Here is a 461,373-nt window from a genome sequence, read left to right on the forward strand (position 1 = left end):
GAGCACCTCCTGGCCCGCGCGCTCGCGGCCGGCGTGGACGTGCGCTGGGAGGTCCGCGATCCGTCAATCACGCTCCGAGGCAAGCGCCCGGTGGAGCTCTCCGCGCGCCAAGGCGACCGCCGACTCGTGCTCGAAGCGGCACTGTTCGTGGACGCGGCCGGGCTCCGAGGCGTGCTGCGCTCGCAGGTCCCGGAGCTGTCTCGCGCCTGCCCTCCCTGCGCGCCTGCGGACCTGTGCGCGGCGCAGCAGCTCATGCTGCGCATCGACGACGCCGACGGGGCCCGCGCGTTCCTGCGCGAACACGCCGCAGCCCCGGGGGACGTGGTCTCCTGGCTCGCGACCGCGGGCGGCTACTCCACGGTGAACGTCGGCGTGGACCCCTCGTTCGAGCACGTCTCGGTGCTCGCAGGCTCCATCCCGGCCGGGGGCGCTCCGAGCGCCGCGGCGCTCGTGCGGCGCGTGCGGGCAGCGCACCCGTGGATGGGAGAGCCGCTGTTCGGGGGAGGCGGCGCCATCCCGCTCCGGCGTGTCTACGACCGCTTCACCGCCCCCGGCGTCGCGCTCGTGGGCGACGCGGCGGGCCAGGTCATGACGGGCCACGGCAGCGGTATCGGGTTTGGACTGATCGCGGGCAAGATGCTGGCGGAGGCCGTGGGCGGCGCGTCGGACCCGGGAGCGCCAGACGCCCTGTGGCGCTATCAGGCCCACTTCCTGCGCGCGTTCGGCGGCACCCTCGCGGCCTACGATGCGGTCCGCAGGATGAGCTGCGCGCTGGGGTCGGAGGGGATCGAGGCGTTGTTCGCGCTGGGGATCTTCTCGCCGTCGCTCGTGCGCCCGGGGCTCGATCAACGCCGAGGCGCGCTCGCTCCGCGGGAGGCGCTCCGCGCCGGAAGGCAGCTCGTGCAGCGACCAGCGCTGGCGCGGGTCGTCGTCCCGACGCTGGCGACGTTGGGCGCGGCGGACGCGCTGTATCGTGCATACCCACGACGCAAGAGCGGGCGTGCATTCGCGGCGTGGGAGGCCACAGCGCGGCGCCTGCTCCCGCGCCAGGGGCCCGGCGTGGCTTGATCATGCCGCGAGCGGGGTTTCGCGACGCGGCCACGCTCAGGCATACTACGAGCCCATGACGACGGAGACGCAGCCCCCCGAGCAGACCCTCTTCAGCGGCCACCCGGCGCTGCTGCCCAGCGCGCTCGCAGCGCTCGTCGCTATCCTGACGCTGGGTCTGGCGCTGCCGTTCCTGTGGTATCGCTCGCGGCAGGTGCACTACCGCATCACCACCCAGCGCATCATCCTGGAGCACGGCATCCTGTCCAAGCGCATGGACCAGGTGGACACCTACCGCATCAACGACTTCGTCGTGGAGCGCCCGTTCGGGCAGCGGCTGATGGGCACCGGCAACATCGCGCTCACCTCCATCGACCGCACCAACCCGGAAATGCGCATCGAGGGCATCAAGACCGACGTGCTGGCGCTGTACGAGAAGCTGCGCGAGGCCGCCCAGGACCAAAAGATGCGGCGGGGCGTGCGCACGCTGGACAACTCCGAGCACGCAGTCTGATGCGACCCCTGGTGTGTGCAGCCTGTGGCGCCGAGCTGGCGCTGGCCACGGAGCCAGAGCCCGGCCGATTGGTGTGCGCGGAGTGTCAGCACGAGCACCGCGCCTCGACCGCACCTCCCCCGCCGGAGAATCCCACCGCCGAGTTCCGCGAGCAGGACGAGGTGCTGGTGCTGTGGGGCGAGCGCTGGTGGCCCGCTCGTGTCCAGCGCGTGGTCGCCGAGGACATCTGGCAAGTGCGCTACGACGGGTGGCCAGCAGAGCTGGACGAGATCGTCAACGTCGCCCGAGTGCGCGCGCGACGGGCGACGAACAAGGCGCTGTCGCCCAAGCTGTTCGCGGGGCTCGTGATGGCCGCGAGCGCCGTCGGGGTGGGCATGGGTGCGTGGGGCTTGGGTGTGCCGGAGGTCGTCCCGGCCGGCGAGAGCAGCCCGCTCTCCGAGCGCGGTCCCATCACACCGACGGGGCTCTCGGTCCCGACGGGGCTCCGTATCCCCCCCGGCACCGAGCTGGAGGTGCAGTGGAACGAGAGCTTCTACCGGGCTGTGTGCAAGACGCACTACGGCGACGGGAGCCTGGCCGTCCACTACGTCGGCTGGAGCGAAGCCTTCGACAGTGAGGTCGACGAGGCCGACGTGCGCATCTCGGAAGCCGCCATCCGCGCCTCTCGAGGCCCTGTGGACGCCCATGGTGCCCCCGTGACAGAGGCCTCGCCCGTGTATCCAGGGGACGTACTCGACGTCCTGTGGCGCGACGCGTACCACCGCGCGGTGGTGCTCGAGGTGCATCCCGACGGGCAGCTGCGGGTGCACTACGCGGGCTGGGAGGACGAGCTCGACGAAGACATCCCGCGCGAGCGGGCGCGCCGGGTGTTGGCGGCGGACGACGCGCTCCCCCCGTGACGCGCGCGAGGATGCGGCGCAACCGCTTTGTGGTAGGAGTCCGGCATGCGTCTGTCCTCGCTGCTGGGCCCGGACCTCCGGGCCGTCCTCGAGAGTGACCCCGAGTCGCTGCGGGACGCATTGGGGGAGTTCCACGCCGAGGACATCGCGGAGATCCTGGACGACCTGGAGCCCACCGACCGCGTGGCGCTCATGCAGGTGCTGACGCCGGAGTTGGCCGCCAGCGTGATGGAGCGCATCAGCCCGGAGCACCAGGTCTCGTTCCTGCGCGCCATCTCGCCCACGGACGGCGCGCAGGTGCTCAGCGAGATGGACCCGGACGACCTCGTCGACGTCCTCCAGGAGCTCGAAGACAAGGAGCGCGCGCCGCTGCTGGACGAGCTCGAGCGCTTCGACGTGGAGGCCGCGGACGAGGCGCGCGAGCTGGTGCTCTACGGGCCCGAGACGGCCGGCGGTCTGATGACCACGGAGTACGTCGCGCTACCACCGCAGACGAAGGTGTGGGAGGCCATCGAGGCCGTACGGCGCGCGGCCGCCGAGGGCGAGGTCGAGTCCATCTATTACGTCTACGTCTGCGGCTACGGCGAGAAGCTGCTGGGCGTGGTGTCGCTGCGCGACCTGATCCTGGGCGACCCCGGCCACGAGCTGGAGCACGTGATGACCGAGAAGGTCGTGCACGTGGGGCCGCTGGACGACCAGGAGAAGGTCGCCGACATCATCGCCCGCTACGACCTCAGCGCGGTCCCGGTGGTGGACTCCGACTTCGCGCTGCTCGGCATGGTCACGGTCGACGACGTGGTGGACGTCGTGATCGAGGAGGCCACGGAGGACGCGCAGATGATGGCCGGCGTGATGCCGCTCGAGGACTCGTACTTCGCGACGGGCCTGCTCGAGTTCGTCTGGAAGCGCGGTGTCTGGCTGGTGCTGCTCTTCCTGGGGCAGCTGCTGACCGCCACGGTGATGGAGGTCAACCAGCTGACCCTGCAGCGCACCATGGAGCTCGCCCTGTTCATCCCGCTCATCATCTCGTCGGGGGGCAACGTGGGCTCGCAGTCGTCGACGCTGATCATCCGCGCGCTGGCGGTGAGCGAGGTCGAGGCCACCGACTGGCTGCGCGTCGTCGCGCGCGAGCTGAGCGTTGGCTCTCTGCTGGGGCTGGTGCTCGGCGCCATGGGGCTGCTGCGTGGCTACGTCGCTGGCGAAACCGTGGCGCCATGGGCGCTCGCCACCGTGGTGTCGGGCAGCATCCTCGTCATCGTCTTGATGAGCGCCGTGGTGGGCGCCGTCCTCCCGCTGATCATCAAGCGCCTGGGGTTCGACCCCGCCGTGTCGTCCACGCCCTTCATCGCCTCGGTGGTGGACGTGCTGGGCCTGATGGTCTACTTCGGCATCGCCCAATACGTGTTCTCCATGGCAGGCTGAGCCCCCTCGATGACCCCTCCCTACGCAGCGCGCGTTGCGCTCCGCGGCTGCAGCACGCAGCCCACACCGCTCACCCTCGGCACCTGGGGGGTCATGACCGACGCCTACCAGGACGTGCTCGGCGACGACGCGTTCCAGGGCCTCGTACAGGAAGCCTTTCGACTCGGGCTGCGCAGCTTCGACCTTGCGCTCCTGTGGGACGGCGAGCGCGCCATGCGGCTCATCGCCGAAGCCCTCGGGCCCGACATCGCGTCGTGCTTCTTCTTCCTGCGCGCGGGCCGCGAGCCAAGCCGGAACCTCAACAAGCCCATGGACGTGGACTTCGGACTGAAGGCGTTGCGGCGAAGCGTCGAGCGCGCGTTGACGCAGCTGGGGGTCGCCCGGGTGGACATGCTGCTGCTTCACGCGCCCCCGCGAGCGCTGGTGGAGCGCGGTGAGACCATGCAGGACCTCGACGCGCTGCGCAGCGAGGGGTTGGTGAACGCCATCGGCCTCAGCACGACGAGCGGCGCCATCGCGCTGACCGCGCTCGAGCAGGGCTTCGCCTGCGCGGCGATGCCCTACAACGCGGTACAGACACACGCGGTGCGCGAGCTGGACGAGGCCTTCCCCGAGGTGGAGGGTGAGAGCCCACGCTGCGTGCTCGCCCACTCCGCGCTGCTGCACGGGGTGCTCGCGGCGCGTGTGCCCGCGGGGCACGTCTACCCGCCCGGAGACCACCGACGCGACCGTTGGAGCGAAGAGGCGCTGCGCTCGCGCCTCTACCACGCCCGCGCGCTCGGTGACCTCGTCAATCGACACACGGACGACTACCGCAAGCAGGCCACCCACATCCCAAACTTGGCGGCGCTCGCGCTGCGCTTCGCCCTCTCGCACCCGCGCGTGGCCAGCGTGTGCATCGGGCCACGTGACGTGAAACACCTCTCCCTGCTCGTGGACGGGATCGCCAAGGCAGAGCCGCTCACGCTGGACCCCAAAACCTTGGCCGAGGTCGAGACGCGGCTTGCCGCTGCTGGCGCCTGACACGACCTGTGCAGCGCGGTCAGGGCTGGTAGTCTCTCGGGGTCATGTCGAATTGCACCTCTTGCGGCGCGGGGTTGGACTCCTCTGCGCGACAGTGCCTCTACTGTGGAACGGTCACCGCCTACGGGCTGGAGATGCAGCGCCGCGACGCAGAGCACGCGCGACAGCGAGAGCTCCAGCAGCACGCCTTCGACCTGCACAAAGCGGCCGGCCAGAAGAACCAGGCATCGACCGTGCTGGACCAGAACGCCACCTACGCGCTGGTGACGAGCCTGATGGGCAGCCTGTGCTGCTGCTTCCCGGCCTCGATCGCCTCCATCGTGTTGTTCTTCCGGGTGCGCTCCATCGCGCGCGAGCACGGGCTCGTGCTACCCACGCGGGCCATGGTGGCGCTGGTCATCTCCGTGCTCGGGCTGCTCGCGTCGGTGGGTGCCTACACGACATTCGTGCTCGAGCAGCGGGCGCACGAAGAACGGGTGGAGCGGCTGCGCGCTCAGCTCGCGGGGCCACGGGCGCAGCCCACCCTGGACCGCGTGACCGCCTGCGGCCTGGCGGAGCTGCACGTCCTCGAGAACGGGTTCGGAGGCACGGCGGGCATGTCCGTCAAGGACATCCTGTGCCCTGGGCACGTGACGCAGTCCGGCGAGACCGCCACGCTGGACGCGTTCCAGTTCCGGGCGGGCAGCACGACCGAGGCGCTGCGGGTGTGCCTCGCCCAGGCGCCGACGTGGAGCGTGCTGGGCTTCCGGCGCGCAGTGGCCTGCGACCAGCCGAGCGACCTCGAGCCGACGGCGACACCCGACGCCGGCCCCCCGGGCAGCGCCACTCCGCCCACCTCTGGCGACGACGTCCCCAGCCCCGAGGGTGCCGGCAGGACGTCCGCCCTCGGGGCGCCGTCGGCCCCGGGCGAGGTCGACGAGGCCGCCGCCGTGAAGTGATGCGGCGAGCGCGGGGGTCGCGCCGCGGGACGGTGGTGGGGGTGGCGATGCGGCTGGAGAGTCCGGCCGTCAATCATGCGCGAGCCGACACGCGAGCCCGTCCCCGAGCTCGCAGCCACGCTGGAAGTCTGCGCGAGAAGCCGCGTGATCGCCGAGGTGGTGGCGCGTCCCACCACGCTCACGATACGCGCGGCCGTCCGCGGGATGGCGGGCGATGTACGCGTCCCACAGCGCCACGATCTCCGGCAGACGGCGCAGCCCGATCAGCGCCGTGTCGTAGTCGCGCGCGGCCTCGTAGCTGTCGGGCTCCGCCTCGACCCGCGCCGCGAGATGCTCGAGCGTCGGTCGCTCGGGGTCGTCTGGGCTGATGAGCTGATAGACCCACCAAGTGTGCAGCCGCTCCGCTGCCCGGTTGTTCGGTTCGAACATCAGCGCTGCGTCCAGGAGACGAAGCGCGCGAGCGCGTTGGTCGCGGGGCAACCCGTGCGCCCATGCAGCGAGGCACTGTGCCGCGTGAGAGGCCACGTCGTGGGCTCGTGCGCTAGCAGGGTCGAGGTAAAGGAAGGTGGTGGCCGCCTCCACCGCGCGCTCGGGGTCGTCGAGCGCTGCCAGCGCCATGTAGCGTGCGTGAAGGCCCAGATCACTCTGCGGCTTCAACCGCAACGTCGCGTCCGCATCCGCGAGCGCTTCGGAGTAGCGTCCCATGCCCAGATACAGATCCGCGCGGGTGTTGAAGAAGTACGCATGCTCACCCACGGCGAGGGCTTCGTTGCACGCCGAAAGCGCGCGCTCGTGCTCCTGGGCACGTGTTGCCACCGCGCAACGGTCCGCGTCCGCGAAGCCGGCCAGGAGCGCCAACGCCGGGTTGTCGGCCAGGTGCTCGCGCGCAGTCCGCACGAGCGCATCCATCGCCGCGTACGAGCCCCCCCAGCGGGGCGCGAGGAAGCGCATCTCGGTCTCGTAGGGAGTCAAGCAGTGCGGGCACTCCAGCTTGGCACGAGCGAGTGCAGAGGCCGCGGCCGCCACGTCTCCCTGCTCACGCGCCACGGAGTACAGCCCGAGCCAGGCTTGCACGTTGAACGCGTCGCGAGCGGCCCCAGCCTCGTAGTCGGCGCGGGCTCCCTGGAGAATGCGCTGGAAGCTCGCCCGCTGTTCGTCCGACACCGTGTTCTCGAACCCCGCGCCCCGGTGACGCCACGCGAGCGCCTGACGATGCGCCGCGCGCGCGAGGAGCGCGCCAGCGAAGTCTGGACGTGCCTGCACCCAGGCATCCAGCGGTTCGGTCAGGCGGGGGTCCGAGCTCCTGAAGGCGTCCTTCGCATCGGCCAGCCAGCGCTCCTTGCGCGCGTCCTCACGATATGCTGCGTCGATGGCCGCCAGATGGCGCTCGAGTTCATCGAAGCGACGCAGCCGCAACAGCGCTTGGAGGCCGATGGAGTCCACCCGCTGCAGCGGGTAGCCAAACGCATCCGTGCCCTCGCCTCCGACCAGCGGCAGGGACTCGGGCGCAGGCCATGGAGGCAGCACGACGTAGGCTCCCGGGGGCGGGGCTTGAAGCCAACCCGGTGCGTCCGGGTTCTGCCCCGCGGGTGCCGCCGTCGGCACGAGTGACATCCCAGCATCCCGTAGCTGCCACCAGACCGCGCCCACGACGCCAACGCAGACCGTGGAGGTGAAGACCACGGCGATGACGACCTGCTTTGCTCCCCAACCGCTCATGGCCGGACTGTAGCCGAGGTTGGGTGCGTTCGGATCGACGAACGGTCGGCGCCGCTCGCGAGGTCCTCGACCGCGAACCGGGATGGGGTTCTTCGTGCCCAAGCGCTCGTCTCATGGTGTGCGTGGGCGCATCGTGGCGACGGCGAACACCCCCGAAGCCACGCGCGAGTAGAAGCGCTGGCGCGGCGGCGCACAGGAAGAGTAGCATCGCGGGCCGTGCGCCCGCGGGCGCGGCCCCCACCATCCCAGCGAGAGAGACCAACGTGGCCAGTGTGACCTTCAAGTTCAAGCAAGACGTCGAGACCGTGTACGCCTTCGTCAGCGACCCTGACGCCGTGCGCAAGCGCTCCGAGGCGTTCGGCGACCGCGACATCCGCATCGACGTCAACGAGGCAGGTGGGACCAAGACCGTCAGCAACACGCGCCTCGTCACCGCCGACGTGCCGGCGTTCATGAAGAAGCTCTTCAACCCGACCAACACGGTCGTGGACAAGAAGGCCTGGCGCAGCGAGGGCGACAAGCGGGTCGGCAAGCTGGACGTGGACGTGCAGGGCACACCCACCGAGCTCCACGGCACCATCACCATCGCGCCGGCGGCCAGCGGCTGCACCTACACCGTGGACTTCAAGGGCACGGCCAAGGTGCCCCTCATCGGCAAGAAGATCGAGGCGTACGTCGAGGAGCAGTCCGAGAAGGGCATGCGCGAAGAGTTCGAGTACAACCAGAAGCAGCTCGACGCAGCGGGCTGAGGCGAGGCGCCCGTGAGCACCGAACACGAGCAGGACGAGGACACGTCGCCCCCCGCCACGGCGGAAGGGGCCGGTCACGCGGGCTCGGGCGGAAGCGCAGCTGGCGAGCGCCCCACGGACGGTGCGGCCTCGAGCGTCAGCGACGGCGGGCTCACGGGCATCTCGAGCCTCGCGTCGGCCCACGGCGCGCTCCAGACCGGGCGTGGCCTGGTGTCGGGCGTCATCGCGTTTTCGCTCGCGGTGCTCAGCCTGCTCGGGGTCATCGGCTTCCGCTTCCCGGCCTATCTGTCCACACCCGAGTTCCGCGCGGTCTACGACGTGACCACGCTGCGCTACCTCATGGCGGGGGGCATGGTGCTCGCGGGCAGCATCTCCATCGTGAACGGCGTGCTCGGCCGCACGCGCTGGCTCGCCGCGTGGACCTTCGGCATCCTGGTGGTGGCCCAGCTGCTCGGCGGCCCCACCACGCCCATCCCGGACTTCCCGGACAACACGCCGTACCTGGGGCTCGACTTCCTCATCCTCGACCTGCTGGGCTCGACCATCGTGTTCGTGCTGATCGAGAAGGTCCGCCCGCTGCGCCGTGACCAGCCGGTGTTCCGCGCCGAGTGGCAGAACGACCTGACCCACTTCTTCTTCAACCACCTGGTGGTCGGCTTCGTGCTGCTGGTGACCAACCGCGTCGTGCACGGCGGGCTGGGCTGGGCGGCCAACGACGGCGTGCAGGCGTTCATCAACGGCCTGCCGTTCGTGCTGCAGCTGTTCCTGGTGGTGCTGGTGGCGGACCTCATGCAGTACGGCGCGCACCGCGCCTACCACGAGGTGGGCTTCCTCTGGCGCTTCCACGCCGTGCATCACAGCGCCAAGGACATGGACTGGCTGGCCGGCTCGCGGCAGCACATCCTCGAGCTGATCGCCACGCGCATCCTGGTGCTGTCGCCCATCTTCCTGCTGGGCTTCTCGCAGCGCGTGATCGACGCCTACGTCATCATCGTGGGCTTCCAGGCAGTGTTCAACCACTGCAACGTCAACGTCCGGCTCGGGCCACTGCGCTACATCCTGGTGACCCCGAACTTCCACCACTGGCACCACTCGCGCGACACCGAGGCCGTGGACAAGAACTACGCCGCGCACTTCGCGTTCTTGGACTACCTGTTCGGCACGGCGGTCACGGCGGACCGCGTGTGGCCCGACCGCTACGGCGTGATCGGCGACTACATCCCGGTGGGGTTCCTCAAGCAGCAGGCGTTCCCGTTCATCGGCAGCACCGAGAGCCGCGAGCGCCCCACGCTGCCCCCCGAGTCGCACACCTGGGCGCCGCCTCCGCCCGGTGAGTGAACGAGCCAGTTCCGACTACTTCTGCGTGGTGAGCCCCAGTGAGCTGGCGAGGCTGCCCGCACTGGTCAGGGGCAGGTTGGGCATCGGGATGCGCTCGCCACCGGCCGTGCGGGGATAGGCCCACAGCACCTGGCCCCAGGCGACGCTGCCGCGCCGGATCACCACGTGCTGCCCCGCGTCCATGGCCTCGGCCGGGTTCATGAGGTCGTGGTCCAGCGCGAAGCCCGCGTGGACGTAGTCGCTCAGCTCGCCCGCGAAGAGGACTCCGTCCGAGGGGCGCGCGTCCGCTTCGCCCAGGACCCCGCGGCGCAGGTACCAGGACAGGTAGCCTCCGGCGAGGCGCGGCTGGGCCACGTCGCTCAGCGCGTCCTCCTCGGACGAGAACATCCCGATGCGGCCCGGACGGTCGATCAGGTCGTCCGCGAAGCCGCCGCTGTTGCAGGCGTCGAGGGCCACCAGCAGCGTCCCCGCGCGCAGGTCGTTCAGCGCCGCGGCCAGCTCGTCGTCGCGCAACTCACCGTCGCTGAGGATGAGGGTCTCGTCGAACGCGTCCAGCTCGTGCTTCGAGTCGGGGAGACGCGCGGTCTGGCCGCCGTGCCCGGAGTAGAAGATGACCACCACGTCCTCGGGGCGGGCCCGCTGCACCAGCGCGCGTGCGCCATTCAGGAACGCGTCACGGGTGACCTGCCCGTCGGTGAGCAGCACGTAGTCCGAGGGGCCCTGCAGGTGGCTGGCGGTGAAGGCCTGCGCGAGGAAGCGCGCGTCGTCGGCGCAGCCGTACAGGTCGCCGCGCGCGCCGTACTGGGTGATGCCCGCGTAGAGGCCCAGCACGCGGCCACCGCCCTCGGGTCCGGCCACCCCATCGGGGCGTCCACCGTCGGCCAGCAGGCGCGGCGGTGGGCGCACGCTGCTGCGCACACGGAAGGGTCCGGCGCCCTGGTTGCCGTAGCTGGTGACCACCAGCTGGTAGGCGCCCGTCTGCGGCGCGACCAGCGTGATGGTGCTGTCGAGCGCGCGCTCGGTGCCGTCGGGCCCGGCGTCCTGCGCGTCGTCGTTGACCCAGCGCTGCCCGTTCGGGGCGATGACCGTCGCCACCGTGTCGAACGCGGTCGACGTCACGCGCACGCGCAGCACCGCGCCGGCCTCGGCACGGAAGTGGAGCGCGCGCCCGGGCAGCCCTGCGACGTTCGGGTTGCCCAGCAGCGACGGCGCGTCGGTGCCGAGCACGTAGGCGTCCCCCTGCCCGCCTGGTGGGCCCTCGCGCAGCTCGAGCTCGTAAGCGCCCAGCTCGCCTGCGGACACCGTGGTGGCGCGCAGCAGGTACTCACCCTCCACCTCGGCCACCACGTCGAGCGCGGCCTCGAGGTTCCCAGGGAAGGCGTCGTCGTTCACCACGCGCACGCCGTCGGGACCCACCAGCTCGAGCACGGAGTCCACCTGCGAGGAGCGCATGCGGATGTGCACGGCGCGCGTCGGGCTCAGCGTCAGGCGGTAGAGGTCGAAGCGCTGCCCGCCATCCTGCGCGGAGCTGCTGCTGGTGAGCTGCCCACGGTGCGTGCCCACGGCGAGAGGCATGGCGCGCGCCAGCTCCTGCTCGCGCGAGTCGGTCGTGGACGCGTCGATGGTGGCCCGTGGTGTCTCGCTCGGGACGGGCGTGGTGTGCGTCACGACCGGCGCGCACGACACGGAGAGCAAGGCGGTCAGGGCGAGACCCGCGGTGCGCGGGGACGAGGCGAGGAGGCGGGGTAGAGGCACGCCACACGCTACCGCACAACGGGGGTCGAGAGGTGTTCGGCCAGCGCGTCGAACACCACGCGGATGCGGCGGCTGGTGTGCAGCTCGCGGTGACACACCAGCCACATGGGCACGGGGATGGAAGGCAGGTCGGGGAACAAGCGGCGCACCCCGGGCTCGGCCATGCCCACGTCGTCCATCATTACGCACACGCCGAGGCCCCGCTTGCACAGCTCCCACTGCACGAAGTGGCTCGGCGTGGTGAGGATGAACTGCGCCGCGTCGACCGCGATGCCCAGCGCTTTGAACCCCTCGACCATGGTCGTAGACCGGTCGAAGGCGAAGAGGCCCGCGCGCGCCAGATCGGCGCTGCGCTCGAAGGGCCCCGCGCGCTCGATGTACGTGGGCGCCGCGTAGAAGTGCGCGGTGGTGTCGCGCAGCTTGCGCGCGAAGAGGTCCGGCTGGGTGGGCTGCACGTTGCGCACGGCGATGTCCGCCTCGCGCCGCTGGAGGTCGCGCACCTCGTTGGCCGCCACCAGCTCGAGCGTGATGCCTGGATGGGTCTCGCGCAGCTGGGCCACGACGGCCGGCAACAGGAACGCCGTGATGACCTCGCTGGCCGTGACGGTGACCGTGCCCTCGACGGACTCGGACTGCCCCGCAGCGCTCAGCGACACGCGCATGGCCGCAGCCCCCATGGCCCGGACGTGCTCCACCAGCTCCACCCCCGTGACGGTGAGCTCGAGACGTTGCCCCACCCGCTCGAAGAGCGTCACGCCCAGCGTCTCCTCGAGGGCCGCCACCTGCCGACCGAGCGTGGGCTGCGTCAGCCCGAGCGCCCGCGCCGCGGCCGAGAACGAGCCCTCCTCGGCCGTGACGAGGAAGGCGCGCGCCTGGTTCCAGTCGAAGGTCACCGCATGCCAGTCCATGCATTTTCGTATAGCACGACTGCCAATTTCGGCACTTAATCGCGCACGGTCGCATAGCTACAACCTACGGGTACCCACCACTTGCCAAAGGAACCCACCATGCGCGCCGCCATCACCCCCAAGTACGGACCTCCCTCCATCCTCGAGCTGCGGGACCTCCCCGCCCCCGCGCTGGGGGCGAACGACGTGCTCGTCGAGGTGCGCGCCAGCATCGTCAGCGAGGGCGACCGACGCATCCGCTCGGCCGACTTCCCGGGCATGACCGCCGTGCCCGGCCGCCTCATGATGGGCGTCTTCGGGCCGCGCGCGCAGGTCGGAGGCACCATGTTCGCCGGGCGTGTCGTGGCCGCGGGCCGCGACGTCACCCGCTACGCCGTGGGCGACGACGTGTTCGGCAGCGCCCCGCACGGCGCCTACGCCGAGCTGCTGTGCGTCCCGGAGGACGGCGCGATGGCGCGCATGCCCGCCGGTCTGACTCACGACGAGGCCGCAGCCATCCCCTATGGCGCCGGCACCGCGCACCACTTCCTGGTGGAGCTGGCGCGCCTGCAGCCCGGCGAGCGCGTGCTCGTCAACGGCGCGACGGGCGGCGTGGGCCGCTTCGCCGTGCAGCTGGCGAAGCACTTGGGCGCCGAGGTCACCGCCGTGTGCAGCCGCGCGCACCACGAGCTGGCGCGCGAGCTGGGCGCCGACCACGTGATCGACTACAAAACGACTGACTTCACGACCCACGGCGAGCGCTACGACATCATCTTCGACATCGCGGACTCCACCACCTTCGGCGCGTGCCGTGCCTCGCTCACGCCGCGCGGGCGCTACCTGACGCTCTCGGTCAGCCTGCGCGTGTTGCTGCAGATGGCGTGGACGCGCGTCACCGGCGGACAGCGCGCGCTCGTGAGCGTGGCCCTCGGAGACCGTGAGCACATCGAGCAGCTGGCCGCGCTGGTGACCGAGGGGGCGTTCCGGCCGGTCATCGCCGCGCGCTTCCCGCTCGAGGAAATCGTGGCTGCGCATCAGGCGGCGGAGTCCGGGTCGCGCGCGGGGGCGGTGCTCGTGTCGATGATGGCGACCGCAGCTTAGAGCAGCATCCAGGATCGCCGTCAGCGAGGCGCGTCGGCGCTCGGTCGCGGCCGGCTCAGGCGCACGGCCAGCGCGCCCGTGCCGAGCGCGAGCAGCGCCGCGCCGATGAGCACCCACATGCCCATGCCCGTGGAGTCCAGGAAGACCGTGATGAGCGTGTAGAGCCCTACGAGCAGGATGAGGATACCCGTGGCCAGGCCCGCCCAGGCGAGCACGCGGAAGCCCTTGATGGCGGTCGACAGCAGCGCCAGCCCGAGCAGCGGGATGCTGAAGATGACGCCGCGGCTGGGCCCGGAGAGCTGCTCGACGACGTCGCCGCCGGTGAGCACGAGGCTGAAGCCACTGACCGAGACCATGTCGCCGAGGGTCACCCACGGCATGAAGAAGCCCGTCATGAGCCCCACGCCCGCGATGGCCTGCAGGATGCGCAGCCACGCGGGCGCCATGACCGGCTTGGACGGCGTGGCGGACGCCTGCTCGTTGCCAGCGGGGGTGACGGCGCCTCCCGAGCTGCTGCTCGCGGGCGCGGTCGCGGACGTGGTCTGCGTGTCGGTCACGGCGCAGACGATAGCATCCCCCCGCCGCGCGCGGAGGGGTACGGTGAGGCGGTCCGTGCACACCGCATCACACACGGCTCGCCGCTCACCGTCGCGACCTGTCTGGCTGCGGCCGTTCGCGTCGCTGGGCGTCGGCGCGCTGCTGTGGCTGTGCGGCTGTGACGCTCCGGCGCCCGCGGCCACCCCTGCGGAGACCGCGGCGGCGCCGCCCCGAGAGCACTTCACGCTGCCTGCGCTGCGACGGGCGCGCCGCACACATCACCGTCACCGCGGCGACCCCACACCGCCGCCCGCGCCACCATCGGACGTGTTCGAGCTGGTGCGCTACGCAGCGCCGCTCGGTGACAACGTCGCCTACGTCACGCCCGTGCGCCCGTCGCCCGATGGCGCGCGTCGTCCCGGGCTGATCTGGTTGTCGGGCGGCTTCCGGTGGTCACTCGGCGCGCACATGTGGACGCCAGGCCCGCCCGAGAACGACCAGAGCGCGACGGCGTTCCTCATGCCCGACCTCGTGCTGATGCGCCCGGCCCTGCGCGGCGTGAACGGCAACCCTGGTGACGTCGAGTGTTTCGTCGGCGAGGTGGACGACGTGCTGGCCGCGGCCGACTACCTCGCCACGCGGCCCGACGTCGACCCGGCGCGCATCTACCTGGGCGGACACAGCACGGGCGGGACGCTCGCGCTGCTGGCTGCGGAGAGCAGCGCACGCTTTCGCGCCGTGGTGGCTCTCGGCGCTGCGCCCGACGCGCGAGGTTACGGCGAAACGCGCTGCATCCCCAGCGACGCGACCACCGCGGAAGCCGAGCTGCGCGCACCGGCGCTGTACCTGCACGAGATCCGCACGCCCAGCGTCGTGGCCGAGGGAGCGCTGGGCAGCTGGTCACGGACCTACCCCGCCCTCGAAGCGCAGCGCGGCACAGCCCCCGTCACGATCTTGTCGGTCCCGGGGCTGGACCACCTCACGCTCGTGCGGCCGGCGTGCCTCGCGCTGCTGGAAGCGATCCGCGCGGACACCGCCAGCGACACGACGTTCTCGCTGCGCAGCGAAGCCATTCTCGGGCACGCCGCCCCGCCACCAGCGCCGTGATCCGGCGCGTCATGGCGACGTATCCAACACCGGACGTTCTCGGTAGTGTCCGACCATGATCCCCCCTGACCCCGCCGCGTCCGGCAAGGACGTGCGGTTCGACCCGCCCGCGTGGGCTCTGAGCGAGTGCACCCTGCCGATCACGACACCCATGCGGGTGCGCAAGGCGGGCACCTTCGATGAGGTGTGGACGCGCGGACTCGTGGCCATCGAGGACCGCCTTCGACAAGGAATGTGGCGCTGGCCCGAGAAGCCGACGGAGACCGAGGCACCGCTCCAAGCGAAGCTGCGCGAGCGGTTGGCCACCAGGGCGGAGGGCACCGACTTCGACATGGAGCTGGAGGCCTACACGTTGTCGGTGGTTCGCCACACCGACCTCTCCCTGCTCGACCTGAGCGCCCTCAGGCCGCGGGCCCTCGCCTACTGGACCACGCGGTCCGACCCGGCGACCGCCCTCGAGACCCTGGTGCGCGGGATGTGCACGTCGTGCTTTGCGCGCGACGCCTACTCGACGCTACGCGCCCTTCACGGCGAGCCCACGCTCAACATCTACTTGCTCCCCGAGGTCGTCCGCGACCACGTCCGCCAGCACGGTGTCGCGACGCTCGAGCCCGTCGTGCGACGCCTGTGCGACGACCCGGTCCTGCTCGCGTGGATCCTGGACGACGAGGCGGCCGCGCTCACAGAGGTGCGCCGGCACGACCATCCCAAGCGTCGTCTCGAGCGCCTCGTCGGCTTGCTCCCGACCGCCGAGGACGCCGCGCCCTTGCTGGAGGCAGCTCCGCTCGGAGACGGGATGCGCGCCATCGCACGCCACGGCGCGGCGCTGGCGGGCGCAGCGCTGGCGTCGACGCCTGCGTCCAGGGCTCACATCACGTTTTGGGCGTGCTACCCGTCGGCTACCGCGGCGCACAAGCTGGTGGCGGCGCTGGGCCCGAAGCAGACGCGCAGCTTGGTGGCGCAGGCGCTCGCGAACATGCCGGAGCACGCGCGCGGGGCGCTGCTGGAGGCGAGGGCGAGCCGGACGACGCACCGCGACGTGATCGACGCACTGCTGTCCACGTTCGAGGCGCAGGTGGCTCCGGAGGCGTGTGTGGACACGGGTGAAGGCGACGCGCCCGAGCGCGACCTGCCCCGGGTGCTGGTGAGCCCCCCTTGGAGGACGAAGCGACGCGCTGCCCTGCCCACGTTCGCTGGTCTGCTCGCCCAGTCCGTCGAGTACGCGGTGGACCTCGGCACGCTCGACCCACGCGTACTGGAGCGTGAGCTGACGACTCTGACGTCGCTCCAACGTGAGCGACCCCACGACGACGGGCGGGTCATCGGCGCCTACATGGTGTGGGGCGCGACGTTCGAGCAGCTCGAAGCGCTGCGCGCGACTGGCGCACTCGCGCGCGTCGACGCGCACTACTGGACGCACACCACCTACATGACGGGCCTGACGGTGCTGCTCCACCGCGATGGCGCGAAGGTGGTTCCCGCGCTGCTCCAGCTCGCGCCCGCGCTGCGCCCCGAGCTCGCGTGCGAGCTGAGCTACGTAGGCGCGGTCGAGGTGGCGCCCATGGCGGTGCAGTGGCTGCGCTACAAGGGCGCCCGTCGAGCCGCGAGCGAGTGGGTGTGTCGGTTCCCGCGTCACGCCGCCGCGGGGCTCCTCCCGATCGTCTTCGGCGCGGACACACCGCCGCTGGAACGCGAGCGCGCGCTGACGCTGTTCGCATTGCTGGCGGTGGAGCGTGGGGTGGTCTTGGAAGAGGCGGCGCGGCACGGACCCGACGTGCTCGCAGCAGCGACCACGCTCATCGACCGAGATCCGTTGGAGAGCGCCCCGACGAAGGCACCGAAGCTGCTCGAGGGCGTCGAGGCGCTCCCACGCGTGCGTCTGCGCGATGGACGCACGCTCCCGAGACGTGCGCAGCTCCACCTCACGGAGATGCTCGCCTTCTCCTCCATGGAGGCCCCGTACGCTGGCGTCGCGCACGCGCGAGGCGCGTGCGACCAAGCCTCCCTCGACACGTTCTTGGACGCGCTCGTGGACCTCTGGGTGGCAGCCGGAATGCGCAGCGCGCACGCCTGGACCGCGCGCGCGGTCGCGCTCGTGGGGAGCGACCGCGCAGCGCGAGCGCTCTTCGATCGCGGCCGCGCGTGGGCTCGGGACGGGCAGAAGCAGAACGCCTTGCTGCTGCTGGACGTCCTTGCGGTGATGGGGTCGGACCTCGCGCTGTCGCTGATCGGTCGAATGTCGCGCGGCGGGCAGCGGCAGTACCTCAAGGACCGGGCCGCGGGCCTCCTGACGGAGATCGCGATCGCGCGAGGTCTGAGCGCGGATGAGCTGGAGGATCGGACGGCCCCCGACCTCGGCCTGGACGAACATGGCCGGTACGCGCTGGACTTTGGTCCGCGGCGCTTCCACGTGGGCTTCGACGAGCACCTGCTGCCGTTCGTCCGCGACGAAAACGGCGAGCGGCTCGTGCAGCTCCCGCGGCCGCGCAAGACCGATGATCCCGCGATGGCCAAGGCGGCCTGGGAGGCATGGAAGACCCTCCGCAGCGAAGCCGATGCCGCCGCGAAGGACCAGCTGGCCCGGCTGGCGCGCATGATGGCAGACGAGCGGCGCGTCGACGCAGAGGTCTTTCTGCAATGCTTCGCGAAGCACCCGCTCGTCGGGCACCTCGCCGCGCGACTGGTGTGGGGGACGTTCGACGCAGAGGGAGGGGTGTGCGGCACCTTTCGCGTCACGGAGGAGCGAACCCTAGCGAGCCTCGACGACACCCCGTTCGAGCTGCCTCGAGACGCCGCAGTCGGCTTGGTGCATCCACTGCACCTGAGCGAGTCCGAGGTCGGCCGTTGGCAGAGCCTGCTCCTCGACTACGACCTCGTGCAGCCGTTCGGGCAACTGACGCGCCCGCGCGACGACCTCTCGTGCGAGCAGCTGATGGCACGCTACGAGGGTGCACAGGCTCCGGGCGGGGTGCTCTACTCGTTGCGCACGTCGGGGTGGCGAGCGCTCCTCGCAGAGGACGCTGCCATCGTCGGCTTTTGGCGGGGCTACGCGGGCATCGAGTTCCAGCTCCACGTGTCGCCGCGCCTGATGCAGGGAAAGGCGAGCGGTCTGCATGCGTTGCGCCTCGTGTCGCGTGGCGACACGGACAGCCTCACGGCGGTCCAGCGCGCGGAGCTGCTCTTTCAGCTGGATGGCGTCTTGGCTCGCTGAGGCGCGCGCGGTGCCCACACGGACACGTGGCGCAGCAGACGGGCGGTGGTCGGTGACCGCCCACGTGCGCACAGGTACGCACGCGGACGCGCGGTGATATGCTGCTCCCCATGGATGCCGGCGTACCCCACAGGATCGAGTGCGAGCAGTGCGGCGCCCCGCCCGTGGCGGGGCTGGTCGCCTGCCCCTATTGCGAGGCCAGCTACCCCGGCGCACCCGGGCAGCACGTGGACTGCCCCGGCTGTGGCGCCGACAACCACCCCACGTCGCTGCGCTGCGCGCGCTGCAGCGCGAGCCTGATGCAGACCTGCGTGTTCTGTGCGCGTCCGTCCGCGCTGGCGCTGGTCGCGTGTGGCCACTGCGGGGAGACCTTCGCGGGGGCCGCCGCGCGCAAGGCCGAGCGCGAGGCGCAGCAACGCCGGCAGCAGGCCATGAACGTGGCGGCGACGGGGCTCACGGCGCTCGGCGCCGTGGCCACCAGCAGCACGGGGCAGCGCATCCTCGGGCAGCTGTTCGACTCGGTGAAGGACGAGCTGCTCAAAGACTGAGACGCCGCGTGAGGGACACCTCAGCGCCCGCTTCCGTACTCTCGGGAGACATCATGAACGACTCGCGAATCCTCGTCCTCTCCGGCTTCCTGGCGTTGCTCGCTGCGGGGTGTGCCAAGCCCCCGACCTACACGGAGTTCGACGCGCGCGAGTGGAACGCCGAGTGTCGCGAAGCATCCGACTGCACCTTGGTGCGCGTCCCGTGCGGGCACTGCGGCCAGACGGCCAGCATCGCGGCCAGCGACGCTGCGGCCTACACGACCCAGTCGCGCGAGGTGGACTGCGCGGACTACCCGCACGGGGACGTCGTCTGCGGCAGCGCGCTACCTCAGGTCCCCGCGTGCGTGGAGGGGCGCTGCAGCTCGGTCGTGGCGCCCGAGTAGCGCCAGCATCGCCCCGCGGGCTGCGCCGCGCGCATCCGGCGCTACAGTCTCCCCATGTCCGCCGAGACCCCCAAGCAGCAGGCCATCGCAGCCCGCGAAGCCGGTCGCATCCTCTCCAGCCTCAGCAGCGACGCGCGCGCCGCCGTGCTCGTGCGCGTGGCCGGCGCGTTGACCGAGAACGCCGCCGAGATCCTGCGCGAGAACGCCCTGGACGTGGCCGACGCCGCCGAGGCCGTCGCCAAGGGCAGCATGACGCCCGCGCTGGCGGCCCGTCTGAAGCTCGACGAGCGCAAGCTCGCCAAGCTGGCGGACGGCATCCGGGACATCGCCGAGCAGGACGAGCCGCTGGGCAAGGTGCTGTCGCGCACGGAGCTGGCCGACGGCCTGCTGCTCCAGCTCGAGACGGCGCCCATGGGTGTGGTGATGGTCATCTTCGAGAGCCGCCCCGACGCGCTGCCGCAGGTCGCGGCGCTCGCGCTGCGCTCGGGCAACGGGCTGGTGCTGAAGGGGGGCAAGGAGGCGGCGCGCTCCAACCGCGTGCTGCACCGCGTGATCACCCAGGCGCTCGAGCCCGACGTGCCGTCCGCGTGCATCGCGCTCGTAGAGAGCCGTGACGAGGTGGCCAGCCTGCTCGAGCTCGACGACGTGATCGACCTGGTGATCCCCCGCGGCGGCAACGCGCTGGTGAGCTACATACAGCGCAACACGCGCATCCCCGTGCTGGGGCACGCCGACGGCATCTGCCACGTGTACGTGGACGCCGCCGCGGACATGGAGAAGGCCACGCGCATCGTGCTCGACTCCAAGACGGACTACCCCGCGGCGTGCAACGCCATGGAGACGCTGCTGCTCGACGAGGCGCTCGTCGCGGACGGGCGCGCTCAGACGCTGCTCGATGCGCTGCGAGGCGCGGGCGTGCGGCTCGAAGGCGGACCACGCGCCGCGCGCGAGCTGGACCTGCCGCTGACGGAAGACCTGCACAAGGAGTGGGGCGACCTCGAGGCCACGGTCGAGATCGTGAGCGACCTCGACGCCGCCATCGACCACATCCACCGCTACGGCAGCGCGCACACCGACTGCGTGGTGACCGAGGACCCGGCGGTCGCCGAGCGCTTTCTCGCCACCGTGGACAGCGCCTGCGTGTTCCACAACGCCAGCACCCGCTTCGCGGACGGCTACCGCTTCGGGCTGGGCGCCGAGGTGGGCATCAGCACGTCGCGCATCCACGCTCGGGGCCCGGTGGGGGTCGAGGGACTGCTGACCACGCGCTTCAAGCTGCGTGGTCACGGTGACACCGTGGGGCCGTTCAGCGCGGGTGAGCGCGAGTTCACCCACAAGCGTCTCCCAACGCACGGCGCCGAGTAGCCATGTGGTGCCGAACTCGGCTCGCTCCATGACGCGAACGTCGTGGGTGCGTGCGACCAGCGCTCAAGACGCGAACGTCATGCCCGGGAAGTTGCTCGCGACGCAGCTGGGACAGATGCCGTGCGACAGGCGCAGCTTGGGATAGTGGGCGACGACCGGATCCATGGGGTGCCAACCCCCGCGCACGTCGCGCAGGCACTGGCACCACGCGCACATCGTCATGCACAGCGGGGGACGCGCCTCGCTCTTGACGTGATTGTGCAGTCCCGTTGAAAGCAGCTCGTCGCGCTCACCCGAGCGCAGCGCATCCTCCGTGATGTCACACCCGACCGGCAGCAAGCTGATGACCTCACCGTGGTGGTCGACGATGGGGGTCAGAGCGAAGTCGATGATGCGGAGCTCTCCCGATGGCGTCGGGTGGGTTGCCTGAAAGTGCACGTACGACCCGCTCGCCGCGCGTTGCACCGACGCATACAGGAGCTCCTGCATCGTCCGGGAGTGGCTCCACCACGGTGTGTCCCAGAACGGCCGCTCCATGACGTGGGACTTCGACACGCCGACCAGCGACAACGAGAACTCGTTGGCCTCCAATAGCATGCCGTCTCGACCCAGGAGGCCGACGAGCTTCAGAGGGCGCTGCACCGAGCCAGGCATCGCGAACCGACATGCTATCACCAAACGGGGAATCGTCACACCCTAGGGGTGATTCTTGCTTCGAGACAAAGTTCGGGCACCCAAGAGGGAGGCGGCTATGCTGTTCCCATGACCCACTTCGCTCGCAAGTTGGAGGTCTTGGGGATCGCGCTGGGCGTCTGGACGCTCGCGGCCCCCACCACTTCGCTCGCTCAGACCGCGTTCCCCATCGTCGTGATGGACGTCAGGGCCGAGACCCCTCCTGACGGTGAGCGCGCGCCGTTGCTGCCCGTGGACCCGACCGCGGTGCGTGTCGAGCTGGCACGCGAGCTGCGCGCGTTCGTGGTCGCGCCCGAGGCCGTCGAGGCCGACGAGGTCGCGCCTGTGGCGACCGTGGATGTGCTCGTCTCCTCCGACAACGCCAGAGTGATCGTGCATCGCGCGTCACCGCCGAACGCAGCCGAGGAGACGCAGGAGCTGGCCTTCCAGGGACGCCTGACGCACGCGCGCTTGGTGGGGCTGGTGGTCGCCCTGATCGGCCCCTCCCTCGATCCCACACCGCACACGGGGATGGACGTGAGCGTCAACCCGTACCACGATCCGAGCGCTGGCGTGGCTCGGCTCGAGCCCATCCCAGCACGCTCGGCGTACGCATTCTATACGCCCAACCCGTACCGCGTTGCAGGCACGGTCCGCGCCCAGCGCGCGACGCCGATGCCCCTTGGGCAGAACCCCTACCGCTGACCTCGGCGACCCGCGGCTAGGACGTGGGCGTCCGTCGGTCGCTCGGGCTGCCCAAGTGCGAGCGCCGCGAGTCGTGCCATCCAGCCACGCACGTCAGAGCCACTTCTGCCAGCGGAAGAGCGCGAGCAGCGTTGCGGCTAGCGTGCCCATGAAGGCGAGCAGCACGAAGTAGCCGTTGTGGACTCTCAGCTCCGGGATGTTCTCGAAGTTCATCCCGTACAGACCCGCGAGGAAGCTGAGCGGCACGAAGATGGCGGTGATGACCGTCAGGATGCGCATCGTGTTGTTCAGCCGGTGCGATGCCGTCGAGATGTAGCCGTCGATGAGGTCCCCTGCGGTCTCGTAGAGCATCGTGGAGAGGCTGTGCAAGCGCTCGTAGTTCTCGAAGACGTCGTTGAGGTCGTGGCGCAGCTCCTCACCGAAGAGCGCCGAGCGTGACTGCCGGAACTCGCCGAACATCTTCTCGTGGTACATGAACACGCGCCGTAGCCGTCGCAGATCCGTCTTGTACGACGTGAGCTCCGCCATGACGGCGTCGGAGGGGCGCTCGAACATCTCCTCCTCGAGGACCTCCAAGCGCGGCTCGAGGTTGAGCAGCACGGGCAGATACCGGTTCGCCATGCGCACGGCGATCTGGGTGGCGATGTAGGCGCTGCCCCACGTGAGCCACTCGGTCGTCCCCGCGCCCAGGTCCCAGTAGTGATCGAGGCTGCTGGAGCGGCGCGCGTGACGTGTGACCAGGAAGTCCTCCCCCACGAACATCGTCAGCTGCAGCGTCTTGAAGTCGAGTCCGTCGGCCTCACCGTCCACGCCGCGCAGGATGATCACGATGTAGCGCTCGAAGTCCTCGACCTTGGGCGGGTGACGCTCGCGCTGCGCGTCCTGGATGGAGAGCTCGTCGAACTCGAAGCGCGAAAGCAGCCGCTCCTCCACCTCGGGCTCCTCCCCGCCGAGGTCGAGCCACAGCGTGCCACGCCGGTCCTGCAGCCAGCGCTCGAGCAGCGCGGTGTCGCCCACCTGCACCTCGGTGGCCTGGGGTTCGAGCAGCAGTGTGCGGATGGTCATGCGTGACGCTCCCTTGGGTTGCTGTCGGTGTGCCCTGTATGAACACATCCGTCCACTTCCATGGCCCTTGCGCGCTCGTGTGGCAGGCTGAGGAGGTGCTGCTGATTCGACGTCCCTTCCCGCTGCGCGCATCCCTGACGGGTCTCGGCGTGCTGCTGTTCGCCTCGGCCCTGTGGCTGCCGCGCGCCGCTGGCCGCGCGCGCCCTCCCGAGCCCGCAGACACGGCCCCCCCGGCGATGCCCGACGGCCCGACGGATCTGCGCAGCGGCACGTGCAACCCAGGCCCCGGCTACACGGACCGGGGCGACGACTTCGTCGAGCGGCTGCTGCGCTCCGAGCCTCAGCGCTTCCAGGAGATCCTCGACAACGCCGAGTCGCTGCGCGCGCAGATCCTCGTCAGCGAGGTGGTGCGCGACGCCGATGGGCGCCCCTGCATCCGCAGCTACGGCTACCGGCTGAACACGGAGTACTTCTACCCGGCCAGCGCCATCAAGACGGTCGCTGCGGTGGCGTCGCTGCTGACGTTCCAGGAGCATGCACAGGCGGCTGACGCGGTCACACGCGCGCTCTTCGTGCGCCCTCGGACGGCGCGCATGATCAATGGCGAGGAGGCGCAGACCAACCGCGGCCGCTCGAACTCCACGCTGGCCGCAGAGCTGGAGCGCACGCTCATCGTGTCCAGCAATCGAGGCTTCAACGTGCTGTTCGACATCGCGGGCATGGAGGCCCAGAACCAGCTCATGTGGCGCGCCGGGCTGCGCAGCGTGCGCATGCAGCACCGCCTCGAGGTGGGGGACCTGCACATGGACTCGCACCGCTTCGCGCCCACCGTGCGGCTGGGTCGCGGGCGCAGCGCCGAGACGGTGGTCCCCGAGCGCACGGCCTCGGTGCGCTTCCGCAACGCGCTCATGCTGGACATGCCGCGCACGGGCGTAGGCGAAGCGCACATCAACACGGACAACGGGCAGCGCATCGAGCACCCGCTCGACTTCCGGCGTAAGAACTACATCTCGCTGCGCGACCTGCAGCGCATCGTGCTGGAGGTGGTGGACCCCAGCCTGGACGGAGCGGACGTGGACCTGCCCCTGACCGACGCCAACCGCGCGCTCCTGCGCGACATCATGAGCCGGCGCCCACCCGCCGCGCGGCGAGGCACGGTGGACGACGCCGAGGCCCGCTTCGAGCCGCTCATCCCGGGCATCAACCGCGTGCTCCCGCGGGACGCGTACGAGTACGTGAACAAGGCCGGGCGCGCGTGGGGCTTCCACCTGGAGAGCGCCTACGTGCATCGACTCGACAGCGACCGCGCGTTCTTCGTGGCCGCCACGCTCTACGTGGACCGCGACGGGCTCATGAACGACAACCGCGCGGACTACGACCGCATCTCGTTCCCGTTCTGGGTGAACCTGGGCGAGGTGCTGGCGCGCGAGCTGCTGTGACGGCCGGCCCGGAGCGCGACGCCTGATGCACCCCGGACCGCCGTCACGTCGTTCCGGGGCGCTCGAGCAACGCCAGGCCGCACGCGCGCGTCAGGCTGCCGTCCAACCACCGTCCACGTGCACGATGCTGCCCGTCACGTAGCTGCTGGCGTCGCTGCTGAGATAGAGCACCGCCGAGACCACCTCCTCGGACGTGCCGAGGCGGCGCATGGGCGCCCGGCGCTCCACGTACGCGCGCAGCGAGGCGGACTCCTCGCCGACCATGTCGGTGTCGATGAAGCCCGGCGCGAGGGCGTTCACGCGCACGCGCCGGCGCGCCCACTCCACGCCCAGCGCGCGGGTGAGCTGCTCGATGGCACCCTTGCTGGCGATGTACGGTGAGGCACCCGGGATGGCGGTGCGCCCGAGCACGCTGCCCACCATGACCACGTTGCCCTGCCCGCGCGCGAGCATCGCCGCGCCCAGCCCTCGCGTGAGGCGCACCACGCCCATCACGTTGATGGCCATCACGCGCTCCCAGGTCTCGTCGCTCGCCTCGAGGAACGGGAGCGGCTCGCTGTAGCCGGCGTTGTTGACCAGCACGTCCACCGGCCCCGCCGCGAGCGTCGCCTCGATCAACGCGTCGGCGCCCTCCTTGGTGGCGAGGTCGGCCGGCACCACCAGCGCCTGCCGGCCCAGCTCGCGCACCTCGCTGGCCACCTCGTCCAGCAGCTTCTGCTGCCGCGCGGTGAGCACCAGGTCGGCGCCCGCGCGCGCGAAGCCCAACGCGAGCTCACGACCCAGCCCTCGGCTGGCCCCGGTCACCACCACGCGCTTGCCTGAAAAGTCGAACATGCTCATGCCTGATATCGCTCCCGTAGCCAGGGCAGAAGGTGCGCGTTGCAGAGCCGCGCGCGACCTTCGCCCAGCGCGTCGCCCTCGGGGCCGACGCTGTGAAAGTAGTGGTCCACGTAGTCGACCTGCGTGAACGTCTTGTCTCGGCTCGCCGCCCAGGCCAGCTGGGCGCGGCACTCGTGCTCGTAGATCTCGGTGTCCGCGTCGGCATACACCACGAGCAGGGGGACGTGCACGTCGGGCAGGGTCTTCTCGAGCGCCGCCTGACTGCGCAGGCCCGACCAGGTGGAGAGCCAACCACGGGCGCTCATCACACGCCCCAGCCCCTCGCCGTAGTTGCCGGTGATGGGGTCGCGCCCCCCGATGGCGAACAGCGAGCCGATGGGACGGCGGTTCGGATCGAGCGTGGGGTCCAGGTAGCGTGGGTCGGCCAGCGTCCGGTAGATGAGCATGTAGCGGCGCGTGATGCCGCGACGGGCGGCGTCGCGTCGGATGTCTGGTGGGAGCCCCTCCGCCTTGGCTCGCAACCGCGCAAGCCGTGCTTCTTCGCACCAGGCCAGGCAGCGGGCGTCCAGCCGCTCACAGCGCTCGTGTTGGGCCCGCCGGAACTCGGCCAGGAACTCCGCCGAGTAGCGCGAAGGCCCCTCGCGCATGGGGCGGTAGCCGTTGCGCGGGTCGTACATGTCGAGCCGTGGGTTCACCAGCACCGGGTCGTGCTCGTCGACCACACTCGGGTCCAGCCGCTCCAGCATGAAGCGCCCCTCGCCCTGGTGCGCCGCGATCAGCACGAGCCCGTCGGCCGGTGGCAGCTCGAAGTCGGCGAGGGGCACGCGGTCGCCAGAGGGCGCGTGGGTGAGCCGCTCCGCCGGGGCCTTGCCCTGCTGCTGCAGATAGAAGGCGAAGAGCGAGCCCCCGCCCGAGTTGCCGAGCAGCACCACGCGCGCGAAGCGCTCGCGCAGCGCCTGGATGACCCCACCCACGTCGAGCAGCAACCGCTCGTGCAGCGCGTCGGCGTCGTTGTGCAGGTTGCGTGTGGTCGCGCCGCACACGGCGTACCCACCCAGCGCCAGGTGGGGCGCGGCGTAGTGCCGCTGGAAGTCCCCGCGCGGGTGCATCAGCAGCAGCACCGTGTCCGGGTCGCGTGGCGCGGCGCTTCCCTCCACCTGGCCCGCGGGCAGCGGCGGCAGGTACAGCTGCGCCGACAGCGGGTGTCCGTCGAGAGCATGCGGGGCGAGCAGCTCGCGGCGGATGCGCGGATCGATGCTGCGGTAGTGTGGTGGATAGAAGTAGGGCGTCGCGGCGGTCACCCGGCGGAGCATATCGCCCGGCCCGCGTCGCAGTCATCCGTGGGGACGGTCAGCGCTCGGCCGTGTGCCGACGCTGCAGCTGCACGGCGATCCAACCCACCACGAAGCCGCCCACGTGGGCCCACCAGGCCACCCCGCCGTGCGCGATGTCGGCGCTGCTGAGCAGGCCGTAGACCAGCTGCAGGCCGAACCAGACAAAGATGAAGATGAAGGCCGGGACCTCGACGAAGAGCGCGAGCGGGATGGGCACGAGCGTGAGCACGGGCGCGCGTGGATGCAGCACCACGTAGGCCGCGAGCACGCCGCTGATGGCGCCCGAGGCGCCCACCATGGGCACCAGGCTGTGCGGGTCGACCGCCACCTGGAACAGGGCCGCGCCCAGCCCGGCGCCCAGGTAGAACAGGAGGAACTGCGGGCGCCCGAGCTCGTCCTCCACGTTGTCGCCGAACACGTGCAGGAACCACATGTTGCCCAGCAGGTGCAGCCCACCGCCGTGCAGGAACATGCTCGTCAGCGGCGTGACGAGCGCTCCCAGCGCCCCCCCGTCCGAGCGCAGCGTGCCGAGGGCGCCGCCCGTCAGCACGCCGGGGACCACGCCGTAGCGGGCTAGCAACACGGTGGCGGCCTCCGACGACAGGCTCAGCTCGTAGACGAACACAGCCGCGCTGATGGCGATCAAGGCCCACGTCACCACGGGCTTGCGCCGGGTCGGGTTCATGTCGCGCAGCGGGAGCACGCCCCGATGTGAAGCCGTTCGGGGCGGGGACGCAAGCCGGCGCAGACACACCAGCGCCGATTGTCCCCTTGCAGGGACAGTAGCGGGCCCGCATCCTCGCTCTGTCACGAGCCGGAGAAGCGCATGCGTTGGGAACGACGAGGGACGAGCCAGAACATCGAGGATCGTCGCGGAGCAGGCGGCGGAGGCCGCCGAGGCGGGTCTGGCACCAAGCTGGGGCTCGGCGCCACCATCCTGATCCTGCTGGTGGCCTACGTCCTGAAGGTGGACCCGCAGACGCTCTTCGGCGCTGCCGAGGCGGTCTCCGGGACAACCGGCGGGGGCGCGAGCACGGCTCAGAGCAGTGGCCCAACGGCCGCCCCCAGCCCCGAAGAAGACGAGCAGGTGCAGTTCGTGAGCTTCGTGTTGGATGACGCGCAGGCCACCTGGCAGCGTCTGTTCCAGGCGCGCGGGCAGACCTACCGGGACGCGCGCCTGGTGCTCTTCACGGACGCTGTGGACTCGGCCTGCGGTGCGGCGGACGCTGGCACCGGACCCTTCTACTGTCCCGGCGACCAGAAGGTGTACATCGACCTGTCGTTCTTCCGCGAGCTACGCACCCGCTTCCGTGCGCCCGGCGACTTCGCGCAGGCCTACGTGCTGGCGCACGAGATCGGGCACCACGTGCAGACCCTGCTCGGGACCAGCGCGCAGATCCGCACGGCACAGCGCGCGGACCCCAGCCGCCGCAACGACCTGCAGGTGCGCATGGAGCTGCAAGCCGACTGCTACGCGGGCGTGTGGGCCAACGGCACGGCGCGACGCAACCTGCTCGAGATGGGCGACCTCGAAGAAGGCCTCGCGGCGGCCGCAGCGGTGGGAGACGACCGCCTACAACGCGAGGCTACGGGCCGCGTGGAGCCCGAGCGCTGGACCCACGGCAGCTCCGAGATGCGGCAGCGTTGGTTCACGCGCGGTTATCAGACGGGTGACATGAGCCAGTGCGACACGCTGCAGGCCACGTCCCTCTGACGACGTGCGACGATTTGCCGCATGCCGCGGACATGCCAGAGGGGCTAGGTTGTGGGCATGACTTCTCGCGCCACCCGCCTCCTCGGTCTCTCCCTCCTGGCCCCCCTCGCCTTCGTGAGCGCCTGCGACGACGCCCCTGCGCGCGAGCCCATCTCGCTGGCGTTCGCGGCGACCGTGGGTGACGAGCCCTTCGTGTGCGGCCAGACGTTCACTGGCCTCGGCGCGAGCGCGGACCAGAGTCTGACCATCCGCGACGCCCGCATGTACGTGCACAACGTGCGGCTGGTGACGCGTGAGGGCGACGAGGTGGCGCTGCGGCTCGACGAGGACGCGTTCCAGCACGACGGCCTGGCGTACATCGACTTCGCGGACAGCGGCATCGCGGGCTGCGAGGGCAACCCCGAGACACGCCTCGTCATCAACGGCACCGCACCGGCGGGTGACTACGTGGGCGTGCGCTTCACCATGGGCGTGCCCTTCGAGACCAACCACGACGACGCCTCGATCGCCGCGTCGCCCTTGAACATCACGGACATGTTCTGGGCCTGGCAGAGCGGCTACAAGTTCCTGCGCGTGGACGGCGCCTCGGTCGGGCTGCCCGCCTGGCGCTTCCACCTGGGCAGCACGGGCTGCGAGGGCGCGGACCCCGCCGCCGGCATGGTGACGAGCTGCGCCGCGCCCAATCGCGTCGAGGTGTCGCTGATGGACATGGACCCGGCCACGGACACCATCCTGCTGGACCTGGGCGCGCTGGTGGACTCCGTCGACCTCGACACCCAGACCGTGGACACCCCCCCGGGCTGCATGTCGGGCGCGACCGATCCGGACTGCCTGGGCTACTTCGAGGCGCTGGGGCTCCCGCACGGCGCGATGGCGGCTGGCACGCAGCGCGTCTTCCGCGTGGACTGAGCGCGTGCATCGTCTCTCGCGCTCACGAACTCCCCAGAGGCCTCTGCTGACGCTCGCGCTCGGTGCAGGGCTCGTCGCGACGATGCTCGGCTGCGGTTCCGAGCACGGCTACACCCTCGACCTGCCCCGAGGCTTCCCCGAGCCGCGCATCCCCGAGGACAACCCGCTCACCGAAGCGAAGGTCGAGCTGGGGCGCTTCTTGTTCTACGACGTGCGACTGAGCGAGAACCAGACGCAGTCGTGCGGGAGCTGCCACGCGCAGTCACGCGCGTTCACGGACGGTCGCGCGACGGCGCTCGGTTCCACCGGCGACCACACGGCCCGGGGCGCGATGGCGCTGGCCAACACGGGCTACGCGGCGACGCTCAACTGGGCCAACTCGGCGGTGGTGACCCTCGAGCAACAGGCGCGCATCCCGCTGTTCGGCGAGGACCCCGTGGAGCTGGGGCTCTCGGGTCAAGAAGCGCTCTTGTTGTCCCGCCTCGCCGCCGACGCCGACTATCCCTCGATGTTCGCGGACGCCTTCCCGGCAGACGCCGACCCCATCAGCGTCCAGAACGTGCTGCGAGCCATCGCCTCGTTCGAGCGCACCCTCATCTCGGGCGAGTCGCCGTACGACCGCTTCGTGGCGGGTGACGAGGGCGCGCTTTCGGACTCGGAGCGCCGGGGGATGGAGCTGTTCTTCAGCGAGCAGGTGGAGTGCTTCCACTGCCACGGAGGCTTCAACCTGTCGGGGTCGGTGGACCACGCCGGCAACTTCTTCGACCAGTCGCTGTTCGCGAACAACGGGCTGTACAACGTGGACGGCATCGGCGGCTATCCGGCCACGAACACGGGGCTGTTCGAGCTCACCGGAGATCGCCTGGACATGGGGCGCTTCAAGCCGCCGACGCTGCGCAACATCGCGTTGACGGCGCCGTACATGCACGACGGGTCGCTCGCGACGTTGGAAGACGTGATCGACCACTACGCGCGCGGTGGCACCCTGACGCCCGACGGACCCAACGCGGGCGACGGGCGGCTGAGCCCGCTCAAGAGCGGGTTCATCGCAGGCTTCGTCCTGACCGAGCAGGAGCGCGCAGACCTGCTGGCGTTCCTGAACGCGCTGACCGACGAGGCGTTCGTGACGGACCCCCGCTTCAGCAACCCCTTCCTCAGCGCGCCTTGAGCCCACGCCGCGCCGCCGCCGCACGGGGCAGGCGCACGGCCGGCTTGGTGACGGGCGCGAGCGCCGCGTGCATGCGCGCCGCCTGCGCGTGCGTGAGCGCGATGGCGAGCGCGTCGGTGGCGTCGATGCCCGGAAGCTCGGTGAGCCCCAGCATGACCCCCACGATGCGAGCCACCTGCTGCTTGTCGGCCGCGCCCTTGCCGACGATGGAGCGCTTCACGACCGCGGGCGGGTACGGGTGCACGGACAACCCCGCCTGTGCGATGGCGAGCAGGGCGACCCCGCGCGCGTGCCCGAGCTTGAGCGCCGCGTTGGGGAACTTGGCCATGAAGATGTCCTCCACCGCCGCCGCACCGGGCGCGTACTCGTCGATGAGCGCGCGGAGGCCGGTGTGGATGGTCAGCAGGCGCTCTTCGAGGGGCGCCTTCTCACCCGCCGTGAGCGTGCCGGCCGTGATCAGACGCAGGCGCGTTCCGTCGCGCTCGATGACGCCATAGCCCGTGCGAACGGAGCCCGGGTCCACGCCGAGGACGCGCAAGACGGCCATGTCAGGCCCACCGTGGTGTGTGCAGCATCACTGGGTCCACATAGCGCATGCAGCGCGCGGTGCGTCAAGTGCGTGGCCCGCGTCGGCGCCACCAGCGACACGAGACACGCCACCGAAAGCTCTGGGAACCACGGGCGATGGCTGTGCTAGCCTGCGCCCGTGCCCTCGCTGGACGCTGGACGCTCGCTTCTGCCCACACCGTCATCGCTGGCGCGCGCCGTGGGGCTGGCTGCGCTGCTCTCGGGCTGCGGCGGCGCTTCGGCCGGGACACCCCCGCGCGACACCGCGCGCGCGTACGCCGAGGCGGTGCGCCGTGGAGACGCCGAGTCGGTCTACGCGCTCCTCGACGCCGAGACCCGTGCCGGGCTGACGCTGGAGCAGCTGCGCGCTCAGCTGGCCGAGAGCCCGGAAGAGCTGCGCGAGCAGGCCGCCGCAGTGGACGCCGCGCTGGCCGACCCGCAGCTGGTGCAGACGCGCGCGCGCGTACCGCTGCGCTCGGGGCAGCACGCGGTGCTGGTGATCGAGAGCGACCGCTGGCGCCTCGTGGGCACGCTGCTGGACTCGGTCTCGCTCGCCACGCCCGAAGACGCGGTCATGGCGTTCCGGAGCGCGCTGGCTCGTCGCAGCCTGCCCAGCATCACGCGCATCCTCGCGCGTGCCCCGCGCGCCGAGATCGACGCGCAGATCGAGCGCTTCCTGGAGGACACCGAGGACGAGCCCGCGCTCGACGTGGACATCCAGGACAACGAGGCCACGGTGCGCACCCCCAGCGGTCGCGTCATCCGCATGGTGCGCGAGGCCGGCGAGTGGCACGTGGTCAGCGTGGAGTAGGCGCTCGGCCTCAGCGCACGCGGTCGCTGTAGCGCACGCGGTTGGCCCCCTCGATGGCGCCAGCGAACGCGCGGTCGAGCTCGGTCTGGCGGCGCTGCCGGTCGTTGCTGCGGCTGGGCGGCTCGCGCATGGACGTGACCAGCGCGTTGGACGCGCGCACCAGGGTCTCGAGCCCGCGCAGGAACGCCAGGTACTGCCCCTGGTAGAGGTCGGAGTGGATCTCCTGGGGTGCGGACTCGGCGCGCGGCTTGATCTCGGCGACGCCCGCGGCGATGGTCTGCGTCACACGCGACAGCGCGTCGAGGTCGAGGGTCGGCGCGTTCAGGATGTCGCGCATGGCCTCCACCTCGTTCATCAGGCTCAGGTGGAAGTAGCGGAAGTTGCGCCCATAGCGACGCTCCGTGTCCTGCAGCACGGTCGCCCGTCGCGCGCGACTCTCGGAGTCGATGAACGTCAGCAGCTCCGTGTCCGCCGCGAAGTACGCCTGGTAGGCCCCCATGAGCTGCCGGTGGTACGTGTTGCCCTGCGCGCACGCGTCCGTCGTGTAGCCGCGGTCACGGTGGTAGTACGCGTAGGCCCCATTCCATGCCGGGAGCTCGGCCGCCGCCGCGTCGAGCATGGCGGTCGCGAGGGCGTCCTGCGGGAGGCGCGGCGCGCGACGGAGACGCCGACGGAAGGCCGGGATGGTCCCGGTCGCGTCCCCAGCGTGGTACATGCCGCGCCCTGGCTGCCGCTCGGCGGTGCAGGGGTTGTCCGCGGGGAGCCCCTCCAACGTGGGCACATAATTGTCGTGACGCGCGCGCATGGCCCGCGTGAACGTGTTGTGGATCTCGATGTAGAGCTCGAGCTTGTCACTCCGCGCGTCGGCGCGCGCGTGGGCCTCGAGGACGCTGCTCTGCCCCAAGGTGGCGAGCGACGGCAGCAGCACGGACGAAGCGGCCCAAGCCGCGAGCACCAGACAGAACGTTCTGATCACATTCACCTCCTAGAACCCCGAGCCCCTCTCCTGGCGCGCAAGGTAGGCGACGTGCGCGTCTCCAGCCAGCCGCACGCGTCCATTTTGGGTTCTGACCGGGTCTCGCGGTTGTCATTCGTGACCGAGGGGATACTCTTTTCGTGCGCCCGACTACGGGCGGTGGGCAGGAGTGTGATGGTGGTGTGCACGCAGGGGCGTTCGAGGTTTGCGCGGGCTTGGGCCCTGATCGGGGTCGTTGGACTGGGACTCGCGGTAGCGGGATGTGGTGGCGACCTGACGCCCCCTGGCGACGCTGGCGGCACGTGCGCGAGCCCGAGCGACTGCGACGATGGCCTGTTCTGCAATGGCGCCGAGCAGTGTGCGCCTGGTGACCCGAACGCAGGCGCCGACGGGTGTGTGGCGGGCACGCCCCCGTGCGCTGTGGCCTCGTGCGACGAGACCGGCGGGCGCTGCGACACCACCGACTGCACCACACCCGACGTCGACGGTGACGGCTACGACTCGGTGGCGTGCGGTGGGTCCGACTGCGACGACGACGACGCCGACCGGAACCCGGGGGCGCCCGAGCGCTGCGAGGGCATGCTCGGAAACGGACAGCCCGCGGCCGACCACGACGAGGACTGCAACCCGTGCACCGTCCGCTCCACCGCGAACGGCAGCGTGGACGGCGACATGGACATCGACGGATACCCCGCCGACACCTGCAGCAACCCGTGGGACGGGCCCAGCGCGCCTTCGGGCTGCGACCCGATGCTGACGCGCCGCGACGACGACGCGATGACCGTGCACGGCTCCGACTGCGACGACGACGCGAGCGGCGTCCACCCGAACCTGCTCGAGACCTGCGACGAAGTCGACAACGACTGCGACGGGACCGTCGACAACGGCAGCTTCTTCTTCGACGCAGATGGCGACGGGTACGGGGACGCCGCCATGCCCGGGACCGTCTGCGGCCCGCGCTGGGTCTCGAACGACGACGACTGCGACGACACGCATCAGTTCACGTACCCGGGGGCCACCGAGCGCTGCGACGGGAAGGACAACGACTGCTCTCTGCCAGGCGCTCAGCGCGGCGGGCCCGACACCTCCGAGGACGCCGACGGCGACCAGCACACGTCACCGCTGGCCACGTGTCTCGGCCGCGGCGAGGTGGGGGCGCTCGGGTGGGAGTACGTGCGGGACGACTGCAACGACGGCGAGGCCACCATCTACGCCGGGGCCCCCGAGATCTGCGGCAACAACGTGGACGAGAACTGCAACCTGGTGGCCGACGACCCCATGCGGACGGTCTACGCCGATACGGACGGCGACGGCCACGGGAACCCGAGCGCGTCGATGCAGGTGTTCAGCTGCGGGGCCGTCGTGGGCTACGCCGACGTGGGCGACGACTGCGACGACACGCGCGGCAACCGCTTCCCCGGCAACACGGAGGTGTGCGACCGCATCGACAACGACTGCAGCGCGGGCTCCCCTGTGGCGACCGAGGAGGACAGCGACAACGACGGGCACGCAGCGATCGGCGCGCCTTGCGCAGCCATGGGCGAGCTGGGGGCCACGCCCGGCGCGTTCCCCCGCGACGACTGCAACGACGCGCAGGTGAGCTGGCACCCGGGCGCGACCGAGTCGTGCAACATGGGCGAGGATCGCAACTGCAACGGGCAGACGGGTCAGGCCGACGCGGCGTGCGCTTGCACCAACGGCATGATGCGGTCGTGTGGCACGGATCGCGGTGAGTGCACCCTCGGCAACCAGGTGTGCGGCGTGGGCACGTCGGGTCAGTGGGGGACGTGCAGCACCACCCTGCCCGGCACCAACCCGGACACGGCCTGCGACGGGGACGACGACGACTGCGACGGCCGCGTGGACGAGGCGCCGGTGTGCACCACCCTCTGGGACGCCGGGGACTTCAACACCACCCGCCTCAACTGCGCGGGCAGCAATTGCTTCACGAGCGCGACCGACCAGTACGGTCTGCTGGCCAACGAAGACGTCACGCGGCGAGGCGTGTACACGCGCTACGCCTCCCAGACGACACAGCTGTGGCGCATGGACGCCGACGTGTACATCAACCCGGGCTACACGGCCCCCGCGCCCGCCACGGCCCCGGTCGCAGCCACCCTGAGCATCGGAGCCTTCGCGACGGGTACGGTCCCGAGCGGGGCGAACGAGCCGACCTCGGACGGTCTCTACGCCCGCTGGGACACGCTCTCGAATACCCTGTTCTTGCAATTCCGAAGCGGGGGCACGGCGACCACCCTGGACACGGACGGGCTGTCGGCGAGCTGTAGGCTCTATGGCAACACCGCCACCGCGACCCACAGGATGACGCTCGAGTACACGACCCTGTTCGGGGCCGCTACCAGCGTCGTCGCAGAGGTGTACCGGGGCAACACGCTGTGCGGGCGAGCGTCGGCCGAGATTGGCCTCGACTCGCCCGAGAACGGCCCGCTCCTGGCGTTGCTACAGACGTGGAGGGCCAAGTTCTTCTATGGTGTGTGGAGCACGTCCTCTCCCGAAGGTGCGCTCGGCTACTTCGACACGGCGCGCGTGGACCAGCTCGAGATCCGCCGACAGTCCGGGCTCACGGGCTCCGGCCCATGCGACTTCTGTCCGCTCTGACCGGTGCGACAGGCCCGACGTCGACGGCCGCGGCTGGCGCACACCGGCGCACATCATCCGCTGCGCCGGTTCGTGTCGTGTTGGAAATCACGTTCCCGGCGGCGCGTGTCGTGCGATAACGTGCCGATGCGGTCGCGGAATCTCTCCTGGGTAGCCTCAACATGTTCGACGCCAGCCCGTCTGCGCACGTCGTGCTTCGCGCGACGCGGACGGGTCGCGCTGATGCTCGCGGCCGGCGTCGTGGGCTCGGTCGCGGGGTGCGGGGACGGTGACGCACCGCCCATCGACGACGGGACGCTCCGTCCACTGGTCGAGCTCGGACGGCACCGCGTGGAGGTGGCGGAGTCGCGCCAGGTGGTGCCGAGCGCGGGGCTCCCCGACGAGGTCACGCCGCAGCAGTCGAACAACAACGTGGACGTGATCCGTCACGAAGGGCGCGTGTACATGGCGTGGCGCACCGCGCCAGACCACTTCGCCGGACCGAACACGGTCATGTACGTGGTGAGCAGCGCCGACGAGGTGACCTGGCGCTACGAGGCCGAGTTCGCGCTGGGCACGGACGTGCGCGAGCCGCGCTTCCTCGCGGTGGATGGCACGCTGTTCCTGTACATGAGCGTGCTGGGCGTGAGCGAGCTGGAGTTCATGCCCATGGGCGTGCGCTACGCGACGCTGCCTCCGGGCGGCAGCTGGAGCGCGCTGAGCGAGCTCTACGGCGACGACACCCTGGTGTGGCGCCCGGCCACCATGCGCGACGGGCGCCACTTCATGACGGCCTACAACGGCGGCGTGCACATCTACACGTTCGACGGCGAGCCGCTGCAGATCCACTTCCGCACCAGCACCGACGGCATCCACTGGACGCCCGTCGGAACGGACTCCGTCGTGTACGAAGGGGGCGGGAGCGAGACGGCCTACACGCTGGCCGACAACGGCGACCTGTTCGCCGTCATCCGCGTCGAAGCGGCCGACGCGTTGGGTCTCGGCAGCCGCGTGTGCCACGCCCCCAGCGACGACCTCGGCAACTGGACGTGCGAGACGGACTTCAAGAAGTACGACTCGCCCCACATGTTCGCCTACGACGGCGAGATCTACCTCGTGGGTCGACGCAACGTCACCGAGACGGGCTACTTCGGCGGCGAGGGACTGAGCAACGCGACGATCGCGAACCTACGCTACGTGGCCGCGCCCAAGCGCTGCAGCCTGTGGCGCATCGTGCAGGACGAGCTGCGCGTGGCGTACATCACCGACCTCCCCAGCAACGGCGACACGTGCTTTCCGAGCGTGATCGAAGGCGACGAGCCCGGCGAGTTCATCGTCTACGACTACAGCTCCGACCCGGACGGCCCCGAGCTCAGCTGGCGCCCCGGGCAGCTGGGCCCGACGCAGCTCTACCGCCACGTGCTGCGCTTCCGCCGCCGGTAGACGTTCCGCGACCGACGCGGGCGGCAAGTAGCCCTCCGGCTGCCAGCGAGAGGAGGGGAGGGAAGACGGGCTGCTCGCGTCCTGGTCGTGCTTCGGCTTGCATGTACGTACATCGTACGTACCATGAAGCGATGCCCAACCTCCGGTTCGAGTGGGACGAGCGGAAGAACAGCGCGAATCGACGCAAACACCAGGTTGGTTTCGAGGAAGCACAGACAGCCTTCGCCGATGACCTCGGCCTGGTGATCGACGACCCAGACCACTCACACGACGAGGAGCGCTTCGTCCTCCTCGGGATGAGCTCCGCGCCGAGGCTGCTGGTGGTCTGTCACTGCGTGCGCGAGGCCGGGGACGTCATCCGCATCATCTCGGCACGCAAGGCGAACACCGCGGAGAGGCGCGCATACCACGAGAGGTGAGCACCATGAAGAAGCAGTACGACTTCACCAACGCACGACCCAACCCATACGCCAAGCGACTGAAGAAGTCGGTCACGATCCGTCTCGACCAAGACGCGCTCGCGTATTTCCAGTCCCTCTCGGAGGAGTCTGGAATCCCCTATCAGACGTTGATCAACCTGTACCTCCGAGACTGCGCAGCGACACGCAAGAAGCTGCACCTCAACTGGAAGGCCAGCTCCGAGAAGGGTGCTGCCTGACGACACCGTGCGGGCGGCCTGGTCGCGCTCGGCGGTGCGCGAAGCAGGACGGCGGTCAGTCGCGCACGGCGACGTCGTTCGAGCGCACGGAGACTTGCCCATCCTGGCCCACGCAGGCCAGACGCACACGGCTCCCCGTGCCGGGTGGGTTCACGTCCGAGAGCTCCGCCTGGCAGCGCCCCGGCGAGTGATACAGCCCCTGCATACGGTCGCCCGAGCGCTCCGCGAACAGCCCGTAGCGCGACCCGGACGCGGCGGGGGCCACGACCACCCCCACGACGCTTCCGGGGAGGGGGTCGCGCAGGGTGGCGCGCAGCCCCCAGGTGGGCGGTGAGTACGGCTCCTGGGAGCCTTCGTTGCGGTACATCTCGACGCTCCGCACGAAGCACGGCGCGGGCGCGGCCTCCTGCGCGTCCACCCACGTGACGCGCAGCTCACCGGCCGGGCCCGTGACCACTCCCGCCCCCGCCACGAAGCGGTTGGGGATGAGGCGCACCAGCCCGGGCGCCAGCGGGCTCGCGTGGACACGCACGGGGGCGTCGTCGACGGTCATGCTGTAGCGTCCTGCGAACGGCTCGCGGGTCCCGCCTCCGAAGCTCATGTCGACACCCAACAAGACCGCGCCGGTGCGCCCCAGGCGCGCTCCCGCGGCGGTGCGGTACACCGGCATGAAGCCGGGCTCCGCGCAGGCGCCCGCGCGGGCCGTGCGCGGGGAGAGGGACGAGAGCGCAGCGGCGCCGAGCGCGCCCGCGGACCAAGCGAGGATGTCACGTCTGAGCATGGCGTACCTTTCTACCACCGCTGCGACCCCTCTGGGTGGCCCGAGCTTGGGCGTCGCGCGCGCGGCAGGACCCTTTCGCGCAAGGCGTGGTCACTCCCCTCTGCTTCGTGTTATGCGAGACCCCATGACGCCACAGACGCAGAGGACGCAGCTCGGGACCGAGCTCGGCACGCAGCCCGGCACGCACTCCAGAGCGGAGCGCGAAACACAGCCCACGACGAAGCCGAAGACACAGCGCACCAGCCGCGTGCGGCTGGCCCTCGGCGCCCTGCTCGTGCTCACGCTCGCGAGCCTCGGCAGCTACGACGCCCTCGCGCAGCGTGCGCGCCGGCCGAGCGGCGGAAGCAGCTCCCTGTCGCAGCTGCCCGTGGTGCGCGAGCGCCTGGACAACGGCCTGCGCGTGGTGATGAGCCCCGACCGCAGCATCCCCACCGTGGCCGTCGCCATCTACTACGACGTCGGGTCGCGCAACGAGGTGCGCGGGCGCTCGGGCTTCGCCCACCTGTTCGAGCACATGATGTTCCAGGGCTCGGCCAACGTGCGCAAGGGCGAGCACTTCACGTTCATCGACAGCCGCGGCGGCGACATGAACGGCACCACCAGCTCGGACCGCACGAACTACTACGAGACCCTGCCCAGCAACGACCTGGCGCTCGGCCTGTGGCTCGAGGCGGACCGCATGCGCTCGCTGGCCATCACGGAGGAGAACTTCGAGAACCAGCGCCAGACGGTCAAGGAGGAGCGCCGCCAGAGCTACGACAACCGGCCGTACATGAACAGCATCCTGCGCATCAACGAGCTGGCCTACGGCAGCTACTGGCCGTACGCGCACTCCACCATCGGCGACATGGCGGACCTGGACGCGGCCACCCTGCCGGATGTGCAGGCCTTCTTCGACGCCTACTACCCGCCCAACAACGCGGTGCTCAGCATCTCGGGGGACTTCGACCCGGCCGAGGCCATGGTGCTGGTGCGCCAGTACTTCGGGGACATCCCGTCGCGCCCCGTGCCCGCCTACGAGCCCGGGCCCATCGCGCCGCAGACGGGCGAGATCGTCGAGAGCATGACGGACCCGCTGGCCCCGTTCCCCGCGTTCCACGTGGACTACCGCATCCCCCCCAGCCGCGAGGCAGACCACTACGCGCTCGAGATGCTGGGTCTCATCCTGGGCGATGGCGAGTCCTCGCGCCTGTACCGCATCCTCGTGAAGGAGCGCGAGATCTGCCAGCAGCTGCACGTCGGCACGGACGACCAGCGGGGCCCGGACCTGTTCTCGGTGTTCGGCATCATGGCCGGCACGCACCAGCCGGCCGAAGCGCGCCAGGTGGTGTACGAGCAGCTCGAGAGCATCGCGCAGACCGGCGTCACCAACCGTGAGCTGCAGAAGGCGCGCAACCGCGTGGCCTCGTACTTCGTGTTCGGGATCCAGTCCAGCCTGGACCGCGCCCAGCGCCTGGCGGAGTTCGAGATGTACTACGGCAACGCCGAGCTGCTGCGCACCGAGATCGACCACTACAACGCCGTGACGCTGGCCGACATCCAGCGCGTGGCCCAGCAGTACTTCGGCCCCACCCAGCGCACCGTGCTGGACGTGCTGCCGCCCGCCGCAGCCGCCGGCGCCGCCCAGAACGGAGCGAACCCGTGAGCCTCATGACCTGCACCCCCACCGCGCGCGGCCGTTCGCTCCGCGTGCTGCTCTGCCTCACCGTGCTCCTGTCGCTCGCCTTCGGCGCGTGCAGCCGCGAGCAGGCGCCCCCGCCCGAGTACCCGCCGCTCGACAGCGTCGAGGGCGAGGAGACCCCGCTGGCCGAGACCGAGCCGGAACCCGAGCCGGAGCCCGAGACCCCACGCGAGCCGCCGCCCGAGAGCGGCACACCGCGTGACATCGCGTTCCCCGCCATCACGCGCTCGACGCTCACCAACGGCCTCGAGCTCAACACCGTCACCAACACGCAGCTGCCGGTGGTGTACCTGCAGCTCGTGGTGCGCAGCGGTCGCGAGACCGACCCGGCCAGCCTCCCGGGGCTGTCGTCCATCGTGGCCGACATGCTCAAGGAGGGCACCACGCGCCACACCAGCGCCGAGCTGGCCGAGGAGATCGAGTTCCTCGGCGCGGACATGGAGGTGGCCGCCACGTCCGAGAACCTGGTGCTGACCTTCCGCGCGCTGAAAGAGCAGCTGCCGCAGGTGCTCGCGCTGATGGCGGAGATGACGCTGTCACCCGCGTTCGACGCGGAGGAGCTGGAGAAGCTGCGTCGGCGTGAGCTGGACCGCCTCGAGCTGAGCGAGCAGGACCCGCGCTACCTGGGCCGGCGCGCGTACTACCAGGCGCTCTACGGGGCGCACCCCTACGCGCGCGTGGACACCACCGCCGACGCGGTGCGAGCGATCACCCAAGAGAACCTGATCGCATGGCACCGCACGCACGTCGTCCCCAACAACGCGTACCTGGTGGTGGTGGGTGACGTCACCGCCAGCGACGTGCGCCGGCGCGCCACGACCGCGTTCCGCACTTGGCGGCGCGGCACCGTGCCCGAGGTGAGCTACCCCGAGGCGCCCACGCGTACCGCGCGCGAGGTCATCATCGTCGACCGCCCGGGCTCACCGCAGACGCAGATCCGCGTCGGCAACCTGGCCATCACGCGCGCCGACGAGGACTGGATCCCTCTCCAGGTCGCGAACCAAGTGTTGGGCGGCGGCGCATCGTCGCGCCTGTTCATGGACCTGCGTGAGCGCCGCAGCCTGACCTACGGCGCGTACTCCTCAGTCGAGGAGCGCGAGCAGGTGGGACCGTTCACGGCGGTGGCCGCCGTGCGCACCGAGGTCACGGCCGAGGCCATGGCGGCGTTCTTCGAGCACCTGGTGGCCATCTCGAGCGTGGCCGCCGACGCCGACGAGACGCAGCTGGCGCGGCAGTTCCTCAGCAACTCCTTCCCGCTGACGATCGACACGTCGGGCAAGATCGCGAGCATGGTCGCGAGCCTGCGGAGCTTCGGGTTGCCCGACGACTACTGGGAGAGCTTCCGTACGCGCATCGGCACGGTCACCCCGGAGCAGGCCCTCGAGGCCGCGCGCGAGCATGTGCGCCCGGAGCAGATGGTGGTGGTGCTGGTCGGCGAAGCGGCGCAGATCGCCGAGCCCATGCGCGCCTACGGCCCGGTCACCGTCACCAACACGCGCGGCGAGGTGCTGCGCCGCTTGCCCGCCCGCGCACGGCGGTGACCCGCACGTAGTCCACGATGGACCTGGACGAGACACGCACCCTGCTGGCGCTCGCGGAGGAGGGTAGTGTCTCACGCGCCGCGGAGCGCATGGGTGTGTCGCGCGCCACGGTGCGGCGTCGCCTCGCCGCGCTCGAGGAGCGGGTGGGTGTGTCCCTCGCGCGCAGTACCGACGCGGGCGTCGAGCTGACGGCGGCGGGTGCGCTGTACGTGCGCCACGCCGCGGGGCCCGTGCGCGAGCTGGACGCCATCCAGCGCTTGGCCGAGGGCGCGGGGCAGGAGCCCACGGGGTGCCTCGACGTCGCCATGCCCGTGGGGGCGTCGCGGCGGCTCGGGTCCATGTTCGTGCGCCGCCTGCTGGACGTGTGGCCCGAGCTACGCGTGCGCCTGCGCGCCACCACGGACCCCGTGAGCCATCTGCATCATGGGGCGGACGCGGCGCTGACGCTGACGCTCCCCGCGGCGGGCGAGCTGGTGGTGCAGAGCATCGGCCGCAGCGCCACCCAGCTGTACGCCAGCGCGGACTACGTGGCGCGCGCGGGGAAGCCGCGCAGCCTGGCCGAGCTCGCGCAGCACACGCTGCTGCACACCATCCTCGACGGACACGACCCGCGGGCGGTGGGTGAGCACGACGAGGTGTCGTGGCCGCTGCGCGAAGGGGGCGACGTGCGCGTGACCCCACGCGTCCTGTCGACCGACAACGAGTTCATCCACAGCTGCGTCGCGGACGGCATGGGCATCGCCATCTTGCCCACGTTCGCCTCCGAGGGCCTGGTCCCGGTGCTGCCTCGCCTCGTGGGCAGCTCCTCCACGGTGTGGGCGGTGACCACCCGCGCAGGGACGCACCTGCCCCGCGTGCGCGCCGGGCTCGAGGTGGCGGCGCAGCTCTTCAGCGACGAGATGCGCTGACGCGCGCCCATCTCCCCGGGCGCTACTCGGGCGCGGGGGACAGAAAGGTCAGTGTGAGCCGCATGGCTGTCGCGTGCTCTGGAGGAGCCCCGACGAACGGCGTAGCGCGCAGCGCGTCGGCCGCGCAGGACGCCACGGGGCCCATCCCTGGGGCGGCGGTCTCGTCGGGGCGCGCAAAGACGATGGCCGCGCGGCCGTCTGCGCCAAGCACCAAGCGCACGTTGACGTTGCCCGCAGCGTCCGGCGCCAAGACGCGACCGGCTCGGGTGCACGCCACGAGAGCATCGTGCAGATCGCCGCGCAGCCAGCGGTTGACGTCCCGCTCTTCGACGCCCGGCGCGTACCGCACGAGCGCGTGGACGCGCGGTGCGTCCACCGCCGGGTCCGCGGGCGTTGGCACCGGGGGCAGCGGAGAGCGCATGGGGATTGCAGGCAACTGGTCGGGCGCTGGGACGAGTCGGAGCGCGAGCGGCGTGAGCTGGGTCTCGACGGCGCTCAGCGCTTGCATGAGCGAGAGCGGCGTGGCGTCGGCCCCGAGGGCGAGCACCACCGTGGGCACGGGGCGCTCGAGCGCCCGATAGGCGGCGACCGTGGCTTCGTCGCTCAGCGAAAGCGTGAAGCCTTCGGCGTGCTCGAGCGCCTCCAGCGCAACGCCGACGGTTCCGCGGAGGAAGGACATGCCCGCGGCCTCGCAGCGCGTCACCCCGGCGATGCGCGCCGCGTAGGCCGGCGCAGACACGAGCGCCCGCACGACCGCATCGTCACGAAGCTGCGCGAGCGCACTGGGCGAGACGACCGGCCCGACCAGCTCGATGGTGGCGAAGCCTGCGTCGACGGCGGCCCGGAGGAGCTCGCGCAGCGCCTGCGACGAGACCCTTCGATCGACGGCGACGCTCAGAGGGTCCGGTGCATCGGCTGGCTCGCAGCCCGGCCATGGCTCGGGCGCGTACAGCACACCCCTGATGCCCATCGCGGAGGGGGACTCCTCCCGCGCCGCGTCATCCGCCGCCTGCTCTGGCGGCGACTCGCCGAAGAGGGCGAGCTCGGCTTCGTACGCGGCCGTCCGCAGCGCGCGCTCCTCGGCCAACCGCGCCCGCACGAGCCCGAGAGCCTCCACGAGAGCCCCGTGCTCCATCGGCAGCGCGTTGCCGCCGGGGAAGGTGCGCGCGCCGTCGACACCGAGGACGACGGTCACCGCGCCGTCTGGGTAGGAGGTGTTCCGGTCCTCGCCCAGCTCGGTCTCCACGATGGGCTGAAACTCGGCGTCGCGAGACCACGGCTGTGCGAGCACATCCACGACACGCGCCCGCGCCCACGCGATCAGCGCGAGGTCCCCGTGCAGCGCCACCCCCAGCAGCGCGAGGACAGCCGCCGCCTCTCGGGCGCGCACCGCGCTGTTCGGGCGAAATCGTAGGTGCACTACAGCGGCCACGAGCGCCAGCGCCATGGCCGTGACACGGATGTTGGTGGCGGTCTGCCACGTGTCCGCAGCCGCCGTGAGGAGCGTGACGTAGTCCTCGCGAGCGTGCTGCGGCAGCTCGTAGAACGTCACGGCGTGCACGTAGTCGTGGAACGACGCGGCGAGCGCTGCGCCCGCGAGGGTCACGGTCACCCATGGCGACGTTCCACCGTGGGCGCTGGCCTCGCGGGCCTCATGGGTGGCCCGGGACCTCAGCGCGACCAGGAGCAGCGCCAACACCGTCCACAGCGCGCCGCTCAGCCCCAGCCCGAGCCAGCAGCGCGCATGCACCAGCGAGAGGAGACGGGCGCCGATCGGCGCCAACGACGAGACGTCGACGTCGAAGAGGAAGCCCCCCTGGTCCCGGTGGATGGCGCGGGTGTCCCGCCAGGCCAGGCCCAGCGCCACGAGCAACGGCAGCGCGGCGACCACGAGCCAGAGCGGCGCGAGCCCCGCACGGCCACGCCAGCCACGCACGCCCCCGACGGCGAGAGTCCCCAGCGCAACCATCGCAGCGCCGAGGACGTAGCGCGTTCCGTCGTCCGGGAGATCGAGGAGGTCCCACATGGAGGGAAGCACACGGGAAAGCGCGGCATACGTCAACCGACCCGCGCGTGCGTCGGCGCCGCCGGCGATTCACCCGGCGACGTGAGACCCACAGTAGAGCGCACCCGAGGCACCCCCGAGCACGAGCCCCGACGGCTCCAGGAACACCGCGCAGCGCGGGTCGGGCACGACGGCCTCGAGGACGTCCTGCCGCTGGCCATCCTCGACGAGGGCCACGCTGCCCCAGAGCAGGAAGAGCGCGCGCCGGCCGTCGGCGGAGAACGCGAACATGTCCGCGGCTTCGTAGCGATCCCGGAGTGGCTCTCCCGTGCGGGCGTCGAAAGCCTGACTCCAGCGAAAGGGCGGCGACGGAGAGTTCGACACCTCCGCGTACGACACCACGACCTGGCTCGAACACACACCGAACGCCATCAGGTCGTCCCGGTCTTGCGAGGCGAAGACGCGACGCGCCTGCGTCTCGAGGTCGAGGGCGACGAGGTCTGGGCCTTCGGCGAAGTAGAGGACCCCTCGCGCCGCAGCGAGCACGGCAGTGCGGCCGGAGAAGCCGCGGATGGATTCGAGGCACACGCCCGTGTCGACGTCCCAGCGGCGTATGGTGCCGTCGCGGCTGGCCGAGAGGAGCGCATCGCCCCACCACGACACGAACGTCACCGGCGCGCTGTGTCCCTCGAGGCGACGGATGTGCTCCCCGCCCTCGACCCCCCACACGGACACGCTGCCGGCCCCGTGTGCCGTCGCGATGTGGGTGGCGCTGAGGGCGCCCGTGTCGACGGGTTCGTCGTGCGCAAGCTGGACCCGGGGCGCGAGCGACGCGTCACGACCCGCGACATCGTAGACGCACGCCGTACCGTCCATGCTCGTGGACAGCAGGCGCGCGCCGTGAACGTGCAGTGAGGTGACCGGCCGCGTGTGAGCGTGCAGCGTGCGGAAGGTGTAGCGAGACATGGGCGCCAGGTGCCTCAGCCTGCCACAAGATGCGCGCCGGACGGCGATCGCAGCGCCACGCTCGTTCGCGCTCGCGAACGGCTAGGGCGAGACGCGCGTCTCGATGCCGAAGCCCAGCATGAGCCGGTTGTTCGCGACCCCTTGCATGGGTCCGTCGAACACATGCTCGAGCTCGGTGTCGATACGCACGTTGATGTTGGTCGACACGGGCAACAGCAAGCGTAGGGACGCGAAGCCACCGGTGTAGCGGTCGTCCTCGCCGCTCTCGCGTCGATCGTCGTGGTAGCGCACGCCAGCGCCGAGCTGGAGCGCAGCGTTCTGGGCCTGGAACAGGTGAACGCGCACGGCGCCGCCCACGTGGGGGCCTGTCGCGTTGATGTGGTCGCCGTTGATGGTGGTGGTCCCGCCGAGGATCTCGACCGCCAGCATGCGGTAGAAGAAGCCTACGGACGCCTCGAGCTGATAGCCGAACGAGCCACCGCCCAGGTTGAGGTTGGAGCCGAGCCCGACGCCGACGTACAGGCCGATGTCGGGGGTGCGCGCAGGAGCCGGGGCGTCCGTCGTGACGAGCTCCGGGGCAGGGGTGGAAGGGGCGCCCACGTCCTGCGCCGCGACGTCGAGGGGCATCAGCGCGAGCATGAGGACGGGGGCGGAGAGGATCGGGGTGAAGGTTCGCATGCCCGGACAGTGGGTCTGCCCCTCCCGGCGCGAAACGAACCGAGACATGCCAGCACGTGGAACGTTTTCGGCCACTACCGGTCTGCGAGAGCGCGCCCGCGATGAACGCATTATCGAGCCCGGGCCGCGCAGGCCCGTAGAATCATGGGGCGCGGGCCGCTCGGCCGGCGGAGCGCGTTCGCCGCTGCGCCTATCATAAGCGGGGCGAATGACCCCATGCCGAGTTTCCATTTCGTAGCGCGGGAGGGCCTCTGTACACCGGGAGGGACCGGACGACGCGCTCGTTCGGCAGAAGGACGCGCCCATGACGACCCCTTTCGACTACGGCTTCTTCTCGGCCGACTCCCACGTGACCGAGCCCCCCGACTGCTACGCGCGCTACATCGAGCCGGCCTACCGGGAACGCGCGCCGCACATCGTGCGGGACGCCAAGCGCGGCGACCTGTACGTGATCCCGGGGCTGGACAAGATGTCGGTCCCGATGGGCCTCGTGGCCGCCGCCGGCGAGGAGTCCGGCAAGATGAGCTTCAGCGGGCGCAACTTCGAAGACTGGCACCGCTCTGGCTGGGACCCAGCGCACCGACAGAAGGATCAGGCGCGCGATGGGATCGCGGGAGAGCTGCTGTTCGCCTCGGTGGGCATGCCCCTCGCCGGGCACCCCGACCTCGACTACCGGCGCGCGTGCATGACGGCCTACAACCGCTGGCTGCAGGAGTACTGCGCCCATGACCCGGCCCGGCTGTTCGGCGCGGCGCAGGCCGCCATCAAGAACGCGTGCGAAGGGGTCGCCGAGCTCGAGCTCATCAAGGAGCAGGGCTTCCCTGCGGTGATGATGTCGGGCATGCCCGGCGAGGCGGACTACGACGACCCGCAGTACGACCGCCTGTGGGCCGCGGCCGTGGAGCTGGGCTTGCCGCTGTGCTTCCACATCCTCACCAACCAGAGCTACGGCGGGCACCGTGGGCCCAAGATCAACGCGCTGCTGAACGTCATCCGCAGCGTGCAAGACATCGTGGGGATGCTGATCTACTCGGGGGTGTTCGACCGCTTCCCCGGGCTCCGGGTCGTGTGCGTGGAGGCCGACGCGGGCTGGGTGCCGCACTACACGTACCGCATGGACCACATCTACAACCGGCACCGCTTCTGGAACAAGGCGCCCGCGCTCGAGCGCCTGCCGTCCGAGTACTTCTTCGAGAACGTCTTCCTCACGTTCCAAGACGACTGGACCGCGCTCAAGATGCTGGACCAGCTGAACCCGCAGCGGCTCCTGTGGGCCAACGACTTCCCGCACTCGGACTCCACCTGGCCTCTCTCGGAGGCGCTGGTGGCCGAGCACTTCGCCGCCGTGGACCCCGCGCTGGCCCGCCGCATCCTGCGCGACAACGCGACCGAGCTGTTCGGCATCACCGCACCCGAGCAAGCGCCCACGGTGAACTGAACGCGACGCGGCCGTGATGACGACGACGCACGACGGAGAACGCATGGACTACGACCTGAAGCTCGTGGGCGGGACGATCATCGACGGGAGCGGCGCGCCGGGCCGGCGCGGCGACGTCGGCATCAAGGACGGCGTCGTGGTGGCGCTGGGGAGCGCGCCGGGGAAGGCCACCGAGACGCTCCACGTCACCGGTCGCGTGGTGTGCCCGGGCTTCGTGGACATCCACACGCACTACGACGCGCAGGTGCTGTGGGACAACCGCCTGACCTGCTCTCCGTGGCACGGCGTCACCACCGCCGTGGTGGGCAACTGCGGGTTCGGCGTGGCGCCCATGCGGCCCGAGCACCGCGACACCATCATGCGCACGCTCGAGAAGGTCGAGGGCATGTCGTACGACGCGCTCTCGGCGGGGCTCGGCGAGGACTGGCCGTTCATCACGTATCCCGAGTACCTCGACGCTCTCGAGGCGCGTGGCTGCGCGATCAACCTCGCCTCGGTCATCGGGCACTCGCCGTTGCGCCTCTACGTCATGGGCGCGGACGCGACCGAGCGCGAAGCGACGGAGGCCGAGCTGGCGGAGATGCAAGCGCTGGTGCGCGAGGCCATGGACGCCGGGGCTATCGGCTTCTCCACCTCGATGGCGCCGACGCACCACGGCGCGGGGGGCAAGCCCGTGCCGAGCCGCCTCGCCGCGTTCGACGAGGTGGACGGGCTGGTGGCGGCCATGCGCGAGAGCGGGCGCGGCGTGCTGCAGGCGGCGCAGGGCAAGCAGCTCTTCAACCGCGAGTTCGTGGACCTGGCGGAGCGCCACGGTGTGCCCATCACCTGGACGGCGCTGCTGGCGGGCATGGCGGGCCCGGGCTCGCACCGGCGCTTCCTCGACGCGGCAGCCCAGCAGGCCGAGGCGGGGCTCACCATCGTGCCGCAGGTGGCGTGCCGCCCGATCATGTTCGACTTCCATCTGGCCGAGCCCTACCCCTTCGAGATCCTGCCGTCGTTCCACGACGCCATGCGCGCAGACCGTGAAGGCAAGCTCGCCATCTACGCGGACGCCGCGTTCCGCGCGCAGTTCAAGCGCGAGTCGGCGCCCGACGCGAAGAACGTGGACGCGGGCTGGCCTGCGCGGGCGGTCATCGCGCGCTACGACGCGGACCCCTCGCTGGAGGAGCGCCCCGTTCTCGAAGTCGCGCGTGAGCGGGGCGTGGACCCGGTGGACCTGGTGCTGGACCTGTCCATCGCGAGCGGGCTCACGGCGCGCTTCCGCTTCGCGTTCCTGAACCACGACCAGCACGAGGTGCGCGAGCTCATCACGGATCCCCACACGGTGATCACGCTGTCGGACGCGGGCGCCCACGCCGACCAGCTCTGCGACGCGTGCTACGCGACGCACCTGCTGGGGCACTGGGTGCGCGAGCAGGGGGCGCTGACGCTGGAGCAAGCCGTGCACGCGCTCACGGCGAGGCCCGCGCAGCTGATGGGTCTGCGCGACCGCGGGCTGCTGGCCATCGGCCGCCCGGCAGACGTGGTGGTGTTCGACCCGGTCTCCGTGGCACCCGCCCCGCTGCGCCGCGTGCGCGACCTGCCGGGAGGCGCCGAGCGCTTGGTGGCAGACGCCATCGGGGTGGACGCGGTGATCGTCAACGGGCGCGTGCTGCGTCGGCACAACATCGATCAGGTGGGTGCTGCCGAGGCGCTGCCTGGGGTGCTGCTGCGCGGCGGCTGCGGGCCCGTGCGCGCGCAAGAGCCCGTCTCGTCACGCGGACGACGCCCGGACGACTCGCCGCGGCCGGAGCTACCGCCCCGATGAGCGCGCCTCTCCCGGTCGAGACGGGCCAGACGGCCGAGAACCAGAACACGTCGTCGCCCCCGTCGCGTGTGGCCGAGACGGTTGGGACGGCATCGGAGGCGCGGGGGCCGACGGCGACCGAGCGCGAGCGAGCCGCGAGCACGGGGATGTGGCTGGCCATGTGGGCCGCACACCAGGGGGGCGCGCAGGCGGTGCTCTCCCCGTCCGGAGACCGCACGTTCGCGGAGCTGAACGCCAACGTGAACCGCTTGGCGCGGGCGCTGCGCGCGGCGGGGCTCGTACCGGGTGACGCCGTGGCGCTCGTCTGCGGGAACCGACCCGCCTTCGTCGAGAGCGTGCACGCCTGCTTGCGCGCGGGGCTGCGCTACACGCCGGTCAACTGGCACCTGACGGTGCACGAGATCGTGCACATCGTGGACGACTGCGAGGCCAAGGCGGTCATCGCGGACGCGCGCCACGCGGAGACCTTGGGGGAGGTCCGCGGCCGCTGCCCAGGGGTCCGTGTGTGGTTGGCCGTCGGCGGGCCCATGGAGGGCTACGCCGACTACGAGGCCACCCTTGCGGCCCACGCGCCCGACGACCTGGCGGACCCCGTGCTGGGCTCCCGCATGCTCTACACCTCGGGCACCACGGGGCACCCCAAGGGCGTGGTGCGGCCGCCCAACTACTCCACGGGGCTCGAGGCGCACACGACCGCGCCGAAGTACCGCGCCGGGACCGGGAAGCTCAACCTGTGCACGGGCCCCTACTACCACGGCGGGCCGCTGAGCTTCTCGCTGCTGGCGCCGCTGGCGGCCGGGGTGGGCGTGGTGGTCATGGAGCGCTTCGACGCGGAGGACGCGCTCCGGCTCATCGCGGAGCACCGCATCACGCACACGCACATGGTGCCCATCATGTTCCACCGCCTGCTGCGCCTCCCAGCCGAGGTGCGCGCGCGCCACGACGTGAGCTCCATGCAGTACCTGCTGCACGGCGCCGCCGCGTGCCCCGTCGAGACCAAGCGGGCCATGATCGACTGGTTCGGGCCTGTGCTGTGGGAGTACTTCGCGGCCACCGAGGGCTCGGGCGCCTCCGTGGGGTCCGAAGCCTGGCTGCAGCGGCCGGGCACGGTCGGGCTCCCGCCCACGCCGGACCACCTCCGCATCCTGGACGCGGCTGGCGAGCCGTGCGCGGCGCGCGAGCCCGGGGTGATCCACATGAAGCGCAGCGACACGGACTTCGCCTACTGGAAGGACCCGGAGAAGACGGAGCGCGCACGTCGCGGCGGCTACTTCACGGTGGGCGACATCGGCTTCCTGGACGAAGACGGGTTCCTGTTCGTCACGGACCGCGACGCGAACGTGATCGTGAGCGGCGGCGTGAACATCTACCCGGCCGAGGTGGAGGCCGTGCTGCTCACACACCCGCGCGTGCGCGACGTGGCCGTCATCGGCGTGCCCAACGTGGAGTGGGGCGAGGAGGTCAAGGCGGTCGTGGAGTGTGCCGCGCCACAGCCGGACGAGGCCGCGCTGGCGGACGAGCTGATCGCCTACTGCCGCGCCCGCGTGGCGCGCTTCAAGTGCCCGAAGACCATCGACCTCGTGGCGCACCTCCCACGGCTGGACAACGGTAAGCTCTACCGCCACCAGCTGCGCGCAGCGTACCGAGGAGTTGCTCCATGAGGCCTTTGGACTTGGGTTCGTTCTACATCGACGGGGCGTGGGTGCCGGCCGGCGACGTGCCGACGCACGCCGTGGTGAACCCGGCCACGGAGGCGGTCGTCGGCCGCGTCAGCCTGGGCACCGCCGCGCACGTGGAGCAGGCCGTGGCCGCCGCGCGCCGCGCGTTCGCGAGCTACGCGCAGACGTCGCGCGACGAGCGGCTGGCGCTGCTGGGGCGCGTCACCGAGTGCTACGCCGCGCGCGTCGCGGACCTGGCCGCCGCCATCAGCGCCGAGATGGGAGCTCCCATGGCGCTGGCGAACGCCGCGCAGGCTCCGTCCGGGCTGGGTCACCTCATGCACGCGGCCGAGGTGCTGAAGACGCTGCCGCTCGAAGAAGTGCGCGGCCGCAACCTGATCGTGCGCGAGCCCATTGGCGTGTGCGGCTTCATCACGCCCTGGAACTGGCCCGCGAACCAGATCATGTGCAAGGTCGCGCCGGCCCTCGCGGCGGGCTGCACCATGGTGCTCAAGCCGAGCGAGATGACGCCGAGCAACGCGGTCATCATCGCCGAGATCCTACACGAGGCCGGCGTGCCCAAGGGCGTGTTCAACCTGGTGCACGGCGACGGCCCGGGGGTTGGCGCCGCGCTGGCGGCGCACCCGGACGTCGACCTGGTGTCGTTCACGGGCTCGACGCGCGCGGGCGTACTGGTGGCGAAGGCCGCGGCCGACTCGGTCAAGCGGGTGACCCAGGAGCTGGGCGGCAAGTCGCCCAACATCGTGCTGGCGGACGCCGACCTGGAGCAGTCCGTGCGGCACGGCGTGGCCACGGTGTTCCGCAACAGCGGGCAGTCGTGCAACGCCCCCACGCGCATGCTGGTGCCCCGAACACGCCACGCGGAAGCGCTGCGCATCGCCGCCGCGGCGGCCGCGGAGGTGCGCGTGGACGACCCGAGCGAAGGTGGGGACGTGATGGGGCCCGTGGCCAACGGCGCCCAGTTCCAGAAGATCCAGGCGCTCATTCAGCGGGGCCTCGACGAGGGCGCCACGCTGGTGGCGGGCGGCGTGGGCCGGCCCGCGGGGCGCGAGGCGGGGTTCTACGTGCGTCCTACCGTCTTCGGCGACGTGCGCAACGACATGACCATCGCGCGCGAGGAGATCTTCGGGCCCGTGCTGTGCATCCTGCCGTACGACGACGAAGCGGAGGCCGTGGCCATCGCGAACGACACGGAGTACGGCCTGTCCGCCTACGTCCAGGGCAGCCCCGAGAGCGCCATGCGCGTGGCCCGCCAGCTGCGTGCGGGGCAGGTACACCTCAACCAGGCGGGAGCGGACTTCAGCGCACCCTTCGGTGGGTACAAGAAGTCGGGCAACGGCCGCGAGTGGGGCGCCGAAGGCGTGCTCGAGTTCTTCGAGACCAAGGCGCTGCTGCAGCCCGAGTGAGGCGGGCAGAACGCGTGGAGACGGCCATCCCGAGCGGCCCCGGCCGCGTTGCGGCGTGGGACCTGTAGGGCAGGCGGACACGCGCTGAGCGGCGGCCTGGCGCTCCTCAGCCGCGGAGCCACTGCCAGAGCTGGCCGAGTCCCTCGTAGAAGGCGCGCTCACTTTTGACCTCGGCCATACCCTCCACGCCCCAAGTGGAGTCGTCGCGGCTCATGCGCACGGCCGGGGCTGCGATGGGGTGCAGGCCGTGCCCCTCGAAGAAGCGCATGGCGCGCGGCAGGTGCGAGGCCTCGCTCACCAACGCGAACGGGCGGTCACCCACCACGGGCGCGATGGCCGCGGCCTCCTCGGCGGTGTCGCGCGGCTCGGGGAAGGCGCGGATGTGCTCGGCCGGGACGCCCATGCCCAGCGCCACCTCGCGCAGCACGACGGCGTGGGAGCGCTCGTCGGGCCCGCTGTAGCCCGAGACGATCAGCTGTGCGCCGGGGTTCGCGGCGATGATGCGCAGCCCTTCGGTGAGCCGGTAGAGCGACGACGAGCACAGCTGCGACGCGGGCGGCATGTCCGGGTCGGTCACGTGGCAGCCCCCGAGCACCACCACCGCGCCGACCGGCTGCGCCACGTCGAACATGGGGTAGTCGTCCTCGAAGGGCGCGAGCAAGGTGTCGGCGACCGGCTGCCAGCTGAGCAGGGCGAGCCACACGGTCGCGCCCCCCACCAGCCCACGCGCCACGCGCGGACGCTTGCGCCAGAGCAGCAGCGCAGCGCACAGCGCGAGGAGCGCGAGCGGGATCGGCATCAGGAGCGCGCCGATGAGCTTCTTCAGAGTGAACCCGATCATCGTGGATGCGGCGTCATAGCAGGCTCCTTTCGACGTAGACCCACTGATCTGCGGATGCTATGCATCTGTTCAGGTATGAGTGACGGTAGCGCTATCGAGTGGACCGATGCGACATGGAACCCCGTGCGTGGCTGCACCAAGGTGTCTCCAGGCTGCAAGCACTGCTACGCGGAGACTTTCGCTGAACGGTGGCGCGGCATTCCGAACCATCCGTACGGACAAGGTTTCGACCTACGCTTGGTCCCCGAGAAGCTGACGGAACCGCTGCGTTGGAAGCGACCGCGGCGCATTTTCGTGAACTCCATGAGCGACCTGTTCCAGGTCGGGGTCGACGACGACTTCATCCGCGCTGTGTTCGAGACAATGAACGCCGCGTCCTGGCACACCTACCAGGTGCTGACCAAGCGGGCTGAGCGCCTGCACGACGTCACGGCACGGCTCCCGATGTCCTTGGTGCACCAGAACCACATCTGGCTCGGAGTGAGCGTGGAGGACCGGCGCTACGGTGTACCAAGGATCGACGTGCTCAGAGCAGTCCCCGCTGCCGTGCGGTTCCTCTCGGTGGAGCCGCTGCTCGAGGATCTCGGTCGGCTCGACCTCACAGGCATCCATTGGGTCATTGTCGGCGGCGAGAGCGGTCCGGGGGCGCGACCGATGAGCCCAGAGTGGGTCGAGTCAATTCAGCGACAGTGCCAGGCGCAGCGCGTCCCGTTCTTCTTCAAGCAGTGGGGCGGCGTACAGAAGAGCAAGGCGGGCCGACAGCTCGGTGGTCGAACGTGGGACGAGTTTCCACGTTTTGAGCGACCCGCTGCGCGACGCGACCGTCAGGCTGCACGCGAGCTACGCGTACTCGAGTAGGAGCAGGATATCCGCCAAGAGGAGGGGGGATGGACGAACCATACAAGGACCGCGAGCAAAGCGCGGCAAAGCATCAGATCCTGAGGACATACCTTCAGCGGCTCGCCTACAAGGTCGCGCAAGCGCCGCGTCGGGCCATGACGATCAACTACGTGGACGCGTTCGCGGGACCGTGGGAGTCACAGCTGGAATCGCTGGACGACACGTCCCCGGCCATCGCTCTCCGTACCTTGCTTGACGTCCGAGCGTCACTCTTGCGCACGGGCGTCCGCATCGAAGTGCGCGCGTTCTTCGTCTCGAAGACGCAGGAAGGGGTCGACCAGCTGCAAAGGCTCGCGCAGCGGTTCCCAACTGCTATGGTCGAGATTGCGAAGGGGACGTTCGAGGAAGCGCTGCCTGCCGCGGTGAGATTCGCGCAGGGAGGAGTTGAACCTTTCACGTTCATCTTCATCGACCCAACGGGATGGACGGGCTTCTCGATGCGCAAGATCGTTCCCCTACTCCAAGTACGTCCAGGGGAAGTCCTGATCAACTTCATGCTGGAGTTCATTCGACGTTTCGCACACATCGAGGACGCTTCCTCGTCGGCGTCGATCGCTGATCTCTTCGGCGACCTCGACTGCCGCGAGGAATGGAGAGACGCTGCCGGAGAGGAGCGCGACGACCAGCTTGTCGCTGCGTACTGTCGCCGAGTAGCGTCCGCTGGAGCGTACGAACACTGCGTGAGCACACCCATATTCAAGCGAGACGAAGACCGAGAGCATTTTCGGCTCGTCTACGCGACGCGAAGCCACATGGGTCTTCTAACATTCCGCGAGGTGGAGGCACGCGGGCTCCTAAAGCAGAAGGAGGTCCGCACTGTCCTCAAGCAGGAGAAGCGGCAGCATCGGAGCGGACAGGGCGAGATGTTCTCCGCGGATGTCATGAGCCCGAAGGTGACCCACGAGGACCGTACGCGGAGGCGGCATCTGGAACGTGCATTGGCCGCTCTCGAGTCGTTGTTGTCGGAGCGTGGAGACGTGTCGTGGGACACTCTCCTGCTGACCGCGCTTCAGTTTCCGCTCGTCAACGAGGCCGACGCCAAGGCCTGGCTGGAGGGGCAACGACGAGACGGGTTCGTTGAAGTCCTGGGCTTGGAAGGCCGAGAGACGAAGCCGAAGCTTGGAAAGGGTCACCGCGTGCGTCGTCGCCACGTCCGGTAGCGCCACCATGAACAGCTCTGCGCTTCAACGCACGGGTGCTTCGCAGACCAGGCCAACTCCACCCACGGTCGGGATCACACCTGCAGAAACAGCCCGTTCGCCTCGGCGTGTTGCGTCGACTCACCGGCGCCATCGTTGCCGGGTGTGGTCACTCTGCACGTCACCCACACCTTGCGGCCCTGCACGTCGGTCACGCGGCCCTCGACCAGCAGCCAGGCGCCGGTGGGCACGAACGCGCGGTAGTCGATGTTCAGGTTGAGCGACACCACGGGCTTCCCGCTGAGCCAGCCCGTGGTGCCGGAGACGTCGTCGAGGACGGTGGCGATGGCTCCGCCGTGAGCCACGCCCGGACGGCCCTCGGCCTCGCGGCCGAAGTGGGTGACGGCGCGCAGGGCGAGCGTGGGCCTGTGCACGTAGTAGTTCGTGTGGATGCGCTCGCCGGTGGGGTTTGCGTGCATCCAGTTCTGCGCTTGGTTGGATGGCTTCCCCAGCAGTTCGTAGCCCGGGTCGTCCATGAGCGCGCGTGCCCACGGGGGGAGCGGCGGGAGCGAGGGGAGCAGCGGGTGAGTCGGCGTCGGGCGCATGTCGCTCATGAGCCCCCTCGTAGCATGCGCGACAGCGGGAGGTCGGTGGGCGAGAGAAGCCCTGGCTTGGCGCGGCACACGAAGGGCACCGCGTTGATGGCCTTCGTGCCGGTGGCCCACGTCCCGAGCAGGTCGCTCGCCCCGTGGACCTCGTGCGTGAGCCGGCTGCCCGGGGTGCCGCGCACGTCGACCTCGATCCACCCCTGGCTGGGTCCACCCGCGAGCCACTCGGGGCGCACGTACTCCTTGCCCAACAGGAAGCGCAGCTCGATGGTGGCCACGGGCGCACCCTGGCGCGTAGTGGACGCCTTCACCAGGAGCCCCGCCATGGTGCCCTTGGCGACGCGCAGCTTCTCGCTGTAGTCGCGCAGCGCCGGCTCGAACTCGTAGGTGAAGCCCACCCCGTCGTGCGGCAGGCCGAGCTCTTCGCACAGCAGCGTGGTGACCTCCTGCAGGCTGCGCGCGAAGATGCGGTAGGCCCCCTCGCTGCCGGCCAGCTCGGCCTCGGTCTTGCCGAAGCCGAACATCTCGAGGAACACCGGGCTCAGCGTGTCCTGCGGCTCGCACGTCTTGATGTAAATGGAGTCCACCTGCGTGCAGATGGACGAGCCCAGCAGCGCCAGCTCGTAGCTGAGCCCGGGGTTGAGGCCCGTGCCGTAGAGCGAGCTCTGCCCCTGCTCACAGGCGGCGACGATGGCGGGGTACACCGAGCGCCCCTTGGGGTTCCAGCCCGCGATGATGCTGACAACGTTCTTGCCGCTGGCCAAGATGGGGACGATCTCGCCGTAGCGCTCGGTGGGCGGGTTGTAGAGCACGCAGTCCGCGTCGAGCGCCAGCAGGGCGTCCATGTCGTTGGTGCAGCGCACGCCGAGCGGCGCGATGCCCGCGACCTCCCCCGCGTCGAGGCCCACCTTCGCCTCGTGGTGCACGAACGCGCCCACCAGCTCCATGTGCGGCGACGCTGCCACGGTGCGGATCTGATGGCGGGCGATCTCGCCCGTGTACCACTGGATGATGCGGAGCTTCTTGTCGCTCATGTCAGCGTCGCGCTCCGCTCACAGGCTCGTCATCTTCTTCAGCTGCTTCTCGGCGCGCTCGCCGAAGGGCGGCAGCATGCCCCCCAGGCGCTGCAGCGGCAGCTTGGTCTGGCGGTACACGGGGCGCGCGTGACTGAACGCCTTGAAGCCGTCCTGCCCATGGTAGTGCCCCATGCCCGAGGGTCCCGTGCCACCGAAGGGCAGGTCCTCGGCGCTGGCGTGCACCATCACGTCGTTGACCACCACGCCGCCCGAGATGGTGTGCGCGAGCACGTCCTGCACCACGCGCTCGTCGTGCGTGAACACGTAGAGCCCGAGCGGCCGCGGGTGTGTCGCGACGTAACGCGTGCAGTCGCGCAGCGCGTCGTACGGCTTGAGGATGAGGATGGGCCCGAACAGCTCTTCGCGCATGAGCGCGAGCTCCTCGGGTGGGTCCACCACCAGCGTGAAGGGGAGCTTGTGCGTGCCCTTCTGCGTGCTCAGGTCCTCGCCCGCGGGGTTGATGGCACGCACGTCGACGCCAGCTGTGCGCGCTTCGTCCAGGTAGCGCTGCAGGCGCGCGAGGTGCCGCGCATCGACGATGCTGGTGAAGTCGCGGTTGGCGAGGATGGTGGGGTACATCCCCGCCGTGAACTCCGCCGCGTGCTGCGCGAAGGCCTCGAGCTGAGCCGCGGGCACGAAGACGTAGTCCGGCGCGAGGCAGGCCTGGCCCACGTTGAGCGACTTGCCCGTCATGATCCGCGCCGCGGCCTCGGCCAGGTCGTAGTCGGGCGCGACGACGGCGGGGGACTTGCCGCCCAGCTCGAGTGTCACGGGCGTGAGATGCTCGGCCGCGGCCCGCATGACCTGCTTGCCGATGGCGGCCGAGCCCGTGAACACCAGGTGGTCGAGCGGCAGCGCCGAGAAGGCCGCGCCCACCTCCGGCCCACCGGTGACGCAGCCGACCTCGCTAGGGTCGAAGGTGCTCGCCACGAGGCTCTCCATCAGGGCTGCCGTGGCGGGGGCTACCTCGGAGAACTTGAGCATCGCGCGGTTGCCCGCCGCGAGTACGCCCGCGAGCGGCCCGAACACGGTGTTCACGGCGAAGTTCCAGGTGCCGAGGATGCCCACCACGCCCTTGGGCTGGTAGTGCACGTGCCCGCGCGCGCCGAAGAGGTTCAGGGGGAACGCGATCTTGCGCTTCTCGGGGGCCATCCAGCGGCCCACGTGCTTCTTGGCGTGCTTGAGCGCCTCCATGGTCGCGTAGATGTCCGACATCTGCGACTGGTGCGGCGAGCGACAGCCGAAGTCGTCGTTCAGCGCGGCGATGATGCGGTCCTGGTGGCCGTGCACGAGGCGCAGCGCGCGGTCGAGGCGGTCCACGCGCGTCTCGAGGGAGACGGCCCCCTGCGTCAGATATGCCTCGCGCTGGAGCGCGAGCAGGTCGTGCATGTCGTCGAGGCCGTACGCCGCCCGTCCGTCTCGTGTGCTCTGGCGTGCACCAGCCGGAGCGCTGGCTGCGTCACCCGTGTGCGCTACGGACGCCCCGCTCACAACACCGCTCCGTGCTCGGCGGACGCCACGCGGGCCGTCACAGGCGCCACATCCGCAGCAGCCAGCAGCGGCTTGCCCAGGATGAGGTCGCAGGCGCGCTCCGCCATCGCCACGGTGGGCGCGTGCGTGTTGCCGGAGGGCACGAGCGGGAAGATCGACGCGTCCACCACGCGCAGCCCCGTGAGCCCGTGCACGCGCAGCTGCTCGTCCACCACGGCCAGCTCGTCGCTCGCGGCGCCCATCTTCGCGCTGCCCACGGGGTGGTACACGCTCATACCCTCCTGCTTCCAGTACGCGAGGATCTCCTCGTCGGTCTGCACGTGCGCGCCGGGGAGGATCTCGCTCGTGGCGTGCGGCTGGAACACGGGCGCCGCGTAGATGCCGCGCAGCAGCTTGAACGCCTCGAGCGCCAGCGCGCGGTCGTGCGCCGTGCCCAGGTAGTTGTGCTGGATGATGGGAAACGCCTTCGGGTCCAGACCGCTCGCATGGACGCTGCCGCGCGCCGTCGGCCGCAGATACGTGATGGTGGCGTTGACCCCGGGCACGGGCGCCGCCACCATGTTGCCGTCCTCGTCTTGGCTGCCGGCGCCGGGCGAGAAGTGGATCTGGAACATCGGCCGGCCACCATTCAGGTGCGCGTCCTGGTTGGGGATGAACGCGCCCACGTTGCAGGCCGGAAACGTCAGCGGCCCGGTCTTGGTGAAGAGGTAGCGCAGCACCGTCCACAAGAGCCGCGGCATCTTGCCGTCGTCCGAGAGCGTGTGCGCGTTGCGCACGCCCATCTGCATCCAAGCCTGGTAGTGGTCCTGCAGGTTCGCGCCCACACCGGGCAGCGCGTGCTGCACGGGCACGCCCAGCGCGCGCAGCACGTCGGGGTCACCCACGCCCGAGAGCTCCAGCAGCGGCGGTGTGTTGTAGGCCCCGGCCGCCAGGATGACCTCGCGTTTGGCTTTGACCACCTGCGCACGGCCCTGCTTGTCGAGGTACTCCACCCCCACCGCCCGCTTGCCCTCCAGCAACACCCGCTTGGTGGTGGCGTGCAGCGTGATGCGCAGGTTCGGGCGCGCCTTCACGGCCTTGCTCAAGAACGCGTCGGCCGAGCTCCAGCGCTGCCGGTGCTTCTGGTTGAGCTGCATCAGCCCGATGCCCTCTTGGACCGCCCCGTTCAGGTCGTCGTTGCGCGGGATACCCGTGCTCACGGCCGCCTCGATGAACGCGTCCGTGATGGCGTACTCCCACGAGGGGTACGTGACGTTCAGCTCTCCCCCGTGCGCGTGGAAGTCCCCCGCCGGCCCGGGCTCGAAGTGCTCGGAGCGCTTGAAGTACGGCAGCAGCTCGGCGTAGCTCCAGCCAGCGCAGCCCGGCAGCCCGGCCCAGTCGTCGTAGTCCTCGCGCTGCCCGCGCATGTAGACCATGCCGTTGATGGAGCTGCAGCCCCCCAGCACGCGCCCCCGCACGATGTGCACGCGCCGGCCGTCGAGGTGCGGCTCGGGCGCCGTCTCGTACACGTTGCTGACGCGCTTGTCGTACATCAGCCGGCTGAAGCCGAGGCCCATCTTGATGAGCGGGTTGTTGTCCTTGCCGCCCGCCTCCAGCAGCAGCACGCGCGCGCTCGGGTCCGCAGACAGACGGTTGGCCACGCAGCAGCCCGCCGAGCCGGCCCCCACCACGATGTAGTCGTACTCGCTCGCGCTCATCTCAGCCTGCCTTCATGGGTCTCGCCTCAGCCGAGCGGTGGGTTCTCGCGCGCGAGGATGTTCTCGGTGCGGGCGCGCAGCTTGTCGTCGCTGCTGCCCAGCTTGGACAGGATCCAGAACTGCCCCTTGCGCACCCCCTCGAGCGCCATCTCGGCCACCTCCTCGGGCTCGGTCAGCTTGAAGTCCAGCCCGGCGCTCTTGGCCAGCGCGGCCATGTCCACGTAGGCCGCGGGGGCCTGCCCGGCCACGCGGTACTCGTCCGTGCGCGCGCGGTCCGAGTTGAGGATGTTGGTGTTCACGAGGAAGGGCCCGGGGAACAGCACGTGCGCCTGCAGCTGGGCCTCGGCCTTCAGGAACTGCGCGTGCAGCACCTCGGTCAGGCTGGTGAGGGCCGCCTTGGACGACGCGTAGACCGGCGTGGTGGGCAGCGAGGTGATGCCCCCGTTGCCCGACGACGTGTTGATGACGTGCCCCGGCTCGCCGCGCTCCAGCATGGTGGGCACGAACGCGCGGATGCCGTTCACCACGCCCATCACGTTCACCGCGTAGGCCCACTGCCAGTCCTGCTCGGCGATGGTCCAGAGAGGCTTCGCGGCCTCCTTCACGCCCACCCCTGCGTTGTTGAACAGCAGGTGCACGTTGCCGTACTTGGCGAACACCGCCGCTGCCAGCGCCTCCATGGACTCGGCCTTGATGACGTTGGCCTGCATGCCGTCCACGTCGAGGCCCTGCGCGCGCAGCTCGGCGCACACCTTCGCGATGTTCTCGGCGTCGATGTCGGCCAGCACCACCTTGGCGCCGTGCTGGGCCAGCTGCGTGACGATGCAGCGGCCCACGCCGCTCGCGCCGCCGGTCACCACGGCGACCTTGCCCTGGAAGTAGTCGTCCTGCGCGCTGGCCTCAGACATGGGCGCTCGCTCCTTCCGCGCCGCGGGACTCGCTCGCGAGCGGGATCTCGACGCCCGCCTGGGGCACGTCGTAACGCTGCGCGATGAACGGCGCGAGCCACTCGCCGGGCACCGTGCGCAGCACCTCGCCGCCCGTCTTGGTGGCCCCCTCGGCGAACTCCATGCGAACCAGGCGCTTGACCGGCACGTCCACCAGCGGGTCGTGCGCGGACTCGCGCAGGATGACCTCGCCGTCCTCCACGTGGCGCACCGACGTGTAGTTGCGCTCCCAGTTCAGGCGCGTGAGCAGCACCTCTCCGTCGAACCCGCCGTTGGGGTTCTGCTCGGGCATGCAGGTGGGCAGCGCCTTGAAGCAGAAGAAGTGCTCGGTGAACTGCTTGGGCGTGTCCGAGGGCGCGCCCAGCCGGCCGCGCAGCTCGAGGAAAGACACGCCGTGCCGCGTGACGCTGCCCATCACCCGCTCGTCGCTCAGCTCGAACGCCGTGCTGGCGATCTTCTTCGGCTCGCCGAACTTCTCGCGCCCACCGATGACCACGAACTCGCCCTCCATGGGCATGGCCAGCACGTAGAAGCCCGGCGCGCCCTCGTGCGTGCAGGCGACGCCGACCGTGGCCGCCCCCAGCCGCACCGTGCGCTCCGGCGAGAGGTGCATCGCGATGTTGGCGAACTGCACGAAGATCTCGGGGCGCGCGGCGGCCACCAGCGGCTTGGGCAGCAACGCCGCGGCGATCTCGGGCTCGGTCTCGTACAGCGCACGGATGGACTGCACGGTGTGCATGGTCTGCGTGGCGGCCGGCTTGGCCGCGCCGGGCGCCGGGGAGAGGTCTTGGACGTAGCGTAGACGGGCCATGCGTTGCTCCTACTGCGGGTCGCCCACGAAGAGCGCCTTCTCGGGTCCGATGCGCGCGGCAAGCGTGTACAGCGGCGCGGGGTCGAGGCCGTAGCAGGCGAGCGCGTTGGTGCCGAGCATCTGCGTGAGCTCGGCCTCCGGGATGCCCGTCATGTACTGCTTCATCTTCTCTTTGGTGTGCGGCCAGCTGCCCTCGGGGTGCGGGAAGTCCGTGCCCCACATGACGCTCTCCATGCCGATCTGGTGCCGCACCGCCGTGCTGCCCTCGTCGAACAGCGCCGACGCGCTGAGCCAGCAGTTGCGCCGCCAGTACTCGCTGGGTTTGAGCGTGAGGTTGGAGCGGAAGTCGCCGAGCTTGCCGCTCGTGTGCTTCACCGACGCACGCACGTCCATCATCTCCAGCATGGACGGCACCCAGAACTCGCTCACCTCCGTGAGGCAGAACTTGAGGTCTGGGAACAGCTCGAAGGCCCCGCCGAAGATCAGGTGCCAAAGTGGGCGCGCGGCCCACCACGCGAACTCGCACAGGAACACGCCCATGGCGCCGGGCAGCGAGAAGTCGTAGTCCGGCGCGGGGCCCGAGTGCGTGTGCACCACCATCCCGCGCTCGGCACACGTGCGCCACAGCGGGTGGTAGCGCGGGTGGTTGTAGGCCGGGTAGTCGCCCATCAGCGCCGGGATCAGGATGCCGCGCAGGCCGCGCTCGTGCGCCCAGACCACCTCGCGCACGGCCGCGTCCACATCGTACAGCGCGGGCACGATGGCGAGGCCGATGCGCCGCGTGGGCGCCGCCTGGCAGAACTCCACCATCCAGCGGTTGTGCGCGCGCGCACCCGCCCACTGCAGCTCGGGCGAGACCCCCCAGGGCTTGAGGCCCAGGCCCGCCCCGAACGGCGGCGCGTTGCGCTCGGTGATGCCATCCGGGAAGAGCACCTCGGCCGCCACGCCGTCGTCGTCGATGACCTGGTTGCGCAGGTCCGAGTCCCACGCGGCGGCCAAGAGCCCCACGTTCCCCTCGCGCCACTTCTCGTTGTAGTCCTTGATCAGGAAGTCCTTCTCGCGCGCCGCGCGCTCCGCGATCTCCGCCTCGATCTGCGCGTCGAAGGTCTCACGGTGCTGGGGGTCCAGATAGTCGCGGTACTTCTCGGGCAAGAGGCCGGCGTGACCGTCCGTAGAGACGATCAGGTAGCGGTCAGCGGTGGAGGGCGTTTCGGTCATGGCGGTGGTGCGGGCGCGACTAGGCGCGCGTGAAGGTGAGGTCCAGGTGGGCGAGCCCACGGATGAACGAGGAGCTCAGGCGCTCCCGCCGCCCTTCCGGCGCGAGGGACAGCGTCTCCATCTTACGCAGAAGCGCGACCAGGGTGGTGCTCAGCTCGAGGCGCGCGAGGTTGGCGCCCAAGCAGAAGTGCGTGCCGAAGCCGAACGCGAGGTGCTTCTCCACGCGCGGGTCGCGCCGCACGTCGAAGCGGTGCGGGTCCTTGAACACGCTCGGGTCGCGGTTGGCGGCGGGGTACATGAGCCCCACCATCTGGCCTTCGCGGATGGTCTTGCCGTGCAGCGTCACGTCGCACGTGGCGGTGCGGAACATGTTGGTGAAGGGCGTGACCCAGCGCGTCATCTCCTCGATGGCGGCCTGGATGACGCGCTCGTCGTCCACGTGCGCGCGCAGGTAGGCCCAGGCTTCCGGATCTTGGGCCAGCATCTCGAGCCCGCCCGCGATGGCGTTGCGCGTGGTCTCGATGCCCCCCGCCAGGATCAGCGCGTGCTCGAACAACAGCTGGTCTTCCTCGAGCTTCTGTCCGTCCAGCTCGGCGTGCATCCAGCGCAGCAACAGGTCGCTGTCGTCGTCGCTGCCCTCGCGCTCCGCCACCATCACCTCGTGGTGCTCACAGAACTCGCCGAAGGCTTCGTTCACCGCGTCGTCCACGTACTGCGGCCCCTGCCCACCGCTCACCATCACCTCGATCCAGCGGCGCAGCGTGGGGGTCATCTCTTGCGGCGCGCCGAGCATGGTGGCTACCAGCTGCGCCGGGAGCTGCGCGGCGAGGTCCTCGACGGCATCGAACGCACCGCGCTCGAGGAACGCGTCGATCAGCGTGTCCACGATCTCGGCACAGCTGGCCTCGATCTCTTTCATGGCCCGGGGCGTGAAGCCCTTGGCTACCAGTCCGCGCTGCTTGGCGTGGGCGGTCCCGTCCTGGTGGATCATGGAGGGGTCCGCCGGCAGGTTCGGGCGGTTGCCCTCCGTGGAGCAGAACGTCACCGGGTCGCGCGAGACGGCGAGCACGTCGTCGTAGCGGAACACGTACCAGAGCTCGTTGTGCTCGTCCCAGTAGAGGGGGTCGTGCTCGCGCAGGTAGTCGTAGAGCTCCCACGGGTCGTCGTGGGACTCCGGCGCGCACAGGTCCACCCCCCGAAAGCGCAGCGCGTCCATGCGTGGGTCACTCACGCGCCGGCTCCCGCGAAGAAGCCCCGATACCACTCGCGCACGCGGCCGATGGGTCCGTCACCGTCGGCCAGCACCGGCGCGTCGCGCCACTTCTTGTTCTCCCAGATGGCGACGTCCTGGAAGTACCCGTCGCGGGCCGCGGCCACCACGGCGCTCATGATCTCTTCGGGCAGCACCACGCCCACCCCGGTCTTCACGGCCACCCCGAAGCGCAGCAACAAGCGCCTCTCGTCGATGGGGATGTGCGCGTTGATGAGGACCATGGGGTAGGCCCAGGCCAGGTCTGTGAACTGGATGGCCGGGCCGTGATACGTGGCGACGGACGTCACGTCGATCTTCTCGCCGCGCAGGTTGCGCCCCTTGCCGAGCGTGCGCTGCGTGGCGCGCGGCCCGTCGATGATGACCTCGAACTCGTCGACGCGGGTGTTGTGTACGGGCAGGAAGTGCGCGCGGTCGGCGATGTTCTCGATCACCTCGCGCGGCTCGGTCTTGATCTCGGCCTGGTCCGTGCGGAGCTCGCTCCAGGCGGGGTCGTCCAGCTGCGGCAGCACGGGGATGTCGTAGTCGGGGACCGCTCCCTCCGGACCGAAGAAACCGAGGATCATGCCGTTCTGCTCGCGCAGCAGGCGCCCCTTCACCCCCGCGCGAGGCGGGATGCGCTTGGCATAGGGCACCTCCGTGCACACGCCCGACTTGCCGAACTTCCACGCGTGGAAGGGGCAGCGGATGCTGTCACCCTCCACCTTGCCACCGTGGCCCAGGTGGGCACCCAGGTGCGGACAGAAGGCCTCGAGCAGGACGGGCTCGCCCCCCTCGGTGCGGTACAGCACGAACTCCTGCCCGAAGTAGCGCACGGGCTTCACTTCGGTCGGGCCCAGCTCCTTGCTGAAGGCCACCAGGTACCAACCCTGGGCATAGGACGCGTCGGTCATGACGTCACCGTAGTGGGCGGCGCGGCCAGCAGGAAATCCGCATTCGTCACGCACTCATGCGCTGTGCTTATACTTCGCGGCATGAGCCGCAGCGCCCTCTCCGCACTGAACCTCAACTCGCTGGTGGCGCTCGACGCGCTGCTGAGCGAGTGCAACGTGACGCGCGCGGCCCGGCGGGTGGGCATCACGCAGCCCGCCATGAGCCAGACGCTGGCGCGGCTGCGCGAGCTGTTCGACGACCCGATCCTGGTGCGCAGCGGGCGGGGCATGAAGCGCTCGCCGCGCGCGGACGCGATGCTGGCGCCGCTGTCGGAGGCCCTCCAGGCCGTGGAGCACGCCGTGCAGCTGGGCATGCGCTTCGACCCCAAGACCTCGACTCGCGTGTTCCGCATGGCCATGACCGACCTGCACCTGGCCGTCACCCTGCCCGAGGTGCTGCGGGTGATCGCCAAGGTCGCGCCGGGGGTGCGCATCGAGGCGCAGGCCATCACCATGCGCGGGCTGTCCGAGCGCATCGCGGCGGGCGTGGTGGACCTGGCGCTGGGGTTCCTGCTGAGCGTGGGCGAGAAGCTGCGGAGCGAGCAGCTGGTGGCGGAGCGCTACGTGTGCCTGGTGCGCGCGGGGCACCCGCTGGTGAAGCGCAAGCGCGTGTCGCTCGCCGACTACGGCCGCCACCAGCACCTGGCCAACACCCCGCTCGAGTTCGTCCCCGCGGGTATGTCCGGGCTGTCCTATGGCTCCGGCGCGCGCAGCGGCATCCGCGCCGCCCTGCCCTCGCTGCTGGCCCTGCCCGCCATCGTGCGCGCCACGGACCTGGTCGCGACGGTGCCGCGCACCACGCTGGCCGCGCCGATCGACTTCACGGACGTGGTCACCCTCGACGCCCCCAAGGAGCTGCCCGACGCGGTGCACTCCATCTGGTGGCACGACCGCTTCGACCGCGACCCGGCACACGAGTGGCTGCGCGACGTGGTGCGCACAGCGGCGCTGGCGACGATCGAGCGCTCGTGACGCAACGCGGAATGTTCTGGGCGCACTCCGCGGTTCGAGGCAGGAGATGCACACCCCAACGCCTGCGGCAGCGCCCGAGCGCGCGCGTGGCGCCCTGATCGGCGCGCTCGTGGGCGACGCGTGGGGCCGGCCCTACGAGGGGACGGCGGTGTCGGACGCCGCCCGGATCCTCGCGGAGTTCGCGCGACGGCGAGACGCGCCCGGGACGCTGGGCCACAGCGACGACGGCGAGATGACCCTGGCGCTGCTCGAGTCGCTGCAGTTCGACGGAGCGCTGGACCAAGAACACTTCGTGCGGCTGATGAGCTTCACCCACGAGCCGGCGCGAGGCTACGGCAAGGGCGTTCGGAGCGTGTTTCGCGCCGTGCGAGGCCGCGTCCCGTGGCAAGAGGCCACGACGAGCTTCTGGGTGGACGGCTCACGCGGGAACGGCGCGGCAGCGCGGGTCGCGTCTGTTGCGGCCCTCCACGCAGGCGCAAGCGAGGCACACGTCGTGGAGCTGGCGCGCCGGAGCGCCGTAGTGACCCACGCGCACCCGGAGGCGGTGGACGGTGCGGTGGTCATCGCGGTGGCCACGCACGCGGCCGTACGCACGGCAGAGCGCGCCGCTGTCACGGATGCCGCGACGCGACATGCTGGGTCGCTCGTGAGCGTGGTCGCGCAAGTGGGTGCGTTGCGCGACAGCACGCCCGCAGAGGTCGCCAGACAGATCGGGAACGATGTCCTCGCCTCGCGCTCGGTGGGGTCTGCCCTCTGGGCGCTTCACACGAGCGCGTCCTTCGAGGGCGCCATCATCAACGCGCTCTCTCTTGGCGGCGATACGGACACGATTGCCTGCATGACTGGCGCCATCGCCGGCGGGTTCTACGGAGCCGACGCGATCCCGACCTCGTGGCAGCTGGCGCTCGAACCAGAAGCGCGGCGGACGCTCGCACGCGTCCCGTGAACGATACGTTCTTCGCCTCACCACGAGATGGTCGTGGCACCCCACCCAAAACGCGCGCTACGATTCGGTCATGTCAGCGATTCGCGCACGCGTCGAGAACGGGCGGCTGCTGGTAGACCAACCGACGAGTCTGCCGGAGGGGACGGTCCTCGACCTCGTCGTCGACGATGAAGGCGACGCCCTCGACGCGAGCGAGCGTGAGATGCTCGACGCCGCTATCTCGGCCGCGTGGCAGTCTGTCCGCGAGGGTCGCGGACGCGCCGCGGCCGACGTCCTCGCCGATCTGCGTCGGCGTTGATGCGCGGCGTCGTCGTCGCCCCCTACTACATCGCGACCGAGGAGGCAGTGGTCGTCCTCGCCGTGTGGGGCGCGATCAAGGGCGCGGGACCACGGTTGCGCCGCCCCAGCTGAGGTACCCTGCGCGCCATGACCATCCCCAACGCGACCAGCCACTCCCTCCGTCTGCTGGTCTGCCTGCACTGTGGCGCGCCGTTCGAGTCGGCGCCCGAAGGGGGCCACTACACCTGCACCTACTGCCGCGCCACGCACGACGTGAAGCCGCGCGACGAGCGGCCGGAGACCTTCGCGGGCAGCGGCGTGTTGCCCGCCAAGCCACAGGCGACCGAGGCCGAACGCTTCGCCGCGCTGCGCGAGCAGATGGTCAGCACCCACGTCTACAACTTCCCCCCCGCGTCGCTGCGTGACCTGGCGCGGCACAGCACGGACGTCTCGCGACTGGCCGAGGCCGAGGGCCTGTACCGCACCGCCGAGAAGCGCGTCATCGACGGTGGGGGCTTCGAGGCCGAGGCCGAGCTCTTCTGGATCGCGGGCATTCTGCGCACCATGTACCTGCGCCAGAAGGAAGCGCGGCGCGCACGCGCCGTGGACGAGATGACGCTCGAGACGCTGCGCGACCCCGTGCTGCGCACCGTGCAGCGCGCCTCGCTGGCCAACCGCGCGTGCGAGGCCGGCGACCTCGAGAGCGCGGACGCTTGGCTAGCCCCCTGCCCGCGCGACTCCGACGTGCTGGCCGTGCACACCAGCGTGCGCGTCACCGAAGCGCGCATCGCGTTCAGGCGCGGCGACTACGCGCGCACCCTCGCGTGTCTGGGCGCCGAGGCCGACGCGGTGCCGCTGCGCATCGACCGCGACGCGATGGCGTGCCTCTACCGTGCCGCCGCCTACGAGCGCCTCGGCAAGCTCGACGAAGCCGCGCGCGCGCTGTCCGCCTCGCGACGCACCCTGGGTGGAAAGCTGTTCGCGGTGCGCAAGATGACCGACTGGCGCGAGACCTTCCCCGACGAAGGCCTGTGCGACCAGACGTTCCCCGCGTTCAAGCGCAACGCCGTGCTCGCGCGCGTGGGCTGCATCGGCATCGTGCTCCTGTCGCTCGGGGCCGCCGTCGTGGGCGTGGCCACGTCGCTCTTGGGCTGACGCCACGCACGAACCTCCGGGGCACCGCGCCTGGGCTACACTGCCGCATGGCCCGCACCTACACGCCCGACCCCGACACCATCACCCTGCACGCCAACGGCATCGACTTCGCCTGCCTGAGCTGGGGCGAGGGACCGCTGGTGGTGCTGGTGCACGGCTTCCCCGACACCGCGCGCACCTGGGACCTGGTGGGCCCGCGCATCGCAGCGCTCGGCTTCCGCGTGCTGGCGCCCTACACCCGCGGCATCGCACCCAGCTCCGCGCCCGCCGACGGCGACTACGCCAGCGACACGCTGGGCCGCGACATCCTCGCGCTCATCGAAGCCGCAGGCGAGCAGCAGGCCATCGTCGTGGGCCACGACTTCGGGGCCAGCGCGGCCTACTCGGCAGCGGGCCTCGGCTCCGACAAGGTGCGCAAGCTGGTCACCGTGGCCATCCCGCACCCCGCCTCCATCAAGCCGTCACTGGGCAAGGTCTGGAAGGTGCGCCACTTCATGACCCACCGGCTCCCCGGCGCGGCCAAGCGCTTCGCGGCCAACGACTTCGCCGAGCTGCGCGTGCTCTACGAGCGCTGGTCCCCCGGCTTCGCCTGGCCCGACGCCGAGTTCGAGGCCGCCAAGAACAGCTACTCCGCCCCTGGCGGCACGCAGCGCGCCCTCGACTACTACAAGTTCATCACGCCCAAGCCGCCCGCCGGGCACCTCGTGCGCCTGCCCATGCCCTCGCTCGTCATCGGGGGCCACACCGACGGCGCGATGAAGGCGGAGGACTTCGAGGGCTGCAAGGGGCGCTTCACCGGTCCCATCGAGGTCGCCATGGTCCCGGGCGGACACTTCCTGCACCGCGAGCACCCCGAGGAGTTCCTCGCCGTGCTGCTGCCGTTCCTGAAGGAAGGCGCGTAGGGAGTCCGTCATGGACGTCGACATCGCCGTGAACGGCCCCGTGGAGGACGCCGAGGTCATCGCCCTCTACCGCCGCGCCTCCAGGTCGCAATGTCGACGCGCGGTAGCTCCGACGTCCGCTCGAACCTGGCGTGATGACCGGGTGGGTCAGCCGTCGCCCAGGACCTCCTCGGCGCTTGCGGCGGTCAGCACGCGAACGAGCATCTGCTCCAGCTCGGGCCCGGCCGCGGCGTCGACACGCGCATCGAGCGCAGCGTCGAGCGAACCGAACCGCACGCTCAGCAGGTTGCGCAACGTGGCCCGCAGGGCAGCCAGAGAGCCCTCCTGCCTGCCTTGCTGGATGCCCTGCTCGCGACCACGCTGGATGCCTTGCTGCAGGCCTTGCTGCAGGCCCTGCTGTAGGCCCTGCTCGCGGCCTTGCTGAATGAGTTGTTCACCGGCTGATGCCAAGGGACCCTCCGCGGTGGGGACGTGTATCAGGATGGCGCGGCGGACATCTTCGACAGACTGCTCGCCCGCCGCCAAGAGAATGTAGCGCAGCAGCGCTTCGAGTTCATCTGGGTGCCGTTCCGCCACGAGGGTGAGCAGCGCGGCCCAGAACTCCAAGTGGGCGAGGATGGCATGAACATCGCGGCCATCGCGCAGCAGCCAGGAGGCCACCCGGGCGACGGGTGCGAGCGGGCGGCCCATCAGCTCCGCGTTGCTGGCCACGGCGAGGTCGTCGATCAGCAGGTCGAGGTTGGGCACGAAGCGCCGCAGCTCAGGGTGCTCGGCCAGGCCCTCCACCATGGCGTGCACGGACCTGGGCGCGCTCCACGCGCGGGCGCCGTGGTGGACCACTAGCGGGACCACTAGCGGCAGCGTCCCCCGCTGCGGCTCGTCGGCGCGGAGCTTGGCCCAGATGCGCACCACGTACTCGAGGATGCGGAACGGCATGTCCGGATCGGCCCGGCTCTGGTGCTCCAGCAGGACGTAGACGTACGCGTACCGCTGCCCATGGCGTGGATTGCGGAAGGGCACCCGGAAGAGCAGGTCGGTGTGCCGCAGGCGCAGCTCCTTGGACACGAAGCTGCCCTCCACCACCTCCAGCTTGTCGAGGTCCAGCTGGGTCACGAGCGAGCCCGGGAGTATGGTGCGCAGCTCGCCGGCCGCGTGCTCGGGGGTCGAGAAGATCCTCTTGAACAGCGCGTCGTGCTTCGCCATGCCCGGCCGTCTTCGGCCGAACTGTGCGCGAGTTGCGTGTTTGCGCGCTCGCGCGTGACCGTAGGCTCATGCTTGCAGCAGGACGGAGCCAGTCTCACGCGACGCGCGGCGCCGACCGGCTCAGGAGCGTTCTCCGGGACGTCAGCCCATAGATGGGATGAAGCGCCGCCGTCCCTCTCCGGCGGCATACTGAAGGCTGCGACGCGGAGCCGCGAAAGGAGACGCTACGATGGACCACATAGGCATCGACGTTCACAAGGCTAGCACTCAGGTCTGCATCCAGGGAGCGGACGGTGAGCTGCAGGAGTTTCGGATCCCGACGACTCGTGACCGGCTCATCGAGACGTTCGGCGCGATGGCGCCCGGCAAGGTGCTGTTGGAGGCCTCGACGGAGAGCGAGTGGGTCGCGCGATGTCTCGAGCGGGTGGGCCACGAGGTGGTAGTCGCCGACCCGGGATTCGCGCCGATGTACGCCACACGGAGCCGGAAGGTGAAGACCGACCGACGCGACGCACGGTGCCTCGCGGAGGCATGCCAGCTGGGCGCGTACCGGGCGGCCCATCGGACGTCTGACGCGAGCCGTCACCTGCGCGACTTGGTGCTAGCGCGCAAGCTGCAAGTTCGCATGCGTAGCCAGACGATTGTCACGTTGCGGTCCATTCTGCGGCGAGAAGGGTTTCGGCTTCGGAGCGGTGGTGTCGCATCCTTTCGGACGCGGCTGGAGGAACTCGAATTACCCGCGGAGACCGCGGAGGTCATGGCGCCGCTGCTGGACCTCATCGACACGCTCACCGCTTCCATCAAGCAATCGGAACGCGGTGTCGCGGACCAGCTCGCGCTGCACCCCCGGGCAGCCCGACTCACGACCGTGCCGGGCATCGGGCCGGTCACGGCCATCACCTTCCACGCCACGATGGACGACAGCAGCCGCTTTGCGTCTGCCCGTGCCGTCCGCGCGTACCTCGGCCTTGTCCCCTCCGAGCGCAGCAGCGGCGAGAAGCGGCAGCTTGGCCACATCACCAAACGCGGTCAGACCGAGCTCCGGAGCCTGCTCGTCGAGGCCGCCTGGCGCATCGTGCGCAGCACCAGTGACGACACACTCGCGATGCGCAACTGGGCGGCCGGCATCACCGCACGCAGAGGCCGCGCCATCGCGGTCGTGGCGCTCGCCCGCAAACTCGCGGGCGTCCTCTTCGTGATGTGGCGTGACGAGCACGACTTCGCGCCTCGGCGCACGAACACGCAGCCCCCAAGACCTTTGGCCGCTTCGGCGGCCTGACTCCGCTTGCATTCCAACGACAGAACCCGAGTGAAATCACGGATGGCAGAGCACGGCATGTCTGCTGGCCCATTGCGAGCGCCGACTCATAGATAGTGCCCGCCACCCTTTTCGAATCCCACGGTGCGCCGCCGCTTCGAGCGGCAACTCAGAGCGCGGACAGAAGGCTGAAAGAACTCGTTTTCACGTCGGTTGGTCACGACTCAAACAGCAAATATCGACACACACAACGTGCGGTCACTTGACTTCATGTGGCACTTCACAGAAGCCGACATGAACGTGCCTTCGCAAGTGTCCGAGATGTTTGCATAAGTAATAGCGATTCGGTGAAGCGCGCCCCGCGCAAGCTGCAGGACGGCCAGCGCGGGTGAGGCGCGGTTCGCCGAGGCGCCGTTGAACGGAGCCGCGGAGCATCACCCAGGCGCGAGCGGTCGGCTATGGGCCAATCGCGGCGGGCACCTCGAGGCGACGAGGCTTCGGCGGGGGCTTGGGACGAGACGCTTCCGGGTGCGGGGAGGCAGCCAGGTGAGATCCACCGGGTCGCCGCCGCCCGTCGCACGTGCGCGGCACGGCGCCATCGCCGGACGGACGAGCGCCACCACCGCAGCAGACGGACTGTCGCTGCGTGAGGCACGCACGTGCACGTCGCGAGCGAGGGTCATGACGAGTCGATCCCTTCAACGCGCGTCGGCATCGACGTCGACAACGGGAGCACGAGCAGCTGCGTGTCGCAGTGGGGGCAGCGCAATGGGTCACGGCCGTGGAGGGCCAGCATGAGTTCGACCCAAGTGCGCGGGCTCTGGCGCGCGTCGAGCTCCACCCCACGTGCAGACGTCGAGGCGCCAGCGAGAGCGGCCTGTGCGCGCGCGAGGGAGAGGGCGCGGACGTGATTGGTGGAGACGAGGCCAGCATGACGGATCTTGTGGAAGCCCCTGGGCAAGGTGTGGCGCAGGAGGCGAGCGAGGAAGTCCACCGCGTTCTGCGTGCAGGTCTTCCCGTCCTTGGTGGCGAAGGTCACCGCCTCGCCGTCGTAGCGGATGAGGCGGGCGTTCGAGACGCCGACGCGATGCGTGTAGCGCCCGAGGTAACCGAAGACCTGCTGCGCCCCCGCGAACGGCGCCTTCGCGTAGACGTGCCACCTCGTCTCGAAGAGCGCGCGCCGCACGGGCTCCACCTCGTCGGGCGGCAACACCAGCGTGCCCGCGTCGAACGCCGGCAGGATGGCCTCACGCACGAAGCCTCGGACGAGCTTGGCGAGAGCCCTCACGGGGAAGAGGTACCGGCCGTTGCGGCGTGCCGCTTTGCACCCCCAAGGGACCACCTGATTCTCAACCACATGGGACCGGGGGTCGGTCCGATGACGTTGAGCGGATAATGCCGACCGGGAGGTCGCTTGTCACGCCGGAGGGGCCCGTGGCCCCGACGAACCGCGGCTACCGCTTGCGGCGACGGATCGGTAGGTCTGGCTTGGTGACGGGCGTTCCTGGTAGCGGCTCGGCGGCATCGATCGTTGGCTTGAGGCGAGCCCGGTAGGACTCACCTTCGACGACGAGGTCGTAGGCGCTGTTGATGAATCGGTCGACGGCGCTCTGGGCGAGCAGGACGTCGTCGAACGCCGCGATCCACTCGCTCGTGTCGCGGTTGCTGGTGATGATCGTGGCGACTCGACCGTTGCGCTCGACGAAGAGCTGATAGACGTCGCGGCTCTCGTCGCGTGTCATGGGCTCGAGCGCGAAGTCGTCGATGATGAGCAGGTCGACGGTCGTGAGCTCGATCATCAGCGCGTCCCGTGAGTTGTCCATGCGGCTCTGCTTGAGTCGTCGCAGCAGGTCGTCCGCGCGGGTCATCGCGACCTGGAACCGATGTCGACACGCGGCGTGTCCGATGGCGGTGGCGAGGAACGTCTTGCCGACGCCGACGGGGCCGAGGATGACGGCGTTGCGTCCTTCGGGGATGAAGCGCAGGCAGAGCAGCTCGCGCAAGACGCGCTGGTCGAACGAGACCTTCGCGGACTCGTCCCAGCGTTCGATTCTCATGTCCGGGTTCAGCCCCGCGTCCTTCGCGCGCCGCGCCGTGGCGGTGCTGTCGCGTCGATCGATCTCGTCGCGAAGCAGGAGGAGCAGCAGCTCCTCGAACGCCATCTTGCTCTTCTCGGCGAGCATGATTCGCTCGAGCAACGTGGGGATCATCTGGCCGAGGCGGAGCTTCTTGAGCGCGGCCTCGAGGTCCATGTCGAGTCGTCGTGGTGTCGCCATCACTCGTCTCCCTTCGGCTTGCTCGCGCCGTCGCGACGAGTCTGGAAGGCATCACGTTCTCGGCCGAACCGCGGGTGTTGATCGAGACGCGCGAGAGCACCGCGGTCCTCGGCGCTCGCCTCCATCTCGAACGCCCGCTGAAGCAGCTTCGCCACCCGTGGCACGTCGAGGACGTCGAACGAGAGTGCGTGCGCGCACGCGGCGTCGACGCGCTCACGGCCATAGCGGTCGCAGAGACGGAGGAGCTGGTAGCCCTGTCGCATGCGGGTCCACGGGAGCGGACCATCGATCAGCCGCGACATGTACTCGCCGACGTGCTCGCCCTTGACGCGACTCTGTTCGAGGAGGTTGTCGAGGCTGCGCGTGGCGTATCCATCCTTGCCGATTGGGTAGTCGTTGGGGTCCGTCGAACGATGACCAGGGCGTTGCCGCGCGTGCGTCTTGATCAGCTCGCCACCGAGGTAGAGCCGCACCAACTGACGGTCCTCCCGCACACGCAAGGTCCGGCCGATGTACTTGCTCGGCACTGAGTACAGCGCCTTCGAGATCTGCACGTGATGGTCCGGATGCACCTTCGCTTCGGTCCAGCGAGGAACGTCGAAGGTCGTCGTCGGCGCCGGCTTCAGCTTGGGCTTCTCCTCCTGCTCGAAGTGCTCTCTCACGATCCGCCTCGTCGTCCCGTGCTCACGCTCGGCGACGTCGCGACACCACTGCAGCGCGCTGCGACGCGTGTCCTCGAGGCCCTTGAACTGCTCCCCGTCGAACCAGCTCTCTCGGACGAACGGGACCTGATTCTCGACGCGCGGCTTGTCCTTCGGGTGCCGCACGCGCGCGGGGTCCGCGAAGAACCCGCGGGCCTGCGCATACTCCAAGAACGTGTCGTTGAATCTCGGAGCAGTGGCGTGCGGCTCGATCACCATCGTCTTCGGGTTGTCGATGACCACGCGCGCGACGACGCCACCGAAGAACTTCCACGCCTCGTCGAGACCCTCGCAGATCGCGGCTGTCGTCTGCTCGAACGTCGGCCAGACGAACTGCATCCGGCTGCACGTCAACGTCACCACCAGGCACCAGAGCGCGCGCGGCTTCCCGGTGTCGTGGTCGAAGATCGTCCCCATCTTGCCGAAGTCCACCTGCGCCTCTTCGCCTGGCGGTGGGTCGTCGACGCGGACGGTCGGCTTCCGCTCCCGCCAGCCGAGCTCGTCGTGGGCCCAACGGCACAGCGTCGCATAGGTCACGTCGACCCCGTGACGCGCGAGCAGCGTGTGCACCTTCGTCAGTCTCAGCGCGCGCTGCCCCGGCTTCTCCGGGAACAGCCACCCATGGATGCGCTCTCGGTGGGCATCGAGCACGCGACGTGGCTCGCTCGGCGCTGGTGCTGGTCGACCCTGCACCTCCTGCACCATCTGCTGCACCCGCGCATCGTCGGTCCCCTCCGCGCGCGTCGATGCGTCCACGTACCGTCGCACCGTCTTGCGGTCCAGCCCCGTCTCGCGGGCGATCTGCCGCAGCCCATGCCCCGCTTCGAAACGGCGCAGCACCTCTTTCACTTCGATCATCTTCAGCTCCCGATAGGCCATCTGGAGTCGTCGCACGCCCGCTCGCGCGCGACCCAGGGGCCGGGCTCGGTCACCGAACCGAAGGAGCCCTCAGGTGGTCCCTTCAGGCTGCAAATCGGGTGGTCCCATGCTCCTGCAAAACACAGGCGCATCCCCCTCGGGTGGTCCCATGAGGCTGCAAATCAGGTGGTCCCATGGGGCTGCAAATCCAGCCCCGGGGGTGGTCCCATGAGGGTGCAAACCGGCAAACCGCGCGACCTGCTCGGGTGGCACCAGCTCGCGGTACGAGCCCTTGTGTCCCTTCTGGCCGCCGCGCTTCTTGCCCTTCGCGTTCTTGCGCAGCTTGCCCCCGCCCGGCGTATCCCCCGACGGCGGCTTGTTCGAGTTCTTCGAGTTCCGGCTCAGCTCCTCCGTCAAGCGGAGGACCAGCCCCTCGAGAGTCTCGACCTTCGTGACGAGCGCCGCGTTGAGCTTCGCGAGCTCCTTGTTCGACGCCTCGAAGAGCGCTAGCCGCGCGTGGAGGTCATCGATCTCGGAGGGCCCTGACACGCACAACGTAGATCACGATCCCGATCCGCTGTCGATCGCGAATTCAGAACGCCCCAGAATGATCGAGCTTTCAGGGGGCGTGAACGGTTACATGATCGGCGGGTACCACGGATCCGAACTGAATCGGTTCCTTTCTGCGGCGACCACGTCGTCCCTGAAGGCTTTGGGGGTCAGTCCCCACGCAGCGTTGGACTGTCCGCGGAAGCGGAACCGCGATGGGTGGTCGATAGCGGCCTGGCCGCTCCATCCCTTCCATGGGAGCAGCGCGTCCAGAAACTCTTCGGCGGTCGGGCAGTCGATCCGTTCGATCGTGGGGTTGTGCACGCCCTACGACAGCACGCTCCCAAGCGCTTGCGCAACCTTGCGGTGCTGGGTTGCACGAGTTCGTGACGGGGCCAAGTGGTCACAACCACACGCTAAGCGCACGACTGGCCCTCTGCGTCAGCTGCGCCACGCGCCGTCGTTTGGTGCACGACAATTTCGGTTGGTACACGAGCGCTGCTTAGGCTCTCGAACTGGGGCACCAAATCGCTGCTGCCTCGTCTCCCAGCGGCCGCGCACCACCCTCCATGTACCGAACCCCGACCCAGGCACAAACGAGCGCATCGAGAACATCCTCGTATCGTTTGAGCGAGTTGAGCGAGGGGACGTCATCCGCTGCCGGCAGGGGCACACCGATTGGCCCTAGGGCTTGGTGAAGCGCCTCGTGGATTCGGGCGAACTCGTGGAGGAGGTACGCGATTCGCTGCCGCAGCGGTTCACGAGGCCAGTAGCGGGTCGACTTCGACACCTTGTACTGCACCCGGTAGCTGCACTCCAGCAGCGCCAACAGAGCTGGATGGGGATAGACCTCAAGCAAACGCCGAGGGGTCGAGACCTGGGTGTCTGCACCTGCGACGCGATAGCCAGCGTTGCGGAACGCGGCCGAGAGCGACTCACCCAGTTTGCCGGGCCTCGCAACGCTCGGTGAATGAGCCGCACACCCTCGGCTCCCAAACTCCCGAGAGATCGCATTGTCCGCTTCACGCCGACCCGTGAACGCGTTGAGCGACACCGGCATGTCGATCGTGACGAGGTCCACTTCGACACCTGCGAGCTTGGCAGAAGCTGCCAACAGTTTCGGAACGTTGGCGTCGCATCCAGTGAACCTTTCGGCAGCCCACTGAATCGGAGTCCCCTCCGCGAGTCCCAAGAAAGAGTTGTAGCTGGGAGCAGCGGCGACGACTCGCCAGCGCGCCGCGTCGCGGGTCACCAGCGCAACGCCACTCGGTTCCGTAGCGGTCCATGCAGCATCGAGCGCAAGGATGGTGGTCACGGACGCACCCGCAACCGCAACACGCTCGGGGGTGTCCCTACTCCCGCTGCGTGCGTTGCACCGAACTCTACTTGTGGCGACGCTCGCACTCGGAGGTGCACCAGTACGCGAAGGTTTGCACCGTGCCCCCGGTCATGTACCAGGGCGCGACAGGTCCTGAGACCCTGCTGCCGTCGACCTTCCCTGCTTGGTAGTAAGCCTTCCCACAACCCTCGCAGACAATAGGGCGGCTCTTTTGGTCATAGAGCATGTGCGAACTCTACATGCGGCCGCGGTGTGTGTCAAACGAGTTGTCGCCTGAATCTTCAAGCGGCGTTGCCCACCGTGGGTGAGACGGTGATCGCGGGCCGGTCGGGGTTGAGGTGGACGACTTCGGGCCGGTCCCACGGCCGGATGTTGCGGGTCCAGCGCTCTGGGTGCTTGGCGTGGGCCTGCTCGTAGACGAGGCGGCGGTGAGCGAGGATGGGGAGGTCGGCGCCCACGTGACGGGCCTGCGGGGTGACGAAGCCGATGGCGGAGTGCAGGTGCTCGTGGTTGTACCAGCGCACGAAGGCTTCGATGGCGGCGACGGCTTCCTCCAAGGACTGGAAGCGGCTGGTGGGGTGGTCTGGTCGGTACTTCAGAGTGCGGAAGAGCGCCTCGATGAAGGGGTTGTCATCGCTCACCCGGGGCCGGCTGAAGGACGACACGATGCCGAGGGAGGTCATCATCGCGAGCATGGTCGCGCCCTTCATGGGCGAGCCGTTGTCCGAGTGCAGGACGATGCCCTTGCTCCTCACGCCGAGCTGGTCGCAGGTGGCGTGCAGGAGCTGTGCAGCGAAGCTGTCCGACTCCTCGTCGTTGACGCCCCAGCCCACGATCTTCCGGCTCCACACGTCGAGGAAGACGTAGAGGTAGAAGAAGGTGCCGCGGACCGCAGCGGGCAGGTAGGTGATGTCCCAGCAGAGCAACTGGTTCGGGCCGGTGGCAGCGCGTGCCTTCGGGCGCGTGTTCGTGCGTGCCTTCACGGGGCCGCGGTGGGTCATCAGCCCCAGCTGTTTGAGCACCCGGTAGAAGGTGGACTCCGAGCCCACGTAGTCGCCCTGGTCGGCCAGGCGCGGCACGATCTGTCGCGGCGAGAGGTCGCGCATGGCTTCGCTGGTCGCGACCTCCACGACCTTCGCGCGCTCCGCCTCGCTCAGCTTGTTCGCGGGCGGCGTGTGCGACCCCTTTCGGCGGTCGTCGCCACCATCAGGGCCTTGCTTACGCCAGCGCTGGAGCGTCCGCGCGGGCAGCTCGATGACCTCGCAGGCCTTGTGGTGACGCGCTCCGGAGCGGACGGCTTCGTCGACGAGGGAGAGGATCACTTGCCGCTCCTCCCCGGCGTGTCGTCGTCCTCGTCCCCCCAGAGCGCGTGGACTTTTTTTGCGAGCACCAGCAGCGCCGCCGTCTCCGCCAGCGCCTTCTCCTTGCGGTTGAGTTCGCGCTCGAGCTCGCGGATGCGCTTCTGCTCCTTCGTGCGTGCACGGCTGCCCCCGAGGGCAGCCAGCGCCTGCTCCCGCCACTCGGTCACGGTGGCTTCGTGCAGACCCTCCCGGCGCAGATACACGCCGAGCTCCGAGCCCGTCAGCCCCGCAGTCTCTCGCACCACCCGGAGCCGTTCGTCCGGAGCCCAGTCTTCTGGGCGGCGGCCCTCCCGAGGGGGCGGCTTCTTGTCTGTGTCGTTTGCCACGAGTGCCACGCTAGCCGCTTCTCGCAACCACCGCGAGAGGGTCGCCTGCGACACCCCACTGGTCTCTGCCAGCGCCGTCGCGGACGGCCCGCCTGGAAGCATCAGCTTCCGGATCATGCTCTGTTTGAACTCGCTCGAATATCGACCCATCGGGTCCTTGCCTGCCTCGCCCCCGAGGTGGTGTGGTGGGGTTCTGGAACCGGGCTATGCGCCCGGTGGAGGCGACAACTCACGCTGACACAGGGGGTTTGTCCTACGTGCGTTCGAAAGCTGTATCCCGACCGCGCCGACGAGATCTTTCGGGGTCTCGAAGAGAAGACGCGCTCCGGAGACAGCGCGAAGTCCTAAGTGGTCGCATCCACGACGTTGCAAGACCATCGATCCCTTCCGGCAGGCCCATAGATGGGATGAAGCGCCGCCGTCCCTCTCCGGCGGCATACTGAAGGCTGCGACGCGGAGCCGCGAAAGGAGACGCTACGATGGACCACATAGGCATCGACGTTCACAAGGCTCTGAAGTCTTGACACCCCCCGGTTGACCGGCTGATTCGTCGAGGAAACGCGGCGTCAAAATTCGACACCATCGTGGCATTAATTCCGCTGCGGTACGTTGGTAGGGGATGCCGACGTCATCGAGCCAGACCGCTTTATTCGAGAGAGTGGATCCGACCACGGTGACGAGCCTGTTCAGCGGGGGTCAGGTGCGGATCCTGGTGCACGGCCACGTGGTCTACGAATACCAGGAGGACGACCTGACCCACCGAGATCTGGCCGTCATAGGGCTCCGGAGGATCGGCCTTCGAGGCAAGCGCATTGCGATGGTGTGCCGCGTGAGCGAGTCGGAGGTCACGCGAGTGCGTCGACGCTACGAGAAGGGCGGCACGGCCGGTCTGGTGCGCGCGCCAACGCGCGAAGGGCTTTCACCGCTGAGCGCGGAGGAGCGCTCGCGCGCCATCGCGATGCGAAGCGCCGGGGCATCACTGGACACCGTGGCGCGGACGATGCGGCTGTCCCTGCCGCGCGTCATCGCGACGCTCGACGCGGAGGGATTGGGGTCCGTGGGGCGCGGTCATCGCTTGCGCACCCACCTCCCGGCGCAGCTTCCTCTGACGTCGGTGGAGCCTGAGCCGAGCCCCGCGGACGAGCCTGCCGCCGAGCCCGAGACGCGTCCTGCGCGCGATGCGGAGGACGACGAAGAGCTGCGCCCCGGCATGCCGCTCGCGGCGGGGACCGAGCACCGCTCGCAGTACGCAGGCCTGGTGCTGCTGACGAGCACGCTGTGCGACTTGGGCATCGTCCCGGCGCTGAAAGTGGCCTCGGCCAAGCGCTCGGACAAGGCGGTGTACTCGGCGCCGACCATCGCGATGACCCTCTGCGCGGGCATCGCGGCGGGGTACCACTCGCTCGAGTCTCTGCACGAGCGCGATGCGTACGGGCTCGGGGTGGTGCTCGGCACCGAGCGATGCCCGAGCGTGCGGACGATGCATCGCGCGCTCACCCAGATGACGGCCACTTATGATCGCGTCGCGCTGCACGGCGAGCTCGCGCGCCACCTTGCCCGCCGCGCTCCGATGGACGTCCGCGTCTTCGGTGTCGACATCCACTTCAAGACGTACACAGGCAAGGAGCGCATCGACAAGGGCTGGAACAGCAAGCGCCGCCTCGCCGAGAAGGGCCTCGCCGACGTGGTGGTCACCGACGCGATGGGTCGTGCCTGGTTCCGCGAGCCGGTCCCCGCGGGCAGCCACCTCTCGGCCTGTCTCGGCCCGATGGCCGAGCAGCTGCGCGTGGCGCTTCCGGAGACGACCGTCGTACTCGTGTCCGACCGAGGTGGCTTCGACTTCGATGTGCTCGAGAAGCTGAACGCGACCGGCGTGAAGTACATCGCCTGGGTGCCGGCCTCCGTGAATCTCCCCGACCTCGCGACCATCGCGCCAGCGCAGGATGGCATCGGCGGTGCGGTCTTCGAGCACCCGCGCATGACGCACGCGAGCCGGCTCATCGTGCAGCGCGACGGCGACAAGCTGCTTCCGCTCTGCACGAACGTCGACACGAGCATGGATGTCGTGGAGGTCGTCGAGACGCTCCGCGCGCTGCGCGGCATGCAGGAGAACTCCTTCAAGTCGGGACGGCAGCGTGCCGGCATCGACCAACTCTCCGACCGTGGCAAAGCAACGCGTGCCCCCGACGACCGCATCATCGACAACCCGGAGTACGTGCGCTTGAAGGAAGAGCTCGAGCAGCTCAACGAGACGGTCTCGGAGATCGAGTCATGCCCAGAGCGCTGCACCCAACGCGGCAAGTGGACGAGCGAGTACGTCGTCGCGCACCTTCGACAACAGACCACACAGAAGCAGATCCGTGACGTCCCCGCTCGCGTCGAGCGATGCGCCGTCGAGCCCGACGCCCAGCGTGCTTGGCTCTGCACCACCAAGCGCGACCTCGTGGTGCCCATGCGCTACCTCGTCGACAACGCCGTGCGCGACCTCGTCGACCGCCTCGGGGACGCGCTCTCCTCGACCGACCGTGAGCACGATGCCTCGACGCGCGCGCGAACCCTGATGGCCCTCCTGCAGGCCCCCGGGACGCTCCGCTTCGAGAAGCGCCACGTCGTCGTCACCATCGAGCTGCCGCTCCCGCCCGCGCCGCACGCGCGGATCGCACAGGCCCTCGAGGCCATGGATGAACTGCAACCGCGCTTCACGGATGGCGTGCGCACCGTCCGCTTCCGCCTCGCGCCCAGGGTCACGTGTGGCTCGATCCCCCTCGCCCCGAGCCCGTCGTGAAAATGCCATTCGGGCGGTCGACGAAGCCGGGGGGTGTCAAGACCTCAGAGGCTAGCACTCAGGTCTGCATCCAGGGAGCGGACGGTGAGCTGCAGGAGTTTCGGATCCCGACGACTCGTGACCGGCTCATCGAGACGTTCGGCGCGATGGCGCCCGGCAAGGTGCTGTTGGAGGCCTCGACGGAGAGCGAGTGGGTCGCGCGATGTCTCGAGCGGGTGGGCCACGAGGTGGTAGTCGCCGACCCGGGATTCGCGCCGATGTACGCCACACGGAGCCGGAAGGTGAAGACCGACCGACGCGACGCACGGTGCCTCGCGGAGGCATGCCAGCTGGGCGCGTACCGGGCGGCCCATCGGACGTCTGACGCGAGCCGTCACCTGCGCGACTTGGTGCTAGCGCGCAAGCTGCAAGTTCGCATGCGTAGCCAGACGATTGTCACGTTGCGGTCCATTCTGCGGCGAGAAGGGTTTCGGCTTCGGAGCGGTGGTGTCGCATCCTTTCGGACGCGGCTGGAGGAACTCGAATTACCCGCGGAGACCGCGGAGGTCATGGCGCCGCTGCTGGACCTCATCGACACGCTCACCGCTTCCATCAAGCAATCGGAACGCGGTGTCGCGGACCAGCTCGCGCTGCACCCCCGGGCAGCCCGACTCACGACCGTGCCGGGCATCGGGCCGGTCACGGCCATCACCTTCCACGCCACGATGGACGACAGCAGCCGCTTTGCGTCTGCCCGTGCCGTCCGCGCGTACCTCGGCCTTGTCCCCTCCGAGCGCAGCAGCGGCGAGAAGCGGCAGCTTGGCCACATCACCAAACGCGGTCAGACCGAGCTCCGGAGCCTGCTCGTCGAGGCCGCCTGGCGCATCGTGCGCAGCACCAGTGACGACACACTCGCGATGCGCAACTGGGCGGCCGGCATCACCGCACGCAGAGGCCGCGCCATCGCGGTCGTGGCGGACGCCCGCAAACTCGCGGGCGTCCTCTTCGTGATGTGGCGTGACGAGCACGACTTCGCGCCTCGGCGCACGAACACGCAGCCCCCAAGACCTTTGGCCGCTTCGGCGGCCTGACTCCGCTTGCATTCCAACGACAGAACCCGAGTGAAATCACGGATGGCAGAGCACGGCATGTCTGCTGGCCCATTGCGAGCGCCGACCCATAGATTGTGCCCGCCACCCTTTTCGAATCCCACGGTGCGCCGCCGCTTCGAGCGGCAACTCAGAGCGCGGACAGAAGGCTGAAAGAACTCGTTTTCACGTCGGTTGGTCACGACTCAAACAGCAAATATCGACACACACAACGTGCGGTCACTTGACTTCATGTGGCACTTCACAGAAGCCGACATGAACGTGCCTTCGCAAGTGTCCGAGATGTTTACATAATGTATATTCTGCGCAGCACGCTGTGGCTCAGTACTCGGTGAGCGCTCCGCGTTCGCATCCGGACCGCGCATGTGGCGTTTCGCGAACTCGACCGCTCGGCACGCCAGGTCGCCCAGCGCCGCCTTCGCTACGGCGCGAGCAGGTTCGCGACGAGCGCGCCGCTCGACGCAGGGGCTCCCGGGATCATCCCCCCGGTAGATCCGACGACGATGGCGGTGTCGCCGATCCCCGCGGCGGCGTCGTAAACCAACTCCGTCATGTCGGAACCGATCATCCGGTTCCACGTAACGCTGCCATTCACGCTCGACAGGCGGAGCGCCAACGCGTCCCAGCCGCCCTGGTGGGTCTCGCCGGGCCAGACGTCCTGCGTGTACACGCCCAGCACCAGCCCGCCCGTGGGCGCAACGTCCAGGTAGCCGCCGCGGTCGGCGGCGGTGGTCCCGTACTGCCGAATCCACGTGAGGCCGCCATCCGGGTCGAGCTGCATCGCGAACACGTCCCAGCTCCCGAAGTCCGTCTGGGTGTCGAGCGCGCCGGAGCACTCTCCGCCGACATAGATGTTGCCCATCCCGTCGAGCGCGATCGAGAGACCGCGAGCCCAGGCGGTCGAACCTCCAAATTGCTCGGTCCAGAGGAGCGCGCCGCTCGAGTCGTACTTCATCACGAAGGCGTCCTGGCCGCCCACCGCGGTGGCCCCTGGGAGCTCGCCATCGGTGAAGCCAGTCACCACGAGGTTGCCCACCGCGTCGGTCGCGAGCGCCATCGCCTGGTCGCCCGCGGTGGTGCCGACCTGGTCGGTCCAGAGCAGCCCTCCGTCGGTGTCGTATGCGCGAACGAAGAGGTCGTCCCCGCCCTGGTTGGTCTCGCTCGGAAACGCGCCACCGGTCCGGCCCCCGACGAAGACGTTCCCATTCGCGTCGGCCGTGATCCCGAACGGCCACTCCGTTCCGGCCGTGCCGAACTGTCGATTCCACACGAGGGCGCCGGCGCGGGTGTACTTGAGTACGACGCCGTCGCGCCCCCCCGCGCTCGTCTCCCCGGGGATGGTTCCGGACGTGTACCCACTGACGACGATGTCCCCCGACCCGTCGAACGCGACCCCAGTGGGGCGAACGCCAGTGAATGTGGCGCTCGTCCAGCGCTCCACGCCGTCCGCCGCGTAGAGGCGGACGCGAGTGGAAGACCCGACCTCCACCGCCACCACGACATCTCCGTTTGCCGCCACGTCCACACCGACCGCGGTCGTATCGAAGACGTCGAGCCAGTCGCCCACGCAGAGACTGTCGGCCGTCGCGGTGCCGGCCAAGGCTTCGATTTCGTCCACACCGCAGACCGTCCAAGTCGCACATGAAGCCTGATCCGACGTATCCGTGAAGGTGCCGGAGGCGCAGGGGGAGCATGTCCGATCCCCATCGGCCGAGCCCTCGACTTCGATGTACTCCCCGGGGACGCACGTCGTCCACGCGCTGCAACTGAGCTCGTTGGTCGCCTCGGTAAAGGATCCGGCCGCGCACAGCGCGCACGTTCGATCGGTCGTCGCGTCACCCTCTGCGAGCACGTACTCACCCGCAGCGCAGTCCGTGCGGCCGACGCACGCCGTCGCCGGATCCGCGTCATCGTCCCATGTGGTGCTCGAGCACGCGACCGGCGCCGCCGTGTCTCCCGCGCAATACTCCCCCGCCGCGCAATCCGCGCACGTCACATCGGTCGTCGCGGTCCCCGCCGCCGTCTGCGTCGTCCCCGCCGGGCACGTCCCGTGGTCGCTGCAGCTCCCCGCGTTCGTCGCGTCGCTGAAGGCCCCCCCCGCGCACGCCGCGCATGCCCGATCCACGCTCGCCGACGGCGTGTTGCTCACGTACTCACCCGGATCGCAGTCCTGCCACGTCGCGCACGTCGTCGCGTTCGTCGCGTCGTTGTACGTCCCCCCCGCGCACCCCGCGCACGTCCGATCCTCCGTGACCGACCCGTCGTAGCTCACGTACTCCCCGGCCCCGCAGTCCGTCCGGTCGACGCACGCCGTCGCCGGGGCGGCGTCGTCGTCCCACGTCGCGCTCGAGCACGCCACCGGCGCCGTGGTCCCACCGGCGCAGTACTCTCCCGCGGCGCAGTCCGCGCACTCCGGCGCCATCGTCGCGGTCCCCGCCGCCGTCTGTGTCGTCCCCGCGGGGCACGCCCCGTGGTCCGTGCAGCTCCCCGCGTTCGTCGCGTCGCTGTAGGTCCCGACCGCGCACATCGCGCACGCGCGATCCACGCTCGCCGACGGCGTGTTGCTCACGTACTCGCCCGGATCGCAGTCCTGCCACGTCGCGCAGATCGTCGCGTTCGTCGTCGTGCTGAAGCTCCCCGAGGCGCACCCCGTGCAGGTCCGGTCCGCCGCCGCGCTCCCCGCGGTCTCTTCGTATTCGCCCGGCACGCAGTCGGTCCAGTCCGCGCACGTCGCTTCGTTGGCGGTCGCCGTGAACGCGCCGTCCGCGCACGCGTCGCACTCCCGATCCGCGGTGGTGCTCCCCGCCACGCTCACGTAGCTGCCCGCCGCGCAGACCGTCCAGGCCGAGCAGCTCGTCGCGTTGGTCGCGTCGCTGTACGTCCCGATGGCGCACGCCGCGCAGGTCCGGTCGTTCGTCGCGTCCCCCTCGGCCGTCACCCGCTGCCCCGCCGCGCACACCGTCCGCGCGACGCACGCCGTCGTCGGGTCCGCGTCGTCATCCCAGGTGCCGTCGCCGTCGTCACACGCGACGCGCGCGGCCTCACCACCGGCGCAGTACTCGCCCGCGCTGCACGCTTCGCAGGTCGGCGGCGTCGTCGCGTCGCCCGCCGCCGTCTGCACCGTCCCCGCCGCGCACGCGTCCGCGTCGAGGCACAAGGACTGGTTCGGCCCCGACGTGTACGTCCCGTCCGCGCACGCCATGCAGGCGCGGTCGTTCGTCGGGCTGCCCGCCGTCGACACATACGTCCCCGCCGTGCACACGGTCCATGCCTCGCATTGTGTCGCGTTGGGCCCGTCGCTGTAGGTCGAGCTCGCGCAACTCCCGCAGGTCCGGTCCGTCGTCGCGCTGCCGCTCGCGTCGACATACGTCCCGGCCGCGCAGTCGGACCACGCCACGCATTGCGCCACGTTCGCGCTCGCCGTGTACGTCCCGTCCGCGCACGCCGTGCACTCCCGATCCCTCGTCGCCGTCCCCGCGGTCGAGACATACGTCCCCGCCGCACACACCGTCCAGTCCGCACACGCCGGCGCGTTCGTCTCCGTGCTGTACCGCCCGCTCGCGCACGCCGTGCACGCCCGGTCCGTCGTCGCATCGCCCACGCCGCTCACGTACGTCCCCGCCAGACAATCCGTCTGTGTCACGCACGCCGTCGAAGGGTCCCCGTCGTGGTCCCAGGTCCCCGACGCGCACGCCTCCGCCGCGGACTCCCCGCCCGCGCAGTACGTCCCCGCGACGCACGCCTCGCACACCGGCGGTGTCGTCGACGTCGCGGCCGCCGTCTGCAGCGTGCCCGGCGCGCACCCCGTCACCGCCACGCAGACCGACTGGTTCGGCCCCGTCGTGTATGTCCCGCTCGCGCACGAGGCGCACTCCTGGTCCGCCGTCATGCTCCCCGCGACGCTCACGTACTCGCCAGCCGGGCACACCGTCCACGCCGAGCACGAGCTCGCCCCCGCCGCGTCGCTGTACGTCCCCGACGCGCACGCCGTGCACACCGCGTCGCTCGTCGCCGTGCCCGCCGCCGTCTCGTACTGCCCCGCGAGGCAGCCGGTGAACGGCTCACATTGGCTCGCGTTCGCGCCGCGGCTGTACGTCCCCGCCGCGCACGCCGCGCACGCCCGGTCGCTCTCCGCCGTCCCCGCCTCGCTTACGTACTCGCCCGCCGCGCACGTTGTCCACGCCACGCACGCCGTCGAGGCGTCCCCGTCGTCATCCCACGTCCCCGACGCACACGGATCCGCCGGCGCTCCCCCGTCGCAGCCCATCACCATTGCCAGCGACGTCGCCGCCACAAACCAGACCGAATTCCGCCTCATTCTCCGATGCTTGTACACCAGCACGGTGGAAAATTCCACGCGAATCACTAGGGAGTGTCTTCAAAATTCGGACCGAGTCTGGCGAAGCGCCGCGCCGACGGATGCGACGTCGACGAGCTGAGGAGATACAGAGCATCTTCGAGCGGGAGTCGATGGCGCAGGCGGTGGGCGCGCCGCCGACGCCCGACGAGCTCACCCAGGTCGCCCAGGAAATCCAAGGCGACATCGTCCTCTGCTTCGACGACCCGCCGGGCGAGGTGATCGTGCAGACGACGATCCGCGGCGACACCGGCGCGTTCTTCGGCCTTCAGCTCGCGGGTCCGGACGCGGAGCGCGCCGACATCGAGTGCATCTACGAGGTGCTCCACGAGGCGCCGCGCTTTCGTCGCTTCGAGGGTGAGCTCGAGGTGCAGTGGCGCGTCGGCGACGTGGCCTCCGAGCCCTGACGAGTCGGCGCCACGTCCGAACTCTGCGCTCGAGTCCGGGGCGCCCGGCTACAGCGCCGCCCGAACCGTGCCCATAGATGGGATGAAGCGCCGCCGTCCCTCTCCGGCGGCATACTGAAGGCTGCGACGCGGAGCCGCGAAAGGAGACGCTACGATGGACCACATAGGCATCGACGTTCACAAGGCTAGCACTCAGGTCTGCATCCAGGGAGCGGACGGTGAGCTGCAGGAGTTTCGGATCCCGACGACTCGTGACCGGCTCATCGAGACGTTCGGCGCGATGGCGCCCGGCAAGGTGCTGTTGGAGGCCTCGACGGAGAGCGAGTGGGTCGCGCGATGTCTCGAGCGGGTGGGCCACGAGGTGGTAGTCGCCGACCCGGGATTCGCGCCGATGTACGCCACACGGAGCCGGAAGGTGAAGACCGACCGACGCGACGCACGGTGCCTCGCGGAGGCATGCCAGCTGGGCGCGTACCGGGCGGCCCATCGGACGTCTGACGCGAGCCGTCACCTGCGCGACTTGGTGCTAGCGCGCAAGCTGCAAGTTCGCATGCGTAGCCAGACGATTGTCACGTTGCGGTCCATTCTGCGGCGAGAAGGGTTTCGGCTTCGGAGCGGTGGTGTCGCATCCTTTCGGACGCGGCTGGAGGAACTCGAATTACCCGCGGAGACCGCGGAGGTCATGGCGCCGCTGCTGGACCTCATCGACACGCTCACCGCTTCCATCAAGCAATCGGAACGCGGTGTCGCGGACCAGCTCGCGCTGCACCCCCGGGCAGCCCGACTCACGACCGTGCCGGGCATCGGGCCGGTCACGGCCATCACCTTCCACGCCACGATGGACGACAGCAGCCGCTTTGCGTCTGCCCGTGCCGTCCGCGCGTACCTCGGCCTTGTCCCCTCCGAGCGCAGCAGCGGCGAGAAGCGGCAGCTTGGCCACATCACCAAACGCGGTCAGACCGAGCTCCGGAGCCTGCTCGTCGAGGCCGCCTGGCGCATCGTGCGCAGCACCAGTGACGACACACTCGCGATGCGCAACTGGGCGGCCGGCATCACCGCACGCAGAGGCCGCGCCATCGCGGTCGTGGCGGACGCCCGCAAACTCGCGGGCGTCCTCTTCGTGATGTGGCGTGACGAGCACGACTTCGCGCCTCGGCGCACGAACACGCAGCCCCCAAGACCTTTGGCCGCTTCGGCGGCCTGACTCCGCTTGCATTCCAACGACAGAACCCGAGTGAAATCACGGATGGCAGAGCACGGCATGTCTGCTGGCCCATTGCGAGCGCCGACCCATAGATTGTGCCCGCCACCCTTTTCGAATCCCACGGTGCGCCGCCGCTTCGAGCGGCAACTCAGAGCGCGGACAGAAGGCTGAAAGAACTCGCTTTCACGTCGTTTGGCGAAATCTCAAACAGCAAACATCAACACAAGCAACGCACGGTCACTTGACTTCATGTGGCGCTTCACAGAAGCCGACATGAACACGCCTTCGCCAGCACTTAATACGTGGACATGACGTGTATTCTGCGCAGTGGGCTGTGTCTCAACGCGCATGAACCTCTTCGGCACGTCTGCAGGGTGCCATGCGAGGGGCTCCAAGGGGTAGCCCGGGCCTGAACTTGGCGCTTCGGACGGAGAGATGCCTCGAGAGGGCCGCCGTGGGCGCTCACCAGGAGTGTTCGGATGTGTCCTGGGTGTTGCGCAGGCGCACAACGGCAGCGGTCTTGGCGCGCGCTTACGGTGACGCCAGGGCGCTGCTAGCCGACAGCCAGGGTGCAGGCGCGCGTTGGCGGCGAAGCTGCATCAGCTTCGAGCGCGTCGAGAACACCGTGCCCGTGTGGGTGTAAGCCAGTAGCGAACACTGCCGCCGCCAGCACACCCCTTGACGCCCGCACACCCGCGCCCGAGGGAGGAGCGCATGTCCACCCGAACACGAACATCCGCAGGCGCGCGCGCTGTGGGCCCTCGCGGCGCTACAGCGTCTGCGCGCGTGTTCGTGACGGTGGTCACGCGTCTGCGCACGTCTGCTGGTCCCGCTTCCTAGCGAACGGACCGCCTCGCGCCCTCGCACACCCCTGTCGCGGCAGGGCGTGGTGCGCGTGGTGCGCCCTGGGCCCTCCCGCACTTCTGGAGAGACCCATGAACGAGAAGCAGCAGCAACCCAAGACCCACGTCAACGTCGGCACCATCGGGCACGTCGACCACGGCAAGACCACGCTCACCGCCGCGCTCAGCGCGGTGGCCACGCACCGCCACGGCGGCGTGCGCAAGGGCTTCGCCGAGATCGACAGCGCGCCCGAGGAGCGTCGACGGGGCATCACCATCACCGCCGCGCACGTGGCCTACGAGACCGCGGCGCGCGGCTACGCGCACATCGACTGCCCGGGACACGCGGACTTCGTCAAGAACATGATCACGGGCGCCTCCCAGATGGACGGCGCGATCCTGCTCGTGGACGGGTCGGCCGGCCCCGAGGCGCAGACGCGCGAGCACGTGCTCTTGGCGCGTCAGGTCGGCGTGGCGCACGTGGTCGTGTTCATCAACAAGATGGACGTGGCCGACGCGGAGCTGGCGGAGCTGGTGGAGCTCGAGACGCAGGAGCTGCTGCAGGCGCAGGGCTACGACCCCGTGTTCGTGCGGGGCTCGGCGCTCGCTGCGCTGACGGCCGCCTCGGAGGGCCGCTTCGACGGCCCCGAGGTGCAGTGCATCGACGCGCTGCTGGCCGCGCTCGACGAGCACATCCCCGCTCCCGAGCGCGACCTGGCGAGCCCCTTCATGATGCCCATCGAGGGCGCCTGCACCATCTCGGGGCGGGGCACGGTCGTGACGGGGCGCGTGGAGCGCGGCGTGCTCGTCGCGGGGCAGAAGGTGCACGTCATCGGCGGCGAGGCGCTGATCGAGGCCGTCGTGATCGGGACCCAAGAGTTCCACCAGGACGTCCCCGAGGCGCGCGCCGGACACAACGTGGGCCTCTTGCTCCGCGGGGTCGCCCGCGGTGAGGTACGTCGCGGCATGCTCGTCGTGGCGCCCCACACCATCCGCGCCCGCACGGTCGGCAAGGCCGAGATCTTCGTCCTCACCGCCAGTGAGGGCGGGCGCAAGCGCGGCTTCGGCAGCGGCTACACCCCCCAGCTCTACTTCGGCGCCACCGACGTCCCCGCGCGCCTGCTCGTGGACGACGGCCAGGTGAGCCCGGGCGACCACACCACGGTCGGCTTCGAGCTCGCGCGCCCCATCGCCATCGAGGTGGGCATGCGCTTCGCCATGCGCGAGGGCGGCCGCACCATCGGCGCGGGCGTCGTGACCGAGGCGAGCTGAACACACGCTGAGCGCGGCGGCCCGGCCGGGTCCCTCCACGGGGCACCGCCGGGTCGCCGCGCCCGCGCCTAGCCTCGGCGCGCTACAACCAGCCCGAGCCCGGCCGCTCACCACGCTCGTACACCACGTGCGCGCGCCCCACGATGAGCGGGTCCAGCGTGCCGATGTGCTCGAGGTCCTTGTTCTTGTACGGCAGCTTGTGCAGCACGTAGCGCATCGCGTTGAGGCGCGCGCGCTTCTTGCAGTCGGACTTGATGACGGTCCAGGGCGCGTCGGCCGTGTCGGTCTCGAAGAACATCGCCTCCTTGGCCTTGGTGTAGTCGTCCCACTTGTCGAGGGACGCGAGGTCGATGGGGCTCAGCTTCCACTGCTTGAGCGGGTGGATCTTGCGCTCCTTGAAGCGGCGACGCTGCTCCTTGCGGCTGACCGAGAACCAGAACTTGATGAGGTGGATGCCGCTGCGCACGAGGTGGCGCTCGAACTCCGGCGCCTGCCGCATGAAGCGCTCGTAGTCCTCGTCGCTGCAGAAGCCCATCACCCGCTCGACACCCGCGCGGTTGTACCAAGAGCGGTCGAACAGCACGATCTCGCCCGCCGTCGGCAGGTGTTGGATGTAGCGCTGGAAGTACCACTGACCGCGCTCCGCGTCCGTGGGCTTCTCGAGCGCCACCACGCGCGCACCGCGCGGGTTCAGGTGCTCCATGAAGCGCTTGATGGTCCCGCCCTTGCCCGCCGCGTCACGCCCCTCGAAGAGCACCACGACGCGCTCTCCCGTCTCCTTCGCCCAGAGCTGGAGCTTGAGCAGCTCCACCTGCAGCTTGTACTTCTCGGCTTCGTAGGTCTTGCGCGAGAGCAGGTTCTTGTAGGGGTAGGCGCCGCTCCGCCAGTCGCGCGCCAGCTCGTAGTCGGGGCTGCCGTCGGTCGGGGTGTACGGCGGCGAGAGGAGCATGTCGCGGATGTCCGCGATGTCGTCGGGGGAGCTCCCGTCGAGGAGCGCCTGGAGCGCCGCTGCCTTGTCGTCGGTGTGGGCGAGCACGTCTTCGACGGCGACCTCGCGCATGCCCTGGGCGCCCTCCACGCGCTGCTGGCTCACACGCTTGGCCACGCCGGCCGAAGTCCGTGCGCCGGTCACGTCCCCCTGCGACGCCTTCCGCGGGCCCGCGGCGGACTTCGCCGCTGTGGACTTCCCGCGACCCTTGGTGCTCGGCCGTCGCGCCTTCCCAGCTGCGCGCTTCGCGCTGGTCTCGCGTGGGCCTTCTTCCTTCGCAGCGGACTCGGCCGCGCGTGCCGCACGACGAGGGCGGCGCGGTTCCGTCTTGGGGGGGGTGGGGGGCATCCGGCTTCTCCTGCGCCACGGCGTGGGTGTAGTCGCGGCGCCATGCGGCGCGCCACAGCGCTCGAACCGAAGAAATGCATGAAACTCGAACACCTGACAACGCCATTCGGCCACTCACGGCGCTCCCTCGTGAGCGCGCGATCGCGGCGCGCCGTGGCCCGCCGCCACGCGATTTCGAGCCACCACCAACCCGCGAGCGCATACGCTACGCACCTCATGTGGAAGATGAGCGCGCACCCCACCACGAGCGCTGACTGTCCAGGTCGCTGGGCAGAGGAAGCCGTGAGCCCATCGACTCGTGGCGAAGACTGCGGACACGGCCGCTCTGCTCCGCGGGGCAGCACGTGGTGAGCTGGCGCGAACGCCTCCCGCGACCCCTCCGCCCGCACGCGGTGGCAGCGCCGGGCCCAGGGGCGCTGCGCGCCCTCGGCGCCACCGAGGACATGTACTTCCGCTTCGACTCGGTGAACCCCCTCTACTTCGGGGTCGTCGCGCGCTTCGCGGGCACCTACGACGACGCCGCCATGGGCAAAGCCTTCGCCGCGCTGCAGCGACGTCACCCGCTGCTGCGCGCCAAGATCGCGATGGTCGGTGACACCCCATGGTTCGTGGAGACCGACCGGCCCATCCCCCTCGAGCGCATGGACATCGCCCCAGGAGACGAGTGGCGCGTGCTCGAGCGGTCCCTGGTGAGTGCGTTCGACACCGGCACGGGACCGCTCCTGCGCTGCGTCCTCTACGAGCGCGGCGCGGACGACTTCGGGATCCTCTTCACCTACCACCACGCCATCGCGGACGGACGCTCCGCCACGTTCGTCATCCGCGACCTGCTGCAGTCGCTAGCCCAGCAAGAGCGCGGCGAGAGCCCCGAGCTCCCTGCGCTGCCGCTGATGGACTACTACGGGGACCGCATCCACACGCTCTGGACCTACAGCAGCCTCGGCCACTTCACGGACACGGTGTCGCAGACCTGGAACGCCGCCGTGCGCTTCATGCGACGCGCCGGCATCCCGCGCGGCGTCCCCGCCGACCCTTCCATCCCGCTCTCGAAGCAGTCGCTGCTCATCGAGCCGCGCTTCGTCGCGCCGGCCACCATGCGCGAGGTCGCCAGCCGAGCGAAGGCCGAGTCCGCCACCATCCAGTGTGTGCTCAACGCGGCCCTCACCATGGCCGTCGCGGAGGTGAGCCCGACGCGTGGGCTCGAGGCCACCACGTGCAGCCAGGTGATCGACCTGCGCGAGCGCCTGGTCCCGCCCGTGGGCGAGGACTGCGGGCTGTTCGCGTCGGGCAACACCAGCATGCACCGCCTCGGGCCCAACACCCGCTTCTGGGACCTGGCGCGCGACATCCGGGTCGGGCTGCAGGCGTCCATCGACACGCCCCTGCCGTTCTTCCACGCCGCCACGCACGAGAGCTACGCCAGCATCGCGCGCGCACTGGGCCAGGACCGTCAGAAGGCCTTCAGCCTCATCCTCGGCAGCCTCCACCCCGAGGGGCTCGCCGTGTCCAACCTGGGGCGCGTCGCCGTCGACGTGCCAGGCTCCCCACTGCGACTGACCGAGTTCGCCTTCGCGACCAACACCAACGTGCTGAACTCGTTCAACACGTCGGCGGTCACCTACGACGGGCGCATGACGTGGAGCTTCAGCGCCAGCTCGGCGGTGGGCCGTGAGACGCTCGCGAACATCGCGGACCGCTCCATCGCGCTCATGCAGGAGGCCCTGCGCACGTAGAGCACGGTCCGGGATCGCCGGAACCCGGACGAGCGCCACCCAGCGCGGCGGCGCCCGTCCGTCGGCGGAAAGGCGCTACGGGCCGACGGCCCACCACAGGTTCGAGGCGTCGTCGTTCTGGAACGACACCGCCAGCGTTCCGTCGGGCATGAAGGCCGCGCCGAAGCTCTCCGTGCCCCAGACCGCAACGGTGCCCGGGAAGGCCGGGTTCGTGGGCTCGAGAAGCTTCGCCGCCACGTCCCGCACGCTCCAGCTCCCGCTCGGGTCGCGCACGGAGATCGCCATCGTTCCGGAGTAGTTGCAGTCCGTCCACACCAGGTGCAGGCGGTCCGTGCCGTCGATGAGCAGCCGCGGCGCAGAGCACTCGAAGTCCAGCTCGGCGATGTGGCGGTCGGCAAGGTCCCACTCGATGTCCCAGGTCGTGCCGTTCCACCAGCCCACGACGTGGTTGCCCTGACCCGTGTCGGTCGCGGCGACCACCGGGTTCCCGTCGCCGTCCAGCACGACGCCCGCAGCCGCGATCGTGCTGGGGTCGAGCGCGTCCCGGTACACGAGCTCGTCCGTCCACGCGCCGTTGCTGAAGCGCGCGAAGCGCAGCTCCGAGTTCGTGTCGTCGGAGTACGAGACGCCGATCCCGTTCGCCAGCTCGACGATGCCGGGGTACTCCCCGACCGCCGTGGACGTTCCGTCGCCGTCCGCGTCGATCAGCATGTCCGACCACGTACCGCTGACCCGCTGCGCAAAGCGCAGCTCGGTGTTCGTCGCGTCGTAGTACGCCACCGCCGGGTTGCCGTTGGCGAGCACGATCAGGTCCGAATAGGATCCCACGTTCGTCGACGTCCCATCGCCATCTGCGTCGATCAGCACGTCGGACCAGACCCCTGCGGCGCTCCGCTCGGCGAAGCGCAGCTCGGCGTTCGTCGCGTCATAGTACGTGACCACGGGCTGGCCGTTCGCGAGCACCGCCAGCGACGGACGCTGGCCGACATCGGTCGACGTCCCGTCTCCGTCCGCGTCGATCAAGACATCCGAGAACGCGTTCCCGCTGCGGACGGCAAAGCGCAGCTCACCGTTGGTGGCGTCGTAGTAGGCGATGGCGGGCTGGCCGCCAACGATGGCCAGGTCCGACTGGCTCCCGACGTCCGTGGAGCTCCCGTCACCGTCGCCGTCGACCAGCGCGGCCACCAGTGGCGCCGGCGTCCGCTCCGCGCGGACCACGATCGCCTCGCCCGACATGGGCGCGTCCGTGCCGATGCGAATGCGGTACGTGGTGCCCGCGGTGAGCTCGACGAGCACGGCGATGCGGTCGTCGGTGGCGCAGTTCAGCAACGTCAGCGACCCCAGCACGCTCCCGGAGTAGACCGCGATGTCCGTGGTGTCGTCGGACTTGGACTCCAGCATCCACGTGCCGGAGTGCGGCGCCGTGAAGTCGACCCAGGCCGAAGCGCCGAGCAGGGTCGTCGAGCCACACATGCTGGGCTCCCCGGCCTGCGTGGCCTCGGTGCCGGCGAACGCGATGCCGGTGACCGCGGTCAGCGCGCCCGTTCGCTGCGTCAACGCCACGGCGTTGGCGAAGTCGTCCGCCGCCGCCACCACCCGTGTGACGCCCACGCCGCCGGTGCCGACGTTGTTCACCCCGTTCAGTCCAACCTGGACGAAGCGCATGTCGTTGGCCGCGAGCGTGAGCACGTCGTCGACGGCGTCGTAGGAGTCGTCGGCGTCGTCGTTGCAGCCGTAGGTGGGCCCCATCAGACCGTCGCTCCAGGTCAGCTCCGTGTCGTGGTCCGAGCCGGTCGCATAGGCCACGTAGTCCCCAGCGCTAGGCGCGACGAAGCGGTACCACACCGTGCCCTGGTCATCGCAGTAGACCTCGCCAGTCTCCTCGGTCGCGTCGACCGTGCTGAACCGCAGCTCGACTCCCTCGCGGAGGTCGATCGCGTCGGCGATGTCGTCCGGCGTTGTGACGCACGAGACGCCTACGTCCTCCACGTCAGCCGAGATCACGCCGCTGCCTTGGCTGACGACGCACACCTGCTCGGGCGTGCCCGCGCCAGTCCTCACCGTCACGTTGTAGGCTGCCCCGAGCACCACCGCGGTGCTGAAGGTGAACGAGCCGTCCGCCGCGACCGAGAGGTCATCTCCGCCGTTGTTCTGCAGGACCAGCCCGGGCCCAGTGGCCCCGACCACGTTGCCGCTGACTGTGAACACCGGCGCACACACGCCGTTCGCCCCGCAGCCACCCGACACGCAGTCGGTGGGCGCGGAGCACATGCCGCCGTTCTGACATCCACCGCACGTGGCACCGCCACAGTCGATGTCGGTCTCATCCTGGTTGACGACTCCGTCGGAACAACTGCCTCCCCCCGGGCCGCCTCCCCCGCACCCCGCGAACACCCCGTTCACCAACACACACACCGTCCACACGATCCATCTGTTCATGACTCCATGCTCCTAGTGACAAGGACACCGAGACCCCCGGTTGGTCAGACACGCTCGCGCGCGAGAGACCCCTGAGATGTACAGCCAGTGGCAAAAACTTCAACCTGGCATTAGGTGCCTCACAGACAACATGCCGGGCGCTCTCCTCCGAGTTGCCGGGAAGCGGGCGTCACACGTGGCCCCGGTGTCCACCATTGACTTTCGTTCAATAGCAACCTACGTTTTATTGACCGAGCTTCAATAACTATCGGCGGCGATGCCCGCCATGAGCTGGAGCACCACCATGACAGCAGCCACCACGATCACCTCGACACCCCAGGCTCGCGACCGCGCGCCCATCCCCAAGCGCAAGATGGACTTCGACTTCGACTCGGTCCGGACGCCGTTCTGGTTCGATGGCAACGGTCTCATGACGGCCATCCTGTCTGCGCTCTCCGCCACGTTCCCGCCGGGCGAGAAAGAGTTCGTGCAGAGCGTGATGCACTATCGCGACCGCATCACGGACCCCGTCCTGCGCGACCAGATGCGCGGCTTCGCGGCGCAGGAAGGCCAGCACTCCCACCAGCACCGGCTGGCCAACGTCTGGCTGGACTCGATGGGCTTCGCCGCGACGGCCATCGAAAAGGACGTCGAGGACAGCATCGAGGCCATCGCCGCGGACAGGACGCCAGCGGTGCGGCTGGCAAGCACCGTCGTGCTGGAGCACATCACCGCCATCCTCGCCGAGTACATGCTCACCCACGAAGAGATGATGGAGGCCATGCCGGAGCCCGCGCGCGAGCTGCTCATGTGGCACGCGATCGAAGAGATCGAGCACAAGGCGGTCGCGTTCGACGTGTTCGAGGCGGTCAGCGGTGATCGCGACCTGCTCCGCCGCGTGGGGCTCCTGACCACCGTCTTCTTCCTGGCGCAGCAGGTCCGCCGCAGCGCGATGACGCTGAAGGCGCTGGGCCACGTCCCGAGCGCCGGCGAGGTAGTGAAGACGGCGAAGCTGCTGTTCGGGAGGAACGGCATCGTGACCTCGGTCGCCAAGCCCTACCGGCAGTTCTACCGCGGGGACTTTCATCCCTGGAACCACGACAACCGCGCGCTGGTCGAAGCGTGGAAGGCCACGCACGAGCCGCCCGTTCAGGCGTAGCGGTCGTGCCCCGCGCGGGGTGGGGCGCTACGTTGCACCCGCATGACCCTCTGGACGCGCATCCGGCGCTGGTTGGCGCCGCCCCCGTACGTCCCGAGGTACCCAGACCCGAGCGAAGTCGACGCACGCGCGCAGGTGAGCCCGTCCGCGATCCCCCTCGACGGCGTGCTGGACCTTCATCACTTCCGGCCAGCGGAGGTGGGTGACGTGGTGGACGCCTACATCGCGGCCTGTCGGGACGCCGGCGTGTTGGCCCTGCGCGTGGTGCACGGCAAGGGAAAGGGCGTGCTCCGCCGCACCGTCCACGCGCGCCTGGCGCGCTCTCCCGCGGTGAAGGCCTACCGGCTGGCGCCCCCGGAACGGGGGGGCTGGGGGGCGACCCTGGTGGATCTGCACCCGCCGCGCGAGCCATCCTGACCGACCCACCGCGAGAGGGCGATGCGTCAGTAGATGGCTGTCGCCTCCAGTTCGCCCCACTGCGCGCGGAGCTCGGTACCAGGGACGAGACCTGTGCCGAACGTCCCATCCCAGCCGCTCGACCTCTCCAGGGTCTCGCCGCCGACGTCGAGCACCAGCCTAGGACCAAGCACCGGACATCCGTCTACGGTACGCAGGACGGAGACGAGCGTGCCTGCGACCAGTCCATCCTCGCTGGGCGTCTGGAGCTCGAGGGAGACCAACTCGTCCTCGCGCACGACACGTAGCTCGACGATCCAGGTACGGTCGTCGTCGCCCGAAGCGAGCTCCACCTCGTGCGTGCCCGCGTCGGGCGCATGGAACGAGACGAAGTGGGCCCCTGCGCCGAACGCCACGGGTTCCACGTCGAACGTGAAGTCGCTGGCGCGGACGTTCGTTCCCACCGGGAGCGCTGCGTCGAGCAGGCGACCATCCGCTGCTCGTCGGACCGCGAGCGCATGGATCACGTGTCTCTCGACGACACACACCGCGCCGAGCGGGTCGAAGGAGGGCGTCTGCTCGGCGAGCGCTGGCAGGCCCATGAGCCCAGCCACACCCTCGGGGGCGTACTCGACCTCGACGCTGTCGACCGGCACGTCGCGATAACGTAGCTCGAGCGTGGCGCGCCGGCCCGCCGAGGCTGCATCGACGTGCACCACGGTGGCGGCCGCCGAGCCGAAGGGGTTGAACAACGCATCGAAACCCAGGAGCGCCTCGACCTCCCCCGCCAGCACGGTGACGGAGAGGTCGCGCGGGTCGTCCGGGTATTCGCGGGCGTACAGCACGCTGCCTGGCTCGTCGGCCGCTAGCAGCACCGAGCTGCCCACGAAGTGCGAGCGAGACGGGGCGGGCGCGTCGTCGCAGCCGGACTGGGCAAGCATGAGGACCGCGAGCCCGAGGGCGCCAGACCACGAGCGTTCGTCGGACGCGTACGGCAGCGCGTTGGGACCCCTGTTCTTACGTCGGTGTGGCACGGCTCCCCCTTCGGTGTGTTCCAAGACAGTATCACGCATCTGCCCCCCCAGACGACCGGGGCCCATCGCCGCGGTCGGATCGTCCAACGACCAGGGGTGTTCAAGGCAGCGGTCCATGTGACGACACACCGCCACCAACCTCGACAGCAGCGTGACGCTTCGGCACCATCGGCGACGACGCAATGACGAACAGCGTACTGGCTGGCGCCCTCCCAAGCGCCACCTTCGAAGCGATGCTCCTGGAGCTGCTCCCGCTCGAGGCGGATGGACGCACCTTCGTACAGGTCCAGCCAATCCTCGCGAGCCTCGACGACGTGGAGCTCAACGACACGTGCTCTGCGCGGTCGGTGGGCCTTGCCCGGGCCGTCACTCCGGTGGCGCCTCGCTGAAGGTCATTCGTGCCGACTGTTCGACGCAACCCGCCGCCCTTCGTTTCCGGTGACTTTCCAACGCCCGCCGTGTACCGACGCGGCGGGAGACGCGTGCTCTGGGATGAGTGCCGTCAGTTGTTGGTGCCCTCGACACCCGAGGAAGTCATCCGACAGAAGTTTGTCATGCACCTGAAGAGGGACCTGGGCGTGCCTGATTGGGCCGTGACGCTCGAGCACTGCATGACACACTTCAAGCGTGACGCGCGCGGACGCGCCGACATCGTGGTCTGGAGCCCAGAGGACGAGCCCCTGTTCGTGGTCGAGTGCAAGGCGCCAGGCGTCGCTCTGACTGATGACGTCCTCGATCAAGCGCTGCGCTACCACGACCTCGTCGAGCCCGAGGCCGGCGTCATCGGTCTCACCAATGGCGACACGACGGCTTGGTACGCTGTGGAGGCGTCTGGTGGTCGGTTGGCGCGGCTCGAACACGCCCCGCGCTACGCAGACCTCGTGGCGGGTCGTCTGCCACCGGAGGTGGAACAGGAGCCCGCCGCACCGCGTCCACATCATCTCGCTCCGACCTCCAAGGACTATGCGATCCTCGAGGAGCTCGGCGTGCTTGGCGAGGGGTCACCACGAGAACACCATGGCTACCTGAGCAACCTGGCTGGGTTGCTGTACTTCGAGGACGATCCCGACTACAGCGGCCGCAGCGGGCGCTTTTCCGTAGAGTCCACGGGGCTGAACCACCCGAAGTTCGGGAACACGTCGGGAACTACGATGCTCATCGTCGCCGTGGACGACTTCGACCAGCGCCACAATTCGCTCCAGCTCGACTTGGACAAGTTCGTGACGACGTCGGGGGAAGCCATGACGCTATGGCACGATGGGACGCTCACGAGAGGCAAGCGTGGTCGCATGAAGAACGCCGTCGTCATGAGTTGGCTACGTTCTCGAGCGCCGCACCTCGTGTCGGGGAGCAGCGTCATGTTGGGGAGTCTGCCGGTGTCGCGTCCGACGACCTGGGCGGACGCGGAGACGTTCATCTACAACTGCATCGACTACGCGCTCGTGCGCGACGCCCTGCGGCGCGAGCCCTAGGACCACGCATGCGCGCATCCCATGCGCTGCATAGCGCCGAACCATGACCAAGCCCGAGATCTACATCAGCACCGACGTCGAAGCCGACGGGCCCATCCCCGGGCCGCACTCCATGCTCAGCTTCGGGTCGGCCGCCTACCTGGCCGACAAGACCCTGGTCAGCACCTTCAGCGCCAACCTCGAGACCCTCGAGGGGGCCACGGGCGCTCCGGACACGATGGCGTTCTGGGCCAAGAACCCCGAGGCGTGGGAGGCGTGCCGGCGTGACACCGAGGGCCCGGCGACCGTCATGCCGCGCTACGTGGCCTGGCTCGAGGCGCTGCCCGGGCGCCCCGTGTTCGTGGGCTACCCGGCCGCGTACGACTTCATGTTCGTGTACTGGTACCTGATTCGCTTCGCGGGGCGCTGCCCGTTCTCGCACTCGGCGTTGGACGTGAAGACCCTGGCCATGGCGCTCCTGGGCGGGGGCTACCGCGACGCCACCAAGCGCCACATGCCCAAGCGCTGGTTCGACCCGCTGCCCCACACGCACGTCGCGCTCGACGACGCCATCGAACAGGGCGCGCTGTTCTGCAACATGCTGGCCGAGCTGCGGGCAGAGACGCCGCGCACGTGACCCGAGCCGCGCTCGGCCCCGCTGGACGGGTCGGAGGGACGTGCCCTTGGGCGTGTGCGTGACCATGGGCTGGAGTGCGCCCGTGCTCGGAGAGTTCGAAGCGCGCTACGCTCACGCGATGGACGTCGGATTCTTGGTGCTGGGGCTGGTCACGCTGGCGGCCTACCTCGTGCTTCCCTGGTGGGCGCTGCGGCATGCCGTCGCGGTGCATCGGGCGTCCCCCACGAGCCGGGCCCGCGCCGCGCTGAAGGTCGGCTTGGTGGGCGCCATGGTGGCCATCGCGGCGCCGCTCGTCGGGGTGGGGATCGTGATTCGTACGTTCGAGGACATCGCAGGTGCGGACAGCGCGTCCAGGGCTACGGCGCTCGCGCGGGGTCTCTCGGAGGCCATGAACTGCGGCGCTCTGCTGGCCTTGGTGGCCGTCGGCACGAGCGGGCTCACGGCGGCGCTGGCGTGGACCGTCACGCGGAACCGGACGCGCGGAGGTGACCCCGACGCCCCCACTTCGGAAGCAGGAAGCTCATGAAGCATGTCACCAGCTGTCACTGCGGCGCCGTGCGCGCCGAGGTGGAGCTTCCCGACGAGGTCGTCGTGCAGCGCTGCAACTGCTCCATGTGCGAGCGCGTGGGCTTCCTCCACGTGATCGTGCCGAAGAGCCGCTTTCGCCTGCTGACCGACCCGACGGACATCACCACCTACACGTTCAACACGGGCGTGGCGCAGCACACGTTCTGCAAGCACTGCGGGGTGAAGCCCTTCTACACGCCGCGCTCCAACCCCGACGGCGTCAGCGTGAACCTGCGCTGCCTCGAGACGCGCCCACCGCGCGTGACCATCGAGGACTTCGACGGGCAACACTGGGAGCAGCACGCCGACGCGCTGCGCGACCTGAGCCGCGCATAGCGCTTCCCTGCGCGCAGTCCTGCCACGAGCGACGGGACACCGACGCGAACGAGGTGTTCCGACGACTTGCCTGTGGTCTCTGCCGGTCGACCGCAGCGAGCCGGACGTCAGGAGCGCGCCGTCCGAGCCTGGTAGGCGCGCGTCGTCTCGTTCTTGGCCGTGATGCGCTTCTGCGCCCCCACGGCGCGCTTCAGCCTCTCGGCCCAGCGCTCTGGCACACCGCTCTCGACGACGCCGACGGGAGCCAGCCAGCGTGGCACCGTGACCTCGGGCCGACCGTGTTCGCACGACGCCACGATCTCCCGCGCGATGTCGGAGGGCCTCGACGTCGGGACACCGCGGATGTCGAGACCCGCCGTGAGGTCCGTCTGGACAGCCGAGGGCAGCACGGTCGTGATGGTGACGTTGGACTCGGCGATCTCCGATCGGATGGCGCGTGACAAGCTCGCCACACCGAACTTGCTGGCCGAGTACACCGCGGCGCCGGGCACGGTCATCTTCGCGGCCATCGAGGCCACGTTCACGATGTGGCCCCTGGTTCCTCACCGACGAGCATGCTGGCCAGGCAGCACCAAGCGCGTTCCGACGCGACGACACCGCCGAGGGTTGATCGCGATCTCGCGCAGCTGCAGCTCGAGCATCCTGCGTGCGTGTCGACGAACGCCCCGTGTGCGCTGGATCCCCGCGTTGTTCACCAGCACGTCGATGGGCCCGTGGCTGCAACGCAGCGTCCACAAGGCGCGAGCGAGACGCAAGCGGGGTCCGCGACGACACACGCGGACCGCGGTGGCTGTCGTCCCGATCGCGTCTGCCACAGCCTGGGCGGGCCGAGGATCGGCGTCGCCGATCACCACTCCAGGCGCCGGCGCGTGCCAGCGCCTCGGCCGTCGCCTTGCCGATGCCACGGCCCCCCGCCCGTGACGCAGGCGACCGCTCGCTTCCAGCGAAACGCTCACGTCGCAGCCCCCGTCGCGCGGGGAGCCCGGAGGCCGAAGTAGCCGACCACGTCCCAGCCGTGCCGGCCGCGGAGGAGTGCGCGGCCCAGGTACACCCCCGGCACGATCTCGACGAGCTCGTCGCGCGTCCGCGGGAGCACCAGCGGGTTGCCGTGCTCGGGCGCGTCGTACGTGATCGACCGCACCATGCCGTGCGGCGCCACCGGCGAGCTCTCGAGCGCGTGGTAGAAGGGGAAGCCGATCAGCTCGTCGCCCTGCGTCCGAAACGCGTAGCGAGGCAAGGCGATGGTAGCGGCGATGCGCGAGCTCTTGGTGAGGCGGTTGTAGCCCGTGCCCGCCGTGGCGGAGAAGCTCTTCCCGGTCCATCCGATGCCGCCGAGCCATTGCCCGAGCCGGACCAAACGGTCGAGCCCCACCAGCCAGGGTGAGCCGTGGAGGTTCATCACGATGCCTTCGCAGTCACCGTCGGGGGACTCGGGCGCCGTGCCCTGCGCGAAGAGCCAGGGCAGGCGATAGTGCGCCGCTGGCGCGCACAGCTCCTGCAACCATGCCCAGCCCTCGCGCTCACTCCGCTCAGGGCTGGTTTCGGCGAGACGCCGCAGGCGGGTCAGGCGTTCCTCGTCGCTCTCGCGGCGCTGGGGTGTTGCTCGTGAGGCGGCGAATGGCGTGGTGGCGTGGGTGCTGGGCATGGCTCTCGTGTGGGCGGTGAGTCGCTCGGAGCGTGGCTCCTCGAGCGGGACTCGTTCATTTTTGGTACCGATACGTACCAAAAATGAACGAGTCCTTCTGGCGTTGTCAAGCCGTGCCCGTCAGAGTCAGTCGCGTCGCAGCGTCGTCCCCAACCCATGCCCCCACCCATCCACCGCCCCTATCTCGGTGAGTCCGCCGAGCAGCGCGTCGAGACGCGACGCAAGACGCTGATCGACACGGCGTTCGCGCAGCTGTCCGACGACGGCGGTTGGAGGGGTCTCTCCATTGCGCAGCTGTGCCGGGATGCGCAGCTCAACAAGCGCTACTTCTACGAGAGCTTCTCCGATCTGGAGTCGCTGGCGGGGGCGGTCGTGGACGACCTGGCCGTCCAGTTGCTCGGCATTGGCAGTGAGGCCGCGATCGAGGCCATGAGCGCGGGCATGGACACCGCGACGCTCGCACGTCAGGTGCTCGGTCGCGTCATCGGCTGGTTGGTGGAGGACCCTCGTCGACCGAAGGTGCTGTTCACGACGATGAGCGACCACCCTCACACGCAGGCTCACCGGCAGGAGACCATCAACACGCTCGCCCAGGGCCTCTCCGCGTTCAGCCTCGACTACCACCACGCGCCTGGGCCCCTCCCCATCGCGCAGATCGGCTCCGCGATGCTGATCGGCGGGAGCGCGGAGATCATCCTCGGCTGGCTCTCTGGGCAGTTCGACATGACCTTCGACGAGCTGCTCGATGACGTCGCGGCCCTCTGGGTCGCCGTGGGCGACGGCGCCATCGCGGCCACCAAGAGGCGCCGCGACGGCGAGGGGTCGAAGGTCGAGCGGGGATCGAAGCCGCGTAGGTAGGACGCCCGGTCCGGAGCGTCGCCCGCGGACGTCACTCTGCCGCGCGCGCTGCGCCGAGCATCTGCTGCGCGCGCTCGTAGGCAACGAGGACAGCTGCCAACGACGCACGCAGGGTGTTCGTGTCGGTTCCAACGCCATGAACGACCCGCCCATCCTCGCCGCGAAGGCCGACGTACGCCGCCGCCTCCGCTTCCGCCCCGACAGCCAACGCATGCTGGCTGAAGTGGACGACGCGCAGCGCGCCTCCATCGGCGTCGACGAGCGCGTTGACGAGCGCCTCCACGGGCCCGCTGCCGACGCCGCGCAGCGCGCGGGTCTGCCACACCAACGACAGCTCCACCGCGCGGTCCTGGTCGACGGGACGAACCGCGACCTCGCCCAGCCCGAGCTGGCTCGGGGTACGCACGAAGTGGGTTTGGAACATCTGGTGCAGCGTCGCGCTGTCGACCTCGGCCTCCGCGCGTTCGCTGTGTTCCTGCACGACGCCGCTGACCTCGATGGCCACACCCCGAGGCAACACGAAGCCATGGTCCGTCTCGAGCAGGTACGCCACCCCGCCCTTCCCGGACTGGCTGTTGACGCGGATGACGGCCTCGTAGCTGCGGCCGACGTCGTGTGGGTCGATGGGCAAGTAGGGGACCTCCCACACGCCGTCCGTCCGCTCGCGTTGCGCGGCCAGGCCCTTCTTGATGGCGTCCTGATGGGACCCGGAGAACGCCGTGTACACGAGCTCGCCCGCATACGGGTGTCGGGGGTGCACCGGGAGCCTGTTGCAGTGCTCGGCCGTGCGCACCAACGCGTCGATGTCGCTCAGGTCGAGACCCGGGTCGACGCCCTGCGTGTGCAGGTTGAGCGCCAGCGTGACGATGTCCACGTTCCCCGTGCGCTCACCGTTGCCGAACAGCGTCCCCTCGATGCGGTCGGCGCCCGCCAACAGGGCGAGCTCGGCTGCGGCGACCGCCGTCCCCCGGTCGTTGTGCGGGTGCACGCTGAGCACCACGTGCTTACGGTCGGGCAAGCGCTGCGAGAACCACTCGATGCGATCCGCGTAGACGTTCGGCGTCGTCATCTCCACGGTGGCGGGCAGGTTGATCACGATCGGCCGGTTGGGCCCGGGCTGCCACACGTCCATGACCGCGGTGCAGACCTCGAGCGCATAGTCCAGCTCGGTCCCGGTGAAGCTCTCCGGAGAGTACTCGAGTACGATCTCGGTCCCCGTCATCGCCTCTGCGCGCGCTCGCACGCGCTCGGTGCCGCGCACCGCAATGTCGCGAATGCCCGCACAGTCCAGGCCGAAGACGACGCGGCGCTGGAGGGTCGACGTGGAATTGTAGAGGTGCACGATGGCGCGCCGTGCACCGACGAGCGCTTCGAACGTGCGGTCGATGAGCTCCGGGCGCGCCTGCGTCAGCACCTGGATGGTCACGTCCGCCGGGATGGCGTCTTCCTCGATCAGCGCGCGGACGAAGTCGAAGTCCGGCTGGGACGCGGCGGGGAAGCCGACCTCGATCTCTTTGAAGCCCATCGCGACGAGCGCCTGGAACATGCGCTGCTTGCGGGCGATGCCCATGGGCTCCACCAGCGCCTGGTTTCCGTCGCGGAGGTCGACGCTGCACCACGTGGGCGCGGTCGTCGTGCGCCGGGACGGCCAGGTGCGCTGCGGAAAGTCGGGCGTGGGATCGGGCTGGTACTTGTGGGATGGCATCGATGGCATGGAGCTGTCCTTGGCCGGCTCGAAGCCGAGGGGAACCGCGCCATCGCGCAAACACCCCGCGGCGGAGGGCCGGCGGGGTGGTGGAACGTTGGAGACGAAGACAACGTGAACGCGTGCGCGCTAGGCACCCCTGCCGACCGGGCATAGACCCGATAGGAGGAGGCTGTTCAGCGCGCGACGAGCGAACATGGGAGACAGCCTAGTGCGCGCCTCCGTGGATGTCCAGCGCGAGCGCGTGCGGCGCCGCGTGGCCGGGGCCCCGTGGGACGTCGACGACCGCGAGCAGCCGTCAACGCTCGGCAGCCACCCGCGCCAGCTGCATGAAGGCATCCAGCACCGGGTTGTGCGCGTCGGTGTGGGTGGCCAGCACCAGCGGCAAGGTGGCACCCGAGGTGACGCGCACGTAGCGCACGCCATCGCTGCGCATGGACTGGAGCGAAGCCGGCACCAGCGCCACGCCCAGACCCGCGGCCGCCAGGTGCACGAGCGACGCGGCGTGGCCTGCGTGCGCGGCCACGCGCAGGGGCCGCCCCTCGGCGGCAGCGAGGCGGTCCACCAGCGCGCTCAGGCTGGACCCGAGCCCCGGCGAAGGCAGCAGCAGAGGCTGGTCGAGCAGGGTCGCGAACGCGACGCGCTTGCGGCCGGCGAGCGGGTGGTCGGGGGAGAGCGCGGCGAACAGCGGCTCCCGCACGAGCACGAGGCTCGAGAGCGCGTCGGGCAACGCACCGCTGGGGCGCACGAACGCGGCGTCCACCTCGCGCTGGTGCACTGCCTCGAGCAGCGCCGCGGTGGACCGTTCGACGAGCTCGATGTGCACCTTGGGCCGCTCCTGACCCAACGTGCGGATGAGCCCGGGCACCAACGGATGGAACGTGGCCGAAGGCGAGGTGCCGAGGCGCAGGCGCCCCTCCACGCCCCCCGCCAAGCCGCGTGCGCGGGCGACCAAGTCGTCGAGCTCCACCAGCAGACGACGCGCGTCCTGCGCCACGAGGCGGGCCGCGTCGGTGGCGACCATGCTGCGCCCTCGCCGCACGAAGAGCTGGACGCGCAGGTCGTCCTCCAGCTCGGCCATGGTGCGGCTGAGCGCCGGCTGGGCGATGTGGATGCGCCGCGACGCTTCACGCACTCCCCCGGCGTCCAGCACGGCGAGGAATTGGCGAAGCCGGCGGGTGTCGACATTCGATATCTCCACAGTATCGATCGCAATCTAGCTGATATTGGTGTGCGTTCAATAGGGACCCCACACTGAAACCCATGACACACGCCACCCTCGACGCCGGCCGCACCTTCGACGCGGCCCAGTACCAACGGAACGCCGCCTTCGTGCCTCAGCTGGGCCACGTGATCCTGGACTGGCTCGACCCACGACCGGGCGAGGTCGTCCTCGACCTGGGCGCGGGCGACGGGGTGCTCACCGAAGAGCTGGTGAAGCGGGGCGCGCGTGTGGTGGCTGGCGACGCGTCTCCGTCCATGGTGGAGGCCGCGCGCGCCCTCGGGCTGGACGCTCGCTTGGTCGACGGAGAAGCGCTCACGTTCGATGGTGAGTTCGACGCCGTGTTCTCGAGCGCTGCGCTGCACTGGATGCCCGACGCGGATGGCGTCTCGGCGGGTGTGTTCCGGGCGCTGCGCCCCGGCGGTCGCTTCGTGGCCGAGCAGGGCGGCTTCGGCTGCGTCGCGGCCGTGCGCGTGGCGTTGGGCTCGGCGATGGAGCGGGCCGGTGTGGATGCGTCGGGTGCCGACCCCTGGTACTTCCCCACCCCAGAGCATCACCGCGCCGTGCTGGAGCGCGCCGGCTTCGTCGTGGACGAGATCGTGCTCGTCGCGCGGCCGACCGTGCTGAACGCGGGCTTCGCGGGTTGGCTCGAGACGTTTGGCCGCGCCCAGCTCGCGCGCGTCCCCGAGGCACGGCGCGCCGAGGTGCTCGCCCACGCCGTCGCGCGCCTCGAGGCCACGCTGCGGGACGAGCAGGGCCGCGACGTGGCGGACTACACGCGCCTGCGCTTCCGGGCGCACAAGCCCCGCTGAGCGCGGCCTTTCGGTAGCCCGCACTCGGCGGTATGGCGTGTCACGACGCCCACGCGAGTGCGGCTCTTGGTGCGCCACGGGCCGGCGGGAACGCGCGCGTCGTGAAAGGAAACTCAATGATTTCGAGATGGCACGGGTCCTGCGTTGTCGTTTGGACATGACCACACGACATCACTCCACTCTCGCGCTCTTGCTCCTCCTGGCCCTCGGCGCGCCCCAGCTGGCCGCGTGTGAGAGCAACGCCGCCGCCGCCGCTCCCGCGGCCCCGACCGAGGAGCCGTCGGGCGCGGTCGCCGTGCAGGCCCCCAGCGCGCCGCGCACCGCCCCGGCGGACGACTCGACGGAGGCCCCGTCCCCGACCGCGCCTGCCGCACTCCCCGAAGGGGTCGCGCCCCCGCGTGCCGCGCGCTTCGGTGCCAGGGGGACCACCTCCACCAGCGACACCGTGACGGTGCGCCGGCTGGTCGTCGCGCACGACGTCGTCGACCGCGAGCCCATCGTGCGCGAGGGTGCCTTCACGGCTGGCGAGGACCGCGTCTTCGCGTTCGTCGAGGCGCGCAACCCGGACGTCGCCGACGCGTCCATCCGCATCTACTTCGACGGGCCGAACGGCCAGCGTGTGGGCGACATCGGGCTCGCCGTGCCCGGCGCGCAGCGCCGCTGGCGCACCTGGGGCTTCAGCCGCTACGTGACCGCGCCAGGCACGTGGGAGGCCGTGGTGGTCGACGACGCGGGGACCGTCCTCGCGCGTGAGGCCTTCGAGGTGCGCTGAGCACGCCGCGCGTGGCTACCGGGCCTGGCTACTCGGATGGGCCGCGGTCCGGGACGTCGCCGAGCAGACGCTGGACGAACGCGTCGTCGGCGGCGTCGTCCCCCTGCCCTCCCACCAGCGTGGAGAGGAGCGCGCCGAGCATGCGGTCGAGGGTGGTGCCATCCCCGTCCGCCCCACCGGCCCGGGTCCGCGTGAGCGCGTCCGACGTGCTCGCAGCCCCCGAGTCGACCGTGGCGCCCGACGCGGGGGGCATGGCGCTGAGGGGTGCGCCCGATTCCGACCCACCGAACACCTGGGCCACGCGTGCGCGGAGCCGCGCGAACGCACCCTCGGCGCGATCGCGGCCCTGCGCACCACCACGCGCCCCCGCAGGCGCCGGCGGCCCCGGTGCCATCGCCGCGGGAGGCGGCGCGGCTCCCGCCGGAGGGCCGGCGTACGCGGGAGGCGGCGCAGACGGGGGCGGCGGACCCGCAGGGACGGCGGCCGGCGGCGGGGTCGGCATGGTGGGGACGCCCGCTGTGGGGATCGGCGTGGCGGACAGGACCGAGTTGGCCCGGTTCGACGCTGCGGGAGCCGCGGGTGCGCCCGTGCGGCGCGGGACCGGAGCCGCACCGACGACGATCGAACCGCGCAGGTCCAACGGGAGCTCCGGCGACGTGGCCCCCTCGATGGCGTCGCGCATCTTGCTCAGCGCGCGCCCCACACGCATGCGCACCGCGCCGGACTTGACCCCGAAGCTGGTCGCGATCTCTTCGAACGACAGCCCGTGCACGAAGCGCAGCAGCACCATGGCGCGGTCCCCCTCGTCGAGGGCATCGAGTCCCACACGCAGGTCCGCGTGGCGCGCCAGCAGGTCGCTCACCAACGCCACGTCGTCACTGGCATGCGCGGGCTCGCGGAGGTCCTCCTCGCGGCCCAGCGACCATGGCTGACGCGCGCTCCTCCGCAGGTGGTCCAAGCACCGATGGCGCGCGATGGTCATCAGCCAGGTGCGCGCCGAGGCCTCGCCGCGAAAGTCGGGCAAGGCCGTGAAGGCCTTGCTGAACGCGTCCTGCGCCAGGTCTTCGGCCGTGCCGCGGTCCCGCACGATGGCCGTGCACAGGTGCAGCACGTCGCGCCCGTGGGTGCGCACCAACCACTCCGCCGCGGCGTTCAGGTCGCCGCGCTCGAGGTGCGTCTCGAAGCTGTGCACAGGCGTGTTCATGGGCGCGAGGAGAGTAGACGAACCAGCCGAACGGTTTGTCACAGACTTTTTTTCTCGCGCCCCGAACCGCTCGTGACTCCGCGTACTTACGATTTTTCTGCGGGCGTGGCGTGACACTCCCCGCGGCGGCTCGTCGAGCTTGGGGAAAGGACACCCACGCTCATGACTCACCCTGCCCACAGCCCCTACCGCACCCCCGTCACCGTTCAGGCGCCCGAGCCCATGGAGGTGGCCATCGTCGGCAGCTCCCTGCAGCTGGGCGCGCTGCGCGTCACGTTCCACCGCACGCTGCGCATCCCGGACAACGGCCGGCAGTATCCGCTCCCGCCGTCGCTCGGCGCGTTCCCGCTGCTGCACGTGGACGACTACGCCGACCGCGTGCCGGAGAGCTGGCGCGAGAAGGGCGGCGTGTTCCTGCCCATGTACCAGCGCGAGGCCATGTGGATCTCGTTCAGCGGGCCCACGCACGCGCCGCGGGCCGTGCAGGTGGGCATCGGGAAGGTCTGCGCGATCACGGGCGAGCCCTTCCGCGACGCGCTGGGCGACCCCGACAAGCCCGGCCGCAAGGGCAGCCAGAACTACCTCGTGACGCCGCCGCAGCCGTGGCTCGACGGCATCTGCGCGGGGCACGGCACCATCAAGCAGTTCGTGGCCATGCCCCTCGGCTCCGGCACGACCGTGGAGGGACAGGTCACCGGTGAGGAGACGGTCGGCGGTCTGCAGCTGCGGGTCGTCGAGGCGAAGCCGGGGCGCTTCCCCGATCGGCCGCGCATGACGCACACGGGAGGTTTCCCGATGGTGCCGATGCCGTGCTCGGCCGCGGGTGGCTCCCCGATGGCGCCGATGGCGTCCTTGGGCGCAGGTGGCTTCTTCGACGCGATGCTGACTCCCTCGTGCGCGCCGATGGGGCCCGCCCCCAGCCGCAACCGCGCTGCGAGCATGGGCCTCGCGGCGGGCGGAAAGATGAAGCAGAAGGTCTACCCGGACCCGCACGGGCTCGACACCTGGGACCTCTCGCGCAGCACGCGCTGCTTCGTGCACCTGTGCAACAGCGAGCTGTACGCCGAGATCACCGGTCAGCCCGCGCCCCCCTCGCCCATCAGCGCCAGCAGCTACAAGGCGCACGGCCTGCCGTGGTTCGACCTCTACGACGAGGGCGCGTCCGCGCTGGACACCACGAGCAAGCTGGCGGGCGTGAAGAGCCTGGGGGAGCTCGACGCCGAGCAGGGGTTGCCCACGGACCCCGCGCACGAGGGTCTCTTCACGAAGGTGAAGCGCCTGGTGCGCGACGGCGTGTGGTGAGCGCCACGACGAGCAGCCACGCGAGGTCGAGCCCGGTCACCAGCTTCTGCTCGGCGGCGATGCCCGCGCCCCAGGCGGGCCCACCGAACAGCTCGGCCAGGTAGTGTCCGAAGTGGAGCAGCGAGGCCCCGTAGGCGACGGCGGTGAGCAGCCGCAGGGTCCTCTCCGCACGCGCGAGCGCTGCGGCGGCCAGCGTGAACGCCACGAGCGCAGGCCCCGCGGCGAGCCCCACGACCAGGAAGTGCAGCCGCCCATAGCGGTCCGCTGGCGTGAGGGGGATCGCGATCAGGGCCAAGCAGGCCACCGCGGCGAGCGCGCGCGTGGCGCGTCGTGCGCGAGGCAGGTCACGCTCCCCGAAGGCCCCACCCGCGCACCAGAAGCCGCAGAAGATGGCCAGCACCGCGCCCAGCGCACCGACCTGCGCCAGCAGCGCCCCCGTACGGTGGTCCGCGCCGTCGAGCGCTCGATCGCGGTAGAGGTCGCACCAGTAGTTGTGCACCCACGAGTAGCCGGGCGCGTTGGGGTCCGCTCCGCTCCCGCCCGAATAGCTCGCGGCGGACGCACCGGTGAGAGCCACGAAGGCCGTCACACCGAGCACCACCAGCACCGCGGGTAGACGCCTCACGCCAGATGCAGCGCTCATGAGCGGCACGTCACGGCACGAAGCGCGCGTCGCGCAGGGCGGCGAGCCATGACGCGGCCGAGGCCCCCGCAGGGACCGTCAGCTGCACGTGCGCGTAGTAGCCGTGCCCGACGTCCTCCATGAGATCCAGCCGTGTCGCGCCGTCTTCGAGCGCGATGGCGTAGAAGCGGGCCGGCGCACCGAACACGTCTTGCTCGATGATGTCCGTGGAGGTGCGGATGTTCATGGGGTGGCCCCCGAAGTAGACGAAGCCGGTCACGCGCGGCGCGCCGAAGGGCAGCAGGTCGAACAGCCGATACACGACGAAGTCGGGCCCGGGCTGGGTCAGCAGCGTGCCCTGCGGAGGGAGCGTGACCTGCAGGTGGCGCGTACCCGCCTCGAGCGTCTCGGTGGCACCCGTAGCGAGCGAGCGCCCCCCTGCCCGCAGGGTGCGCGCGGAGCGCAGCGCCAGCTCGACACACGCGTCGTGGTCGCGTCGCGCATCCCCGCTGGTCTGCGCCGCGGCCGGGTTCACGTAGAACGAGAGCACCTGCAGGCTGCGGTCGCGCCCGATCACGAACAGGGTCAGCACGCGCACCGCTTCGCTCGACGTGTCCAACACGCGCGGCACGAGGCGCAGCGCCTCCACGCCGTCACCGAGGACGTCCATGCGCTCGAGGTCGTCCCCGGGGAAGGCCCGCGCCGCCTCTTCCTGCACCCGCGTGACGACGTCGGGGCCAGCGGTGGCGAACAGCTCGTAGCTCATCACCACCAGCTTGTCCTCGCCCTCCTCGAAGTAGAGCCGCGTCTCGCTGCGCTCTGGCTCCGGGGCGCCCATGATGTTCCACGCACGTGGCTGCGCGTAGGCTCCTTCGAGCGGGCGGATGTACAGACGGTCGCCCAAGAGCGGCAGCTCCGCGCCGAGTGGACGTCGGCCCATGGCGCCGCACGCGGGCTGCGCATCAGCCACAGGGCTCGGGAGGCGAGGCGCAGGGATGTCCGTGGCGCGCGCGAAGACCCCGTTCGGGGCAAGCTCCGAGGGCGTCGCCGTGTCGGCCGCCACGGCGCTCACCACAGCGGCTGGCTCCGGTCCGGCAGGCTGGGACCCTGAGCGCGCGCCACCGCAGCCAGACGCCGCGGATGTTGCGCCGAGTGCAAGAACGAGAGCGAGGCGCGCGCGCGAGCGCGGCGCAGAGGTGCGCGAAACGGACGTCACTCGGCAGCCTCGAGGACGGCCGCGATAAAGTGCACGAGCGCCAGCTGCTCGCGCAGGCTCGTCTCTGCCGTCTCGGCGTGGCGCAGCGCCGCGCTCACCAGCAGCCGCGTACCTGCAGGCAGCTCGGCGGCGAGGTGCAGGCTCTCCGTCGGCGGGACGATGGGATCCTCCGCGCCGTGCAGCACCATCACGGGCACACGCAGCCCGCGCAGGCGCCCCGCTGGGGAAGCCGCGTCGAAGGTGGCGCGGCGATCCGACAAGAGCGAGAGCAAGCCGGGCGCGAGCGACGTGGGTCGCGATGGCGCGCGCGCCTCCTGCAATACGGCGCGAGCGTCCGGGGACAACGCTGCGGCGCGCTCGTTGGCTTCCCGCCAGTGGTCATGGAGCGCGAGGTCGAGCGCTTCTCCCGCGACGTCCGCCTCGGCCGCCGGGAAGAAGCGTGCAGGATCGGCGTGCACCAACAGGCCCACGCCGTACGGGTGGGGCTCGTGCGTGACCGTCTGCCCGTCGGGCCCCTGAGCGGGCTCACCTGCGAACCAGCGCACAACGCGCGCGAGGTCGTGATGCGCGCCCACGGGCACCACGAACGCAAACGCGCCTTGGTCGGCGCTCGCAGCGCGCAGCGCCAGACCGCCGGCAAAGGAGATCGCCATCACGCCCAGCGCGCCGGTGCGCTCGCGCGCCATGAGCGCACGCATCGTCTCGCTCAGCTCGCTGGCCGTGCGGGGGTCGAGTGAGAGGGCCTTGAGGCGCGGCTGATCGGGCGTGTGGACCACCAGCCCGGCCGCGGAGAGAGCGCGGGCGAGCGCGACCAAGCGTGGCTCGTCGTAGCCCAGAGGGTGCATGCCGTGCGCGAGCACCAGCTGTCCGCTGGGTTTGCGCGTCGGCCGATAGCTGCGCAGGGGGCGCCCCGCCACGACGGACTCCTCCACCTGGACCTGGTCCGCACGATACGACGCCAGCCACCCGCGCTCTTCGGCCGCCGCGTCGCCCTCACCAAAGCGCAGCAAGGCGCCTGCCGCCCGCAGGTGGCGGTCTACGGACAGGCCCGCCACGAGGCCCAGACCGAGGACGATCAGGAGCCCCGCCCAGCGCATGCGGCTCCGCGCCGTGACACGCGCCGCGTCATCGGGTCCGACCGAGGGGGAAGCGTCCCTGCGCAGCATGACCAGCAGCATAGACGCCCCAGCGTGAGCCGACCAACTGGCGCTATGCTGCGCCCATGGTCGTCAGCGTCCGCAGCCCGAGCCCCGCATCGCTCACCGTCCTCCACCAGGACGCCACCCTCTCTGTCGGAGCCTACGCGAACGTGCACCTGTGCGTGTACCGTGGCGAGCTCACCCTTTCGGGTCTCGAGACCGCCAACGACCATCATCGGGCGCTCATGGCGCGTCATCCCCGCACGCTGGTCCTGGGCCTCGCGCAGCACAACCTACCGCTTCCGAGCGCGGAGGTGCGCCAACGGGGTGCGCACCTGATCGACGAGAACGGCTCCCACGTGCTGGCGGCCGCCATGGTGCTGGCTGGCACGGGCTTCTGGGCGAGCGCCGTGCGCAGCGTGATGACGGCCTCCTTCGCCCTGGCGCGCCAGCCGTACCCGTCGAAGGCGTTCGCGACCGGCGTCGAAGCCGGCGAGTGGTTGTCGCGCTTCGACGCTGGGACCGTGTTCGGTCCCGAGGCCCTCGCGCAAGCGCTGGAGCGCCTCGAGCGAGCCTGAGAGTCGCGCTCGCCACGCCGCAAGCGTCACCAAACGGCGCTCGTTCGTACACCAGAAAACTGAAAAGATCGGCCATACGACCGACCTGGACACGAGGTTTCTGTATTTTGTTGCACATACGGCCGATGCGTTGTTATCGTACGAAATGTGCACACAAGACTTGGGTCGTTGTGTGCCGCACGCTGCCCCCGGCCACGTGAACGTCAGTAACCGCGACCAAGTGGTGCGTATATCGTCGTTTGTGTCACTGAGGGTCTAACCGGTCGAAAGCCACCTTGGTGCTCTGAGAGAGGGATATCTCATGGGATCTTCAAGCGCATTGACTCCCCGTGCGGGGACGCCGTTCGCCTATGGCGTGGACTACTTGGAGCAGATGGTCGAACAGGAGGTGCGATCTTGGTATCGCACATTCTACTACTGGTCACGCGGTCTCTGTCCACGAGAAGAGAGCGGCGCGAGGCCCATCTTCAACGCACTTGCGGACGACTTTCGTGTGCTTCTCACAAGCGGCAACATGATGAGCAAGTCCGAATACTGGGAGCGACTTCTCTCACTCCATGGAGTACGTCGAGGTGACCCTCCATCGCAAATCGTAAACCTCGAGATGGCGCGCATCGAGACCGATCACGTGCTTGTCACGTTCGATCTGTACAAGCGCGGTGTAACCAAGAAAAAGTTCGATAGCGCTCTACTCAGACGCGACATCTCGATGCCTGGTGGGGTAGCCTGGGTCTATGTCCACGAGAGCGCGCACGAGATGGGCGTGGAGCCCGTCCTCGAACCCGACCACCGCGGCGGGCTGGTGACGCGACGCGCGACGGGTGGCTCGGCGTCCTGAGCCTCCACGAACCCGCCATGAGACGGCGACACAGAGAGAAGGGATGAACCGCGTATGGTGACTGTAGAGAACCGAGAGGGCCGTTTGATCGAGGTACGTCAGACCGGCCGCGTGACGGTCGAGGAGCTGCAAGCCAGCTTCCCTGTCTTTCAGCGCATCCTCTCGTCCAAGCGCGAGCGCTTCGTCATGGCCACGGATTGGCGGGGGATGCGCGTGCTGGACTCGAAGACCTCGGAGTTCCTGCTGGGCATCATGCGGGACAAGAACGACCGCATCGAGCGGCAGGTGCTGGTGATGGACCCGTCGGCCGTGATGGGCCTGCAGGTCCACCGGCTGTTCAAGGACGCGGGGGGCGAGTCCCGCGCCGTTTTCGAGTCCCCCGATCAGGCACGCGCCTGGCTCGACGGAGTGCTCACGCCGCTCGAGATGGGCTCGCTGCGACGCTTTCTCACCGCTGGCATGGCGGCCTGAGGTCACGGTGAGCGACAGCTACCTGCTCGATGTGGGGGAGGACGCTGCGGACCGGCTCACGCTGGTGCAGGCGATCTACGGGCAGACCAGCCAGCGGGGCCTCTCCGCGGGCGCACCGCTCGCCGGGCTGCGCGTACTGGAGCTGGCCTGTGGCACCGGCAGCATGACGCGCTGGCTAGCCGAGCAGGTGGGACCCAGCGGCAGCGTCACCGGCATCGACGCGAGCGACGCCCAGCTGAGCGTGGCCGCGGAGCGCTGCCGCGACCTGCCGAACGTGCGCTTCCTGCGGATGGACGCTGCGGACACCGACCTGCCACCGAGTAGCTTCGACCTGGTGTACGCACGCCTGCTGCTCATGCACGTCCCGGAGCCGCTGCGGGTGCTGCTCCACGCGCACGAGCTGCTGGCGCCTGGCGGCGTCCTGGTGTCGGAGGAGGCGGCCGTGGACAGCACCTTCACCGACCCCCCCGTCCCCGAGCAAGGCGAGCTGCACGCGCTCGCCAACCAGATGGCCCGCGAGCGCGGCTGTGACTACAACGTCGCGCGACGCCTCGGCTCGCTGGTGCGCGCGGCGGGCTTCACGGTGCACGGCGTGAGCGCCCACCAGCCCGTCGCGGTGCGCGGGGCGGCGAAGCGCCTCGAGGTGGCGAGCTTCGGCGAGGCACTCCAGCGCTGGCGTACCGCCTCGGACGAGACACGCGCGGCGGGCGAGCGCGTGCTCGCGGCGCTGCAGCGTGCGGTCGACGACGAAGAGACCACGTACGGGCTGAGCATGATGATGCAGGTGCGCGGCGAAAAAGCGCGGGCGTGACGTGATGAGCGCGTTCGGGTTCGTCCGCCTGGTGCACGTGATCGTGATGGCCGCCTGGATGGGCTCGGCCCTGCTGGCCCCGGCGGACGTGCGCGACAGCCTCGCGCGTGGGCCCGACGCCATCGGCCCCCTCATGCTGCGGCTGCGGCGCACGGCGCGTCTGATGAACGCCGCCGCGTACGCTACCGTGCTGACGGGGCTCGCGCTCGTGGCGCTCGGGCGGGGCTGGGCCACGCCGCCGCGCATCTGGGTGGGCCTCGGACTGACGCTCGTTTCCATCGCCATCGGCCGCGTGCTCATCCGCCCCGCGGTGGGCGCGCTCGTCGCGGCTCACGGACGCGCCGAGCCCCTCGGCACGGAGGAGCAGGCCCAGCTGAGCCGACGATTCGCCCAGGGTGTACGCGCGGAGGACCTCACGCGCCTCGGCGCGCTGGCTACGATGCTGCTCTGACCCGGCGTGTGCAGGAACGGTGCGCATGGACCATGGGCCTGCTAGCTTCGGCCCATGTGCGGCATTGTCGGATACATCGGTAGCGAACCCTCGGCCCCCATCCTGCTCGACGGTCTCCGGCGCCTCGAGTACCGCGGCTACGACTCGGCCGGCCTCGCCATCCACAGCACGAACGGCGTGCAGGTGGTGCGGGCCGTGGGGAAGCTGCGCAACCTCGAGAAGGCCCTCGACGAGCGGCCGCTGCAGGGCACGGTGGGCATCGGCCACACGCGCTGGGCCACGCACGGGCGGCCGAGCGAGGTCAACGCGCACCCTCACGTCGCGGGCCCCGTGGCCGTCGTGCACAACGGCATCATCGAGAACCACGTCGCGCTTCGCAACGAGCTGCGCGCGGCGGGGTGCGAGATCCTGTCCGACACCGACACCGAGCTGGTCGCGCACCTGGTGCGCCGCGAAGTGGATGGCGGCACGGACCTCGAGACGGCCGTGCGACAGACGCTCGGGCGCCTGCACGGCGCCTACGCCATCGCGGTGCTGAGCACGCTCGAGCCCGGACGCATCGTGGTGGCCAAGAACTCGTCGCCGCTGGTGCTCGGCATCGGCGAGGGCGCGACGTACTGCGCGAGCGACGTGCCGGCGCTGCTGCCCTACACGCGCAACATGCTGTTCCTGGAGGACGGCGAGATGGCGTCGCTCGGCGCCGATGGCGTCGTCGTCACCACCGTCGAAGGGGCGCCCGTGCAGCGCGCCGTGCAGCGCATCGACTGGTCCCCGGCCATGGCCGAGAAGGCTGGCTACAAGCACTTCATGCTGAAAGAGATCTTCGAGCAGCCGCGGGCGCTCGAGGACACCTTCCGCGGCCGCCTCGACCGTCAGGCGGGGGACATCCACAGCGCCGAGATCGGCCTCACCGACGCCGACGCGCGCGCCATCAAGCGCGTCGTGCTGCTGGCCTGCGGCACCAGCCACCACGCGGCGATGGCAGGGCGCTACTGGCTCGAGTCGCTCGCGCGCGTCCCCACGGTGGTCGAGCTGGCCAGCGAGTTCCGCGGGCGCGACGCCGTGGTGAGCGAGGGCGACCTGATCATCGCCGTCAGCCAGTCGGGCGAGACCCTGGACACGTTGGTGGCCGCCAAGGAGGCCAAGCAGAAGGGGGCCAAGGTGCTGGCCATCGCGAACGTCATCGGCAGCGCCATCCCGCGCATGGCGGACGCGACCTTCTACACGCACGCGGGCCCCGAGATCGGCGTCGCGTCCACCAAGTGCTTCAGCGCCCAGCTGGCGAACCTGGTGATGTTCGCCGTGTGGCTGGGCCGCCGCCGCGACGCGCTCACCCCGGAGCGCACGCGCGAACTGGTGGAGGCGCTGGCGCGCATCCCGCAGCACATGGCCGACACGCTCAATGGCACGCGCCAGCTGGTGGCCAACCTGGCGCGCCGCTACGTCGACGCGCGTGACGTGCTCTTCCTCGGGCGCGGGCTGAGCTTCCCCATCGCCCTCGAGGGCGCGCTCAAGCTGAAGGAGATCAGCTACGTCCACGCCGAGGGCTACGCCGCCGGCGAGATGAAGCACGGCCCCATCGCGCTGATCGACGCGCGCCTGCCGGTGCTGGTGCTCGTCCCGCGCGACGACAACTACGAGCGCTCGCTCAGCAACCTGCAGGAGGCCAAGGCGCGTGAGGCCATGGTCATCGCCATCGCCAACGAGGGCGACGTGGACGCGCGCGACGCCAGCGACGACCTGGTCGAGGTGGCCGCGGTGGATCCCGTGCTGACGCCCTTCCTCACGGTGCTCCCGCTGCAGCTCTACTCGTACTACGTGGCCGACTTCAAGGGCACGGACGTGGACCAGCCACGCAACCTGGCCAAGACCGTCACGGTCGAGTGAGGCGCGCGCGGACTGGCTCGTGAGCGGGCCGGTCGACTTGCGCGCCCGTGGTTCAGCGGTGGCTCACGAGCTCGTCGAAGCAGAGCCCTCCGCGGACACCACGGCTCCTTCGATGAGCACCTCGAGCCCACGCTCGGCGCCCTCGGGCCGCTGGAGTCGCAGCAAGAACCCATGCTGCACGAGCACGTCCGCCGTGATGTGCAGGCCGAGCCCCATGCCGTGTGGGTGGCGCGTGCGCGCGGCGTTGCCGCGATAGCCCCGCTCGGTCAGCCGCGGCAGGTCCTCCGGGTCGAGTCCCGGGCCGTCGTCCACCACGCGCAGCGTGAAGCGCCCCGCGCGCGTGGAGAGCACGACGGCCACGTGTCCGTCGGCCTCGTTGTAGCGCACGGCGTTGTGCACCACGTTGCTGAGCGCGCGCTCCAGCAAGGTGACGTCCCCGACGGCGTGCGTCGGCTGCTCTGGCACGGCGTACTCGAGGGCCACGCGGCGGTCGCGAGCGATCATGCGGTGGCGCGCGACCACGCGCTCCACGAGCGCGCCGAGGTCCACGGGCTCACGCACCCGTGGCTCGGAGGCGGCGTCCATCTTGGCGCGTGCGTTGAGGTTGCGCAGCAGCGAGCCCAGGTAGTCGGACTCCTCGACGGCGGCGCGCAGCGTGGTGTCGACGGCAGCGTTGGGTGAACCCGCCGGCCCGCTGGCCTCCGCGAGCTGCTCACGGGCAGCCACCAGGTGCCCCTGCAGCACCGTGAGGGGCAGCATGACGTCGTGTGTCGTGTTCGCAATGTAGGCGACCAACGCCGCGTCCCGCTGCTCCAGCTCGCGCACCTGGGCGGCGATGCGCGCGCGGTCCGCGTCCAGGGCCCGCGCCACGGCGCTGACCTCGTCGCTCCCGCCCACGATGGCGACGGCCGAGGTGCCCGGACCGCCCGCGGCCGCGTCCTCCAAGCGGCGCAGCCGACGCACGAGGGGTGCCGACGCGAGCCAGGCCACGAACACCGCCGCGAGCCCCACACCCACACCAGTGAGCGCGCTGGCCATGAGCTCCCCGCGGCGCACGGGCGCGTGCGCCAGGATCAGCGCGCAGGGGCCATCGGTCCACGGCATGGCCACGAGCACCTGGTACTCGTCGAGACCATCGCGCCGCTGCACGACCCGGCTGGCCAGCTCGGCGCCCCCCTCGATTTCCGCCAACAACTCCGCCGGTACGTCGCGCTCGATGCCGGCGCCGTCCGCCGCGAACGGGATGAGCGGACCGAGGGCCCGCGCCGCGACCCGCTCGGCCTGCGCTTCGCGACGCAGGCGCGCTCGTTCGCCGGGAGTGCGAGGCCCTTCACCATCACCGCGCGCGAGCCCACGACCCTGGCGGCGGCCTCCGAGCCCCGGACCCCCGCGTCGGAAGCGCTCGGGCGACTCCTCGCACTGCTCCCGGCCCCCCGCCTCCATGCGCGTCAGCACCCCCTCGCGCACCAGCTCGAGCTCCACCTGGTGCCGACGCCACTGCAGAAAGCCCGCGAGCGCCACGGCGAGCGGGATGACGGCCAGCGCCAGCGTCAGGGCCAGGCGCGCGCGCAGCTTCACGTCGCGTCCCCGTCGCTCGGTAGGTCGGCCAGCCGGTAGCCCACGCCCCACACCGTGGCCACCTGCGCGCCCGCGCGGCCGAGCTTCTTGCGCAGCCGCGAGATGTGCACGTCCAGGCTGCGCAGCGCCCCGTCGCGCTCCGAGTCCAGCGCCTGCTCCACCAAGGCCTCGCGCGACACCGCGGTCCCCGGTCGCTTCGCGAGCGCCGCGAGCACGGTCCACTCGGCCGGCGTGAGCTCCACCAGCGCGCCGTCCACCTCGACGCGCCGCGCCGCCACATCCAGCGCCAGCGCCCCGAGGCGCAGCACATCGCTGCGCTCCATCGTCGGGCGTCGCAGCCGCGCCGTCACCCGCGCCAGCAGTTCCTCGGGCCAGAACGGCTTGGTCACGTAGTCGTCCGCGCCCAGCTTCAGCGCGCGCACCTTGTCGGACGAGTCGTCGCGTGCGCTCAAGATCATGACCGGCACCTCGGAGCGCTGCCGATACAGCTTGAGCAGGTCCATGCCGTAGGTGCCCGGCAGCATCAGGTCGAGCACCACCAGGTCCACCTCGCCCACGGGCGCACGTCGCGCCTCGTCACCATCCTGCGCCCACACGCAGTCGAACCCGGCGCGCTGAAAGTGGGACACGATCTGAGCGCCCAGCTGGGCGTCGTCTTCGACGAGGAGGATGCGAGGTGTGCTCATGCCTGGCGAGCACCTTAGCAGCCCAAGTTCACGGGCTCGGGTCGAAGCGTAGCGGCACAGGAGAGGCGACCCACACACAACTCTTGCGTACCCGTGGACATTGGACTAATGGTTAGTCCAATATGTCCGCAGCGATGGGAACGCAGTTCGAGAAGCTCGAGCGCCAAACCGCCGTCACACGCGCGGGTCGTGTCCTCCGTGACGCCATCTTGCGCGGTGACTACGCCCCCGGGGACAAGCTCCCTCCCGAGCGCGACTTGGCGGCGACCCTCGGCATCACCCGCGTCACGCTGCGTTCAGCGCTCGCCCGGCTCGCGGCATCCGGCCTGGTGGCGACGGTCCAGGGCGATGGGCATCGCGTCCTCGACGTGCGTGTGTCCGGTGGTCTCGACCGCCTCCCGGAGATGGCCCTGGCGTTCGAAGGGGACCCCGAACGCGTCGTGCGCTTGGCGCGAGACCTCCTCGCGCTGCGACGCCTGGTCATGGCGGAGGCTGCCGCCACCTGCGCCTCGCTGGGCTCGGACGCGCTCGAGCCACTGCGTACCCACGTGCGGGCGATGGAGAGCGCCGAGGACGAAGCGCGCTTCTCGGCGCTCGACCTGGAGTTCGGGAGCATCTTGCTGCAGCTCGCAGGCAACATCGCGTTCCAGCTCACGTACAACACCATGCTGGCGTTCGCCGCCGACCACCCCGCGCTCATGCGTGTGCTCTCGACGGATCGCGAGACGCTCCTCGAAGGCGTCCGATCGCTCGTCTCCCTGTTGACCCTCGGCGACCCCACTCTCGCGCGCACAGCCGTCCTGACCGCCCTCGAGACGCTCGATGCGCAGGGTCTCGCGCGGGTGACAGCCCAATCTCGAGACTCGAAAGTTGGTGACACGTGATGACCACGCTGAATGACCTCCTCGCCCGCTCGGGCGTCTCCCTCACAGACGTCGAGCGCCACCTCGACGCGCTCCCGCCTCACGCCCGCGTGCTGGAGTCCACCAACCTCGACCGCGCTCGCCAAGCCGTGCTCTGGGACCTGGCGCGCGTGAACGCGCCGGTGACGATGGCCGACCTCGTGCCCGACTCGGTTCCCGATCTGACACCGGTCCCCTTCGAGGGCCAGAACGCTCAGCCGCTGTTTCGAACGTTCCGCAAGGTCTTCTATCGCCTCCCAGGCGGCCGCATCGCTGGTCGCAACGAGTCCAGCATCTCGTCCGTGGTCGGGCACGGCTACTACTCGGTCCTCCCCGGCGGACCCGACGGTGTCTACATCGACTACACCCAGTTGCCGAACGAGGCGCCGAGGAGCTGGCCCGGCATTCGCCGCAACGATCGCGGCCTGTCCCTCCCCGTGTACGGCTTCATGAAGGACCACCTCCGACGCGTGTACGGGCGGATTTTCATCGGGCACGCCACCAAGCCCATCGTCGGGTCGCAAGGGCACTTCCTGCTGGCACGCGGCGACTGAGTCCACCCGGTAGCATCCCGCGTCCACCAAGGAGCCTCCCATGCGCGCTCGCCATGCTCTGACCCTCACCCTGCTCGCGTCGGTCCTGATCGGGTGCGCCGACGAGCCGCCGGCCTACCTCCCAGAGCTCGACTCGCTGCACGCGCACCCGCTCCCCACGTGGTTCGACGACGCCAAGCTCGGCATCATCATCCACTGGGGCCCCTACTCGGTGCCCGGTTGGGCGTCGCACGAGTTCAGCCCCAACGAGAACTTGAGCGAGGGCTACTGGGCCGCGAACCCCTATGCCGAGTGGTACCAGAACACCCTGCGCATCGGCGGCAGCGCGACGGCCGTCTACCACGACGCGACGTGGGGCGCGGACGTCGCGTACGAAGACTTCGGCCCCATGTTCGAAGAGCAGTCGGCGGGCTGGGACGCGTCAGACTGGGCCCGTACGTTCGCCGCCGCCGGAGCGCGCTACGCCGTCCTCACCACCAAGCACCACGATGGCTACCTGCTGTGGCCGAGCCGTGTACGCGGAGCACCCCGCGCTGCGTGGTTCTCGGAACGAGACCTGGTGGGCGAGTTCGTGAACGCATCGCGCGCCGAGGGCCTGCGCGTGGGGCTCTATTACTCCGGCGGCCTCGACTGGACGTTCACGACGGAGCCGATCGAGAGCTACAGCGGGTTCTTCGACACCCCGCTCGGGCCGGCCTATGCGGACTACGTCGACGGACATCTGCGCGAGTTGGTCAGACGCTACCGCCCCGACCTGATCTGGAACGACGTGGGATCCCCGGCGGAGTTCGATCGTCTGGCGTTCTTCGCCCACTACTACAACCAGGTTCCAGACGGGGTGCTGAACAACCGCTGGGCCCAAGGCGGTCTGGAGGTCGCGCTGAGCGTGGCCGCGACGGAACAGCTGGCGCGCTCGCAGCTGCGTCAGACGCAGTTCGACTTCTACGGAGCGGAATACCAGCAGGTCGCGCTCTCGGGCCTCAAGTTCGAGCTGGTCCGCGCGATCGGTGACTCCTTCGGCTACAACCGCGCCGACGCCGAGAGTGACGCGCCCGTGCTCACGCCGCTCGAGGCCATCGCGCTGCTCGTGGAGGTGGCCAGCAAGAACGGCAACCTGAGTCTGGGAGTCGGCCCCCGTGCGGACGGGAGCATCCCCGAGGAGCAGCTCGCCGTCCTCACAGGCCTCGGGGAGTGGATGGCGGTGAACGGCGTCGCGATCCACGGCACGCGTCCGTGGATACAAGACGCGGGCGCTGCCACCGCTGCCGGCAGCGCGGCGCCCACCGCACGTTTCACGACACGACGCACGGCCGACGGCGATCTCGAAGAACTCTACGTCTTCGTCTACGACCTCGACGTGTCCGAACCGAGCGTTCGTGTGGCGGGCATTCCCGCCGGCTTCGTGGACGTGCGCCGACTCGACGGTGAGGTGGTCACCGCGTCGCCCGACGCGAGCGATGTCGCGTTCGAGAGCCCTGGCGGATTTCCGCCGGGCGCGGTGACGACCATCGCTTTGCGCTACCGATAGTCACGCGCCCTGCCCATCGGCCTACTCGGCTGCAATCACGTGGCCGCTGTGGTCGAGCTCGTAGAGCATCTGGTCGCCGTCGATCTCGTCCGCGCTCTTGCCGTTGAAGTACTTGTTCAGCCCCACCTGCTCGTAGTGCGGCTTGATGCGGTCGCTGAGCAGACCGATCTCGCGCAGGTTCGGCACCATGCGGCTGAACATCACGTGGCGGAACTCCTCGAGCCCGGGCGAGGTGCTGACGACGTCGCGCCACTGCGCGCGCGTGAGCCGACCCTCGAACCACTCCTCGTACACCTCCCAGGCCAGGAAGCGGTTGCGCATGAGCAGCGCCACCTCGAACGACCAGTCCTCGCGCTCGTTGCGCTCGCGCGGCGTGAGCTGCGTGTTGAAGTGCTCGCGCAGGGCCACCACGCCGTAGTGCACGTGCCGCGCCTCGTCCTGGATGACCATCTTGAGCAGCTCCTTAAGCAGCGGCTCGCGGGTCAGACTGTAGAGCGTGCCGAACGCACCAAGGGCCAGACCCTCCACCATGATCTGCATGCCCAGGAACTTCATGTCCCAGCGCGAGTCGCCCATGAGCGCGTCGATGATGACGAAGAGGTTGTCGTTGATCTGGTAGAGCTTGTTCAGCTTGGTGTCGAGGTAGCGGTGGAACACCTCCACGTGGCGCGCCTCGTCCATGACCTGCGTCGCGCCGTAGAGCTTGCCGTCGAAGAACTGAACGGCCTCGGTCACCTGTGCGGCGGCCAACAGCGCGCCCTGCTCACCGTGCAGGAACTGGCTCAGCATCCACGCGACCATGTCGGACGTGAGGCGGTCCTCCTCGCGCGCCGTGAGCTTGATCCCGTAGTCGCGGAGCTTGTCGAGGTTGAGGAAGCGCTTGGGCACCATGGGCACCTCGGGGTTCTCGGGGTCCACGTCGGTGTGCCACGGCAGGTAGGTGTCCCCGTTCCACTGGCCCAGCTTCGCGCGCCGGTAGAGGTCCTGCATCTCGGGCTGGTCGCTCGGGTAGGTCCAGTCGAAGAACGCGCTGTGGTGCGCCTGAATCAGGGTGGGAACCCCCTGCTTGCCGCGCTGCAGCAGCAAGCCGCGCACACCGGCGGGCCCGAGCGACGCCATGACGCGTGGGTCCTTCACGGCGGTCAGCACCTCGGCGGCGTCGAAGTAGGGCTCGACGCGGTGGCGCACGGTGTTCGGGAGGATGGTGAGGAGCTTGGTCATGTCCATGATGGGCCTCGGGGTGCGGGGAGCAGGGGTCAGGAGCCTCAGAAGCTGTCGCCGAAGAACTCGCGCACCAGCTGCGTGTGAAGACGGGAGAGGGTTTGGTTCACGATCGGGATGGCGCGCTCGATCATGCGGGCGGCCTGGTCGGGCGGGAGGTGCGAGAGGCGCGACGAGAGCAGACCCACCTCGCGCCGGAAGAGGCCGCTCATGGCCTCGTGGTAGAAGGCCACGTCGGCCACGGTGAAGCCGCGCTCCTTGGTAAAGCCCAGCTGCCGCAGCTCGCCGAGCGCCTCGAAGATCCACGCTTCGTCCACGCTCATGCTGTCCTCGCCCTCGCCGCGCACGATGGTGGCGAGGCCCAGCTGCTCGGCCTGCAGGACGTCGTCGAGGTCCACGCCGAGGCGGGCAACGAGCTCGCGCACGGCCACGCGCTGGGCGGGCCCGCGGCTGGAGAACGACGCGTCGATCTTGTCGCGTACGCGGTGCAGGAACTGCTGCTGCTCGGGCGCGAAGACCTCCTCGCGGCCGTCGAGCAGCGCCTTGATGGCCTTGAGCGGCAGGAAGCGCTCGTGCTGCAGCTTCTTGATCAGCCGCAGGCGCTCGAGGTGTTGCTCGCTGTACCAGGCCATGTTGCGCCCGGTCTTGTGCCCCGGCGGCAAGAGCCCCTGCTGGATGTAGAAGCGGATGGCCTGGCGGTCGAGCCCGGTGGCCTCGCTCAGGTCCTTCATCTTGTAGCGAAAGCGCTCGCGATCGATGGGCAGGACCTTGGCAGAGGTGCTCATGATGGCCTCCCGCTCGTGAGCGTGACCGGACCACACGGCCGGCCGACGCAGGTGAGCACGTAGCCCTGCGCGCGCTCGTCGTCGCTCAGGCAGTTGGGCTCCTCCATGACCACCTCGCCGTCGAGGCACACCATCTTGCACGCGCCGCAGCCACCCATGGCGCAGCTGAAGGGCATGGGCTCGCCCGCTGCGACGGCCGCGTCCAGCAGCGTCTGGCCGGGCTGCACCACCAGCGTGCGCGAGCCGTGCTTGCGCGAGAGGGTGAGCGACTGCGGGGTCTGCGCGCCGCGCGCCTCGGTGCGCGCCTCGGGAGAGCCGAAGCGCTCTTCGTGCAGCCGGCCCTTCGCTACACCACGCTCGAGCAAGAGCGCGCGCGCCGCGTCCATCATGGGCGTGGGACCGCACACGTAGCAGGCGTCCGCCTGCGCCGCGTCGAGGCCCAGAGCGTCGAGGCGTGCGCCCAGTGTGGCGCCATCCAACAGACCGCGGGCACCCTGCCAGGCGGGGCTCGGGTCGGCCAGCACGTGGTCCACCACCAGGCGCCCGGCGCTCGCCGCAGCGAGCTCGGTCAGGCGCGCCATGAAGATGACGTCCTGCTCGGCGCGGTTGCCATAGACCAGCGTCACGCGCGTCTCGGGCTCGGCGTGCAGCGCCGTGGCGGCGACGCTCATGATGGGGGTGATGCCGCTGCCGCCCGCGACGAGCAGCAGGTGCCGTGGCGCGGCGCTGGGTGCGGGCTCCAATACGAAGCTGCCCGAGGGCCCCAGCACGTCCAGCAGCATGCCCTCGTGCGCGGTGTCGTTGAGGTGGTTGCTGACCCGCCCGTCCGCGATGCGCTTGATGGTGATGTGCGGCGCGTCGCTGCCGGGGCCTGCCGCGGGGGCCGCGAGCGAGTAGGCGCGGCGCAGGCGCACCCCGTCCACCACCACGTCCACGCTCATGAACTGTCCGGCCTGAAAGCGCAGGGGATGGCCGTCCAGCTCGCTCAGGTAGAGGGACACGGCGTCGGCCGTCTCGCGCACCACGCGCTCGACCTTCACGCGCCGGCTGACGCTGCGCGAGGCTGCACCGGCGAGCGCCACCACTTGGCCACCCGCGTTCTCACGGTGACGAGGCCCACGGGCCACCAGGGGCGAAGGACGACGGCCGTAGAGCAGCGCGTCGGCCAGCACGCGCGCGTCACGCCGGGCCGCCTTGGCGGGCTCGCCCAGGAAGCTGGGCAGGACGTCGAGCGTGTCCAGCTGCTCGAGCGGAGGGGCGCAGCGGACCGCCTCGGTGAGCGTCGCGACCGGCGCGGGTCGCTGGCCGCGAACGGCATCGGCGAGGACGCTGAGATCGCGGCGGGCTTGATCGACGCGCTGGGCGGCGCGCGCAGGGAGCGGGAGGCTGACCAGACGGGCGACGTAGTCGAGGGGGCGGGCGGGGCGAGGTTCGGGGGAGCGAACGAGCATGCAGACTATGTAGCGGCCACCTGAGCAAAGTGTCAAGAGACACCAAACACTTTTCACAAACACGCAGCGATGAACCAGCGCGGTCAGCACGCCGCCGGGCCCGGCACATGCCGTGAACCAGCGCGCCGACGCGGGACGAGCGCAGCCTCGACTGAAGGTTGCCCTACGCTTCCGTGGAATCGGTGGGCGAGCCGGACGCTCGCCGCTTGCGAGAGCGCGCGCGCCGCACGAGGAGCCCCACGGCGAAGACAACGACGAGACCCGCGACCACCCCGAGCGCGACATGCCCGTCGTTCGAAGGCGGGGCGCCAGTCGTCACCTCGTCCCAGAAGTCGCCGTCGTCATTGCTGCGGATCCGCTCGGCCAGGGCCTCCGCCGTCCCCCTCGCCACGCCCTCGAGCGACACGGCAGACACCACCCGGAAGCTCGGGGTCTCTGCGACCTGCGTGCCTTCGCCCAGCGGCTCGTCGCTCGCCGCGAGCCTCAGCACCAGAGGCGACTCGTCGGCGCCGACCAGCGTGACGACCACGTCCGTCGCTCGGATGGACACGTCCATCAGGCGGTACCCAGGGACCACCTCGTCGCCGAGCCCCGCGGGGGCGAAGAGGGCCAGCACCTGCCCTTCGTGGTTGGCCGCGATGACCCGCTGGGCGGCGGCGAAAGAGGCCTGGGTGGTGACCGCGAGGGAGCCGACCATGGAGACGATGGAGATGAGGAGCGCTGTCCGCGCACGCGTGGTCATGAGAGTCGACCAAGAGAGGAGGGGACGCGCGCACACGTCCGGTTGAGGGAGGGGAGTCGCAGTTTGCGGACTGTCGCGCATGGAAGGCAAGCGCTAGCCACGCCTCGGGCCTCTCGTCGTCTGAGCTCGCGCCGGTTGCGCGACGGGCTTCGGGCTAGCAGAGTCGCGCCGAGGAGTTTGCATGCGCGTCATCGTCACAGGGGGAGCAGGTTTCATCGGCAGCCACGTCGCGGACGCGTTGCTCGCGCGTGGACACGAGGTGTGCGTCGTCGACGACCTCAGCTCGGGGCGGCGCGAGAACGTGCCACAGGCAGCCCGCTTCGACGAGCTGGACATCCGCGACACGGACGGAGTGCAGCGCTGCGTGGCCGCGTTTCGACCCGACGTGATCTGCCACCAGGCCGCGCAGACCAGTGTGAGCGTCAGCACGCGCGAGCCGCTGCGCGATGCGGCCATCAACATCCTGGGCAGCCTCAACGTGCTCGGCGCCGCCCGGCAGCACGACGTCGGGCGGCTGGTGTTCGCCAGCACGGGCGGGGCGATCTACGGCGAGGTGGAGGCGCCCACCCTCGCCGAGACCAGCTGGGGACCCAAGCCCGTGAGCCCCTACGCGTGCTCCAAGTTCGCGTTCGAGAACTATCTGCATGGGGCGCGCGTGGAGTACGGCTTCGAGTCCACCATCCTGCGTTACGCCAACGTGTACGGACCGCGTCAGGACCCCCATGGGGAGGCGGGTGTGGTGGCCATCTTCTGCGAACGCCTGAGCACGGGGCAGCCGCTGCGCGTCAACGCGAAGCTCGAGACGGGCGACCGCGGCTGCGTGCGCGACTACGTCTACGTCTCGAACGTCGTCGAGGCCAACGTGCGCGCCGTGGAGGGACGGCTGAAGGCTCCCGTGCACAACGTGGGGACCGGCGCCGAGTGCGACACGCAGACGCTGGCGGAGGTGCTCTCGGAGGCCTTCGGCGTGTCACCGCAGCTGACGTTCGGTGCCCGCCGCGAGGGCGACCTGCTGCGCTCGGTGCTCGCGCCGAGCCCGGAGCTCGCGGACATCGCGTTGGTGGGGCTGCGAGAAGGTCTCCATGCGACCGCCGCGTGGTACCGCGCGGCCACGCGCTGAGACCGCCGCACGAGCATCCTCATCTCCGAAGCAGCACCGCACGCGACACGACCGCGGGCCTCGTGCCCCGCTGCGCCCCACGGACGCTTCAAGGGGTGAGCTCGAGCTCCACGCGGCGCGCTTGGCCTGGCGCGATGGTGACGCTGCGACGGGTGCTGGGACGATCCGCACCGACCGCGACGACGTGGCGCCCTGGCCGCAGCGTGACCTCGGTCGGCGCGCGCCCCATGTAGCGGCCATCCACCCATACGTCTCCCCAGGGGATGACGGTCACACGCAGCGTACCTGGGCGATCGTCCTGCGGGTTGGGACTGTCCTCTGGGCCATCCGCGCGCTGCGTCTGCCCCGTGTCTGGATGGCTGGAGGGGACCTCCGTGCGCGGCGCAGCGGCAGTGTCGGACGGTCGCTCAGGAGCGCCCGCGGCCGCGTGCGTCGACGCTGCAGCCGCCACCTGTGCGAGCGCAGGGTGCGCACCTTCCGATGAATCCGCGGGCTCGACGGCTCGCATCGAGGACGCCTGCTGCCGCGGCGGACCTGGGTGGCTGGGGGTGCTCGCCGGACGTGCCGCGACCCCACCTTCCAGCGCAGCCGTGACCCTCGCGCCTCCGAGGGCCGAGGACGCTTCGCCGGCGGCCACGCTGGTAGCGGACCGCGTTGCGTCCGACGCGCCGAGCGACACGGGGGCGCGTCGTCGCTCGGCGGCGGGGGCCTGCCCTCCTGCGACGCGAGGCGGCGCGGCCGCACGCTCCGAGGGGGCCGTGGGGCGCACGCCGGAGAGCGCCCCCGGCAGTCCGACGTACGTTGCGACCGCTCCAACGAGCAGCACACCCGCGAGCAAGAGCAAGACCGCCCGCTGCGCGCGAGCGCGGGGCGCGGGGCGCGGGGCTACCGCCCGACGGGGCGCTGGGGTTGGCGCCGCCACCACCGTGGTCCACGTGGTGTCCCCGTCACGCGAAGGCTCCGAGTTCTCGGACACGCCCCGCACGCCGGCGACGCTGGGCGTGTTCAGCAGCCTGCTGAGTTCCCGCAGGGCGTCGGCTGGCACCGGAGAGAGGCTGGTGTCGCTGGCCTCCTCGCGCTCGTCGCTGACGTGCTCGCGGGTGTTCGCGCCACCACGCAGGGCATCGACCTGTGCGCCGAGGCGCCGCCGCGCCTGATGGAGCCCTGGCAAGGGAGAGAGCTGCTCGATGAGCGCCGTGGCGCTTGGCGTGCGCGCCTCGCGGTCGGTGGTGAGCAGGCCCTCGATGGCACGCAACAGCAGCGGCGGCGTGTCGACCGGCGCGCGCTCCACCACGGGAGCGCGCTCCCCGGCCGCGATGCGGCGCATGATGGCAACGTCGTGCGCGCCCTGGAACGGGCGCCGGCCGCACAGGCACTCGTACAGCAGCACGCCGAGCGCGAACAGGTCCGCGCGACCGTCGAGCTCTTCCCCGCGCAGGTGCTCGGGGCTCATGTACGCGACCTTGCCGCGCACCCCCGTGCTGGTGGTGGGCGCGGCACTGCTCATGACCCGCGCGACGCCAAAGTCCGTCAGCTTCACCTCCCCCGTTCGGCTCAGCATGACGTTCGCGGGCGACAGATCACGGTGGACCACCCCGCGCGCGGGGTCGTGCGCGTAGCGCAGGGCATAGGCCAGATCCAAGGCGACCCTCCCCACGGTCGTCGGGTCCAGGACGTGCCCGGGGCGCGACAGCAGGAAGTCGCGCAGATCCACGCCGTCCACCAGCTCCAGCGCGAGGTACTTGGCGCCGTCCACGTCGCCGAACTCGACCACCGCGACGATCCCGGTGTAGCGCAGCGTGGACGCGATCTTCGCCTCGCGCTCGAACTGGCGCAGGAAGCTCGGGTCGCTGGCGAAGGCCGGCAGCACGCGCTTCAGGCACACCCGCTGCTCGACGCCGTGCGCACCGCGACGGAGCGCCAGAAACGTCTCTGCCATGCCCCCCACACCCAACCTGCGCACAATCTCGTAGGGCCCGAACGTGCGCGTGTCCGTCACGGTCACGGCGGGCTCCTAGCAGAGGGGGGCGACGTAGGCCAACCGAGCACATCCTGCGTGATTTACCGACATGCTCCCTCTCGGGCGACGAGGATGCGGCGCGCGGCCAGGTGCCACTTCGTTCGCCAGGACCGGCGACCATGGGTGCGAACGCCGCCGCGTCGACCCATTCCGGCGAGGGCGAGGCGTGAGTGCTGGTAGGCTCCCCCGGTGAACCTCGCCGCGGACCTCGAACACGAAGCCATCCGCCTGTACGCACGCTACGAGGTCGAGATCGTGGAGGCCTTCACGCTGTGCCCGTGGGCAGAACGCGCGCGGCGTGAGGGGCACACGCGGCAGCTGGTGCTCGCGGGCCCACCCGAACCCGAGGCGGCGCTCGCCGCCATCGACGTCCTGGCTGCAGACACGGCCGTGGAAGTGGGCTTCCTGGTCTACCCCACGTGCACGCTCCCACGCGTCGCGTTCGAGCGCTTCGTCTCCGGCCTGCGCAGCAGCGACCAACAGCGCGGCGCCACGTTCGCGGCGGCGGCCTTCCATCCGGACGCGCACGCCGACCTGGCCGACCCCTACCGCCTGGTGCCGTTCATCCGGCGTACGCCAGACCCCACGGTGCAGCTCATCCGCCGAAGCGCGCTGGAGGCGGTGCGGAGGCCTGGGGACGGAGGTACCGGGTACGTGGACCCAGCGTCCATCACCGACCTGGTGGCCTTCTTCCAGAACCCACCGAAACGCCCGCTGCACGAGCGCGTGGCCCAGGCCAACCTGGAGCAGGTGGAGCGCGTGGGCGTACCCTCGCTCGAAGCCGTTCTCGCCGACATCGCACAAGACAGAGAGCGAGCCTACGCAGCGCTGCTGGGCGCCGCTCACCCCGCCGTGCGCCCTCCGTGGCGGTAGCGTCAGAAGAGCGGCAGCTGCGTGCCTGCGATGCTCGCGAAGTCGGTGCCCACGAACGGTAGGATCGCGTCCGCCGCGGGGGCCAGCTGCCGCGTGAGGTAGTGGTCGTAGTCGAGCGCGGCGTGGGGCAGCTCCACGGGCTCGGGTCCGCGCACGGTCATCACATAGCGCACCTCGCGCACGGGGCGCCCCAGCTTCTTGGCGGCCTGCACGTGCGGCGGCACGTTCCGTTCGTACGAGTCGACGCTACGACGGAGGCGCTTGCGATACACCAGCTCCGCGTCGAGGTCGCCGTGGCGCAGGGACTCCGCGAGAGCGCGCATCCAGTCCTCGTACGGCTCGCCCGCGAACACGCGCCAGAACAGCTCGCGCTGGAAGCGACGAGCAAGCGGCGTCCAGTCGGTGCGCACGGCCTCGAGCCCCTTCACCACGACCAAGAGCTCACCGTCTCGGCGCCGCGACAGCCCCGCGTAGCGCTTCTTGGTGCCCTTGTCCGATCCACGCATGGTGGGCATCAGGAAGCGCAGGTAGTGCGTCTCGAACTCCACCTCGAGGTGGGACGTGAGCCTCAGTTCGGTCTGCAGGCGCGCGCGCCAGAACGCGTTCAGCGCGTCCGCGAGCTCGGCGCCGATGCGCCCACAACTGGGCTCGTCGTGACCCGGCCCGAGCAGCACGAAGAGCGAGTCCGTGTCGCCGTAGATCACCTGGAGCCCACGCGCCTCGAGGAAGCGCCTGCTCTCCGTGATGATCTCGTGACCGCGACACGTGATGGAGCTCGCCAGCTTGGAGCTGAAGAAGCGGCAGCCGGGCGTCCCCAGCACGCCATAGAACGAGTTCATCAAGATCTTGATCGCCCGGGAGCGCGCCGTGTCGCCGCGCAGCTTGGCCTCGTCTCGCGCGGCCCAGAGGGTCTCGATCAGGCCCGGCAGGATGTGCTGCGCGCGCGAGAACGAGCCGCCCTCGAAGCCCGGGATGGGATCGTCGCCAGGGAACGCGAGCCCCATCGGGTCGATGGCGAACGTGCGGATGATGCTCGGGTAGAGGCTCTTGAAGTCGAGCACCAGCACGTTGTCGAACAGCCCCGGCTGCGAGTCCATCACGTACCCACCCGGGCTGCTGACGACCTCGCTCGAGCCCCCCACGTCCGGCGCGACGAAGCCATGGCGGTGCAGGCGCGGCAGGTAGAGGTGGTCGAAGGCCGCTACCGCGCCCCCCTGCCTGCTGAGGGGGAGCCCGGTCAACGCCTGCCGTTGCACGGCGAAGCCCAGCAGGTCGGCCTTGTCGAAGATGTCGAGCACCAGGCGGCAGTCTTCGAGGTTGTAGGCGGCGAGCGCGGCCTGGTCGTGCCGGAACATGCGGCGGATCTCGGCCAGCGCGTCGCCGTCGTGCGCGATGCGTTTGCCGCGCCCCAAGAGCTCCTGGGCCACGTCTTCCAAGCGGAAGCTCTCGAACGAGAACGTCGCCGCGCGCAAGGTCGCGATGCCGTCGAGCACCACGCGCCCCTCCACCCGCGCGATGGGGGGTTGCTGCTCGTTGCGCGCGGGCAGCACCTTGGCGCGCTGACCGTCGCGGCCCAGCGTGAGCGGCACCCCCAGCTGCGCACAGCGCCGCTCGAGGTAGCTCAGGTCGAACTCGACGACGTTCCAACCGCTGAGCACGTCCGGATCTGCCGTGGTCACGTGCGCGACGAAGGCACGCAGGAGCGTGGCCTCGTCGGGGAAGGTCGCGACGCCCGCGGCCGCGGGCGCGGAGGTGCCGTCTGGACTCGCGCACATGAACACCCGCTCGCCACCCACGCCAGCCACGGCGATCGACAGGAGGGGCCCGTCGAAGCCGTCCGTCTCGAGGTCGAAGGCGAGCATGGACAGGTGCGGCGTGAACTCGCAAGCCTCGACCTTCGGGTCGACGAGCTCGAGGAACCCTGGCCGCTGGCGTGGCTCCCCGCGCACGCGCAGAGCACCCGTCACGAAGCGCTCCATCAGGAAGCGTTCGTCGGGCTTGAGGTCGGCCTCGAGCGTCAGCCCCAGCGCGTCGCGTACGCGCGCCCGCTCGGCCGTCAGCTCGCGCTGCGTGTCGAAGTAGAGCGCGTCCACGGGCCGCCCGTAGAAGCTGCGCAGCTCGAGGGGCTTGCGCCGCCCCGACGCGCTCGGCAGGTGGCGCTCGACGAACATCACCGGCTGCTGCCCCGTGAACACCAGGCGCAGCGGCCCACGCGCAGACGCGCCCCAGAACACGAGGCGCACGCCGTCGCGCTGGTCGAACCAGCTGCGCGTCAGCAGGCACGCCTCGAAGGTCTCCACCGGCAGCCTCGAGGATGCGCGCTAGGCGGCGCGGTGCCGCGCGAGGCCCGCGCTGACCGCGCCCCAGAGCATGCCCAGCACCAGGCCCCCGGCGTGCGCCCAGTTGGCCATGGGAAACACGTCCATGAAGCCGAGCAGCATCCACACCAACATGATGATGACCGTGCTCTGCGCGAGGCCGATGGGGCTGCGCGGGTCGAGGCGGCTGCGCACCCACAAGAAGCCGAGCAGGCCGTAGACCACACCGCTCAGCCCCATGGCGCTGCCACGCGCGATGAAGCCCTCCGCCAGCACGCCTCCCACGCCGAAGACCAGGACCTGCGCCAGCAGATAGCGCGAGCGGAAGTGGTACTCGATGGCGGTGCCCAGCTGCTGCACCCAGAGGGCGTTGAACACCAGATGCATTCCCCCCATGTGGAAGAACACAGGCAGCACCAACCGCCACCACTCGCCGCGCAGCACGGCCGCCCACTGAAAACTGAACAGGTCGCCGTGTACCTCGCCGAGGTCGGTGAAGTACGCCACGATGCCGCTCAGCACGATCATCCCGAGCGAGACGGTGCCGATGAACGGGGCCGTGCGTAGGCGCTGCTGCTCGTGCTGGGCGCGCTCGACGCGACGCTGGGCTTCGCGCTCCTGGGCGGTGCGCGCGCGGCGCGTGACGCTGGCCCGCGCAGCCAGCTCGGCGATGCGTGGATCTCGCGGGTCGGCCGTGAACGCGCCCAGCAGCTCCTCGGCCAGCTCCAGGTGACTGTCGTCGTGTACCCAAACGCCATAGGCGCCGTCGCCCTCGACCTTGAGCGTGGCCGGGACCTGTCCCCCCACGAGCGCGTCCCTCAGGTACTGGGCTTCGCGGTGATCGTCGCGGGTGGTCAGCTTACGCATGGGGCTTTCAGTCTAGGCGCAATCCGTGGCCAATGCCACGGGCGCGGGCCTCAGCCGCAGCAGCGTGCCCATCACCGCGAAATAGAGCTCGTCCGCTTCGCGCGCGAGGCGCTGGTGTGCGCGACCCGCCACGTCTCGGAAGCGCCGCGCGAGCGCGTGCTCCGGCACGATGCCCATGCCCACCTCGTTCGTGACCAGCAGCACCTCCCCGGGCACGCGCGCCAGCGCCGCGACCAGCAGCTCGACCCGTGCGGCGATCGCCTCGTCGGACAGATCGGCGAGGAGCAAGTTGGTGAGCCACAGCGTGAGGCAATCGATCACCACGACGGACGCATGGTGCGACGCGTCGAGCGCCGCCTCGAGCGCGTCGGGCACCTCGACGGTGACGAAGGCGTCACCCCTGTCGCGCTGGTGCGCCGCGACCCGCGCCCGCATCTCGTCGTCGAACGCGATGCACGTCGCGAGGAAGCGACGTTCGCCTGTGTGGGCGGCCGCACGTCGCTCCGCGAAGGCGCTCTTCCCCGAGCGCGCCCCGCCCCCGATGACCACGAGGTGCGCCATGTCCCTCAGTCGATCATGTCGAGCGCTGCGTTTTCGAACTCGACCCGGTTGGGCGCCGCCTTCCAGCGCAAGAAGATGTGCCCGATGCAGCTGGTGGGATCGACGGGCCCGAAGGTGCGGCTGTCGAACTCGTGTGGGAGGCGGTTGTCCCCCAGAAGGAAGATCCCCTCGCGAACGCGGATGTCCCGCGAGCGGTAGCCAAAGCGCGCGTCCTGCATGAAGGCGTGGTCGTCGCCGCCGATGAACTCCACGCCGAGGATGACGTTCACCGGCCGCTCCGCGCCATGGGGTGTGAAGGCGAGCGTGCGACCCTGGTTGCGGTCCGGCGTCTGTCCGTCGATCTGCATGTTGCCGCGCTCGGCGCCGATGGTCATCCCGGGCCTGGCGATGAAGCGGCCCACGACGTAGTTGTTGGCGCTCGGGTGACGGCACACGAGCAGGTCGCCGAACTCGGGCGTGGCCGTGCTGCGCCACATGAGCACCGTCTCACCCGCGAGCAGCGTGGGCGCCATTCCGTCGTCGGTGATGGTGACGGGCAACACGAAGAACGCGCGCAGGACGCCAGCGATGATGCCAACCACCACCGCGACCGACACCAGGAACTTGAGGGCTGCTTTGGACACGTCGGTGAGAGGATGAAGGGTTTTCGAGGTTCGGCCAACTTCACGCTCACTCGAGCGCGATGCGGAGGCCCCCGGTGACGGTGAAGCGCCCCACCGCGTCCTGGAAGTCGTCGGTGAGGCCGTAGCGCACGCCGAAGGTGAGCGTGGCGGGGCCGAGCAGCGCGCTCAGCCCGAGCCCGAGTCCGAGCCCGGTGAAGAGGGTGTCATTGGCGCGCCCAATGCTGCTGTCGAGCTCGAGCCCGAGGTAGAGCTCGTCGATCAGCTGGACGTCCGCGCCGTAGGCGGAAGCCCACAGATACGGGCCGTCGCCCGAAGCCGCCAACAGGGCACCCTGACGCGAACGCAGCAGCCACCGGTCACCGATGCGCGCGCTGATCGACAGCGACGGTGCCAAGCGAACCACGGCGATGCCTTCGCGCGCCCCGCCGGTCGGGAACCACGCGGCCAGCTCTGCGTAGAGCGACAGCTCCTGCCGAGCGAGCAGCCGATAGCCCGTCCACGCGAGCAGGTCGCGATCCCCCCGCTCGGCAGGCGCTGGGCCTCGCTCCGCGACGTCGATGGCGTGGGCGAGGCCGACGCGGAGGTTCGCCGTCGGCGACGCCTCGACGCCCATGCTCGCGCGCCAGTAGCCCTGGTCCTCCGCGAGGCGACCCTGGTGACTGACCATGAGGAAGCCGCCGCTCCCCACGCGTCGGTCGTTCGTCAGCCCCATCACGCTCGGGTGCGCGGACAGCCCGAAGGCCTCCTGGGGACGGGCCGCGGCCACGTGCTCCACGGGGACGACGGGTGGCGGCGGGCGCGGCGCGACCGGGGGCGGCGGGTCCTCCACCTGGACGCTGAGCTCGGCGAGCGGCTGCGGGCTGGCCTCACCCGCATCGTCGGAGGAGGGGCTCACCAGCTCGAGCTCGAACGACGATGGGGCGCTCTCCTCGGCCAGCACCGTCACGACGAGGCGACCCTCCTCGCGGCGCGTCTCACGCACGCTCACGCCGTCGGGCACGCGCACCTGGATGGTCTCCGGCACGGGCTGGTCCGCCGCGAGCGTGAACACCAACTCGCGCTCGGTGCCACGCACGAGCGTCGGAGCCGCGCCCTCTGGGACACCCTCCACCGACACGGCGAGCTGTTCGACTGCGACTCCCAGCGCTGGCTGGGTCGCGCCCTGCTCGTCGGTACACGTGAGCTCCGCTCGCCCTGCGCGAAGGAAGACGCCCTCCGCCGCAGGCGCGTCGTCCGCCACGCTGCAGCGGAACCCAGCCGGGCTGATGAAGCGCGTACCGCGCAGCACCGCCGGGGCCGGCGCGGCGCGGCCCCAGTCCCCCGCGCTGACGGTGGTGAGGTCTGGTTCGGCGGCGCCCGGAGCCTGCAACCCCACCAGCGACACCGCGAGCGGAACGCGCTCGCTGGGCCGACTCTCGAGGCGACTCCCGTCGATCGTCGCGAGTGCGAGGTAGTACGTCCCTGCGGGCAGCCGGTGCACCTCGAAGCGCGTCACCGTCGAGGGCGCTTGGACCGCCGCAATGAGCCCGCTTCCATCGGGCTCGCTGGACAGCTCCACGCGATAGTAGGCCGCACCGTCGACGGCCCCCCACTCGCCCACGAGGGTGCCCCCCGCGCCGACGACTCCCACGACATGGCGACGCGTGTCGCCCGTCAGGGCCGGCGCCGCGGGCAGGGGCCGAGGCCGCGCCGGCCGCTCCCCACGCACCACCGTGGAGCCATAGCCCGGGCGCACGGACACGGGCGCGCCCGTGGTGCCTCGCACGCGCGCCGAGCCACCGCTGTGGTTCGACACGACGCTGCCTTCGCCGTCGACGCTCACGACCGACGAGCCGCCGTTCAGCTCGGTCTGTCCGTTGGGCGTGTCCACCTGCAGGCGCAGGGAGCCCAAGCGGCTGCGCAGCGTACCCTGCTCCAGCGTGGCCTGGCTGGTGCGACGGCGCGCGGCGTCCTGGGAGCTTCCGCCGTAGATGATGACGAGGGTGTTCTCGCGCATCTGGATCTGAGACTCGTCGCGGAAGGTCACCTCGGCGCTCGCTGCTTCCTGCGTGTTCACGTGCCAGCCTCGATAGAGGCCCAGCCCACGCCGCGCGGCGCGCCAGTCCGCGCCGCTCGACGAGCGCGCCTGCACCTCACGCGACGTCCGCGTGACGCGGGCGTCCGGGGAGTTCTGCGTCCGCACCGGGATGGTGATGACGACGCCTGGGCGGATGTTGCTGGCGTCCGAGCCCATCTGGGGGTTGTAGCGGTAGATGACCTCGTGACACTGACGCGGGTTGCCGAAGAAGCGCTGCGCGATGCCGTAGCAGGTGTCACCCGGCTGGATGGTGTAGCGGATGGTCTCTTCGGTCTCGCCGTCGCCCTGGGCCACGACGGACGAGGGTCGCAACGCCAGGGTGGTGACGGCGAGGACCAGCGCGCGCGCGACTGTGATCGAGGAGGTACGTCGGGTCATTTCTTTCGCTCACTCTTGCGGATCGCCCGTGCCAGCTTGCGCGCGACCTCTTCCGGGTCGGACGGCGTGACGACCACGTCCGCCGCGCCCGAGCGGAGCAGCGCCGAGAGCCGAGCGAGGTCGCCCTTCGGGGCGTCGGTGATGATGGGCACGCCGGCGCGGCACAGCACGGCCAGCTCGTCGGGGGAGAGCCCGGGCGCGAACACGGCGCGGGCGGGGGTCTGATCGAAGGGGCGCAGCGCGAGCCCATTCGCGGCGAGGCCGAGGGTCAGCGCCTCGTCCGCGGGGGGGCCGAGGTAGGCCACATCCAAGAGGCCCGTGGCGCCCGGACCGGGGACCACGACGTGGTCCGTCACCGTCGGGCCGTGCGACGAGACGGGGGCCTTGGACACCATCCGCGCCGCCCGCCCGAGGAGCCGACCACCCTGTGACGAGCCGTGACGCTCGGGGGCGCCTGGGTCCACGGCGAGCAACGCATCCCGCACCGACAGCGCGGTCGGGCGAGCCTCGGGCGCCTTCTCGAGCATCTGCTGGATCAGGTCGTCGAGCGCGCCGGGGATGGTCACCTCCGGGAAGGCCTCGCGGATGGGCGTGGGCGCCACGAACAGGTGCCGCGAGATGAGGATGGCGGTGTCCCCCGAGAACGGCGGGTTGGCGGTGAGCATCTCGTAGAGCACGCAGCCGAGCGAGTACACGTCGGTGGCGGGTGTGACCTCGATGCCGCGCGCCTGCTCGGGGGACATGTAGTCGGGCGTGCCCGTGACGACCCCCTCGCGGGTCAGGCGCCCCATGTCGCCCTGATCGGCCATGAAGGCGAGGCCGAAGTCCACGACCACGACGCGCTCGCCGCCGTCGGCGGCCTGCTCGATCATGATGTTCTCCGGCTTCAGGTCACGGTGTACCAAGTTGATGCGCGCGGCCGCAGCGAGCACGTCGGCCACCTGTCGCGCGTAGCGCAGCGCACGCGGCAGCGGCAGCGGCGGCAGGTCGAGGTCCACCGAGCGTCTCAGCGTCTCACCCTCGAGCAGCTCCATGGCCATGTAGAGCGAGCCCTCGTGCTCACCGAAGTCGTAGACCTCGACCGCGTTGGGGTGGCGCAGCGCGGACGCCACGCGCGCCTCGCGCTCGAACCGGGTGCGCGCCCCGTGCCGCGCGGCGTGCTGCGGCAAGATGACCTTGAGCGCCACATCCCGCCGCAGCTGGGTCTGCGTGGCGAGGTACACGGTGCCCATGCCTCCCTCGCCGAGCTTGCGCTTCACCTCGAAGCGCCCCGCGACCACGTAGCCCGCTGGCAGATCGGACGGGTCGGTCACAGGCGCACCTCGAACACGTGGACGGGCTCGGCGCGCCCCGTCATCTCGCGCTCGCCCAGGTCGACGAAGTCGTAGCCCCCGTCAGACAGGTTCTTGGTGGCCAAGGTGGCGAGGATCTGTGAGGGCCGGGCGATGGCCTCGAGCCGCGCCGCGACGTTCACGGTGTCGCCGATGGCCGTGTACTCCATGCGGCTCTCGGACCCGATGTTGCCCACGATGGCGGGTCCGGAGTTGACGCCGATGGCGAGCTCGATGCGCACGCCGTACTTCGCGAACCAGCCCTCATTGCCGACCTCGACGAAGCGCAACATGTCCTCGGCCGCAGCGAGGGCGCGGTCGGCGTGGTCGTCCGCAGGCGTCGCGGCCCCCCACACCGCCATCACACAGTCTCCGATGAACTTGTCGATGGTGCCACCGTGCCGGAAGACCACCTCCGTGAGCACGGTGAACAGCTCGTTGAGCAAGCCGACGATCTGCTCCGCGCCCAGCTGATCCGTCAGCGGGGTGAAGGCCACCACGTCGGCGAACAAGACGGAGACCTCGCGCCTCGAACCGCCGAGCTGCATGTCTTGCTCGCGCTTGACCACCTTGTCGACGATCTCGGCGGGCAGGTAGCGCCCGAGGTCGCCGCGGATGGCCTCCTCACGCCGGATGCGCCGCTCGCTGGCCTGCAGATCGGCGGCCGCGTTGCTCATGACGTCGCCCAGCACGCCGAACTCGTCCAGCGTGCGGAGGGTCACGCGTTTGTCCCAGCGGCGGGCGGCCAGGTCTTTGGCGAAGCGCGAGAGCTGCCGGATGGGCTGCGTCACCTGCCGCGCCACCACGAACGCCGCGATGAGCGCCAGGGCGATGGCCGCGCCGACCACGACGAGGATCACGGCGCGCATCTCGCGCGGCGCGCGATAGGCCTTCTCCTCGGGCACCTGCACGACGATGGTGAAGCGTCGCCGGTGCGACCAGAAGGCCGTGCTGATAGTGGGCTCCCCCGCGGCGTTCACGTTCGGCCCAACGCCCACGTAGTCGCGCATCTCGCTGCGCGCGTCGGGGCCCACCAGCTGGTCGAGCTCTGGCGCTGCGTCACGGACGCTGGCGCGCGCGCGCTCGAGGTGCACCACCAACCGCCCCTCGCCATCCGCCACGAACACGTCGTCGCCCTCGAAGTCGGAGCTGGCCAGCTCCTCGACACGCCGCTGGACCGGCTCGAGGGAGACGTAGCTGGCAGCATAGCCCGACAGCTGTGGGGCGCTCGTGCCCGGCCGCAGCGCACGCAGCGGCACCGCCAACAGAACGCGGGGCGCGTGCCCCGGATCGTCCACGGTGTGACCCGTGCCCACGCCCTGGCCCTCCGCCTCGGCCATCACCTCCGCGGGCAGATCCGCCGGGGGCTCGAGCGCCGTCCCGGGTTCCTGGATGAGCGCCACGCGACCGCCACGCACGTCGTACACGCCCACGTGGTCGAGCGACTCCCAGGCCGCCACCATGTCGGCCGCGAGCGGCTCGACCAACGCCTCGTCGATGGCGGGGTCCGTGATGGTGCGCCCCACCAGGTCGAGCCCGTCCTGCGCTCCCTGGAGCTCGGCCTCGAGCATGGCTTCGATGTTGCCCACCACTTGCGCGCGATACTCACGGTTGAGCCGCTCGACCGTGCGCGTCGCGTCGCGGATCACCAGCAGGCCCACCACGGACAGCGGGACGATGGTGAGCAGGGCCGCAAAGAAGGTGAGCTTGGTGCGGAACGGGACCTTCGCGCGCTCCACCTGGCGCGGCCCGCGTGGCGAGGACGCAAAAGGGTCTTGTCCAGGCTGGGAGGAGAGCGCCCCGCTGGGCACGTCGCTGTCGAGCGCGGCCTTCATGGCAGCTGCGAGCTCGCCCATCCGAGCGCCAATGAAGCCCGCACCCGGGGCGCGCCCACGCCGTCGGCCAGGCCCACCCCCGCGGCCGCCAACACGTAGAGCCCGTAGTCCAGCGTGACCCGCCCGCTGAGGCTGGCTTCGAGGGGAGTGCGCGTGGCGTCGAAGAAGTGGTGGTCGGTGAGGCCGGTGGCAGCGCCGAGCTCGAGCCCCAAGCGCAAGCCCTCCAGCGGGTGGACGAAGGCGCCCAACACGAGCGTGAGGTCCGCGCCCGTCTGGTGGGTGAGCCACTCACGATCCGGCCGCAGCGTGACCCCCGCCGTGGCTCCGACCGACCAACGGTTCGCGCCATACGCGAAGCGCAGCTGGGCCACCGCCCCGATGCGGTCGTCGCTCGCGAACGCGGCGACCTTGCCGGTTGGCTCGATCAGCGCGAGCCCAACCCCGAGCTGGGCGCCGTCCGTGCCTCCGAAGACATGCGCGTTGACGCCGACCACCAAGTCGGACAGGCCGCGTTGCGCGGGGGGCGGGAGCCCCAGGACTCCCTCGCCAACTTGGTGGACGACGAAGGGCAGGGTGACGAACACGGACAGCCGCTCCGCCACGCCGTACGAGAGGGAGAGAGCACCCGTCAGCCGATGGTCGACCACCGCCACGTCCTCGCGCGTGGCCCCTCGCAGCCGGACCACCAGGGGCCGGTAGCTGTAGTCGCTGCGCAGCTGCACCTGGACCGAACGAGCGGCGATGACACGCGGCCGCTGGAGCTGGACGCCATCGTCCGGGCCTACGGGGACCGTCCCCGCGTCGAGCTGAAAGGGCTGCGCATCCTGGGCGCGAGCGAGCGAGCCGACACCCCCGACGAGGAGCACCGCGCAGACACTGAACACCCGTGCCGTGGCACGACGGGTTGGGACGCGAGGTTGTGGGATCAGGCGCATGCGACGCACGAGGATACCTCATTTGGGGACATGTGCGAGGCGAACCACCCTCCCCCGCGCGCGGGGTGCCACCTGCAAGTGTTGGAAATCGGGCCGTATCCCCGCCGACTGGATCGCACCCGTTCGTGATAGCGTGCCGAACCGTGACAGAAAAGAGAACAGTCAAGTTCGACGACGACGCCCGGTCGAAGGTGACCGTCCAGACCATCGAGGTCAGCGTCACCGACGGTCCGGACGAGGGCGTCTCCCTGGTGACCGACACCGAGGTGCTTACGGTCGGTTCGGCCAAGGGCAACGACCTGGTGCTCAGTGATCCGACCGTCTCGCGCTACCACGTCGAGCTCCAGCTCAGCGACGACGGCATCGTGGTACGGGACAACTCGTCGACCAACGGCACGTTCATCGGGGCGCTGCGAGTGCATGACGCGGTGTTCCCGCCAGGCACGGCGCTGCGCATCGGCCGCACCACCCTGCGGGTCGGCGCCGGCAAGAGCGTGGACATCGAGCTGCTCCCCGAAGAGCGCCTGGGTCACCTGCTGGGTCGGAGCGAGAGCATGCGCCGGCTGATGATGCAGGTGCGCAAGGTGGCCCGCACCGAGGCCCCCACGCTGATCGTCGGCGAGAGCGGGACGGGCAAGGAGCTCATCGCCAGCGCCATCCACGATCTGGGGCCGCGCACGAAGGGGCCGTTCGTGACCGTGGACTGTGGCGCCATGTCGCCCAACCTCGTGGCGAGCGAGCTGTTCGGGCACGAGCGCGGGGCCTTCACGGGGGCTGACCGGCAGCACATCGGCGCGTTCGAGCGAGCCCACGGCGGCACCATCTTCCTGGACGAGATCGGGGAGCTCCCAGCCGAGCTCCAGCCCAACCTGCTGGGCGCGCTGGAGCGCAAGCGCTTCCGCCGCGTCGGCGGGCGCACCGACATCGACGTGGACGTGCGGATCGTCGCAGCCACCAACCGCGACCTACGGGCCGAGGTCAACGCCGGGCGCTTCCGGCTCGACCTCTACTACCGCCTGGCCATCGTCACGTTGCGCGTGGCGCCGCTGCGGGAGCGCTACGACGACCTCCCGCTGCTGGTCGAGCACTTCCTGCGGGAGTGCGGCCACGAGGGAGCGGTGGAGGAGGTGTTCGACGAGGCGCTGATGGCGACGCTCGGCGCCTACCGTTGGCCCGGTAACGTGCGCGAGCTCCGCAACCTCGTGGAGGCCACGCTGGCCATGGGCGAAGCCTACCTGCCCGAGAGCCTGGAGCCGCTGGGGAGTGACGAGGAGGTCAGCGCAACGCGCCCGACGTTCATGGGGGACGGGCTGCACCTCGACCTGCGGCCGTCGTTGGACCTCGCCTACAAGGACGCGCGCGCGATGGTCCTCGACCAGTTCGAGAAGCACTACCTCGCGCACTGGCTCGAGAAGTCCGAGGGGAACGTCGCGAAGGCTGCCCGCGAGGCCAAGATGGACCGCTCGCACCTGTTCCACTTGCTGCGGCGCCATGACCTCCGGTAGCCGCCGGCTGCCTCGGCCCGGCGAGGTGCTCGCGGGCCGCTACCGCATCGACAGCGCGATGGCGCGCGGCGGCATGGGCGTGGTGTACGACGGTCGCGACCTGGAGCTGGGCCGCCCCGTGGCCATCAAGGTGCTGCCCCCCTTCGTGCGCGCCGACAACGCTCGGCAGCGCTTCCTGCGCGAGTGTCAGCTGACGGCCAGCATCGACCACCCCAACGTGATCCGCATCTACGACGCAGGGTTCGACAGCGGGCTCGCCCCCTACTTCGTCATGGAGCGGCTGGAGGGAACGACCCTCGGGCGCTGGGTGAAGGGCCATGGCGCGCTCGCCCTGCGCCCCGCGCTGCAGGTCACGCTGGGGGTGTGCGCGGCGCTCGAGGCGGCCCACGCCCGCGACGTCCTGCACCGCGACGTGAAGCCTGCCAACGTGTTCCTGACCGCACCGCCTCGGGAGCGCGTCGTGCTCTTCGACTTCGGGCTCAGCCTCGAGGCATCGCGCCGCACGCGCATCACCGACCACGGCGTGCTGGTGGGTACGCCCGCTTACATGGCCCCGGAGCAGGTGCTCGGGAAGACGGTCGATGCCCGGACCGACGTGTATGGCGCAGGCACGGTCGCATACCGGGTCCTCACGGGGCACAGGCACATCCCCAAGGACAGCACCGAGGTGGGCCAGGTGTTCGACGCGGTGGTGCACGGCCAACCCAAGCCCATCCGCGAGCACGTGCCGGAGGTGCCCGCGGAGGTCGAGGCGCTTGTGATGCGCGCGCTCGAGAAGTCCCCCGACGAGCGCTTCCAGTCTGCGGCGGAGATGAGGGACGCCATCCGAGAGGTGCTCGACAGGCTCGCGGCGTGAGACCGCAGCGTGGGGCCGTCACGGCCGCCACACGAGCGCGACGACGCAGGCGCTCGCGGGCGACCACGGGTGCCGCTCAGGGCCCCGTCGGTGGCGCGTCGAACACCGCCCCCGCGTCGATCCAGGCGCGGATGGCGTCGACGCTGGCCTCGGACACACGCGAGCCTCCCTCCGGCATCGGGTCGCCGCACACCGCGGCGCCGTCTGCATCGCGGCCCAGCAGCTTCCACACGAGCAGCGAGTCGTCCGCGGCGCCGGGCGCGACCAGCATGAGGCCCTCGGACGCACAGGCTTCGTCGACCGAGGCCACCCCGACGAGCGCGTCGTACGCGTCGCGCGGCCCGCGCAGGTCGAGGTCGCCAGCGACCGCGACACCGTGACAAGGCGCGGAGGCACACCTGCGACGCAGCAGGCCGTCGTAGATGCTCGACCAGCGTGGCTCCACGGGGGCGATCTCGATCGGGTCGACGATGTGCCCGAAGGCCTCGGGGTGCGCCGCGTGCGCGTCGGTGCTCTGGACCACCGGCAGCCCACATGCGAGCCAGTTGCGCAGCGCCGAGCGGCCCGAGGACGTGTCGAGACCCGCAATGGGCTCGAGGCGGGTGGCGCTCACCCGCCCAGAGTACACGGGGGCCGCGCTCTGCACGTCGGCTCCAGCACCTCCGCCCACGGGCATGCGCCCCCGGTCGACCGCGGTCCAGATGGCGTGACGGTGTCGAAAGGCGCGGTTCCACATGGTCACCAGGCGCGCGAAGCCGGCAGCCACGTGCGCATCGTCGTCATCGACGTTCACGATGCGCAGATCGTAGTCGAGTCCATGGGGCGCTCCGAGGCGGCGCGCGGGTTCGACCTCGCCCGCGTGGCAGAACGCGCCGAACCCGCACGACTGGACCATCAGCGCCTGCCCCTCGAAGGCTGGCGTCCCCTCTTCATCGTAGACCACCCGCAGCGCCGCGAGCTCGTCGCACGGACCCAGCGGCTCGGTGCAGGCGCCCAGACAGAGCAGCGCCCACGCCGCGCTCGCCGCCCCGGGCGTCAGACGCATCGGACCAACGGAACGGGGTCGCGCGCGGCCGAGCACGCGGGAGGAACGCGAGCGAAGCGGAGGGAGCCCTCGTCCGGGTCGCTGGTGCCGTGAGGGAGACGTCATAGCGCACTCGGGAGCGCCACCACGGTGGCGAGGGAGACGTTCAGGAAGGTGTCGACGCTGCCCCCGGCCACGCGCGGATCGCCGGGCTGCGGACGCAGGTCCGCCACGTAGCGGCGATGCTCCACGAGGACGCGCAGCTCGACGATGGGATGCACGCGGTATCCGACGAGGCCCCCAACCTCGAGCCCGTTGCCGCGCGCCCGAGGGAACCAGTCGTCGTCGCCGAGCGCACCGAGGTCGATGGCCGGTCGCCACGCCGCGTGGGCCCCCACCGACAGCCCGCCGACGACGCGCACGCGCAGCCCTGCGGACAGACGTAGGAAGGTGTAGCGGACGGAGGGAACGCCCGACTCGACCGGGCCGTTCGGGCGGGTGGGCCCGGCAGGCTCGATCCGGAAGCGCTCGCGCCCGACGCCAACGCCCCCAAACGCGAGGACGCGTGCGCCGACCGGAGCCTCGTAGCGCAGCCCGGCGTGCCAGGACCACGCGCTGGTGGCGAAGTGGGTGTCGGCTTGGTTGCGCGTGTCGTCGACCAACGCGCGCGAGAGCGTCCACTCGACGCCGAGGTGTGCGAGGCGCGAAGCCACGAGGCCACGCAACGGGTAGTACGTGCCTCCTGCGCCAACCGCCGCAGCGACGCCGAGATCGTAGGCGCCGAGCGCGTCGAAGAGGTCGTCCGTGAAGCGCAAGCGCCGCATCGCGAGACCCACGCTCACGTAGTAGTCGGCCGCGTCCACACGTGGGTCGCCGTGCCGCGTGCGTCGCGACGACGGACGCAGGGTGATGTGACTGGCGGGGTCGTCCGAGTGCGGATGCGCGGCGCTGGGTGCGTGCGACACCGACCCGTCGGCCTGGCGCTCGTCTCCCGTGGGTCGCCCTGCGGCGCCGTGCAGCTGCGCGATGGCCGCGCCCAGCTGAGCCCACGCGCTGTTGCGCACGACGCGTCGCAGGTCGGACGGACGACGCGCAGCGAACGCGGCGCTCGCCACGCGCGCACCAGCTGCCCCGAGCAGCTGCACTTCCAGCGTGGCTTGACCACCCTCCAGGCGCGCAGCGCCCGTGATGAATCCGTCGAGCTGCAGCGCAGCGGCCACGCACGCCAGCGTGCGCGCCCCCGCTGTCGTCCCCGCCCCCGAGCACGAGGCGTGCGCGTCAGCCTGCGGCACGACGTCCACGTCATGGTCACCCAACACACGCAAGAGCGCGGCGCGGGCGCGCACGGCGCCTGGCCCGTCCATGTCGAACACGACCACCCGCTGCGCCGAGGCCCTCGCGGGGACGGACGCCGACGGCCCCAGCGCGCCCAACACCCACGCGACCGCGAGCATGCGGGGCGGGGCCCAAGGGGGTCGCCGCCGCATCATGGGGCCTCCCCACGCAGGCGTTGGGTGTCTCGCGCTGGCGAGGCCGCGGCGCGATGCTCGGCGGCGAGGCGCTCCACCCAGGCCGTCACGCACGCCAGCTCGTCCGCTTCGAGCACGGGGCCCGTGAGGGGCATGCGGTCGATCGGCTCGCCATCGCACTGTGGATCCGGGGAAAGGCGCTCCAAGAGGAAGCTCTCTTCGGGGGCGTCGGGGTCGATCAGGAGGCGCCCGAGGCAGGTGGTGGCGGGCACGCCCACCAGCCGGAGGTGCACGTCCGCCGTCAGGAACTCGAGACCCCCCGTGGATTCGTCCGTGCCGTGACAGCCGTCGAGGGCGCAGCGCTGCCAAAGCACGTCGCGCTGGATGTCGGGGCAGCTCGGCCCTTGGTCCTGCTCGAAGCGCTCGGGGTGCGAGAGCTCGGGCGCGCAACCCGGTAGCGCGAGCCCCAGGAGCCACACCAACACCGTTCGTGACGACCTCGGACTCACGCGTTCAGCAGCAACGGCAGGGGGACGTCGCAGTAGTTCAAGATGGCGTCCTGGTACGGGTGTGCGACCTCGAGCCAGGTCGCCACGGGACCCGAGGGCGAGAAGGGCTGAGTTCCCTCCTGCCACTCCGCGCGGGGGATGCCGAACGCGTCGAGCACCGTGGTGAACCACTGGTAGTAGTGCAAGCCCGGTCGCCGCCCGGTGCCGCCACCCTCGCGCACCGTACGAGGGAACGCGCGGTCCGTGCGGTAGTCGACGTACATGCCGGTGTTGAACGCGCCGCCCGCGCTGCCCGCCATGATGACCGGCTGGGAGTCGTTGAGGTGCGTCTGCGGTCCCGACTCGTGCGTCCACCACACGAGCGCGTTGTCGAGCAGCGTGGTGCCCTCCTCGTCGGGCGCCGCGTCCATCTTGGCGATGAGGTCCAGGTAGACCATCTGGAAGAAGGTGCGGTTGGTCCCCACGAGCAGGCCCGCCGCCTCGGTGTTGCCGTTGCCGGCCTCGTGCGCGACGCCGTTGTGGTAGCCGCCGACCCACGAGTCGTAGCTGCCATCCCAGTCGTCCGGGCTGCCGATGGTGGCCACGCGCGAGCCGTCGCACATGAACGCCGCGATCAGCACGTCGTTGTAGAGCTGATAGTAGTTCGGTCCGTACCAAGCGGGCTCGTTGCGGCGGTCGGTCCACACAGGCCACGGGTCGCGCGCGTCGGCCAAAGGCACGGTGACGTCGGCGCAGCTGGCGGCGACCCCCGCGCCCAGCGAGGCCTCGAGGGACGTGATGTGGTCCATGTACGCCTCGAGACGCTCGCGGTCGGCGCGCCCCAGCCGGCTGCCGGGCCCGTGCGCGCCGGACGTCAGGCGGCGGTAGCTCTCCATCACGCGGTTGGTGACGCGCGGCCGCGGCGGGGGGCCCATGGGGTCGGGCGGCGCCACGTACACCTCGTTGAACAGGCCGAGGCTGCTCTGCGAGGACGCGACGGGCTGGAACCCACCGCTGCGGGTCGACGGGTTCACCCACACCGTGCTGACGTTGTAGCCGATGTGCATCGAGCGGCGCCGCGGCGTGGTGGGATAGGTGCAGGGTGACCACGCGAGCACTTGGTCGAGCGTGGCCTGGTCGGGGACGCTGGGCGCGGACTCGGCCAACATCATCGGGCCGTAGTTGCCGAGCGAGTGGGCGCCGTGCGCGCAGTACCAAGGGATGTCGAGGCCACGCAGCAAGTTCATCTTGGCGATGAGCCCCGCGCTGAGCCGGCTGGCGGGCCCGCGGATGACGTCGGAGAGCACGTGCTCGCTCCCCTCGACGCGCGGCGTGAGCGTGCCGTGGCGGAAGTTGTGTGCGTTGGCCCCCAGCACGCTCATGCCCTGGTCGGCCATGCTGTCGGCGGGCCACATGAACTCGCCCCACACGCCGCCGTGCCCAGTGGTCATCGCCACGAAGCGCTTGGGGCGCTCCGAGGGCGCGGCGCGCGCGGCCCGTGGCTCGAGCAGCGAGGGCAGGAACGGCATGGCGAGGGCCGCGCCACCTGCGCCCAGCAAGAACATCCTTCGACCCATTCGTCGCACGGTCATGGCGTCTCCTCAGTCCACGTCCCGGACGCGGTAGGTGGGATCCAAGAGGGGCATGGAGATGACGTCGCGCAGGGGGGCGCCAGCGTCGATGAGCTCGTCCACGGCGCGCAGGAAGCAGCCGTCTTCGCGCACGTCCTCCTCGCGACCGAGCGTGTAGCGCGCGTAGTGCCGCGCGAAGCACGCGCCCGCCGTCTCGCTCTCGAAGATGACCTGCGTGAGCTCTTGGGGCCCCGTCACGAACTCGCCCAGCTGCGAGATCATTACGGCGCTGTCCACGGGCACCTGCGTGGTGTCGTTGCCGTCGCGATCGAAGAGGCGCTCGGCGCTGCGGTGCTGGCCGATGGCGTCGAACACCTCGAACACGAAGCCGGGCGGGTTGAGCACCTGGTGGCAGCCGCGGCAGGTCCCGCCCGACGTGAGGATCTCGGCCTCTTGCCGGCTCGACGTGGTGGCGCTGTCGACGTCGGGGAGGTTGTTCATGGCGTTCGCGGGCGGTGGGTCGATGCGCGAGCACATGATCTGCCGCTGGATGAACACGCCGCGCAGGATGGGGTGCGTGCGCGGCCCGGCCCCGGGCGGCGTGATGTCCGAGCGCGGTAGCAGCATCGCTGCGCGCGAGAGGATCCCGACGCGCTCCGGCGGGACGGCCACGGGGGTGACCCCATCGCTCGGGGCGTCGAGTCCGTAGAGCGCGGCGAGCTCGTCGCTGTCCGTCAGCGTCACGTCCGACAAGAAGAAGTCCTCGAAGCTGCCCCCGCTGGCCAGCACGTACTGGAAGAGCTCTCGGATCTCGGCTTGCGAGGCGCGGTCGAGCGCGGCGTTCAGCGCGAGGTCACCGCGCAGCGCGTCGAGCGCGTTCCCCGTGCCGAAGCTGACGGGCACGGTGCGGTCCACGCGCAACCACTCGCTCAAGAACTCGGTCACCCAGTCCGCGGCGCGCGGGTCGTCCAGCACGCGCTGCACCTGCGCGTCCCAGCCCTCGCTGGTCATCAGCGAGCCGTCCTCCGCGGCCGCGAGCAGGGCGTCGTCCGGCATGGTGTTCCAGAAGTGGAAGGCCAGCCGCGAGGCGGCCTCGTGGGGCGTGAGCTCGCCGTCGCCGCCCTCCACGTGGAACACGAAGCTGGGCTGGCGCAGCATCACCTGCACCAGGTCGGCCACGCCCTCGGGCACCACGACGTCGCCATCCAGGTAGACCTCGTCGCGGTAGAAGGCGCGCTCGGCTTCGTCCAGCGGCCGTCGGTGCGTGAGCTGCCCCAGGCGCTCCACCAGCGCGTCCAGGCAGGCGGGGTCGTTGCCCGTGTCGGCGTCGGTCGCGCAGGCCCCAGCGAACGGGCCGAGCCACGCGGGCGTCGTGACGGCTTCCGCGATGGCCGTGGCGATCAGCATGTCGCTCCGCACGAGCGCCTCGGACAGCGCTTGGTCCGAGCGCGCGAAGAGGCGCTGGCCCGACTCCGAGTGCCCGAACAGCACATCGTTGGGACGCTCCTGAAAGAGCGTCTCGAGGCTGCCGAGCAGCGTGGCCGCCTGGTCGCTGGGCAGCGTGCGCCGGACGACGTCCGCCACCACGTTGCGGTACTGGCGGTGGGAGAGCCGGCGCAGCGGGCGCGCGTCGGCGGGCGGTCGACCGGAGCAGCGGAAGTCGGTGACGGCGTTGGACACCGACGGCGTGGCGTTCGGCGAGTCCACGCTGCCCGTGCACGCCCCGAGTGCGACGACGGACAAGCACGCCGCCCCGAGGGTGCAACGTACCGAGCGCGTTCCGATGTCAGGGGGCCCCACGGCCCATCGCTCCCACATGCGTTGTCCTCCGACGGCGGGCGACCACCAGCGCCCGCTCTCATGAAGAGACCGAGGCTATCAAACGCCGAAACGGCGTGCACGCCGTCCGTTATGAGGACAAATATCCAGGACACAGATGTTACGCTGACAGCTTGTCCGTAGTACCCACGGAGGGTCTCGGACACGCGCACGACGCCGCCGGACGAGCGCGAAACATCGTTTGATGCACTGCGGAGCTACGGCGCGGGGCGGCTCGTCTGCTCGCGCGTGCGGATGGCCAGGTCCTCCGCCAGACGCTGCGCCTGCGAGGTCAGCGCGAGGTCACGCCCACACACGCGGGCGAGCACGCGCCGCGCGGGCCCCATGCGCGTCAGCACGTCGAGCTCGGTCAGCGCAGAATACAGCGCACCGCCCGTGACGGACTCGACGAGCGCCTCGTTTTCCGGCACCGGGACGCCGTCGATCAGCAGGTCGCCGGTGCACGCCTCGTTCGCTTCCCCACCTGCCCCGAGCGCGAACACGCGCACCACCGCGCGCTCCGGGAAGCGCTGGGGCAGCGTGACGAAGGTGACCTGTCCTCCCCGCAGCGCCGTGGTAGCGCTCAACCGCAGCGACCCATCCTCGTCGCGCTCGGAGACCACCGTGGCGGGCGGTGGTGGCTGGTTGCCCTGCGCGCGGACGCTCGTCTCCACGCAGCTCAGCCCGCGACCGGGAAACAACGGAAAGGGGTCGTACTCGGTGCACGCGTACTCGACGACGAGCCCACACCCCGTGACGACGTAGCCCGAGCCGCCCGAACGCACGGACTCCGCCTCGCAGGCGTGCAGCCCCCGAAAGCGGGCCGCGACCGTGCGGCGCTGCTGTCTTGGCGCGCACCCTCCGAGCGCGGCCACGACCGCGATGGCGAACACCACGGCTCCAGGCACCTTCACGGCCAGACGCCGCGCGCTTCCTCCTCGACCTCGTGAGAACATCCCGAACGCTAGCCATACGAGCAGTGCCCGTGCAAGCCGCGCTCAGCTCGTCATCGACGCGCGGCCCCCACGCGCGTACACGCGATGTACCCTCCCCCGATGACCACACGCTCACTCTCGTGCTCGGCGCTTCTGCTCACGTTGCTCACGACGCTCGGCGGATGCGGCAGGACCACCGACACTACGAGCGAGCGCCCAGCCAACGGCGCGACCGCCTCGAGTGAGGACCCGTGTCCCGTGCTCACCGCGGCTGCTGGCTCGAGTCGTGGCGGGGGGGTCGCGCCGAGCCTCGCGGGCGAGGACGTGAGCTCCGACCTGGACGGGATGGTGGCGAGCATGCCCGCCGGGAGCGCGCAGCCGCCCAGCGCCATGCGGCGCGGTCAGGCGGGGCACTGGTCACCCGTGGCGATCGCGACCTACGCGAACGACGGGGGGGAGTGGCTGATCACGGTGGACGACCTGGTCCATGTGTGCACCTGCCGCGAGGGCATGGGCGAGCAGCTGCGGCAGCGCGCGCAAGACCAGCGCGCGGGTGAGGCGCGGACGCTGGGCGGCGCTCCGGCCCTGGTGCGTGCGGAGCCGACCGAGGTGCTGGCCTGGGTGGGCGACCGCTGCGCGCTGCGTGTGGCCGGCGACGGAACGCCCGAGGCCGCGTGGGCCCTGGCCGAGTCGGTGGATCTCCCCCGCCTCACAGCCGCCTGCGCGCGCCCCTGACGCGCGCCCACCGCCAGCCAGCACGCGCGAGCGCCACGGCCGTGCCCGTCTTCGTGTGCGCGACTGGTGGTGCGTCTCGGGTGGCCGCGCGAGCGCCGCTCCCCGCTACGCCACGAGACCTCGATCGCGAGCCCGTCGGCCCCCTCGTGCACCCGCACGCCGCTGGGCGGACGGGTCGGCGACTCCGTGTTGGCGTCCATCCGTGGGTCCGCGTCAGTCCAGCCGGCGGAACTCGATGCGCCGGTTGCGGGCACGCCCCTCGGGCGTGTCGTTCGGAGCGATCGGCTCACGCGGGCCGTAGCCACGCACGGTCAGGCGCGCCGCGTCGACGCCGTGCTCCACCAGCCAGTCGCGCACAGCCTCGGCGCGCTGCTGCGAGAGGCGTGTGTTGGTGGACTCGCGGCCGCGGTCGTCGGTGTGGCCGCTGACCTCGACGCGCACAGTGGGGTTGGCCTGCAGCACCGCGAGCGCCTGCTGCAGCGTGGGCTCGGAGTCGGCCAGGATGCGGGCGCTGCCGCTCGCGAAGCGGATGCCTTCGAACTCCATCACGCGGGCGATCTCACCCGGTCCCTCGGGGGCAGGCGTCACGGGCGTGGGCACCGGCGTGGTGCGCGCGCGCCCGGTGGGACAGCCAGCCGTGTCCACCTCGCGCCCCGTCGGGGTGTCGGGGCAGCGGTCGTAGGGGTTGGCCACGCCGTCCTGATCGTTGTCGTCGTCGCGCGGATCCTGCGAGTTCATGCCCGCGGTCATGGCCTCGTCCAGGTCGTTCACGCCGCCGCCGTCGGTGTCGACGAGCAGCGGGTCGCTCTCGCCCGGGTCGAGCACGCCGTTGTGATTGGCGTCTTCCACACCATCGTTCAGTCCGTCGTGGTCCGTGTCGGCCTGGAGCGGGTCGTAGCCCGCTGCGATCTCCGTGCCGTCGAGGATGCCGTCGCCGTCGGAGTCTGCGCGGTGCGGATCCGTGCCACGGCGCGCCTCCTCCGCGTCGCTCAGGCCGTCATCGTCCGAGTCGGTGGGGCCCCCATAGACCTTGATGGCCAGCGAGGCGCTGATGCCCACCACGAAGAGCGCGTCCGCGCCCGAGGTGTCGCCCGCGAACAGCGTCGTGAAGCGCGCGAAGACCCCGAGCGAGACGGGGCGCCCGATGGAGAAGTCGTAGCCCACGCCGAGGTCGAAGCCGAACTGCGGGCCATCGTAGTGGTACCAGCCGGCGTGACCCGAGACCCACATGCCGCCGGCGATGCTGCCGCCCTCCGTCAGGTAGCCTGTCTCGTCTTCGAACAGCCGGAGGCGGACGCCGGCGGCCACGGTGCGTAGCCGGGTGGACCCATCGAACGTCCGCGGGAACGGCTTCGCGAACCCCCCGAGCCCCATGATCACCTCGATGGCCACGGGCTGGGCCAGCACCAGGTCCGCCCCGAAATAGCCGATCGCGCCGCCCGAGCGCCCCGACCCAGCGCCCGGACGGGTCTGACCCGCGTACGGGATACCCGCGCCCAGGTCCAGATGGAGGTTGAAGCGGCCGTGATCGGCGCGCGCCGTCGCGGGGAGGGCCGAGATGGCCAGCAGCCCCCCGAGCAGCACGGTGTACGCGCGGAGTGAGGTGAGCCGCGCGGGAGCGGACACGGTCGAGGAGGGGGTGAGCCGTCGCATCGCGCGATCAGTACCACGAGGCGCGCGCACGGGACCACATCTGGACACGTCTGGCCACACATGGCGGCGCGCCCGGAGTCCGCACGACGGGTCGCGCACCCCTGCACCCCGTGGACACGAGCTGGGGGTGACCCACCCTTCGGTGGGGCGCGCCGCGCGGAGGCGGGCGCTAGAGCGCATGCGCTCTAGCGTTTGACGAGAGGCCGGTGGGAGACGACCATCCGCGCCGTGAGCGAACCCACCGACGCGGACCCGACCCGAGAGCCCTTCGAGCGCGGCGAGCCCGAGTCTCCCGATGCGGCGGATCCGCACGACGACGGACACCCCGCGAGCCCGGCCGAAGGCTCCGATGCCGGACGTGGGCGGGTGCGCGCCTTCATCGTCGCGCTGGTGGCGCTGCAGCTGCTCGTGCCCCTCACCTACTACCTGCGCGACGACCCCTACGACGAGCGCTTCGCCTGGCGCATGTTCTCCGGGGTGCGCCTCCAGCAGTGCCGGACGAGCGCGTTCGAGACGGGCGCGAACGGGGTCGAGCAGCAAGTGGACCCGTTCCGCTTGGTCACGCCGGGCTGGGTCGCGAACCTCTCACGCAACCGCCGGCCGGTCATCGAGAGCTACCTGGAGCACCGCTGCGACGTGGGCGAGCTACGCGCCGTGCGCGTGTTGAACGTGTGCCAAGGGGTCGACGGGGAGGCGGTGCCGCCGCGAGAGTACGCGCGCGACTGCGCGACCGGGGGCACGCCATGACGCGCGCCCCTTCCGAGTCCCTCTTCGACCGCTACTTCTTCGGGCCGGTCGACCTCCTGCGGCCGTACTTGCTGGCGCGTGTGCTGCTGGCCCTGCTCGCGTTCGACTGCTGGCTGGAGCTCGCGCCCTACGGCTACCGCTACGGGCTCGGGGAGTTCAACGTGGCCCACTTCGCGCTGCTGGACGCGCTGCTGCCCATGCCCAGCCCCGAAGCCTACGTCGCGCTGATGCTGGGTTGCGGCTGGCTCGCCCTCGCAATGGCGCTCACGGGCCCGACGCGCGTGGGCCTCGCGCTGCTCACGCTGGGCTACACCCTCGGCTGGTCGTGGAGCCTGCTGGACGCCTACCAGCACCACTACCTGTTGTCGCTCCTGCTGCTCGCGATGACATGCTTCCCCGAGACACGCTGGGAGGACGCGCTCGCCGCCGACCTGCATGCTCAGCCAGAGGACCGCGACGCCAACACCGACACCGACGCGCCGCGCGCGTGGGGCTACGTGCTGTTCTGCGTCAGCTGCAGCATCGTCTACTTCTACACGGCCATCACGAAGATGAACGCGGACTGGCGTGACGGGCACGCCCTCGAGCGCCTCGCAGGGCGCAGCGCGGGCGCCCGGACCATGGTCGCGTTCGCAGACGCGCACGGGGTCGGCGCCGAAGCGTTCTGGAGCGCGTTCGCCAAGAGCGCCATCCTGATCCAGCTGGTCATCGCCGCCGGCTTCTTGCTGGCCCCCGTGATCGACCGCCTGCCGCGTCTGCGCACCCGGCGGCTGCTGGCGTTCTGGGTCCTGGCGCCGCTGTCGTTCCACGCAGGCGCCGCGCACATGGACCTGAAGATCGGGTGGTTCAGCGAGTACATGCTCCTGGTCGCGGTGGTGGTGTTCTTGCCGCGCGAGATCTTGGCGGGTGTCGCCTTCGTGCTGGGCACACCCCAGCGCGCGGTCGGCCGCTTCCTGAACGCCGAGGAGCCCGCCGACGCGACGGCCATCGGCGCGCTGCTGCTCGCAGGCGTCGCCTCGCTCGGCCTGTTCCGCCTCGTGGATCTCCCTGGAGACCAGGCCGCGGGGCTCATCGTGGCCGTGCTGGGCGGGGTGCTCGTGCTCCGGGGCACGTCTCGCGGCGACACGTCTCGCGTCGACACATCGCGCGCGCTACCCGTGGCGCTCGCGTCGCTGGTAGGAGGCGCGGCGCTGGTGAGCGCGTTGGTCGCGAGCCCTGCACGCTTCGACTACTACCGGAAGGCCGGAGGCGACGCGCTGCGCCTCGCGTCCCCCGAGCAGCCCCAGTACTACCTGGAGGCGCTCGAGCACTATCGGCGCGCGCAGCGCTACTACCCGGACGACTACCGCGCCTTCTGGGAAGCGTGGGACCGCGACGCCGCGGCCCGCGTGGCGCGGGGCGAGCCGGCCCCGGACGAGCGGCGCGCCGTGGCCGAGGGCGCACCCCCACGCGACCGTGCGCAGCGCTTGGAGGAAGCCGAGGCACAGGTCGCGAACCTACGCGCGCAGGGTGTCCTCCCGCCGGAATAGCGGTCACACATGATGACGCTGGTGCACCTGGTGGTGCGGCGCTACCGCAACGCCTTCGACGCCAAGCGCGAGCCTCGCCCCATCGCGCCGCCCGCTCCCCCCGCGGCATCCGGTCCGGGCCCCTCGGCCCCACCCGCGACCGCTGCGCCGTTCGGGGAAGCTCCCGCAGCCCCCACGAGCGCGTTCGGCGCTCCGCCGGGGAGCCCCGTGACGCGTACACCCTGGACGGAACCGCGCGGCTGATGTAGCCAGTTGGTCATGGTTTACGGAACGCGTGGGGTTGTGGTCGGGTTGCTGCTGACGCTCGCGGCGGGATCTGGCTGCGGTGGTGGCAGCGGCAACAACGGCGGACGCGACGGCGGAAGCTCCACGAGCGATCTCGGCCGTCGAGACGGGGGCGGCGTGTGTCAGCCGACTCCGGTCACCACGGCGGCCGTGAACGCTTCACCCCCAGGGCCCAGCACCAGCCCGGGCGAGCTCTTCGACGGGCGCTGTGGGGCCGCCGTGGGACAGCTGTTCCCGCCGTCCGCGCCGTGGAACCAGTCGGTGCGCGACACGTGCGTGGACCCCGGCTCCGACGCGATCATCCGCTACCTGGACGCAGTGGTGGACGGTGGCCAGACCTTCCGCATCGACCTCGGGAACAGCGACGACAACTACGGGTTCAACCCGCTCGCCGCGAACGCCAGCACCGACACGTACAGCTTCACGCCGACGGACGACTTCTACGACACGCACTGCGACCCCGTGCCCATCCCCGTGCCCAGCACCGGCCGGCTGGAGGGAGAGCCCGACTACGTCTGCAACGACGACGGGGACTGCCATCTGACCGTGCTGCAGACCGCCAGCTGTCAGCTGTACGAGATGTGGCGCGCCAACGACGTGCTCGGGACGTTCGAGGGCGGCTGCCTGGCCGTGTGGGACGCGTCCACCGTCGCGAGCGACCTGCGCGGCCTCAGCTGCACCAGCGCGGACGCCGCCGGGCTGCCCATCACCCCGCTGCTCGTGACCCCACTGCAGGTGCGCGCAGGCGCCATCCGCCACGCGCTGCGCTTCATCCTCCCGAACGAGGCGGTGCAGCGCCACGTGTACGTGCGCCCCGCGACGCACAACCCGCTGACCGTCGCGCGCCACGGGCAGCCCACCTCCGGCCCGAACGGGACCACACCACCCCCCTACGGCGTCCGTCTGCGCCTGCGACCCGACTTCGACACCAGCGGGCTCTCCCCCGGCGCCCGCGCCATGGCCGAGGCGCTCATGGAGTACGGCATGATCCACGCGGACGGCGGCAACGTGACCTTCATCGCCAGCAACGACACGTTCAGCGGCGCCTCGTGGGAGGACGCCGACATCGCCCTCGGCCCCGACGACCTGCGCGATGCCGGCCTCGCCTGGACCGACTTCGAGGTCGTCAGCGACCTCTCCGACACCGTCTCCATGCAAGACGTCGAGTGCGCCCGCACCCCCCTGGACTGAGCCCAGCCGAGCTCAGAGACGTCACCGAGGGAGAGGGGAGCCCCGAGCCGAGTGGCGGCGACGCACCCCACGCCACCCATGGGGGCGCGCCGCGTCGTTCCGGGACGGCCTGCATCCATCGGCGTGGAGCCGCGTCCACGAGGACACCAGGCTCGGGGCTCCCCTCTCCCGCACGCGATCACGTCTCCCCAGCCCGCCACCGCCACGACCAACCGGACACGTTGAGGCGTGCTTCGCGCCCCAACGTGTGATAGCTCTCGCCGCATGGAGCCGACGAAGCACTCTGACAACACCGCCATGGGCTACTTCCTGATGATCCCCGTCGTGCACGTGATCATCTGGGGGCTCACCGTCTACTTCGGCAACCAGGTCTGGTGAACCGCAGGCTGGTCGTGCTCGTTGGGTGGCTGTGCGCGGCCACCACCGGCGCGACCAGCAGCGTGAGCGCCCAGTCGGCCCCGGCCTCGCCCAGCAGCGACGCCGCCGAAGAAGACGGCGCCACGCAATCCACCCCAGCCCCGACAGAGCCCGCCGAGGAAGACACGGACCCGCTGAGCGCCGCGGCCCGCGCGCAGTCCGTCAGCCCCACCGCCGAGGGCATCTCGTGGGAGGTGCCCATCTCGTTCGCCCAGGCGTTCAACCTGCGCGGCTTCCGGCGCAGCTCGCAGCTCACCTACGACCCCACCTACACGTGGTCGCTCAGCGTGAGCCCACGCTGGAACGCCACCGAGCGCTTGACCGTGGGCGCGCGGCAAGACGTCTCACTGGAGATGACGCAGTCGGACGTCACCTCCAAGACGCGCCAGGTGTGGCTCGAGGACACGCGCCTCGACGCGCGCTACACGATGCGTGCGCGCCCAGGCGGGGTGTCGCTCACGTGGCTCGCGCTGCTGCGCCTGCCCACCTCGCTGGTGTCTCAGGGCGCGCGCCGCTCGCTGAACCTGGGCGGCGGGCTGCTGGCCATCCGCTCGTTCGACGTGCTCTCCGGCTTCGTGCTGTATGGCTGGGCCAGCTACCGCGCGTGGCTCTCCAGCAGCGACGTCATCCGCACCCGCCGTCGCGACGACTTCGCGTGTGAGCAGAGCGGCTTCGGGCGCAGCACGGCGTGCGAGCAGGCCGGTGGCTTCACCACCACCATCGGCACGTTCACGCTCATCGGGCAGGCGCTGCTCATCCCCCGCCCGCGCTGGACGCTGTCCATGGCGTTGGTGCTGGACGTCAACCACGCGCACCGCCTCGCGAACGCGTGCGTGCAGGTGGACACCAGCCCAACCCCCGTGTGTCTCGACGATGGCGGTGACCACGTGCGCACGCTGACCGAGCTCAGCGTGAGCGTGGGCTACGACTTCCGCGACTACCTCACGCTCACGCTGGCCTACGCCACGCTGGCCAACCACCCCGACCCCGACGGGGAGCGCGACAGCGTGGTCTGGAACGAGCAGTCGTCGCTCAGCCTCACGCTGTCGTTCCGTCTGGGTGGCTACGTCGCGGCGCGGCGCGCAGCACGAGCCGAGCAGGCTCAGTGATGGTGATGGTGGCCGTCGCGCCCGTGCGCGTGGCCGTGCTTCAGCTCGTCAGGCGTCGCCGCCCGCGTCCCGTCCACCTTGACGCTGAAGTGCAGCGTGACGCCCGCGAGCGGGTGGTTGGCGTCCAGCACCACCGTGCTGCCCTGCAGCTTGGCGATCCACATGGGGAACGCCCGGCCCTGCTCGTCGCGGCTCATGACCTGCATGCCGACGCGTAGCTCGGCGCCATCCGAGAACGCCGAACGGGGCACCTTCTGCAGCTTGCCGTTGCGCAGGCCATAGCCCTTCTCGGGCGGTACCACCACGTCGAGCGCGTCGCCCACGGCCTTTCCGGTGAGCGCCTCCTCGAGCCCCGGCACGATGTTGCCGTGGCCGTGGAGGTAGGTGAGCGGCTCGTCGTCGTGCGATCGGTCGAGCTCCGCGCCCGAGTCGTCCTTGAGCACGTAGTGGAGGTGCACGACCGTGTCGTTCTGGATGGTGTCGCTCATGGCCGCTACCGTGACGCGGAAGGGGCGTCGTGTCCATGCGCTGCAGGCGCCCTGGCCGTGAGGTCCACCCGCACGGCGAAGACGCGCCGCACCTCGCGCGGGGTGGGCTCGATGGTCAGCGGCAACGCAGCGTCGATCTCGGCCCGCGGCCAGAAGTACAGCAGCGCGTCGGCGACGGGCGCGAGGGGGTGCGCGTCCGGCCCCGCGTTGGGGCTCGCCGGCGGGTCGCCCGGACCCGCGCCGAACAGGGCCGTCCGCCACGCGCGCAGAAACGCGTCGCGCTCGAGAGGGGTCAGCCCCGCTTCGTCGAGGGCCGCCGACAACAGCGCCACCCCTTGCTGGGCAGGGAGCCGGCCCGACGCGCCCACCGCCGGCACCTGCGCGCGCCCGTCTGCATCCAGCTGCACCACGCGCACGGTCGTGTTGGCAGCGAGCGGATCGCGGTGGATGCGCAGCACGAGGCCCGTGGGCGGGGCGCCCACCGACCGTAGCTGGACGCTCCCGTCTTGGTTCGCGCGCACGTCGAGCGGCAGAGTGTCCCGGGCCCCCACCATCCGATAGAAGAGCAACCCGGCCTGCACGCCGCCCACCTCCAGACACGCGGCCTCGGTGGTCTCGTACGCGCTCAGCTCGGCCAGCTCGCACACCCCGTCGTGGGTCTGGCAGGCCTCGTCGGTCAGGGTCGGATACACGCCTCGGCAGGCGCCACGGCGCGCCAGCACCTCGTCCCAGGAGAGCCCCGTGTTGCGTTCTTGGCGCACGGCGGGGGGGAAGTGCTCGACCACGCGTCCACGCGAGGCGGAGCGCACGGCGACGCGAATGCGCGCTGCGTCGAGCCCGTCGTCGAGGTGCACGTAGAACACGGGCTTCCCAGGCGCCAGATTGCGCCCATCGAAGCTCGGGGGGCGGGGCTCGCGCGGCTGGCCGCCGGCCGTGGGGGAGGTGGCCATGGTGAGCCCGCCCTGCGCGCCGGCCACCACCAGCCCCCACTCGTGCACGGCGAAGCGCCCCTCAGCGTCCTCCGGCGCCGGCTCTTCAGCCTGCTCGAGGGAGGCGCTGCGCGCTTGCACCGGCTCGGTCGCGGTCGTCTCGCCCATGGGCAGCGCGGGGCACGCGCTCATGCCGAGGGCGCCGAGCGCGAGCCCCCCTCGGAGAGCAAGGGTGAGACCGTGCGCGAGCAAGCGCAGCGCGTGACGAGGCTCATCAGCGTCCATGACCTCGAAGCCTACCACCTACCGGACGTCGGGTTGGAGGCTGCGCGGCAACGCGGCGCTTCAGCTGCGCGCGGGACACCCACCCGAGAGCCGGGGGACGAGCCGCTCAGTGCGACTGGATGAGCACCTCGCGGCGCCCCCCAGCCTTGCCGTTGGGTGGCCCCACGACGCCGTTCTGCTCCATGACCTCCACCAGCGTGGCGGCCTTGTTGTAGCCCACCTTGAGCTTGCGCTGCAGGCGGCTGATGGAGCACGAGCCCTCCTCGGCCACCACCGCGACGGCCTTGTCGTAGAGGGGGTCGTCGCTCTCCGAGGCGGGCAGGCCCTCCTCTTCGTCGCGGGGCTTGAGGATGTTCTCGTCGTACGTGGGCTTGCCCTGCGCGCGCAGGTGGTCGCACACCTTCTCCACCTCGTGCTCGTCGATGAACGCCGAGTGCACACGCTGCAGGTCACTCGACCCCGGCGGGATCATCAGCATGTCGCCGCGCCCCAGCAGGTGCTCCGCGCCCTGCCGGTTGAGGATGGTCTTGCTGTCTGGCTGGCTCGAGACCTTGAACGCGATGCGGCACGGGAAGTTGGCCTTGATCATGCCCGTGATGACGTCGACGCTGGGGCGCTGCGTCGCGAGGATCACGTGGATGCCGGCCGCGCGCGCCTTCTGCGCCAGTCGCGCGATGCAGGTCTCGACGTCCTTCGCAGCGACCATCATCAGGTCGGCGAACTCGTCGACGACCACCACGATGTACGGGAGCTTCTCCGGAAGGTTGTCGCACGCGTCCGGCGCTTCGTCGTCGGGGTCGAGCAGCACTTCTTCGCCATCGATGCCCTGCGCCGTGACCTTCCCGGCCCGGCGCGGCATGAACTTCTCCACCTCGAGCTCGCCCGCGTGAACGCGCTCCACCTTGCGGTTGAAGGTGATGATGTTCTTCGAGCCCGCGTCCGCGAAGAGCTGGTAGCGGCGCTCCATCTCGTCCACGGCCCACTTCAGCGCGAGCGCGGCCTTGCTCATGTCGGTCACCACCGGCAGCAGCATGTGCGGGATGCCGTCGAAGACCGCCAGCTCGACGACCTTCGGGTCGATCATGAGCATGCGCACCTCTTCGGGCGTCTTCTTCGCAAGCAGCGAGACGAGCATGACGTTCAGCCCGACGCTCTTGCCCGCGCCCGTGGCACCCGCGACCAGCAGGTGGGGCATCTTGCTGAGGTCGCCATACACGGGCTTGCCCGCAATGTCCTTGCCGAACGCGACGGGCAGGTGGCCGCGGTGGTCCTGCCACTCGCGCAGCTCGAGGATCTCGCGCAGCGAGACCGTCTGGCGCACCGTGTTGGGCAGCTCGAAGCCCACGCGCGCCTTGCCCGGGATGGGCGCCACGATGCGCACCTTCTCGACCGCGAGGGCCATGGCCAGGTCGTCCGCGAGGCCGCGGATCTTGCTGACCTTGGTGCCGCTCTCGGGCTCGAACTCGTACATGGTCACGACGGGGCCGGGGTGGATCTCGTCCACGCGCCCCTTGATCTTGTAGGCGTCGAGCGTGCGCACCAGCAGCTCGGCCAGGCGCTTGAGATCCGCCGGATCCTGCTGCACCTCTTCACTGGAGGGCTCGTCCAGCAGGTCGGTGCCGGGCAGCTCGAACGCGCCGCGCGCCTCGCGCACCACCTGCACGCGCTCGCGCTCGATGGTCTCCCGGCGCATGTGCTCGGGCACCACGATCTTGGGGTGTGCCGGGGCCTGCTTGACGGCGCGCGTCGGTCGCACCGCGACCACGGACACCTCGTTGTCGTCCACGCTCAGTGCGTCGTCCTCGTCGTCCCCATCGTCATCCTCGCCCGCGTCGTCCAGGTTGGCGTCGTCGTCCGCGACGGGCGGGGAACTGGGGACCGCGCGTGCCGTCGCGACACGCGCCGAAGCGGAGACGCCCGCAGCGGTCGCCACGGCCCGCAGCGCCGAGCGATCCTGCTCGTCTTCGGCGTCGGCGCCGTCCAGACGTTCGTCGGTGTCGCCCTCCTCGTCGTCGAGGTCCTCGTCGGCATCCAGCTCGTCGTCGTCCTGATCGTCCAGGTCGTCGTGCAGCGCACGGCTCCCGCCGTCCGCGCTGGGCGCGTCGCCCTCGTCGTCCCACGTGACCAGGCCGGTATCGAGCGTGCTCGACGCGCCCTTGGTCGACCCCCCCGTGATGACCTTGGGCTCCAGCAGCGCGCGCTGCTGCGCACGCTCCGCCGCCTCGAGGGCCTTGGCCTCGCGCCAAGCCTCCGCCACCGCCGTGAGGCCGTCACGCACGCGGACGAACGCGCGCGTGGACGCCCCGGCGGCGATGCGCGCGGCGTCGACCACGGACACGGGGGTCCGCAGGACCAGCGTGATGAGCAGGATGGCGAACCCGAGCACGACGGCGCCGGCGAGGCCGAACAGCGACCGCAGGACTTCGCCGAGGACTTCGCCGATGCGCCCGCCAGGCAGGTGCCCGCCGAAGACCTGCTCGTCTGGCATGGCCAGGTGCAGCAGCGCGCACCCAATGAACACGATGACCAACGTGGACGCGATGGTGGCGGCCCCGAGCAACCCGCGCCGCCCGCTGAACAGGCGCCGCGCCGCCAGCCCGAGCTCGATGGGCAGCAAGCACGCGGCGACCCCGAACGCCGTCGCGAGGGCGCTGGCGATCCCGGTGCCCACAGGCCCCACCAAGTTGTCACCCCCTGCGGCGTCATAGGACCACAGCGAGAGGCCCATCAGCAGCGCCCACGTCGCGGCGAAGATGCCCAGCACCTCGTGGCGACGGCCGAGACCGGGATCCACGGCGGGGCTCGCCTTTTCGGCGCGCGACCGGGGCTTCATGTGAGTGGATGTATGCGTTTGTGTGGGCAAGTGCGTTCCTTCGCACACCCAGCCTACCGGTTCGAGTTCCCGCAGGTCAAGAAATCGGAGCGGCACGAGACTCTTGATCGTACGGGTGAATCCTCTACTATCACGTCGGGTTCTGCGCTCTGTGCAGCCCGTTCGTTGTCGTCACCCGATTCCGTTCTCCGTTCTGTCCATCGTCTCTGTCCATCGTCTTTGGGGGGACGCCTGTCCTAGACGACTCGCGCCGCCCGCCGGAATACGTCCGGCTCTCGGGCCCTGGCCCGACCCCGCCCATCTGTTGGCTCTTCCCCATGGCTCGGCCTCTACGGTCGAGATCCGACTGGGTACTTCATGACCCGAAGCAGCACACTCCTCGCCTCCCCACGTCCCGCTGGTCCTCTCACCGACCACTCCTCCGGCCGCCGTGGTCGAGGCCCTCTGGGGCTCCTCGCGCGGTCACTGCTGACGGTCCTGGCGCTGAGCGCGCTGCTGGGCTGCAAGGTCAACTCGGACGACATCGACTACTGGCGACGCACGGTGAAGGGCCCGCGCAAGATCGTGGCGGTCCTGCTCAGCGAGCACTACTCACTCGAGCTGCGGACCCACGCGGCGACAGCGCTGGTGGAGATGGAGCGGAACGACGTCGAGGGGCTCGCGTTGCTGCAGCGCGCGCTCGAAGAGCTCCAGCGTCAGGACCCGGAGCTGCCCCCGCAGATCGTGACGGGCATGACGCCGCGCCTGCTGGAGCTGATGAACGAGACCCCCGCCGGACACAACGAGCAGCAGGGCCCGCCGCCCATGCAGGTGCGGGCGAAGGACGCGGCGTACTTGCTGCTCTCGCACGCGCAGGGCGAGACGCACACCACGCTCGTGAACGGAGTGGTCGACTGGTACGTGCACGACTTCGTCGGGCGCAGCCTCGCGGGCAACTACAGCGTCGAGCAGATCGTGCGCTCGGTCGGAGCCCCTGCCGCCAGTCGTCTCGTCGCCGCCCTCAGCCCGCGCATGCCGCAGCAGGCGATGGTCAAGATCGCCGAGCTGGTGTCGCAGCTGGGCGACGACGCCACCAAGGCGCGCGCCGCAGAGCGGCTCGTGGCCATCGAACGCGAGATCGAAGGCGAGCCGTTCTTCAACTGGCTCAAGGGTGAGCTGCGCACGCAGATGACCGCGGACGGCTCCACGCTGGACCCGGCGCGGCTCGAAGCAGCCGTGCACATCAACCGCGAGAACTGGATCACCGATGGTGTGCTGACCGCGATGAAGCACCTCGGCAGCCAGCCGGCCATCCAAGCGCGTCTCATGGAGATCGCGGTGGCGGTGCCCTCGGCCGAGACCCCGGCGCCGTTCGTGGAGTCCCTGAACAACCGGCGTCGCAAGGCGCTGCAGGCCCTCGAGGGCAACGTGGGGGAAGCGCAGCTGACGGCCCTCCTCAACATCGCGCTGGACGTCAGCCCCACCAACGGCATCGGCGTGCGTGATGATGCGTTCGACCGTGTAGGCGACATCCGCAGCATGGCTGCCATCCCGCGCCTCTGGCCGCTCATGGCCACGACGGACAACGAAGACACCGCCAAGCGCCTGCGCTGGCGCGCTGGCGAGCTCATCCTCTCCATCGGCGGCGCGAGCGTCGTGCCCGAGTTCCTGACGCGGCTTCCGAGCACGCCGGCCGACATCGAGTACGAGCCCGAGGAGCTGGAGGGCTACGCCCAGCGCATGAGCCAGATGGCCGACCCGCCCACGGACGTGCTGACCCGCCAGCTCGCCACGGGCCCATGGTGGAACCGCGTCATCGCGCTGCGCTTCATCGAGCGGCGCGGAGGCGAGAGCGACGTCCGCGTGCTCGAGGGGCGCGTGAGCGACCGCACGCCGACGGCGGGCGATCACTGGGCCGATGGCACCCCGCCGGCGGACACCGTGGGCAAGGTCGCCGAGGCCGCGCTCCGTGGTCTGCGTGCACGTCTGGCCGAGCCCGCTGAAGCAGCCGCTGCGCCTGCTGGTGCTGCGGCGCCCGCCGAGGGGGCGGCCCCTGCTGCCCCCTCCGCTCCGGCCACCCCCTGAGCCGCGGGCCCTGTAGCCCGCCCCGTCACGCCCCTACCCGCTCCGCGCTCTCTCTTCCCGACAGGCAATCCGAATGGCCACCGACCAGAACAAGAAGACCCTCCGCAGCTTTCAGTGCCGCGACTACCTGTACGAGATCTTCGAGCAGATGAGCGGCGAGCTGGAGTGCTCGGTGGACTATCTGATCAACGAGTCGATGCGCCAGTACGCCCGCTCGCGGAACTACGGCGTGCGGGGGCCCTCCGCCTCGGTGCAGCGTCCCAGCATCCCGTCCATGGGTGCCGTGGCGCCCGCGCCCGCAGCCGCTCCCCCGCTGCCCCCCATGCTCCCCACGCAGCCGACCATGCCGGGGCCCAGCGCGCCCGTGGTACCCGCGCTACCCCAGCAGCCCGTCGCGGCGCCGGTCGCGGCCGCGCCCGCCGCCTCGTTCGTACCGCCCCTCCCGGCGGCTCCCGTCGCTGCGCGCCCGTCCGTGCCGCCGCTGCCCGCCGTGCAGCCGCGCCTCCCGAGCGTGCCCCCGCCCGCTCCCGCCAAGCCGGCGCTGTTCATCATCTTCAACGGCCAGAAGTACCCGGTGAACAAGGACGAGTTCGTGCTCGGCCGCAGCAGCAAGTCGGCCGACCTGGCCATCAAGGACGGCAACATCTCGCGCCGCCACGCCGCGGTCGTCTACCACGGCGGCGTCTACTACATGAAGGACCTGGGCAGCACGAACGGCATCGACTTCCAGGGAGGCAAGATCGACAGCCGCGCCATCCAAGAGGGCGACGTCTACCAGATCTGCGACTACGACCTGCGCTTCACATACCAATGAGCTGTGTCCTGGCCGCGTGGCTCGAGACCACTGTCTCACCCGTGCTAGGCGTGTCGAATTTGGGCGGACTGAAGCTAGCTGTCCCTGATTGAGGGCAAGCCGGACTGAAGTGACTGTCTCAGAATTATCCGCGAATAGGGGCACCCCGGACTAAAGTCCGGGGCAGCGACCTCAGGTGATCGCGCGCTCGAAGTCCGCCCCCTGCGGAGGCGGACTGCGCCTCGTGGACTGCTGTCGGGTGTTCGGCGGGGCGGGAACGTTCTTGGATTTGCGGTGGCGTCGAGCAGGACAGTCCTCCCCCTTGTGGGGAGGACTTTTCCGAGTGCCCGGCGGTAGCCGGGCGCTCGGAAGGATGCTGCCCCGGACTTTAGTCCGGGGTGCCCCTAAATGTGGACTAATGGTGCTTCTGAGGCACCCTCTTCAGTCCGGGATGCACCTAATCCAGCATGGTTTGCCGTTCTGAGGCGACAGCCCGCGTCAGTGCATGAACTCGGTGCGCTTGCGCAACAGCCGCACCGAGCCGTGCGTCGGAGCGAGCACACCCTCCACATCCGGCGTGATCTCGGCGGCGTTGGCCTCGTCCGTGTCGAGGTGCATCTCGAGCGCGTACTTGGGGCTGACGCGCACCAGCACGTCCCCGAAGATGAGGTCGCGGCCCTCGGTGTCCACTGCGACCTCGACGACGTCTTTGTCGGCCACGCCGAAGCGCGTCGCGTCGTCGGGGTGCATGTGGATGTGGCGGCGCGCGCAGATGAGGCCCTCGCTGAGCTGCACGCTGCCGTTGGGCCCCTCCAGCGTGATCGGCGCGCTCTGGGCGGTGTCGCCGCTGTCACGCACAGGAGCGTCCACGCCGAGCCGGAACTCGTCCGTGCGGGCGATCTCCACCTGGTTCTGGCTGCGCACGGGGCCCAGCACGCGCACACCGTCGATGCGGCCGCCGGGGCCGATGATGTTCACCTTCTCCTTGCAGGCGTACTGCCCGGGCTGGCTGAGCGGCTTGTGCTCCGTGAGCGTGGCCCCCTCCCCGAAGAGCAGCGCCAGCGTCTGGCGGTTGAGGTGCACGTGCCGCGCGCTGATCGCGATGGGGATCCGCGCCCCACCCTCCACCTTGTCGGCCGCCGCCGCCAGCTTGGCGCTCTCGGCCGCGATGGCCTGGGCCTCGTCGGTGGCCACCACGAGGATGCGGGTGCGCGAGTGGTCCTCGGAGATGACGGCGGTGGGCGAGGCCTGCGACACGCGCGCGCTGCGGTTCTTGTCGTCGTCGACGCGCGCGCCGAGGAAGTCGAGGCGCTGCAGCACGCGTTGACGAATGGTGGCGCTGTTCTCGCCGATGCCCGCCGTGAACACGATCACGTCGACCCCGCCCAGCACGGCCGCGTACGCGCCGATGTACTTGCGCAGGCGGTGGCAGAAGACCTGGATGGCGAGGCGGCAGCGCTCGTCGCCCTCGGCCGCGCGGGCCTCGATGTCCCGCAGGTCGTTGCCCACGCCGCTGAGGCCGGCGAGCCCGGACTCCTTGTTGAGCAGCTTGTCGAGCGCGTCGGCGTCCAGGCCCTCGGCGCGCATCAGCGTGAGCAGCGCGCCAGCGTCCACGTCGCCCGCGCGCGTGCCCATCACCAAGCCCTCGAGCGGCGTGAGGCCCATGCTGGTCTCGACCGAGCGCCCGTACTCCACGGCGGCGACGCTGGCGCCGTTGCCCAGGTGGCAGGTGATGATGCGCAGGTCGCGGATGTCCTCGCCGAGCGCCTCGGCGGCGCGGTTGGCCACGTACTGGTGACTCGGACCGTGGAAGCCGTAGCGGCGGATGCCGTGCTTCGCGGCGAGCTCCGTGGGCAGCGCGTAGCTCTTGGCGCGCGTAGGCAGGGTGGCGTGGAAGGCCGTGTCGAAGACCGCCACGTGGGGCACGTCCGGCAGCACGGCGCGCGCCGCGCGGATGCCCGCGAGGTTGCCCGGGTTGTGGAGCGGCGCCAGCGGCACCAGCGCCTCGATGGCGGCCTCGACCTCGTCGTCGATGCGCACCGGCGCGTTGAAGCGCTCGCCTCCGTGCACCACGCGGTGGCCCACCGCGTCGACAGGTAGCTCACCCGTGAGCTGCGGCAGCACGGCCTGTAGCGCCGCGAGGTGGTCCGCCCCGGGCAGCGGCTGCTGCGCACCCCCGTCGAGCGCGAACGCGCAGCCATCGCTGCCCACGCGCTCCACGCTGGCCTTCTTGACGCGCGTCCCGGTGGCCGGGTCGAGCAGGTCGAGTTTGATGCTGGAGCTACCGCAATTGACGACGAGTACGTGCATGGCGGCCGCAGGGTCCAACGGAAGCGCCCGTGAATGCAAGGGCGGGGCGCGCTAGCCGGGCGGCACGCGTGAGACGCGCCCTGCACGCACCAGGCGCACGCCGCGGGACGCTCGCCACGTGCCGTGGGCCAGTCGACCTCAGCTCAGCCCGCCGCTCTCGAGCAGCGCGGTGACCTCGTCCGCTCCGCCCACCAGCGTGCCCTTGTGGAACACCATCGGGAAGGTCGGCCAGCCGCTCCACATCTTCAGCGCCGTGCGTCGCCGCCACTGGCTGGTGTAGCTCCCGTACTCCAGATATTCGAACGCCACCCCCTTGGCGTTCAGGACCTTGCGCGCCCGCTTGCAGTGCGGGTTCTGGGCCATGCCCACCACCACCACGTCGTGCTTGGCGACGGCCGCCTGCACCTCTGCGACGATGTCCGCGTGGTTGTTGGTGACCTTGGCGCGCGCGTTGGGGTGGATCTGGTCTTCGGACAGGACTGAGCGAGACATGGGTTACTCCGTGGGTGAGGGCGCGGCGTCCGCGCGGTGGAACCAGGGGATGAGCATCGACGTGCTGGCGATGACCCCTGCGAAGTGCGGCTTCTTCTCGAGCTGACGCTTCTCCATCATCGGGACGCTGATGAAGAAGAACATGAAGGTGATGGCGGCCGTGCCGAGGATGGTCCAGGTCCAGTCGGCCGGCGACGCGGCGTAGCCGAACAGGAAGATGCCCCACCAGAAGCTCAGCTCGCCGAAGTAGTTGGGGTGCCGCGAGTAGCGCCACAGCCCCGTCTGGATGAGCTCGCCGGGCTTCTTGGTCTTGGCGAAGGCGCGCAGCTGCTCGTCCGCCACGGCCTCGATCACGATGGCCCCGAGGGTCACCACCGTGGCGACACCGTCGATCCACGAGAGGGGCGCGTCGGAGGTCATGGCCGGCCACATGGGCAGGCACGCCAGGAACACCTCGACCGTCGGGAACATGTGGATGCCGGCGAAGCTGGCGGGCCAGTAGAGCGCGCCGGTCTTGGCCTTGATGTCGACGTAGCGCCAGTCCTCGTGGTGCAGGCCCGTCCAGCCCACGGCCCAGTTGTAGGTCAGGCGGACGCCCCAGAGCGTGCACAGACCGAGGCACAGCGCCTGGCGGCTGAGCGTGGCGTCCGTCGCGTGGGTCAGGAAGAACGCCCCGATGAGGGGGGGGATGACGCTCCAGTAGGCGTCGTAGAAGCTCGAGTTGCTGAAGGCGACGCTGAACGCGAAGACCGCGCAGGTCGCGACGAAGTCCGCGAGGAACGCCGTGTAGAGCGGGTTCTCGAGGGGGAAGTAGGCCACGGTGAGCCACGCCGCCGCGATGGCCACGACATAGGCCAGCGTGATGTACGCGAAGGACGCGGAGCGGGAGTGCTTGGGAGGGGGATGGGCGCTCATGAGGGGCCAGAGTCTACCGTGTAGACCTCGGACGCGCCCCCTGCCGAGGCGTTACCTCGAAACGCCCTAGGTCCGAGACGGTGGGCTTCGCGTGGTAGGCCGCGCGCTCGACCGCGAGGGTGTCGCTACCAGGGGAGCAGATCGGCGCGCACGCCGGCGGTGTGGAGGTTCTCGATCACCTGCCGGGCGTGCGCCGCGTCCAGCGTGTCGATGCGCAGGTCGAGCACGGTGCTGCGCGCCCCCTTGGAGCCAAGGCCATCGTGGTCGACCTGGACCACGTTGGCGCCCGCGGTGGCGATGATGGAGGACACCAGCGCGAGCCCCCCGGGGATGTCCTCCAGCTCGACACGCACCCGGTTGAGCCGCCCCTGGTTGGCGAGCCCGCGCAACGTCACGACCGCCAGGGTGCGCGGGTCGATGTTGCCGCCGGACAGCACGAGCGCCACCTCGTGTCCGGCGAAGACCTCGGGGTGCTCGAGACAGGCGGCGAGGGGTGCAGCCCCCGCGCCTTCCACGACGGTCTTCTCGATCTCGAGCAGCATGGCGATGGCGCGCTCGATGGTGGCCTCTTTCACGACCAACACGTCGACGCCGTGCGACCCGAGCACGCTCCGCGCGATGCTACCGGGCTGCGACACGGCGATGCCGTCCGCGACCGTGGACCCCGGCGCCGGGCTGGCGGCGCGGTGGTGCAGGTGGTCGGCCATGAAGGGGTAGCGCTCGCTCTGCACGCCAATGACGCGCACCGGGCTCTCGTGCCCACTGGCGGCCAGCGTGATGCCCGCGAGCAGGCCACCACCCCCAACGGGCGCCACCACGGTATGGAGAGACGGGCGCTGCTCGAGCATCTCGAGGCCGAGCGTCCCCTGCCCTGCCACCACGGCTGGGTCGTCGAACGGGTGGATGAACTCGAGCCCCCGCTCCGCAGCGAGCTCGCGTGCGCGCACGGCCGACTCCATCACGTCGCGGCCTGCGAGCTCCACGGTGGCGCCCAGCGCACGGGTGCGGGCCACCTTCGTAAAAGGCGTGTTGGCGGGCATCACGATGGTGGCGGGCAGCCCGAGCAGCGACGCGTGGTGCGCCACCCCCTGCGCGTGGTTGCCGGCCGACATCGCGATCACGCCACGCCCCGTGGGCACCTCCAGCAGTCGGTTGCGGGCGCCGCGTCCCTTGAACGAGCCCGTGAACTGCAGGTTCTCGAACTTGAGGAAGATGCGCGCGCCGGTCAGCTCGGAGAGCGTGTGCGAATAGGTCAGCGGCGTGGTCGTGAGCGCGTCGCCGATGCGTTCGCGCGCCCGCTGGACGTCGAGCAGCGTCGGGAGAGTGGGGGTCGCGGACGTCATCGGGGGGATCGTACGCGACGCGTGAGACCACTGGCCACATCCGCGAAAGGCGATACCCTCGGTGCCATGGTGTGGTCGTCGGTCAGTTGGGTTTGCGCCCCCTTGCGTGAGCCCTGCGTGGTTGTGTTGCTGGGTGTGCTGATCGCCTCCTTGGCCGCGGGCTGTGGTGACGGTGAGGCGCAGTCCGCAGACCAAGGCCACGAGAGCGCCTCGGTGTGTGGGCAACACGCGGACTGCGACGACGGTCAGTTCTGCAATGGGCCCGAGCGTTGCCTGCCCGCCAGCGCGGACGCCGACCCGCGTGGCTGCGTCTTGGGCACCCCACCCTGCTTGGCCGGGCAGACCTGCGACGAGACGGACCACTGCATCACCAACTGCAGCCTCGACAGCGACGCCGACCGAGACGGTCATGCGGCGATCGGCTGCGGCGGCGACGACTGCGACGACGCGGACGCCAACCGCTTCCCGAGCAACCTCGAGACGTGCGACGACGGACACGACGAGGACTGCGACTTCGCGACGGTTGGAACCCTCGACGCGGACGCCGACGGCCAGGTGTCGGCGACGTGCTGCAACGACCGTGGCACGAACGCCGAACCCGTGTGCGGGCCAGACTGTGACGACGGTCGCGCGCAGACGGGCGTTGGCGCCACCGAGACGTGCAACCTGGTGGACGACGACTGCGACGGCACGGTGGACGAGGACTCCCTGCTGCCGCAGTACGAAGACCTCGATCGCGACGGCGTGGGCAACAGCGCGCGCCCGGTCATGGCGTGCGCGGGTGCGGCGGGCGTCTCGTCCATCGGGGGCGACTGCGACGACCTGCTCGCCCTGCGCAGCCCACGTCAAGCGGAGGTGTGCGACGTGGCCGACAACGACTGCGACGAGAGCGTGGACGAAGACACCGTGGCCATCGCCTGGTACCGCGACGGAGACCGCGACGGGTTCGGAGACGTGAACGCGCCCGCGCCCGCGCTCTCGTGCTCGCCGCCGATGGGCTACGTGCTGCTGCCGCTCGACTGCGACGACAAGGACCCCTCACAGGCACCGGGCGCTCCCGAGCGCTGCAACGCCGCTGACGACGACTGTGACGGCGTCGTCGACGAGGGTGCCTGCACGCTGCCCGACGGAGGCGTCTTGGATGCTGGCGTAGACGCGGGCTACGACGCTGGCTTCACCGATCCGTGCGAAGGCTGCACCTGGCGCTACGCGTGCGTCAGTGACTGCGACGACCCCCGCCGGCTGGGCGTAGGGGTCAACCACGTGTGCGCCGTCTCGGAGCACGGCAACGTGTATTGCTGGGGAAGCAACTACGCTGGCCAAGTCGGAGACGACCAATACACGGTCTACGACCGCCCGGTACGCGTGAACCTGCCGGCGCGCGCAGAGCAAGTGGAAGGCGGCGCGAACTTCACGTGCGCGCGACTGGTGGACGGAAGCGCCTACTGCTGGGGCGCAGGCGGACACGGTCAGCTCGGGGATGGGCCCGCGCCGCACGCCGACTGCGACGGGAACGGCCTCGACTGCTCGCCCACGCCAGTCCGCGTGGACCTCCCCGCCGGGACGAGCGCGATCGAGCTGGGCCTCGGGCGACGCTTCGCATGCGCGCGCCTCGACGACGGAACAGTGGCCTGCTGGGGGGCGAACGGGAACGGCGAGGTGGGCAACGGGGGCTCGGGAGCCGATGTGCCGACGCCCACGCGCGTCGTGGCACCCACGACGGAGACGGGCGTCCTGACGGGCGCCATCGCCCTCGCGGTCAACTACGAGAACGCCTGCGTGCTGCGCGCATTCGGGCAGGGCTGGTGCTGGGGTCAGAACTACCGCGCGCAGCTGGGCGACGGCCCCAGCATCTCACCCGCCCCCGTGCGCTGGCGCTCGAACGTGGCGCTGCGCAGCATCTCCGTCGGCTGGCAGAACGTGTGTGGCGTCACCTATGGCAACGCGCTCGTGTGCATGGGCGACAACAGCGGCGGACAGCTGGGGCTGGGCGCGACCACGCCCGTGATCAGCGACGTCCCCGTCACGCCCGCGTGGGGAGCGTCGACCAACTACACGGTCGGAGGCGCGTTCCATCGCTGCGTGGTCGGCCACGACAACCAGGTGCGCTGCGTCGGCGCCGACGAGAACGGGCAGCTGGGCGACGGCGACCCGCCGCCGAGCGCCACGTGCAGCTATGGTGGCTCGTGCGCGACCTCCCCCGTGCCCGTGATGCTCGGTCCCGTCAGCGACCTCGACGTGTCGGACGAGGTCACATGCGCCATCGCGACGGGCGGCGTGTACTGCTGGGGCCCCAACGGCGGCGGCATGCCGAACGTGATGACGCCCGCGACCGCGCCCGTGTTGGTCGAGGGTCCCTGACCCCCGTCACGACCTGCATGGCGGCTCAGCTGTGGAGCGCGGTCACGAGCGCCGCCTCGCACTCGCCGGACAGCGCAATCGGGGTCGCGAGGGCGACACGCTGGACCACCCCCTCGTAGCGCGCGCATAGCTGGGCGGCGGCCTCGTCCGGGGTGCCGACGCACGCGATGCGTCCGAGCAGGCCGTCGTCGACGCGGGCGGCCATCTCCATCCACTTACCCTGCTTGGAGAGCGCGTGCAGCTCGGGGTGCAGCTCGCCGTATCCCTCCGCCTCGAGCACGTGGCGGTACGCGGGGGTGGAGCCGTAGAAGGCGATCTGGGCGCGCACGGCCTCGCGCACCATCTTCTGCTCGCGCTCGTCGCGGCCACTCACCACCAGCACTTGCGCGGACAGCTCGAGCTGGTCGCGCGTGCGGCCCGTGCGCGCCAGCCCGCGCTCGAGGGCCGGCAGCGTGGTCTCTTGCAGCGTCTTCTGGCTGTGCAGCGGGTGCACCAGGTGTCCGTCGGCCACCTCGCCAGCGCACTCGACCATGTTGTTGCCCACGCCGCCGAGTGTGACCTTGGGGCGCGGTCCGGCGAGCTTGCCCGGCTTGAACATGGGCGGCATGAGGGTGTGCTTGTAGAACTCGCCGCGGAAGTCGAGCTTGGCCCCCGTCATCCAGCAGTCGAAGATGGCGTGGTAGGCCTGCACGAACTCGCGCATGCGTGAGACGGGCTTGCCCCAGGGCATGCTGTAGCGGGACTCGACGTGCGGGCGGATCTGCGAGCCCAGCCCGAGCGTGAAGCGCCCCTTGCTGAAGTGCTGGAGGTCCCAGGCTAGGTTGGCAGCGGTCATCGGGGTGCGCGCGAAGGCGATGGCCACGCCCGTCGCGATCTCGAGCGACGTGTGCTCGGCCGCGAGCAAGAGCGGCATGAACGGCTCGTGCGGCCCCTCGAACGTGAACGTTCCGTCGAAGCCGCGCTCCGCGATGTCACGCGCGCGCTGGGGCACGGCGGCGAGGTCCGAGGCGAGCAGAGGGGCGTCGAGGCGGAAGGTGATCATGCGAGGCGGGCTCCACGAGGGACGGGGACGGGGCCGGGGGAGAGGCGAGCGACACGCTGCGACGCGACGCGGCGGCCGGCAGCATACGCGATGTCGTGCTCACGGGCGGAACCGCTGAGCGACCGCTGCTGCCCCCGGACTTCACACGCCGAAGAGCACAGCGCGGCTGGGCTGGCCCGTGGCGCGCGTGATGGCGTCCGCGTAGAGCCGCACCTGCACGAGGTAGTGCGGCGCGGCGGTGTCGCCGAGGTCCGTCTTGAAGTCCACCACGGTCCAGGTGTCGCCCTCGCGGAAGGCGAGGTCCACGATGCCCTCCACCAGCGTGTCGTCCGGCGCGCGCAGCAGGATGGGGGTCTCGCGCCGCAGCGCGTCGGCGGCCACCGCCCGCTGCATCAGGGGGTGCGCGAAGGCGGCGGTCACGGCCGCGACGGCGGCGCGCTGCTCGTCTGGTGTTGCACCCAGCACCCGCGCGTGGGCGTGAGCCAGGTCGTCGGTAGCGCGCGCGTCCGCGTCGAACGGCAGCTCGGCCAGCAGCGCGTGGACCAGCGTGCCGAAGCGTGGGCCGCGCGGGCGCTCGGCGCGTGAGGCGGTGGTGTGGGCGAGCTCCACGTGCTGCCCCCCACGCACCCAGCGCGCGGTCTCTGGGTCCTTGGAGGTGAACGTGACCGGTTGAGCGCGGTGCGCCCGCGTGCTGGCGCGTTCGCGCAGCTCCTCGTGCTCCGCGCGGAAGGCACGGTACTCCGCCTCGCCCTCCGCGGCCTGACCGCGCTCGTCCTGCACCAAGAGTGACGCGTGGCGGCTGCCGCCGGGGTCGTCTACGCGGGGCAGCAGCGCGGGGTCCCACCAGACCACGCTCACCCCGCCACGCAGCCCCTCGTGCAAGCCTGGGCGCACCGTCTCCTCGGGCTGCTCGGCATCCAGCACGCTGCTCTCACCAAAGTCGGGGCAGCCCGGCGCGGGGCCGCTCGAGCGCTTGGCGGCTGGCTCTGGATGCAGGGCGTTGGCGAGCGGCGTGAGCCACCACTGCGGGTGCTCGCCCAGCCCGGTGGTGGGCACCACGAGCAGATCCTGCGCGCGCGTGCTGGCCACGTAGAGCAAGCGCAGGGCCTCGGCGCGGTCGGCCTCGAGCACCTCCTCCGCGTGCTCGCGCAGCGTGATCGGTAGGCAGCCGGCCAGCGAGCGCACGGCCAGCCCCTGCTCGGGGTCCACGTAGCGCGAGGGGCGCGACCAGGCGGCGTTCTCGGTGGGCGAGCACAGGATCACGACGGGGAACTCGAGGCCCTTGGCCTTGTGCACGGTCATCACGCGCACGCCCTCGGCGCCCTCCTCCACGATGGACGCGTTGCCCCCGCCGCGCTCGGTGTCGGCCGCCGACTCGAGCCACGTGACGAAGGCGCGGAACGACGTGGTGCCACGCACGTCGAAGCGCCGCCCGTGATCGACGACCCGCAGCACGTTGGCCAGCGCCTGTTCGCCCGACGGCCAGAACGCCAGCGAGGCGTGCGCGCGGGTCTCGGCCAGCAGCTGCGTGACCGTCTCGGCGATGGGCAGGCGGTTGCGCCGCAGGCTCAGGCGACGCAGCACGTCCATGGCGGCGTGCACTGCCTCGAGGGCGTCGTCCCCCAGCAGCGCCTCGGGCGCCACGGGGCGCGTGGGGCTCAGGTGCCCGAGGGTGTCCTTGAACGCGAGGAGCGCGTCGTCGGCCAACGCGAAGAAGGGCCCGTGCAGCGCGGCGTAGACCGACAGCTCGTCGTCGGGCCACTCGATGGCGGAGAGCACCTGACGCAGCGCGACCACCTCCTCGCGATCGTGGAACGTGCGCCCACCCATCAGCACGTGGGGCACCTGGCGCCGTTCGAGCGCGTCCACATAGGCGCGCACCGGGTCTTCCTTGTAGGTGGAGTGCAAGCTCTTGAAGAGCAGGCACACGTGGCGCGGCGCGACCGGCACCTCGGCGCCGCCCTCCGTCACCGTGAAGCCCGAGCGCTGCACCAGCCACGACACGAACGCGCCCACGGCGTCCGGCAGCGACTCCTCCACCGAGCCCTTGACCGGCCCCTCGCGCCAGAGGCGCACGCGCGGGGCGGGCAGCGCGATCACCGCGGGCTGTGAGGGGCGGGCTGTGCGGTGGGGCGCTAGCGGGACGTACTGCGCCTGCGAGCCGTCGTCCATCGGGACCATGGCCGCCTCGAACGCGGCGTTGACCACGGCCTGGATGCCGGGCAGCGAGCGGAAGCTAGTCTGCAGGTAGAGCACCTCGGCCCCATCCCGCGAAAGGTGGCGCTTCACGCCCTCGTAGATCCGCACGTCCGCGCGGCGAAAGCGGTAGATGCTCTGCTTGGGGTCGCCCACGACGAAGAGCTTGCCGGGCACCACACGCGCGAGCCGCCACGCCTCGCGCGCCTCGCGCACATCGACGAGGGGCGCGTCCGGGTCGCTCGCGAGCAGCAGCAGGATGTCGGCCTGCAGCGGGTCGGTGTCTTGGAACTCGTCCACGAACAGGTGCGTGAAGCTGCGCTGCCACGCGGTGCGCACCTGGGCGTCACGCACCAACAGCTCGCGCGTGCGCAGCATCAGGTCCGTGAAGTCCAGCCAGCCCGCGCGCTGCTTGAGGGCCTCGTAGTCGCGCACCACCTCGCGCAGCAGCTCGCGCAGCGAGGACGCCAGCTCGGCCTCCACCTGCGCGGCGAACGCACCGAGCTCCTCGCGCAGCTCGTCGCGCCGCTGCAGCAGCGCGTCACGTTCGCCCGCCGCGAAGTCGCGCGGATAGCCCTGGTGGTTCCACGCGCGCCACTCGGTCAGCAGGCCGCACAGCTGCGCCTCGAGACCGTCGTAGTCGCGACCCAGGCCCACGCGCTCCTCGCGCGCCACGGCGTCCACGGCGGGCGCAGCCAGGGCGTGCAGCGCGGCCACCAGCTTGCTCTTGGGGTTGCCCGCGTTCGCGCGCTCGTCCACGTCCACCAACGCGTCCACCAGCGCGTCGATCGCGTCCTCGCGCGAGAACGCGGGCGGTGGGGGCCACGGGGCGTCGAAGTCGCGGTCGTCCACCAGCGACATGGCGGCCGCGCGCAGCAGCCCGCTGGCCCCCTGGTCGGCGTCGAAGCCCCCGCGGCGCAGCAGGCGCGTCAGGGCGGCGGGGGGCGCCACCAGCGTGCGGGCGAGCCAGTCGTCGAAGGCGCGCTCGAGGAGCGCCGCCACCTGGTCCTCGCTCGCCATCTCGAAGGCCGGATCCACGTTGGCCTCGATCGGGCGCTCGCGCAGGAGGTCCGCGCAGAACGAGTGGATGGTCCCGATGCGCGCCACCTCCAGCTCGGCCAGCGCCTGCTCCAGGTGCGGCACCTGCGCCGCTGTGCGCGCATCGCCCGCCACGCGCGCCTCGAGCGCAGCCTGCCGCGCCTCTTCCAGCGCCCGACGCAGGCGCAGCTTCATCTCGCCCGCGGCCTTGTCGGTGAACGTCACCGCGGCCATGCGCGACAAGCGCTCGCCGCGCGCCACCAGCGCCACGATGCGCCGCACCAGCTCGGTGGTCTTGCCCGTGCCGGCCGCAGCCTCCACCACGAAGGTGGTGTCGAGCCGCGTGCGGATGGCCTCGCGCGCCTGGGCGTCCGTCGGCGTCGTGGATGTCGCGCTCACTCGCGCCCCCTCAGCACGCGCAGCTGGATCAGGCGCTGCCCGTGCACGGCTTCGTCCCCCGAGCCGCGCGCCTTCGACTCGGCGCGGCTCACCTTCGCGGCCACTCGCCGGCCCTCGCCGTGGCCACACACGCTCAGGTAGTCGCAGCGGTCGCAGGCGCTGTGCCCGCCGGTCTCGTCGGGGACGGGCGGGAGAAAGCCATCGGCGAGCGCGCCATCCACCGCGTCCAGCACCGCCCGCACCGCGGCGCGGGTGGTGTCGTCGAGGGGCACCTCGTTGGCGGTGAAGTCGCCGCGCGTCGTGCAGAAGTAGAGCCTCCCGCCGCTCACCTCGTCCTCCGGGAACAGCGCCTCGAGCGCCATGGCGTAGAGCGCGGGCTGCAGGGTCTGGCCGCCGCCGATGCGCAGCCGCGGCGCGCTCGTGTTGCGCCCGGTCTTGTAGTCGGTCGCGCGCAGCGTGCGCCCGCGGCGCTCCACCAGGTCGATCGACCCGCGCAGCAGCAGCCCCGCGGAGAGGGCGAGGGGCTCCGTGCGCGACGCCGTGTCGAGATCACCGCTGCGGGGCAGACCAAAGGCCAGCTCGAAGTGCGTCTGCACGAAGGCCCCACCTGCCTCGGGCTCGGCCAGACGCGCCACCCACTCGAGCAGGTCCAGGTGGATGACCTCGACATGCGCGCGGAACACGTCCTCGATGGCCGGTGCTAGGCGCTCGCGGTACTCGCGCTCCACCTCGGCGAAGCAGCGCTCCACCTCGGCGCGCGCCTGCGGCAGGCTCGCTCGCGTGATGGGCAGGAGCTCGCGGTCGCGCAGCGCCCGCAGGACACGGAACTGCACCTCGTGGATGAAGCTGCCGCGCGTCAGCGGGTCGAGCCCCTCCACGCGCTCCGGCACCTCGCGCGGCGAGAGGCGCGCGATGGAGTGCAGGTAGAACTGGTAGGGGCAGCGGGCATAGCGCTCGAGCGCCGTGGCGCTGTAGGCCCGCGCGGCGAGGCGGTGCTTGGCCAGCGCTGCGGCGGCGCGCTCACTGGGCTGCACGAGCCCGTCCTCCGAGACGAAGCGCCGCACCCCGTGACGGCGCGCCCGCGCCCGCAGCGCGCGCCCGAGGTGCGGGTTGGCGTCCAGCAGGTAGCGCGCCGCTCCCTGGGCGTCGGCAGGCTGCGTCAGCGCGCGCGCCAACGTGGCCAGGTCGTACTCGGCGTCGTCGATGGCGTCGCTGGGCTGCTCCGGGGCCGGCCACCCCAGGCGGCTGGCCGCGCCGTGCGAAGCCCGCGCCTCCAGCGCGTGGAAGTCGGGCAGCGAACCCTCGGCCGCGCGCACCACCTCCAGCCCGTAGAACGACGGCACGCGCGGGCGCCCGCGCTCGGTGTCGACGCGCGGCCAGCTGAGCACCACGGCACGCTCCGCCGCGCCCACCGCCAGGTGCAACGCGAGGCGTTCGTCGGCCACCCGGTCCGTCAGCGTGGGCAGCGCCGAGGAGAGCTCGGTCCGCACGGCGTCCAGCAGGATCGGGTCCTCCAGCACCTTCTTGGGGAAGAGCTTCTCGGCCAGCCCGGGCACGAAGACCACGTCGAACGCCATGCCGCGAGCTTCGTCGGGCGTCCCCACGAAGAGCTTGCCAGCCAGCTGCGTGCTCGGCGGGTCGCGCAGCTCGCCCAGTCGCTCGCCGAGCACCAGGCGCACCTCGGTGAGCGACACCGGGCCTACGTCGCCCATGGGCTCCAGCTCCGCCAGCGCGCGTAGCACGGGTAACGGCTCGCGCAGGGCGCGCGTCGCGAGGCGCGTCAGGGCCGTGACCCACGTGCCCCAGCTGGCGCTACTCGGGAGCGCGTCCAGCTCGTCCAGCAGCGGCAGCACGAAGGCGCACAGCGCGTCCAGGCTGGCCAGCTTGTGCGAGAGCCCACGGGCCCGTGGTGCGTCCGGGGACTCGGACAGCACCTCGGCCAGGCGCAGCTCGAGCTCGGCGCGCAGGCCCGTCAGGCGTGTGGTCCAGCGCTCGCGGCCGCTCACCGCACGACACTCGATCAGGAGCGCCTCCCAGGTGCGCGGCGCGCGCAGTCGCCGTCCGCCCGACGACTCGCCAGCGATGCTCCCGTCCCCGCTCCACATGACGCCCGCCCCCGCCTCGCCGCTCGACTCGGCATCCGGCCTCAGGTCGCCGTTCGACGCGCGCGTCGCGCCCCCTTCCCCGCTCGGGACCGGTGCACCGCTCGCGCGTACCTCGGGCCAGTGCGGCTCATCGTCCGCGCCCTCGTCAAAGTCGTCGTCCCCATCCTCCGGCCCCGATTCCCCACGCTCGTCGCCACGCAAGCGCACCAGGGCGCTCGGGAGGAAGGCCTCATCGGGAGGCACGAAGGCCGCGCTGGGCGAGGCGGCCGCTGGAGGCGCACCGTCCTCGCTGCGGGGCAGCACTCCCAGGGACAGGTACTCGCCCAACGCGCGCGCCGACAGCCCCTCGGCGACGCAGTCCAACAGCGCCAGCAGCGCGCGCCCGCCGGGCTCGGGGCGCCGTGCGCCGTGCGTCACGTGGAGCGGAATGCCCGCCCGCCGCAGCGCCTCGCGCAGGTGCGCCTGGTAGGCCTCGGGGCTGCGCAGGAGCACCGCCATGCGCTCGAAGGGCACGCCCTCGCGCGCGTACTCGAGGGCCAGGCGCGCCAGCTCGATGCACTCGCGGCTCTCGCCGGGGGCGCTCAGCAGCCGCACGCTGCGGTCCTCGGCGGGAGGGTCTGGCCGCTGCGCCGCGGAGGTGGCGACGGGCGCGGACTCCGGACCAGCCGGAGACGAACTCGTGCGCTCGGCGTTGTCCGCTGGCGTCGAGGCAGCCTGGGATGCAGCCGTCGGCTCGGTGTCGCGCGCCGGCGCACGTTCCCGGTCCTCGGGGGCGAACAGGTCGTGCACCAAGCGCGTAAGGGCGATGGGCGGCCCTTGCGACTCGAGCGCGTCGGCCTCGGGCAGCCCCGCCCGCACACACGCCGCGCGGGTGGCGACGTCGCCCGTGGGCACGAGCGCACACGAGTCGACGTGTGCGCCCAGCAGCGTCGCGAGCAGGCGCGCCTCGAGCGGGGAGCGCACGGGCAGATCCAGCGCGAGCACCGGGAGACCCAGCAACGGATGCGCCCGCTCGGCAGCACGCGCGCACGCGGCGCTCAGCAGCTCGGCGCGCGTGGACACTCCGTACGATGCGCACGCGGCACGCAGGGCGTGACCCACCACGCGCAGGTCGGCGGCCTGGTCCGGGAGGGTGTCGAGCGAGACCTCCGCCAGCTCGAGGTCGCGCAGGGTGCGCACCAGCGCCCGGGGCAGGCCGGGACGGTGCGCCACCGGCGTGAAGCGCCCCAGCCGTCCGGCCTGCGCCAGCTCGAACACGACGCGCGCGGCCAGCGCCTCCATGGCGAGGGGCGAGGCCGGCGTGCGCCCCTGCGCGGCCAGCTGCGGCAGGCCCAGCTGCGCGGCCAGCTGTCCCAGCGTGAGACGATGCCACCCGAAGGCGGCCTCGCGCCCCCGCATGGCGTCACGCAGCAGGGCGTTGGCGGCGCTCAGCGTGGGCGCGAGCACGATGCCCTCGGCCCCCTGCGGGAGCTGCTGCACCCAGCGCACCGCCTCCTGGCGACGCACCGAGGCGGACGGGTGGTGCCTCAGCATGCGCGCGGACTATCGCACGGTTCGCGTGCTACCTTCACCCACCATGTCGTCTGCTGCGCGCCCCTATGACATCGTCGTGTTCGGAGCCACGGGCTTCACTGGTCAGCTGGTGGTGCGCCACCTTGCGCAGGCGGCCCCCGAGGGCGTGCGCTGGGCCGTCGCGGGCCGCAACCCGCAGAAGCTCGCGAGCGTGCTGCGCGACGCCGGCGTGGAGGTGCCCGTGCTGCACGCCGACGTCAGCGACCCGGCCTCGCTGCGCGGCCTCGCCGAGTCCACGCGCGTGGTGCTCACCACCGTCGGGCCCTACGTCGAGCACGGCCCGCCCCTGGTCGCGGCCTGCGTCGCGGCCGGCGCGGACTACGTCGACATCACGGGCGAGCCCGAGTTCGTGGAGCAGATGATCGACCAGCATCACGCCGAGGCGGCCGAGAAGGGGCTGCGCATCGTGTCGTGCTGCGGGTTCGACAGCATCCCGCACGACCTCGGCGCCTACTTCACCGTGCAGCGCTTCCAGACCCCGGTGCCCATCGTGTGCCGCGGCTTCGTACGCGCCGCCGGTCAAGCGTCGGGCGGCACTTGGCACAGCGCCATCGGCGCCTTCGCCAACGCCCGCAAGGACGCGGCCCGTCGCAAGCAGCGCGCCCGGCCGTCCCGACCCACGGGGCGCCGTGTGCGCGCCGACCCGATGCGCGTCTTCCACGAGGCGTCCATCGGCGCCTGGGCCGTGCCGCTGCCCACCATCGACCCGGTCATCGTGCGCCGCAGCGCCGCCGCCATGCCCGCCTTCGGGCCGGACTTCACCTACGGCCACTACGTGCGCGTGAACGAGCTGCCCGTGGCGCTGGCGGGCATCGCCGGGGTGGGCGCGCTGGCCGTGCTGGCCCAGGTCCCGCCGGCCAAGGCGCTGCTGCTCAAGGCGCGCGCGCGGGGCGAAGGGCCCAGCGAGAGCGAGCGCGCCCAGAGCTGGTTCAACGTGCGCTTCATCGCCGAGGGTGGCGGGCAGCGCGTGGTCACCGAGGTGGCCGGCGGCGACCCGGGCTACGACGAGACCAGCAAGATGATCGCCGAGTCCGCCCTGTGTCTGGTGCTGGACCGCGACCGCCTGCCGCCGCACACGGGCGTCATCACGCCGGCCATGGCCATGGGCAACGCGCTCATCGAGCGGCTGCGCGCGCAGGGGCTCACGTTCGACGTGATCGAGGATTCGCACCCCTAGGCGGCGCGTCCGCACGGCTGGGCGCACCCTTGCTGGGCGCGCCTTTGCTCGCGGCGCCCTTGTCCTGGTCCGCGGCCAGCTGGCTGAGCCGCCCGCCGACGGCGTAGAGCACCTGGGCCGCCCGGTTCGAGTCCACCTCGACACGGATGCGTTCGTTCCCGCCCTCGTCGATGACGATGCTGACCTTGCCGGGCAGCTCCTTCTCGGCGAGGGCCGTCTCCGAGCGCACGAACACGGCGACCGTCTCCTCCGACAGCTGGCGCAGCTGGTCCTCGCGCAGGCCCAGCTGGACTGCCCCGTGCCGGGCCAGCTCGCGGGCGCGCGCAGGGGCCAAGCCGAGCGCGACGTCCACGAAGGCATCGAAGCTGACGAACGAGCGGCCACGGTGCTGCCCCGTGAGGATGGCCTCCGCCAGCAGGCGCGCGAGGTGGTCGCGGTCTTCGCCGGCCGAGGCGCTCTCGTCGCTCAGTGAGGGGAGCAGCGCCTCCATCGTCTCGCAGCGGCGGTCGTGGAAGTCCCGCGCGTCCAGGTTGCGCACGCCGGGGATGGTGGCGCTGGGTCTCGGATCCTGGAGCCGCGGGCGGTCTGGGCGCGCCGGCCGGTAGCGGCCTTCGTCGCCCCGCGCGAACGCCTCGAGGTCGGCGGGCAGTCGCTTGCGGTCTTCTTTTCCGCGCCGGACGACGGGGGCGGCCTTGGGGGGGGCCTTTCGGGTAGCCATGGCCGCGTTATGGCGCGCCCGGGCGGTGCGGGCCAGCACTCGATCGCCCACGCGGGACCCGCTCACGAGGGGCCGGTCGCCCACGCGGGGCCAGCTCACGAGGGGCCGGTCGCCCACGCGGGGCCAGCTCACGAGGGGCCGGTCGCGCAGGCGCTCCCTGCGGGGCCCCCGGAGAAAGCTGCACTTCGTTTGCTTTCTCGGTCCCCCCAACCCTCGCCCACGCGGGGCCAGCTCACGAGGGGCCGGTCGCGCAGGCGCTCCCTGCGGGGCCCCCGGAGAAAGCTGCACTTCGTTTGCTTTCTCGGTCCCCCCAACCCCCTCGTGAGCGGGCCCCACGTGGGCTACTAGGCTCGACTGGTGTCCGTTGAGCGGGTGGGGATCGAGCGGGGCGTGACGTGCCCAGTGGGGAGCGCACGGCCGTGCTCGGGGCCTTGCTTTCGCAGCGGTTGACTCCTACCCCTGGGTGCTTGCTTCACGCGAGTGAAACCCGGAACGCACTTCCGATCGGCGGCACTAGAGCGCAGATCAGGATCGCCGCAAGATGCTGGCGCCGGACGAAGGTTCGCAGGCAAGGCGCGACGACGAGTCGATGCGTGCATCGGCGAGGAGGGGACCCGCCTGCGGGCCTTCGGACAAGCCAGGGCTTGCGCCGAACCTGCATCGCGCTCTAGGCTCGACTGATTCCGGGGTGCGGTTCGGCGGGGGCGCGACGGGACCCGTGGAGAGTGTGAGGGTTTGCTCGGGGTCACTGGGCGCGGCGGATCAGCCCGACGGATTGAGGGGTGGGCGCCGCTTTGCGGGCGGGGGCGGGTGTGCCGGAAAGATCCCCCATGACCGGACTCCTGCTAATGTGTCGCGATGACGCGCGCCCGCCTTGGGTTGGTCTTGCTGCTCTTCATCACAGGCTGCGGAGGCTCTAGCGGCGTCGCCGACGCTGGCGGTGACGCCGGTGCCCGGCCGGATGGCGCGACTGGCGCGATGTGCGGCGATGGCATGGTGGACCCTGGCGAGACCTGCGACTTCGGCGCGGGGAACTCGGACAGCATCCCCAACCGCTGCCGGCTCGACTGCACGGATGCGCGCTGCGGCGACGGTGTCGTCGACGTAGACGAGACGTGCGACGACGGCCCAGCCAACTCGGACTCCGTGCCCGACGCGTGCCGCACGAACTGTGCGCTGGCGTCCTGCGGGGACGGTGTCATGGACCCCGGCGAGGCCTGCGACGAGGGCGCCGACAACGGCGACGCGCCGGACGGCTGCCGGGCAACGTGCGTGCTGCCCCACTGCGGAGACGGCGTGGTGGACAGTGGCGAGGCGTGCGACGCCGGCGCCGACAACTCGGACACGGCGCCCGACGCGTGTCGGACGAGCTGCGCGCTCGCGGGCTGCGGGGACGGCGTGGTGGACGTGGGCGACGCGTGTGACGACGGGAACGACGCCTACGGTGACGGCTGCGCGGCGTGTGCGGTCGAGCAGACGTGCGCGCTCGCCCTGGAGCTCCGAGTAGAAGGTCAGATGCAGACGTGGACGGTCGCGACGCGGGTCTTCGACGCCGAGGCGGGCACGCTGGCGGACGTCGATCCGGCCGCCGCGGCGCCGGGCACAGTCGACATCACGCAGGCGTTCGCGTCGCCCACGCTGATCGCGATCTGCGAGAACGACGCGTACGTCCTCGTGCAGGCGTCGACCTCCTCGGGGTCGATCCTGCACGTGCGCCTCGCCCCCGACGGCACGGTCGCGTCGACGTCGGCCCCGATGCCGTTCGACGCTGGCTACGGGGTGGCGTGCGCGCCGGGCACGCGGGTCTTGCACGCCATCTCCCTCGCTGGGACGTATGTCCATCACGCGTTCCCGATCGCCGAGGACGGGACGCTCGGAGACGACGCCACGCTGACCACGTCCGTCCCGCCGGCGCAGACGTCCACGCAGGTCGTGTTCGCGGTGGACGGGTCCGGGGATGTGTGGGTGGGTGCTGGTTCCATCCAGACGACGCTCCCCCAGTCCCGACTCGCGGTCTTGCGCGACACGGGCACGGGATACGAGGAGGTGGCCGCGTCGAACATGCCGACAGTCCTCCTGCTCGGCGGCGCCGCACGGCCAAGCGGCGGACTCCTGGCCGGCTACTCGACGTTCCCCAGCGACAGCTGCATCGGGACGTTCGTCACCAATGGTCACAGCATCGGGCAGGCGGGCGCCCCCTCGTGCTCGCCGACCATCTCCGGGCTCGGCCGGCTGCGGGTCTCGCGCTCCGGAGACGCGGTCTTCGCCGCAAGCCCCATGAGCACGTCGCTGTGGGCCGAGATTGACGAGTTCGGGACGATCGGCACACTGGCGACCAACGGCCCGAGCGCCATCGCGATGGCCCCCACGCTCGACGGAGACCACTTCGTGGTCGGGGGCATCGGGACCTACGCCGTGCTCCGCACCGGGGACCGCTCGTTCACCAGCGTCGCCACGGCCGACCCAGTCGGAGCCCCGATGGCCGTCGAGGCCTTCGGCTGCTCGCGCTGAACCACTGGGACCCGTCTTGTGGGAATCTCCGGGCTGTGGACGGGCCTGTCCGTACGGCGCACGTCGTGATTCCCTAGCAGCCACGATGGATGTCGAAGGGGAGCGCGCGGGCTTCGGCCCGTCCCGCTGGCTTCCGTGTCCGTTGGATGGGGATTCCGCGTGCGCTGAGTTCAGTCGCCGCACAGATGGCCCCCGCCGCGGTGCTTAGTGCAGCGCAGTGCGATCCTCCCGCCCGCATGACGGCCGAGTCCGCAGAAGGCGCGTCGCACCACGCCAATGTTGAGTGTGACCCCGCGAACCGCAGGCGGAACTCTCGGGACCCCACCCGTCCCACGGACACCAGTCGAGCCTAGTAGCCCGGGCGGTACCCGCCCGCGAGGGGGTTGGGGGGACCGAGAAAGCAAACGAAGTGCAGCTTTCTCCGGGGGCCCCGCAGGGAGCGCCTGCGCGACCGGCCCCTCGCGGGCGGGTGCCGTCCGGGCGAGGGTTGGGGGGACCGAGAAAGCAAACGAAGTGCAGCTTTCTCCGGGGGCCCCGCAGGGAGCGCCTGCGCGACCGGCCCCTCGCGGGCTGGCCCCACGTGGGCGATCGGCCCCTCGCGGGCTGGCCCCGCGTGGGCGCCAGTCAGGTCATGCTCAGGACGGCCTGGAGCAGCGGCCCGAAGCGCTCGAGCAGCTCGCGCACCTGCGCATCGTCGAGATGGAACTCCACCAGCAGGTCGGTGCCGCGCTCCTCGATCTGGATCTGCTGCAGCAGCACGCTCAGGCCGAGCATGGCGAGCGTCATGTCCTGCTGGGCCTCGGTGATGACCTCGCGCAGCTGGCGCGCGAGGAGCTGCACGGCGCCCTCGCTGCTGGCCGTGAAGAACGCGCTCAGGCGGATGCCGTTGCGCGCGTCCAGCGAGCCACCGAAGCTGAGCCCGGCCTCGCGCAGCGCGTCCTCGACATCGCCACGCCCCATGCGCTCGCGCATCTCTGCGGTCAGCAGCACCACGGCGCTGGCGTCACGCTCGCCCAGGTGGGCACGCCCGGCGGCCTCTGCGAAGCCTCCCAGTGTGGGGCCGGTGGCTGGCGTCAGGCCATCGAGGCGGTCCAGCACACGGTGGACCACCTCGGTGGACCCCACCACGAAGGTGTCCGCCGTGACGATGCCCTGCGCCCGCTCGTCCCCACGCAGCGTGTGCGTGCGGTACGTGAAGGTCGCCTCGGGCGGGTTGAGCAGCTCGATGTGCTGTGGCTCGAACGCCCCACGGAACAGGACGGCGCCCGAGTCGTGCACGGGGTCCATGCCGAAGACGATGCTGTCCGTGCGGTCCAGCAGCTGCACCACGCGCCGGAACTCACCCTGCTCACGCTCGCTGAGGGTGTTGAGCAGCGCGTCGTGCACCAGGCTGTAGTAGGGGGACTGACGCACGCTCGCGGTGTCGACGTGCACCACCACGGGCGTGTCGGCGTCCAGCAGGCGAACGAGCGGCGGGGGCCCCGCCGTGACGGGCGTGGTGCTTCCGCCTCCGCCGCCGCCGCAGGACGCGATGGAGGCGCACAGGGCCGTGAGGGAGAGCAACGCGAGGGTACGAAGACGACGTGACATGGCGGGGAAGATACCAGTCCCCGTCGGGTGTCGCATCGGGGAGTGCGGGAAGCTGGCCAACCGCCCAGAATGTCGACATGCTGTGGGCATGGTGATGAAGCCCGGCGGCGCACGGCGTGCGTCCCTCCTCCTGCTACCGCTGTTGCTGGCGGCGGTCGTGGGGAGCGCGCTCGGCAGCAGCCAGCCCGTGAGCGCCGAGGTGCCCGAGAGCCCGGACTGCCTCACGGTCCGTGGCGAGGCGCGCATGCAGGCGTACGGCTACGCGCACGTGGTCGTGGTGCAGAACGCCTGCCGCCGCGTGGCGCACTGCGAGGTCTGGACCAGCGCCGACCCCACGCCCCGCCACCGCCTCGTGGTGCGCGCGGGTGAGACGGGCAGCGTGACCACACGCATCGGCTCCCCCGCGCGCGAGGTCGTCCCCGGACATCAATGCGAGCTGCGCTGACCCTGCTCCTCGGGCTGGTGGGCGTCGCCTCCTGCGCTTCGCTGGCGCGCGCCCAGCTGGTGGACGAGGGCTACTCGCTCGACTTGGTGGAGATCCCGGTGCTCGGCTCCGGGCGCGTGGTGAGCATGGGCGGCGCGTTCGTGGCGCTGGCGGAGGGCATCGACGGCGTGCCGCTGAACCCGGCCGCGTACGCTGTCCGCAACGCGCGCGAACACAGCTTCTTCGAGTGGGAGCTGTCGCCCAGCTTCTCGTACGGCACGAGCGACAACGACGTGTTCAACAGCGGAAGTGGTGGGCTGAGCGTCGACGAACAGTTCTCCATCGAGCTTGGCCTGCGCTTCCAGTTCGGGCCTGTGGGCGTCGGCGGCTACATGCACTTGGAGTTCTATGAAGCGGTCATGGATGGCCGGGTAGTGTCGGTCACCGCCACGCGCTCGCACGTGGGTGGCGGCGTCGCGTTGTTCGGCGGGCAGCTGGTGGTGGGGGCGGGGCTGCGCACGCTGCAAGCGACCTTGTCGGCGAGCACCGAGGCGGGCGAAACATACGAGCTGGACCTCTTCTCGTTCGTGGGCTTCGGCGTCGAGGCGGGCGCCCTGTACATGCCGGCCGACCGGCAGTACCGCCTGGGCGTCGCCGTGGCGGGGCCGGTGCACTCGCAGGTCGATCTGGTGACGTCGTCCATGGCCGGCACGCAGCCGCAGGTGCCGCGTCCGAGCGGCTTCCGGAGCCCGCTCGAGCTGCGCCTGGGCGGGGCCTACCAGTTCGGGCGGCGGCGCCTGAACACGCGCCCCTTCGAGAAGAAAGACCCCGAGGGACCCATCATGCGCGAGCTGCATCAGCTGTGGTGCGAGCGCGAACTGGAGCAGGTGCGGCGTGAGCTGGCCTCGTCGGGCACAGCCGAGCCCGAGCGAGGGCTGCAGTGTCCGCGGCTGCGCATTCGGGCGCGTGACCCCGCGTTCCGCGCGGCCGAGCGTGAGCGGCGCGAGCACGAGCTCGACGAAGCCGAGGAGCGCATCGACCGACTGGAAGACGAGTTCGATGCACACCTGAGGGCCCTGGCGGACCAGGCCCCGCGCGAGTTCTACCTGCTGTCGGCCAGCGTCATCTTCTACGGTCGCGCGGAGCCCGACTCCATCGGCATCGATGCGTTCTTCGACCAGGAGCACCGCACGCGTCGACAGACCGCGTCCTTCGCGTTCCGACTGGGCGCCGAGGCCGAGCCGTGGCCCAACCGGCTGAAGACGCGCGTGGGCATGTACCTGGAGCCTGCGCGCAGCGAGGAGCTCCCGCCGCGCCTGCACGGGACGTTCGGCATCGATCTGCGGCTGTTTCGCTGGGACCTGTTCGGGCTGATGGACCCGTTCGACTTCCGCGTGTCGTTCACGTTCGACGGCGCGCGGGACTACGTCATGTACAGCGTGGGCGCGGGCATGTGGTACTAACGCGCCGTGAGGCGCGGTTCTCGCGGGTCCAGGGACCAACTGGGCGCTGCGGAGGGCGAGGGGTCGCGACGGTGGCGGGTGGGGAGGGACAGGCTCGTGGGGCGGGATGGTTGTGGCTCGCCTTTTCGCGCGGGGTTCCTGGTATCGTTCGGGGGAACGCTATGTCCTTGGAAACGGATCGGTCGGAGTGGCCTCTCTTGGTGGTGCGGTGGCCCGAGGGGGTCGTGACGGATGAGAGTCTCGACCGCTATCTGGCGGAGTCCGTGCAGGACTTGTCGCGGCGGACGGTGCACTGCGTGATGCACGACTCGCGCACGGCGATGGGGCTGAGCGCAGCGCAGCGGCGGCGCATGGCGGCGCACTTGGCGCAGCACGAGCACGCCATCCGTCAGTGGACGTCGGGGGTGGCCATTGTCAGCCCCAGCGCGGTCATCCGGGGGATGATCACGGCGGTGAACTGGATCACCGGCACGCCGTGTCCGCAGCGGACGTTCGCGACCGAGCCCGAGGCCCGGGCTTGGCTGCGGGACGTGCATCGGCAGAAGACACACACGGAGGCGCCGTTCGCGCCGTGATGGTCGGGCGCGCTGGCGCGCGTAACGAACACGGTACTGGCGCGACAGGCACCACACCCCAGCCAGGAGGACGCCATGACCTTGAAGCTCTACGCCCACCCCTTCTCCAACAACGCCATGCGCGCCCAGCTGTATCTGGACGAGAAGGGGCTTCCGTACGAGTACGTCACCGTCGACCTCTTCAAGGGCGAGCACAAGCAGCCGGCGTACCTGGCCATCAACCCGCGCGGGCAGGTGCCCTGCATCGTCGACGGGGACATCACGGTCTACGAGAGCGTCGCCATCATCCAGTACCTCGAGCACCGCTACCCGGAGCCGGCGCTCATCCCCAGCGACCCGACCGACATGGCGACGTGCATGCGGCTGATCGGCGAGTTCCACCAGAAGCTGGACCCCACCAACATCTTCGGCTCCGTGAAGTTCCGCGGCATGCGGCGCGCCGAGCTGGGTGAGCGCCTCGAGAAGCTGCTCAACGAGTGCCGCACGTGGGAGGGCTACCTGGGCGACGCACCGTACTTCGCCGGGCAGGCGTACTCCATCGCCGACATCGTGGTGCTGCCCTTCTTCGGCATGGTCATCGACGGCCTGGGCCTGCCGCAGCGGGACTTCCCGCGCCTACACGCGTGGTACGAGCGCTGCAAGGAGCGTCCGTCCGTGGCCAAGCAGCCGTGGTTCTCGGCCTTCGCGTCCGAGAAGGCCAACGCCGACCAACACGTGCTCGCCGAGTGATAGGCTGCGCGGATGCCCATCGCGAAGAGCAACGGAATCGAGATCGACTACGAGGTCGAAGGCGAGGGTGAGCCCCTGGTGCTCATCATGGGCTTCGGTGCCCAGCGCATCGTCTGGCCGCGTGAGCTGATTGACCAGCTGGTGCACGCGGGCTTCCGGGTCATCACCTTCGACAACCGCGACGTGGGCGGCTCCACCAAGCTGAACCACCTGGGCATCCCCGACGTGCGCAAGACGCTGGTGCGGTCGCTGCTGGGGCTGCCCGTGAGCGGCCCCTACCGCATCGCGGACATGGCGCGCGACGTCGTCGGTTTGCTGGACGCGCTCGGCATCGAGCGGGCCCACGTGGCAGGCGCGTCCATGGGCGGGATGATCGCGCAGGAGCTCGCCATCGGGCACGGCGAGCGGCTGCTCACCATGACGTCGATCATGTCCTCGCCGGGAGGGCGCCGCTACAGCCTGGGGCGTCCCGAGGCCATCAAGAAGCTGATCGACAAGCCCGCCAAGAGCCGCGACGAGCACGCACAGAAGCTGGTGGCGACCTTCCGCGTGTTGTCGGGTCCTGGCTTCCCGTTCGATGAGGCGCGCACGCACGCCATCGGCCTAGAGGCCTGGGACCGAGGCGTGTTCCCGGCCGGCGCGGCGCGGCAGTTCGGCGCCATCCTGGACTCGAGCACCGACAGGCGGGCGCGGCTCGCGCAGGTGCGCGTCCCCAGCCTGGTACTGCACGGCACGCACGACCCGCTCATCCCGGAGCGCGCGGGCAAGGCCACGGCGCGGTTCATCCCGAAGGCGCGCTACGTGCCCATTCCGGGCATGGGGCACAGCTTCCCGGCCGCAGCCATGCCGCACCTCGCGGGCGCCATCCACTCGCACGTGCTCGCCCACGCGGGCTGAGCGCGCGCAGCGGGAGACCTTGGGTCAGTCCCAGTCGTCGGCTCGTGACGGAGCGTCGTCTCCGTATCCTTCTTCCTCGTCCAGGTAGCCGTCGTCGTCCTCTTCGTACACGCCCGCGGCGGCTTCGGCCTCGGCGGCTTCCCGCTGTTCTTCCATGGCGCGGAGCGCGCTCCGCACGGAGATGCTCAGCACGGTCACGCCGAACACCACCATCCCCACGATGGTCAGCACCAGGATGCTGATGCGGGCCGGCGCGGACATGCGGTCGACTGACGCCGCCACCCGCAGCTCGAGGGTCTGCACGATGGGCGGCGCTGGAGTCGTGGTGGGCGGGGCGGGCTGGGGCAGCGTCGGGGCTTGCGGCCGGTTGACCTGGAGCGAGTGGGGCGTGGCCGCGGGCGCTGGGCGGGCGATGTCTTCCAGCTCGAGCGAGAAGGGCTCGGGTTCGGGTGGCTGCGACGCGGACGACCCGTGCGCAAGGGAGGCCTCGCGCGCGGAGGGAGGCGCGTGGAGCTCGCCCAGCTCGAGCTCGTCGTCCAACGCGGGGAGCGGCCGCGCAGGGGGCGCGGCACCAGGACGCGCTGCGCCCCGCAGCGGAGGCTGCGCAGGAACGTCCAGCTCGAGCTCGAACTCGAAGCGGTCCTCGGGTGGCGGGTCGTCGGGCCCGCTCACAGCCCCAGCTCCTCGCTGTAGTGGTGCGTCAGTAACCCGAGGATGCGCGCGGACACCATCATGGACCCGACGTCCACGACCAGCCCGATGGCGGACATCAGCAGCGCCCCGCCGAGCGCCCCGACGAGGCCCGCGTCGGGGTCCACCAGGCCGAACACGGTGAGCATCCCGCCGCTGGCGGCGAGGGCGACGCTGACGAACCAGAAGGCGCTGAGGTACGCGAGGGTCACGAAGTAGGGCACGGGGATGCGGCGCGCCACGATCAGCCCGATGAATGGGTTCACGCCGCTGCAGCCTTTGCCGAGCGCGGCGGCCGCGAAGGCGCCGGGGAGGGCCACGAGTGGGAGCAGCACGGCCAACACGAACAGCGCCACGACCCCAGCGTCGGCACCGTGGGTGGGCGCTGGCCCGAAGGACCACAGCACCACCAGCGCCGGGACCAACGCGAGGAACGACACGATCAGGAAGCGGAAGCCCGCGAACCAGAGCTCGCCGAGATCCTCGCTGCCCAGCCGCAGGTCGGCCTGGCCCACGTGGCTGCGGCGCACCACCAGCGCGAACGCTGCGAAGCGCAAGAGGTAGACCGCCATCGGGGCGCCGAAGGCGATGGTGATGGAGCCCGTGACGGCGCCGAACATGGACATGAACGAGAGCACGCTGAGCCCGAGCACCGTCGACACCACCGCGGGCTGCAGCAGGAACGCGGGCGCGGCGACCAGGGCGGCGTAGTACGACACCTTGGCGACTCCCATGTCGTTCGCGGTGGTGGCATGGGCGGGGCGCGGGACGCGTGGGGTTGCGGCCGGTCCGTCTGACGCGGGTGCAGCAGCGGACCGTGGAGCGGTACCGTGCGTCGCGGAGCCAGACGGCGACCCAGGCACGCCTTCGCCAGCCGCCGCTGCACGGGGGACCGCGACCACGCCGCGTGTTGGCGAGTGCGCGGATGACGCGGCGTCAGGCGCGGTCGCTGCGTCCGTCAGGCTCGCCGCAGGGGGCGTCGTCGCAGCGCGTCGCGAAGGCCGAGCCTCGAGCGTGAGGCCCGCGGAAGACAAGCGCGTGGAGAGGGCCTGCATCTCCTCGGGGGCCGCGCCGTGCAGCAGCATGGCCGGCGTCGAGAGCACCGCCTCGCGCGCGCGCGCGCGATCGCCGAGGGCCTCGGTCAGCGCCTCCATCGCCAGCCGCGGGTCCGTGACCTCCGTCAGCCAGAGGTCATAGCGTGTGGGTTCGCTCATGCGTCAGAAGAAGGTGTTGCTGATGCCGTAGCGGCCCTGGAGATCGATCAGGTACTCGAGGAAGCTCTCCTCTGCCTCGAGCGCCTGACGCGCCTCCGTGAGTTCGGCGCTGGGGCCCATGAGCTCCAACGCTACCACACGCTCCTGCGCTTCGATCGCGCGGCGCAGCAGCTGGAAGCCCAGCTGCTCTTCTTCCAGATTGTAGGCCGTGCGCGGGCGGATCTTCACGGCCACGTAGCGCACGCGCAGGCGGCGCGAGTCGAAGATGACGTAGTCCGCGTCGTCGGGGGTGTCGCAGCCGTCCGGCACGCCCGCGTCCACCACCAGGTGCGCCGAGCCGGGCACCGCGGCGCCCAGCGCGCAGGTGGTGCTGTCGTCCTGCTGCACGTCCGGGATGGTGAAGCCGGCGCCGCTGCCCACGCGGAAGATCTGCAGGCGCTGCTCGAAGGTGGTGTCGAAGAACACGGGGAACTGCGCCAGCGCCAAGATGGTGGCCCAGCTGCGCAGGAGCGGGTTGCTGGTGCCCTCGAGCGGCGGCGTGGGGTACGTCAGCTCCTGGCTGGCGCGGCAGGGCAAGGCGTCACCGCCCGGGGGGCTGCAGTCGCCGAGCACGGTGCCGCGGTACCAGCTCATGTTCTCCACCACGGGCTCGCCCCCACTGAAGCTCACTCGCGGCGCGAACCAGCGCGGGTCGTCGATCACCAAGCCGCCGAAGAGTTCGGTCATCTCCACCGGGAAGAGGTCGAAGAAGTTGATGAAGTAGCGCTCGTCCGGGTCGAAGCTGAGCCCCCAGTCGCGCAGCGCCAGCGCCTGCAGCGCGACGAACTTGTCCACCAGCACGCCCGCGCGCTCCACGCGGAAGAAGCCGAAGTAGCCGTCCTGGTACTGCGAGTACACGCCGAAGCCCTGGCCCGGCAGCAGGCTGAAGTCGGCCCCGGGCGCGTCGGGCTCGGCGCTGATGCGCGCGTAGGTCTGCGTGTCCGTGTCGAGCGCGTAGCTGCCCACGTCGGGCAGGTTCACCAGCTCCGTGAACCAGTTCATGGCGTCCACCGAGGCGTAGAACTGGTCCTGCAGCCCGAGCGGTCCGCGGTTGCTCGAGAAGCCCGGCTCGAAGTTCAGGCGGAAGAACAGGTGCTGGTAGATCTTGGCCGCGTCGATGATGGCGCCCGTGGCCCCGCCCGCGCGCGCGCCGCCCGTGCGGAAGCGGCGGTAGTAGGTGGGGCCGTAGCTCTCGAGCCAGCTGCGCCGGGAGTGGTCGATGGCCTCCTGGAAGGACTCACCGGCGTCGAAGCGCGTGCACCAGCTGATGTCGTTGGTGCGCTCGTCCGGGCAGAAGAGGTATGTCACGGGCGTGAAGTCGATCTCGCCGTCGCTGTCGAGGTCGGACTCGTAGGCGGCGCCGTCCACGTAGTCCTGGAAGTCCGCGTCGAAGCTGGAGCACACGCAGGCCGTCGCGCCCCCACACGGGAGCTGCAGCGGGACCTCGCGCGTGTTGCGCACGCAGCGCTGCGTGATGGGCTGGTCCCCGAGCGCGCCACCCTCGGCGGAGGCGGGGCAGTCGCGGTCCACGCGGCACGTGTCGCCGCCCGCGTAGCTCTGGAACCACGTGCGCGGCGTGATGTCGCTGCGGCGCAGGCCGTTGGCCGAGTCGCTGGACGTGACGGCCGCGTCCCCGACGAAGCCCTCCACCATGTCGAAGTAGTTCCACACGGCGGCGGCCACGTCGTAGCGGCCGAGCCCCTGCGCGTCGCCGGTGTCGCCGTTGTAGTCCATGGTGGAGCTGGTGCTGTGGTTGTGCGCGCCGCGGGCCGCGCGCTCGTTCCGCACCCGGCGCAGCTCGGCCAGGTAGGCCTCCACCTCGCCCGGACCCACGAAGCCGTCGCCGTCGCCGCCGTTGCTGGGCGCGTCGAAGTCCTCGTAGCGCGGCAGCAGCAGCTCGTCGCCGCTGGTCGTGTCGTCGCCGAAGGCCACGCGGAACCAGCCGTCGCCGTAGTGGTCGCGGTCGAAGCTGGCGCCGAAGTTGTGGCGCAGGCCGAGGCTATGCCCCAGCTCGTGGTGCTGCACCATGCGCGTGTACAGCTGCTGCATGCGGATGGACGCCTCGGCGATGGGGCGCCCGCGGAAGGCCTCGGCCCAGTACTCCCAGTAGCGCGAGCGCAGCAGCGCCGCGTTCACCGGGCACAGGTGGTGCCGCTCGAGCTCGCGCTGACGGGCTTCATCCGGCGCGAACACGTCCGGGCGGTTGCCGCGGAAGGGGCTGATGGCGTCCAGCACGTCTGGGTCCAGCGCGTCGAGCTGGTCTGCGTCCGTCGGACCCGTGGTGCCCGTGGCCGAGAGCGTGCCCAGGTCGAAGGCGCGCTGCAGCGCGTCCACACCGCCGCTCCCGAGGGCGCCCATCACGCCGTTCTCGAAGCGCGTGCCCGCCAGCGAGCGCAGCCGGTCGCTGCGCACCTGGGTGCGACCGTCCACGCCACGCAGGCGCTCGGCCCGCTGCGCTACGTCCGCCATCGCCCCCTGCACCGCGCCCAGCGCGTCCACCGGCAGGCCCGGCCACGAGAGCGCGGGTCGAGACGGGTCGTCCACCGAGAACCCATCGCCGGCCGAGCTGGCCACGCTCACGGGGTGCATGATGCGGCCCAGGCGCGCGAAGTAGCCGCGCAGGTTCTCGCCCGTCAGGTAGCGCTCCTCGGCCCCCTCCTCGCCGGGCTCGCAGCCTTGCGTGCCCGCGCAGCGCAGCGCCGGGAACAGCTCGATGGCGCTGGTCGCCGCGGACTCCACGCCCGCCGCCGAGAAGCTCGCGTTGGCGGCGATGAGCTCGCCGCTGGTGGGGTCGGCCAGGGGCGCGGCCACGCCGCCGAAGGGCGTGTTCACCTGGTTCACGTAGTTGAAGAACTGGTAACGCAGGTCGCCCAGCATCTGCCAGGCCACGGGCTCGCCGTCCGCGTCGGTCACGTCCTCGCAGGCCACGGTGGTGTCGCGGCGCTCCCAGTCGCAGCCGTTGGTCTCGAGCACCAGCAGGCACTCGTCGCCCACGAAGCGGTAGCGGTAGGCCTCGGGCAGCGGGTACTCGTCGTAACTGGTGGGCGACGCGGGCTCGGTCCACTCGGGGTTCTCGACGTGGCAGCGGTAGGGGTTCTGCACGCCGCGCGCCGTGTACGCGTCGGGCGTGACGCGCGGGTCGTAGCGGCCAGGGCAGGTCCCGTCGCGCTCCTCGGCCGAGCCGCAGAAGCAGTAGCGCGTGGGGTCCGTGGTCTGACACGTCTCGGTCGCCGCCGCGTAGTCGGGCAGCTCCGCGCCGATGGACGCGCGCCGCCCGCGCATCATGGCCTCGTTCCAGTTGCCCACCACGTCGAAGGCGGCGCCCACCAGGTGCTTCGGGAAGCCCGCGTTCAGGTGGTAGGTCACGCGCCGCGTCTCGCGCTCGAAGTCGGGGCGCGAGCAGCGCTGGGCCGCGCGGTCGCACACGCTGCCGGGCACGCCGGGGGCGCTCGGGTAGCGTCCGTCGCACTGCCAGTCGGACACGCACGCTTGGTCGGTCAGCGGGTCGCGGAACAGGTTGTGCCGCGGCCGGTAGAACGTGAGGAAGTCGGTCTCGCCGTAGGCCGGGGTGAGGCCACCCGCGCACACCTGCTGCTCGAGGTCGCAGAAGCCCCCCGCGCCGCAGTCCGCGTCGGCCGCGCAGAAGTCGCCCAGGGTCTCGCGCGGGAGCCCGCCGCGCGCGTAGGTGCGCTGCATCAGCCGGAACGTACCGAAGCGGTCGAACTCCGGGTGCGCCTGGGCCGCGCTCGCGTACTCGTGCTCGGGGGGCACGCGCAGGAACGCGGTACGGTACGGCACGCGCAGCACGCCACACGCGGTCCCCGTGCTGTTCAGGCAGGCCGCGCCGGGGGTCAGGTTCATCAGCGTGACGAAGCTGAAGTAGTGGACCGTGTCTTCGTTGCCCTCGGGCCACTCGTCCGCGAAGCGGTAGCCCGCGTCCTCGCCCACCGTCACGAACTGCGCCGCGTAGCTGCGCGGCAGCCCGGCCGTGCCGTCCTGCACGTCGATGCCCGAGTCCTCCGGCGTGTACGCGCCGAAGATGGCCTGCTCGCTCGCGAAGTAGAAGGAGCGCACCAGGTTGCGCGACCAGTCCACGCGCATGTACGGCTGGTCGTACCAGCGCTGGTCGTCACTGTTCTCCACCAACACGTTGAGCGTCTCGCCCGTGACTGGGTTGTACTCGCGGCGGATGTCGAAGTGCGACTCGATGCGGTAGGCCGCGATGGGCTGCCCGCGGTAGTCCGGGTCGCTGCCGCCCGTGTTGCTGCCGTCCACCAGCTCGTAGGCGCGGAACGCGAACAGCGTGTCCTCGTCGATCACCCAGCGGATGCGCGCGAGCGAGATGGACTGCCCGCCGTCCACGCCGAGGTCCGCGAAGCCCATGTCCCCCGACCACGTCACACCGCGCACGTCGGCGCCCACGTCGATGGCGGTCTGGGTCATCCACCACTCGCCCTCGAACAGCCCCTTGTCCACGAAGTTGGGCTGCACGCGGTTGATCGTGCCTGGACGCCCGCACGCCGGCACCAGCAGCGCGACCAACGTCACGAGCCACGCGAGCGCAAGCGAGGGGCGCGACCCGCGACCCGTGAACCGCGAACCGGGCCCCGTGACGCGCGACTCGTGAAGCGTGCTGGGTGGACGGTGCATCGTGCGCTGGGCTCTGTGCTGGGCGGTGGTCTTCGTCACGGCTCAGAACCCCAGGTAGCTGCCGATGCCCAGCTCGCGCTCGAGCTGGATCAGCTGGAAGAAGAAAGACTCGAGGTCCGACAAGCGCCCCTCGAAGCGGTCGATCTCGTCGGCCACGCCCGCCACCGTCATGGGCGGCGTGTACTCGAGGTCCATGAGGAGCTGCTGCTCGGCGATGGTGAGCGTCACGCCGTCTCGGATGTGCTCGAGGATGCTCAGCAGGATGGCCGCGTCGCGCGCCTCGGCCACCATGGCGAACGCGATGCTGGTCTGGTTGATGACCAGCGTGCTGGGCGACACCTGGAACGCCAGGAACGACTTGTTCAGCCGCTCGCTGGTGTAGCGCACGTAGTCCGTGCCCTCGATGGCCGTGGGGCTCGGCGTGGTGCAGTCGCCCTGCCCTTCCACGCACAGGAACATCTGGCTCTGGAAGCTGGTGTCGAAGAACACGGGCAGGTCGGTCAGCGCGAACACCGCCGCCAGGAACTGCAGCGTCACGGAGCTGCCGCCGTCCACGTAGGCGAGGCCCGCGTAGGTCTCGCTCACCGGATCCGGCCGGCAGGTGGACGCGTCCGCGCAGTCGCCGCGGTAGAGGTCCATGTAGAGCAGTCGCGGGCCCGTGCACTGCGTCCCGTTGATGCTGGCGCACGCCAGGCGCGGCGCCAGGGCCTCGGGCTGGTCCTGGATGAGCGCCTGCAGGATCTGCTGCATCTCCAGCGGGAAGAGGTCGTGCCAGTTGGTCCAGAAGGGCACGTCACGCGCGTAGCTCTGCGTCCAGCCGCGCTGCGTGAGCATCTGCATCGTGAACCACTTGTCGTAGAAGCTGCCGATGCGCTCGAGGCGCGAGATGCCGGTCAGGCCGCGCTGGTAGCTGGAGCTCAGGAAGCGCCCGAGGCCCAGCTCCACGCGCAGGTCGGCGCCCACCGCGTTGGGGTTGGCGCTGAAGCGCTCGTAGGCCGTGGTGGCCTCCTGGAAGCGGTACGACCCGATGTCGGGCTGCGCCAGCACGCGCGCGTAGAAGTTGAGCGCGTCGGCCGAGGCCATGAACTGGTCGTAGAAGCCGAACGCGCCCTCTTCGTTGCGGAACTCGGGGTCGCTGGCGTAGCGGTACAGCAGGTTCTGGAAGAGGTCCTGCGTGATGGTGAAGTGCCGCCCGATCAGCCGGTCGAAGAGGTAGCCCCCCACGCTGAAGTTCGCGCGGTAGCGCCGAAAGTTCGTGAAGATGTACTCGCGCTCGTACTGCTCGGCCACGTTGCGCACCACGGCGCGGTAGCTGTCGCCCTCGTCGAAGCGGTGGCACCAGCCCAGCGTGCCCACGCGCTCGTCGGAGCAGAAGCGGTAGTCCACCGGCGCGAACGCGGCGTTGGGCCCGGCGGCCTCGGTGGCGGCGCGCAGGTCGTCGTCGAAGTTGCTGCAGATGCGGCCGAAGGCGGTCTCGCCGTTCGGGTGCGCGACGCAGCGCTGGGTGGCCCCCGTGTTGCGGTTGGCCTCGCGCAAGAGCGCCGAAGACTCCCCGTTCAGCGCGTAGGGGCAGTCCGCGTCGGTCTCGCAGGGCTCGCCCCCCTCGTACCACTGCGCCCACGCACGCGGCGTGTTCACCGGGTTCAGCTGCGTCAGCGCGCGGCCGGCGCGGTTGTCCTGCACCTCCACCAGGTCGCCGTAGCCCAGCGCCAGCGCGGCGTGGTCGTAGCGGCCGATGGTGGTGTCCGTGCGCTCGTACCACTGCGCCGTGTACTCCATCACGGACGAGTCCATGAAGCGGTCGATGCCCGCCAGCTCGCGCCGCGCCTGCACCAGGTCGAGCGCGTTCTCGAACGCCAGCTGCTCGTTCGGGCTGAGCCCCAGCGTGCCGTCCAGGTCGAAGTCCTCGGGCGTGGGCAGCGGGGCGCGGTCGGCGATGTGGTAGTAGGCGTCGTCGTAGTTGTGCGTGTCCGCGCTGGCACCAAAGTCGTGCCGCAGCCCCAGGCAGTGCCCCAGCTCGTGCAGCATGGTCTGGTAGTAGAGCAGCCGGTTGACCGCGATCTCGAGCCGCGCCCGGGGCCAGTCCACGTGGCGCAGCGCGAACTCGGTCACGGACGTGTCCACGTAGCTGTTGGGCAGCAGCACGTTGTTGCCGGAGGCGCGGTTCTCGGACGCCATGAAGTTGCGCAGCTGCTCGTGCGCCGAGGTGCGCAGGGGCGAGACCTGGTCCAGCTGCTCCTCGCTCAGGTTCTCGGGCGTGACGCCGTCGGGCAGCACGTCCACGCCGCTCATCATGAGCACTTCCATGTTGCGCGTGAGCCGCGCCTCCACCTCGCCGCCCACCAGGCTGGCCCGGCGGTCCACGAAGGTGTTGCTGCGCCCGCCGGGCCCGCTCAGCCGCTGCGCGCGGTCCATGAAGCGCGCCATCACCTGGTCCACGGCGGCCAGGTCCGAGGGCTGCGCCTGCCCCGCCGCGGCCGCCACGTTGAAGTCCACGCGCGGGCGCGCCGGCAGCTCCACGTTGCCGAGGTTCTCGAGGTGCTGGCGCACGTCCTCGCCGAAGCTGAAGCGCGGGTCCGTGATGTTGCCCGTCACGAGGTCCACCGTCTGCAGCGCCGTCGTGCGGTAGGCGTCGAGCGCCGGGCCGCCCACGTTGGCGTCACCCACCAGCAGCTCGCCCGTGACCGGGTCCCCGCGCAGCGTGGCGATGCCCAGGAACGGCGTGCCGGGCTGGTCCACGTAGCTCAGGAACTTGTAGCGCATGTCGCCGCGCTCTTGGCAGCGCAGCCCGTCCGTGGTGCCCCCGTTCTCGGCGATGCTGCGCTCGTTGCAGGTGTTCACCACCAGGTCCAGCACGCACTCGCTGCCCACCTGCCGCGCGCCGAACCAGCCGAAGAAGTCCGCGTTGCTCAGCGCGGGGTCGTTCAGGTTGGGGCGCGCCCGCGGCGGGACCTCCACGTGGCAGTCGTAGGGGTTCATCACGCCACGCGCGCTCGCCTCGGCCGGCGTCTCGAAGGGGTCGTAGCGCCCCGGGCAGGTGGGGTTCAGCACGCCGTTGTCGGCCGGGTCCAAGATGCAGAAGCAGTACGTGTCCGGGTCCAGCGCCTGACACGGCACGTCCGGGTAGTTCGCGGCCGGCTCCCCGCGCAGCTCGCGCACCAGCCCCATGAACGACTCGTTCCAGCGGCCCGTCAGCTCGAAGCTGGGCTCCACCAGGTGCGCCGGGAGCTCCGGGGTGGTGTGGTAGACCACGCGCCGCACCTCGCGCTGCGCGTAGGGCAGGAGCGCGCCGCTCTCGTCCCGCGTGCGCCGCCACAGGTTCAGGCGGTTCACATTGTAGTTGCGGAAGTCCGTGCCGAAGTGCGCCGGGTCGTCGGGCGCGGTGCTGCGGTCCAGCGTGGGGCGCTCCAGCCGGAAGTAGCCGGCCCGCTCGAAGCGCGCGTCGGACCACTGCTGCGGCTCGTACTCGCGCGTGTCGCTCACGCGCAGGAACGCGTTGCGCACGTACACCGCAGTGGTGGTGCAGGTGGGCGCGTCCGTGAAGGGCGAGGCGCACCAGTTCACGGGCTGCCCGGTGAAGGGGTCCGCGACCGTGCCCGGGGCCAGGAGGTCCTGCGTCACGAACGAGAAGTGGTAGAGCTGCCCCTCTGCGTAGTCGTCCGCGTGCGGGCGGTGCTCGTCGGTGCAGTCGTCATCCTCGTCCGCGCTGCCGTCGCAGGGCATCACGGCGTACTGCGGCAGGAACGCGTCGGGGAAGCGGCTACCGGCCTGCACGAACAGGTCCGCGGGCTGCCGTTCGAACAGCCCCAGCAGCTCGTACAGGCTGGCGCTCTGCCCGTAGTAGCCGCTGAGCAGGTTCTTGGACCAGTCCACGCGCATGTACTGGCGCTCGTTCCAGGGGCGGTCCGTGTCGTTCTCTTCGATGACGTTCAGCTGCTCGCCCGTGTTGGGGTTGTAGGCGCGCCGGATGTCGAAGTGCTTCTCGATGGCGTAGGCCGCCACGGGCTGCCCGAAGTCCACCTCGGCGTCCGGGCCCGTGCTGGGGTTGCCCCCCTCCAGCAGCTCGTAGTCGCGGTAGGCCACCAGCAGGTCTTCGTCGATGACCCAGCGGATGCGTGGCAGCGCGGCCAGGTCGCTGCCCACGTAGTCGATGGCCGCGTCGCCCGGGAAGGTGCCGAGGCCCCCGCCCTCGTAGTCCACGCCCACCACCGTGCGCGAGAAGTACCAGCTGCCCTCGAACGCGCTCTTGTCCGTGACGTTGGTGCCCACGCGGTTGATGGGGCGGGTGTCGCCGCAGCCCAGCAGGGCGAGCGCACTCGCAGACAGCGTGATCAGGACCGCCAGCAGCCGGGGCAGCGCGCGTCGCCCCCCCATGCTCAGCCCAGGACCCCGCGCGGGTCGAGCCGCGCCGCCAGCTCCGCCACCACCGCCGACGCGGGCGCCCCCTGCGGCGCGCGCGCCTTGGGCAGCTCCAGCTTGGCGTCGATCAGCACACCGCCCAGCCCGGTGGCCGTCTGGCGCGCCACCTCGCGGAAGGCCTCGGCCACGCCGTCGCCGGTGGCCAGCTTCAAGCGCAGGGCCGAGCCCTCGGGCGCGTCCTCCACATAGGCGCGGATGGGGCGCACGCCCTTGCCGCGGATCCAGGCCAGCGCCTGCTCGGCCCCTTCGCGCGTGGGGAAGAGGTAGCCCACCGGCGTGCTCTCCACCCGCAGGCGCGCCACCACGTGCGCGCCCACGATGACCCCCAGCCGGCCGCGCGCGCCGATCAGCGCGCTGACCAGGTCGGGCCCCACCGCGCGCCGCGGCGCCGGGCGGATGTTCACGGGGCGACCGTCGGGCAGCACCAGCTCGAGGCCGGCCACCACCTGCTCCACCGGGTCGTCCGCGTTGTCGCGCGCGCCCGGGGCGCCCAGGGCCAGCCACTCGCCCACGCCGTAGTCGCGCGCCGAGGAGTGCGCCCCCAGCGACAGCCCGCGTCGGCGCAGCTCGTCCTCGAGCGCGTGCACGCGCATGCCGGCCTGCACGTGGGCAATCCGGCTGGGCTCGTCGAACTTGATCACGTCGGCCATGCGGCTCAGGTCGAGCGGGATGGCCCCCTCGCGCGCGGCTCCTGGGGCCTGCCCGGGCACGGACAGCGCCTGGCGGTTCTGGTAGGCCAGCGCCATGGCCAGAGCCACCTGGTCGCGGTTGGCGGGCAGGATCACGGCCCGGCCGTCGGCCTCTTGGAGCGCGCCGGGCAGGTCGCGCCGCACGGCCTTGAGGAAGTCGCTGCGCAGGGTCTCGCTGCTCATCACTCGGCCTCCGCGACAGGGGCCATCGGGGTGTGCTCGTCCAGGTCGGGGATGAGCGCGCCGCGGTTGAAGATGCCGCGCGGGTCCAGCTGCCGCTTGAGCTCGCGCACCACGTCAATGGCGTTGCCCTGCTCGCTGCGCATGGCCGGGGCCTTGCTGCGCCCCACGCCGTGATGGTGGCTGAGCGTGCCGCCCGCGCCCACCACGGCCTTGAGCGCCGCCTTCCAGGCGCGGTCGTAGGCCACCTCGCAGGCCTGGTCGTCGCGCGCCGAGCCCGCGAAGGTGAAGTAGATGGACGCGCCGTCCGGGTAGGCGTGGCTGAAGTGCGCCATGACGAAGACGTGGGGCGAGAGGGCCTCGCGCACCGCGTGGTACATGGGTAGCAAGCGCGACCAGGTGGCGGCCACCTCCATGGTGTCCAAGAACGCGCCCGCCGTGAACATGGGCGACTGCCGGTAGCTGACGCTGTGTCGGTGGGACAGCCAGTGCTTGGCCGGGCCCTCGCCCGTGTCCTGCGCGTCGTAGCGGGCGCAGATGGCCTTGGCCGCGCGCAGCTCCGCGTCTGCGATGATGGGGTCGCACTCCCACACGAGCACCAGCTTGGCGCCGCCCATGGCCTTGTCGGGCACGCGCTCGATCAGCTCGTTCAGCACGCCGGGGGCGCGCAGGGCCTGCACCAGGGCGCGCAGCCCCAGGCCCGGCTTGGCCTCCGTGCGCTTGGGCTTGGGCGCGGCCTTGTGCTCGGTGCGCAGGCCGCCGCGGCGGGCGATCATGGAGTCGAACGGGTCGTACAGGCGCGCCACGGCCGGGCGCAGGCCCGCCTGGTAGATGCGCCGGATGGCGTCCAGGCCCATCTCGGTGTTGGGCATGAGGTAGCTCGCGAAGCGCCGGCTGCTGGCCGTGGGCGCGGGGGCGATGCGCAGGCGCGCGTCGGTGACCACGCCCAGGATGCCCTCGCTGCCGATGAACAGCGGCAGGAGCGCGTGGTTCTCGCCGCCCCGCTCGGCCCGCAGCACCCGGCCCGTGCCGTCCACCACGGTCATGCCCAGCACCATGTCCTCGATCTTGCCGTAGCGCCCCGAGCACTGCCCGGCCGAGCGCCCCGCGATCCACCCGCCCAGCGTGCTGCAGTAGATGCTGCTGGGGAAGTGCCCCAGCGTGAACCCCGCCGCGTTCAGGTCGTCCTCGAGGTGCTGCCCGATCATCCCCGCCTGCGCATCACACATGAGCCGCTCGCGGTCCACGTGCTGCAGCGCGCGCATCTGCTTCATGTCGATGAGCACCGTGTCCGTGGTGGGCAGCACGCCCCCGCACACGCCGCTGCCTGCGCCATAGGGCACCACCGGGATCTGCCGCGCCGCCGCGTACTGGATGACCGCGGCCAGCTCCTCCGTGGTGCTGGGCCACACCACGACGGCGGGCGGGGCCACCGCGGCGACGCCCGCGCGGGTCGCTATCTGGTGCCGCGGCCAGAGGTCGCGGGCGTAGGCCACACGGTCAGGGTCGGAAGAGGAGGCCCGCCCGTCGCGCACGAGCTTGGCAAGGTCACTCCGAACAGCGTCGGTACCGGCAGGGGCTGGGATCACCCACGCTGCTTACCACACGCGGGCGGGGGGCGTCTTGCTCGTCGCACCGAAGCATCTGCGTGCGTCCGGAGCGAACGGTTCAAGGTGGCTACGGGAACCCATCGCGCGTGCTGACGAAGTCCCAAACAACGTCGGGAAGTGCGGCCAGCACCCGTTCGAACGCGCCCAACAAAGTGGTGCCGGTCGAAAAGCGACCAAAGCTTTCGTGCAGCAAGAACACTCCGCGCCCGACCCAGAGCGTACCCGGCTCGCCGACGACAACTTTCACGATTCCAAGGTCGTCGCAACTTGCAACGACTTTCGCGACTTCATGTTCCGCCCATTCTCGGCCAACACCGTCGATGACCGTCGCGGAGAACGGCATCGCTCCTTCGCACGCTTGCCATACGCATGCAAACAACAGGAACTCTCCGACACTCGAGAACTCGATCTCGTACCCTGCTCCATCGATGCGACAGTACACGGGACAGGGCCGGGCATCATCCGCTACGCTCACCGCCCATGAAGCACCGCTCGCAGGGTCGTCGTAGAAGACTGCGAACGCGCCGTCCAATTCGATCTTTGATGGATGTCTAATCTTCAGATGCGCTCGGTGAACATCGCAGCGCCCTTGATGCGCATAGAGTTGCCTCAGCTCCAAGGGAAGCGATACCCCGAGAGCATCACTGGCTTGTTTGATCTCTGCGTCGGTGTATCCGGCCCACTCAACGGTCTGAGCAAACAGCCTGTCGGTCAGATCCAGTGCTTGATCTATGGTCATCAAGGACATACCAGACTCTCCCACGGAACCCGTTGACCACCGCGACTCGCCCAGCGCTGCAAGTTGCCGTTGTCATCGTACCACGTGTATACTGACTGTAACTCCAGGCGTCGTCCGTGTGATTCGATGCATGGCCCCACGACAGTTGTTGCACGGGTTTCGAAATCCATCAATGACAATAGTCTCACCGGGGCGCAGTTCGACAGTACGCATTACGCGATTTTCCGTATGCACCAGCTGCCTTGCACGCCCGGTGCCTTGCACGATCTCTTCTTGCGCCATCGGAAAACTTAGTGCGTTTCCAACGACGCGCGTCGTTCCATCAGCCGCGATCACACGGAAGCTCACTTCATGTTGATTGTGAACAAGAACTGACGCTCCGGCGGAGGACACATAGAACGTGTGGGTCTGGATCGCACTCGGAGCGCGTGAGGGTGGCGTGGCGAGCGCCTGAGCGAAGGGGTTGAGCATGGGAGCCCCCGATCGGATGCTGGCGTTACCACACAACCCCATCCAACCGAGGACCCCATGCCCAAGATCGTGCCTGACGCAGACGCCGCCGCCAACTCCCATGTGCCCCGCCGCTTGGCGGACGCGTTTCGCGCCGAGGTCGACAAGCGAGTCGAGGACGGTGACTTCGCGAGACGAGAGGAGGTCGCGCTCACGTTGGCGAACGAAGTCGTGCGCGGTGATTTGACCGCCGCGCTGATGTCCATCGTGGCGTCGCACGGGACGGAAGACGTGCTCGTCGGCGATGAGCGCTATCGCTTCCACGAGACGGGCTCGCAGAGCTACGCGAGCTTCGTGGGTGCGCTCGAGGTGGAGCGCCCGACGTTCCGGAAGGTCGGCGTTCGGAACGGCCCGACGGTCGTGCCCCTCGACCTCGCGGCGGGGCTGGTGCACGGGGCGACGCCAGCATTCGCGGAGCGGATTGCGCGGGGCAAAGGCAAGGGCACGTCGCGAGACCTCTTCGACGAGGGCCATTCGCTCGCGATGCGCGCGTCCGTGACTTCGATCAGGTTGCTGACCGCGTCCCACGTGTAGCGGAAGTCGTGCACCGTGGTCACGGCGTTGAGCGGGCGCTCGCCCGGGGCGTTCGGGTCCGCGCGGCGCATCGTGCGCGAACGCACCGGGCGCAGGCGCTCGTCGTAGCTCATTTCGGTGTGCAGGGGCCCAATCACGGCGTCGTCCCCATAGTCTATCCGACGCGGCAGGCGGTTGGCGTCGTAGGTGATGCTGCGGACGATGGGCACCTGGTAGAGCGGCGTGAGCGAGCCTGGCTCGCTCACGGACAGGTGCACGCCCGCGGGCAAACCCAGGCGGTTGTAGCCCAGCGTACCGGACACCTGCGGGGTGCCACCGGTGCCACCCATCGCCTCCCAGTCGGGGTCATCCGGGTAGTCCATGGCCACGGGGCGGCCGAGGTAGTCGTACTGAGTACGTGCGATGTAGGTGTGCTCCTCGTCGAAGCGCTGAGGCGGCGGCGTGCGTGGACCGAGGAGGCCCGCGTTGTCGAGGTCGGGTGGGAGAGACGCGCGCAAGCGGCGTGCGAGGGGCAGCACGGCCATTTGCCGGCCGGAGGCTTCCGGCTGCCCGCGCTCGTCGTACACCACCACGCTGCGCTGGGCGCGGTCAGTCGAGCCGGTCATGAGGCGGTGGTCGTAGGCCTGACGAGTGGCGGACGTCTTCCGGCGCCCCGGGGTGCATCCAGAGCGGCGTGGTGCGGGTTCCGAGGGCGCACGGCAGGGCGCACACAACTTGACAATGATGTCAAGCCGAGGCAGTCCATCGCACATGATGACCGCCCACGGTCTCGCCCCGCTCCCATGACCGATTCTCTCGTGTCCCCCTCCGTAGCTCTCGTCGAGGAGCTCCGTTCCCTCATCGAGGGCGCACGTGGGCGTGTGGCCATCACGGTGAACAGCGAGCTGGTGATGCTCTACTGGGAGGTGGGCGCTCGGCTCCGCGCGGAGGTGTACGGAGACGGCTCCGCCACGTATGGCGACGAGGTCGTGGCTCAGGTGGCGCGGGCCCTCACGGCTGACTTCGGGCGGGGCTTCGGGCCGCGGAGCCTCTACCGGATGATGCGATTCGCCGAGGTCTATCCGGATCTGGAGATTGTGACCGCACTGCGGTCACAATTGAGCTGGACTCACTTCCGCGAGCTCATCGCGATCGACGATCCCGCGAAGCGGCAGTTCTATGCAGAGCTCTGCCGGGTGGAGCGCTGGAGCACCCGAACGCTGAAGAACAAGGTGGATGGGATGCTCTTCGAGCGGACCGCGATCGCGAAGCGCCCGGCTGCGGTCGTGGCGGAGACCCTCGACGCCCTCCGCGACGAGGACCGGATGACTCCCGACCTGGTCTTTCGGGACCCCTATGTCCTCGACTTCCTCGGACTGCCCACCGACTTCAGCGAGGCCGAGCTGGAGCAGGCCATCCTCCGCGAGCTTGAAGCGTTCTTGCTCGAGCTCGGCCAGGGCTTCAGCTTCATCGCGCGGCAGAAGCGGATGGCGATCGGCGCGGACGACTTCTACCTCGACCTCCTCTTCTTCCACCGCCCCCTACGGGCGCTGGTCGCAATCGAGCTCAAGCTCGGCCGTTTCGACGCACGCGACAAGGGACAGATGGAGCTCTACCTGCGGTGGCTCGACAAACATGAGCGCCAGCCGGGGGAGAATTCCCCGTTGGGCCTGATCCTCTGCGCCGACAAGAACGAGGAACAGATCGAGCTCCTCGAGCTCACGGACGGCTCGGTGCGCGTCGCATCCTATCTGACCGAGCTGCCCCCTCGTAAACTGCTCGAACGCAAGCTCCTCGAGAGCATCGAGCACGCCCGAACCCGGGCCTTCGCTGGAGCCGGCGCTCAGGGTGGGACAGCGACGGCTCTGGAGGGCGGCAATGATTCGTAGCGACTCCGAATACCGCGCAGCGGTCGCGCGCCTCGAGGAAGCGCGGATGCGACTCGCAGAGAATCGCGCCAATCTCATCGAGACCGGCCTCGGAGCCGCACACCTCGAGCGTGCACTCGATCCGCTCCGGTCGTTTCAACTCCAACTCGAGGAAGAGATCGAGAGCTACGGGCGCTTGCAGCGCGGGGACGTCGGCGAGCTGCTCAATCTCCACGGGCTCGGGCACATGCTCGTCGCGCTGCGCGTCGCGCGCGGGCTGACCCAACGGGAGCTCGCGTCGCGGCTCGGTGTGCATGAGTCGCAGGTCTCACGGGATGAGCGCAACCAGTACCACGGCGTCACGGTCGAGCGCGCAAGCCGCGTCCTGGACGCGATGGGGGTCCAGTTGTTGAGCTCGTTCGAGCAACCGATCCTGCCCGGCAGAACTCCCGAGACAGAGGGGGTCCAGGCCACGGAGTAGCGACGGGCTGGCCCGATTCGGCGAGGCTGACCTACGGCGTATTGCGCGGACAATCAAAGGAACGTGCAACCCTTGGCGACGTCGCGGGAGCACGGTCGCGTACGGCGAAGCGCCTCTGGACGTTTTCGCCGTCCGCCAGTCCGGGCTACGATGGCGCGATGAGTCCGCGTGCGTTCCCGTATCGATTCGAAGAGTCGGCCGACCTCGACGAAGCGCGACGTCGTGCGGAGCGGCTGACTCTGAACGAGCGTTGCGACGAGGCCGCGTCGATGTTCATCCTGGCGCTCGTCGACATCGCGCGTCGCTCTGCCGACGCCGACGAGTACCTGGCAGCGCTCGAGCGAGACCCACCCGGCTGTCCAAGCGACCGCTGGCGCGAGCTACAAGCCCGTCGCGCGGCGCGAGTGCCGGTGTGAAGCTCTCCGCCGCGGAGTTGGAGTCTGCGTTCAGCGGACTGCCGCGAACGCTGGGTGACGGGTTCGATGCCGCCGCCGAACATGGCCGACGCGATGAAGACCTCCGTCTTCGGGGACGGCAGTCAGCGGACGCGCTTCCCTTCGCTGGAGAGCGTCTCACTCGTCACAATCGGCACCAGCGCGCCCCAAGGGACTCCTGCCCGGGTACCAGCACTCTGCGGGATACCGCAGCAAGTCGTGGGTCGATCGAGATCCCGCTCTCGCCCGCCGCGAATGCACGTATGAAGCGAGGGGCGCACGCCACGCCCGTCGGGAACAGCAGCACGTCGTGACTTGCGAACTGAAGCAGTACGAATGGCATGTCCCCGTAGCCGGGCCAGGTGCCACACCGCACGAAACGAACGTCGCTCTGACAAGCGCGCCCCACGACGTCCACAATCGCACACAGCTCATATGCCCACACCACGCGCAGACCGTCGGGGACGAGGCCCGTCACACAGTGATCGCCTAGGGGTGAGCTGTCGTTCTCGAGCGACAGCGTGTCGCCACAGTGCACACAACGTTCGGGGCTCATGTTGCCCAACGGTAGTGCAGCCGTGCCATCCCGGGCCCGAGCGACTTGGCGGAGAGCAGCGTGGGCGTCGCACGGAACCCCGTGGGCGGGAACAACGGGTACCCACCCCCGAGCATGGCCGACGCGATGAACACCTCCAGCTCGTCCACGGCGCCGCGCTCGAGGAACGCCATCTGCAGCTGGCCGCCGCCGAGCATCCACACGTCGCCGTCGCCCAGCGCGCGCAGCTCGGTCACGAGGGCGTCCACGTCGGTGCGGGTCTGGATGTCCGCGGGCGCGTCCGTGATCGGGCGCGACGTGACGACGATGCTGCGCTGCGCCGCGTAGGGCCACGGCATGCCGGACTTGACCATCCAGTCGTACGTGGTGCGGCCCATGACCACCGTGCGAATGCGCTGAATGAAGAGGTCGTAGTGGTGCTCGCCGAGGTCCGCCTCGGCGGAGGTGAGCCAGTCCAGCGACTCCTGGGGGTCCGCGATGAAGCCGTCCAGGCTCGCTGCGATGTATCCGACGATCCGTGCCATGCCGTCCTCCGTTCGCGTCGATGGTAGAAGACCTGACCGTGTCGCAAACATCCAGCGCTAGAAATCCAGCCGCGCACTCAGATCCAAGCCACGCGTAATTTTCGACTGTGGGGTCATTTTCCTCGAAGGCTCCGTACCCTATGCTGGAGGCTCGTTCGTGGGGTGATTCATGGAGTCGTTGGTTCTTCGATGCTGGTTCGGAGCGTCTGCACGCGCCTCGCGGTACCTCTGGGTAGGCGTGTGCGCGGCGTGGTTCGTGTCGCTGCGGGCGCCGAGCGAGGCGCAGGCTCAGTCCAACGTCCACGCGCTCTTCGACGTTGGATATCGCTACCCCTTCGTGGGGCAGGTGTACGTCCCCGGGCACGACGCGTTCCCGCTCACGTGGCACGTGGCGACGTCCGTGTTCGTGGGGGAGCGCACGGGCTTCTACACGGGCGCGCGCTTCGACGGCCTGGGGCCCAGGGGCAGGCACTTCCCCTTCGCGGCCACGGCCCGACTGGGCTACTTCTTCGATGTGCACGAGTACGTGCCGGCGCGCGCCCACTACAGCTCCAGCTCCAGCACGGACTGCCAAGTGGACGGCATGTGGGAGCGCTGCACGACCACGACCACCACGCGCCAGTGGCAGACCCCGGCGCACTTCGTGAACGGCGTGCGCTACGTGTACGCCGGGTATCGTCACTTGGGCTTCGTGGAAGGCGCCCCGACGGGAGCCAGCGGCGAGCGAGACACCACGCAAGCGGGCGCGGTGGCCCTCGGCATCGGGTTCTACGGGACCAAGAACACGCTCGGCGGCATCCCCTACATGACGTTCCTGACCGAGTTCGAGGGCTGGTACCACGTGTGGGGCATCGACGAGCCGAGCTCGGACCGCGTGCGCTACGGCGGGTCCGTGCGGGCCGCGATGATCCTAGGCCCCGTGTTCTTGGACGTGACCGCCGCCCTGGACGCGGGCTTCGGGGCCGAGATCAGTCTTGGAGCCGGGGTGTTGCTGGGCTCTTGAGGGTCGTCCGCGACGACATCGTCCATGGGCCCAAAGCCGGAGAGGTCGCCGTGTTCGAAGTCGGGTGGAAGCGATGCGCAGCCGGATTCCTTGAACAGCGGATCCGGTGACGCTAGGGTTCGCGTCGGAGAGCCAACATGACCGAGGCGAAGACAGGGAAGCCCGCCACCGAGCTTGCGAAGCTCGCATCGGATCAATTCACCGGATCGATCGATCCTGCTGCGGTGGCACGCGCCCTTCAGCGCGCGGAGGCTGCGGGACAAGAAGCTCAGGACTACATGCTGAGCCGCGTGAAGCCCGAGTCGAAGATTCGGTACCGGTAGCAACGCGACCGTGGCGCCTTCGGTCATCATCGAGCGTTTTTCGACGGGGTACATTGTCGACGAGTTCGGATCGTCAACGAGTGCCCGGTACCTTGCGGACTATCTCGACCACCTCGGAGCGTCCCATGTCGTGGTGGAGACCAAGTACGTCGACCGGCACTTCCTAGACGACTTCGTCGAGTTCTACTCGCGGGCGTTCGAACCGCCGCCTCCCCACTGTAGCCGCTTCCACTTCTTCGCCGAGCCCCAGCGACCCCGAGGGCTTCGAGCGCCTCTTGGACCGCGCGCCGAGCAGCGAGGCCGACCGAGTGCACGTCCAACGCGAACTGCAGTCGAGATACCTTGGTTTCGTCGTTCGCCGACCGCTACCCAAGCGGCCGATGGGCCGAACCGTGCTCCGGACCTATTCTGGCGACCCGGACCGGCTCTACACCGTCGTCCGAGCGTATCGAGCCCATCTGCTTGGGATGGAGCTGCGCGTCGACGGGCTCGCCTACCAGCAACAGGACGGCGGAGCGGCGGTTTGTGCCAGTACGGCGCTGTGGTCGGCGTTCCAGCGCGTTGCACACATGTCCGGTGAACGGACGCCCACGCCTGCCGCCGTCACGCGCGCCGCACGCAGTCCGTTCCCCGCGTCTCACGGTCTGGCGGACGGGGACATGGCACGCGCCATCGACGCACTCGGCTACACGGCGGAGCGACTCAAGCCCGGGGACAACTCCCCGCTGTTTCGGGCTCAGGTTGCGTCGTTTCTTCGCTCGGGCCACCCGGTCGTGTTGTTACTCGGCGCGCCCGCCTCCTCGGGTTCTGGAGTCGGGCACGCCGTCACGTTGACTGGGTATCGAGAGTCCGTCCCCGCGCGGGTGGACGTGGGCGCCTCACAACTCTGGGTGCGAGGTGCTGCAGCGGAGGTCGTCTACGTCCATGACGACAACCTCGGCTCGCACGCTCACTTCGAGTTTCAAGCGGACCCGTCAACGTCAGGCCTGAACCTGCTTCGAGGCCGATCGACTGGCCCACAGACCAACTGGTGGACGCCCGACGTCTGGCGCGTCGACGGCGCGCTGGTGCCAAAGCCGAACAAGGTACGCATGCCCATCGAGCAGCTCTATGCGCTGATGGCGATGCTGAGCAGGTGGGTCCAAGAGACGCTCGAACTCGCAGGAGAGGAAGCCCCACCGCCCATCGTGATGGACGGCTACTTCGCCTCCGGGATCGACGTCCAGAGAAGCGTGGTCGGGAACCCATACCGACCAGACGACGCGCGGCATTGGCAGCGACATCACACATTGCCCCGTCATGTCGCAGTCATCGAGGTCTCTGACATGCAGGGTCTGTCGCTGGCGGCGTTCGTCTTCGACGCAACGACCCTCGCGCACCATCAGCGCGGCGCGCTCGCGCTGCTATGTCCGGCGATCGACCCAGGAAGCACCCTGGGAGCCACGATGAGGATGCTCGGACAGCACTTCGAGATCACGCCTGCGTTTTGCGCGGCGGCCGCACCGTAGAGACGGCGTCGGCCGGGTGAGGGCGTCGATGGCATCCCACCGGGCATGCCGGCGAGTGCTTCGCTCACCGAACGGGTGCGAGCATTCTTGTCTACAAGCAAAAATGCTCGCGAGTATTTTTGCCTCTGGGCAAATCGGATGGCACGCTCCGTGACGTGCACGACCGTTACCTCACGCCCACCGTCGTCGAGGACCTCGAGCGCAAGATGGTCTTCCTCGGTGGCGCGCGGCAGGTGGGCAAGACCACCCTCGCCAAGTCGCTCCTCGGTGGGAGCCCGGGCTATCGGACGTGGGACGCCAGCGACGACCGGCTGCGCATCATGCGCGGCGAGCTTCCCGTGTCGGAGCTGTGGGTCCTCGACGAGCTGCACAAGTACCGGCAGTGGCGAGGGTACCTGAAGGGGCTCTACGACAAGCGGGAGCCGACGCAGCGCATCCTGGTCACGGGCAGCGCCCGCCTCGACCTGTACCGTCATGGGGGCGACTCGCTCCAGGGGCGCTACCACTACCTGCGCTTGCATCCGCTCTCGGTGGCCGAGCTGGGCGTCGCGAGCGCGGAGTCGGTCGAGCAGCTGTTCCGCCTGGGGCCGTTCCCAGAGCCGTTCTTCTCCGGCTCGGAGCGCCACGCGCGGCGTTGGTCGCGCGAGTACCGCACGCGCCTGGTGCGCGAGGACGTGCGTGACCTGGAGCGCGTGGTGGAGCTCGACAAGCTGGAGCTGCTCGCGCTGCGGCTGCCCGAGCTGGTCGGCTCGCCGCTCTCCGTCAACGCGCTGCGGGAGGACTTGCAGGTCGCGTTCAAGACCGCCGAGCGCTGGGTCTCCATCTTGGAGCGCCTCTACGCGGTGTTCCGTGTGCCGCCCTTCGGCGCGCCCAAGCTGCGCGCGGTGAAGAAGGCGCAGAAGCACTATCACCTGGATTGGTCGTCGGTGCCGGACGAGGCCGCGCGCTTCGAGAACCTGGTGGGCGCGCACCTACTCAAGTGGGTGCACCGCGAGCAAGACGTGGAGGGCCGCGAGCTGACGCTGCGCTACTTCCGCGACGTGGACGGGCGCGAGGTGGACTTCGTCGTCATGGAGCGCCGCAAGCCCATCCTGTTCGTCGAGTGCAAGCTGACGAGCGCGCCGCTCGATGGAGGCCTGCGCTACCTCGTCGAGCGCTTCCCCGGCGTTCCCGCCTGGCAGGTGGCGCTCCGAGGGGACCGTGACGCGAAGACCCCGGAGGGCATCCGGCTGGCGCCTGCGCACGTGTTCCTGTCCACGCTGGTGTAGGGAGTAGATGCGTGCCTTCGCGGAGGGCTGGCCCAATGCGATAGGTCGCCAACAGCCTGTTGGCGCAGTCGGACGGCGGTCGCACTGCGCGGTCTTGAGCAACGGTTCCAACATCAAGGATGCCCAGTGCCGCGCACGCCGCGGCGGCCCCCTGGGCCACATCCGCAGAATCGGATAGCTTCGTCCCTGATGGTCGCGAGCTCCGTACTCTTGGTGATCCCCGACGACGTCGTCCGGCGCCGCCTGGTGTCGGCCGTGGAGCGGGCCGGCTATGAGTGCCTGGGCGTGCCGACGGGTGAGGCCGCCATCGACGCGTTCGTGGAGCAACCCATGGACATCGTGTGCGTGGCACTGCGCCTCCCGGGCCGGGACGGCTCCGCCACGGTGGAGTCGCTGCGCTGGGCGCCGTCGGGGGAGCGCACGCACATGGTGCTGCTGGGTGACCCGGAGGACGCGCTGGTGTTGCAGCGGGAGACCGCGCGGCTCGGCGCCGTGACGTGCCTCGTGGGGGACGTGTCGGACGCGGGTGTGCTGCGCGTCGTCGAGAACGTGGTGCGCCAGGAGCTGCGGCCGGACTCGCTCCCGCCCCCGTCACCGGAGGTGGGTGAGCAAGAGGTGACGCGGCGCTACACGCTGTGGGACAGCACCGAGGGAGACTTCGTCGAGCGCTACCTGGGCAACCTGCCGAGCCATCCCGGCGCGCTGCACGGGGACCTCGCGAACGTTCCCTTCGTGGCCGTCCTCGCGAAGCTGTTCGAGGCGCGGGCCACGGGCGCGCTCGCGCTGCACGCCACGAAGGACAAGCGCAGCACCACGGCGGGCGACTCGCCGAAGAAGGTGGTGTTCTTCCAGCGCGGGGTGCCGCTGTCGGTGCGCTCGAACCTGGTGGACGAGTGCCTGGGGCAGCTGCTCTATCGCCGTGGCGTCATCGACGCGAACGTCCTCGAGGAGTCGCTGCGACGTGTGCGCGCGGGCGACGGCCAGCAGGGCGCGGTGCTGCTCTCCATGGACGCCCTGACACCGCACGAGCTGCGCGCAGCGCTCGGCGAGCAGATCGACACGAAGCTGCTGGACATCTTCGGGTGGACCGCAGGGACCTTCGAGTTCACGGAGATGCGCCCGCCGCAGGAGACCGTCACGCTGGACACGCCGCTCCTCGAGCTGGTCATGCGTGGGGTGCGCGAGCGCATCCCGCCGGCGGTCGTGTCCGAGGTGATCACGCGCACGCTCGACCACTACGCCGAGCCCGTGGCCTACCGCGTCGCGCCGTTCCGACGGCTGCCGCTGCCTCCCGAGTGCCAGGCGTTGCTGGAGCGGCTGGACGGGCAGTGCACCGTCCGCGCGCTGCTGCACGGCTCCGCGATCGCCGGCTCGACGCTGACCGCGTTCGTGTACGTGCTGCTGTGCGGGGGCGCCATCAAGCTCGCAGACGCGCCCATGCCGCAGGTGGACACCGGCGCGCTCCTGCCGAAGGACCGGCCCACCATGCCCCCGCCCGCGCTCGCCGGGTCCACCGACGGCGCGGGTCCAGAGGCGCTGCAGGCATTCCGTGAGGGGGAGGCTGCGCTCGCAAGCGGCGACTTCGAGGCCGCGTTCAGCGCTTTTGCGCGCGCCAGGACCCTGGCTGCCGACGAGGGCATCTACTGGGTGTACCTGGGCTACTGCCGCTACGCGGTGCATCGCGAGGACCCCCTCGAGGCCGACCGCGCCCTGGCGGAGACGATCGTCGGCTGTCGCCTCGCGCCGAGCGCCCCCGACGCGCACCTGCTCCGCGCACGCCTGCTCCGCTCGCGCTCGCAGTGGACGGCCGCGCGCAACGCGTACGAGCGCGTGCTGCACCTCGACCCAGATCACCGCGAGGCCCTGGCCGGGCTGCAGGCGATCTCCTCCGTGTGCGATGCCTAGCACCATGCCCTCACCAGCGCGTCCGGCGCACCTCTTCGCGTCGCGGCGTCAGGTCGTGCTCGCTTGGCTCTCGTGGGTGCTGCTGGTGGCACCCGGCTGCGCCTCGGGGACGCACGAAGGAGAGGCCACTACCGCCACGCGCACCACCGACCCGTCAGGCGCAGACGAGACGGCGAGTGACCGGGACCCGAGCCGAGACGTGTCCGTCGCGCTGGGGGTGCAGCTGCCGCCCGGGACCCAGCAGGCGCATGAACAAGCAGGCGCCGGCCCCGAGGGGGCGTCCGTGAGCCTGGTGGTGCTGGCCACGCGCGAGAGCGAGCAGGACACGCTGGCCTTCCTGCGCCACCTCCCGGGCGCGCGCGACACCCGGCCCGGGTGCGTCGACGTGTCCGGCGCGACCGTGTGCGTGACGCCCCCCGAGCGCGTCCCCCGCACGCTGTTCGCGCCGGTGCGCCCCGTGGCCGACGCCGCCCCCGCCTGGGCTCGCGCGTGGATCGCCGTCGAGCGCAGCGAAGGCCCGCCGCCCTGCCCGCCGTGCGAAGACGGCGCGCCGGTCATGCCCGGCTGCAGCTGCTGAGCGTGTCGCGAGCGCGTCACGCGAAAAGGTCCCAGCGGTCACGCCGGGGCCTCCTCGGTCAGGGGTCGCGTTCGACGCGCCGTCGTTCACTTGCCGCGCGAGTGCGTGCGGCCACGGTGGGGGTGAGCGTCCGTGCCACGCGCCGCGCGGTTGACCTCCAGCTGGTGACGCTGGGCCGGGGTGAGCACCGCCAGGAACTGCGCGCGGGACTGAGCGTTCAAGGCCTCGAGGCGGGCGTCACGGACAGCGCCGGTGCTGGTGGCGCGGATGTGCGCGGCGCGGGCCTGCCGCTGCTGCCGGAGCGCGTCGAGCCGGGCGCGCTGGGCGACGCTCAGGTTCAGGCCGGCGTTCACCCGCATGGGCTGGGTGGGGCGCTGGGCGACGGGCACGACGCGCGGCGCGCTGGTGTGGACCACGCGCACGGGCGTCGCGGGCGCGGGGCGCGCGTGCACAACGGGCGCGGGGGTCGCGCGGGGCGGGGCCACATGAGGAGGTGCCACGCGGCCACGCGCGTTCATGGGGGTGGTCGCCACGCGGGCGTGCACGACGGCGGGCCGGGTCGGGCTCGGCGCAGCCTCGGTGCGCGTCACACGGGTGGTCGTCACGCGGGTGGTCGTCGCGCGCGGTGCCGCATCGCGGGCGGAGGCGCTGCGCCCGGAAGCGCTGGGCTGCGCGAGCGCCAGGGAGGGGGCCGCGAGCGCGAGCATCAGGGCGGCACCGGAGAGCTTGGTGAAGAGGCGAGAGGTGGTCATGGTCGGTCCTGTCTTTCGGGGTTGGGTTCCGCAGCGCCGTGCTGCTGAAGACCAAGACCGAACAAAGCTTGCGGCCACCTTGCGCCTCACGAGCGGACGCGAAATTCAGCGCAGCCCGGCGGGGTCCTCCGAGCGGCGCATGTTGGCCTCTTCGAACGTGCGGGTCTCCGCCGACACGCGCGCTGCGCTGCGCAGCAGGTGGATGGCCAGCACGGCGCCCGACCCCTCGCCCAAGCACATGTCGAGGCTGAGCAGCGGCGCGAGGCCGAGCGCGCCAAGCACCAGCACGTGCGCCCGCTCGGCGCTGACGTGCCCGGCGATGAGCGCGTCGGCCACGGCGGGCGTACGAGCCACGGCGGCCAACGCGGCGGCGCCCGTGATGAAGCCGTCCAGCACGACGGCGATGCCGCGCGCGCGCGCCTCTTCCATGGCGCCCACGAGGGCCGCGATCTCGTAGCCGCCCAGCGTGCGCAGCGCCGCGTCTGCGTCCGTGGGTTGGTGCAGCGCGAGGCCCGCCGCCACGGCGTCCCGCTTGCGCCCCAACGTGACCTCGCCCACCCCGGTGCCGCGCCCCACCACTTCGTCGGCGCGCAGACGCAGCAGCGCCGCCACCACGGCCGAGGCGCTGGTGGTGTTCGCGATGCCCATCTCACCCAGCGCCAGCGCGTCCAGCGGGCCCAGCGCACGCACGGCATCGCGCCCCGCCCTGAGCGCCGCGTCCAGCTCCGCCGCGGTCATGGCCGCCGTCTTCGTGAAGTCGCGCGTCCCGCGCCGCACCTTGGCATGGGTGAGCCCCGGCGCCCCCTCGAAGTCGTGGTCCACGCCCACGTCCACCACGGTGAACGGCAGCTGCTGCTCGCGACAGAGCGCGTTCACCACCGCGCCCCCGGCGAGGTACTGGTAGACCATCTTGGCCGTCACGTCGGGCCGGTAGGCGCTCACCTTCTGCGCGCTCACGCCGTGGTCCCCCGCGAACAGCAGGAGCGCGGCGCGGTCACAGCGCGGCTGCGGGCGCTCCTGCAGACGCGCCAGGCTCACGATGAGGTCCTCGAGGCGACCGAGCGACCCGGGCGGCTTGGTCAGCTCGTCCAGGCGGGTGCGCGCGTGCTCGGCCTGGCGCGCACCCGCGACGCCGTCGTCCACCTGCGCGCTCGGCGTCGGCTGCGGTCCGTCGGTCGCCGTGCCCGACCCGTCGGCGAACGGCAACGCGTGGTGCGGCCGTCCCCACGTGTCCTCGTGCACCAGCGGCTGCAGCGCCTCGCGCGCACGCCAGCCCACGTTCTCGAGCATGGGGCGCGGCGGGAACGCGACGGGGTAGCCCATGGTCAGGTAGGCCACCGGCACCACGTGCTCGGGTACGCCCAGGATCGTGCGCAGCGCCTCCGGCTCGGCCAGGCTCATCCAGCCCACGCCGACGCCCTCCGCGCGCGCTGCCAGCCACAGGTTCTGGACCGCCAGGCAGGTGGAGTACTCCGCGGTCTCGGGCATGGTGAAGCGCCCCAGCACGTGCTCCCCAGCGCGCCGCGGGTCGCAGGTGACCAGCACGTTCAGGGGCGCGTCCAAGATGCCCTGCAGCTTGAGCGCGCTGTAGGTGTCCCGACGGTCGCCTTCCCAGACCTCCGCGGCGCGCGCGTTCACGTCGGCGAAGTGTGCATGCACACGGGCGCGCACCGCGCGGTCGCGCAAGATGAGGAAGCTCCACGGCTGCATGAGCCCCACCGAGGGCGCGTGGTGCGCCGCCTCGAGGATGCGCGAAAGGACGTCGTCGGGCACGGGCTCGGGGCGGTAGTTGCGGATGTCACGGCGCTCGTAGATGGCGCGGTAGAGCCCGCGGGTGTCGGCTTCGGAGAACGGGGCAGCGGCCTGCATCGAGAACGCATGCGCCGTGATCCCGGGCTCGGCAAGGTCCGGCGCGGCCCACGGAGCGCGGGAGCCTGCCGCTGCACGGCGCGCTTTTTCATCCCGCGACGGCACAGCCCTACCCGAACAGCCGGCGAGTGCGCCACCATGGGGAGACGATGACGACGTCGCCCGCGCCCTGGGTCCAGCTCGCGCACGCCGCGCTGCTCGGCGTCGCGCTGCTGGTGAGCGCGCTCTTGCTGGACGGGCCGCTCACCATCCAGGCGGACGTGGTCCGGCCGCACGACGTGCAGCGCCGCGCGGGGCCGGTGGGCTGCGCCAGCAACGTGGTGGTGGTGGGGCTGCACCCGTGGAGCAGCAGCGCCGCGGCCTACATGCGCTCCGTGCGCTACGCGGTGGGTCCTGCGTGTGCGCAGGTGGTCACGCTGGACGGCCCGCTGCCCGAGGGAAGCGGGCGCGCGTGGCTGCGCACCATGGCGCGCTCCCCGCAGCAAGCGCTGCTGGCGCGCGAGGCCGAGCACAGCGCGGACGAGCTCGCGGCGCGCCTGCAGCGGTGGGGCAGGCTGGGTGCGCGCCTGGTCGTCACGGGGCACTCGCAGGGGGCCATCGTCGGGTGGACCCTGGCCGCGCGCCATCTCGAGCTGCGCGCGCGCTACGTGCTCTCGGCGGGCATGCTGCCCGGCGTGACCATCCGGCCGGGAGACGGCGAGGTGCACGCGGTGCATGGCCGCGCCGACACGCACGTCCCCGTCGCGCGGGCGCGGGAGGGCGCGGCGCGGCTCTCACGCGCGGGTCGGCGGGTGGTGTACCGGGAGCTCGAGACGGGGCACAACCTGCGCGACGGGCTGTACCGGACGTGGACGGACCAGCTGCGCGCGGCGGTGGCGGCGGCCGCGGCCGGGCCGCAGTAGGGCGCGCCCGCGAGGTACGTCCACCCCTCCCACGGGGCGAGGCGCCGGTGTACGCTGACGCTCGATGAGCACTCCCCTCCTCTGCGCCAAGTGCGGCGCGCCCCTCGCCGCTCACGCCGCGAACAGCGTGGTCACTTGCGCCTTCTGTGGCACCACGTCCGCGCCCGCGCCGCGTGTCGTCGAGCGCGTGGTGGACCGGGTGGTGGTGGTCGCCGCCGAGGGGGCAGAGAGCACCGACGGTGTCCCCTGCCCACGCTGCGCGAAGATCTTCTCGCGCGTGAGCGGCGGGGGCGACGAGGCCCTGGCGTGCGCCAAGTGCGGCGGCGCGTTCCTGACCCCGGCCCAGGTCACGGCGATGCAGCAGACGCGCAACGAGGGACTCGCTCGCGCCGTGCGACGCGTGTCCGCCGTGTTCATGGCGCTCGAGCCGCGTCAGGCGGTGCTGTCGTGCCCCACCTGCCAGGGTGCGCTGCGCATGGAGGAGATCGAGGGCAGCGTGCACCTGATGCACGTGTGCAAGGAGCACGGGACGTTCTTCGAGATGGACGCGCTCGACACCTACATGGAGCTGTGGACCGAGAAGCGCGCGGGCGAGGTCACCGACGAGGACCTGGAGTCGCTAGGCGTGAGCCGCAAGGGCTTCTTCTCGTTCCTGAAGCGCTGAGTCTCGAGACTGGTGGGCCCGTCCGGCGTTTCTGCGCGCCGTCAGCCTGGCGAGTGGTCCACAGGCGGCTTTGCATCTGGCACGCCGTGAGGATGCCCATCGGGGGCCCGCGCACCTTCAGGACGAAGCGAACACGTCGGCGAGCGAGGGCGCCCCGAGCACCCGCCCGGTCAGGCGCTTCAGCTCGGCGAGGTCCGCGTCGTGGAGACGCGCCTCGCTCACGGGGTCGACCGTGCCGAAGCGCTGCACGAGCAAGGTATGGAGAGCGTCATGCAACGCCGCGCGACCCTCGACCAGGCCCTGCGCCACGCCTTGTCGCAAACCTCGTTGGAGACCTTCCTCGATGAGTTGTTCTGCTGCGGATGCCATGGGTTCCTCGGCGTTGGGGACGTGTTGGAGCACGATGCGGCGAACTTCGTGGGCGGAGCGCTCGCCGGCTACTCGTAGAATGTAGCTCATGAAGAGCATCGCTTCATCGGGGTGCAGCGTCACCACGCGGGCGAGCGCGGCCGCGAAGCCCTGCAGACCACCCAAGAGCGCTTCGATGTCGCGGCCGTCACGGAGCAACCACAGCGCGACCCGCGTCACCGGCGAGCTGGTCCACCCCGTCAGGTCCTCGTCGGTCGCGAATGCCAGGTCCAAGAGAGCGATGCGCAGCTCGGGCACATAGCGTGCCGCCCCGGGCAACGCGACCAGGTCGGTCACCATCTCGTGCAGCGAGCGAGGCGCCGTCCACCCGAGCGTCCCGTGATGAACCACGATCGAGATGACCGGCGGAAGCTGCACCTCGTCCGGATGCTCGAGCAAGTGGTTCACCCACACGCGGTGCGTGTAGTCCATGAACCGCAGCGGCATGCGCGCGTCGGGGGAGCTGCGGTGCTCCGTGACGAAGTAGACGAACCCGCGCCCGTCACGGCGTCGCGCGCGCAGCAGCAGGTCGACGTGCCGGTGGACGAGCGCGGCGTTGACGGTCCCGAAGGGCACCAATTCGAGGCTCGTCAGGTCGATGGCCGCCACGAGCTCGGGGGAAAGCACGACGCGCAGCAGTTCGGCCGCATACGCCGGCACCGAGAAGATCCGCTTGAACAGCGCGTCGTGGTCGCCCATGCGCCGGGGTATCGGCACGGCGCGCGACGGGTTGCGCGCGCGCCTCAGTTCGGGGCGAGCACGTGGATGAGCCGGCCCGCGACGCCCGCCGGGGCGCGACGCTCGCGCAGCACGCTCGTGGCGCAGGCGTGGATGGCGGCGTCCTCGCGGCCGTTGACGTGCACGGTGATGACGCCCGGCGCGTCCCACGTCGCCGTGAGCGGGAGCACCCCGTCCGGCCCGACACCCGCGCAACCGCGTAGCAACGCGGCCCGTTCGTCGAGGTGGATGCGCACCGCACGCGCTGCGGGGTCATCGGCGGCCGACACGTCGTCTGCGGTGTCCACGGAGGCAGCGGTGGGCGAAGCACCCGTCGAGGTCTGGCTGGCGACTCCGTCGCCCGTGGCGCGCTCTGCGTGCGCGAGCAGCGCTTCTTCCATGTAGCCGCCCAGCCGCTCGAAGCCGTAGGCGTCCGCGCGCCGCAGCGCCCACTCGCGGTCGCAGTAGCGCACCACGGGGGCGGGCTCGGCCTGTGTGTGCCGAAGAAGCGGTGCACGCGGCAGCTGCGCGCGCAGGTTCTGGAGAGGCGCCGTCGTCAGCGTCGCCCCGTCGGCATCGACCAGCATGACGTGTGTGCATCCGCCCAGCGTCACGCCCGGGTTGGGCACGATGCTCACCATCACCGCGTCGCGCGCCTGCGCGGGCGAGTACGTGAAGGCGAGGGTCGCGTGCTCGGTGCTGAAGGTGGCGCGCACCCCGCGCAGCGTCTCGCCATCACGCGAGAACTCGAAGCGCGGCCCCTGGCGCCGCAACAGTGCCTCCTGGCGTTCGTCGTCGCCCTCGCGGACGCCCGATGAACCACCGCGCACCGGAGCGCAGCTCGTGCACCCATCCCCCACCCGGCTGCACTGGAACGACGCCCCTTCGCACTGCGCGACCCACGACCGCGAGCCCACGCCGCTGCGCACCTGACTGACCTCCACGTCGACCGGCGCGCAGCCGATGCTACCCGCAGATGCCACCTGCAGCTGACGCGTGTTGGCACACGCCGGGAGCATCAGCGCGAGCAGAACGGCACCCGCGGTGCGCAGGGTTGTCGCGGCGGCTCGGCGAAGGTCGTGCATGCCGCTAGCTAACACACGCGCACCGCGTCGGCCGCCCGCACGGTCTTCACAGCGTGATCAGGCGACCGCGCCCTTCTCTGGGATGTAGCTCATCGCCCGCTCGGCCATGGCCGTGATGGTCAGCGAAGGGTTCACGCCCGGGTTGGCGGACACGGCCGCGCCGTCGATGACGTAGAGCCCGGGGTAGTTGAACACCCGGTGCTGCACGTCGATGACGCCCGTGTCGGCGGACTCGCCCATGCACGCGCCGCCCAGGATGTGCGCCGTGCTGGGCGTGCCGAGCAGCGTCTCGGTGGCGAGGCTGGTGGGGATGCCGCGCACCTTGTCGGCGAAGCGCCAGGCGATGTCCGTAGCCTCGTCCATGAACGCCTCGGGCCCCTTCTCCCCTGGGTCCAGCTTGGTCACCAGCCCCTTGGCGAAGCCGGTCATGGCGCTGCGGCCGAGGCGCAGCTTCAGCGACCCCTCGAGCGTGCGCATGTACAGCATGATGGTGCTCTGCGACGACATGTCCTTGGCGCGCTTCATGGCGCGGAAGCGCGAGCCGTGCTTGCGCAGGATGCGGAAGGTCTCGCCCACGCGCGCGAAGAGCGACTTGCCCGGCGCGTGCGGCAGGAAGTACGGCTGGAAGAAGTTGGAGCCCTTGCCGTAGCGCACGATCTCGAAGTGGCTGTGGTCGTCCGTGTGCACGATGGACGAGATGGCGATGCCCTTCGAGTAGTCCACCGCGTCGTCCTCGGCGCACACCCCAATGATGGACTCGCTGTTGGTGCGCACGAAGTCACCCAGGCGCGGCGACAGGCGCGGCAGCCCCTGCGGGTCTTCCTGCATGGCGAGCAGCAGCGGGATGGTGCCGAGCACGCCGCCCGCGAACACCACGTTGTCCGCCTCGAAGCGCAAGTAGTCGCGGTCCTCGGTGGAGCACTTGGTCTCCACCACGTAGCCGCCGCGCTCACCCTCGCGCACGGCCAGCACCTCCGTCTCGGGGCGCACCACGCAGCCCAGCCCCTCGGCCAGGTAGAGGTAGTTCATGTCGAGCGTGTTCTTCGCGCCCACGCGGCAACCGGTCATGCACGCGCCGCACTGGGTGCAGCCCACGCGCGAAGGCCCCTTGCCGCCGAAGTAGGGGTCCGGCACCTCCTTGCCTGGCTCGCCGAAGTAGATAGCCACGCGCGTCTTCTCGTAGTGGTCCTCACGCCCCAGGTCCGCCGCAATCTCGCGCACGATGCGGTCGCCCACCTCGTCGCACGGGTTGGGCTCCGCGCCCAGCATGCGCGTGGCCGTCTCGTAGTGCGGGTCCAGCTCCTGCTTCCAGTCGGCCAGGTGCTTCCACGAGGGCGCGTCGAAGAAGTCGTCCTTGGGCTTGGGGTGCGTGCACGCGTAGACCAACGAACCGCCGCCGACGCCGACGCCGTGCACCACCGTCACGTGGTCGAAGAAGCTCATCTGGAAGATGCCCTTCGCGCCCATCTGCGGCCGCCAGTACCAGCGCTTGAAGTCCGTGTTGTTGGCGGGGAAGTCCCTGCGGCCGAAGCGCAGCCCCTTCTCCAGCACCAGCACGCGGTAGCCCTTCTCGCTCAGGCGCAGCGCGCTCACGCTCCCGCCGAAGCCCGAGCCGACGATGATGTAGTCGTAGTGGTCGCCACTCTGCATCGCGCGATGGTAGCAGCGCGCGCTACGCAGGGGTCAGACCGAAGAGCAGCTGCAGAAAGTTCTCGGCCTCGGCGCGATCATGGGCAGGCGTCGGTGCAGGGAAGGAGGCCTCCTGTGGTTCGCCGTCCGGGGACTACACGCGCGGCTGGGTCCGCGCTGCGGCCCTCTCGAACGGCACCGTGCGGTAGTCCGCAAGGTGCAGCGTGCGCAGCTCGTTGGCGTACTGCGTCGCGAAGCCCGGGTACATCGTGGCGTTGAAGCCGTCCTCGGTCAGGTACCAGCTCTTGCAGCCCGAGTTCCAGTTGGTCTTGGCCAAGCGCTCCTGCAGGTGCTCGTTGTAGCGCCGCTGCACCTCGGGGCGCACGTCGAGCCAGCGCAGGCCCCCGTCGCGCAGCGCGCGCACGCCCTGCACGGCGTACGCGATCTGCGACTCCATGTAGACCAGCGCGGAGTTGTGCCCGGGCCCCGAGTTGGGGCCCAGGATGAAGTGCAGGTTGGGGTAGCCCGACACGTTCATGCTCTTGTAGGCCTGCGCGCCCGCGCGCCACTCGTCGCCCAGCACGCGCCCGTCGAGCCCCATCACCGGGAACGCCGTGCTGGTGTGGCGCACCTCGAAGCCCGTCGCGAACACCACGCAGTCCACCTGGTGCTCGATGCCCTCCGCCGTGCGCACGCCGCGCTCGCTCAGGCTGACGATGGGCCATGTGACGAGCTTGCAGTTGGGGCGCTGCAGCGCGGGGTAGTAGTCGTTGGACAGCAGCACCCGCTTGCAGCCGATGCGGTAGTTGGGCGTGAGCTGACGGCGCAGCCACGGGTCCTTCACCTGCCGCTGCAGGTGCTGCCGCGCCACGCGCTCGGTGACGTGCGTCAGCGGCGAGGTCCAGATGATGGACAGGGCCATGCTCTCGTGCCCCCAGAAGAGCGCGTCGCGCACCGCCTGCTGGGCCGAGGGCCTGCGCCGGAAGAGCGCCTTCACGCGCTCGGGCACGCGGTAGTTGGCGCGCGGCAGCACCCAACCCGGCGTGCGCTGGAACACCTTCACGTGCTCGGCCCGCTTCACCAGCTCGGGGATGATCTGCACCGCGCTCGCGCCCGTTCCAATGACCGCCACGCGCTTGCCCGCGAAGTCGTAGCCGTGGTCCCAGCGCGCGCTGTGGATGCGATGCCCCGCGAAGCGCTCGAGGCCTTCGATGGCGGGGTAGCCCGGGTCCACCAGCGCCCCTGCGGCCGCGACCACGCTGCGCGCGAAGAACGTGTCGCCCGCGTCGGTGCGCACCTCCCACTCACCCTCGCTCTCGCGGAAGCGCATGCTGGTCACGCGCTGCTTCAAGCGCACCTTGGGCATGAGCCCGTGGTCGGCCACCAGGCGCTTCACGTACGCCAGGATCTCCGCGCTGCCCGAGTACGTGCGGGACCAGTCCGGGTTGGGCGCGAACGAGAACGAGTAGAGGTTGGACGGCACGTCGCACGCCGCACCCGGGTACTGGTTGTCGCGCCACGTCCCGCCCACGTCGTCCGCGCGCTCGAGGATCACGAAGTCGTCCAGCCCCGCGCGCTTCAGCTGGATGGCCGTGCCCAGGCCACCGAAGCCCGCGCCAATGATGAGCGTCTCCGTGCGCGTGGTAGCGCCGCGCGTCGGGGAGCCGTGTGTGCTCTCGCCCTTCACGCGGCCGGCCTCCAGGTGAGCTCGTGCACCCACGTGGGCACGGGCGGCAGCGCCTCCTTCGGGATCTGCGCCGTGACCCGCACCGCCGCGTCCACCGGCACGTGGTAGAGCTTGTTGCGGCGGTCGGTCACCCAGCGCGCGTGCTGCTTGATGGCCTGAAACCACGGGTTGCGGCGCCCCTCGGCGGTGCGCCCACCAATGCGCCCGAACTTCTCCATCACGTCGTAGAGGCGCTTCTCGGGCAGCCCCAGCGCGACAATGTTGTCGCGCATCTTGTTCAGCAGCGGCACGTAGACGGCCACACCGAGCATGAGCCTCGGGTCCACCATGGGCGCGCACATCTTCATCAGCCCGAGCGTGGTCTTGCCCACGCCCTGCTGCTCCATGACCGTGAAGCCCACCGCCAGGTGGCGCGCCTCGTCGCCGTTGATGCGCTCGAACGCCGCGTGACAGACCGGGTCGTCCACGGTGTCCAGCAAGAAGCGGCACAGCGCCCCGTCCAGCGCGATCTCCAGCATGGGGATGACGGCCCCCAGCACGTAGAACGGCATCTCGTCCGCGTACTTGTCCAGCCACTCGATCACCAGCCGCAGGTTGATGTTGGGCTCGGGCAGCGCGTCCCCGTCCAGCATGCCCCAGCGCTTCATGAGCGCCATCTCCGCGTTGGCGTGGCGCTGCTCTTCCGCGTGGAAGTAGGTGTAGATCTCGCGCAACGTCGGGGTGGGCGCCGTCTTCGCCATGGCCGCGAAGCCGCGCGCGCCGACGTGTTCGATCCACATCAGGTCGGCCATGAACTCCTTCAGCTTGGGCCACTGCTCGGGCGTGATGCGCTCGGCGCCGGGCGCGCCCCAGTCCACGTCCAGCAGGCCCCACTGGGTGGCCTTGATCTTGGTGAGCATCTTGTCGAGATCAACCTGCGCCATGGGCACCTCCGTTCGCGTGGGTGGGGGAAGGACGCGGCCCGAAGGCCCGCCCGAGCACGCCCGACCCGCGGTTGTAGGCACGCGGGGCGAGGCGCTTCATGCGCCAGATGAGCCGCGCCTCGAGCTGCGGCAGCACGTACAGGCGGTCACCGTCCAGCGCGTCGAGCGTCTTCTTGACCACGCCCTCGGGCGACACGCCGGTCCACGCCATCAGCTGACTGCCCAGCTTCGAGGTGTTCTCCGGGATGCGTCCGTCGCGCACGATGTTGGTCTTCACGAACGTCGGACACAACGCGGTGACGTGCACGTCGGTGCCCACCAGCTCGGCGCGCAGCGTCTCGGACAGCGCGAGGACGGCCGCCTTGGTGACGTTGTAGGGGCCCATCATGGGCGCCGCCGCGAAGCTGGCCGCAGAGCAGACGTTGATGATGCCGCCGCGGCCGAGGGCGCGCAGGCGCGGCGCGAAGACGTGGCAGCCGTGCACCACGCCCCACAGGTTGACGCCCACCGTCCAGTGCCAGTCCTCGATGGGGATCTCCCCGATGGGGCGCCCGCCGATGCCCACGCCGGCGTTGTTGACCACGAGGTCCACCGGGTTTCCGAGCCATCGTTCGGATTTTTCGGCGAGGGCCTCCACCTGCTCCAGCTGGGACACGTCGCAGGCCAGGGCGAGCGCGTGGCCGCCCTTCTTCTGGATCATGGCGACGGTCTCCTCCGCGCTGGCGAGGTTCAGGTCGGAGCACACGACGCGCCCCCCACGCTGAGCGAGCTGGAGCGCGAAGGCGCGGCCGATGCCGCTTCCGGCGCCCGTGACGACCGCCGAGGAGTTCTTGGTGAGCTTGGTTCGGGACATGCTGTTGACCATCTGGTGAGTGACTGTCAGCGTATCCCGACGAATTGTTCGGATTCAACTCGGGTCCCCCCACGCGCCATGCCCCGCAAGCCCAAACAAGAACGGTCCAAGGCCACCTACGACGCCATCGTCGAGGCCGGCTTCATCTGCGTCGCCGAGCGCGGCATGGCGGGCACCACCACCCGACACATCGCCGACACGGCGGGCATCGGGGTGGGCTCGCTCTACGAGTACTTCGCCAACAAGGAGGAGGTCTTCGACCAGATGACCAAGCAGTTCGTGGTGGAGGTGGTGGCCATGCTGCAGCCGCTGGTGCCGGAGCTGGCGCGCATGTCCATCGGCGAGGCCATCAAGGTCATGCTCCAGCACTTCGAGGTGTTCCTGAACCGCAACGACCAGCGCTACCTGCGCTGCGCGCGCGAGGCCATGCGGGTGGACATCAAGGACTACATGCAGCCCGTCACCACGGTGCTGACCGAGATCGTCATGCAGCACGTGCTGCACCACCCCGAGCAGATGCGCATCCGCAGCATCCCGGCCATGAGCTACATCTTCATCAACGGCGGGATCTTCGCCGTGGTGCAGCACCTCTCGAACCCGAACCCGCCCATCACGTACGAGGAGCTCACCCAGGGCCTGGCCGACATGGTGGACCACTACGTCGTGAGGGAGATGCAGCTGACGGCGCCGCGGTGAGCGCGGGTCTGGGTGCGTCTCACGCCAGGGTGCCGCCGTGAGGCCCAACGCGAACAGGTGCCCGCGCTGCGCGGCAAGCGAGAATCGTTGACACTGGCGCATGGAGACATGGAAACATGTCGAATGGGACCACCAATCACCCAACCCGAACGAACGTTTACAGCGGATGGAGCGCATATTCATGAGCATACTCGGAGGCGTATGCATCGACACATCCAAGCTACCTGGATTCGATACACAATGGACAGGATGGATCGAGCGATTCGGGCGACTTAACTTATTTGTTGGACCCAACAACAGTGGAAAAAGCCGTCTTCTAAGATCGCTATACGGCACGGTAAAGAGCGGGCTATTGACGGGAAATCACTATCCAGCATACTTCGCGCATGAACAACACACCGCATGCGAGTCACTAAAAAATGTGATTGAGGAAGGTGAACTATCTGGCGCAAACATGGCCAAGGTCGTGAGTCTCTGAAGTCTTGACACCCCCCGGTTGACCGGCTGATTCGTCGAGGAAACGCGGCGTCAAAATTCGACACCATCGTGGCATTAATTCCGCTGCGGTACGTTGGTAGGGGATGCCGACGTCATCGAGCCAGACCGCTTTATTCGAGAGAGTGGATCCGACCACGGTGACGAGCCTGTTCAGCGGGGGTCAGGTGCGGATCCTGGTGCACGGCCACGTGGTCTACGAATACCAGGAGGACGACCTGACCCACCGAGATCTGGCCGTCATAGGGCTCCGGAGGATCGGCCTTCGAGGCAAGCGCATTGCGATGGTGTGCCGCGTGAGCGAGTCGGAGGTCACGCGAGTGCGTCGACGCTACGAGAAGGGCGGCACGGCCGGTCTGGTGCGCGCGCCAACGCGCGAAGGGCTTTCACCGCTGAGCGCGGAGGAGCGCTCGCGCGCCATCGCGATGCGAAGCGCCGGGGCATCACTGGACACCGTGGCGCGGACGATGCGGCTGTCCCTGCCGCGCGTCATCGCGACGCTCGACGCGGAGGGATTGGGGTCCGTGGGGCGCGGTCATCGCTTGCGCACCCACCTCCCGGCGCAGCTTCCTCTGACGTCGGTGGAGCCTGAGCCGAGCCCCGCGGACGAGCCTGCCGCCGAGCCCGAGACGCGTCCTGCGCGCGATGCGGAGGACGACGAAGAGCTGCGCCCCGGCATGCCGCTCGCGGCGGGGACCGAGCACCGCTCGCAGTACGCAGGCCTGGTGCTGCTGACGAGCACGCTGTGCGACTTGGGCATCGTCCCGGCGCTGAAAGTGGCCTCGGCCAAGCGCTCGGACAAGGCGGTGTACTCGGCGCCGACCATCGCGATGACCCTCTGCGCGGGCATCGCGGCGGGGTACCACTCGCTCGAGTCTCTGCACGAGCGCGATGCGTACGGGCTCGGGGTGGTGCTCGGCACCGAGCGATGCCCGAGCGTGCGGACGATGCATCGCGCGCTCACCCAGATGACGGCCACTTATGATCGCGTCGCGCTGCACGGCGAGCTCGCGCGCCACCTTGCCCGCCGCGCTCCGATGGACGTCCGCGTCTTCGGTGTCGACATCCACTTCAAGACGTACACAGGCAAGGAGCGCATCGACAAGGGCTGGAACAGCAAGCGCCGCCTCGCCGAGAAGGGCCTCGCCGACGTGGTGGTCACCGACGCGATGGGTCGTGCCTGGTTCCGCGAGCCGGTCCCCGCGGGCAGCCACCTCTCGGCCTGTCTCGGCCCGATGGCCGAGCAGCTGCGCGTGGCGCTTCCGGAGACGACCGTCGTACTCGTGTCCGACCGAGGTGGCTTCGACTTCGATGTGCTCGAGAAGCTGAACGCGACCGGCGTGAAGTACATCGCCTGGGTGCCGGCCTCCGTGAATCTCCCCGACCTCGCGACCATCGCGCCAGCGCAGGATGGCATCGGCGGTGCGGTCTTCGAGCACCCGCGCATGACGCACGCGAGCCGGCTCATCGTGCAGCGCGACGGCGACAAGCTGCTTCCGCTCTGCACGAACGTCGACACGAGCATGGATGTCGTGGAGGTCGTCGAGACGCTCCGCGCGCTGCGCGGCATGCAGGAGAACTCCTTCAAGTCGGGACGGCAGCGTGCCGGCATCGACCAACTCTCCGACCGTGGCAAAGCAACGCGTGCCCCCGACGACCGCATCATCGACAACCCGGAGTACGTGCGCTTGAAGGAAGAGCTCGAGCAGCTCAACGAGACGGTCTCGGAGATCGAGTCATGCCCAGAGCGCTGCACCCAACGCGGCAAGTGGACGAGCGAGTACGTCGTCGCGCACCTTCGACAACAGACCACACAGAAGCAGATCCGTGACGTCCCCGCTCGCGTCGAGCGATGCGCCGTCGAGCCCGACGCCCAGCGTGCTTGGCTCTGCACCACCAAGCGCGACCTCGTGGTGCCCATGCGCTACCTCGTCGACAACGCCGTGCGCGACCTCGTCGACCGCCTCGGGGACGCGCTCTCCTCGACCGACCGTGAGCACGATGCCTCGACGCGCGCGCGAACCCTGATGGCCCTCCTGCAGGCCCCCGGGACGCTCCGCTTCGAGAAGCGCCACGTCGTCGTCACCATCGAGCTGCCGCTCCCGCCCGCGCCGCACGCGCGGATCGCACAGGCCCTCGAGGCCATGGATGAACTGCAACCGCGCTTCACGGATGGCGTGCGCACCGTCCGCTTCCGCCTCGCGCCCAGGGTCACGTGTGGCTCGATCCCCCTCGCCCCGAGCCCGTCGTGAAAATGCCATTCGGGCGGTCGACGAAGCCGGGGGGTGTCAAGACCTCAGAGTCTGCAGCGAGCCGCGACTGCGCTGGCCGGGTTCTCGTTCACTTCGCCACCACAGCAGGAGGCGCGACGAACGGCATTCATGGCCGCCGTCGACAAGAACGAGCGAATAGCTGACACCGGGGAGCCACGTGCGACACGCGCTCATGCTGCCGTCAACTCCTTGAACCAACGCCTGCATGCGCTACGCGCTACGGGGACGTCCACGAAGCCAAAGTGCATGTTTATTCCGCAGCTACGTGGTCTCCGTCCACTGGGGAATCCAGACCAGTCGTTGATGAGTGCGAGAACACGAAAGGACTATGGAATTGAAGATGGTTTCACGGGAGAGTCACTATACGACTCGCTCCGCAGACATCTTCTCGGAACACACGCTCAACGACTCCGTGTAGCAGCGTTCGAACAATTCTTGGGTAGGACGTTCTTTTCGGGGTCGGATATTACCATTATTCCGCGACATGATGCGGATGTCGTAAATGTCAGGATTGGTAGCGATCCAGAGTGCAACATCTATGATCTTGGAGATGGAGTCCAACACTGCATCGTACTTTTCGCGCCGCTCTACTTTGGCGACTTTGACAAGACCGGCCTGGCGTTGTTCGTAGAGGAGCCTGACCTTTTCCTACACCCGGGGTATCAGCGCCTGTGGGTCCGAGCGATTCTCGAATGGAACGACTACCCTCTCCAAGTTTTCGCAACAACTCATTCGAACCACTTGCTGGAACGAGCATCTGAAGGGTCGGATCTGAGCGTATTTCGGGTAGGCAAGGGGGCACGTGAGGCTGTCGAGTGCCGTCAAGTCAGCGGCCGCGACAGGGCGCTTCTCGACTACGTTGGCGCGAGGAACACGTCCGTATTTCTCAGCAACTGTACGATATGGGTAGAGGGACCGACCGACCGCGCGTACTTCAGGGCTTATCTGTCTCGCGTGATGACACTGTCGGAAACGGACACATGGCGTGAAGACCTTCACTACAGCTTCGTCGAGTACGGCGGCGCGAACATCGCTCACATGTTCAAGTCGCTAGACGATGGAGGCTACGATCCTGAGTCCTTCGCAGGCCGATGCATGGTGATTGTAGACAAAGACGACGAGAACTCTAAAACGGACAGAAAGCAGTTCTTGCGCGATCGACTGGAAGATAGATTTGTGATTCTTCCCACGAGAGAAGTTGAGAATCTACTGACACCCCATGTGGTAGAAGGTGTCGCGCGCGCCTATGAACGCAATGACGACGTAAGAATCAGTACCGTCTCCACGCGGAAATGGAGAATGACTCCAATGGGATCTCTGATCAATACGCATCTGGAGGGACGCAAACGGAAGACCTATGCGACAAGCTCGGGGACGCTCACGGACAAAATGAAGTTCTGCGAACGTGCGGTGGAGGTCATCCGTTCCGGGGAATTTGAACTGGTAGTATCAAAAGATGCCGACGCGGTAGCGCGCCAGATCTTGGGGTTCATTCGCGATACCAATGGCGCACCCTAAGACTCCCATGATCTCGCAGCCGCTTGTCGCCGGGATCGAAGTCGCCGGGCACAGCGTCGGCCTGATGTCATGCGTGTTTGTTCGACTCTCGTGCAGTCGTCTGCGGTCGTCGGGCAAGATGCCCGCTTTTCAGGGCTCAGAACGAAGCATATCGCGATACCTCAGAGCGTCAGTCGCCGCCCGGCGGGGCGAGCAGCCCGAGGGCCAGCGGGAGCGCGTCGCCGGGCTCGGCCCAGACCAGCTTGCGGAGGCGCTCGAGGCCCGGGGGGGTGCGCGCGCTGGGTACGGCGAAGAGCACCAGCAGGGACGCCATCAGCAACCGGGGGCGCGCCTGGGCGGCGCTCAGGTGCGGCAGCTCGGCCGTGACGACGGGCGTCAGCAGCGCGAAGAGGGGCTCGACGGCGTCGGCGATGGTGTCGGCGCCGCGTCCCCCGTGGACCACCTCGGTGACCACGGTCACCAGCAGGTCGCGGTCGGGCTCGGGCAGGTCGCGGAGCACGGTGAAGAGCGCCGTGACCGCGCTGCCGTGCTCGGCGGTGGCCTGTAGCAGGGGCGCGCCCAGCGTGCGGGTGAGGTCGGCGTAGAACGCGCGCAGCACCGCGTCGTACAGCTGCTCCTTGCTGCCGTAGTGGTGCAGCACCGTGGGGGCGCGCACACCGGCTGCGCGCGCGATGTCCGCGAGGGAGGCCTCCTCGAAGCCCTTGGCCGCGAAGGCCGCGCGCGCGTGGCGCAGGATGCGCGCCGCCGTGGGCTCTCGGGCGGGGTCTTTGCGGGGACGGGCCACGCGTGCCGTGTACCACGCGTGGCGGTCGGTGGCGCCGTGACGAGGAGCTTCTGAGAACGCGCGGGCAGGGGCTTGACCACAAAATCTAACGACGTTAGGTTTTTGACCATGAACGCTGAGCCTCGTGTGCAAGACCCGCCTGCGATGTCCCCGCCTCCCTCCCCGCGAGCCCCTCTCGTCGCACGCGGCCTGCCCCTGCTGGGGAGCGCACTCCCGATGTTGAAGGACCCGCTCGCGTTCCTGCGAGCCGAGCACGCGCGGCTGGGGCCGGTCTTCCGGGTGCGTGCGCCGGGGCGCAGCTTCACGGTGATGGCCGGGCGGGAGGCCAACGACTACCTCTCGCGCGAGGGGCGGGACGTGTTGGTGGCCGCGCCCTTCTGGCACCGGCTGACCGTGCCCGAGTACGGCTCGCGGCAGGCCATCGTGGCTCAGGATGGCGAACCGCACGCGCGCACACGACACACGCTGCGCAGCGGGCTCTCGAAGGCGCTGCTGGAGGACCACCTGACGGGTGCGCACGCGGTGATGGCGCACACGTGCGCGGCGGGTGACCGCGCGGACGACGGCGCGCGCGACGTGAGCGTCAGCGAGCTCACGCGGCTGCTAGTGAGCCGGGTGGTGCACCACACGGTCACCGCCGGCAGCGAGGAGCCGGTGCCGGACGCCCTGGCCACGGCCATGACCGAGCGCTTCCGCTGGGAGGCCAACGCGCGCCTGCTGGGCAAGTGGCCGGCCCTCGCGCTGCGCCTCCCCGCGCACCGGCGGCGCGTGCGCGACGTGGACGCCTTCGCCGACCGCCTGGTGCGGCGCGCTCGGGCGGGGGTGACCTCGCCGTGGGGCCTGCTGGGGCTCACGCTGGCCGACGCCCCCGAGGCCCCGTACAGCGTGGGGGACCTGCGGCTCCACTTCTTGTTCCCGTTCGTGGGGGGTGTGGACACGGTCGCGGCCACCCTCGGCTTCTGGCTGTACGAGGTGCTGCGCGATGAAGCGCTCACGGCCACGCTGCGCGCCGAGGTGGACGCGCTCTACGACGGGTGCGCCGAGGGAGAGCACCCGAGCACCGCCACCCTGCGTGGCTGCGCGCCGCTGCTGGGCTCCATGATGGAGGCGCTGCGCCTCTGCCCGGCAGCGTTCGGCGTGTACCGCGAGGCAGCCCGCGACTTCACGTTCGCGGGCCACACGGTGCGGCGCGGCGAAGACGTGATGGTGTTCACGACGGCCAGCCACTTCGACCCGGCCTGCTTCCCCGAGCCCGAGCGCTTCGACGTGACGCGTGTGTCGCAGCAGCCGAACCCGTACCGGCAGAAGCAGGTGTTCATGCCCTACGGCGTGGGCGCGCACATCTGCTTGGGCGCGGCGCTGGGCGAGGCGGTGCTGCTGCAGATCATGGCGCACCTGCTGCGGCACCACGCGCTCCAGCTCACACGCGTGCCCGCGACGGTGCACACCTTCGACCCCTCGCTCGCGCCGAGCAGCAAGCTACGCATGCGCCTCGTCGCGCGCGAGGGTGCTGCGGGCTAGACGGGGAAGAGCGCATCCACGCGGGCGTAGAGCTCGCTGTTCTCGGCCTGAATGCGCGCGCCCAGCGCGTTCACCACGCCGCGCGCCTGCAGCCGAAAGCCCTCGGGATCGGTGGCGATGGCGTCGCGCGTCCAGCGCTCGCGGAAGCTCAGGAACGCGTCGTAGATGCCGCCGAACTCGCGCTGGAAGCGCTCGCCCAGGGCGCGCACCTCCGCGTCGTCGTGCTCGAGAAGGCGCGGGTAGAGCGCGTCGTCCTCCATGGCGGCGTGGACCCGGATGCGCCCCGCGAGCTTGCTGAGCACCGAGCTGACCTCCCCCGCGCGCTCCTCGAGGGCAGGTTCGCTGGCCTGCGCGAGCAGCTCGCTCGCGAGCTGACCCAGCTCGTGGTGTTGGCGGCGAAAGTTCCCGGTGGCGGTGGTCATGCGGGCCTCGTGGTCAGGGTGGTGCGACGAGTACGCCCGGCGCGCCGGAGCGTTACGAACGTCGTTGGTGTGTGCGCGCTTCCATGAGCACTCCTCGGCGGCGCCACGAAATCGCCACGTCGGGAAGGGAGACAGGCGGCATGACGTTGAGGAACATGACCGCGCGCACCCCCACCCAGGACCGTTGCCCGTTCCTGCGCCCGCCCGAGCCCGCGCGCATCGAGCGCCTGGGCTGGCTGCTGGCCCCGGGGCACTTCGCCCTGGGGCTGTTGCTGCTCAAGCCGTACTTCGCGCCCGAGTCCGCCGTGGAGCGCGGCACGTTTGGCGCCGCGGAGCACGCCTGGCCGGTGGGGTGGGTGCTCGCGGCCGCGCTCACTGCGCTGGTGGCAGTGCGGCCGTTCGCGGTGTGCACGCGGCTGACGAAGCGCCGCTCCATCGGCTGGTTGGCGTTCAGCATGACGGGCTGGGGCTACCTGAATCTGCTGGCGTGCGCCGCGCTGCGGACGGTGGGGGACGGCGACGGCGGAACGGAGGTGCTCGGCACGGTGCTGTGCGCGGCGGTCTTCGGGCTCTTCCCCGCCCTCGCATGCACGGCAGCGTTCATCCTGCTGGGCATGCCGACGTTGTGGGGCGTGTCGAACCTCGACGCCGCACCGACCTTCGACGCGCGCGACGAGTTCCTGCAGCTGGTGAGCCTGCACGCCGTGGGGGTCCTCGCGCTCGTGGCGCTGGGCCACCTGGGCTTCGGTCACACCTTGCTCGCCAGCTGGATCGGGAAGCTCAGCGTCGGGGTCGTCGCGCTCGGTGCGCTCTCGACGCTCGCTCGAGCGACCTATCGCATCGCGCGGCGTCACGCGTTCGTGCGGCGCGTCCAGCGGCGCGAGGTCGCGGGCTACCACGTGGGGCGCTTGGAGGTCGACGGGGACACGCCTTTTCTCTCGCGCCACGCGGCGGAGCAAGCCCTCTACGACGCACCCGAGGCTCTGTGGCACGAGAAGCCCGTGCCCGGGGACGGAGCCTACCGCACGGGGACGCTCAGCCTGCCGCTGGTGCGGATGCGTTGAACGCAGCGCGCGCGCTGCTTCCACGACCACTCCTCGGACTCGCCTCGAAACGGCCACATTGCTCGAGCAGCCTGCTGGGATGTCCACCACCCTCATCATGCCGCGCCCCGTGCCTGCTCCGTTTCCGCTGGCCGGGACCCTACCTGCGCCCGCGCCGCTGCACCTGCTCGGCTGGATGACCTTCCCCGCGCACTTCGTGCTGGGCCTGATGCTGCTGCAGCCGTTTTTCATGCCGGACCACGGGTTGCGCTGGGTGCTGGGGGCGCTCGTCACCGCGCTCTTGGCGGTTCGTCCTGTGCACGTGGGCGTCGCGCGCCTCTCGCGCTTGCGCATGCTCGGGAGCACGCTGGGTATGGCGTACCTCAACACGTTGTTCTGCGCGGCGCTCTCGCACCCCGAGCCTGGGGTGGTCGGAGCGGCGGCGGTGCTCGGTATCTTCTTCGCGGCCGCGTACTGCACCCCATTCTGTCTGCTGAGCTTCCCCCTACTAAGCGCTGCCCTTCAGCTAGACGGCCCCCCTTCGTTCGACGACGTCGACGAGTTGCTGCTGCTGGCGGGCCTACACGGGCTGTGCGCCGTGGTCATGGTGCTGCTCGCGCAGGGCCTGTTCGACTGGGACTTCCTGCGAATCGCATTCGGCCAAGTGGCCACGGCGTTGCTCGCGCTCGGCGCTATCGGACTGGTCGCCGTGTCGGCCAGCCGGATGAGCTCACGCCAGCGCTTCGTGCGACGCGTCCTCCGAGGCGAGGTGGCCGGCTACGACGTGGTGCGCCTCGGCGACGCCTCCGCACCGCCCGCCCTCTCGCGTAGCGTCCGCAACCGCCACGCCTGCAGGGAGAGCCAGGTGCTCGTCCAGGTGGTCACCGCCGGCGCCGACGGCGCGTACCGCACCGGCCGGCAGCACATCCCCCTGGCGCGCGTGTAGTCCACGGGACCGAGCCCGCGTCATACGCTGCGCTCGGCCTGCGCCTCCTCCACCAAGTCCTCGTCGACCTCGCCTTCCAGCGCCGCCTCGAGCGCCACGCGCACCTTCGGGTAAGCCGAGCTGTCCGCCGCGACCCGCACGCGCAGGCGCTCGTCGTCGGTCGCTTCGTTCATGAGCGCCAGCGCGGCGCCCACCCGTGCATCCGCCGGCGCGGTGGGGTCTTCCACCACACGCAACGCGTCCTCCCGGCGCATGGCGGCCGAGCGGAACGTGACCTCTTTCGGCAGCAGCGCGGTGATGGCCTGCTTCCACTCGTCGAAGCTGCGCACCCCGCGCACGAACGGCTCGGCGCGGCTGCCCGCCAGCTCGGCGAAGCGCGCGAGGGCCTGCTGCGCGCGTCCGAGGAGCAGCGCCTGACGGGCCGGGTCCAGATCCGCGAGGGACACGCGCACAGGCTCGCCGGAGACGCGCTCGAAGACGAGGTGGGTCCCGTCCGACGACACCGAGCGCACCTCGCCCATGTGCAGCTGCACGGCCTTCCCGAACCCGTGCTTCGCCCACACGCCGTCGCTGCCGATGGACACGCGGTGCCCCACGCGGCGGCCGAAGTAGCCGGCTGCCAGAAAGGGCGCGACGATGAACAAGAAGGCCACAGGCACCACCAGGCGCGTCCCATCGACCGCGATGATCGCTCCGCTCAGGGAGCACGCCGCGGTGAGAAAGCCCGTCAGGGCCCCGCCGATGCGGGAAGCCCAAGGGTTCCACTCGAGGTCTACGCGATGCCGATGGGGGTCGAGGGCGAGCGCCGCCAACAGCGCGTCCGCCGCGGCCACAGAGTCGGTAGTCACCACGTATTCGTCTCCGGACGAGAGCGTGACCCGCAGCTCCGCTCCCTTGCGTCCCGGAACGACCACGGCGAGCACGATGTCCTCTGCGGTCACGGTGCGCTCGCGCTTCCCGATGGCCATGACCAGCCCCGAGTTCGAAGCGTCCACGTGCGCCTTGCGGCCCGGGAGGAGCAGCATGATCTGGCTGAGCACGAAGGGCAGCGGGGCCGCCACGATCCCGAGCATGGCCAGCGCCAAGACGAGGTCGAGCACGAAGGGGACCGTGGACGCCGCCGGGTAGATGCCCGACAGGATCGCGAGGACCGCCACGGAGCCGGTAGCCGTCCAGCGCGCAGCCTTCCGCAGACGCCCGGACCAACGTAGGAAGCGCCGCTTCACGCGGGCCGCGAGGCGCTGCACGGGGCCGGGGGTGGGCACTTCCTGGGCGGGCGGGTCGGACGGTTCGTCCTGCACGGAGCGAGCGTACACGAGCGGAGAGGCCGGGGGTCGAGTGGCGCGAGACGGATCTGCGAGATTCGGCCGAGCGCGACACGGACCTCCACGCATCTGCCAGGTCCGGCTGAGCGCCAAATGGACTTCTGGGGAGCATCCGACGGGCCGTGTGTCGCGTACTCTCGGGGGATGTGTCGAACATTCATCGGTGGGGTCCGTGTGTACGCGGGGCTCGTGCTCACTCTCTCGCTCGCGCTGCCGGGGGGCGCTTGGGCGCAGCGCCGACCCATGCCCACGCCGACACCGACACCTACGGCCACGGCCATCCCGGGGCGCATCGCAGGTGGGGGCACGCTGGAGAGTGACGGGCTCCTGGGAGCTCACCTGCGTGGCGCGCGGGTGACCCAGGCCGGGCGTGTGGCCCAGCTGGCGGGACGTCAGATCGAGGTGTCCCCGGGGCAGCGCGCACCCCTCTCGGCCATCACGCCCGTGCTCTTCGCGGAGCAGGACGCCCTGCGCTCCCAGCTGACCGCCGCGCGGGGCGCCACCCTGGGAGCGGTCGAGACGCACGACGAGGTGTACGACCTGGGCGACCGCGTGGCCGTCGTGCGCACCACGCGTTTCGTGGTGGCCGACGTGGCCGTGGCCCAGCGCGGCTCCCCCGTGCTGCGCACCTACTTCCAGGCGCGCGGGGCACAGCCAGCCACCATCACCCCCGAGGTGCGCGCGGGCCTGGCCGAGATGCGCGCCGAGCTGCAGCGGGTACCAGCCGGTCACCCGCTGCGCGCCGCCGCGGACCAGGGGGACGACGCGCTGCTCGCGGCCATCGCCCGCGGCGAGGGCGAGCTCGAGGTGGTGGACACCTTCGTGCTGCCGAGCGCGGCGCTGCCCACCCGCAACGGGGCGGTGCTGCTGCCCGCCAACTCGGGCAGCCGCTACGAGTACGCGAACATGCGCGAGGTCATGCGCATCCCGCCCGTGCGGGACTTCACCCAGCCGTCCGTGGTGGCCTCCCAGATGCCCGATACGGTCTCCGTGGAGGTCAACGCGCCGCGCGAGCGCAGCGTCACCAACGGCCCGGCAGTGGACCTCACCTACGAGTTCGTGAATGGCTTCACCATCGGACGCGCATGGGAGTGGGAGCGACGCTGGAACTATCCGTCGGGCTTCTTCCGCGTCACGTTCAAGGCGGGCCTCGGCTTCGGCGTGCGTGTCCCCATCCGCGCCCACGTGCGCATGACGCCGTCGTTCATCCGCGTGGTCGACAGCGCGGACCGCAGCGACGCGTTCATGACCACCGTGCGCTTCGAGACCCTCGAGGCCGACCCAGCCTTCTACACGCGCGCGGGCATCTCGCAGGGGCAGCTCTTCGACGGCAAGGAGCTGGTGGTCGAGGCCTTCGCGGGCTTCGGCTACAAGTTCCGCGCGCTGTGGCACGACTGGGCGCACCGGCCCTACGACGAGGTGCGCTTCGACTACGGGCACGACTTCGCGCCGCCGTACGGCGCGAACTGGCAGAGCGTGCGCGACATCTTCATCCCGGCCGAGACCACCCAGACCGCCGTCGACCTGGGCATCATCCGCGGGGGCGTGCAGGCGGGGGTGCAGCTGGCGGCGCGTGGGCGCGTGACGGCCACGTTCCGAGCGCTGGTGCAGGGCAGCCGCACGGCCAGCACCTACGGGGGCGGGTCCCAGAACGAGTGGCGGCGCGTGTTCTCGTCGCCGACCGAGTCGGTGACATGGGGCGCCACGATCCCCACGGCGGGCAACGTGACCAACACGCGCACCTACGGCTTCGAGGTGGGCGACCTGAGCTACACCAGCGACTGGAGCGTCGTGCCGGGCGCGCGGGTGTTCGTGACGGTGGGCGTCCCGGGCTTCAGCCGCACGTTCGACACGACGGTGTGGATCGAGCAGCTGCGGCTCGAGCTAGGCTCGGTGACGCTCGGCCGGCACGAAGGCACGCGCCAGTGGGCGCGCGACGAGCGCGGGCGAAAGCAGTTCCGCAACATGTTCCAGCCCACGGGGTCGGAGGTCTGAATGCGCCGTGAGCGATATTGAGGGGAGTTATCGCTCGTTTCTTGGCCATTAGTGAGCGATAATGCCCTCCAGTATCGCTCATGACCTGGAACTGGGAGCAGCTCGACTGGCCGAACTTCCGCTATGACGCGGCGTCGTTGGCGCCCGTCACGCGGGAGTTCTTCCGACGCGCGGGAGAGCTGGGGGGCGTGGCCGAGCACCTCGAGTCTGCGGAACGCGCGGGGCTGCAGGCGGAGCTGCTCAGCGACGAAGCCGTCGAGTCGGCAGGCATCGAGGGTGAAGTCCTGTTGCGCTCTTCCGTGCGCTCCAGCCTGCGGCGGCACTTCGGACTCCATGCGCCCGATGCGCAAGGTGGTGCCCGCGAGCGCGGCATGGCCGAGCTCATGGCAGCGGTCCACGACGACTGGGACCACGAGCTGACCGAGGCGCAGCTGTGCGCGTGGCAGCGGTGGGTAGTCGCGGGACAGCGCGGAGGGCCAGTCGCAGCCGGTCGCTACCGCGAGGATGGGGATCCGATGCAGATCCTGTCGGGGCCGTCGTACGCACCACGCGTGCACTTCGTCGCCCCCCCAGCGGTGCGTGTGCCGGAGGAGATGGGGGCATTCCTCGCGTGGTTCGAGGAGACGCGCCGGGATACGTCCGTAGACCCCCTCGCACGGGCGGGCATCGCGCACCTCTACTTCGTGTCCATCCACCCGTTCGAAGACGGGAACGGTCGCGTCGGGCGTGCCATCGCCGAGGTGGCGTTGGCGCAGGGCCTGGGACACCCGAGCCTCGCGTCCTTGTCGAGCGCCATCGCACGGCATCGGGACGACTACTACGACGCTCTCGAGCGCGCGAGTCGCGGCAACGACGTGGGCGAGTGGCTGCACTACTTCGGCGACACGGTGCTGCAAGGCCAGGCGCAGAGCCTGCGCTTCGTGCGGTTCCTGGTGGCGAAGACGCGCTTCCTGGACCGCTTTCGGGGGGCGCTGAACGCGCGGCAGGAGAAGGCCCTGCTGCGCATGCTGCGCGAGGGACCGGCTGGCTTCGAGGGTGGGCTCTCCGCGGGCAACTACGTGACCATCACGAAGGCTGCGCCCGCCACCGCGCGACGCGACCTGGGCGAGCTGGTGGCGCTGGGCGCGCTGCGGCGCACGGGAGAGAAGCGGGGCACGCGGTATTGGCTGACCCTGAGTGAAGACTGACGGGCTGACCGAGGAGGACATGTCAGACGCCGCAGGGCGGCGAGCAGCGTGTTCGGTCAGGGCTGCGCTATCGCTTCCCGTTCGTGTTCGAGCCGGGCACCGCACCGCCGCCGACGCGCTGAGCCGAGCTTGACCACCGTCGTGCCCCGACCCGCGCCAAAGGGACGCAGGCGCGTCAGCCTTCCTCCTCGCCCTCCTCCGTGAACCCCGCGTGAGCCTCGGCCAGGACCGCGAAGCGCGCGTCACCGTCGGCCACGTCGCGCCACGAAGGACACGTGCCGGCCTTCACCTGTTCCGCGCTGTCCGCGCGCGGACCACCCAACAGCCCCTGCGCGCCCGGCGTGAGCGCCACCGCTTCCAGCGTCACGTGCGCGTCATCGTCCACGGCCACCGCGTTCTCGCTCCCGCCAGCCAGCGCGCCGCCGACCACCTGCACGCGCGCGCGGTCGTACGCAAAGATCGCGTTCTCGCCGGGCGCCTCGATGGTGCACCCGTCGAACCACGCCTCGGCGTCGTCCGCCAGCTCCACGCCGGCCGAGCCGGTGCCGTCGATGCGCGTGTCGACCAGCCACAGCGCCGTCTCTCCGAACGCGCCGATGGCCGCGCTCTTGCCCTCCGCGAGCGTGCAGCCCTGCACCCACGCGTGCGCTCCGTCGAGCCGCAGCGCGAGGTCGCCGCAGCCACGCGCCGTGCAGTCGTGCACCACGGCCTTGCCACCGCTGGTGACGTACACGGCCTCCTCGCCCGGGGCCTCCATCTCACAGTGCAGCGCGGTGACCAGGGCGCCGTCGCACAGCACGGCCTGCGCGCCCGGCTCGATGAAGCGGCACCGATGCAGCAGCGACACGACGCCCTGCCCCAGCGCCACGCCCACGCCCCCGGAGCGCACCTCGAGGCCGTCCGCGTAGAAGGAGCCGCCGTCGGTGGCGAGCACCGCGTTGCCCTGGCCAGAGCGCGCGCTGCCGTGGTCCCACGAGAGCTTGGCGTCGTGGTGCACCCAGGCCGCGCCCGCGGCGGCCTCCACGGTCACCTCGCGCAGCCGGACCGTCGCCCCCGTCGTGGCCTCCACGCCGACCACCGCCCCGGCGCGCAGGCTGGCGCTCTCGACCACCAGCTCGGCCCCGTCAGTCGCGAACACGGCCCCCGCCTCGTCGTGCCCCTCGATGCTCCCGCCCACCCACTCGGGGTAGTCGTCGACCGCGCCCCGAGCCCAGACCGCCGCCTGCGCCGAGTGCACCACGGTGCAGCCCTCGAAGCGTGCACCCGCGCCGGGCCACAGCGCCACCGCAGACCCGCCACACGTGTCGAACGTGCAGTCGAGGAAGACGGCCCGAAACGCGTCGAACACCTGCAGGTGCGCGCCCGCGCTGCGCTCGAAGCGCACCCCCACCAGCTCGGCCCGCGCGCCGTCGCCGACCACGGCGCCCACGCCGGCGTTGTCCAGCAGGGCACACCCGCGCAGCCGCAGCGTGCCACCGTCGACGGACGCTGCCGTCGTCAGCTCCGTGCCACGCGCCGTCACGTCGTGAGCCACGATCTCGCCGCCGCGCGCCACCCACGCGTGCGTCTCGGCATCCGTGATGCACCCCCCGTCCATGCACGCGCTCCCGAGCGCCTCGACACCCGTACCGGACTCCTCGATGTGCACCCCAGACAGGCCGAGCTCTGCGTTGGGCCCCACCCAGCACGCGACGCCGCGCTCGGCGCGCACGCGCACGTCCATCAGCAGCGCGTGCTCGCTCGCGGTCACCTCGAGCGCGTTGCGGGCGGCCTCGATGGACCCGCCGCGCATGCAGAGGTAGCCGGACTCGACCACCACCCCCGCCGAGGGCGCGCCGTGCTCGGCGCCCAGCGCGCGCACATCGACGCCTTCGAGGAAGAGGGACGCCCCCGCCACGGTGAGCGCCACCCCGTGACCCTCGGGCGAGAGCACCACCCCGGGGCCCGCGGCGATCAGCTCGACGCTCGTGGCCACGCGCAGGGGCGCGCGGTAGGTGCCCGGCGCGAGCCGCAGGCGGTCCCCGGGCTCGGCGGTGTGGAGCGTGTCGAGCAGCGTGTCGGGGTCCACGTCGCGCGTCCGCATGCGCGGCTCGCTCGGCGGGGGCACATCGCCCGTCGAGGTCTCCCACGGCGTCTCGCGCCACGCCCCACCGGGCCCGAGCAGCTTGGCCACGGCGACCTCCACCTCGGCCAGCACGTCCTCGTCGTCACGCGCGTTCTCTTCGCACCACGCGCGGTAGCTCACCGCATAGGCGGTCCCGAAGCTCTCCCAGCTGTCGAAGCGGGGACGCGCAAGGCGCTCGGCGCGCAGGCACGCGGCCCAAGCCTCGTCGCGCGGGAGCATCCCCGCCACGTACGCCCGGCCAGCGAGCGCAGAAGCGCGCCCCAGGTCCCAAGCGAGCGCCGCGTCGTCGCGCTCGGCGTCCGACTCGTCGCGCGCCGGGTCCGACGTGGGGTCCAGCAGCCCGGCGAGCGTGCGCCGCAGCCCCTCGGGCGTGGTGCGCCCCCAGTGCGCCGCATGACCCGCGAAAGCAGGCCCCGCACCCACCACGCGCAGCGCGCCGCCTAGCACGTCGTGCCGCTGCTCGTCGCGCTGGTAGAGGATGCTGCCCAACGCGAGCACGCGCCGCTGGGCCGGGCTCGTGGCGTAATCGTCGGGGACGTCCAGCTCGGGGCGGCGCGCATCATTCCGGCGCACGGCAGCGGCCTCGTCGAGCCACTCCACGAACGAGAGCGCGAGCGGACGCGCACCCCACGCGTCCTCGTCACGGTCGAGCCACAGCAGCTCCCCGTCGTGCGGCCCCATGGTCTCCACCGCCAACAGCCGCTCGCCCTCGCCCGCGAAGAGCGGCACGCAGGTCGGCGTCGCCGGCGGCACCAGGCGCTCGGCGCGCAGCCCGTCCCAGTGCGCGCGCACCTCGGCCGCGCTCAGCGCGCGCGCACGGAAGCGGGGATGCAGGCCCTGTCCGTACTCCTCCTGGGGCGCGTCCTCGGGCTGGCCGTCGTGCAGGGCGAACCACGTCTGCAGCGTCGCCGGCAGCCCTTGCGCCGCGAGCCCATCCAGCTCAGCCGCATCGCTCCCCCGCAACGGGACACAGCTGGACTCGCGCACCAACGCGAGCAGCTCCTCCAGCACCTCACCGAAGGGACGCGCGGGGCGCGGAGGGCGCGCCAAGCTCACGCCGCGCTGCTCCAGCACCTCGGTCAAGAACGCATTCAGCGTGAGCGGCCCATCGACCACGTCGACGAGTGACCCGTCACGCATCACCCGCACGACATCCCCATCGCGCGTCTCGAACAGCGCGAACCCGGCGTCGTCCGCCCCCGTCTGCTCGGCCATCTCCTCCGCCGCGAGCAGCCGCCATTCGACGCGCGGGTGCAGCGAGGGCGCGCCGGGCTCCTGGCCGTCGTGCCAGCGGTAGAGCCCCGTCAGCGCCGCCGGCAGACGCTGCCCCGGGACGCGCTGCGCCACCGCCCCCAGCACCCCGCGCGCGACGGGCGGCCGCAGCCCCAGCGAGGCGGCATCTCTCCCGAAGGAGACATCGAGCAAATCCAACAAGGCCAAGACCGTGCGCTCGGGGGCGTGTGCCATGGCGCGCACGTTGCCACACATGGCCCGACAGCGCGACGGTCTCACGGGTCTTGCGATGCGCCTGCAACCCCCGACTCGCGGGGGCGCTCGCTCACACCAGCGGGCGCTCCCGCATGCGCCACGCCAGGCGCGTCGCGATGGACATGATGCTCAGCTGCGGGTTCACGCCCAGGCTGGTGGGCAGCACGGAGCCGTCCACCACGTAGAGCTCGTCCAGGTCGAAGGCGCGTCCGTCGGCGTCCACCACGGCGCTGACGCCGTCCTTGCCCATGCGGGCCGTGCCGAGCGGGTGCTGCGACGAGGTCTCGAAGCGGCTCATGGGGATGGCGTCGAGGTCGAGCTTGCGGAAGGCGTCCGCGTCGAGCCCGTGGGTGAGCCCAAGCAGCGGCGGGAAGAGCTCCTTCGCGCCCGCGGCGAGGTAGGTCTCACCGAGCGCGCGGATGATGGCGCTGACCTTGGGGCGGTCCTCCTTGGCCATGCGGTACGTGACGATGGGCTCGCGGCCGAAGCCCTGGCGCACCGTGCCCCCGCCCTCGTCGTGGATCATGCCGCCGAACATCGCGATGTTGGGCAGCTGCTGGGCGCGCGCGTGGTGCGAGGCGCCGATGCCCGGCATGGTGGCGCCGATGACGCTGGGCGGGATGAACACGCTCACCAGCGTGGCGCCCTCGTCCTCGAACGCGTCGCTGAAGGCGGACTGCATCGCGCCGCGCCAGCCACGCACGTCCTCGTCGAAGCGCGCCATCATGCGGAAGCCGGGGTGCAGCGTCATGCGCTTGCCCAGCACCTTGCTGCGCCGACCGACGCCGCTGCGCATGAGGATCAGCGGCGTGTACCAAGCGCTGCAGGCCAGCACCACGCGGCGCGCGTGCACGGTGAGCTTGTCGCCGGGGCGCCCCTCGGGCCCGTTCAGCACGCGCCCGGTCACGCCCACGGCGCGGCCACCGCGACTGACCACCTTGTCCACCAAGCAGTGCGAGTAGACCGTGGCGCCCGCGGCGACGGCGCGCGGCAGGTAGCTCAGGTCCACGCTCAGCTTGGCGCCCTCGGGGCAGCCGAAGTTGCAGCGCCCGCACCCGTGACAGTCGCGCGTGTTGCGCCGCAGGGGCTTCAGCTCGAAGCCGCGCTTGCGGGCCCCCTCGTCGAAGAGCGTGGTCGCGCGCGAGCGCATGGCGGTGGGCACGGTCTCGATGTGGCAGTGTTTCTCCACCGCGAGCGTGGCCTCCTCCATGGACGCCTCGGTGTACTCGGGCAGGCCGTGGTGCCGCTGCCACTCGTGCAGGATGCGCCCCGGCAGGCGGAAGCACACGCCGCCCGTGAGCACGGACGAGCCGCCCACCACCTTGCCCATGGTGACGTTGATGGCGGGCGAGTCCCCGAGGGGCACCGCCACCGTCATGCCTCCGTCGCGCCAGATGTGCCGCAGCGACTCGCTCACGCGCATGGCGCCGTACTCGGCCTGCGGGACGCGCGCGCCCTCCTCCAGCACGATCACGCGCTGCCCGGCCTCGGCCAGCTCCGTCGCCACCACGGCGCCGCTGGCGCCCGAGCCCACCACCACCACGTCCGCGTCCACGATGAGCGCGCCGCGGTGATCCCGTCCGCTGAGGTACGTCACGACGCGCCCTCCACCATGCAGCCATCGGTCACGCCCACGCTGCGACGCACCTCGGGGTGCTCGTACCAGATGAAGCAGAGCATGGTCTTGGCCGCGAGCACCGAGAGCCCGGCCGAGGACTGCTCCACCCGCTCGATGGCGTGCACGCGGTCCTCGAGCGACAGCCGCGTCAGCGGCGGGGCCTTTCCGATGGCCAGCGGCGCCAGCGTGAGCAGCCCCGTCACCGCCGATTGGAACACAAGCTGCGCGCGCGAGCCGGCGTGCGCCAGGTAGTGGTCCAGTTCGTCCAGCAGCCAGTCCACGCGCTCGACGGGGGGCGGGCCCTCCTCGCTCATGAACAGCGCCTCGGCGAACGAGCGGGTGGCCGCGCGCAGCGGTCGCGGCATGCGCCAATGACGGTGCGCGGCGTCGGCCACGCGCACACGGGTGGGGTTGGTGCTCATGGCACGCAGTGTCAACCGATGGGTGATGGGCTGACAAGCCCCTGTGAGGCCGCGAACGGCGCAGGCTGATTGAGCGCCCCCAACCGTAGGGGGCTCTCGCATGTGGCACCCTGGACTGGAGAGGCTGTCTTTCGAGAAAGCTGCGAATAGGGGCACCCCGGACTAAAGTCCGGGGCAGCATCCTTCCGAGCGCCCGGCTACCGCCGGGCACTCGGAAAAGTCCTCCCCACAAGGGGGGAGGACTGTCTTGCTCGGCGCCGCCGCAACTACAAGGTTGCGAGCGTCCCGCCGAACACCCGCCAGCAGTCCACAAGGCGCAGTCCGCCTCCGCAGGGGGCGGACTTCGAGCGCGCGATCACCTGAGATCGCTGCCCCGGACTTCAGTCCGGGGTGCCCAAATCCGGGACGGTGTGCCGTTCCGAGACAGCCTCTTCACTCCCGGGTGCCCACCAAACGCAACCCCCCCTCAGCGCTCGGTCACGCGGAACTCGAAGCTCTGGTCGGGCGCGAACAAGAAGCGGTCGTGCAGCGCGGAGTAGCCGTGCACGCGCACGGTCTCGCCGTCCGGAAGCAGCTCGAGCAGGCGCAGGTTGGCCTCGCCCCCCTGCTGCGCCATCTGCCAGTTCACCAGCATCTGGTGACAGCGCGTGCCTGCGTCGGTCTCGCTCACCAGGTACCCCGTTCCGTCGCCCAGCACGTGCCCGTTGAGCGTCATCACGAAGCGGTGGCGGCGGATGAGCCGCTGCCAGATCTCCTCGCCGTCGTTCACGCCGCCCGCCGTCGCGTAGTGGTGCGGGTTGTAGCTCTGCGAGTGCAGCAGGTCCGTGTGGTCGAAGCGGCGGTCGTTGTGGTTCAGGAACGCGTGCGTCACGAGGATGCCCAGGTGGTCCGGGTGCTGCCCCATCACGTGGTCGGCCCAGGCCAGCACCTCGTCGCGCGGGCCCCACTCGAGCGCCACGATGATGAAGCGCCGGCCCCACGCGTTGACCAGGTGGTACGTGTTGTCGAGCTTGCCCGGCTCGAAGGCGCCACCAAAGGTGGGCTCGGCCGAGCGCTCGGCGTACTCGAAGTAGTTGTTGAAGTAGGTCTCGCGCGTGGAAGCGTCGCCCGAGGGGCCGTAGTCGTGGTTGCCGGGCACCATCACGTAGGGCAGCACGCCGTCGAGCAGCCCCATGGCCGAGCGCGCGCGCTGCCACTCCATGGGCGTGTTGTTGTTCACGATGTCGCCGAGGTGGAGCGCCATGCGGATGTTGAGCGGCTCGGCGTTCTGCGCCAGCCACGCCGTCTGCGCGACGAACAGGCCGGGGTAGCGCACCGCGTACACCTGCGTGTCGGGCATGACGGCGATCATCTCCGAGCCCTCGGTGAAGCGCCGCTCCATGCCCGAGAAGGTGGGGATGAGCGCGCGGGTGCGACGCTCGCAGACGTCGCGTGTGTGCGTGCGCAGCGCGGCGAAGAAGTCATCCGAGAGCTCCCCCAGCGCACCCTCGTGCGCGTCGTCCAAGGGCAGCGCGCTGAGCAGGATGCGCCCCTGTCCGTAGGCTCCCTCGAGCAGCAGCGAGCGGCGCGCGTCCCGCTCCTCGGCCATGAGCACCTGGAAGCCTGCCTGGTGTCCGAAGGCGTTCGGCACCCCGGCGCTCGGCAGCGCGAGGGCGCCCGCCTCGCGTCCGCCCAGCAGCGGGTGCTCGTTTTCGACTAGGTGCAGCGCGCTCACGGGCGCCCGGTCGCGCTGCGCGGCGTGCGTGCTGGGCAAGAAGCGCGGTGAGGGTTCGTCGGTCGGGGACTGAGCCAGCTGCACCAGCACGTTGGCGCGGTCGACGAAGTGGTAGAGGTGCGTGCGGAAGCGCTCCATGTAGGTCGCATACGCGGGGTGCGAGGCCGCGCCGCTGCGCATCACGAGCACGCCGTGCAGGCCGCTGGGTGAGCTGTCGAGGGGCAGGGGCTCCACCGCGAAGCCTGCGGCGGCCAGGCGGTAGGCCAGCGCCGAGCGCTCCAGCTGTGGGTCCTCCGGGTCCAGCACGTAGGCCGCGGGGTGCTCGCTGCACGTCCCGTGCGTGACCGGCGCCAGGCCGCTCCCACCGGCGCTGGCGCTGCGGGTGGGCGCGCACTGGCTGGTGGTGGCTACGAGGAACGCGGCGAGGGCGAGACGGAGCCCAGCGGTGCGTGCACGGGTGGCTCGTCGTGGCGCGCCGCGGCCAGCGAGCCTTCGCTGTGAGCCGAGGATGGCGTTCCCTTGGTCCATGCGCGCAACGCTAGGGCGCGAATGTCACAGCGCGCCAACAGGCGTGTCAGGCTTTGGAAACCGTTGGGGATCAACCGTGTGTGCTGCACGTGACGCCATGTAACGATCAGCGCGACCGTCAGCCCGATGAGCAGCAGGGACGCCGCCGTGGCCTCGGGGATGGAGAGCGAGTCGCGCCCCAGCACGTGCACGAAGCCCGGCACCGGGAACGACCCGTAGAGAATGAGCAGGTGCGCCACGTAGGCGAAGAGCGAGTGGCGCGCGAGGATGGCGAGCCCGCGATCGAGGCGCCGCGCCCGCCCCGCGAACAGCGACGCAGTCGCGAGCCAGAGCGCCACGCCGCCTGCGCGGAAGCCTACGTAGAGCGGGTTCGAATGCCAGAAGTCGTGCTCGCCGTAGGGGTTCACCTGGATGCGGTAGAGGGTGTAGGTGGTGCCGCACGCGAGCGCTCCGCCCACGGCCCAGGTGACCCCACTGCGCAGCCAGCGCAGCCCGCGAGGCGATGTGGAGAGCGCCGAGAGCGCCAACGCAAAGCACAGGAACGCGGCCCAGGGGAAGGCTGGGAACTGGGAGCCGCGGTGGCCGTGCAGCAGCGCCTCGAGGCCCGTCGGCGAGAGGTCACCGGGCGCGAGGTTCCACACGAAGGGCGACACCGACACCACCACGATCCCCAGCAGCAGCGCGAGCGCGGCGTGCACGCGCGGGCTGGCGATGACCCGCGCGCCGAGCTGCGCGAAGAAGAGCAGGATGCCGATCAGCTGCAGCGGACCGACCTTCACGATCTGCGCCCACACCTCGGGCGAGCGTGAGAAGAGCGAGGAGAGGCTGTGCCCCGGCAGCTGCAGCGCATAGCCCAGCAGCACGATCAGCGCGTAGCGCCGCAGACGCGCGGTGTGCTCGGGGCCCCCGCTGCGAAACGTCTCCCAGCGGGGGTACGTCGTCAGGCCGAACGCCAGGCCAGCGCCCATCAGGAACATGGGCGCGGTCATCCCGTGGAAGAGCTTGTGCAACCGAAACCAGGGACCGGTCTGCGCCGCAGGGTCCAGCAGTTCGTGGAAGAGGTGGCCCTGGATCATCAACAACACGGCGATGGCGCGCAGACGATCGAGCGCGACCCAGCGGCCTTGGGGGGGGTTGGACATGCGCGCGAGCCTCCCCGCGCGGGCGCACGTCGGCAAGCGTCAGACGCGCCGTTTTGCCCTTGAAATCATGGTGTTTCCGAAGATGTCACGGTGCATCCACCGGTGCGACACGCGCGCCACGAGGACGCCCCGGGGCGTTGCGTGGCGGGGGTGTGACAGGCCGCAGGTGCTCGGCCAGGAAGCGCAGCGAGGTGCAGCTGGCGCGGGGGTGGCGCCCCTCGCGGAAGATGGAGAAGCCATGCAGCCCCTCGCGCACTTCGACCAGCTGCGCCTGGACCCCTTCTTCCAACAGGCGGGCGTACATTCGGCGCGACTGATCGATGGGGACGACCGTGTCGCGCGCGCCGTGCACCAACAGCAACGGCGGGTCGGTGGGGTCTACGTAGGTGATGGGCGAAGCCGCCGCGCGCCGCTCGACGGAGTTTGCGGGTCCGAGAAACGCGGCGATGAGCGCGCGTGCGCCCGACCCGAAGCGCGCGTTGAGATCGTGCGCGCCATAGAACGAGACGGCCACCTGCACCGCGGGGGAGCTCTCCGTGATGGGGCACTCGGGCTCGAGCGAGCCCTCGTCGCTCGCCGTGGCCACCATCGCCGCCAGGTGCCCGCCCGCCGAGAAGCCCAGCACGCCGATGCGCGCCGGATCGATGCCGAGCTCGTCCGCGTGGACCCGCAGGTAGCGCACCGCGCAGCGCACGTCGTTGACCGGGGCTGGGAAGCGTCCCGTGCCCGTCTCGACGTCGACCAAGCGATACGAGACCGGCACCGCCGCGTAGCCCAGACGCGCGAAGGCACGCGCGGGCTCGTTCACGTGGGCACGCTCCCCCGCACGCCAGCCGCCGCCATGCAAGAGCACGATGGCGGGCTTGGGCTCTTCGCCGGGCGCGCGGAACACGTCGAGCGCCAGGTCTTGCCCGTCTGCCCGCGCGAACACGCGGTTGCGCGCGCGCACCCAGTCGGGGTGGTGGACCGGCGTGGGCAGGAAGCACGAGGGCACCTCGGGCGGAGGGCCCGTGAGCACCACCACGCCGCTGGTGGGGGGCACGGGCGCTTGTGCGGGCGCAGGCGTCGTCGCGCCGGGAGACGGCTCGCGAGAGGTTGGCGCCGCGCGCCCCTCACTGCCCGTCTGCGCTCCCACACGCTCGGAGCCGAGCTCCTCGCACGCACCGAGGACGAGCGCCGTATGGATGAGGAGCACCACCGCGCGAGGGACACGCGGGTGGACCCCGAGGGGGTTCGCGTCGTAGGGTAGCTGCATCGTTCAACGTCGCTGTCTGCAACGGGCGCTCACTGTAGCGTCCACCGCTGGATGCCGCGAACGATTCACCCCCAAGGTCTCTTGCGTTGCTGTTCAATAGCCTCGGCTACGTCCTATTTCTCGCTGTCACGTTCGTCGCGTTCTGGTCCCTCGCGCGCCACCGGGTAGCCCGCATCTCGCTGCTCCTCGCGGCCAGCTACCTGTTCTACATGTCGTGGAGCGCGAAGTTCATCGGGCTGGTGATCGCCTCGACGGTGGTGGACTACGGCATCGGCATTGCCCTCGGCCGCATCGAGGCCCAGCGCCCGCGCAAGCTGCTCTTGCTGCTGAGCCTCACGCTCAACCTCGGCCTGCTCGGTCTGTTCAAGTACGCCGACTTCTTCATCGAGGCCACGGCCGACGCCCTCACGCTCGCGGGGGTACCCACGGAGCCGCACCTGCTGCGGCTCACGCTCCCGGTGGGCATCTCGTTCTACACGTTCCAGACGCTCAGCTACACCATCGACGTGTACCGGCGGCGCATCCCGCCCGCGCACAATTTCATCGAGTTCGCCACCTACGTCGCGTTCTTTCCGCAGCTCATCGCAGGGCCCATCGTGCGCGCCAAGGAGTTCCTGCCGCAGCTGGGCGTGCCGCCGCGCATCCGCCGTCGTGACGTGGGCGAGGGCGTGTTCCTGATCCTGTGCGGCATCACCAAGAAGGTGCTGGTGGCCGACTACCTGGGCACCAACCTGATCGATCGCGTCTTTGCGGGACCGGACCTGTACAGCTCGGGCGAGGTGTGGGTCGCCATCTACGCCTACACCTGGCAGATGTACGGCGACTTCTCGGGCTACACGGACATCGCGCGCGGCTCGGCGCGGCTGTTCGCGCTGGAGCTGCCCGAGAACTTCGACCGCCCGTTCATGGCCACGGGCCCGATCGAGTTCTGGAAGCGCTGGCACATCACGCTCAGCACGTGGATCCAGGACTACATCTACGTGCCCCTCGGCGGCTCGCGGAAGGGCGAGGCGCGCACCTACGCGAACCTGTTCCTCACGTTCTTCCTCATCGGCGTGTGGCACGGCGCAGGCTGGACGTTCGTGCTGTTCGGCCTGTGGCACGCGAGCGGCGTGACGCTCAACCGCCTGTACCGTCGATTGACGGGCGGGCCCAAAGACCTGTCGGGCTGGAAGCGCGCGGCCGTCATCCTGGTCAGCTTCCACTTCTTCGTGCTGCAGTGGCCCATCTTCCGCTCGCCCACCGTGGAACGCATGAGCGAGGTGTACGCACGCATGTTCGCGGGCGACTGGGGCTCGCTGCGCGTGCCGCCGTCCGTGTGGGTGCTCACCATCGGCATGGCGCTCGTGCACGCGTCGCCCAAGCGCTGGGTCACGCGGCTGCGCGACGTCGTGGCCGACCTGCCCGCGCCTGCGCTGGCCGTCACGTCGGCGGCGGTGGCTGCGGCCGCGCTGTACGTGGGATCGCAGCAGGCTGCCCCGTTCATCTACTTCCAGTTCTGATTCGTCATGAGCTCTGCCGACCACGATTACGACCCTGCCAGCAACCCCTCGCCGACGCGCCCAACGGACGACGCGGCCGAGGCACGGCGGCGCAACGCGGAGGACACGGTGCGGACTCCGCGGAGCACCGCGGCGGCCTCTCCGAATGCGACCGGCGAGGACCAGCCGAGCGACGGTGTGCGCTACGGGCTCGTGTTGCTGCTGTGCCTGGGCGTGTGCGCGGCCCTCCCGTACGCGGCGCTCGGCCTGCCGCTGACCGACGACCAACGCGACGTGCTGGAGCGCCTGCAGCCCTACCGCGAGGGCGACGCGCTGCCGCTCGCGTCCCTGTTCGAGCCGGCGCGCCAGGCCACCATCGCCGGCGCTGTGGGCACCGCCGCCGCGCCGACGGACGACGAGGTGATGGGCAGCGCGCCCCTGCCCGACGCGGCCGCAGACGCGCCGGACGCTTCCGTGGCAGCCCACGCCGCGGAGCTGCCCTTTCCCGCGAGCGCCTACGAGGGGCTCACGCGACGCATCGAGGGCGACCCCGCCGCCCTCACGCACTTCTACGAGTCGCTGCGCGCGCTGACCCCAGGGCACCCCGGCCCAAAGGCGCGCATCCTGGTCTACGGCACGTCCATGAACGGCGCCGACCGCCTGACGCGCACGCTGCGGCACGAGCTGGGCGCGTACTTCGGCTACGGCGGCAAGGGCTTCGTCCCCATGGCGCGCGGCTGGCAGTCGCAGCGGCACAAGGACGTGCGCTGGACCCACGAACGCTGGCGCACGAACGTCGTGAACCGAGGGCTCATCCTGAACGGACGCTACGGGCTGGCCGGGGTGCTGGCGCGCAACGGCGCGACCGGCGGCGAGAGCGAGTTCGGCACCGTGCGCGACGGCCCCGTGAACCGCCGCGTGAACCGCTTCGAGTTGTACTACCAAGAGCAGCCCGAGGGCGGCGACGTGGCGTACAGCGTGGACGAGGGCCCGTTCCGGACGCTCGGAACGGACGGCCCCGTGGTGCGTGACCGAGTGCACGCCATCGAGGTGCCCGAGGGGCCGCACGCGCTGCGGGTGCGCGCGGCGGGCGGCAACCTGCGGCTGTACGGCGTGGTGATGGAGTCCGAGCAGAGCGGCGTGGTGGTGGACGCGGCGTCGCTGGTGGGGGCCTACACGCGCGTGCTGCTGCGCTTCGACGAGGCGCACTGGGCCGAGCAGCTGCGCCTGCGTCAGCCGGACCTCTTGCTGTTCTGGATGGGCGGCAACGACGCGGGCGTGAACGCCGACCTGGACGCCCCAGCGTTCCAAGCCACGTACGTGGAGGCGCTGCGCCGTGCGCGGGCAGGGCGGCCGGAGGCTTCCTGCCTCGTGATGAGCGTGCTCGACAAGGGCATGATGGTGCGCGGCCAGGTGCGCAGCATCCCGCGCGTGCTGCAGGTGGTAGCCGCCCAGCGCGCCGCGGCCGCCGAAGCGGGGTGCGCCTTCTTCGACGCCCACGCGGCGACGGGAGGTGAGGGCACGATGCGGCGCTGGCGTGCGAACCGGCCCGTGCTGGTGATCTCGGACCTGGGGCACCTGACCGACCACGGCTCGCTGGTGGTGAGCACGCTGCTGCTGAAGGCGCTGCTGGCGGGCTACGCCGAGCACGTCGCAGCCCGTTGAGTGGCGGGGGGACTCCGAGCACGTCGCGGCGCGTCGAGTGCTGGCGTGAGACGCCGAGCCCCTCCCTGCATGTTGAGTGACGAAGACAGCGCGCAGGCACACTCACGAGTGTGTCGGACAGGACGCAGCGAGCGGCGCTCACGTGCGGCAGCGGCGAACGCTCAGGGCTCACCCACGCACGAAGCGCGCACGGCGGCCGCGCTGGGGCCGTTGCCCTGCCCGAGCGTGCCCGCCACCTGACGCGCTTCGGCCGTGCGCCCGAGCGCGCACAGCGCACGCACGCGGATGGCGCGACGCTCGGGGCCCAGCGGGTCTCCCTCGGGCAAGCGCGTGGTGAGCTCGAGCGCCTCGCTGGGCCGCCCGGCGGAGAGCGCGTTGCGCGCGCGCAGCAACCGCGCCGCTTCGCGCGCGAGCAGGCTGGGCTCGCTGGGCATGGCGGCGCCGCTCGCGGTGTGCGCCGAGTCCGCCGTCCCAGCCACGTTCGAGCCGCGTTCCGCGCTCGCGCCCTCGTCGTTCGCCGGGGGGTTCCCGCTCTCGGTGGAGTCCTGCCCAGCGCCGGCGCTCGAGCCTACGAGCGCGCCGCGCGACCGCGCGCGCGGTGTTCCCGCCAGCGTCGAGGGTGACGCCGCTCGACTAGAGGCCGCGCCTTCCCCCTCGGACGCGGTGCCGCTGCCCACCGACGTTGGGTCCTCCAGCGCCAGGCCCGACGGCGCGGCTGCCTCGTCCTGCGCATCGCCCGCGCGGGCAGGCTCGCCCGAAGCGCCCGAGGACGTCGCGGCCCCGGTGGGCGCAGCCCCCGCAGATCCGGAAGCCGTCTCGCTCTCGGTTGGCCCAGCCGTCTCGTCCCCCGTCCCTGCGCTCGCCCCGTCAGCGGGGGCTCCATCGCGCAGGCTGAGGGTCAGCCCACCCAGCACGGCCAGCGTCAGCACCGCGAGGCCCACCCAGCGCACCGTAATGGACGCGGCCCCACGACCGCCCGCCGCCACACCGGCTTGCCCCGCGCCACCCACCCCCTGCGAGGTGGGCTCCGTCGGCACGGTCGCGCGCGCTGAGAGCGCCGCGTCGAGCCCCGCGCGCACCCGCGTGGCGTCGGCCGCCGTGGGCTCGAGCGCGCGCTGTGCGTCGGCCAGGAACGCCTCGTAGTCCGCGCCCAGCTCGAGATCATCCGTGCCTTCTGGCCCGTGTGGATCGTGCGGCGCGCTCATGGGCTCACCCCCTCGCTGCGCAGGGCCGCGAGCCGCCGCGCGATGGTCTGCCGCGCCAGGCGCAGGCGCGACGAGACCGTGTTGGGGCTGATGTCCAAGGCCTCCGCGATCTCGGCGGCGGTCATGGCCTCGAGCTCGGTCAGGGCCCACACCTCGCGCTGCTCGTCGGGCAGCGCGGCGAGCACGGCCAGCACCCGGTCACGCGCCTGCCCACGCGCGACGGTCAGCTCGGGGTCGGCGGCAGGCTCCACCAGCGCCTCCACCTGGTGGTCCGTGGGCCGCTTCACCAGCCTGCGCCGGTTGCGCACCAGGTTCACGAGGATGCCCGTCAGCCAGGTCTTGGGGCTGGAGCGCCCCTCGAAGGCCTGGTGCTTGCGCAGGGCGACGATGAACACCTCCTGCACCACGTCGTCCAGCTGCGCCTCGCTCACGCCCAGCGCGCGCGCCGTGCGGAACAAGGTGTTGAAGTGCGCCCGGTAGAGCGCGTCCAGGTCCAGCCCCGCGCGCTCGTCGCGCACCCCCGCCTTGTCGCCGCGCGCGGCGCGAGAGCTGGGCTGGAGGTGGGTGAGCAGCAGGCTGAAGAACATGGGCGCGCCGATGGGGGAGTCCCGTTATCCCCCTTCCGTGTGCGTCGTGGCCAGGGCTCGTCAGTCTTTCTGCATCACCGAGTGAGATTGGCGCCATGGGCGTGCCTGGCTGGCCCCGGAGCACGCCGGGCTGGCCTCGGGCCGCACCGAGCTGTCCAGTGACCGAGCGGTCATGGCATACTCGTGGTGCCCCTGTCCCCGCCCCCCCATCTGAGGAGGCCCCGTGAACCCAGCCCTCGCCGAGACCACGTCGCCGCCCCTGCGCCTGCCCATGCTGGAGCGCATCATGCACGACGCGCGCTCCCTGTTCCCGGGCGGTAGCGCTGGGCTGCTGCAGCTGATGTACCCGCCGCTGGGGGCCGCGGTGGCCGCGCAGTCGGACTTCTTCGCCGACCCGTTCGGGCGTGTCTACCGCTCCATCCCGCAGATCTGGGCTACCGTGCTCACCCCCGACGGCGCCTCCCGCGCGCGCCGGGTGCGTGACGTGCACCGCGGCATCGAGGGGCAGGACGAGCGCGGGCGCGGCTTCCGCGCGCTGGACCCAGAGACCTTCTGGTGGGCGCACGCCACGTTCACGTGGGAGATGTTCGAGGCGCGGCGCCTGTTCTACCGTGAGGGGCTGCGCGGGCTGGACCACGACGCGCTCTACGCCGAGACCGTGGCCTGGTACGGCCGCTACGGGATGAGCATGCGCCCCGTGCCGCCCACCTACGACGCGTTCACCGCGAAGTTCGACCGCGTCTGCCGAGAGACCCTCGAGCTGACCCCGGCCGCGCAGCGCGTGCTGGACATGGCGCTGGCCGGGGAGTGGCGCCCGCCTTTGATCCACGCGAACTTCAAGGACCCGCTGACGCGCAGCGCGGGCCGCGCCGTGGTCATCGGCTGCCTGCCCGTGAGCGTGCGCGAGCGCTTCGGGGTGCCGTTCACGCGCGCGGACAGGCGGCAGTTCGAGCGCACCTGCCGCGTCATCGCCGGCACCTTCGAGCTGGTGCCACCGCGGCTGCACCACGTGACGCTGCGCACGGGGCTGCGTGTGATCGGAGGCCTGACGCGCCACGAGCGCTACGAGCCGCCCGCGCGCTGAGGAAGCGTTGGTGACCGCCTGGCGCGACGTCATGGGACGCGTCGCGCGGTCGTCGCGTGCCCCGACGTGACCACAAATGACAAGCAATCTGTCCGGCGCTCCCCTCACGAGTCATTCCCCGGCGCCCTACGTTGCCTCCATGACCACCGACACGCTGCGCGCCGTCCCCACGCCCACCCACGCTCGCCCCGAGATCAAGGTCCGCCGCATGGACCTCGACTTCCCGGACGAGATGCCCGAGTTCTGGTTCGACGAGAACCCGTTCCTGACCGCGCTGCTCTCGGCCATGTCGGTCTCGTTCCCGGCGGGTGAGCGCTACTTCATCGCCAGCGTGCGGCACTTCCTCCCGCAAATCGAAGACCCGACGCTGCGAGCCGAGATCCGCGCCTTCACGGGCCAGGAGGCGAACCACACCAAGGAGCACCTGGCGTTCAACGAGATGCTGGAGCGACGAGGCTACCCGGCCAAGGCGATGGAGGCGTGGGTGGAGCGCCGCACCAAGCGTCTGCAGAAGGTGTCGTCGCCGGAGGCGAACCTGGCGCGCACGGCCGCGCTCGAGCACTTCACGGCCATCCTCGCGGGCGCCTTCATCGAGAACCCCGAGGTGCTCGCCACCATGAGCCCCGAGGCCGCCACCATGTGGTGCTGGCACGCGATCGAGGAGATCGAGCACCGCGCGGTCGCGTTCGACGTGTACAAGCAGGTGGTCGACGACGAGGCGCTGAGGCTCAGGACGATGCGCCACGTGACGGTGGTGTTCATCCTCGTGAACCTGGTGCGTACCGCGATGCTGCTGCGCACCTCGGGCCACCTCACGAACGTGCGCGCCATCGCCAAGGGGCTCGACGTGCTGTGGGCGCGGCCCGGGCTGCTGCGTCGGCTGCTCCCGCAGTACCTGGCGTACTACCGCGCCGACTTCCATCCGTCGCAGCACGACAACAGCGCGCAGGTGGAAGCCGCCAAGGCGCGCTTCCTGGGCGCGCTGGCCTGAGTCAGCGGTCGGCGCTGCGCTCCTGCCGGTAGCGTGTGGGCGTCCGCCCCGTCCAGCGCCGGAACGCGCGCGTGAAGTTCGCGGGGTCTTCGTAGCCCAGCATCGCCGCCACGCGCGCGGCGGACAGCGCGGGGTTGTCCAGCAGGCGCAGCGCGTCGCGGCGGCGGGCGTCTTCGAGCAGCGTGGAGAAGCGCGTGCCCTCGCGCTCCAGCTGGCGGCGCAGCGTGCGCGGGCTGGTGCGCAGGCGCTTGGCCACGTCGTCCAGAGACGGGTAGCCCTCGCGCCCGAGGCGCAGCTCGGCCTGCACGCGGATGGCGGTGCGCTGCTCGGTGAGGCCGCGCTCCTCGGCTTCGCGCTCGCACCACGTAACGGCGGCGCGCAGGCCCGCCGGGTTCGACATGGCGAGCGGCCGGTCCAGCAGGGCCGTGGGCGCGCGGAAGCAGGTGCTGGGCATGTCGTAGCGCACCAGGCCGAGCCGCTCGCGGACGCGGGCCGCGTGGCGGGGCTCCGCGTAGTCGAACCAGACCTCGGTCTGGCCCTCGGCCTCGGGCACCAGCGCGAGCACGCCGCGCGTGAGCGTCACCAGCGCCACCTCGGTGGTCATGCGCCGCTGGTCCTCGCTCATGGGGATGCTCGCGACGAGCTCCGCGAACGTGGTGTCGTCGTCCTCGTGGATGGAGATGGCCAGCGCGCGCCCCACCAGTGGCCAGAAGCGGCGCACGATGTCGAGCGCGTCGCGCCCGCTGGCGCTGGACAGGATGGCGTAGCCGACGCTCCCCAGCGCGGTGGGCGGCAAACGCCAGCCAAACTCCACGCCGAGCGCGGGGTCGTCGACGACCTCCCGCACCACGGCCACCAGCCGACGCTGCTCCTCGAGCGTGACACCGGACTCCAGGATCTCGCGCGGCTGCATGGCGAGCCCGGCGCGCGCCAAGAGGTCCGCCGCGCGATGACCGCGGTCCGCCGCGATCTCCAGCAGCGTCATCGTGTAGACGCCCGGCACGAACCACCGCGCCCAGTCGTCGCCGCCTTTCGCGCTCATGGCGCACACGATGCGCGACGTGGCCAGCGATGACAATCGGGAGCGGTATAGTTCGGGCCCATGTGCACCTTCATCACGGCCACGCTGCCGGCCTCGGCGGACACGCCGCGCTTCCGCGCGTTGGTCCAGGAGCACGGCCTCGCGTTCGCGCCGCTGCACAACGCCCACGTGAGCGCCCTGCTGACGCCGAGCGAGCGCTACTACCGCGCCACGCGCGCGCACTGTGACTGTGGCTCCAGCTTGCGAGGTCCGCGCGCTGAGAAGCGACTGGATTCGCAGATCGCCGGGCTGCGGGCCAAGGGCTGGAGCGAGAGCAAGATCGACAAGTGGCGACGTTCCAAGGAGCCCGGCAGGCCCCGCGAACGTGGGCGGGCGGTTGACGAGCCAACATACGATGCCTGGGTGAGCTTCCTCGCGGCGGCACTCGCGCTCGACGAGGTGCGCCACGTCGGACTGCTACAACACCACTACCGCGGCGCCGTCACCGACGAGGTGTTCCAGTTCACGCGCGCGCCGCGCACGCTCGCGGAGGTGCGCGAGGGCTCACTCGCCTGGAAGCACAACGTGCTCTACGAGGTGCGTGACCCGGCCCGCTACGAGCGGTGGTGATCGGCCACGTGGCGCGCGCCGTCGTGTAGAGTCGCCGCATGTCCTGGACTTCGAGGGTGGTGGCGGCGCCGACGAACGAAAAGGGTGCGGCGGTGAGCGTCGCGAGCCTCGCCGTGCGTGGCGACCACGTGCTCGTGCGGCACGCCGACTGGCGCGGGTCGGACCGCAGCCTGTGGGTGCACGGCGTGGAAGAGACACGCCTACCGTTCGACGAGCCATGCGCGGCGGCGTTCGCGGGGGAGGGGCGCCTCTTGGTGGCCGACGGATCGCGGCTCGTGGGGTGCGGACCATCGGGCGAGGACGCGCAGGTGCAGGCCACTCTCGAGGGTCCTCCGCAGGAGCTGTGGGTGGGGCCGGGCTGCGAGGCGCTCGTGGCGTTCGGGCCTCAGCTCGCGCTGTGGAAGTCCGGCCACGATGGGCCTCCGACGTGGAGGTCCAAGCTGGGCACGATGACGCGCGCGCGTGTCATCGCGGATGGCGCGAGCGTGTGGCTGTCGGGGGAGGACCTGGTGCTGACGCGCGTGAGCGTGGCCGACGGAACGGTGGAGGAGCGCCTGGTCCTGCCCGCGCGGGACCACATGACCACACCCTTTGCGCTCGCGTCGGATGGCACCCTGTTCACCCACGACCACGACTGGCAGCTGGCGGTGCGCGACGCGGGACCCGGGCATGCGGTCCTCGCGTCGGTGGCCGGCGCAGGTGCGGACCTGATCGACATCGGGTGCGACCCGACCGGCCGCTACGTGGTCACGTGCGCGCACCACCACACCAACCGCCAGTACGGCGGCGGCGTGCTGCTCTACGAGCGTCGCGACGCCACGCTGGTCCCGGTCGCGTTCGACCCGTTCGAGCGCGGCCTGCACGCGGTGGTCACGACCGATGGACGGGTCACGATCGCGACGCTGGACGGTGCGCTCCGGCGGTACCCGAGCCCCGATGCAGAGACAGAGCGGGACGCCGCCACCGCGCTCTCGGCCCTACCCCGCAGAGAGCCTTACGACGACCTGCTCTGGCACCCCCACCTGGTGTCCGTGTGGCTGAACACGGACGGCCCCGTCACACGCGAAGGCCGCCCGCTCTACTACGACAGCGACCACTCCGAGACCGGCGCGTCACAGCCCGCCCTGGAAGACACCCTGGCGCGCACCCGCTTCGGAGCGGCCGCCGCCCGCGTCGCGCGCGAGCTCGGCGTCACGGGGCCCATGGTGCCCTTCCTCGTCTACAAATGCAGCTACCCCGCGGCTCCGGGGCCGGTCCCGGGCGGGCACCACGGCGGCGGGTATTACCTAGGCTCGTTCGTCTACGACCTCGACTAGCTCCTCGGCCGTCGGGCTCGTCTCGGGGAGCGCCTCTTCACCCGCAGGCGGCCCCTCGTTCCGGCTGTCGGGGAACTCCGAGGGTTCCACGTCCATAGCGCGTGCCGAGCCCGCAGCGAGCTCTGGCGACGGCCCCGCGGTCACGGCCGGCGCGGCGGGGGCCTTCGCCAACAGGCCGCCCGCGAGCGCCCGGGCGGGGGCGAGCCAGGCGCGCGCGTCGAGCCCGGTGACGGCCTCGACCACGTCGGGCACTTGGCTCAGCACCTCGGTCAGGCTGCGGTTGAATCGAGCCACGCCCGAGCCGTGCTCCGCGCCTCCATCCATGACCACCACGCGGTCGATGGACGCGAGGGGCGCCGCCACGGCCTCGGCGATCTGCGGAAGCTTGTCGATCAGGAGCTGGCTGAGCGCGGCGTCGCCATACTGCTTCCACGCGTCGGCCTTGGCGGCCATGCCGCGCGCCTCGGCCAGCAGCTGCGCCTCGATGCCGGCCGCCTCGGCGAGGCCTTTGCGGCGCAAGCCGTCGGCCTCCGCTTCCCCATGGATGCGCAGCGCCTCCGCTTCGGCGCGCGCGCGCAGCAAGATGGCCTCGGCCTCTGCTTCCGCGTCTGCGGTGCGCGCGATGCGGCTGGACTCGGCGAGCAGGGACGCGCGGCGGCGGTCGGCCTCGGCGGGCTTCTGCACGGCGTGCAGCAGCTCGGTCTCGATGCGCCGGACCTCCATCTCCTCCAGCGCGATGCGCTTCTCGGCCTGCGCCAGCTCGAGCGTCCGCTCCGCGGCGATGAGCGCCTCGCGGCCACGCACGTTCTCCAGCTCGTAGGCCAGGTCCGCCTCGGCCTTGGCGCGCGCCACCGACGCGCTGCGGGCGTGCTGGTCGCGGTCGCGGCCGGCCTCCGCTTCGGAGAGCGCGCGCTCGGTCTCGATCGCGGCCAACCGCGCCGTGCGCTGCGCCTCGCTCTGCCGCACGGACGAGAGCTGCTCGGCTTCTGCGGTGCCGATGAGCGCGTCACGCCGCGCGCGCGCCTGGCCCAGCTGCGCCACCTTCTGCACCTCGGCCAGCTGCGGCTTGCCCAGCTCCAGCAGGAAGCCCGAGGGGTCGCGCACCTCGCGGATGGTGAAGCTCACCACGCCGATGCCCATGTTCGCGAGGTCGGCGCTGGTCAGGCGCTGCACGGTCTGCGCGAACGACTCGGGGTTCGCGTGGATCTCCTCGAAGGGCAGCGTGCTGATCACCGCGCGCAGGTGCCCCTGCATCATCTGGTGCGCGATGTCGTTCATCTCGCTGCGGGACTTGCCGAGGAACATCTCGGCGGCGAGCGCCGTGGAGAGCGGGTCGTCGCTCAGCACTTTGATCTGGGCCACGCCGTCGACGACGATGGGCACGCCGAACTTGGTGAAGAACTCGGGGGTGCGGATGTCGAGCGTCATCAGCTCGACCGACATGACGTCCACCTTCTCCTTGAAGGGCACGACGAAGGTGCCGCCGCCGTGCAGCACCTGGAACTGGTGGTCAACGTGGGCGCCGGTGGCCGCGTGCGTGTAGGACGAGCGACGACCGGAGATGATGAGCACCTCGTTCGGGCCGACGCGCCGGTAGCAGCGGCTCACCAGCAGCGCTCCCACCACGAGGCCGACGAGGAGGACGAAGAGACTGGGTACGATCACGGCACACGCTCACTTTCTGGATAGGCGCAGACCTCGGCGACGCGGTGTCGGAGGTCGACGATCAACACATGCGCGCCCTGCGGCACGGCCTCCCCGTCGTGTCCACGCGCGGGCACCAGGCCCACGCCATGCGGGCCCGGGACGCGGACGGCCCCCACGCCACCGGCTGGGATGGGCACCACCACCAGGGCGATGCTCCCGCGACGTGACCCGGCGCGCGGCGGGGTGCGCGTGACGGAGCGGGCCAAGACGACGAGGACGCTCACGACGGTGACCAGCGCGAGGCCCACGGTGGTGGCTTGCAGCGCTTGGGTCAGCACGTCGTAGGCGCGGGGGTCCATGCCCGCCGCCCTATGGAAGGAGCGTGCCAGGCGAGATCACGCGGGTTTCTCGGCGAGGCGGGCGGCGCGCGCGTGGTGGAAATCCTCACGTCATGAGACAAAGTCTCACCATGCCCAGCCAGGTGCTCGTGTTGGACGCCGCTCCCCCGACGCTCGAGGCGCTGGTCGAGGCGCTGCTGCGGGTCGGCGACGGCGAGCTGAGCGTGCGCTACCACCCAGGAACCACGTTCGAGGACGAGGACCTGCGCGGCATCGACATGGTGCTGTTCGACGCGGCGACGGGAGACGGGGCGCTGCCGGGCCTCGAGCTGCTGCGCGCCGTGCGGGAGCGTGACGCGCGCCTCCCGGTGGTCGTGACGGCCGCGTCGGGCTCCGTCGCGATCGCCGCCGAGCTGATCGCCGCGGGGGCGACCGACCTGCTGGTGCGCGGGGCCCACCTCGACGAGCGCGTCGCGACCCTGGTGACCAAGATGCGGCCGCTGGTGCGCACGCTGCTCGAGAACCGCGCGCTGAAGACGGAGCGCGAGCAGCGCTTCGCGATCGTGGGGGCGTCCGAGCCCGTGCGGCAGATGGTCACGCGCATCGCGAAGGTGGCGCCGGTGCCGCGCCCCGTGCTGGTGCTGGGCGAGCGGGGCACCGGCAAGGAGCTGGTCGCCAAGGCGCTGCACGACGCGTCGAGTCGGCCGGGGCCCTTCGTGGCGGTGAACTGCGCCTGCTTCAGCGACGAGCTGCTCGAAGCCGAGCTGTTCGGGCACGAGCGCGGCTCCTTCACGGGCGCGCACAAGGCGAGCGTCGGCAAGTTCGAGCTGGCGCACCACGGCACTCTCTTCCTGGACGAGATCGGGCACATGTCGCTGCCCTTCCAGCGCAAGATCCTGCGCACGGTGGAGTACGGGACCTTCCTGCGTGTGGGTGGGCAGGCCGAGAGGCGCGTGGACGTGCGCGTGGTCGCGGCCACCAACGCCGACCTGCGCGCGCGCATTCGCGAGGGCACGTTCCTCCCCGACCTCTACGACCGCCTGGCGTTCGAGGTGATCGACGTCCCGCCGCTGCGCCAGCGGCCGGGCGACGTGGAGCTGCTGGCGGCGCACTTCTTCGAGCGCTTCATGCGCGAAGTACCCGCGTTCCACGGCAAGGTGCTCACGGAGGACGCGCTCGAGGTGCTGCGGCACCACGACTTCCCCGGGAACGTGCGCGAGCTGCGCACCATCATCGAGCGGGCGGTGTACCGCGACACGACCGACGCGCTGACGGCCGAGGACATCGGCGACCTGGGCGCCCGGAGCACGCGCCCGACGAGCACCTTCCGGGTGCGGGTCGAGGAGCTGGAGCGACGCATGGTGCACGAGGCGATGGCCGGAGCGGGAGGCAACGGCGCGGAGGCCGCGCGCACGCTCGGCCTGGCGTACCACCAGCTGCGCTACTACCTGCGCAAGTACCCCTGGCCTTGACGCACCGGCTGGCCCCGGCGGACTGGAACTGCGTCAGACCCCCAGCCGCCTGCGCACGGTCTGCTCCACGGCGTCTGTGTGGTCGATCCACCGCTGATGGACGAGGGGATCGGAAGTGCCCAGCATGCGCGATGTGGGGATGCTGAAGCACCCCGCTTGTTGCGCGGAGGAGTTGGGGGCAGCACCTGGCGCGGCGCTCGCCATGCTGGGTGGCGGCGTCACGACCTTGAACCAGACGATCACACGCGCCCCAGTGGCTGGCACGGGGATGGTGCGCTCGGCGAGCGCGGCCAGGTTGCGCGCCGCCTGCTCGGGCGTCGCATCGCGCGAGGCGTAGAAGCGCTCCTGCTGCGCCTCTCGCGGTGCGTCGAAGCAGACCTCGACGACGGCCGGGAGGGTCCCACGGATCGTCCGTTCGATGCTGAACGTGACACGGCCGGGAGCACCCCACGTGGGGTGGCTGGGCTCGCAGGCCGTGACGCGCGCGACCGCCCAGGACAGGGTCGCGTCCGCGAGGGGATCGTAGTCCGGCATGACGCCCATGCGCCGAGTCTCGCACGATGGTCCTCGCGGACACAGGATCGTGTGGCGCTGCCGATGGACAGCCGGTCTTCAGGGCCGGAGCGCGTCCGTCACGGTCCACTGGACGAAGCGCGCCTCTTGGTCGGTGAGCCCGCCCATCAACTTGACGAGGCTCTCGTCCGCGAGGCGGACCGACACGGCGTGAGAGCCCGAGCCGGTGGCCTCGCTCGAGCGGTCGCGAGGCTGCTCGGACAGCTCCGCGCCGCGGAGGTCGCTGCGCGCAAAGCGTGCGTTCCCGCGCCAAGGGACGGGGCCGTGCCGAACGCTCAGGGTGTCGGCGGTGAGGGTCAACGTGGTGCGGTTCAGGAAGCCCGCGAGCACGGAGTAGGTGAGCCCGACACCGACCGCCACGTGCGCCACCGGGAAGACCACCATCAGCCATGACGCGTCCGAGCCGAAGGCGCTGCTGTACCAGAACACGAGGAACGAGTCCCACGCGATGCAGAAGAACAGCAGGAACACGTGGTGGGGCTGGAACCAGCGTCGGGTCAGCGTGAACGCGCTCGGAGCGCGCGTGGTCGCCTCCCGGTACGTGTCTTGGAAGAGGGCGCTGGGCTCTTCGCGCGTGAGCGTGATGCTGGTCGGGCGCGCCGGGCTGGGTGGCGCAACGGCGCCCGCCACGTCGAGGGTGCTCGGGTCGATGCGGAACACGTGGTTGCACCCGGCGCACTTCCCCACGAGGGCTTCGATGTTCACATCGGACGCGGGGATCTCCGTTCGACACTTCGGACACGCGAGCACGGTGGCCTCCTCTCGGTGAGTTGCGGCGGACTCTAGGGGGCGCACCCGCCGAACTCAAGCGGCGCGGCCCTCGCATCGCGAGGCGCCTCAAGGCGCGTGGTGCATGAGCGTGACCACCGGGTCCACCTCCGTGGTTCCGTCGAGGATGGCGAGCACGGCCGGGTCGTCGGAGCGCAGCACCGTGTGGATGCCGAACGCCAGCGTGTACGTGGCCGTGATGGCCAGGCTGGTGTCGAGCGGCAGCGTGCTGCAGCCGAGGATGCCGGTGAACGAGTTGTGGCAGCCGCCGGCCAGCTGCACCCACGTGACGTCGGCGCCGGCGGAGCGTGCAAACAGCTCCGCGTTGCTGGCGACGTCGGGCTGCGAGAGCCAGAAGACCGGCGCCGTCATGGCGGCGAACCCCTCGTCCGCGACCAGGCCGGTGGAGAGCCCCCCGTCGAGGGAGACCACGCCCACGACGCGCGGGTCCGGTTCGTACATGGCGAACGCGTCCAGCTCGGCCTGCACGCAGTCGGGCGCGCAGCGCGCTTCGATGGTCTCGAGGTCGAAGTCCGGGCCGCCCATGATCCACGCCGTCTCCCCGCCCAGGCTGTGCCCGGCGACCAGCACGCGCTCGGTCTCGACATGGCCGGCCAGCGGGTGGTCCGTGGGGAGGTTCGCCATGAAGTCGATGGTCGCCTGCAGGTCGTAGGCGCGGACCACGGGGGAGTCGAAGGGGCGCGGATCGGTCGGGTCCATCAGCGTGAGGCCCTGGTGGTCGGGCGCCACGACGATCCAGCCGTTGCGCACCGCCTGCCGCGAGAGGGAGTGGTTGGCACCGCCCCACGCGCCGTCTCCGTGCGAGTAGACCAGCAGCGGGGCCCGCCCGCTCGGCACGCGCACCGTGGCGTCCAAGAACGAGTTCTCGTCTCGAGACACCGCGTTGAAGCGCGTGAGCATGCCCGTCTCGTCCGAGGTGGCGTACCAGACGTTGAGCCGCAGCGTGCGGACCGCGCCCGTGCCGGGGACGGTGTACTGCGTCTCGAGGAACTGGAAGCCCGCGACAGGCGCCTCGTCGGTCGCGATGTCGGGTGCGCCGCGCGTGACGGGGACACCCGAGTCGCCTTCGCCACAGCCGGGCAGACCGCCGAGGAGCAAGCCACCGAGCACCGAGCACACCGAGAGACCGAGGAGCTGCCGAGGGATGCGCATGCGACGGGGTATCATGAACCAGCGTCGGAGCGCAGGGGGATCATGCGGAGGCGTGGGCGAGTTTCCCTGACGATCCTGGCGGCGCACACACACTCACCCGCTGGAGCCTCGCGCCGTGCGAGACTCGGTGATCGAAACCCTCGCGGCCGACACTGCCTCCTCGATGAGGCGCTGTCTCGTCGAAGGAGCGTGGCGCATGGGTGGCATGGTGCGGATGGATGGGTCGGTGGTCGGGTGGTGGCGCGCGGTGTGGCTCATGGCCCTCGCGCTGCTCCCGTGGGTGTCGGGGTGCGGCAACGGGGGCATGGCGCCCGAGTGCGTGCAGGCCGCCGACTGCGACGACGACGACCCGTGCACGCGTGACACGTGCAGCGACGCGGGCGAGTGCGCCTACAGCGCGGCTGCCGATGGAGGGGCCTGCGACGACGGGCTCTACTGCACCGACGGGGACACCTGCTTTGCGGGGAGCTGTCGTGGCGGCACGGCGAGCCCCTGCGGGGGGGACACCCTGATCTGCAGCGAGTCCCTCGGCGCGTGCGTCGCGTGCGTGGGCGACAGCGACTGCCCGGTGGACGAGCTGTTCTGCAACGGCGCACCGTCGTGCGTGAACAACGCGTGCGTCACGTCGGGCGACCCGTGCGCTTCGTCCGCGACGACGCCCGTGTGCGACGACGCGCTGGACATGTGCGTGGCGTGCCGCGAGGCGAGCGACTGCGACGACGAGAATCCGTGCACCGACGACGCGTGCGGGAACGACGGCGCGTGTACCCACACGGCCAACGACACGAACCCCTGCGACGACGACGGAGACCTGTGCAACGGCGCCGAGAGCTGCGTCGCGGGCGTGTGCACCTCGGACGGGGTCGACCCGTGCACGGGGGGGTCGCTGCCCTACTGCGACACCGCGACCAACGCCTGCGTGGCCTGCACCGACGCGGCCCACTGCGTCGACGGCGCGTTCTGCAATGGGGCCGAGCGCTGCGTGGCTGGCAGCTGCGAGCCCGCGCTGGAGGTGGCCTGCGCGGACGCTGTGAACGGCTGCGACGAGGGGCGTGACGTGTGCCTGGACTGCCACCTCGGCAGCGACTGCCACGATGGCGACGCGTGCACCACGGACGTGTGCCGCGGCGGCTCGTGCGAGCACGGTCCATGTCCGATGGGCACCACGTGCATGAGCGGTGTGTGCCGGGGCTGCACGAGCGCGGGCGACTGCGACGACGGCAACCCATGCACCACGGACAGCTGCAACACGGGCACGGGCGAGTGCGGCTGGACCGACGCGTCGAACGGCACCCCCTGCGACGACGGCGTGTTCTGCACCGCGCCGGGAGCCTCGTGCCTGGCTGGCACCTGCTTCCCCATGAACGGCGCCACCTGCGGCGGGACCACGCCCATCTGCGACGAGGGCGGGGAGACGTGCCTGGGGTGCGCCACGGCCAGCGACTGCGACGACGGGAACGCGTGCACCACGGACGTGTGCAACGTGGACGGGTCGTGCAGCCGCACGCCGGTGGTGTGCGCGGACGACGGCATGGCCTGCACCATCACGCACTGCGACCGCGCGCTCGGGTGCGTCTCGACCTCCATGCGCGACATGCTGGTGGCGCTGCAGTTCCGCAGCACGGACACCATCCTCAGCGTGCGCGGCAACGCCCCGAGCGTGACGGTTCAGAGCGGGCTCTACCTGTGCACGGGACCCGGAACGTGTGTGGCTGCGCCGGGCCCGGTGAACTTCCCTACCGAGGGCACCATCGACCTGCCTCTGAGCTTCGCGCTGAGCACGCTGCCCGAGCTGAGCGGCGGCGAGCTGGCACTGTCCACCGCGAGCGACGGCAGCGAGGTGTGCGACTACGTCCGCTGGAGCGACAGCATGTCGGCGCCCGCGACGGCGCTGGGGCTGGCCGCGGCGAGCCAGGGAGAGTGGGACGGCGGCGTGGTGGACACCTCGACCGCGCCCGCCGCGCCGCCCACGCCCGGCATCTGCTGGCTGGACGTGTGGGGTGGCGGAGCGCCCACGGCAGGGAACGACGCGGCGAGCGACTGGGGCTACTGCCCGCACTGCGGGGACTGCCGCGACGCGGACCCGTGCACGTACGACTACTGTGACGACCAGACCATGCTGTGCGTGCACGACGACGCGCTGCGCGAGGCGCTCGCCGGCATCGACTTCGACGGCGACACCGTCTCGCTGCGCAACACGTCGAGCGCGGTGGCCGAGCTGCCGCTGGCCGTGGGCGTCTGCACGGCACCCGACATGGCCAGCTGCGAGGTGACGACGGGCAGCATCGGCGCGGCGGGGCTCTCCGTGGAGCTCACCCAGGACCTCGTGAACTCCTCCGGGGAGCTCGCGCTGATGGTCATGGCCGGCCCCGGCGGCTTCCAGCTGTGCGACTACGCGCGCTGGTCGGGTGGCGCGGCGGCGCCCTCCACGGCGCTGGGCACGGAAGCGGAGAGCAGCGGCGAGTGGACCGCTGCGACGGCGATCGACTCCACCGGCGCGAGCGCTGTGGTGCACGCGGGTGGGTCGCCGAACAGCAGCGCTGCGGCGTGGAGCAGCGCGCCGTAGCGACGGACGGTGCGAACACGCCAAAGAACGCGCCAAAGAATTCGCCAATAGCTTGTCGACGACGCGACACAGTGACATCATTATGTACACTTACGCGATACCGAACGCGCCATGGGAACTCGCCAATCATTGCCCGCCTCCGGCTCACCCGCCGCCATCCAGCCAGCGCGCTACGCGGGGCCTCGGCGTGCCGCTCTTGCGGACGCGGCGGCGGTGCTGCGCGAGGAGGCGGCGGCGCTCGGCGCCCCGTTGGTGCCTGCGGCGGCCCACGCTCTCGCTGAAGTCGTCGACCGCGTGCGCGTGTACTCGTCGGGGCGCATCGAAGGGCACGACACCACCATCGCCGAGATCGAGGCCGTGGCGCGCGGCGAGTTCGCGGCGGACCCGGTGCGACGCGACAAGCAGCAGGAGGCGTTGGCAGGGCTCGAGACGATGTCGCTGCTGCGCGCGGCGGTGCCGCGTGACGCGGGGCCCGACAGCGCCGAGCTGCTCGCTTGGCTGTACGCGAGTGATCGGCCCGCCGCGATTCACCGTGAGTACACGGCGCGCATCCCCGCGCCGCTGCGGACCTACACCACGCGCGACGGCGTGGCCCACGCGCTCGTGCCGGGAGAGCTGCGTCACCTGGTCGTGAGCGTCGGGCAGCACGTCGCGCCTCCCCCCGAGGCCGTCACGGAGCAGCTGCGCACCTGGGCACAGGCCTATCGCATGGCCACGGACCGCCCGGGGCGGGTGCTGGACGCGCTCGCCAGCCACCACCGACTGCTGTTCATCCACCCGTTCCTCGACGGCAACGGGCGCGTCGCGCGGCTGCACACCGAGCTGACGCTGGAGTCCATCGGGGTGCGCGGCGGCGGCTTGTGGTCCGCGTCGGCCGCCATGCTCAAGGACCGCGACGGCTACATGCAGGCGCTCGCGGCGGCGTCGCGCACGCGCGCCGGAGACTTGGACGGCCGCGGCAACCTCTCGCAGCAGGGCCTAGAGGCGTGGCTGCGTTGGGCCCTCGACCGCTGCACGGCAGAGGTGCGCGCGATGCAGCACGTGGCACGCGCGTGCCCAGACAACATCGAGCGCTGGGCACGGGACCAGGGCGCCGACGCACGCACCGTGGCTGTCATCGGGGCCGTGTGGCGCAGCGGCGAGCTCTCTCGCGCGGAGGCGCTGGGCACGACGGGTGCCAGCGGTCGCACCGCGTCTCGGCTCGTCGGCGAGGCCACACGTCTGGGTGTCGTGACGGCGGACACCCACCGCGCGCCGCTCCGTCCCGCCATCCCGCGGGAGGCCGTCGCCTCGCTGGGGCAGCTCTACCCACGCGGATAGCGGCCGCGCGAACAGCGCTCAGAGCGTCTTCAGGAACTCCAGCAGGTCGGCCAGGGCCTCGGGGTCGCTGCCCCAGTCACGGCCGAGGAACATGAGCGTGTCGTGCCCGCCGTTGGAGCGGCCGGTGCGGGTCGTGTCGTAAGCGTGCGCGTATGGGTCGTTCACGCGCGAGGGCTGCCACTCGAAGCCGACGTCGCTCGTGTTGTAGTGCGTGGCGCCGCGCATGAACGAGGTGGGGCGCGACGATGGTACGAGCAGGTGGCGCAGCGTGGGCACCGACCCGTTGTGCAGGTAGGGCGCGCGCGCCCACAGACCTTGGAGCGGCAGCGCCAGGTAGCCGAGGCGGTTGGGGTCCGACACGGGCACGAGGATCTCCGCGTCGGTGGCCGCGCACAGCGTGCTGTCCGTGCAGGCCGAGCGCAGCGCCTGCAAGAGACGCGTGCGGCCCGCCGTGGTGATGGCGTGCGCGCGGTTCGGGTCGGTGCCGGTCACGGCCGGCGGGTACACGGTGTTCGCGCCCGGGTAGTGGCAGCTGGCGCAGTGCCCCTGGAACAGCGCAGCCCCGCGAGCCGCGCGCACGCCGTCGACGGGGAACGGGTACGGCGGAGGCGGCAGGTCGCGCGAGAACTCGGCCACCACGGCGGAGGGCTCGAAGTTGACCGCGAAGCCGAAGCCCACGGCGCCCACCGAGGCCGCGAGGTTGCGGTAGATGGCGTGCGGCATGCTGCCGTCCCACTCGGCCGCGGGGCGGTCGCGCTGGAGCCAGATGCTCATCACGTCGGCCTCGGCCGGGTTGGGCGGCATGATGGCGTCGAGCGTGGCGTCCGTCCCCGGGAGCAGCGCCTCGGGTAGCGTCTGCATGGCGAAGATGACCGCGAACGAGTCGAAGTAGCCGGGCCGGTCCAGAGCGAACGGGTCGGGCGCGTTCGCGTTGCGCGCGGTGCTGAACGTGAAGTCCAGCAGGACGCGCTCCTCCACCTGCCGACGCAGCTGGAGCGCCGTGCGCACCGTGGCCCCCGGGATGCCCGCGCCGAGGTCGTTCCAGCGCGGGTCTTCGGCGCTCTGCTCGAACGCGTTGAAGATGGCGTTCATGCGTGTGTTGGGGGCGCCGAACAGCAGGCGGTCCACTCCGTCGGGGCCCACCACGCGGCCCACGTGGCACGTGCCACACGCGATGACCGCGTAGTCCACCCCGGCGGAGCGGAAGGGGGCGATGCCGAGCGGAAGCGGGTTGCTGGGGTCGTACAGGTCCGGCCCGAGGCCCACGGCCGCGAACTTCTCCTCGGGTGGGCCCCAGATGTCGGGCATGACCTCGGAGAAGCGGTCCACCGCGCGTCGCGGCACGCCGAAGCCGCCGAGGGGCGCGTAGAGCATGGTGCGCAGCGCGGCCTCGTTGTCGCTCAGGTAGGTATCGAGGGCGGCCTGCCGGCGCGCGCGCTCCTGCTCCCACCACGCGTAGCGGTCGACACCCTGGTCTGCGGGTGGGCCGCCGTCGTTGGCGGCGGCGTCGGTCGCGGCGTCATCCCGAACCGTCGCGTCGGACGTGCTCCCGTCCGCCGACACGGACGCGTCCGGCACGGGCCCCGCGTCGGCGCAGCCGCCCAGCGGCGTGAGGAGCAGCATGGCGACCAGCACCCGCGGGCAAACACGGCGTGAGCTGACGTGGGGGATGGAGGGGGGACGCATGAGAAACAATAGTATGACTACTGTCTCTTGATATCAAGGGTGGCGAAGGCGCGCGGTGAGGGGCGCTCATCCCCCATCTCCCACGAGTGATTCGGGTGCGGAGGGGCCCATGGCACCGAGGCGCACCCACACGGCCAGGCTGCCTTCCGCTTGGAACTGAGGAGCGGTGTGCAGCGCACCCAGCCCCATGATGTTGAGCCGGGCGCGCAGCAGGTGGACCGCGCCGCCGACCGAGGCGCGCAGCCCCACGCGCGGGTGGAGCTGCAGGGTGACGCCGAGCCCCGCCCACAGCGCGACGTCTGCGGCGTGGTCGACGCGGTCCATGTCCGAGCCGCGCCCTTGCCCGCGCACCCGCCACACGCGCCCGCCACCGCAGCCGGAGAGCGCCCACGCCGCACGCCCCTTCTCGGCGCACACGCCCAGCTCCGCGCCCAACGCGCGCCCGTCCACGCGCACGCCCGACACGGGCGCCGTGCTGGCCGCAGGTCCGGTCCAACGGAACGCCGCCACAACCCCGAGCGAAGCGCGCGGCCGAGGGTGGAAGAGCGCGAGGCCCAACGCGCCGTCCGGGCGCAGCGCGGGGAGCAGGGGCGTGGCAAGCCCGAGCGCTGTGAACGCGTAGAAGCGGAGCGCGGGAGGTGCAGGGTCTCCCGCGAGCGGGCCCTCGTTGGGGTCTCCGGCCACGTCGGGATCGGAGGCAGGGTCGCGTTCGGATGGCACCTCGGGCGACGTCTCCGGGTCACCCGCGCCCACGTCCGGTGGCGGGTCCCCGGCGGCGTCGAGCACGGCCTGCTCCACCTGCTCGAAGGGGACGTCCAACGCGATGGCGGCCAAGAGCACGCTCGCGCTCAGCAGCGCGGCGCAGTCCGGGTCGGTCAGCTCGCGCGCGGTCTCGCCCTCGGGCAACGACGCCAGGAAGTGCAGCGCGAAGCCGTCTGGGTGCGGGACGATCGACACGCGCACCTCGCCGCGCTCACGTTCGGTCGCGGCGAGGACGGGTGCGAAGCGCGCCTCGGCGCCACTCGCCGCGGGGCAGCGAGGAGTGACCTGGACGACCAGCGACGGGCGCGGCCGCGCGGGGTCGGGTGCGTCGTGCCCGGCCGGCGGAGTGGCGGGATCCCCGGTGCCCGTGGGCTGTGCCCCCGCCACGCGCGTGAGCACGAGCGTGAGCGCCACACCGCAGCAGCCCACCAGACAAAGCGCCCGTCGCATGCGCGCGACCGTATGGCGTGAGGCCGCCCGGCCGCAAGCCCAGAGGGAGGCTCGGGCGCCCACGGTCTCAGCTCGCGAGGACGCGCCGGCGGCCCGCGTGGCGAGCCTCCGCGTCCACCCGCTCGAGCGCCGCTCGGACGTCGCGCCGCGCGAGGCGCAGCCGGGAGTACACGGTGTTCACCGGGACACGCAGCGCGCGCGCCAGCTCGGGCGCGGGCACGTCCTCGAGGTCGTGCGCCAGCCACACGCGGCGGCGCTCCGCGTCCAGCTCTTGCGACACGCGCCGGAGCCGGAGCAGCGCGCGGCTCACGTCTGCCGCGTGCGACGGATCGGTGTGCACCCGGGGCTCGGTCGCATCATCGAGGGGCACACCCCGGCGCGCGCGCTTGCGCTCCAGCGCCACACGCCGCGCGATGCCGGTGACCCACGGGCGGACGGGTCGGCTCGGGTCGAAGCGCGAGGCCAGGCTGTGCACGCGCAGCAGCACATCGTGCAGGCAGTCCTCCGCGTCGTCCGGGGGCACACCCCAGCGGCGCAGCTGCGCCAGCAGGTAGCCGCGCTCCGAGCGATAGAGCGCCTCGAGGCCGACAGGCGCGAGGGGGCGCGCGGCGTCGCGCGCGGGAGCGCGAGCGAGCTTGGGCGTGGGTCACGGGGAACGGGCGAGAGAGGGTCCGAGAACGGAGCGCGTCACGCTGGGTGGGTGTGGCTCGACGGGCCCCCTCGTCACTCGTTCTGCATCGGGCGGCACACGGGGCCCACCGTCGGCGCCTATCGCCAGGTGCGCACCGCGTCGAGGCCCGCGCGGGGTTCGCGACGAGCCGAGCGACCGTCGTTCAGCGCAGCGTCACTCCCAGGTAGGCCGCTGGGCGCGTCGCGCCCCCGTCCGCGTAGGCGACCAGCGGCACGGTGCGCACGTCCTCGTTGGAGCTCCCTTGGTAGGCGCGCAGGGCATGGCCCACCGCGATGCCGGCCGCGAAGTCGCGGTGCACGAGCCCGGCCGGGGGGGTCACGTCCACCAGCCGCGTGCCCGTCTGCACGCAGTTGCGGCGGTACTGGATGGTGCCGTCCGGGAGGATGCGGTGGATGCGGTTGGTCTCGGTGCACTGCAGCACGGGCACCTCGACCCGCTGCGTACGGAAGGTCACGCGCACGTCCTCGCCGCGCGGGGTCAGCGTCGCCACCACGCCCTCCACCACGGACGAGCTGTAGTCGCCCACGTCACGCACCCAGCTCACGCCGTCGCGCATGAGCGCGAAGGGGCGCAGCCCGCGCGCCGTGTACGGGAAGCGCGGGTTGTCGCGCACGGCCACGGCGGCCGCGCGGCGCACGGCGTTCAGCGCGGCCACCCGCGGACCGCGCTGGGTCTGCGCGGGCTGCAGCAGCTGGGCCAACGCCACGGCGTGAGCGCGCTCGCCGGCCTCCAGCTCACAGCGGTAGTAGGCGGCGGCCAGCACCGAGCCCGCGGGCGTGTCCACCGAGGCCTCCACGTCTTCTGGGCTCGCCGGGCGCTGCCCCTCGAGGTAGTCGTGCCACGCGCGGCGCAGCTCCGGGGCGCACCCGCGCACGGCCCCGGGGCCGCCTTGAGCCAGACGCAGCTCGAACTCGAAGGCCTGCTCCATGGCGGCGCGGTTCTCGGCGTGCGCGCGGGTCCACTCGGTGAAGGCCGCTTCGCCCAGCGTGGTGACCATCGGGAGCAGCTCGGGCACGCGCGCCCCGAGCGCGCGGAAGGCCGTGTCGTGCAGCTGCGCCAGGCGCTTGGTGCGGAAGAACTGCACGCGCGCGAACACCCGCTCGGTCTCGTCCAGGCGGGACGCGGAGAGCGCCTGCTCGAAGGCGCGCGGATCGAGCGCGAGGGCGTCGTGCCGCACCTGCACCCAGCCGGCGAGCTCTTGGTCGCGCAGCAGGTCGTCGGGGGCGATGCCCGCGCTGCCGAGCGGCCGGGCGTAGGGCGCGCGGTCCCAGGACGCCACGTTCCACACCAGCGCAGCGCGCAGCAGCTCGTCGGGGAGCGCCTCGGCGCGGTCCAGCCAGTAGAGCATCTCGTCCGCCTGCACGCCGCGGTTGCCACACACGAACATGCCCACCGCGCTGCGGGCCGCGCGCTCAGGCGCTGGCATGGTGGTGTCCTGCGCGTAGCCGGCGCAGCGCAGCTCGGCCCGGCGGTCGCTCGCGGTCAGCGCGTAGCCCAGCAGCGCGTCGAGCGCGGTGTCGGGCATGTCGGTCTCGTTCACGAGCAGCTGCCGGTAGGCGGCCAGCCACGCCTGCTGGTGCGCGTCGCGGGGGAACGAGCACGCGAAGCGCGCCGCGAAGGTGAGGTCGCCCAGGTCGTGCGCGGGCTTGAAGTTGGTGCTGCCACCCTCCGCCAGCCGGCGCAGGTTGAGCACGTCGCGCAGCTTGTTCTCACGCGCCTCACGCGCCTCGAGGGGCTCGAAGCCGGGTCTGCAGAAGCCCGGCGCGGCGGGCGCGACGGTGCGCACCCCGTTCGCGGCGCGCAGGCGCAGGGCGTCGGGCACGGGCGGGACCTCTTGTGCGCGGGCCCGGGGCGCAAAGGACGCGCACAGCAGAAGGGCGCCCAGCGCTCCCAGCGCACTCAGCATCGACTGACGTGCGACGCGCGGGCGGCCCGGCACCGATGTGTGAGCGAACGGACCATGTTCAGCGGGCTGCGAACGGAGAGCCGACAGCGAGCGCGGAGCGCGTGGGGCGCAGAGGAGCGAGTGTGTACCCATGCCCCTCTTGCGGCGGGCGACCGGGACCCGTCACGAATTCGACACGGCTCCGCACGGCCTCACACCCGAGGCTCAGCCCCGCGCGCCCACGAACCCCGCCAGGTGCTGTCCCGTCAGGGTCTCCGCGCCCGCCACCAGGTCGGCGGGCGGCCCCTCGAACACCACGCGCCCACCGTCGTGCCCCGCCCCTGGACCCAGGTCCACGATCCAGTCCGCGTGCGCCATGACCGCCAGGTGATGCTCGATGACGATCACCGACTTGCCGCTGTCCACCAGCGTGTCGAGCATACGCAGCAGCACGGCGATGTCCGCCAGGTGCAGCCCGACGGTGGGCTCGTCGAGCACGTACACGCCCCCCTCGGCGCCCATGTGCGTCGCCAGCTTGAGTCGCTGCCGTTCGCCGCCCGACAGCGTGGGCAGCGGCTGACCGAGGCGCAGGTACCCGAGGCCCACCTCCTGGAGTCGGCGCAGGATGGAGAGGGCCTGCGGGACGCGCGTGGCCTTGCTCCCGAAGAACACCCGCGCGTCGTCGACCGAAAGGTCCAGCACGTCCGCGATGCTCAGCTCGCCCAGGCGGTGCGACAGCACGGACGCCTCGAAACGGCGGCCCTCGCAGTCCTCACAGACACTCGACACGCCCGCCATCATGCCCAGGTCCGTGTAGATGACCCCGGCGCCGTTGCACGTCGGGCAGGCTCCCTCGGAGTTGGCGCTGAACAGCGCGGGCTTCACCCCGTTGGCCTTCGCGAACGCCTTGCGGATGGGGTCGAGCAGCCCCGTGTAGGTGGCCGGGTTGCTGCGGCGTGAGCCGCCGATGGCGCCCTGGTCGATGCTGACCACCCCCTCGCGTCCGCTGACGGAGCCCTCGATCAGCGTGCTCTTGCCCGACCCCGCCACCCCCGTCACCACCACCAACACGCCGAGCGGGATGTCCACGCTGACGTCTTTCAGGTTGTGACCGTTGGCGCCGCGCACCTCGAGCCACCCGGAGGGCGTGCGCACCGTCGGCTTCAGGGACGCGCGGTCGCCCAGGTGGCGCCCCGTCAGCGTGCCGCTCTCCCGCAGCCCCGCGACCGACCCGCTGAAGACCACCTCGCCCCCCGCCACACCAGCGCCAGGCCCGAGGTCCACCACGTGGTCGGCCAGCGAGATGACCTCGGGCTTGTGCTCCACCACCAGCACGGTGTTGCCCTTGTCGCGCAGCTGCAGCAGCAGCGCGTTCATGCGCTCGATGTCGTGCGGGTGCAGCCCGATGGTGGGCTCGTCGAACACGTAGGTCACGTCGGTCAGCGACGAGCCCAGGTGGCGGATCATCTTGGTGCGCTGCGCCTCACCGCCCGAGAGCGTGCCGCTGCCACGGTCCAGGCTGAGGTAGCCGAGGCCGATGTCCACAAAGGAGTCGAGCGTGTGTCGCAGCGCCGTGAGCAGCGGCGCGACGCGTTCGTCCTCGATGCCACGGGCCCACACCGCGAGGTCGCTGATCTGCATGGCGCACGCCTCCGCGATGTTGATGCCGGCCACCTTTGCCGAGCGCGCGCCCTCGTTGAGGCGGGTCCCCTGGCACGCGGGGCAGGTGTCGAAGGTCACGGCCCGCTCCACGAACGCGCGGATGTGCGGCTGCAGCGCTTCCTTGTCCTTGGACAGGAACGACTTCTGCACGCGCGGCACCAGGCCCTCGTAGGTCAGGTTCGCGTTCGACACGCGCACCTTGGTGGGCTCCTTGTACAAGAAGTCCTGCCGCTCCTGCGTGCTGTAGTCGCGGATGGGCTTGTCCCCGTCGAGGAAGCCGGACTGCGCGAAGATGCGTACGTGCCAGCCATCGGCGGTGTAGCCGGGGATGGTGATGGCGCCCTCGTTGAGCGACTTGCTCTCGTCGAAGAGCTGCGCGAGGTCGATGTCGGTCGCGAAGCCGAGCCCCTCGCAGCGCGGGCACATCCCACCCGTCACCGTGAACGAGCGCCGCTCGGTCTTGCCACCCCCCTTGTCGAGGGTGATGGCCCCTGCGCCCGTGACCGAGGGCACGTTGAACGAGAACGCCTTGGGCGACCCCACGTATGGCTGGCCGATGCGACTGAACAGCACGCGCAACATCGCGTCGGCGTCGGTGGCGGTCCCGACCGTGGAGCGCGCGTTCTTCCCCATGCGCTCTTGGTCCACGAGGATGGCGGTGGTCAGGCCCGAGAGTACGTCGACGTCAGGGCGCGAGAGGCTGGGCATGAAGCCCTGCACGAACGCGCTGTAGGTCTCGTTGATCATGCGCTGCGACTCGGCCGCGATGGTGCCGAACACGAGCGATGACTTGCCCGAGCCGGAGACCCCCGTGAACACCGTCAGGCGGCGCTTGGGGATGGCGACGCTCACGTTGCGCAGGTTGTTCTCCCGCGCCCCCTCGACGCGGATCAGGTCGTGCTGGTCGGCGGGATGCGGAGCGTCGGTGCGCATCGACGCGTTCAGCCATCGCGGGCAGCGCTTGTCAACCCAGGCGCGGCGGGGCGCGAGAGACCGCGCCGGCCTACCGCGTGACGAGGAGCCGCGCGCGGTCCACGTGGGCGATGGCGTTGGTTGACAGCATCAACCATTGGCCCCACGCTCGGGTCATGGCACGGATGATGGCGCCCACACGCGGCGAGCAGCTGCGGCCCGAGCTGGATCTCACGCGCACTGTGGGGTACCTCAGCGCGCGCGTGGGGCAGGCCTTCCAGCGCTCGTTGGTCACCAAGCTGCGCGCCGCCGGCTACAGCATCACCGTGGAGGAGTGGCGCCTGATGCGCGCGCTCTGGGCCGAGGACGGCCTGCCGCAGGCGCGCCTGGGGGAGCTCGCGCTCAAGGACAAGGGGCAGCTCAGCCGCATGATCTCGCGCCTGGTGAGTGAGGGCTGGGTCGAGCGGCGCGTGGACCTGGCCGACCGGCGCACGCCGCGCATCCACCTCACCGCGGCGGGCCGCCGGCTGGAGGCCAAGCTGCTGCCCCTGGGAGGCGCCGTGCGCGCCAGCGCCGTGCGTGGCATCGACGAACACACCCTGGCTGCGGCGGTCTCGGCCCTCGAGCAGATGCAGCGCAACCTCGACACGGAGAGCCCCTCATGACGACGCCTCGTCAGTCCATGCCCGAGACCCGCGAGGCCCTGCAAGAGCGCGCCCGCGTGGTCGAGCTCGAGCGCCAGCGCCTGGTGCAGCTGCGCGACGCGGCCGTGCGCGACCGCAACAACGCCGCGAAGCTGAGCGTGCTGGTCATCCTGGCCGTGCCCGCCTTCGTCTTCTGGGGCTTCTGGATCGCGCTGGCCGTGGTCATCCAGGTCATCCTGCTGGTGGTGGGCACCTGGTACATCACGGGCGTCCACATCCTCGAGTACAACGGCAACCTGGTGGACTGCGAGCACGACCAGGTGCTCATCAAGGAGCTGCTGGGACGCGTGGAGGCTGGGGCAGGGCAGGACGCGGCGGGGTGAAGGGGCGGTCTCGAGTCGGGCTGGCTGACTGGGCGACTCTGGACTCGAGGGGATGTGTCGAGCGAGGCCGGCTGACCGGGAGGCCACCAAGGCCAGGCAGCTGGGGTGGTTGATGGTAAGGCTGGTGGCTGATGGTGATGGAGGGCACCAGGCTGAAGCCTGGTGCCCCGGAGCTGCAGCGTTACCTACAAGTCCGCCCCACTACGGGGGCGGACTGGGTGGTCGAGAGCCGCGGAAGGCCGGAGACGCGGTGGCACGTCCGAGATTGCGCACGGCCTGCGTGCATTCGAACGTGCAGACTGGGGTGAGCAACGACCTAGCTCGACACCGAAGCCAACCACGCCGTAGTCCGCCCCCGAAGTGGGGCGGACTTTCAGACAGCCATGCAGCCTGGGGCACCAGGCTTCAGCCTGGTGCCCCCATCACCATCAACCTGACCAAAGCGACCAAAGTCGCCAAGTCCACGACCGTCCGATCAGCAGCCCCACAGCAAGCCGTGGGTCGTGGAGCACCGGGACCCACCCCGACACTCGTGTGTCGGAAGTCACTGAGGCTCTGAGGGCTCACCCGATGCGCCACCCTCGTCGGGCTCGTTGCGCAGCACGCTGTGCTTGGCGCTGTAACCGAAGTAGATGAGCAGGCCGATCCCCAGCCAGCCCACCAGGCGCAGCCAGTTCTCCACCGGCAGCGAGAGCATCAGGAACACGCACATGCCCACGCCCAGCAGCGGCACCACGGGCACCCACGGGCAGCGGAAGGGGCGCGGCAGCTCGGGGTGCGTGCGGCGCAGCACCAGCACGGCCACGCACACCACCACGAACGCGAAGAGCGTGCCGATGTTCACCAGCTCGGCCAGCACGCGCAGCGGCAGCAGGCCGGCCAGCAGCGCCACGAACGCGCCGGTGAGGATGGACGACTTCCACGGTGTGCGGAACTTCTCGTGCACGGCCGAGAAGAAGGACTTGGGCACAAGTCCGTCGCGCGCCATGGCCAGCATCACGCGCGGCTGGCTGAGCATGAGCACCAGCAGCACGGAGGTGATGCCCGCCAGCGCGCCCGCCGCGATGAGCAGCTGCGCCCAGGGCATGCCGATGGCCGCGAACGCCGCGGGGATGGGCGCGTCGATGTCGATCTGGTCGTAGGGGACCATGCCCGTGATGACGGCCGAGACCGCGATGTAGAGCAGGGTGCACAGCACCAGCGAGACGATGATGCCGATGGGCACGTCACGCTGCGGGTTCTTGGCCTCCTCCGCGTGCGTGGAGACCGAGTCGAAGCCGATGTACGCGAAGAAGATGGTGGCCGCGCCCGCCATCATGCCGAGCGGCTCGCCGCCCGCGCCGGTCTGCCCGAACACGTGCCCGAACACCGCGACGCCCGAGTAGCCGAAGGGCGCGAAGGGGGTCCAGTTGGACGTGTCGATGTGCTGCACGCCCACGGCGATGACGAACAGCACGATGCCCAGCTTGACCGCCACCATGACGTTGTTGAACGTCACGCTCTCCTTGATGCCCTTCACGAGCACCACCGTGACCAAGCCCGACACCAGCACCGCGGGCAGGTCCAGCCACGAGCCCGTCGCGGCCAGCTGCCCGGTGGTCGGGTCGTAATCGAAGGGCCCTGTCCGAAACACCTGGGGCAGCTGCGCCCCAAAGATGCCAATCAGGTTCTGGAAGTAGTGCGACCAGCCGTGCGCCACCGTGGCCGACGCCACCGCGTACTCCAGCACCAGGTCCCAGCCGATGATCCACGCCGCCAGCTCGCCCAGCGTGGCGTAGGCGTACGTGTAGGCGGACCCCGCCACCGGCACCATGGCCGCGAACTCCGCGTAGCACAGCGCCGCGAAGACACAGGCCACGCCCGCGAAGGCGTACGACAGCATCACCGCCGGACCCGCCTTGTCGTGCGCCGCCACACCCGTCAGCACGAAGATGCCCGTCCCGATGATGGCCCCCACCCCGAGGCTCGAGAGCGACACAGGCCCCAGCACGCGGTGCAGCCGGTTGTCCCCGGCCATCTCGTCCAGGATCCGCTTGATGGGCTTGCGCGTCGACATGGGCTTTGCCATGGCCGGGACGGTACTCGCGAAGCTGGGCGCGGCGGAAGTCCCCTCGTGCGGCATCGAACAAGGGACGGTCTCGTGGTCGCGGCGCGTTCGACTGTGACGGAGTAACCCCTCATCGAGTCGAGCAGGTATCTCGTGGAAGATGGGTCACGGTCGCACCCGGTTGACGTCCTCCGCCGCGACCACAGACACACGCCTCCTGCGCCGCCATGCCCAGCTCCCCGCCTACCTCCCGTGCCCCCCGCGACACGCTCGCTGCGCTGGCCGCGCTCGGCTTCCGTGACGCGGATGCATCCGCCCACGCCGCACTGGCCCCGGAAGGCGCTCCTGGACGCGTCGTCCGTCGCGAGGGTGCAGAGGTCACGCTCGTCGGCTGCGCCCACGGCGGGCACGCACACGTCCCTGGCCGCCTGCGCGACGATGCGGCGGCTGGCCCGATCGTCACAGGCGACTGGGTCGTCGTCGAGGACGACGCGACCCACGGCACGCCGACTGTGTGCGCCCGGTTGCCGCGGCGCTCCGAGCTCGCGCGCGCTGCGGCCGGAGGGCGCACGGAGCGGCAGGTCATCGCCGCGAACGTCGACCTCGTCTTCGTCGTGATGGGGCTCGACGAAGACTTCCAGCCGCGACGCGTCGAGCGCTACCTCGCGCTTATCGCCGACGCGGGGCTGTTGGCCGTCGTCTTCCTCACCAAGGCGAGCGCATGCGCGGACCGTGACGCCAAGGTCGCGGCTGTCCGGGCCGTCGCCCGCGGTCCCTTCGTGATGGGCGTGCACGCCATTGATGTGGTGGAAGGCTTCGCCACCGACGCCCCGGCAGCCTACCTGGGCCCGGGAACGACCATCGCGCTGGTCGGGTCGTCAGGCGCCGGGAAGTCCACGATCATCAACCACCTCCTCGGCAACGAGCGCATGGCGACGGGCGCGGTCCGCACGAGCGACGGACGCGGGAAGCACACGACCACGCATCGCGAGCTCGTCGCGCTACCGGGCGGCGCGCTCCTCATCGACAACCCCGGGATGCGGGAGCTCTCCCTCTGGCTCGACGGCGACGGCCTGACGCAAGCATTCGCTGATGTCACCTCGGTGGCGCGAGAATGCCGCTTCGGCGACTGCACGCACGGCGACGAACCCGGCTGCGCCGTGCGGAACGCCGTCGCGAGCGGCGCCGTGGACGAGCGCCGGGTCGAGAGCTTTCTGGCGCTGCGCGACGAGGCCGAGGCAACCGAGCGCCGACGCGACGAACAGCGCCGACGCGCGGACGACAAGGCGCGCACGAAGACCTACCGAGCCGTGCAGCGCGAGCAGCGGCGTCGGCGAGGCGAGTAGCACGCGCCAGCTCGCGCGCAGCTGTGTCGTTCGCGTCATCCACGGTCAGTCGCGGGCGCTTCGGCAGGGCGGGGCTGGGCGCGACGTTCCGGGCCCGACGTGACGGGCGAGCGCCCGTCTGGTACGTGTGCCCGCATGTGGCGACGCTGGGTCGGACTGGTGGTGGGCGCAGCCCTCGGATACTCGGCGGGCGCCAGCCTCGCGGCGCGGGTCCTGACGATGTTCTCGGGGGGCGACGCAGGCGATCAGATCGCTGCGGGCTTCGCGGGTGGGCTCATCGTCGGACCGCTGATCGCCTTGGTGGGCGCCGCCGTCGGCTACCAACGCGGACGCGCCGCGGACGTCGGACGCCGCGGGCTCTGAGCCGCCGTCAGGGCGTGATCGTCACCGTGAAGCCGCGCGCCTCGAGCCCTGCCCGCACGTCCTCCAGCGTGCGCGCTGCGCGCACCACGGTGCCCGCCTCGGAGCACGCGGGGATGTCGCTGCCGGCGCAGCTGCCGTGCAGCGAGACGTGCGGCGCGGGGGCCTGTCCCGGGGGCGGCGGCGGGGCATTCGCGTCGATCAGGTAGCCCGAGCCTTCGTCGAGCGACACCACGGCGCTCCCGCGGCGAGCCTCGAGGTGCCGCGGCGCGGAGCGTGCCCCGTGCGGTGAGCCGCCGGCCACGCCCGCGTCGACCGGCTCGCTCACCAAGCCGAGCGCGTCGCACAGCTCGGCCACGTAGGTGACCTGGGCCTCGGTCGCCACCGGCTCGCCCGTGATGCTGCCCGTGCAGCACTGCCCAGCGCGCGTGGCCCAGACGCTCACGCCGCTGACCCAGCGCTCGCGGTCCAGGCGCTCGTACAGCTGCCCCCGCAGCGCGGGACCGTTCGGCAGGTCGATCGCACGCACCTCGATGTCGCGCCCGTAGCGCTCGACCAGCGTCTCCGCGGACGGGCACGGCCCGCGCCGGTTGACCTGCACGCTGAAGTGCCCCGTGAGCATGCGCCGCACGCTGCCCAGCGTGCTGACCGCGGCGAACTCCGGCTGCGGCGGCCAGGGCGCGTTGGTGCCGCGGGCGCGCGGGGGAGCGAGCGGTCCCGGCGGCGGGTGCCGCATGGTGGCGCACACCCGGAAGGCCTCGTCTTCGTTGTCGGGCGTGGCCCACAGCAGCTCGCAGCGCGCGGCGCGGATGAACGAAGCGACGCGCCGCATCCCTTGCGCGTCGTTGTAGGCCATGGTCACGCCGTGCGGGCTCGCCTCGCGCCGGACGTTGGTGATGCTCGACGGGATGCGCCCCGTGGTTACGAAGCGCGCCGTACCGGAGGAGTAGGTGATCTCGATGTCGGTCCCCGGCCCGTGGAGGTACACGGCGGGCAACCCCGTCGAGTGCCGCCCCAGCTCCACGCGGTAGTTCGGGGGCACGGCCAGGTGCACGTGGATGGTCTCGTGCCGGATGGTCTGGAACACCCACCCCTCGGCAGTGGTCCCACCGGGCACCCCCGGCCACGCGTCGTCGGTGGCGCTGGGGAGCGTGTACGGCTCTGGAGTTGGGGAGACGGCTGCGACAGGAGCCGCTACCTGACCCCCGCCCGTGCCAGCGGCGCCAGCCGATTCCACCCCCGCGCTCCCCGGTTCCGAACCGGCCCCAGGTTCCTGCGCCCCAGGGTCACCGTCTGCCGCGTAGGTCGCGCTGACACCGTCCCCGTGCGCGGGATCCCGCTGGTTCTCGCCACGCCCACAGGCGGGAAACAGGGCGCTGAGTCCAGCCAGGGCGCAGCCCAGCCAGACCCCGGCCACACCACGCCCATGTCGTGATCCGCGCACCATGCGCGGCAGTCTATCCGGGCCCGAGCGGACGCGCCGTCGGGATCTGGGACAAATGTGGTTGCTGAAGCCCCCGGGGCACTCCTGGTCGGCATGGCGGGCACCCGAGCACCCCGGGCACCCCGGGCTGCTTGGGCTGATCGTGACGATGGGGGGCACCAGGCTGAAGCCAGGTGCCCCAGAGCTGCAGTGCTCACTGAAAGTCCGCCCCATTACGGGGGCGGACTACGTGCGCGTCTACTCCTGGTCCGTGCGAGGCGAGCCGTGGCGAGCGACACCGCGTGCCATCCGCGACGCGACCGTCCGCTTTGACATCCTGAAGCAAGTCGGATCGCGACGCAGCGTCTCCGGGTTTCCATCGCCCACTACTAGGCAGTCCGCCCCCGGAGTGGGGCGGACTTGCAGGTCACGCTGCAGCCTCGGGGCACCAGGCTTCAGCCTGGTGTCCCCCATCACCGGCCCCATCACCCCCAATCACCGACCCCCATCACCGCCCCCCACACGCCACCCATCACCAATCGCCCAACCACCCGCCGTCAGTTTCCGTTTGACAAAGATAGAGAGCGTTCGCTATCTATCTTCCATGCGCTATGACGTCATCCTCCGCTCCGGTCTCGTGTTCGACGGCACCGGCGCCCCCCCGCGCCTGGCCGATGTGGGCATCACCGCCGGCCGCGTGACCGCGATCGAAGACCAGCTCGACCCCGCCCTCGCGGATCAGGTCATCGACGCGGAGGGGCAGTGGGTGATGCCCGGCTTCCTCGACGCGCACACGCACTACGACGCGGAGCTGCTGCTGGCGCCGGGGCTGCCCGAGTCCGTGCGGCACGGCGTCACCACGGTGTGCATCGGGTCGTGCTCGCTCAGCACCATCTTCGCCACGCCTGAAGACTGCGCGGACATCTTCTCGCGCGTGGAGGCGCTGCCGCGCGACTACGTGCTGGGCGCGCTCGAGCAGCACAAGACCTGGAACGACCCGGCGGCGTACATGGCGCACGTGGACGCGCTGCCCCTCGGGCCCAACGTCATGTCGTTCATCGGCCACTCGGACCTGCGCGTGTCCGTGATGGGGCTCGAGGACGCGACGGACGAAAAGCGCAAGCCCACGGCGGACGAGCAGGCGTGCATGGAGGCCGCGCTGAACGACGCGCTCGACCTCGGCTTCCTCGGGCTCTCGTGCATGACCAACCCGTGGGACAAGATCGGCGGCGACCGCGTGCGCTCGCGCCCGCTGCCCTCGACGTTCGCGTCGTGGAAGGAGTACCGCCGCTTCCATGACATCCTGCGCGAGCGCGGCGCCATCCTGCAGTCGGCCCCCAACATCACCACCAAGTACAACGCGCTCCTGTACCTGCTGGAGAGCGCCAGCTTCGGCGTGCGCAAGCCGCTCAAGACCACGCTCATCACCGTGGCCGACACCAAGAGCAACCCCATGCTCTCGTCCGCCATCCTGCGCGGCACCACCACCTTCAACGATACGCTGGGCGCGGACATCCGCTGGCAGTGCGTGCCCATGCCCTTCGAGGTCTACGCCGACGGCATCGACCTGGTGGTGTTCGAGGAGTTCGGTGCGGGCGAAGAGGCGCTGCACCTGACCGAGCAGGTGGAGCGCAACGCGCTGTTCGCGGACAAGGCCTACCGCCGCCGCTTCCGCAAGGAGTACGACAAGCGCTTTGGCCCGCGTGTGTGGCACCGCGACCTGCACGACGCGCACATCGTCTCGGCGCCCGACCCCACGCTCGCGGGGCGCAGCTTCGGCGACGTGGCCGACGAGCGCGGCGAGCACCCGGTGGACACCTTCCTCGACCTGGTGATGGAGCACGGCACGCAGCTGCGCTGGCGCACCACCATCGCGAACCACCGGCCCGAGAAGCTGGACCAGATCGTCTCGCACCCCACGGTGCAGGTGGGCTTCGCCGACTCCGGCGCGCACATCCGCAACATGGCGTTCTACAATTTCCCGCTCTACTTCCTGCGCAGCGTGAAGCGCGCGGCCGAGGCGGGCACGCCGCTCATGCCGCTGGAGCGCGCGGTGCACCGCGTGACGGGCGAGATCGGCGAGTGGCTGGGCGTCGACGCAGGCCGCCTGCGCGTGGGCGACCGCGCCGACGTGGTGGTGGTGAACCCCACCGGCCTCAACGACGACGTGCACGCCTACCACGAGGCCCCCATCGACGTGTTTGGCGGCGTGCGGCGCATGGTGCGGCGCAACGACGACGCCATCACCGCCACGCTCGTCGGTGGGCAGGTGGTCTACACGCCGGCAGGCTTCGTCGACGGCTACGGCAGCGCGCACGGCTACGGGCGCTTCCTGCGCCGCGGCCACGACACGGCGCCGCGCGTGCCCTCCACGGTCACCGCGCCCACCGACGCGCCCGTCGAAGCTCCTCTCGCCGCGCAGGTGTCATGAGCGACGGAACCCCCTCCGCCCAGCGCAGCGCGCCCGCCTCACGAAGCGCGTCGTCCACCACGCGCGGCACCACCCCGCGCACGCGCGCGGGCGCCAAGCACACCGCGTCTCCCTCGAGCGCCCCCGAGAGCAACGGCCGGCGCACCCAAGCCGAGCGCCGCACGGCCACCATCGAGCGCCTGGTCGAGGCCACCATCACCGTGCTGGCCGAGGCGGGCTACGCGGGCGCGTCTGTGAAGGCCATCTGCGACCGCGCCGGCGTGTCGCAGGGCGCGCTCTTCCGGCACTTCGACACACGCGTGGATCTGCTGGTGCGCGTGGTGGACGAGATCGGCACGCGCAACGTGCAGTCGTTCGTGCGCGCCGCCGGCATCACGGACGCCACATGGACGCTGGACCGGCTGGACCACTTCGTGAACGTGCTGCGCACGGTGAGCCGCTCTCCCACGCACGCCGCCTGGCGCGAGGTCATCGCCGCCGCGCGCGTGGAGCCCGACCTGGCCGACGCGGTAGGCGCCGCCGTCGCGCGCTTCGAGGCGGCCATCATCCGCATGGTGGAACTCGGTCTGCCCGGCACACCGGAGCAGAACCTCGAGACCGTCACCATCGTGCTCTCGATCATGCACATGTTCGACTCCGAGGCCGTGACCGTGCGCGTGAAGCCCAACCCAGCCATCGAAGCCGCGCGCATCACCTGGGCCACCCGTGTGCTGCGCGAGCTGTACGACCGCCGCGCGGGCTGAGTCGAGTCGCTACGCGCCGCGCGCGACCACCGTCCACGCCGCGCCCGGCACGGCCACCCGCTCGCCCACGCAGTACGACCCCAGGGCAGCCTTCACCGCAGCGCTCGCGCGCTCGCGTTGTTCCTCGTCCACGCCCGCCAGCAGCCGCGCCGCACGGCTCGACGTCAGCGCGAAGCGCGTGGCCTCGTCCAGACCGGTGAGCGAGAGGACCACATCGTGCTCGAAGGGCTCGATGTCGACCGACGTGAACCCAGCGTCCCCCAAGACCCGCGTGATGGTGTCGCGACGTCCCAGCGAGAACGGCCCCGGGCCCTCGTCGGTCTCTGTGCCGCCCTGACCGACGGCGTCACCCAGCGCGCCCTGGGCCGCGTGGTAGGGCACGGTCGCCCACGGGTTGTCGTCGAACACCTGCCAGCAGACGAACACCAGCCGCGCCTCGCGCGTGGCCAGCAGCTTCCGCAGGCACGCGAAGGTGCGCTCGGGCGCCGCGAAGAACATCACGCCGAAGCGCGAGTACAGCGCGTCGAAGCGCGCGTCGCCGAAGTCATGCTGCCCGACGTCCCCCGCCCACACGCGCGCTGCGGGGACCCGCTCGCCCGCCCGCGCGAGCATGCGCTCCGAGAGGTCGATGCCCGTCACGCTCCCAGTCGGGCCCACCCGCGCCGCGATGGCGCCCAGCGTGTCCCCGCACCCGCAGCCCACATCGAGCACCCGCTCGCCAGGTTGGGCCCCGAGGCGCGCGAGCGCGGCGTCGCCAAACGGGCGCACCATCCGGTCGAGAACCTCCTGCTGCTGGACCCAGCGGTCGCCCCCGGGGCCGTTCCAGTACGCGCTCAGCTCGTCTTGGGTGAGTGCCATGGACGCATCACAGCGCGCGACTCGCGCTCGGTCAACGGCCCGACCGCGCCTTGACAGCCCCCACACGCACCGATACAAACATACAGGTATCGTTCCTTCGTCGCGACCCCGCATGGAATCCGCCGCCCGCACACCTGCTCGCACTCCCGTCCCCGTCGCCCTCGGGCCGGAGTCGCTGGCGTGGCGTCACGCAGGCGACAACCTCCAGCTGCTGATGGCGGGCACCACGCTGGTGCTGCAGGTGTCGCACCCGGTGGTGGGGGCGGGGGTGCTGCAGCACTCCACGTTCAAGACCGACCCGTGGGGCCGGCTGAAGCGCACCACGCTGTGGGGCCTGCGGCTGCTCTACGGAGGGCCCGAGAAGGCGCCCAAGGCCGGCCGCGAGCTGCGTGAGCTGCACCGCGGCATCCGCGGCACGGACAGCAAGGGCCGGCGCTACGTGGCGCTCGACCCCGAGGCCTACGCCTGGGTGCACCTGACCACCTACTACGCGATGGTCACCACGCAGCGCCTGTTCGGCGAGCGCCCCTGCACCGCCGAGCAAGAGGCCCAGCTCTACGCCGAGTGGCTGCAGCAGGGGCGCGTGCTGGGCATTCGCGACCAGGACATGCCCGCCGACGTGGACGCGTTCGCCGCGTACTTCGACGACATGGTGCAGCACCGCCTCGAGGAGACCGAGCTTGGGCGCTACCTGCTCGACGTGAGCCTGTCGCGCGTGAAGAAGCCGCCGCAGCTGCGGCACGTGCCGAACGCAGCGTGGAACGCCTTCTACGGGACGCTCGGCAGCTGGGCCAAGCTGGCCACCTACGCGACCATGCCCGAGGCCCTGCGCGCGACCTACGGCGTGCGCTGGGACGCCCCCAAGGCGCGCCGCTTCCGAGCGCTGCAGCGCGTGGTGAAGGGCTCGCTGCCCATCCTGCCCGCGCGCGTGCGCTACCTGCCTCCCGCGTACGAGGCGCTCATGGGCCGAACGCCAGGCCGCCGGGGCACACGTGCGCGCCCCAGCCGAGACGTGCAGCGCACGCCGGGCTGACCCACTGCTCATCACGCCGCCGCGCGCGGCCGTCCCTCACCCACAGCCGCACCGAGACGGTGCACCGCAAGGAGGCCCGCCATGGGCGCTGCGCTCGACGACACCACCATCCCCGAGACCTCCTGGGCCCGCGCCGCGGTCGCCCAGCAGCGCGCCTACTTCGAGTCCGGGGCCACGCGCGGCTACGCGTTCCGCCTCGAGCAGCTGAAGCGCCTGAAGGACGCCATCGTCGCGCAGCAAACCGAGATCCAGGAGGCCCTCTTCGCCGACATCGGGCGCCCGCCGTTCGAGGCGTACATCGAGATCAGCACGGCCATCGAGGACCTCAACCACACGCTCAAGCACCTGAAGCGCTGGATGAAGCCCAAGCGCGTGGGCACCACCATGTGGGCGCAGCCGGGGCGCAGCCGCATCGAGTCCACGCCGCAGGGCGTGACGCTCATCATGGGGCCGTACAACTACCCGTTCCTGCTGCTGCTCCAGCCGCTCATCGGGTCGCTGGCCGCGGGCAACACCGCCATCCTCAAGCCCTCGTCGCTCACGCCCGCTGTGTCGGCCGTGGTGACCAAGCTCGCCGCGCGCACCTTCAGCCCCGAGTACGTGAGCGTCTTCGAGGGCAGCACCGAGGTGACCGACGCGCTCCTCGAGCAGCGCTTCGACCACATCTTCTTCACGGGCAGCCCGCGCGTGGGGCGCATCGTCATGGCCGCGGCCGCGAAGCACCTGAGCAAGGTCACGCTCGAGCTGGGCGGCAAGAGCCCCACCATCGTGCACAAGGACGCCAACTTGACCGTGGCCGCGCGCCGCACGCTGGCGGGCAAGATGCTGAACGCGGGGCAGACCTGCGTCGCGCCCGACCACGTGCACGTGCACGCGGACGTGAAGGAGGCCTTCGAGCGCGAGCTGAAGGCGGCGGTGATCGAGTTCTACGGCGAGGACCCCATCCGCAGCCCGGACTTCGGGCGCATGATCAACCAGCGGCACTTCGACCGCGTGGCGAGCCTCATCGACAAGGCCAAGGTGCTGGTGGGCGGGCAGACCAGCCGCGAGCAGAAGTTCATCGCGCCCACCGTGCTGAAGGACGTCCGCATGGACGACGCGGTGATGCAGGAGGAGATCTTCGGGCCGGTGCTGCCGCTCATCACGTACAGCACGCTGGACGAGCTGATCGCGAACCTGAAGCGCCTGCCGGAACACCCGCTGGCCCTCTATCTGTTCACGGAGAGCAAGGCCGTGGAGCGGCGCGTGCTGGACAGCGTGCAGTTCGGCGGCGGCTGCGTGAACAACACGGTCATGCACGTGGCCAACCCCAACCTGCCCTTCGGCGGCGTGGGCGAGAGCGGCCTCGGCGCGTACCACGGCAAGAGCTCGTTCGACGTGTTCTCGCACCAGCGCGGCATCCTCGAGGCCACCACCAAGATCGACCTGCCCATCCGCTACGCGCCCTACGGCCGGCACCTGCCGCTCATCGGCGACCGCCTCGAGCTGGTGAAGAAGATGATCAAGTAGTCCCGCGTGGGCCCTGCACGGCGGCCCGCACCCTGCACAGGTCCCTCAGAGGCGCCCGAGGTTCTCCCACCAGTAGAAGCCGCCCCCGACCGTCGCCGTGCCCACCGCGTCGAGGTCGCCGTCGCCGTCGATGTCGGCCGCGATGATCTCGAACGCGTCGTGGGTGTCCCCCATCAGCACCAGCCGGTCCCAGCGGTCGTGCCCCTGGTTCAGGTACAGCACGAACTCGTCGGTCCAACGCGACGCCGCGAGGATGTCCACGTCTCCATCGGCGTCCATGTCCGCGCCGTGTACGGACCACGCGTAGTCGAGGTCGTTGGCCACCTGATGCACGCGCGTCGTGCCCATGCGCCCGTCGCGGTTCTCCACCCACACCACCCGGGAGTCGCCCACCGCCAGCACGTCCAGGTCGCCGTCGCCGTCCACGTCCACCGGGTCGGCCGAGGTCGCGGAGTACACGTCCAGGTCGTGCGATGTGAAGCCGTCGTCCCGCTGTTCGAGCCACACCAGGCCGAAGAAGGCGGTGAGCACGTCCAGGCGCCCGTCCGCGTCGAGGTCCACCATGCGCACGTACTGCGGATGCAAGCCGACGTCTGCGAGCACGCGGTGCTCGAAGCCGCCATCGCGTCCGAACAGCGCGAAGACCTCGGGCTGGTCCCACTGCGACACCGCCAGCACGTCCAGGCGCCCATCCCCGTCGAGGTCGCCCACGTCCAGGTCCTGCAGCTCGCGGTCGCCAATCTGGTAGGTCGCGAACGCGCTCGCGTCGCCGTGGAGGTTCTCGAACAGCCGGATGGGGTACGGGTCGTCGCGCCCACCGCCGCCGATCAGGTCGTCGTCGCCGTCGCCGTCGAAGTCCACGGGCACCAGCTGCCGGCCCGCCTCGCCCGCGAGCAGCACGTGCTGCGTCCACACCAGCCCCGTCCCCTCCACGTTCTCCTCCCAGGCGTAGAAGCGGCTGTTGTGGGCCGTCACAGCCAGGTCCAGGTCCCCATCCTGGTCGATGTCCGTCGCCGCCACCGAGTGCGCGCCGCTCACCAACCGGATGACGTGCGTGCGGAAGAACTCGCACTCGCTCGCACGCGGCACGAACACGCAGCGGCCCGCCTCGCACAGGTCGTCCGTACACTCGTCGCCGTCGTCACAGCCTGCGGCGCACGCGTCGAACGCGTCCTGCCCTGCGTCCCCCGGGCCCGAGTCGTCCAGCCCCAGGTCCCCGGCCCCCGTGTCCATGCCAGCGTCCTCCGCCACCAGGGCGGCGTCGGCTGGCTCCACTGGACCAGCGTCGGCGACCGAGAAGACGTGTGACTGCGCGCACCCGGTCAGCGCGGCGCAGCCCCCCGCGCCCAGCAGAAACATAATATGACCGAGTGTTCTCGTTTTCACGGAGCACAGATCTAGCAGGCCGGAACGGCGCCTGCCAAACGTCCGACTGGAGCCACCTCGAGCCCAGGCGGTGCGTCGGGCCCCGCTCGACTGGTGCATGCGCAACGCCCGCTCGCAAGGAGCCCGACACGGGACAGTCCGGGGCAGACCAGGGTGTGATCGTCCGCGCTAAGGGTCCGAGCAGGGATTGGGAAGTGGCTGCCCGACGGCGATGCCCCCCACGTGCCCCACGTAGGCGTCGAAGGTGGTCGCGATGCTGAGCGCGTCGCACGGCAGGGACGTGTCCGCTGGCGTCGCGGGCTGAAGCTGCACGTCGCACATGCCGGTGAGCGTCTGCATGAGCGTACGGAAGGCCGCGGAGCCAGGGCAGATCCCGACGTTCTCGGAGGTGGCGAGGATGTGATTCAGGCCCCAGCGCCCGGCGACGGTGATCCGGGGCGGCGGGTCGGTCACGCCCATGATGAGCGTGTCGTACAGCTCGCCCATCGCGATCATTCCAGTCATGCGCACGGTCGCGCCGAAGCCCGTGCCGATCAGCTTGAACTCGGTGCCGTTCGGGACGAACACCACCAGCTGGCCGTCCCGCACATAGGCGTGGTTGATCTGCACGGCGGGCATGTCGAGGTCGCCGCCCAGGAAGTTGTCGTCGCGCACCCAGAAGTAGTCTTCACCGTCCCAGGCGGGCGGCGGCGCGGGGGTGGTTCCGTCGCTCAGGGTGGCGTTGGACCCGACCACGAGCAGCTCTGGCGCCTCACCACCCACGCCCGGCGAACCGAACACCGACTGCGCGATCGCGACTGTCACGCGCGGGTCGTCCCGCTCCCCGTTCCAGTCGGAGATCATGATCACCAGCGCGCCCACGCCCGCGGCCTGGGACGCCACGAGGTCCCCTTCGATGCCAGACTGGACCAGGTTCAGGATGGGGAAGAAGGAGTTCCCGAACGTGTTGTCGATGCCGTCGTCGCCGTCGACCTGGACCGACGCCCCTTCCCGCGCCGGGACGCACTCGGTGGTCAGGTCGTTTGCCGTGGTGCACATGCTGTCCAGGTTGAAGCCCGTCGTGCGCCAAGGCGCCGACTCCGGTGGTGCGCCATCCTCTGCACGCTGATCGATGACGATGTCGCGCAGCACCAGCACGTAGCGCTCACCGTCCGAGCCGTCGGCCACCGAGGGCGCCGCGGGCGGGCGACGGCCCGTACACGCGGGCAGCTCGACCAGGGAGGGGTCGAACACTTCGCAGCCACCCATGACCGCCAGGGACACCACCACGGGCACCGCGCCGAGGGCGGCGACGAAGGGCTGAATCGCCCGGAGAGCGCGACGAACGACGAGCATGGAGCGTTCCTGTGTCTGCGCCGCCGGTGCACATCCACGCCGACCCGCGCCTGTGATACAAAGATCAGATCATTGTTTCACAGGCTCGCGGGCGATGCAATGACCTGTCGTCCGAAGCGGCCGATCTCGCGCAGCGCAGCGTCTGCCTCGGGGATCAGCCCGATGCCCGCGTGGAAGACGTGCCACAAGCGGTCGTAGACCTGGAGCGTGGCCTGCACCCCGGCCGCCTGCGCTTGCTCTACCACCAGGCGCGCGTCGTCCAACAGGATCTCGTCGCCTCCCACCTGCGCCAAGATCGGCGGCAGCCCGGCCAGGTCGGCGAACATGGGTGAGACCCCCGGGTCGGCACGCGACGTGCGCCGGCCCCCGCCCCGTTCGCCGCAGTAGCTGCCCGCCGAGTCGGAGAGAAAGCGCGTGCTGAGCATCACCTCCCGTCGCTTGTTGCGCATGTAGCTCGGGGCGGAGAGCGTGAGGTCGGTCCAGGGTGAGAGCAGGACCAGGCCAGCCGGCATGGGCCAACCCGCGTGACGGATGCCCGCGGCCGTCGAGAGGGTCAGTCCGCCACCGGCCGAGTCACCCGCGATGACGATGCGCCCGGGCTCGACGCCCTGGTCGAGCAGCTCACGATAGGCGCTGAGCGCGTCCTCTCGCGCGGCGGGGTATGGGTGTTCGGGGGCCAGGCGGTAGTCCAGGAGCCACCCGCGAGCGTCGAGCGTCCGCGCCACGTGAGCCGCGAGGCCGGTGTGGCTGGTGAGCCCGCCCGCCACGTAGCCGCCGCCATGCAGGTAGAGCACGTGGGGCTCGGAGCGGCGGTCGGCGCTGCTCCCGGTGAGGCTCAGCTGGCGGGCAGGTCGACCGCCGAGCGTCACGTCGCGTGCCACCACGTCGCGGGGGCCAGGGATGGTACCGGACACCCGATCCAGCAACGCCCGATGCCAGGCGAGCGAGCGGACGTGACGCGAGATGGGCAGGAACGTGCGTCGCAAGACGAAGCGGAACGCGGCGTGGCGCGGTGTGGACATGCGGATCCGTACCACGAGGCCCAAAATCCCGCGCGATCGAAGTAGGATGAGGCCATGCCTCGTTCCTCCGCCCCCGCCCGCATCGCACGCCCGCGCCCCAGCCGTTCATGGCGACGGTCCCCCTGCGCGCCGCGCGCCGGCGACCCGCTGCGCTCCTCGCCCGGCGGACTCGCCCTGCTCGCCCTGCTCGCACTCGTGTCCTTCACCCTCGGATGCGCCGGGCGCTGCCCAGAACCGGTCGTGGACCCCGCGAGCGTGACCGCCACCGCTGTCCCCTGTCAGCCGGGGCTCCCGGCCCAAGCCGTCCCGGGCGACCCCCTCACGCTCGTCGGGAGCAACGGGTTCGTGTATGCGCGCGTGGACGTCGCGGCCATCCGGCGCAGCCCCTACGGTGACCTCGTAGAGAGCGCGTTCGACTGGTTCCTGCGCGCCGAGGTGCGCGAACCCGGGCGCACCGCCGTGCGGGAGGGGATGGCGCGCACCGACGTGATCGCGTTCTCGGTGGAGTTCGAGCACGGCTTCACGATGGTGGCGCAGGGTCGCTACACCGAGGCGGACACGGAGAACTTCGATCTGACGGACCGCTACCGGCGACGCGAGCACACCATCTTCACGCGCCGACGGACCGCGGTGAGCGTCGTGCAGGGGCGCTACTTCGTGGTGGCCGAGGGGGTGGGCGTGGAGGCCGTGCTCGACCGGCTGGACGGGCTCGAGGACCCCGCGCCCGTGGGGGGCACCATGCTCACAGCCGTGACGGCCATGTCTGCGTATCACTCGTACTTCAGCATGATCGGCATCCCCGCCGTGGTGTTCCGGCGCGAGTTCGAGCGTGAGGAGGGCCTGGCTGGCGTCTTCTCCGACCTACGTTGGGCGGGGCTCAGCGTCACCCCGAGCAGCCAGGGCGTCGACGTCAACGGCCGCGTCCACACCATCTCCGAAGGGTCCGCGAACGCCATCCTCGCCAAGTCGCTGGAGGTGCAGCAAGAGGTCGTCGTGGAGCTGGATCGCGAGGTGCCCCAGCTAGCCGAAGCCGGCCGCGCGGTGTCCATGACGGTCACGGGCACGGACGCCACGCTGACGCTGCGCGCGGACGACGCCCGCTCCCGGGCCGTGATCCAAGCGATGTCCGATGCGTTCGAGCGCCAGGCACAGCGGCGTGCCTCGTACAGCTCGAGCGCCACGGCCACGTCCCCAACCCCAACCGCGACCCCGTGATCCCTGCAAGGTGTGCCACCGCCGCCACCACCCCCGCCCCGAGGCCCCCGAGGTCCTCAGCACCTCAGCGGTAGGCCTCGACCAGCTCCACCACCAGCGGGCTGCCCCAGTCGAGGGCCCCGTCGTAGCGGAAGCGCACGCGCCCCTCGCGGTCGATGATCCACGTCTCGGGGAACAGGCGCGTGCCGAACTGCCCGGTGATGACCTCGCGGGTGGGGTCGAACACGTGCGTGAGGCGCGTGTCGGGCGGCACCACGGTGGCCACCGCGTCCCAGCCCTCGTCGGCGCTCACCGCGACCACCTCCACGTCGCCCCACGTCTGCGCCAGGTGCCCCAGGTGCTCGAGGCTGGGCAGCTCTTCGAGACACGGCGGGCAGGTGATGCTCCAGAAGTTGAGCACCACGACCTTGCCGCGGTGGTCCGCCAGCCGCCACGGCTGCCCGTGGCGGTCCGTCAGCTCGAACTCGGGCGCAGCCAGGCTGCTGCCCAGGTAGTGCGGGAATCCGCCCTCCCCGGCCATCAGCGCCTCGAAGCGCGCGTCCCCGAGCACCGCCCGGAACGCGGTCTCCTGGCTGCGCGTGTTGCCGTCGATGGCGGCCGTGGTGAACAGGAACACCAGCGGCGCGCCGAGGAGGAAGGCGATCAGGGCCGCCAGCTGTTCACGCCTCTTCATCGAGGACCCTCACCTATCACGGAAGCGCGGCGGCGCCATCCGCGACCACCGGCGGGCGATGGACCGCGTCCCCGATGCGCAGCAGCACGCCCTCGGCGTCTTCGTCGATCAGGGAGGAGAGCGCCGCGGCCGCGTGGTTGTCGAAGCGCGCCGGACACCGACCTTCCCGCACATCGCACCACAGCGCCCCCAGCTCGTCCTGACGCAGCGAGCTGGGATCCAGCTCCTCGACGCGGTCCCCGCTCAGGTGCAGCGTCACGCCCCCCGCGTGGAGGGCCACGCTCTCGACGAAGTAGGCCGGCCCCTCGAGCGCAAAGTAGGCCCAGTTGATGTCGTTGCTGAGGCAGAAGCGTCCGTCCTCCGCGCGGTCGATCCAGCCGTCGAAGCTGCGCACCAGGCCGGGGTGCTCGATGCGCTCGGCCCCCTTCCACCAGCGCCGGCCGGCGTCGCGCCGAATATCGGTCTCACGGGTTCGTCCCTGACCGGCGTCGCCTGCGAGAAGCTTGTTCGCGTCCATTCCGTAAACCTACCACGCCCTACAGCACCCGGCCGAAAGCAGGCGAGGCGAAGGGGCTGCGTGCTATGCAACGAAGAAGCTGCCGTGCCCGATGAACCCTCACGCCCATCCCGTTGGATGCGATGGCTGCGAAACCTCGTGCTCGGGATCGTGGCGGTGGTGTCGTTCGCGGTGGGGCTGACGCAGACGGGCTGGGGGCGCGCGCGCATCCGCGAGCTGACCATCGCGGTCATCCGCGACCAGCTGGGGCTGGAGGCGACGTTCGGCGAGCTGCGCGTGGACCCGGGGCTGTTCCCCCCGCGCATCGAGGTGGTGGCGAGCGAGATCGCGCTGGTGGACCCCGTGTACGGGCGCCTGGTGAAGGCCAACCGCCTGGTCATCTCGCCCAGCGTGCGCGCGCTGCTGCGGGGCGAGCTGGACCTGGACGAGATCTTGATCGACGGCGCGGTGGTGAACCTCATCGTGCGCGAGGGCGAGGTGCGCAACCTGCCCCGGCCGCGTGTGGAGCCAGACCCGGACAGCCCGACGACGCTGCCCTTCTCGCGCCTGACCCTGACCAACGCCACCGTGCAGGTGGACGGCGGGCCGGACGGGAGCGCGTCGCTCACGCAGCTGGAGGTGGACCTGCGCGTCTCGGGCGGCACCGTGCTGCAGCTGAGCGTGGAGGGCGGCGAGGGTTCGCTGCGGCAAGGCGAGCGGCGGCTGGTGCTGGACTCGCTGCGCGCGGTGGTCACGGTGGACCCCGACTCGGGCATCGACGTGGCCGAGCTGGCGGTGGAGAGCGAGCACTTCGGGGTGGGGGCGAGCGAGGCCCACGTGCCCCTGCCGTTCGAGCCACGCTTCTTCGGCAACGTGCGCGTGCGGGCGGATCTGGCGCACCTGGACGAGCTGCCCATCGACGTCGAGCTGCCGCCCCTGCGCGGGCTGGTGGAGGTGGACGCGACCGTGGGGGTGCGCGACGGGACGCCCGAAGGCAGCGGCCAGGTGCGGCTGCGCGACGCGGCCATCGACACGTACGGCCTGGGCGAGCGCGTGGAGCTCGACTTCGAGTTCGACCCCACCGAGGTGCGCGTGACGGAGATGCGCTTCCAGGTGGTGGAGGGCGGCGGCGTGGTGACCGGGCACGCGTCGGTGGGCTTCACGGCCGACCTGCCGCTCACGGCGCAGCTCGACATCGACGCGCTGCAGCTGGCCAAGCTGCTGAAGCAGCTGGGGGTCACCCCGGACGCCATCGCGCAGTGGACGCTGGGGGGGCGCATCGATCTCGCCGGGACGCTCTCACCGCTCGACCTGAGCGGGCCCATCCGCGTGCGCACCGAGGACTTCCTGGTCACGGCGGACGCGTGGCACCACCGGCCGGCCACGCGCATCATGGGCATCGAGCGCGGTCGCGTGGAGGGGCGCGTGACGGTCACGCCCGAGGGGCTGGGCTTCCGCGACCTGGACGTGACCATGCCCAACTCGACGGCCCACGTGGACGTGCTGCTGGGCTTCGGGGACTTCATCGAGGTGGTGGGGCACAGCACGCAGATGGACCTGGCCGACGTGACGCCGCTGACCACGCTCCACCTGGGCGGGCGCGGGACGTGGGAGGCCACGCTGCGGGGCCCGTACAACAACCCCGCGGTGAGCGGACACGTGCAGATGAGCGGCTTCGAGTTCGACACGTTCCGAGCGGGCGACATCGACTCCGACTGGCAGCTCGAGAACGAGAGCATGTCGGTGCGCTTCCCGCTCATCACCGCCGTCAAGAACGACAGCCGCTACACCGTACAGGACCTGTTCGTGGACTTCCGCCACAGCCGTATGGAGGTCACGGCCGAGGTGCACGCGCAGCGCATGGTGCTGGCGGACCTCTACCACATCTTCCGGCTGGAGACGGACGAGCACTTCACGCCGTTCCAGGGCGTGGCGCACGGCACCACGCGTGTGCGCTACACGACGGGCTTCCCCGACGACCTGCCCACCGGGACGCTGCGCGCCTCGGTCGACATCGGCTTCTCGAGCGCGCACTTCGCGGGCTTCGCCTTCGACGCAGGGGCGCTCGAGGCCGACTGGCGCTGGCTCGACTACGCGCGCGGCGTGGACGGCGCCGAGCTGGACGTCACGCACCTCGCGCTGCACAAGGGCGGGGGCACCATCGCCGTGGCGGGCACCATGGCGCTGGGCGGGGTGCTGCAGATGAGCGTCTCGGCCGACAACATCCCGTTCGCGGCGACCGAGGGCTTCGAGGGCATGCCCGACCTGAGCGGCACCTGGTCGCTGCTGGGCCAGGTGGAGGGCACCAGCTCGGTGCCGCACGTCAACGCCGACCTGGGGTTGCACCAGCTCGCCTGGGCGGGGGAGCCGCTGGGCCACGGGCGCCTCTACGTGCGGCTGACCGACCGCACCGACCCGTGGGTGGCCGAGGCCAGCGACTGGGACCCGCGCAACCCGCCCGCCGACGAGCCCTGCCGGCACGCGCGCGTCGGGCTGGCGCAGGGGCGCTGGCCAGCCGACCCGCCCATCCAGACGCCCGCGGGTCCAGTGCCGGCGCTCACGCGCCCGATGGCGTTCCTGCTGTGCGGCGACGCGCTGACGGGCCAGATCGGCGTGGATCTGGCCGTGGGCTGGACCTCCCAGCTACCGCTGCGGGGCGAGGTGCGCTTCGACCCGCTGGACCTCGCGCCCTTCTTGGCCGGGTCCCTGCCCGGCGCCACGTCACGCGGCGTGATGCAGGGACGCATGCTGTTCGACGACGGCGCGCTCGACAACGACACCTACGGCGGCGACCTCGCGATCGAGCGGCTCGAGGTGGAGGTGGAGGGCATCCCCATCCACAACGACGGGCCGATCGACGTGCACTTCGTGCGCGGCGAGGGGCGCATCCGGCGCATGGCGCTGGTGGGTCCCGGCACCGAGCTGGGCGTGAGTGGCCGCGCCTCGCTGCGGACCGGGCTGCGGACGCGGGTGGACGGCGTGGTGGACCTGGGCCTGCTCGCCACCACCAGCCCCACCATCACCGACGCCGAGGGACGGCTCGAGCTGAAGGTGCGCATCTCGGGCGACGCGTCGGACCCGTCGGTGTTCGGTGAGGCGCGCGTCATCGACGGCGCGTTCCGCTTCGCGGGCTTCCCCGTGCCGCTCGAGGAGCTGGGGGGTCGGGTCACGTTCAGCGCGCACCGCCTCATCTTCGAGGACTTCGGCGCGCGCCTGGGCAGCGGCTGGGTGGACCTGGGCGGCGTCGCGACCCTGGCGGACGGCGGGCTGCACGACTACGCGTTCGACGTGGCGGTGCGCGACGCGGCGCTACGGCCGATGACGGGCGTGGAGCTGGGATTCGACGCACAGGCACGCCTGCACTGGGACCCGAGCATGCGTCTGCCGCGGTTGGCGGGGCAGGTGCAGTTGGAACGCCTGGTGTACTCGCGGCCCACCAGCCTCTCGCCGACGCTGGGCGAGCTGAACCGCCCCGAGCGCGACCTGCTGAGCGACTACGACGCCGAGAACGACAACCTCGAGGTGGAGCTGACCATCACGGGGCGGCCCATCCGCGTGCGCAACAACCTCATGACGGTGGACATCGCCATCGCCGACCGCGACCGACCCTTCCAGATCGTCGGCACGGACCAGCGCCTGGGCGTGCTGGGGCAGCTGGCCGTGCAGCGCGGCAACGTGCGCTTCCGCAACGCGCTGCTCGAGATGCGCAGCGGCGACATCCGCTTCGACGACCCGACGCGCATCAACCCCAGCTTCGACATCACGGCCGAGACGGACATCCGCACCCGCAACCTGGACCAGAACAACTGGCGCATCTCGCTGCACGCCTTCGGCAATCTGGATGCGTTCCGCTTGGACGCCCGCTCGGACCCGTCGGCCAGCGAGCAGGACATCCTGCTGCTGCTGACGATCGGCCTGACCACGGCGCAGGCCCAGTCGCTGCAAGCCGCCGACCTCGGTGGCGCGGCGCTCGAGGCGGTGTCCAGCCTGTCCGGCGTGAACGACGAGGTCAGCGACGCCCTGCAGGTGATCGACGACTTCGCCATCACCACCATGTACAGTACGCGCACCAACCGACCGGAACCCCAAGTGACCATCGGAAAGCGCATCGCCGAACGCGTGAGGCTGACGGCGTCGACCAGCCTCACGGGCGACACGCGCGAGATCCGCGCGGGCGTGGAGTGGCAGTTGGGCGACCAGACCAGCATCCAGGCGGGCTACGACAACGTGAACCGCGAGACGCAGTCGTCCTTCGGCAACGTGGGCATCGACTTCCACTGGCGCATCGAGTTCGAGTGACCCCGCGCTCCCTCGGCATAGCGCTCACCCTGTGCGTCGGGCTGGCGGTGAGCACGGTGGCCCGGGCGTGGGTGCCGCAGGAGCTGCTGGGGCGCCAAGTGGTGCGCATCGAGGTGCGGGGCGAGGCCGCGGGCCTGGTGGTGCCGGCCGAGCTGGGGCTGGAGCCGGGGGAGCGGCTCTCCCGCGCGTACCTGCGCAGCACAGTGGAGCAGCTGTTGGCCACGGGGCGCTGGGCGGACGTGCAGCTGGACGTCGCGCCGACGAGCGGCGGCGTGGTGCTGTACGTGGAGCTGGCCGCGCGCTTCTTGCTCGCGCGTGTGACGGTGACGGGAAACGAAGTGCTGGATGACACGGAGGTGCTGCGCGCGCTCGATCTCCACGAGGAAGAGGAGATGGACCGCGCCTTCACCCAGACCGAGCGTGGGCGCGTGACGCTCGAGCGCCGGCTGGCGCGCGTGTACCAGGAGCGAGGCTACGAGCGCGTGCACGTGACGTTCGAGCTGCGCGACACGGACGAGCCCTCCCGCAAGGCGCTGGTGGTGCGGATCGACGAGGGCACGCCGACACGGATCACGCACATCGTCTTCGAGGGCCAGGCGCCGCCCCCCGAAGCCCACGTGCGACGCGCGCTGGGCATCGGGCCGGGCGACATCTTCGACCGCCGCGAGGTCGACGAGGCGCTGCGCAGCGCCACCACCACGCTGCGCGAGCGTCGGTGGTACAGCGCACAGCTCGCGCTCGCGCGCATCGATCGCGTAGAGGGCGACGTGGTGTTGGTCGTCGAGAGCGTGTTCGGGCCACGCTACGAGCTGTTCATCCGCGACGCCTACCCGCTGTCGCGTGAGGCCGTGTCGGACGTGCTCGACCTCACCAGCGAGCGACTCACGCCCGGCGCGACGCAGGCGATCGCGCAGCGCGTCGCCGACCTGTACGCCCGCCGCGGCTTCCCGACGACCACGGTGCACGTGCGGCGTATCGCAGGCCGACGGGCGGGCGAAGCGCGCCTGGTCGTCGACGTGGACGCCGGGCGCGCTCAGCGCGTGACGGATGTGAGCTTCCCCGGCGCCTCGCACTTCACGCAGGACCACCTGCGCGAGCAGCTGCAGGGCTTCGTCGTGGACGCGGTGGACCTCGGTGGCCTGGCGGACCCCCTCGACACGCGCACGGCGGAGCGGCTGCTGAACAGCGACCGCGTGTCTCGGGCCGGCGAGCCGCGCACGCGACCACGCCCGCTGCTGCCGCGTGAGATCTTCTACGGCCCCGCCTACGAGCAGGCCATCGAGCACATCCAGCGGCTCTACGAGCGTGAGGGCTTCCTCAACGCGCAGGTGGGCCCGCTCACGCGCGTGACGTTCGCGCGAGGGACCTCGGACCACGTGGAGGTGAGCATCCCGGTGGTCGAGGGACCGCGCTCGTACGTCTACGAGGTGCAGCTGCGGGGCAACGTCGACCTGGGCGATCGTGAGGTGCTCGCCGCCGCGGCGCTCGCGCGCGACGTGCCGTTCAGCCACGCCCTGCTGGACGAAGCGCGCGCGCGCGTGGAGGCGCTCTACCACGACGAGGGCTACCTCTACGCGCGCGTGACGCCCGGCGTGCGCTTCAGCGGTGACCGCACGCGCGCGGTGGTGACGCTGGAGGTGGTGGAGCTGTACCCCGTGACGGTGGGCGAGATCATCATCGAGGGGGCCGAGCGCACGGAGCTCTCGATGATCCGTCGGCTGGTCGCCCTGCGCACGGGCGAGCGCTTCCGGCCCAGCCTCGCGCGGCGCACGCAGGACCGCCTGATGGAGCTGGGCATCTTCTCGAGCGTCACCGTGGAGCCGGGGGAGCGCGAGCTCCCGGCGCGGGTGAAGCCCGTGTTGGTGTCGGTCAGCGAGCGCCGCGGGCAGATGCTGGACTTCCGCGCCGGCGTGTCCACCGGCCAGGGAATCCGCGGCGGGTTCGAGTACGGCTACCGAAACCTGTTCGGCAAGGCCATCGGGCTCACGCTGCGCGTGCAGCTGGCCAACCAGTTCTTCTTCTTGGACAGCGTGGCCGCGGACCGCATCCGCGCCCTGTCGCTGGCCAACCGCCTCGAGCGGCGCATCACGCTGGGCATTCTGTTGCCCTACCTGCCCCGGCTGCCGCGCACGCGCATGTCGTTGAGCGTCTCGCACGTGCGCGACAACCAGCGCTCGTTCGGCCTCGACTCCAACAACGTCGACCTCACGTTCACGACGCGCCCGCGGCGGCAGGTGATCCTGACCATGTCGGGGGGCCTCGAGAACAACGACGTCGACCTGCTGACGGACGACGAGACCTACCAAGAGCTGCTGCTGAACTCCCCGCCCGGGTTGCGCGCCTTGCTGCGTGTTCCCCAAGGGCGCTCGACGTTGGTGAGCGCCGAGCTGGGGGCGACGCTGGATCTGCGCGACAACCCGTTCAACCCCACCCGCGGCTTCTATGCCAACGCGAGCGCCGAGTGGGCGCGCACCCTCGCCGCCGAGGCCGTGACGGTGGGCGGCATGAGCGAGCGCTTCTTCAGCCACCACGTGCGCACCGAGCTCACGCTGAACGGCTACGTCCCGATGGGGCCGCTCACGCTGGCGCTGCAAGGTCGCGTGGGCCGGGTGTTCCACCTGGAGAAGCGCTCGGAGACGTACCCCAACCGCCAGTTCTTCCTGGGCGGCGTGGACACGGTGCGCGGCTACCTGCAGGACTCGTTGGTACCCCAGGAGCTGGCCGACAGCGGGGTCTCGTCGTCGCAGGTCAGCGCCGGCGGCGACGTGTTCATGGTGGCGCGGGCCGAGCTGCGCTTCCCCATCCGCGGCATGGTCTATGGCGGAGCCTTCACGGACTTCGGCAACCTGTGGGCCAACGGCGGCAACCTCAACCCGCTCCAGCTGCGCCCGACGGCCGGGTTCGGCCTGCGTTTCGCCACGCCCGTGGGCCCGGTGGCGTTCGACTACGGCTTCTTGCTCGCGCGGCGGCGCAACCTGGACGAGCGCGTGGGCTCGTTCCACTTCAGCATCGGCTTGTTCTGACGCGCGCTCCGCGCCTGCCACACGCGGGGCGCGAGCACCACGCGCCTCCCACGAACTCGCCCGCGCTTCAATCGTCGGCGCGCACGGCCCGCTCGCGTGCCCAGGTGCGCAGCTCGGCGATCTTCTCGGCCATCGTGACCGACAGCGGGCGCGTTCCGTCGATCTCGCGCGCCAGGTACTCGTCGTCGATGTCCACGTTCTCGGAGAACGCGCTGAACAACGCGGACACCACCACCTGCTCCAGCTCCGCGCCGCTGAAGCCCTCGGCGCGTGCGCCGAGCGTGAGCAGGTCGAAGGCGCGCGGCTCGCGGCCTCGCTTCTGCAGGTGTACGCCGAGGATGTCGGCGCGCGTGGCGGCGTCCGGCAGGTCGACGAAAAAGATCTCGTCGAAGCGCCCCTTGCGCAGCAGCTCGGGCGGTAGCTTGGAGATGTCGTTCGCCGTGGCGATCACGAACACGCTCTCCTTCTTCTCCTGCAACCACGCGAGGAAGGTACCGAACACGCGCTGGCTCGTCCCGCCATCCTGGTCCCCCTGGCCGAGCGCCTTCTCGATCTCGTCGAGCCACAGCACCACCGGCGCCATGGACTCCGCCGTCTGGATGGCGCGCTTGAGGTTGCGCTCCGACTCCCCGAAGTACTTCTGATAGAGGTTGGAAGGGTCCAGGCGCAGCAGCGGCAGGCCCCACTCGCTGGCGACGGCCTTGGCGCACAGGCTCTTGCCGCAACCCTGCACCCCCAGCAGCAGGAGCCCGCGCGGCGCCGTCAGCCCGAACTCCTTGGCGCGCACGGGGTCGGTGAAGGCCGCGCGCCGCTTGCGCAGCCAGCGCTTGAGGTTGCCGAGGCCGGCCACCTCGCCCAGCTCGTGATCGTGCGGAAAGTACTCCAGCACCCCCGAGCGCTCCACGATGCGCCGCTTGGCGTCCATCACGCGCGCGAGGTCGGCCCGAGTGAGCGCCCCGTCCTCCACCACCGCCTGCGTGATGATCTTCTGCACCTCGAAGAAGGTCAGCCCGTGCAGCGCGTTGAGCAGCGCGCTCACATCCTCGGGCGTCATGTCCACCTTGACGGCGCGCCGCGCGCCGATGTCGCGCACCACCTGCGTGATGAACCGGTGGTACGCCTCGGGCGTGGGTGGGTGCAGCTCCACGTGCGTGAAGAGGGGCTCGAGCCCGCGCGGCAGCTGGAGCTCGGGCGTGGTGATCACCAGCGCCCCGCGGTGCTTGAAGTAGCGCTTGTAGATCTCCTTCACGCGCGCTGGAACCGCGGGCTCCTCTCCGTCCAGCGGAAAGCTCGGGAGGTAGAAGAGGGCCTCCATGTTGGCCTGCTCGATGAACGCGAGGCAGCCCTTGGGTGTGTCCGTGCCTGGGGAGCCAGGGCTGGGCGGGGCGTCCACGCGGGCGAGCCCGGTCGCGGGGTGCCACACGAACAGCGGCAGCCCCACACGGTCGGCCAGGTGCGCGAGGAGCGTGCGCACGCGGTCCTCCTCGACGCTCTCGATGACCCACAGGGGGTGGTGGGCGTTCACCAGGACCTCGAGGTCGCGCAGCTGGCCCACGGTCGGGGCTACCCAGTCGCTCATGACCCTACGGTCGCCGCCCGGGGTGGGCCACGTCAACGTCCACGATTGTCAGCAATTGTCACTCCGGTGGCACACGCACAGATCGTGGGGTAAGAGGGGGACCACCATGGGCAGCGCGGAGCAAGAGCAGCTGGATCGGACGGTGCGCGAAGCGTGCGCGCAGTCGGGCCTGCGGAGCGACAGCGCCTTCCTGGTGAAGAACCTGATGCGGCGCGACCCGGCCACCTGGCCCGTGTGCTGCGGCAGCGGCTGCAACCCGTGCACCGAGAACCTGGTCATGGCCGCCGTGGCCGCCAAGCGCATGCTGACCGAGGTCGCCGAGTCCGAGCAGACGGCCGCAGAGTCCGTGCCCGCCAAGGTCGCGACCGTCGGCTGAGCGCGCGAGGGTCGAGACACCCTCGGTGCGCCCGCTGGGCGCCACCGTGAATAGTTGCGCGCGGCCGCCCTGCCGAACTGTTGACGAAGCGACCTTTGTCCCAGAACAAAGGCATCCCGGACTGAAGAGGCTGTCTCCGAACGGCAAACCGTCCCGAATTAGGGGCACCCCGGACTAAAGTCCGGGGCAGCATCCTTCCGAGCGCCCGGCTACCGCCGGGCACTCTCCAAAGTCCTCCCCACAAGGGGGAGGACTGTCTTGCTCGGCACCACCGTAAATCCAAACGCAGCCGTCCCGCCGAACACCCGACTGCCGTTCACGAGACGCAGTCCGCCTCCGCAGGGGGCGGACTTCGAGCTGGCGATCACCTGAGATCGCTGCCCCGGACTTTCAGTCCGGGGTGCCCCCATATGGGGACCGAATCCGAGACACCTCTGTTCGGCGAGTTCGCTGGCGAGTCTCGTGCGCGGAGGCGGTCTGCTAGCCTGCCCCCATGGCGCGCTACGCGGACCACGACCCGGACATCCTCCTCCGCGCCGCGCGCTACGCCCAGCTGCCTGACATCCGGCGCGCCGTGGCCTGCGCGCACTTCGGGCTCTCGGCGGGGACGCTGCGGCGCGCCATCAAGGAGCTGGGCCTGCGCGGACGACCGCGCCTCGTGGACTACGTGCTGCACGCAGTGACCCACGGCGGGACGCTGCGCGAGGGCCCGCTGACGGACCTGGACGGCCTGGCGAACTACCTGGACTACGTCAACAAGGACGGGAGCCGGGCGGAGGACGTGTGGCGTCACCTGCGGCAGCTGGAGCGGGAGGGGATGGTAGCGATCTCCGAGGGGCGCTTTCGGCTGCTGGGCGAGTTCCCCTGAGCCGTGTCTGCCGCTGTCGTGCGCTCAGCGCTGGATGAGCCAAAGCGCGAGCAGCAGCCCCAGCAGCACGGTCGAAAGAGCGAGCGCGGGCGGCACCCAGCGCGAAGGGAGCACGCGCGCCCGCAGCGCGAGACCGTCGCGGGGCTCGAAGCCCTCGATGGTGATGTAGAGGTCGCCCGCCGCGCCGCCCTCTCCCGACAGCCCACCCGCGCCGCGCAGGCGCAGCGTGGTGCCTGGCGCGAGCCCCGGCGGGATGCCCAGCGCGATGTGCTCGCCCTCGCCGTGTGGGTCGGCGCGCGTCACCCGCTGCCCTGCGTACGGGAGCGCGAGCGGCACGTGCACGCGCGTGGGCTGCCCCTCGACCGGCGTGGGGGCGCGCAGGGTGACGTACAGGTCCGGCCCCTTCTTGCCCTCGGCTGCGGGCTGGAAGATGTTGCCGAGCTCGGTCACGGGCGCTCGGGCCTGCCGAGGAGGATGGTGCGGAACGTGAGGTTGACGCGCACGGAGTGCACCTTCGCCGTCTTGGGCAGCGCGTGCCGCCAGTGGTGCTGCGTGACCCCGCGCATGACCAGCAGCTGGCCGTGCTCGAGCGTGACCGAGACCTTCTCGCGGTCGCGCTTGTGCCGGAAGTCGAAGCGGCGCGCGGCGCCCAGGCTGAGCGACGCGATGATGGGGCTCCGGCCGAGGGCGGGCTCGTCGTCGCTGTGCCAGCTCATGCCCTCCTGCCCCGTGGGGTAGAGGTTGAGCAGGCACGCGTTGAACGTGCAGCCCGCGGCGCGCTCCACGCGCTCCTTCACCGCGCGCAGCGTGGGCGTGAAGGGCAGCGCCACCTTGGTCGCGCCCGAGTAGCCGTACTCCGCGCCGTCGTCGCCGTACCAGGCCACCAGCCGCGACGTGACCACGCGCTTGCCCGCGATGACCAGCTCGTCCGGCCGGAAGGGCACGGCCTCGCACAGCTGAGTGAGCAGCGCGGTGGCCTCGGTTTCGGCGTAGAGCCGGCCGTGGTCGTGCACCTCGCCATCGCGCGGCAGCAGGTTGCGCGGCGGCATGCCGGAGGCCGCTGGCGGGTCCGCTTCGGCCTGCCACTCGAAGGAGCGCTGGGCGGCGGTGACGTTCAGGGCGCGCGTGCTCACAGGATGCTCGGCAGCATGACGCGAAAGACGGGGGGGCGGCCACCGCTCTGGCAGGCGGCGTGCCGACGCCGCCGAGGGAAGGCACGAGGATCGACATGCGCCGCGTGGCGACGTAGCGTGCGCGCGTGTGGCGCTACCTCACCGTCCGCTCGCTGCGCGCCTTCGCCACCGTGGTGGGGGTGGTCACGCTGGTGTTCCTGCTGGTGCGCCTGGTCCCGGGCGACCCGGTCGACGCCATCCTCGGTGACCAGGCCAGCCCCGAGGAGCGCGCGGCACTGAGAGAGAGCCTGCACCTGGACGCGCCGCTGCCGCAGCAGTACGCGCACTTCGTCGGCGACGTGCTGGACGGGTCGCTGGGGCACTCCTTCCGCAACCCGGCCCGCTCGGTGGGCTCGCTCATCGCCGAGGTGCTGCCCGCCACCGCCGCGCTCGCCTTCGCCGCGCTCGCGTTGGCGTTCGGGATCGCCCTGCCGCTCGGGGTCATCGCCGCGGCCCGCCGAGGGACAGCTGCCGATGCGCTCGCGTCCACCGTGGCCGTGCTGGGCTTGGCCATCCCCAACATCTGGCTGGGTCCGCTCTTGATCTTGGCGTTCGCCGTGGAGCTGCGCTGGCTGCCGCTGCCGGGTGACGACGCGCTGGGCCTCGAGGGGCTGCTCTTGCCCGCCATCACCCTCGGGACCGCGCTCGCGGCCATCCTCACGCGGCAGACGCGCGCGTCCATGCTGGACGTGTACCAGGAGCAATACGTACTGGCGGCGCGCGCTCGAGGCCTGGCCGAGTGGCAGGTGGCCACGAAGCACGTGCTGCGCAACGCGCTCCTGCCCGTGCTGACCATCGGCGCCGCGCAGCTGGGCGCGCTCTTGTCGGGCGCGGTCGTGACCGAGAAGGTGTTCGAGCGCGCGGGGCTCGGGCAGCTGTTCCTGGACGCGTTCTTCGCGCGGGACATGCCGGTGGTGCAGGGCTGCGTGCTGGTGGTGGCCATCACCTACGTGGTGCTCAACATCGCGGTGGACCTCCTCTACGTGGTGGCCGACCCACGCGTGAGGCTCACGTGAAGCGGCTGCTCGCGCGTCTGGGCCTCGTGCTGGTGGGTGGCTTCTTCGTGCTGGGTGTGGTGGGCCCGTGGCTCGCGCCCCGGGACCCACAGGCCATCGACCTCGCGCACCAGTTCGAGGCGCCGTCCAGTGGGCACTGGCTGGGCACGGCGGACAACGGCGTGGACCTGCTGAGCGCGCTCCTGCATGGGGCCCGGCTGGCGAGCGTGGTGTCGCTGAGCGTCGTGTGCGTGTCCGTCGTGGTCGGGGTCCTGCTGGGCGCGCTGGCGGGATACCTGGGGGGCCGCGTGGACCACGCGCTGTCGGCCGTGACCGACGTGTTCCAAGCGTTCCCAGGCATCTTGCTCAACATCGCCATCCTCGCGCTGGTGGCCGAGCCGGGGCTGCTGCACCTCATCGTCGCGCTCAGCGTGTCTGGCTGGGTGCTCTACGCGCGGGTGGCGCGCGCCGCGACGCTCAGCTTGAAACAGCTGGCGTTCGTGGACGCTGCGCGGGCGCTGGGCGCCAGCGACGTGCGCATCCTCTTGCGCCACATCGTGCCCAACCTCGCGGGGCCCATCGTCATCCAGGCCACGGCGGGCCTGGGCGGAGTCATCCTGGCCGAGTCCACCCTCTCGTTCCTGGGCCTCGGCCCGGGCGTGGCCGTCTCGTGGGGCGCGCTCTTGGACCAAGGGAGCAGCGTGCTCTTGCGCTTCCCGCACGTGGCGCTCATCAGCGGCGGCTGCATCGCCGTGACCGTGCTGGGCTTCCAGCTGGCGGGCGACGCGCTGCGTGACACGCTCGACCCCCGCGGCTGACGCGCGGCGGGCGCCAGGGCGACGGGAGCGACGAAATCGGCAGGCCTCCCCTCGTCGTTTGATTGTAGGCTGCTCGCGTGACCAGCACGAACGGCGACGCAGCGCGCTACGCGGAGCAGGGCTTTCTGACCCGGCTGCCAGGCTTGAGCGCCACGGAGGCCAAGGGCTTTCTCGATCAGCTGCTCGCGATCGAGGCCGAACAGGAACGCCTCCACCGGCGTCGGTTCGCCCTCGGAAGGCAGTGGCGCGAGCGTGGCTTTCGTCCCCACGAGCGAGCCGACCACCCGCTCCGTGAGTGGCTCGGCACGATGGCGCGACACCCGGCGATCGGCGACGCCGTGGCACGCGTGCTCGGCGAGGATCTCCTGGTCCGCAACGCCGACATCGTCATCCGTCCGGCGCGCTCGCTGTTCGGCTCGGCGTGGCACCGCGACACGGCGCAGACGGGTCCGGGAGTGGACCGCATGGTGACCGCGTGGGTCGCCCTCACCCCCGCGACGAGGATGAACGGTTGCATGCGGTTCATCGCTGGGTCCCATCGCCGCCCGCCCGCCCGTCGGACGGGCTTCTCCCTGGACCCCCGCCCGCGCCTACGCCAGCTCATCGACCCCGAGCTGCGCGAGGACGCATGGATCGACCTCGAGCACGAGGCCTGGAACGAGCTCGACGCGGGTCAGATCTCACTCCACCACATGCGCACGCTGCACGGCTCCGGGACCAACTGGACGGGCTCTCCGCGGGTCGCCCTCGTCCTCCGCTTCCTGGCAGACGACGTCGACCCGTCGGTCGCGGGCTGCGGTGAAGCGATGTTGGTGCGGGGCCGTCACCGGAACCGGAACATCGCGCTGCGTGAGGCCGTGACGATGCAGTGGTCGCCTTGAGCGCACCAAGGCGCGTTGCCTGGCAGTCCGTTGGAGGACTGCTAGCGACGCGTGTGGCGGTCCACCCAGGCGAGCACCCGACTCGCGAGACGGTCGTCGATACCCGTGACGCGCTTCACACGGTCGTAGACGCGCAGCAACATCTTGTCCGCCCAGATGAGGGCGCGCTTGGTCGTTGCGTCGGTGGGGCGCGCGCGGTACTCGGTCGACTTCACCACCACCGGCTCACCGGCCGTGAAGTAGTACAGGGCGATCGAGCGGCGCGCCTCGTGAGGCGGGCAGGCGTAGGGATCGGGGTGTCCGTGGAACGTGTCGACGTCCGTGTTGAAGATGACGGCGCGGTTGAAGACCGGCTCGATCGTGGCGCAGCAACGCTGCATGCTGCGGTCCCACAGCTCGAGCGCCCCGCCCCAGGCAGGCTCGTGATGCGGGTTCAGGTAGAGCAAGAGGTTCACGCGCCGTCGCCAACCGCGGTGATGGGGGTGCGCGGTGAAGTCCGCATGGACGTTGAGGAAGCCGCCCGGCGGACTCTGGTGCAAGCCACCTCCCTCGAGCCCCGGATCCGGGATGAGGTCCGGGACGCCCGTGAGCGCCGACAGCTGGGCCACGAACGTCGGCGAGTTCAGGTGCTCGACGACCTCGCGGAGCGGCGCGGGGAACGAGTCGAGCTTCGTGTTCCCGTACTTCTTCTCGTTGAAGTGGGTGTACGCGGTCCAGTCGTCGGTGCCGAGCTGCGGGAACGCGTCGAACGCACGCGCAGCGACGTCCTCTCGCAAGAAGTGGTCGAGGACGATGTGAGGAAAAGCGGGCGCCGCCGCGTAGGCCGTGGCGTGTCGGCCGAGCTCGACGCTGGGGTGGACGGGTGACTGGCCGGGCATCAGCGCCGTTACGGTAGCAGCGCGCGCACCGGCCGCCTACCGCCCGAGAACGCCCGCGCGCTCGTCGCGTGCTAGAGTCCGGCGCTTTGTCGGCGCCCGTACAACCCCCCCCCGGCGGGACGGCCCCCAGGTGGGTGCTCGCGCTGCTCTCGATGCTCTCGATCGCGGGCGTGGCCATCTGCCTGTGGAGCGCCCCTGACAGTGTGTTCGGCGACGAGGGCGACCTCATCCGACCCGCCCGAGACCATGCGCGCGGGATCTACGACCATCGCGTCAAATACCCGAGCTTTGCGCTGCACCTCTACGGGCAGAGCTTCCGACTCGCTGGCGTCCTCGAGGACTTCGACGCATGCCTGCGGATGGCGCGGGTCCTCAACGCGTTGCTCTTCGGGTTGGGGATCGTGCTTTCGTACGCGGTCGCGCGGCGCCTGATCTCGGCAAGGGGCGCGCTCGTCGCAGCGCTGCTCTTCGCGACGACCCCCGTGATCATGGTCTACGCGCCGTACGTGAAGACGGAGCCGGTGCTGATCGTGGAGACGCTGCTCTGCATGTACGCCGTGCTGCGGGTCGCGGAGGAGCCCTCGCGGTTGCGCTGGCACGCGCTGGCGGGGCTGTGCGCGGGGCTGGCCATGGCGACGAAGATCAGCGTCTATCCGGGCCTGATGTATGCCGCCTGGCTGCTCGTGAACGTCGCCCGTCGCTCGCCGCCCGCGTGGCATGCGGTGGGGCTGTTCGTGCTCGTCGCCATCACCTCCATGCTGGTCACCTGGACGAACCTCTCGATCCTCCCGCAGATGTGGGACTACTGGCAGGACGACCCATACTTCCAACCCAATGCTTCGCCCTTCCGCGCCGTCCCTGGACTGCGCGCGTTCCCTTGGGACCGGTACACGACGTTCTTCATCGTCACGCTGCCGCTCAGCATTGGGTGGCCCATGATGGCGACCGTGGCGTGGAGCGCGCGCCTGTCCGTTCATCGTTCAGCGTTCGGATACGCCATCGGTGGAGCGACCCTCGTCACGCTGGTGCTCTCCCTGCAAGCGACGATGCTCCGCGTACCCCACGGCTTCATGACGCTCTACCTGTGGGCCGTGATCACGTCGTCCGTCGTGATCGAGCGGCTGCGCCTGAGCGAAGTGCGCTGGCGACGTGCTGCTTCGGTGGGTGCGCTCGTCTCGCTGCTGGGCATGTCGGCGGCGACCATCGCGGATCTGACCCAGAGCAACCCCGAGCACGAAGCCGAGCGCTTCATGACGGGCGACGACGTCATGCTGTTGCTCTACGCGCGCAGCCGTGAGCCCGACCGCGAGACCATCCGCAGCCAGGTCGAACGCACGGCTCCCAGGCGCATCGTCGTGATGAGCTCGTACCTCCACAACATGTGCAAGTACCGTGACCACGCGCTCTACGAAGACAACTGCCGGTACTATCACGCGCTCCTCGCGGGGGAGACCCCCTTCCACCACGTGACCGACCTCCCGATGTTGATCCCCCTCGCCTTCTTGGCCGTCGACCCCGACGTCCGCGACGCGCGCTTCTTGGTCTTCGAGCGCGACCCCACACCCGCCTCGCAGGACGGCACGACCGAGGGGTTCGGTCGATGATCCACGGGAAGCGTGTCGGGATCGTGATGCCCGCCTACAACGCCGCGGCCACCGTCTCGGACGTCCTCGCGCGGGTCCCCGAGGGGCTGGCCGACGAAGTGCTGCTGGTCGATGACGCCAGCACGGACGGAACGGCAAGCGTGGCTCGCGCGCTCGGCATCGACGTCATCGAGCACGCGCAGAACCGAGGCTACGGCGCCAACCAGAAGACCTGCTACGACGCGATGCTCGCGCGGGGCGTAGACGTCGTGGCCATGTTGCACCCCGACGATCAGTATTCGGGCGCGCTCTTGCCAGAGCTCGTGACGCCCATCGTCGATGGGGAGTACGACTTGATGCTTGGCTCGCGCTTCTGCGGCTTGGATCCGCGCGACGGGGGGATGCCGCAGTACAAGTTCGTGATGAACCGGCTGCTGACGTGGTCGCAGAACCGCGCCATGGGCACGCGGTTGAGCGAGTTCCACACGGGCTACCGCGTGTTCGCCAGCGCCGCGCTCGCTCGGATCCCGTACCACCTCAACCGCGACGACTTCGTCTTCGACGCGGAGATGCTGGCGCAGGCCGTGTGTCTGGGGCATCGCATCGGCGAGGTGCCGTCCCCAGCCCGCTACTTCGCGGGCGCATCGTCCATCGGTTTCCGCGAGAGCGTGCGCTACGGACTCGGCGTCGTGAGCGTCACGGTGCGCGCATGGGCCCACCGGCGCGGCGTGCTGGACGACGAGCGCTTCCCGCTCGGCTGACGAGAGGAGCGCCGTCAACGTGGGACGTGTAGCCTGGTGTGCATGAGCACGAGTGACCACGACGACGAGAGCAGCATCGAGAACCGCGTCTACCTCTTCCGCGAGCTGGCCGCAGCGTTCATCGCGCGTGACGGGGGTCTGCTGGCGTCCACGGACCCAGCCGACCGCGCGCGAGCCCGCGCGGCCCTGGCCGAGATCGCGCGCGCCGCGTGCATCGTCGCGGATCTCGAGGACGCGAGCCCCGACGAGGTCGCCGAGGCCATCACCGGCAGGTAGGACGCCACGAACATGTACGGCCCCCGTTACCGCGCACTCTTCGAGCTGCTCTATGGCAGAGCGCCTACCGGGCTCGAGCGCAGCGTCATCGAAGCGGCCGAGGAACGACTGGGGTTCCCCATCCCTCCGCCGCTCCGCGACTTCCATCTCGTGTGCGGCGGCGAGGACCATCTTACGAGCGCGTACAACATCATCGTTCCCCCCCGCCTCTTAGAACGCGAAGACGGTCGGCTGGTGTTCTGCGAGGAACACCAGGGCGTCTGCGTATGGGGTTGCACGCCATGGGGCGAGAACCCGGACGCGGAGGTAGGCAACGTCCTCCCGGATGACTCCCTGGAGTGGCACGCGGAAGGGGCGACCCTGGGTAGCTTTCTTTCTGTCTTGGTGCTCCTCCAGACTGCGTGGGGCGGCTTCGAGTTCGTCGAACAGCTGCCATCGAGCCAGGCCGCCCTCGTCGACGCTGGCATCGAGTGGGACCGCGTGGTGCGGCACCGAGAGCTGACAATCTACGTGGCGGATGGGACCGTGGCCGCGGCGTTCGACGACCATCCGAGCATCACAGGCGCCGGTCGGACGGCAGCACACCTCGAGCGCCTGATGGCGCTCACGTCGCCGTGACATCGACGGACTTCCACGAAGTGTCGAGACACCCCAATCTCCGAGTTCTGCGCTCATGACGCTCGCCAACCTCGAGAATCTCGCGTACTACCCCGTGCCTGCCGGCACGTACGAGCTCGGCTGGCGCTTCAACGGGAGGCTCCCCGTCGCGGCCAACGCCGCCCTGGACGCGTTCTGGGCCTGGCCCGAGCTCCGCACGCACTTCTCGGCGCAACGTCGTGTCGACGTCGCAGCATTCCACATCGCGCGGGACAGCGTCTCACTCGAAGCACTGATGGGCGACCCCTGGGCGACGGCGGGGACTCCATCTGTGGTGGGGAACCGTGGCCGGTGGCGTGGCTGGCCCTCTCGCCGAGCTTTCGGATCGACGACGCGCAGGTGGGCGACCAGTTGGCCGAGCACTTGGAGACGGCCTTCGTTCGGCCGGTGCGCATCGGGTGAGTGGCGTGGCCTCGGTCGCCTGGAACGCGGTCGGCGTGTCCGCGTGTACTTGGGCGTGGAGTTCGTTGTAGGCAGCGCTGGAGGGAAGCGATGAGCCACGAACATATTCGAAGCGTCGAGCAAGACGCGAGCATGGATGCCGCCAACGCCGTGGCGCGTGGGACCTTCAAGTTCCTCTGGCGCGAGCTCTCCTGGGAGTACCGCCGCATCATGTGTGCGTTGGAGCTGTCCGCGGTGAAGATGCCGTTCGAGAACCCCGCGCCCGGGCCGGGTGAGTCGGAGATCGAGCAGATGTGGGTCGGTGACATCACGTTCGACGGGCACGTGGTGCGTGGGACGCTGCTGAATGACGCGCGCTCCATCGCTAGTCTACGCGCGGGAGCTCCGGCGGAGCAGCCTCTGAGCGAGATCAGCGACTGGCTGTACGCGATGCGCGGGCGCGCCTACGGCGCGTTCACGGTGCAAGTCATCCGCGCCAGCATGTCGCGCTCGGAGCGCGGCGGGCACGACCGCGCGTGGGGCTTCGACTTCGGCGACCCGGCCGAGATCGCGCTCGCCCCCGCACCCGAGGCGGCGCGCTCGGGGTGGAAGCTCTTCGCCAAGAAGACGCCCTTGCGGACGGCGGCCGAGCTGGAGCGCGAAGACCACCCCATGTGCCTGAACATGGTCCCCAAGATGCTGGAGGCGCTCTCGAGCGACCCGAGCATCGTGAGCCAGGTCGACGCAGACGGCTGGACGCTGCTGCAGCGCGAGGCCCTGGCAGGCAACGCCGCCATGGTGCGCGGGCTGCTCGACCACGGTGCCCCGCGCGACGCGCGCACCCCGCTCGGGGACACCGCGCTCGACTTGGCGCAGCGCATGGGCTGGCCGCTCGTCGTGGAGGCGCTCGAGGCGCAGTAGCTGCGGCGCGCAGCCCCCGCCCTCAGCTCTGCGACGCGCGAGCGTGCCACGCGGCGGCGAGAGCCTCGCGGTCGTCGGGGTGGGCGATGTTCATCAGCGCGTGGGCGCGCTCGCGGAGGGTGCGGCCGTAGAGGTCCGCCACACCCCACTCGGTGACGACGTAGTGGACGTGCGCGCGCGTGGTGACCACGCCCGCGCCCAGGGCCAGCTGCGGCACGATGCGCGGCCGGCCGTGGCTGGTGCGGCTGGGCAGCGCGATGATGGGCTTGCCGCGCTCCGACAGCGAGGCGCCGCGGATGAAGTCCATCTGCCCGCCCACGCCCGAGATGATGCGCTCGCCGATGGAGTCCGCGCAGACCTGCCCCGTGAGGTCCACCTCGACGGCCGAGTTGATGGCCGTGACGCGCGGGTTGCGGGCGATGACCGTCACGTTGTTGACGTACCCGATGTCCAGCTGCACCACGGCGGGGTTGTCGTCGATGAAGTCGTAGAGCTTGCGCGACCCCATCACGAAACCCGACACGGTCTTGCCCGCGTGGATGTGCTTGCGGGAGTTGTCGACGGCGCCGCACTCGATCAGCGGCAGCACCCCGTCGGCCCACATCTCGCTGTGGATGCCGAGGTGACGATGGCCGCGCAGCGCCAGCAAGCTGGCGTCGGGGATGGCGCCGATGCCCATCTGCAGCGTCGCTCCGTCCTCCACCAAGCTCGCTACGTGCACACCGATGGCGCGCTCGGTGTCCGTCAGCTCGCGCTGGGGTAGCTCGGGCAGGGGCGCGTCCACGTGCACCAGGTGGTCGATGTCGCGCACGTGCACGAAGCCGTCCCCGTGCACGCGCGGCATCTGCGGGTTGACCTGGGCCACCACCACCTCGGCCACGTCGAGGGCCGCGCGCACCACGTCCACGCTCACGCCCAGCGTGCAGTAGCCGTGAACGTCGGGGGGCGACACGTGGATGAGCGCGACGTCGATGGCGCGCCGGCGCGAGCGGAACAGCTGCGGGATCTCCGACAGGAAGCAGGGCAGGTAGTCCACCCGCTCGTAGTCGAGGCGCCGGCGCACGTTCTCACCCACGAACAGGTTGGCCACGCGGAAGCTCTCGCCGTACTGCGCGTCCGCGTGGGGCGCGTCACCGGAGACGTGCAGGTGCATGAGCTCCACGTCGCGCAGCTCGCCCGCCCGCTCGACGAGCGCCCCCAAGAGCGCGTGAGGCGTAGCCATGCCGCCATGGACGAAGACGCGCTGGCCGGACTGGATGCAAGCAACGGCGTCGTGAGGAGTCGCGTGATGAGTGGTCACGCACGTGAAGGTGGCGCCTCGGCGCGCGGACCGCAACGACGGAAGCGTGACGAGTCGCAAAGGGAGCATGGCGTATGCTCGGTGCGTGACCCATCGCCCAGCACCCGCACCTCGGGACCCCGAGGCGCCGCTCTTCCTGCTGCCCGGCGGCTCGCGGCGCGACCCCGCCATCGACGCGTGGATCGCCACCCGTCGCCGGGAGCTGCAGCCTTTGGTGGAGCGCTGGTTCGGGCACGCGCGCGGCTGCGGCGACGACGTGCGAGAGCGGATGCACGACGGCTGCCCGACGGTCTGCGTGGGCGACGCCGCCTTCGCGTACGTGGGCGCCTACACGCACCACGTGAGCATCGGCTTCTTCATGGGCGCGCTGCTGGACGACCCCCAGAGCCTGCTCGAGGGCACCGGCAAGCGCGGCCGACACGTGAAGCTGCGACCCGCGTGCACGCACGACGAGCGGGGGCTGAAGGCGCTGCTAGACGCCGCCTACGTCGACATGTGTGCCCGTGTGCGCGCGCTCGAAACGGGCGGCGGCTGACCGCAGACCGGGTACGCTGCGAGCCATGCACGGGACCCTCTGCGCGCGCTTCACCGTCTCCTCTCTGTCGATGCTGGCGCTGACCGCGCTGCTGGCCCTAGCGGGCTGTGGTGGGGCCTCGACGCCCGCCAGCGCGGCAACGGTGGCCCCAGGCAGCACCACGCCGACGGCGCCTTTTCTTTGGCGCGTCGAGAGCCGCGAGGGCCGTGTGTCCCACCTGTTCGGCACCATCCACGGCGGCGTGACCTTCGAGGAGGCGCTTCCCGCGCCGCACGACGCGCTGCTGCGAACCGCCAGCGCGGTCTACGTCGAGTCGCTGGTCGACGACCCCGCCCAGATGCAGGTCTTCGCGCAGCGGCTGATGCAGCCGAGCCCCACCCCCTTGTCCACCCACGTGGGCGCCGAGACGTTCGATGCGCTGGCCAACCAGATGCCCGACTTCCCCCGCGAGCGCTTCGACGCGCTGCGCCCGTGGGCGGCCTTCTTCGTGATGCTGTCGTTCCGGCTGATGCAGGCGCTGCAAGGACACGCCGCCGACACGGGTGGAGACCCGGCCACACCCGCGGTCGACGCGGTGGTCATGCAGGTGAGCCGTGAGCGGCAGGTCGCCCCGCAGCCGCTCGAGCAGATGGGCGAGCTGGCGGACATCATCGAGGGCGTCGACGAGGCCGTGTACCTGGCGATGCTGGCGGAGTTCGCGAGTCCCGTCGCGGAAGACGAGAGCGACCAGCTGGCCGGGATGGTCGCGGCCTACCGCGCGGGCGACCTCGAGGGGCTGGCGAGCGCGGTCGACGTGCTGAACACCAGCGAGGCCACGGCCGCGTTCTTCACCGCCCTCATCGCGCAAAGGAACACGCTGTGGATGCCACGCCTCACGCGCGCGTTCGACGCGGGTGGCGCGTTCGTGGCCGTGGGCGCGGCGCACATGCCGGGCACGGAGGGCCTGCTGTCGCGGTTGCAGGCCGCCGGCTACACGATCACGCGGCTCTGACGGGCACCCCCACGCGACACGCCATCCCGAGCACGTCGAACGCATCCCGACCGAGTGCGCCAGGCGCGAGAGCAAGCTCTCCCGCTCCGACGTCGTTCAGTCCGCAGCGCGCGGCGTCGCGCCCAGCAGCGCTGCTCGCGCCTCGTGGGGGGTACACCCGCGCGCCGCGCGGAAGGCCCGCGAAAAGTTGGCGGCGTCTGCATACCCCAAGCTCAGACCGATCTCGGTGATGCTGCGGCGCGGGTCCGCGAGGAAGCGTTCGGCCAGGGCGAGCCTCGCCTCGCCTTGCAGCTGCCTGAAGCTGGTGCCCTCCTCGCTCAGCCGCCTGCGCAGCGAGCGGGTGGACAGGGCAAGCGCTCGCGACACGTCGGTGAGATCCGGAAACGGTGGACCGTGCTCCGAGAGCGCGTGCATCACCAAGCTGCTCGTGCGCGCGGGGTCGGGTCGCGACGCCAGCTCGTCGAGGCAGCGCTTGCGCGCCGACGCGTGTGCCCGGGCGTCCGCCAGCGGCAGCGGCAACGCGAGGACGCTGGTCGGCACACGCAGCTCGTAGTGCGGCTGGTCGAAGCGCAGCGCGATGTCGAGCGTGTCCACCCAGCTGGGCAGCCCAGGTGGGCGCGGGTGGCGGGCGTCCAGCTCGACCTCCTTGGGCAGCGCGCCCCCCAGCAGGAAGTGCAGCTGCGCATAGAGGCTGCCGCTCATCGTGGCGGTGTGGAAGCGCTCCACCTCCGCGTCGAGCGGAAAGCGAACGTGCAACCGCACGCCTGTCGCTGCCCCTCGCGGCTGCACGCTGAGGGCGAAGAGGGGCATGATGAGCGGGAAGCACCGCACGACCAGGTCGACCGCCGCGGCGACGGTGGGCGCGGTCAGCGCGGCCATGCTGAGCGAGCCGTGGCTCATGAGCTGCAGACGCTTCCCCACCTCGAGGCCCAGGGCGTCGGTGTTCTCGAGCGCGCACGCGCGTCCCACGAGCGCCTCCACCTGCAGCAGCGTGAGGTAGCCCTCGTCGGAAACGAGCGCCTCGGTCGCTACGCCAGCGAGCCGCAGCAAATCCGCCCTCGCGTGACCACGCTCGGCCAGCACGTCCAAGAGCATGGCGTAGTAGCGCGACGGCACGAAGGCCTGGGCGGGGCGCTGTGCGGGCATGCGCGCGAGTGTGGCTCCTTGGGAGGACGCAGGTCCACCCCGCTTGGCCCAAACTGACAGGCCGATGTCCGCTGGAGACAGGCTCTGCGCATGCCCCTCTGGCACGGTCGAGCCATGACGAAGCTGGCGGGCAAGAAGACGGTCATCACGGGCGCGGGGAGCGGCATCGGCCGAGCGTTGGCGCTGGCAGCCGCCGAGCGCGGCGCGTGGCTGCTCCTGACGGATGTGAACGCGGCGACGCTGGACGACGTCGTCGGGGAGGTGACGCGCGCAGGCGGCCGTGTGCTCGCCGCGCGAGCGTTCGACGTGGCGGACTTCGACGCCGTGCAGCACTTCGCGCGCGAGGTGGAGGCGGCCCATGGCAGCGTGGACGTGCTCGTGAACAACGCCGGCATCGCCATCTGGGGCCGCGTGGAGAGCATGGCGCACGCCGACTGGCGCAAGGTGGTGGACGTGAACCTGATGGGGCCCATCCACCTCATCGAGGCGTTCGTACCCGGGATGATCGCGGCCAGGCGGGGTGGGCACCTGGTGAACGTCGCCTCCGCGGCCGGCCTCTTCGGGCTGCCTTGGCACGCGGCGTACTCGGCCAGCAAGTTCGGGCTGCGCGGCGTGTCGGAGGTGCTGCGCTTCGACCTCGAGCGGCACCGCATCCGAGTCAGCTTGGTGTGTCCGGGCGGGGTGGACACGGGCCTGGTGAGCACCGTGAAGGTGGCCGGCGCCGACCCCAGCACCCCCGCGTTCCGGCGCATGCGCGCCCGCTTCCAGCAACACGCCGTGAGCCCGGAGCGCGCGGCCTCCCGCATCCTACGCGGCGTCGAGCGCGATCACTACATGGTCTACACCTCGGCCGACATCGCGCTGGGGCACTGGTTCCAGGCGCGCTTTCCGTGGCCCTACGAGCAGGTCATGCGGGCGCTCAACCGGGCCTTCGACCGCACCCTCTCCGCTCAGGAGGACGCGTGAGCACGCGCGAGCCGCGCATCGCCCCGGGCACGCTGTCCGACGTGGGGCTGCTGAACGGCGCGCTGGCGCACCTGCTGGGGCTGGCGAGCGGCGGGCCAGCTCCGAACGTCTTCCTCACTTTGGGGCGCCATCGCTCGCTGTTCCGCAAGTGGCTGTGGTTCGCGGGTGGGCTCATGCCCGGCGGCACGCTGCGTCGGCGTGAGAGCGAGCTGGTGATCCTCAGCGTGGCCCACAGCATGGGCTGCGCCTACGAGTGGGACCATCACGAGCGTCTCGCCAAGCGTGCCGGGGTCTCCGCGGAGGCCATCGCGAGCGTGCGGCGCGGGGAGCTCGACGCTGCCTGCCTCACACCGCGCGAGCGTGCGTTCCTGCGAGCGTCCCACGAGCTCTTCGTCGAGCGGGAGATCGGGGACCCCACGTGGCGGCAGCTCGTGGCCCTGGCGAGCCAGGTCGAGATCATCGAGCTGTGCCTCTTGGTGGGCCACTACCAGATGCTGGCCATGACGTTGAACACGCTGCGCGTCCCGCTGGACCGGTGAACGGCACGGGTACAGTCGAAGAGCGACCTCTCGGGCACGAGGGGACCATGACGCGCTGCGCCGATCCTGGATGATGCTTCAGGGCACGGACTGGAAGTCGTCGCCGCCCCCCAGCTGCGCGTCCAAGAAGCGCAACAGCCCGGGCGTGTCGGTCAGCGCTGCTACATCGAGTGCGCCATGACGCGTGCCTTCATAGAGGAACACCCGGTGAGCGCCCGCTCCCACAGGACGCACGTTGGTCTCCGCCCACGCCAGGTAGTCCAGCAGACCGTCGTGGATGAACGTGGGCGAGGGCACGCGGAAGTTCGCGATGAGCGTGTAGAGCCCCGTGACGGTCACGTCCTCGTACGCACAGACCAGCGACGAGCGCAGCGTGGGGTAGTGCGTGTGCAGCGCCGCGAAGGCCTCGTGCAGACCCTCGGTCTCACAGCGCGGGCACCAGGGGAAGAGCGTCTCGTCCAGCCTCCACTGCGCCGCGATCCTCGCCTGACCGGCCGCACTCAAGAAAGGCGCGCGCATCAGCGGCCCCGAGTCGTTGACGAGGAAGGGCAGCGGAGCATCGGTAGTGGCAAAGGCGCTCGCCACCAGGGGGTAGCTGGCCGTCACGCCCACCCCGCCAGCGCTGAAGCCTGCGAACGTGATGCGCGTAGCGTCCGCGAAGGTGGGCACCACGCGCGGGATGACGCGCATGAGGTTCGCGCGCCCGCGCTGATGGATGGTGCCGAGGCGCGGGTGCTCCACCAGCGCGTCGGCCAAGTGGAAGTCCCCGGTGCAGTGCGGCACTACGACGAAGTTGGCGTCGCGGAAGGGGTTGGCGGGTTCGTCGCGGTCGAAGATGCCCACGTCGCTGCGGTAGCCCTCGACGAACCACGCCAGAGGGTCGTCACCCAGGCCTTCCAGGTTCTCGTCCAGCAGCGCGCAGCTGGTCTCGTCGTAGCAGATGCCGCCGCCCATCAAGTAGAAGACCAGCTCACGGCTACGCGATGTGAAGTTCAGAAACACGCCCGCTGAGGTGCCGTCGCCGCAGACCATGCCGTCGATCGGCTCGTAGACCCAGCTCTCCTCGTTCGTGTCATCCACCGCGAAGGGTTCGCCTGCCACGAAGCCGCCGCTACCCCACGGGTTGGGCACGCCACTGTCTTCTCCGCAGCCTATGAGGCCGAGGACGGATACCGAGCAAAGGAACAACGTGAGCACGATGCGTGGCAACATCGGTCGAGCGTGCATCGTGCAGCACGCAGAGCGCCTGTCACGAGTGGACATGTGCTTGTCATTTGGAGCCAGGATGTCGGACCTGCACGCCACGCATCCAGGCCAGCCAGGACCCCGCAGCTGCGTGACGAACGAGTGACAACCCGCGCCGAGCTGGCCACCATACGAGCATGTCTTCCCTCTCGCGTGCCCGTTGGCGCCCGGCGCCGCTCGCCGCGCTGGGCACATTTGCGCTGACCGCCCTGGCGCTGACCTCGTCGAGCGGCTGCTCGCCTTCGGGTCGCACCTTCGAGCGCCGCGCCGACGGCACGGACGTCGCGTTCGACCCGGCGCACGTGCTCACCGTCGAGGTCGAGATGCCCGCGGCGGACTTCGACGTGCTGCGCACACAGGGGCGCACGCTGGCGGACGTGTGCTCGCCCGAGAGCCCCTACGACTACTTCACGGCCACCGTCACGGTGGACGGCATGCGCTTCGAGGGCGTGGAGATCCGCAAGAAGGGCTTCTTCGGCTCGCTGAGCGACGAGCGCCCCTCGCTGCGGCTGCGCTTCGCGGAGGACTCCGGCCCCTACGGGCTGCGGCGCATGACCCTCAACAACGACCGGCAGGACCCGAGCCACCTGCGGCAGTGCCTGAGCTACGGCGTGATGGCCGCGGCGGGCGTGCCGGCGCCGCGCTGCAACTACGCGCGCGTCACGGTCAACGGCGAGGCGCTGGGTGTCTACACGCACGTGGACAGCATGAACAAGCCCTTCCTGCGGCTGTACTTCGACGACGAGGACGGCGCGCTGTTCGAAGGACAGACCGGCGACTTTTCCGAGCCCTTCTTGGGCGGCGTCCAGAGCAAGACCGACGAGCAGCCCGACCGCGAGTTCTTGGCCGCGCTCGCTGACGCGCTCGCCGAAGACGACGAGGGGCGCATGCTCTCGCGCGTGAGCGCGCGGGTGGACATCGATGCGTTCCTGTCGTTCTGGGCGGCCGAGGCGCTGATCGGCGCCTGGGACGGGTACAGCAACAACCGCAACAACTGGTTCGCCTATCGCGACCCGGACAACGGCAAGCTCTACTTCATGCCGTGGGGACCCGACGCGACGTTCGCGCCACTGCGCTTCGAGCAGGGGCTCGGCTCCATCAACGGGCCGCTGCGCTCGGTGTTCACGACGGGACGGCTGAGCGCGCGCCTGTTCGAGGTCGACAGCGTGCGGAGGCGCTACGAGGCGCGCATGGCCGAGCTGCTCGAGGACGCGTGGAACGAGGACGCGCTGCTGGCAGAGGTGGACCGCGTGAGCGCGCTGTTGGGCACCGACGTGGACGCGACCACGGCGGACGTGGTGCGCGGCTACATCGCGAACACGCGCGCCGACATCGAGGCGGAGCTGACGCGCGGGCTCCCCGCGTTGCCCGCAGGCTCGGTGGGCGCGCCCGTGTGCCTGTACCCCGCAGCCGTCCTCAGCGGGACCTTCGACACCACCTTCGACACGCTGGACATCACGCAGCTGACGGAGACGCGCGGGACGCTGACGTGGACCAGCGACCCGCCCACCGTGAACCTGCCACAGCAGTACGACGCGGTGGCTGGGCTCGACCCGCAGCTCATGAACACGCCCACGGTGCGTGTGCTGGGGCAGCGGGTGTCGGGGCAGGTGCTGGTCGTGGCGTTCCCGATCGCACCCGAGGACTTCGAGAGCGGGACGGTCATCCCGCTCTCGGGGCTCACGGCGCTCGGCGTGGTGGTCGAGCTCACCTTCCGCCCGACGGGCCCGCTGCTGCGCTCCCTCGGCGTGCTCACCAACGGGACGCTGACCCTCGACGAGGTGGACGCCACGTCCGGCGGGCGCATCGCTGGGAGCTTCAGCGGCCAGTTCTACGAGCAGCGCTAGCGGGCTTCTAGGCCGCGGCCTGCGCCTCGACCAAGCCCACCACGTTGCCCTCGGGGTCCGCGAACATCCCGAGGATGACCCCCGGAAGCTCCGTGCGCGGCATCAGCGTCTTCCCGCCGAGCTCCCCAGCGCGCGCCAGCGACTCCTCGATGCACGGCGTCTCGACGTAGAACGTGACGCGCGGGGCGTCCCCCTGGCCGACACCGCCCGAGATGCCCGCATTCTTCGGGGCGTTCACCATGCCGTACTCCATGGTGCCGTCCACGTCGTAGGTCCACGCGAACAGGTCGCCGTAGAACGAGCGCAGCTTCTTGCCTTCGGTGCCCATCACTTCGAACCAAACCACTGGGTGCTTCATCTGTCTCTTCCTCGTGTTCGGACCGCCCTGTGCGGCCACGGGGAGAGGTATGCGGGGGGGCTCCTGACAGCGTCATGTCAGCAGCGCCGTCGGGATGATCGCTCCTGACAACTCCTGTCTCGCGCGCGCGCGCCGCGGAGAGGCGAGCCGGTGTGCGATAGTGACGCCCGCGCCATGCCCGAGCTGCCCGACATCGAGAGCTACTGCCACGCGCTGCGCGCTCGCGTCGTGGGTCAGCCGCTCGAGGGCTTCGAGCTGCTGAGCCCCTTCGTGCTGCGCACGGTGTCACCCGCGCCCGCCAGCGTCGTCGGGTCGCGCTTGCTCTCCGTGTCGCGCCTCGGCAAGCGCATCGTGTTCTCGTTCGAGCACGACGTGCACGCCGTGGTGCACTTGATGATCGCGGGACGCTTCCGCTTCGAGGCCGCCACGGGGAAGCCCCCCAAGCCCCTCTCGCCGCGCGCGGGACCGTTGCTGCGCATGACCTTCCCCACCGGGCTCCTGACACTCACCGAGGTCAGCAAGAGGAAGCGCGCGAAGCTCCACATGGTGCAGGGCGCGGTCGCGCTGGCCGAGCACGACCCAGGCGGCATCGAGCCCCTCGAGGTCGACGCGGCGGCGTTCCGCACGGCGCTCACGGCCGAGAACCACACCATCAAGCGCGCCCTCACCGACCCGCGCGTGCTGAGCGGTATCGGCAACGCCTACAGCGACGAGATCCTGCACCGCGCCGAGCTCTCGCCCGTACGCTGGACCACGCGACTGAGCGACGACGACTTCGCTCGGCTGTACGCGGCCACGCGCGCGGTCCTGACCGAGTTCCGCGACCGCATGATCGCGGAGCTGGACGGAGGCTTCCCAGAGAAGGTCACCGCCTTTCGCCCCGACATGGCCGTGCACGGCAAGTACGGGCAGCCGTGCCCGGTGTGCAGCGACCCGGTGCAACGCATCCGCTACGCCGACAACGAAACCAACTACTGCGCGCGTTGCCAGAACGACGGCGTGCTGCTGGCCGACCGCAGCTTGTCGCGCCTGCTCAAGGGTGACTGGCCGAAGACGCTGGACGCGCTGGAGGAGCTCAAGCGCGCACGTCAGCGGTGACCCCACCACTCGCCTCAGAAGGCGAGCTGTGGGTTCCTCAAGATGACGAGGTCACGCGCGCCGATCAGCGGACGCCCCTCGTAGCCGCCCGACACGGCGCCGACGACATAGAAGCCGCTCGGCGTGTCCGACACCACCTGCGCGTTCTCGAGGCGCGGCACGACGACGCGGAAGGTGACGTCGCCCGTCGCGGCGATCGCGCGCACCTCCGTGACGTTCTCGCTGTTGGCGACACCGTTCACCACGACCATCGTCGTGTCGCCGTCCACGCGGAAGTCCGTGCGAACGGGCGACTCCACCCCGGCCACCCTCGCCCACTGCATGGTCCCGCTGGTGGGCGGTCCACTGTGGAACTCGACCCGCCCGGACGTGTCGGCGCCCCACAGCTCCGCGCTCTCGCTCAACGAGAAGTCCCACGCGAGGTCACCCGCCATCTCGAAGTCGCCGGGGCAGAGCTCGCCGTAGTTGCCCGGGAGCATCGGGTCCGTCGAGGGGACCGTCGCGAGCGAGCAGTTGCCCCATGCGAAGACCACGTCGCGCCCATCTGCGACGGCGATGCGACCCTGCGAGCGCGCCGTGTAGAAGCTGAACGTTCCGCTGTACGTGTCGAGGACCGCCCCCGTGTGCGAGACCTCCCAGAGGTGCGGCGTGGTGGCCACCGTGCCGGCGAGCCAGCACGAGGTGGAGGAGCAGGCGAAGTCGGTGATGTTGGTGCGGTCGCCGAGCCCGACGCCGCCCACGTTCACGAACTGGCCATCCGCATCGACGACGGACAGGTAGAGCCCGTCGTTGGTCACCCCTGGGAGCTTCCTGGTCGCGCGCTGCAGCCAGTACGTCGTTCCGTCCGCGTGGATGTCCACCAAGCTCGCCGACGCAGGGGTTCCGATGGCGGATGCGCCTGGGGGATCCTCGAGCTCGTGCAGCCAGTTGCGCTCGCCCTCGGGCGTGTAGCTCGCGAGGAAGCGCGACCTGGTGGTGAGCGAGAAGCGATTGTCCCCGTCGAGGTCGTCGCCCGTGGCCTGCCCGAACACGATCAGGTTGCCCGCGCCGTCAGTGCCGAGGTCCAGGGGGACCTCGTCTGCGATCGACCCAGTGAGGGTGACCAGCGGCGGCACGAGCCCGCCCAGCGGCTCCGGATCGGACCCGTCTGGGAGTCCGTCGCCGTCGGTGTCTGCCCGCCGTGGATCGGTCCCGGCGGCCCGCTCCTCCAGGTCGTTCAGCCCATCGCCGTCGCCGTCCGCGGTGGCGGGGTCCGAATGCACGAAGGGGCTCTCCGCGTAGTAGGCGAGGCTGCTGCGCACGCGCCAGCCCTCGCGGATCTCTTCCCAGTCGGTGAGTCCATCGCCGTCGCTGTCCTCGTCGTTGTCGCTCGTGCGATGCAGCATCTCCTCGCGGGCCGGGATGCCGTCCTGGTCTTCGTCGGAGATGAGCGTGAGGTAGATCTCGTCGCGCGGCATCAGGCGGATGTCCTCGAAGTCGAGCGCCGGGTCGAGCAGGCGCTCCGCGACGGACGCGCCCGTGGTCGCGTTCTCGGTGGCGAACATCACCCACACGGTGGCTGCGGTCGCGCCCGAGGGCGACGCCGACACGTCGCGCATGCGCGTCAGGACCCGCACACCGTCCGCGTTCGCCTGGACCTCGTAGTCGGAGCTGTCGAAGCCGAGGATCTCGCTGAGCGCGTCCCCGAGGCGCACGCCGGCCACCCGCCCCGCCGCGACGCGCGCGACGTTGGTGGCCACGCGGAACTTCTCGGGCGCGCGGCGACCGCCGTAGTCGATGGCGATCAGCGCGGTGCGCGCCGCCGTCGTCTCGCCCACGGAGAACGCGAAGTCCGTGCCTGTGCGGTCCACCAGGTCGTAGCTGGCGGGCACGACGAACATCCCGGAGGGGTTGGCCAGCAGCGCGAGCGCGTCCCGCGTGAGCAGCTCTCCGGTGACCACGAAGGGTCCCCGTGTCTCGCCCTCGCCGATCACCAGCCCGTTCGCCGCAGCCGGCAGCCGGAGCGTGGTCACCGCCGCGAGCCCGCCCGGGTTGTCACGGTCGGGCGCCACGGCCGTGAGCACGAGGTCGTCCAGGCCAAAGGCGCGGGTGCCGCCGTTGTGGATGGACACCGTCGTCGACAGCGTGCCGCCGCGGATCGTCTGGCCGCGCGTCGAGGCGCTCGCGACAGCCTGCGAGTAGGCGTCGCGGCTGCTCTCGGTGGACGCCGTGTCGAACGTGAGGCCCATCTCGTCCACGAACGTGCCCGTGACACTGGACGTCGTGGAGTACTTCGCGCCGTTGGTGGTCCCCAGGGAGACACCCACGGTGGCCTCCGTGTAGAGGTCGAGCGCGCTCGACGTGGACGTCTCGAGCGTGTAGCCCGTGGTCGCCTCCGTGCTCTCGGTCAGCGAGCTGGTGATGGCCGCCGTGTTCACGGTGCCGTTGCTGAGCTCCACGTGGAGGTCGACCTGGATGGCGCTCGAGATCTCGATCTGCGGCCGCGGCACGTCCGCGAGGAGCGCGTTCGTCGCGTTCTGGTTGATCTCCACGAAGTCAGAGCGCCCGTCTCCGTCCGTGTCGGCGAGCGTGGGGCTGGTGCCGTAGCGCTCGACCTCGGCGCCGTCGAAGAAGGCGCTGTTGCCCTCGGCGTCGGCGTCGCTGTCCACGTTGGTGGGCGAGCTGCCCCAGACGCGGATCTCGTCTGCGTCGGTCAGGCCGTCGCCGTCCGTGTCCGAGCTGACGGGGTTGGTGCGCAGCTGCCGCTCGAGCGCGTCACACACGCCGTCCCCGTCGCTGTCGCCGCTCGTCGGGTCGCTCATCACGCGCACCTCGGTGACGTCGCCCTGGCCGCTCTCGTCGAAGCGCACGAGCCAGCCCTCGTTCTCGAGGGCCGTGGAGAGGCCGTCGCCGTCGGGGTCGTCCTCCGTGATGACGGCCACCACGCAGCCCGCGCTGGGGTCGGTGGAGAGCGTCGCCACGCCCGCGCCCCCCTGGAGCACGAACTCGCTTCGGCCGTGCTCGTTCTCGGCGGCGATGGCGTAGGCGTAGAAGCGCCCCTCGACCACGCCGTCGTCGCGGAACACCTCTTGGTCGGCCGTGACGGTCGTGAGCTCTTCGAGGGTCGCGAGGTCCGGGATCGCGTCGACCATGGAGAGCTCCATGCGCCCCACGACGAAGCCTTCTTCGTTGTCGCTCTGGTCCGCCCAGCGGACCTCGATGTGTCCTGCCTGGGCGCTGGCAGCGACACCGGCAGGCGCGTCGGGCGCGCTGGTGCTCGTCTCGCCGCAGGCGAGCGCGAGGGTGATGGGGAGGAGGGCAGCAGTGAATCGCGTCTTGGTGTTCATGGTGTTCTCACTGCGCGAAGAGCAGCTGGGGGTTGCGGAGGATGAAGGCGTCCGTGCCGCCGATGCCCGCGGCACCGGGGAGGAAGCCCCCGTTGGAGGTCGCGACGACGAACAGGTTGCCGACGCTGTCGCGGTCGATGGCCACGACCCGGGTGGTGGCGTTGCCGACGGGCACGTCGAAGAGGGGCTGGCCGGACGAGGTGTGCCCCGAGAGCGCGCCGGCGCGTCCCGACTGTGTGCGCGCCGCGTAGACCTGATCCACGCGGTCCACGAACAGCGTCGTGACCTGCGCGGGGAAGCCGTCGCTGTTGGGGAAGGACACCGTCCACAGGTCCGTCGCGGCGATGTTCATGCGCCGGATGGCGCCGCTCCCGTTCAACACGCCGCCAACCAGATAGGCGCCGCGGCTGTCGATGGCCACGTCCCTTACGCCAGCGCACGGTAGCGCCGTGTTGTCCGCGTCGGTTCCGATGGTGCGCGTGGCGAGCGCGCACGCGCTGCTCGACGGGTCGTAGTGCAGGAAGGCGAGCCTCGCACCCACGCTGTCCCCGCGTACCTCCGGGTACTGCGCGCCGACGTAGTTCGACCCGACCCGCGCGCCATCCGCGCGGTAGTTGATGACGATGGCGTTGCCGTCGCCGATGCGGACGTAGACCACGCTCAGGTTCCCGTTGCGCCCACCGAAGACACGCCCGAAGCGGATGGAGTCGACGGCCAGGGCGTTCTGGAAGTGGTAGTCGTTCACCCGCTCCACGCGGCTGACGCCGCCGTCCGGGCCGAGCAGCACCACGTACTGCGCGTGGGCGCCCACGCCGGGCAGCTGCGTGTCCGACGCGCTGAGCGCGATCCAGACGCCTCCGGATGCTGGCGCGAAGAGGCCCGTGCCGTAGTCGGTCACGCCCTCGAACTGCTGGACCCAGCGGAGCGCGCCGGTCTCGGCGTCGAACGCCGCGACGAACATGCCGCCCGCCGTGCCGTCCGTGTCGATGTCGCCGTCCGTGTAGCCCTGCACGTACACCTGCGTGTCGCCGATGGCTGCGTCGAGGACGGTGTCCGCGCCCAGGGTGCCCAGCGCGACGACGAACTCCCCCGACGCACCACGCGTCGGGAACGGGTCGAGGTCGTCTCGGATCCCGTCGCCGTCCGTGTCGGCGCGGTTCGGGTCCGTGCCCGCCGCCTTCTCGGCGGGGTCGTCGAGGCCGTCGCCGTCTGCGTCGACCACCGTGGGGTTCGAGAACACGCGCGGGTTCACCGCGTAGAGCGGGAGCTCCACCTCCACGTCCCAGCCCTCGCGGACCTCCTCGTAGTCGCCGAGGCCGTCGCCGTCGCTGTCCGTGACGGTGTCGAAGGTCCCGTACAGGCGCTCCTCGCGGTCGTAGAGGCCGTCTCCGTCCGCGTCGCGCACGTAGGTCAGGAACACGCGGTCCCGCGGCATCAGCACCAGGTCCTCGAAGCTGCGTGCGCGGTCCAGCAAGCGCGTGGACACGGGCTCCGCCGAAGTGGCGTTGGTGGTCGCGATGATGACCCAGTAGCCGACGGGCGCGTCGTTCGCGTCACGCTCGGCCTCGACCCCGCGCATGGCCGTGAGCACGCGCACCCCGTCCGCCCGGGCCTCGGTCACGAACCCCGTGTCCGCGGGGATGCCGAGCACGCGCGAGAGCGCGTCGCCCATGCGGATGCCCGCCGGCGTGCCGTCCGCCGTGCGCTCGACGTTGGTCGCGACGTGATGGCGCTCGAGGGGGCGCAGTCCACCGTAGTCGATGGTGACGAGCGCCGTGCGGTCCTGGGTGGCCTCGCCGACCGAGAACGCGAAGTTCTCGCCCGAGCGGTCGGTGAGCTGGAAGCTCGCCATGCGGAAGAACATGCCGCTCGGGTTCGCGAGCAGGTCGAGGGCCGCGCGCGCCGAGAGCTCGCCCTCCACGCGGAAGGGTCCGGCCGTGCTGTTGGCGCCGAGGACCACGCCGTCCGCCTCGGGCGGCAGCGTGAGCGTGGTGATGCCCGTGTACGACGCGGGGTCGGTCGGGTCGCGGCGCAGGGCCGAGACGACGACGCCTCCGATCTCGAACACGCGCGTGCCCTCGTTCTCGATCTCGAGGGTGACGCCCACACGCCCGCCGACGATGGTCTGGTCCTCGCTGAGCGCCGTCTCGGACTGCCGCTCGTACGCCTGCTGGGCCGCGACGACGGATTCACGCGAGAGGGTGGTCCCCGCCTCGTTGACGAGCCCGACGCGGTACGAGCCGGTGACCGACGCCTCGCCACCGCCCGACGAGGGCAGCTCGATGAACGCGGTGCCCATGAAGGAGGCGCCCAGCTCGATGGTCTGCGTCGTCGCCGTGCTGGAGGTGTCCGCGAGGGTCGTCGTGTTCGACTGCTCGAAGCTCGTGACGCCGCTGATGGTCGAGGTCGTCCCCGTCGAGAGCTCCACGTCGAGGTCGAGGTCGATCCCGCCGACGATGCGCAGCGCGGGCGTCGGGAGGTCGGCGACCAGCGGGTTCGTCCCGTTCTGGTTCACCTCTTCGAAGTCGGTGCGGCCGTCGCCGTCGGTGTCGTCCAGCGTGGGCGAGGTCCCCAGCGTCGTCAGCTCTGCACCGTCGAAGAACAGCCCGTTGCCGTGCGCGTCCCCGTCGCTGTCGACGTTGATGGGCGAGCTGCCCCAGCGGTCCAGCTCCTCGACGTCGGAGAGGCCGTCGCCGTCCGTGTCCGGGCGGCGCGGGTCGGTGCGCGACGCGCGCTCGTCGCGGTCACACAGGCCGTCGCCGTCCGTGTCGCCCGAGGTCGGGTCGCTCGTCACCGCGCGCGTGAAGCGCGTGCCCTGACCGTCCTCGTCCACGATCACGTTCCAGCCCATCGCCTCGACCGCGTCCTCGAGTCCGTCGCCGTCGGTGTCGAGCGCCGTGGGCGTCCCGTCGCAGCTCACCCCGCCGCTCTGTCCGACGCCGTCGCCGAGCTGGAGGACGAACTCGCTGCGCGCGCCCGCGTTCCGCGAGGCCACCGCGTACACGTAGTACGTGCCGCGGGTCAGGAAGCGGTCCTCAAACGTCGTGACGTTCGCGCCAACGGCCCCGATGATCTCGAGCGCGTCTGCCGCCGGACGGTCAGCCGGGTCGGCCACGGACGCACGCGCCACGACGAACTCGAGCTCGTCGTCGCTCCCATCGGACCACGAGAGCACGATGGTGTCGCCCGCCACCGCGAGCGAGGCCATGACGGACGCAGGAGGGCTCGGCGGCGGGCCACCCCCCGTGTCCCCGCAGCCTGCGGAGGTGAGCACCGCGACGACCGCGACGAGGGCGGCTCCTTGCGGAGTCGAGAGCAGTTTCCATGGACGCATCCGGGCCTGTTCCTTTCATGCGGGCGGCCAATAGGAGACGACTCCTGACGTGCACCCACATGGGGATCAGTTGCGCACGGGGTGCGCGTTCTCAATGGTGCCAAACCATTGTTTGGCTCTTCGCTGCCGGAGCCCATGCGCCACGCCACGCCACTCGCTTCCGTCCAACGGGGCCGTCATCCCGACGCCCCCGTGACCGAGAGGCGCAGACCCACCCGTGAAACGGGTCCTTGACTTCGGAGACAGAATCCTCAACGCATCGCGGGTTTCGGTGGAACCTGGCCAATTGCGCAAGGTACAACAGAGGACATCATGGCAACCGCGGATCAGGTCAAAGCGCTCATTCGGAGCCACGCCGATGGCGACGACAGACGCTTCTACGCGGTCGCCATCCAGGTCGCAGCACGGGCAGCGAGGAGCGGCCACGGAAAGTTCGCGCAAGAGCTGCGTGAGCTGGTCGATCAGGCGAAGGCGCGTGCCAACACCGCCGAGCGTGACCACGGGCCCAGGCCGGTCCCGCTGGTCCAACCCCGAGGTGAACTCTCAGGCCTGCTGACTGTGGGCTACCCGAACACACGCGTGGTCGACATGGCACTTCCCGAGGCGCTCCAAATGCGCCTCGATCGTGTCCTCACCGAGCAGCGTCAGCGCGACCGACTTCGCGAGCATGGATTCGCGCCGATGCGAAAGCTCCTGCTCGTCGGTCCGCCAGGAACCGGCAAGACGATGACCGCGTCGGCGATCGCGGGCGAACTCGGGCTGCCCTTGTTCAGCATTCAGCTTGATGGGCTGATCACCAAGTACATGGGCGAGACCGCGGCCAAGCTCCGATTGGTTTTCGACGCGATCCAGGCAACCCGGGGTGTGTACCTGTTTGACGAGTTCGACGCGCTGGGCGGCGAGCGCAGCTCGAGAAACGACGTGGGCGAGATCCGTCGCGTGCTCAACTCCTTTCTGCAGTTCCTTGAGCAGGACGACTCGGACAGTATCGTCCTAGGTGCGACGAACCACGTGGGTTCGCTCGATCGTGCCCTCTTCCGACGTTTCGATGCCGTCCTCGAGTACTCGTTGCCGACGCGAGAGATCGCGACCCGCGTGATGCGGGGTCGGCTGGCGCTCTTGGACACTACCGATATTTCGTGGGACGCCGCGGCGAAGGCGGCGGATGGGCTCAGCCACGCCGAGATCGCGATGGCTTGCGAGCAGGCCGCGAAGAACGCCATACTCGACCACACGACGTCAGTGCGAGACTTTCAACTCGTGACTGCACTCAAGGAACGGCGCAGTACGCACCCATAGCCAGCACCGGAGGGACTGACGTGGCCGCACCTCGCAATCGTAGGCACATTCTCGTCACCACGGGGACCACGGTAGAGGCGTACACGCCACACGGACGAAGGATCAACTTCCCGAAGCCCCCACCCCCGACGAGCCGACCGAAGCACGGAAGGGAGCTCGAACGCAGGCTCAAGGCTGTCGTCGTCGAGGCAAGCGAGCGCCGAGTCGACGCTGGCATCGAGATCCACGGAGCAGCGCCCGGGGTCTATGTGGAGTTCGAAGGGCAGCCCGGTGTGCCACTCCTAGTGACCTCACTCGAAGACTCGCGCCAGGGCATCGAGGTCGTTGCCGTCAGCCACTCACGCACGGACGAACCCGAGCCACGTCGCATCGAACGCGCGACGGTGTTCGTCCCCGACGGGAAGGTGAAGCACTTCCTCACTCGATTCGAGAGCTATGCGAAGACGACACCTAGGAGGAAAGGCGAACTCCGCTACGAAGACATGCTGGATAGGGTCGCGACACTACGCCTGGCCACCCTACGCGGACTGTGGACCGACGCGAGCGAGGCCTACCCCATCGAACACGAGGCGATTTGGTGGGAAGTTTGGCTTCGCCGCCAAGACGGCAACGAGCTCGAGCGCCTGATGGAGTTTGCGGCCGCGAAGGAGGTCGACGTCGCACCTCGTCGACTCATGTTCGACGACCGCATCGTAACATTGGTGCGCGGCACGCCTGCCCAACTCGCGTCGTCAGTGGATGTGCTAAATGACCTCGCCGAGGTTCGAAAGGCGAAGGAGACCGCCGCAGTGTTCGCCGACATGGGGCCCCAGGACCAAGGCGAGTGGGCGAGGGATCTGCGAAGTCGCGTGATGCCCCCGGGGGTGGAAGCGCCAGCGGTCTGCGTGCTCGACACCGGGGTTACCCGCGGGCACCCGCTACTCGATGCGTCGCTCGATACCGATGATTGCCATGCGTGCGACCGAGACTGGGGCACGCATGACCACTCCGGGCACGGCACCGAGATGGCCGGCCTTGCCCTGTATGGCGACCTTACCCCAGTCCTCGAGAGCACGGGGGACATCCTGCTGCGGCACCGACTCGAGTCCGTAAAGATCCTACCTCCCGATGGACACCCCGCGAACGCGCCCGACCTGTATGGTGCCGTCACGGCCGAGGCGGCAAGCCGCGCAGAGATCCATGCCCCTGAGCGTCGTCGTACGTTCTCCATGTCCATCTCCGCAACCGATGAGCGGGACCGAGGCCAACCTACATCCTGGTCTGCGGCGGTCGACGCATTGGCGGCTGGGCGATCGTTCGTCCCGCGCACGCAGGGGCTCGAGTATCTCGACGAGGGCGACGACGCCGCGCAGCGGTTGTTCGTGCTCTGCGCAGGCAACGTGGACGCGAGCGCGCTCGTGGTGGACCATCTCGAGCGAAGCGACACAGATCCCGTTCACGACCCTGGACAAGCGTGGAACGCCCTCACCGTTGGAGCTGTGACCGAGAAGGTCATCATCAACGACCCGCTGTGGACAGACTGGCGACCCGTCGCGCGGCGCGGCGAGCTGTCACCATGGAGCACGACTGGCGTGACGTTCGCTGACGCGTGGCCCATCAAGCCGGACGTCGTCTTTGAAGGTGGCAACGTCGTGAAGAACGGGAAGGACGAGGTGAGCTTTCCGTGCCCCGATCTCTCGTTGCTGTCGACCCATTTCAAACCCGCGGAACGGTCGTTCGCCCTCACCGAGGCGACGAGTGCCGCGACTGCACAAGCGGCACGGCTGGTGGCCCTAGTCTCGGCGGATTACCCGAGATTCTGGCCCGAGACGCTGCGCGCTCTGGTAGTGCACTCGGCGGAGTGGTCGGCACAGATGCAGACCCACCTGAGAGGCGCGAGCGGCAAGCGCGCCCGCGCGAAGCTCGTCCAGCGATACGGCTTCGGCATGCCGAGCCCTGAGCGTGCCCTACGCAGCGCAAACGACGCGCTTACCCTCGTCTTGCAGCGCCGGATCCGGCCTTTCGCCAAAGGCAAGATGCGCGAGCTTCACTTCTTCGACCTTCCCTGGCCTCGCGATGTGCTCGCCGAACTTGGCGCTACGCCTGTCCGCCTGCGCGTGACGCTCTCATACTTCATCGAGCCGAACCCTGGCAGGCGCGGCTGGAAGAGACGCCACCGCTATGCATCGCACGGCCTACGCTTCGAGGTGAAGGGGCCGACGGAGTCCATCGAAGCATTCCGCAAGCGCCTCAATATGAAGGCGCTCGACGAGGACGAGGCCAAGCCAGCTGCGGCCGGCGACGCGTCGGAATGGTACCTCGGCGAGCAGGCTCGCAACCGAGGCTCGCTCCACGCCGACTTCCTCTCTTGCAGTGCGGCCGACCTTGCCGAACGCGGCGTGGTCGCCGTCTACCCGGTCAGCGGCTGGTGGAAGGATCAGCCGAAGCGCGACCGCAGCGACAAGGGCGTGCGATACTCGTTGGTCGTTTCCATCGAGACGCCGGGGGTGGAGACCGACATCTGGACGCCGGTGGCGCAGGAAGTTGGCGTGCCGGTGGTGGTCGAGGCGTAGGCTGCGAAGGGGGCGGGATGTAGCCACGCGAGTCATCGACGCTGGCACGCCCTGTGCGTATGTCGCGTGTGCCAGCCAGTCATGTGCGAAAACGAGCCACACGTCAAGGAACCCCATGCGCCCGTCGAGCCTCCCGTCTCTCCGCTTTCGCTGCGTGCATGCCGCTTGCGTTCTCACCTTCACGCTTTGCGCGCTGCTCCCTTTGGCAGGCTGTGAAGCCGATGAGTGTGCGCTCGATTGGACGGTCTGGCTCGGGCCGAACCCCAACTGCCCTCCGGGCACCGACAACAGCTACGGCGCATGCAGTGCTCCTAGACTCCTGTTCGAGGGGTGCGCCGTGCAGCTGCAGGTTGCGGACACGATCCGGAGCTTTACGTACCGCGTCGTGGGGCAGACGGTGGAGCTGACGAGCTCGGGGACCGCGCCTGTGAGCGCTGCTTCCCTCGGGGCGGACGACACGCTGAGCTACGAGCGCCGCGAGTACACCCTCACCATGAGCGATCCCGACGAGTATTGGTTCGGCGAGCGGCCGTAGCGGTTCACCGCGCCAAGCGCGCCAGCCACACCGTGCGGTCGAGGCGTGGGTCCTCGAGGCTGTGCAGCAGGATTTCGTAGCCGTGCCGCTCGAGCCACGCTCGGTACTCGGCCGTGTCGAGGCTGCCGTGGAACAGCTGGTCGCCGAACATGTCGCCGCTCGGGCCCTCCCCTTCGCGGAGACCACTGGTGAACAAGAGCACGCCATGGGGGGCCGTGTGCTCGCGAAACGTCGCGAACATGCGGCGCTGGTCCGCGCACCCGAGGTGAAAGAAGCTGTCCCAGGCGATCACCACACCAAAGCGCTGACCGAGGGCGAGGCCGCGCATGTCCGCGTGGTGCAGCGTCAGCGTCGGGAGATGCTCACGCGCAACGTCCAACATCGGGAGCGCGAGGTCCACGCCTGTCACCGTATCGCCACGCTCGACGAAGAAGCGCGCGATGGGCTCCCCGCTACCGCAGCCGACGTCCAGTACGCACGTGGGCGCAGGCACGAGCTCGGCCACGCGCTCGGGAATGCTCCGTTCGACCCGCGAGCCGCGACGCAGCTCGTGCCAGCGCTGCGCGTGCCGGCTGTAGATGGCGGCGAGATCGACCAAGGTGTGACCAGTCTAACGCCAGACGTCGTCGCGAATGCCACGCAGGTACTTGGCCAATCGCACGCGAAAGGCTTCATCGATCCGCGACGACGGGCGACGTGGGCAGGGCGCTCAGCGCGACCGCCGTGAACGCCTCCACAGGATCACAACCGAACGCCGCGTACACCTCGGGGTAGTTCCCGGGTGAGGTGTTCTCGTCGACGATCATCGGTCCGTCCTCCGTCGCGATCATGTCGAACCCGATGATGGCGCAGCCGAGCACCTGCGCCGCGTCCACGGCGAGCTCCCGCTGCGCGTCGTCGATCTCGGCGGGCTCCACCGCGCCACCTTGGGCTCCCGCGTCGAAGACCTTGAAGCGCCCCGGGGCCATGGCGGTCACCTTCTCGGGGCGCTTGCGGTAGGCGCACACCACCTCGCCACCCAGCACGGTCACGCTGGCCCAGCGGGTCATGTCGTTGTCGTAATAGCGCTCCAGCAGGAAGCCCCGGTCGGGCGCACGCCCCGCTACGGAGGTCACGTAGCCCACGAGGTCGCGCAGCGCGGCGAACGACTCGACCAGGTGCACCCCCTGCCCCCACGCGCCACGGCGCGGCTTGAGCAACGCCGCGCCCCATGCGTCCATGACCGGGTGCAGCGCGTCGATGTGCGCCGCGTCGAAGAGCACGTGCTCGGGCACACGCAGGCCCGCCCGCTGCAGCAGCTGGTGCGCCTGGAACTTGTCGAGCGCCAGCTCCCAGCGGAAGGGGTCCGGCACCACGGGCGTGCGCGCCGCGAGCGTCTTCAGCAGCTCCAGCTCGTAGGCGCCCGGCGCGCGGTCGACCTCGCAGTACCAGAAGAACCCGTCGAGCCCTTCGACGGGCGCATCGCCCACCCACAGCACGCCGTCGCGCACGTACCCGTCACGAAAGTCGAGGGGCACCACGCGCACGTCCGGCACGACCGCGAGCCGCGCCACGAGCGGCGTGTGCAGCGGCGCGCGCAGGCAGCCCCAGCGCTCCGGGCGGGCGAACGCGGGGTCACCGGCCTCGGGGCGCACGGGCACGCAGACACCAAGTTGTCTCATCGGAGGAGCGTACGGTCACCCCCGCGCGTATGAAACCCTGTAGGCTCGCAACCCGAGCTAACGCCGGGGGCGCATGCGCCTACGAGGAGGTCCATGGAAGACATCATCGCGGACGAGGTCCGAGCCCACGCGCAACGCGGCCCCATGCAACGCCGTCGAGAGCCCCTCCCGCCCGACCTCCGGCACGTGTGCCGCGACTCGGCCCGCGCCTACTTCGAGGCCAGCTGGTCGCTCAACGAGCTGCTGTTCCGCACCATCACGCACGAGCGCGCGTTCTTCACGCAGCCCGACCCGCTGCGTCAGCCGCTGGTCTTCTACCTGGGGCACACCGCCGCGTTCTACGTGAACAAGCTGCGGCTCGCCGGGCTCGCCTCGCACGGGCTCGATGCGCACCTGGACGCGCTCTTCGCGCGCGGTGTGGACCCCGAGTCGGCGGACGAGCTGGACGGCCAGAGCGCGTGGCCATCGGTGGATTCCGTGTGGGCCTACCGACGGGCCGCGCGCGAGCAGGTCCTGGCCGCCATCGAGGCTCTCCCGTGGGAGGCGCCCATCACGGAGGAGCGCCCCGAGTGGGCCGTGCTGATGGGCATCGAGCACGCGCGCATCCACTTCGAGACCTCGTCGATGCTGCTGCGCCAAGCGCCCGTCGAGCACCTCACGCGGCCGCGTGGCTGGCGCTACGCCGACGACGCCCCCGTACCGGCCGAGCGCTTCGTGCACGTGCCCGCGGGGGACACGGCGGTGGGGCGTCCCCGCGGGGGACGGCTGTTCGGTTGGGACAACGAGTACGGTCACGACACGCGCGAGGTCCCGGCGTTCGACGTCGGGGCGGACCTGGTCACGAACGCCCAGTTCCTCGCGTTCGTCGACGCCGGGGGCTACCGCGACGAGCGACTGTGGAGCCCCGCCGGCTGGGCCTGGCGCAGCGCGCACGGCGTCGAGGGCCCGCGCTTCTGGCTGCGCGAGGGCACGCGGCCGCCGCGCTACCGCGCCATGTTCGACGAGCTGCCGCTCCCGCTGAGCTGGCCCGCCGAGGTCAACGCCATCGAAGCGGACGCCTACTGCCGCTGGCGCGACGGGGTGCGGCTGCCCACCGAGGCCGAGTGGTGCCGCATGCTGGACGTCACGGAGGGTGCGCGGGACGACGAAGAGGGCGCGCACTTCCACCTGCACTTCGAACTGGGCTCGCCGCGCCCCGTGGGCGCCACCTGCCGCGACCGCGGGCGGGCGCTGCACGACGTGCGTGGCAACGTGTGGCAGTGGCTGAGCGACGACTTCCACCCGCTCCCCGGTTTCCGCACGCACCCGCTCTACGACGACTTCTCGGTGCCCTACTTCGACGCGGAGCACGCCATGCTGCGCGGGGGCGCGTGGGCCACCACCGGAACTGGCGCGAGCGTGCACTACCGGCTGTGGTTCCGGCGACACTTCTACCAGCACGCGGGCTTTCGCCTGGTGCGCTGTGAGTAGCGCGCACGGCGAGCAGGTCGACCACGGCCGAGACCACCCCACCAACGAACCCAGCACGACCCAGCACGACCCGCATCAGCACGAGCTCATGCGCGCCGCCGCCCGGCTGGGGGTGACCCACTGCGTGGTCGCGGGGGCGCCCGACACGGTGGCCTATGCGTGGGGCGAGCACGAGGTGCGCGTGCGCAAGGGGCGCGTGTTCCCTTCGCTCACGCGCGCGGCCGAGGCCCTGTGCGACCACAAGCAGCGCTGCAAGGACGCTCTCGATGCCATCGATGTGCGCACGCCAGCCGGGCTCCCCTTCTGGTCGGACGACACCGACGTCGAGCCGCGCATGGCCGCACTGCTGGCCGAACGTGCCCCACTCGTTTGCAAGCCCGTGGACGGCACGCACGGTGAGGGCGTGGCCCTGGACCTCACGAGCGCAGCCGCGGTCCTCACCCACGCGCAGCGCCACAGCCCCACACGTAGGGAGTGGGTGGCGGAGTCGCAGCACGGCGGGCACGACCTCCGCCTCCAGGCCATCGCGGGGCAGCTGTTCGCCGCCTGCATGCGTGTGCCTGCCGCCGTGGAGGGGGACGGTGTGCAGACCGTGGCGCAGCTCCTCGCCGCGCGCGACGCAGAGGTGCGCGCCCTGAACCCGCGCAACCAGCTCACGGTGGACGACGAGGTCCGCGCCCTGCTGCAGGCGCAGGGGCTCACGCTCACGAGCGTGCCCGGCGCGGGCCTGCACGTGCCCCTGCGCCAGGTCGCCAACATGGCGCAGGGGGCGCGCGCCATCGACGTCACGGACACCCTGCATCCGGGCTGGCGCACGAACGTGGCGCGCATTGCCAAGCACGTGGGCATCGCCGTGTTCGCGGTGGACGCACGCGTCAGGAGCGCCGAGGACCCACCCGACGCAGGCGTCGTGCTGGAGCTCAACGCCCGTCCCGAGTGGCTGCACCACACCTTCTCGGAGGGGCGCCAGCACGACGTAGGCGCGGCCCTGCTGCGCGCCTGCCTGCCGGGGCTCTCGTAGTACGACGCCCGGCACCCCGGGGCGCTGGCTGAAACACCCCCCTGCCCGCGGCGCCAAGCCCTTGCGGCGCCTCTGATCCGTGCTCTAGTCTGCGCGCCATGCCGAAGTACGACGCCAGCTCCGCCGAAGTCCTGCTCTTCTCGTTCAAGGACGGGTTGCTCGCCAAGGTCGCCCACGACCTCAAGATGCGCGTCGACGACTTCAGCATCGACGTGGCCGACGACCTCAGCTCCGTGAAGGCCACCTTCCAGGCCAACCGCATCAGCGTGCTGACCGCCATGAAGGACGGGCGCGACGACTACGGCACCCTCAGCGACGGCGACAAGAAGAAGATCCTGGCCAACATCTCGGACGACGTGCTGAACAGCCGCCGCCACCCCACCATCACCTTCGAGTCCAGCAGCGTGCGCGAGCAGGGCAGCACGCGCACGGTCAGCGGCAACCTCACGCTCAACGGGCAGACCCGCAGCGTGAGCGCCACCATCCGCGAAGAGGGCGCCAACTGGGTGACCGACGTGACCCTGCAGCAGCCCGACTTCGGCATCAAGCCCTACAAGGCCCTCGGCGGCGCCCTCAAGGTCAAGCCCGAGGTCCGCGTCAGCGTGCGCGTCCCGAAGAGCTGAGCGCGGCCCACCCTTGTCGACCGCCGGGCTACGGCAGCGCCGGCACGCTCACGCCCAGCTCGGCGCACAGCGCCACCAGCGCCGGCTGGTCCGGCCCGCGCCAGGCCAGGGCCTCCAGCGTGGCGGGCGGGGTCAGCTCCGCGTCCTCACGCAGCGTGGCGAGCGTCCGGTACAAGCGCGCGTCGTCGCGGCGGGGGTTCAGGTTCTCCGCCAGGCCCGCGGCGCCGCGCACCTTGATGTCCCAGCTGGCAGGGTCCTCGGGGATGGCGTCGAGCCGCTCGTAGCGCGCCAGCAGCGCGGCCGCCGCCTTGGCCCCCCAGCGGGGGATGCCGGGGATGCCGTCGGCGCTGTCACCCACCAACGCCAGGTAGTCCGGGATGGAGCCCGGCGAGACCCCGAACTTGGCCAGCACCCCGGTCTCGTCGAGGGTCTCCTGCTTGCGGCGGTCGAAGCCCACCACCCGCTCGCCGCGCACGCACTGCGCCAGGTCCTTGTCTGGCGAGCACAGCAGCACGCGCGTCACGCGCTCGTCGTCACGCAAGCGCGCTGCGCCCGTCGCGAGGGCGTCGTCCGCCTCCACCTCGCGCATGGGCCAGGTGACGATGCCCAGCGCCGCGCTCGCCCGCTCGGCCAGCGGAAACTGGGCCAGCAGCGCGGGCTCCATGCCCTCGCCCGTCTTGTAGCCCGCGAAGAGCTCGTTGCGGAACGACTCGATCACCGTGTCGAACGCGCACGCGACGTGCGTGGTGCCCGGCTCGCGCAGCAGCGCCGCGAACGAACGCAGCAGCCCCACAGTGGCGCCCACCTCCTGCCCGTTGGGCGCGCTGCGCGAGGGCGCCCCGAAGTGCGCGCGGAAGAGCTCGTACGTTCCGTCGATGAGGTGGACCTGCATGCGGCGCACCTTATCAGCTCGGTCGCCTGCATCGCGACCCGCGTGCGGTGACGCTCAGAGCGAGAAGTAGGCGTGCCCGGCCAGGGTCACCTGCCACACGTCCTGCAGGGCTTTGTCGCTGTTGTTGGGCGTCACCAGCGCCGGGAAGCCGAAGCCCAGCGTAATGTCCATCAGCGGCTGGTCGCCGCTGGCCACGGTGTAGCCGAACTCGAAGCCCAGCGGGAACGCGAGGTTGTCGAAGTCGATCCAGCGCACGCCCGTACGCGCCGCCAGGTACACCGAGGGGTGCAGCTGGATGAGCGCCGAGAACGGCAGGAACAGGTCCAAGTGCGGGTCCTTGTCGTCACGGTCGAAGCGCAGCGCCACCTCGAGCCCGCTGTCGAACGCGAAGCGCTCCGTCACCCGGGCCCGCACCACCGTGGCGCCGAACAGCGCGAGGTCACCGTTGACCGGGATCACCACCCCCACGTCCACGGACACGTCGAACGAGGGGTCCGCCACCAGCCGCACACGCGCGTGAACGGGGATGTCCCCGAACTCCGGGTCCGGGGTGAGCGCGAGCGGCACGAGCCCTTGCGGCAGCACTCCGCCGGCGATGACCGGGTGGTACATGCCCAGACGCTCGTCCAGCACCCCGAGCTCCAGCCAGTCCGTCACGGCAAAGCTCCCGCCGATGGACAGCGACAGCGACGTGTCCTGGTTGGTCAGCGCGCGCGTGGCGTCGTCGAAGTGGTACACGCGCAGCGTGCCGCCAGCTCGCGCGTAAAAGCGCGGCATGTTCAGCGGGCGCTGGATGTGCGCGAGCGGAAACGCGACGGGCGCGTCAGCCATCATCGGGTCTTCGTCAGCGGGGTCCGCCGCGGGGCCCTGGGACGACCTGTCCGCGCGACCGCCGGTCGAACGAGGTGCGGCGGCCGAGTCGTCCGGAGGAGCCTGATCGCTGTCGGTGTCGGTGCCCGGGTCCGTCTCGGACTCGGGCTCCTCCATCGGATCCGGCACGAACGCGCGCGCCATGGGGGCAGGGCCGAGCACCAGCGCAGCGAGCACCGCGAACGTCGTCACAGACCGGCGGCGAGGGGTCTCATCCACGTGTCGTAGGGCTCGTGTCATCTCAGGGCTCCTTCGCGTCCGTCACCGGTCTTGGGGGCAGCGTTCCAGCTGGGGAAGGGTTTACCACGATGGGGACGACCAGCGACCCGAGAGCGCACGTCCCGCCGACCGCCCGTCCCCAGCTCACGAGGCGCAGTCCGCCTCCGAAGGGGGCGGACTTCGAGCGCGCGATCACCTGAGATCGCTGCCCCGGACTTCAGTCCGGGGTGCCCCTAATCCGGGACAGACTGCCGTTCTGAGACAGCCTCTTTCAGTCCGACGCCCTATTCGGGGACAGATCCCGCCTTGCGCCTCGTCCTCACTCCTTCGCCAGCGCGTCCAGGATGCCCTGCACGTCGGCCGGCACGGCCATGGCGCTGTAGCCCTTGTCCACGTGCAGGGTCTCGCCCGTGATCCCGCTGGCCAGGGGGCTGCACAGGAAGGCCGCCGTGTGGCCCACCTCGGTGGCGGTCAGCGCCTCGGGCAGGGGCGAGTTGGCCGCGTAGTACGCGATCATGCGGCCGATGAAGCCGATGGCCGAGGCCGCGCGCGACGCGTAGGGCCCGGCGCTGATGACGTTCACGCGGTGGCCCCACTTGCGGCCCGCCTCGAACGCCAGGACGCGCGTGTCGCTCTCGAGCGCCGCCTTGGCCGTGGACATGCCGCCGCCGTAGCCGGGCACCACGCGCTCGGCCGCGAGGTAGGTCAGCCCGACGAAGCTGCCGCCCGGGCGCACGAGCGGCCCCAGCTGCTGCACCAGCGCCGTGAAGCTGTAGGCCGACGCGCCGATGGCCGCGAGGTAGCCGTGCCGGCTGGTCTCGAGCAGCGGGTTCTTCACCTCGGGGCCATTGGCCAGGCTGTGCACCACGATGTCGAGGCAGCCCTCGCCGAAGTCGGCGAGGAGCGCGTTCTTGACGCCCTCGATGCTGAAGTCGCCGCGCTCGCGGTAGCGCTTGCTCTCGCGCACGTCCTCGGGGGCGCTGGCGAGCGTGTCGTACTCGGCGTCCAGCGGGTAGACGCGCTCGAACGTCATCTTCTCGCCCGAGGCCAGCGTCATGGACTCGTCCAGCTTCCCTCGCCGCAGCATGTTCTCGAAGATGCCCATGGCCGGCGGCCAGGTGCCCACACACACGCTCGCGCCTGCCTCGGCCAGCGCCTTGGCGATGGCGAACCCGAACCCACCGTCGTCGGCGACCCCGGCGACGAACGCGCGCTTTCCGCGCAGATCAATGGAGAGCATGTGCGGGCTCTACCGCCATTCGCGCGGGGAGGCCAGCGCCGGAGGCGCGACCTCGGGGGGCCCCTGCGTCGTGCTGACCCCTTCGTCACGGTCTGCGTAGACGAGCGAGCGATACGGCATCGAGCCTGGTACGCTGCACGCCGAACGAGCCCCAAGGAACCTGTCCATGCGCGTCTGCCCGCGGTGCGGCCTCAAGTACCCGAACGACCAAGAGCGGTGTTTCGTCGACAACGCGACCCTCGATCAAGCCGCGGATCCGTGGCTGGGGCAGACCCTCGCGGGGCGCTACTTGATCGAGGACCTGATCGGCGAGGGCGGCATGGCGACCGTCTATCGCGCGCGCCACACCCTGGTGGACCGCCCCGTGGCCGTGAAGATCATGGCCCAGCAGCTGCGCGGCAGCGAGCAGCTGGCCGAGCGCTTCCGCCGTGAGGCCAAGAACGCCGCCGCCCTCGCGCACCCGAACATCATCGAGGTGTACGACCACGGCGAGACGGAAGACGGCGCGCTCTTCATGGTGATGGAGCTGCTGCGCGGCCGGCCCCTCTCGGACATCATCGCGGCGGGGCCGATGAACCCCGCAGACGTGTGCGCCTACGGCCTGCAGATGAGCACCGGCCTCGCGCGCGCCCACGACTTCGACGTGCTGCACCGCGACCTGAAGCCGGACAACATCTTCATCGTGGACGGCCCCGCGGGCATGCGCGGCACGGCGAAGCTGCTGGACTTCGGCATCGGCCGCTCGCTCGGGGACTCGCGCCTGACCAACGCGGGCGAGATCTTCGGCACGCCCCAGTACATGGCCCCCGAGCGCCTGACCAACATCGACGCGGGCGCCTCGGCCGACCTGTACGCGCTCGGCTGCATCCTGTTCGAGATGATCACGGGGCGCCCGCCCTTCCAGTCCGAAGAGATCACGGGCTACTTCATCAAGCACCTACAGGAAGCCCCACCGAAGCCCAGCAGCCTGGCCCCGGCCTGCCCACGGCGGCTCGAGGAGCTGATCCTGGGGCTGCTCGAGAAGCGCCCCGACCAGCGCCCCGTGGACGCCCACGAGGTGATCCGCACGCTGCGCGAGCTGGCCCCGAAAGACGACGTCGCCGCGCCGGCCCCAGCCCCTACCTCGGCGCGTCAGCACGTGGCGCCCACGCTGCCCCCGACCACGCTCGAGCGCTGGGCCCGGCGCACGGCCATCTTCGACCAGATGCTGTCGCGGGCCTTCCCCGGCGGTGACGCGCCCCCCGCGCTGCGCGCCCAGCTGGAGGAGATCCGCGAGATGCTGCGCGCCATCCAGCAGCTGCGCACGCAGGGCCTGGGCGAGCAGCGCAAGCTGGAGGCCCTGGATCACGAGGCGCGCGAGACCCGCGCGCGTCTCGGTCACGCCATGCACGTGTTGGCCGAGGACCTCTCGAGCGCCCGCACGGCGGCCCGCAGCGCCGAGGCCGACGTCACCCCCTACTTCACGGCCGAGTCCCAGGCAGAGGCGGGCGCCAAGGACGCCTACGAGCGGCTGGCCAGCGCGGGAGGGCTGCGCCCCCCGAAGGAGCCCTCCGGGGAGATCCGTCGCCTGCTACGCGAGCTGGCGGACGACCTGGACCGCTGGGAGCTGGCCAAGGGTGCGTCGGAGAAGGCCCGCGCCTGGCTGGAGGGCAAGCGTCGCGAGGTGAGCGACCTGGAGTTCCAAGTGAAGAGCATGCGCGAGGTGCTGGAGAACACGGAGGGCACGCTGGCGGCCAGCAAGGCCGCCTCGGAGACCGCGCTGATGGAGAGCGGCCGCACGGTGGAGGAGCATGAGCAGCGGCTGCTCACGCGGGCTGCGACCTACTGCGAGGCCCTCCGGCCCCGTCCAGAGCTGGGGGACCTGTTCCAGCAGCTCGAGCACCAGCAGTGATGTGCCACGCGGACGCGGGTCGGCCCTGATGGTGCCTGCGCGACACGCGGACGACGACAGAACGAGGCACTGGGTGTCCGCTCGCTCGCCTCCTGCGTCATGGCCTGGTAGGCTGCGCGCACGGCTGGGTCTCTTGCGCATCGCGCGGCCCTCCCACTTACGGAGAGTAGATGAAGAACAAGTCTGCATGTCGTAGCCGCGTCGCGCTTCTTCTCGGCCTGGGGGTGCTGCTGACGAGCGTCGCGCCGACCGCGTTGGCCCAAGACAGCGCGCGCGCTTCGCTGTTGTCCGCCCGCAGCCACATGGAGGCCGGGCAGGAGCACTACGCCGCGGCGCGCTACGAGGAGGCAGCTCGCGAGTTCATGCTGGCCTACGATGCGCGGCCGTTCTCGGCGTTCCTGTACAACGCCGCCGTAGCCCTCGAGCGCTTCGGCACCCCGGTGCCGGCGGCCGACATGTTCCAGCGCTACCTGGACGCCGAGCCCGGCGCGTCCGACGCCGACGAGGTGCGCGCCAAGATCGAGCGCCTGCGCGCCGAGGCGGCGGCAGCTGCGGCCACGGCGAACCCGCTCAATCCGGACGGAACCCAGAACCCAGACGGAACCCAGAACCCAGACGGAACCCAGAACCCAGACGGAACCCAGAACCCAGACGGAACCCAGAACCCAGGGCCCGCGGTGGTCCACGTCACCCCACCCACGACCCCGCCCGAGGACATCAAGTCCTTGCTCAGCATCCAGACCGAGCCCGAGGGCGCCGTCGTCAGTGTCTACAGCGGCAGCACGCGCGTCGCGAGCTCGCCGTCTCCCTTCGACCACTCGCTGGACGAAGGCAACTACCGGGTCACCATCGAGCACCCGGACTACCGCACGGTGGAGCAGAACGTCCACATCGGTCAGGGCCGCGTCTACGTGGTCATCGTGGAGATGAGCCAGGGGCAGTTCCTCGGCTATCTGCGTGTGGTCACCGACCCGCCGGACGCTGACGTGTTCGTGGACAACCCCGAGGAAGGTGCCGTGGGGCGCACACCGTATGGCAACGTCATCCCCACGGGCACGCACACCGTGTGGGTGGAGCGCCCCGGCTACGAGCGCATCGAGCGGCAGATCGAGGTCGGCCTCGGCGAGGACGTACGGGTGGACCTCGAGCTGGAGCGCGTGAGTTTTGGGCGCGTACGCATCCTCGCGAACATCGCGGGCGCGACGGTTCGAGTGGACGGTGACCGTGTCGGTCAGGTGCCGTACGAGGGCGACATCGAGGCCGGCGAGCACCGCATCACCGTCTCCGCCGAGGGCATGAAGGACTGGTCGCAGACCGTGACCATCACACAAGGGCAGATCATCCCGATCCAGGTGCGCCTGCGTCCCGCGATGAACCGCGGCGGCGCCTGGGCCACCGCCACCATCGGCGTCCTCATGATCGGCGGCGGCGTGGCCCTCGGCGTGTTGTCCAACAACCTCGAGACCGACCTGCGAGCCGCGCGAGACGCCGGCACCCTGACCGACGACGACCCCCGCCTGCTGCGCGGGCGCATCTACCGCATCGGCGCCGACTCCGCGTTCGGCCTGGGGGCGCTGCTCGGGCTGCTGTCCATCTGGTACTTCCTCCGCGACCCGCTGCCCGACTCGGAGGCCAACGTCTTCGAACCACGGGACTGGACCGTGGTCCCAACCTTCAACCTCGCTGACCGCTCCGGCGGCGCGCAGCTTCAGGTGAGCTTCTGATGAACGCCCCACGCATCTTCGGTCGTCCCACCCAGCGCCCCACCCCTTCCCTCGTTCGCCGCATGGTCGCCCCGGCCCTCGGGGCCGCCAGCCTGGTCGGGGCGACGGTCGCAGGCTGCAACCCCGCCACGTTCGTGGACCTGGCGGATGACGCCCCTGTCGTCGCTCTGGGGCGGCCAGACGGTTTCCGACGCACCGGATACGGCACCACGGTGGCGTCCATCGAGGGCCCGCTGGGCAACGGCGCGCTGGCGACACGTCTGGCTGTCGGGGGCGGCCCCGACACGGGCACGTGGATCTACGACGTGTGGAACGCGGACGACGTGGGGACCTTCCGCATCTCGAACACCGCCTGCGAGACTCCCGCCGACGACTGCGTCACGGGCACCGGGTCGGCCATCACAGGGTTCCCACAGTATGGCGGTGAAGGAGCGTGCCTGGCCATCGGCGAGGCCAGCGCCAACCAAGTCCGCATCAAGTGCGAGTCCAGCCCGGGGAACGCGGTCGCTCTGTCCGCTGGGGTAGGCGCCGCGCTCGAATTCGGGTTCGCGGTGGCCGGGGTCCCGGCCGGTGCAGCGACCGACGCACGCAGCGTCGTGCTGACGGGCGCTCCCGCAGCGGGCTCCGGGCGCGGCACGCTCTTCCGGATTCCCCCAACCGGAGCACCCAGCGAGCTGAACGAGATCGTCGACACCGCGGGCGTCGTGAGCGGCAGAGCGCGCCTGGGCGAGGCCATCGCGACCGCGTCGCTGCCCGACGCCGCCACCCGGAGCACGAGCTTCCCCACCGTCCCGCAGCTTGGCGTGGACACACCGTTCCTGGCCGCCGTGAGCGCGCCGGGAGACGACCGCGTGCTGATCGTGGTCGTCGGCGTCGACCCACTGAACGCCAACGACATCGACGCGCAGGTGCTGGCGTGCTTCGACGGCCCGGCAGGCTTCGGTCAGGCCCTCGTCGCAGGAGACGTCGATGGGGACGGCATGCCCGAGGTCTACATGGGTTTCGCGGAGACCACCACGGACCACCCGGGCACCGTGCACGTGTTCGACGTGGCCGACCTCACCACGCTGGAGGCCGGCTGCACCGACACCACCGACGTGGACGATCCCGCCCTCACGGTGATCGCGTGCCCCACACTGAACGGCGTGGACTGCGTTGGCAGCGCGTTCGGCTCGGCGCTCGCCCTGGGGGACGTGAACGCCGACGGAACGCTCGACCTGATCGCGGGCGCGCCGCGCACGACCGTCGAGGAGACGCTCGGCGCAGGCGGCGTGTTTGCGCTCGCGGGCTCGGCCACCGGTGTGGACGGCGCGATGGCCTCGTTCATGCGCATCTCGCATCCCGGCACGGACGACCGGCTGGGCGCGTCGGTCGCGACGCTGCGCACGCACTACGGCATCACGGGCGTCACCCCGCGTCATGAGGTGGCCGCGGGCGCCCCCGGGGCCAACACCGCCTTCATCTTCCTCTGCTCGGGGCTGGGCGACGACGCGTCTACCACCGGCGATCGGTGCCTCGAGCTCGCTACGGAGTGAAGGGGCGCAAACAGATCCTCGTCGCAGACGACGAGGTCAACCTACGGCGCGTCATCGCCGCGCAGCTGCAACGCGACGGGTTCGACGTGTTCACCGTCGGGGACGGCGAGGCGGCGCTCGAGGCCCTCGGGGAGCACCACATCGACGTGCTCATCACCGACCTGCGCATGCCCAAGCTGGACGGCATGCAGCTCTTGGCGCACGTCGCCACCGAGCACCCCGACCTGCCGGTGGTCATGATCACGGCGCACGGCACCGTGGACACCGCCGTCGAGGCGCTGAAGCTGGGCGCCTTCGACTACGTCACGAAGCCCTTCGACCAGACCGAGCTGCGCAGCGTGGTGGCCAAGGCGGCGCGCACCCGCGAGCTGAACCAGGTCTCCATGACGCCCACGCGCGGCGCCCCGGGGCGCTACCGCATCATCGGGCAGTCCCCGGAGATGAACGCGGTCTACGACATCATCGAGAAGGTCGCGGACACGCCCAGCACGGTGCTCATCACGGGCGAGAGCGGCACGGGCAAGGAGCTCATCGCGCGGGCCCTGCACGAGAACAGCGCGCGCGTGGACAAGCCCTACGTGCGCGTGAACTGCGCCGCCATCCCGCCCGACCTGATCGAGAGCGAGCTGTTCGGCTACGAGAAGGGCGCGTTCACGGGCGCGGTCACCAGCAAGCCGGGGCGCTTCGAGCTGGCCCACGAGGGCACGCTGTTCCTCGACGAGATCGGCGAGATCCCGGTCAGCATGCAGGTCAAGCTCCTGCGCGCGCTGCAAGAGCAGGAGTTCGAGCGCGTCGGCGGCATCAAGACCATCAGCGTGGACGTGCGGCTCATCGCCGCCACGAACCGCGACCTGAAGGGGGCCATCGCGGAGGGGGCCTTCCGCGAGGAGCTCTACTACCGCCTGAACGTGGTGCAGGTGGCGCTGCCACCCCTGCGCGAGCGACCGAGCGACATCCCGCTCCTGCTCGAGCACTTCGTGGCCAAGTTCAACAAGCGCCTGAAACGCGAGGTGCGTGCGTTCGCGCCCGAGGCCCTCGAGCGCCTACAGGCCTACGCCTGGCCGGGGAACATCCGCGAGCTGGAGAACGTGGTGGAGCGCTGCATGCTCTTCTGCGATGGCGACGAGGTGCGCGTACAGCACCTGCCGCCCGACGTGGTGGGCAGCGTCGCCGCGCCACGCCCTGCGGCCAAGACCACGGACTCGTCCCCCGGGACCGAGCTGGCGGTGGACGCGCTGCTGGCCACCAGCGACGAGGCGGGCCTGAAAGAGGCCGTGCGCGAGGCCACCGCCCGCGTGGAGCGCGAGCTGATCGTGCGGGCGCTCGAGAAGACGCAGGGCAACGTCACGCACACGGCGCGCCTGCTGCAGATCTCGCGCAAGAGCCTGCAGACCAAGATGAAGGAGCTGGGCCTGCGCGAAGAGGGCTGAGGCCTCCCTCGCACTGCACGCGTGCGTGTCGCACCCGGCGCGCAGCCGACTCGCGTTGCCCCCGTGACCGGCCCGCGCTAGTGCTGCGCCCGTGGCTCTCTCCGTAGGAATCGTCGGGCTGCCCAACGTCGGCAAGTCCACCCTGTTCAACGCGCTGTCCGAGAAGCAGCAGGCCGAGGCCGCGAACTATCCGTTCTGCACCATCGACCCGAACGTGGGCGTGGTGGACGTGCCCGACCCGCGCATGGAGACGCTGGTCAAGTACTTCAAGCCGCAGAAGATCATCCCCGCGACGGTCGAGTTCGTCGACATCGCGGGCCTGGTCAAGGGCGCCAGCAAGGGCGAGGGGCGCGGCAACGCGTTCCTCACGAACATCCGCGACTGCGACGCCATCGCGCACGTGGTGCGCTGCTTCGAGGACCCGAACGTGGTTCACGTGGACGGCCGCGTGAACCCCATCGGCGACGTCGAGACCATCGAGACCGAGCTCATCTTGAAGGACCTCGAGACCGTCACCAAGCGGCTCGAGAAGGCGCGCAAGGCCTCGAAGGGCAACGACGCGAACGAGAAGCGCATGGTCACCGTGTGCGAGGCGCTCGAGGCCGCGCTCGACAAGGGCGAGCCCGCCAACACCGTCACGTTCGACACGCCCGACGACCTGCGCGCCTGCAAGGAGCTGGGGCTCATCACGCGCAAGCCCATGTTCTTCGTGTGCAACGTGAAGGAAGAGCAGCTGAGCCAGATGGACAGCGACCCGCTGGTAGCCCAGGTGCGCAAGCTGGCCGACGCGCGCGGCGTGCCGCTGGTGGTGATCAGCGCGGCCATCGAGGCCGAGATCATGCAGCTCCCCGAGGAGGACCGCGCCGACTTCCTGGCCAGCCTCGAGCTGCCCGAGCCGGGCCTGCACACGCTCATCCGCACGGGCTACGCCATGTTGGACATGATCACGTACTTCACCTGCGGCGAGAAGGAAGTACGCGCCTGGACCATCAGCCGGGGCACCAAGGCTCCGGGCGCGGCCGGCAAGATCCACTCGGACTTCGAGCGCGGCTTCATCCGCGCCGAGGTCATGGCCTACGAGGCCGTGGAGGAATACAAGTCCGAGGCCGCCGTGAAGGCCGCCGGCAAGCTGCGGCTCGAGGGCAAGGAGTACGTCGTCGTGGACGGCGACGTGATGCACTTCCGCTTCAACGTGTGAGCCCGCCGCTTCAGCGCTGCTGGAGCGTGATGGGCACCTGCACCATCGTGAAGGACGACTGCGCCGGAAAGCGCAGCGTGCCGAGGGCCGTCGCGACGCAACGGTGGAGCGCGGCCTCGTTCAACGAAGACTCGACGGGCTCGATGCGGGTGGCGCGGCCCTCCAGCGAGATCACGAACCGTACCCGCAGCGTCCCGGCCAACGCGGGGTCGCGGGTGAGCGCCACGTCGAAGCAGCGGCGATAGGCGGGAAAGCGCGTTCGGACGACCCTCGACACGACCTCTCGCTCGAGCGCCCCTTGGGTGTCGATGCGGCCGAGGCGCACCACGGGGGGGAAGGCGTCGACGGTCCCGATCCGGCCGCCCTGCGAGTCGTCGAGCATCGGCATCTCTTCGACCGGGCCGTCTCCGGCCGGGCTCTCGGCGAGGTCCGCGTCTGCCTGTGCGCCGTCGCCTTCTTCACTCGTTGCGCTTGGCTCGTCGGGGCTCGCGCTCGGTTCGGCCTCGGCCTCGCTCGACGCTTCTGCGCTCGTGCTGTCCCCCTGGTCGGCCGTGGTCGACGCCTCGCCGCCCGCGGTGGACTCCGTGGCGGGGGCCTCGGTCGCCGAGACCTCGGACCCCTGGGCGCCGGAAGAACATGCGGCGAGGGCGAGCAGCAGGGCGACCAGACTCGTGCGGTGGTTGCGCGACATGCCGGAGAAGATACACCGAGGCTCCCCTGGCGCGCGCGGCGTATACCCCGTAGACCTGCCGCGATGGATTTCAACCTCAGCGAAGAGACGCGCCTTTTTCGAGACTCCTTTGTGCAGTGGGTGGAGCGCGAGCTGAAGCCCCTCGAGGAGAAGCACCGGATCACGCTGGACGAGGAGATCCCCGCGGACATCGTCAAGCGCGTGCGGCAGCAGTCGGCGGAGCTGGGCTTCTGGGGCCACCACATGCCCGAAGAGGTGGGCGGCGGCGGCATGAGCGAGGTCGACGGCATCGCGCTGCGCGAGGCCTGCGGCGCGACGGGCTCCGTGTTGGCGTCCTTGGCGCTGGCCGGCCCCGAGGGTCCGTCGCCCATGCACCTGGTGTTCAACGAGGCGCAGCGCGAGAAGTACCTGAAGCCCCTCATCAACGCCGAGACCACCTGCTGCTTCATGCTCAGCGAGCCCGGCGCCGGGTCCGACGCGCAGAACATCAGCACCAAGGCCGAGAAGCGCGGGGACAAGTGGGTGCTGAACGGGGTGAAGCACTTCATCTCGAACGGGCACAAGGCCGACTGGGGCGTGGTCTTCGCGCTGAACGACGCGGACAAGCGCGCGCGCGGCGGCATCAGCGCGTTCATCATCGAGCGCGACCAGTGGCAGGTGGGCCGCATTCACGGGGCCATGGCCGGCTTCGAGGGTCAGGCCGAGATCGTGCTCGAGGACGTCGAGGTGAGCCCCGAGAACGTGGTCGGTCGCGAGGGCTATGGCTTCGCCGAGGCCATGCGCTTCCTGGGCGCGGGTCGCCTGCACATCGCAGCCGGCGCCGTCGGTGTGGCGCAGTTCCTGCTGGACATGGGGGCTGACTACGCCGGGCAGCGGCAGTCGTTCGGCAAGCCCATCGGCGCCTACCAGGGCATCCAGTGGATGCTGGCGGACTCGGCCACCGAGATCTACGCGGCGCGCAACATGATCTACCACTGCGCGTGGCTCATCGATCAGGGCAAGGACGCCGCGAAGGAGATGAGCATGTGCAAGCTGTTCGCCACCGAGATGGTGAACCGCGTGTGCGACCGCGTGCTGCAGATCCACGGCGGCATGGGCTGGATGAAGGAGACCCGCACGGAGGGCTTCTACCGCTCACTGCGCGTGCTGCGCATCGTCGAGGGCACGAGCGAGATCCAGCGCATGATGATCGCGCGCGCCGTGCTCGGCGAGGTAGCCCGCCGCGGCTGAGCGCGGTCCAGTCTTGACCCCCGCGCGCGGCTCGGTACGGTGACGGGATGTGGCGCTCCAACTCCCGTGCGGGGTCTCTTCGGTGGGTGATGGCGGTCACGTGTGTGGTCGGCGCGTGCGTGAGCGGGTGCGGGGATGGCGCGTCGAGCGCTGCGGACGCAGGCACGGACGGAGGCACAGGGTCGGATGCGAGCACGCTGGATGGTGGCGCCCCTGACACGGGCGCGACCGACGCTGGCGCGACCGACACCGGCGCGACTGACACCGGAGCACAGGACGGCGGTGGCGCTCTGGATGCCGCGCACGACGCTGGAGAGCAGACGGACGCGGGCGCTGCCACCGACGCCGCGCCAGATGCCGAGAGCGACGTGGGCGTAGACGCCGGGACGAGTCTACTGGACCAAGACGGCGACGGATGGACGCCGGCGGATGGCGACTGCTGCGACGCGGTGGGCGCGTGCGCCGAGCCGGCCATGGTGAACCCCGGCGCATACGAGTTCCCTGGAAACGGGGTGGACGACGACTGCGACGCGAGCACGCTCGACAACGCCGCACCCACAACGTGCTCGACGGCCGCGCAGTTTGAGCCCATCGGGCCCCTCGACGTCATGCGCGCCATGGAGCTGTGCCAATACACCAGCGAGAGCCCGCCGCTCGCGCAGCGCCGCTGGGGTGTCGTGTCAGCGAGCCTCCACCTGGCCGATGGGTCGGGGGTGCCGACGGGCTCACAGGTGGGGGTCATGACCGCCTATGGACCCAACGTGACGCCACACGCCGGCGCGACGTTCGCGGCGCTGTCATCGGGCACCGCGCGCGCGCCGAGCGATCCGGGCTACGTGGCCCCCCAGAACGGCTCGCAGCCGGGGCAGGAGGGGAACTACGACGCGCAGACGATGGTCAGCGCTCCGGCCGCGTACCTGAGCGCCAACGGGGGAGCCCTACCGGCATCGACGTGCGCGCCCACTTGCGCGGGGCCGAGTTGCACACAGGCCTACGACAGCGTGGCCCTGACCGTGCGCATCCGCGTGCCCACCAACGCGCGTTCGTTCTCGTACCGGATGAAGTTCTACACGGCCGAGTTCCCCGAGTTTGCGTGCTCCACGTACGAGGACCGCTTCGTGACCCTGCTGAGCAGCGCAGCGGCGGGGCTCCCCACGGACGGCAACATCGCGATCGACAGCCAGCTCGCGCCCATGACGGTGAACAACGGCTTCGTGCAGGTGTGCTTCCCGCCGGTAGCGGCGCCGCCTGGGACCTGCCCCAGCGGCACGCTCGAGCTGGTCGGAACCGGCATGGGTGGCTGGGGCTCGACCCTGACGGACGGTGCGGGCACGGAGTGGCTGACGAACACCGCGCCCGTCGTCCCCGGGGAGACCATCACGCTCACCTTTGCCATCTGGGACGCGGGAGACCACAACGTCGACAGCATCGTGCTGCTGGACCGCTTCCGGTGGAGCGACCAGCCCGCCAGCGTGACGATGTCCAAGTGAGCCCGGGCGGGCCATGTCGAAAACTGGACACGTGCGCAGGGGTCGGGCGATACGCGCCCCATGCGCGCGCTCACACTGCACGGAATGCTCGGCCGGGTCCTGACGGTGGTCCTGTGGGGCCTGCTGCTGGCGCCGTTTGGCCTGCGCGGCTGCGCATCGAAGCCGGTGGACCCGCGCTTCGCCGAGCCCGAGGCCACCGTGCGCACGCTCTTCACCGTGTACGACGTGGCCGACCTCGAGGAGGCCGAGGTGCAGGCCCTGCTGCGCCAGCGGGTGCAGTTCCAGGTGCGCGACCGAGACGCCTACGAGGCATGCTTCGCCGACTGGCGCGACCCGCACGACGAAGGGCTCGCGGGCTTCGTGTTCGGGCGGCTCGCCGCGCTCAAGGGGCACCTGCGCTACGAGCCCTCCGCCGACGGCCGCAGCATGCGCGTGATCCCCATGCGCGAAGGCGAGGCCGGGCACCCCGTGGTGTTGCGGCGCACCGACGACGGCTGGAAGATCGCGCTCCGGGAGAGCGTGCCCGACGAGCTGCGTCAGCGGCTCTACCGGGTGTACGAGGAGGCCCGCCGGCGCGAGCGGGGCTGAGCGCGACGCGTCAGACCGCCTTGCCCAGCGCCCGCTGCGCGTATGCGCTCCCGTCCCAGCGCAGCGCGCTCGGCTTCTTCTCCACCACGGTGTGCAGCTCCACCGGCCGCTGCCACACGCGGTGGAGCGCCTTCAGCACCTCGCGCACCCACTCCAGCTTCAGGTCCACGCCGTGGTGGTCGTGGTGCAGCAGCAGCTCGCCGCGGTTCTCGTGGTTGCTGTCCAGCACGCTGATGATCGGGTTGCCCGCGTTGGTGAGCTGCCCCAGCAGCTGCGACTTCACCGCCTCGAACTCGCGCGTCTGCACCTCGTAGCGGTCGTTGCGCCGGTTCCAGCCGAAGGTGAAGAGCTGCTGGTCCGCGACGAAGTCCTCCGTGAGGAACTCGTCCACGAACGTCACGTCGTTGTAGAGCGAGCGCACCTCGAAGATCTTCTTCTGGCCGAGCCCCACGCGGCGGTCCCAGTGGCGCCGCTGGTCGTAGTCCTCGCACTCGTCCCACTCTTTGCCGAACTGGCCGCGGTCCCAGCGCGCGGCGATGTTGCGGTACAGCTCGATGCCCAGCTTGTAGGGGTTGATGTTGCCCTTGCTGGTGGCCAAGACGGACGCCGTGCGCTCCGCGTAGTCCACGATCTCGGTGCCGTCCGCCACGCGCTCGGTCATGAGCCGGCTGTGCCAGTAGGTGGCCCAGCCCTCGTTCATGATCTTGGTCTGCATCTGCGGCAGGAAGTAGTAGGCCTCGCGGCGCACCACGCTCAGCACGTCGCGCTCCCACGGCTGGAGCGGCGCGTGCCGCAGCAGGAAGCCCAGCACGTCGCGCTCCGGCGCCTCGGGCGTCTTGCGCTTCTGCTCGCGCTCGGCGGTGAGCTTGTCGCGCTGCGCCTGCACGAACTCCTCCGGGTTGATGAAGCCCGCCATGTAGTCGCGGTGCACTGGCAGCAGGTGCGGCTCCTGGCCCGCTTCCGTGGGGTCCTCGGCGCCGTCGATGCTGGACGCCACGCTGGGCGCCGGTGGGAGGAACGGCTGCTGGGGGTCGATCAGGTTCTCGAGGCTCAGGCACGCGTCGATGAACGTCTCCACCGTCTCCGTACCGAGGCGCCGCGTCCACTTGCGCACGATGGCCCCGTGGTTGGCGAGCGTGTCGACCCACTTGCGCACGTCGCCGCCGTCCTGCGGGTCGCGGCCCTGGTTGGTGACGGAGAACGCGAAGTTGTTCTTGAAGAAGTCGACGTGGCCATAGACGTGCGCCATCACGAGCTTCTGGTCGACCATCATGTTGCCCTCGAGCAGGTACGCGACCGCCGGGGTGTTGTTGATGACCATCTCGTAGATCTTGGAGAGCCCGTACTCGTGGCTCTTGCTCAGGCGCTCGTACTCCATCCCGAAGCGCCAGTGCGGATAGCGCGTGGGGAACCCACCGTAGGCCGCGATCTCGTTCATGCGGTCGTAGGGGAGCACCTCGAACAGCGTCGGGTAGAAGTCGAGCCCGAACGCCTCGGCGTGCTTGGCGATGCTCTGCTGGTGCTCGCGCAGCTCGCGCGGCAGCTCCGTCTGGAACACGTAGCTCATGCGCCTACTTGCCCTTCCCCAGGAAGTCGCGGATGGACTCGACGATGCGGTCGCGGTTGGCGATTTCGCTGACGATCACGCCTTCGTGCCCTACGAAGTGCTGGCGCAGGTCCTTGATGAACTGCCCCGAGCCGTAGGGGCTGTCGACCTGCCCGTAGCAGAACACGTTGCTGGCCGGGATGATGCGGTTGCGCAGGATGTCGACGCAGGTGAGCGTGTCCTCCGCGCTCCAGTTGTCCCCGTCCGAGAAGTGGAACGGGTAGATGTTCCACTCGGTGGTCGGGTAGTCGTGCTCGATCATGTTCGCGCACAGCTTGTAGGCGCTGGAGATCATGGTGCCGCCCGACTCACGCGTGCGGAAGAAGGTGTCGCGGTCCACCTCGCGCGCGGCGGCGTCGTGGATGATGAAGCGCGTCTCGATGCCCTTGTACTGGCGGCGCAGCCACGTATCGATCCAGAAGGACTCGATGCGCACGATCTCCTTCTGCTCGTCGCCCATGGAGCCGGACACGTCCATCATGTAGATGAGCACGGCGTTCGTGACGGGCTGGTCGTCGGTCTTCCACGAGCGGTAGCGCATGTCGTCACGCGTGGGGATGATGACGGGCCGCGCCGGGTCGTAGCTGCCGAGCGCGATCTGCCGGCGCAGCGCGCTGCGGAAGGTGCGTTTGAAGTGACGCAGCGAGTTGGGTCCCACGCGCCGGATGCCGACGTAGCGCTCCTTCTGATCGACGATGGCGCTCTTGCCCTTGGGCTTGATGTTGGGCAGCGAGAGCTCCTCGCCCAAGAGATCGGCCAGCTCCTCGAGCGACAGCTCCACCTCGATGGCGTGCTGCCCCGGGTCGCTGCCGGCCTTGTCGCGGCCGTCACCTTCGCCGGGCTCGCCGCCGATCGGGTCGCCCGCCTCGCCTTCTCCCTGGCCGACACCACCTTGCTGCTTGCCACCGAAGCGGAAGCGCGGGATGTCGATGTGGGGCACGGGGATGGAGACCACGTCCTTGCCCTGCTTGCCGAGCATCTCTCCCTTGGAGATGTACTGACGCAGGTTGTCGCGGATCTTTCCCCGCACGATCTTGCGAAACCGAGTGTGGTCCTGATCGATCTTGAGGGACACGCTTCAGCCTAACAGGCTCTCGACGCGAATGCGCACGTTCTGCTCACCGACCGGCGGATGCAGACGGGCGACGTGGATCGCGGCCCGCGCGCGCGCCGCACCACACGGTCACGCCGAAGCACGTCCACGGTGGACGGGAGCACGATTCCGGCCCAAGACCTCCCCATTGTCATGCTTCGCTTGTCCTTTGCCGCCCCACCTTTGCTGGGCCTGGCCTCGTGTCTGGCTCTCTCCCTCTCGACCCCGCTGTCCGCTGCCGCCCAAGCGGACCCGCCGGACGGTGGCGCAGACAGCGCGCTCCCAGCGACCGAGAGCCCCGACACGGCCACCCCCGAGGACGGCCGTCCCGAGACCGTGAGCCCCGACACCGCCGCCCCCGAAGAGGCGCGCCCCGAGAGAGCGCGCCCTTCCGCCCTGAGCCCTGCGGATGCCGCGCAGCTGAGCGATGAGCTCCCGAGCTCCGACGACGCCCCCCAGGGACGCGACGAACCCGAGTCGCGCCGCTCTCGCCGGTTACGCCTGAGCGCCGAGCACTTCGACGTGTCCGTACGCCAGCTGCGGCGAGGTCGCGCCATCGCGGCCACCTCCGTCGCCTTCCTGTACGCGGGCCTGTGGACGTACAACTACTTCGCGTGGTGGCACGGGACGCCCACGACGCCCTTCCAGACCGAGTGGGACGGGTACTTCGGCGTGGACACGTACGGCGGCGGGGCCGACAAGATGGGCCACATGTACATGAACCTGCTGCTGTCGCGGGCCACCACGGGCATCCTGCGCTACGGGCGCTTCGAGACCGTGCCGGCCAGCATCGCGGGGGCCACGCTGTCCTGGCTGTCCTACCTGCTGGTGGAGCTGCGCGACGGCGCGCACGAGTTCGAGTTCAGCTTCGGGGACCTCTTGGCCAACTCGCTGGGCGTGGGGCTGGGCCTGCTCTTCACGCACGTCCCCGAGGTGGACCGCTACGTCAGCCTGCGCATGATGTACTGGCCCTCGAAGGACTTCCGCCGCAACCCCTCGCTGAACTTCAACGAGGACTACAGCGGCCAGACGTTCCTCTTGGCGTTCCACCCCGCCGCGTTCGGCGACCGGGTTGGGTTCTTCCGCTACATCGACTTCGTGGTGGGCTTCAACGCCCGCAACTACCTGCCCACCCCGCCGCGAGACAGCGGCCGCCCCGAGCGCCAACACCTCTACTTCGGGTTCGCCCTGAACCTGCAAGAGGTGCTCAACCGCGGTCTCTTCAACCGCCCGCGCGCCGAGGACAACCGCGCGCAGGAAGCGGCCCGAGGGTTCTTCGCCGACTGGGCGGCCGAGCACATCCAGGTGCCGTTCACGGCCGTCCCGCTGATTCAGATGCAGCGCACGAACCACAACTGAGCGGGTGGTCAGTGTAGCGGCCGCCCACCCCTGACACAGATGTCACAGCGGCAGGGCCATCCGGGCCGGCTTGTCAGGGCTGAGCGTGTAACGAGCCGGACATGTGAGCGAGATTGCCGGGCATTTGGTGCCCACCCGATGCACGGATGGGCCTCTGGTCCGCGTCTGGCCCACTACGTGCATGGTGCGCGGGTGTCAGTCCCGTTACACGAGGTGAAATCTGTCACGCGTTTGACAGACACCTCCATGCCCCTACACTCCGGCCGCGTCACCCGGGAGGTGACCGAAAACGAGCCCCACTGAGGGTCTGGCTCGCTCCACTTTCGGCCACCCTGACCGACGTCATTGCCATGCAACTCCACCTCGTACGCGAGCACGAAGCCACCGCACGCAGCCACAGCGAGCTCTCCCCCGCGCTCGACCCGCTCATCGCGGAGGCCCGTGACACGTTCGAGCAGCAGGCCGCCGCCGTAGCCGCGCTCGCGCGTCGCGTGGACCGTTCGTTCGGACTGGCTTCGCACCTGCTGCACGCCACCGAGGGCCACGTCGTCGTGTGTGGCATCGGCAAGAGCGGCCTGATCGGCCAGAAGCTCGCCGCGACGTTCGCGTCCACGGGCACCCCGTCCTTCTTCGTCCACGCGGCGGAGGCCTTCCACGGCGACCTCGGGATGATCACCGAGCGCGACACGGTGCTGCTCATCTCCTACAGCGGGGAGACCGAGGAGATCATCCGCCTGCTTCCGCACCTGCAGGCGCGCGGCATCCCCACCATCGGGCTGGTCGGGGCGCTGGGCTCCACACTGGCCAAGGGCGTGGACATCGCGCTCGACGTCTCCGTACGCGGCGAGGTCTGCCCCAACAACCTGGCGCCCACCAACTCCACGCTGGCGGCGCTGGCCATGGGTGACGCGCTCGCGGTGTCGCTCATGCGTCTGCGTGACTTCCGACCGCAGGACTTCGCCCAGCTTCACCCGGGTGGGGCGCTCGGTCGCCGGCTCCGCACGCGCGTGCGAGACGCCATGCGTTCCGAAGACCTCCCGTTCCTGCCGCCCACGGCGACGCTGGGGCAGTGCCTGCTCGCGGCGGCCCGCGGTCGTCTCGGGATGGTGATCGTGGTCGAAGCCGGCCAGCTCGTGGGCGTGGTGTGCGACGCCGCGCTGCACCTCGCCATGGAGCGACACGACGCCAACCTCAGCGTCCCGGTCTCCGAGATCATGCGCCTGGACCCCCCCACCGTGACGCCCTCCACGCTGCTGGCCGAGGCCGAGCGCGTGATGGCCGAAGAGCGGCACGCCTACCTCGTGGTGGTCGAGGGTGGCCGCGGAGTTGTCGGGGTGCTGGACCGCGTGCGAGACTAGGCCGCGTGAAACGGGTCCTTGCACTCGCCACGCAGGTCTTGACCTGCGGGCTGCCCTGGCTCGCCGTCGGATGTGCGAGCGCCCCCCCTGCCGCCGCGTTCTCGCCCGAGCTGGCGCCTTCTGCCGTAGAACCCGCGAGTTTGGCCGAGCGCGAGCTGCTGCGGCGTGCTCCCGAGCTTCCGTCGGGAGAGTCAGTGGACGTTTCGGGGCTGCACGTCGTCGCGGCCGCGCCCTACGCGGCGGCGAGCGGACGCATGTGCCGGGAGCTCGAGGTGGACCAGCGGCCTCGTCTGGCCTGCGCCACCGAGGGCGGCTGGGTGTTCGTGCCCGTGCTGATCGAAGGGCCCTGACATGCGCTGGCTCGGCGGCCTCTACTCGCAGCTCCGGGTCATGCAGGCCCTGGCACTGCGCGAGACACGCACCCGCTTCGGGAACCATCAGCTCGGGTACGTGTGGGCGCTGCTCGAGCCGCTCGTGTGGATCGGGACGTTCTGGGGGATGTTCCACCTCGCCAACAAGGCGCCGCCGACGGGCATGGACATGGTCACGTTCTTGGCCACCGGGGTCATCCCCTACGACATCTTCTCGAAGACGACGGACCGCTGCGCGGCAGCGATCGACGCCAACAAGGGGCTGCTCTTCTACCCGCAGGTGCATCCCCTCGACATCGTGTTCGCGCGGGCAGGCCTCGAGTTCGCGACGTACTTCGTAGTGCTGATCGTGATCCTGGGCGGCAACGCGCTCGTCACGGGAGAGTTCGCCATCGAGGACCCGCTCATGGTGGCGCAGGGCCTCGCGCTGGCCAGCCTGCTGGGCACCAGCCTGGGGCTCGTGTTTGCAGCCATGTCGGTGGAGAACAACCTCATCGACCGCGTGCGCGGGCCGCTCATGCGGCCGCTCTTCTGGACCTCCGGCATCTTCTTCACGCTCAACAGCCTGCCGCTGGCCGCGCGGGAGGTCATGCTCTGGAACCCCGTGTTGCACTGCGTCGAGTTCGTGCGCAGTGGGTTCTTCGAGAGCTATCACGGCCAGTACATGTCGGGGCGCTACGTGCTCCTGTGGGTGCTCGGCTTCACCTTCGTCGGCCTCACCATCGAGCGCGCCGTGCGCCACAAGGTGGAGGTCACGTGATCGAGCTCGACGACGTCACGAAGGGCTACATGACCCCAGCCGGCCTGCACGTCGTGCTGGACGGCATCACGGCGACGTTCCAGAGCGAGCAGAGCGTGGGCATCCTGGGCCGCAACGGCGCCGGCAAGTCCACGCTGCTCCGCATCCTCGGCGGGGCAGAGCTGCCCGACCGCGGGCAGGTCGTGCGCAAAGGCCGCGTGTCGTGGCCCATCGGCTTCGCCGGAGGCTTCAGCGGGTCCCTCACGGGCCGCGAGAACTGTCGCTTCGTGGGGCGCCTCTACGACGCCAACCTCGATGACATCTGCAACTTCGCGCAAGAGTTCGCGGACATCGGTGACTACTTCCACATGCCGGTCCGAACCTACAGCTCGGGCATGCGCGCGCGCCTCGCGTTCGGTCTCAGCATGGCCATCGACTTCGACACGTACCTCGTGGACGAGGTCACCGCCGTGGGCGACGCCAAGTTCCAGAAGAAGTGCCGGGAGGCCTTCGCCGAGCGCCAGGAGCGAAGCTCGGTCATCATCGTCTCGCACCAGATGAGCACCATCAAACAATACTGCTCACGCTGCGCCGTGCTGGACCACGGTCGGCTCGAGTTCTACGACGACCTCGACGAAGCCACCGCGCGTTACGAGGCGTCGTCATGAGCGTCGCGAACGTCGGCCAGACCGCAGCCACCGCGCGTGACCTGCGCAAGGCGCGCCAGCGACGCACCGTCGTGCGGCTGGCCCTGGGGGTCGTGCTGCCGACCGCGCTGGCCCTCGTCTACTACGGCGTGATCGCCGCAATGCAGTCGGTGTCACCTTCTGGCATTGCGCTCGGCGGACGGTAAAGCGGCGGCATGGGGCTCCGAGTTCTTCATCGCGTCCGTCAGGGTCCAGCAGCGCGGGTGCAGACGCTGTTGGCGCAGTCGTTCATCCTCTCGCGCGACATGCTGGCCAGAAGCCAGAACCGAAGAACGACTTCTCACTACCGGGACCACGGCGACTTCCATCGCGCCTGGGCGCAGACGCCATTTCACGACGCGCTGAAAACTACTAAGCAGCAGCACGTCCCATCGAAGAACACGACAGCAGCGTCCGGCGTCATCACCCAGTGCGCGCCTACTCGGCGGCGAAGGCAGCCGAACTGAACGCGCCGCCATGCTGACCCACCGCAGCCGAGCGAAATATTAAACGATCTGAACACGCGCTCGCGCAAGCCGCATCGCCCTCGCCCAGCAGGCTGACGACCGTCGAAGCCCGGCTGACAGCAGCGCGGCACGCTCGTAAGCGTTCAAAAGAGCCTAACGACGAGATCCAGCCCTCTCGAGTCGGCGGCGATCCTCGCCGTCTGCAACCAGCTCGGTGAGCTCGCCTCCGCTCGCGCCAGCTGGTCTCTGCTTTGCGTCGCGTGCTTCAGCCGAACAACTCCCGGGTGGTCGCGCTCCGCACCCGCATCGCGGCGCACTGCGCTGGGCCTGGAAGTGGACAACCAGACAGCCCGCCTGAGCAGCAGTGAACCAGGCTTCGCCCGCCACGATCACTGGTTCGAACCTCTCATGGTGGAAAGGGTTCGCGCAACGCCTACCAGTCCGCACTCGGCGCCTTCAGGGATCGCGCGCATCGAGGCGGACCGCCAGAACCGGTACGTCGTCACCATCTCCCGCCCCTCCGTACCCGACGCCGCGACGCATCCCGACGGTGTGCGCGGCGTCCTCACCGTCACCGTCATCTGCTTCATGCTCCTGGGCGTCGGCTCCTTGCTGCTCGCCTCGGTGCGCGAGCACGCCAACGTCTGAACCGCGTCATGCACATGCCAACACGCCCCCTCCCACTCGTGATCGCGACCCTCGCCTGCTGGCTCGGTGCGGGCATCGGGTCGGCCCAGCAGGCGCCGGCGGCCGCGTCGAGCGCAACGCCAGCAACGGGCGCAACGGGGGCGGACTCCTCGGGGGTCACGCCCTTCGGTGCGTCGCTCTTCGCAGGGAACTTCTCGGGTCAGCGCGAGGACGGGCTCAACGAGGACTACCAGGTGCTCCCGGGTGACCGCGTGATGGTCAACGTGTGGGGCAGCGCGACCATCAACGACGTGTTCGTGGTGGACGCGCAGGGCAACATCTTCCTCCCCGGGGTGGGCCCCGTGCGCCTGGCGGGCGTGCCGGCGCGCGAGCTGACGCAGGCTGTGCGCCGCGAGGTAGCCCAGCGTTTCCGCAGCGGGTTCGAGGTCTACACCAACCTCCTGACGGCCAGTCCCGTCGCCGTCTTCGTGACGGGGGCAGTTCCCCGTCCAGGACGCTACGCCGGCATCGCCTCGGACTCGGTGCTGGTCTACCTCGACCAGGCCGGCGGCATCGACGCCCGCAGCGGAAGCTACCGCAACGTGCAGCTGCTGCGCGCGGGCCAGGTGGTGGCCGAGCTCGACCTGTACGACTTTCTGCTACGCGGCACGCTCCCCACGCCGCAGCTGCGCGACGGGGACACGCTGCTCGTGGGCCGACGCGGGCCCAGCGTGGAGGTCCAGCTGCCCACGGGCGAGCGCATCGGCGTGGAGCTGCGTGAGGATGAGCCCGCAGCCGAGCTGGTGCAGCAGGTGGTGCGCCCCAGCGCCCGTGTGAACGAAGTGAGCGTGCGCGGGGTGCGGAACGGCGACCACATCGCTCGGACGCTCGGCGTGGAAGCGCTCGGGAGCTTCGAGCTGATGGACGGCGACGTGGTCACCTTCCGCGAAGAGGGCCAGGCGGCACACGTGCTGATCCGCCTCGAGGGCGAGTTCCAGGGGCCGTCTACGCTGAGCGTCCCGCGTGGTGCGCGGCTGCTGGACGTGCTCAACCACGTGCCCGTCAACCCCGAGGTGGCGAACGTGGGCGCCGTGCACCTACGGCGCGCGAGCATCGCGCGTGAGCAGCACCGCACCATCCAGGAGAGCCTCGACCGCCTGCAGCGCAGCGCCATGCTGGCGCTGAGCGAGAGCGCGGGCGAGTCCGAGATCCGCGTGCGCGAGGCCGAGATGATGAACGCGTTCATCGAGCGGGCGCGCAACATCCAGCCGCTCGGTCGCGTGGTCACGCGCAGCCTCGACGCCCAGCTGAACGTGATGCTCGAGGAAGGCGACGTGGTGGTCATCCCCACGCGCACCAACGTCATCCGCGTGGGCGGCGAGGTGCAGTTCTCGCAGGCGCTCATGTACCGGCCCGGCCTGCGCGTGCGCGACTACGTGAGCATGGCCGGCGGCTTCAGCAACCGCGCCGAGACGCGCACGGTGATCGTGCTGCGCCCCAGCGCCGAGGTCTTCATCGCGGACAACAACACGCGCATCCAGCCGGGTGACGAGATCCTCGTGCCCCCGCGCATCGACCGGAAGGTCTTCCAGCACGCCATCGAGATCTCGCAGATCATGTATCAGATCGCGATCGCCGCGTCGGTGCTGCTGCGGGTATGAGCATGAAGCTGCACACGTACACGGTCGGGCCGCGTGAGCCCCTGTTCCTCATCGCGGGGCCTTGCGTGGTGGAGAGCGAGTCCATCGTGATGGGCATCGCCGAGACCATGAAGGACATCACCTCGCGGCTCGGCATCCCCTACGTGTTCAAGGCCAGCTTCGACAAGGCCAACCGGACGTCCGCGTCTTCGTATCGTGGCCCAGGCATCGAGGAGGGGCTGCGCGTGCTGGAGAAGGTCAAGCGCGAGCTCGAGCTGCCCGTGCTGACGGACGTCCACGAGGACACGCCCATCGACGAGGTGGCGAGCGTGGTGGACGTGCTGCAGACGCCCGCGTTCCTGGTGCGGCAGACGAACTTCATGACCCGCGTGGCGCGCGCCGGGCTGCCGATGAACGTGAAGAAGGGGCAGTTCCAGGCGCCCTCCGACATGGTGCATGTGGTCGAGAAGTGCCGCGCCGCCGGCAACGAGCAGGTCATGGTGTGCGAGCGGGGGGTGAGCTTCGGCTACAACACGCTCATCTCGGACATGCGCGGCCTGGCCATCATGCGCGAGACGGGTTGTCCCGTGGTGTTCGATGCGACGCACTCGGTCCAGCAGCCGGGCGGCCAGGGCGCGTCGTCGGGAGGTCAATCGGCCTTGGTGCCGGTCCTGGCGCGCGCTGCGGTGGCCGCGGGTATCGCGGGCATCTTCATGGAGACTCACCCTGACCCATCTCAGGCGCTCAGCGACGGCCCAAACATGTGGCCGCTGGGCCGCATGGAGGCCCTGCTGCAGACGCTGGTGGACCTCGACCGCGTCGTGAAGACGACGCCTTACCTGGAGTCATGAGCAACAGCGACGCACATGACCTGCCCATCGAGCTGCGCGCCCTGGCCGCCCGCATCCGGTTGCTCGTGCTGGACGCTGACGGGGTGCTCACGGACGGCCGGCTGTACTACGGCGACGACGGCGAGGTGGTGAAGGCCTTCCACGCACGCGACGGCCTCGGCCTGCGGCTGCTGCGCAACGAAGGGGTGCAGCTGGCGGTCATCTCGGGTCGCGCCGCGCCCGCGCTCGAGCGGCGTGTCCGAGACCTGCGCGTGCACCACGCGCTGCTCGGGCGCGACGACAAGCGAGCCGCGCTGGACGAGTGCCTGCTCGCGGCCGGTGTCTTGGCGGAAGAGACGGCCTTCGTCGGAGACGACGTGCTGGACCTGCCGGCCATGCGCGCGGTGGGACTCGGCGTGGCCGTGGCGGACGCGCACGCGCGGGTACGTCACGAGGCTCGTTGGGTGACGAACGCTCCGGGCGGGCGCGGTGCCGTGCGCGAGGTCGCAGACGGGCTCCTCAAAGCCCGAGGTCGGCTGGACGCGGCGATCGATGAGCTTCTGCGGGAGCACGTGGGGCGGGGAGAGTCTCTCCAATGACCGCGTCGGGCTTTCGCGTCGTCATCCCTTCGCGGCTCGGGTCCACGCGGCTCCCGAACAAGCCCCTGCTGGACGTCGCGGGCAAGCCGCTCGTGGTGCGCTGCTTGGACGTGGCGCGGCGAGCGGGAGCCGATGAAGTGCTGGTGGCCACCGACGACGAGCGCATCGCAGACGTCGTCCGTGCTGCGGGCGGAGACGTGCAGCTGACGCGCGCGGACCATCCGTCGGGCACGGATCGCCTGGCCGAGGTGGCCCGCGCTCGGGGCTGGACGGATGACGCCATCGTGGTCAACCTGCAGGGCGACGAGCCGCTGGTGCCGAGTGAGCTGCTCGCCGAGCTGGCGCAGCAGCTGGTGGACCACCCGGGCGCCGGCATCGCGACCATGGCGACGCCCATCCTGACGCACGAGGAGCTGCACTCCCCCAACGCGGTCAAGGTGGCGTTGCGCGACGACGGGTTCGCGCACTACTTCAGCCGAGCGCCCATCCCGTTCGCGCGCGACGCCGATCGGCGCAGCACGACGCTGCCGGAAGGAGTGCGCTACCTGCGGCACCTCGGGCTCTACGCGTATCGTGTGGCGACGCTGCACCAGTTCGTCGCGCTCGGGCCGCACCCCCACGAGCGCGCCGAGCAGCTCGAGCAGCTGCGCCCGTTGGCCGCCGGGGTGGGCATCCACGTGCGGGTGCTCGACAGCGCGCCGCCGCCCGGGGTCGACACCGCCGAGGACCTCGAGCGCGCCGCGGCCGTGTTCCGAGGGGCGCCATGACCGCGGGGCTGGCGCCCATGCGGTGGGTCGGGACCACGTCCCGCGGCATCGCCCGCATCCCGCACATCCGCTCCTTCGTCGGCGCCGACGTCATCCTGCGGCCCGCAGCGGGGTCGCCCGTGGACGCCATGGTGGGGTGGGGACGGAAACCGAACACGCAGGCCGCGCGCGCCATGGCCGAGAAGCGCGGCGTGCCGTTCCTCACGTTGGAAGACGGCTTCGTGCGCAGCGTCGGGCTCGGCGTCTCGGGGGCGCCGCCGTGGTCCATCGTGGTGGACGACGTGGGCATCTACTACGACGCCACGCGACCGTCGCGACTGGAGGTCATGCTCGAGGAGTCCGGCGAGCTGGACGACGCGGCGCTGCTCGCTCGTGCGCGCCGCTGCATGGATCGCATGCGGCAGGCGCGCATCTCCAAGTACAACGCGTCGCCTGTGGTGGACCTCGGCCCGCGCACGCGCCCGCGGGTCCTCGTGGTGGACCAGACGCCAGGCGATCTCTCGCTGAAGCTGGGCCTCGCGCCCGGGCGCGGCGTGGTGGAGCTGGTCGAGGCAGCGCTCGCCGAGCGACCCGACGCCGAGATCATCGTCAAGACGCACCCCGACGTCGTCGCGGGCCGCCGGGGCGAGAGTCCTTCGCGGGTCCTCCAGCACGCCCGGGTGCGCCTGGTGACCGCCGCCGCGAACCCCATCGCAATGCTCGAGCAGGTCGACGAGGTGTTCGTGATGACGTCCCTCCTGGGCTTCGAGGCGCTCCTCATGGGCCTGCCGGTAACGTGCTTCGGCGCGCCGTTCTACGCGGGCTGGGGGGTCACCACGGACAGGGTCGCCACCCCTCGGCGCAACACGAAGCGGAGCGTCGAGCAGATCTTCGCAGCCGCTTATCTGCGCTACGCGCGCTACGTGGACCCGGTGACGGGCGCGCCCGCCGAGCTGGAGCGGGTCATCGAGCACGTCGCGACGCAGACCGGAGCCGCAGGCGAGCGCGCGCCTGTCATCGCGCTGGGGTTCTCACTGTGGAAGCGAGGGTTCCTGGACGCGTTCCTCGATGGCGTCGGCGGGCAGGTGTCCCATGCGCGCGACGCAGTTGCTGCCGAGGGCGCCGGCGTGCCGCGAGGTGCCACGTTGGTCGTGTGGGGCGCGACGGTGGACCCCGCGGTGGAAGCGCTCGCGGCGCGCCACGGTGCGCGCGTGGCCCGGATGGAGGATGGGTTCCTGCGCAGCGTGGGGCTCGGCTCGGACCTCTACGCGCCAGCGTCCTTGGTGGTGGACACCCGCGGCATCTACTACGACCCCACGCGCCCCAGCGACCTCGAGCACCTGCTCGCGACGCGGACGTTCGACGAGCGGGAGCGGACGCGCGCCGCGCGGCTGCGAGAGCGCATCGTCCTGTCGGGGGTGAGCAAGTACAACGCCGCTCGGGGACGCACGCTGCAAGCCGCGCACGCGGCGGCGACCGGGAGGCGCGTGGTACTGGTGGTGGGGCAGGTCGAGGACGACGCGTCGATTCGCCTCGGGTGTGTCGACGTGCGCACCAACACCGAGCTCCTGCGCGCGGCGCGCGCGGCGTGCCCAGACGCGTTTCTGGTCTGGAAGCCGCACCCCGACGTCACCAGCGGCAACCGGCGCGGCCGGGTAGACCCTGCGGTGGTCGCAGAGCTCAGCGATGAGGTGGCCGAGGACGTGGCCATCGCGGCGTGCCTGAACGTGGCCGACGAGGTGCACACGATGACGTCGTTGGTGGGCTTCGAGGCGCTGCTGCGTGAGAAGGACGTCGTGGTCTACGGACTGCCCTTCTACGCCGGCTGGGGCCTCACGCGTGACCGCCACGCACACCCGCGCCGCACGCGGCGCCTGTCCCTGGACGAGCTGGTACACGCGACCCTGATCGACTACCCGGTGTACGTGGATCCGGTCACCGAGACCCGCACGAACGCGGAGGCCATCGTCGGGCGCCTCGAGCAGAGCCTCCGGTCGCGCGGCTCCGTGAAGGGTGATCGCATCGCCAACAGCTGGGGCGGGCGCCAAGCGCGCAAGCTCGGGAACCTCGCGCGCTACGCCCTACGCAGCGACCCGCGGGGGGCGCGCCTGCTCCGTGAAGCGTCGTCGGTGGCGGGGACGCTGCTGGGGAAAACTACGCCGAGCTCGGCGACGACTCCCACCCTGCCCGACTTCGGGGTCACCCACGCGCTGTTGCTGCAGGGGCCGGCCGGGCCGTTCTTCTGGCGGCTGGGGCGCGAGCTGCGCCAACACGGCATCGAGGTTACCAAGGTGAACCTCCACGCGGGGGACGCCATCTTCTACCCCGCGCCGAACGCCGTGTCGTACCGGGGCACGCTGGACGAGTTCGGCGGGTGGATCGCCCATGAGATGCGCGAGCGACGCGTGGACGGAATCTTCCTGTTCGGAGACTGCCGCGCGTACCACCTAGCCGCCATCGAGGCCGCGCGAGCCGCTGGGGTCGCGGTGTGGGTGTTCGAGGAGGGCTACCTGCGGCCCGACTGGCTCACGTACGAGCGGGACGGCGTCAACGGGCACAGCCGGATGAGCCGCGACCCAGAGTACTACGTCTCCGCCTATCGTGCGGCGGGCTGTCCACCCGAGCCGCCAGTCCTTCCAGTGGGGGACACGTTCACGCTCGCGGCCTGGTACTCGACCCTCAACGCGGTGGCGTACACCTTCGCCAACCAGGCGTTCCCGGCCTACCAGCACCACCGCAACCTGAACGCCCTCTACCACGCGCGCAGCTGGGTGACGGGAGCCGCGCGCAAGCAGTACTACGCCCGCCGTGAACGAGGCGTGCTCGAAGAGATCCTGGAGCGCTTCGATGGACGCTTCTTCTTCGTCCCGCTCCAGGTGCACTGCGATTTCCAGATCCAGCACTCGTCGTACGACGACGTCACCGACTTCATCCACGAGGTCGTGGCATCGTTCGCAGGCCACGCACCGCGGGACCATGCGCTAGTGCTCAAGCACCACCCCATGGACCGCCCCTTCCGCGACTACAGCGCGCTGTTCCGCGCGCTACGCCGGGACCACGGTCTGGACGGTCGCCTCTACTACATCCACGACCAACACCTGCCCACCCTGCTCAAGCACGCGCGTGGCTGCGTCACCATCAACAGCACCGTGGGGCTGTCGGCGATCCACCATCGAACCCCAACCAAGGTCATGGGCAAGGCCATCTACGACATGCCGGGGCTGACTCACCAAGGCGATCTCGAGAGCATGTGGGACGCGCCAGAGATGGTGAACGTGGAGACGTATCAAGCGTTCCGCTGGTGGCTGCTAGAGCACAATCAGGCGAACGGGAACATCATGAATCGCCTCCCGACTGTTCAGAGCCCTACGGGAGTGCTCTGGCGGTGACAGCCATCACGACCTCAACCTGGACCATGCGATGGTGATGACACGACTTCCCTCCAACGACCCGCGCGCGCGGCGGGGCACTCTGCTCACACTCGTGGCACTGGCACTGGTTGGGTGCGGCTCGAGCGGATCGGCCTCCTCCGCCACCCTACAGCGCGCCGCCCCGGACACGACAAGCAGTGCCATCAAGCTCCCGCTCTTCAGCGTCGTGGAGCTACGCGTCATGTCACTCAACATCCGCTACGACCGAGGACAGGATGGAGCGAACGGGTGGGAGCACCGCGCACGGGCGCTCTCGGAGACAATTATCCGGTCTGGCGCGGACATCGTGGGCATCCAGGAGGGCTCGCGCCCGCAGCTCGAGGATATCGTCCGGTGGGCACCGCAGTACTCCTTCCTCGGAGTTGGGAGCGCACAAGGTGACGCGCGGGGCGTGCACGCTGCCATCCTGTTGCGGAACGGGCGTTTTCGCATCCTCGATCGTGGGGTGTTCTGGATATCGAGTTCGCCCGCGGTCCCGGGGTCACGCAGCTGGGGCAACGAGGAGCCGCGCATGTGCTCCTGGGTCCACGTCCAGTTGAGCGACAGCCCCGACGACGTCTGGTTCTTCAACACACACCTGGATCATCGAGCCGTCGAGTCACGTCGTGAAGGCCTCCGGCTCATCGCGAGCCGACTGCCACGGGATGCGCACGCGAACGTGATCGTCGGGGGCGACTTCAACCTGACGGAAGACGATCCGGCGCTCGCCGAGTTCGCCGCCTCCACCGGGCTGCGGGACGCCTACCGTAGCGTCCATCCCACCCGCTCCGCATCGGAGGGGACGTATCATGGCTTTCGCTCCAACACGGACGGTAGGCGAATCGACTTCCTGTTCGTGAGCGACGAGTTCCACATCCAGGACACCGAGATCTTTCGTCACAGCGAGGGCGAGCCCCCACCGTCGGATCACTTTCCCGTCCTCTCGCGCCTCCAGCTCCCAAGCTACCGGTAGGATTTCGCCGAGCCCGCGTGGGAAATTGGGCGAGCGTCCAGCCGAAGGTACGGAGGGACTCTCAGTCGTTGGACGCAGGACGTCCACCTCGCTCCCACCCGAGAACGTTTCGGTAGAATCCCTTCACGGCCTCATCGATGTACGCCGCGTGGTCGAAGTCGCCGGCACGTGCCCGGCCCTCGAGAGCGTTCGTCATGCCACGTACGAGACCCTCTTCGCTGTTCTCGACGATCTCACCGTACGAGTCCCCGAGCACATCGTGGGCGGGGGGAAAGTCGGTACAAACAATGGGCACACCGAGGACCATAGCCTCCAGAAGCACCAATCCTTGGCCTTCGTGGTGCGAGGGAAGCACGAACAGGTCGGCGCGTCGGAGGAAGGGAAACGGGTTCGGGCGTAAGCCTGGAAGGGCGACTCTTTCGGAAAGCCCGAGCCCTTTTACGAGATCCTCCAAGACGCCGCGAGAAGGCCCTTCACCTAGGATCAAGAGTCGGGCGTTGGGGTGTGTCGACAGGATCCGCGAGAACGCATGAATGAGCCGTTCGTGGCCCTTCTCTGGGGAGAGCCTACCGATAGCCAGAAACACGAAATCGCCTCCTGAGAACACGGAGGCCACTGGATCCTCAGATAGGTCTTCGCGCGAGCGGTTGATGATCTCGGCGGCGTCAATGGCGTTGTCGCAGAACCGATGCTCCGGCATGGGAAAGTCGTAGGTATGCGCAAGCTTCTCGAGATTGAGATCGCGCGTTCGCCGAGATACGGACACGAGGGAGTCGTAGTATCGGTAGATCCGAAACGTCCCCGCAAGAGACGGAAACTTGAGCTCGTGTTCACCTCGCATGTCGTTGTGCTGATACATGACGTGGCGCTCAGCACCAATGTTACCCATGAGCGATGGCCAGAAATGGCCATAACCGTCGAAGTTTACTGCACAATCGAATGCGCTTTCGCCAAAGAGCCTACGCGCCTCCCGCCGAAACGCTCGCTCGTAGATTGACCAGAGCGGGCGCGAGGGAAGGTCGTTGTGCGCAGATTGGTGTTGGATGGCATGGCGCTCATCGAGCGTGACGTTCATCCGTCCGTTGCGACCGAAGATACGCACGCGCCTCCCCAGCCTAGACAGCAACTCGATACGTTCAGGCTGTTTGCGTACGCCGTCAGGTTCGACGATCACTACTGCCTCCAGATCGACATCATGCTCGAGTTGCTTCGCCAGGCTAGTGAACGATGCGGTGATTCCGTTGGCGGAAAATAGCCCTGCGTAGAAGATCACTGAGCGCGTCGACGAACGGCGACGGACTACGGTACCGCCTCCGGTCTTATCGTAGAAGAAAAAATCTACCACTCTGTCAGCACTATGCCCATCCTCTACTGCACAGTACGCAGAGACGGCACGTTCATATTTTGGCGCAACGTCGTCCACATCGCATTCCAATGCAGTAGCAACAACGGACGCCAGAGAAGACCGGCTTTCGCACAACATGCCTGGCAGATCCTCTCTATCAATGTACAGACCACGGTCTCTTTTGTACTCCTCGAAGTCGTATATGTAGTGCACGATTGGGCGGCGCGTGGGAAGGAAGTCGATCACGACGCTGGAGTAGTCGGACACGAGCACATCTGTAATCGCGAGCAGATCGTTCGTATCGACCGTTGAAGGAGGAATCGCGGACACCACTGTGTCGCATGCGTCGTCATATGATCCGAAGTAGTGTCCGCGATAGAGAACATGGCAACCCGCGGAACGGATCGCTGCGACATCCTGCCGGACACTCTCTATGTCATCCTCCACGTTTCCAACTGAACCGCGGAACGTCGGTGCATATAGCACCACAGGCGCGCCGTCGGCTACCCCAAGCCTGCGCCGCAGTTCGCGCCTTTCTTCCGCGCCCATCGAGAGCGTCGCGTCGACGCGAGGGTATCCGGTTTCGGCCAATACCCCGGGAAATACGCCTCCAACTTCGAACGACTCGAGGAGCACGTTCGAAGTGTGCTCATTACCACTGATAATATGCGTACAGTGCAGAAAGTTCCGCGCGATGTTCCGCCACCCGATGAAGTCGTTCGAGACGTCTCTACCGAGCGTCTTGAGCGGCGTTCCGTGCCACGTGTTGAGGTACAACTGATCCGATCTTCTGATGAAGTACGAAGAAAACGACGTATTGTTGATCAAGTACTTCGCGGTCGCGAGGTGACGCATATACGTATCGCACTCGCGTTTGATGAAGATGACGTTGCGACGACTTAGGTACTCACTTGGAACGACGTTAACGTCGTTGATAGGCCATATGTGAACCCAATCTGCAAACCTCGGATCTTCAACGATGGATCGGAAGATCGCGAGCGGATTGCAAGCCATGGATCGACCGTGAAAGCTCTCGTATAGAACCGTTCTATCGCGAACGTGAAGCGTCTCGATATGTTCCGTATAATGGACGACGCGACGTAGACCTCTATCTGATCTGAGTACGTTGTCTGAAACGCCAATTGGTCGACGCAGCTGGCGTGTATCCAAGAACGCCTCGACCGCATCCGCAAGTCGCCCGGCTCCAAACAGGGTGACGCCACGTCGGTAGCAAAGCGTGGGCTGGTGAGTGGGAAACCGCGCCAACGCATGCCAGTAGCTCTCTGCGGCGAGCTCCCACTCGCCACGGCGCTCGTGCGCCTCGGCGAGCTGTCGGAACACGTCTGGGTCCGTAGTGTCTTGCGTTAGGTGCGCGACCAACTCCGCGATCGACCGCTCGTCTCCCGTGAGCGCTGGGAGGTCCGTCTCCGGATGGGACAGCAGAAAGGCCTCACATGCGTCCTCGTAGCGCCCGATTTGCGCCAAGCAGTAGCCCTGGCGATAGCGCCAGAAGTAGTGGGGCCCACGAAGCGTGGACGCCGCGAGACCGTACGCGTCGGCGGCCGAGGACCAACGTTCGAGGCCCTCGCGCATCGACCCAAGGCGGCCCGCCCACTGCGTCTGCGACGGGTCGAGTGCCAGGGCCTGCTCGTACGCACTGGCCGACTCGGCATACTCGTGGCAGCGGTCGAGTGCGCGCGCCAGGCGATGGACGAGCTCCGCATCTGCGGGACGCGCTGAAACCGCGTCCCTGAACGCTCGGACTGCATCGCCCCACAGACCGATGCGCTCGTGAAAGACACCGATGCCGAAGCGCGCGCTGTCGAGCTTGCGATCCGCGGCGATCGCGCGCGCGTAGGCTTCCCGCGCGTTGTTGTCGTTCCCAGCCCGCTCCCACGCGAGACCGTGCCGATAGTGCCACTGTGACCTGCGAGGTCGGATCGCGGCTGCGGACGAGAAGGCGTGCGCGGCCTGCTCGTAGTGCTGCATGGCCTCGCGGGCCCGGCCAAGACGGTGCCAGAGCCAAGGACTCGTTGGCTTGGCCGCGACCGCCGCCTCGAGGGACTCGATCTCCAACCACCGGTTTTTCCGCCGCCGAAAGAGCCGGGCCAGCCGGTCGTGGTAGTGGGCTGCGTCAGGAAACCTGTGGGCCGCCCCTCGGTAAACCTCCTCGGCGTCGACCCAACGACGTTGGCGCTCGAGCCCTATGCCAAGCAGGCGGAGGCGGAGGTGCTCAGCGCTCGACGGCGCTTCGAAACGCGAGAGAAACGATGTGGCACCGCCCCAGAACGTGGCGGAGAGCGCTTTGAATCGCGGCGCGACCTTCTTGTAGTAGGGGTGCTTCTTGATCTTGGCGGTGGAGCGAGTGAGGCTCGACTTCATGGACTACCCGTTGGTCGTTCGAAGGGGGGACGGCTAGCGGACGCTGCGGCGCAGGAGGTCCGATACAGGCTCCTCGTAGCGGTTCAACGCTGCGGTGTAGAACGCGAGTCTGCTTGTAGACCCTGAGTGGATGGCGTCAAACAACGCGCGATAGGCGCCGACGACTAGCTCGTCCTGGTTGATGACCTCGCCATTGGGTGTGTCGAACGCCGAGTCGAAGGTCTTTCGTGGGGTGCGCCAGTCACCGTAGTTCTCAGTCAAGTAGCGGTCATGGTCGCTGGGCGTGAGAAAGCTCGTACCGAGGAACGGTCGCTCGACGAGCTCGAAGGGCGAGTTGTGCCAGGTCATCTTGACGCCACCGTGTGCGTAGTCATCCTCGGACCGACTGTGCACGAAGACGTCGACGCCAACGCCCGAGAGGTGCTTGAGTCGAATCGTGCGGTCTGAGCGCGACGGCTGCACCAAGAACTGGCCGGCGCCCCGGAGAGTGGACAAGAGGAAGCTGCGGTCGACATCGTCCCAGACCCCAACGTCCACGTCGTTGTCGTGGGCGAGCAGACGGCCTTCCCTCATGCAGCCCAGCAGCGTGCCGCTCACCAGGAACATCGGGATGTTGGCTTGTTGCAGCGTAGCCGCAACGTCGAGGAGTGCGCGCTCCGCGCGGTCGGTTCGATACACCTTGGGACGCGTGGCGTCTGCCGATGGACGCGAATCGCGGGCGTTGAGCTCGAGAATCTGGCGTCGCCAAACGTGTCTTGCGAACTCGTAGGCGCCGGCACGTTGGGCGCCCAATGACAGATGCCGCGCAATGTGGCGGTTGTCACGCGCACGGCCGGTGTAGCGATCGCCGACACGCGACCAGTTCGCGAGAAGCCGCGCGAAATCGTCGAGGTCTTCAACCAAGTTGGCCATCTCCAGCCAAGTCTTGACGCGGTCGCACACTGCGAGGAGGGCCTCCAGGACACGCCACGCAGACTCCTTGCATCCGGTCTCCGCTAGACAGCGCGCCAGCAGATACGAACCCTCCTCGTGATGTGGATGGTCATAGAGGAGGTTCGACAGGTGCGTGATGCAGGCGTCGTACTCGCCGAAGTAGGCATGGCTCTGCGCGAGATAGAAGCTACCCGCGGGGTTGCGCGCGCCGTGCAGTAGCGCATGCGCGGCCTCTCGCGCGGCTGCGTGGTTGCCAGCGGCGAGTTCGCGCTCCGAGGTCAGCGCGAGGGGAAACCCGCGCGAAAGTAAACTCCCATGGGTCGCCCGCCATGCCTTCCGGACTTCTTCACGGTCGGCCGAACGCAACGCCACGAGTGCCTGGAGATTCGACCACAGCCCGTGACGTCGCGGATCTTCGCCCGTCATCACTGTGCTTCGCGGTCGCGAGTCGGTGAACCGGTGCGCACCTGCTGGCGCACCAAGGTGGTCGAGATGTCCTTGGTGCGAGGTAGGTAGACGACCTCACAGAACTCACGGAGTTCGTCGAACTTTCCCTCCCAGTCGTCACCCATGCAGAACGTGTGGACTCCGTGCGCCCCGATGTCGAGTGGCTTCTGCTCCCACGTCGACTCGGGTATGACCAGGTCCACGGAGGAAAGTGACTCGAGGATCTCCTTGCGCTCGTCATACGGAATCACTGTCCTCTTGCCCTTCATCTCGGAGTTGAACTCGTCCGTCGATAGTCCGACGATCAACCGTCCGCCGAGGGCACGGGCGCGGTTCAAGAGCCGCACGTGTCCAACGTGCAGCAGGTCAAAGGTTCCATAGGTCAAGATAGTCTTCATGAAGGAACGATGCTGGGCGTCAGCGGGGTGGTCAAGCGGGGTGGTCGAGCCGCGCGTGGGTCGAAGCGTGGTTGTCGCGACCGTGTCCTGTAGGTTGTGGGCTCGGTGCGGCTACTGCGGTGTGCACAGACCATCTGTGCACACACCTCCGGTCCCATCACAGTGGTGCAGCTCACGGCACGGCTCGGGCGGCGGTTCAGACATGACATAGAACCGGAACCATCCCTGGCCAGGGGCGCCACCTCCGAGTTCCGTCCGCGTCACCCAGAGGACTCCATCGTCGAGCATGTCGACCACGAACGAATCGCCCTGAACTTCGTTGGCGATGAGCTGGTTGTCTCGGTAGTGACGAGTCGGCGTCCGCAGCAAGGCACGGCCGATTGCCGCGTAGCACCAACCTCGTCGCAAAGTATCCGTGTTGAACGCGCACGTCGATGCCGAGTTGTGCTGATAGGGCGTGGTCCCATCATGAGGGATCACGTGGCGATAGAAGATGGTCGCATCGGGCTGAACGGAGGACAGCTGGAGGTTGGTGCTCTCCGACTGTCGGTCTGTGGCCACCACCTCGCCAGTGTTCTCGTCAAAAATGGTGACCAGGTACTCGTCGAGGAAAGTGCCGGCCCCCAGCACTGCAACGAAGCCGCCCGCTGCACCCATGCCGAAGACGGTTGGTGAATCCAAGGCTAGTGGCAGGCTAGTTGGAGCGCCCATCTCAGGGGTGAGTCGCACGCTGAGAAGCGTCCAAGCGCTCGGGGCCTCATCGCGCTGCACCGCATAGAGAGTGCCGTTGGACAAGTGCGGATGGTGGGCCTCCGGAAGCAACGGGAACGGATCTGTAGGAGCTCCTCCGACCACCGTCACATCGAATACCAGTAGCTTTCCCGGTGCCACCTCCAACACCGCCCAGCGCTGTGACACACCCAGCAGGTAGTTGTGGGCGTCGTTGTCGAGAGTCGCGACCACGTACGGATCACTGGAGCCAATCTCGAGTGCCATGAGCCGCTCCGCCACGAGCGGGTCGCCGTACTCATCCGTCTCGCTGCTCTTGGGCTCCACCCAAACGATGTGGTCGGTGTCCGCCCCGAGCGACGTCATCCGAGAAGGCCCGTTCCAGACCAACGTGGGCGTCAGCGGCGCGACGTTCATCCCCCCGCCGTCCTCGTGGTGACCGAGTTCACGAAGCCCCCCGTCGCGGGGACCTGCGTCGTTCAGCGATTCCTCCTTGCATCCCGTGAACAGCGTGGCGATGGCAAATGGCACGAGGACGTACCCGTGCAGTTGCTTGAGTCTCTCCATTGCGCACTCATTAGCCGGTCGATCGCGATGTGCCAAGGCAGAATGGAGTCGGGCGCGTTCTCTCCACGGAGGCAGGTGAGCGTGCTGTCGGCGCTGCTCTAGTCAGGTAGGGCACAGATCAGCGTCGTCGGAAGGGCCCAGCGTCGAACGAAGGCTCGCAGGCGAGGCGCGACGACGAGTCGATGCCCCGCATCGGCGAGTAGGAGCAACGCCGGATGCGGGGCGTCGGACACGCTGGGGCTTCCGCCGATCTTGGACCGTCCTCTAGTCAAGCTCCAGGAGGCAGGACGCCACAGCCAGCTCGCGCAGCCGCTCCTTGGTCAGCTGATACCGCTTCCTCCAGCGGGCGGCGGCCCGCGTCAGGGACTGCTCGTCGAGCACTACCCCGGGTTCCGCCATGGCCTGGGCGATCTCCCGAAACGCGAGGTCTCGGTCCACGCGCAGCTGCAGCAACAGCTGCTCTTCCTCGGACAGTTCGGCTCGGAGAGACGCGATGCGGTCCTTGTTGGTGGTCTTGAGATGCTGCGGAGTTGCCGTGCGCACGGCGCCTAGGCCGAGCGCCTCACTGCCCAGTCCCTCGACTGGCACCAAACTGCGCCCCCTGCGCACCTCGCGCGCGAGATGGTGACTCACCGCGTGGCGCGCCATCTGAAAGAGATAGCCTCGCATGCTGGTGTGCAGCTGTAGCCGTGGGAGCGCCACCCACAACGCGGCGCTCACCTCCGCCATCACTTCGTCCGCGTCCGCGACGGACGGTAGGCGCGACCGGACGAACGCCGTGAGTGGCGCGCGGTGAGCGTCGAGCGCGAGCGTCACAGCAGCCGCGAAGTCGCCGCGATGAAGTGCCTCACGGATCGCGGAGTCCGTGTCGTCGCGGGCATCGTCACTCACGAGGACCTACCTCCCGCGAGGAGCGCTCATCGAACGAGGAGGGGTGGGGCGAAACGGGCATTGGCTCAGTTCGGGAGGTCTGTGCAGAGCGTCGTCACACACTCGGCACCGACCGGGCACGGCACGACGGGGTCGACGCATGGGAACGCAGGCTCGCCCACGAGACGAATGGTGCCGCGACGCACATCGACGAACGCGATCTGCTCTCCGAACTGGAGTACGCGGATCGAAACCGTTGACGAGCCGCCGTCTTGAGACATCTCCTGGGCCAACCGCGCGATGTCTGGGAGCGTTTGGACGCGGACGTTGCCGTTGGCATCAACCGCACTACGTCCGACCTCTGAGCATGGCGATGCGCGGGTCGCGAAGTGCCACAAGACCCAAGCGCCGCGTCCCGACGCAACTGGGAGAACGGAACCCCCTACTTCACAGGACACCCCCAAGGTCAGGGCATCTCCATTCTCCCGAATTTCTTCGACGCGCGATTCAAACTGGCTGTCGCTGACCACCAAGTGCCCAGGAACAGCTTCGAAATTCACGAAGTACTCCAGAGCCAAAGGCTCCCATTCCGCTACCGGGGTGAGGGCAATGCGACCCCCGGGGTCGCCGGTCACGTACACATGGTCACGGTAGGCACGCGTCGCGCGTCCGAACAAGTTGGGGCTCCCGCCGAGGCCATCAAACGAGAAGACAGTCATCGACGAGCTTTCGACGTCGAAGACCTCGACGCCAGCGTCGCCGTCGAGCCAGCGCGTGACGAGCCCATCGTCCCCCATCGCCCAAGGTCCACCGGGCCGCACGAACTCCGCAGGGGAGGTGCCGGACATTTCACGTCGGTGCAGGGACAGCGCGCTGCCATCGGTCTGGGTCCAATACGCCATGCCGTCGTGGCACCCCGCAAGCCGAGTACGCGGGCGAAGGTTCGCTGCTAGAATTTGCGGAGAACTCCCGACCTCCCAAGCCCAGACCTCTTCGTCATTCCTACGATTGCCGAGGGCATCGTCCGTTGCGAAGAACGACCAGAGTAGGGCGGACTCGCACGCGTAGACCTGGGAAATCTCCCGCTGCCCGTCGTAGACCACCTGTGGCCAGCTCGCGCTGTGATCCACCGCGCCCATGTCTTGTCCCACGCCCCCGTGGTCCACCCCGTCGACACCCGCGTCGACCACAGGAACGGCCTCCACCTGTAGGCAGCCCGACAAGCCGAGCAGTGGGGCCAAGAGGGTCGTCCAGTTCAGTTGCGGTGTTCTCATCGTAGGCTCGCTCTCAGTTCCAAGGGGTTCGCTCTGGAAGAGGCGGTCTCCGGGGCTTGTGACGAAAATAGGTGCTGTGGGCTGACCAGCGCACACAGCGCACGACCTGGACAAGGTGCGGATCGGCCCTCACCCTTTCGACACGTTGGCGAACAGGGACACATGACGCAAGGCGCCCACACGACACCGTCGGACTCCACCGGACCGGCGCTGCGGGCCATCTTGCGTGAGGTGGCCCGGCCGCGGCAGCAGACGCCGCCGCCTGCGTTGGTGGCGGGGCGCTATCGCGTGGGGGAACGCTTGGGCAACGGGGGCATGGGTACCGTCTACCGTGCGACCGACGAGCGCCTGGGCCGCCAGGTGGCCCTCAAGTGGATGCACTTCCACGACCACGACGGCGTCAGCGACGAGGCGTTCAGTCGCTTCGTCCGTGAGGCGCGGGCCGCTGCGTTGGTGCGCCACCCGAACGTCGTGCAGGTGCTCGATGTGTCGGCGGAGGCGAGCACGCCGTTCATCATCATGGAGCTCCTCGAGGGAGAGAGCCTGCATGCGCGCATCGCGGGCGGCCGCGTCCCGTGGCCAGAAGCCGTGTCCATCGCGCAAGGCATGCTGGACGGTCTCGGCGCCCTGCACGCGGCGGGTGTGGTCCACCGCGACATCAAGCCCAGCAACGTGTTCCTCGCGCGCCGCACGGGGATGGCCCCGTTGGTCAAGGTGCTCGACCTGGGTGTGGCACACATGACCGAGGGAGAGGCCCTCGCTGGGTTGACGCGTACAGGCACCCAGCTCGGGACGCCCGCCTACATGCCGCTCGAGCAGTTGCGCGGGGAGCGTGTGGATGCGCGGGCGGACCTGTACGCGGTTGGCGTGGTGCTGTACGAGATGGTCGTGGGTGCCCGGCCGTACTCTGCCCGAACCGCCGCAGACCTCGCAGTCCAGCTGGCGACGAGCACGCCGCCACGGCTCGCCGTCTCGGCGCAGAACGACGTGCTGCAGCGTGCGCTGGCGCGGGACGCCGCTCAGCGCTTTCAGTCTGCCGGGGCGTTCAAGGCGGCCCTTGCGGCGGAGGGCCGCCGGCTGCCGATGCGTCGACGCGGTGCGCTCTGGGTCCTCGCGGCGCTCGTCGCGGGGGGCATCGCGCTGGCGATGACACAGCTGGGGCGAGAGCCAGCTGGCCAGCCGAGCGGCACGGTCGCGACCCCCGCTTCGGAGGAGCCCTCGTCTCAGGGTCAGCCTCTGCCCGGTTCCACGGCGTCTCCGCCGGAGCTGCCCGACGTGGCAGCACCCGGCATCGTCCACAGGGCTCCCGTCGATGAAGCAGCGCCGGCCCCCGCGCCGCAGGCGGACACGGCCCGCGCAGCCTCGGGGCCACGGCCGCGACGTGCGGGCACGCGTGGCGAGATGGCCCCACCGGCAGGCGCCGCTCCGCAAGAAGACGCCACGCGCGAGGCAGCTCCGACGTCGCCTCGGTTGGACGTCGCGGAGTTCGAGCGTCGAGCGCCCCCCGCGAGCCTGACCCTGAGTCGCGATGAATTCTGACCTGTGCGGGATGGGTTGCGTGGGCGCTCGGTTCGCGCCAGGCCACGACCCGTGGACCCTCGCCACGAGACCAGAAGCATGACGACGACCATCGTACGCGCCGCGCTCGTGGCGCTGCTCCTGTCGCCGGGCGTCGCGCGAGTCGCCACGGCGCAGCCGGTCGACGAGACGAGCCAGCGTGACGTCGGCTCGGCCTACGACCGGGCCATCGCAGAGGCCGTGAGCGCCTATGAGCGCGGCGACAACCAAGCGGCGCTGCGTGCGTTCACGGCCGCGCACGCCTTGTCGCCCAACGCGCGGACGCACCGCGGGCTCGGCATCGTGCTGTTCGCGCTGGGCGACTTCGCAGGCGCGGTGGAGCACCTCGACGCGGCTCTGGCGAGCTCGACGGTGCCGCTGGACGACGCGCTACGGGAGCAGACGCGACAAGTCCGCGACGCAGCGGCTCAGCGCCAGGCGGCGACCACGCAAGCGGCAGCACCAGAGGACGCGCCGTCCGATGTGGCGCCGGACGAACAAGCCGACCCCGTTCCCGAAGCAGGCAGCACGCCGCCCAGCGAGAGCACGCCGGCACCTGCGGACCCGTCGCCTCCGTTGGGCTTGGAGCTGGACGAACCCGCCCAAGCGCCCGCGCGAACATCACGTCCGCGTGTCACCTGGATCCTGGCAGGAGCGGCCTACGGTGTGACGGCGCTGTCCGTGGTGCCTTGGGCCATCGGACGAGCTCGCCTCAACTCCCTGAGCGCGTGGTGCAGGGCACAGCCCGCTGGCGGGTGTACCCCCGAGCAGCGCGACGCCGAGTGGGACGCGCGCAGCATCGACACGCAGAGGCGCGCGGCGCGTGGACTCGCGATCGCGGGGGCCACCTCGGCGCTGGTGCTCTCGATCGTCGCGTGGCGTCGCGGACGAGCCCGGCAGCTGTCCGTGGGGGTCAACCTCCTCGAGCCCGGGGCCACGCTGCAGATACGCTTCTGAGCGCGCTGACCAGCATCGGCTATGCTGGAGCCGAGCATGAAGGCGACCCCCTCACACCGCCGCGCGTCGCGGGCCATTCAGCGCGCCCTGATGTGTGCGCTCTCGTTGCTGTGCGCCAGCGCCCACGCCCAGCCCGTCCGGCCCGCCACGGCCCCGCTGGTCCAGGGCGAGTTCTCCCTCACCGAGCCGTACGACGCGACTATCTCCCCCCTGATCGCGACCGCCGTCACGGAGAGCCAGGGGGCGCTCATGCTCACCAGCGCGCTCACGCTCACGGAGACCACGGCCAGCATCAACGAGACCCCAGAGCTGAGCGAGCTGTGGCAGCTGTGCGACGGCGAGGCCTTCCCCACCCAGCCCACCGCGGCGTTCTGCGGGGGGACGCTCATCGCGGCCGACCTGTTGCTGACCGCCGAGCACTGCGTGCCCAACAAGCGCACCTGCCGCGCGGTGTCCGTGGTGTTCGACTACCGCTACACCAGCGACGGGGTGCTCGCGCCGCTCGAGCGGGACGACGTGTACGCGTGCAGCCGTGTCTTCGTCTCGGACTCCGCGGGTGACTACGCCATCATCCAGCTGGACCGGGCCGTGGTCGGCCGGACGCCCGCCACGCCGCGCTTCATGGACCCGGCCACGTGCACCGGGGTGAGGAACGGCGGGCACGTGTGGGCGGCCGGGTTTCCCTCGGGCGTGCCGCTCAAGATCGACGTGGGCGAGCCTGGCGGAGGGGGAAGCTCCACGGGCGTGGTGGTGACCGAGGAGGGCGTCAGCGGGAAGCGGTTCTTCCGCGCCGGCTTCGACCTGTTCGCGGGCATGGACGGCGGAGGCGTGTTCACCCTGGTGACGCGCACGGTCGATGGTGGGGTCGTGGAGGAAGCGCAGCTCGTGGGCTCGCTCTCGCTGGGCCGAGCCGACTACGAGCGCACCTCCGCCGGCTGCTACACGGCGGTGACCGTCACGGACGCGAGCAGCGAGCTGGCCGCCCACGTGATCCAGCCGCTCATCTCGCTCTGCAACAAGACCGGCGACTACGACGACGACGGCCTCTGCCCAGCCACCGTGAGCCGCTGCCCTCCGGGCAACGCGGTAGAGGGTGCCGACGCGGGCATGCGCGCCTTCCCGCCTCAGCAAGGCTGCGGCTGCCGGGTGGGTGGCGACGCGCCCACGGAGCGCGCGGCCGCGCTGGCGGTCATCGGCCTGGTCGCGGTGTGCGCCACGCGACGCTCCCGCCGCCGCGCTCACTGAGCGACCCCGACGCCCCGGCTCACGCCGAGTCCGAGCCTGCCACAGCGGAGCGGTTGGCTGGACCCGGAGACGTGCCCTTGGGCGCGACCCCGAGTCGCTGACGCTCCGCGCTACTCCCGCACGTCCCCGCGCGCGAAAATGCTCGCCACGTACGCCAGCACGTCCGTCGCGCTGGCCTCGTTGTAGCCGTAGTACTTGATCAGACGGTTCTTGATCACGTCGATCTTGTCCTGCGTCTCCTTGTCGATGACGTTCGACACGAAGCTGCTGAGCTTGATGCTGTCCTTCTGGTCCTCGAAGAGCTTCATCTCCAGCGCGCGGCGCAGGCGGTCGTTGGTGTCGTAGGTGAACTTCTTGCCCTCGAGCGCGAGGTGGCCGATGAAGTTCATGATCTCGCGGCGGAAGTCGTCCTTGCGTGCCTCGTTGATGTCGATCTTGCTCTCGACCGACCGCATCAGGCGCTCGTCCGGCTCCTCGTCCTTGCCGGTGTACTTGTTCTTCACCTTCTGCTTCATCAGGTAGGCGCGGATGTTGTCGATGTAGTTGGCGCACAGGCGCCCGATGGCGTCCTCGTCGGCGCTGATGGCGCGCTGCACCTCGTTCTTCACGATCTCGTCGTACTCGGCCTTCACCACGCCGATGAGGTCCGCGTAGCCCTTGCGCGCCTCGTCGTTGACGATGAGCGACGCCCGCAGGCCCTTCTCGAGCTCGTTCAGGATCATGAACGGGTTGATGTAGCCCTCGCTCCCGTCCCGCACGAGCGCGTTGCTGATCTTGTCCTGCACGAAGCGCGGGCTCATGCCGTCGAGGCCCTCGCGCGAGGTCTCCTTGCGCAGCTCCTTCACGTTGTCCTGCGTGTAGCCCGGCAGGATCTTGCCGTCGTACAGCTTGGCCTTGGCCAAGAGCCCCAGCTCGTGCTTCTTGGGCTCCTCCAAGCGCGTGAGCACGGCCCACATGGCGGCCACCTCCAGCGTGTGCGGCGCCACGTGCTTGCCGCGCAGGCGCTCCGAGCTGAAGTCCTTCTGGTAGATGCGGATCTCCTCGCTCATCTTCGTGATGTACGGGATGTCGATCTTGATGGTGCGATCGCGCAGGGCCTCCATGAACTCGTTGTTCAGGAGCTTCTTGTACTCGGCCTCGTTGGTGTGGCCGATGATCACCTCGTCGATGTGCGTCTGCGCGAACTTCTTCGGCTTGATCATGTGCTCCTGGGTGGCCCCCAGGAGGTCGTACAAGAACGCCACGTCCAGCTTGAGCACCTCGACGAACTCGATGATGCCGCGGTTGGCCACGTTGAACTCGCCATCGAAGTTGAAGGCGCGCGGGTCCGAGTCGCTGCCGTACTCCGCGATCTTGCGGTAGTTGATGTCGCCCGTGAGCTCGGTGCTGTCCTGGTTCTTCTCGTCCTTCGGCTGGAAGGTACCGATGCCCACGCGGTCCTGCTCGCTCAGCAACAGGCGCTTCACGCGCACGTGCTGCTGGATCATGGCGCCCCAGTCGCCCTTGTGGCGCTCCAGCAGGTGCCGGAAGATGAAGCGCGAGGCGGGGTTCAGGTCGCCCTTGATGTTGCGGTCGATGCGCGTGCGGTCGTCGCCCAGGCCCAGCTCCCGCGCCGCGTCCGCACGCCACTCGGGTGGGATCAGCCGCAGCGGCTCCTCGTGCATGGGGCACGGGAACACGTCCTCGTCGCCCGCGATGCCGGTCTCCTTCAGGTTGATCCACTCGTAGGTGTAGAGCGCACCGGCGGGCGTGCGCGAGTAGGCCTCGAGCCCCTTCTTGAGCAGGCGCGCGATGGTGCTCTTGGACGAGCCCACCGGCCCGTGCAGCAGGATGACGCGCTTCTCGGGCCCGTAGCCCTGCGACGCGGCGCGCAGCACGTGCACCAGGCGCATGAGCGGGATGTCCAGGCCGAAGATGGCGTCCTTGCCGTCGTCGATGGGGTCCTGGAAGAACGGGTAGCGCACCAAGCGCTTCTTGTTGTCGATGTACTCCTCTTCGCCGTACGAGAGGATCATGTCGTAGGCGCGCTGGAACGCGGTGCGCGTCACCTCTGGGCGCTCGCGCACGATGCTCAGGTAGTCCTCGAAGGTGCCCTCCCAGTGGAGGTCCCTGTATCGGTCGTAGTCCTGAAGCGCGGCGATCCGCGAAACCATGTCGCTCATGAGCTCTGGCCTCCTGGGGTTTTGCTCACACTACCAGCCTGTGCCGTGGTTCGCACAACGCGTTTCGTGTGGAAGCGCACAGGCTGATCCGGGGCGTCCCCGCGTGGCTGAAACACCTGACCTCCGTCGATCGCGCGTGATAGCTTGAGCCGCATGGTGGCAGTGGTCCGACAGTTCACGCGCGGGGGGCGAGCCGGCCTCACCGGGCCGTTCCTGGTAGCGCTCCTGGCTTCGTCCGCGCTGTGCGCGGGGCCCCTCGCGAGCAGCGCGCGGGCGTTCGACATGCCCGCCGACGAGCCCAGCCGACCTGCGCCGCCCCCTTCGGGCGGCACGACGACGAGCGGCACGCAGCCCAGCTCGGGAGGCGCTCAGCCCGGCACCACGCAGCCCACGGGGACACCGCCCAGCGGCACCAGCACGCAGCCCGCGCCAACGGGCACGCAGCCCAGCGGCACGAGCACGCAGCCCGCGCCCACTGGCACCAGCACCCAGCCCGCCCCCACCAGCACCAGCGGCGCACCGCGTCCCGCGTCCAGCACGCAGCCCACGCCCAGCACGGCGCAGGCATCCACCGGGGGCCCAACGGAGGAGGTGCTGGAGGACGACGAGACGGCCGACGTGGGCCGGCACAACCGCTTCCGCGTGTTCTACCTGGAGGCTTCGGCTGGGTACTCGTGGGTCAAGCTGGGCCTGCTGCGCGAGGACAACCTCATCCCCGACATCGCGCGGCTGGACGAGTCCGGCTTCGCGGTGGGCGGCGGCCTCGGCTTCTTCATCTCGTTCGTGACCCTGGGCGTGCAGGCCGAGGTCGCGCGGCACGACAGCTTCGACCTCGGCACGGTCATGCTGGACCTCGGCATCCGCTTGCCCACCAGGCACCTCGAGCCCTACCTCCGCTTCGGCATCGGCTACGTCTGGCTGTTCAACAACGACCTCATCCCCGGGCAGTCCGAGAACGTGCGCGGCGTCGCGGCCAACCTGGGCATCGGCTTCGACTACATGATCAGCCCGCTGGTCGCCATCGGCGTCGGCGCGGACGCGACCGTGTTCAACGTGCGCCGCGCCGGCGTCAGCGGCGCGCCCATCATCACCAACATCGACCTGTCGGAGGAGGGCGACGCGGTGGGTGTCCAGATCAGCGCGCTGGTGCAGCTGAGCTTCCACTTCTAAGGGTCGGCCGGATGTGCGCCTCCCGCCGTTCGCGGCCCACGGACCGCGCTCGTTCGTCGCGGATCGCCTGCGCGGCGCTCCGTGTCGCGTCGAGGCTGCCGTGGGTGTTTGGACTGGCCGCGCTGACCGTGGGCTGTGGGGGAGGTCAGGTGTGCGGTGTCGCGGGCTCGCCGGCCTGCCCCAAGGTCTTCACGCTCACGCACCTGCCGGAGCTGGTGCGCTTCGTCACGTTCGGCGAGACCCGCCCCGAGGACGTGCAGTCACGCTTCCAGGCGGACCACCTGCACGTGGTCAGCAGCGGCGGGCGCGACCTGCGCGTGCAGGCCGAAGGCCCGAACCGCGGTCGCCGCTACGTCTACGTGGACGTCACTCGCAGAACCGAGGGCGGCCCTCCGCTGGGCGCGCTGGGCGACGACTTCGCGCTGCGCTTCGAGTTCACGTCGTTCGAGGACGACGACGGGCCCATGCTGCTCTACGGGGTGCAAGTGACCCAGCCGCGCACGGCGACGGACGTGTGCGCTCCGGCCCGCGAGCTGGCTGCGGCCGATGGCCTCGACGGCTGCCACGAGCACAGCGCGCACCCCACCGCGGCGCCAGACGAGGAGGGCTGGTTCCGGGCCTGCGTGACCGACGAAGAAGACCGGTTGGTGGAGGTCGCTTGCGTCGCCCCGGCGAGCGACACGCGCCGCCTGCACGTCGCGTTCGCGCTCGGACCCCCTGGGACGGATGGCTGACGCGCGAGGCGTCAGTCTTGCAGCATCATGCGCACGTGCACGGGCACGGCGGTCTCGGGGAACTTGAGCTCGCGCACGATGTTCGCGATGAGCAGGCGCTCTTGGACGGAGATCTTCCCGTCGGCCATGGCCTCGTCGAACTTGTTCTCGAGGAAGCTGGTGAAGACCTGCTGCACGTCGGCCTCGGACAACACGGTGTGGTCGCGATAGGCGGTGAGCGCCTTGTGCTCGCTGACGTCGACGATGCCGTCCGCGAAGATGGAGGTGAGCAGCTTGGTGAGCTCTGCCTTGGGTTCCGTCATGGGCCGGTCATACCATCATGGGGGGCCACTCCGCAGCCCTGAAATGCGGCCTGTGAGCGCATGGTTCTCGCGCGAGAGCGCGTCCGCTTGACCACCAAGCTAAAGGCTAATAGCCTGTAGCCATGTCATCCCCGAGCCGACGCGAGAAGGCTGTTCGCGAGACCTCTACCGACTACACGCACCCGTACCGCCCGCGGCCGGTGGCGATGCTCAACCGTGTGCTGAGCGCCACCGACGGGCGCCTGGACGCCCACGCGATGGTGCGGGCCGCGGAGAAGCAGGCGGGAAGCGCGGACTTCGGGCCCGAGTTCGACATCCTCCCCCTCGAGAAGCTCTGTGAGAGCGTCAACCAGGAGGCACGCCTCACCCCGGTCGGCCTCGCCATCACGCGCGGTCGCATCACGGGCATCATGGCCAACCGCCTGCGCGCCGAGCGGTTGTTCAAGGCGCACCCCGAGATCCTCCAGCTCGAGCCGACCGCGCCCATCTTCATTGCCGGGCTGCAGCGCACGGGCACCACCATGCTGCACCGCCTGCTCTCCGCCGCCCCAGCGCTGCGCGGCCTGTCCAGCTACGAGGTGTTGGACCCCGTCCCACCAAGCGCGCTGCGCACCAAAGTCTTGGGGCGCGACCCGCGCCTGCTGCAGGCCAAGCTCGCGGAGCGCGCGCTGGCGTACTTGGCGCCCGACTTCTTCGCCATCCACCCAGTGGAGGCCGAGTCGCCGGAGGAGGAGGTCATGTTGCTGGACTACAGCTTCCTCAGCACAGTGCCGGAGGCGACGCTGCGCGTGCCGAGCTTCTCGCGCTGGCTCGAGGAGCAGGACCAAGGACCCGCCTATCGCTACCTGCGCCGGCTGCTCGCGCTGCTCGCATGGAAGCGCCCAGAGGGCCGCTGGGTGCTGAAGACGCCGCACCACTTGGAGTGGTTCGACACGCTGCTCGACGTGTTCCCCGACGCCAAGATCGTGCATACGCACCGCGACCCGCTGCAGACCACGGCGTCGTTCTGCAGCATGATCACCCACGGGCGTGGCGTGTTCAGCGACAGCGTGGACCCGCTCGAGGTGGGCCGCGACTGGAGCGACAAGGTGGTGCGCATGATCACGCGCGCCATGGACGCACGCGACCGGCACGATCCGTCGCACTTCCTGGACGTCTCGTACTACGACGTCATGCGCGATCCCCTCGCGGAGGTCGCACGCATCTACGCCTTCGCGGGGCTCGAGCTGAACGACGCCACGCGCGACGCGATGAGGGCCGCGCGCGAGAACAGCCCGCAGCATCGCTATGGCAAGCACCGCTACGCGCTCCAGAGCTTCGGGCTCGACGCCGAGTCACTCGACGCGCGCTTCGCCGCTTACCGTGAGCGCTTCGCGATCCCACGCGAGGGTCAGCGTCAGCGCGCGTGAGCCGATGGCTGTCTCGCGCTGGCGTCGGGAGACGGGCGCTGGGGCTCGAGCCCGTCGCCAGTCTCGTCTGGTAGTGTGCGCGGCATGACCAGCACCCCGCACGCTGTGCGCCCCTCGATGCTCGGCGCGGTGCTGGCGGCGTCGCTCGGCGCTGCGTGGCTCACCCCGAACGAGGCCAGCGCGTGCAGCGAGCCCGTGTGCCAGGACGGCTTCCTCGTGCCAAGCGGCACTGCGAGCGTCCCCGCGAACGCCCCTGGCCTTTTCTGGCGGGCGGTGCGGGACGGCGCGACGGGCGTGGCGGACGAGGTGAGCGCCTGGCAGGTCCCCAGGGCCTCCTCCGACGGTGGGCGGGCCGCGGCGAACGAGGGGCCCACCGCCACACGCGCGCCACTCCACGTCACCCGCGTCGCGCTCGGCCCGACAGACGGGCCCGCGACCGACGCTGCTGCGCACGGCGTGCTGCTGACGCTCCCCCTGGTCGCGGGTGAGCACGTACACGTGGAGGCCGCGGACACGTGCGTGATCGGCGGCCTCCGGCCCTTCTCCGCCGACCTCACGATCACCCCGGCGCAGCCCCTGCCGACCCAGCTCGGCACCCTCACCGCGAGCCCCATGCAGCGCGGCCGGCTGACCATCGCCAGCGAGGGTGGCGGATGTTCCCGAGAGGCCGAGACCGTGTATGTGGACGTGGACCTCTCGCTCGCGGACGGCGCCGCACCCTGGGCGGACCTGCTGCTCTACGAGACGTACGTGGACGGCACGCGCCATCACGCGGCCAGCAGTACGATCCACACGCCCGCGCCGCACGAGAGCTGGGTGGGCCGGGGGCGAGACCGCCTGGCGCTGGTGTGCGACGCGGCTGGTTCCGATACGCCGCTCCTCACGCCCGGAGAGCATCGTGTCGAGCTGACGGCGCGGCTGGCGGGGAGCGACGTGGTGCTGCGCAGCGAGCCTATCGTGATCGCGCTCGCGTGTCCTCCAGACAGCCCGACGACCCCAGCCGACACGCTCTACGACGCCGTGTCCTACCAGACGGGTGCGCTGGTCATCGCGGGACAGCTGGCGCTGCTGCTGTACATCGTGCTCACCCGCAAGCGTCGGCGCGGGGGTGGGCGGCGCGGCGAGCCATGACACTCGGTGCCTATCGTGCTCTCCTACCCGGGGCCTGATACCGTGGGGGTCATCCCGGGCGCGCACGTGTAGGGCGACGGAGATCTGGAGCACATGACACTTCGATACGGCCTGCTGGGCCCCCTGGCCGCCATACGGCACGCACGGCAGGTTCGCCCTGCTGCTGCTCGCCGGCGTGCTCGGTCGGCGTCGTATGCGCCACAGGCGCGGAGGGTGACCCCCTGACGCTCGCTAAGGCCTGTCGCAGCCTCTGCAGACGACTGACCATCAGCGCGCTCTTGCTCGCGAGCTGCGGTGAGCCGCCCCCGCCCCCAGGCGCCCCGCGTGACCTCGGCGCCCAGCTCCCCGACGTGGGAGCGTGCGAGCTGGTGCACGTGGAGCCTTCCCGCGAACCGCCGTCCGTGCTGGTGTTGCTGGACCGCTCGGGCAGCATGTACCTGCCGCCCGTGGACCGCTGGACCCCCGCCGTCCAAGCCATCAACGACGTCGTGTCGGCCTACCCCACCGGGGTGGCCTTCGGGCTCGGGCTGTTCGGGGCCGGGGTCGGGTGCGTGGAGGGCAGCGTGGTGGCGGCGCCTGCGCCCAACCAAGCGGCGACCATCGCCGCCAGCCTGAGTGGGGACCCGGCCTCGCGGACCGGCGGGGGGACACCCACCTCCGCGATGCTCGCGCTGGCGCGCCGCTTCTACGCGTCGCGAGGTGGTGAGCGCTACGTGGTGTTGGTCACCGACGGGGCGCCGAACTGCAACTCGTTCCAGGGCGCGCGCACCGAGTGCCTTTGCACCCTCGACGACTGCAACGCGACGCCTACGCCATGGCTGGGGTGCCTCGACGACCTGAGCTCGATCGACGCGGTCGCGGCCCTGGCGAGCGACGGGATCCCGACCTGGGTGATCGGCTACGACACCCCCCAGCTGACCGCCACGCTGAATGCCATGGCCGCCGCCGGAGGTACCGGGCGTGACACCTACATCCCGGTCGACGACCAGGTCACGCTCTCGGCGGCGCTGGACGGCATCGCGGCGGACCTGGTGAGCTGCACCTACACGCTCTCCGTCAGCCCGGGCGATCCGTCCTACGTACGGGTGCTGCTGGATGGGCAGCCCGTGCCGCACAGCAGCCAGCTGACCGACGGTGGGGTGGACCCTGGCACCACGGGCACCTTCGTGCTCGAAGACGGCGGCCGGGTGCGCCTCGAGGGCGCCGCGTGCGAGCGCCTGCAGGACGGGCTGACCCATCAGCTCACGATCACACGGGAGTGCGAGCCCGTGATCTTCGGGTAGGCTGCGACCATGCCGAGCCTCAAATGGATCGCCGACGAGGGCCGACCCCGCAGCTTCCCGGTCTACAAGAAGATCACGACGGTGGGCCGCGGCGTGGGCAACGACATCACGGTGGACCACGCGTCGGTGTCCGACTTCCACGCGCAGATCGTGTTCGACGGGCGCGACTTCGGGGTGGCGCTGATCCACGGCAGCGAGATCGGCGTGAACGGCAAGAACAAGCGCAAGTCGAAGGTCTTCCACGGGGACCGGCTGCGCATCGGTGACCTCGAGTTCGTGTTCTCGCTGTACGACGAGGCTGCGGACCAGGCCGACGACGAGGACCGCGCGGCGGAGCTGGCGGGCATGCGCAAGCTGAGCGAGTTCAACCGCCAGCTGCTCAGCATCCGCTCCGTGGGCGAGCAGATGCGCGCGCTGCTGGACGCGGTGATCGAGGTGACCCACGCGGACAAGGGCTTCGTGCTGCTGATCCGCGACGGGGCGGTCGAGGTCGCAGCCGCGCGCGACGTGCACACGGACGATCTGCCCGAAGGGGTGCGGCACCTCTCGGACAGCATCCTGCAGCGCTGCATCGAGACGCGTCAGCCGGTCATCGTCAGCGACGCGCTGCACGACGAGGCGTTCAAGGCCAGCGAGAGCGTCATGAACCTCAAGCTCTGCTCGGTCATGGTGGCGCCGCTCATGGCCCAGGGGCAGATGCTGGGGCTCATCTACGTGGGCAACGACAACGTGGTGAACCTGTTCGAGTCGTCCAGTCTGGACGTGATGAGCATCTTCGCCGGTCAGGCGTCGCTCATCCTGCAGAACGCCATCCTCCTGGACGAGCTCAGCACGGACAAGGCGCGCATGGAGGAGGAGCTGGGCGGCGGACGCTTCGGCGACGTGATCGGGAGCTGCGCCAGCCTGCGCGAGGTCTACAAGCGCGTGGACAAGGTCGCCGGCACCGACATCAACGTGCTCATCACGGGCGAGACGGGCACCGGCAAGGAGCTCGTCGCGCGCGAGCTGCACCAGCGCTCCCCGCGCGCCAAGGGCCCATTTGTGGTGGTGAACTGCGGGGCCATCCCCGAGAACCTGATGGAGTCCGAGTTCTTCGGGCACGTGCGCGGCGCGTTCACCGGCGCCGTGCAGACGCGCGTGGGCAAGTTCCAGGCGGCGCACGGGGGGACGTTGTTCCTCGACGAGATCGGCGAGATGCCGCTGGCCCTCCAGGTGAAGCTCCTGCGCGTGCTGCAGGAGCGCGTGGTCATGAAGGTGGGCGACACCAAGTCCGAGGCCATCGACATCCGCATCCTGGCTGCCACGAACCGCGACCTCGAGCAGGAGATCACGGCAGGGACGTTCCGCGAGGACCTCTACTACCGCTTGAACGTCGTGAACCTGCACCTGCCCCCGCTGCGCGAACGTGGCGACGACGTGATCATGCTCGCGAAGGTCATGCTCGAGCGGTACGCCAAGGAGTTCGGCGCGAAGGTGACGGGCTTCACCCCGGGGGCGGTGAACGCGATGCGGCGCTACGAGTGGCCCGGCAACGTGCGGCAGCTCGAGAACCGCCTGAAGAAGGCGCTCGTGCTGGCGGACACCACGCTGCTGGGCGCAGACGACCTGGACCTGGGGGAGGACGCGCTCGAGACCGTGCTGCCCCTGACCGAGGCGCGCGAGCAGTTCACGCGCCAGTACATCCTCGAGACCCTGGAGCGGAACGGGGGCAACCGGACCCAGACGGCGCGTGACCTCGGGGTCGATCCCCGCACCATCTTTCGCTACCTTGAGCGCGAACCGGACGCCCCGGGTCCGGCCTGAGCGCAATTGGGGGACCGCACCCTGACATCCTTGTCAGTCCCCCGCCCTCGCGCCACGACGCAAATGTCCGAGCTTCCGACCCCAAACCGCCCGAATGACCCTGTTTTTGTGGGCGGCACATGCCTTGCTACTTGGGCGCTCTGGATGCTCACGCTCGTCTCCAGCACGGCCCTCGGCGGTTGCCTCGCGCTCGACAAGGTCGAGCTGCCGGAGATCCCCGACTATCCGCCGTCCGTGCTCGACGACCCGAACACCGCCTACCCCTCGTCGGGCGTGATCGAGCTGGACTTCGGCGGCCCGGACCCCATGCCCGAGAACCTCGAGCTCCTGGTGGTGCTGCGGGACCCGAACCTGCGGCAGTCGCTGGACTACCGGGTGTTCGTGGACGGCGCCCCCGGGGAGCCACGGCTGCGGGTGTCCGAGACCGTCGAGTCGACCGGGGAGCTCGACCGCGAGGTCCCCATCCGTGTGCCCATGGTGCACCTGGGCCCCCCACGCTGCCACCGCATCGAGCTGGTGGTGTCGGGCGAGTTCACCAACGGGGTGGATCAGCGACAGCCCGCGCGGGACAACGACTTCGCCACCATGGTCTGGTGGGTCCACAGCACGGACAGCGTCACCTCCGACGTGAGCCTCTCGGCGTGCCCCATCGCGCTCGACCCGCTCTACTTCCGGGAAGACCCGCTATGACCCCCGTCGCCCCACGTCCGCGGCGGGGTCCTTTCCTGGCCGCGTTGCTCGCCATCGCCTCCTCGTCGTTGGGCGGCTGCGGTTTCGATCCCATGGTGACCAGCGACGCGCCTCAGAACCAGTGCACGCTGGTGGACGACTGCTTCACTGGGGTCTGCATGGACGGGCTGTGCGTGGAGCCCGCGCCGGAGGCGCTGCGCGTGTTCGTCGAGGTCGAGCCTCAGCCGCGCGAAGGACAGGGGCGTTTGGTGCCGCCGCGCTGGCGCTTCGCGCCTGAGCTGGTGGTGACCCCGAGCACGCAGGACTTGCTGCTGCCGCCGGGCGTAGAGGTGGTGGGTCAGGTCCGCTTGGGTGAGGTCCTGGTGCCGGCCGACGTCGCGTTCGCGCGCATCCAAGAGGTCTCGGGTGGGGCTCAGGAAGCCTTGCGGACGCGCACCTACGCCGAGCCGACCAGCGTGGACGTGAACGGCGCCATCTTCGAGGCCGACTTTTCGTCCGTCCTCGGCGGGGGTGGCGTGTACGACGTGACCATCACGCCGACCTCGGCTCCCTTCGCGCCAGATTCTCTGCTGCCGCCGACCACCGCCAACCGCGTCATCCCGCCTCTGCTGCTGCGCAACGTCACGCTCCCCAGCGACACGACGCGCTGGGAGCTGCAGATCGACATCGCCGACTACAGCGCGCCCTGCACCCCCAACACCTCCGTCGGGTGCACCCTGATGGGTGAGGTGGTGCAGGCCAACGACCTTGGCGTGCTGGTCTACGAAGATGGCCTGCAGGTGCGTGCCATCGAGCGCGTGAGCGGTCGCGTGGTGTCGTCGCTGGGGGTGACCGAGGATGGGCTCTTCGCCATCGCCATCGCGCCCGACACGGGCCCCTACGTGCTGCTGGTCAGCGCGGGAGAGGAGCGCCCCCTCTTCCCCGAGGTGACGGCCGAGGTGTTGTACACGGACGACGGGGCCCTCCAGATCGAGGTGCCGGCGTTCCCCACGGTGACCTACGCAGGGCTGGTGGAGACGGCCAACGGGACCCCGCTCGCGGACGCCCAGGTGCAGTTCATCGCGGCGAGCCTGGTGGACGAGCGGACCGGTCTCGAGGCGCGCCTGACGCGCACGATCGTCACGGGCAGCGGTGAAGAGGCGGGGACCTTCGAGCTGAACCTCGTGCCCGGGGAATACGACGTGGTCGTCTCGCCGGTGACCACCCCGGATGGCGATCCCCTGGACGACCCAGGCATCCTCGCCCAGCACGTGTCCATCGGCCCGGAGACGCGCGAGGTGCGGGGGCAACTGTTCACGCTGCCGCGGCGCAGCACCTTCGGAGCGCAGGTGTTCACCCCTGCCGGCGAGCCCCTGCTCGCGGCGGTCAGCGCCATGCCGCTGCGCTGGGAAGGGGCCCAGGGCCTGGTAGCGCGCTACAACCGCGCGGCCGAGACCACGGCAGGACCGACTGGCTGGTTCTCACTCCGACTCGACCTCGGTCAGTATGACGTCGTGGCGCGCCCCCCCGTGGAGACGGGCTACCCGTGGGTCGTGTTCCCCGCAGTCAGCGTCGCCATCCCGGGCACCACCAGTACACGCAGCGTGGACATCGGCATGCCAGTGCCACGCACGGGTGTGGTCCGCGCCAACGACGGGAGCCCGCTCGCTGGCGCGAGGGTCACCGCCTACATCGTGCTGGACGACGCCGTGGGAGCACGCGCCGTCGCGGTGGCGCGCACGGTCAGCGACGCCGAAGGGCAGTATCGCTTGCTGCTCCCGAGTCGTCTCGAGAGCGCTCGCTGATCACGCTCGCGCTGGTTGCTCGGATGGGGCCCGCGGTGGGTGCCCGGGCGCGGGCTCAGTGGATGTCGAAGACGGACAGCGCCTGGCTCGCGATGGGCACGAACTGGGCGTCGCGGCCTAGCGAGAAGGTGAGGGCGACGGGGACCTCGTAGCGGTCGATCTGGAACTCCCAGACCACCGTCGCGCTGCCGTTGTCGCGGAGGGCGGCGCAGGCGTCGCGGGCGTCGCGGCTGTTGCGGGCCGTGACGTCGCGGCGGTTGGTGGTGAGCTTGAGGCGATCACACGAGAGCAGGCGCGCCATGTCGGAGCGCTCCGAGGACAGGCCCCGCTCGAAGGCACGCTGCGCATCGCTCACGCCGCGCTCCGCGCTGCTGACCGTGCGCTCGGCGCCTTCGACGGCGTCCTCTGCGGCCGAGATGGCCCCCTCGTCGCCACCGCTCTGCGCAGTCGCGAGGGTGCCGCGCGCGGCCTCGAGGGCCGAGGTAGCCGACAGCAGCGCCGCCTGAGCCGACGAGACGTCCGCCTGCAGGCGCGCTTCGATGGCGGCCGTGTTGATGGTGATGGTCGTGGCGAGGCGCACCAGGCGCTCCCCCTTGTTCTCGATCTGCGCCTGCGTGTAGTGCGTCATGCTCAGCTCGCTGCTGACCATGCTCCACTCGTTGCGCGTGACGTTGACGGGAGGGGTCTGCGCCGGGAGGTCCCCGCGCTGGGCGGTGTGGGCGCTGATGCCCCACGAAGCGAGGTGGTCACGTCGGGCGACGCCACGCTCGGGGTAGGTCACCCAGTTGCCGCTGGCGTAGCCCGTGGTGCCGTCGGGCAGCTGCACGGTCTGCATGATCATCGCCGCACCCGGCAGCGTGACGGGCACGGCCACGCGCACGGGCGGTCCCATCTCGTAGGCCGAGTTGGCCACGACGTGGAACGCGCCGCTGATGGTCTGCGGCTGCACCTCGAGCAGCGAGATGGACCCGCAGCGCGCCCGCATGGTGAAGCGCACGCGCTCGCCGGGGCGCCAGAAGTACTCCTCGCCCGAGTCCTCGCGCCACACGTTGCCGGGCCCGTCGCTGACGCGCCGCCCGACCATGATGTGGCCGTCGCGGTCGCGCGCCGGGGTGCAGTCACGCCCACCGCGCGCGCCCTGGATGCGGATGGTACTGTCGAAGAGCGGCATGAACAGCAGCCGGTCGGTCACGTTGGTGGCCTCCACCTGCATGGCGATCTGGAAGCCCTCGTCGCGGATCCAGTCGCGCTCGTTGGCCGTGTCGGCCACCAGCGGGGGCATCGGGGTGCCGCGCGACTCGGGGTGGTACAGCTGGACGCTGCGCACCTGCACCTCCACGCCCGTGGTCTCTGGCGCGGGCTCGTTGGCGTTCGTGGCCGTGCCGCCCGCGCCGGGCACGGCGGGAGTGGGCGCGGCTGGGACCTGGGGAGTCGCCGGCGGTACGCCCGGCGCGGGTACGGGAGGTACGGCCGGGATCACCGGGGGAGTGGGCACAGGAGGCGCGTCGTCGCCGCCGCAGCCCAACACCTGCGCGCTGATCAGCAGCGCCGCCCACCACGTCGTCATGGCCTTGTCCATCTTCGCTTTCCCTGCTTCCCGCCTGCGCGACCCCGTGCCGCGACCACCGCTCGCGCGGCGCGCCCGAGGATACGTCGGCCTGGGAGTTTTCTTCTACGAGGAAGTGGACGTGCGTGCCGGGGCCGCGATCGCCCCGTCACTCCGCGCTGCGGTCGCCGCCGGGCAGGGACAGCTGGACCTCGTCCCGCTCCTCGGCGTCGTCCGAGCGCTCCTCGAGGGCACTCTCGATCACCTGCGTCGCGAGGGTGTCCAGGTGCGCCCGCAGCTCACGGCTGGCGCGCTGGTAGTGCGGCCAGAGCGTCTGGTCCATGAACGCCGCCGGGACGCGGACCATGACGGTGGTCCGACGCTGTCCCTTGTAGCGGTAGGGGCGCAGCTCGTAGCGACGCAGCAGCGCGAGCAGCAGTCGCTTGCTCCACATGTCCTGCGTGCTGAGCCGATACTCCACCGGCGGCGCCTCCTGCTCGAGGGCACGCAGCCGCGCGCGGATGCGGTCCCGGGCGTTGCCCGCCGCGGCTGCTTCGCCGGGCGTCGTCGCGCCCGCGATGAGGTTCTCGAGGTCCCGCAGCTTCTCGAGCAGGCGCGCCTCGTCCATGGCTCAGGCCTCCGCGCCAGGCTTGGCGGGGACGCCGAAGAGCTCTTCGATGGCCTCCGCGTAGTACAGGCTGCTGCGCACCCCGACGACCGCCTCGAGCACCTTGCCTCCGCGCACGAACACGACGGTGGGTGTGGCCCGGATCTGGAGCAGACCCGCGGAGCGCGGCGCCGCGTGCGTCCCGAGCTCGCACACCTTCACCCGACCCGCGTAGCGCCCGGCCAGGTCCATGAACACGGGCTCGAGGTGCTTGCAGGGGCCGCAGCCGGCGGACCAGACGTCGATCAACACAGGCAGCTCCGACTTGGCGACCTCGGTGTCGAAGTTGTCGTCGTCGAGGCTGACGGGCGGCTGCTTGGGGGTGCCGCGCAAGAACGAGAGGAGTCCCATGCGTCGCGCTCTAACACGGGGAAGCTGGGACGTCAGGTGACGCAGCCCGCGCACGAGCAGAGGTCCACGCGCTCGGAGCGCCCAGCGCGGAACACCGAGAGGCCGTCCGTTTGGAGGCGTCTGCCGAGCGATGCTGGCGCGTCACGCGCCGTGGGCGGGCGATCCACCGTGGGCCACGGCTCAGCCGCGCAGCACGTCGGCCCAGGTGAGCTTCCCGACGCGCGTCTCGGGAACGGGCGCGCCCACGGCCGCCGCGTAGACCTCCAGCATGTCGTACAGCACCTGCGCGGTGCCCCCGAACACCACGCGCGGTGCGCCGATGTCGAAGATGGGACACACGTAGCGCTCACCCCCGAGGTCCCAGGGGATGCCCTCGATGAACGGCTGGGCGAGCGTGCGGGTGAGGTCGAGGCGGAGCACTGCGGCCACCTCGGCCGGGTTGGGCACGAAGCGGTCGTGTGGCAGCAGCGCCACCGTGGGGTGCAGGCGGTAGTCCGACGTGTAGAGGGGATAGCTGGAGAGCAGACCCAGCACGCGCGCGTCGTCGATGCCCAGTTCCTCGTGGGCCTCGCGCAACGCCGTCGCGGTGAGGTCCGCGTCGTCGGGGTCCTTGCGCCCGCCCGGGAGCGAGATCTCCCCTGGGTGCTCGCGCATGCTGCCGGGTCGCTGCTGCAGGATGACCTGGGGACCGCCGGGTCCAACGTGCAGGGGCACCAACACACCTGCGGACATGTGGTTCGTGCGTCCCGGCAATGCCGGGAAGTGCACTCGTGTGCGCGTCGCGAGCACGTGGGAGAGCGCTTCGACGAGCTCGTCGGTGGGCGTGTGTGCGAGGGCGGCCGTCGCCGCGCGGCTGGGTGTTGCAGGCACCAGAGCCTTGTCTTACACCGCCCGGCATGGCGAAGCGAGCGAGAGAATACTGGCTGATGAAGAGCGAGCCGGATGCGTTCGGGATCGAGGATCTCGAGCGCAAGGGGCGCGAGCCATGGGACGGGGTCCGCAACTACCAGGCGCGTAACTTCATGCGCGACATGCAGGTGGGCGACCTGGCGCTCTTCTATCACAGCAACGCCACGCCCCCAGGCGTGGCAGGCGTCGCGGAGATCGTGAAGGAGGCCTACCCAGACCCGACGCAGTTCGACGCGAAGAGCAAGTACTACGATCCGAAGAGCCCACCGGCCGACCCGCGCTGGTCGCTGGTCGAGGTGGGCTTCGTGGAGCGCTTCGCGAACTTCGTGCCGCTGGACGTGCTCAAGGCGGAGCCCTCGCTGACCGACATGCGCGTCGTCCAGAAGGGCAGCCGCCTGAGTGTTCAGCCCGTGACGAAGGCCGAGTTCAAGACCGTGCTAGCCATGGCCAAGGCCAAGACCAAGGTCCGCTGAGGGTCACTCGCCGGTCGAGAGCGTGAAGGGGTAGGTCACGGCCACCATGCCGTTGTCGGGCTGCGGGAAGGTCCAGCGGCGCACCGCGCTGGCGACACAGGACTCGACGCGGGCGCTGCCGAGGGTGGAGCCCGCGATGGTGGAGGCCGACACCGCGCCGCTCGGGTTGATCACGAAGCGCACCGAGACCGTGCCCGCGAGGTCGGGCTGCGAGGTGAGCGCGCCCTCGTAGCAGTAGCGCACCTCGCCCAGGTGGCGGCGCACCACGCGCCGGATGGCGTCGGCGGCGAGGGAGCCAGTCACGCTCGGAGCCGGAGCGCTGATCTGCGGCCGGCGGGGCTCGCGGGGCCCAAGGCTGCCGTCGTCGCCTTCACCGTGACCGCCGCAGCGGGTCCCGCGGCAAGCGCCGTGCGTGCCGATGGGGCCGGAGCCGAGCTGCCCGGCGAGCACGCCGTAGTTGCCGCCGCGGCCCGTGCCCGTGAGACCCAGGCCACCCAGGCCGAAGTTCTGGCCGGCCTGCGGACCGGTGAGCGCACCCAGCGCGGAGATCTCGCTCGAGCCGAGGGCTTGGTCTGCGCCGTAGGGCGACGTCGGCCCGTTGAACTGCATGGCGGCGAGCACGGTGCCGATGGGTCCGGCGTGCGCCGCCGTCTCTGTCAGCGCGTCATGCGCAACCCGCTCGTCCTCGGGGTTCGCGTCGCCCCGGACAGCCGCGCGGTTGGTGGTGCGCGGCGCGTTCTCGTCGCCCATCTCGCCCTGTTCGCCAGGGGCCGAAGCCGAGGCCTCGCCGCCCTCGCTGCTCGACGGCGTGGTGTCGTCCGGCTGTGGCGCGTCGGTCTCGACCGGCGAGATGACGAACTGGGCGAGGCGCGAGTTGGGGTCCACCAGGTCGTTGTTGAGGCCAGCCACTGCGGGCGGCGTGAAGTACATGACGCCCAGCAGCAGGCCGACCATGGCGAGCACGGAGCCGGCGTAGGCCAGCGGAGACCAGTCCCAGGCGAAGCCGCCCGCGACCTTCTTGCCGGCGCGCACCGACTTGGCCACGAAGGTGAAGCCGCGGTGGCTCATGGACACCGTCGCGCCCGCCGGGATGGCGAACTGCTTCGCGCCAGCGTGGGCGAGGCAGGGCTCCAGCATGATGCTCTCGATCACCGTGCGCTCACCGTCGCGCACGAGCTCACCCGTGGCGCCCTCGGGGAACACCATGAACGTGCCGCCCTCGGCGACGAGCGTGATGGGCAGGCGCGTCGCGCCGAGCACCTCGGGCGTGAGCAGGAAGTCGACGGGCTCGTCCTTGCCCTGCGCCTCGCCGACGTAGAACGAACGCGCTGGGCTGAGGTGGTCGACGTGCAGCACGGAGCGGCCCCACATCACCATCACCTCGAGCGCCTGCTGCGCGCTCTCCACCTCGTTCGCGTCCACCGGAGGGCCGCTCGCGGCGATGCCGTACACGAGGCGCTCCGGGTCGACCCCGCTCAGATCCAGCTCGGGCTCGGCGGCGCGTGCCACGGCGGTGCTCGGCGCGAAGGGGTTGGGCAGGGCCACCCGCTTGGCCGCACCGAAGGGGTTCGCGGGGACGGGCGCGACACCAACGGCGCGCGGGGTGGTGGTGGGGATGGGCGGGGTGTGGTGGGACACGGGGCTACTCCAGTCAGCCGTCTCCGGCGTTGTCGACCAGCGCTCGTGCCAGTCGGTTCTGGGAGTTCTGACAGCGCCCTCCACCCAAGGTTCCGCACGACGTGCATTTCGTGTGCGGCGTGTTCGGAGGTGCGTGTATGGTCGCGCCACGCGCGGGCGCCCAGACCCGACTCGGCATGGGCAGCACGACGCGGGACACGCAGGACACGCAGGAGAGGACACAGCGATGCCACGTTCCAAGTTGATGATGCGAGTGCGGGCCGCCCTGGCCCATGGAGTGGACGGTAGGCGCGCGCCGCGCGAGGTGCCGCTCGACGCGCTGCCCATGAGCCGTCGCCGCTTCATCGAGGGTTCGCTCGCGACCTTGAGCACGCTGGCCGTGGGCCCGACGCTCGCGGGCTGCAGCGGCCGCTCGACGCTGCCGCGCGGGGGCACACCGCGCGTCGTGGTGGTCGGCGCGGGCATGGCCGGCCTGCACTGCGCGCTGCAGCTCGAGGCGCTCGGGCTGAGCCCGCAGGTGTTCGAGGCCTCACGACGCGTGGGCGGGCGCATGCACTCGCTGCGCGGGCACTTCGCCAACGGCCAGGTGTGCGAGCTCGGGGGCGAGCTGATCGACACGGGCGATCGCGTGATGCACGCGCTGGCCGCCGAATTCGACATCGCGCTCGACGATCGCACCGAGGCCGCGCGTGGCCTGCGTGAGGCGGAGACGTGGTACTTCGAGGGTCGGCACGTGCCGAGCGAGGAGGTGTTCGAGCGCTTCCGCCCGACGGCGCAGTTCATCGCGAGCGAGATGCAGGGCATTGAGGAAGAAGAGAACGCCGATCGCTTCGCGCGGCTGAACAACATGCCGCTCTCGGAGTGGCTCGCGACCAACGTCGAGGACACGTTGGTGCGTGCGCTGCTCGACGCCGCATACGAGGCGGAGTACGGGCTCGAGTGCAGCAACCAGAGCGCGCTCAACCTGCACTACCTGATCGACTACGAGAACCAGGAGCACTTCCGCATCTTCGGCGACTCGGACGAGCGCTTCCACACGCACGCGGGGAACGACACGTTCATAGAGGCCATCCACAGCCGGCTGAGCGGGACCGTGGCGCTCGGTCACGTCCTCACCGCCGTCGAGGAGCACGCCGACGGGACCTTCACCGCGCACTTCGACCAAGGGGGCACGCCCGTGTCCGCCACGTGCGACCACCTGGTGCTCGCCATCCCGCTCACGACGGCGCGCAACGTGGACTTCCAGCTGGAGATGCCCGAGTGGAAGGCGCGGCTCATCCGCGAGATCGGCTACGGCACGTGCTCGAAGATCATGCTGGGCTACGACCAGCGGGTGTGGCGCACGCAGCACAGCGCGATGGGTAGCTCCACCAGCGAGCTGCAGTTCGGCCAGACGTGGGAGACCTCCGTGGGGCAGGCGGGCGACAACGGCATCCTGACCGTCTACGCGGGCGGCGCGCCGGGGCTGCGCAACATCGAGGGCGAGACGCACGAGCGGGCGCGCGCGATCGTGCAGCAGATCGACACGATCTATCCCGGCACGGCCGCGGTCTACACGGCCGACAGCGCCGTCCGCATGGCGTGGCCCACCATGCCCTACGCCCTGGGCGCGTTCGTCTGCTACCAGCCGGGGCAGTACGACTTCTACGGGCTCGAGGGGAAGCGCGTGCGCAACATGCACTTCGCGGGGGAGCACGCGTCCACCGAGAAGCAGGGCTTCATGGAGGGCGCGGCCGAGTCGGGCGCGCTCGTGGCGTGCGAGATCGCGCGCGACCTGGGCTTGCCGCTCACGCCGCTCGCCGAGCGCATCCTGGGCGAGCGCCTGACCATCCCGCAGCCGGCGTACTTTGCGGAGTCCATGGTGGGGCTGCGCAAGCACGACGTGCGGCGCGTGGCTCGGGCTATGCGCGCGCAGCGCGGCTTGCGCTTCGCGGGCTGACACCAACTCTCGCTGCGGCCTGGGCCCGCCGTAGGCCCCGACGGCGCGACCAGGCGCATCCCCTACATGGACTGCTGGCCCGTCACCGGTGCGTGGGTGGCGGTGGTGGCCTCGGCCTTCGGCACCACCAGGCGGAGCGTGCGCGGCGCCACGCGGATGGTCACGCTCTGGCCCGAGCTGAACTCGACGCGGTCGCTCTCGATGCCGTCCGCAAAGAGCGTGCCCCCCTCGCCCATCTCGCTGACGACCTGCAGCGTCTCGCCCTCCTGCACGATGCCGAAGTTGAGCGTGGTGCCCGTGGCGACGCTGGGAAAAGGCTCACGCACGAACCACGCGAGCTTGGGCGCGGAGGGCTCGGGGAGCGGCTCGGTGATGCCGCGCTGCTCCGCGATGGAGCGCGCCCAGCCAGTGGAGCCCGTCCCCGTCGCGCAGATCATGCCCGACGACGAGTGCCGCTCCGTGTGACCATTGACCGTGAGCTGGTAGCGCGACGATTGGTGTGTCTGGTGGCCCAGGTAGATCTCGTTGAGCGCGAGCAGCCGCTGCCCGTCTTCGCGCAGCGCTTCGGCCATGGTACGCGGGCGCACCGCGAAGCCCCCCTCCCCGCTCGCGGCGAACTCGAGCAGCGGGAGCGTGGCCTCGGGCGGGAAGCGACACAGCACGCCGTCGTAGGTCGACGGGTCGGGGTTGATGCCGATCGCCAGCTGTCCGTCGAGGTACTTGGCTACGTTGGGGACGAGCCCATCCTGGCCGACCATGATGATCACGTCGTCCGGAGAGAACAGGAAGCGGTCGAGCTCGTCACGGTCGACGCGCGCGTACTTCTGATCGGCGGGGAGCGCCTTCAGCACCGCGGACAAGCCGTTGCTCACCCCCGCGTGGATGCGCTCGAGAGGCTCGATGGATTGTCCACGGGTCGAAAGGTAGAACTTGGCCTGCCCGTGCGTACCGTGTCGCTGGAGCAAGAGCTCGAGCGGTGTCTTGCGGGTGACGACGACGATGCGGGCGACGCGCTTGGCCATCGCCTCAGGACCCGGCGCGGTCCGTGGCCAGCTCCTGCACCAGCGTCTTGAGCAGGTCGGGCGTCAGGTTGAGGTGGTTGATCTTGTCCAGCTTGGCCGCAGCCGCTTGCACGGCGAACGCGGTCGACACGCGCTGAGGGGTCTTCTCCCAGAGGGCGACGCGCTCCGTCTCGCGCTGCTGCTCGAGGTCGTTCCACAACTTGCGGGCAGCCGTCTCGCCCTGAGCGCGCAGCAGGAAGTCGCGCGCGTGCGCGTCGGCCAGCAGCTTGCTCTTCTCGGTCTCCGCCTTGGCCAGCGTGAGGTTGCGGCGCGCGTCGGCCTCGGCGGTGAGCAGCTGGCGCGCGAGCTCCGCTTCCACGCGCGCCTTCTCGGTGGTGGCCACCTGCTGCACCTCTTGCAGCTGGTTCGCGCCGCGCTGCTCGATGAGCTGCCGCTTGCGCTTCTCGAGCTCGAGCTCGGTCGCCATCTCGTTCTCCTTGATGGCGCGCTCCTTCTCGACCGCGAGGGCACGGCGGGCGAAGAGCGCCTCGTCCGCCTTCTGCTGGAGCCCCTCGCGCGTGGGCGTCTGGAGTGCCTTCTCCAGCTCGGCGCTGGGTGCGACGCGTGACACCTGCACGGTCACCAGCTCGAGCCCCATGGCGGCGAGCTCGGTGTCGTTGCGCAGGGCCGTGTCGAGCGACGCGCGGATGTGCTCGGAGCCCCGCTGCACCACCTCGACCACGGGCGAGCCAGAGACGAACTTGCGCACGGGCTCGAGGGCCTTCTGGGACCAGAGGGTCGCCAGGCGATCGAGGGGCTGCTCGAGCCACACGCCACTCTCCAGCGAGAGCGCGAAGTTGATGCGGCTCGCCGCGCGCTGGTGGTCCGTCACGCGGTACGCGAGCGTGCACTGCACGTTGACCTCCTGGAAGTCGGCGGAGCGCTCGTTGAGCATGAAGGTGGTCTCGCAGTCCTCGACCGGCACCTGCGCCACCGCGGCGGACAGGGGGTTGAAGAAGTACGCGATGCCCGCCCCGCTCTTGACCACCTTGCCACCCTTGTAGTGCAGGATGAACTGGTTGGGCTCGGAGCGCAGATGCCGCAAGAAGCCGAATCGACTGACGTTCGCCATGGACCACCTTCGTACGCGGGCGGGCGGGGCCGCCTGGTTGGTCGATGGTACGCGAGGGGGGTGGGGGTGACTACCCTGCTACGGGCGCAACTTGGTCCGACGTCCGCTTTGTCGCGACTGCTGGCTGGTCGCCGGGTCGAGGCGGGGCGGGTCTCGCGGCGGGCCCGGTCGCGCAGGCGCTCCCTGCGGTGCCTCCCCGCTTTCGGCGCGTCGCTGCGCGCCGCTTGAAAGCGGGACCCCCCGACACCCTTGCGGAGACCCGCCCTGCCTCGACCCGGCAGCGTGCTCGGTTCGGGAGCGGGTGGGGTCCGTGGGTGGGCCGCGGGTGGCCCCCACTGGGCGCGTCGGTGGGCTCGTGGGGCCGGGACCGAGCGCGTCGGGGCGCGTGGTGGCGGGTGGTGAGAACGGACACGCACGGAAGTGCGTCTGAGGCGTATGGGGTGGGTCGCTCGTCGCCGCGGAGCGCGCCGGGAGGCTCGTGGTGCCTCGGATGAGGTGCGTGGCGTGTGTGAGGGCGCCGGGCACCAGGACTCGCCGAAGTGGAGGCTGCGCGCAATCGTGGTCGGTGTGGAACGACAAGGGGGTTCGTCGGGCGGTTGGTGTCCGGCGAGCGAGCCTCATGAACCACCTGTGCACAGACTTCCCTCGTTCCCGCGAGCTCGCTCGTGGGTGAACACGACACGCTCTTCAGGCGTGTGTTCTCCGTCCCCGCGCATGCGGCGGACGAGTTACGGAGTGTGTTGCCGCAGGCACTGGTCGAGGCGGTCGACCTGTCGCGACTCGAGCTGCTGTCGGGTGCGTTCGTGAGCGACCGCATGGACGCGAGGTACGCGGACCTGGTGTTCCGCGCGCCGCTCGTCGCGCCTGACGAAGACGGGCAGGAAGAGTTCGCGTACATCCACGTGCAGCTCCACGTCGTCATCGAGCACCAGAGCCTGTCCGACGCGCACATGCCCCTGCGGGCGCACGAGTATACGCTCGGCCTGTGGCGCCAGATGCTGCGCGAGGAGCCAACCCGCAAGACACTGCCGCCCATCATTACGCTGGTCGTGCATCATGGCCCGGGCGGGTGGCGGGCTCCACGGACGCTCCACGAGATGGTCGATGGGCTCGAGCGCGCGCCAGCCTTGCGTCCCTACGTGCCCAACGTCGAGCTGCTCATCGACGACCTCTCGAGCGTCGACGACGCTGCGCTGCGCGCACGGCCGCTCGCTGCGGTCCCGAAGGTGGCGGTGTGGCTGCTGCGTGACGGGCGCCAGGTCGAAGCGCTGTTGGCGCGTATCCCCGTGTGGAAGGATCTGTTGCAGGACGTGTTCACCGACGACCCTGCTGTCGGGCGCGCCTTCGTGCGCTACATTTCAGTGCTGTCCACCGAGCGCACGTTCGATGAAATTCGGCGCGCCATCCTGGAACACGTCGCCGCCGCGGAGGCCCCCTTGGCAAGCATCGCAGAACAACTCAAACAAGAAGGGCGCCAGGAAGGGCGCCAGGAAGGGCGCCAGGAAGGGCGCCAGGAAGGGGCGCTACTCACCTTGCGACAGGTGTTGCGTACTCAGCTGGAGCAGCGCTTTGGAGCGCTCGGTGCAGCCATCGAGGCGCGCATCGACACAGCGACCCACGAGGAGCTGCAGCGCGCCGTCGGGCGGGTGATGGTGGCGTCCGACGCAGTGAGCGTCTTCGCGTCCCACTGAGCGGGACTCCCCGCGGGTGGTGGCTGGTGCTACCGTCGCGGCCGCCATGCGCACCGTCTACGACACCATCGAGCTGAATACGGGCTTCTGCGTCCCCGAGCTGTACCGCCGCATGGTAGCGGACGGGGTCACCCGCTACGGCACGAGCCCCGCTGACTGGAAGCAGACCTTTCGGCAGCGCGCGCTCGAGAACCCGCCCGCGCTCATGATGGCGTCGTCGCAGGTGGAGTGGTGGGCCCCCGAGGACATCGCCAACTGGGAGGTGCCAGAGCACTTCGATCCGGCTCACGGGTTCGTCCCGTTCGCGAGCACGGGCGCGGGCGACATGTGGTGCTGGTACCCCAAGGCCGGCCCCGAGGTGATCGTGCTCGCGCCCCACGACGAGAACGGCGCAACGTACTTCGCACCGGACACGGAGAGCTTCTTACTGCGCCACTTGGTGCAGGCCTTCGCGGAGATCGTCGAGGACGACGGAACGGGCTTCACCCACGAGCAGCGCAGCACCGCCGCGCATGCGAACGTCCGCACCCTCGCGCCCTACCTGAATGAAGGCTGGGTCACCCTGCTCGAGGAGCTGGCCGCACGCCCGCTGGTCCGCGACGACGCATGGGACTGCCTCGGTCTGCTCAGCCGCGACGAGGCCATCGAGCTCATCCACACCGAGCTGGCGATGGACGAGCTGGGCGCCTCCTTCCCCCACTGGCGCCTCGCGCGCTGAGTCCTCGGGGCGGGCCCGTGCAGTCGATCGACAACACGAAGCGCTCACGCTCGGCCGGGTTGAGTGACAGCGCGCGTGCGGTCTCCGCCGCGTCGAGCGGGGCGTCTTGACGATAGCGGGGAGGCGCCCCGGTCCACTCCGCGTTGGGCGGCCAGACGGGGAGCATCCAGTACCAGTGGGTCCCACGCTGCGTTAGCCGCCGCACGCCAATCCACGCGGCGATCTCCTCCCGTACGGCGGGCGCCTGCGGCCGCCGTACGGCCGCGCCGGGAGCTGCCTGCAGAATCCCCCGGTCGTCCACACGAAACGTCCAGCGGCCATTCACGCCCCACCCATCGCGCGCGGTGCCTCGCCAGGAGCCCGGCAGCAAGTGGTCAAACACCACGTGCCGGCCAGCGAGCGAGCGCGTGTCGAACTTGCGCAAGATCTGCCCCTCGACGTCTCGCCACGGGCGCCCCACCTGCGCGTACAGCCATCGCTCGACGGGTCCCAGCTTGTCGCTGAAGTCCCGCCAGACGGTCCGACGTTTCCCCGGGACGTCCGCGTCCCAGCTGTCGGGGTCACGTGCCCAGCGGGCGACCTGCGGCCTCACCTTCGCCCGCAGCTGGGCATTCGAGTGCCGACGCTCCCACTTGTTGTACCGACTTCGGCCGCCCTCGATGACGGTCCGCTCCAACCTCTTGGTCGCCATGACGACCTCCTCACTCACTACGCACCACTGCACACCTCCGCAGCAACGACCGAGACTCACGGCGCGCAACGGAGGGCACTCGAAGAGCCGGGACATGCACGTCCCGACAGACCTAGCGTCGTGTGAGCTCCAACATCGCCGCTCTCTCGGGCACACGCATCGAACGTCAACCCCCCATCGCGCACCACCGCGCGCGGTCACGTCCCGCCGCGATGGCCAACGTGGCGCGACACACCGGTCGGACCCGCACGGTCTCGATCGCGCTTGCGCTCTGCATCACGATCCTCCTCTCGCACGTGCGCGCGAGCGTGGCATGAGGCGTTCAAGCGGCGCTCATGGACATCGTGCACGCAGCGATCGGCGGAGTCGCGTTCGGGGCCCCGTTCGCCCTCGCCTCACCTATCGCGACGATGCACGGCGACTGGAACGAGCCCATCCACACGGACCACCGAGCCCAAGCGCGCAAACCGCCGAGCCCACGCGCGCAAATCGCCGAGCCCACGCGCGCAAATCGCCGAGCCCACGCGCGCAAACCGCCGAGCCGAAGCGCGCAAACCGCCGAGCCCAAGCGCGCAAACCGCCGAGCCCACTCGCGCCCTCGTCCGAGCCCCCCACGTACTCCCCGACCAAACCAGAACCCCACCCGCCCCTACCGCGAAAGCGACCCCACGGAAGGGGTCGTGGCCCGCGGGGCCGCGCCAGGGTGTCGGGGGGGCCCCATTTCACGCGCCAAAGGCGCGTAGAAATGGGGGAGGCACCGCAGGGAGCGCCAGCGCGACGAGCGGCGCGGCCCCGCGGGCCCGACCCCGTCCAGTGGTGTCAGCTGCAGCCCATCGAGTTGCCGCAGTTCAGGCACTTGTAGCAAGCGCCGTTGCGCACCGTGATGTGCCCGCACTTCTCGCACATGGGCGCGTCGCCCATCATCTCGCCCAGCTGCGCGTCCAGCGCGTTTGGCGCGTGCCCACCGCCCGCAAAGGCGAACGTCACCTGCTCGGCGGGCTCGATGCCTGCCGCCAGCGCCGCCGGCACCTCGCTGTGCGCCACGCCCTCGATGCGCTGCACCGCGTTCACGTCGGTGGGGTTCTCCAGCTCCGCACGCTGCTCCTCGGGCGGCACCTGGGCGAAGTCGTAGCGCTTCAGGTACTCCACCCCGAGCACGCGGAAGACGTAGTCGATGATGGACGTCGAGAACTTGATGTTAGGGTGCCCCTCGACGATGCCCGACGGCTCGAAGCGGGTGAACGTGAACTGCTCGACGTAGCTCGAGAGCGGCACGCCGTGCTGCAAGCCCATCGACACGCTGATGGCGAAGCTGTTCATCAGCGAGCGGAAGGCGGCGCCCTCCTTGTGCATGTCGACGAAGATCTCGCCCAGGTTGCCGTCCTGGTACTCACCGGTGCGCAAGAACACCTTGTGCCCACCGATGCGCGCCTCCTGCGTGAAGCCGCTGCGCTTCTTGGGCAGGCGGTGACGACGCGTCTCGGGCGGACGCAGGCCCTCTTGCGCAGCCGTGAGCGGAACGGGCTTGGCGGGCTTGGCGGCGACCGCAGGCGTTGCGGCCTTGGTCTCGGTCGCTTCCTCGCTGTCGTCCGAGCTGTTGAGCGGCTGGCTGCTCTTGCTTCCGTCGCGGTAGAGCGCGATGGCCTTGAGCCCCAGCTTCCAGCCCTCCATGTAGACCTGCTTCACGTCCTCCACGGTCGACTCGTTCGGCATGTTCACGGTCTTCGAGATCGCGCCCGAGAGGAAGGGCTGCGCGGCGGCCATCATGTACACGTGCGCCATCGGCTCGATGAAGCGCTTGCCGGTCTTGCCGCAGCGGTTGGCGCAGTCGAACACCGGCAGGTGCTCGGCGCGCAGGTGCGGGGCGCCCTCGATGGTCATGCGACCGACGATGACGTCGTTGATCTCGGTCAGCTGCGCGGACGTGAAGCCCCAGTGGCGCAGCAGGTTGAAGCCCGGCGCGTTGTAGGTCTTGGCCGGCACGCCCAGACGGTCGAGCGCCTCGGTGCCCAGCACCCAGGGCGCCAGCGCCTGGGACACGTCGAACACGCCGGGGAGCGCCTTCTCGGCCTTCTCGATCTCACGCTCGGTCAGGCCCTTGCTCAGCAGCACCTTGCGTCCGACGTGGGGCGCGTTGGTGAACGTGTTGGTGCCCGTCACGTACGAGACGATGTCGGTCACCTGCGCCTCGGTGTAGCCCAGGTGGCGCAGCGCCGAGGGCACGCTCTGGTTCACGATCTTGAAGTGGCCGCCGCCGGCCAGCTTCTTGAACTTCACCAGCGCGAAGTCGGGCTCGATGCCCGTGGTGTCGCAGTCCATCAGCAGGCCGATGGTGCCCGTCGGCGCCAACACGGTGGCCTGCGAGTTGCGGTAGCCGTACAGCTCGCCCAGCGTCACGGCCAGATCCCAGTCCTCGCGCGCGGCGTTGGTCAGGTACTCGGGCACCTTCGGGTCGTCGCCGGTGCGCATGGCCACCCAGTTCGCGTCACCCACCTGGTAGGCCGCGTCACGGTGCTTGTTCATGACGCGCAGCATGGCGATGCGGTTGCGCTGGAAGCCCGCGAACGCGCCCTTGGCTGCGGCCACCTCGGCGCTGGTCGCGTACGCGTGGCCGCACAGGATGGCGGTCAGCGCGCCGGCGATGCCGCGCCCCTGGTCGCTGTCGTAGGGGATGCCGAGGCGCATCAGCATGGTGCCGAGGTTGGCGTAGCCCAGACCCAGCGGACGGTAGTCGTGGCTGTTCTTGGCGATGCGCCGCGTCGGGTAGCTGGAGTAGTCGATGATGATGTCCATCGCGACCATCAGCACGCGGATGGCCTGGCGGTAGCCCGCGATGTCGAACTGCCCGTCGTCCGCCAGGAACTTGGTCAGGTTGATGGACGCGAGGTTACACGCCGAGTCGTCCAGGAACATGTACTCGGAGCACGGGTTGCTGGCGTTGATGCGGTCGGTGTTCGGGCAGGTGTGCCAGTCGTTGATGGTCGTGTCGTACTGCACGCCCGGGTCGGCGCACCACCACGCGGCCTCGCTGATCTTCTTCCACAGGTGACGCGCCTTGAGCGTGTCGCAGCTCTCACCGGTGGTGCGGAAGCGGGTCTGCCAGTCGCCGTCGGCCTCGACCGCGCGCATGAAGTCGTCCGTGACGCGCACCGAGTTGTTGGAGTTCTGACCGCTGACCGTGCGGTAGGCCTCGCCGTTGAAGTCGCTGTCGTAGCCCGCCTTGATCAGCGCGCGCGCCTTCTTCTCCTCGCGCACCTTCCAGTCGATGAAGTCCTCGATCTCGGGGTGGTCGAGGTCCAGGCACACCATCTTGGCCGCGCGGCGCGTGGTGCCGCCGCTCTTGGTGCTGCCCGCCGCGCGGTCGAACACCTCGAGGAAGCTCATCAGGCCGCTGCTGGTGCCGCCGCCGCTCAGCTTCTCCTGACGCCCGCGGATGGCGCTGAAGTTGGAGCCGGTGCCCGAGCCGTACTTGAAGAGGCGCGCCTCGTTGCGGACGAGCTCGTAGATGGCCATGAGGTCGTCGTCGACCGCCTGGATGAAGCACGCGGAGCACTGGGGATGTTCGTAGGCGTTGGTGGTCTCCGCCATCTGGTCCGACTTGGCGTCCCAGAACCAGTTGCCGCCCTGACCCTCGATGCCGTAGCGCTGGAAGAGCCCGCAGTTGAACCAGACCGGGCTGTTGAACGCGGCCATCTGGTTGACGAGCAGGTGGCTCAGCTCGGCCTCGAAGTTGTCGGCCGCCGCCGCGTCCGCGAAGTAGCCGCCGAACTGCTCGCCCGCCTCGCGCAGCGAGTGCGAGACGCGGTAGACCAGCTGGCGCACGCTGCGCTCACCGCTGTTCTTGTCGCCGTTCAGGCCCGCCTTGCGGAAGTACTTGGAGACCGCGATGTCGGTCGCCAGCTGACTCCAGCCCGCCGGCACCTCGGCACCCTTCAGCTCGAACACGGTCGAGCCGTCCGAGCTGCTGATGGCGCTGTCACGCTTCTCGTAGACCGTGGTCTCGAGCGGATCCTCGCCGGGGCTCGTGAAGCGGCGATCGACCAAGAGGCCGCCTGCCTGCTGCGTACGCCCCGCGCGGCGCGTGCCTTCCGTTTCCGACTTCTTGCTCTGCGTTTGCGTTTCAACAGCCACGATTACCTCCGAACGAACACCAACTACGGACACTACCAACCACGATCACGACGAAACCCGACCCATGTCAGCGCACCCCAGTTCACAGGCGCTCCACAGGATTTTCACCGCCAACCCACAAGTCAGAGGGGTGGTGCGGCCAACAGCACCACTACCCCTGGTAGGGGGAGGGCCGTTATCCGCCCGCCGGCCGACGAGGTCAAGCCCCCTTTTCGGCAAAGGCGACAACACCTGCTCAAGCGGGCGAAACCACTGAACAAAATTCTGCGGATTTCTCCCGCGGACGTCCGCTCGAGGCGATCTGCTGCGCGTCGCCACGCCGGGCAGGCGACCTGGGAGCGTGGCGGTGACGAAGGACGACATGGTGGGACCCTACGAGATATGGTGGTGTCACACAAAAAAATGCCCAACATCCAGTAGACGTGGTGAAACGGGGGTTGGCGGTGCGCGCCCCCGAGGTCTCCGACTCCGTGTGAAGATCGCCGGCCAAGCCCACGCAGACACTGGACAAATGATGAGTCAATCAGTGACGGATCGGGCCCTGACTTGCGCGCAGCCCCAAGGACGGGATATCTCCGCGGCATGTTGATGACCCCGCCCGGCGGGCGCCTTGCGCTCGCGCCATGGACGACCCCACGAGGCCTCGTGCCCTTGCTCGTGGCGCTGTGGGGGATCGCGGCGACCGCCCGAGCACAACCCGACGCGCCTGCGCCGGATGACGAACGGCCCCGTGACGAGGCCGCACGTCGCGACGCGGGCAGCGGACGTGTCCCCACGGCGACGCCTCCCTCCCTCGTTGCCTCCGACACGGCGGCGCTCGCCATGGCGGCCCGGCTCGTGGTCACCTCGGGTGTTGGGGGCCACTTCACCGAGCCGGTGTGCAACGCCGAACGTACGCTCGCACCCGCCCCCTTCGCTCACGTGGCGCCGCACCTCGAGACCCTGCGAGCACTGCGGCCCTTCGTCGTCGATACCGGTGGGCTGCTCGCGCCGAACGCCGTCTCCATGTACGCCGCAGCGCGCGCGCCCGACTCGTTCGCCCAGCTGATCGCAGAGCTCGGCTACGACGCGCTGACCTTCGGCGAGGGTGAGCTGTCCGCAGAGCGCGCCCCCCTGGTGGACGCGCTCCGAGCGCTGCGGCAGCGCGGCGTGCCGACCATCGCGAGCAACCTGCGCTGCGATCCCGACGTCCCCGAGGCGGTCGCGCTGTGTGACGTGCTGGTCGACGCCGAAGACGGTGTCCCGATGGTGGAGCGGGGCGCGGACCGCATCGCGTTCCTGACGTTCCTGGACGAGGGCGCGCTGCAGCGGGCCACCACGCGGCAATCTGCGGGTCTGCGGCTCACCCCCGTCGCCAGAGCCATCGGCCCGGCGGTCGTGGCTGCCAGGGCGCGAGGCGCGACATTGGTCGTGGTGGTCGTCGACGACGCGTACGGCGCGCAAGCCGCGGCCCGTGCGCTGACGCTCGCGCGCCAGCTGGACCAGGACGCCCGGCCAGACTTGATGATCGCCGCCAACGCTGGCTCGGAGCTGTTGTTCGCGCGGCCCGTGGGCTTCCGACCTGCTGTCGCGTCGGCCCCCCCAGGAGGCGGCGCGCGCATCGACGTGCGCCGCAACGACGAGGCGCACTCCCTCGACATCTTGGTGCGGCCCCTGGAGCCTGCCCCTGCGCCTGCGCGAGCCATCGGGGCCTTCATCGAGCGCTTTGGAGAGACGTACTGCGCCGCCTGGGGCCACGACCTGCCAGGAGGAAGGGTGAGCGAACCGTTGGACGGCGCTGGTCTGCTGCGCCTGAGCGGGAGCATCGTGCGCGAGCAGACCGGAGCCGAGGTGGCGCTGCTGAACCGAGGCCTCTTGGACCCGTCGTGGAGCCTCGGGACACGCAACCACCTACGGGCGAGCGACGTGCACGTGGCCATCCAGTACGACGAACCGCTCGTCACGGCGACCGTCAGCGGGACCTGGCTGCGCGACGTGGCCCGCCGTGGCGCCGCGCGGCCCGAGCTGCTGGCCCTCGGGCTCGCCATCACCAACGCGAACGCCAGCGACGAGAGCGTGACGGTCAACGGACGACCCTTGGAGTTGCTCGGTCGCTACCGCGTCGTGACGCTTCATTTTCTGGCCAAGGGAGGCGACGGTCTCCTGCCCGACCTCCCCACCCTCGACGGCCCTTGGGAGCCTGTGGTCGGAGAGCACGGAAAGCTGCGAGACGCCGTGCTGACGTTCTTGGAGAGCCCTGCGACGGACGACCCTCGCGAGCGGGCAGACGACCCCGCGGACCACCCGGAGTGGGTGTACGGCGTCGGTGGCAGCGTGGACTTCGGCGGCTCGTCCGTGCGCAATCAGGCCGAGTACGGTGACAGCCAGCTGCAACGCGCCAACACGGCCACCCTGGGGTTGCTGATGGACGCGCGCGCGAACACCAGTACCCCGAACTACGCGTGGGACAACACGCTCAACGTCCAATACCGACTGGCACGCACCACGGACGGAGACGGCCGCTACCTCGAGGGTGACGACCAGATCCGTTACCGCACCACCGCCCGCTGGCGTCGCTTCCGCGTGGCGAGTCAGGCGTGGTACGTGCCCGAGCCGTTCGTCGAGGGCTACGTAGAGACCGAGTTCTCCCAGCCCGCCGCGCGCGACTTCCGTCATTTCCTGCTGCGCACGACCGCTGGCGCACGCTTCACGTTGACCTCGATCCTCAGTGTGCGCCTCAACGCAGGCATCGAGGTCGAGCTGCTGGACCCCAACCGCAACGTGCAGCCCGGCGCGGGGTTCGTCGTCACCCTCGAACCCTGGACGGTGTTCGAGACCGATCGACAGAAGGTGACCACCGGCTTTCAGGCGGACTGGTTCGTGTCGGACCTCGGGGGCGACAACCGTCGCACGCTGCGCGGCACGTTCGATCTCTCGGTGGCGGTCATCCCCCGCTTCGCGCTCGTGATGGCGCTGCAGCTCTATGGCGTGCGCGCGGGGAGCGACGGCTTCGCCTACGCGAGCAACGTGACGGCCGCGGCGCGCGTCAGCTGGATGGGGCGGGGCATCCGCTGACGTGGGACGCGAGCGGTCAGTTCAGCTGCCCAGAAGCGCGCACCTCGAACTGGACGTTCGCCATGACCGCACCCTGCGGGAACCGGTCGCCTGGCTCGACGTCGATGGTTGCCTCGAGGAAGATCCGGAACTGATGTGAGATCGCCTCCAGGTGGTCGTTCAGCGCGGCCGTGCCGGTCGCGTCCAGGGGCACGCGCGCCATGGGCGTCTCGCCCGCGCGCACCGCGGGGAACGACCCCAGGTGCATCGCGCTGTCGACGCTGGCGGTCCCGATGGGGGCCCAGTACACCTCCACCGCGGGCAGGTCCACGTTCAGCGTGTTGCCGACGACGGCGTACTCCACGCCCCGGAGCGCGATGGCGTTCACGATGCTGAAGCGCTCCATCACCTCGCGCAGATCGATGTCCTGCTGCGCGATGGTGGCGGTCGTGGCGGCGGGGTCGCAGAGGCCCTCGGTGTTGCACTCGACGATGATGCCCGACGCCATGGGACACGTGCTGGCGTTGCTGCATGCCACCGAGGGCACGATCAGGCCGTCCGCAGTGTTCTCCTGGAAATCGTCGATCAGGGGTAGGTTGGACGCCGAGAATTCCAGCTCGCGGGTGATGGGGAACGTGACGCTCGCGTCGAGGCAGCCGCTCGTGAGCAGCGCCGCGCCCACCCACAGCGCGGACAGGAAGAGGCGGTCCCGGACAAGACGTCGAAGCTGCACCATCAACCGAGCATAGCAGGCTGAACGGAATCGGCGACTTTGCGGTCAGGCTCTCGGGCTGCTACAAGCGGCTGGATTCCATGTCTGATTCGCTTGCGCCGTTGCCCTCGTCTCACAAGGGGCTGAAGTTCGCTGTCATCGGGGGGGTGCTCGTCGCCGCCGCGCTCGCGTTGCTGTTCTGCTCCCCGACACCGGAGCAGCCCTCGGTGGTGCCGGTGCTGGACGCCGGCGTGGCGCCGACGACGTCGCAGTTCCACAACGAGTTCGAGCTCCCTCCCGTGGAACCGGATGCGGGCACGCCCGAGGACGCGGGGACCGTGGCGGAGACGACCATGCGAGCGACCATGCGAGCGGCGCGCGAGTGTGACGGAACCATCCCCGCGGCGGCGCTGCAGGGGGCGGTGTCGCGCTACCGCGGCCAGGTGCGCAACTGCTACGAGCGGGCGCTGAAGCAGAACAGCATGCTCCAGGGGCGCATCACCGTCACGCTCAGCATCGGCGCGCGCGGCAACGTGGAGAGCGCGAGCGCCAGCGGACCGATGCCCAGCTCGGTCAACAGCTGCGTCAGCTCGGTGGCGCGCAGCTGGCAGCTGGTGGCGCCCACCGGCGGCACCTGCGCCACCGCGCGCGTCCCGTTCAACATGACACCCACCAACTGAGGCGGGTGGCGCCGAGGCGAGCGGCGCCGAAGCGAGGCGCAGCTCGCGGCGACGCAGGCCGCTGTGGACGTGGCCACGCACCCGGTGTATGGCGAGCGACATGACGCCCACCGCGACGACGTCGCCGAAGACCCTCATCGATCCCCCGTTCTCCTCGGACTACCTCGCGTCCCGCGTCCGCTTTCGAGCTGCGGCAGAGGCGGCGGGGTTCGCGCTCTCGGCGCACGCGGTCGGGCAACACGGGCCACGCGGTGAGGAGCTCACCATCGACGTCGCCGTGCGCGGAGCAGCGCAGCCAGAGCGTGTGTTGGTCGTGTCGAGCGGCACCCATGGCATCGAGGGTTTCTACGGTGCCGCCGTGCAGATCGCGCTGCTGGAAGGTGAGCTGGCAGGCTCGTGGGAACCCCCCGCGGGCACGCGCGTCGTGTTCATCCACGCCATCAACCCCTATGGGTTCGCCTACATCCGGCGCGTGAACGAGGACAACGTCGACCTCAACCGCAACTTCGTGAAGTCGTCCCGCACCTACAGCGGCGCCCCCGAGGACTACGCGCGGCTGAACGACCTGCTGAACACGGCGGGCGCGCCCACGCGCTTGGACCCCTTCCTGGCCAAGGCGGGTGTGCAGCTCGCCAAGCACGGCTTCAACGCGCTCAAGAACGCCATCGCCCAGGGACAGTACGAGTTCCCGGAAGGCCTGTTCTTCGGGGGCAAGGGCCCGAGCAAGTCGCAAGAGCTGCTCTCCACACTGCTCCCGCCGCTGGTCGGGTCCGCACAGCGCGTGCTGCACCTCGACTTCCACACGGGGATGGGCAAGTGGGGCACCTACGTGCTGGCGGTGGACTTCCCCAACGACTCGCCGCGCGTGCAGCGCCTGCGCCGCGAGTTCGGCCACAGCGCAGTGCAGGGCCTCGACCCCAGCGGCGTGCTCTACGAGATCAACGGGAGCCTCGGCGGTTGGCTCCAGGACCAGTTCCCAGACATCGAGTACGACTGCATGCTGGCCGAGTACGGCACCCACAATGTGATCGAGGTGCTGACGGCCATGCGCGAAGAGAACCGAGCCCACCATCACTGCCCTCCCGGCAGCGCCACCCACCTGCGCGCCAAGCGACGCTTCAAGGAGGCGTTCATCCCGGAGTCCCGTGATTGGCAGCGCGGCGCCGTCGACGACAGCTGCCAGATCGTCCGTCAGGCGCTTGCCGCCATGCGGGCGTAGCTCAGGGGGCGGCGGCGCGCTCGCGTCGCACCCGCTCGACCAAGCGCTGGACGTCGGGTGACGCCGACGTGCGGGCAGCCTCTTCGAGGAGCTCGGCGCCCCGCGCCTCCTCGCCTGCACGGGTCACGATGGTGCTCAGGGTCGCGAGCGCGATGGCGCGCTCCGCCTTGCGCGTGAGCCCATCGCCCGCGAGCGCGCCCTCCAGCAGCCGTCGCGCCTCGGGCAGATCCCCGGCGGCCTCCGCCAGGGCGGCCTGCACCCACGCGCGCTTGGCGCGACACTCGGCATCCAGGAAACGGGTCGGGGTCTGGTCCAGCAGGCGCTTCGCGCCAGCGAGGTCGTTCCGGCGCAGCGCCGCGAAGGCCGCTGGGATACCTCCCTGACGCAGCCCGCCATAGCCCAGCAGCAGGGCGAGCCCCGTCAGCACGGCCGCGCGAGGGGCGTCCTGCCGGGCGATGAACGCGGCGAAGCCTACACAGGCCACCATCAGCACGAGGCGCAGCTTGGGCGAAAACACGCGCAGGGATAGCACGCTGCGCGGGGAAGCTGCTACACACGCCCCGTGGCGCTGTTCGAGCTACGCGGGATCACCAAGGCCTTCGGCGACCACCAGGTGCTCCGTGGCGTCGACCTCGACATCCACAAGGGCGACTTCCTCACCATCATCGGCGAGAGCGGCTGTGGGAAGAGCCTGGTCCTGAAGAGCCTGATCGGCATCCTCACGCCCGATGCAGGCAGCCTGCGCTTCGACGGCGAGGAGGTCGCGAAGTACAGCGACGCGCAGTGGACGCGGCTGCGCCCACGCATCGGCATGCTGTTCCAGGAATCGGCGCTGTTCGATTCCATCGACGTCGGGGAGAACGTGGCCTACGGCCTGCGTGAGGCCGGGCAGCTCAGCGAGGCCGAGATCCAAGCGCGCGTCGCGGAGTGCCTCCGGCTGGTCGGTCTCGCCGGTATCGAGCGCAAGTGGCCCGCCGATCTATCCGGCGGCATGAAGAAACGCGTGGCGCTCGCTCGCGCGACGGCGCTGCGGCCCGAGATCATCCTCTACGACGAGCCGACCGAGGGGCTCGACCCCATCAACGTGACGCGCGTCAACCGTATGCTGCTGTCGCTGCGCGCCGAGTTCGACATCACGACCGTGGTCGTGACCCACAACATGCAGAGCGCCTTCAACGTGAGCTCGCGGGTCGCGTTCATCCACGACGGAAAGGTGGCGATCGAGGGCACGCCCGACGAGGTGCGCGCGAGCCAGAGCCCGCACTTGAAGGACTTCCTACAGGCTTCGCGCGACCCCGTGGCGGACCACCGCGTCGCGCTAGGGCTGCCGCCGCGCTGACCGGGCGCCGAGCGCGCGTCTGCGTCGCGGGTGACCGCGCGGGCACGAGAAGGGGTGCCCGGAGCGTGCGATCCGAGGGTGTGAGGTGCGCCGCCGCGAGGACGGACACACGGACTCACCGCACGCTCCGGGCGATGGGGCAGACAGGTTGAGGAGCACCTCCTGGGTGAAGGGGGCGCGTGGCACTCGCCCTCCCGCGAGTGCCACGCTGGTGGAGACGGCGTGGGACACGGCACGAGTGCGCCGCACCTCGGGCTAGTGCAGCCGCCGTGCCAGCGCGTCGCAACCGTGCGCTCGTTGAGCGAAGGGCAAATCTCCACGCATTCCTGCGCCATGCGCGACATCGCCGTGTGCCAGTCCGCGCCACCCCCCCTCGGGGCACGACATCACTGCCCGTCAGCAGGCGCCGTGATAGCGCTTGGCCGCTCCAGGGAAGATCTTTCCGGGGTTCAAGATGCCCCGCGGATCGAACACGTCCTTGATGCGCTCCTGCAGCGCGATCAGCGCCGGGCTCTGCTCGAGCGGCAAGTAGGGGGCCTTCAGGACACCGATGCCGTGCTCGCCGCTGAGCGTGCCACCCATGGCCACCACCTGCTCGAACAGGCCGCGGATGGCCATGTCGACAGCCGGCCGCTGGGCGTCGTCCTCCCACAGGAAGTTCACGTGCAGGTTGCCGTCCCCTGCGTGCCCGTACGTGGGCATCACGATGCCGTGGCGCTCGGCCAGGGCGCGGCACACGGCGAGCAGATCCGCGATCCGTGACCGGGGCACCACCACGTCCTCGCTGAGCTTGTGTCGTGCCGCGCGGCGCAGCGTGTGGCTGAGCTCCCTGCGCGCGGCCCACAGCCGCTCTCGCTCGCTGCCCTTGTCTGCCACGAGCACCTCCAGCGCGGAGGCATCCATCATGGCGTTCCCCACGAGCTCACGCTGCGCTTCGAGTGCATGGGCGGCACCGTCGAGCTCGACCAGGATCATGGCACGCGCGCCATCCGGGACGGGTACACCCGCCGCGGGGCGGACCAAATCGAGCGCGATGCGGTCCAGCAGCTCCACACAGCGGGGCACGATGCCGAGCGCCAGCATGGCCCCGACGGCGCGCCCGACGGACTCGTCGTCGGGCAAGAACACCAGCAGCGTCGCCACGGCCTCGGGCTTGGGCACCAGCCGCAGCGTGGCCTCGGTCACCACCCCGAGCGTCCCCTCGCTGCCCACCATGAGCGCCGTGAGGTCGTAGCCGGTGACGCCCTTGACCGTCCGCTTGCCCAGCCGGAGCACCGTCCCGTCGGCCATCACCGCCTGCATACCGAGCACGTACTCTCGCGTGACCCCGTACTTGAAGGCGCGCGGCCCACCCGCGTTGGCCGCGATGTTCCCGCCCAGCGCACACGTCGCGAGGGAGTTCGGGTCGGGCGGGTAGAACAGCCCCTCGTCCTCCACCTGCCGGTGCAGCTCCCCCGTGACCAAGCCTGGCTGCGCCACCGCGAGCAGGTCCGCCTGTTCGATGCCCAGGAGCCCGTTCATCTGCTCGAACGCGAGCACGATACCCCCCACGACCGGCACCGAGCCCCCTACCCGGCTGGTGCCCCCGGCCCTTGGTGTGACGGGCACGCCGTGCGCATGGCAGGCCCGCATCACGGCGCTCACCTGCCCCGTGTCCCGCACCCGCACCACCGCCTCGGGCACCACGGGCTGCACCTCGCTCTCGTCGCCCGCGTAGCCCATCAGCACGTCCCGGTCACGAATGACGGCGTCGCTCGGGAGCTCGCGGCCCAGCGTGATCAGCGCGCGCTCGGCCGCCGACACGGCGCCGCGTGACGGAGCAGTGAGGGGAGAGGTCATGCCTCAGCGTGTCACTGCGCCAACGCGCGCGCTACTCGCTGTCCACGCAGCTGTACTGGAGGCCCATGCTGGTCAAGGTGGGAGCCGTGGTCCCGGCCGCGTCGGGGTTGAGCACCGCCGTCACGCGCATGTAGGGGAGGTAGTTCTGTCCACCCATCGACGTGAGCAGGTCGCCGATGTCCACGAATTGGGCGGTGGTCGGCGCGTCGGGACGTGTGGGCACCGAGATGGTGATCGGGGACTGGCTGTTGAGCTCGGCCTCGGTCTCGGCGGTGCGGAACTGGAACACGACGCTCGTCGTGCCTGGGGTGCTGACCTCCCACTGGAAGAGTCCCCAGTCCGGCCGCGTGGGCGGGATGTCACACGTATCCGTCGCGTCGAAGGTGCGCGAGAAGGTCCCCGACATGTACGTCGTCGTGGGGACGTTCCCGGGCACGACGATGCGCACGGGCACGCGCTGCAGCTCGATCGCGCCCAGGTTGCCACGCACGATCAGGTCGAAGTTGAAGACCTGATCGACGGCCGTGGGCGTGATGACGTTGTTGTTGAAGGTGACCTGGAACGGGAGGCTCGTCCCCGGCAGACAGCTGGAGCAGCCGTTCGGGATGGCGCCCGTGCAGCCCACCGCGCAGCCGGGCGCGGGCAGCGTGATGGACTGCACCAACGCCGACGCGGGGATGCCCGGCAACAGGTTCACGTTCTCCACCACGACGTCCACGTGCATGCGCGAGAAGTTCGCGAGGTCGACCACCGCGTCGACGATGGCCGTGTCGAGACCCGAGCCGTTGCTGCTGATGTTCTCGATGAACGGGTCCCCGTTCGAGTCGAGCGAGTCGGTCGCGGCCGCCACCGCAGCCAGGTCGTTGTACGCGCTGTTGGGACCCGAGTTGACGCCGATGATGCGCATGTTGCGCGCGTTCATCGCGGCGATCACGTCGGGATAGGGGACGCCACCCGGGATGGTGACGGTGGCGCCGATGGTCAGGTCGAAGTTGCCCTGATCGTTGCTGTGCCCGTCGATGCGCAGGGTATAGGTGCCCGGGCTCAGGGTCCGGACGATGCGCGAGGAGTAGCTGCTGCCGCTGTCGTCGTCGCACTCGAGGCGCCCGGAGGTGGGGTTGGTCCCCGAGTAGAGCACGATGTACGTGTCGAACGACGACCCGCTCAGGTCGATGGTGATCTCGGACGTGGTGGCCACGGAGAACCGGATCAGGCGGTCGCGCGAGTTGTCGTTGCTGCTCCCGTCACAGCGCTTCGTGAAGTTGTTGCTCGCGCTGCTCGTGCTACCCGTGAAGAAGCGCAGGCCGTTCGACACGTTGCCGATGTCGACGATGTTGTTGTTGTTGCCCAGCGAGCCGCCGTTGACGGCACCGAGCGTGGTCCCGTCGTAGTCGTTGTTGCTGTTGGGGCCGTTGTGCATCGCCGCGTCCGTAATCATGATCACGATCGGGATGACGTTGGGGCGGAAGCAAGGGTAGCCCCAGCGGCCCGCCGGACAGCCGGTGCGAGCCGCCGTGTACTGGTTTCCGTCGTAGGAGAGGCCGTTGCCCGAGGCCACGGCGTAGAGCGCCTGCGAGCTGCCCTCGGGGATGTCGCGCCCGTTGTGGATGTTGAGGCCGTTCACCGCGGACTGAGCGGCCGCGGTGCTGTTGGTCATGTCCTGCAGATGGATGAACGGGAGGTCGTTGTAGCTGCTGTACCCGTAGGGCGACACGGGGTAGTCGTCGAAGCGACCGACACCGAACCACGTGCCGGGGATGGTGCAGCGGATCGCGCCGATCACGCCCGTGAGCGTCGGACAGGCGGGGTCGAGCACGCCCGTCGTGAGGCTGCTGCGGAGGTTGTTGATCTCGTTACCCATCGACCCGGTGGTGTCCACCAGGATGTAGATGTCGGCCTCGGTCAGCTTCACGTTGAAGGTCAGCGGGTCGACCGCCGACGCGCCCGGCGGCAGCACGTGGAAGAAGCCGCTCGCGCCCGCGCCCGTCGGGCAGCCGAAGAAGCCCACGAGACCAGGGGTGGTGGGGCAGTCGTCGGCGACGTCGGGCACGCCGTCCATGTCGGTGTCCACCCCCGACCCGCCGGTCGTGCTGATCACGGGGATGGGACGGATGCCTCGGGGCGGCCCGAGCGTGAACTCCACGTTGTCCGTGGTCACGCCGTCGGGTGGCGTGTCGATGTCGGTCTGGTCGGGCTCGTCGTCGGTCTCGAAGCAGTCCGGGTTGCAGGCGCTGCAGGCCCCTGGCGCCGAGATGATCTTGGGGCGCGGGATCTCCCAGTCGTGCACCGTGTCGCACTCGCTCCAGACGCCGTCCACGCAGTACATCGCGCCCGCCTCGCACAGCACCAGGGTGCCGCGCTCCTCGGTGTGGACGCAGGTCACGGACTCGGTGCCTGGCGTGCAGCCACATCCGGGCTCCTCCGCGAAGCACGTCGGACCGTCCACGACACTGTTGGGGTGCGCTTGGGACTCGAGGTCGACCGCGCCGTCAGCGCACCCTAGGACCCCGGTCGCCACCACGATGGAGGAGAGCGCCAACAGCAGACGCGGCGGGAGAGTGGCGATTCTCGGGGTCATGGGTTGCCTCCAGTGGCAGCGCCGACGCAGCGCGGGGACATCTCGAGGTGCGGCTGGGCACAGATCTGGCTGGGCGCGCAGTCACTGTGCGACGTACACGAACCCATCGGGGCACAGAACGGCCGACCGTCTCCGGCGTAGTCGATACAAGCGGACGAGCTCGGACAGGGCTGCTCCGCGCAGCTCCCGAGGAACCCACAGGTGTAGCCCTTCTCCTCGGGCTGGGCCCCGCAGATGCGGCCCTGGGACGCGCAGGTGCTGGGCACACACATCAGCTCGTCAGGAACACACTCCTTCTCCCCGTCGCCGTCCAGGTCGTAGCAGGCGCCGGGCTGGACACACACGCGGGAGTCGTGGCACGGCACGTCGATTCGGCGGCAGAACGCCTGCGTCGCCTGCTGCGCGAAGTCGCAGACGTAGCCCACGGGGCACGACAGCGGGTCGGTGTCGCACGGCACGCGACGATCCACGCACGCGCTCGACTCACACGTAAAGCCCAGCGGGCACTCGCGGTCGTTGCGGCAGTTGGGGTCCGGGGAGCGGCACGAGCGCCCCGCGGCCGAGTCCTCGCAGGTAGCGCCCGCCGCGCAGTCGCGGTCGTCGACGCAGGGATGACCCGCGGCCACGCAGCGGGCGCCGCCGCACCCGTCGTCGGCGCAGACGGTGCCGCTCGGGCACGCGGTGCTGCTGCAGTCGGTCGTCGTGAGGCAGGCGCACAGGTCGATCTCGCCGTCGCCGTCCAGGCACTCGGGCGGGATCTCGTCGCCGCCTGGCGGGATGTCCAGATCGGGGAGCGCACCCGCGTCCATCACGAGCCCACCGTCCTCGTCCACCGTGGCGTCGGGGCCCGCGTCGGAATCCACGACGTTTCCATCGGGCTGCACAGTGCCATCGAGCCGCCCCATGTCCGGGAGAGGCACGTTTCCATCGGGCTGCACGACGGTCCCGTCCGGCGATCCCGCGTCGGCGGTGCCGCCGCCCGATCCGCAGCCCGGCACGAGCCACGCAGCCACCAGACACGCAAGCAGAGGACCCGACCGTGGGGCAGAAAACGGATGGCCAAGACGCACGGCGACTCTCCTATGCAAAGAACGTACCCTAGGTGAAGACAACGAATGAGGGAGGTATCCGCGCCGATCCGTCGAGACTTCGGCGGGCGCCGAGGGCTCTGGTACGGCGCTCATGTCCGGTGGCATCGCATCGGATGCAGGAGTACGAAAACTTTTCGCGCCCGCCCGCCGACCTCACGTTCGATGTCAGGGCTGCGCGCAGACCACAGCCTGCGTGTAGGTGGTTGTCGTACCAGCGTCGACCTCGGCCCAGGCCAGCCGAATGCGACCCTCGTTGTTGACGGCGACGGAGATGGGGCCGCCAGTCGTCGTCGTCTCCCCGAGGACCACCGTCTGACTGAGCTCGCCGCGGCTGTTCAGGAGGGCGAGCGCGACGTGGGTGCCCATCGCGGTGGTCTGGCGGTACGCGACGACCACGCCACCGAGGAGCGGCGCGACACTGGGGTCGCGACCCGTCGCGTCCGCCGGCAGGGCGCTCCGGACCAAGCCGTCGGTGCTCCCGCTCACGGCGATGGCCTGCGCCCGGATGGCGTCGAAGCCCTCGTTGCGAGCAAAGACGAGCACGAAAGCGTCGAGCCCCAAGGCCTCGGCCGTGAGGTGGGTGACGGCCGTCCCCGTCGGGGCGCCCGCCGCGCTGATGGTCCGAACGCGCGCGTTGCCCGCGGCGTCCAACCACCCGCTCAGGAAGCCCCCCTCCTGCCCGGCCACCAGCGCCCCTTGGGAGGTGAGCTCGGCCGCATCCGAGGCGCGGGTCCAGGCGCTGGTCGTAGCTCCCGTGGCCCCGAGCGCCGCGACGTTCCACTCGCGGGTGGTCCCACTCTGGGTGTCGTCGTGGATGTGACCGGCGAGCAGCGCGCCGTTCGCGTCCGACGCCAAGGCAGGGGACGAGGCAGCCCCGACGGAGGTGGTCACCCGCTGCAGTGCGGTTCCGGGCACTCCGTCTTCGTCCAGGGTGCGGGTCCACATCTCGAACCCCATCTCACGGTTGTCGATCCAGGCCGCGAGGTAGCCCGTCGAGGTTCCCACGACCACGGGATCGCGTGAGACGCTCGAGACGGCCGAGCCACCCGCGTCCGTGGTGATGGGGAAGTCGGAGCCCGCCATCACGCCGTCGGGCGTGTCGCGGTACACGCGCACCCAGAGGTCGTCGAAGGTCGCACGCCGCTCGCGAAACACGATGGCGAAGTCGTTCTCGCGATGGGCGATCGCGATGCGCTGCAGCACGAGCGCGGTCTCGCTCCCGAGCATCTCGGCAGCCTCCACCTGGCACTCGAGCATCCCGGCGTCGCCGCCAGCGTCCAGCTGCGCCATGTCGACGGCGCTGTCGTGCCCGAGATCGCCTCCGGCATCGACGCGCTGGTCCAAGCGACCGCCATCGACGGGGGGCGGGGGGGGCGTCGACTCGGCGCCGGAACACGCAGCGACGAAGAGGCCGAGAGAAGCGCACCCGGCGAAGGAGAGAGCCCCCAGGGGGACTCGGCGGCGAGACGAGAAACGCATGGTGTGAAGCATCGTAGCCCCGCGGACCCCAAAAGAGCAGAATTACGCTGTGGTCGAAGATCCTATCCTGCGGGTGCACCGAGATCAAACTCTCGCCCGCCATCGAGAGCGGCCCTCCGGGTAGAGGCTTCCCGCGTGGGCTGCTAGCATCCGCCGCGGTGCACGACGCCCCCCGCCACGATGACGTCCGCGCCACGGCCCTCGGCGCCCCAGCGGCCGCCTCCGTCGATGTCCCGTCGCCGGAGGCTACGTCCACGGACGTGGACTCGGGGATGCCTCGGCGGGGCGAGGCGCGCGCTCCCCGCGGTGTGCGCTGGACGGCCTGGCGCGTGCTGTTCGCCTGCACACTGACGGTCGCCGCGGTCGAGGTCATCGGGCACTTCACGGTGCAGTCACGGGTTGTCCACCAGGAAGACTGGGAGCGCGCGGCCAGCTTCCTGGCGACGCACGTGGCCGACGACGATGGCTTGGTCGTCGCCCCGGAGTGGATGTCACCCGTCGCACGTATGGCCCTGGGCGAGCTCGTGACCGAAGAGCGCGTGGGCTACTCCGACCTCGCGGGATTCACGCGCGTGTTCGAGCTGAGCGCGCGGGGCCGGCGTCATCCCGACCTCGCGGGCCTCGAAGCGGCGAACGTCACGCGTGTCGGTGCGCTCACCATCCGAGAGTACGCCCTCGGGCCGTCCCCTGTGCTCTTCGACCTGACGGGGCACCTCGAGGCGGCCCACGTGGACCTCGTCCACGGGGACGAAGCCCAACCCTGCGCGTTTCAGCGCGGGTCGCTGGGCCGCGGAGGGCTCGGCGCCGGTCCCCTCATGCCGGCCGCGCGCTTCCAGTGCGAGCGACGTCGCCCATGGCTCTATGTCGGACGCACCATCAACGAGGACCTCACGCTGCAGCCGCGCCGCTGCGTCTGGCAGCACCCCGCCGAGCCGGGGAGCCGTGTCCGCACCACCTTCGAGGACGTACCTCTGGGCGCGCGGCTCGTGCTGTACGCCGGGCTCTACTACGAGCACGAGCGCATGCGCGAGCACGGCCCCTTCGACCTGCGCGTGTACATCGACGGTCGCGAGGCAGCCCACATGACGCACCGCGACGGCGACGGATGGAAGCGGCTCGAAGCGCTGACGGGTGGCCCAGATGCGGACCCCACGCGCGTGGGGCGCGTGCAGATCGAGGTGGAGGCCGACGATCCGCACCTGCGCAGCGTGTGCTGGTCGGCCGACATCCGCTCTGCGGTACGCGCTCGGACGGAGGTGGCGCCGTGAGCGCAGCGCCGCCCCACGCGTCCACGCGCCGCAGCGTGCGCGCGGCCGACTACGGCATCGCCTTCGCGCTCGCGGCGTCCTACGTGTGGCTGCTGGTGGCCACCGAACCCGATCTCGCCATGAGCCGTGACGAGAGCTTCTACGTCACCGCCGCCGAGGACTACGCCGCGTGGTTCGAGCTGCTGGCCCGCGACCCCGACGCGGCGCTAGCGCGGGAGGCCATCGATCGCGCGTGGGACTACAACAACGAGCACCCGCCGCTGGCCAAGACCGCGTTCGCCTTCTCGCTGTTGGCTCACCGCCACCTCGGCTGGTTCGCGCGTGAGTCGTTGGCCCACCGCTTCCCCGGCATGCTGGCGGGCGGGGCGCTCCTCTTCCTCATCTATCTGTTCGGGGCGCGGGTGTTCGGCAGGCAGGCCGGGGTGTTCGCGGCCGTGGCGTTCGCGCTGCTGCCGCGCGTCTTCTATCACGCGCACTTGAACGCGTTCGACGTGCCCATCGCCTTGATGACCACGTGGACCACCTACTGCTACTGGCGGTCGCTGACGAAGCGTCGCTGGGCCGTGATGACAGGGGTGGCGTTCGGCTGCGCGCTCGCCACGAAGCACAACAGCTGGGTGCTACCGGGCATCTACGCCATCCACTTCGCGTGGCTGACGTGGAACGAGACGCACTACCGGCGTGCTCACCCCACGCTCCCGCCGCGCGTCGCGCGCGTCCCGTACTGGCTGCTGGCGATGGCCCTGATCGGCCCAGCGCTGCTGGTCGCGAGCTGGCCGTGGATCTGGCACGACACGCTCCCTCGCTTGGGCCAGTACGCGGCGTTCCACCTGCGGCACGAGTATTACAACATGGCGTACTTCGGGGAGAACTACTTCCAGCCGCCGTTCCCGGTGAGCTTCCCGTTCGTCATGACCGGCTACACCGTCCCATTCACGGTGCTCATGCTAGCCGTCCTGGCGATCGCGGAGCGCACGCGCGCGGTGCTCCCCCGTGCGTGGCTCGCGCGGCTGTGGCCGGTGGGGCCAGTTCACGCCGATCGGCGCAACACCGACGTCCTCTTCCTCGGGTGCTTGCTGGCCCCGATGCTGATGATCGCGCTGCCGAGCACGCCCATCTTCGGCGGCACCAAGCACTGGTTCCCAGCCTATCCGTTCCTGTGCCTCTACGCGGGCTACGGGTTCGTGCGCCTGACTCGCCTGCTGCGTCCGATGTTCGCCACGAGGCTCCCTGCGCGGGTGGTCCTGGCGGCTGGCGAGGCGCCCCTGCGCGTGTCCCTCGCCGTCGTGTTGCTCGCGCCGAGCGCGCTCGAGACGGTGCATAGCCACCCCTTCGGACTATCGCACTACACCTACATCGCGGGCGGCGTCCCGGGCGCGGCCGACCTGGGCATGAACCGCCAGTTCTGGGGCTTCACCACGGGGAGCGTGACGGGCTTCCTGCGCCAGCACCTGCCCGAGGGGGGCAGCGTGTACGTCTGCGACACCACCTTTCAGGCGATGAACATGCTGGTCCGTGACGGGGACCTCCCGAGCAACATCCGTCCCACACCAGATCTCGCGGGCGCCGACTTCGTCCTGGTCCACCACGAGCACCACTTTGCCGAGGTGGAGTACCAGGCCTGGGTGGCGTTCGGGACGCGGACGCCTGCGCACGTGCTCACGTACGATGGGGTACCGATCGTGACCATCTACGAAAACCCACGGCGGCGTACGCGGCGATCAACGACGCCCCCGTGAGCAGCGCCATGGCCGTGTAGAAGCTGGTCAAGCCCGCCTCCGACCAGCCGTAGGCGTGGATCAGGCGGTCCAGGTCGCCGGAGCCATCGTGGCTACCTCCGAAGATGGTGCCCATGGGCATGCGCGCCGTGCCGAGCGCCACCCCGAACCACAAGCGGGTGGCAGACCACCAGGTCGCGAAGGCTGGAAAGATGAGCAGCACGCGAAAGAAGTCCCAGCGCAGGCGGTCGGGCAAGCGGAAGAAGAAGCTGACGATCATCAGCGCGCTGATCCAGAACTCCCCCGCCACGCCCCCGAGGATGGTCCACTCGAACGAGCGCTCGGCGCTGATCGCCAGACTGAAGAAGGCGAGCAGCGCGAGCCCGACGGCGCTCAAGGCGACTCCAAAGGGGCGCCGCTCGCGGTACGCGTAGACGGCCAGCACGCCGAACAAGAAGGCCATGCCGAGACCCACGAAGAGGGAGCGCTGCTCCTCCCAGAAGGTCACGCCGCAGGGCAGGGGGAGCGCGCGGCGGCTGCTGAGCCAGGAGGGCACGGCGTGCCCCAGCTCGTGGATGAAGAGCTGCACGGGGAGGACGAAGGTCATGGCCCCGTCGCTGCTCGACACGAGCCACCCGAGGACGGCCGCGAGCGGGAACGTGCCCAGCTCGACCACGGGGTGGTCGAACGGGACGCGGTCGGGCCGGTCGCCGACGGGGGCGTCGTCGTCTCGACGGAGCGCGGCGCGCAGCTCGGCGCCAGTGGGCAGGCGCGGTCCCTCACCCCGCTGCAGACCTGCGTCTACGCTCGGAGCCGCGGACACCCGCTCGGACGCGTCGACGAGGCTGGCCACGGCACCCGCGCGCTGGCTCCCACGGAGACCGTCCAGCACGGCGCGCGTGAGCAGCACGCCCCCGCATGCGCTGCAGCACAGGAGGGGTCCCGCGTCGCACTCGCGCTCGCCCACGGCAGCCTGCCCGCACGCTGGACAGAGCGCGTCGGTCCCCGCGAGTCCGGGCAACAGCGGCGCTCGGAGCTCGGGTTCGTGCCCGACCAGCGTGAGGAGGTCGGCTCGGTCCAGCCAGAGGCGCTCGCAGCGTGTGCAGAGCCCGGCCAAGACGCCCCGCCGCTCGGGCCGGTCCCCCAGCGTCGGTGTGTGGCACCCGGGGCAGACGCGGTCTTCGAGCACTGGCACCTCGTGTCGTTGGGACTGAACGCTCGGATGGACGCGAGGCGTTACAGGACGTTGGGCTCGTCCACGGAGTCGAGCTCGTCATCCTCGAATTCGTCGAGCGTGGCGTGGCGCTGGGTCTCGGGCTCGCGCCGCACCAGCCCGATGACCGTCTCCACGATGCCGATCAGCACGTAGCTGGCGAGCAACCACACGAGCGCGATGGAGGCATGGTAGCGGAGCGCCAAGAAGGCGGTGGAGCCCACCGCGAGCGCCATGAACACGACCGTGCGCGCCGAGAGCTTGAGATCCTTGAAGGACCGAAAGCGGACCGTGCTGACCATGAAGAACGAGAGCATCACCACCACGCCGGCGATGAGGACCGTGGTGCCGAACAGGCGCGTGTCCGTGGCGGTGTTGGCCACCACCAGGGAGATGAGGATGCCCGAAGCAGCGGGGATGGGGAGGCCCAGGATGTACTTGCCGGGCTTCTTGGGCGCGCCGCTCTCCTCGACCGCGAGGACGTTGAAGCGCGCCAACCGAATGGTGCCGCACGCCACGTAGCCGAACGCGATGGCGACGCCGACGGCCCCCAGCTTGTGCAGCGACCAGCGGTAGACGAGCACCCCGGTGGCCACCCCGAACGAGATGACGTCTGCCAGGGAGTCCAGCTGCACGCCGATGGCGCTCTGCGTCTTGGTCAAGCGCGCGACGCGGCCGTCGATCGTGTCGAAGAACATGGCGAACACGATCAACAAGGCGGCGCGGTAGTAGTCGTTGTCCGTGGCGCCTGGGCCACCGCAGACCAACACCGCATAGAACCCACAGAGCACGCTCGAGAGCGTGAACAGGTTCGGCAGGATGAACAGGCTGCGTCGGAGGTCGACTTTCTTCATCGCTGCGCCACGCTATCACGGGCCGCTTTGGATTGCATGAGCGCCAGAGGGGAGGGGGTCAGGCGAGCGGCGCCGTCGGGGTCAGCGTTTTGAAGAGCTGGTGGAAGCCCCACACCTCGATGGCGCGCAGGCTCCCGAACTGCACCCCGAACCCATCGGGCTTGTTCCAACGCACCACCCCGTCGCAGGTGGTGTCCTCCTTGAGCGCCGGCAAGCGGAAGCTCACCGTCACCTCCGTGCCGTACGGCAGCTGAGCCTCGCTCAGCAGGTACATCCCCCCCAGGCTCACGTTGAGCGTGCGGGTCTCGATGGGCTCACCCGGCGCTCCGCCGTCCACGGCCTTGGCCGTGATGACCACCTGGAGGTCACAGTCGTATCGCTCATGTACGCGGCGTCCTGACACCATTACCTCGCTGCAGCCCGCTGGCCGTCGTGGGGTGAGCCCAGGAGGTAGCCTCGTCGCCTCGGCAAGTCAACCATCCCGAACTGGTCAGGGGTGCTATCGTCGGGCGGTGACGCCGGCCCCCCGAACACCTACAGCACACCCCATGCTCGCAGCGGGTGCGCCATGACCCCCTCGGGCGCGCGGCTGATCGTCACGAGCGTCGCCGCGTGCTGCGCGTTCATCGTACTCACGCTGCCACGCGCCACCGCCCCGAGGCCGCCTCTGCTGCTCCCCACCGACGCGGAGCGCGAGCTCCCCGACACCCTCGCGACGGAGGCTCGACAAGCGGACGAGGCCGCAGCGCTGGCAGGCCCCGCGTTCGAGCGCCTGTCGCGGCTCGAGGCCGAGCAGGGCCGCAGCGAGGTCGGACCCGGCGAGCCCCCCGGGGTGGCTGGCGAGCGGGCGCTCGGGCTCCAGCGGCTGCTGACCGTCCTGGAGCGCGAGCACCCCGGAGCGACCGTCGCGCTCCGCGCGCATTCCATGACGCGGCTGTGGCCCGCGCTCCGGGGCGACCTCGACCCGGCGGAGGAGCAGGAGGTGCTGGGCAGCTTCCCGCGCATGCTCGAACGCTATGGTGCCGCCCGCGACGGACGCCGATTGGCACCGCGCAGCGTCGTCCACGCGATGTACAAGGCGCGCTGGAACGTCCTCCACGGGCTCCCACAGGACGCAGGCTTCTCACCCGCGGAGGAGCGCGCCTTCTGGGGGTGGGCGGCCGCTCACGTCGAGAGCGCGAGCGCCGACGGAATGGATCCGCTGCGCTTCGAAGCGATCCGCCGTTACGCGGCGGCCGAGGGGCCCGCCGCACGGGAGCTCTTGGCCTTCGGGGCGTACGAGGCCCGCGAGTACGCTCACGCCGCGCGCCTCTACCAAGACCTCTTCGAGGAGACGGGTCACCTGCGCTACCGAAACCACGCCCGCGCCAGCCTGCTGCTGGCGCAGTAGCGAACCTCCGGGCTTGATCGTCGGGACCGGGGTGCGGTACCCATGGGCCCATGGAAGCCGCACCCGCGACCAGCGCCACGCCCCCCCAGACAGCGCTCGCCCCGAGCGGGGGGACGCCTCATCAGATCACCCACGGTCCCTCGTTCGCGATGCTGCGCGTGGATCTGCCCCCGGGTCAGGAGGTCGTGGCCGAGGCGGGCTCGATGGTGGCGCGGCACAGCCAGGTGGCGATGGAGGTCAAGCTCAACGCCGGCTCGGCCTCGGGCTTCTTCGCGAAGTTCAAGGCCTTCATGATCGCGATGATCCGCAAGATCGTCGGTGGAGAGACCTTCTTCGTGAACCACTTCTCGTCGCCGAGCGGCGGCAGCGTGTGGATCGCCCCGAACATGTCGGGTCAGATCAGCCACCGGCGCATGAACGGGGAGACGTTGACGCTCAGCTCGGGAGCCTTCCTGGCGTCCGTGGGCACCTTCGACGTGAGGATGAAGTTCGGCGGGCTGCGCAGCCTGCTCGCCAAGGAGGGCGCGTTCTTCCTCCAGATCCAGGGCACCGGCGACCTGTGGTTCAACAGCTACGGCGGGGTCCACGCGGTCCCCGTCAACGGCGCCTACATGGTCGACAACGGGCACCTGGTGGGCTTCGAGGGGCAGCTCACCTTCGACATCAAGTCCGCCGGTGGCGGGCTGATGGGCTTCATGGCGTCCGGCGAGGGCCTGGTGTGTCAGTTCCAGGGACAGGGCACGGTCTACATCCAGTCGCGCAACACCAGCTCGCTGGTGGACTGGCTCACGCGCTTCCTCCCCATCTGACCCTCGCCGAGTGGTCGTCGCGGAGCGCCGAGCTCCGCGGCCTGGCCACGACGACCCATGGCTGTGAATTTCGTTTGAACCGAGCGCGGAGAGCAACCCATGCAGTTTGAGATCGCATATCGACCCGGCCAGTCCATGGCGCGCGCCGTCCTGGCTCCGGGAGAGCAGCTGGTGGCGGAGTCGGGGGCCATGGTGGGCATGTCCACCAACGTGCACATGGAGACGAGCAGCGGCGGGCTGAAGGCTGGCCTGAAGCGCCTGTTCGGGGGCGAGTCGTTCTTCCGCAACACGTTCACGGCGCAGAACGGACCCGGCGAGGTGCTGCTCGGGCAAGTGCTGTGTGGCGACATGGTGGCGCTCGACATGACCCCGGAGGGCTACTTCGTGCAGTCCGCCAGCTACATCGCGTCGACGGCGGGCGTGAACATCGACACCAAGGTCGGCGGGTTCCGCAGCTTCTTCGCGGGCGAGGGTGTCTTCGTGCTGAAGGCTACGGCCAGCCAACCGGGGCAGCTGCTGGTGGGCGCCTTCGGCGGCATCCAGGAGCTGGTGTGCGACGGGAGCCTGGTGATCGACACGGGCCACCTGGTCGCGTGGGACGCGAACCTGCAGTACAAGGTCGGCAAGAGCGGCAGCGGCTGGATCGCCAGCTTCCTCTCTGGCGAAGGCCTCGTGTGTCACTTCCAGGGCCAGGGTCGCATCTGGATTCAAACGCGGAACCCCGTGGAGTACGGGCGCGATGTGGGCGGCATGCTGCCCCCGAGGGAGGCCTGAGCCATGCAGTACCAGATCATCGACCGACCGGACTTCGGGGTCATCCAGCTGCGCTTCGATCAGGCAGGAGAGCAGATCATCGCCGAGTCGGGCGCCATGGTCGCACGTGACCCGGCCATCGAGATGAAGAGCGCCATCCAGGGCGGCCTCGGCGGCGCGTTGAAGCGCAAGATGCTGGGTGGAGAGAGCCTGTTCCAGAACACGTTCACGGCCACGCAGGCCGGGCAGACGCTGTGGCTCGCGCCGGCGCCGGAGGGGGACATCGTCAACCTCGAGATGGATGGGCAGCACGAGGTGATGCTCAACTCGGGGGCCTACCTGGCGTCGGCCCCCAGCGTGAACCTCGACACCAAGTGGGGTGGGGCCAAGGGCTTCTTCAGCGGGACGGGGTTCTTCTTGCTCAAGTGCTCGGGTACGGGGCCGCTGTTCTTCAACGCGTTCGGCGGCATCCACGTGGTGGACGTCGGCCCCGCTGGCTACATCGTCGACACGGACCACGTCGTGGGGTTCACGACCGGGCTGAACTACCAGGTCACGAAGGTGGGTGGACTGAAGAGCCTCTTCCTCTCGGGTGAGGGGCTGGTGTGCCGCTTCCACGGACAGGGGCGCCTCTGGATCTCCACCCGCGCACCCGGCGGCCTCGCGTCGTTCCTGCACCCCTTCCGGCGGGTGAAGGCCAAGACCAACTGACTTGGCTGAGGCGAGGTCCCCGACCGACCTCGGCGGGCTGGCCGCGCGAGGGGAGCAGTCCATCCAAGGTGGGCTGACGCTCGCTGTCGACGCGGAACGGGGACGCTGATAGAACGCGGGCTCCGTGATGCCACCCGCTCCGCCCGACCAGCCCGAAGAAACGCCGCGCGAGCCCGTGCTCAGCGTCGTGATGCCCGCGTACAACGAAGAGGCGACCGTGCTGGACACCATCGCGCGTGTGTTGGCCGTGCCTCTCGCGCTCGAGCTGATCGTCGTGGACGACGGGTCCATCGACGCGACGCGCGCGCTCCTCGACGCGAACTACCGCGACCATCCGCGCGTACGGGTCATCTTCCAGCCCTTCAACCAAGGCAAGGGCGCTGCGTGCCGCACGGGCTTTCAACACGCGCGGGGCCGCTACGTGGTCATCCAAGACGCCGACGCGGAGTACGACCCGCAAGAGCTCCCCAAGCTGCTCGAGCCGCTGCTGGACGACCGCGCGGACGTGGTGTTCGGGAGCCGCTACCTGCATGCCCCGCCGACGCTCCTTCGCAGCTGGCACACGCGCGCCAACAACGTCTTCACGGCCATGAGCAACGCCGTCACGCCGATGAAGTTCACCGACGTGCACACCTGCTACAAGCTCGTGCGGCGCGACATCCTGCTGGGGCTCGAGCTGCGCGAGCCCGGCTTCGGTATGGATCAGGAGCTCGCCATCAAGGTGGCGCAGCGTGGCTGCCGCATCGTCGAGGTGCCCATCCGCTACGAACCCCGCGGCTACGCGGCAGGGAAGAAGCTGGGGCCCCTCGACGCAGCGCGCATCGCCTGGTGCATCGCGCGTTACGGCGTGCCGGGGCTGCTGCGGCGCTGACGGTGTTGACACCGCTGCGGCCGCTGACGGGGTGCCGGGACCGCTGCTGCGTTGACGGTGCTGACACCGCTGCGGCGCTGATGGGGCCCTGGGGACAGCGCCTTGCCACCTCCACATCCCTGCGCGGCCGAGCGTGAGACCAGCGTGCGTCCCCCTCGCTCAGCGCACCCCCTGCGCGACGCTTCGAGGTAGGCGCGGGGGGCGGGCGCGGCTACCCTTACGCGCATGGCACGCATCCTGTTCACGCCCCCCCCGTCCGAGTACCTGGTCCCCACCGACGGCAGCTTCCGCATCCGGCGCGCCCCCACCACCCCACCTGCAAAGAAGGCGGGTGACGATGCGAAGAAGGACAACAAGAAGCAGCTGAAGGAGCACGTGGAGCGCATCTCGGAGCTCCAGGAGCGGCTGTACGCGGCCGACCGACACAGCGTGCTGCTCGTGTTCCAGGCCATGGACGCGGCTGGCAAGGACGGCACGATCCGCGCGCTGCTGAGCGGCATCAACCCGGCGGGCTGCCAGGTCCAGTCGTTCAAGTCGCCGTCGAGCCTGGAGCTGGATCACGACTTCCTCTGGCGCATCAGCCGGGCGCTGCCCGAGCGCGGTCGCATCGGCGTGTTCAACCGCAGCCACTACGAGGAGGTGCTGGCGGTGCGCGTGCACCCCAGCTACGTCGAGGCCCAGAACCTGCCCGCCCCGCACGCGAGCGGCGCGGAGCTGTGGCGGCAGCGGCACGAGTCGATCAACGACTTCGAGAAGCACCTGGCGCGCAACGGCACCGTCATCCTCAAATTCTTCCTGAACGTCTCGCGCGAGGAGCAGCGCTTGCGGCTCATGGCGCGCATCGACGAGGCCGACAGCAACTGGAAGTTCGACGCGCGGGACCTGCGCGAGCGGGCGCTCTGGCCAGCCTACATGAAGGCGTTCGAGGACACGCTGCGCAGCACGTCGACCCCATGGGCGCCGTGGTACGCCATCCCCGCCGACGACAAGCCCTTCATGCGAGTGGAGGTCGCGCGCATCGTGCGAGCCACGCTCGAGGGGCTGAAGCTCAAGTTTCCGAAGGTCTCGCCCGAGCAGCTGGCCGAGATGCAGCGCCTGCGTGAGCAGCTTGCCGCCGAGTGACGACGCCACGATGACGAGCGAGGCGCGGCAAAACGGGGGTGCCAAGAGACGCACGGACGCGAACGAGACGTCCCAGCGCATTGGCGTGGTGGGGGACGTGCACACCCAGTGGGACGACGAGGACACCCGCCTGCTCGACGCGCAGGGCTACGACCTGGTGCTCATCACCGGCGACCTGGGCGGCTATCGCGCGCGCGGCGCGGAAGAGGTGGCGCGGCGCATGGCCCACCTGCGCACGCCCGCGATCGCCATCGCCGGCAATCATGACGCGGTCCACGCGGCGCAGCTCATCTCCGAGGCGCTCCCCCAGGCGCGGCCGCTCCGCAGCCTGCTCGGAGTGGGACAGGAGGCGCGCGTCAACCAGCTGGCGCAGGCGCTCGGCCCCATTGCGCTCGGTGGCTACAGCCTGCACCCCGCGGGCGCGGACCTGTGTGTCGTGGTGGCGCGTCCGCACTCGATGGGCGGGCCCGAGCTGGCCTTCGCCAACGCCCTGCGTCAGCGCTACGGGGTGCGGTCACTGTCCGACTCCGCCGAGCGGCTGTGTGCGTGTGTGGACGACGCTCCGCCGGGCGCCCGGCTGATCTTCCTGGCGCACAACGCGTGCTCTGGACACGGCGCGGGCCGGGCCGACATCGCGGGCCGGGACTTCCACCGGGACGAGGGCGACTGGGGTGACCCCGATCTGCGTGCCGCGGTCGACCACGCGCGCAGCCGGGGGCGCGAGGTCGTCGCGGTCGTGTCCGGCCACATGCACCTTTCGCTGCGAGGGGGGGGCCGGCGCACGGACCACGTGATGGAGCATGGCACGCTGCACCTCAACGCGGCGGAGGTCCCGCGCCATCGACGGGCCGAGCGGGGTGGGCCCGTGACGGAGCGGCACCACGTGCGGCTCGAGGTCGGGCCGAGCTCCGGGCAGGTGCGCTTCGACCACGTGTGGCTCTGACCGGGATGTGCCGTCCGGCCGAGCTCTGCCAACCCCCCCATCTTGCGGCAAGCACATGAAAAGAGACGGGCGGAGCACCACATGGTGTCCGCCCGTCCGAGCTTTCGGGGCCCTCTAGAGGGAGTCCCGTACGAGCTGGTTAGCTCGTCAGGCCCGTCCGCAGTGAGAGCCCGAATCTACTTGAACAGTTCATATTGCTCGCCTCCCCGGCCAAGTGCCGGCGTCCCGGGGTCTCTGGCGGTCCGTAGAGCACCAGACCTCAGAAGGGACGTTTCTGAGATGGGGGCCTAACCGCCCCGAGGTTCGCTGTCCCGATTCCTCGAAAGGATTCACACCGTCGTGGGGCACGAGGCCCAATCGGGTCAGAGGGAATGGAGCGTACGGGGACGTAGTGCTCACCCCGTCACCCTAAAGACCGAGATCCCGTGTGTAAAGCCCGGTTCTGGCCTTCCTTGCATTTCCTCTGAACCGCGGCTCGGAATGTGCAACAAAGCGGGGGATGTCCGACCACAGAGCGACCGTCCAAGCGGCACAGCGCGCGTTCGACGCCGGCGACTTCCACGAGGTGCGACGCTTGGTCGGTCCGCTGGCCAACGACACCGAGGCCGACGCTGAGACGATGCGCGAGGCCCTGTCCTTACTGGGCAAGGTCTCGGCCGACCCCGCCCAGTACGTCGTACTCGGGCTCTCCCTGCTGTTCTTCCTCCTGGCCACCTGGCGGTTCGCGCTCTCATGACCCACCCCTCGCCCCCTCGCACCTCCTGGCCGTCCGGCGCCTCGGCACCGCTCTCCTCGCGCGCCTCGGCTGCGTCGCAGCGGCCCCACGAGGGGCGCGCCAGCGTGTCTCGCGGCGCGCGCCTCGCCCTCCGTCTCGGCCTGTGCTTGACGCTCTGCGCGGGCGCGGGCGCGGGTTGTAAGGGCGGTCCCGGCGCCAGCGAGCCCATCGGTGCCCGACACGCCGCGCAGAGGCTGATGCCGCTCGCCGAAGGCAACGTCTGGACGTACGACGCCTACGACCAAGACGGCCACGGGCCCACCATCGCGGGCATCCAGGTGACCCGCGGAACCGGCGGCGAGTTCACGGTGGCGTCGCTGTTCGCGCGGGACTCGCGCGAAACCTACCAGCTGCGCCCCGAGGGCATCTACCTGCCCGACAGTGGCGGGTGGCTGCTGCGCGAGCCCGTCACCGTCGGCGCGCGTTGGCCCAGCCGCAATGGCCGTGAGGCGCAGGTGGTCGACACGGACGTGCGCATCACCACCCCGCGAGGCACGTTCGAAGCCTGCGTCCAGGTGAACGAAGACGGGGGCGAGATGGAGATCCACGTGGAGACCGTCTACTGCACGGACGTCGGCGTCGTCGCCACGCGCAGCAGCATGACGTCCAACATGACCGGCCTGACGGTCACGCAGCGCGCGGAGCTGCGCGAGTACGTGGTGGGTGGTTCCGAGGAGGAATCCGAGGAGTAGGCTCGCCTCCCACGGTTCGAGGGCGACCTGGCGTCACTCCAGGCGCCCGAAGACCACGGGCGTGGTGACGACCCAGTCCGAGTAGCGCCCGTACCACCCGTAGCCCGTGGCGTTGCCTTCTCCGTCGGTGGTCACCAGCAGCGTACCCTCGCCGTAGCCGCCCCCGCTTCCGTCCGGGCGCGTGTCGTCCTGGTGCCCGAAGCTGGTGGCGTCCGCCGCGCGAAACACGTACGCATCCGGCCACTCGGGCACGGGCACGGGTCGAGACAGCAGGAAGCCCACATGACCCGTCGCGCCCGGTCCCCAATCGAGGGGCCTCCGCCACGCAAAGACGTCGCCGGGACGCCCCTCGGCCACGTGGGCCAGCCGCCGGAACCCACGGCGAGCGCGCGTCGTCGGCGCACGCTCGATCGCCTGCACGTAGCTGCGGGCGACCGGTCGTGGACTCGCGAGGCCCCGCAGGGCCACACGCGCCTCGCGCGCGAGGATCCAGCTGACCATCCCGGAACAGTCCCACGCGTACTCGCCGCGCGACTCGCGCACCCGCGTCCGGTGCTGGTAGCGGGTGCTGACGAGCCGGTGCCGGATGTCTGAAAGGCGTGCCACCACCCGCTGGCCGGCGAGGCTCGCCGCAGGCTCGGCAGTGTCGAGCGCGAGCGGTGTGCGAGGCCGCGCACGGCGTGGCGCGGGGACCACCGAGGCAGGGAGGGTCTCGGGCGGGACGCTGGCCCGAGCGGGGAGGGCCGACTCGTCCACGAACCCCGACCCGATCACGGACACCACCAACAGCGTGCGCCAACACCAATGACGCACCCGCGCGCCCCTCCCCCTCGGCAAGGCTCGGCGCTGGACTCGACGGGACATCGCGCGCATGAACACGTGGAACACTCTAACGCTTCCCTCCCCGTGAGCCACGCCTCCACACCTCCCGAGAGCCCACCAGCCAGTGCACCGGCGAGCCCCGATCCGATCGCCGCGCTGACGCGGCGGCTGGGCTACGGCTTCCGCGACACGCGCCTCTTGCACGAGGCGCTGACCCACCGCTCGTACCACAACGAGCGCAAGCAGCGGGCGCCACGCCACAACGAGCGCCTCGAGTTCCTCGGAGACGCGGTCCTGGGTGCCAGCGTGACCGCCATGCTCTTCGAGCGCCTGCCGGACGTACGGGAAGGGGAGCTCACGCGGAGGCGCGCCGAGCTCGTCTGCGAGGCAGGTCTGGCGGAGCTGGCGGACGAACTCGGGCTGGGCGAGGCGCTCCTGCTCGGTCGGGGCGAGGAGCGCAGTGGCGGGCGCCGCAAGCCGCGGCTGCTCGCGAGCGGCGTCGAGGCGCTGGTGGGCGCCGTCCACCAAGACGGCGGCTTCGAGGCGGCGGTCGCATTGGTGCAGCGCCTCTTGGGGCCGCGCCTGGGGGAGACGCGCGGCGAGCGCGACCACAAGACGACGTTCCAAGAGTGGGCCCAGCGACACCACGGGCTGACCCCTCGCTACGAGCTGCTCGACACCGACGGGCCGGACCACGCGCGGAGCTTTCGCGTCGCCCTCTACCTCGGCGAGCAGGCCTACACATCGGGCGAGGGCCGGAGCAAGACGGAGGCCGAACAGGACGCCGCGCGCGCCGCGCTGGTGCTCGCCGTGGAGCTCGCGAAGAGCGGCGCATCGAGCCCGACGGAGCGTGCCGACACGGGCGCGCGCGACGTCGCTGACAAGCTGTAGGAGCGCGTGAAAGCCGCGCGCGATGCACGCGAGGCTCGCTATGGCCGCGCGCCTGCGACATCATGGGGCCGATGCTCTCCGTCCGACGAAGACTCGCGCCGGTCTCGTTCGCGCTCGCCTTGCTTGGGCTGAGCGGCGGGCTGTGCGGAGTCTTGCTGGACGACGCTGCGGCGCAGCGACGGGCCGCGAGCAGCACGCGTTCGCGGAGCTCCGGGCGTAGCGCGATGAGCACCAGCATGACCCGCTCGCGCGCAGGTCGAAGCGCGATGAGCACCAGCATGACCCACTCGAGCACGGGCTCGCGCAACCGACGCAGCAACAGCTCAGCACGTGCCTCTGCCGCGTACCGTCGACAGGTCGCCCGCTGGCACGAGCCCGCACCGAGCGACGCGGTCGCCCAGTGGGCCAGTCACAGCCCCGCACCACTGGTGTTCCGCCCCGTGCGCTACCCCGGACACTACAGCCTGGTGCCCGACGCGACCGGTCTCTTCTCGGCCTACCAACTGCGAGCCGCGCGCAAGGCCTTCTCCTACCGCGACGCCCTCTCGCACGACGTCCACCCGGCGTTGATGGAGCGCGCCTACCGCATCGTGCGCGAGTTTCGGGTGCCCTACCTCTGGCTCATCAGCGGCTACCGCGACACGCGCAGCACCAGCCGGCACAGCCAGGGCCGCGCCATGGACATCGTGGCGCCGGGCGTGAGCAACACCCAGCTGGCGCGGTTCGCCCGGACCTTCGGCTACACCGGGGTGGGCGAGTACCCCCAGAGCGGCTTCGTACACATCGACGTGAGGTCGCGGAGCTACTTCTGGGTGGACCGCTCGGCGCCTGGGGCGCGTTCGCGGGAACGTCAGGTGCGGCGCGGCGAGGCACACCAAGCAGACCACCGAGCGCGCGCGCGCGGCGAGCTCCCCGTCGAGGACGACGCAGGCGGCGACACGGCCGACGCGACGGGCGAGCAGCCCGCCTCGGAGCTGCTCGACGCCGCCGTACCCGGCGGGTCATGAAGGCAAGCGCTGCGGCGCACGTTACACTCCTTCCGTGAGCGCACCCCAAGACGACCGCATCGCCGAGCTGGCCCGACGCGGAGACCACCGCGAAGCCGCAGCGCTGGCGCTGGCCTCGGGCGACCCGCTGCGCGCCGCGGCGCTCTTTGCCGAGGTGTGGGACTGGAGCGCGGCGCGCCGCGCTGCCGAGCGCGCCGGCGAACCCGCGCTGGCCTACCGCTATGCGGTGTCGTCCAACGACGCGGCGAGCATCGCGCAAGCGCTCGCCGTGTTGCTCGGAGACGACACCCATGCCGAGGCCGCGGCGGCCCACGCCCGTGAACGTGGGCGGCACCACGACGCGGCGCGACTGCTGGAAGCGAGCGGACGGCTCGCGGAGGCCGCGGACGCGTTCGTGACCGCTGGGGATCTCTTCGACGCCGCCCGCTGCCACGAGGCGCTGGGCGGCTACCGCGAGGCCGGCAAGCTGTACGAGCGCCGCCTGAAGGAGGCCCCCGAGGACGCGCGCGCGGCGCTCCGCCTGGCCCGTATCTTGGCGAGCTTCGGACGCTACAAGCCCGCGGTCGCCGCGCTGCAGAGCGCCGAGAGGGACCCCGAGCACGCTCCGGGCGCGCTGCGCATGATGGTGGCGTGCTTCGCGGCCCTGCAGCTCGACGAGGCCGCGGGACGCTGCCTCGAGCGGCTGCGAACGCTCGAACCCGCGGTGCCCGTGTCTGTGCGCGAGTACCTCGAACGCGCGTATGGACACGACGACGGCTTGCTCGCGCTGCAGCGCGAGAGCGTACGGGCTGAGCTGCTCGCGGGCCGCTACCAGCCGCTCGAGCCGTTGGGGTCTGGCGCCACGGGGCGCGTGCTGCGCGCCAGGGACACGTTCTACGACCGTGACGTCGCCGTGAAGGTGCTCAGCGTGGGGGGTGGGGAGCGTGGTCGCGACGCGTACGCCCGCTTCGCGCGGGAGGCGCGCATCGCGACCGCGCTCGACCACCCCAACATCGTTCGCGTGCTGGAGTTCCACCCGAACGGGCCGTTCTTGGTGATGGAGCTGATGGGCGGGGGGACGCTCGAGCGACGCCTCGTCAGCGCGGGGACGCGCCTGCCGTTGCCCGTGGTAGCGCACGTGCTGAGGTCGCTCACGGCGGCGCTCGGGGCCGTGCACCAGCGCGGCGTCACGCATCGAGACGTGAAGCCCGCCAACGTGTTCTTCGGCGACACCGGGGAGGTCAAGCTCGGGGACTTCGGGGCCTCGCACCTGGCGGACCTCAGCGCGACGCTGACCTCGGCCATGGTCGGCACCGTGGCCTACATGGCCCCGGAGCAGGTCACGGGTGGAGGCCGTCCGAGCGCCGCCACCGACCTCTACGCGCTCGGGGTGGTCGCGTTCCAGATGCTGACGGGCCGGCTGCCGTTCGAGGGCCCGGACTTCGTGACGCAGCACCTGAGCGAGGCGCCGCCGCTCGTCTCCACCTGCGCGCCAGTGCTCGGCACGCAGTTCGACGCCTTGCTCGGGGCCATGCTCGAGAAGGACCCACACGCTCGCGTCCAGGACGCGAACACGCTGCACGCACGGCTGGACGAACTCACGTGGGTAGACCCTGACCAGGACGCCCTCTCGTTGGCGGCGGCTGGTCTCGGTGGCGGCGCTCTGATCAGCGGTGCCACCCAAGGTACCCCCGCGCACGCGGCGAGCGACCGACTCGCCGAGGGCGGACACACGGCGGTTGGGCAGGGAGATCCTTTGGCACCCGACGGGCGCTTCGTGCCGCTGCCCGACGCACCGGGCAGCGCGACCGACGCCGGCGTGACCCTGATGCTCGACACGCTGGTGGACCGTCAGGTGCAATTCGTTCACGTCGACGCGGCGCGGGCGCGCGCGTTGGTGGCCTTCGCCGGCGCGGACCACCCGCACCTGCAAGCCGTCTTCGACGTCGACGCGACCCGCGGACAGGCCGTGCTCGAGTGGCCGCTCGGGACCCCCGCGCTCACGGGCGAGCTCAGCAGGCTCGACCGACTGCGCGTCAAGCGCGAGCTCGAGGGTGCGCTGGCGGCGCTGCATGCGCGGGGGCTCGCGCATGGGCAGGTGGACGCCGCGCACGTCCGCGTGGGACCCGGCCGCGCCGTGCTGCTGCTTCCGTCGTCCACCGGCGGTGACGCAGCCGACGATCGCCAAGCGCTGGAGCTCCTCTTCGCCTGACACGCCCGTCACGGTGGCTCGCGCTCGTGTGCCCGTGCCGGCTGCGGTACAGTCCCTCGTGTAGCGCTCCCCTCGTCCGAAGCCCCTGGCCGTCTGGATCCACATGAGCCAACCCACCACCGACCCCAGCCCCGCGCAGGACGCCCGAGACCCTGACGACAGGGTGCGTGACGACGAGGCGGCGGAGCCCGTGCTCCCCGGCGACGAGCGACGCGGCATCGGCGAGTGGGCCATCGTGCTCGTCCTCGTCGCGCTCATCGTGGGCGTCGCCTGGTCGCAGTTCGGACCCCTGTTCGACACGTCCACGGCAGGCTCCGACGGCGCACCGCCGCCACAGGGTCTCACCGTCGAGGGCGAAGGCGAGGGCGTGGGTGTCGTCGTCGGTGGGACCGCGATGTCACACCTCGTCGACCCGGGACCTGGCGCGACGGAGCCCTCCGACGAGCGCGACACGCAAGGCGCGCACGACGCCCATGGCGCGGGGACCCCCGATGAGTAGCGCGGATCACGACGCCGACCTGGTGGTCGTCGGTGCGGGGCTGTCGGGGCTGTGCGCGGCCAGGCGCGCCGCGAACGCGGGCGCCAGGGTACGTGTCCTCGAAGCGCGGGACCGGGTGGGCGGGCGCACGTGGTCGCGCGACATCGGGGGTGCCACGTTCGATGTGGGTGGCCAGTGGATCGGCCCCGGCCAGCACCGCCTCGCTGCGCTCACCCGGGAGCTCGGCATTCGAACCTTTCCCACCTTCGACGACGGCAAGAAGGTGCTGGACATGAACGGGCGCATCTCCGAGTACCGCAGCCAGATCCCCAGCATCTCGATCCCGGCGCTGCTGCAGATGCAGGCGGCGCTGACGCTGCTCGACCGCCAGCAGAAGTTGGTTCCGGCACGCGACCCGCTGAGCGCCGCGAACGCGGGCGAGCTCGATCGGGCCACGCTCGACTCGTTCCGTCGCAAGTTCGTGAAGCTCGAGAGCGTCAACGGGCTGCTCGACGTCGCGGTGCGCGTCATCTTCGGCGCCGAGCCGGGCGAGCTGGGCCTGCTCTATTTCCTAGCCTACTTGAACGCTGGCGGCGGGCTCCTGAAGCTGGCCGAGATCCGCGGAGGAGCCCAGCAGGACCGCTTCGTGGAGGGCGCGCAGAGCGTGTCGACGCGCCTCGCGGCCACGCTGGGAGACGCGCTCACCCTGGAGGCGCCGGTCACTCGCGTCGTCCACACGCCGGCGGGCGTCGAGGTCCACAGCGCCCAGGGACGGGTGCGCGCAGAGCGCTGCATCGTCGCCGTGCCACCTGCATTGGCGGGGCGCATCGCGTACGACCCCGCGCTGCCCGGACGCCGCGACCAGCTCACCCAACGCGTCCCGATGGGCAACACGGTGAAGGTGCTCTGCCGCTACCCGCAGGCGTTCTGGCGTGAGCGCGGCTACTCGGGCGAGGTGGTCAGCACGCAGGGCCCGATGAGCGTCGTGTTCGACAACACGTCACACGACGGCGCCGTGCCGATGCTCTTGGGGTTCGTGGTGGCCAAGCACGCGCGCACGTGGTCCGAGCAGACGCCCACGCAGCGACGCGGGCTCGTGACGGACGCGCTGGTCCGCTACTTCGGCAAGGACGCGGCCGACATCGAGGAGCTGGTCGAGCAAGACTGGTCCACCGAGCCCTTCAGTCGTGGGTGCCCCGTCGGCATCATGGGGCCGGGGACGTACAGCGCGTGCGGTGACGCCCTGCGCGCCCCGGTCGGGCGCATCCACTGGGCGGGAACGGAGACCGCGACCGAGTGGACGGGTTACCTGGAAGGCGCCATCCAAGCCGGGGAGCGGGCCGCCGACGAGGTGCTCGCGCGGTTGGGCAGCCGCACCCCATGAGCCCGAGCGCCCCGGGCGGGGACCATGGCGACCGCGGGGGGCTGCCGGACGCGGACGAGAGCGGCTCTGGGACGGGCGCAGAGGACCACGGGGCGCTGCCTGTCGCCGGCCTCGCCACGCTGCTGGCGCTCTACTTCGTGCAGGGGCTGCCCTACGGCTTTCAGACGGTGGCGGTGCCCGTGATCCTGATCGAGCGTGGGGTCGGCATCGAGTCCATCACCCTGCTCGGGGTGGGGTTGGGGCTCCCGTGGATGCTCAAGCTACTGTGGGCCCCATGGGTGGACACGCTGTACTGGCCAGCGATCGGTCGCCGCCGCTCGTGGCTCCTCCCCATGCAGGCCGGCCTGGCGCTCGCGTGCGCCGCGCTCGCCGTGGTTGGCATCGACGGGCCGCTGCCGTTGGTCATCACGCTGGTGCTGGGTATGAGCGTCTTCAGCGCGACGATGGACATCGCGGTGGACGGCTACGCCATCGACCTCCTCGAGGAACGGCACCTGGGGTACGGCAACATCGCTCAAGTGGTCGGCGCCAAAATCGGCATGCTGGTGGGGGGCGGGCTGCTGCTCAGTCAGGTCGGTCTCTTTGGATATCGCGGCGTGTTCACGGCCATGTGCGGGTGCGTGCTGACGGTGCTCGCGTGGACGGCGGTGCGACCCGAGCCCGAGGGCCGCCAGGCGGTTTCGCGCAGCGCGCCCGAGGACACCGCGCGGGGGTCGCTGTGGGAGACGGCGCGACCGGTGCGGGAGGCGCTGCAGCGAGCGCTCGCCCGACCAGACGCGCGCGCCCTGCTGCTGTTCGTCTTCACCTACAAGGCCGGCGAGTCCATGGCCGACGCGCTCTTCAAGCCGTTCTTGGTAGAGTCGCTGGGCTACGCCACGGAGGACATCGGGCGCATCGTCGGCACGTGGGGCATGCTCTTCTCCCTGATGGGGTCGTTCATGGGTGGCCTGGCGGCGAGCCACATGAGGCTGCTGCGCGCCCTGACCCTCTTCACCGCGCTACGCGCCCTCCCCGTGGCTGCCGAGTGGTGGCTGGTCGCTGGGTTCAGCGCGGACCCACGGCACGTGCTCGTCATCACGTGCGCGGAACACTTCTTCGGAGGGGCACTGACCACCGCCACCTTCGCGTTCATGATGTCGCGCGTCGACGCGCGCATCGGCGCGTCACACTACACCCTGCTCGCCACGCTGGAGGTGCTGGGCAAGGTCATCGTATCCGCCCCCACAGGGTTCCTGGCCGCGCGCTTCGGGTACGCGGCCGTCTTCGGCCTGGGCACGGTGCTCTCGTTTCTGTTCCTGGGCGCGCTGATCCCCCTCTGGCGCGCCGAGCCGCCGCAGGACGGCTCTCCCAGCGTGTTCTGACTGCCCAGATCTCCCTTGACCGGGCCCTCGCGAGCGCTACACTCGCCGGCCTTCCCGAGGATCCCCATGCGTGATTTGATCAAATTGAGCTGTGAAGAGTGCGGTCGCGACAACTACACGACCGACAAGAACAAGCGCACGATGCCCGAGAAGTTCAAGATCTCGAAGTTCTGCGGCAAGTGCCGAAAGCACACGTCGCACAAGGAAGGCAAGATCAGCAAGGGCTGATCCGGCGCGGCGCCTCCTCGCACGCGCAGAGCCTCCCGGCCCCCAGGGGTCGGTCCATCGTTCGCCATGTCCGCTCTGTTTCGGCTCACGCCCGAGACGGAGCGTTGTGCTTTCCGTCACAGCTCGGGCGACTCTGGCCCCATGACCACGTCGCCGATCTTGACCCCACGGTGGACCACGGCCAGGTACAGCAGGTCGGTCCCGCCAGCGAGCGCGGTCAGCGCGTGGCTGCTTCCGCCGGGGCGGGTCACGACGTCCCCTGGCCCGGCTTCGACGCCGGTCTGCAGCTCGACGTAGCGACCCTGAAGGATGAGCACATGCTCCTCGCCCAGGTGCTCGTGCTCTGGAAAGGTGACCCCTGGCGCCACGCGGACGAAGCCCGTCACCGCGTCGGCCACGGCCGGGCCCCCCTCGACGTGGCAGAGCGAGATGTCGAGGTCGGGGAACGGGCCTGGCACGAATGCTCCATGCGCGTCGATGCCGTCGAGGAGCCCCTGCGCACGCGTGACGTCCACGTCCAGCAGCCGCGCGACCGGCTCGGCGAAGCGGGCGAGGCGCCCCGCGAGGGGCGCGCGCAGCAGCTGCTCACGTAGACCGCTCGGGGGGGAGCAGCGCACGCCCTCCGCCATCAGCGCGAGGAGCTCACCGCTGAGCAGGTCCTCCTCTCCGTCGGGCGCGAGGGCCCCGTCGGGCGGCTGGGATGGCGATGAGCGGCTCATGCGTCGCCCCCATGTAGCTCGGAACGCAAGGCGCGCAGCCCGGCGGCGGCCCGCGACTTGACCGTGCCTTGGGGGATGTCCAGCAACACGGCGATCTCGCGCGTGCTGAGGCCACGGAAGTACGCGAGCTCCAACACGGCGCGCGGCCCCTCGTCCAGCTGCCCCAGGCGGTGGCGCAGACGCGCGTCGTCCAGCTGGGTGTCGGGCCCGGGCGCCGGGTGTGTCCGCTCGGGGTCGTCTCCGTTGGTCAGGCGCTCGCGACGCACGCGCGCCGACCGCACGCGATCCAGGGCTCTCGAGCGGGCGCGCATCAGCAGCCAGCCGCGGACGCTGCCTCGCCGTGGATCGTAGTCGCCCGCGCGCTCGAGGACCTCCACGAACACGTCGTGCAGGAGGTCCTGCGCCTCACTGGGTTGGCGCAGGATGGTCATGAGCACCCCATAGACGACCTCACCGTGCGCGTCGTAGAGACACGCGAGAGCTTCCCGGTCGCCGCGCGCCACCCGGCACAGCGCGTCGACCTCGAGCGAGTCGTCGGGCATCGGAGGATGATGCCGTCGGTGCCCACGGAGAGCAACCGGCGACGCGTCGGCGAAGACCGCCAAATGACGAACACTGCGTGCATGGTGGGGGACGAGTTCGTTCACACGATGAGCCGATGGGCGCGAAGACGGGCGTGCTCACCGCCGCAGCGCGAGCCAGCCCCGAGGGGTCGTAGGGTCTCGTTCGACGCGCTCGCATGCGAGCGCGTCACAGAACGCTACGAGACAGTCCCCTGTTCGGATCGCAGGTCACTCGCGATGCGCAGCGCTCCCACTTCGTGCCGCCAGTCGCGCTTGTCCACCACGCGGACGTCGCGCACGGGATGGAGCCACGAGACGTAGGTGCGTAGCTCGCCCAGCTCGTCGTCGTCCATGGCGCCAGTGAAAGGGCGGACCTGGATGATGTTGTCGACGCTCAGGCAGAGGCGGTGGGGCAGGTCGTCGACGAACAGGATGCGCGCAGGATCGTACCCCAGCAGCTCCAGCTGACGGATGTCCTTGAGCAGGTCGAAGCGGCGCGTAGTCGGGTGCGTGGCGATCGAGCAGTGCTCGCGGGACCAGATGAAGCGAAAGCGAGAGACGTCGGTGAACCGAGAGAGGACCGCCGCAGCGTACGCTGCCGTGCTCGCGGTCCAGATGCCCACCTCGAAGTGTGCGAACGCATCGTCCAAGAACGCACGCACCCCGGGGCGCTCGTAGACGTGATAGCCGAGCACCTCGTGATCGGGCTCGCGCTCCAGGCGCGAGGGGCTCGAATGGACGAGCGTCTCGTCCAAGTCCAGCACCAGCAGTGTTTGGGTCAGTGTCTCCACCTCGGCTCTCACGCTATCGCAGCCAGGCGACGAGATCCACCACCCGAGCACAAGAATTGTAGCCCGGCGCGTGCCTCATGCGCGGTCGCCAGGTGCGGAGTATGCTCCGCGCCGTGTCCCCATCCCCCGAGCCCCCGGCCGCCAACCTGGCACGTCTCGTGCGCGCGCTGGTCGTCTCCGCGGCGGCCTGCGCCACAGGGTGCATCTCACCCGCCCCGCTGCTCAGCGGGGGCGCCACCACCCCGCAGAGCCGCGTGGACGCAGCGCTTGGGGGAGCCGCGCGCATCCCTACCGGCGACCTGCGCGGCGTCGCCCCAGCGCGAGGTGATCAGGCCCTGCAGCGCTCTGCGCTGGGGGAGGGCGTCGCGCCGGTCGCGGTGGCCCGCTACGGCATCAACCACCACACCGACGCGGAGCTCGCCGTGATCGGACCCAGCGCGCGCCTGTCCTATCGGCACGAGTGGCTGCTCGCCGACGGCATCAACCGCACGGTCTGGCTGGTGAGCCCATCGTTCCTGCTGGGCAAGGCCTACGACCGCGACCCCGACCCTGCACGTGGCGGCGTGCGCGCCAGCGTCGAGCTGCCGCTGCTCTACAGCGCCGACTACGGCGGCGTGTACGAGACGTGGGTCGGGCCGCGCGTGGGGATGGACTACGTGATGGGCGCGTTCCGCACGGAGAGCGGCACGTCGGACGTGCGGGCCACGGGCATCCGCGCGGGCGCGGTGCTCGGGTTCGCGGCGGGGTTTCGGCGCATCCACGCGATGATCGAGCTCAGCGCGGCCTACGAGCGCTGGTGGATGCACGCCAACGGCGAGCGCCGCAACCGCGGCGGGTTCGTGTTGATCCCCGCGTTCGCTCTGCGCGTCCGGCTGTGAGCGTCACGCCGCAGATTGTCGCACATCGCTTGTAGCTGATTGTCAGAACAGCTAAGTTGTGCGCCTCTTCGCAGGAGGATTGCAATGGGTCAGACTAGACCGCAGGTGAACCAAGCCCCCCCCCCGAGTAGGACAACACAACCCTCGAACGAGGACGCAAGCTAGGTTCGCATCGCTTGTGGTGTGCCTCGTGTACGGATGCGGCGACGGTGGGGTTGACGATAGCCGGCATACCGCCTCCACAAGTGACGGCGGCGTGGGTGTCCACGACGCGGCAAACGTCGGCACGGGCTCGCCTGTCCCGACGAGCCCCGATGACGTGTCGGACCTCCCGCCAGAGCAGCAAGCCCAAGTGGCAGAGTTGCGAGCGTGGGGCTTGGCCCACTTGGGCGAGCCCGTGGTCATCGTGTTCCAAGGCATCGAGACAAGAGGTGTGGTCACGGCCTTGGGGGTCGACGTGTTCGGGGACCTGCTGGCCTTGTGGCGCAACATCGTCACGGACGAGCGGACGTACTTGAAGGAGCCTGACGCCCCCGACCCACGGCCGAAATCGGTCATCGTCAGTGAGGAGCTGCTGTACTGGCCGAATGACATCGTGCCATGGGACGTAGGGCAGTGGGCCGGTACGACGACGGGAGCGAACATCGAACTAGCGATTGCCTCCTGGCAGGGCGTGTCCGGCATCCAATTCGTGCGCCGGACCAACGAGTCCG

General features: G+C 70.3%; 378 protein-coding genes (2 of these 378 running past the window's edge). 205 read left to right on the top strand and 173 right to left on the bottom strand.

Going from position 1 to position 461,373, the window contains the following annotated elements; genetic code table 11:
- The 6 genes in view from H6726_17110 to H6726_17135 are tightly spaced (at most 55 nt apart) and all read left to right on the top strand, a layout consistent with a single transcriptional unit that may run on beyond the window.
- A protein-coding gene (locus tag H6726_17110) for an NAD(P)/FAD-dependent oxidoreductase (GenBank protein MCB9659366.1) crosses the window boundary here: on the top strand, positions 1-1,068 show its 3' portion. It extends 396 nt beyond the left edge of the window; 1,068 of the gene's 1,464 nt are visible here — the last part of the coding sequence; the start codon falls outside the window, past its left edge; it ends in the stop codon at positions 1,066-1,068.
- A 55-nt stretch (positions 1,069-1,123) separates the two neighbouring features.
- Positions 1,124-1,561 carry a PH domain-containing protein gene (locus tag H6726_17115; protein ID MCB9659367.1) on the top strand — a complete coding sequence of 146 codons (438 nt, stop codon included), beginning with the start codon at positions 1,124-1,126 and terminating at the stop codon, positions 1,559-1,561.
- Positions 1,561-2,460, top strand: a complete 900-nt coding sequence (locus H6726_17120; protein MCB9659368.1) for a hypothetical protein — start codon at positions 1,561-1,563, stop codon at positions 2,458-2,460. Before H6726_17115 ends, H6726_17120 begins: the two co-directional genes overlap by 1 nt.
- A gap of 45 nt (positions 2,461-2,505) precedes the next feature.
- Positions 2,506-3,882: a magnesium transporter gene (gene mgtE / locus H6726_17125; protein ID MCB9659369.1), complete on the top strand. Its 1,377-nt coding sequence runs from the start codon at positions 2,506-2,508 to the stop codon at positions 3,880-3,882.
- Between the two features lie 9 nt (positions 3,883-3,891).
- Complete coding sequence (locus H6726_17130; protein MCB9659370.1) at positions 3,892-4,905, top strand: aldo/keto reductase; 1,014 nt, start codon at positions 3,892-3,894, stop codon at positions 4,903-4,905.
- Between the two features lie 44 nt (positions 4,906-4,949).
- Positions 4,950-5,843, top strand: coding sequence for a hypothetical protein (locus tag H6726_17135; GenBank protein MCB9659371.1), 894 nt, complete (start codon positions 4,950-4,952; stop codon positions 5,841-5,843).
- 69 nt (positions 5,844-5,912) lie between these two features.
- Here the strand turns inward: H6726_17135 and H6726_17140 are convergent, their stop codons facing one another.
- Complete coding sequence (locus H6726_17140; protein MCB9659372.1) at positions 5,913-7,562, bottom strand: DUF4034 domain-containing protein; 1,650 nt, start codon at positions 7,560-7,562, stop codon at positions 5,913-5,915.
- Between the two features lie 272 nt (positions 7,563-7,834).
- On the opposite strand from H6726_17140, the gene H6726_17145 reads away from it, so the two are divergent.
- Positions 7,835-8,311, top strand: coding sequence for a DUF2505 domain-containing protein (locus H6726_17145; GenBank protein ID MCB9659373.1), 477 nt, complete (start codon positions 7,835-7,837; stop codon positions 8,309-8,311).
- Between the two features lie 159 nt (positions 8,312-8,470).
- The gene (locus H6726_17150) at positions 8,471-9,649 is read left to right on the top strand and encodes a sterol desaturase family protein (GenBank protein MCB9659374.1); all 1,179 of its coding nucleotides are present in this window, start codon (positions 8,471-8,473) and stop codon (positions 9,647-9,649) included.
- Between the two features lie 15 nt (positions 9,650-9,664).
- On the opposite strand, the gene H6726_17155 is transcribed toward H6726_17150, so the two are convergent.
- Positions 9,665-11,404: a caspase family protein gene (locus tag H6726_17155; GenBank protein ID MCB9659375.1), complete on the bottom strand. Its 1,740-nt coding sequence runs from the start codon at positions 11,402-11,404 to the stop codon at positions 9,665-9,667.
- 8 nt (positions 11,405-11,412) lie between these two features.
- Positions 11,413-12,312, bottom strand: coding sequence for a LysR family transcriptional regulator (locus H6726_17160; GenBank protein ID MCB9659376.1), 900 nt, complete (start codon positions 12,310-12,312; stop codon positions 11,413-11,415).
- Between the two features lie 99 nt (positions 12,313-12,411).
- Here H6726_17160 and H6726_17165 point away from each other — a divergent pair, with 99 nt between their 5' ends.
- Complete coding sequence (locus tag H6726_17165; protein ID MCB9659377.1) at positions 12,412-13,392, top strand: NAD(P)-dependent alcohol dehydrogenase; 981 nt, start codon at positions 12,412-12,414, stop codon at positions 13,390-13,392.
- Between the two features lie 20 nt (positions 13,393-13,412).
- Here the strand turns inward: H6726_17165 and H6726_17170 are convergent, their stop codons facing one another.
- Positions 13,413-13,949, bottom strand: coding sequence for a hypothetical protein (locus H6726_17170; protein MCB9659378.1), 537 nt, complete (start codon positions 13,947-13,949; stop codon positions 13,413-13,415).
- A 55-nt stretch (positions 13,950-14,004) separates the two neighbouring features.
- On the opposite strand from H6726_17170, the gene H6726_17175 reads away from it, so the two are divergent.
- The 5 genes from H6726_17175 to H6726_17195 all read left to right on the top strand — a co-directional run bounded on the left by H6726_17175 (position 14,005) and on the right by H6726_17195 (position 20,543).
- Positions 14,005-15,036: a prolyl oligopeptidase family serine peptidase gene (locus tag H6726_17175; GenBank protein MCB9659379.1), complete on the top strand. Its 1,032-nt coding sequence runs from the start codon at positions 14,005-14,007 to the stop codon at positions 15,034-15,036.
- 55 nt (positions 15,037-15,091) lie between these two features.
- Entirely contained in the window at positions 15,092-18,247 is a 3,156-nt protein-coding gene (locus H6726_17180; GenBank protein ID MCB9659380.1) for a DUF4132 domain-containing protein, read from the top strand.
- A gap of 110 nt (positions 18,248-18,357) precedes the next feature.
- Positions 18,358-18,795, top strand: a complete 438-nt coding sequence (locus H6726_17185) for a hypothetical protein (GenBank protein MCB9659381.1) — start codon at positions 18,358-18,360, stop codon at positions 18,793-18,795.
- A gap of 53 nt (positions 18,796-18,848) precedes the next feature.
- Positions 18,849-19,178 (top strand): hypothetical protein, encoded by a 330-nt coding sequence (locus H6726_17190; protein ID MCB9659382.1) that lies wholly within the window; start codon positions 18,849-18,851, stop codon positions 19,176-19,178.
- A gap of 54 nt (positions 19,179-19,232) precedes the next feature.
- A complete protein-coding gene (locus H6726_17195; protein MCB9659383.1) occupies positions 19,233-20,543 on the top strand; it encodes a glutamate-5-semialdehyde dehydrogenase in 1,311 nt (436 codons plus the stop codon).
- A gap of 63 nt (positions 20,544-20,606) precedes the next feature.
- Here H6726_17195 and H6726_17200 read toward each other — a convergent pair whose 3' ends face one another.
- Positions 20,607-21,197 carry a PAS domain-containing protein gene (locus tag H6726_17200; GenBank protein MCB9659384.1) on the bottom strand — a complete coding sequence of 197 codons (591 nt, stop codon included), beginning with the start codon at positions 21,195-21,197 and terminating at the stop codon, positions 20,607-20,609.
- Between the two features lie 108 nt (positions 21,198-21,305).
- Here H6726_17200 and H6726_17205 point away from each other — a divergent pair, with 108 nt between their 5' ends.
- Positions 21,306-21,920: a hypothetical protein gene (locus tag H6726_17205; GenBank protein ID MCB9659385.1), complete on the top strand. Its 615-nt coding sequence runs from the start codon at positions 21,306-21,308 to the stop codon at positions 21,918-21,920.
- Positions 21,921-22,013: 93 nt separating this feature from the next.
- Here the strand turns inward: H6726_17205 and H6726_17210 are convergent, their stop codons facing one another.
- Positions 22,014-22,985, bottom strand: a complete 972-nt coding sequence (locus tag H6726_17210; GenBank protein ID MCB9659386.1) for a magnesium transporter CorA family protein — start codon at positions 22,983-22,985, stop codon at positions 22,014-22,016.
- Between the two features lie 38 nt (positions 22,986-23,023).
- On the opposite strand from H6726_17210, the gene H6726_17215 reads away from it, so the two are divergent.
- Entirely contained in the window at positions 23,024-24,424 is a 1,401-nt protein-coding gene (locus tag H6726_17215; GenBank protein MCB9659387.1) for a serine hydrolase, read from the top strand.
- Positions 24,425-24,514: 90 nt separating this feature from the next.
- On the opposite strand, the gene H6726_17220 is transcribed toward H6726_17215, so the two are convergent.
- From H6726_17220 to H6726_17230, 3 genes are read right to left on the bottom strand one after another with little or no spacing between them, the layout of a single operon-like run.
- Entirely contained in the window at positions 24,515-25,258 is a 744-nt protein-coding gene (locus tag H6726_17220) for an SDR family oxidoreductase (GenBank protein ID MCB9659388.1), read from the bottom strand.
- A gap of 2 nt (positions 25,259-25,260) precedes the next feature.
- Positions 25,261-26,565 (bottom strand): hypothetical protein, encoded by a 1,305-nt coding sequence (locus H6726_17225; protein ID MCB9659389.1) that lies wholly within the window; start codon positions 26,563-26,565, stop codon positions 25,261-25,263.
- A gap of 49 nt (positions 26,566-26,614) precedes the next feature.
- Positions 26,615-27,301 carry a rhomboid family intramembrane serine protease gene (locus H6726_17230; protein MCB9659390.1) on the bottom strand — a complete coding sequence of 229 codons (687 nt, stop codon included), beginning with the start codon at positions 27,299-27,301 and terminating at the stop codon, positions 26,615-26,617.
- Between the two features lie 123 nt (positions 27,302-27,424).
- Between H6726_17230 and H6726_17235 the strand changes: the two genes are divergently transcribed.
- The 3 genes from H6726_17235 to H6726_17245 all read left to right on the top strand — a co-directional run bounded on the left by H6726_17235 (position 27,425) and on the right by H6726_17245 (position 30,389).
- Positions 27,425-28,312 carry a zinc metallopeptidase gene (locus tag H6726_17235; GenBank protein ID MCB9659391.1) on the top strand — a complete coding sequence of 296 codons (888 nt, stop codon included), beginning with the start codon at positions 27,425-27,427 and terminating at the stop codon, positions 28,310-28,312.
- Positions 28,313-28,369: 57 nt separating this feature from the next.
- The gene (locus H6726_17240) at positions 28,370-29,221 is read left to right on the top strand and encodes a metallo-mystery pair system four-Cys motif protein (protein ID MCB9659392.1); all 852 of its coding nucleotides are present in this window, start codon (positions 28,370-28,372) and stop codon (positions 29,219-29,221) included.
- Between the two features lie 82 nt (positions 29,222-29,303).
- Positions 29,304-30,389: a di-heme enzyme gene (locus H6726_17245; GenBank protein MCB9659393.1), complete on the top strand. Its 1,086-nt coding sequence runs from the start codon at positions 29,304-29,306 to the stop codon at positions 30,387-30,389.
- Here H6726_17245 and ruvC read toward each other — a convergent pair.
- A complete protein-coding gene (gene ruvC, locus H6726_17250; GenBank protein ID MCB9659394.1) occupies positions 30,376-30,927 on the bottom strand; it encodes a crossover junction endodeoxyribonuclease RuvC in 552 nt (183 codons plus the stop codon). The two genes, H6726_17245 and ruvC, sit on opposite strands and share 14 nt — an antisense overlap.
- A gap of 168 nt (positions 30,928-31,095) precedes the next feature.
- On the opposite strand from ruvC, the gene H6726_17255 reads away from it, so the two are divergent.
- Positions 31,096-31,767, top strand: coding sequence for a hypothetical protein (locus H6726_17255; protein ID MCB9659395.1), 672 nt, complete (start codon positions 31,096-31,098; stop codon positions 31,765-31,767).
- Between the two features lie 10 nt (positions 31,768-31,777).
- On the opposite strand, the gene H6726_17260 is transcribed toward H6726_17255, so the two are convergent.
- Positions 31,778-32,743, bottom strand: a complete 966-nt coding sequence (locus H6726_17260) for a DUF3829 domain-containing protein (GenBank protein MCB9659396.1) — start codon at positions 32,741-32,743, stop codon at positions 31,778-31,780.
- Between the two features lie 174 nt (positions 32,744-32,917).
- Between H6726_17260 and H6726_17265 the strand changes: the two genes are divergently transcribed.
- From H6726_17265 to H6726_17280, 4 genes are all read left to right on the top strand, one after another.
- Positions 32,918-35,362 carry a putative metal-binding motif-containing protein gene (locus H6726_17265; GenBank protein MCB9659397.1) on the top strand — a complete coding sequence of 815 codons (2,445 nt, stop codon included), beginning with the start codon at positions 32,918-32,920 and terminating at the stop codon, positions 35,360-35,362.
- A gap of 222 nt (positions 35,363-35,584) precedes the next feature.
- On the top strand, positions 35,585-36,784 hold the full coding sequence (locus tag H6726_17270) for a hypothetical protein (protein MCB9659398.1): 1,200 nt from the start codon (positions 35,585-35,587) through the stop codon (positions 36,782-36,784).
- 131 nt (positions 36,785-36,915) lie between these two features.
- A complete protein-coding gene (locus H6726_17275; GenBank protein MCB9659399.1) occupies positions 36,916-37,203 on the top strand; it encodes a BrnT family toxin in 288 nt (95 codons plus the stop codon).
- Between the two features lie 5 nt (positions 37,204-37,208).
- Positions 37,209-37,442, top strand: a complete 234-nt coding sequence (locus tag H6726_17280; protein MCB9659400.1) for a BrnA antitoxin family protein — start codon at positions 37,209-37,211, stop codon at positions 37,440-37,442.
- A 55-nt stretch (positions 37,443-37,497) separates the two neighbouring features.
- Here the strand turns inward: H6726_17280 and H6726_17285 are convergent, their stop codons facing one another.
- Complete coding sequence (locus H6726_17285) at positions 37,498-38,223, bottom strand: hypothetical protein (GenBank protein MCB9659401.1); 726 nt, start codon at positions 38,221-38,223, stop codon at positions 37,498-37,500.
- A gap of 124 nt (positions 38,224-38,347) precedes the next feature.
- On the opposite strand from H6726_17285, the gene H6726_17290 reads away from it, so the two are divergent.
- From H6726_17290 to H6726_17300, 3 genes are read left to right on the top strand one after another with little or no spacing between them, the layout of a single operon-like run.
- The gene (locus H6726_17290; GenBank protein MCB9659402.1) at positions 38,348-39,868 is read left to right on the top strand and encodes an insulinase family protein; all 1,521 of its coding nucleotides are present in this window, start codon (positions 38,348-38,350) and stop codon (positions 39,866-39,868) included.
- Positions 39,865-41,445: an insulinase family protein gene (locus tag H6726_17295; GenBank protein MCB9659403.1), complete on the top strand. Its 1,581-nt coding sequence runs from the start codon at positions 39,865-39,867 to the stop codon at positions 41,443-41,445. The genes H6726_17290 and H6726_17295 overlap by 4 nt, the downstream gene beginning before the upstream one ends.
- A gap of 17 nt (positions 41,446-41,462) precedes the next feature.
- Positions 41,463-42,353: a LysR family transcriptional regulator gene (locus H6726_17300; GenBank protein MCB9659404.1), complete on the top strand. Its 891-nt coding sequence runs from the start codon at positions 41,463-41,465 to the stop codon at positions 42,351-42,353.
- A 22-nt stretch (positions 42,354-42,375) separates the two neighbouring features.
- Here H6726_17300 and H6726_17305 read toward each other — a convergent pair whose 3' ends face one another.
- The 3 genes from H6726_17305 to H6726_17315 all read right to left on the bottom strand — a co-directional run bounded on the left by H6726_17305 (position 42,376) and on the right by H6726_17315 (position 46,002).
- Positions 42,376-44,379 carry a hypothetical protein gene (locus tag H6726_17305; GenBank protein MCB9659405.1) on the bottom strand — a complete coding sequence of 668 codons (2,004 nt, stop codon included), beginning with the start codon at positions 44,377-44,379 and terminating at the stop codon, positions 42,376-42,378.
- A 69-nt stretch (positions 44,380-44,448) separates the two neighbouring features.
- Positions 44,449-45,324, bottom strand: coding sequence for a hypothetical protein (locus H6726_17310; protein ID MCB9659406.1), 876 nt, complete (start codon positions 45,322-45,324; stop codon positions 44,449-44,451).
- Between the two features lie 81 nt (positions 45,325-45,405).
- Positions 45,406-46,002, bottom strand: coding sequence for a hypothetical protein (locus tag H6726_17315; protein MCB9659407.1), 597 nt, complete (start codon positions 46,000-46,002; stop codon positions 45,406-45,408).
- Positions 46,003-46,306: 304 nt separating this feature from the next.
- Here H6726_17315 and H6726_17320 point away from each other — a divergent pair, with 304 nt between their 5' ends.
- Genes H6726_17320 through H6726_17335 form a run of 4 tightly spaced genes read left to right on the top strand, consistent with a single transcriptional unit; the run spans position 46,307 to position 52,332 of the window.
- The gene (locus H6726_17320) at positions 46,307-47,440 is read left to right on the top strand and encodes an amidohydrolase (protein ID MCB9659408.1); all 1,134 of its coding nucleotides are present in this window, start codon (positions 46,307-46,309) and stop codon (positions 47,438-47,440) included.
- A 43-nt stretch (positions 47,441-47,483) separates the two neighbouring features.
- The gene (locus H6726_17325; GenBank protein ID MCB9659409.1) at positions 47,484-49,247 is read left to right on the top strand and encodes an amidohydrolase family protein; all 1,764 of its coding nucleotides are present in this window, start codon (positions 47,484-47,486) and stop codon (positions 49,245-49,247) included.
- Positions 49,244-50,908, top strand: coding sequence for an AMP-binding protein (locus H6726_17330; protein ID MCB9659410.1), 1,665 nt, complete (start codon positions 49,244-49,246; stop codon positions 50,906-50,908). Before H6726_17325 ends, H6726_17330 begins: the two co-directional genes overlap by 4 nt.
- Positions 50,905-52,332 (top strand): aldehyde dehydrogenase family protein, encoded by a 1,428-nt coding sequence (locus tag H6726_17335; protein MCB9659411.1) that lies wholly within the window; start codon positions 50,905-50,907, stop codon positions 52,330-52,332. The genes H6726_17330 and H6726_17335 overlap by 4 nt, the downstream gene beginning before the upstream one ends.
- Positions 52,333-52,438: 106 nt before the next feature.
- Here the strand turns inward: H6726_17335 and elyC are convergent, their stop codons facing one another.
- Entirely contained in the window at positions 52,439-53,173 is a 735-nt protein-coding gene (gene elyC, locus H6726_17340; GenBank protein MCB9659412.1) for an envelope biogenesis factor ElyC, read from the bottom strand.
- 75 nt (positions 53,174-53,248) lie between these two features.
- Here elyC and H6726_17345 point away from each other — a divergent pair, with 75 nt between their 5' ends.
- Positions 53,249-54,031, top strand: coding sequence for a phage Gp37/Gp68 family protein (locus H6726_17345; GenBank protein MCB9659413.1), 783 nt, complete (start codon positions 53,249-53,251; stop codon positions 54,029-54,031).
- 29 nt (positions 54,032-54,060) lie between these two features.
- On the top strand, positions 54,061-55,233 hold the full coding sequence (gene tcmP / locus H6726_17350) for a three-Cys-motif partner protein TcmP (GenBank protein MCB9659414.1): 1,173 nt from the start codon (positions 54,061-54,063) through the stop codon (positions 55,231-55,233).
- 74 nt (positions 55,234-55,307) lie between these two features.
- On the opposite strand, the gene H6726_17355 is transcribed toward tcmP, so the two are convergent.
- The 9 genes from H6726_17355 to H6726_17395 all read right to left on the bottom strand — a co-directional run bounded on the left by H6726_17355 (position 55,308) and on the right by H6726_17395 (position 65,223).
- Positions 55,308-55,826 (bottom strand): PaaI family thioesterase, encoded by a 519-nt coding sequence (locus tag H6726_17355; GenBank protein MCB9659415.1) that lies wholly within the window; start codon positions 55,824-55,826, stop codon positions 55,308-55,310.
- Positions 55,823-56,854 carry a hypothetical protein gene (locus H6726_17360; GenBank protein ID MCB9659416.1) on the bottom strand — a complete coding sequence of 344 codons (1,032 nt, stop codon included), beginning with the start codon at positions 56,852-56,854 and terminating at the stop codon, positions 55,823-55,825. The genes H6726_17355 and H6726_17360 overlap by 4 nt, the downstream gene beginning before the upstream one ends.
- Before the next feature lie 18 nt (positions 56,855-56,872).
- On the bottom strand, positions 56,873-58,285 hold the full coding sequence (locus tag H6726_17365) for a coniferyl aldehyde dehydrogenase (GenBank protein MCB9659417.1): 1,413 nt from the start codon (positions 58,283-58,285) through the stop codon (positions 56,873-56,875).
- A gap of 98 nt (positions 58,286-58,383) precedes the next feature.
- Complete coding sequence (locus H6726_17370; GenBank protein ID MCB9659418.1) at positions 58,384-60,084, bottom strand: GMC family oxidoreductase N-terminal domain-containing protein; 1,701 nt, start codon at positions 60,082-60,084, stop codon at positions 58,384-58,386.
- A gap of 26 nt (positions 60,085-60,110) precedes the next feature.
- On the bottom strand, positions 60,111-60,992 hold the full coding sequence (locus tag H6726_17375; GenBank protein MCB9659419.1) for an SDR family NAD(P)-dependent oxidoreductase: 882 nt from the start codon (positions 60,990-60,992) through the stop codon (positions 60,111-60,113).
- A complete protein-coding gene (locus H6726_17380; protein MCB9659420.1) occupies positions 60,985-61,842 on the bottom strand; it encodes an acetoacetate decarboxylase family protein in 858 nt (285 codons plus the stop codon). Before H6726_17380 ends, H6726_17375 begins: the two co-directional genes overlap by 8 nt.
- A gap of 9 nt (positions 61,843-61,851) precedes the next feature.
- Entirely contained in the window at positions 61,852-63,060 is a 1,209-nt protein-coding gene (locus H6726_17385) for an amidohydrolase (GenBank protein MCB9659421.1), read from the bottom strand.
- Between the two features lie 19 nt (positions 63,061-63,079).
- Positions 63,080-64,291 carry a cytochrome P450 gene (locus tag H6726_17390; protein MCB9659422.1) on the bottom strand — a complete coding sequence of 404 codons (1,212 nt, stop codon included), beginning with the start codon at positions 64,289-64,291 and terminating at the stop codon, positions 63,080-63,082.
- Entirely contained in the window at positions 64,288-65,223 is a 936-nt protein-coding gene (locus H6726_17395; protein MCB9659423.1) for a Rieske 2Fe-2S domain-containing protein, read from the bottom strand. Before H6726_17395 ends, H6726_17390 begins: the two co-directional genes overlap by 4 nt.
- Before the next feature lie 81 nt (positions 65,224-65,304).
- On the opposite strand from H6726_17395, the gene H6726_17400 reads away from it, so the two are divergent.
- From H6726_17400 to H6726_17420, 5 genes are all read left to right on the top strand, one after another.
- Positions 65,305-66,234: a LysR family transcriptional regulator gene (locus H6726_17400; GenBank protein MCB9659424.1), complete on the top strand. Its 930-nt coding sequence runs from the start codon at positions 65,305-65,307 to the stop codon at positions 66,232-66,234.
- 46 nt (positions 66,235-66,280) lie between these two features.
- Positions 66,281-67,180 carry an ADP-ribosylglycohydrolase family protein gene (locus H6726_17405; protein ID MCB9659425.1) on the top strand — a complete coding sequence of 300 codons (900 nt, stop codon included), beginning with the start codon at positions 66,281-66,283 and terminating at the stop codon, positions 67,178-67,180.
- A gap of 70 nt (positions 67,181-67,250) precedes the next feature.
- Positions 67,251-67,478: a hypothetical protein gene (locus H6726_17410; GenBank protein MCB9659426.1), complete on the top strand. Its 228-nt coding sequence runs from the start codon at positions 67,251-67,253 to the stop codon at positions 67,476-67,478.
- Between the two features lie 128 nt (positions 67,479-67,606).
- Positions 67,607-68,614: a hypothetical protein gene (locus tag H6726_17415; GenBank protein MCB9659427.1), complete on the top strand. Its 1,008-nt coding sequence runs from the start codon at positions 67,607-67,609 to the stop codon at positions 68,612-68,614.
- Between the two features lie 47 nt (positions 68,615-68,661).
- Positions 68,662-69,516 (top strand): alpha/beta hydrolase, encoded by an 855-nt coding sequence (locus H6726_17420; protein MCB9659428.1) that lies wholly within the window; start codon positions 68,662-68,664, stop codon positions 69,514-69,516.
- A gap of 147 nt (positions 69,517-69,663) precedes the next feature.
- Here H6726_17420 and H6726_17425 read toward each other — a convergent pair whose 3' ends face one another.
- On the bottom strand, positions 69,664-70,719 hold the full coding sequence (locus H6726_17425; GenBank protein ID MCB9659429.1) for an Rpn family recombination-promoting nuclease/putative transposase: 1,056 nt from the start codon (positions 70,717-70,719) through the stop codon (positions 69,664-69,666).
- Positions 70,720-70,948: 229 nt separating this feature from the next.
- Here H6726_17425 and H6726_17430 point away from each other — a divergent pair, with 229 nt between their 5' ends.
- Entirely contained in the window at positions 70,949-71,998 is a 1,050-nt protein-coding gene (locus H6726_17430; GenBank protein ID MCB9659430.1) for an IS110 family transposase, read from the top strand.
- Between the two features lie 658 nt (positions 71,999-72,656).
- Here H6726_17430 and H6726_17435 read toward each other — a convergent pair.
- From H6726_17435 to H6726_17460, 6 genes are all read right to left on the bottom strand, one after another.
- Complete coding sequence (locus H6726_17435; protein MCB9659431.1) at positions 72,657-73,265, bottom strand: transposase; 609 nt, start codon at positions 73,263-73,265, stop codon at positions 72,657-72,659.
- Between the two features lie 166 nt (positions 73,266-73,431).
- On the bottom strand, positions 73,432-74,253 hold the full coding sequence (locus tag H6726_17440; protein MCB9659432.1) for an ATP-binding protein: 822 nt from the start codon (positions 74,251-74,253) through the stop codon (positions 73,432-73,434).
- A complete protein-coding gene (locus H6726_17445; GenBank protein MCB9659433.1) occupies positions 74,253-75,848 on the bottom strand; it encodes an IS21 family transposase in 1,596 nt (531 codons plus the stop codon). Before H6726_17445 ends, H6726_17440 begins: the two co-directional genes overlap by 1 nt.
- Before the next feature lie 54 nt (positions 75,849-75,902).
- Complete coding sequence (locus H6726_17450; GenBank protein MCB9659434.1) at positions 75,903-76,361, bottom strand: hypothetical protein; 459 nt, start codon at positions 76,359-76,361, stop codon at positions 75,903-75,905.
- Positions 76,362-76,863: 502 nt separating this feature from the next.
- Positions 76,864-77,676, bottom strand: coding sequence for a DUF429 domain-containing protein (locus H6726_17455; GenBank protein ID MCB9659435.1), 813 nt, complete (start codon positions 77,674-77,676; stop codon positions 76,864-76,866).
- Positions 77,677-77,981: 305 nt separating this feature from the next.
- A protein-coding gene (locus H6726_17460) for an IS3 family transposase (GenBank protein MCB9659436.1) occupies positions 77,982-79,537 on the bottom strand; the annotation gives its coding sequence in 2 pieces (ribosomal slippage) (positions 77,982-79,084 and positions 79,084-79,537; 1,557 coding nt in all).
- Positions 79,538-80,006: 469 nt separating this feature from the next.
- On the opposite strand from H6726_17460, the gene H6726_17465 reads away from it, so the two are divergent.
- Together H6726_17465 and H6726_17470 are read left to right on the top strand one after the other, a co-directional pair.
- A complete protein-coding gene (locus H6726_17465; GenBank protein ID MCB9659437.1) occupies positions 80,007-82,172 on the top strand; it encodes a hypothetical protein in 2,166 nt (721 codons plus the stop codon).
- Positions 82,169-83,242: an IS110 family transposase gene (locus H6726_17470; protein MCB9659438.1), complete on the top strand. Its 1,074-nt coding sequence runs from the start codon at positions 82,169-82,171 to the stop codon at positions 83,240-83,242. Before H6726_17465 ends, H6726_17470 begins: the two co-directional genes overlap by 4 nt.
- Positions 83,243-83,681: 439 nt before the next feature.
- Here H6726_17470 and H6726_17475 read toward each other — a convergent pair whose 3' ends face one another.
- Entirely contained in the window at positions 83,682-87,578 is a 3,897-nt protein-coding gene (locus H6726_17475; protein MCB9659439.1) for an SBBP repeat-containing protein, read from the bottom strand.
- A 152-nt stretch (positions 87,579-87,730) separates the two neighbouring features.
- Between H6726_17475 and H6726_17480 the strand changes: the two genes are divergently transcribed.
- The 3 genes from H6726_17480 to H6726_17490 all read left to right on the top strand — a co-directional run bounded on the left by H6726_17480 (position 87,731) and on the right by H6726_17490 (position 91,342).
- Positions 87,731-88,024: a hypothetical protein gene (locus H6726_17480; protein ID MCB9659440.1), complete on the top strand. Its 294-nt coding sequence runs from the start codon at positions 87,731-87,733 to the stop codon at positions 88,022-88,024.
- A gap of 154 nt (positions 88,025-88,178) precedes the next feature.
- The gene (locus H6726_17485) at positions 88,179-89,228 is read left to right on the top strand and encodes an IS110 family transposase (protein ID MCB9659441.1); all 1,050 of its coding nucleotides are present in this window, start codon (positions 88,179-88,181) and stop codon (positions 89,226-89,228) included.
- A gap of 935 nt (positions 89,229-90,163) precedes the next feature.
- Positions 90,164-91,342, top strand: a complete 1,179-nt coding sequence (locus H6726_17490) for an elongation factor Tu (GenBank protein ID MCB9659442.1) — start codon at positions 90,164-90,166, stop codon at positions 91,340-91,342.
- 82 nt (positions 91,343-91,424) lie between these two features.
- On the opposite strand, the gene ppk2 is transcribed toward H6726_17490, so the two are convergent.
- Complete coding sequence (gene ppk2 / locus H6726_17495) at positions 91,425-92,678, bottom strand: polyphosphate kinase 2 (protein MCB9659443.1); 1,254 nt, start codon at positions 92,676-92,678, stop codon at positions 91,425-91,427.
- Between the two features lie 347 nt (positions 92,679-93,025).
- Between ppk2 and H6726_17500 the strand changes: the two genes are divergently transcribed.
- The gene (locus tag H6726_17500) at positions 93,026-94,411 is read left to right on the top strand and encodes a hypothetical protein (GenBank protein ID MCB9659444.1); all 1,386 of its coding nucleotides are present in this window, start codon (positions 93,026-93,028) and stop codon (positions 94,409-94,411) included.
- Between the two features lie 75 nt (positions 94,412-94,486).
- Here H6726_17500 and H6726_17505 read toward each other — a convergent pair whose 3' ends face one another.
- Positions 94,487-96,850, bottom strand: a complete 2,364-nt coding sequence (locus H6726_17505; protein MCB9659445.1) for a hypothetical protein — start codon at positions 96,848-96,850, stop codon at positions 94,487-94,489.
- A 283-nt stretch (positions 96,851-97,133) separates the two neighbouring features.
- Here H6726_17505 and H6726_17510 point away from each other — a divergent pair, with 283 nt between their 5' ends.
- On the top strand, positions 97,134-97,988 hold the full coding sequence (locus H6726_17510; GenBank protein MCB9659446.1) for a metal-dependent hydrolase: 855 nt from the start codon (positions 97,134-97,136) through the stop codon (positions 97,986-97,988).
- Positions 97,989-98,030: 42 nt separating this feature from the next.
- Entirely contained in the window at positions 98,031-98,405 is a 375-nt protein-coding gene (locus tag H6726_17515) for a Smr/MutS family protein (GenBank protein ID MCB9659447.1), read from the top strand.
- Positions 98,406-98,431: 26 nt separating this feature from the next.
- Here the strand turns inward: H6726_17515 and H6726_17520 are convergent, their stop codons facing one another.
- Positions 98,432-99,418 carry a hypothetical protein gene (locus H6726_17520; GenBank protein ID MCB9659448.1) on the bottom strand — a complete coding sequence of 329 codons (987 nt, stop codon included), beginning with the start codon at positions 99,416-99,418 and terminating at the stop codon, positions 98,432-98,434.
- Positions 99,419-99,600: 182 nt separating this feature from the next.
- Here H6726_17520 and H6726_17525 point away from each other — a divergent pair, with 182 nt between their 5' ends.
- The 5 genes from H6726_17525 (at position 99,601) to H6726_17545 (ending at position 102,409) form a co-directional block, all read left to right on the top strand.
- Positions 99,601-99,807 (top strand): hypothetical protein, encoded by a 207-nt coding sequence (locus tag H6726_17525; GenBank protein ID MCB9659449.1) that lies wholly within the window; start codon positions 99,601-99,603, stop codon positions 99,805-99,807.
- Between the two features lie 165 nt (positions 99,808-99,972).
- Entirely contained in the window at positions 99,973-100,890 is a 918-nt protein-coding gene (locus tag H6726_17530; GenBank protein ID MCB9659450.1) for a type I restriction enzyme HsdR N-terminal domain-containing protein, read from the top strand.
- A 43-nt stretch (positions 100,891-100,933) separates the two neighbouring features.
- A complete protein-coding gene (locus H6726_17535; protein ID MCB9659451.1) occupies positions 100,934-101,506 on the top strand; it encodes an exonuclease in 573 nt (190 codons plus the stop codon).
- Between the two features lie 118 nt (positions 101,507-101,624).
- Positions 101,625-102,032 (top strand): hypothetical protein, encoded by a 408-nt coding sequence (locus H6726_17540; protein ID MCB9659452.1) that lies wholly within the window; start codon positions 101,625-101,627, stop codon positions 102,030-102,032.
- Entirely contained in the window at positions 102,029-102,409 is a 381-nt protein-coding gene (locus H6726_17545) for a GFA family protein (protein MCB9659453.1), read from the top strand. The genes H6726_17540 and H6726_17545 overlap by 4 nt, the downstream gene beginning before the upstream one ends.
- Positions 102,410-102,516: 107 nt before the next feature.
- On the opposite strand, the gene H6726_17550 is transcribed toward H6726_17545, so the two are convergent.
- The 3 genes from H6726_17550 to H6726_17560 all read right to left on the bottom strand — a co-directional run bounded on the left by H6726_17550 (position 102,517) and on the right by H6726_17560 (position 104,054).
- Positions 102,517-102,933, bottom strand: a complete 417-nt coding sequence (locus tag H6726_17550; GenBank protein ID MCB9659454.1) for an SDR family NAD(P)-dependent oxidoreductase — start codon at positions 102,931-102,933, stop codon at positions 102,517-102,519.
- Positions 102,934-102,951: 18 nt separating this feature from the next.
- Positions 102,952-103,164, bottom strand: coding sequence for a hypothetical protein (locus H6726_17555; GenBank protein ID MCB9659455.1), 213 nt, complete (start codon positions 103,162-103,164; stop codon positions 102,952-102,954).
- Positions 103,165-103,361: 197 nt separating this feature from the next.
- Positions 103,362-104,054, bottom strand: a complete 693-nt coding sequence (locus H6726_17560) for a hypothetical protein (GenBank protein ID MCB9659456.1) — start codon at positions 104,052-104,054, stop codon at positions 103,362-103,364.
- Positions 104,055-104,210: 156 nt separating this feature from the next.
- Between H6726_17560 and H6726_17565 the strand changes: the two genes are divergently transcribed.
- Positions 104,211-104,912 (top strand): hypothetical protein, encoded by a 702-nt coding sequence (locus H6726_17565; GenBank protein MCB9659457.1) that lies wholly within the window; start codon positions 104,211-104,213, stop codon positions 104,910-104,912.
- A 31-nt stretch (positions 104,913-104,943) separates the two neighbouring features.
- Here H6726_17565 and leuA read toward each other — a convergent pair whose 3' ends face one another.
- On the bottom strand, positions 104,944-106,626 hold the full coding sequence (gene leuA / locus H6726_17570) for a 2-isopropylmalate synthase (protein ID MCB9659458.1): 1,683 nt from the start codon (positions 106,624-106,626) through the stop codon (positions 104,944-104,946).
- 289 nt (positions 106,627-106,915) lie between these two features.
- Positions 106,916-107,818, bottom strand: a complete 903-nt coding sequence (locus tag H6726_17575; GenBank protein MCB9659459.1) for a LysR family transcriptional regulator — start codon at positions 107,816-107,818, stop codon at positions 106,916-106,918.
- 62 nt (positions 107,819-107,880) lie between these two features.
- On the opposite strand from H6726_17575, the gene H6726_17580 reads away from it, so the two are divergent.
- Together H6726_17580 and H6726_17585 are read left to right on the top strand one after the other, a co-directional pair.
- Complete coding sequence (locus tag H6726_17580; GenBank protein MCB9659460.1) at positions 107,881-108,651, top strand: methyltransferase domain-containing protein; 771 nt, start codon at positions 107,881-107,883, stop codon at positions 108,649-108,651.
- 157 nt (positions 108,652-108,808) lie between these two features.
- Positions 108,809-109,423 (top strand): DUF2914 domain-containing protein, encoded by a 615-nt coding sequence (locus H6726_17585; GenBank protein ID MCB9659461.1) that lies wholly within the window; start codon positions 108,809-108,811, stop codon positions 109,421-109,423.
- A 28-nt stretch (positions 109,424-109,451) separates the two neighbouring features.
- On the opposite strand, the gene H6726_17590 is transcribed toward H6726_17585, so the two are convergent.
- Positions 109,452-110,627: a sigma-70 family RNA polymerase sigma factor gene (locus H6726_17590; protein ID MCB9659462.1), complete on the bottom strand. Its 1,176-nt coding sequence runs from the start codon at positions 110,625-110,627 to the stop codon at positions 109,452-109,454.
- Between the two features lie 162 nt (positions 110,628-110,789).
- On the opposite strand from H6726_17590, the gene H6726_17595 reads away from it, so the two are divergent.
- Complete coding sequence (locus H6726_17595; GenBank protein ID MCB9659463.1) at positions 110,790-111,929, top strand: hypothetical protein; 1,140 nt, start codon at positions 110,790-110,792, stop codon at positions 111,927-111,929.
- Here the strand turns inward: H6726_17595 and H6726_17600 are convergent.
- The 3 genes from H6726_17600 to H6726_17610 form a co-directional block, all read right to left on the bottom strand.
- Entirely contained in the window at positions 111,889-112,572 is a 684-nt protein-coding gene (locus H6726_17600) for a hypothetical protein (GenBank protein ID MCB9659464.1), read from the bottom strand. The two genes, H6726_17595 and H6726_17600, sit on opposite strands and share 41 nt — an antisense overlap.
- 10 nt (positions 112,573-112,582) lie before the next feature.
- Complete coding sequence (locus H6726_17605) at positions 112,583-113,614, bottom strand: hypothetical protein (protein MCB9659465.1); 1,032 nt, start codon at positions 113,612-113,614, stop codon at positions 112,583-112,585.
- A 149-nt stretch (positions 113,615-113,763) separates the two neighbouring features.
- Positions 113,764-114,933 (bottom strand): alpha/beta hydrolase, encoded by a 1,170-nt coding sequence (locus H6726_17610; GenBank protein ID MCB9659466.1) that lies wholly within the window; start codon positions 114,931-114,933, stop codon positions 113,764-113,766.
- A 56-nt stretch (positions 114,934-114,989) separates the two neighbouring features.
- Between H6726_17610 and H6726_17615 the strand changes: the two genes are divergently transcribed.
- The 6 genes from H6726_17615 (at position 114,990) to glmS (ending at position 119,942) form a co-directional block, all read left to right on the top strand.
- Entirely contained in the window at positions 114,990-115,484 is a 495-nt protein-coding gene (locus H6726_17615) for a hypothetical protein (protein ID MCB9659467.1), read from the top strand.
- A gap of 355 nt (positions 115,485-115,839) precedes the next feature.
- On the top strand, positions 115,840-116,322 hold the full coding sequence (locus tag H6726_17620) for a hypothetical protein (GenBank protein ID MCB9659468.1): 483 nt from the start codon (positions 115,840-115,842) through the stop codon (positions 116,320-116,322).
- 54 nt (positions 116,323-116,376) lie between these two features.
- Positions 116,377-116,793 (top strand): hypothetical protein, encoded by a 417-nt coding sequence (locus H6726_17625; GenBank protein MCB9659469.1) that lies wholly within the window; start codon positions 116,377-116,379, stop codon positions 116,791-116,793.
- Positions 116,794-116,800: 7 nt separating this feature from the next.
- A complete protein-coding gene (locus H6726_17630; GenBank protein MCB9659470.1) occupies positions 116,801-117,604 on the top strand; it encodes a class I SAM-dependent methyltransferase in 804 nt (267 codons plus the stop codon).
- A 4-nt stretch (positions 117,605-117,608) separates the two neighbouring features.
- Positions 117,609-118,055 (top strand): hypothetical protein, encoded by a 447-nt coding sequence (locus tag H6726_17635; GenBank protein MCB9659471.1) that lies wholly within the window; start codon positions 117,609-117,611, stop codon positions 118,053-118,055.
- Positions 118,056-118,109: 54 nt separating this feature from the next.
- Positions 118,110-119,942, top strand: a complete 1,833-nt coding sequence (gene glmS / locus H6726_17640; protein MCB9659472.1) for a glutamine--fructose-6-phosphate transaminase (isomerizing) — start codon at positions 118,110-118,112, stop codon at positions 119,940-119,942.
- 63 nt (positions 119,943-120,005) lie between these two features.
- Here glmS and H6726_17645 read toward each other — a convergent pair whose 3' ends face one another.
- Positions 120,006-121,520 (bottom strand): ATP-binding protein, encoded by a 1,515-nt coding sequence (locus tag H6726_17645; GenBank protein MCB9659473.1) that lies wholly within the window; start codon positions 121,518-121,520, stop codon positions 120,006-120,008.
- On the bottom strand, positions 121,517-122,206 hold the full coding sequence (locus tag H6726_17650; GenBank protein ID MCB9659474.1) for a response regulator transcription factor: 690 nt from the start codon (positions 122,204-122,206) through the stop codon (positions 121,517-121,519). The genes H6726_17645 and H6726_17650 overlap by 4 nt, the downstream gene beginning before the upstream one ends.
- A 122-nt stretch (positions 122,207-122,328) precedes the next feature.
- On the opposite strand from H6726_17650, the gene H6726_17655 reads away from it, so the two are divergent.
- From H6726_17655 to H6726_17665, 3 genes are read left to right on the top strand one after another with little or no spacing between them, the layout of a single operon-like run.
- Entirely contained in the window at positions 122,329-123,090 is a 762-nt protein-coding gene (locus tag H6726_17655) for a FadR family transcriptional regulator (GenBank protein ID MCB9659475.1), read from the top strand.
- Positions 123,090-123,662: a hypothetical protein gene (locus tag H6726_17660; protein ID MCB9659476.1), complete on the top strand. Its 573-nt coding sequence runs from the start codon at positions 123,090-123,092 to the stop codon at positions 123,660-123,662. Before H6726_17655 ends, H6726_17660 begins: the two co-directional genes overlap by 1 nt.
- A gap of 40 nt (positions 123,663-123,702) precedes the next feature.
- A complete protein-coding gene (locus tag H6726_17665) occupies positions 123,703-125,190 on the top strand; it encodes an alpha-L-fucosidase (protein ID MCB9659477.1) in 1,488 nt (495 codons plus the stop codon).
- A 21-nt stretch (positions 125,191-125,211) separates the two neighbouring features.
- Here the strand turns inward: H6726_17665 and H6726_17670 are convergent, their stop codons facing one another.
- The 4 genes from H6726_17670 to H6726_17685 form a co-directional block, all read right to left on the bottom strand.
- Positions 125,212-126,378 carry a ferritin-like domain-containing protein gene (locus H6726_17670; GenBank protein MCB9659478.1) on the bottom strand — a complete coding sequence of 389 codons (1,167 nt, stop codon included), beginning with the start codon at positions 126,376-126,378 and terminating at the stop codon, positions 125,212-125,214.
- A gap of 77 nt (positions 126,379-126,455) precedes the next feature.
- Positions 126,456-127,196 carry a MerR family transcriptional regulator gene (locus H6726_17675; protein MCB9659479.1) on the bottom strand — a complete coding sequence of 247 codons (741 nt, stop codon included), beginning with the start codon at positions 127,194-127,196 and terminating at the stop codon, positions 126,456-126,458.
- Positions 127,193-128,647 (bottom strand): ferredoxin--NADP reductase, encoded by a 1,455-nt coding sequence (locus H6726_17680; GenBank protein ID MCB9659480.1) that lies wholly within the window; start codon positions 128,645-128,647, stop codon positions 127,193-127,195. Before H6726_17680 ends, H6726_17675 begins: the two co-directional genes overlap by 4 nt.
- Before the next feature lie 163 nt (positions 128,648-128,810).
- On the bottom strand, positions 128,811-129,389 hold the full coding sequence (locus H6726_17685) for a hypothetical protein (protein ID MCB9659481.1): 579 nt from the start codon (positions 129,387-129,389) through the stop codon (positions 128,811-128,813).
- Between the two features lie 181 nt (positions 129,390-129,570).
- Here H6726_17685 and H6726_17690 point away from each other — a divergent pair, with 181 nt between their 5' ends.
- Positions 129,571-130,509: an NAD-dependent epimerase/dehydratase family protein gene (locus H6726_17690; protein ID MCB9659482.1), complete on the top strand. Its 939-nt coding sequence runs from the start codon at positions 129,571-129,573 to the stop codon at positions 130,507-130,509.
- Positions 130,510-130,597: 88 nt separating this feature from the next.
- On the opposite strand, the gene H6726_17695 is transcribed toward H6726_17690, so the two are convergent.
- Positions 130,598-132,514, bottom strand: coding sequence for a protein kinase (locus H6726_17695; GenBank protein MCB9659483.1), 1,917 nt, complete (start codon positions 132,512-132,514; stop codon positions 130,598-130,600).
- A gap of 204 nt (positions 132,515-132,718) precedes the next feature.
- Here H6726_17695 and H6726_17700 point away from each other — a divergent pair, with 204 nt between their 5' ends.
- Positions 132,719-133,402, top strand: coding sequence for a DUF1415 family protein (locus H6726_17700; protein ID MCB9659484.1), 684 nt, complete (start codon positions 132,719-132,721; stop codon positions 133,400-133,402).
- A gap of 2 nt (positions 133,403-133,404) precedes the next feature.
- Here H6726_17700 and H6726_17705 read toward each other — a convergent pair whose 3' ends face one another.
- Genes H6726_17705 through H6726_17740 form a run of 8 tightly spaced genes read right to left on the bottom strand, consistent with a single transcriptional unit; the run spans position 133,405 to position 144,327 of the window.
- On the bottom strand, positions 133,405-135,702 hold the full coding sequence (locus tag H6726_17705; GenBank protein ID MCB9659485.1) for a DNA polymerase II: 2,298 nt from the start codon (positions 135,700-135,702) through the stop codon (positions 133,405-133,407).
- A gap of 21 nt (positions 135,703-135,723) precedes the next feature.
- Positions 135,724-136,587, bottom strand: coding sequence for a rhomboid family intramembrane serine protease (locus tag H6726_17710; GenBank protein ID MCB9659486.1), 864 nt, complete (start codon positions 136,585-136,587; stop codon positions 135,724-135,726).
- A gap of 12 nt (positions 136,588-136,599) precedes the next feature.
- Complete coding sequence (cobU, locus tag H6726_17715) at positions 136,600-137,148, bottom strand: bifunctional adenosylcobinamide kinase/adenosylcobinamide-phosphate guanylyltransferase (protein MCB9659487.1); 549 nt, start codon at positions 137,146-137,148, stop codon at positions 136,600-136,602.
- A 5-nt stretch (positions 137,149-137,153) separates the two neighbouring features.
- Positions 137,154-137,771, bottom strand: coding sequence for a signal peptidase I (gene lepB / locus H6726_17720; GenBank protein MCB9659488.1), 618 nt, complete (start codon positions 137,769-137,771; stop codon positions 137,154-137,156).
- A 46-nt stretch (positions 137,772-137,817) separates the two neighbouring features.
- On the bottom strand, positions 137,818-140,226 hold the full coding sequence (locus H6726_17725) for a LysM peptidoglycan-binding domain-containing protein (GenBank protein ID MCB9659489.1): 2,409 nt from the start codon (positions 140,224-140,226) through the stop codon (positions 137,818-137,820).
- Complete coding sequence (locus H6726_17730) at positions 140,223-141,539, bottom strand: serine/threonine protein kinase (protein ID MCB9659490.1); 1,317 nt, start codon at positions 141,537-141,539, stop codon at positions 140,223-140,225. Before H6726_17730 ends, H6726_17725 begins: the two co-directional genes overlap by 4 nt.
- Positions 141,536-143,413 carry an adenylate/guanylate cyclase domain-containing protein gene (locus H6726_17735; GenBank protein ID MCB9659491.1) on the bottom strand — a complete coding sequence of 626 codons (1,878 nt, stop codon included), beginning with the start codon at positions 143,411-143,413 and terminating at the stop codon, positions 141,536-141,538. The genes H6726_17730 and H6726_17735 overlap by 4 nt, the downstream gene beginning before the upstream one ends.
- The gene (locus H6726_17740) at positions 143,389-144,327 is read right to left on the bottom strand and encodes a hypothetical protein (protein MCB9659492.1); all 939 of its coding nucleotides are present in this window, start codon (positions 144,325-144,327) and stop codon (positions 143,389-143,391) included. The genes H6726_17735 and H6726_17740 overlap by 25 nt, the downstream gene beginning before the upstream one ends.
- 143 nt (positions 144,328-144,470) lie before the next feature.
- Here H6726_17740 and H6726_17745 point away from each other — a divergent pair, with 143 nt between their 5' ends.
- Entirely contained in the window at positions 144,471-145,832 is a 1,362-nt protein-coding gene (locus H6726_17745) for a sigma 54-dependent Fis family transcriptional regulator (GenBank protein MCB9659493.1), read from the top strand.
- Entirely contained in the window at positions 145,819-146,688 is an 870-nt protein-coding gene (locus H6726_17750) for a serine/threonine protein kinase (protein MCB9659494.1), read from the top strand. Before H6726_17745 ends, H6726_17750 begins: the two co-directional genes overlap by 14 nt.
- Positions 146,689-146,764: 76 nt before the next feature.
- Here H6726_17750 and H6726_17755 read toward each other — a convergent pair whose 3' ends face one another.
- The 6 genes from H6726_17755 to H6726_17780 all read right to left on the bottom strand — a co-directional run bounded on the left by H6726_17755 (position 146,765) and on the right by H6726_17780 (position 153,972).
- A complete protein-coding gene (locus H6726_17755) occupies positions 146,765-147,733 on the bottom strand; it encodes a hypothetical protein (GenBank protein ID MCB9659495.1) in 969 nt (322 codons plus the stop codon).
- 101 nt (positions 147,734-147,834) lie between these two features.
- Entirely contained in the window at positions 147,835-149,202 is a 1,368-nt protein-coding gene (locus tag H6726_17760; protein ID MCB9659496.1) for a hypothetical protein, read from the bottom strand.
- The gene (locus H6726_17765; protein MCB9659497.1) at positions 149,199-149,666 is read right to left on the bottom strand and encodes a hypothetical protein; all 468 of its coding nucleotides are present in this window, start codon (positions 149,664-149,666) and stop codon (positions 149,199-149,201) included. Before H6726_17765 ends, H6726_17760 begins: the two co-directional genes overlap by 4 nt.
- Before the next feature lie 20 nt (positions 149,667-149,686).
- Positions 149,687-151,261 carry a DUF1552 domain-containing protein gene (locus tag H6726_17770; protein ID MCB9659498.1) on the bottom strand — a complete coding sequence of 525 codons (1,575 nt, stop codon included), beginning with the start codon at positions 151,259-151,261 and terminating at the stop codon, positions 149,687-149,689.
- A gap of 9 nt (positions 151,262-151,270) precedes the next feature.
- Positions 151,271-152,983 (bottom strand): DUF1592 domain-containing protein, encoded by a 1,713-nt coding sequence (locus H6726_17775; protein MCB9659499.1) that lies wholly within the window; start codon positions 152,981-152,983, stop codon positions 151,271-151,273.
- Between the two features lie 293 nt (positions 152,984-153,276).
- The gene (locus H6726_17780) at positions 153,277-153,972 is read right to left on the bottom strand and encodes a hypothetical protein (protein ID MCB9659500.1); all 696 of its coding nucleotides are present in this window, start codon (positions 153,970-153,972) and stop codon (positions 153,277-153,279) included.
- A 141-nt stretch (positions 153,973-154,113) separates the two neighbouring features.
- Here H6726_17780 and H6726_17785 point away from each other — a divergent pair, with 141 nt between their 5' ends.
- On the top strand, positions 154,114-154,728 hold the full coding sequence (locus tag H6726_17785) for a hypothetical protein (GenBank protein MCB9659501.1): 615 nt from the start codon (positions 154,114-154,116) through the stop codon (positions 154,726-154,728).
- Between the two features lie 213 nt (positions 154,729-154,941).
- Here the strand turns inward: H6726_17785 and H6726_17790 are convergent, their stop codons facing one another.
- Entirely contained in the window at positions 154,942-156,381 is a 1,440-nt protein-coding gene (locus H6726_17790) for an OmpA family protein (protein ID MCB9659502.1), read from the bottom strand.
- Positions 156,382-156,609: 228 nt separating this feature from the next.
- Between H6726_17790 and H6726_17795 the strand changes: the two genes are divergently transcribed.
- The 4 genes from H6726_17795 (at position 156,610) to H6726_17810 (ending at position 161,659) form a co-directional block, all read left to right on the top strand.
- A complete protein-coding gene (locus tag H6726_17795; protein ID MCB9659503.1) occupies positions 156,610-157,128 on the top strand; it encodes a hypothetical protein in 519 nt (172 codons plus the stop codon).
- Positions 157,125-158,657: an HTTM domain-containing protein gene (locus tag H6726_17800; GenBank protein MCB9659504.1), complete on the top strand. Its 1,533-nt coding sequence runs from the start codon at positions 157,125-157,127 to the stop codon at positions 158,655-158,657. Before H6726_17795 ends, H6726_17800 begins: the two co-directional genes overlap by 4 nt.
- 258 nt (positions 158,658-158,915) lie before the next feature.
- On the top strand, positions 158,916-160,133 hold the full coding sequence (locus H6726_17805) for a hypothetical protein (GenBank protein MCB9659505.1): 1,218 nt from the start codon (positions 158,916-158,918) through the stop codon (positions 160,131-160,133).
- A 374-nt stretch (positions 160,134-160,507) separates the two neighbouring features.
- Positions 160,508-161,659, top strand: coding sequence for a hypothetical protein (locus H6726_17810; GenBank protein MCB9659506.1), 1,152 nt, complete (start codon positions 160,508-160,510; stop codon positions 161,657-161,659).
- On the opposite strand, the gene H6726_17815 is transcribed toward H6726_17810, so the two are convergent.
- The 3 genes from H6726_17815 to H6726_17825 form a co-directional block, all read right to left on the bottom strand.
- Complete coding sequence (locus H6726_17815) at positions 161,653-162,147, bottom strand: peptidylprolyl isomerase (protein ID MCB9659507.1); 495 nt, start codon at positions 162,145-162,147, stop codon at positions 161,653-161,655. The genes H6726_17810 and H6726_17815 overlap by 7 nt on opposite strands.
- A gap of 5 nt (positions 162,148-162,152) precedes the next feature.
- Complete coding sequence (locus tag H6726_17820; GenBank protein MCB9659508.1) at positions 162,153-163,361, bottom strand: hypothetical protein; 1,209 nt, start codon at positions 163,359-163,361, stop codon at positions 162,153-162,155.
- A 106-nt stretch (positions 163,362-163,467) separates the two neighbouring features.
- On the bottom strand, positions 163,468-166,194 hold the full coding sequence (locus H6726_17825; GenBank protein MCB9659509.1) for a DNA translocase FtsK 4TM domain-containing protein: 2,727 nt from the start codon (positions 166,192-166,194) through the stop codon (positions 163,468-163,470).
- A gap of 357 nt (positions 166,195-166,551) precedes the next feature.
- Between H6726_17825 and H6726_17830 the strand changes: the two genes are divergently transcribed.
- Together H6726_17830 and H6726_17835 are read left to right on the top strand one after the other, a co-directional pair.
- On the top strand, positions 166,552-168,258 hold the full coding sequence (locus H6726_17830) for a hypothetical protein (GenBank protein ID MCB9659510.1): 1,707 nt from the start codon (positions 166,552-166,554) through the stop codon (positions 168,256-168,258).
- Between the two features lie 73 nt (positions 168,259-168,331).
- On the top strand, positions 168,332-169,072 hold the full coding sequence (locus H6726_17835) for an FHA domain-containing protein (GenBank protein ID MCB9659511.1): 741 nt from the start codon (positions 168,332-168,334) through the stop codon (positions 169,070-169,072).
- A gap of 477 nt (positions 169,073-169,549) precedes the next feature.
- On the opposite strand, the gene H6726_17840 is transcribed toward H6726_17835, so the two are convergent.
- The 4 genes from H6726_17840 to H6726_17855 form a co-directional block, all read right to left on the bottom strand.
- Positions 169,550-171,361: an acetate/propionate family kinase gene (locus H6726_17840; GenBank protein MCB9659512.1), complete on the bottom strand. Its 1,812-nt coding sequence runs from the start codon at positions 171,359-171,361 to the stop codon at positions 169,550-169,552.
- 138 nt (positions 171,362-171,499) lie between these two features.
- Positions 171,500-171,853 carry a glutaredoxin gene (locus tag H6726_17845; protein ID MCB9659513.1) on the bottom strand — a complete coding sequence of 118 codons (354 nt, stop codon included), beginning with the start codon at positions 171,851-171,853 and terminating at the stop codon, positions 171,500-171,502.
- Between the two features lie 3 nt (positions 171,854-171,856).
- Positions 171,857-172,768, bottom strand: coding sequence for a DUF1295 domain-containing protein (locus H6726_17850; protein MCB9659514.1), 912 nt, complete (start codon positions 172,766-172,768; stop codon positions 171,857-171,859).
- A gap of 125 nt (positions 172,769-172,893) precedes the next feature.
- The gene (locus H6726_17855) at positions 172,894-174,111 is read right to left on the bottom strand and encodes a threonine ammonia-lyase (protein MCB9659515.1); all 1,218 of its coding nucleotides are present in this window, start codon (positions 174,109-174,111) and stop codon (positions 172,894-172,896) included.
- A 66-nt stretch (positions 174,112-174,177) separates the two neighbouring features.
- Here H6726_17855 and H6726_17860 point away from each other — a divergent pair, with 66 nt between their 5' ends.
- A complete protein-coding gene (locus H6726_17860; GenBank protein ID MCB9659516.1) occupies positions 174,178-176,472 on the top strand; it encodes a hypothetical protein in 2,295 nt (764 codons plus the stop codon).
- A gap of 25 nt (positions 176,473-176,497) precedes the next feature.
- Here H6726_17860 and H6726_17865 read toward each other — a convergent pair whose 3' ends face one another.
- The 3 genes from H6726_17865 to H6726_17875 form a co-directional block, all read right to left on the bottom strand.
- Positions 176,498-177,514 (bottom strand): TIGR03617 family F420-dependent LLM class oxidoreductase, encoded by a 1,017-nt coding sequence (locus H6726_17865; GenBank protein ID MCB9659517.1) that lies wholly within the window; start codon positions 177,512-177,514, stop codon positions 176,498-176,500.
- Positions 177,515-177,655: 141 nt separating this feature from the next.
- Positions 177,656-181,147 (bottom strand): UvrD-helicase domain-containing protein, encoded by a 3,492-nt coding sequence (locus H6726_17870; GenBank protein ID MCB9659518.1) that lies wholly within the window; start codon positions 181,145-181,147, stop codon positions 177,656-177,658.
- Positions 181,144-184,785 (bottom strand): PD-(D/E)XK nuclease family protein, encoded by a 3,642-nt coding sequence (locus H6726_17875; GenBank protein ID MCB9659519.1) that lies wholly within the window; start codon positions 184,783-184,785, stop codon positions 181,144-181,146. Before H6726_17875 ends, H6726_17870 begins: the two co-directional genes overlap by 4 nt.
- 43 nt (positions 184,786-184,828) lie before the next feature.
- Here H6726_17875 and H6726_17880 point away from each other — a divergent pair, with 43 nt between their 5' ends.
- Positions 184,829-186,001 carry a saccharopine dehydrogenase NADP-binding domain-containing protein gene (locus tag H6726_17880; GenBank protein MCB9659520.1) on the top strand — a complete coding sequence of 391 codons (1,173 nt, stop codon included), beginning with the start codon at positions 184,829-184,831 and terminating at the stop codon, positions 185,999-186,001.
- Here the strand turns inward: H6726_17880 and H6726_17885 are convergent.
- Positions 185,967-186,719, bottom strand: a complete 753-nt coding sequence (locus tag H6726_17885) for a hypothetical protein (protein MCB9659521.1) — start codon at positions 186,717-186,719, stop codon at positions 185,967-185,969. The genes H6726_17880 and H6726_17885 overlap by 35 nt on opposite strands.
- Positions 186,720-187,577: 858 nt before the next feature.
- On the opposite strand from H6726_17885, the gene H6726_17890 reads away from it, so the two are divergent.
- Positions 187,578-189,230 carry a hypothetical protein gene (locus tag H6726_17890; GenBank protein MCB9659522.1) on the top strand — a complete coding sequence of 551 codons (1,653 nt, stop codon included), beginning with the start codon at positions 187,578-187,580 and terminating at the stop codon, positions 189,228-189,230.
- 624 nt (positions 189,231-189,854) lie between these two features.
- Here the strand turns inward: H6726_17890 and H6726_17895 are convergent.
- A complete protein-coding gene (locus tag H6726_17895) occupies positions 189,855-190,820 on the bottom strand; it encodes a hypothetical protein (protein MCB9659523.1) in 966 nt (321 codons plus the stop codon).
- An 88-nt stretch (positions 190,821-190,908) separates the two neighbouring features.
- On the opposite strand from H6726_17895, the gene H6726_17900 reads away from it, so the two are divergent.
- The 5 genes from H6726_17900 (at position 190,909) to H6726_17920 (ending at position 194,908) form a co-directional block, all read left to right on the top strand.
- Positions 190,909-191,265: a hypothetical protein gene (locus H6726_17900; protein ID MCB9659524.1), complete on the top strand. Its 357-nt coding sequence runs from the start codon at positions 190,909-190,911 to the stop codon at positions 191,263-191,265.
- On the top strand, positions 191,250-192,707 hold the full coding sequence (locus tag H6726_17905) for a hypothetical protein (protein MCB9659525.1): 1,458 nt from the start codon (positions 191,250-191,252) through the stop codon (positions 192,705-192,707). Before H6726_17900 ends, H6726_17905 begins: the two co-directional genes overlap by 16 nt.
- Positions 192,708-192,868: 161 nt before the next feature.
- On the top strand, positions 192,869-193,282 hold the full coding sequence (locus H6726_17910) for an STAS/SEC14 domain-containing protein (protein MCB9659526.1): 414 nt from the start codon (positions 192,869-192,871) through the stop codon (positions 193,280-193,282).
- A gap of 75 nt (positions 193,283-193,357) precedes the next feature.
- On the top strand, positions 193,358-194,011 hold the full coding sequence (locus tag H6726_17915; protein MCB9659527.1) for a glutathione S-transferase family protein: 654 nt from the start codon (positions 193,358-193,360) through the stop codon (positions 194,009-194,011).
- 12 nt (positions 194,012-194,023) lie between these two features.
- Complete coding sequence (locus H6726_17920; GenBank protein ID MCB9659528.1) at positions 194,024-194,908, top strand: alpha/beta hydrolase; 885 nt, start codon at positions 194,024-194,026, stop codon at positions 194,906-194,908.
- Positions 194,909-194,932: 24 nt separating this feature from the next.
- Here H6726_17920 and H6726_17925 read toward each other — a convergent pair whose 3' ends face one another.
- The 9 genes from H6726_17925 to H6726_17965 all read right to left on the bottom strand — a co-directional run bounded on the left by H6726_17925 (position 194,933) and on the right by H6726_17965 (position 210,787).
- Positions 194,933-195,580, bottom strand: a complete 648-nt coding sequence (locus tag H6726_17925) for a hypothetical protein (protein ID MCB9659529.1) — start codon at positions 195,578-195,580, stop codon at positions 194,933-194,935.
- Positions 195,577-196,812 (bottom strand): hypothetical protein, encoded by a 1,236-nt coding sequence (locus H6726_17930; GenBank protein ID MCB9659530.1) that lies wholly within the window; start codon positions 196,810-196,812, stop codon positions 195,577-195,579. The genes H6726_17925 and H6726_17930 overlap by 4 nt, the downstream gene beginning before the upstream one ends.
- A 3-nt stretch (positions 196,813-196,815) precedes the next feature.
- Positions 196,816-201,540 (bottom strand): zinc-dependent metalloprotease, encoded by a 4,725-nt coding sequence (locus H6726_17935; protein ID MCB9659531.1) that lies wholly within the window; start codon positions 201,538-201,540, stop codon positions 196,816-196,818.
- A 3-nt stretch (positions 201,541-201,543) separates the two neighbouring features.
- The gene (locus H6726_17940; protein ID MCB9659532.1) at positions 201,544-205,875 is read right to left on the bottom strand and encodes a hypothetical protein; all 4,332 of its coding nucleotides are present in this window, start codon (positions 205,873-205,875) and stop codon (positions 201,544-201,546) included.
- Positions 205,876-205,877: 2 nt separating this feature from the next.
- Positions 205,878-206,792, bottom strand: coding sequence for an FAD-binding oxidoreductase (locus tag H6726_17945; GenBank protein MCB9659533.1), 915 nt, complete (start codon positions 206,790-206,792; stop codon positions 205,878-205,880).
- Positions 206,792-208,285 carry an FAD-binding oxidoreductase gene (locus H6726_17950; GenBank protein MCB9659534.1) on the bottom strand — a complete coding sequence of 498 codons (1,494 nt, stop codon included), beginning with the start codon at positions 208,283-208,285 and terminating at the stop codon, positions 206,792-206,794. The genes H6726_17945 and H6726_17950 overlap by 1 nt, the downstream gene beginning before the upstream one ends.
- Before the next feature lie 181 nt (positions 208,286-208,466).
- Positions 208,467-209,147: an SMI1/KNR4 family protein gene (locus tag H6726_17955; GenBank protein MCB9659535.1), complete on the bottom strand. Its 681-nt coding sequence runs from the start codon at positions 209,145-209,147 to the stop codon at positions 208,467-208,469.
- A 63-nt stretch (positions 209,148-209,210) separates the two neighbouring features.
- The gene (locus H6726_17960; protein MCB9659536.1) at positions 209,211-209,912 is read right to left on the bottom strand and encodes a hypothetical protein; all 702 of its coding nucleotides are present in this window, start codon (positions 209,910-209,912) and stop codon (positions 209,211-209,213) included.
- A 17-nt stretch (positions 209,913-209,929) separates the two neighbouring features.
- Positions 209,930-210,787 carry a hypothetical protein gene (locus tag H6726_17965; protein ID MCB9659537.1) on the bottom strand — a complete coding sequence of 286 codons (858 nt, stop codon included), beginning with the start codon at positions 210,785-210,787 and terminating at the stop codon, positions 209,930-209,932.
- Between the two features lie 177 nt (positions 210,788-210,964).
- On the opposite strand from H6726_17965, the gene H6726_17970 reads away from it, so the two are divergent.
- From H6726_17970 to H6726_17980, 3 genes are all read left to right on the top strand, one after another.
- Positions 210,965-212,050 (top strand): DUF1016 domain-containing protein, encoded by a 1,086-nt coding sequence (locus H6726_17970; protein ID MCB9659538.1) that lies wholly within the window; start codon positions 210,965-210,967, stop codon positions 212,048-212,050.
- A 46-nt stretch (positions 212,051-212,096) separates the two neighbouring features.
- A complete protein-coding gene (locus H6726_17975) occupies positions 212,097-212,510 on the top strand; it encodes a helix-turn-helix transcriptional regulator (protein ID MCB9659539.1) in 414 nt (137 codons plus the stop codon).
- Positions 212,511-212,668: 158 nt separating this feature from the next.
- Positions 212,669-212,926 carry a hypothetical protein gene (locus tag H6726_17980; GenBank protein ID MCB9659540.1) on the top strand — a complete coding sequence of 86 codons (258 nt, stop codon included), beginning with the start codon at positions 212,669-212,671 and terminating at the stop codon, positions 212,924-212,926.
- Positions 212,927-213,496: 570 nt separating this feature from the next.
- Here H6726_17980 and H6726_17985 read toward each other — a convergent pair.
- A complete protein-coding gene (locus tag H6726_17985) occupies positions 213,497-214,024 on the bottom strand; it encodes a dihydrofolate reductase (protein MCB9659541.1) in 528 nt (175 codons plus the stop codon).
- 169 nt (positions 214,025-214,193) lie between these two features.
- Between H6726_17985 and H6726_17990 the strand changes: the two genes are divergently transcribed.
- The 6 genes from H6726_17990 to H6726_18015 all read left to right on the top strand — a co-directional run bounded on the left by H6726_17990 (position 214,194) and on the right by H6726_18015 (position 220,608).
- Positions 214,194-215,027: a hypothetical protein gene (locus H6726_17990; protein MCB9659542.1), complete on the top strand. Its 834-nt coding sequence runs from the start codon at positions 214,194-214,196 to the stop codon at positions 215,025-215,027.
- A gap of 137 nt (positions 215,028-215,164) precedes the next feature.
- Positions 215,165-215,350, top strand: coding sequence for a hypothetical protein (locus tag H6726_17995; GenBank protein MCB9659543.1), 186 nt, complete (start codon positions 215,165-215,167; stop codon positions 215,348-215,350).
- A gap of 380 nt (positions 215,351-215,730) precedes the next feature.
- Positions 215,731-216,858: a hypothetical protein gene (locus H6726_18000; protein MCB9659544.1), complete on the top strand. Its 1,128-nt coding sequence runs from the start codon at positions 215,731-215,733 to the stop codon at positions 216,856-216,858.
- Between the two features lie 206 nt (positions 216,859-217,064).
- Entirely contained in the window at positions 217,065-218,126 is a 1,062-nt protein-coding gene (locus H6726_18005; GenBank protein MCB9659545.1) for an ATP-binding protein, read from the top strand.
- Positions 218,127-218,315: 189 nt separating this feature from the next.
- The gene (locus H6726_18010; GenBank protein MCB9659546.1) at positions 218,316-220,031 is read left to right on the top strand and encodes a response regulator; all 1,716 of its coding nucleotides are present in this window, start codon (positions 218,316-218,318) and stop codon (positions 220,029-220,031) included.
- 4 nt (positions 220,032-220,035) lie between these two features.
- Entirely contained in the window at positions 220,036-220,608 is a 573-nt protein-coding gene (locus H6726_18015) for a hypothetical protein (GenBank protein ID MCB9659547.1), read from the top strand.
- An 86-nt stretch (positions 220,609-220,694) separates the two neighbouring features.
- On the opposite strand, the gene H6726_18020 is transcribed toward H6726_18015, so the two are convergent.
- Positions 220,695-221,360, bottom strand: coding sequence for a hypothetical protein (locus H6726_18020; GenBank protein ID MCB9659548.1), 666 nt, complete (start codon positions 221,358-221,360; stop codon positions 220,695-220,697).
- Positions 221,361-221,465: 105 nt separating this feature from the next.
- A complete protein-coding gene (cobT, locus tag H6726_18025) occupies positions 221,466-223,229 on the bottom strand; it encodes a nicotinate-nucleotide--dimethylbenzimidazole phosphoribosyltransferase (GenBank protein ID MCB9659549.1) in 1,764 nt (587 codons plus the stop codon).
- 149 nt (positions 223,230-223,378) lie between these two features.
- On the opposite strand from cobT, the gene H6726_18030 reads away from it, so the two are divergent.
- Together H6726_18030 and H6726_18035 are read left to right on the top strand one after the other, a co-directional pair.
- Positions 223,379-224,131, top strand: coding sequence for a hypothetical protein (locus H6726_18030; protein MCB9659550.1), 753 nt, complete (start codon positions 223,379-223,381; stop codon positions 224,129-224,131).
- A 64-nt stretch (positions 224,132-224,195) separates the two neighbouring features.
- Entirely contained in the window at positions 224,196-224,795 is a 600-nt protein-coding gene (locus H6726_18035; GenBank protein MCB9659551.1) for a hypothetical protein, read from the top strand.
- 117 nt (positions 224,796-224,912) lie between these two features.
- Here the strand turns inward: H6726_18035 and H6726_18040 are convergent, their stop codons facing one another.
- From H6726_18040 to H6726_18065, 6 genes are all read right to left on the bottom strand, one after another.
- The gene (locus H6726_18040) at positions 224,913-225,902 is read right to left on the bottom strand and encodes an Rpn family recombination-promoting nuclease/putative transposase (protein ID MCB9659552.1); all 990 of its coding nucleotides are present in this window, start codon (positions 225,900-225,902) and stop codon (positions 224,913-224,915) included.
- A gap of 44 nt (positions 225,903-225,946) precedes the next feature.
- Entirely contained in the window at positions 225,947-227,005 is a 1,059-nt protein-coding gene (locus H6726_18045) for a hypothetical protein (GenBank protein ID MCB9659553.1), read from the bottom strand.
- A gap of 57 nt (positions 227,006-227,062) precedes the next feature.
- On the bottom strand, positions 227,063-228,655 hold the full coding sequence (locus H6726_18050; protein MCB9659554.1) for a GMC family oxidoreductase: 1,593 nt from the start codon (positions 228,653-228,655) through the stop codon (positions 227,063-227,065).
- A 133-nt stretch (positions 228,656-228,788) separates the two neighbouring features.
- On the bottom strand, positions 228,789-230,354 hold the full coding sequence (locus H6726_18055) for an NAD(P)/FAD-dependent oxidoreductase (protein ID MCB9659555.1): 1,566 nt from the start codon (positions 230,352-230,354) through the stop codon (positions 228,789-228,791).
- Positions 230,318-231,244: a ferritin-like domain-containing protein gene (locus tag H6726_18060; protein ID MCB9659556.1), complete on the bottom strand. Its 927-nt coding sequence runs from the start codon at positions 231,242-231,244 to the stop codon at positions 230,318-230,320. Before H6726_18060 ends, H6726_18055 begins: the two co-directional genes overlap by 37 nt.
- Positions 231,231-232,097: an SDR family NAD(P)-dependent oxidoreductase gene (locus H6726_18065; GenBank protein ID MCB9659557.1), complete on the bottom strand. Its 867-nt coding sequence runs from the start codon at positions 232,095-232,097 to the stop codon at positions 231,231-231,233. Before H6726_18065 ends, H6726_18060 begins: the two co-directional genes overlap by 14 nt.
- Positions 232,098-232,175: 78 nt before the next feature.
- Between H6726_18065 and H6726_18070 the strand changes: the two genes are divergently transcribed.
- The 3 genes from H6726_18070 to H6726_18080 all read left to right on the top strand — a co-directional run bounded on the left by H6726_18070 (position 232,176) and on the right by H6726_18080 (position 237,079).
- Positions 232,176-232,793 (top strand): TetR/AcrR family transcriptional regulator, encoded by a 618-nt coding sequence (locus H6726_18070; GenBank protein MCB9659558.1) that lies wholly within the window; start codon positions 232,176-232,178, stop codon positions 232,791-232,793.
- Positions 232,794-233,374: 581 nt separating this feature from the next.
- Positions 233,375-235,540 (top strand): hypothetical protein, encoded by a 2,166-nt coding sequence (locus H6726_18075; GenBank protein MCB9659559.1) that lies wholly within the window; start codon positions 233,375-233,377, stop codon positions 235,538-235,540.
- Between the two features lie 456 nt (positions 235,541-235,996).
- Positions 235,997-237,079, top strand: a complete 1,083-nt coding sequence (locus H6726_18080) for an AAA family ATPase (protein ID MCB9659560.1) — start codon at positions 235,997-235,999, stop codon at positions 237,077-237,079.
- A 169-nt stretch (positions 237,080-237,248) separates the two neighbouring features.
- On the opposite strand, the gene H6726_18085 is transcribed toward H6726_18080, so the two are convergent.
- Positions 237,249-237,863 carry a TetR/AcrR family transcriptional regulator gene (locus H6726_18085; protein MCB9659561.1) on the bottom strand — a complete coding sequence of 205 codons (615 nt, stop codon included), beginning with the start codon at positions 237,861-237,863 and terminating at the stop codon, positions 237,249-237,251.
- A gap of 108 nt (positions 237,864-237,971) precedes the next feature.
- On the opposite strand from H6726_18085, the gene H6726_18090 reads away from it, so the two are divergent.
- Positions 237,972-239,384 (top strand): cytochrome P450, encoded by a 1,413-nt coding sequence (locus tag H6726_18090; GenBank protein ID MCB9659562.1) that lies wholly within the window; start codon positions 237,972-237,974, stop codon positions 239,382-239,384.
- Here H6726_18090 and H6726_18095 read toward each other — a convergent pair.
- Complete coding sequence (locus tag H6726_18095) at positions 239,381-239,806, bottom strand: hemerythrin domain-containing protein (protein MCB9659563.1); 426 nt, start codon at positions 239,804-239,806, stop codon at positions 239,381-239,383. The two genes, H6726_18090 and H6726_18095, sit on opposite strands and share 4 nt — an antisense overlap.
- A gap of 155 nt (positions 239,807-239,961) precedes the next feature.
- Between H6726_18095 and H6726_18100 the strand changes: the two genes are divergently transcribed.
- Positions 239,962-240,870 carry a hypothetical protein gene (locus H6726_18100; GenBank protein MCB9659564.1) on the top strand — a complete coding sequence of 303 codons (909 nt, stop codon included), beginning with the start codon at positions 239,962-239,964 and terminating at the stop codon, positions 240,868-240,870.
- 79 nt (positions 240,871-240,949) lie between these two features.
- Positions 240,950-241,795 (top strand): hypothetical protein, encoded by an 846-nt coding sequence (locus H6726_18105; GenBank protein ID MCB9659565.1) that lies wholly within the window; start codon positions 240,950-240,952, stop codon positions 241,793-241,795.
- A 20-nt stretch (positions 241,796-241,815) separates the two neighbouring features.
- On the opposite strand, the gene H6726_18110 is transcribed toward H6726_18105, so the two are convergent.
- Positions 241,816-243,096: a hypothetical protein gene (locus H6726_18110; GenBank protein MCB9659566.1), complete on the bottom strand. Its 1,281-nt coding sequence runs from the start codon at positions 243,094-243,096 to the stop codon at positions 241,816-241,818.
- Positions 243,097-243,264: 168 nt separating this feature from the next.
- Here H6726_18110 and H6726_18115 point away from each other — a divergent pair, with 168 nt between their 5' ends.
- Positions 243,265-245,115, top strand: a complete 1,851-nt coding sequence (locus H6726_18115; GenBank protein ID MCB9659567.1) for a hypothetical protein — start codon at positions 243,265-243,267, stop codon at positions 245,113-245,115.
- 80 nt (positions 245,116-245,195) lie between these two features.
- A complete protein-coding gene (locus H6726_18120) occupies positions 245,196-246,302 on the top strand; it encodes a Fic family protein (protein ID MCB9659568.1) in 1,107 nt (368 codons plus the stop codon).
- A gap of 175 nt (positions 246,303-246,477) precedes the next feature.
- Here H6726_18120 and H6726_18125 read toward each other — a convergent pair whose 3' ends face one another.
- The 5 genes from H6726_18125 to H6726_18145 form a co-directional block, all read right to left on the bottom strand.
- Complete coding sequence (locus H6726_18125; GenBank protein MCB9659569.1) at positions 246,478-249,894, bottom strand: DUF1266 domain-containing protein; 3,417 nt, start codon at positions 249,892-249,894, stop codon at positions 246,478-246,480.
- 91 nt (positions 249,895-249,985) lie between these two features.
- Positions 249,986-251,512 (bottom strand): GMC family oxidoreductase, encoded by a 1,527-nt coding sequence (locus H6726_18130; protein MCB9659570.1) that lies wholly within the window; start codon positions 251,510-251,512, stop codon positions 249,986-249,988.
- On the bottom strand, positions 251,509-251,955 hold the full coding sequence (locus H6726_18135; protein ID MCB9659571.1) for a hypothetical protein: 447 nt from the start codon (positions 251,953-251,955) through the stop codon (positions 251,509-251,511). Before H6726_18135 ends, H6726_18130 begins: the two co-directional genes overlap by 4 nt.
- 466 nt (positions 251,956-252,421) lie before the next feature.
- A complete protein-coding gene (locus H6726_18140) occupies positions 252,422-254,197 on the bottom strand; it encodes a metallophosphoesterase (protein MCB9659572.1) in 1,776 nt (591 codons plus the stop codon).
- A 1,227-nt stretch (positions 254,198-255,424) separates the two neighbouring features.
- On the bottom strand, positions 255,425-256,594 hold the full coding sequence (locus tag H6726_18145; protein ID MCB9659573.1) for an alpha/beta hydrolase: 1,170 nt from the start codon (positions 256,592-256,594) through the stop codon (positions 255,425-255,427).
- Between the two features lie 86 nt (positions 256,595-256,680).
- Between H6726_18145 and H6726_18150 the strand changes: the two genes are divergently transcribed.
- Positions 256,681-258,096 carry an MBOAT family protein gene (locus H6726_18150; protein ID MCB9659574.1) on the top strand — a complete coding sequence of 472 codons (1,416 nt, stop codon included), beginning with the start codon at positions 256,681-256,683 and terminating at the stop codon, positions 258,094-258,096.
- Positions 258,097-258,102: 6 nt separating this feature from the next.
- Positions 258,103-259,740 (top strand): hypothetical protein, encoded by a 1,638-nt coding sequence (locus H6726_18155; protein MCB9659575.1) that lies wholly within the window; start codon positions 258,103-258,105, stop codon positions 259,738-259,740.
- Between the two features lie 161 nt (positions 259,741-259,901).
- On the opposite strand, the gene H6726_18160 is transcribed toward H6726_18155, so the two are convergent.
- Together H6726_18160 and H6726_18165 are read right to left on the bottom strand one after the other, a co-directional pair.
- Positions 259,902-260,945 (bottom strand): hypothetical protein, encoded by a 1,044-nt coding sequence (locus H6726_18160; protein MCB9659576.1) that lies wholly within the window; start codon positions 260,943-260,945, stop codon positions 259,902-259,904.
- Complete coding sequence (locus H6726_18165; protein MCB9659577.1) at positions 260,942-261,532, bottom strand: sigma-70 family RNA polymerase sigma factor; 591 nt, start codon at positions 261,530-261,532, stop codon at positions 260,942-260,944. The genes H6726_18160 and H6726_18165 overlap by 4 nt, the downstream gene beginning before the upstream one ends.
- A gap of 286 nt (positions 261,533-261,818) precedes the next feature.
- On the opposite strand from H6726_18165, the gene H6726_18170 reads away from it, so the two are divergent.
- On the top strand, positions 261,819-262,616 hold the full coding sequence (locus tag H6726_18170; GenBank protein MCB9659578.1) for a DUF2236 domain-containing protein: 798 nt from the start codon (positions 261,819-261,821) through the stop codon (positions 262,614-262,616).
- Positions 262,617-262,755: 139 nt separating this feature from the next.
- On the top strand, positions 262,756-263,607 hold the full coding sequence (locus H6726_18175; protein ID MCB9659579.1) for a metal-dependent hydrolase: 852 nt from the start codon (positions 262,756-262,758) through the stop codon (positions 263,605-263,607).
- A gap of 1 nt (position 263,608) precedes the next feature.
- Here the strand turns inward: H6726_18175 and H6726_18180 are convergent, their stop codons facing one another.
- Positions 263,609-264,649: an AraC family transcriptional regulator ligand-binding domain-containing protein gene (locus H6726_18180; protein ID MCB9659580.1), complete on the bottom strand. Its 1,041-nt coding sequence runs from the start codon at positions 264,647-264,649 to the stop codon at positions 263,609-263,611.
- A 60-nt stretch (positions 264,650-264,709) separates the two neighbouring features.
- Between H6726_18180 and H6726_18185 the strand changes: the two genes are divergently transcribed.
- Both H6726_18185 and H6726_18190 read left to right on the top strand, forming a co-directional pair.
- Positions 264,710-265,258, top strand: coding sequence for a hypothetical protein (locus H6726_18185; GenBank protein MCB9659581.1), 549 nt, complete (start codon positions 264,710-264,712; stop codon positions 265,256-265,258).
- Between the two features lie 38 nt (positions 265,259-265,296).
- A complete protein-coding gene (locus H6726_18190) occupies positions 265,297-266,574 on the top strand; it encodes a hypothetical protein (protein MCB9659582.1) in 1,278 nt (425 codons plus the stop codon).
- Here H6726_18190 and H6726_18195 read toward each other — a convergent pair.
- Complete coding sequence (locus tag H6726_18195) at positions 266,545-268,239, bottom strand: hypothetical protein (GenBank protein ID MCB9659583.1); 1,695 nt, start codon at positions 268,237-268,239, stop codon at positions 266,545-266,547. The genes H6726_18190 and H6726_18195 overlap by 30 nt on opposite strands.
- Positions 268,236-268,580, bottom strand: a complete 345-nt coding sequence (locus H6726_18200) for a hypothetical protein (GenBank protein ID MCB9659584.1) — start codon at positions 268,578-268,580, stop codon at positions 268,236-268,238. The genes H6726_18195 and H6726_18200 overlap by 4 nt, the downstream gene beginning before the upstream one ends.
- Positions 268,581-268,672: 92 nt before the next feature.
- Between H6726_18200 and H6726_18205 the strand changes: the two genes are divergently transcribed.
- Positions 268,673-270,031 carry a sigma-54-dependent Fis family transcriptional regulator gene (locus H6726_18205; GenBank protein MCB9659585.1) on the top strand — a complete coding sequence of 453 codons (1,359 nt, stop codon included), beginning with the start codon at positions 268,673-268,675 and terminating at the stop codon, positions 270,029-270,031.
- Between the two features lie 33 nt (positions 270,032-270,064).
- On the opposite strand, the gene H6726_18210 is transcribed toward H6726_18205, so the two are convergent.
- The 3 genes from H6726_18210 to H6726_18220 form a co-directional block, all read right to left on the bottom strand.
- Positions 270,065-270,574 (bottom strand): hypothetical protein, encoded by a 510-nt coding sequence (locus H6726_18210; protein ID MCB9659586.1) that lies wholly within the window; start codon positions 270,572-270,574, stop codon positions 270,065-270,067.
- Positions 270,575-270,643: 69 nt separating this feature from the next.
- Complete coding sequence (locus tag H6726_18215) at positions 270,644-271,354, bottom strand: hypothetical protein (protein ID MCB9659587.1); 711 nt, start codon at positions 271,352-271,354, stop codon at positions 270,644-270,646.
- 87 nt (positions 271,355-271,441) lie between these two features.
- Entirely contained in the window at positions 271,442-272,545 is a 1,104-nt protein-coding gene (locus H6726_18220; protein ID MCB9659588.1) for a hypothetical protein, read from the bottom strand.
- 196 nt (positions 272,546-272,741) lie between these two features.
- Here H6726_18220 and H6726_18225 point away from each other — a divergent pair, with 196 nt between their 5' ends.
- A complete protein-coding gene (locus H6726_18225; protein ID MCB9659589.1) occupies positions 272,742-275,111 on the top strand; it encodes a hypothetical protein in 2,370 nt (789 codons plus the stop codon).
- A gap of 111 nt (positions 275,112-275,222) precedes the next feature.
- Positions 275,223-276,431 carry a Fic family protein gene (locus H6726_18230; GenBank protein MCB9659590.1) on the top strand — a complete coding sequence of 403 codons (1,209 nt, stop codon included), beginning with the start codon at positions 275,223-275,225 and terminating at the stop codon, positions 276,429-276,431.
- Between the two features lie 18 nt (positions 276,432-276,449).
- Here the strand turns inward: H6726_18230 and H6726_18235 are convergent, their stop codons facing one another.
- The 5 genes from H6726_18235 to H6726_18255 all read right to left on the bottom strand — a co-directional run bounded on the left by H6726_18235 (position 276,450) and on the right by H6726_18255 (position 284,500).
- The gene (locus H6726_18235; protein ID MCB9659591.1) at positions 276,450-278,117 is read right to left on the bottom strand and encodes a c-type cytochrome; all 1,668 of its coding nucleotides are present in this window, start codon (positions 278,115-278,117) and stop codon (positions 276,450-276,452) included.
- Between the two features lie 66 nt (positions 278,118-278,183).
- Positions 278,184-279,329: a hypothetical protein gene (locus tag H6726_18240; GenBank protein ID MCB9659592.1), complete on the bottom strand. Its 1,146-nt coding sequence runs from the start codon at positions 279,327-279,329 to the stop codon at positions 278,184-278,186.
- Positions 279,330-279,396: 67 nt separating this feature from the next.
- A complete protein-coding gene (locus tag H6726_18245) occupies positions 279,397-279,879 on the bottom strand; it encodes an RNA polymerase sigma factor (protein ID MCB9659593.1) in 483 nt (160 codons plus the stop codon).
- A gap of 283 nt (positions 279,880-280,162) precedes the next feature.
- Positions 280,163-281,842, bottom strand: coding sequence for a hypothetical protein (locus H6726_18250; GenBank protein ID MCB9659594.1), 1,680 nt, complete (start codon positions 281,840-281,842; stop codon positions 280,163-280,165).
- Between the two features lie 288 nt (positions 281,843-282,130).
- Positions 282,131-284,500: an excinuclease ABC subunit UvrA gene (locus H6726_18255; GenBank protein MCB9659595.1), complete on the bottom strand. Its 2,370-nt coding sequence runs from the start codon at positions 284,498-284,500 to the stop codon at positions 282,131-282,133.
- 155 nt (positions 284,501-284,655) lie between these two features.
- Here H6726_18255 and H6726_18260 point away from each other — a divergent pair, with 155 nt between their 5' ends.
- Both H6726_18260 and H6726_18265 read left to right on the top strand, forming a co-directional pair.
- Positions 284,656-285,144 (top strand): winged helix-turn-helix transcriptional regulator, encoded by a 489-nt coding sequence (locus H6726_18260; protein ID MCB9659596.1) that lies wholly within the window; start codon positions 284,656-284,658, stop codon positions 285,142-285,144.
- Positions 285,141-285,506 carry a hypothetical protein gene (locus H6726_18265; GenBank protein ID MCB9659597.1) on the top strand — a complete coding sequence of 122 codons (366 nt, stop codon included), beginning with the start codon at positions 285,141-285,143 and terminating at the stop codon, positions 285,504-285,506. The genes H6726_18260 and H6726_18265 overlap by 4 nt, the downstream gene beginning before the upstream one ends.
- Before the next feature lie 544 nt (positions 285,507-286,050).
- Here H6726_18265 and H6726_18270 read toward each other — a convergent pair.
- Positions 286,051-287,562 (bottom strand): amino acid permease, encoded by a 1,512-nt coding sequence (locus tag H6726_18270; GenBank protein MCB9659598.1) that lies wholly within the window; start codon positions 287,560-287,562, stop codon positions 286,051-286,053.
- 218 nt (positions 287,563-287,780) lie between these two features.
- On the opposite strand from H6726_18270, the gene rsgA reads away from it, so the two are divergent.
- Complete coding sequence (gene rsgA / locus H6726_18275; protein MCB9659599.1) at positions 287,781-288,899, top strand: ribosome small subunit-dependent GTPase A; 1,119 nt, start codon at positions 287,781-287,783, stop codon at positions 288,897-288,899.
- Between the two features lie 135 nt (positions 288,900-289,034).
- Positions 289,035-289,262, top strand: coding sequence for a hypothetical protein (locus tag H6726_18280; GenBank protein ID MCB9659600.1), 228 nt, complete (start codon positions 289,035-289,037; stop codon positions 289,260-289,262).
- Positions 289,263-289,269: 7 nt separating this feature from the next.
- Here H6726_18280 and H6726_18285 read toward each other — a convergent pair whose 3' ends face one another.
- Positions 289,270-290,706 carry a hypothetical protein gene (locus tag H6726_18285; GenBank protein MCB9659601.1) on the bottom strand — a complete coding sequence of 479 codons (1,437 nt, stop codon included), beginning with the start codon at positions 290,704-290,706 and terminating at the stop codon, positions 289,270-289,272.
- Positions 290,707-291,286: 580 nt separating this feature from the next.
- Here H6726_18285 and H6726_18290 point away from each other — a divergent pair.
- Positions 291,287-293,113 (top strand): amidohydrolase family protein, encoded by a 1,827-nt coding sequence (locus H6726_18290; GenBank protein ID MCB9659602.1) that lies wholly within the window; start codon positions 291,287-291,289, stop codon positions 293,111-293,113.
- Positions 293,110-293,856 carry a TetR/AcrR family transcriptional regulator gene (locus H6726_18295; protein ID MCB9659603.1) on the top strand — a complete coding sequence of 249 codons (747 nt, stop codon included), beginning with the start codon at positions 293,110-293,112 and terminating at the stop codon, positions 293,854-293,856. The genes H6726_18290 and H6726_18295 overlap by 4 nt, the downstream gene beginning before the upstream one ends.
- Positions 293,857-293,865: 9 nt before the next feature.
- Here the strand turns inward: H6726_18295 and H6726_18300 are convergent, their stop codons facing one another.
- Positions 293,866-294,714: a methyltransferase domain-containing protein gene (locus H6726_18300; protein ID MCB9659604.1), complete on the bottom strand. Its 849-nt coding sequence runs from the start codon at positions 294,712-294,714 to the stop codon at positions 293,866-293,868.
- Between the two features lie 112 nt (positions 294,715-294,826).
- Here H6726_18300 and H6726_18305 point away from each other — a divergent pair, with 112 nt between their 5' ends.
- Entirely contained in the window at positions 294,827-295,747 is a 921-nt protein-coding gene (locus H6726_18305) for a DUF2236 domain-containing protein (GenBank protein ID MCB9659605.1), read from the top strand.
- Positions 295,748-295,828: 81 nt separating this feature from the next.
- Positions 295,829-297,256, top strand: coding sequence for an aldehyde dehydrogenase (locus H6726_18310; GenBank protein MCB9659606.1), 1,428 nt, complete (start codon positions 295,829-295,831; stop codon positions 297,254-297,256).
- A gap of 45 nt (positions 297,257-297,301) precedes the next feature.
- Here H6726_18310 and H6726_18315 read toward each other — a convergent pair whose 3' ends face one another.
- The 3 genes from H6726_18315 to H6726_18325 all read right to left on the bottom strand — a co-directional run bounded on the left by H6726_18315 (position 297,302) and on the right by H6726_18325 (position 300,999).
- The gene (locus H6726_18315) at positions 297,302-298,615 is read right to left on the bottom strand and encodes a VCBS repeat-containing protein (protein ID MCB9659607.1); all 1,314 of its coding nucleotides are present in this window, start codon (positions 298,613-298,615) and stop codon (positions 297,302-297,304) included.
- A 195-nt stretch (positions 298,616-298,810) separates the two neighbouring features.
- Complete coding sequence (locus H6726_18320; protein ID MCB9659608.1) at positions 298,811-299,977, bottom strand: hypothetical protein; 1,167 nt, start codon at positions 299,975-299,977, stop codon at positions 298,811-298,813.
- Between the two features lie 77 nt (positions 299,978-300,054).
- Positions 300,055-300,999: an alpha/beta hydrolase gene (locus tag H6726_18325; protein ID MCB9659609.1), complete on the bottom strand. Its 945-nt coding sequence runs from the start codon at positions 300,997-300,999 to the stop codon at positions 300,055-300,057.
- 54 nt (positions 301,000-301,053) lie between these two features.
- On the opposite strand from H6726_18325, the gene H6726_18330 reads away from it, so the two are divergent.
- Positions 301,054-302,214 carry a hypothetical protein gene (locus tag H6726_18330; protein MCB9659610.1) on the top strand — a complete coding sequence of 387 codons (1,161 nt, stop codon included), beginning with the start codon at positions 301,054-301,056 and terminating at the stop codon, positions 302,212-302,214.
- A gap of 64 nt (positions 302,215-302,278) precedes the next feature.
- On the opposite strand, the gene H6726_18335 is transcribed toward H6726_18330, so the two are convergent.
- Positions 302,279-302,887: a TlpA family protein disulfide reductase gene (locus H6726_18335; GenBank protein MCB9659611.1), complete on the bottom strand. Its 609-nt coding sequence runs from the start codon at positions 302,885-302,887 to the stop codon at positions 302,279-302,281.
- 16 nt (positions 302,888-302,903) lie between these two features.
- On the bottom strand, positions 302,904-303,404 hold the full coding sequence (locus H6726_18340; protein MCB9659612.1) for a hypothetical protein: 501 nt from the start codon (positions 303,402-303,404) through the stop codon (positions 302,904-302,906).
- A 117-nt stretch (positions 303,405-303,521) separates the two neighbouring features.
- Here H6726_18340 and H6726_18345 point away from each other — a divergent pair, with 117 nt between their 5' ends.
- The gene (locus H6726_18345) at positions 303,522-307,682 is read left to right on the top strand and encodes a translocation/assembly module TamB domain-containing protein (protein ID MCB9659613.1); all 4,161 of its coding nucleotides are present in this window, start codon (positions 303,522-303,524) and stop codon (positions 307,680-307,682) included.
- Entirely contained in the window at positions 307,679-310,705 is a 3,027-nt protein-coding gene (locus H6726_18350) for a BamA/TamA family outer membrane protein (protein ID MCB9659614.1), read from the top strand. The genes H6726_18345 and H6726_18350 overlap by 4 nt, the downstream gene beginning before the upstream one ends.
- A 67-nt stretch (positions 310,706-310,772) precedes the next feature.
- Here the strand turns inward: H6726_18350 and H6726_18355 are convergent, their stop codons facing one another.
- Positions 310,773-312,284: an AAA family ATPase gene (locus tag H6726_18355; GenBank protein ID MCB9659615.1), complete on the bottom strand. Its 1,512-nt coding sequence runs from the start codon at positions 312,282-312,284 to the stop codon at positions 310,773-310,775.
- 106 nt (positions 312,285-312,390) lie between these two features.
- Between H6726_18355 and H6726_18360 the strand changes: the two genes are divergently transcribed.
- Together H6726_18360 and H6726_18365 are read left to right on the top strand one after the other, a co-directional pair.
- A complete protein-coding gene (locus tag H6726_18360) occupies positions 312,391-312,660 on the top strand; it encodes a hypothetical protein (protein ID MCB9659616.1) in 270 nt (89 codons plus the stop codon).
- Positions 312,661-313,153: 493 nt separating this feature from the next.
- Complete coding sequence (locus H6726_18365) at positions 313,154-313,528, top strand: hypothetical protein (GenBank protein ID MCB9659617.1); 375 nt, start codon at positions 313,154-313,156, stop codon at positions 313,526-313,528.
- 24 nt (positions 313,529-313,552) lie between these two features.
- Here the strand turns inward: H6726_18365 and H6726_18370 are convergent, their stop codons facing one another.
- Together H6726_18370 and H6726_18375 are read right to left on the bottom strand one after the other, a co-directional pair.
- A complete protein-coding gene (locus H6726_18370; GenBank protein MCB9659618.1) occupies positions 313,553-313,978 on the bottom strand; it encodes a hypothetical protein in 426 nt (141 codons plus the stop codon).
- On the bottom strand, positions 313,975-314,577 hold the full coding sequence (locus H6726_18375) for an alpha-ketoglutarate-dependent dioxygenase AlkB (protein MCB9659619.1): 603 nt from the start codon (positions 314,575-314,577) through the stop codon (positions 313,975-313,977). The genes H6726_18370 and H6726_18375 overlap by 4 nt, the downstream gene beginning before the upstream one ends.
- A 209-nt stretch (positions 314,578-314,786) precedes the next feature.
- On the opposite strand from H6726_18375, the gene H6726_18380 reads away from it, so the two are divergent.
- The 3 genes from H6726_18380 (at position 314,787) to H6726_18390 (ending at position 317,394) form a co-directional block, all read left to right on the top strand.
- Positions 314,787-315,716 (top strand): ABC transporter permease, encoded by a 930-nt coding sequence (locus H6726_18380; GenBank protein MCB9659620.1) that lies wholly within the window; start codon positions 314,787-314,789, stop codon positions 315,714-315,716.
- A complete protein-coding gene (locus H6726_18385; GenBank protein ID MCB9659621.1) occupies positions 315,713-316,513 on the top strand; it encodes an ABC transporter permease in 801 nt (266 codons plus the stop codon). The genes H6726_18380 and H6726_18385 overlap by 4 nt, the downstream gene beginning before the upstream one ends.
- Before the next feature lie 77 nt (positions 316,514-316,590).
- Positions 316,591-317,394, top strand: a complete 804-nt coding sequence (locus H6726_18390) for a phytanoyl-CoA dioxygenase family protein (GenBank protein MCB9659622.1) — start codon at positions 316,591-316,593, stop codon at positions 317,392-317,394.
- Between the two features lie 41 nt (positions 317,395-317,435).
- Here the strand turns inward: H6726_18390 and H6726_18395 are convergent, their stop codons facing one another.
- Positions 317,436-318,272, bottom strand: a complete 837-nt coding sequence (locus tag H6726_18395; protein ID MCB9659623.1) for a 2OG-Fe(II) oxygenase — start codon at positions 318,270-318,272, stop codon at positions 317,436-317,438.
- A 152-nt stretch (positions 318,273-318,424) separates the two neighbouring features.
- On the opposite strand from H6726_18395, the gene H6726_18400 reads away from it, so the two are divergent.
- From H6726_18400 to H6726_18420, 5 genes are all read left to right on the top strand, one after another.
- Complete coding sequence (locus H6726_18400; protein ID MCB9659624.1) at positions 318,425-319,876, top strand: glycosyltransferase family 39 protein; 1,452 nt, start codon at positions 318,425-318,427, stop codon at positions 319,874-319,876.
- Complete coding sequence (locus H6726_18405) at positions 319,873-320,616, top strand: glycosyltransferase family 2 protein (GenBank protein ID MCB9659625.1); 744 nt, start codon at positions 319,873-319,875, stop codon at positions 320,614-320,616. The genes H6726_18400 and H6726_18405 overlap by 4 nt, the downstream gene beginning before the upstream one ends.
- Before the next feature lie 42 nt (positions 320,617-320,658).
- Positions 320,659-320,892: a hypothetical protein gene (locus tag H6726_18410; GenBank protein MCB9659626.1), complete on the top strand. Its 234-nt coding sequence runs from the start codon at positions 320,659-320,661 to the stop codon at positions 320,890-320,892.
- Positions 320,893-320,904: 12 nt separating this feature from the next.
- On the top strand, positions 320,905-321,510 hold the full coding sequence (locus H6726_18415) for an SMI1/KNR4 family protein (GenBank protein MCB9659627.1): 606 nt from the start codon (positions 320,905-320,907) through the stop codon (positions 321,508-321,510).
- A gap of 531 nt (positions 321,511-322,041) precedes the next feature.
- Positions 322,042-322,851 carry a DUF2314 domain-containing protein gene (locus H6726_18420; GenBank protein MCB9659628.1) on the top strand — a complete coding sequence of 270 codons (810 nt, stop codon included), beginning with the start codon at positions 322,042-322,044 and terminating at the stop codon, positions 322,849-322,851.
- Positions 322,852-322,873: 22 nt separating this feature from the next.
- Here the strand turns inward: H6726_18420 and H6726_18425 are convergent, their stop codons facing one another.
- Positions 322,874-324,220, bottom strand: coding sequence for an acetyl-CoA hydrolase/transferase family protein (locus H6726_18425; GenBank protein ID MCB9659629.1), 1,347 nt, complete (start codon positions 324,218-324,220; stop codon positions 322,874-322,876).
- On the opposite strand from H6726_18425, the gene H6726_18430 reads away from it, so the two are divergent.
- On the top strand, positions 324,219-324,686 hold the full coding sequence (locus H6726_18430) for a DUF1801 domain-containing protein (GenBank protein MCB9659630.1): 468 nt from the start codon (positions 324,219-324,221) through the stop codon (positions 324,684-324,686). The genes H6726_18425 and H6726_18430 overlap by 2 nt on opposite strands.
- Positions 324,687-324,711: 25 nt before the next feature.
- The gene (locus H6726_18435; GenBank protein MCB9659631.1) at positions 324,712-325,677 is read left to right on the top strand and encodes a TraB/GumN family protein; all 966 of its coding nucleotides are present in this window, start codon (positions 324,712-324,714) and stop codon (positions 325,675-325,677) included.
- A gap of 96 nt (positions 325,678-325,773) precedes the next feature.
- Here H6726_18435 and H6726_18440 read toward each other — a convergent pair whose 3' ends face one another.
- A complete protein-coding gene (locus H6726_18440) occupies positions 325,774-326,823 on the bottom strand; it encodes an AraC family transcriptional regulator ligand-binding domain-containing protein (GenBank protein ID MCB9659632.1) in 1,050 nt (349 codons plus the stop codon).
- A 114-nt stretch (positions 326,824-326,937) separates the two neighbouring features.
- Here H6726_18440 and H6726_18445 point away from each other — a divergent pair, with 114 nt between their 5' ends.
- Together H6726_18445 and H6726_18450 are read left to right on the top strand one after the other, a co-directional pair.
- Positions 326,938-327,789, top strand: coding sequence for an SDR family oxidoreductase (locus tag H6726_18445; protein MCB9659633.1), 852 nt, complete (start codon positions 326,938-326,940; stop codon positions 327,787-327,789).
- The gene (locus H6726_18450; GenBank protein MCB9659634.1) at positions 327,786-328,328 is read left to right on the top strand and encodes a carboxymuconolactone decarboxylase family protein; all 543 of its coding nucleotides are present in this window, start codon (positions 327,786-327,788) and stop codon (positions 328,326-328,328) included. Before H6726_18445 ends, H6726_18450 begins: the two co-directional genes overlap by 4 nt.
- A gap of 78 nt (positions 328,329-328,406) precedes the next feature.
- Here H6726_18450 and H6726_18455 read toward each other — a convergent pair whose 3' ends face one another.
- Positions 328,407-329,540: a hypothetical protein gene (locus H6726_18455; protein ID MCB9659635.1), complete on the bottom strand. Its 1,134-nt coding sequence runs from the start codon at positions 329,538-329,540 to the stop codon at positions 328,407-328,409.
- 170 nt (positions 329,541-329,710) lie between these two features.
- Between H6726_18455 and H6726_18460 the strand changes: the two genes are divergently transcribed.
- Positions 329,711-331,420, top strand: a complete 1,710-nt coding sequence (locus H6726_18460) for a CotH kinase family protein (protein MCB9659636.1) — start codon at positions 329,711-329,713, stop codon at positions 331,418-331,420.
- A gap of 7 nt (positions 331,421-331,427) precedes the next feature.
- Here H6726_18460 and H6726_18465 read toward each other — a convergent pair whose 3' ends face one another.
- Positions 331,428-331,778 carry a glyoxalase gene (locus tag H6726_18465; protein MCB9659637.1) on the bottom strand — a complete coding sequence of 117 codons (351 nt, stop codon included), beginning with the start codon at positions 331,776-331,778 and terminating at the stop codon, positions 331,428-331,430.
- A gap of 174 nt (positions 331,779-331,952) precedes the next feature.
- Here H6726_18465 and H6726_18470 point away from each other — a divergent pair, with 174 nt between their 5' ends.
- Positions 331,953-332,876, top strand: coding sequence for a formamidopyrimidine-DNA glycosylase (locus tag H6726_18470; protein ID MCB9659638.1), 924 nt, complete (start codon positions 331,953-331,955; stop codon positions 332,874-332,876).
- A 14-nt stretch (positions 332,877-332,890) separates the two neighbouring features.
- Here the strand turns inward: H6726_18470 and H6726_18475 are convergent, their stop codons facing one another.
- Positions 332,891-336,202 (bottom strand): hypothetical protein, encoded by a 3,312-nt coding sequence (locus tag H6726_18475; protein MCB9659639.1) that lies wholly within the window; start codon positions 336,200-336,202, stop codon positions 332,891-332,893.
- A gap of 7 nt (positions 336,203-336,209) precedes the next feature.
- Positions 336,210-339,536, bottom strand: coding sequence for a hypothetical protein (locus H6726_18480; protein MCB9659640.1), 3,327 nt, complete (start codon positions 339,534-339,536; stop codon positions 336,210-336,212).
- Positions 339,537-339,848: 312 nt separating this feature from the next.
- Between H6726_18480 and H6726_18485 the strand changes: the two genes are divergently transcribed.
- The 3 genes from H6726_18485 to H6726_18495 all read left to right on the top strand — a co-directional run bounded on the left by H6726_18485 (position 339,849) and on the right by H6726_18495 (position 343,922).
- Positions 339,849-340,835, top strand: coding sequence for an ATP-binding protein (locus H6726_18485; GenBank protein ID MCB9659641.1), 987 nt, complete (start codon positions 339,849-339,851; stop codon positions 340,833-340,835).
- Between the two features lie 20 nt (positions 340,836-340,855).
- Positions 340,856-343,387 (top strand): S8 family peptidase, encoded by a 2,532-nt coding sequence (locus tag H6726_18490; GenBank protein ID MCB9659642.1) that lies wholly within the window; start codon positions 340,856-340,858, stop codon positions 343,385-343,387.
- Between the two features lie 115 nt (positions 343,388-343,502).
- Positions 343,503-343,922: a hypothetical protein gene (locus tag H6726_18495; GenBank protein ID MCB9659643.1), complete on the top strand. Its 420-nt coding sequence runs from the start codon at positions 343,503-343,505 to the stop codon at positions 343,920-343,922.
- A gap of 4 nt (positions 343,923-343,926) precedes the next feature.
- On the opposite strand, the gene H6726_18500 is transcribed toward H6726_18495, so the two are convergent.
- Both H6726_18500 and H6726_18505 read right to left on the bottom strand, forming a co-directional pair.
- Positions 343,927-344,520 (bottom strand): class I SAM-dependent methyltransferase, encoded by a 594-nt coding sequence (locus H6726_18500; GenBank protein ID MCB9659644.1) that lies wholly within the window; start codon positions 344,518-344,520, stop codon positions 343,927-343,929.
- Between the two features lie 73 nt (positions 344,521-344,593).
- On the bottom strand, positions 344,594-345,583 hold the full coding sequence (locus tag H6726_18505; protein ID MCB9659645.1) for a hypothetical protein: 990 nt from the start codon (positions 345,581-345,583) through the stop codon (positions 344,594-344,596).
- A gap of 93 nt (positions 345,584-345,676) precedes the next feature.
- Between H6726_18505 and ovoA the strand changes: the two genes are divergently transcribed.
- From ovoA to H6726_18520, 3 genes are all read left to right on the top strand, one after another.
- A complete protein-coding gene (gene ovoA / locus H6726_18510) occupies positions 345,677-347,053 on the top strand; it encodes a 5-histidylcysteine sulfoxide synthase (GenBank protein MCB9659646.1) in 1,377 nt (458 codons plus the stop codon).
- Positions 347,046-348,074 carry a hypothetical protein gene (locus H6726_18515; protein MCB9659647.1) on the top strand — a complete coding sequence of 343 codons (1,029 nt, stop codon included), beginning with the start codon at positions 347,046-347,048 and terminating at the stop codon, positions 348,072-348,074. Before ovoA ends, H6726_18515 begins: the two co-directional genes overlap by 8 nt.
- 98 nt (positions 348,075-348,172) lie before the next feature.
- Positions 348,173-348,697: a YceI family protein gene (locus H6726_18520; GenBank protein ID MCB9659648.1), complete on the top strand. Its 525-nt coding sequence runs from the start codon at positions 348,173-348,175 to the stop codon at positions 348,695-348,697.
- 28 nt (positions 348,698-348,725) lie between these two features.
- Here H6726_18520 and H6726_18525 read toward each other — a convergent pair whose 3' ends face one another.
- From H6726_18525 to H6726_18535, 3 genes are all read right to left on the bottom strand, one after another.
- Positions 348,726-349,589, bottom strand: a complete 864-nt coding sequence (locus H6726_18525) for a flap endonuclease (GenBank protein MCB9659649.1) — start codon at positions 349,587-349,589, stop codon at positions 348,726-348,728.
- A 54-nt stretch (positions 349,590-349,643) separates the two neighbouring features.
- A complete protein-coding gene (locus H6726_18530) occupies positions 349,644-350,699 on the bottom strand; it encodes a hypothetical protein (protein MCB9659650.1) in 1,056 nt (351 codons plus the stop codon).
- Positions 350,700-350,997: 298 nt separating this feature from the next.
- Positions 350,998-351,918 carry an enoyl-[acyl-carrier-protein] reductase gene (locus tag H6726_18535; GenBank protein MCB9659651.1) on the bottom strand — a complete coding sequence of 307 codons (921 nt, stop codon included), beginning with the start codon at positions 351,916-351,918 and terminating at the stop codon, positions 350,998-351,000.
- A 166-nt stretch (positions 351,919-352,084) separates the two neighbouring features.
- On the opposite strand from H6726_18535, the gene H6726_18540 reads away from it, so the two are divergent.
- The 5 genes from H6726_18540 (at position 352,085) to ychF (ending at position 359,696) form a co-directional block, all read left to right on the top strand.
- Positions 352,085-353,809, top strand: coding sequence for a protein kinase (locus tag H6726_18540; GenBank protein ID MCB9659652.1), 1,725 nt, complete (start codon positions 352,085-352,087; stop codon positions 353,807-353,809).
- 170 nt (positions 353,810-353,979) lie between these two features.
- On the top strand, positions 353,980-355,533 hold the full coding sequence (locus tag H6726_18545; GenBank protein ID MCB9659653.1) for a PEGA domain-containing protein: 1,554 nt from the start codon (positions 353,980-353,982) through the stop codon (positions 355,531-355,533).
- Complete coding sequence (locus H6726_18550) at positions 355,533-357,068, top strand: FG-GAP repeat protein (GenBank protein MCB9659654.1); 1,536 nt, start codon at positions 355,533-355,535, stop codon at positions 357,066-357,068. The genes H6726_18545 and H6726_18550 overlap by 1 nt, the downstream gene beginning before the upstream one ends.
- Positions 357,065-358,498, top strand: coding sequence for a sigma-54-dependent Fis family transcriptional regulator (locus H6726_18555; protein MCB9659655.1), 1,434 nt, complete (start codon positions 357,065-357,067; stop codon positions 358,496-358,498). The genes H6726_18550 and H6726_18555 overlap by 4 nt, the downstream gene beginning before the upstream one ends.
- 91 nt (positions 358,499-358,589) lie before the next feature.
- Positions 358,590-359,696 carry a redox-regulated ATPase YchF gene (gene ychF / locus H6726_18560; GenBank protein ID MCB9659656.1) on the top strand — a complete coding sequence of 369 codons (1,107 nt, stop codon included), beginning with the start codon at positions 358,590-358,592 and terminating at the stop codon, positions 359,694-359,696.
- 10 nt (positions 359,697-359,706) lie between these two features.
- Here ychF and H6726_18565 read toward each other — a convergent pair whose 3' ends face one another.
- Positions 359,707-360,387, bottom strand: coding sequence for an AgmX/PglI C-terminal domain-containing protein (locus H6726_18565; GenBank protein ID MCB9659657.1), 681 nt, complete (start codon positions 360,385-360,387; stop codon positions 359,707-359,709).
- Positions 360,388-360,450: 63 nt separating this feature from the next.
- Between H6726_18565 and H6726_18570 the strand changes: the two genes are divergently transcribed.
- The 3 genes from H6726_18570 to H6726_18580 are packed head-to-tail and all read left to right on the top strand — an operon-like array spanning position 360,451 to position 363,695.
- Positions 360,451-361,617 (top strand): acyl-CoA dehydrogenase family protein, encoded by a 1,167-nt coding sequence (locus tag H6726_18570; GenBank protein ID MCB9659658.1) that lies wholly within the window; start codon positions 360,451-360,453, stop codon positions 361,615-361,617.
- 47 nt (positions 361,618-361,664) lie between these two features.
- The gene (locus H6726_18575; protein ID MCB9659659.1) at positions 361,665-363,107 is read left to right on the top strand and encodes a choice-of-anchor L domain-containing protein; all 1,443 of its coding nucleotides are present in this window, start codon (positions 361,665-361,667) and stop codon (positions 363,105-363,107) included.
- 60 nt (positions 363,108-363,167) lie between these two features.
- Complete coding sequence (locus H6726_18580) at positions 363,168-363,695, top strand: hypothetical protein (GenBank protein ID MCB9659660.1); 528 nt, start codon at positions 363,168-363,170, stop codon at positions 363,693-363,695.
- A gap of 10 nt (positions 363,696-363,705) precedes the next feature.
- Here H6726_18580 and H6726_18585 read toward each other — a convergent pair whose 3' ends face one another.
- Together H6726_18585 and H6726_18590 are read right to left on the bottom strand one after the other, a co-directional pair.
- Positions 363,706-365,262 carry a SpoVR family protein gene (locus tag H6726_18585; GenBank protein MCB9659661.1) on the bottom strand — a complete coding sequence of 519 codons (1,557 nt, stop codon included), beginning with the start codon at positions 365,260-365,262 and terminating at the stop codon, positions 363,706-363,708.
- Between the two features lie 4 nt (positions 365,263-365,266).
- Positions 365,267-366,376, bottom strand: coding sequence for a DUF444 family protein (locus H6726_18590; GenBank protein ID MCB9659662.1), 1,110 nt, complete (start codon positions 366,374-366,376; stop codon positions 365,267-365,269).
- 180 nt (positions 366,377-366,556) lie between these two features.
- Between H6726_18590 and H6726_18595 the strand changes: the two genes are divergently transcribed.
- The 13 genes from H6726_18595 (at position 366,557) to H6726_18655 (ending at position 380,199) form a co-directional block, all read left to right on the top strand.
- Positions 366,557-367,753: a DUF2279 domain-containing protein gene (locus H6726_18595; protein MCB9659663.1), complete on the top strand. Its 1,197-nt coding sequence runs from the start codon at positions 366,557-366,559 to the stop codon at positions 367,751-367,753.
- 350 nt (positions 367,754-368,103) lie between these two features.
- Positions 368,104-369,111 (top strand): KpsF/GutQ family sugar-phosphate isomerase, encoded by a 1,008-nt coding sequence (locus H6726_18600; GenBank protein MCB9659664.1) that lies wholly within the window; start codon positions 368,104-368,106, stop codon positions 369,109-369,111.
- A 5-nt stretch (positions 369,112-369,116) separates the two neighbouring features.
- A complete protein-coding gene (locus tag H6726_18605; GenBank protein ID MCB9659665.1) occupies positions 369,117-369,461 on the top strand; it encodes a hypothetical protein in 345 nt (114 codons plus the stop codon).
- A 1-nt stretch (position 369,462) separates the two neighbouring features.
- Positions 369,463-370,242 (top strand): ABC transporter permease, encoded by a 780-nt coding sequence (locus H6726_18610; protein ID MCB9659666.1) that lies wholly within the window; start codon positions 369,463-369,465, stop codon positions 370,240-370,242.
- Positions 370,239-370,889, top strand: coding sequence for an ABC transporter ATP-binding protein (locus H6726_18615; protein ID MCB9659667.1), 651 nt, complete (start codon positions 370,239-370,241; stop codon positions 370,887-370,889). Before H6726_18610 ends, H6726_18615 begins: the two co-directional genes overlap by 4 nt.
- Positions 370,886-371,074 (top strand): hypothetical protein, encoded by a 189-nt coding sequence (locus tag H6726_18620; GenBank protein MCB9659668.1) that lies wholly within the window; start codon positions 370,886-370,888, stop codon positions 371,072-371,074. Before H6726_18615 ends, H6726_18620 begins: the two co-directional genes overlap by 4 nt.
- A gap of 708 nt (positions 371,075-371,782) precedes the next feature.
- Positions 371,783-372,022 (top strand): hypothetical protein, encoded by a 240-nt coding sequence (locus tag H6726_18625; GenBank protein MCB9659669.1) that lies wholly within the window; start codon positions 371,783-371,785, stop codon positions 372,020-372,022.
- Between the two features lie 38 nt (positions 372,023-372,060).
- Positions 372,061-373,662 carry a polysaccharide biosynthesis/export family protein gene (locus tag H6726_18630; GenBank protein MCB9659670.1) on the top strand — a complete coding sequence of 534 codons (1,602 nt, stop codon included), beginning with the start codon at positions 372,061-372,063 and terminating at the stop codon, positions 373,660-373,662.
- A gap of 2 nt (positions 373,663-373,664) precedes the next feature.
- The gene (kdsA, locus tag H6726_18635) at positions 373,665-374,492 is read left to right on the top strand and encodes a 3-deoxy-8-phosphooctulonate synthase (protein ID MCB9659671.1); all 828 of its coding nucleotides are present in this window, start codon (positions 373,665-373,667) and stop codon (positions 374,490-374,492) included.
- Positions 374,489-375,070 (top strand): HAD hydrolase family protein, encoded by a 582-nt coding sequence (locus H6726_18640; GenBank protein ID MCB9659672.1) that lies wholly within the window; start codon positions 374,489-374,491, stop codon positions 375,068-375,070. Before kdsA ends, H6726_18640 begins: the two co-directional genes overlap by 4 nt.
- The gene (kdsB, locus tag H6726_18645) at positions 375,067-375,837 is read left to right on the top strand and encodes a 3-deoxy-manno-octulosonate cytidylyltransferase (GenBank protein MCB9659673.1); all 771 of its coding nucleotides are present in this window, start codon (positions 375,067-375,069) and stop codon (positions 375,835-375,837) included. The genes H6726_18640 and kdsB overlap by 4 nt, the downstream gene beginning before the upstream one ends.
- Positions 375,834-379,205, top strand: a complete 3,372-nt coding sequence (locus H6726_18650) for a hypothetical protein (GenBank protein ID MCB9659674.1) — start codon at positions 375,834-375,836, stop codon at positions 379,203-379,205. Before kdsB ends, H6726_18650 begins: the two co-directional genes overlap by 4 nt.
- Positions 379,206-379,428: 223 nt before the next feature.
- Positions 379,429-380,199, top strand: coding sequence for an endonuclease/exonuclease/phosphatase family protein (locus H6726_18655; GenBank protein MCB9659675.1), 771 nt, complete (start codon positions 379,429-379,431; stop codon positions 380,197-380,199).
- 61 nt (positions 380,200-380,260) lie between these two features.
- On the opposite strand, the gene H6726_18660 is transcribed toward H6726_18655, so the two are convergent.
- The 6 genes from H6726_18660 to H6726_18685 all read right to left on the bottom strand — a co-directional run bounded on the left by H6726_18660 (position 380,261) and on the right by H6726_18685 (position 389,144).
- Entirely contained in the window at positions 380,261-383,926 is a 3,666-nt protein-coding gene (locus H6726_18660; GenBank protein ID MCB9659676.1) for a CDP-glycerol glycerophosphotransferase family protein, read from the bottom strand.
- 33 nt (positions 383,927-383,959) lie between these two features.
- Positions 383,960-385,285: a hypothetical protein gene (locus H6726_18665; GenBank protein MCB9659677.1), complete on the bottom strand. Its 1,326-nt coding sequence runs from the start codon at positions 385,283-385,285 to the stop codon at positions 383,960-383,962.
- Positions 385,285-385,704 (bottom strand): adenylyltransferase/cytidyltransferase family protein, encoded by a 420-nt coding sequence (locus H6726_18670; GenBank protein MCB9659678.1) that lies wholly within the window; start codon positions 385,702-385,704, stop codon positions 385,285-385,287. The genes H6726_18665 and H6726_18670 overlap by 1 nt, the downstream gene beginning before the upstream one ends.
- Positions 385,705-385,815: 111 nt before the next feature.
- Complete coding sequence (locus H6726_18675) at positions 385,816-387,000, bottom strand: hypothetical protein (protein ID MCB9659679.1); 1,185 nt, start codon at positions 386,998-387,000, stop codon at positions 385,816-385,818.
- A 264-nt stretch (positions 387,001-387,264) separates the two neighbouring features.
- Positions 387,265-387,891 carry a hypothetical protein gene (locus H6726_18680; protein MCB9659680.1) on the bottom strand — a complete coding sequence of 209 codons (627 nt, stop codon included), beginning with the start codon at positions 387,889-387,891 and terminating at the stop codon, positions 387,265-387,267.
- 65 nt (positions 387,892-387,956) lie between these two features.
- Complete coding sequence (locus H6726_18685; GenBank protein MCB9659681.1) at positions 387,957-389,144, bottom strand: hypothetical protein; 1,188 nt, start codon at positions 389,142-389,144, stop codon at positions 387,957-387,959.
- A gap of 162 nt (positions 389,145-389,306) precedes the next feature.
- On the opposite strand from H6726_18685, the gene H6726_18690 reads away from it, so the two are divergent.
- The 3 genes from H6726_18690 to H6726_18700 all read left to right on the top strand — a co-directional run bounded on the left by H6726_18690 (position 389,307) and on the right by H6726_18700 (position 392,903).
- Positions 389,307-390,683, top strand: a complete 1,377-nt coding sequence (locus H6726_18690; GenBank protein ID MCB9659682.1) for a protein kinase — start codon at positions 389,307-389,309, stop codon at positions 390,681-390,683.
- Between the two features lie 78 nt (positions 390,684-390,761).
- Complete coding sequence (locus H6726_18695; protein ID MCB9659683.1) at positions 390,762-391,658, top strand: tetratricopeptide repeat protein; 897 nt, start codon at positions 390,762-390,764, stop codon at positions 391,656-391,658.
- Positions 391,659-391,694: 36 nt separating this feature from the next.
- Positions 391,695-392,903 (top strand): trypsin-like peptidase domain-containing protein, encoded by a 1,209-nt coding sequence (locus tag H6726_18700; protein MCB9659684.1) that lies wholly within the window; start codon positions 391,695-391,697, stop codon positions 392,901-392,903.
- A gap of 110 nt (positions 392,904-393,013) precedes the next feature.
- On the opposite strand, the gene H6726_18705 is transcribed toward H6726_18700, so the two are convergent.
- Positions 393,014-395,065 carry a serine protein kinase gene (locus H6726_18705; GenBank protein ID MCB9659685.1) on the bottom strand — a complete coding sequence of 684 codons (2,052 nt, stop codon included), beginning with the start codon at positions 395,063-395,065 and terminating at the stop codon, positions 393,014-393,016.
- Between the two features lie 153 nt (positions 395,066-395,218).
- Between H6726_18705 and H6726_18710 the strand changes: the two genes are divergently transcribed.
- Both H6726_18710 and H6726_18715 read left to right on the top strand, forming a co-directional pair.
- Positions 395,219-396,235 carry an outer membrane beta-barrel protein gene (locus tag H6726_18710; GenBank protein MCB9659686.1) on the top strand — a complete coding sequence of 339 codons (1,017 nt, stop codon included), beginning with the start codon at positions 395,219-395,221 and terminating at the stop codon, positions 396,233-396,235.
- Between the two features lie 104 nt (positions 396,236-396,339).
- Positions 396,340-396,969: a hypothetical protein gene (locus H6726_18715; GenBank protein MCB9659687.1), complete on the top strand. Its 630-nt coding sequence runs from the start codon at positions 396,340-396,342 to the stop codon at positions 396,967-396,969.
- Positions 396,970-396,980: 11 nt separating this feature from the next.
- Here H6726_18715 and H6726_18720 read toward each other — a convergent pair whose 3' ends face one another.
- The gene (locus H6726_18720; protein MCB9659688.1) at positions 396,981-397,271 is read right to left on the bottom strand and encodes a hypothetical protein; all 291 of its coding nucleotides are present in this window, start codon (positions 397,269-397,271) and stop codon (positions 396,981-396,983) included.
- 122 nt (positions 397,272-397,393) lie between these two features.
- Between H6726_18720 and H6726_18725 the strand changes: the two genes are divergently transcribed.
- The 6 genes from H6726_18725 (at position 397,394) to H6726_18750 (ending at position 405,371) form a co-directional block, all read left to right on the top strand.
- Entirely contained in the window at positions 397,394-398,680 is a 1,287-nt protein-coding gene (locus H6726_18725; GenBank protein MCB9659689.1) for a sulfotransferase, read from the top strand.
- 84 nt (positions 398,681-398,764) lie between these two features.
- Positions 398,765-399,811 (top strand): hypothetical protein, encoded by a 1,047-nt coding sequence (locus H6726_18730; protein MCB9659690.1) that lies wholly within the window; start codon positions 398,765-398,767, stop codon positions 399,809-399,811.
- Between the two features lie 278 nt (positions 399,812-400,089).
- Complete coding sequence (locus tag H6726_18735; GenBank protein MCB9659691.1) at positions 400,090-401,094, top strand: VWA domain-containing protein; 1,005 nt, start codon at positions 400,090-400,092, stop codon at positions 401,092-401,094.
- A 9-nt stretch (positions 401,095-401,103) separates the two neighbouring features.
- Positions 401,104-402,897 carry a sigma 54-interacting transcriptional regulator gene (locus H6726_18740; GenBank protein MCB9659692.1) on the top strand — a complete coding sequence of 598 codons (1,794 nt, stop codon included), beginning with the start codon at positions 401,104-401,106 and terminating at the stop codon, positions 402,895-402,897.
- A gap of 144 nt (positions 402,898-403,041) precedes the next feature.
- Positions 403,042-403,587 (top strand): hypothetical protein, encoded by a 546-nt coding sequence (locus H6726_18745; GenBank protein ID MCB9659693.1) that lies wholly within the window; start codon positions 403,042-403,044, stop codon positions 403,585-403,587.
- Positions 403,584-405,371, top strand: coding sequence for a hypothetical protein (locus H6726_18750; GenBank protein MCB9659694.1), 1,788 nt, complete (start codon positions 403,584-403,586; stop codon positions 405,369-405,371). Before H6726_18745 ends, H6726_18750 begins: the two co-directional genes overlap by 4 nt.
- 55 nt (positions 405,372-405,426) lie before the next feature.
- Here H6726_18750 and H6726_18755 read toward each other — a convergent pair whose 3' ends face one another.
- From H6726_18755 to H6726_18770, 4 genes are all read right to left on the bottom strand, one after another.
- Complete coding sequence (locus H6726_18755; protein MCB9659695.1) at positions 405,427-406,938, bottom strand: hypothetical protein; 1,512 nt, start codon at positions 406,936-406,938, stop codon at positions 405,427-405,429.
- A gap of 148 nt (positions 406,939-407,086) precedes the next feature.
- Complete coding sequence (locus H6726_18760) at positions 407,087-407,545, bottom strand: hypothetical protein (protein ID MCB9659696.1); 459 nt, start codon at positions 407,543-407,545, stop codon at positions 407,087-407,089.
- Between the two features lie 3 nt (positions 407,546-407,548).
- Positions 407,549-407,935: a thiol reductase thioredoxin gene (locus H6726_18765; protein MCB9659697.1), complete on the bottom strand. Its 387-nt coding sequence runs from the start codon at positions 407,933-407,935 to the stop codon at positions 407,549-407,551.
- A 180-nt stretch (positions 407,936-408,115) separates the two neighbouring features.
- Positions 408,116-408,805 carry a CoA pyrophosphatase gene (locus tag H6726_18770; protein MCB9659698.1) on the bottom strand — a complete coding sequence of 230 codons (690 nt, stop codon included), beginning with the start codon at positions 408,803-408,805 and terminating at the stop codon, positions 408,116-408,118.
- 26 nt (positions 408,806-408,831) lie between these two features.
- On the opposite strand from H6726_18770, the gene H6726_18775 reads away from it, so the two are divergent.
- The gene (locus H6726_18775; protein ID MCB9659699.1) at positions 408,832-409,317 is read left to right on the top strand and encodes an EVE domain-containing protein; all 486 of its coding nucleotides are present in this window, start codon (positions 408,832-408,834) and stop codon (positions 409,315-409,317) included.
- A gap of 3 nt (positions 409,318-409,320) precedes the next feature.
- On the opposite strand, the gene H6726_18780 is transcribed toward H6726_18775, so the two are convergent.
- A complete protein-coding gene (locus H6726_18780; protein MCB9659700.1) occupies positions 409,321-410,955 on the bottom strand; it encodes an energy transducer TonB in 1,635 nt (544 codons plus the stop codon).
- 226 nt (positions 410,956-411,181) lie between these two features.
- On the opposite strand from H6726_18780, the gene H6726_18785 reads away from it, so the two are divergent.
- On the top strand, positions 411,182-412,894 hold the full coding sequence (locus tag H6726_18785) for an FAD-dependent oxidoreductase (GenBank protein ID MCB9659701.1): 1,713 nt from the start codon (positions 411,182-411,184) through the stop codon (positions 412,892-412,894).
- A gap of 62 nt (positions 412,895-412,956) precedes the next feature.
- Here the strand turns inward: H6726_18785 and H6726_18790 are convergent, their stop codons facing one another.
- Entirely contained in the window at positions 412,957-413,916 is a 960-nt protein-coding gene (locus tag H6726_18790) for a hypothetical protein (GenBank protein ID MCB9659702.1), read from the bottom strand.
- Between the two features lie 4 nt (positions 413,917-413,920).
- Entirely contained in the window at positions 413,921-415,027 is a 1,107-nt protein-coding gene (locus tag H6726_18795) for a band 7 protein (GenBank protein MCB9659703.1), read from the bottom strand.
- Positions 415,028-415,692: 665 nt separating this feature from the next.
- Here H6726_18795 and H6726_18800 point away from each other — a divergent pair.
- Positions 415,693-416,718: an Rpn family recombination-promoting nuclease/putative transposase gene (locus H6726_18800; GenBank protein ID MCB9659704.1), complete on the top strand. Its 1,026-nt coding sequence runs from the start codon at positions 415,693-415,695 to the stop codon at positions 416,716-416,718.
- 46 nt (positions 416,719-416,764) lie between these two features.
- Positions 416,765-417,436, top strand: coding sequence for a hypothetical protein (locus H6726_18805; protein ID MCB9659705.1), 672 nt, complete (start codon positions 416,765-416,767; stop codon positions 417,434-417,436).
- 1,510 nt (positions 417,437-418,946) lie between these two features.
- Here H6726_18805 and H6726_18810 read toward each other — a convergent pair.
- Positions 418,947-422,258 (bottom strand): vitamin B12-dependent ribonucleotide reductase, encoded by a 3,312-nt coding sequence (locus H6726_18810; GenBank protein ID MCB9659706.1) that lies wholly within the window; start codon positions 422,256-422,258, stop codon positions 418,947-418,949.
- A gap of 582 nt (positions 422,259-422,840) precedes the next feature.
- Between H6726_18810 and H6726_18815 the strand changes: the two genes are divergently transcribed.
- Positions 422,841-425,312 carry a 5'-nucleotidase C-terminal domain-containing protein gene (locus tag H6726_18815; GenBank protein MCB9659707.1) on the top strand — a complete coding sequence of 824 codons (2,472 nt, stop codon included), beginning with the start codon at positions 422,841-422,843 and terminating at the stop codon, positions 425,310-425,312.
- 16 nt (positions 425,313-425,328) lie between these two features.
- Here the strand turns inward: H6726_18815 and H6726_18820 are convergent, their stop codons facing one another.
- A complete protein-coding gene (locus tag H6726_18820) occupies positions 425,329-426,027 on the bottom strand; it encodes a hypothetical protein (protein ID MCB9659708.1) in 699 nt (232 codons plus the stop codon).
- Positions 426,028-426,104: 77 nt separating this feature from the next.
- Between H6726_18820 and H6726_18825 the strand changes: the two genes are divergently transcribed.
- Both H6726_18825 and H6726_18830 read left to right on the top strand, forming a co-directional pair.
- The gene (locus tag H6726_18825; protein ID MCB9659709.1) at positions 426,105-426,683 is read left to right on the top strand and encodes an AgmX/PglI C-terminal domain-containing protein; all 579 of its coding nucleotides are present in this window, start codon (positions 426,105-426,107) and stop codon (positions 426,681-426,683) included.
- Positions 426,684-426,783: 100 nt separating this feature from the next.
- A complete protein-coding gene (locus tag H6726_18830; GenBank protein MCB9659710.1) occupies positions 426,784-427,902 on the top strand; it encodes a DUF2817 domain-containing protein in 1,119 nt (372 codons plus the stop codon).
- A gap of 1 nt (position 427,903) precedes the next feature.
- Here H6726_18830 and H6726_18835 read toward each other — a convergent pair whose 3' ends face one another.
- Entirely contained in the window at positions 427,904-428,419 is a 516-nt protein-coding gene (locus tag H6726_18835) for a hypothetical protein (GenBank protein MCB9659711.1), read from the bottom strand.
- A gap of 51 nt (positions 428,420-428,470) precedes the next feature.
- On the opposite strand from H6726_18835, the gene H6726_18840 reads away from it, so the two are divergent.
- Entirely contained in the window at positions 428,471-429,241 is a 771-nt protein-coding gene (locus H6726_18840) for an ABC transporter ATP-binding protein (protein ID MCB9659712.1), read from the top strand.
- Positions 429,242-429,637: 396 nt separating this feature from the next.
- On the opposite strand, the gene H6726_18845 is transcribed toward H6726_18840, so the two are convergent.
- The 4 genes from H6726_18845 to H6726_18860 form a co-directional block, all read right to left on the bottom strand.
- The gene (locus H6726_18845; protein MCB9659713.1) at positions 429,638-431,080 is read right to left on the bottom strand and encodes an FAD-binding protein; all 1,443 of its coding nucleotides are present in this window, start codon (positions 431,078-431,080) and stop codon (positions 429,638-429,640) included.
- A gap of 31 nt (positions 431,081-431,111) precedes the next feature.
- Positions 431,112-433,658, bottom strand: a complete 2,547-nt coding sequence (locus H6726_18850) for a hypothetical protein (GenBank protein ID MCB9659714.1) — start codon at positions 433,656-433,658, stop codon at positions 431,112-431,114.
- Positions 433,655-434,671 (bottom strand): hypothetical protein, encoded by a 1,017-nt coding sequence (locus H6726_18855; protein MCB9659715.1) that lies wholly within the window; start codon positions 434,669-434,671, stop codon positions 433,655-433,657. The genes H6726_18850 and H6726_18855 overlap by 4 nt, the downstream gene beginning before the upstream one ends.
- Positions 434,672-434,914: 243 nt before the next feature.
- Positions 434,915-436,228, bottom strand: a complete 1,314-nt coding sequence (locus H6726_18860) for a hypothetical protein (protein MCB9659716.1) — start codon at positions 436,226-436,228, stop codon at positions 434,915-434,917.
- A gap of 158 nt (positions 436,229-436,386) precedes the next feature.
- Here H6726_18860 and H6726_18865 point away from each other — a divergent pair, with 158 nt between their 5' ends.
- Positions 436,387-437,496 carry a hypothetical protein gene (locus H6726_18865; protein MCB9659717.1) on the top strand — a complete coding sequence of 370 codons (1,110 nt, stop codon included), beginning with the start codon at positions 436,387-436,389 and terminating at the stop codon, positions 437,494-437,496.
- Between the two features lie 119 nt (positions 437,497-437,615).
- A complete protein-coding gene (locus tag H6726_18870; protein MCB9659718.1) occupies positions 437,616-439,235 on the top strand; it encodes a glycosyltransferase family 39 protein in 1,620 nt (539 codons plus the stop codon).
- On the opposite strand, the gene H6726_18875 is transcribed toward H6726_18870, so the two are convergent.
- From H6726_18875 to H6726_18885, 3 genes are read right to left on the bottom strand one after another with little or no spacing between them, the layout of a single operon-like run.
- Complete coding sequence (locus tag H6726_18875; protein ID MCB9659719.1) at positions 439,156-440,403, bottom strand: zf-TFIIB domain-containing protein; 1,248 nt, start codon at positions 440,401-440,403, stop codon at positions 439,156-439,158. The two genes, H6726_18870 and H6726_18875, sit on opposite strands and share 80 nt — an antisense overlap.
- 47 nt (positions 440,404-440,450) lie before the next feature.
- Positions 440,451-441,281 (bottom strand): CDP-diacylglycerol--serine O-phosphatidyltransferase, encoded by an 831-nt coding sequence (gene pssA, locus H6726_18880; protein MCB9659720.1) that lies wholly within the window; start codon positions 441,279-441,281, stop codon positions 440,451-440,453.
- A gap of 58 nt (positions 441,282-441,339) precedes the next feature.
- Positions 441,340-441,687, bottom strand: a complete 348-nt coding sequence (locus H6726_18885) for a PilZ domain-containing protein (GenBank protein ID MCB9659721.1) — start codon at positions 441,685-441,687, stop codon at positions 441,340-441,342.
- A gap of 162 nt (positions 441,688-441,849) precedes the next feature.
- Between H6726_18885 and H6726_18890 the strand changes: the two genes are divergently transcribed.
- From H6726_18890 to H6726_18930, 9 genes are all read left to right on the top strand, one after another.
- On the top strand, positions 441,850-442,671 hold the full coding sequence (locus H6726_18890) for a hypothetical protein (protein ID MCB9659722.1): 822 nt from the start codon (positions 441,850-441,852) through the stop codon (positions 442,669-442,671).
- A gap of 50 nt (positions 442,672-442,721) precedes the next feature.
- Positions 442,722-443,480 carry a TIGR00266 family protein gene (locus H6726_18895; protein ID MCB9659723.1) on the top strand — a complete coding sequence of 253 codons (759 nt, stop codon included), beginning with the start codon at positions 442,722-442,724 and terminating at the stop codon, positions 443,478-443,480.
- Between the two features lie 99 nt (positions 443,481-443,579).
- Positions 443,580-444,254, top strand: coding sequence for a TIGR00266 family protein (locus H6726_18900; GenBank protein ID MCB9659724.1), 675 nt, complete (start codon positions 443,580-443,582; stop codon positions 444,252-444,254).
- Between the two features lie 3 nt (positions 444,255-444,257).
- Positions 444,258-444,944 (top strand): TIGR00266 family protein, encoded by a 687-nt coding sequence (locus H6726_18905; GenBank protein ID MCB9659725.1) that lies wholly within the window; start codon positions 444,258-444,260, stop codon positions 444,942-444,944.
- A gap of 127 nt (positions 444,945-445,071) precedes the next feature.
- Positions 445,072-445,815 (top strand): glycosyltransferase family 2 protein, encoded by a 744-nt coding sequence (locus H6726_18910; protein MCB9659726.1) that lies wholly within the window; start codon positions 445,072-445,074, stop codon positions 445,813-445,815.
- Positions 445,816-446,040: 225 nt separating this feature from the next.
- A complete protein-coding gene (locus tag H6726_18915; GenBank protein ID MCB9659727.1) occupies positions 446,041-446,937 on the top strand; it encodes a polyphosphate kinase 2 family protein in 897 nt (298 codons plus the stop codon).
- On the top strand, positions 446,915-447,880 hold the full coding sequence (locus tag H6726_18920; protein ID MCB9659728.1) for a metallophosphoesterase: 966 nt from the start codon (positions 446,915-446,917) through the stop codon (positions 447,878-447,880). Before H6726_18915 ends, H6726_18920 begins: the two co-directional genes overlap by 23 nt.
- A gap of 499 nt (positions 447,881-448,379) precedes the next feature.
- The gene (locus tag H6726_18925) at positions 448,380-448,616 is read left to right on the top strand and encodes a hypothetical protein (GenBank protein MCB9659729.1); all 237 of its coding nucleotides are present in this window, start codon (positions 448,380-448,382) and stop codon (positions 448,614-448,616) included.
- Between the two features lie 236 nt (positions 448,617-448,852).
- Positions 448,853-449,347 carry a hypothetical protein gene (locus H6726_18930; GenBank protein MCB9659730.1) on the top strand — a complete coding sequence of 165 codons (495 nt, stop codon included), beginning with the start codon at positions 448,853-448,855 and terminating at the stop codon, positions 449,345-449,347.
- A 33-nt stretch (positions 449,348-449,380) separates the two neighbouring features.
- On the opposite strand, the gene H6726_18935 is transcribed toward H6726_18930, so the two are convergent.
- Positions 449,381-450,160, bottom strand: a complete 780-nt coding sequence (locus tag H6726_18935) for a hypothetical protein (GenBank protein MCB9659731.1) — start codon at positions 450,158-450,160, stop codon at positions 449,381-449,383.
- Between H6726_18935 and rnc the strand changes: the two genes are divergently transcribed.
- The 7 genes from rnc to rpmG all read left to right on the top strand — a co-directional run bounded on the left by rnc (position 450,152) and on the right by rpmG (position 457,709).
- A complete protein-coding gene (gene rnc / locus H6726_18940) occupies positions 450,152-451,060 on the top strand; it encodes a ribonuclease III (protein ID MCB9659732.1) in 909 nt (302 codons plus the stop codon). The two genes, H6726_18935 and rnc, sit on opposite strands and share 9 nt — an antisense overlap.
- Positions 451,061-451,131: 71 nt before the next feature.
- Positions 451,132-452,067, top strand: a complete 936-nt coding sequence (locus H6726_18945; protein MCB9659733.1) for a DUF882 domain-containing protein — start codon at positions 451,132-451,134, stop codon at positions 452,065-452,067.
- A gap of 34 nt (positions 452,068-452,101) precedes the next feature.
- Positions 452,102-454,258, top strand: a complete 2,157-nt coding sequence (locus tag H6726_18950) for a protein kinase (protein MCB9659734.1) — start codon at positions 452,102-452,104, stop codon at positions 454,256-454,258.
- A gap of 103 nt (positions 454,259-454,361) precedes the next feature.
- On the top strand, positions 454,362-454,757 hold the full coding sequence (locus tag H6726_18955) for a hypothetical protein (GenBank protein ID MCB9659735.1): 396 nt from the start codon (positions 454,362-454,364) through the stop codon (positions 454,755-454,757).
- Positions 454,750-456,120: a flavin monoamine oxidase family protein gene (locus tag H6726_18960; GenBank protein ID MCB9659736.1), complete on the top strand. Its 1,371-nt coding sequence runs from the start codon at positions 454,750-454,752 to the stop codon at positions 456,118-456,120. The genes H6726_18955 and H6726_18960 overlap by 8 nt, the downstream gene beginning before the upstream one ends.
- Entirely contained in the window at positions 456,117-457,481 is a 1,365-nt protein-coding gene (locus H6726_18965; protein MCB9659737.1) for an MFS transporter, read from the top strand. The genes H6726_18960 and H6726_18965 overlap by 4 nt, the downstream gene beginning before the upstream one ends.
- Before the next feature lie 66 nt (positions 457,482-457,547).
- Entirely contained in the window at positions 457,548-457,709 is a 162-nt protein-coding gene (rpmG, locus tag H6726_18970) for a 50S ribosomal protein L33 (protein ID MCB9659738.1), read from the top strand.
- A gap of 116 nt (positions 457,710-457,825) precedes the next feature.
- On the opposite strand, the gene H6726_18975 is transcribed toward rpmG, so the two are convergent.
- The 3 genes from H6726_18975 to H6726_18985 all read right to left on the bottom strand — a co-directional run bounded on the left by H6726_18975 (position 457,826) and on the right by H6726_18985 (position 459,782).
- Entirely contained in the window at positions 457,826-458,428 is a 603-nt protein-coding gene (locus H6726_18975) for a cupin domain-containing protein (protein ID MCB9659739.1), read from the bottom strand.
- Positions 458,425-458,970 (bottom strand): sigma-70 family RNA polymerase sigma factor, encoded by a 546-nt coding sequence (locus H6726_18980; protein ID MCB9659740.1) that lies wholly within the window; start codon positions 458,968-458,970, stop codon positions 458,425-458,427. Before H6726_18980 ends, H6726_18975 begins: the two co-directional genes overlap by 4 nt.
- 218 nt (positions 458,971-459,188) lie before the next feature.
- Positions 459,189-459,782: an HAD family hydrolase gene (locus H6726_18985; protein ID MCB9659741.1), complete on the bottom strand. Its 594-nt coding sequence runs from the start codon at positions 459,780-459,782 to the stop codon at positions 459,189-459,191.
- A 113-nt stretch (positions 459,783-459,895) separates the two neighbouring features.
- Here H6726_18985 and H6726_18990 point away from each other — a divergent pair, with 113 nt between their 5' ends.
- A complete protein-coding gene (locus tag H6726_18990; protein MCB9659742.1) occupies positions 459,896-460,660 on the top strand; it encodes a hypothetical protein in 765 nt (254 codons plus the stop codon).
- A 319-nt stretch (positions 460,661-460,979) separates the two neighbouring features.
- Positions 460,980-461,373, top strand: the start of a protein-coding gene (locus tag H6726_18995; GenBank protein MCB9659743.1) for a hypothetical protein. 1,211 nt of this gene lie beyond the right edge of the window; 394 of the gene's 1,605 nt are visible here — the first part of the coding sequence; it begins with the start codon at positions 460,980-460,982; its stop codon lies beyond the right edge, outside the window.

This window comes from Sandaracinaceae bacterium (genome assembly GCA_020633055.1).
GTDB lineage: Bacteria > Myxococcota_A > Polyangia > Polyangiales > Houyiibacteriaceae > JADJJE01.

Bases quoted from the DNA above. Each gene is read 5' to 3' on its own strand.
- H6726_17275 (MCB9659399.1), top strand. From the start codon at position 36,916: ATGCCCAACCTCCGGTTCGAGTGGGACGAGCGGAAGAACAGCGCGAAT.
- H6726_17740 (MCB9659492.1), bottom strand. From the start codon at position 144,327: ATGCGCCTGATCCCACAACCTCGCGTCCCAACCCGTCGTGCCACGGCA.
- elyC (MCB9659412.1), bottom strand. From the start codon at position 53,173: ATGATCGGGTTCACTCTGAAGAAGCTCATCGGCGCGCTCCTGATGCCG.
- H6726_17425 (MCB9659429.1), bottom strand. From the start codon at position 70,719: ATGGCGAAGCACGACGCGCTGTTCAAGAGGATCTTCTCGACCCCCGAG.
- H6726_17210 (MCB9659386.1), bottom strand. From the start codon at position 22,985: ATGACCATCCGCACACTGCTGCTCGAACCCCAGGCCACCGAGGTGCAG.
- H6726_17140 (MCB9659372.1), bottom strand. From the start codon at position 7,562: ATGAGCGGTTGGGGAGCAAAGCAGGTCGTCATCGCCGTGGTCTTCACC.
- H6726_17835 (MCB9659511.1), top strand. From the start codon at position 168,332: ATGGCCACCGACCAGAACAAGAAGACCCTCCGCAGCTTTCAGTGCCGC.
- glmS (MCB9659472.1), top strand. From the start codon at position 118,110: ATGTGCGGCATTGTCGGATACATCGGTAGCGAACCCTCGGCCCCCATC.
- H6726_18700 (MCB9659684.1), top strand. From the start codon at position 391,695: ATGAAGGCGACCCCCTCACACCGCCGCGCGTCGCGGGCCATTCAGCGC.
- H6726_17880 (MCB9659520.1), top strand. From the start codon at position 184,829: ATGTCGTCTGCTGCGCGCCCCTATGACATCGTCGTGTTCGGAGCCACG.
- ppk2 (MCB9659443.1), bottom strand. From the start codon at position 92,678: ATGCCCCCCACCCCCCCCAAGACGGAACCGCGCCGCCCTCGTCGTGCG.
- H6726_17245 (MCB9659393.1), top strand. From the start codon at position 29,304: ATGCTCGGCTGCGGTTCCGAGCACGGCTACACCCTCGACCTGCCCCGA.
- H6726_17660 (MCB9659476.1), top strand. From the start codon at position 123,090: ATGACCACGCTGAATGACCTCCTCGCCCGCTCGGGCGTCTCCCTCACA.
- H6726_18205 (MCB9659585.1), top strand. From the start codon at position 268,673: ATGAGACAAAGTCTCACCATGCCCAGCCAGGTGCTCGTGTTGGACGCC.
- H6726_18425 (MCB9659629.1), bottom strand. From the start codon at position 324,220: ATGCTCCCTTTGCGACTCGTCACGCTTCCGTCGTTGCGGTCCGCGCGC.
- H6726_18585 (MCB9659661.1), bottom strand. From the start codon at position 365,262: ATGAGCTACGTGTTCCAGACGGAGCTGCCGCGCGAGCTGCGCGAGCAC.
- H6726_17200 (MCB9659384.1), bottom strand. From the start codon at position 21,197: ATGCCTGGCTCGGTGCAGCGCCCTCTGAAGCTCGTCGGCCTCCTGGGT.
- H6726_18290 (MCB9659602.1), top strand. From the start codon at position 291,287: ATGCGCTATGACGTCATCCTCCGCTCCGGTCTCGTGTTCGACGGCACC.
- H6726_17545 (MCB9659453.1), top strand. From the start codon at position 102,029: ATGAAGCATGTCACCAGCTGTCACTGCGGCGCCGTGCGCGCCGAGGTG.
- H6726_18980 (MCB9659740.1), bottom strand. From the start codon at position 458,970: ATGCCCGACGACTCGCTCGAGGTCGACGCGCTGTGCCGGGTGGCGCGC.
- H6726_18545 (MCB9659653.1), top strand. From the start codon at position 353,980: ATGAAGAACAAGTCTGCATGTCGTAGCCGCGTCGCGCTTCTTCTCGGC.
- H6726_18625 (MCB9659669.1), top strand. From the start codon at position 371,783: ATGGTGGAAAGGGTTCGCGCAACGCCTACCAGTCCGCACTCGGCGCCT.
- tcmP (MCB9659414.1), top strand. From the start codon at position 54,061: ATGGACGAACCATACAAGGACCGCGAGCAAAGCGCGGCAAAGCATCAG.
- H6726_18095 (MCB9659563.1), bottom strand. From the start codon at position 239,806: ATGACCACCGCCACCGGGAACTTTCGCCGCCAACACCACGAGCTGGGT.
- H6726_17975 (MCB9659539.1), top strand. From the start codon at position 212,097: ATGCGACTCGCAGAGAATCGCGCCAATCTCATCGAGACCGGCCTCGGA.
- H6726_17610 (MCB9659466.1), bottom strand. From the start codon at position 114,933: ATGCTGCGCAGGGACGCTTCCCCCTCGGTCGGACCCGATGACGCGGCG.
- H6726_18270 (MCB9659598.1), bottom strand. From the start codon at position 287,562: ATGTCGACGCGCAAGCCCATCAAGCGGATCCTGGACGAGATGGCCGGG.
- H6726_17375 (MCB9659419.1), bottom strand. From the start codon at position 60,992: ATGTCTGAGGCCAGCGCGCAGGACGACTACTTCCAGGGCAAGGTCGCC.
- H6726_18135 (MCB9659571.1), bottom strand. From the start codon at position 251,955: ATGAGCACCAACCCCACCCGTGTGCGCGTGGCCGACGCCGCGCACCGT.
- H6726_18185 (MCB9659581.1), top strand. From the start codon at position 264,710: ATGTGCACCTTCATCACGGCCACGCTGCCGGCCTCGGCGGACACGCCG.
- H6726_17685 (MCB9659481.1), bottom strand. From the start codon at position 129,389: ATGACCACGCGTGCGCGGACAGCGCTCCTCATCTCCATCGTCTCCATG.
- H6726_18355 (MCB9659615.1), bottom strand. From the start codon at position 312,284: ATGAGCGACTGGGTAGCCCCGACCGTGGGCCAGCTGCGCGACCTCGAG.
- H6726_18725 (MCB9659689.1), top strand. From the start codon at position 397,394: ATGTCATCCCCGAGCCGACGCGAGAAGGCTGTTCGCGAGACCTCTACC.
- cobT (MCB9659549.1), bottom strand. From the start codon at position 223,229: ATGCAGGCCGCTGCCCCGTTCTCCGAAGCCGACACCCGCGGGCTCTAC.
- H6726_17475 (MCB9659439.1), bottom strand. From the start codon at position 87,578: ATGAGGCGGAATTCGGTCTGGTTTGTGGCGGCGACGTCGCTGGCAATG.
- H6726_18805 (MCB9659705.1), top strand. From the start codon at position 416,765: ATGCGCACCGTCTACGACACCATCGAGCTGAATACGGGCTTCTGCGTC.
- H6726_17540 (MCB9659452.1), top strand. From the start codon at position 101,625: ATGGACGTCGGATTCTTGGTGCTGGGGCTGGTCACGCTGGCGGCCTAC.
- H6726_17320 (MCB9659408.1), top strand. From the start codon at position 46,307: ATGACGACCCCTTTCGACTACGGCTTCTTCTCGGCCGACTCCCACGTG.
- H6726_17890 (MCB9659522.1), top strand. From the start codon at position 187,578: ATGACGCGCGCCCGCCTTGGGTTGGTCTTGCTGCTCTTCATCACAGGC.
- ovoA (MCB9659646.1), top strand. From the start codon at position 345,677: ATGGAAGACATCATCGCGGACGAGGTCCGAGCCCACGCGCAACGCGGC.
- H6726_18730 (MCB9659690.1), top strand. From the start codon at position 398,765: ATGACCAGCACCCCGCACGCTGTGCGCCCCTCGATGCTCGGCGCGGTG.
- H6726_18455 (MCB9659635.1), bottom strand. From the start codon at position 329,540: ATGTTGCCACGCATCGTGCTCACGTTGTTCCTTTGCTCGGTATCCGTC.
- mgtE (MCB9659369.1), top strand. From the start codon at position 2,506: ATGCGTCTGTCCTCGCTGCTGGGCCCGGACCTCCGGGCCGTCCTCGAG.
- H6726_17830 (MCB9659510.1), top strand. From the start codon at position 166,552: ATGACCCGAAGCAGCACACTCCTCGCCTCCCCACGTCCCGCTGGTCCT.
- H6726_18795 (MCB9659703.1), bottom strand. From the start codon at position 415,027: ATGGCGAACGTCAGTCGATTCGGCTTCTTGCGGCATCTGCGCTCCGAG.
- H6726_17505 (MCB9659445.1), bottom strand. From the start codon at position 96,850: ATGAACAGATGGATCGTGTGGACGGTGTGTGTGTTGGTGAACGGGGTG.
- H6726_17615 (MCB9659467.1), top strand. From the start codon at position 114,990: ATGGTCGTCAGCGTCCGCAGCCCGAGCCCCGCATCGCTCACCGTCCTC.
- H6726_18820 (MCB9659708.1), bottom strand. From the start codon at position 426,027: ATGGTGCAGCTTCGACGTCTTGTCCGGGACCGCCTCTTCCTGTCCGCG.
- H6726_18000 (MCB9659544.1), top strand. From the start codon at position 215,731: ATGGGCCGAACCGTGCTCCGGACCTATTCTGGCGACCCGGACCGGCTC.
- H6726_17510 (MCB9659446.1), top strand. From the start codon at position 97,134: ATGACAGCAGCCACCACGATCACCTCGACACCCCAGGCTCGCGACCGC.
- rpmG (MCB9659738.1), top strand. From the start codon at position 457,548: ATGCGTGATTTGATCAAATTGAGCTGTGAAGAGTGCGGTCGCGACAAC.
- H6726_18815 (MCB9659707.1), top strand. From the start codon at position 422,841: ATGTTGATGACCCCGCCCGGCGGGCGCCTTGCGCTCGCGCCATGGACG.
- H6726_18530 (MCB9659650.1), bottom strand. From the start codon at position 350,699: ATGACACGAGCCCTACGACACGTGGATGAGACCCCTCGCCGCCGGTCT.
- H6726_18610 (MCB9659666.1), top strand. From the start codon at position 369,463: ATGCGCTGGCTCGGCGGCCTCTACTCGCAGCTCCGGGTCATGCAGGCC.
- H6726_18685 (MCB9659681.1), bottom strand. From the start codon at position 389,144: ATGAGAACACCGCAACTGAACTGGACGACCCTCTTGGCCCCACTGCTC.
- H6726_18190 (MCB9659582.1), top strand. From the start codon at position 265,297: ATGTCCTGGACTTCGAGGGTGGTGGCGGCGCCGACGAACGAAAAGGGT.
- H6726_18565 (MCB9659657.1), bottom strand. From the start codon at position 360,387: ATGTCGCGCAACCACCGCACGAGTCTGGTCGCCCTGCTGCTCGCCCTC.
- H6726_17580 (MCB9659460.1), top strand. From the start codon at position 107,881: ATGACACACGCCACCCTCGACGCCGGCCGCACCTTCGACGCGGCCCAG.
- H6726_18475 (MCB9659639.1), bottom strand. From the start codon at position 336,202: ATGAACACCAAGACGCGATTCACTGCTGCCCTCCTCCCCATCACCCTC.
- H6726_18260 (MCB9659596.1), top strand. From the start codon at position 284,656: ATGGCACGGATGATGGCGCCCACACGCGGCGAGCAGCTGCGGCCCGAG.
- H6726_18050 (MCB9659554.1), bottom strand. From the start codon at position 228,655: ATGCAGAGTGGCGACCACTACGACTACATCATCGTCGGCTCGGGCTTC.
- H6726_18745 (MCB9659693.1), top strand. From the start codon at position 403,042: ATGCTCACGCTCGTCTCCAGCACGGCCCTCGGCGGTTGCCTCGCGCTC.
- cobU (MCB9659487.1), bottom strand. From the start codon at position 137,148: ATGGCGCACCTCGTGGTCATCGGGGGCGGGGCGCGCTCGGGGAAGAGC.
- H6726_18670 (MCB9659678.1), bottom strand. From the start codon at position 385,704: ATGAAGACTATCTTGACCTATGGAACCTTTGACCTGCTGCACGTTGGA.
- H6726_17135 (MCB9659371.1), top strand. From the start codon at position 4,950: ATGTCGAATTGCACCTCTTGCGGCGCGGGGTTGGACTCCTCTGCGCGA.
- H6726_17240 (MCB9659392.1), top strand. From the start codon at position 28,370: ATGACTTCTCGCGCCACCCGCCTCCTCGGTCTCTCCCTCCTGGCCCCC.
- H6726_18620 (MCB9659668.1), top strand. From the start codon at position 370,886: ATGAGCGTCGCGAACGTCGGCCAGACCGCAGCCACCGCGCGTGACCTG.
- H6726_18845 (MCB9659713.1), bottom strand. From the start codon at position 431,080: ATGACCTCTCCCCTCACTGCTCCGTCACGCGGCGCCGTGTCGGCGGCC.
- H6726_17160 (MCB9659376.1), bottom strand. From the start codon at position 12,312: ATGGACTGGCATGCGGTGACCTTCGACTGGAACCAGGCGCGCGCCTTC.
- H6726_18915 (MCB9659727.1), top strand. From the start codon at position 446,041: ATGGCACGCATCCTGTTCACGCCCCCCCCGTCCGAGTACCTGGTCCCC.
- H6726_17860 (MCB9659516.1), top strand. From the start codon at position 174,178: ATGGTGTGGTCGTCGGTCAGTTGGGTTTGCGCCCCCTTGCGTGAGCCC.
- H6726_17535 (MCB9659451.1), top strand. From the start codon at position 100,934: ATGACCAAGCCCGAGATCTACATCAGCACCGACGTCGAAGCCGACGGG.
- H6726_18925 (MCB9659729.1), top strand. From the start codon at position 448,380: ATGTCCGACCACAGAGCGACCGTCCAAGCGGCACAGCGCGCGTTCGAC.
- H6726_17115 (MCB9659367.1), top strand. From the start codon at position 1,124: ATGACGACGGAGACGCAGCCCCCCGAGCAGACCCTCTTCAGCGGCCAC.
- H6726_18170 (MCB9659578.1), top strand. From the start codon at position 261,819: ATGCACGACGCGCGCTCCCTGTTCCCGGGCGGTAGCGCTGGGCTGCTG.
- H6726_17655 (MCB9659475.1), top strand. From the start codon at position 122,329: ATGTCCGCAGCGATGGGAACGCAGTTCGAGAAGCTCGAGCGCCAAACC.
- H6726_18105 (MCB9659565.1), top strand. From the start codon at position 240,950: ATGTCCACCACCCTCATCATGCCGCGCCCCGTGCCTGCTCCGTTTCCG.
- H6726_18165 (MCB9659577.1), bottom strand. From the start codon at position 261,532: ATGTTCTTCAGCCTGCTGCTCACCCACCTCCAGCCCAGCTCTCGCGCC.
- H6726_17825 (MCB9659509.1), bottom strand. From the start codon at position 166,194: ATGAAGCCCCGGTCGCGCGCCGAAAAGGCGAGCCCCGCCGTGGATCCC.
- H6726_17680 (MCB9659480.1), bottom strand. From the start codon at position 128,647: ATGCTCGTTCGCTCCCCCGAACCTCGCCCCGCCCGCCCCCTCGACTAC.
- H6726_18760 (MCB9659696.1), bottom strand. From the start codon at position 407,545: ATGGACGAGGCGCGCCTGCTCGAGAAGCTGCGGGACCTCGAGAACCTC.
- H6726_18440 (MCB9659632.1), bottom strand. From the start codon at position 326,823: ATGCCCGCACAGCGCCCCGCCCAGGCCTTCGTGCCGTCGCGCTACTAC.
- H6726_18010 (MCB9659546.1), top strand. From the start codon at position 218,316: ATGGTCGCGAGCTCCGTACTCTTGGTGATCCCCGACGACGTCGTCCGG.
- H6726_17335 (MCB9659411.1), top strand. From the start codon at position 50,905: ATGAGGCCTTTGGACTTGGGTTCGTTCTACATCGACGGGGCGTGGGTG.
- H6726_18100 (MCB9659564.1), top strand. From the start codon at position 239,962: ATGACCGCGCGCACCCCCACCCAGGACCGTTGCCCGTTCCTGCGCCCG.
- H6726_18120 (MCB9659568.1), top strand. From the start codon at position 245,196: ATGACCTGGAACTGGGAGCAGCTCGACTGGCCGAACTTCCGCTATGAC.
- H6726_17755 (MCB9659495.1), bottom strand. From the start codon at position 147,733: ATGCGTCTGACGCCCGGGGCGGCGAGCGCGGCGTGGGCGCTGCTCTGT.
- H6726_18465 (MCB9659637.1), bottom strand. From the start codon at position 331,778: ATGAAGCACCCAGTGGTTTGGTTCGAAGTGATGGGCACCGAAGGCAAG.
- H6726_18115 (MCB9659567.1), top strand. From the start codon at position 243,265: ATGTGTCGAACATTCATCGGTGGGGTCCGTGTGTACGCGGGGCTCGTG.
- H6726_18785 (MCB9659701.1), top strand. From the start codon at position 411,182: ATGCCACGTTCCAAGTTGATGATGCGAGTGCGGGCCGCCCTGGCCCAT.
- H6726_18890 (MCB9659722.1), top strand. From the start codon at position 441,850: ATGACCCCCTCGGGCGCGCGGCTGATCGTCACGAGCGTCGCCGCGTGC.
- H6726_18570 (MCB9659658.1), top strand. From the start codon at position 360,451: ATGGATTTCAACCTCAGCGAAGAGACGCGCCTTTTTCGAGACTCCTTT.
- H6726_17480 (MCB9659440.1), top strand. From the start codon at position 87,731: ATGGCGCAGGCGGTGGGCGCGCCGCCGACGCCCGACGAGCTCACCCAG.
- H6726_17600 (MCB9659464.1), bottom strand. From the start codon at position 112,572: ATGAGCGCTGCATCTGGCGTGAGGCGTCTACCCGCGGTGCTGGTGGTG.
- H6726_18310 (MCB9659606.1), top strand. From the start codon at position 295,829: ATGGGCGCTGCGCTCGACGACACCACCATCCCCGAGACCTCCTGGGCC.
- H6726_17750 (MCB9659494.1), top strand. From the start codon at position 145,819: ATGACCTCCGGTAGCCGCCGGCTGCCTCGGCCCGGCGAGGTGCTCGCG.
- H6726_17920 (MCB9659528.1), top strand. From the start codon at position 194,024: ATGCCCATCGCGAAGAGCAACGGAATCGAGATCGACTACGAGGTCGAA.
- H6726_18420 (MCB9659628.1), top strand. From the start codon at position 322,042: ATGAGCCACGAACATATTCGAAGCGTCGAGCAAGACGCGAGCATGGAT.
- H6726_18540 (MCB9659652.1), top strand. From the start codon at position 352,085: ATGCGCGTCTGCCCGCGGTGCGGCCTCAAGTACCCGAACGACCAAGAG.
- leuA (MCB9659458.1), bottom strand. From the start codon at position 106,626: ATGCCATCGATGCCATCCCACAAGTACCAGCCCGATCCCACGCCCGAC.
- H6726_18255 (MCB9659595.1), bottom strand. From the start codon at position 284,500: ATGCGCACCGACGCTCCGCATCCCGCCGACCAGCACGACCTGATCCGC.
- H6726_17845 (MCB9659513.1), bottom strand. From the start codon at position 171,853: ATGTCTCGCTCAGTCCTGTCCGAAGACCAGATCCACCCCAACGCGCGC.
- H6726_18535 (MCB9659651.1), bottom strand. From the start codon at position 351,918: ATGCTCTCCATTGATCTGCGCGGAAAGCGCGCGTTCGTCGCCGGGGTC.
- H6726_18945 (MCB9659733.1), top strand. From the start codon at position 451,132: ATGCTCTCCGTCCGACGAAGACTCGCGCCGGTCTCGTTCGCGCTCGCC.
- H6726_17585 (MCB9659461.1), top strand. From the start codon at position 108,809: ATGACCACACGACATCACTCCACTCTCGCGCTCTTGCTCCTCCTGGCC.
- H6726_17910 (MCB9659526.1), top strand. From the start codon at position 192,869: ATGTCCTTGGAAACGGATCGGTCGGAGTGGCCTCTCTTGGTGGTGCGG.
- H6726_18365 (MCB9659617.1), top strand. From the start codon at position 313,154: ATGGCGCGCTACGCGGACCACGACCCGGACATCCTCCTCCGCGCCGCG.
- H6726_17330 (MCB9659410.1), top strand. From the start codon at position 49,244: ATGAGCGCGCCTCTCCCGGTCGAGACGGGCCAGACGGCCGAGAACCAG.
- H6726_17180 (MCB9659380.1), top strand. From the start codon at position 15,092: ATGATCCCCCCTGACCCCGCCGCGTCCGGCAAGGACGTGCGGTTCGAC.
- H6726_17565 (MCB9659457.1), top strand. From the start codon at position 104,211: ATGCCCCCACCCATCCACCGCCCCTATCTCGGTGAGTCCGCCGAGCAG.
- H6726_17770 (MCB9659498.1), bottom strand. From the start codon at position 151,261: ATGACCGTGCGACGAATGGGTCGAAGGATGTTCTTGCTGGGCGCAGGT.
- H6726_18400 (MCB9659624.1), top strand. From the start codon at position 318,425: ATGCTCTCGATCGCGGGCGTGGCCATCTGCCTGTGGAGCGCCCCTGAC.
- H6726_17220 (MCB9659388.1), bottom strand. From the start codon at position 25,258: ATGTTCGACTTTTCAGGCAAGCGCGTGGTGGTGACCGGGGCCAGCCGA.
- H6726_18035 (MCB9659551.1), top strand. From the start codon at position 224,196: ATGAGCACTCCCCTCCTCTGCGCCAAGTGCGGCGCGCCCCTCGCCGCT.
- H6726_18160 (MCB9659576.1), bottom strand. From the start codon at position 260,945: ATGAGCGCGCCGCACGATCCACACGGGCCAGAAGGCACGGATGATCTC.
- H6726_17185 (MCB9659381.1), top strand. From the start codon at position 18,358: ATGGATGCCGGCGTACCCCACAGGATCGAGTGCGAGCAGTGCGGCGCC.
- H6726_18070 (MCB9659558.1), top strand. From the start codon at position 232,176: ATGCCCCGCAAGCCCAAACAAGAACGGTCCAAGGCCACCTACGACGCC.
- H6726_17270 (MCB9659398.1), top strand. From the start codon at position 35,585: ATGCTCGCGGCCGGCGTCGTGGGCTCGGTCGCGGGGTGCGGGGACGGT.
- H6726_17165 (MCB9659377.1), top strand. From the start codon at position 12,412: ATGCGCGCCGCCATCACCCCCAAGTACGGACCTCCCTCCATCCTCGAG.
- H6726_18410 (MCB9659626.1), top strand. From the start codon at position 320,659: ATGAGCACGAGTGACCACGACGACGAGAGCAGCATCGAGAACCGCGTC.
- H6726_17930 (MCB9659530.1), bottom strand. From the start codon at position 196,812: ATGAGCGAACCCACACGCTATGACCTCTGGCTGACGGAGGTCACGGAC.
- H6726_18435 (MCB9659631.1), top strand. From the start codon at position 324,712: ATGCACGGGACCCTCTGCGCGCGCTTCACCGTCTCCTCTCTGTCGATG.
- H6726_18360 (MCB9659616.1), top strand. From the start codon at position 312,391: ATGGGCAGCGCGGAGCAAGAGCAGCTGGATCGGACGGTGCGCGAAGCG.
- H6726_17315 (MCB9659407.1), bottom strand. From the start codon at position 46,002: ATGCGAACCTTCACCCCGATCCTCTCCGCCCCCGTCCTCATGCTCGCG.
- H6726_18145 (MCB9659573.1), bottom strand. From the start codon at position 256,594: ATGCAGCTACCCTACGACGCGAACCCCCTCGGGGTCCACCCGCGTGTC.
- H6726_17805 (MCB9659505.1), top strand. From the start codon at position 158,916: ATGGTTTACGGAACGCGTGGGGTTGTGGTCGGGTTGCTGCTGACGCTC.
- H6726_18280 (MCB9659600.1), top strand. From the start codon at position 289,035: ATGTGGCGACGCTGGGTCGGACTGGTGGTGGGCGCAGCCCTCGGATAC.
- H6726_17895 (MCB9659523.1), bottom strand. From the start codon at position 190,820: ATGTCACGTCGTCTTCGTACCCTCGCGTTGCTCTCCCTCACGGCCCTG.
- H6726_18900 (MCB9659724.1), top strand. From the start codon at position 443,580: ATGCAGTTTGAGATCGCATATCGACCCGGCCAGTCCATGGCGCGCGCC.
- H6726_17790 (MCB9659502.1), bottom strand. From the start codon at position 156,381: ATGCGACGGCTCACCCCCTCCTCGACCGTGTCCGCTCCCGCGCGGCTC.
- H6726_18140 (MCB9659572.1), bottom strand. From the start codon at position 254,197: ATGGACCAAGGGAACGCCATCCTCGGCTCACAGCGAAGGCTCGCTGGC.
- H6726_18930 (MCB9659730.1), top strand. From the start codon at position 448,853: ATGCCGCTCGCCGAAGGCAACGTCTGGACGTACGACGCCTACGACCAA.
- pssA (MCB9659720.1), bottom strand. From the start codon at position 441,281: ATGAAGAAAGTCGACCTCCGACGCAGCCTGTTCATCCTGCCGAACCTG.
- H6726_18230 (MCB9659590.1), top strand. From the start codon at position 275,223: ATGGGAACTCGCCAATCATTGCCCGCCTCCGGCTCACCCGCCGCCATC.
- H6726_17380 (MCB9659420.1), bottom strand. From the start codon at position 61,842: ATGGCCCGTCTACGCTACGTCCAAGACCTCTCCCCGGCGCCCGGCGCG.
- H6726_18090 (MCB9659562.1), top strand. From the start codon at position 237,972: ATGAACGCTGAGCCTCGTGTGCAAGACCCGCCTGCGATGTCCCCGCCT.
- H6726_17410 (MCB9659426.1), top strand. From the start codon at position 67,251: ATGTCAGCGATTCGCGCACGCGTCGAGAACGGGCGGCTGCTGGTAGAC.
- H6726_17290 (MCB9659402.1), top strand. From the start codon at position 38,348: ATGACGCCACAGACGCAGAGGACGCAGCTCGGGACCGAGCTCGGCACG.
- H6726_18200 (MCB9659584.1), bottom strand. From the start codon at position 268,580: ATGGACCCCCGCGCCTACGACGTGCTGACCCAAGCGCTGCAAGCCACC.
- H6726_18315 (MCB9659607.1), bottom strand. From the start codon at position 298,615: ATGTTTCTGCTGGGCGCGGGGGGCTGCGCCGCGCTGACCGGGTGCGCG.
- H6726_17430 (MCB9659430.1), top strand. From the start codon at position 70,949: ATGGACCACATAGGCATCGACGTTCACAAGGCTAGCACTCAGGTCTGC.
- H6726_18905 (MCB9659725.1), top strand. From the start codon at position 444,258: ATGCAGTACCAGATCATCGACCGACCGGACTTCGGGGTCATCCAGCTG.
- H6726_18690 (MCB9659682.1), top strand. From the start codon at position 389,307: ATGACGCAAGGCGCCCACACGACACCGTCGGACTCCACCGGACCGGCG.
- H6726_17395 (MCB9659423.1), bottom strand. From the start codon at position 65,223: ATGACCGACGCGTCCTATGCCCAGGGTTGGTACCTGGTGGCCTTCAGC.
- H6726_18045 (MCB9659553.1), bottom strand. From the start codon at position 227,005: ATGCACGACCTTCGCCGAGCCGCCGCGACAACCCTGCGCACCGCGGGT.
- H6726_18235 (MCB9659591.1), bottom strand. From the start codon at position 278,117: ATGCGTCCCCCCTCCATCCCCCACGTCAGCTCACGCCGTGTTTGCCCG.
- H6726_17560 (MCB9659456.1), bottom strand. From the start codon at position 104,054: ATGCCCAGCACCCACGCCACCACGCCATTCGCCGCCTCACGAGCAACA.
- H6726_18580 (MCB9659660.1), top strand. From the start codon at position 363,168: ATGCGCGCGCTCACACTGCACGGAATGCTCGGCCGGGTCCTGACGGTG.
- H6726_17850 (MCB9659514.1), bottom strand. From the start codon at position 172,768: ATGAGCGCCCATCCCCCTCCCAAGCACTCCCGCTCCGCGTCCTTCGCG.
- H6726_18710 (MCB9659686.1), top strand. From the start codon at position 395,219: ATGGTGGCAGTGGTCCGACAGTTCACGCGCGGGGGGCGAGCCGGCCTC.
- H6726_17265 (MCB9659397.1), top strand. From the start codon at position 32,918: ATGGTGGTGTGCACGCAGGGGCGTTCGAGGTTTGCGCGGGCTTGGGCC.
- H6726_17400 (MCB9659424.1), top strand. From the start codon at position 65,305: ATGAGCCGCAGCGCCCTCTCCGCACTGAACCTCAACTCGCTGGTGGCG.
- H6726_17370 (MCB9659418.1), bottom strand. From the start codon at position 60,084: ATGAGCGCGAGCGAGTACGACTACATCGTGGTGGGGGCCGGCTCGGCG.
- H6726_17965 (MCB9659537.1), bottom strand. From the start codon at position 210,787: ATGACCGGCTCGACTGACCGCGCCCAGCGCAGCGTGGTGGTGTACGAC.
- H6726_17195 (MCB9659383.1), top strand. From the start codon at position 19,233: ATGTCCGCCGAGACCCCCAAGCAGCAGGCCATCGCAGCCCGCGAAGCC.
- H6726_18175 (MCB9659579.1), top strand. From the start codon at position 262,756: ATGACCACCGACACGCTGCGCGCCGTCCCCACGCCCACCCACGCTCGC.
- H6726_17530 (MCB9659450.1), top strand. From the start codon at position 99,973: ATGCACCTGAAGAGGGACCTGGGCGTGCCTGATTGGGCCGTGACGCTC.
- H6726_18155 (MCB9659575.1), top strand. From the start codon at position 258,103: ATGAGCTCTGCCGACCACGATTACGACCCTGCCAGCAACCCCTCGCCG.
- H6726_17300 (MCB9659404.1), top strand. From the start codon at position 41,463: ATGGACCTGGACGAGACACGCACCCTGCTGGCGCTCGCGGAGGAGGGT.
- H6726_17875 (MCB9659519.1), bottom strand. From the start codon at position 184,785: ATGCTGAGGCACCACCCGTCCGCCTCGGTGCGTCGCCAGGAGGCGGTG.
- H6726_18955 (MCB9659735.1), top strand. From the start codon at position 454,362: ATGAGCCAACCCACCACCGACCCCAGCCCCGCGCAGGACGCCCGAGAC.
- H6726_17940 (MCB9659532.1), bottom strand. From the start codon at position 205,875: ATGGGGGGGCGACGCGCGCTGCCCCGGCTGCTGGCGGTCCTGATCACG.
- H6726_18030 (MCB9659550.1), top strand. From the start codon at position 223,379: ATGACGACGTCGCCCGCGCCCTGGGTCCAGCTCGCGCACGCCGCGCTG.
- H6726_17650 (MCB9659474.1), bottom strand. From the start codon at position 122,206: ATGAGCACACCTCGCATCCTCCTCGTCGAAGACGACGCCCAGCTGGGC.
- H6726_17900 (MCB9659524.1), top strand. From the start codon at position 190,909: ATGGTGATGAAGCCCGGCGGCGCACGGCGTGCGTCCCTCCTCCTGCTA.
- H6726_18885 (MCB9659721.1), bottom strand. From the start codon at position 441,687: ATGGTGTCAGGACGCCGCGTACATGAGCGATACGACTGTGACCTCCAG.
- H6726_17865 (MCB9659517.1), bottom strand. From the start codon at position 177,514: ATGATCACCTTCCGCCTCGACGCCCCTCTGCTCGCCTCGGACCTCGCC.
- H6726_17905 (MCB9659525.1), top strand. From the start codon at position 191,250: ATGCGAGCTGCGCTGACCCTGCTCCTCGGGCTGGTGGGCGTCGCCTCC.
- H6726_18075 (MCB9659559.1), top strand. From the start codon at position 233,375: ATGCCGACGTCATCGAGCCAGACCGCTTTATTCGAGAGAGTGGATCCG.
- H6726_17710 (MCB9659486.1), bottom strand. From the start codon at position 136,587: ATGCGTAAGCTGACCACCCGCGACGATCACCGCGAAGCCCAGTACCTG.
- H6726_18460 (MCB9659636.1), top strand. From the start codon at position 329,711: ATGTCTTCCCTCTCGCGTGCCCGTTGGCGCCCGGCGCCGCTCGCCGCG.
- H6726_18495 (MCB9659643.1), top strand. From the start codon at position 343,503: ATGCGCCCGTCGAGCCTCCCGTCTCTCCGCTTTCGCTGCGTGCATGCC.
- H6726_17515 (MCB9659447.1), top strand. From the start codon at position 98,031: ATGACCCTCTGGACGCGCATCCGGCGCTGGTTGGCGCCGCCCCCGTAC.
- H6726_18265 (MCB9659597.1), top strand. From the start codon at position 285,141: ATGACGACGCCTCGTCAGTCCATGCCCGAGACCCGCGAGGCCCTGCAA.
- H6726_17590 (MCB9659462.1), bottom strand. From the start codon at position 110,627: ATGAACACGCCTGTGCACAGCTTCGAGACGCACCTCGAGCGCGGCGAC.
- H6726_17675 (MCB9659479.1), bottom strand. From the start codon at position 127,196: ATGAGCACCTCTGCCAAGGTCCTGCCCATCGATCGCGAGCGCTTTCGC.
- H6726_18660 (MCB9659676.1), bottom strand. From the start codon at position 383,926: ATGAAGTCGAGCCTCACTCGCTCCACCGCCAAGATCAAGAAGCACCCC.
- H6726_18340 (MCB9659612.1), bottom strand. From the start codon at position 303,404: ATGGACGCGAACAAGCTTCTCGCAGGCGACGCCGGTCAGGGACGAACC.
- rsgA (MCB9659599.1), top strand. From the start codon at position 287,781: ATGCCCAGCTCCCCGCCTACCTCCCGTGCCCCCCGCGACACGCTCGCT.
- H6726_17690 (MCB9659482.1), top strand. From the start codon at position 129,571: ATGCGCGTCATCGTCACAGGGGGAGCAGGTTTCATCGGCAGCCACGTC.
- H6726_18445 (MCB9659633.1), top strand. From the start codon at position 326,938: ATGACGAAGCTGGCGGGCAAGAAGACGGTCATCACGGGCGCGGGGAGC.
- H6726_17385 (MCB9659421.1), bottom strand. From the start codon at position 63,060: ATGACCGAAACGCCCTCCACCGCTGACCGCTACCTGATCGTCTCTACG.
- H6726_18345 (MCB9659613.1), top strand. From the start codon at position 303,522: ATGCGATGGCTGCGAAACCTCGTGCTCGGGATCGTGGCGGTGGTGTCG.
- H6726_18040 (MCB9659552.1), bottom strand. From the start codon at position 225,902: ATGGGCGACCACGACGCGCTGTTCAAGCGGATCTTCTCGGTGCCGGCG.
- H6726_17995 (MCB9659543.1), top strand. From the start codon at position 215,165: ATGACCGAGGCGAAGACAGGGAAGCCCGCCACCGAGCTTGCGAAGCTC.
- H6726_18765 (MCB9659697.1), bottom strand. From the start codon at position 407,935: ATGGGACTCCTCTCGTTCTTGCGCGGCACCCCCAAGCAGCCGCCCGTC.
- H6726_17945 (MCB9659533.1), bottom strand. From the start codon at position 206,792: ATGAGCAGCGAGACCCTGCGCAGCGACTTCCTCAAGGCCGTGCGGCGC.
- H6726_18335 (MCB9659611.1), bottom strand. From the start codon at position 302,887: ATGAAGAGGCGTGAACAGCTGGCGGCCCTGATCGCCTTCCTCCTCGGC.
- H6726_17990 (MCB9659542.1), top strand. From the start codon at position 214,194: ATGGAGTCGTTGGTTCTTCGATGCTGGTTCGGAGCGTCTGCACGCGCC.
- H6726_17635 (MCB9659471.1), top strand. From the start codon at position 117,609: ATGAGCGCGTTCGGGTTCGTCCGCCTGGTGCACGTGATCGTGATGGCC.
- H6726_17985 (MCB9659541.1), bottom strand. From the start codon at position 214,024: ATGGCACGGATCGTCGGATACATCGCAGCGAGCCTGGACGGCTTCATC.
- H6726_18860 (MCB9659716.1), bottom strand. From the start codon at position 436,228: ATGCGTTTCTCGTCTCGCCGCCGAGTCCCCCTGGGGGCTCTCTCCTTC.
- H6726_18505 (MCB9659645.1), bottom strand. From the start codon at position 345,583: ATGAGACAACTTGGTGTCTGCGTGCCCGTGCGCCCCGAGGCCGGTGAC.
- H6726_17855 (MCB9659515.1), bottom strand. From the start codon at position 174,111: ATGACGTCCGCGACCCCCACTCTCCCGACGCTGCTCGACGTCCAGCGG.
- H6726_18065 (MCB9659557.1), bottom strand. From the start codon at position 232,097: ATGTCCCGAACCAAGCTCACCAAGAACTCCTCGGCGGTCGTCACGGGC.
- H6726_18750 (MCB9659694.1), top strand. From the start codon at position 403,584: ATGACCCCCGTCGCCCCACGTCCGCGGCGGGGTCCTTTCCTGGCCGCG.
- H6726_17355 (MCB9659415.1), bottom strand. From the start codon at position 55,826: ATGAGCGACATGCGCCCGACGCCGACTCACCCGCTGCTCCCCTCGCTC.
- H6726_17235 (MCB9659391.1), top strand. From the start codon at position 27,425: ATGCGTTGGGAACGACGAGGGACGAGCCAGAACATCGAGGATCGTCGC.
- H6726_17360 (MCB9659416.1), bottom strand. From the start codon at position 56,854: ATGAGCGACAAGAAGCTCCGCATCATCCAGTGGTACACGGGCGAGATC.
- H6726_17325 (MCB9659409.1), top strand. From the start codon at position 47,484: ATGGACTACGACCTGAAGCTCGTGGGCGGGACGATCATCGACGGGAGC.
- H6726_18755 (MCB9659695.1), bottom strand. From the start codon at position 406,938: ATGACGACGTGGTGGGCGGCGCTGCTGATCAGCGCGCAGGTGTTGGGC.
- H6726_17970 (MCB9659538.1), top strand. From the start codon at position 210,965: ATGACCGATTCTCTCGTGTCCCCCTCCGTAGCTCTCGTCGAGGAGCTC.
- H6726_18640 (MCB9659672.1), top strand. From the start codon at position 374,489: ATGAGCAACAGCGACGCACATGACCTGCCCATCGAGCTGCGCGCCCTG.
- H6726_17625 (MCB9659469.1), top strand. From the start codon at position 116,377: ATGGTGACTGTAGAGAACCGAGAGGGCCGTTTGATCGAGGTACGTCAG.
- H6726_18220 (MCB9659588.1), bottom strand. From the start codon at position 272,545: ATGCGCATCCCTCGGCAGCTCCTCGGTCTCTCGGTGTGCTCGGTGCTC.
- H6726_18675 (MCB9659679.1), bottom strand. From the start codon at position 387,000: ATGGAGAGACTCAAGCAACTGCACGGGTACGTCCTCGTGCCATTTGCC.
- H6726_18830 (MCB9659710.1), top strand. From the start codon at position 426,784: ATGACGCCCACCGCGACGACGTCGCCGAAGACCCTCATCGATCCCCCG.
- kdsB (MCB9659673.1), top strand. From the start codon at position 375,067: ATGACCGCGTCGGGCTTTCGCGTCGTCATCCCTTCGCGGCTCGGGTCC.
- H6726_18470 (MCB9659638.1), top strand. From the start codon at position 331,953: ATGCCCGAGCTGCCCGACATCGAGAGCTACTGCCACGCGCTGCGCGCT.
- H6726_18300 (MCB9659604.1), bottom strand. From the start codon at position 294,714: ATGGCACTCACCCAAGACGAGCTGAGCGCGTACTGGAACGGCCCCGGG.
- H6726_18325 (MCB9659609.1), bottom strand. From the start codon at position 300,999: ATGTCCACACCGCGCCACGCCGCGTTCCGCTTCGTCTTGCGACGCACG.
- H6726_17815 (MCB9659507.1), bottom strand. From the start codon at position 162,147: ATGAGCGACACCATCCAGAACGACACGGTCGTGCACCTCCACTACGTG.
- H6726_18405 (MCB9659625.1), top strand. From the start codon at position 319,873: ATGATCCACGGGAAGCGTGTCGGGATCGTGATGCCCGCCTACAACGCC.
- H6726_18825 (MCB9659709.1), top strand. From the start codon at position 426,105: ATGTCTGATTCGCTTGCGCCGTTGCCCTCGTCTCACAAGGGGCTGAAG.
- H6726_17365 (MCB9659417.1), bottom strand. From the start codon at position 58,285: ATGCACGACCTGCTCGCGCTCCAGCGCGAGGCATATCTGACGCAGGGG.
- H6726_17120 (MCB9659368.1), top strand. From the start codon at position 1,561: ATGCGACCCCTGGTGTGTGCAGCCTGTGGCGCCGAGCTGGCGCTGGCC.
- H6726_18295 (MCB9659603.1), top strand. From the start codon at position 293,110: ATGAGCGACGGAACCCCCTCCGCCCAGCGCAGCGCGCCCGCCTCACGA.
- H6726_17840 (MCB9659512.1), bottom strand. From the start codon at position 171,361: ATGCACGTACTCGTCGTCAATTGCGGTAGCTCCAGCATCAAACTCGAC.
- H6726_18705 (MCB9659685.1), bottom strand. From the start codon at position 395,065: ATGAGCGACATGGTTTCGCGGATCGCCGCGCTTCAGGACTACGACCGA.
- H6726_17405 (MCB9659425.1), top strand. From the start codon at position 66,281: ATGCACACCCCAACGCCTGCGGCAGCGCCCGAGCGCGCGCGTGGCGCC.
- H6726_18210 (MCB9659586.1), bottom strand. From the start codon at position 270,574: ATGGGCGTCATGCCGGACTACGATCCCCTCGCGGACGCGACCCTGTCC.
- H6726_17345 (MCB9659413.1), top strand. From the start codon at position 53,249: ATGAGTGACGGTAGCGCTATCGAGTGGACCGATGCGACATGGAACCCC.
- H6726_17465 (MCB9659437.1), top strand. From the start codon at position 80,007: ATGCCGACGTCATCGAGCCAGACCGCTTTATTCGAGAGAGTGGATCCG.
- H6726_18330 (MCB9659610.1), top strand. From the start codon at position 301,054: ATGCCTCGTTCCTCCGCCCCCGCCCGCATCGCACGCCCGCGCCCCAGC.
- H6726_17190 (MCB9659382.1), top strand. From the start codon at position 18,849: ATGAACGACTCGCGAATCCTCGTCCTCTCCGGCTTCCTGGCGTTGCTC.
- H6726_18480 (MCB9659640.1), bottom strand. From the start codon at position 339,536: ATGCGTCCATGGAAACTGCTCTCGACTCCGCAAGGAGCCGCCCTCGTC.
- H6726_18850 (MCB9659714.1), bottom strand. From the start codon at position 433,658: ATGACCCCGAGAATCGCCACTCTCCCGCCGCGTCTGCTGTTGGCGCTC.
- H6726_18375 (MCB9659619.1), bottom strand. From the start codon at position 314,577: ATGCCGCCGCGCAACCTGCTGCCGCGCGATGGCGAGGTGCACGACCAC.
- H6726_17785 (MCB9659501.1), top strand. From the start codon at position 154,114: ATGACCACACGCTCACTCTCGTGCTCGGCGCTTCTGCTCACGTTGCTC.
- H6726_17215 (MCB9659387.1), top strand. From the start codon at position 23,024: ATGAACACATCCGTCCACTTCCATGGCCCTTGCGCGCTCGTGTGGCAG.
- H6726_18430 (MCB9659630.1), top strand. From the start codon at position 324,219: ATGGCGTATGCTCGGTGCGTGACCCATCGCCCAGCACCCGCACCTCGG.
- H6726_18895 (MCB9659723.1), top strand. From the start codon at position 442,722: ATGGAAGCCGCACCCGCGACCAGCGCCACGCCCCCCCAGACAGCGCTC.
- H6726_17800 (MCB9659504.1), top strand. From the start codon at position 157,125: ATGACGCGCGCCCCTTCCGAGTCCCTCTTCGACCGCTACTTCTTCGGG.
- H6726_17205 (MCB9659385.1), top strand. From the start codon at position 21,306: ATGACCCACTTCGCTCGCAAGTTGGAGGTCTTGGGGATCGCGCTGGGC.
- H6726_18600 (MCB9659664.1), top strand. From the start codon at position 368,104: ATGCAACTCCACCTCGTACGCGAGCACGAAGCCACCGCACGCAGCCAC.
- H6726_18320 (MCB9659608.1), bottom strand. From the start codon at position 299,977: ATGCTCGTCGTTCGTCGCGCTCTCCGGGCGATTCAGCCCTTCGTCGCC.
- H6726_17735 (MCB9659491.1), bottom strand. From the start codon at position 143,413: ATGGGCGAGCTCGCAGCTGCCATGAAGGCCGCGCTCGACAGCGACGTG.
- H6726_17130 (MCB9659370.1), top strand. From the start codon at position 3,892: ATGACCCCTCCCTACGCAGCGCGCGTTGCGCTCCGCGGCTGCAGCACG.
- H6726_18060 (MCB9659556.1), bottom strand. From the start codon at position 231,244: ATGGCGCAGGTTGATCTCGACAAGATGCTCACCAAGATCAAGGCCACC.
- H6726_18285 (MCB9659601.1), bottom strand. From the start codon at position 290,706: ATGGTGCGCGGATCACGACATGGGCGTGGTGTGGCCGGGGTCTGGCTG.
- H6726_18655 (MCB9659675.1), top strand. From the start codon at position 379,429: ATGTCACTCAACATCCGCTACGACCGAGGACAGGATGGAGCGAACGGG.
- H6726_18180 (MCB9659580.1), bottom strand. From the start codon at position 264,649: ATGAGCGCGAAAGGCGGCGACGACTGGGCGCGGTGGTTCGTGCCGGGC.
- H6726_18125 (MCB9659569.1), bottom strand. From the start codon at position 249,894: ATGGCACACGCCCCCGAGCGCACGGTCTTGGCCTTGTTGGATTTGCTC.
- H6726_18005 (MCB9659545.1), top strand. From the start codon at position 217,065: ATGGTCTTCCTCGGTGGCGCGCGGCAGGTGGGCAAGACCACCCTCGCC.
- H6726_18575 (MCB9659659.1), top strand. From the start codon at position 361,665: ATGTGGCGCTCCAACTCCCGTGCGGGGTCTCTTCGGTGGGTGATGGCG.
- H6726_18395 (MCB9659623.1), bottom strand. From the start codon at position 318,272: ATGCCCGGCCAGTCACCCGTCCACCCCAGCGTCGAGCTCGGCCGACAC.
- H6726_17485 (MCB9659441.1), top strand. From the start codon at position 88,179: ATGGACCACATAGGCATCGACGTTCACAAGGCTAGCACTCAGGTCTGC.
- H6726_18910 (MCB9659726.1), top strand. From the start codon at position 445,072: ATGCCACCCGCTCCGCCCGACCAGCCCGAAGAAACGCCGCGCGAGCCC.
- H6726_17955 (MCB9659535.1), bottom strand. From the start codon at position 209,147: ATGTCCTTGATGACCATAGATCAAGCACTGGATCTGACCGACAGGCTG.
- H6726_17305 (MCB9659405.1), bottom strand. From the start codon at position 44,379: ATGTGGGACCTCCTCGATCTCCCGGACGACGGAACGCGCTACGTCCTC.
- H6726_18305 (MCB9659605.1), top strand. From the start codon at position 294,827: ATGGAATCCGCCGCCCGCACACCTGCTCGCACTCCCGTCCCCGTCGCC.
- H6726_17915 (MCB9659527.1), top strand. From the start codon at position 193,358: ATGACCTTGAAGCTCTACGCCCACCCCTTCTCCAACAACGCCATGCGC.
- H6726_18225 (MCB9659589.1), top strand. From the start codon at position 272,742: ATGGGTGGCATGGTGCGGATGGATGGGTCGGTGGTCGGGTGGTGGCGC.
- H6726_18720 (MCB9659688.1), bottom strand. From the start codon at position 397,271: ATGACGGAACCCAAGGCAGAGCTCACCAAGCTGCTCACCTCCATCTTC.
- H6726_18525 (MCB9659649.1), bottom strand. From the start codon at position 349,589: ATGCAGGTCCACCTCATCGACGGAACGTACGAGCTCTTCCGCGCGCAC.
- H6726_18665 (MCB9659677.1), bottom strand. From the start codon at position 385,285: ATGACGGGCGAAGATCCGCGACGTCACGGGCTGTGGTCGAATCTCCAG.
- H6726_17980 (MCB9659540.1), top strand. From the start codon at position 212,669: ATGAGTCCGCGTGCGTTCCCGTATCGATTCGAAGAGTCGGCCGACCTC.
- H6726_18965 (MCB9659737.1), top strand. From the start codon at position 456,117: ATGAGCCCGAGCGCCCCGGGCGGGGACCATGGCGACCGCGGGGGGCTG.
- H6726_17820 (MCB9659508.1), bottom strand. From the start codon at position 163,361: ATGGACGCTGATGAGCCTCGTCACGCGCTGCGCTTGCTCGCGCACGGT.
- H6726_17415 (MCB9659427.1), top strand. From the start codon at position 67,607: ATGACCATCCCCAACGCGACCAGCCACTCCCTCCGTCTGCTGGTCTGC.
- H6726_17285 (MCB9659401.1), bottom strand. From the start codon at position 38,223: ATGCTCAGACGTGACATCCTCGCTTGGTCCGCGGGCGCGCTCGGCGCC.
- H6726_18960 (MCB9659736.1), top strand. From the start codon at position 454,750: ATGAGTAGCGCGGATCACGACGCCGACCTGGTGGTCGTCGGTGCGGGG.
- rnc (MCB9659732.1), top strand. From the start codon at position 450,152: ATGACGCACCCGCGCGCCCCTCCCCCTCGGCAAGGCTCGGCGCTGGAC.
- H6726_17665 (MCB9659477.1), top strand. From the start codon at position 123,703: ATGCGCGCTCGCCATGCTCTGACCCTCACCCTGCTCGCGTCGGTCCTG.
- H6726_17310 (MCB9659406.1), bottom strand. From the start codon at position 45,324: ATGTCTCGCTACACCTTCCGCACGCTGCACGCTCACACGCGGCCGGTC.
- H6726_18520 (MCB9659648.1), top strand. From the start codon at position 348,173: ATGCCGAAGTACGACGCCAGCTCCGCCGAAGTCCTGCTCTTCTCGTTC.
- H6726_18020 (MCB9659548.1), bottom strand. From the start codon at position 221,360: ATGACCACCTCTCGCCTCTTCACCAAGCTCTCCGGTGCCGCCCTGATG.
- H6726_18695 (MCB9659683.1), top strand. From the start codon at position 390,762: ATGACGACGACCATCGTACGCGCCGCGCTCGTGGCGCTGCTCCTGTCG.
- kdsA (MCB9659671.1), top strand. From the start codon at position 373,665: ATGAAGCTGCACACGTACACGGTCGGGCCGCGTGAGCCCCTGTTCCTC.
- H6726_18975 (MCB9659739.1), bottom strand. From the start codon at position 458,428: ATGAGCCGCTCATCGCCATCCCAGCCGCCCGACGGGGCCCTCGCGCCC.
- H6726_18740 (MCB9659692.1), top strand. From the start codon at position 401,104: ATGCCGAGCCTCAAATGGATCGCCGACGAGGGCCGACCCCGCAGCTTC.
- H6726_17595 (MCB9659463.1), top strand. From the start codon at position 110,790: ATGACTCACCCTGCCCACAGCCCCTACCGCACCCCCGTCACCGTTCAG.
- H6726_18775 (MCB9659699.1), top strand. From the start codon at position 408,832: ATGGCGAAGCGAGCGAGAGAATACTGGCTGATGAAGAGCGAGCCGGAT.
- H6726_17885 (MCB9659521.1), bottom strand. From the start codon at position 186,719: ATGGCTACCCGAAAGGCCCCCCCCAAGGCCGCCCCCGTCGTCCGGCGC.
- H6726_17280 (MCB9659400.1), top strand. From the start codon at position 37,209: ATGAAGAAGCAGTACGACTTCACCAACGCACGACCCAACCCATACGCC.
- H6726_18650 (MCB9659674.1), top strand. From the start codon at position 375,834: ATGACCGCGGGGCTGGCGCCCATGCGGTGGGTCGGGACCACGTCCCGC.
- H6726_18790 (MCB9659702.1), bottom strand. From the start codon at position 413,916: ATGGCCAAGCGCGTCGCCCGCATCGTCGTCGTCACCCGCAAGACACCG.
- H6726_18415 (MCB9659627.1), top strand. From the start codon at position 320,905: ATGTACGGCCCCCGTTACCGCGCACTCTTCGAGCTGCTCTATGGCAGA.
- H6726_17440 (MCB9659432.1), bottom strand. From the start codon at position 74,253: ATGGCGACACCACGACGACTCGACATGGACCTCGAGGCCGCGCTCAAG.
- H6726_17725 (MCB9659489.1), bottom strand. From the start codon at position 140,226: ATGACCCGACGTACCTCCTCGATCACAGTCGCGCGCGCGCTGGTCCTC.
- H6726_17420 (MCB9659428.1), top strand. From the start codon at position 68,662: ATGGCCCGCACCTACACGCCCGACCCCGACACCATCACCCTGCACGCC.
- H6726_18870 (MCB9659718.1), top strand. From the start codon at position 437,616: ATGAGCCGTGACGAGAGCTTCTACGTCACCGCCGCCGAGGACTACGCC.
- H6726_18550 (MCB9659654.1), top strand. From the start codon at position 355,533: ATGAACGCCCCACGCATCTTCGGTCGTCCCACCCAGCGCCCCACCCCT.
- H6726_18015 (MCB9659547.1), top strand. From the start codon at position 220,036: ATGCCCTCACCAGCGCGTCCGGCGCACCTCTTCGCGTCGCGGCGTCAG.
- H6726_18240 (MCB9659592.1), bottom strand. From the start codon at position 279,329: ATGCGACGGGCGCTTTGTCTGGTGGGCTGCTGCGGTGTGGCGCTCACG.
- H6726_17760 (MCB9659496.1), bottom strand. From the start codon at position 149,202: ATGATGCGGCGGCGACCCCCTTGGGCCCCGCCCCGCATGCTCGCGGTC.
- H6726_17525 (MCB9659449.1), top strand. From the start codon at position 99,601: ATGACGAACAGCGTACTGGCTGGCGCCCTCCCAAGCGCCACCTTCGAA.
- H6726_18485 (MCB9659641.1), top strand. From the start codon at position 339,849: ATGGCAACCGCGGATCAGGTCAAAGCGCTCATTCGGAGCCACGCCGAT.
- H6726_17490 (MCB9659442.1), top strand. From the start codon at position 90,164: ATGAACGAGAAGCAGCAGCAACCCAAGACCCACGTCAACGTCGGCACC.